At 56.5% G+C, this 461,373-nt stretch carries 366 protein-coding genes and 5 tRNA genes (2 of these 371 cut by a window edge); 192 read left to right on the top strand and 179 right to left on the bottom strand.

The window, feature by feature from the left end:
* The 9 genes from nusG to tig form a co-directional block, all read right to left on the bottom strand.
* On the bottom strand, positions 1-384 hold the 5' portion of the coding sequence (gene nusG, locus V3C19_RS01180) for a transcription termination/antitermination protein NusG (RefSeq protein WP_067570720.1). The gene continues 186 nt to the left of window position 1, outside the view; the window shows 384 of its 570 coding nt (coding positions 1-384); the start codon lies at positions 382-384; the stop codon falls past the left edge of the window.
* A gap of 28 nt (positions 385-412) precedes the next feature.
* Positions 413-640 carry a preprotein translocase subunit SecE gene (locus V3C19_RS01185; protein WP_067570718.1) on the bottom strand — a complete coding sequence of 76 codons (228 nt, stop codon included), beginning with the start codon at positions 638-640 and terminating at the stop codon, positions 413-415.
* 33 nt (positions 641-673) lie between these two features.
* Positions 674-749: transfer RNA gene (locus tag V3C19_RS01190), tRNA-Trp, on the bottom strand.
* Between the two features lie 98 nt (positions 750-847).
* Positions 848-2,032, bottom strand: coding sequence for an elongation factor Tu (tuf, locus tag V3C19_RS01195; RefSeq protein WP_067570716.1), 1,185 nt, complete (start codon positions 2,030-2,032; stop codon positions 848-850).
* A gap of 44 nt (positions 2,033-2,076) precedes the next feature.
* Positions 2,077-2,151, bottom strand: a tRNA-Thr gene (locus V3C19_RS01200).
* Positions 2,152-2,356: 205 nt separating this feature from the next.
* Complete coding sequence (gene tsaD / locus V3C19_RS01205; protein WP_130083670.1) at positions 2,357-3,439, bottom strand: tRNA (adenosine(37)-N6)-threonylcarbamoyltransferase complex transferase subunit TsaD; 1,083 nt, start codon at positions 3,437-3,439, stop codon at positions 2,357-2,359.
* Positions 3,440-3,461: 22 nt separating this feature from the next.
* On the bottom strand, positions 3,462-4,832 hold the full coding sequence (clpX, locus tag V3C19_RS01210) for an ATP-dependent Clp protease ATP-binding subunit ClpX (protein WP_130083669.1): 1,371 nt from the start codon (positions 4,830-4,832) through the stop codon (positions 3,462-3,464).
* A gap of 38 nt (positions 4,833-4,870) precedes the next feature.
* On the bottom strand, positions 4,871-5,527 hold the full coding sequence (locus V3C19_RS01215; RefSeq protein WP_067570709.1) for an ATP-dependent Clp protease proteolytic subunit: 657 nt from the start codon (positions 5,525-5,527) through the stop codon (positions 4,871-4,873).
* A gap of 120 nt (positions 5,528-5,647) precedes the next feature.
* Positions 5,648-6,958 (bottom strand): trigger factor, encoded by a 1,311-nt coding sequence (gene tig / locus V3C19_RS01220; RefSeq protein WP_295875286.1) that lies wholly within the window; start codon positions 6,956-6,958, stop codon positions 5,648-5,650.
* Positions 6,959-7,217: 259 nt separating this feature from the next.
* Here tig and bamA point away from each other — a divergent pair, with 259 nt between their 5' ends.
* From bamA to V3C19_RS01245, 5 genes are all read left to right on the top strand, one after another.
* Complete coding sequence (gene bamA, locus V3C19_RS01225) at positions 7,218-9,641, top strand: outer membrane protein assembly factor BamA (RefSeq protein WP_161981421.1); 2,424 nt, start codon at positions 7,218-7,220, stop codon at positions 9,639-9,641.
* A 22-nt stretch (positions 9,642-9,663) separates the two neighbouring features.
* Positions 9,664-10,434 (top strand): hypothetical protein, encoded by a 771-nt coding sequence (locus V3C19_RS01230; protein ID WP_295875277.1) that lies wholly within the window; start codon positions 9,664-9,666, stop codon positions 10,432-10,434.
* A gap of 39 nt (positions 10,435-10,473) precedes the next feature.
* Positions 10,474-11,409 (top strand): methylenetetrahydrofolate reductase [NAD(P)H], encoded by a 936-nt coding sequence (metF, locus tag V3C19_RS01235; protein ID WP_130083665.1) that lies wholly within the window; start codon positions 10,474-10,476, stop codon positions 11,407-11,409.
* A 79-nt stretch (positions 11,410-11,488) separates the two neighbouring features.
* Positions 11,489-12,205, top strand: a complete 717-nt coding sequence (locus V3C19_RS01240) for a tetratricopeptide repeat protein (RefSeq protein WP_295933495.1) — start codon at positions 11,489-11,491, stop codon at positions 12,203-12,205.
* Positions 12,206-12,401: 196 nt separating this feature from the next.
* The gene (locus V3C19_RS01245) at positions 12,402-12,674 is read left to right on the top strand and encodes a hypothetical protein (protein ID WP_295933491.1); all 273 of its coding nucleotides are present in this window, start codon (positions 12,402-12,404) and stop codon (positions 12,672-12,674) included.
* A gap of 188 nt (positions 12,675-12,862) precedes the next feature.
* Here V3C19_RS01245 and V3C19_RS01250 read toward each other — a convergent pair whose 3' ends face one another.
* From V3C19_RS01250 to V3C19_RS01270, 5 genes are all read right to left on the bottom strand, one after another.
* Entirely contained in the window at positions 12,863-13,498 is a 636-nt protein-coding gene (locus V3C19_RS01250; RefSeq protein ID WP_130083662.1) for a TetR/AcrR family transcriptional regulator, read from the bottom strand.
* A 132-nt stretch (positions 13,499-13,630) separates the two neighbouring features.
* Positions 13,631-16,789 (bottom strand): efflux RND transporter permease subunit, encoded by a 3,159-nt coding sequence (locus V3C19_RS01255; RefSeq protein ID WP_295933489.1) that lies wholly within the window; start codon positions 16,787-16,789, stop codon positions 13,631-13,633.
* A 100-nt stretch (positions 16,790-16,889) separates the two neighbouring features.
* Positions 16,890-18,308, bottom strand: a complete 1,419-nt coding sequence (locus V3C19_RS01260) for a hypothetical protein (protein ID WP_130083660.1) — start codon at positions 18,306-18,308, stop codon at positions 16,890-16,892.
* A gap of 32 nt (positions 18,309-18,340) precedes the next feature.
* Positions 18,341-19,633 (bottom strand): TolC family protein, encoded by a 1,293-nt coding sequence (locus V3C19_RS01265; RefSeq protein ID WP_295933486.1) that lies wholly within the window; start codon positions 19,631-19,633, stop codon positions 18,341-18,343.
* A gap of 150 nt (positions 19,634-19,783) precedes the next feature.
* Positions 19,784-20,182, bottom strand: coding sequence for a hypothetical protein (locus tag V3C19_RS01270; protein ID WP_149874812.1), 399 nt, complete (start codon positions 20,180-20,182; stop codon positions 19,784-19,786).
* A gap of 467 nt (positions 20,183-20,649) precedes the next feature.
* Between V3C19_RS01270 and V3C19_RS01275 the strand changes: the two genes are divergently transcribed.
* The 3 genes from V3C19_RS01275 to V3C19_RS01285 all read left to right on the top strand — a co-directional run bounded on the left by V3C19_RS01275 (position 20,650) and on the right by V3C19_RS01285 (position 23,092).
* On the top strand, positions 20,650-21,186 hold the full coding sequence (locus V3C19_RS01275) for a hypothetical protein (RefSeq protein WP_149873346.1): 537 nt from the start codon (positions 20,650-20,652) through the stop codon (positions 21,184-21,186).
* Positions 21,187-21,217: 31 nt separating this feature from the next.
* Positions 21,218-21,835, top strand: a complete 618-nt coding sequence (locus V3C19_RS01280) for a hypothetical protein (protein WP_302388902.1) — start codon at positions 21,218-21,220, stop codon at positions 21,833-21,835.
* Between the two features lie 63 nt (positions 21,836-21,898).
* The gene (locus tag V3C19_RS01285; RefSeq protein WP_130083656.1) at positions 21,899-23,092 is read left to right on the top strand and encodes a hypothetical protein; all 1,194 of its coding nucleotides are present in this window, start codon (positions 21,899-21,901) and stop codon (positions 23,090-23,092) included.
* Between the two features lie 296 nt (positions 23,093-23,388).
* On the opposite strand, the gene V3C19_RS01290 is transcribed toward V3C19_RS01285, so the two are convergent.
* The 3 genes from V3C19_RS01290 to V3C19_RS01300 all read right to left on the bottom strand — a co-directional run bounded on the left by V3C19_RS01290 (position 23,389) and on the right by V3C19_RS01300 (position 26,685).
* Entirely contained in the window at positions 23,389-24,414 is a 1,026-nt protein-coding gene (locus V3C19_RS01290; RefSeq protein WP_130083655.1) for an ankyrin repeat domain-containing protein, read from the bottom strand.
* A gap of 12 nt (positions 24,415-24,426) precedes the next feature.
* Positions 24,427-25,908, bottom strand: coding sequence for an MFS transporter (locus V3C19_RS01295; RefSeq protein WP_130083654.1), 1,482 nt, complete (start codon positions 25,906-25,908; stop codon positions 24,427-24,429).
* Positions 25,909-26,040: 132 nt separating this feature from the next.
* Positions 26,041-26,685, bottom strand: a complete 645-nt coding sequence (locus tag V3C19_RS01300) for a hypothetical protein (protein WP_130083653.1) — start codon at positions 26,683-26,685, stop codon at positions 26,041-26,043.
* Positions 26,686-26,805: 120 nt separating this feature from the next.
* On the opposite strand from V3C19_RS01300, the gene V3C19_RS01305 reads away from it, so the two are divergent.
* Positions 26,806-27,438: a hypothetical protein gene (locus V3C19_RS01305; RefSeq protein ID WP_295933270.1), complete on the top strand. Its 633-nt coding sequence runs from the start codon at positions 26,806-26,808 to the stop codon at positions 27,436-27,438.
* Between the two features lie 30 nt (positions 27,439-27,468).
* Here V3C19_RS01305 and V3C19_RS01310 read toward each other — a convergent pair whose 3' ends face one another.
* The 3 genes from V3C19_RS01310 to V3C19_RS01320 form a co-directional block, all read right to left on the bottom strand.
* Positions 27,469-28,248, bottom strand: a complete 780-nt coding sequence (locus tag V3C19_RS01310) for a hypothetical protein (protein WP_295933274.1) — start codon at positions 28,246-28,248, stop codon at positions 27,469-27,471.
* 47 nt (positions 28,249-28,295) lie between these two features.
* Positions 28,296-29,126 (bottom strand): hypothetical protein, encoded by an 831-nt coding sequence (locus tag V3C19_RS01315; protein WP_295933276.1) that lies wholly within the window; start codon positions 29,124-29,126, stop codon positions 28,296-28,298.
* 65 nt (positions 29,127-29,191) lie between these two features.
* Entirely contained in the window at positions 29,192-30,109 is a 918-nt protein-coding gene (locus V3C19_RS01320) for a metalloregulator ArsR/SmtB family transcription factor (RefSeq protein WP_130083649.1), read from the bottom strand.
* Positions 30,110-30,146: 37 nt separating this feature from the next.
* Here V3C19_RS01320 and metK point away from each other — a divergent pair, with 37 nt between their 5' ends.
* Entirely contained in the window at positions 30,147-31,331 is a 1,185-nt protein-coding gene (metK, locus tag V3C19_RS01325; protein ID WP_130083648.1) for a methionine adenosyltransferase, read from the top strand.
* A gap of 20 nt (positions 31,332-31,351) precedes the next feature.
* Entirely contained in the window at positions 31,352-32,767 is a 1,416-nt protein-coding gene (gene ahcY / locus V3C19_RS01330; RefSeq protein WP_295933277.1) for an adenosylhomocysteinase, read from the top strand.
* Between the two features lie 253 nt (positions 32,768-33,020).
* Here the strand turns inward: ahcY and V3C19_RS01335 are convergent, their stop codons facing one another.
* Positions 33,021-36,215, bottom strand: a complete 3,195-nt coding sequence (locus tag V3C19_RS01335; protein WP_295933280.1) for a hypothetical protein — start codon at positions 36,213-36,215, stop codon at positions 33,021-33,023.
* Between the two features lie 112 nt (positions 36,216-36,327).
* A complete protein-coding gene (locus tag V3C19_RS01340) occupies positions 36,328-37,989 on the bottom strand; it encodes a sulfatase (protein WP_295933283.1) in 1,662 nt (553 codons plus the stop codon).
* A gap of 87 nt (positions 37,990-38,076) precedes the next feature.
* Between V3C19_RS01340 and V3C19_RS01345 the strand changes: the two genes are divergently transcribed.
* A complete protein-coding gene (locus V3C19_RS01345; RefSeq protein ID WP_295933285.1) occupies positions 38,077-39,975 on the top strand; it encodes a RecQ family ATP-dependent DNA helicase in 1,899 nt (632 codons plus the stop codon).
* 3 nt (positions 39,976-39,978) lie between these two features.
* Here V3C19_RS01345 and V3C19_RS01350 read toward each other — a convergent pair whose 3' ends face one another.
* The 4 genes from V3C19_RS01350 to nadB are packed head-to-tail and all read right to left on the bottom strand — an operon-like array spanning position 39,979 to position 45,022.
* The gene (locus V3C19_RS01350) at positions 39,979-41,172 is read right to left on the bottom strand and encodes a glycosyltransferase (protein ID WP_295933287.1); all 1,194 of its coding nucleotides are present in this window, start codon (positions 41,170-41,172) and stop codon (positions 39,979-39,981) included.
* Entirely contained in the window at positions 41,169-42,377 is a 1,209-nt protein-coding gene (locus V3C19_RS01355) for a glycosyltransferase family 4 protein (protein WP_295933290.1), read from the bottom strand. The genes V3C19_RS01350 and V3C19_RS01355 overlap by 4 nt, the downstream gene beginning before the upstream one ends.
* An 18-nt stretch (positions 42,378-42,395) precedes the next feature.
* The gene (locus tag V3C19_RS01360) at positions 42,396-43,424 is read right to left on the bottom strand and encodes a hypothetical protein (RefSeq protein ID WP_295933293.1); all 1,029 of its coding nucleotides are present in this window, start codon (positions 43,422-43,424) and stop codon (positions 42,396-42,398) included.
* Positions 43,418-45,022 (bottom strand): L-aspartate oxidase, encoded by a 1,605-nt coding sequence (nadB, locus tag V3C19_RS01365; protein WP_295933295.1) that lies wholly within the window; start codon positions 45,020-45,022, stop codon positions 43,418-43,420. The genes V3C19_RS01360 and nadB overlap by 7 nt, the downstream gene beginning before the upstream one ends.
* Before the next feature lie 106 nt (positions 45,023-45,128).
* Between nadB and rlmB the strand changes: the two genes are divergently transcribed.
* The 3 genes from rlmB (at position 45,129) to V3C19_RS01380 (ending at position 47,397) form a co-directional block, all read left to right on the top strand.
* A complete protein-coding gene (gene rlmB, locus V3C19_RS01370; RefSeq protein ID WP_343203843.1) occupies positions 45,129-45,716 on the top strand; it encodes a 23S rRNA (guanosine(2251)-2'-O)-methyltransferase RlmB in 588 nt (195 codons plus the stop codon).
* Positions 45,717-45,743: 27 nt separating this feature from the next.
* Positions 45,744-46,565 carry a metallophosphoesterase gene (locus V3C19_RS01375; RefSeq protein ID WP_295933299.1) on the top strand — a complete coding sequence of 274 codons (822 nt, stop codon included), beginning with the start codon at positions 45,744-45,746 and terminating at the stop codon, positions 46,563-46,565.
* Positions 46,566-47,025: 460 nt separating this feature from the next.
* On the top strand, positions 47,026-47,397 hold the full coding sequence (locus V3C19_RS01380) for a metal-dependent transcriptional regulator (protein WP_330937126.1): 372 nt from the start codon (positions 47,026-47,028) through the stop codon (positions 47,395-47,397).
* A gap of 873 nt (positions 47,398-48,270) precedes the next feature.
* Here the strand turns inward: V3C19_RS01380 and V3C19_RS01385 are convergent.
* Positions 48,271-48,516, bottom strand: a complete 246-nt coding sequence (locus tag V3C19_RS01385) for a hypothetical protein (protein ID WP_295875240.1) — start codon at positions 48,514-48,516, stop codon at positions 48,271-48,273.
* A gap of 379 nt (positions 48,517-48,895) precedes the next feature.
* Positions 48,896-49,621, bottom strand: coding sequence for a hypothetical protein (locus tag V3C19_RS01390; protein WP_295875236.1), 726 nt, complete (start codon positions 49,619-49,621; stop codon positions 48,896-48,898).
* A 952-nt stretch (positions 49,622-50,573) separates the two neighbouring features.
* On the opposite strand from V3C19_RS01390, the gene V3C19_RS01395 reads away from it, so the two are divergent.
* Complete coding sequence (locus V3C19_RS01395; protein ID WP_130083635.1) at positions 50,574-50,780, top strand: hypothetical protein; 207 nt, start codon at positions 50,574-50,576, stop codon at positions 50,778-50,780.
* A 42-nt stretch (positions 50,781-50,822) separates the two neighbouring features.
* Entirely contained in the window at positions 50,823-52,142 is a 1,320-nt protein-coding gene (locus V3C19_RS01400) for a carbohydrate porin (protein ID WP_130083634.1), read from the top strand.
* Between the two features lie 168 nt (positions 52,143-52,310).
* Here V3C19_RS01400 and V3C19_RS01405 read toward each other — a convergent pair whose 3' ends face one another.
* Positions 52,311-52,520 carry a hypothetical protein gene (locus V3C19_RS01405; RefSeq protein ID WP_149873744.1) on the bottom strand — a complete coding sequence of 70 codons (210 nt, stop codon included), beginning with the start codon at positions 52,518-52,520 and terminating at the stop codon, positions 52,311-52,313.
* Between the two features lie 231 nt (positions 52,521-52,751).
* On the opposite strand from V3C19_RS01405, the gene V3C19_RS01410 reads away from it, so the two are divergent.
* Positions 52,752-53,156, top strand: a complete 405-nt coding sequence (locus V3C19_RS01410) for a hypothetical protein (RefSeq protein WP_149873344.1) — start codon at positions 52,752-52,754, stop codon at positions 53,154-53,156.
* Between the two features lie 177 nt (positions 53,157-53,333).
* On the opposite strand, the gene V3C19_RS01415 is transcribed toward V3C19_RS01410, so the two are convergent.
* The 7 genes from V3C19_RS01415 to tadA form a co-directional block, all read right to left on the bottom strand.
* Positions 53,334-53,525: a FeoB-associated Cys-rich membrane protein gene (locus V3C19_RS01415; protein ID WP_130083632.1), complete on the bottom strand. Its 192-nt coding sequence runs from the start codon at positions 53,523-53,525 to the stop codon at positions 53,334-53,336.
* A gap of 12 nt (positions 53,526-53,537) precedes the next feature.
* The gene (locus tag V3C19_RS01420) at positions 53,538-56,633 is read right to left on the bottom strand and encodes a ferrous iron transporter B (RefSeq protein WP_295875234.1); all 3,096 of its coding nucleotides are present in this window, start codon (positions 56,631-56,633) and stop codon (positions 53,538-53,540) included.
* A gap of 79 nt (positions 56,634-56,712) precedes the next feature.
* Positions 56,713-56,943 carry a FeoA family protein gene (locus V3C19_RS01425; protein WP_130083631.1) on the bottom strand — a complete coding sequence of 77 codons (231 nt, stop codon included), beginning with the start codon at positions 56,941-56,943 and terminating at the stop codon, positions 56,713-56,715.
* Positions 56,944-56,971: 28 nt separating this feature from the next.
* Positions 56,972-57,184, bottom strand: a complete 213-nt coding sequence (locus V3C19_RS01430; protein WP_192907202.1) for a FeoA family protein — start codon at positions 57,182-57,184, stop codon at positions 56,972-56,974.
* Positions 57,185-57,475: 291 nt separating this feature from the next.
* Positions 57,476-58,855 (bottom strand): cytochrome c peroxidase, encoded by a 1,380-nt coding sequence (locus tag V3C19_RS01435; protein WP_130083630.1) that lies wholly within the window; start codon positions 58,853-58,855, stop codon positions 57,476-57,478.
* A gap of 64 nt (positions 58,856-58,919) precedes the next feature.
* Complete coding sequence (lipA, locus tag V3C19_RS01440; protein WP_238623804.1) at positions 58,920-59,858, bottom strand: lipoyl synthase; 939 nt, start codon at positions 59,856-59,858, stop codon at positions 58,920-58,922.
* Between the two features lie 50 nt (positions 59,859-59,908).
* The gene (gene tadA, locus V3C19_RS01445) at positions 59,909-60,466 is read right to left on the bottom strand and encodes a tRNA adenosine(34) deaminase TadA (RefSeq protein ID WP_130083629.1); all 558 of its coding nucleotides are present in this window, start codon (positions 60,464-60,466) and stop codon (positions 59,909-59,911) included.
* 144 nt (positions 60,467-60,610) lie between these two features.
* Between tadA and V3C19_RS01450 the strand changes: the two genes are divergently transcribed.
* Entirely contained in the window at positions 60,611-61,588 is a 978-nt protein-coding gene (locus V3C19_RS01450; RefSeq protein WP_130083628.1) for an ROK family protein, read from the top strand.
* A 79-nt stretch (positions 61,589-61,667) separates the two neighbouring features.
* Positions 61,668-63,602, top strand: coding sequence for a heavy metal translocating P-type ATPase (locus V3C19_RS01455; protein ID WP_295933312.1), 1,935 nt, complete (start codon positions 61,668-61,670; stop codon positions 63,600-63,602).
* A 239-nt stretch (positions 63,603-63,841) separates the two neighbouring features.
* On the opposite strand, the gene rho is transcribed toward V3C19_RS01455, so the two are convergent.
* The 7 genes from rho to V3C19_RS01490 form a co-directional block, all read right to left on the bottom strand.
* Positions 63,842-65,284, bottom strand: coding sequence for a transcription termination factor Rho (gene rho, locus V3C19_RS01460; RefSeq protein WP_295933314.1), 1,443 nt, complete (start codon positions 65,282-65,284; stop codon positions 63,842-63,844).
* The gene (coaE, locus tag V3C19_RS01465; RefSeq protein WP_295933317.1) at positions 65,277-65,882 is read right to left on the bottom strand and encodes a dephospho-CoA kinase; all 606 of its coding nucleotides are present in this window, start codon (positions 65,880-65,882) and stop codon (positions 65,277-65,279) included. The genes rho and coaE overlap by 8 nt, the downstream gene beginning before the upstream one ends.
* A 94-nt stretch (positions 65,883-65,976) precedes the next feature.
* Positions 65,977-68,706 carry an Amuc_1098 family type IV pilus outer membrane protein gene (locus V3C19_RS01470; RefSeq protein ID WP_302388904.1) on the bottom strand — a complete coding sequence of 910 codons (2,730 nt, stop codon included), beginning with the start codon at positions 68,704-68,706 and terminating at the stop codon, positions 65,977-65,979.
* 71 nt (positions 68,707-68,777) lie between these two features.
* Positions 68,778-69,791 (bottom strand): Amuc_1099 family pilus-like system protein, encoded by a 1,014-nt coding sequence (locus V3C19_RS01475; RefSeq protein ID WP_295933323.1) that lies wholly within the window; start codon positions 69,789-69,791, stop codon positions 68,778-68,780.
* A gap of 34 nt (positions 69,792-69,825) precedes the next feature.
* Positions 69,826-70,782: an Amuc_1100 family pilus-like protein gene (locus V3C19_RS01480; protein ID WP_130083622.1), complete on the bottom strand. Its 957-nt coding sequence runs from the start codon at positions 70,780-70,782 to the stop codon at positions 69,826-69,828.
* A gap of 30 nt (positions 70,783-70,812) precedes the next feature.
* Entirely contained in the window at positions 70,813-72,654 is a 1,842-nt protein-coding gene (locus V3C19_RS01485) for an Amuc_1101 family PilM-like pilus complex protein (RefSeq protein ID WP_295933326.1), read from the bottom strand.
* A 64-nt stretch (positions 72,655-72,718) separates the two neighbouring features.
* Positions 72,719-73,435 (bottom strand): Amuc_1102 family pilus-like protein, encoded by a 717-nt coding sequence (locus V3C19_RS01490; protein WP_295875213.1) that lies wholly within the window; start codon positions 73,433-73,435, stop codon positions 72,719-72,721.
* A gap of 193 nt (positions 73,436-73,628) precedes the next feature.
* Here V3C19_RS01490 and V3C19_RS01495 point away from each other — a divergent pair, with 193 nt between their 5' ends.
* Entirely contained in the window at positions 73,629-74,723 is a 1,095-nt protein-coding gene (locus tag V3C19_RS01495; protein WP_130083619.1) for a M42 family metallopeptidase, read from the top strand.
* A complete protein-coding gene (gene lgt, locus V3C19_RS01500; RefSeq protein WP_295933329.1) occupies positions 74,720-75,778 on the top strand; it encodes a prolipoprotein diacylglyceryl transferase in 1,059 nt (352 codons plus the stop codon). The genes V3C19_RS01495 and lgt overlap by 4 nt, the downstream gene beginning before the upstream one ends.
* Here the strand turns inward: lgt and V3C19_RS01505 are convergent.
* Entirely contained in the window at positions 75,775-76,509 is a 735-nt protein-coding gene (locus tag V3C19_RS01505; protein ID WP_130083617.1) for a hypothetical protein, read from the bottom strand. The genes lgt and V3C19_RS01505 overlap by 4 nt on opposite strands.
* 155 nt (positions 76,510-76,664) lie before the next feature.
* Between V3C19_RS01505 and V3C19_RS01510 the strand changes: the two genes are divergently transcribed.
* The 10 genes from V3C19_RS01510 (at position 76,665) to V3C19_RS01550 (ending at position 91,898) form a co-directional block, all read left to right on the top strand.
* Positions 76,665-77,948 carry an aminopeptidase P N-terminal domain-containing protein gene (locus V3C19_RS01510; protein ID WP_154301896.1) on the top strand — a complete coding sequence of 428 codons (1,284 nt, stop codon included), beginning with the start codon at positions 76,665-76,667 and terminating at the stop codon, positions 77,946-77,948.
* A gap of 65 nt (positions 77,949-78,013) precedes the next feature.
* Complete coding sequence (gene hisG, locus V3C19_RS01515; RefSeq protein WP_154301898.1) at positions 78,014-78,889, top strand: ATP phosphoribosyltransferase; 876 nt, start codon at positions 78,014-78,016, stop codon at positions 78,887-78,889.
* A gap of 40 nt (positions 78,890-78,929) precedes the next feature.
* The gene (locus V3C19_RS12810) at positions 78,930-79,034 is read left to right on the top strand and encodes a hypothetical protein (RefSeq protein WP_012420149.1); all 105 of its coding nucleotides are present in this window, start codon (positions 78,930-78,932) and stop codon (positions 79,032-79,034) included.
* A gap of 300 nt (positions 79,035-79,334) precedes the next feature.
* Positions 79,335-81,692 carry a two-component regulator propeller domain-containing protein gene (locus V3C19_RS01520; protein WP_302388905.1) on the top strand — a complete coding sequence of 786 codons (2,358 nt, stop codon included), beginning with the start codon at positions 79,335-79,337 and terminating at the stop codon, positions 81,690-81,692.
* Positions 81,674-83,143, top strand: a complete 1,470-nt coding sequence (locus V3C19_RS01525) for a hypothetical protein (RefSeq protein ID WP_330937127.1) — start codon at positions 81,674-81,676, stop codon at positions 83,141-83,143. The genes V3C19_RS01520 and V3C19_RS01525 overlap by 19 nt, the downstream gene beginning before the upstream one ends.
* Before the next feature lie 128 nt (positions 83,144-83,271).
* On the top strand, positions 83,272-84,561 hold the full coding sequence (locus V3C19_RS01530) for a hypothetical protein (protein WP_302388908.1): 1,290 nt from the start codon (positions 83,272-83,274) through the stop codon (positions 84,559-84,561).
* 213 nt (positions 84,562-84,774) lie between these two features.
* Positions 84,775-87,270: a two-component regulator propeller domain-containing protein gene (locus tag V3C19_RS01535; RefSeq protein ID WP_330937128.1), complete on the top strand. Its 2,496-nt coding sequence runs from the start codon at positions 84,775-84,777 to the stop codon at positions 87,268-87,270.
* Positions 87,257-88,678 (top strand): hypothetical protein, encoded by a 1,422-nt coding sequence (locus V3C19_RS01540; RefSeq protein ID WP_295934083.1) that lies wholly within the window; start codon positions 87,257-87,259, stop codon positions 88,676-88,678. Before V3C19_RS01535 ends, V3C19_RS01540 begins: the two co-directional genes overlap by 14 nt.
* A gap of 15 nt (positions 88,679-88,693) precedes the next feature.
* Positions 88,694-90,091, top strand: coding sequence for a hypothetical protein (locus tag V3C19_RS01545; RefSeq protein WP_295934085.1), 1,398 nt, complete (start codon positions 88,694-88,696; stop codon positions 90,089-90,091).
* A 265-nt stretch (positions 90,092-90,356) separates the two neighbouring features.
* A complete protein-coding gene (locus V3C19_RS01550) occupies positions 90,357-91,898 on the top strand; it encodes a hypothetical protein (RefSeq protein ID WP_295934088.1) in 1,542 nt (513 codons plus the stop codon).
* 349 nt (positions 91,899-92,247) lie between these two features.
* Here V3C19_RS01550 and V3C19_RS01555 read toward each other — a convergent pair whose 3' ends face one another.
* Together V3C19_RS01555 and V3C19_RS01560 are read right to left on the bottom strand one after the other, a co-directional pair.
* On the bottom strand, positions 92,248-93,495 hold the full coding sequence (locus V3C19_RS01555) for an ATP-binding protein (protein ID WP_295934089.1): 1,248 nt from the start codon (positions 93,493-93,495) through the stop codon (positions 92,248-92,250).
* Between the two features lie 12 nt (positions 93,496-93,507).
* Positions 93,508-94,212, bottom strand: coding sequence for a response regulator transcription factor (locus V3C19_RS01560; protein ID WP_295934092.1), 705 nt, complete (start codon positions 94,210-94,212; stop codon positions 93,508-93,510).
* A gap of 216 nt (positions 94,213-94,428) precedes the next feature.
* Here V3C19_RS01560 and ilvD point away from each other — a divergent pair, with 216 nt between their 5' ends.
* Positions 94,429-96,105, top strand: a complete 1,677-nt coding sequence (ilvD, locus tag V3C19_RS01565; protein ID WP_295934095.1) for a dihydroxy-acid dehydratase — start codon at positions 94,429-94,431, stop codon at positions 96,103-96,105.
* A gap of 160 nt (positions 96,106-96,265) precedes the next feature.
* Here ilvD and V3C19_RS01570 read toward each other — a convergent pair whose 3' ends face one another.
* Together V3C19_RS01570 and V3C19_RS01575 are read right to left on the bottom strand one after the other, a co-directional pair.
* Entirely contained in the window at positions 96,266-96,688 is a 423-nt protein-coding gene (locus V3C19_RS01570) for a hypothetical protein (protein ID WP_130083608.1), read from the bottom strand.
* Positions 96,689-96,763: 75 nt separating this feature from the next.
* Positions 96,764-100,843, bottom strand: coding sequence for an autotransporter outer membrane beta-barrel domain-containing protein (locus V3C19_RS01575; RefSeq protein ID WP_295934098.1), 4,080 nt, complete (start codon positions 100,841-100,843; stop codon positions 96,764-96,766).
* A 314-nt stretch (positions 100,844-101,157) separates the two neighbouring features.
* On the opposite strand from V3C19_RS01575, the gene V3C19_RS01580 reads away from it, so the two are divergent.
* Positions 101,158-102,219 carry a tyrosine-type recombinase/integrase gene (locus V3C19_RS01580; RefSeq protein WP_295875198.1) on the top strand — a complete coding sequence of 354 codons (1,062 nt, stop codon included), beginning with the start codon at positions 101,158-101,160 and terminating at the stop codon, positions 102,217-102,219.
* Between the two features lie 214 nt (positions 102,220-102,433).
* Here the strand turns inward: V3C19_RS01580 and V3C19_RS01585 are convergent, their stop codons facing one another.
* Positions 102,434-103,342 (bottom strand): uracil-DNA glycosylase, encoded by a 909-nt coding sequence (locus V3C19_RS01585; RefSeq protein WP_295934100.1) that lies wholly within the window; start codon positions 103,340-103,342, stop codon positions 102,434-102,436.
* A 209-nt stretch (positions 103,343-103,551) separates the two neighbouring features.
* On the opposite strand from V3C19_RS01585, the gene thiH reads away from it, so the two are divergent.
* Together thiH and V3C19_RS01595 are read left to right on the top strand one after the other, a co-directional pair.
* Positions 103,552-104,688, top strand: a complete 1,137-nt coding sequence (gene thiH / locus V3C19_RS01590) for a 2-iminoacetate synthase ThiH (RefSeq protein WP_130083604.1) — start codon at positions 103,552-103,554, stop codon at positions 104,686-104,688.
* 148 nt (positions 104,689-104,836) lie between these two features.
* Positions 104,837-106,723 (top strand): alkaline phosphatase family protein, encoded by a 1,887-nt coding sequence (locus V3C19_RS01595; protein ID WP_161981319.1) that lies wholly within the window; start codon positions 104,837-104,839, stop codon positions 106,721-106,723.
* Between the two features lie 221 nt (positions 106,724-106,944).
* Here the strand turns inward: V3C19_RS01595 and V3C19_RS01600 are convergent, their stop codons facing one another.
* The gene (locus tag V3C19_RS01600; RefSeq protein WP_130083602.1) at positions 106,945-108,102 is read right to left on the bottom strand and encodes a hypothetical protein; all 1,158 of its coding nucleotides are present in this window, start codon (positions 108,100-108,102) and stop codon (positions 106,945-106,947) included.
* A gap of 198 nt (positions 108,103-108,300) precedes the next feature.
* Between V3C19_RS01600 and V3C19_RS01605 the strand changes: the two genes are divergently transcribed.
* The gene (locus V3C19_RS01605; RefSeq protein ID WP_295934103.1) at positions 108,301-110,697 is read left to right on the top strand and encodes a glycoside hydrolase family 95 protein; all 2,397 of its coding nucleotides are present in this window, start codon (positions 108,301-108,303) and stop codon (positions 110,695-110,697) included.
* Positions 110,698-111,045: 348 nt separating this feature from the next.
* Here V3C19_RS01605 and V3C19_RS01610 read toward each other — a convergent pair whose 3' ends face one another.
* The 9 genes from V3C19_RS01610 to V3C19_RS01650 form a co-directional block, all read right to left on the bottom strand.
* The gene (locus tag V3C19_RS01610) at positions 111,046-111,777 is read right to left on the bottom strand and encodes an N-acetylmuramoyl-L-alanine amidase (protein WP_295875191.1); all 732 of its coding nucleotides are present in this window, start codon (positions 111,775-111,777) and stop codon (positions 111,046-111,048) included.
* Between the two features lie 146 nt (positions 111,778-111,923).
* Entirely contained in the window at positions 111,924-112,847 is a 924-nt protein-coding gene (locus tag V3C19_RS01615) for a type I phosphomannose isomerase catalytic subunit (RefSeq protein ID WP_130083599.1), read from the bottom strand.
* A 96-nt stretch (positions 112,848-112,943) separates the two neighbouring features.
* Positions 112,944-114,194, bottom strand: coding sequence for a hypothetical protein (locus tag V3C19_RS01620; protein ID WP_130083598.1), 1,251 nt, complete (start codon positions 114,192-114,194; stop codon positions 112,944-112,946).
* Between the two features lie 117 nt (positions 114,195-114,311).
* Entirely contained in the window at positions 114,312-115,655 is a 1,344-nt protein-coding gene (locus V3C19_RS01625; protein ID WP_130083597.1) for a Na+/H+ antiporter NhaC family protein, read from the bottom strand.
* Between the two features lie 25 nt (positions 115,656-115,680).
* On the bottom strand, positions 115,681-116,769 hold the full coding sequence (locus V3C19_RS01630) for a GDP-L-fucose synthase (protein WP_130083596.1): 1,089 nt from the start codon (positions 116,767-116,769) through the stop codon (positions 115,681-115,683).
* Positions 116,770-116,771: 2 nt separating this feature from the next.
* A complete protein-coding gene (gene gmd, locus V3C19_RS01635) occupies positions 116,772-117,839 on the bottom strand; it encodes a GDP-mannose 4,6-dehydratase (RefSeq protein ID WP_130083595.1) in 1,068 nt (355 codons plus the stop codon).
* A 162-nt stretch (positions 117,840-118,001) separates the two neighbouring features.
* On the bottom strand, positions 118,002-119,108 hold the full coding sequence (gene carA / locus V3C19_RS01640) for a glutamine-hydrolyzing carbamoyl-phosphate synthase small subunit (RefSeq protein ID WP_295875188.1): 1,107 nt from the start codon (positions 119,106-119,108) through the stop codon (positions 118,002-118,004).
* A gap of 27 nt (positions 119,109-119,135) precedes the next feature.
* Positions 119,136-122,339: a carbamoyl-phosphate synthase large subunit gene (carB, locus tag V3C19_RS01645; RefSeq protein ID WP_295934105.1), complete on the bottom strand. Its 3,204-nt coding sequence runs from the start codon at positions 122,337-122,339 to the stop codon at positions 119,136-119,138.
* Between the two features lie 255 nt (positions 122,340-122,594).
* Positions 122,595-124,730, bottom strand: coding sequence for a glutamine synthetase III (locus V3C19_RS01650; RefSeq protein ID WP_330937129.1), 2,136 nt, complete (start codon positions 124,728-124,730; stop codon positions 122,595-122,597).
* A gap of 396 nt (positions 124,731-125,126) precedes the next feature.
* On the opposite strand from V3C19_RS01650, the gene gltB reads away from it, so the two are divergent.
* The 3 genes from gltB to V3C19_RS01665 all read left to right on the top strand — a co-directional run bounded on the left by gltB (position 125,127) and on the right by V3C19_RS01665 (position 133,353).
* Entirely contained in the window at positions 125,127-129,566 is a 4,440-nt protein-coding gene (gene gltB / locus V3C19_RS01655) for a glutamate synthase large subunit (protein ID WP_130083592.1), read from the top strand.
* Between the two features lie 752 nt (positions 129,567-130,318).
* The gene (locus V3C19_RS01660; protein ID WP_302388910.1) at positions 130,319-132,829 is read left to right on the top strand and encodes a two-component regulator propeller domain-containing protein; all 2,511 of its coding nucleotides are present in this window, start codon (positions 130,319-130,321) and stop codon (positions 132,827-132,829) included.
* Between the two features lie 20 nt (positions 132,830-132,849).
* The gene (locus V3C19_RS01665) at positions 132,850-133,353 is read left to right on the top strand and encodes a hypothetical protein (protein WP_130083584.1); all 504 of its coding nucleotides are present in this window, start codon (positions 132,850-132,852) and stop codon (positions 133,351-133,353) included.
* 210 nt (positions 133,354-133,563) lie between these two features.
* Here V3C19_RS01665 and V3C19_RS01670 read toward each other — a convergent pair whose 3' ends face one another.
* The gene (locus tag V3C19_RS01670; protein ID WP_295875179.1) at positions 133,564-136,047 is read right to left on the bottom strand and encodes a PEP-CTERM sorting domain-containing protein; all 2,484 of its coding nucleotides are present in this window, start codon (positions 136,045-136,047) and stop codon (positions 133,564-133,566) included.
* Between the two features lie 595 nt (positions 136,048-136,642).
* Between V3C19_RS01670 and V3C19_RS01675 the strand changes: the two genes are divergently transcribed.
* A complete protein-coding gene (locus V3C19_RS01675) occupies positions 136,643-137,344 on the top strand; it encodes a methyltransferase domain-containing protein (protein WP_295875178.1) in 702 nt (233 codons plus the stop codon).
* Between the two features lie 81 nt (positions 137,345-137,425).
* Here the strand turns inward: V3C19_RS01675 and V3C19_RS01680 are convergent, their stop codons facing one another.
* The gene (locus tag V3C19_RS01680) at positions 137,426-139,423 is read right to left on the bottom strand and encodes a beta-N-acetylhexosaminidase (RefSeq protein WP_330937130.1); all 1,998 of its coding nucleotides are present in this window, start codon (positions 139,421-139,423) and stop codon (positions 137,426-137,428) included.
* Between the two features lie 239 nt (positions 139,424-139,662).
* Here V3C19_RS01680 and V3C19_RS01685 point away from each other — a divergent pair, with 239 nt between their 5' ends.
* Complete coding sequence (locus tag V3C19_RS01685; RefSeq protein WP_130083581.1) at positions 139,663-140,448, top strand: hypothetical protein; 786 nt, start codon at positions 139,663-139,665, stop codon at positions 140,446-140,448.
* A 31-nt stretch (positions 140,449-140,479) separates the two neighbouring features.
* Here the strand turns inward: V3C19_RS01685 and V3C19_RS01690 are convergent, their stop codons facing one another.
* Entirely contained in the window at positions 140,480-141,076 is a 597-nt protein-coding gene (locus V3C19_RS01690; protein ID WP_130083580.1) for a hypothetical protein, read from the bottom strand.
* 227 nt (positions 141,077-141,303) lie between these two features.
* Here V3C19_RS01690 and V3C19_RS01695 point away from each other — a divergent pair, with 227 nt between their 5' ends.
* From V3C19_RS01695 to V3C19_RS01705, 3 genes are all read left to right on the top strand, one after another.
* Positions 141,304-143,094: a chloride channel protein gene (locus tag V3C19_RS01695; RefSeq protein WP_130083579.1), complete on the top strand. Its 1,791-nt coding sequence runs from the start codon at positions 141,304-141,306 to the stop codon at positions 143,092-143,094.
* A 205-nt stretch (positions 143,095-143,299) separates the two neighbouring features.
* Positions 143,300-144,817, top strand: a complete 1,518-nt coding sequence (locus V3C19_RS01700; RefSeq protein WP_238623802.1) for a sigma 54-interacting transcriptional regulator — start codon at positions 143,300-143,302, stop codon at positions 144,815-144,817.
* Positions 144,814-145,707 carry a squalene/phytoene synthase family protein gene (locus V3C19_RS01705; RefSeq protein WP_295933119.1) on the top strand — a complete coding sequence of 298 codons (894 nt, stop codon included), beginning with the start codon at positions 144,814-144,816 and terminating at the stop codon, positions 145,705-145,707. The genes V3C19_RS01700 and V3C19_RS01705 overlap by 4 nt, the downstream gene beginning before the upstream one ends.
* Before the next feature lie 17 nt (positions 145,708-145,724).
* Here V3C19_RS01705 and V3C19_RS01710 read toward each other — a convergent pair whose 3' ends face one another.
* The 5 genes from V3C19_RS01710 to V3C19_RS01730 all read right to left on the bottom strand — a co-directional run bounded on the left by V3C19_RS01710 (position 145,725) and on the right by V3C19_RS01730 (position 153,528).
* Positions 145,725-147,296: a glycoside hydrolase family 75 protein gene (locus tag V3C19_RS01710; protein WP_295933116.1), complete on the bottom strand. Its 1,572-nt coding sequence runs from the start codon at positions 147,294-147,296 to the stop codon at positions 145,725-145,727.
* Positions 147,293-148,138: an SDR family oxidoreductase gene (locus V3C19_RS01715; RefSeq protein ID WP_295933112.1), complete on the bottom strand. Its 846-nt coding sequence runs from the start codon at positions 148,136-148,138 to the stop codon at positions 147,293-147,295. The genes V3C19_RS01710 and V3C19_RS01715 overlap by 4 nt, the downstream gene beginning before the upstream one ends.
* Before the next feature lie 394 nt (positions 148,139-148,532).
* On the bottom strand, positions 148,533-149,300 hold the full coding sequence (locus V3C19_RS01720; protein WP_130083576.1) for a PEP-CTERM sorting domain-containing protein: 768 nt from the start codon (positions 149,298-149,300) through the stop codon (positions 148,533-148,535).
* Between the two features lie 534 nt (positions 149,301-149,834).
* The gene (locus V3C19_RS01725; RefSeq protein ID WP_161981321.1) at positions 149,835-151,682 is read right to left on the bottom strand and encodes a GreA/GreB family elongation factor; all 1,848 of its coding nucleotides are present in this window, start codon (positions 151,680-151,682) and stop codon (positions 149,835-149,837) included.
* 103 nt (positions 151,683-151,785) lie between these two features.
* Entirely contained in the window at positions 151,786-153,528 is a 1,743-nt protein-coding gene (locus V3C19_RS01730) for a hypothetical protein (protein WP_295933105.1), read from the bottom strand.
* 370 nt (positions 153,529-153,898) lie between these two features.
* Between V3C19_RS01730 and purC the strand changes: the two genes are divergently transcribed.
* The 6 genes from purC (at position 153,899) to V3C19_RS01760 (ending at position 160,362) form a co-directional block, all read left to right on the top strand.
* On the top strand, positions 153,899-154,609 hold the full coding sequence (gene purC / locus V3C19_RS01735; RefSeq protein ID WP_295875163.1) for a phosphoribosylaminoimidazolesuccinocarboxamide synthase: 711 nt from the start codon (positions 153,899-153,901) through the stop codon (positions 154,607-154,609).
* 75 nt (positions 154,610-154,684) lie between these two features.
* Entirely contained in the window at positions 154,685-155,131 is a 447-nt protein-coding gene (locus V3C19_RS01740) for a hypothetical protein (RefSeq protein WP_130083571.1), read from the top strand.
* 34 nt (positions 155,132-155,165) lie between these two features.
* Positions 155,166-157,568 (top strand): phosphoribosylformylglycinamidine synthase subunit PurL, encoded by a 2,403-nt coding sequence (gene purL / locus V3C19_RS01745; protein ID WP_295933102.1) that lies wholly within the window; start codon positions 155,166-155,168, stop codon positions 157,566-157,568.
* 47 nt (positions 157,569-157,615) lie between these two features.
* The gene (locus V3C19_RS01750; protein WP_130083569.1) at positions 157,616-158,323 is read left to right on the top strand and encodes a phosphoribosylformylglycinamidine synthase subunit PurQ; all 708 of its coding nucleotides are present in this window, start codon (positions 157,616-157,618) and stop codon (positions 158,321-158,323) included.
* A 42-nt stretch (positions 158,324-158,365) separates the two neighbouring features.
* The gene (locus V3C19_RS01755; protein ID WP_295933099.1) at positions 158,366-159,145 is read left to right on the top strand and encodes a hypothetical protein; all 780 of its coding nucleotides are present in this window, start codon (positions 158,366-158,368) and stop codon (positions 159,143-159,145) included.
* 137 nt (positions 159,146-159,282) lie between these two features.
* Positions 159,283-160,362, top strand: coding sequence for a M42 family metallopeptidase (locus tag V3C19_RS01760; protein ID WP_215434082.1), 1,080 nt, complete (start codon positions 159,283-159,285; stop codon positions 160,360-160,362).
* A 235-nt stretch (positions 160,363-160,597) separates the two neighbouring features.
* Here V3C19_RS01760 and tkt read toward each other — a convergent pair whose 3' ends face one another.
* Positions 160,598-162,601 carry a transketolase gene (tkt, locus tag V3C19_RS01765; RefSeq protein ID WP_295933089.1) on the bottom strand — a complete coding sequence of 668 codons (2,004 nt, stop codon included), beginning with the start codon at positions 162,599-162,601 and terminating at the stop codon, positions 160,598-160,600.
* Positions 162,602-162,794: 193 nt separating this feature from the next.
* Here tkt and V3C19_RS01770 point away from each other — a divergent pair, with 193 nt between their 5' ends.
* The gene (locus tag V3C19_RS01770) at positions 162,795-164,243 is read left to right on the top strand and encodes a catalase (protein ID WP_295933087.1); all 1,449 of its coding nucleotides are present in this window, start codon (positions 162,795-162,797) and stop codon (positions 164,241-164,243) included.
* On the opposite strand, the gene V3C19_RS01775 is transcribed toward V3C19_RS01770, so the two are convergent.
* Positions 164,233-164,637, bottom strand: a complete 405-nt coding sequence (locus tag V3C19_RS01775) for a hypothetical protein (protein WP_295933084.1) — start codon at positions 164,635-164,637, stop codon at positions 164,233-164,235. The genes V3C19_RS01770 and V3C19_RS01775 overlap by 11 nt on opposite strands.
* 557 nt (positions 164,638-165,194) lie before the next feature.
* Here V3C19_RS01775 and proB point away from each other — a divergent pair.
* Both proB and V3C19_RS01785 read left to right on the top strand, forming a co-directional pair.
* Positions 165,195-165,959: a glutamate 5-kinase gene (gene proB, locus V3C19_RS01780; protein WP_130083563.1), complete on the top strand. Its 765-nt coding sequence runs from the start codon at positions 165,195-165,197 to the stop codon at positions 165,957-165,959.
* A gap of 10 nt (positions 165,960-165,969) precedes the next feature.
* Complete coding sequence (locus V3C19_RS01785; protein ID WP_295933079.1) at positions 165,970-167,271, top strand: glutamate-5-semialdehyde dehydrogenase; 1,302 nt, start codon at positions 165,970-165,972, stop codon at positions 167,269-167,271.
* 68 nt (positions 167,272-167,339) lie between these two features.
* On the opposite strand, the gene V3C19_RS01790 is transcribed toward V3C19_RS01785, so the two are convergent.
* The 9 genes from V3C19_RS01790 to V3C19_RS01830 all read right to left on the bottom strand — a co-directional run bounded on the left by V3C19_RS01790 (position 167,340) and on the right by V3C19_RS01830 (position 180,324).
* Complete coding sequence (locus tag V3C19_RS01790; RefSeq protein WP_295933076.1) at positions 167,340-173,156, bottom strand: autotransporter domain-containing protein; 5,817 nt, start codon at positions 173,154-173,156, stop codon at positions 167,340-167,342.
* A 207-nt stretch (positions 173,157-173,363) separates the two neighbouring features.
* Positions 173,364-174,191, bottom strand: a complete 828-nt coding sequence (gene cysE / locus V3C19_RS01795; RefSeq protein ID WP_130083560.1) for a serine O-acetyltransferase — start codon at positions 174,189-174,191, stop codon at positions 173,364-173,366.
* A 133-nt stretch (positions 174,192-174,324) separates the two neighbouring features.
* Positions 174,325-174,789: a DoxX family protein gene (locus tag V3C19_RS01800; RefSeq protein ID WP_130083559.1), complete on the bottom strand. Its 465-nt coding sequence runs from the start codon at positions 174,787-174,789 to the stop codon at positions 174,325-174,327.
* 115 nt (positions 174,790-174,904) lie between these two features.
* Positions 174,905-176,083 (bottom strand): prenyltransferase/squalene oxidase repeat-containing protein, encoded by a 1,179-nt coding sequence (locus tag V3C19_RS01805; RefSeq protein WP_130083558.1) that lies wholly within the window; start codon positions 176,081-176,083, stop codon positions 174,905-174,907.
* A gap of 5 nt (positions 176,084-176,088) precedes the next feature.
* Positions 176,089-176,874, bottom strand: a complete 786-nt coding sequence (locus V3C19_RS01810; protein WP_130083557.1) for a YdjY domain-containing protein — start codon at positions 176,872-176,874, stop codon at positions 176,089-176,091.
* Positions 176,875-176,989: 115 nt separating this feature from the next.
* A complete protein-coding gene (locus V3C19_RS01815; RefSeq protein ID WP_295875138.1) occupies positions 176,990-177,961 on the bottom strand; it encodes a KpsF/GutQ family sugar-phosphate isomerase in 972 nt (323 codons plus the stop codon).
* A gap of 44 nt (positions 177,962-178,005) precedes the next feature.
* Positions 178,006-178,776, bottom strand: coding sequence for a HesA/MoeB/ThiF family protein (locus V3C19_RS01820; protein WP_295933068.1), 771 nt, complete (start codon positions 178,774-178,776; stop codon positions 178,006-178,008).
* Positions 178,777-178,782: 6 nt separating this feature from the next.
* On the bottom strand, positions 178,783-179,343 hold the full coding sequence (locus V3C19_RS01825) for a DUF308 domain-containing protein (protein WP_082770231.1): 561 nt from the start codon (positions 179,341-179,343) through the stop codon (positions 178,783-178,785).
* A gap of 48 nt (positions 179,344-179,391) precedes the next feature.
* On the bottom strand, positions 179,392-180,324 hold the full coding sequence (locus V3C19_RS01830) for a hypothetical protein (protein ID WP_295933066.1): 933 nt from the start codon (positions 180,322-180,324) through the stop codon (positions 179,392-179,394).
* A gap of 65 nt (positions 180,325-180,389) precedes the next feature.
* Here V3C19_RS01830 and V3C19_RS01835 point away from each other — a divergent pair, with 65 nt between their 5' ends.
* Positions 180,390-181,265, top strand: coding sequence for an alpha/beta hydrolase (locus V3C19_RS01835; protein WP_295875131.1), 876 nt, complete (start codon positions 180,390-180,392; stop codon positions 181,263-181,265).
* Between the two features lie 41 nt (positions 181,266-181,306).
* Here the strand turns inward: V3C19_RS01835 and V3C19_RS01840 are convergent, their stop codons facing one another.
* The 3 genes from V3C19_RS01840 to V3C19_RS01850 are packed head-to-tail and all read right to left on the bottom strand — an operon-like array spanning position 181,307 to position 185,413.
* Complete coding sequence (locus V3C19_RS01840) at positions 181,307-182,233, bottom strand: hypothetical protein (protein ID WP_295933063.1); 927 nt, start codon at positions 182,231-182,233, stop codon at positions 181,307-181,309.
* A 41-nt stretch (positions 182,234-182,274) separates the two neighbouring features.
* A complete protein-coding gene (locus V3C19_RS01845) occupies positions 182,275-184,269 on the bottom strand; it encodes a Sip1-related alpha-galactosidase (RefSeq protein WP_330937131.1) in 1,995 nt (664 codons plus the stop codon).
* A gap of 46 nt (positions 184,270-184,315) precedes the next feature.
* Positions 184,316-185,413: a heparan-alpha-glucosaminide N-acetyltransferase domain-containing protein gene (locus tag V3C19_RS01850; RefSeq protein ID WP_295933056.1), complete on the bottom strand. Its 1,098-nt coding sequence runs from the start codon at positions 185,411-185,413 to the stop codon at positions 184,316-184,318.
* Positions 185,414-185,544: 131 nt separating this feature from the next.
* Between V3C19_RS01850 and V3C19_RS01855 the strand changes: the two genes are divergently transcribed.
* From V3C19_RS01855 to V3C19_RS01930, 16 genes are all read left to right on the top strand, one after another.
* Positions 185,545-186,174, top strand: a complete 630-nt coding sequence (locus V3C19_RS01855) for a L,D-transpeptidase (protein WP_130083549.1) — start codon at positions 185,545-185,547, stop codon at positions 186,172-186,174.
* Positions 186,175-186,239: 65 nt separating this feature from the next.
* A complete protein-coding gene (locus V3C19_RS01860; protein ID WP_303191991.1) occupies positions 186,240-188,699 on the top strand; it encodes a penicillin-binding transpeptidase domain-containing protein in 2,460 nt (819 codons plus the stop codon).
* Positions 188,700-188,972: 273 nt separating this feature from the next.
* Complete coding sequence (locus V3C19_RS01865) at positions 188,973-191,207, top strand: hypothetical protein (protein WP_295933049.1); 2,235 nt, start codon at positions 188,973-188,975, stop codon at positions 191,205-191,207.
* Between the two features lie 315 nt (positions 191,208-191,522).
* The gene (gene atpB / locus V3C19_RS01870) at positions 191,523-192,446 is read left to right on the top strand and encodes a F0F1 ATP synthase subunit A (protein WP_295875111.1); all 924 of its coding nucleotides are present in this window, start codon (positions 191,523-191,525) and stop codon (positions 192,444-192,446) included.
* Between the two features lie 83 nt (positions 192,447-192,529).
* Positions 192,530-192,748: an ATP synthase F0 subunit C gene (locus V3C19_RS01875; RefSeq protein WP_067572806.1), complete on the top strand. Its 219-nt coding sequence runs from the start codon at positions 192,530-192,532 to the stop codon at positions 192,746-192,748.
* 100 nt (positions 192,749-192,848) lie between these two features.
* Positions 192,849-193,376 carry an ATP synthase F0 subunit B gene (locus tag V3C19_RS01880; RefSeq protein WP_130083545.1) on the top strand — a complete coding sequence of 176 codons (528 nt, stop codon included), beginning with the start codon at positions 192,849-192,851 and terminating at the stop codon, positions 193,374-193,376.
* A gap of 8 nt (positions 193,377-193,384) precedes the next feature.
* The gene (locus V3C19_RS01885) at positions 193,385-193,792 is read left to right on the top strand and encodes a F0F1 ATP synthase subunit delta (protein ID WP_295875108.1); all 408 of its coding nucleotides are present in this window, start codon (positions 193,385-193,387) and stop codon (positions 193,790-193,792) included.
* A gap of 19 nt (positions 193,793-193,811) precedes the next feature.
* Positions 193,812-195,344, top strand: coding sequence for a F0F1 ATP synthase subunit alpha (atpA, locus tag V3C19_RS01890; RefSeq protein WP_130083543.1), 1,533 nt, complete (start codon positions 193,812-193,814; stop codon positions 195,342-195,344).
* 21 nt (positions 195,345-195,365) lie between these two features.
* Complete coding sequence (gene atpG, locus V3C19_RS01895; protein WP_295875104.1) at positions 195,366-196,238, top strand: ATP synthase F1 subunit gamma; 873 nt, start codon at positions 195,366-195,368, stop codon at positions 196,236-196,238.
* A gap of 75 nt (positions 196,239-196,313) precedes the next feature.
* Positions 196,314-197,732 (top strand): F0F1 ATP synthase subunit beta, encoded by a 1,419-nt coding sequence (atpD, locus tag V3C19_RS01900; protein ID WP_295933036.1) that lies wholly within the window; start codon positions 196,314-196,316, stop codon positions 197,730-197,732.
* 30 nt (positions 197,733-197,762) lie between these two features.
* Complete coding sequence (gene atpC / locus V3C19_RS01905; RefSeq protein WP_330937132.1) at positions 197,763-198,179, top strand: ATP synthase F1 subunit epsilon; 417 nt, start codon at positions 197,763-197,765, stop codon at positions 198,177-198,179.
* Positions 198,179-198,733 carry a DUF5069 domain-containing protein gene (locus tag V3C19_RS01910; RefSeq protein WP_295933127.1) on the top strand — a complete coding sequence of 185 codons (555 nt, stop codon included), beginning with the start codon at positions 198,179-198,181 and terminating at the stop codon, positions 198,731-198,733. The genes atpC and V3C19_RS01910 overlap by 1 nt, the downstream gene beginning before the upstream one ends.
* 515 nt (positions 198,734-199,248) lie before the next feature.
* Positions 199,249-200,070 (top strand): hypothetical protein, encoded by an 822-nt coding sequence (locus tag V3C19_RS01915; RefSeq protein ID WP_295933032.1) that lies wholly within the window; start codon positions 199,249-199,251, stop codon positions 200,068-200,070.
* A gap of 630 nt (positions 200,071-200,700) precedes the next feature.
* Positions 200,701-201,222 (top strand): hypothetical protein, encoded by a 522-nt coding sequence (locus V3C19_RS01920; RefSeq protein WP_295933029.1) that lies wholly within the window; start codon positions 200,701-200,703, stop codon positions 201,220-201,222.
* Between the two features lie 633 nt (positions 201,223-201,855).
* Positions 201,856-203,325, top strand: a complete 1,470-nt coding sequence (locus tag V3C19_RS01925) for a hypothetical protein (protein WP_330937133.1) — start codon at positions 201,856-201,858, stop codon at positions 203,323-203,325.
* Between the two features lie 46 nt (positions 203,326-203,371).
* Entirely contained in the window at positions 203,372-204,091 is a 720-nt protein-coding gene (locus tag V3C19_RS01930) for a hypothetical protein (RefSeq protein WP_330937134.1), read from the top strand.
* A gap of 82 nt (positions 204,092-204,173) precedes the next feature.
* Here V3C19_RS01930 and V3C19_RS01935 read toward each other — a convergent pair whose 3' ends face one another.
* The gene (locus tag V3C19_RS01935) at positions 204,174-204,689 is read right to left on the bottom strand and encodes a SprT-like domain-containing protein (RefSeq protein WP_295933021.1); all 516 of its coding nucleotides are present in this window, start codon (positions 204,687-204,689) and stop codon (positions 204,174-204,176) included.
* A 161-nt stretch (positions 204,690-204,850) separates the two neighbouring features.
* On the opposite strand from V3C19_RS01935, the gene V3C19_RS01940 reads away from it, so the two are divergent.
* The 7 genes from V3C19_RS01940 to V3C19_RS01970 all read left to right on the top strand — a co-directional run bounded on the left by V3C19_RS01940 (position 204,851) and on the right by V3C19_RS01970 (position 211,270).
* Positions 204,851-205,972, top strand: a complete 1,122-nt coding sequence (locus tag V3C19_RS01940; RefSeq protein ID WP_295933018.1) for a DUF5009 domain-containing protein — start codon at positions 204,851-204,853, stop codon at positions 205,970-205,972.
* A gap of 111 nt (positions 205,973-206,083) precedes the next feature.
* Positions 206,084-207,226, top strand: a complete 1,143-nt coding sequence (gene rffA / locus V3C19_RS01945; protein WP_295874442.1) for a dTDP-4-amino-4,6-dideoxygalactose transaminase — start codon at positions 206,084-206,086, stop codon at positions 207,224-207,226.
* On the top strand, positions 207,223-207,720 hold the full coding sequence (locus tag V3C19_RS01950; protein ID WP_130084012.1) for a GNAT family N-acetyltransferase: 498 nt from the start codon (positions 207,223-207,225) through the stop codon (positions 207,718-207,720). The genes rffA and V3C19_RS01950 overlap by 4 nt, the downstream gene beginning before the upstream one ends.
* On the top strand, positions 207,717-208,655 hold the full coding sequence (locus V3C19_RS01955) for a glycosyltransferase family 2 protein (RefSeq protein WP_130084011.1): 939 nt from the start codon (positions 207,717-207,719) through the stop codon (positions 208,653-208,655). The genes V3C19_RS01950 and V3C19_RS01955 overlap by 4 nt, the downstream gene beginning before the upstream one ends.
* A gap of 30 nt (positions 208,656-208,685) precedes the next feature.
* On the top strand, positions 208,686-209,024 hold the full coding sequence (locus V3C19_RS01960) for a hypothetical protein (protein WP_130084010.1): 339 nt from the start codon (positions 208,686-208,688) through the stop codon (positions 209,022-209,024).
* On the top strand, positions 209,021-209,365 hold the full coding sequence (locus tag V3C19_RS01965) for an EamA family transporter (RefSeq protein WP_130084009.1): 345 nt from the start codon (positions 209,021-209,023) through the stop codon (positions 209,363-209,365). The genes V3C19_RS01960 and V3C19_RS01965 overlap by 4 nt, the downstream gene beginning before the upstream one ends.
* 129 nt (positions 209,366-209,494) lie before the next feature.
* Positions 209,495-211,270, top strand: a complete 1,776-nt coding sequence (locus V3C19_RS01970; RefSeq protein WP_295933016.1) for a hypothetical protein — start codon at positions 209,495-209,497, stop codon at positions 211,268-211,270.
* 78 nt (positions 211,271-211,348) lie between these two features.
* Here V3C19_RS01970 and V3C19_RS01975 read toward each other — a convergent pair whose 3' ends face one another.
* The 12 genes from V3C19_RS01975 to rplU form a co-directional block, all read right to left on the bottom strand.
* On the bottom strand, positions 211,349-212,377 hold the full coding sequence (locus V3C19_RS01975; RefSeq protein WP_149874375.1) for a hypothetical protein: 1,029 nt from the start codon (positions 212,375-212,377) through the stop codon (positions 211,349-211,351).
* Positions 212,378-212,546: 169 nt separating this feature from the next.
* The gene (bioA, locus tag V3C19_RS01980; RefSeq protein WP_295933013.1) at positions 212,547-213,896 is read right to left on the bottom strand and encodes an adenosylmethionine--8-amino-7-oxononanoate transaminase; all 1,350 of its coding nucleotides are present in this window, start codon (positions 213,894-213,896) and stop codon (positions 212,547-212,549) included.
* Between the two features lie 35 nt (positions 213,897-213,931).
* Positions 213,932-214,897, bottom strand: a complete 966-nt coding sequence (gene bioB / locus V3C19_RS01985) for a biotin synthase BioB (protein ID WP_295933011.1) — start codon at positions 214,895-214,897, stop codon at positions 213,932-213,934.
* A gap of 85 nt (positions 214,898-214,982) precedes the next feature.
* Positions 214,983-215,186, bottom strand: a complete 204-nt coding sequence (locus V3C19_RS01990) for a hypothetical protein (RefSeq protein ID WP_295933008.1) — start codon at positions 215,184-215,186, stop codon at positions 214,983-214,985.
* A gap of 424 nt (positions 215,187-215,610) precedes the next feature.
* Complete coding sequence (locus V3C19_RS01995) at positions 215,611-215,925, bottom strand: hypothetical protein (RefSeq protein ID WP_330937135.1); 315 nt, start codon at positions 215,923-215,925, stop codon at positions 215,611-215,613.
* Between the two features lie 36 nt (positions 215,926-215,961).
* Positions 215,962-216,414: a sulfatase-like hydrolase/transferase gene (locus tag V3C19_RS02000; protein ID WP_330937136.1), complete on the bottom strand. Its 453-nt coding sequence runs from the start codon at positions 216,412-216,414 to the stop codon at positions 215,962-215,964.
* A 204-nt stretch (positions 216,415-216,618) separates the two neighbouring features.
* A complete protein-coding gene (locus V3C19_RS02005; protein ID WP_295933005.1) occupies positions 216,619-217,875 on the bottom strand; it encodes a SufD family Fe-S cluster assembly protein in 1,257 nt (418 codons plus the stop codon).
* An 8-nt stretch (positions 217,876-217,883) separates the two neighbouring features.
* Positions 217,884-219,320, bottom strand: coding sequence for a Fe-S cluster assembly protein SufB (gene sufB / locus V3C19_RS02010; RefSeq protein WP_130084002.1), 1,437 nt, complete (start codon positions 219,318-219,320; stop codon positions 217,884-217,886).
* Between the two features lie 21 nt (positions 219,321-219,341).
* Positions 219,342-220,100 carry a Fe-S cluster assembly ATPase SufC gene (gene sufC, locus V3C19_RS02015; RefSeq protein WP_130084001.1) on the bottom strand — a complete coding sequence of 253 codons (759 nt, stop codon included), beginning with the start codon at positions 220,098-220,100 and terminating at the stop codon, positions 219,342-219,344.
* A gap of 16 nt (positions 220,101-220,116) precedes the next feature.
* Complete coding sequence (locus V3C19_RS02020) at positions 220,117-220,569, bottom strand: transcriptional repressor (RefSeq protein WP_082770183.1); 453 nt, start codon at positions 220,567-220,569, stop codon at positions 220,117-220,119.
* A 140-nt stretch (positions 220,570-220,709) separates the two neighbouring features.
* Positions 220,710-220,970 (bottom strand): 50S ribosomal protein L27, encoded by a 261-nt coding sequence (rpmA, locus tag V3C19_RS02025; protein WP_067574044.1) that lies wholly within the window; start codon positions 220,968-220,970, stop codon positions 220,710-220,712.
* 28 nt (positions 220,971-220,998) lie between these two features.
* Positions 220,999-221,316 carry a 50S ribosomal protein L21 gene (rplU, locus tag V3C19_RS02030; RefSeq protein WP_130084000.1) on the bottom strand — a complete coding sequence of 106 codons (318 nt, stop codon included), beginning with the start codon at positions 221,314-221,316 and terminating at the stop codon, positions 220,999-221,001.
* A gap of 184 nt (positions 221,317-221,500) precedes the next feature.
* Between rplU and tsaE the strand changes: the two genes are divergently transcribed.
* Positions 221,501-221,854: a tRNA (adenosine(37)-N6)-threonylcarbamoyltransferase complex ATPase subunit type 1 TsaE gene (tsaE, locus tag V3C19_RS02035; RefSeq protein ID WP_330937137.1), complete on the top strand. Its 354-nt coding sequence runs from the start codon at positions 221,501-221,503 to the stop codon at positions 221,852-221,854.
* A gap of 6 nt (positions 221,855-221,860) precedes the next feature.
* On the opposite strand, the gene V3C19_RS02040 is transcribed toward tsaE, so the two are convergent.
* Entirely contained in the window at positions 221,861-222,670 is an 810-nt protein-coding gene (locus tag V3C19_RS02040) for an alpha/beta fold hydrolase (RefSeq protein WP_295933000.1), read from the bottom strand.
* 6 nt (positions 222,671-222,676) lie between these two features.
* On the bottom strand, positions 222,677-223,204 hold the full coding sequence (locus tag V3C19_RS02045) for a hypothetical protein (RefSeq protein ID WP_295932997.1): 528 nt from the start codon (positions 223,202-223,204) through the stop codon (positions 222,677-222,679).
* A 69-nt stretch (positions 223,205-223,273) separates the two neighbouring features.
* Here V3C19_RS02045 and V3C19_RS02050 point away from each other — a divergent pair, with 69 nt between their 5' ends.
* The 3 genes from V3C19_RS02050 to V3C19_RS02060 all read left to right on the top strand — a co-directional run bounded on the left by V3C19_RS02050 (position 223,274) and on the right by V3C19_RS02060 (position 228,220).
* Complete coding sequence (locus V3C19_RS02050; protein ID WP_295932993.1) at positions 223,274-225,568, top strand: NPCBM/NEW2 domain-containing protein; 2,295 nt, start codon at positions 223,274-223,276, stop codon at positions 225,566-225,568.
* Between the two features lie 249 nt (positions 225,569-225,817).
* Complete coding sequence (locus V3C19_RS02055) at positions 225,818-227,242, top strand: hypothetical protein (RefSeq protein ID WP_295932989.1); 1,425 nt, start codon at positions 225,818-225,820, stop codon at positions 227,240-227,242.
* Positions 227,243-227,296: 54 nt separating this feature from the next.
* Positions 227,297-228,220, top strand: a complete 924-nt coding sequence (locus tag V3C19_RS02060) for a polyphosphate kinase 2 family protein (protein ID WP_295932986.1) — start codon at positions 227,297-227,299, stop codon at positions 228,218-228,220.
* A 119-nt stretch (positions 228,221-228,339) separates the two neighbouring features.
* Here the strand turns inward: V3C19_RS02060 and V3C19_RS02065 are convergent, their stop codons facing one another.
* Positions 228,340-228,786, bottom strand: a complete 447-nt coding sequence (locus V3C19_RS02065; protein WP_295932983.1) for a hypothetical protein — start codon at positions 228,784-228,786, stop codon at positions 228,340-228,342.
* Positions 228,787-228,844: 58 nt separating this feature from the next.
* On the opposite strand from V3C19_RS02065, the gene V3C19_RS02070 reads away from it, so the two are divergent.
* Genes V3C19_RS02070 through V3C19_RS02080 form a run of 3 tightly spaced genes read left to right on the top strand, consistent with a single transcriptional unit; the run spans position 228,845 to position 231,519 of the window.
* A complete protein-coding gene (locus V3C19_RS02070; protein WP_330937138.1) occupies positions 228,845-229,621 on the top strand; it encodes a hypothetical protein in 777 nt (258 codons plus the stop codon).
* Between the two features lie 34 nt (positions 229,622-229,655).
* Positions 229,656-230,231 carry a 16S rRNA (guanine(966)-N(2))-methyltransferase RsmD gene (rsmD, locus tag V3C19_RS02075; RefSeq protein WP_295932981.1) on the top strand — a complete coding sequence of 192 codons (576 nt, stop codon included), beginning with the start codon at positions 229,656-229,658 and terminating at the stop codon, positions 230,229-230,231.
* Position 230,232: 1 nt separating this feature from the next.
* Complete coding sequence (locus V3C19_RS02080) at positions 230,233-231,519, top strand: glycosyltransferase N-terminal domain-containing protein (RefSeq protein ID WP_130083989.1); 1,287 nt, start codon at positions 230,233-230,235, stop codon at positions 231,517-231,519.
* Here V3C19_RS02080 and V3C19_RS02085 read toward each other — a convergent pair.
* The 3 genes from V3C19_RS02085 to V3C19_RS02095 form a co-directional block, all read right to left on the bottom strand.
* The gene (locus tag V3C19_RS02085; protein WP_161981314.1) at positions 231,503-232,435 is read right to left on the bottom strand and encodes a retropepsin-like aspartic protease; all 933 of its coding nucleotides are present in this window, start codon (positions 232,433-232,435) and stop codon (positions 231,503-231,505) included. The genes V3C19_RS02080 and V3C19_RS02085 overlap by 17 nt on opposite strands.
* A 97-nt stretch (positions 232,436-232,532) precedes the next feature.
* Complete coding sequence (gene rsgA / locus V3C19_RS02090) at positions 232,533-233,654, bottom strand: ribosome small subunit-dependent GTPase A (RefSeq protein WP_130083987.1); 1,122 nt, start codon at positions 233,652-233,654, stop codon at positions 232,533-232,535.
* A gap of 60 nt (positions 233,655-233,714) precedes the next feature.
* A complete protein-coding gene (locus V3C19_RS02095; protein WP_295932975.1) occupies positions 233,715-234,404 on the bottom strand; it encodes a phosphopantothenoylcysteine decarboxylase in 690 nt (229 codons plus the stop codon).
* Positions 234,405-234,474: 70 nt separating this feature from the next.
* On the opposite strand from V3C19_RS02095, the gene V3C19_RS02100 reads away from it, so the two are divergent.
* On the top strand, positions 234,475-235,659 hold the full coding sequence (locus V3C19_RS02100) for a cysteine desulfurase family protein (RefSeq protein WP_161981644.1): 1,185 nt from the start codon (positions 234,475-234,477) through the stop codon (positions 235,657-235,659).
* A 167-nt stretch (positions 235,660-235,826) separates the two neighbouring features.
* Positions 235,827-236,273, top strand: coding sequence for a GNAT family N-acetyltransferase (locus V3C19_RS02105; RefSeq protein ID WP_161981312.1), 447 nt, complete (start codon positions 235,827-235,829; stop codon positions 236,271-236,273).
* 62 nt (positions 236,274-236,335) lie between these two features.
* On the opposite strand, the gene V3C19_RS02110 is transcribed toward V3C19_RS02105, so the two are convergent.
* The 16 genes from V3C19_RS02110 to V3C19_RS02185 all read right to left on the bottom strand — a co-directional run bounded on the left by V3C19_RS02110 (position 236,336) and on the right by V3C19_RS02185 (position 253,245).
* Positions 236,336-237,085, bottom strand: coding sequence for a DeoR/GlpR family DNA-binding transcription regulator (locus V3C19_RS02110; protein WP_130083983.1), 750 nt, complete (start codon positions 237,083-237,085; stop codon positions 236,336-236,338).
* 216 nt (positions 237,086-237,301) lie between these two features.
* A complete protein-coding gene (locus tag V3C19_RS02115; RefSeq protein WP_161981311.1) occupies positions 237,302-238,645 on the bottom strand; it encodes a PPK2 family polyphosphate kinase in 1,344 nt (447 codons plus the stop codon).
* Positions 238,646-238,661: 16 nt separating this feature from the next.
* Positions 238,662-241,325, bottom strand: coding sequence for a tetratricopeptide repeat protein (locus tag V3C19_RS02120; protein WP_295932971.1), 2,664 nt, complete (start codon positions 241,323-241,325; stop codon positions 238,662-238,664).
* Between the two features lie 14 nt (positions 241,326-241,339).
* Entirely contained in the window at positions 241,340-242,383 is a 1,044-nt protein-coding gene (locus V3C19_RS02125) for a M23 family metallopeptidase (RefSeq protein WP_161981310.1), read from the bottom strand.
* A gap of 19 nt (positions 242,384-242,402) precedes the next feature.
* The gene (locus V3C19_RS02130) at positions 242,403-242,984 is read right to left on the bottom strand and encodes a hypothetical protein (RefSeq protein ID WP_067574012.1); all 582 of its coding nucleotides are present in this window, start codon (positions 242,982-242,984) and stop codon (positions 242,403-242,405) included.
* Between the two features lie 74 nt (positions 242,985-243,058).
* Positions 243,059-243,598, bottom strand: a complete 540-nt coding sequence (locus V3C19_RS02135) for a flavoprotein (RefSeq protein WP_130083979.1) — start codon at positions 243,596-243,598, stop codon at positions 243,059-243,061.
* Positions 243,599-243,610: 12 nt separating this feature from the next.
* The gene (locus V3C19_RS02140; RefSeq protein ID WP_130083978.1) at positions 243,611-243,979 is read right to left on the bottom strand and encodes a hypothetical protein; all 369 of its coding nucleotides are present in this window, start codon (positions 243,977-243,979) and stop codon (positions 243,611-243,613) included.
* A gap of 109 nt (positions 243,980-244,088) precedes the next feature.
* Positions 244,089-244,964 (bottom strand): PDZ domain-containing protein, encoded by an 876-nt coding sequence (locus tag V3C19_RS02145; protein WP_295932964.1) that lies wholly within the window; start codon positions 244,962-244,964, stop codon positions 244,089-244,091.
* 9 nt (positions 244,965-244,973) lie between these two features.
* The gene (locus V3C19_RS02150; RefSeq protein ID WP_295874394.1) at positions 244,974-245,477 is read right to left on the bottom strand and encodes a hypothetical protein; all 504 of its coding nucleotides are present in this window, start codon (positions 245,475-245,477) and stop codon (positions 244,974-244,976) included.
* A gap of 105 nt (positions 245,478-245,582) precedes the next feature.
* Positions 245,583-246,182 carry a sigma-70 family RNA polymerase sigma factor gene (locus V3C19_RS02155; RefSeq protein ID WP_067574002.1) on the bottom strand — a complete coding sequence of 200 codons (600 nt, stop codon included), beginning with the start codon at positions 246,180-246,182 and terminating at the stop codon, positions 245,583-245,585.
* 33 nt (positions 246,183-246,215) lie between these two features.
* A complete protein-coding gene (locus tag V3C19_RS02160) occupies positions 246,216-248,135 on the bottom strand; it encodes an amidophosphoribosyltransferase (RefSeq protein ID WP_130083975.1) in 1,920 nt (639 codons plus the stop codon).
* 63 nt (positions 248,136-248,198) lie between these two features.
* The gene (purM, locus tag V3C19_RS02165) at positions 248,199-249,200 is read right to left on the bottom strand and encodes a phosphoribosylformylglycinamidine cyclo-ligase (RefSeq protein ID WP_130083974.1); all 1,002 of its coding nucleotides are present in this window, start codon (positions 249,198-249,200) and stop codon (positions 248,199-248,201) included.
* Positions 249,201-249,313: 113 nt separating this feature from the next.
* Complete coding sequence (locus V3C19_RS02170) at positions 249,314-249,775, bottom strand: DoxX family protein (protein WP_130083973.1); 462 nt, start codon at positions 249,773-249,775, stop codon at positions 249,314-249,316.
* Between the two features lie 149 nt (positions 249,776-249,924).
* Positions 249,925-250,899, bottom strand: a complete 975-nt coding sequence (locus V3C19_RS02175; RefSeq protein ID WP_130083972.1) for a GDSL-type esterase/lipase family protein — start codon at positions 250,897-250,899, stop codon at positions 249,925-249,927.
* Between the two features lie 21 nt (positions 250,900-250,920).
* Complete coding sequence (locus V3C19_RS02180) at positions 250,921-252,459, bottom strand: sialate O-acetylesterase (RefSeq protein WP_295932962.1); 1,539 nt, start codon at positions 252,457-252,459, stop codon at positions 250,921-250,923.
* Between the two features lie 9 nt (positions 252,460-252,468).
* Positions 252,469-253,245 (bottom strand): VC0807 family protein, encoded by a 777-nt coding sequence (locus V3C19_RS02185; protein WP_130083970.1) that lies wholly within the window; start codon positions 253,243-253,245, stop codon positions 252,469-252,471.
* 221 nt (positions 253,246-253,466) lie between these two features.
* On the opposite strand from V3C19_RS02185, the gene V3C19_RS02190 reads away from it, so the two are divergent.
* Complete coding sequence (locus tag V3C19_RS02190) at positions 253,467-255,281, top strand: DEAD/DEAH box helicase (RefSeq protein WP_161981308.1); 1,815 nt, start codon at positions 253,467-253,469, stop codon at positions 255,279-255,281.
* Between the two features lie 239 nt (positions 255,282-255,520).
* Here V3C19_RS02190 and V3C19_RS02195 read toward each other — a convergent pair whose 3' ends face one another.
* Together V3C19_RS02195 and V3C19_RS02200 are read right to left on the bottom strand one after the other, a co-directional pair.
* Positions 255,521-258,526 (bottom strand): GDSL-type esterase/lipase family protein, encoded by a 3,006-nt coding sequence (locus tag V3C19_RS02195; RefSeq protein WP_295932959.1) that lies wholly within the window; start codon positions 258,524-258,526, stop codon positions 255,521-255,523.
* Between the two features lie 103 nt (positions 258,527-258,629).
* Positions 258,630-259,433 carry a PEP-CTERM sorting domain-containing protein gene (locus tag V3C19_RS02200; RefSeq protein WP_295932955.1) on the bottom strand — a complete coding sequence of 268 codons (804 nt, stop codon included), beginning with the start codon at positions 259,431-259,433 and terminating at the stop codon, positions 258,630-258,632.
* Between the two features lie 831 nt (positions 259,434-260,264).
* Here V3C19_RS02200 and V3C19_RS02205 point away from each other — a divergent pair.
* On the top strand, positions 260,265-262,418 hold the full coding sequence (locus V3C19_RS02205; protein WP_295932953.1) for a sulfatase-like hydrolase/transferase: 2,154 nt from the start codon (positions 260,265-260,267) through the stop codon (positions 262,416-262,418).
* Between the two features lie 9 nt (positions 262,419-262,427).
* A complete protein-coding gene (locus V3C19_RS02210; RefSeq protein ID WP_295932951.1) occupies positions 262,428-263,066 on the top strand; it encodes a DUF805 domain-containing protein in 639 nt (212 codons plus the stop codon).
* Between the two features lie 241 nt (positions 263,067-263,307).
* Here the strand turns inward: V3C19_RS02210 and V3C19_RS02215 are convergent, their stop codons facing one another.
* The 8 genes from V3C19_RS02215 to V3C19_RS02250 all read right to left on the bottom strand — a co-directional run bounded on the left by V3C19_RS02215 (position 263,308) and on the right by V3C19_RS02250 (position 275,938).
* Complete coding sequence (locus V3C19_RS02215; RefSeq protein WP_295932950.1) at positions 263,308-264,888, bottom strand: hypothetical protein; 1,581 nt, start codon at positions 264,886-264,888, stop codon at positions 263,308-263,310.
* Between the two features lie 26 nt (positions 264,889-264,914).
* Positions 264,915-267,797: a sulfatase-like hydrolase/transferase gene (locus tag V3C19_RS02220; RefSeq protein WP_295932948.1), complete on the bottom strand. Its 2,883-nt coding sequence runs from the start codon at positions 267,795-267,797 to the stop codon at positions 264,915-264,917.
* Between the two features lie 155 nt (positions 267,798-267,952).
* Complete coding sequence (locus V3C19_RS02225; RefSeq protein WP_130083962.1) at positions 267,953-268,735, bottom strand: PEP-CTERM sorting domain-containing protein; 783 nt, start codon at positions 268,733-268,735, stop codon at positions 267,953-267,955.
* Between the two features lie 549 nt (positions 268,736-269,284).
* Complete coding sequence (gene gcvP, locus V3C19_RS02230) at positions 269,285-272,131, bottom strand: aminomethyl-transferring glycine dehydrogenase (RefSeq protein ID WP_295932945.1); 2,847 nt, start codon at positions 272,129-272,131, stop codon at positions 269,285-269,287.
* A gap of 94 nt (positions 272,132-272,225) precedes the next feature.
* A complete protein-coding gene (gene gcvH / locus V3C19_RS02235) occupies positions 272,226-272,606 on the bottom strand; it encodes a glycine cleavage system protein GcvH (RefSeq protein WP_067573971.1) in 381 nt (126 codons plus the stop codon).
* Positions 272,607-272,676: 70 nt separating this feature from the next.
* Positions 272,677-273,762: a glycine cleavage system aminomethyltransferase GcvT gene (gcvT, locus tag V3C19_RS02240; RefSeq protein ID WP_295932943.1), complete on the bottom strand. Its 1,086-nt coding sequence runs from the start codon at positions 273,760-273,762 to the stop codon at positions 272,677-272,679.
* Between the two features lie 73 nt (positions 273,763-273,835).
* A complete protein-coding gene (gene ychF, locus V3C19_RS02245; RefSeq protein WP_295932941.1) occupies positions 273,836-274,957 on the bottom strand; it encodes a redox-regulated ATPase YchF in 1,122 nt (373 codons plus the stop codon).
* A 57-nt stretch (positions 274,958-275,014) separates the two neighbouring features.
* Positions 275,015-275,938, bottom strand: a complete 924-nt coding sequence (locus V3C19_RS02250; RefSeq protein WP_295932939.1) for a D-alanyl-D-alanine carboxypeptidase family protein — start codon at positions 275,936-275,938, stop codon at positions 275,015-275,017.
* A 557-nt stretch (positions 275,939-276,495) separates the two neighbouring features.
* Between V3C19_RS02250 and V3C19_RS02255 the strand changes: the two genes are divergently transcribed.
* Positions 276,496-277,107 (top strand): hypothetical protein, encoded by a 612-nt coding sequence (locus tag V3C19_RS02255; RefSeq protein WP_149874172.1) that lies wholly within the window; start codon positions 276,496-276,498, stop codon positions 277,105-277,107.
* A 94-nt stretch (positions 277,108-277,201) separates the two neighbouring features.
* On the opposite strand, the gene dprA is transcribed toward V3C19_RS02255, so the two are convergent.
* Genes dprA through V3C19_RS02270 form a run of 3 tightly spaced genes read right to left on the bottom strand, consistent with a single transcriptional unit; the run spans position 277,202 to position 280,346 of the window.
* Complete coding sequence (gene dprA, locus V3C19_RS02260) at positions 277,202-278,317, bottom strand: DNA-processing protein DprA (protein WP_130083956.1); 1,116 nt, start codon at positions 278,315-278,317, stop codon at positions 277,202-277,204.
* Positions 278,314-279,426, bottom strand: a complete 1,113-nt coding sequence (locus V3C19_RS02265; protein WP_130083955.1) for a glycosyltransferase — start codon at positions 279,424-279,426, stop codon at positions 278,314-278,316. Before V3C19_RS02265 ends, dprA begins: the two co-directional genes overlap by 4 nt.
* On the bottom strand, positions 279,423-280,346 hold the full coding sequence (locus tag V3C19_RS02270; RefSeq protein WP_130083954.1) for an ELM1/GtrOC1 family putative glycosyltransferase: 924 nt from the start codon (positions 280,344-280,346) through the stop codon (positions 279,423-279,425). The genes V3C19_RS02265 and V3C19_RS02270 overlap by 4 nt, the downstream gene beginning before the upstream one ends.
* 11 nt (positions 280,347-280,357) lie before the next feature.
* Between V3C19_RS02270 and queG the strand changes: the two genes are divergently transcribed.
* The 7 genes from queG to V3C19_RS02305 all read left to right on the top strand — a co-directional run bounded on the left by queG (position 280,358) and on the right by V3C19_RS02305 (position 286,175).
* Entirely contained in the window at positions 280,358-281,515 is a 1,158-nt protein-coding gene (gene queG / locus V3C19_RS02275) for a tRNA epoxyqueuosine(34) reductase QueG (protein ID WP_130083953.1), read from the top strand.
* Between the two features lie 112 nt (positions 281,516-281,627).
* A complete protein-coding gene (gene rpsM, locus V3C19_RS02280) occupies positions 281,628-282,005 on the top strand; it encodes a 30S ribosomal protein S13 (protein ID WP_022396508.1) in 378 nt (125 codons plus the stop codon).
* Between the two features lie 33 nt (positions 282,006-282,038).
* Positions 282,039-282,596 (top strand): 30S ribosomal protein S11, encoded by a 558-nt coding sequence (rpsK, locus tag V3C19_RS02285; RefSeq protein ID WP_082770175.1) that lies wholly within the window; start codon positions 282,039-282,041, stop codon positions 282,594-282,596.
* A gap of 32 nt (positions 282,597-282,628) precedes the next feature.
* Entirely contained in the window at positions 282,629-283,240 is a 612-nt protein-coding gene (gene rpsD, locus V3C19_RS02290; RefSeq protein WP_130083952.1) for a 30S ribosomal protein S4, read from the top strand.
* A gap of 178 nt (positions 283,241-283,418) precedes the next feature.
* The gene (locus tag V3C19_RS02295) at positions 283,419-284,171 is read left to right on the top strand and encodes an HAD family hydrolase (protein WP_130083951.1); all 753 of its coding nucleotides are present in this window, start codon (positions 283,419-283,421) and stop codon (positions 284,169-284,171) included.
* Positions 284,172-284,310: 139 nt separating this feature from the next.
* Entirely contained in the window at positions 284,311-285,234 is a 924-nt protein-coding gene (locus V3C19_RS02300; RefSeq protein WP_130083950.1) for a hypothetical protein, read from the top strand.
* A gap of 119 nt (positions 285,235-285,353) precedes the next feature.
* Positions 285,354-286,175, top strand: coding sequence for a hypothetical protein (locus V3C19_RS02305; RefSeq protein ID WP_130083949.1), 822 nt, complete (start codon positions 285,354-285,356; stop codon positions 286,173-286,175).
* Here V3C19_RS02305 and V3C19_RS02310 read toward each other — a convergent pair.
* Together V3C19_RS02310 and pyk are read right to left on the bottom strand one after the other, a co-directional pair.
* Complete coding sequence (locus V3C19_RS02310; RefSeq protein WP_295931916.1) at positions 286,163-286,660, bottom strand: GNAT family N-acetyltransferase; 498 nt, start codon at positions 286,658-286,660, stop codon at positions 286,163-286,165. The genes V3C19_RS02305 and V3C19_RS02310 overlap by 13 nt on opposite strands.
* Entirely contained in the window at positions 286,657-288,078 is a 1,422-nt protein-coding gene (gene pyk / locus V3C19_RS02315) for a pyruvate kinase (RefSeq protein ID WP_130083947.1), read from the bottom strand. Before pyk ends, V3C19_RS02310 begins: the two co-directional genes overlap by 4 nt.
* Positions 288,079-288,191: 113 nt before the next feature.
* On the opposite strand from pyk, the gene V3C19_RS02320 reads away from it, so the two are divergent.
* Positions 288,192-289,436, top strand: a complete 1,245-nt coding sequence (locus V3C19_RS02320; protein ID WP_295931910.1) for a competence/damage-inducible protein A — start codon at positions 288,192-288,194, stop codon at positions 289,434-289,436.
* Here the strand turns inward: V3C19_RS02320 and V3C19_RS02325 are convergent.
* The 8 genes from V3C19_RS02325 to V3C19_RS02360 form a co-directional block, all read right to left on the bottom strand.
* On the bottom strand, positions 289,426-289,791 hold the full coding sequence (locus V3C19_RS02325; RefSeq protein WP_130083945.1) for a hypothetical protein: 366 nt from the start codon (positions 289,789-289,791) through the stop codon (positions 289,426-289,428). The genes V3C19_RS02320 and V3C19_RS02325 overlap by 11 nt on opposite strands.
* Before the next feature lie 486 nt (positions 289,792-290,277).
* Positions 290,278-291,732, bottom strand: a complete 1,455-nt coding sequence (dnaB, locus tag V3C19_RS02330; protein WP_295931904.1) for a replicative DNA helicase — start codon at positions 291,730-291,732, stop codon at positions 290,278-290,280.
* A gap of 110 nt (positions 291,733-291,842) precedes the next feature.
* The gene (rlmN, locus tag V3C19_RS02335) at positions 291,843-292,922 is read right to left on the bottom strand and encodes a 23S rRNA (adenine(2503)-C(2))-methyltransferase RlmN (RefSeq protein WP_295931901.1); all 1,080 of its coding nucleotides are present in this window, start codon (positions 292,920-292,922) and stop codon (positions 291,843-291,845) included.
* A 16-nt stretch (positions 292,923-292,938) separates the two neighbouring features.
* Complete coding sequence (gene ftsY, locus V3C19_RS02340; RefSeq protein ID WP_130083942.1) at positions 292,939-293,787, bottom strand: signal recognition particle-docking protein FtsY; 849 nt, start codon at positions 293,785-293,787, stop codon at positions 292,939-292,941.
* A gap of 20 nt (positions 293,788-293,807) precedes the next feature.
* Complete coding sequence (nusB, locus tag V3C19_RS02345) at positions 293,808-294,701, bottom strand: transcription antitermination factor NusB (protein WP_161981304.1); 894 nt, start codon at positions 294,699-294,701, stop codon at positions 293,808-293,810.
* 34 nt (positions 294,702-294,735) lie between these two features.
* Complete coding sequence (gene ribH, locus V3C19_RS02350; RefSeq protein ID WP_130083940.1) at positions 294,736-295,224, bottom strand: 6,7-dimethyl-8-ribityllumazine synthase; 489 nt, start codon at positions 295,222-295,224, stop codon at positions 294,736-294,738.
* Positions 295,225-295,242: 18 nt separating this feature from the next.
* Entirely contained in the window at positions 295,243-296,445 is a 1,203-nt protein-coding gene (locus tag V3C19_RS02355) for a bifunctional 3,4-dihydroxy-2-butanone-4-phosphate synthase/GTP cyclohydrolase II (RefSeq protein WP_295931896.1), read from the bottom strand.
* Between the two features lie 26 nt (positions 296,446-296,471).
* A complete protein-coding gene (locus V3C19_RS02360; RefSeq protein WP_295931893.1) occupies positions 296,472-298,151 on the bottom strand; it encodes a glutamine--tRNA ligase/YqeY domain fusion protein in 1,680 nt (559 codons plus the stop codon).
* Positions 298,152-298,655: 504 nt separating this feature from the next.
* Here V3C19_RS02360 and V3C19_RS02365 point away from each other — a divergent pair.
* The 3 genes from V3C19_RS02365 to V3C19_RS02375 all read left to right on the top strand — a co-directional run bounded on the left by V3C19_RS02365 (position 298,656) and on the right by V3C19_RS02375 (position 302,654).
* On the top strand, positions 298,656-300,179 hold the full coding sequence (locus V3C19_RS02365) for a HEAT repeat domain-containing protein (protein ID WP_295931891.1): 1,524 nt from the start codon (positions 298,656-298,658) through the stop codon (positions 300,177-300,179).
* A gap of 187 nt (positions 300,180-300,366) precedes the next feature.
* Positions 300,367-302,328 (top strand): MFS transporter, encoded by a 1,962-nt coding sequence (locus V3C19_RS02370; protein ID WP_295874319.1) that lies wholly within the window; start codon positions 300,367-300,369, stop codon positions 302,326-302,328.
* Between the two features lie 86 nt (positions 302,329-302,414).
* Positions 302,415-302,654: a hypothetical protein gene (locus tag V3C19_RS02375; RefSeq protein WP_330937140.1), complete on the top strand. Its 240-nt coding sequence runs from the start codon at positions 302,415-302,417 to the stop codon at positions 302,652-302,654.
* Between the two features lie 113 nt (positions 302,655-302,767).
* Here V3C19_RS02375 and V3C19_RS02380 read toward each other — a convergent pair whose 3' ends face one another.
* From V3C19_RS02380 to rpsU, 3 genes are all read right to left on the bottom strand, one after another.
* Complete coding sequence (locus V3C19_RS02380) at positions 302,768-303,820, bottom strand: ankyrin repeat domain-containing protein (protein WP_302387795.1); 1,053 nt, start codon at positions 303,818-303,820, stop codon at positions 302,768-302,770.
* A gap of 111 nt (positions 303,821-303,931) precedes the next feature.
* Entirely contained in the window at positions 303,932-305,212 is a 1,281-nt protein-coding gene (hemL, locus tag V3C19_RS02385; protein WP_295931885.1) for a glutamate-1-semialdehyde 2,1-aminomutase, read from the bottom strand.
* An 83-nt stretch (positions 305,213-305,295) separates the two neighbouring features.
* A complete protein-coding gene (gene rpsU / locus V3C19_RS02390) occupies positions 305,296-305,550 on the bottom strand; it encodes a 30S ribosomal protein S21 (protein WP_130083934.1) in 255 nt (84 codons plus the stop codon).
* Between the two features lie 210 nt (positions 305,551-305,760).
* Here rpsU and V3C19_RS02395 point away from each other — a divergent pair, with 210 nt between their 5' ends.
* The 4 genes from V3C19_RS02395 (at position 305,761) to V3C19_RS02410 (ending at position 308,785) form a co-directional block, all read left to right on the top strand.
* Positions 305,761-307,272, top strand: coding sequence for a bifunctional heptose 7-phosphate kinase/heptose 1-phosphate adenyltransferase (locus V3C19_RS02395; protein ID WP_238623817.1), 1,512 nt, complete (start codon positions 305,761-305,763; stop codon positions 307,270-307,272).
* Positions 307,269-307,838, top strand: a complete 570-nt coding sequence (gene gmhA, locus V3C19_RS02400; protein WP_295931882.1) for a D-sedoheptulose 7-phosphate isomerase — start codon at positions 307,269-307,271, stop codon at positions 307,836-307,838. Before V3C19_RS02395 ends, gmhA begins: the two co-directional genes overlap by 4 nt.
* A complete protein-coding gene (locus V3C19_RS02405; RefSeq protein ID WP_295931879.1) occupies positions 307,828-308,334 on the top strand; it encodes an HAD family hydrolase in 507 nt (168 codons plus the stop codon). Before gmhA ends, V3C19_RS02405 begins: the two co-directional genes overlap by 11 nt.
* 160 nt (positions 308,335-308,494) lie before the next feature.
* Positions 308,495-308,785, top strand: coding sequence for a hypothetical protein (locus V3C19_RS02410; protein ID WP_295931877.1), 291 nt, complete (start codon positions 308,495-308,497; stop codon positions 308,783-308,785).
* A 657-nt stretch (positions 308,786-309,442) separates the two neighbouring features.
* Here V3C19_RS02410 and V3C19_RS02415 read toward each other — a convergent pair.
* Together V3C19_RS02415 and V3C19_RS02420 are read right to left on the bottom strand one after the other, a co-directional pair.
* Positions 309,443-310,981: an oligosaccharide flippase family protein gene (locus V3C19_RS02415; RefSeq protein WP_295931873.1), complete on the bottom strand. Its 1,539-nt coding sequence runs from the start codon at positions 310,979-310,981 to the stop codon at positions 309,443-309,445.
* A gap of 7 nt (positions 310,982-310,988) precedes the next feature.
* On the bottom strand, positions 310,989-312,119 hold the full coding sequence (locus V3C19_RS02420) for a polysaccharide pyruvyl transferase family protein (protein WP_330937141.1): 1,131 nt from the start codon (positions 312,117-312,119) through the stop codon (positions 310,989-310,991).
* Between the two features lie 738 nt (positions 312,120-312,857).
* Between V3C19_RS02420 and V3C19_RS02425 the strand changes: the two genes are divergently transcribed.
* The gene (locus V3C19_RS02425) at positions 312,858-313,139 is read left to right on the top strand and encodes a hypothetical protein (RefSeq protein ID WP_295931870.1); all 282 of its coding nucleotides are present in this window, start codon (positions 312,858-312,860) and stop codon (positions 313,137-313,139) included.
* Positions 313,140-313,608: 469 nt separating this feature from the next.
* On the top strand, positions 313,609-316,602 hold the full coding sequence (locus V3C19_RS02430; RefSeq protein WP_330937142.1) for a beta-N-acetylglucosaminidase domain-containing protein: 2,994 nt from the start codon (positions 313,609-313,611) through the stop codon (positions 316,600-316,602).
* Between the two features lie 178 nt (positions 316,603-316,780).
* Here V3C19_RS02430 and V3C19_RS02435 read toward each other — a convergent pair whose 3' ends face one another.
* Positions 316,781-317,425 (bottom strand): hypothetical protein, encoded by a 645-nt coding sequence (locus V3C19_RS02435; RefSeq protein ID WP_295931864.1) that lies wholly within the window; start codon positions 317,423-317,425, stop codon positions 316,781-316,783.
* 230 nt (positions 317,426-317,655) lie between these two features.
* Here V3C19_RS02435 and V3C19_RS02440 point away from each other — a divergent pair, with 230 nt between their 5' ends.
* From V3C19_RS02440 to V3C19_RS02450, 3 genes are read left to right on the top strand one after another with little or no spacing between them, the layout of a single operon-like run.
* Entirely contained in the window at positions 317,656-318,702 is a 1,047-nt protein-coding gene (locus V3C19_RS02440; protein WP_130083927.1) for an ABC transporter substrate-binding protein, read from the top strand.
* Positions 318,699-319,487 carry an ABC transporter ATP-binding protein gene (locus V3C19_RS02445; RefSeq protein ID WP_130083926.1) on the top strand — a complete coding sequence of 263 codons (789 nt, stop codon included), beginning with the start codon at positions 318,699-318,701 and terminating at the stop codon, positions 319,485-319,487. The genes V3C19_RS02440 and V3C19_RS02445 overlap by 4 nt, the downstream gene beginning before the upstream one ends.
* Entirely contained in the window at positions 319,484-320,275 is a 792-nt protein-coding gene (locus V3C19_RS02450; protein ID WP_130083925.1) for an ABC transporter permease, read from the top strand. Before V3C19_RS02445 ends, V3C19_RS02450 begins: the two co-directional genes overlap by 4 nt.
* A gap of 58 nt (positions 320,276-320,333) precedes the next feature.
* Here V3C19_RS02450 and lpxD read toward each other — a convergent pair whose 3' ends face one another.
* Both lpxD and V3C19_RS02460 read right to left on the bottom strand, forming a co-directional pair.
* Entirely contained in the window at positions 320,334-321,371 is a 1,038-nt protein-coding gene (lpxD, locus tag V3C19_RS02455) for a UDP-3-O-(3-hydroxymyristoyl)glucosamine N-acyltransferase (protein WP_295931856.1), read from the bottom strand.
* Positions 321,372-321,410: 39 nt separating this feature from the next.
* Positions 321,411-322,007: an OmpH family outer membrane protein gene (locus V3C19_RS02460; RefSeq protein ID WP_161981301.1), complete on the bottom strand. Its 597-nt coding sequence runs from the start codon at positions 322,005-322,007 to the stop codon at positions 321,411-321,413.
* A gap of 149 nt (positions 322,008-322,156) precedes the next feature.
* On the opposite strand from V3C19_RS02460, the gene panC reads away from it, so the two are divergent.
* Positions 322,157-323,002 carry a pantoate--beta-alanine ligase gene (panC, locus tag V3C19_RS02465; RefSeq protein WP_295931854.1) on the top strand — a complete coding sequence of 282 codons (846 nt, stop codon included), beginning with the start codon at positions 322,157-322,159 and terminating at the stop codon, positions 323,000-323,002.
* 30 nt (positions 323,003-323,032) lie between these two features.
* Positions 323,033-323,686 (top strand): ABC transporter ATP-binding protein, encoded by a 654-nt coding sequence (locus V3C19_RS02470; RefSeq protein ID WP_130083921.1) that lies wholly within the window; start codon positions 323,033-323,035, stop codon positions 323,684-323,686.
* A 23-nt stretch (positions 323,687-323,709) separates the two neighbouring features.
* On the opposite strand, the gene V3C19_RS02475 is transcribed toward V3C19_RS02470, so the two are convergent.
* Positions 323,710-324,696, bottom strand: coding sequence for a M28 family peptidase (locus V3C19_RS02475; protein ID WP_295931851.1), 987 nt, complete (start codon positions 324,694-324,696; stop codon positions 323,710-323,712).
* A gap of 91 nt (positions 324,697-324,787) precedes the next feature.
* Here V3C19_RS02475 and cdaA point away from each other — a divergent pair, with 91 nt between their 5' ends.
* The 4 genes from cdaA (at position 324,788) to V3C19_RS02495 (ending at position 328,709) form a co-directional block, all read left to right on the top strand.
* Positions 324,788-325,579: a diadenylate cyclase CdaA gene (gene cdaA, locus V3C19_RS02480; protein ID WP_067573885.1), complete on the top strand. Its 792-nt coding sequence runs from the start codon at positions 324,788-324,790 to the stop codon at positions 325,577-325,579.
* Positions 325,557-325,709, top strand: coding sequence for a hypothetical protein (locus tag V3C19_RS02485; protein WP_153812535.1), 153 nt, complete (start codon positions 325,557-325,559; stop codon positions 325,707-325,709). Before cdaA ends, V3C19_RS02485 begins: the two co-directional genes overlap by 23 nt.
* 11 nt (positions 325,710-325,720) lie before the next feature.
* Complete coding sequence (gene bioD / locus V3C19_RS02490; RefSeq protein WP_130083919.1) at positions 325,721-326,362, top strand: dethiobiotin synthase; 642 nt, start codon at positions 325,721-325,723, stop codon at positions 326,360-326,362.
* 178 nt (positions 326,363-326,540) lie between these two features.
* Positions 326,541-328,709, top strand: coding sequence for a family 20 glycosylhydrolase (locus tag V3C19_RS02495; RefSeq protein ID WP_295931849.1), 2,169 nt, complete (start codon positions 326,541-326,543; stop codon positions 328,707-328,709).
* Positions 328,710-328,726: 17 nt separating this feature from the next.
* On the opposite strand, the gene V3C19_RS02500 is transcribed toward V3C19_RS02495, so the two are convergent.
* Positions 328,727-330,106: a nucleotide pyrophosphatase/phosphodiesterase family protein gene (locus tag V3C19_RS02500; RefSeq protein ID WP_295931847.1), complete on the bottom strand. Its 1,380-nt coding sequence runs from the start codon at positions 330,104-330,106 to the stop codon at positions 328,727-328,729.
* An 80-nt stretch (positions 330,107-330,186) separates the two neighbouring features.
* Between V3C19_RS02500 and rph the strand changes: the two genes are divergently transcribed.
* Both rph and V3C19_RS02510 read left to right on the top strand, forming a co-directional pair.
* A complete protein-coding gene (gene rph, locus V3C19_RS02505; protein WP_067574093.1) occupies positions 330,187-330,972 on the top strand; it encodes a ribonuclease PH in 786 nt (261 codons plus the stop codon).
* A 189-nt stretch (positions 330,973-331,161) separates the two neighbouring features.
* Positions 331,162-331,920, top strand: a complete 759-nt coding sequence (locus V3C19_RS02510) for a type II secretion system protein (protein ID WP_130083915.1) — start codon at positions 331,162-331,164, stop codon at positions 331,918-331,920.
* A 556-nt stretch (positions 331,921-332,476) separates the two neighbouring features.
* Here the strand turns inward: V3C19_RS02510 and V3C19_RS02515 are convergent.
* Positions 332,477-334,555, bottom strand: coding sequence for an alpha-L-fucosidase (locus V3C19_RS02515; protein ID WP_330937143.1), 2,079 nt, complete (start codon positions 334,553-334,555; stop codon positions 332,477-332,479).
* A gap of 193 nt (positions 334,556-334,748) precedes the next feature.
* Between V3C19_RS02515 and V3C19_RS02520 the strand changes: the two genes are divergently transcribed.
* Positions 334,749-335,426, top strand: a complete 678-nt coding sequence (locus V3C19_RS02520) for a M23 family metallopeptidase (protein ID WP_302389398.1) — start codon at positions 334,749-334,751, stop codon at positions 335,424-335,426.
* Positions 335,427-335,454: 28 nt separating this feature from the next.
* The gene (gene nadD, locus V3C19_RS02525) at positions 335,455-336,042 is read left to right on the top strand and encodes a nicotinate (nicotinamide) nucleotide adenylyltransferase (protein WP_295931836.1); all 588 of its coding nucleotides are present in this window, start codon (positions 335,455-335,457) and stop codon (positions 336,040-336,042) included.
* Between the two features lie 17 nt (positions 336,043-336,059).
* On the opposite strand, the gene truA is transcribed toward nadD, so the two are convergent.
* Positions 336,060-336,854, bottom strand: a complete 795-nt coding sequence (gene truA / locus V3C19_RS02530) for a tRNA pseudouridine(38-40) synthase TruA (protein ID WP_295931833.1) — start codon at positions 336,852-336,854, stop codon at positions 336,060-336,062.
* A gap of 117 nt (positions 336,855-336,971) precedes the next feature.
* On the opposite strand from truA, the gene V3C19_RS02535 reads away from it, so the two are divergent.
* The 12 genes from V3C19_RS02535 to V3C19_RS02590 all read left to right on the top strand — a co-directional run bounded on the left by V3C19_RS02535 (position 336,972) and on the right by V3C19_RS02590 (position 354,327).
* On the top strand, positions 336,972-338,273 hold the full coding sequence (locus V3C19_RS02535; RefSeq protein WP_295931829.1) for a hypothetical protein: 1,302 nt from the start codon (positions 336,972-336,974) through the stop codon (positions 338,271-338,273).
* Between the two features lies 1 nt (position 338,274).
* Positions 338,275-343,428 carry a hypothetical protein gene (locus V3C19_RS02540; RefSeq protein ID WP_295931826.1) on the top strand — a complete coding sequence of 1,718 codons (5,154 nt, stop codon included), beginning with the start codon at positions 338,275-338,277 and terminating at the stop codon, positions 343,426-343,428.
* On the top strand, positions 343,415-345,046 hold the full coding sequence (locus V3C19_RS02545) for a hypothetical protein (protein ID WP_295931823.1): 1,632 nt from the start codon (positions 343,415-343,417) through the stop codon (positions 345,044-345,046). The genes V3C19_RS02540 and V3C19_RS02545 overlap by 14 nt, the downstream gene beginning before the upstream one ends.
* A gap of 107 nt (positions 345,047-345,153) precedes the next feature.
* A complete protein-coding gene (locus V3C19_RS02550; protein ID WP_295874280.1) occupies positions 345,154-346,053 on the top strand; it encodes a L,D-transpeptidase family protein in 900 nt (299 codons plus the stop codon).
* Positions 346,031-346,663 carry a sugar O-acetyltransferase gene (locus tag V3C19_RS02555; protein ID WP_202975660.1) on the top strand — a complete coding sequence of 211 codons (633 nt, stop codon included), beginning with the start codon at positions 346,031-346,033 and terminating at the stop codon, positions 346,661-346,663. The genes V3C19_RS02550 and V3C19_RS02555 overlap by 23 nt, the downstream gene beginning before the upstream one ends.
* Positions 346,664-346,761: 98 nt before the next feature.
* Positions 346,762-347,016 (top strand): 30S ribosomal protein S15, encoded by a 255-nt coding sequence (rpsO, locus tag V3C19_RS02560; protein ID WP_067573867.1) that lies wholly within the window; start codon positions 346,762-346,764, stop codon positions 347,014-347,016.
* Between the two features lie 148 nt (positions 347,017-347,164).
* Positions 347,165-347,782 (top strand): TetR/AcrR family transcriptional regulator, encoded by a 618-nt coding sequence (locus V3C19_RS02565; protein WP_295931821.1) that lies wholly within the window; start codon positions 347,165-347,167, stop codon positions 347,780-347,782.
* Entirely contained in the window at positions 347,779-348,789 is a 1,011-nt protein-coding gene (locus tag V3C19_RS02570) for an HlyD family secretion protein (protein ID WP_295931818.1), read from the top strand. Before V3C19_RS02565 ends, V3C19_RS02570 begins: the two co-directional genes overlap by 4 nt.
* A gap of 11 nt (positions 348,790-348,800) precedes the next feature.
* Positions 348,801-350,360, top strand: a complete 1,560-nt coding sequence (locus V3C19_RS02575; protein ID WP_295874276.1) for an MFS transporter — start codon at positions 348,801-348,803, stop codon at positions 350,358-350,360.
* Positions 350,357-351,289 (top strand): TolC family protein, encoded by a 933-nt coding sequence (locus tag V3C19_RS02580; RefSeq protein ID WP_295931815.1) that lies wholly within the window; start codon positions 350,357-350,359, stop codon positions 351,287-351,289. Before V3C19_RS02575 ends, V3C19_RS02580 begins: the two co-directional genes overlap by 4 nt.
* Positions 351,261-351,833, top strand: coding sequence for a TolC family protein (locus V3C19_RS02585; RefSeq protein WP_295931812.1), 573 nt, complete (start codon positions 351,261-351,263; stop codon positions 351,831-351,833). Before V3C19_RS02580 ends, V3C19_RS02585 begins: the two co-directional genes overlap by 29 nt.
* Positions 351,834-352,185: 352 nt before the next feature.
* Positions 352,186-354,327, top strand: coding sequence for a polyribonucleotide nucleotidyltransferase (locus tag V3C19_RS02590; protein ID WP_067573851.1), 2,142 nt, complete (start codon positions 352,186-352,188; stop codon positions 354,325-354,327).
* A gap of 121 nt (positions 354,328-354,448) precedes the next feature.
* Here V3C19_RS02590 and V3C19_RS02595 read toward each other — a convergent pair whose 3' ends face one another.
* Positions 354,449-355,396, bottom strand: a complete 948-nt coding sequence (locus V3C19_RS02595) for an AraC family transcriptional regulator (RefSeq protein ID WP_295874271.1) — start codon at positions 355,394-355,396, stop codon at positions 354,449-354,451.
* A gap of 369 nt (positions 355,397-355,765) precedes the next feature.
* Here V3C19_RS02595 and V3C19_RS02600 point away from each other — a divergent pair, with 369 nt between their 5' ends.
* From V3C19_RS02600 to V3C19_RS02650, 11 genes are all read left to right on the top strand, one after another.
* Positions 355,766-356,761 (top strand): alpha/beta hydrolase, encoded by a 996-nt coding sequence (locus V3C19_RS02600; protein WP_343203835.1) that lies wholly within the window; start codon positions 355,766-355,768, stop codon positions 356,759-356,761.
* Positions 356,762-356,912: 151 nt separating this feature from the next.
* Positions 356,913-357,869 carry an EamA family transporter gene (locus V3C19_RS02605; RefSeq protein ID WP_295931806.1) on the top strand — a complete coding sequence of 319 codons (957 nt, stop codon included), beginning with the start codon at positions 356,913-356,915 and terminating at the stop codon, positions 357,867-357,869.
* 285 nt (positions 357,870-358,154) lie between these two features.
* Complete coding sequence (locus V3C19_RS02610; RefSeq protein WP_295931803.1) at positions 358,155-359,033, top strand: DUF3737 family protein; 879 nt, start codon at positions 358,155-358,157, stop codon at positions 359,031-359,033.
* An 83-nt stretch (positions 359,034-359,116) separates the two neighbouring features.
* Positions 359,117-360,349, top strand: coding sequence for an MFS transporter (locus V3C19_RS02615; protein WP_295931801.1), 1,233 nt, complete (start codon positions 359,117-359,119; stop codon positions 360,347-360,349).
* Complete coding sequence (locus V3C19_RS02620; protein ID WP_295931798.1) at positions 360,321-361,553, top strand: DUF418 domain-containing protein; 1,233 nt, start codon at positions 360,321-360,323, stop codon at positions 361,551-361,553. The genes V3C19_RS02615 and V3C19_RS02620 overlap by 29 nt, the downstream gene beginning before the upstream one ends.
* Positions 361,554-361,739: 186 nt before the next feature.
* Positions 361,740-362,099, top strand: coding sequence for a cyclophilin-like fold protein (locus tag V3C19_RS02625; RefSeq protein ID WP_202975656.1), 360 nt, complete (start codon positions 361,740-361,742; stop codon positions 362,097-362,099).
* A 189-nt stretch (positions 362,100-362,288) separates the two neighbouring features.
* Positions 362,289-363,626 (top strand): hemolysin family protein, encoded by a 1,338-nt coding sequence (locus tag V3C19_RS02630; RefSeq protein WP_130083898.1) that lies wholly within the window; start codon positions 362,289-362,291, stop codon positions 363,624-363,626.
* A complete protein-coding gene (locus tag V3C19_RS02635) occupies positions 363,623-364,948 on the top strand; it encodes a hemolysin family protein (protein WP_295931794.1) in 1,326 nt (441 codons plus the stop codon). Before V3C19_RS02630 ends, V3C19_RS02635 begins: the two co-directional genes overlap by 4 nt.
* Positions 364,949-365,039: 91 nt before the next feature.
* A complete protein-coding gene (locus V3C19_RS02640; RefSeq protein WP_295931791.1) occupies positions 365,040-367,319 on the top strand; it encodes a tetratricopeptide repeat protein in 2,280 nt (759 codons plus the stop codon).
* Positions 367,320-367,338: 19 nt separating this feature from the next.
* Complete coding sequence (locus tag V3C19_RS02645) at positions 367,339-368,079, top strand: thioredoxin-like domain-containing protein (RefSeq protein ID WP_295931788.1); 741 nt, start codon at positions 367,339-367,341, stop codon at positions 368,077-368,079.
* 30 nt (positions 368,080-368,109) lie between these two features.
* Positions 368,110-368,781, top strand: coding sequence for a TetR/AcrR family transcriptional regulator (locus tag V3C19_RS02650; protein ID WP_130083894.1), 672 nt, complete (start codon positions 368,110-368,112; stop codon positions 368,779-368,781).
* An 8-nt stretch (positions 368,782-368,789) separates the two neighbouring features.
* On the opposite strand, the gene thiE is transcribed toward V3C19_RS02650, so the two are convergent.
* Positions 368,790-369,434 carry a thiamine phosphate synthase gene (gene thiE / locus V3C19_RS02655; protein ID WP_238623813.1) on the bottom strand — a complete coding sequence of 215 codons (645 nt, stop codon included), beginning with the start codon at positions 369,432-369,434 and terminating at the stop codon, positions 368,790-368,792.
* An 88-nt stretch (positions 369,435-369,522) separates the two neighbouring features.
* Here thiE and V3C19_RS02660 point away from each other — a divergent pair, with 88 nt between their 5' ends.
* From V3C19_RS02660 to V3C19_RS02670, 3 genes are all read left to right on the top strand, one after another.
* Positions 369,523-370,569, top strand: a complete 1,047-nt coding sequence (locus tag V3C19_RS02660; RefSeq protein WP_130083893.1) for a quinone-dependent dihydroorotate dehydrogenase — start codon at positions 369,523-369,525, stop codon at positions 370,567-370,569.
* A gap of 29 nt (positions 370,570-370,598) precedes the next feature.
* Positions 370,599-374,123, top strand: coding sequence for a DNA polymerase III subunit alpha (gene dnaE, locus V3C19_RS02665; protein WP_130083892.1), 3,525 nt, complete (start codon positions 370,599-370,601; stop codon positions 374,121-374,123).
* Between the two features lie 99 nt (positions 374,124-374,222).
* The gene (locus tag V3C19_RS02670) at positions 374,223-374,687 is read left to right on the top strand and encodes a GNAT family N-acetyltransferase (RefSeq protein WP_330937144.1); all 465 of its coding nucleotides are present in this window, start codon (positions 374,223-374,225) and stop codon (positions 374,685-374,687) included.
* Between the two features lie 231 nt (positions 374,688-374,918).
* Here V3C19_RS02670 and V3C19_RS02675 read toward each other — a convergent pair whose 3' ends face one another.
* Together V3C19_RS02675 and V3C19_RS02680 are read right to left on the bottom strand one after the other, a co-directional pair.
* Positions 374,919-375,362, bottom strand: a complete 444-nt coding sequence (locus V3C19_RS02675) for a GNAT family N-acetyltransferase (RefSeq protein ID WP_343203834.1) — start codon at positions 375,360-375,362, stop codon at positions 374,919-374,921.
* A 296-nt stretch (positions 375,363-375,658) separates the two neighbouring features.
* A complete protein-coding gene (locus V3C19_RS02680; RefSeq protein WP_295931775.1) occupies positions 375,659-379,312 on the bottom strand; it encodes an autotransporter domain-containing protein in 3,654 nt (1,217 codons plus the stop codon).
* Between the two features lie 472 nt (positions 379,313-379,784).
* On the opposite strand from V3C19_RS02680, the gene V3C19_RS02685 reads away from it, so the two are divergent.
* Entirely contained in the window at positions 379,785-381,185 is a 1,401-nt protein-coding gene (locus tag V3C19_RS02685; RefSeq protein WP_130083889.1) for a glutamate decarboxylase, read from the top strand.
* A 293-nt stretch (positions 381,186-381,478) separates the two neighbouring features.
* Here V3C19_RS02685 and V3C19_RS02690 read toward each other — a convergent pair whose 3' ends face one another.
* From V3C19_RS02690 to V3C19_RS02725, 8 genes are all read right to left on the bottom strand, one after another.
* Positions 381,479-382,840 carry a DUF2851 family protein gene (locus V3C19_RS02690; protein WP_130083888.1) on the bottom strand — a complete coding sequence of 454 codons (1,362 nt, stop codon included), beginning with the start codon at positions 382,838-382,840 and terminating at the stop codon, positions 381,479-381,481.
* Positions 382,841-382,856: 16 nt separating this feature from the next.
* Entirely contained in the window at positions 382,857-383,384 is a 528-nt protein-coding gene (locus V3C19_RS02695; RefSeq protein WP_161981293.1) for an STAS domain-containing protein, read from the bottom strand.
* Positions 383,385-383,507: 123 nt separating this feature from the next.
* Positions 383,508-385,052: a prenyltransferase/squalene oxidase repeat-containing protein gene (locus V3C19_RS02700; protein WP_149874171.1), complete on the bottom strand. Its 1,545-nt coding sequence runs from the start codon at positions 385,050-385,052 to the stop codon at positions 383,508-383,510.
* Between the two features lie 229 nt (positions 385,053-385,281).
* Positions 385,282-386,784 (bottom strand): prenyltransferase/squalene oxidase repeat-containing protein, encoded by a 1,503-nt coding sequence (locus V3C19_RS02705; protein WP_149875030.1) that lies wholly within the window; start codon positions 386,782-386,784, stop codon positions 385,282-385,284.
* 147 nt (positions 386,785-386,931) lie between these two features.
* Entirely contained in the window at positions 386,932-388,455 is a 1,524-nt protein-coding gene (locus V3C19_RS02710) for a prenyltransferase/squalene oxidase repeat-containing protein (RefSeq protein WP_154301845.1), read from the bottom strand.
* Positions 388,456-388,722: 267 nt separating this feature from the next.
* A complete protein-coding gene (locus tag V3C19_RS02715) occupies positions 388,723-388,890 on the bottom strand; it encodes a hypothetical protein (protein ID WP_153812532.1) in 168 nt (55 codons plus the stop codon).
* A gap of 129 nt (positions 388,891-389,019) precedes the next feature.
* Positions 389,020-390,009 (bottom strand): UDP-glucose 4-epimerase GalE, encoded by a 990-nt coding sequence (gene galE / locus V3C19_RS02720; protein WP_130083128.1) that lies wholly within the window; start codon positions 390,007-390,009, stop codon positions 389,020-389,022.
* 16 nt (positions 390,010-390,025) lie between these two features.
* Positions 390,026-391,189 (bottom strand): UDP-galactopyranose mutase, encoded by a 1,164-nt coding sequence (locus V3C19_RS02725; RefSeq protein WP_330937145.1) that lies wholly within the window; start codon positions 391,187-391,189, stop codon positions 390,026-390,028.
* A 142-nt stretch (positions 391,190-391,331) separates the two neighbouring features.
* Between V3C19_RS02725 and rsmA the strand changes: the two genes are divergently transcribed.
* From rsmA to V3C19_RS02745, 4 genes are read left to right on the top strand one after another with little or no spacing between them, the layout of a single operon-like run.
* Positions 391,332-392,684, top strand: coding sequence for a 16S rRNA (adenine(1518)-N(6)/adenine(1519)-N(6))-dimethyltransferase RsmA (rsmA, locus tag V3C19_RS02730; protein WP_295931743.1), 1,353 nt, complete (start codon positions 391,332-391,334; stop codon positions 392,682-392,684).
* A 14-nt stretch (positions 392,685-392,698) separates the two neighbouring features.
* Positions 392,699-393,154, top strand: a complete 456-nt coding sequence (locus tag V3C19_RS02735) for a hypothetical protein (RefSeq protein WP_295931741.1) — start codon at positions 392,699-392,701, stop codon at positions 393,152-393,154.
* Positions 393,155-393,193: 39 nt separating this feature from the next.
* A complete protein-coding gene (locus V3C19_RS02740; protein WP_130083124.1) occupies positions 393,194-393,433 on the top strand; it encodes a hypothetical protein in 240 nt (79 codons plus the stop codon).
* 56 nt (positions 393,434-393,489) lie between these two features.
* Complete coding sequence (locus V3C19_RS02745) at positions 393,490-394,326, top strand: hypothetical protein (RefSeq protein WP_295931738.1); 837 nt, start codon at positions 393,490-393,492, stop codon at positions 394,324-394,326.
* Positions 394,327-395,331: 1,005 nt separating this feature from the next.
* On the opposite strand, the gene V3C19_RS02750 is transcribed toward V3C19_RS02745, so the two are convergent.
* Complete coding sequence (locus V3C19_RS02750; protein WP_295931735.1) at positions 395,332-396,669, bottom strand: MATE family efflux transporter; 1,338 nt, start codon at positions 396,667-396,669, stop codon at positions 395,332-395,334.
* A 140-nt stretch (positions 396,670-396,809) separates the two neighbouring features.
* Positions 396,810-398,609: a potassium transporter TrkG gene (locus V3C19_RS02755; RefSeq protein ID WP_295874205.1), complete on the bottom strand. Its 1,800-nt coding sequence runs from the start codon at positions 398,607-398,609 to the stop codon at positions 396,810-396,812.
* 202 nt (positions 398,610-398,811) lie between these two features.
* On the opposite strand from V3C19_RS02755, the gene V3C19_RS02760 reads away from it, so the two are divergent.
* From V3C19_RS02760 to V3C19_RS02785, 6 genes are all read left to right on the top strand, one after another.
* Positions 398,812-398,898: transfer RNA gene (locus V3C19_RS02760), tRNA-Leu, on the top strand.
* Between the two features lie 1,903 nt (positions 398,899-400,801).
* Entirely contained in the window at positions 400,802-401,377 is a 576-nt protein-coding gene (locus V3C19_RS02765) for a hypothetical protein (RefSeq protein WP_154301744.1), read from the top strand.
* A 50-nt stretch (positions 401,378-401,427) separates the two neighbouring features.
* Positions 401,428-401,715, top strand: a complete 288-nt coding sequence (locus V3C19_RS02770; protein ID WP_154301743.1) for a hypothetical protein — start codon at positions 401,428-401,430, stop codon at positions 401,713-401,715.
* A gap of 236 nt (positions 401,716-401,951) precedes the next feature.
* Entirely contained in the window at positions 401,952-402,980 is a 1,029-nt protein-coding gene (locus V3C19_RS02775; protein WP_295931729.1) for a hypothetical protein, read from the top strand.
* A 297-nt stretch (positions 402,981-403,277) separates the two neighbouring features.
* The gene (locus V3C19_RS02780) at positions 403,278-403,892 is read left to right on the top strand and encodes a hypothetical protein (RefSeq protein WP_295931726.1); all 615 of its coding nucleotides are present in this window, start codon (positions 403,278-403,280) and stop codon (positions 403,890-403,892) included.
* 303 nt (positions 403,893-404,195) lie between these two features.
* Positions 404,196-405,473, top strand: coding sequence for a hypothetical protein (locus V3C19_RS02785; RefSeq protein WP_330937146.1), 1,278 nt, complete (start codon positions 404,196-404,198; stop codon positions 405,471-405,473).
* Between the two features lie 18 nt (positions 405,474-405,491).
* Here V3C19_RS02785 and V3C19_RS02790 read toward each other — a convergent pair whose 3' ends face one another.
* The 8 genes from V3C19_RS02790 to V3C19_RS02825 form a co-directional block, all read right to left on the bottom strand.
* Positions 405,492-408,041: a VWA domain-containing protein gene (locus V3C19_RS02790; RefSeq protein WP_130083112.1), complete on the bottom strand. Its 2,550-nt coding sequence runs from the start codon at positions 408,039-408,041 to the stop codon at positions 405,492-405,494.
* Positions 408,038-409,768 (bottom strand): BatA domain-containing protein, encoded by a 1,731-nt coding sequence (locus V3C19_RS02795; protein ID WP_295931720.1) that lies wholly within the window; start codon positions 409,766-409,768, stop codon positions 408,038-408,040. The genes V3C19_RS02790 and V3C19_RS02795 overlap by 4 nt, the downstream gene beginning before the upstream one ends.
* Before the next feature lie 27 nt (positions 409,769-409,795).
* Entirely contained in the window at positions 409,796-410,668 is an 873-nt protein-coding gene (locus tag V3C19_RS02800) for a DUF58 domain-containing protein (RefSeq protein ID WP_295931717.1), read from the bottom strand.
* A gap of 50 nt (positions 410,669-410,718) precedes the next feature.
* Positions 410,719-412,206, bottom strand: coding sequence for a hypothetical protein (locus V3C19_RS02805; RefSeq protein WP_295874184.1), 1,488 nt, complete (start codon positions 412,204-412,206; stop codon positions 410,719-410,721).
* Positions 412,203-413,201 carry an ABC transporter ATP-binding protein gene (locus V3C19_RS02810; protein ID WP_130083108.1) on the bottom strand — a complete coding sequence of 333 codons (999 nt, stop codon included), beginning with the start codon at positions 413,199-413,201 and terminating at the stop codon, positions 412,203-412,205. The genes V3C19_RS02805 and V3C19_RS02810 overlap by 4 nt, the downstream gene beginning before the upstream one ends.
* Positions 413,198-414,838, bottom strand: a complete 1,641-nt coding sequence (locus tag V3C19_RS02815; protein ID WP_153812531.1) for a hypothetical protein — start codon at positions 414,836-414,838, stop codon at positions 413,198-413,200. The genes V3C19_RS02810 and V3C19_RS02815 overlap by 4 nt, the downstream gene beginning before the upstream one ends.
* A 19-nt stretch (positions 414,839-414,857) precedes the next feature.
* Complete coding sequence (locus V3C19_RS02820) at positions 414,858-415,883, bottom strand: AAA family ATPase (RefSeq protein ID WP_130083107.1); 1,026 nt, start codon at positions 415,881-415,883, stop codon at positions 414,858-414,860.
* Between the two features lie 820 nt (positions 415,884-416,703).
* Complete coding sequence (locus V3C19_RS02825; RefSeq protein ID WP_130083106.1) at positions 416,704-417,198, bottom strand: YbhB/YbcL family Raf kinase inhibitor-like protein; 495 nt, start codon at positions 417,196-417,198, stop codon at positions 416,704-416,706.
* A gap of 1,089 nt (positions 417,199-418,287) precedes the next feature.
* On the opposite strand from V3C19_RS02825, the gene V3C19_RS02830 reads away from it, so the two are divergent.
* From V3C19_RS02830 to V3C19_RS02885, 12 genes are all read left to right on the top strand, one after another.
* A complete protein-coding gene (locus tag V3C19_RS02830) occupies positions 418,288-419,268 on the top strand; it encodes a hypothetical protein (protein ID WP_130083105.1) in 981 nt (326 codons plus the stop codon).
* 77 nt (positions 419,269-419,345) lie between these two features.
* A complete protein-coding gene (locus V3C19_RS02835) occupies positions 419,346-420,023 on the top strand; it encodes a hypothetical protein (protein WP_130083104.1) in 678 nt (225 codons plus the stop codon).
* Positions 420,024-420,230: 207 nt separating this feature from the next.
* A complete protein-coding gene (locus V3C19_RS02840) occupies positions 420,231-420,527 on the top strand; it encodes a DUF1330 domain-containing protein (protein ID WP_130083103.1) in 297 nt (98 codons plus the stop codon).
* A gap of 863 nt (positions 420,528-421,390) precedes the next feature.
* Entirely contained in the window at positions 421,391-422,257 is an 867-nt protein-coding gene (locus tag V3C19_RS02845) for a TIGR01777 family oxidoreductase (protein ID WP_295874171.1), read from the top strand.
* A complete protein-coding gene (locus V3C19_RS02850) occupies positions 422,254-422,781 on the top strand; it encodes a lipocalin family protein (RefSeq protein WP_295931709.1) in 528 nt (175 codons plus the stop codon). The genes V3C19_RS02845 and V3C19_RS02850 overlap by 4 nt, the downstream gene beginning before the upstream one ends.
* A gap of 583 nt (positions 422,782-423,364) precedes the next feature.
* On the top strand, positions 423,365-424,345 hold the full coding sequence (gene ilvC / locus V3C19_RS02855; protein WP_130083100.1) for a ketol-acid reductoisomerase: 981 nt from the start codon (positions 423,365-423,367) through the stop codon (positions 424,343-424,345).
* A gap of 99 nt (positions 424,346-424,444) precedes the next feature.
* Positions 424,445-425,242 (top strand): ATP-binding cassette domain-containing protein, encoded by a 798-nt coding sequence (locus V3C19_RS02860; protein WP_130083099.1) that lies wholly within the window; start codon positions 424,445-424,447, stop codon positions 425,240-425,242.
* A 7-nt stretch (positions 425,243-425,249) separates the two neighbouring features.
* Positions 425,250-425,945, top strand: a complete 696-nt coding sequence (locus V3C19_RS02865) for a FadR/GntR family transcriptional regulator (protein WP_130083098.1) — start codon at positions 425,250-425,252, stop codon at positions 425,943-425,945.
* A gap of 18 nt (positions 425,946-425,963) precedes the next feature.
* Entirely contained in the window at positions 425,964-426,656 is a 693-nt protein-coding gene (locus V3C19_RS02870; protein WP_130083097.1) for a hypothetical protein, read from the top strand.
* A gap of 157 nt (positions 426,657-426,813) precedes the next feature.
* A complete protein-coding gene (locus V3C19_RS02875) occupies positions 426,814-427,476 on the top strand; it encodes a hypothetical protein (RefSeq protein WP_130083096.1) in 663 nt (220 codons plus the stop codon).
* A gap of 56 nt (positions 427,477-427,532) precedes the next feature.
* The gene (locus V3C19_RS02880; protein WP_130083095.1) at positions 427,533-428,207 is read left to right on the top strand and encodes a hypothetical protein; all 675 of its coding nucleotides are present in this window, start codon (positions 427,533-427,535) and stop codon (positions 428,205-428,207) included.
* 45 nt (positions 428,208-428,252) lie between these two features.
* The gene (locus V3C19_RS02885; protein WP_161981207.1) at positions 428,253-429,656 is read left to right on the top strand and encodes a sulfatase-like hydrolase/transferase; all 1,404 of its coding nucleotides are present in this window, start codon (positions 428,253-428,255) and stop codon (positions 429,654-429,656) included.
* A gap of 917 nt (positions 429,657-430,573) precedes the next feature.
* On the opposite strand, the gene V3C19_RS02890 is transcribed toward V3C19_RS02885, so the two are convergent.
* The gene (locus V3C19_RS02890; RefSeq protein WP_295931702.1) at positions 430,574-430,882 is read right to left on the bottom strand and encodes a hypothetical protein; all 309 of its coding nucleotides are present in this window, start codon (positions 430,880-430,882) and stop codon (positions 430,574-430,576) included.
* Positions 430,883-430,926: 44 nt separating this feature from the next.
* On the opposite strand from V3C19_RS02890, the gene V3C19_RS02895 reads away from it, so the two are divergent.
* Both V3C19_RS02895 and V3C19_RS02900 read left to right on the top strand, forming a co-directional pair.
* Positions 430,927-431,253, top strand: a complete 327-nt coding sequence (locus V3C19_RS02895) for a hypothetical protein (RefSeq protein WP_149874287.1) — start codon at positions 430,927-430,929, stop codon at positions 431,251-431,253.
* Between the two features lie 762 nt (positions 431,254-432,015).
* A complete protein-coding gene (locus tag V3C19_RS02900; RefSeq protein ID WP_149874169.1) occupies positions 432,016-432,378 on the top strand; it encodes a hypothetical protein in 363 nt (120 codons plus the stop codon).
* A 245-nt stretch (positions 432,379-432,623) separates the two neighbouring features.
* Here the strand turns inward: V3C19_RS02900 and aspS are convergent, their stop codons facing one another.
* Entirely contained in the window at positions 432,624-434,417 is a 1,794-nt protein-coding gene (gene aspS, locus V3C19_RS02905) for an aspartate--tRNA ligase (RefSeq protein ID WP_130083090.1), read from the bottom strand.
* A gap of 34 nt (positions 434,418-434,451) precedes the next feature.
* Positions 434,452-435,726, bottom strand: a complete 1,275-nt coding sequence (gene hisS / locus V3C19_RS02910) for a histidine--tRNA ligase (RefSeq protein WP_130083089.1) — start codon at positions 435,724-435,726, stop codon at positions 434,452-434,454.
* Between the two features lie 15 nt (positions 435,727-435,741).
* On the opposite strand from hisS, the gene V3C19_RS02915 reads away from it, so the two are divergent.
* The 6 genes from V3C19_RS02915 to hypE all read left to right on the top strand — a co-directional run bounded on the left by V3C19_RS02915 (position 435,742) and on the right by hypE (position 442,384).
* Positions 435,742-436,821 (top strand): hypothetical protein, encoded by a 1,080-nt coding sequence (locus V3C19_RS02915; protein WP_295874152.1) that lies wholly within the window; start codon positions 435,742-435,744, stop codon positions 436,819-436,821.
* Positions 436,822-436,931: 110 nt separating this feature from the next.
* Positions 436,932-437,672, top strand: coding sequence for a hydrogenase nickel incorporation protein HypB (gene hypB, locus V3C19_RS02920; protein WP_130083087.1), 741 nt, complete (start codon positions 436,932-436,934; stop codon positions 437,670-437,672).
* Positions 437,653-439,980 (top strand): carbamoyltransferase HypF, encoded by a 2,328-nt coding sequence (gene hypF / locus V3C19_RS02925; protein ID WP_295874149.1) that lies wholly within the window; start codon positions 437,653-437,655, stop codon positions 439,978-439,980. Before hypB ends, hypF begins: the two co-directional genes overlap by 20 nt.
* 3 nt (positions 439,981-439,983) lie before the next feature.
* Complete coding sequence (locus V3C19_RS02930) at positions 439,984-440,226, top strand: HypC/HybG/HupF family hydrogenase formation chaperone (protein WP_067571190.1); 243 nt, start codon at positions 439,984-439,986, stop codon at positions 440,224-440,226.
* Between the two features lie 44 nt (positions 440,227-440,270).
* Positions 440,271-441,338, top strand: a complete 1,068-nt coding sequence (hypD, locus tag V3C19_RS02935) for a hydrogenase formation protein HypD (protein WP_330937147.1) — start codon at positions 440,271-440,273, stop codon at positions 441,336-441,338.
* Positions 441,339-441,349: 11 nt separating this feature from the next.
* A complete protein-coding gene (gene hypE / locus V3C19_RS02940; RefSeq protein ID WP_295931692.1) occupies positions 441,350-442,384 on the top strand; it encodes a hydrogenase expression/formation protein HypE in 1,035 nt (344 codons plus the stop codon).
* A gap of 181 nt (positions 442,385-442,565) precedes the next feature.
* Here the strand turns inward: hypE and V3C19_RS02945 are convergent, their stop codons facing one another.
* On the bottom strand, positions 442,566-443,687 hold the full coding sequence (locus V3C19_RS02945; RefSeq protein WP_295874140.1) for a tetratricopeptide repeat protein: 1,122 nt from the start codon (positions 443,685-443,687) through the stop codon (positions 442,566-442,568).
* An 845-nt stretch (positions 443,688-444,532) separates the two neighbouring features.
* On the opposite strand from V3C19_RS02945, the gene V3C19_RS02950 reads away from it, so the two are divergent.
* The 4 genes from V3C19_RS02950 (at position 444,533) to groL (ending at position 450,783) form a co-directional block, all read left to right on the top strand.
* Positions 444,533-446,518 carry a glycosyltransferase gene (locus tag V3C19_RS02950; RefSeq protein WP_295931689.1) on the top strand — a complete coding sequence of 662 codons (1,986 nt, stop codon included), beginning with the start codon at positions 444,533-444,535 and terminating at the stop codon, positions 446,516-446,518.
* Between the two features lie 257 nt (positions 446,519-446,775).
* The gene (gene dnaK / locus V3C19_RS02955) at positions 446,776-448,704 is read left to right on the top strand and encodes a molecular chaperone DnaK (protein ID WP_130083082.1); all 1,929 of its coding nucleotides are present in this window, start codon (positions 446,776-446,778) and stop codon (positions 448,702-448,704) included.
* 92 nt (positions 448,705-448,796) lie between these two features.
* Positions 448,797-449,087, top strand: coding sequence for a co-chaperone GroES (gene groES, locus V3C19_RS02960; RefSeq protein ID WP_012420445.1), 291 nt, complete (start codon positions 448,797-448,799; stop codon positions 449,085-449,087).
* Between the two features lie 40 nt (positions 449,088-449,127).
* On the top strand, positions 449,128-450,783 hold the full coding sequence (gene groL / locus V3C19_RS02965; RefSeq protein WP_130083081.1) for a chaperonin GroEL: 1,656 nt from the start codon (positions 449,128-449,130) through the stop codon (positions 450,781-450,783).
* Positions 450,784-450,967: 184 nt separating this feature from the next.
* On the opposite strand, the gene V3C19_RS02970 is transcribed toward groL, so the two are convergent.
* On the bottom strand, positions 450,968-451,204 hold the full coding sequence (locus V3C19_RS02970) for a hypothetical protein (RefSeq protein WP_130083080.1): 237 nt from the start codon (positions 451,202-451,204) through the stop codon (positions 450,968-450,970).
* A 107-nt stretch (positions 451,205-451,311) separates the two neighbouring features.
* Between V3C19_RS02970 and V3C19_RS02975 the strand changes: the two genes are divergently transcribed.
* A complete protein-coding gene (locus V3C19_RS02975) occupies positions 451,312-453,543 on the top strand; it encodes an inorganic phosphate transporter (RefSeq protein WP_130083079.1) in 2,232 nt (743 codons plus the stop codon).
* A gap of 155 nt (positions 453,544-453,698) precedes the next feature.
* On the opposite strand, the gene V3C19_RS02980 is transcribed toward V3C19_RS02975, so the two are convergent.
* Positions 453,699-453,772 (bottom strand) — tRNA-Gly (locus V3C19_RS02980).
* A gap of 144 nt (positions 453,773-453,916) precedes the next feature.
* On the opposite strand from V3C19_RS02980, the gene V3C19_RS02985 reads away from it, so the two are divergent.
* From V3C19_RS02985 to V3C19_RS03025, 9 genes are all read left to right on the top strand, one after another.
* Positions 453,917-453,990, top strand: a tRNA-Gly gene (locus V3C19_RS02985).
* A gap of 296 nt (positions 453,991-454,286) precedes the next feature.
* Entirely contained in the window at positions 454,287-454,697 is a 411-nt protein-coding gene (locus V3C19_RS02990; protein WP_130083078.1) for a hypothetical protein, read from the top strand.
* Positions 454,698-454,731: 34 nt separating this feature from the next.
* On the top strand, positions 454,732-455,943 hold the full coding sequence (locus V3C19_RS02995; RefSeq protein ID WP_130083077.1) for an outer membrane beta-barrel protein: 1,212 nt from the start codon (positions 454,732-454,734) through the stop codon (positions 455,941-455,943).
* A gap of 91 nt (positions 455,944-456,034) precedes the next feature.
* Positions 456,035-458,242: a polysaccharide biosynthesis tyrosine autokinase gene (locus tag V3C19_RS03000; RefSeq protein ID WP_295931683.1), complete on the top strand. Its 2,208-nt coding sequence runs from the start codon at positions 456,035-456,037 to the stop codon at positions 458,240-458,242.
* A gap of 11 nt (positions 458,243-458,253) precedes the next feature.
* Positions 458,254-458,646, top strand: coding sequence for a hypothetical protein (locus V3C19_RS03005; protein ID WP_330937148.1), 393 nt, complete (start codon positions 458,254-458,256; stop codon positions 458,644-458,646).
* Between the two features lie 8 nt (positions 458,647-458,654).
* Entirely contained in the window at positions 458,655-459,008 is a 354-nt protein-coding gene (locus V3C19_RS03010) for a hypothetical protein (RefSeq protein ID WP_330937149.1), read from the top strand.
* Positions 459,009-459,074: 66 nt separating this feature from the next.
* On the top strand, positions 459,075-459,668 hold the full coding sequence (gene ruvA, locus V3C19_RS03015; RefSeq protein WP_130083073.1) for a Holliday junction branch migration protein RuvA: 594 nt from the start codon (positions 459,075-459,077) through the stop codon (positions 459,666-459,668).
* A gap of 223 nt (positions 459,669-459,891) precedes the next feature.
* On the top strand, positions 459,892-460,920 hold the full coding sequence (gene gap, locus V3C19_RS03020; protein ID WP_067571221.1) for a type I glyceraldehyde-3-phosphate dehydrogenase: 1,029 nt from the start codon (positions 459,892-459,894) through the stop codon (positions 460,918-460,920).
* A gap of 170 nt (positions 460,921-461,090) precedes the next feature.
* Positions 461,091-461,373 carry the 5' end (the start) of a phosphoglycerate kinase gene (locus tag V3C19_RS03025; protein ID WP_130083072.1) on the top strand. It continues 932 nt past the right edge of the window, so the window shows 283 of its 1,215 coding nt (coding positions 1-283); its start codon is at positions 461,091-461,093; the stop codon falls past the right edge of the window.

The following is a 461,373-nucleotide window of genomic DNA, read 5'->3' on the forward strand; positions in this document are numbered from 1 at the left end:
GACGGCTTCTGCGTCCAGCAGGGGTAGCAGGTCCTCCACTTCGCGCTTGCGCATGGGGAGGGGGGCGTTGCGGGAACCGGCAATGCTGATGACGCCGTCAATCTGCTGGATGAAGTACCAGAGGTCCTTGTTCAGGGAGCCGTCGGCTTCCAGCAGATACATGTTGGCGTAAACGTACCCGGGGAACAGCTTGCTGTGGCGTTCCGTCTTTTTGCCGTTGCGGACTTCGGAGATAAGTTCGGTGGGGACTTCCACCCGGTAGATGAAGTCGGAAAGTTCGGCGTCCTTGGCCTTGCGGATGATGCGGTCACGAACGCTGTTTTCCTGTCCGGAGAGGACATGAAGCACGTACCATTGTTCGTGAGGCTCTGGGGTACTGGGCATGATCGGAAAAAGAAAGTGGGGGATAAAACTAGACTGCCAACTTGATGAGGTAGTTGACCACGCTGTGGAGGAAGATGTCGAACGATGCGACAAACGCGCCAAGGAAGACCATGGCAATCAGAACGACAAGAGTGGAACCCCAGAGTTCGCGGAATTTTTTGAACCCTTTCACCTTGGGATCGCTTTCCCAGGGCCAGGTGGTCTTCTTAAGCTCGCCCTTAACTTCGGCGATGAATTGAGAAATCTTGCGAAACATGCTTCAAGGTGGGGTGATGTATTTGGAAAGAAGTGGCAGGTCAGGAGGGACTCGAACCCCCAACTTTCGGTTTTGGAGACCGACGCTCTACCGATTGAACTACTGACCTGTTGGTTTTCTTCTTTCGTGGGAGAATGAGGGGACCCCGCGGGGAGGCCCCCTCATTCAAACCGGATGTGTAGATTCCTCTACTAGTCCAGAAGGGACTTAGTCAAGGATTTCGCTGATACGACCGGCACCTACGGTGCGGCCGCCTTCGCGGATAGCGAAGCGCATGGCTTTTTCCATGGCGATCGGGGTGATGAGCTGAACTTCCAGGTTGACGTTGTCACCAGGCATCACCATTTCCACGCCTTCGGGAAGGGTGCAGCAACCGGTCACGTCCGTCGTGCGGAAGTAGAACTGCGGGCGATAGTTGTTGAAGAACGGAGTGTGACGGCCGCCTTCTTCCTTGGTCAGGACGTAAACTTCAGCCTTGAAGTTCTTGTGGGGCTTCACGGTGCCGGGCTTGATGATCACCTGGCCGCGTTCGATGTCTTCCTTCTTCACGCCGCGGAGCAGCAGACCCACGTTGTCGCCGGCCTGGCCTTCGTCAAGCAGCTTGCGGAACATTTCGATGTCCGTAACGGAGGTTTTCTGGGTATCGCGGATGCCGATGATTTCCACTTCTTCCATCTTCTTCACGATGCCGCGTTCGATACGGCCAGTGGCTACGGTACCGCGGCCGGAGATGGAGAACACGTCTTCCACGGGCATCAGGAAGGGCTGGTCAACGGGGCGTTCCGGCTGGGGAATGTAAGCGTCAACGGCTTCCATGAGGTCCATGATGGACTGTTCGGCAGCGGCGTCGCCTTCCAGAGCCTTAACGGCGGAACCCTTGATGATGGGGGTGTCGTCGCCCGGGAATTCGTATTCGTTCAGAAGTTCGCGGACTTCCATTTCCACGAGTTCGATCAGTTCGGGATCGTCCACCAGGTCGCACTTGTTCATGTAAACGACGATGGCGGGAACGCCTACCTGACGGGCAAGAAGGATGTGTTCACGGGTCTGCGGCATCGGGCCGTCGGAAGCGGCAACCACGAGGATGGCACCGTCCATCTGGGCAGCGCCGGTGATCATGTTCTTCACATAGTCGGCGTGTCCGGGGCAGTCAACGTGAGCGTAGTGACGCTTGTCCGTTTCGTATTCAACGTGTGCCGTGGAGATGGTGATGCCGCGTTCGCGTTCTTCGGGAGCGGCGTCGATCTGGTCATAGCCGCGTGCTTCGGCGAAACCCTTCTTAGCGAGCACTGAAGTAATGGCGGCGGTAAGGGAGGTTTTGCCGTGGTCAACGTGACCGATGGTGCCCACGTTCACGTGGGGCTTGTTGCGCTGGAATTGCTCTTTAGCCATAATGATATGTTTAGGTTTGGGCTGCTATGGGTCTAGCTTGAAGATGGAGCTTCTGGCGGGAATTGAACCCGCGACCTCATCCTTACCAAGGATGCGCTCTACCCCTGAGCTACAGAAGCATAGACTTCTTCCGCCTTTCGTCGCTCTAAGAGAGTTGTAACTCCGCCCAAACCTGCGGTTCTAGCGGATAGATAGCATCCTCCCGTGTTGCCTGACGAAAAGCGGACGCTAGATTACGCTTTTAAATGCCTGATGTCAATGAAAACGTGAACATTTTTTCGCCTGCATGCCGCAATAATGTGGCATGAGTTTCCAATCTGCTCATCAGGAGTGCGTTGAATGCTTGGACCTGTTCAGGTCTTCCGTCAGTTTCAGGTTGGGGTCAACATCTTCCTCCAGAGAATGGAAAAGCCCCCGGCGCGCCTTGAGGCAGGCTACGTAGGCAATCATGGCTGCATTGTCCGTCGTCAGATCAAAATCTGGCAGAATAAGTTCCACTCCTTCGCGTGCGCAGGTTTCCTGCAGGCGCGTGCGCAACTCCCTGTTGCAGGAAACGCCTCCGGAAACGGAAAGGGTGTGGTGGTCCGAAAGGCGCAGGGCATGCAGGGCCTTGCGGATCAGCACGTCCGTAACGGCTCGCTGGAAGGATGCGCAGAGGTCGCAGAGGGTTTGTTCCGCCAGGTTGTGGGGATTGCCACTCTCCGTCAGCTTGGGCAGGGTATAGAGAACGGCCGTTTTCAGGCCGGAAAAGGAAACATTGGCCGAGGCCCCCTTCATCAGGGCGCGCGGGAAGGAAAATGCCTCCGGATTACCCCGGGCGGCCATGCGGTCTATTTCCGGGCCGCCGGGGTAGGGCAGTCCGAGCATTTTGCCTACCTTGTCGAACGCTTCTCCGGCGGCATCGTCCAGGGAACGGCCCAGCAGGCGGTAGTCCCCCACGCCCCGGACGTCCACAAAAAGGGTGTGGCCGCCGGAAACGACCATGCCCAGATGCGGTACGGGGCCTTCCGGACGCTTGACAAAGGGGGAGAGAAGATGTCCTTCCAAATGATTGACGGAGACGAAAGGCTTGCCTGTTGCCAGGGCCAGGGCCTTGGCCGTACTGTTGCCTACCAGAAGGGCGGCAACCAGGCCGGGGCCTGCCGTGGCTCCGAACACATCAATGTCTGCCGGAGTGACGCCGGCTTTCCGGCACGCAGAGCGGATGACGCCGGGAAGGTCCGTGGAATGGTTGCGGGAGGCCAGTTCCGGAACCACTCCGCCATGCTGGCGGTGAATAGCGATCTGGGAGGAAATGACGGATGAGAGTATCTCCGGGGCTTCTTTCTCCCCGGAGGAGCGCAGTACGGCAACCGCCGTTTCATCACAGGAGGATTCTATTCCCAGGACGGTGAAAGTATCCGGCATGGCTGGGTGTGGGAAGCGGGGTTCAGGACGCCTGCCGGATCTGAGCCGGTTCCTTGTCGGTGACTGTTTTCCTGGTAATGGTTACGGAATCCGTGTTTTTCATGCTGGGCACCTTGTACATGATGTCCAGCATAAGGTTCTCGAAAATGGCGCGCAGGGCTCGTGCTCCGGTGCCGCGCTCCATCGCCTCAGCAGCCATGGCTTTCAAGGCGTCCGGGTGCACGTCCAGTTTAGCCCCGTACATGGCGAGCAGCTTGGAATACTGCTTGACCAAGGCATTTTTCGGTTCCGTCAGCAGGCGGACAAGCTGGGCTTCGTCCAGCTTGGAAAGCGGGCAGAAGATGGGGAGACGGCCTACCAGTTCCGGAATCATGCCGAAGGAAAAAAGGTCTTCCGGCATGGCCTGGGCAAGAATCTCCTCTTCCGAGTATTCCTTGCTGCCGCGCTGTTCTGTAATGGCCCCGAATCCCATCTGGCTGGCGCCAAGACGTTTGCGGATGATATCCTCCAGACCGACGAAGGCTCCCCCCACGATGAAGAGGATTTTTTCCGTATTGACGCGGATATACTCCTGCTGGGGGTGCTTGCGTCCTCCGGTGGGGGGCACGTTGCAAATGGTGCCTTCAATGATTTTCAACAGGGCTTGCTGTACGCCTTCCCCGGAAACGTCCCGCGTGACGGAAACGTTCTGGGTCTTGCGGCCGATCTTGTCGATTTCGTCCACGTAAATGATGCCTTGTTCCGCCCTGGCTACGTCAAAATTGGCTGCCTGGAGCAGGCGCAGGATGATATTTTCCACATCTTCGCCCACATAGCCGGCTTCCGTCAGCGTGGTGGCGTCGACAATGCAGAAAGGAACGTTCAGCATCTTCGCCAGAGTCTTTGCCAGCAGAGTCTTGCCTGAACCGGTGGGTCCGGCGAGCAGGATGTTGGACTTCTCGATTTCCACGTCGTCCAGGGACTTGTCCTCCAGCGTTATGGAATTCTGGCGCAGGCGCATGTAATGGTTGTACACGGCTACGGAAAGCACCTTCTTGGCATGATCCTGGCCGATGACATACTGGTTGAGTGTGGCGCACATTTCTTCCGGAGTGGGAAGGGGGCCTTCATAGGAGGTCGCCGGGGCTCCTGCCTCCCGCAGCATTTCCGTTGCTGCGGCTTTCCGGGCCTCCGCCTGGCACATGGCATAGGCGGAAGGCTCCATGTTCAGGATGCCGCGGATGAAGCGGGTGGCGAGCGGAAGGCCGTTGTCCTTCACAATCATGTTGACGCAAATTTCAACGCAATTGTTGCAGATGTAAAAATCTTCCGCGATTTGAATGAGCTTGTCCACCTTGTTCCCCGGCTTGCCGCAGCAGGAACAGGCTGGAATGTTAGGGTTGGAACCGGACATAATCTGATATTGAGAGAGTAAGGGGCGGCCGGCAGGATTCAGGCCTTGCCCTTCTTCTTGTTTTCCTGTCCGTCCTCGTGATGAGTCAGCACCTTGTCCACCAGTCCGTAGGCGGCGGCTTCTTCCGCGGTCATGTAATTGTCGCGGTCGGCATCTTTTTCAATCTGTTTTTCCGTCTTGCCGGTGTGCTTGGCCAAGATGCCGTTGAGGCGTTTTTTCAGGTTGAACATGAATCCGATGGTGCGTTCCACGTCGGAGGCGGTGCCCTGGGCGCCGCCGGAAACCTGGTGGATCATCACATGGGAATTCGGCAGGCAGAACCGCTTGCCGGGCGTGCCCGCGGCCAGCAGGACGGAGCCCATGGAGGCGGCGATGCCCAGGCAGTACGTGTTCACGTCGCAGGAAACGAACTGCATCGTATCGTAAATGGCCAGGCCCGCGGTGACGGAACCGCCCGGAGAGTTGATATATACGTGGATGTCCTTCTTGGGATCGGCCATCTGAAGGAAGAGAAGCTGGGCTATTACGGAATTTGCCACGTCGTCGTCGATGGCGGAGCCGATGAAAATGACACGGTCCTTGAGAAGGCGGGAATAAATGTCAAAGGCGCGTTCTCCGCGGCCGTCCTGTTCCACCACCATGGGAACGTAATAGGACTTCACGGTTTCCGGATTGGAAGAGTGGGGTTGAAACATATGATTATTACAGATTCGATGTTTTATATTCGATGTAGTTCCCCTTCTGGCGGATACAAAACGGGGGAGTCGGGCATTCGCGCCAACTCCCCCTGGTAAAGTTTCTTGTGCAGAGGAGGGTTATTGCTCGTCTACGCTTACTTTGGCTTCTTTCGTCAGGAAGTCCAGAACCTTGGCTGTCAGCAGGCTCATTCTAATGCCGTGTACGCGGCCTTCACGCTGGATTTCCCGGATGTAAGCCTTGAGTGCCTTTTTCTGCTGGCGGGCCTGACGTGCCACTTCGTTGTAGAGTTCCATTTCCGTGACGGAGATCTTTTCCACCTGTGCCACTTCCTGGAGCATGAAGAAGACCTTCAGGTTGCGCCGGGCTTCGTTTCTGGCTTCCTCACGGGCGTCTTCCACGAACTTGTCCATATCGGCCGGGGGATTTCCGCTGTACATGGCCTGCTGGAGCTTCTGCTGGAGGATGCCGTACACTTCCCGTTCCACGACGGCTTCCGGCAGGTTGAAATCAAGCATGTCGGCCAGCTTTTCCGTGATCTGGTCGGCCTTGGCTTCGTCGATCTGAAGAGTCTTGCGCTGGGCGATGTTTTCCTTCACGGCGGCCTTGAGTTCCTCCAGAGTCTTGCCGGGCAGCACCTTGGCGGCGAATTCGTCGTCAATGGCCGGGAGCTCCTTCTCGCGCACTTCCTTCACGGTGGTGTGGAAAACAAGATCCTTGCCGCGCAATTCCGCGATCGGGAAAGTATCCGGAATGGTTACGGTAATATCCTTGCTGTCACCGGCCTTCAATCCTTCCAGGGCGGAGGCGAAGCCGGGCAGGAACTGGTCGTCTTCCACCTTCATCCACTGGTTTTCGCGGCCCTCCAGAAAGCCCACCGGCTTGCCGACGGCTTCCGCTACGGGCTTGCCTTCCAGCGTTGTTTTGAAATCAATGATCGCTACATCATCCTTCTTCGCGGCACGGTCCACGGGAGCAAATTCCGCAATCTGTTCGGCCAGGGAATTGAGGGATTCCTCTATGTCCGCTTCCGTCACTTCAGAGGAGGGAACCTTTACTTCGATCCCCTTGTACTCCGGCAGTTCAAATTCGGGAACCACAGTCATCGTGCTGGTGGCAGTATAATTGCCCTGTTCGTCGATGGACTGTTCCGGCTTGCCGAAATTGAGAACTTTCAGCTTGGGATTCTGTTCCAGAGCCGTGGAGCAGGCAGTTTCAAAGAGGGTATCCAGCAACTCTTCCTCAATCTCCTTCTTGAAGCGCTTTTCAATAATGGACTTGGGAGTCTTGCCTGGGCGGAAGCCGGGCAGCTTGGCCTTGCCGGCGTAGGAGTCCACAATGGAGGCGCGGCGCGCGGCCGTGGTTTCTGCGGGAATGGAAGCTTTCAGCGTGGCTGTGCAGTCCGGTTGAATATCAACGTTGATTTCCATAAATAATACGGTCAGTGTTAGAATGAAAGTGGTTTATCCCGGCTTCCGGCATAAGGGCGGCGTCAGGACACGGGCGGCGGTAAATGTAATGAGAGGCTATCTTAAGTGCAAGCTATTGCACAGGAATGACACAATTGCCATTCCGAGGCATGCGCGCGCAACAAGTAAAAATGGGCGGCAACTGCGTTCTACGCGGAATGTCGTCTTGACTATGTACGGGGAAAAGTCCTTTATATCCCAAGTATTAAGTTCCGCTCTCATGATTCGCCCCGTTTTCCTGATTGTTTCTCCTCTTCTTCTGGCGTGTTCGTCCGCCTTGTCCCAGGACAAAACCACTCTCAACAGGGGCGGTTACGGGTCCGTGATGACCCCGGAGCAGGTAGCTCGCGAACTGGGGCCGGAAACAGGTATTCTTCCCGGCGACCAGGCGTATGAAGGCAAGCCCGTCAAAAGTGTTTCCGTGCGTTACAGAAGCAGCGGGAAAACCGTCTCGGAAGATCGCCTGAAAAACCTGCTGGCTACGCAGCCGGGCACCAAATATTCCCCGGACGTGGTGAACAAGGACCTGGAACGCCTGTTGGAAAGCGGTCTGGTCGGGGGCAATACGACGGTTGCCGTAGAACCCTCCGGCGAGGGCGTCAGCGTGGTATTTGAAATGGCAGCCCAGAATCTGCTGGGCGGCGTCGGCTTTCAGGGCAATACCGCCTTCGACAGCCAGGATCTTTCTGAAGAATGCGGATTAAAGGGCGGGGAAGCTCTCAGCGACAAGGCGCTTAGCAGCGCCATCACCAAACTGCGCACCTATTATCAGGAATCCCGGTATCCGGACGTGCAGGTCTCCTATTTTTACCAGAAGACGGAACGCCCCGGCTTTGTGGATGTGGTCTTCAACATCAATGAAGGCAAAAAGGCCAACATTATCAACATTGATTTCGTGGGCAACGATCATGTCAGCTCCAAGGACCTGCGTCAGGTGATGAAGACCAAGGAAAAGGGCTGGCTGACCTGGATCACCAAATCCGGCCGCATTGACCGCGAACAGCTGGAGGACGACCGGGCGGAATTGGTGACTTATTACCGCAACAAGGGCTATCTGCGCGTCAAGCTGGACAAGGTGGAATACTTTGATTCCGGCAAGGGCAACGAGCAGAAGCTCACCATGAAGATCACGATCTCCGAAGGCCGCCGCTACAAGGTCAATCAGGTAGCGTTCGGACCCACCAAAGTATTCACTTCTCAGGAACTCGTGCCTGGCCTGAGCATGTACAACGGAGACACCTATTCCGCCCAGAAAGTGGCCGACGACGTGACGATGATCCGCCGCTATTACGGTTCCCGCGGTTATGCGGATGCCACGGTTCGTCCGGACATTCAGGAAGTGGGCATTGATCCCAAGACCGGCTACGGGCAGATCAACATCGTTTACCATGTGTCGGAAGGCAACCCTTACCGCGTGGGCAACATCCGTGTCGTCGGCAACAACCGTACGAAGGACTACGTCATCCGCCAGGAACTCCCCCTCCAATCCAATGACCCGATGAACTCCGTGGACCTGGATACCGCTCAGAAACGCCTCCAGAACTTGAACTACTTTGATCTGGTGGACGTAGCACAGGTAGGTTCCACCCGCCCCGGCTACCGTGACGTCAATATTGAAGTGGCGGAAAAACGCACTGGTTCCCTGAACATCGGCGTGGCGTTCTCCTCCATTGAAAGCGTGTACCTGTTTGCGGGGATTACGCAGTCCAACTTCGACATGTACGACTGGTCCTCCTTCGTGGGCGGCGGCCAGCGCTTCGCTATCAACACGCGCATCGGTTTTGAGACGCAGGATGCCAGCATTTCCTGGGTGGACCCCTGGTTCCTGCACCGCAAGCTCGCCTTCGGCACGGAAATCTTCTACAGCAACTCCTCCTACTATTCCGACTACTACGACCAGCAAAACTACGGCTTCGCCGTTTCCCTGCGTAAGCCGATCGGAGAACTGGACTACGTGAAGCTGGAATACCGCCTGGAACAGTACCGGATTGATGCCAAGGGGAACGCCCCCATCTTCTTCTGGCTTCAAGACGGGGATTATCTGCGCAGCCATGTGGAACTCTCCTACACCATTGACACCCGCGACGCCCAGATATTCCCGCGCAAGGGGGGCAAATTTGAGGTGCTGGCCGGTTATTCCGGTCTGGGCGGCGATGTACATACCTACAACTTCGGCATCAATGGCGCTTATTACTGGAACCTGCGGGGAGACACCATTTTCAGCATCAATGCCGGAGTTGCCACCGTGGACTCCTATAGCGGCCATGACGTACCCATTTTTGAACGCCTCTACCTGGGTGGTCCGTACAACATGCGCGGCTTCCGCTTCCGCGATGTGGCTCCTTACAATCCTGCCTTCAGCGGTGACGAAACCATGGGCGGCCGTTCCTCCTTCTTCTGCCAGTTTGAATACTCCATTCCGGTCATTGAAGAAGTCCGTGTCGCCGTCTTCTACGACATCGGCTTTGTAAATGGGGACGCCTTTGACTTCGGCACGTCCAAGATCGTTTCCGACTATGGCATCGGTCTTCGCCTGAACCTGCCCATCGGTCCGCTGGCCGTGGACTATGCAATTCCGGTCCAGAAAAACAATGCTATTGACCGCGGCGGCCAATTCCAGTTCTATCTTAACTATTCCTATTAATTTAATTCCTGCCTCCTGACCTATGAGCAATTTCCGTATCGTTATTCTGGTGCTTCTGGTAGTGGCCCTGGCTGTCCTGGGACTGATATACGTGAATCTTTCCGGAAGAATGGATGTCCTCCAGCAACAGCAGCAGCTTGCAGTCTCTTCTGCGGCTCCTGCTGTGAATGCTCCGTCTCCTTATCTGCCCATGCCCACGCAGGCCGCCCCGGCGTCAGTGCAGCCGGCAGTGGTGGCGGACCCCGTGATGGTTGAGGAACTGGCCCATAAGACGGCGGAATTGGAACGGGCGAAGAAGGAAAATGAAGAACTGCGCCGCCGCCAGGCCGTAGCGGAAGAAGAACGTGCCCTTCTGGTACGGCAGAATTTGGAAAAGGGGGATCCCCAGCTTCAATGGCTCAACGACATCAGTGAAGCGGAGCAGGTGGGCCGGGTGACGGAATACATCCGTGAAGCCAACCTCGTTTTGTTCCAGGCGATCGGCAAGCCGGAATTGACGGTCGGCCAGGAACTGGGCATCCGCCGCCGCGGAGGCATCTTCGCCGCGCTGATTGTGGACGGCGTTGATCCGGACGGCAAGACGTACCAGTCCTATGTAAAACGCAACAAACTTTTTGACAGCAACGACAAGGAACCTCTCAAGCCCGGGGATGAAGTAATTATTCCCCCTGCAAGCTGGCATGCCTCCCTGCCTGAACTGGACGAAAACAACGCGACCCCCGCCGGCAGCGCTCCCGTTGCCGCGCCTGCCTCTTCGGCTCCCGAGCCTTTTGTTGTTCCCATGGAACCCTGATCCGGCCTGCCGGATGCATCCAAGCAAAAAAGAAAAGACGTGCACTTGAAAGAAAGACTGCAGTCGGGCGCCGGTCCCACCCTGTCCTTTGAATTCTTTCCGCCCAAAAACGAACAGGCGGCAGCCGCCTTGTACCAGACCATTCGTGAACTAGAACCCTACCGGCCCAGCTTTGTCAGCGTGACATATGGCGCGGGCGGCTCCACCAGGGAACTAACGCGTGAAGTCGTCTTGCGCATCCAGAATGAATCCCGGATTCCTACGGTACCCCACCTCACCTGCGTAGGGCACAGCCGGGAGGAAATATGGAACATTCTGGATCGGTATGCCCAGGCGGGAGTGCGCGCGGTACTGGCCCTTCGCGGTGATCCTCCCCGCGGCGTGGGGCATTACGACCGTTCGGCGGATGCCTTCAAGTATGCGGCGGATCTGGTGACATTCATCCGTGAATACAATGAATCCGGTCACCATCCGGACCCGGGCGGTTTTGCCATTGGCGTGGCGGGTTTTCCTGAAGGCCATCCCTCCACTCCCAACCGTCTGCGGGAAATGGACTTTCTTAAAGCCAAGGTGGATGCCGGAGCGGACTATATCTGTACCCAGCTGTTTTTTGACAACCACTGTTTCCTGGATTACCGGGAACGCTGCCTGCTGGCGGGAATCAAGGTACCTGTTCTGGCAGGCATCATGCCCGTCACCAGCCTGTCCGGCATGAACCGCATGGCGGAATTATCTGGTGGCACCTGCTTCCCCGCCCGACTGCTCAAGGCCCTGAAACGCACCGGGGGCAATCCGGATGCCATTCAGGAAGTGGGAATCCAGTTCGCTTCCAGCCAATGTGCGGAACTGCTGGACGCCGGAGTGGACGGCATCCACTTTTACACGCTCAACCAGAGCCGCGCAACCCGCCAGATTTACCGGAATTTGGGACTGAGGGACTCCCTCCAGCTTCTGGAACATGGCGAAGATAAGTAAAAAGCTGATTGATTTGGACGGCACAACACTGTAGAACCCTCTTCAACGTACTATGGATATCAAGGATATTAAGCGGGCCATGGACAATATGCCCATGGGGGATGGAAGCGCTTTTGCGGAAATTTCCGTCGGACCGGCCAAACATGAGCAATTTCTGGATGAGCATTACGGCAAGGTTGCCTTGATCGTGTTGCTGTGCATTCTTGGCGCTGCCGGCTGGATCATTTACAGCGGCATGCAGGAATCCATGGAGAAAAAAGCCGGAGCCGCTCTGGTGGCCTCCATGCCTGAATCTCCGGCCACCGGAGAGATTTCCCTGAATGAACAGGGCCTTCAGCAGGTCATGTCTGACTTTGATGACTCGCGTGCCGCCGTCACGGCTTCCTATCTCCAGGCCGTAGCCCTGTGGAATGCCGGGAAGGAAGAGGAAGGCATCTCCAAAATGAAGGCGTTTATTGATTCTGCTCCCACGGAAGAATGGAAGGCCCAGGCATCCGTTACGCTTGCCTGTCGCCTGATGAACGGCGGCAAGGCGGACCAGGCGGCAAGCCTGTTCCGTTCCGTGGTTGATTCCGGTGATCCCACGTTTTCCGCTTTTGCCACCATGTGCCTGGGAGATATCGCCAGGGCCGGAAAGGACAGTGCTGCGACTGGAACCTTCTATCGTGAACTGGCGGAAAAATTCCCTTCCAGCGCGTTTGTTCTTGATTTGCAGCGGAATGGCTATATACGCCGCAAGGCTCTCTTTGATATCCAGAGTCCCGTAAGGATTGAGCCCGTTGAGGATAAAAAATAACCCCTCTCTTTTAAGAATACAGTTTTATGACCGCATGCCGCAGTAATGCAGGGCATGCGGTTTTTTGTGTCCGGATGCATGGCTGACGGCCCATTGCTGACAGGTGCGTGACATATTTAGACAAAAAGGGAACTTTGTTCGCGCTTTACGGATGTGGACCTGATGGTCCATGATCCATCAAACCATTTTCCGAACCATGAACAAGTACATGAAATCTTTCTGGCTTCTCCCGCTGTCTGGACTGTCCCTTTCCCTGCTGCCGTCATGCACGACGGACAGCTATGGAAACACGGCAGTGACGCCCGGGGGCGCTGCCGCCATTGGCGTGGGCGCTCTGGCTGCCGGAGCTGCCATTGGGGCGGTCGTCCAGCATGACCGTGATAAGGACAGGCACCGTAATGACTGGAACCATCATAACCCGCCGCCCCCTCCTCCTCGTCCCTACCACCGACCTCACCGGCCGAGGTAACTCTCTTTTTTGCGGAATGATTGAAAGCAGCCCGTAAACGGACTTGTTTACGGGCTGCATTATTTTTGAGGGGAATTGAAAAAATGAAAACCGGAAAGCAGAACATCCCATCATTGCGGAATTCCGGGAGGCGGCCTTCCCTTTGATGCCGCCTTATGGGTGTAAAGGAACGGTCTTGACGCGGATGCTCAAGTGCATTCTCCCTGGCGGATGCCGTTCAAAGCCCAGTGCATGCGTTGCTTGGCGCTGGCCGGGTCACTGAGAATGGACCCCAGTAACTCCAGAACGGGACGTGCCGCCTGGGGATCGTGTACCTGGAGCTGGCCGGAAAGAATAAAAGGAGCGCCGCCGCAGCAAACCAGATAAATAAGAATGTTCATGGGATTCCCGCTCACGATGGAGCCTTCCTCCTGGGCCGCCTGAATGGTCTCCAGCAGCACGAAAGGATGCCGTGTATGCAGCCCGGAAATAAAGCGGATCGCCTCCTTTTCCCCTGCCAGGGCATCCAGCACCAGCTGGGCGATAAACTCTCCGTGAAGGAGGAGGAAATCCATAATGTCCTCCAGAATAATCTCCAGCTTCTTTAAAGAGGGCAAATGAATATTGGCATGCGTCCTGACGCCGGTAAACAGGGGTTCGTACCAGCGTTCCAGCAATTCATTCAAAAAGGCGTCGCGGTTTCCAAAGTGATAGACGAAACTCCCCGGATTGGTTCCTGCGCGCAGGGACAGGCCGCGTACGGTAAGACCGCGGAGTCCGGATTCGCTGGCGATCATGGCTCCCGTATTGAGCAAATGCTCTCTGGTGGATCTCCGTTTGGTCATATGGAGGGAATGATAAAACCATGTGTGCCCCTTATGATTTGGAAAGGCAAGGACTTGTTACGTCTGTTATTGTAAAAGGCGGAACCGGGGCCTCGTCTATTCCCCGGTTCCGCCGGCTAGAATCCCGTCTGGTCAGGACTTGGATTCCAGCTCTTTCCTTCGGGCCGAAATCCAGCGGGAGAACAATTTGGCCGTAGCCGGAATAATGAGCAGGTTCAGGATCGTTGCTGAAACCAGTCCGCCGAACTGAACGATGGCCAGGGGGCCAAGCAGTTCGCCGCCGGGCTTGTCAATGGCCCAGATCAGCGGCAGCAGTCCCAGAACCGTGGTCAGGGACGTCATGATAATGGGAACCACGCGCTCACGTGAACCTTCCCGGATAGCTTCCACAGGGGTCATTCCCCTGTGTTCCAGGGCCCGGTACCTGTTGAGCAGGATCAGGCCGCTACGGATGGCAAAGCCGATGACGGTTACAAACCCGACGATGGAAGCTACGGAGAGAATAGGCGGAATGTACGTGGCGCCGAACAGGGAGGACAGGGTGCCCGGAGACGCCAGGAAAACGGCCACAATGCCGCCCACCAGGCACAGCGGAATATTCACCAGCGTCAGCATGGCGCGGCGCACGCTTCCCAGGGCGGAGGACAGGAGCAGCACGATCAACACCATCACGATGGCTCCCAGCACGTAAAGCCGTTCGGAGGCTGACTCTCTCGCCTTGATGGTGCCGTCATAATCAACAGTACAGCCCATGGCATTCATGACGGGGTCCAGCTTCTCCCGGCAGGCCTTCGCCAGGTCCCCCAGGTTGGAATTGGGGGAGGGATTGCAGGAAATCATGGCTTTCCGCATGGTATTGTCTCTCAGGATCAGGTTGGAAACCTCCTCACGGTACACCTGGGCCACGTCGTCCAGGCGCACGGTCTTCCTGTCCGGGGAAATAAGCTCCAGACTCTTGACGTCTTCAATGGACGTCTTCAGCTTGGGGTCGATGCGGAGCACGATATTCCAGTGGTCCTGGTTCTTGATCACCTCTCCCAGCTTCTGGCCGTTCATGGCCGTGGAAACCTGTTCAGCGGCATTGGCCATGGTCAGGCCGTAGGAGGCCAGGGCCTCCTGGTTGTACTGTACGCGAATGGTATCCACCATAATCTCCCGGTTGGCGCGTGCGTCGGCCACTTCCGGCAGGGAGGCCAGAATCTCCTTGGCCTTCTGTGCTGCCAGCCGGAGCTGGGGCAGCTCTGTTCCGTAAATGTTAATCGCAATTTCCGAATTGGAACCGGACAAGGCGGAACTGATGCGGTGGGCCAGCGGGTAGCCGATCATGGAACTGGTGCCGGGAATGTCGTCGATGCACTCCTTGATGGCGGCGCGCAGTTCCTTCTGGTCCTTGTTCAGGTCTACCCGGACGAGCAATTCGGAAGCGCTGACGGGCTCCGCGTGCTCGTCGTTCTCCGCCCGCCCCGTGCGCTGGGTAACGCTGAGCACGCCGGGGATGTGCTCTATATCTTTCATCACCTTGCGGGAAATGCGCTCCGTTTCGTCCAGGGACGTTCCCGGTACCGTGCTGACGAACACCGTGTAGCAATCTTCATTGAACGGAGGCAGGAAGCTGGTGCCGAAAGTGGAGCCCAGCCACAGGGCCAGCAGGGTGACAGCTGCCATGATGGCGCAGACCGTCTTGGAAAAACGCAGGCAGAATTCCAGTACGGGCGCGTAAATGCGCTTGATGAGGCGGGAGCTGAAGGAATCCCCGCTCTCCAGCGTGGCGGCGTTCTTGCTCTTCTTGAACCACATATAGCACAGCACCGGCGTGATGGTAACGGCTACGATAAGGGAGGAGAGCAATGCCAGCATGTAGGAAATACCCAGCGGACGGAAAAACTGGCCTTCCAGCCCGGACAGGAAAAGAACAGGGGTAAACACCAGCAGGATGATTACGGAGGAGAAGGAAATGGACCCTACGATCTCTCCCTTGGCCTCCATCAGCACTTCATACTTGCTCTTTCGCTGCTCTTCCGGCAGGGCGGCATTCCGGTTTAAATGCCGCCAAGCTATCTCCACGAAAATGATGGCGTTGTCCACCACATCCCCCACGGCCACGGCCAGGCCGCCCAGCGTCATGATATTGATCGCCAGGCCGAAAACCGGAAACATCATCATCCCGAACAGGACGGACAGGGGCATGGAAATCAGCGTAATAATAGCTGTCCGCAGGTTCAGCAGGGTAAGGAAAATCACGATCATGACCACCGCTCCCGCAATCAGCAGGGTCTCCGTGCCATTCTTCAGGGACATCTCAATGAAATCCGCCTGGCGGTACGCGCTGGTGTGCAGCTTCATTCCCTTAGGAAGCTGGCTCTGGCTGAACTCCTTCATGGCCGCATCCAGGGCTTGCGTCAGCGCCAGTGTATTGGCTCCGGGAACCTTCTGTACGGAAAGCACAACGGCGTCCTCTCCCATGAATCCGGCGTCGCCGCGTCGCGGAGCTCCGTCGATCTTGACCTCTGCCACGTCCTGAAGTCGCAGAATGCCGGAAGGATGCCCAGGAACCAGGGCGCGGTTAAGCTGTTCGATATTGGCTGTGCGGGTATCCTGCTGAATGGGAAGCTCCTGCCCGGCCACGTCTTCCAGATACCCGGCGGGCACGGAAGACTGGGACTCTTCAATGGCCGTTTTCAGGCTGGAAAGATCAACCCCGGCCAGCTTCAGCCTGTTGGGGTCGTAAACCACCTGGTATTCCGGCAGGCGGCCGCCCAGCACCGTCACCTGGCCCACACCGGGAATGGCCAGCAGGCGCGTGCGCAACTTGTATTCCGCAAGCTGCCGCATATCCAGCGTGGAAGTATCCTTGTCCCCCGTCAAGGCAATCAGCATAATCTCCCCCGTCACGGAAACGATGGGGGCCAGTTCCGGGGATGTATTCTCCGGCAGGGTATCCCGGACGGCAGCCAGACGTTCCGCCACGATCTGGCGCGCCTGGTAAATATCCTTGTCCCAGTCGAAATCCACCCACACGAAGGAAAGGCCGCTGCCGGATGAAGAGCGCACCCCCTTCACCCCGGCCGTGCCGTTCATGGCAGACTCAATGGGAATGGTGATGTACTGCTCCACTTCCTCCGCCGTCAGGCCGGGGGCTTCCGTCTGGATGGTGACGCGCGGCACCTTCAACTCCGGGAACACGTCCACCGGAATATTCTTCACCACGAAAATGCTGATCACCGCCAGGGCGAGCGTCAGCAGAATCACGGTGATTCTGTTATTCAGGCAGAATGAAATGAGAAAATTCATAAACTTTTAGTTATTGAATGCTGATAATTAAAGATCGGTGGGAATATTTCAGAAACCGTGCACTGATTCATTCTCTTCTTAATCTTTTGGTCATTGCGGATTAGTGCTCTCCTTCGTGGAACTGTCCGTCCGCATGGAAATGCCCGGCTGCTTTCTTGCTGCCTGAACCTTCTGCGGGCAGGATATACTTTAGCTCATATCCTCCCTTCGTAACGATGGTCTGGCCGGGAATCAGGCCCTTCACGGGCGTCTTTCCCTGGCGTGCGGGCAGCGTCTGCACCTTTTTCATGACAAACGCGTCCTCTCCCGTCTTGATAAACACCACGTCATTCACGCCCACTTTCACTACGGCACTGTTAGGTACGGGAATGAAGCCATCCGTAGCGGAATCGCGGGAATACAGGTCCAGCCGTGCAAGTTGTCCGGCATGCGTGCCTTCCGGCAGGCGGTCCGGCGTAAAATACAGGGCGCGTGACTGTGTAGCTGGGTCCACCTGGTCCGCCACTCTCAGAGAGCCGTCCAGCAGCTCCGTATTCTTGCCCCGGGTCAGCGCAAGCTGGGCCTTGGCGTAATGGACGGGGTCCGTCCCGTAAATGGTGGTGGCAAATTCCAGATCCCCCTTGTTGGTCATCACGAGCGCGGGTGCGCCCTGTTCCCCCCAGGCCCCCTGGGTCATATCCACGGACTGCACGGAGCCGTCCGCGGCGGCGTACACGTAAAGCAGGTTGTCTTTCAGCTCTCCGGAGGCGGTTGCCAGTTTCAATTTATTTTCACTGGCGTTCAGGGCGGCTTTCAGGCTCTCTTCCTCCGTCTCCTTGAACCGAATGGTGGTATTCAGCTCGCTGTTCTTGGTTCCTATCTTTTCCAGCGTCTGCCGCCGTTCCTTGAGGGCGGCTAGGTCTGCGATGCAGCGGTTCAGTTCCGCTTTGGCCTGGGCGGCTGCTCCCTCCATCTCCACAATGTCCGGAGAGGCCAGCGTGTACAGGAGCTGGCCTTTGCGCACCTGCTGGGCGGATTTTACATGGAATGTGACCCGGCCCGCTGCGGGAAGAGCATACGTATTCACGGCGTGCGGGGGAATGACCATCTGGCCGTGCAGGGTCCTTTCCGCCCCGTGGGGCACGGCGGTCACCTTCTCGAAGCGCATGTCCAGAGAATGGCGGGCTTTTTCATCCACGTGCAGGGGAATCATGTCCTCCAGGGCGCCGGCCCCTCCTGCTGAGGGCTTGTCGTGGTCATGGTCGTCCGTGCAGGCCTTCCCTTCCGCATGCTGGTGGCCTTCATGGTCGTGGTCGCCGGTGCAGACCGTGCCGTCCGGATGAGTATGCTCCTTGTGGTCGTGCCCTTCCGTGCAGGTTTCCCCCTCCTTGTGCTGGTGTTCGTCATGGCCGTGGTCTGCCGTGCAGGGAGTGCCGTCGGCGTGGTTGTGTTCCGCGGAAGTCTCCTGGGCGCCGAGAACGGGGCTGAGTCCGAAGACGGGGGCAATTCCCAGAATGATGGAAAAATAGAGACGTTTCATATTTGTGAAAATGGTTGATGGAAGTGAATGAATTATTTTGATTGGAGATTGGCGTGGGTGAGGTAGCGCAGCTGTGCCTGAATGCCCAGCAGCTTGTCCAGATTATCCAGAAATGCCAGGCGGCTTTCGTACAGCTGGTGGCGGTTTTCCGCCAGTTCCAGCAGGGAGGCTTCACCGATGTCGTGCAATTTCTCCATGGTCTGAACGGAGGAGGAAAAGGACTCCATGCGCTGAAGCTCCGTCCGGCAGTGGCGGATCATCATCTGCTGGGAAGCCTCAAGCTGGCGGGCATTAAACAACTCCGTCTTCCAAAGCTGGACGGTTTCCATCCGGGCCGTATTCCGTGCGCCGTGCGCCTCCGCAATGGCCTTGCGGTTGCGGTTCCACAGAGGAATGTTGAACCCTATTTCCCCCCCTACTTCCTTCTCCCCGTCGTCGCGAGTGAAGGAGGGCCCCAGTTCCAGTTCCGGATACTGCCTGCGGATTTCCGTCTTGAGCAGGGTTTCCGTGGTGGCATAAGTAGCCATTTGAGCTTTTATCTTGGGGGACTCCATCAGCGCGGCGGGAGACGGCGCGGTTACGGCGGCGGGGAGGCTGAACCCTTGTCCGGTGAGGAAACGGAGCCTTGGAACGCTGGAAGGGTGCATGCCCATCAATTTGACCAGCTCCATCTGCTGCTCCAGTTCCGTCTCCGTGACATTCTGGAATTCCCGGATGGCGTCGTTCATGCGCTGGGAGGCCACCTGGCGTGAAGAAAACTCAACTTCTCCCGCCCCAATCAGCTTTTCGATCATGCCGTTCTCCTTTTTCAGCACGGCCAGGCGGTCCTGAATCACGGACTTGCGGCGTTGCGTAACAGCCAGCCTGTTCCATGCCTGGTCCAGGGAACTGAGGAAATCCAGTTCCGCCTGGCGCAGCAGCCAGAAATCCGCTTCCTTGTACTGTTCCGCCACCTTCTTCTCCAGGGCGGGAAGGCCGGTGACCGGAATCGTGAAACCCAGACTGCCTGACATGTTGAGCGTATTCTCCTGCAGGACTTGTTCAATGTCCCAGGAAAAGGATGGATCATTCCACCAGCCCGATTGCCTGGCTGCTTCCTTGCTGGAAGCAAGCTTCAGGCGGGCCTTGTTCAGGTCCGGATTCAGGACCAGGCCTATCTGGCGCGCCTGGATCTGGGTGACGGCAGTATTGCGGTCAATGGCCCCGGACTCCTGCCTCCACGCGGCTTCCTCCGCGTTCAGGTCAATGGGGGCGTTCTTATAGACGCTGCATGAGGCCAGGAGAGCCAGCAGGCCCAGCCCGGAATAAAATGGTATGGATTTCATGTTGTGAAAGAGATGGGTAAACAAGGGAGTCCAATTTGAGTTGGACAATGCGGGAGACGATTCCGCGGAAAAAAGGGAACGTCCGGATTCAAAAAACAGACGCAAAACGGAAACACCGTCAAAAAAAGGTGTTCCTGGAAAAAATCCTCTCTAAATCAGAAGGGGGCGTTGAAAACCCGCATGTCCCATACCGTCGTCCGCCAGCGGGTCGGGAGGGACTGGCGCAGGGGGCTTTGCCGTCTGACTTGTCAAAAGAAGAACGTGGGCCAGCTGATGGAAATCCGGCAATACTTGCCAGACGATGCAGGGAAGGGAAACCGGGGAAGAAACGGCCGGAACGACTGGATCGTCAATCTCCAGTTGACCGTGTTCGCACCGATGGTCTGCCGCGGGAATGGAATCCGTGGAGCTGGAATCATGGCGGCCACAGCCGCAATCAACTGCCTTTTCATGGCAGGAACAGGAGAACAGGAAAATCTCCGCATGGCACGAGCACACGGAAACGATGCCCGCTCCGCCGATAATAACCAGCAGAAGGGAAATCAGCATGATGCCGTTGCGCAATGCTCTAACCATTGTACGTGGCGAATCGTAGAAAGGTGCCGTGGAAGCGTCAAGAGCAAAGTGACGGATGGCGGAATCACGGGCGGCAAGAGATAGCAGTGATTCTGTAGAAAAAGAGCAATCGTTCTCTGATTGAACTTGTAATGAAAAATTATACATTGTATTAAAATAACAGTAAAAAGGAATGTTGATTTTCTGTATGGAGAGGCCACAAAGGCCAAGTATCCGTTATCCTTGGCCGGATTCTCTTCTATGGAATAATCTGAATTCCTTTCTGAATTGATTTTGCTCATATAAATATATTGATGATCAAACATCTGTGCATTTAATACATTTGAAAATGGTAAGAGTGCAATCAATAAGGAATTGTCTGAGACCGTAAAAAAGAAAAAGCGGGAACAGGAAAAGTATATGAAAATTCAGAAAGTTTACCAATTAAGAAAATAAATGATATGAAAACAAAAGTAATCATCATCAGCCTGTGTTCTCTTCTGGCATGGAGCATTTGCGCGGCGGAGGATGTAAAAGATATAAGTAAACAGCCTGAAAGAAGGAGCATGCAGGAAGGACCTGTTAAAAAGGCTGTAAAAGTAAGGAATGAGGTTTCGCAACTGCAGCAGGAGCTCAAAAGATTCGTTTCCGCTTACGAAGAAAAGAAAATATCGTTGGAGCAGCTCAGGAATTTCTATGAAAAACGGGTGAAGAGTTTCTGTCTTTATTACCATAAGTTATCCAGGGAGGAACTGGCCGTTCTTCTCGATATACCTTCTAGATTTTCTATGAATACAGGTTTCTTATGGGATATGAGAGTCGGGTTGAATGATTTGACACAAATATTCATAGATGAAGACCAGGGCGACGGATATGTTTGGGGCAATAAATCCTACACGGGGCCGAAAGAGGTGGTGGCGTTAAAAGTGTTTTCCGACGGGATGGATAATTTCCTGGAATGGATGGAAATATTCAAAGACAGCATGGATGGCGCATAATTGGGACAGTTCCACTTACCTCTTGGATTAAATGAAAGTTGCAAGATCTTCGGATTTATGGATAAGGTCTTCGGGCTTGGGCCTGCCTCTTGAGAAAATAAACGGTATGAAAACAAAAGTAATCATCATCAGCCTGTGTCCTTTGCTGGCATGGAGCATTTGCGCAGCGGCTGAGGTAGAAGATATGGGAAAACAGCCTGAAATAAGGAGCATGCAGGAAGGACCTGTTAAAAAGGCTGTAAGATTAAGGAGTGAGGTTTCGCAACTTCAGCAGGAGCTCAAAAGATTCGTTTCCGCTTACGAAGAAAAGAAAATATCGTTGGAGCAGCTCAGGAATTTCTATGAAAAACGGGTGAAGAGTTTCTGTCTTTATTACCACAAATTGTCTCGAGAGGAGCTATCCGTTATTTTTGATATAAATCTTATATTTTTTAAAAAGGTAGGTTTTTGTGCGGATATGAGAATCAGGTTGAATGATCTGACAGAAATATTTCTCAGTGAAGACCAGGGAGATTCCATTCCGTTTACAGGACGCAATAATTCATATACGGGACCAAAGGAAGTGGTGGCGCTGAAGGTGCTTTCGGATGGGATGGATGATTTTCTGGAATGGATAAAAAATTTAACTGATTATGAAGAAATGCAATGAATAAACGGGAGAGACTCCGTTGCTTAATGAAATATTCCTCAGCTATTTTAATGCAGATCATTTATGATTAAAAAAGTGGTTCGTACAGCCATTATTTATATCGTGTCTTTAGCTGTGTTTGCCTGTGCGTTTGGGCAAGCCAACACCCTTTTGGAAAACTGGAGAGCGGTTCTGTTTTTTCAGCTTCTTGTATTTTTCATTATTAATGAAGTTTGGTATTGGCTGTGCACGTGGCCGGGCATCTTTCTGTCCCTTTTTCAGCAGATAAAAAATAAAAGGGTTCCGGAGCAAAACCGGGAAAAATATGTGAGAGGGTTGAACAGGCTCGTCAGAATGACAAGCATCATTATTCTCTTGGTGCCGCATGTTATTTATGGCACGTTGTGGCTGGTCAATCTCCTGTCGCAGCATGCCTTGCAACGATGGGGAGGGGTGAACCTGGATGCGTCTCTTTTCCTTCCGTCCTACCTCTCATGCATTGTCTTTTTCATTCTGGTTTTTATCTTTCCCATTCAGCCGTATTCCATCAGCCATTTCATGATGGAATGGTTTGAACCGAATCTGGGTAAGGAGAAAGTGGCTGAGGAAAAGGATGATTCAAGAACTTCTTCGTACACTGTGCCGCTGAATGTACGGGCTGAAGAACACGGAGGTCGTTCCATCCTCTTTGACGTCCATTACGGAAAGATAATGAAGGAGATGGAGGCCGGTGAGGAACTTCTGGCCATGGCCGCACCTGTTCCCTACGCTTTTAACAGGCAGACCCGTATGGAATTCATAATAGGCGTGCCGTTTATTTTTGCATCTGCATGGGTGGCATCCATGCTTTTCAAGGTCGTTTCCCAGTCTGGTGTCTCGCTCATTTTCTGGGCGCTCTTCGTGATGCTTCTTGTCTTTTTCTCGGTAGGGTGTTTGTTGGTCTTTTCTCCGGCCCGGTGGAAAAAGAGGCTTTCCCGGACTGATTATTTTATCACTTCCAGACGTGTTTTTCTGGCGGAGGGAAATGATTTACGCCAGTTTTTCTGGAAAGATGAACCGTATGTTTCCTTGCAGATGCACCATGAATTGCTGGGAAGCGTCTATATTTCACGCAGAACCCGTATTAATGCCTGTCTGGATAAATTGTTTGGCAAAGGAAAGGTCAATGCCTATGAGACGGATGAAACGGGGAAAATGAACGGATTGCTAAACATTCCGCAGGCAGAAAAAGTATATGCGATGATTGAATCCCTCATGGAGCATTCAAAAGAGCCATGAATATCTGTTTTAAGAAGGGGCTATCATTTGGCCGGAATTCTCAGCAGTGATCTTTTTATTTTTCCCCGTCCTGTTGATCGTAGTTATGCCATCTTTTTAGGGGGGAGCAGGAAGTGAGTTTTGTCATTAAAACAAGCTCTGGGAACAGTTTTCTTTCCCAATCCGCCCCATTTTCACACATCCTGTCCAGTCCTGGATTTATTGCCTGAGCCTGAAATGGCGTAGAAACCGTACAGTCGGGAAGGCATGGCTGCCGCCGGCCGGGTGTGCGGGTAGGAAATTCCTTTCTACACTGGTTATTTCACCGCCGCCTTGCGGAGCAGGTCCACGGTGCGCTCAAAAGCCATGCCGCGGACGTCGATGATCTGAGAATGCTTCGCTACGGCTCCCATGATTTCTTCCTTGAACTTTCCGGCGCTCTTCTCCGTGAGCAATTCTTTGGAAATCAGGTTGCGCGTAATGACTTGGAGGACATAGTCTGTTTCCACAAAAGCCTGACGGCCGACTGCGGTTTTCATGGCCTCCATGAATTCGGAAGCGTGTTCGGGGGAGGTGGTGGAGACCACCTTTTCATAGGCTTCCGTAAAAGTATCAAGTGGAGCTTTGGAAACTTTCGTTTTGGTCAGTTTAAAGCTGCCCTGGTAGGCTGCTGCCCCTTCTTCTGCAAGTTGAAGAGCGGTTTTTCCGAATTTGTTGACGGCGTTCATGTCCGCTCCTTTTTCCAGCAGAAGGGCCGCTACCTGGATATTGCCCCGCATGGCCGCCAGCATCAGGGGCGTGAAGCCGTTGTCCTCCTTGTTGTTGATGTCCGCCTTTTTCTCAATCAGCATTTCGGACAGTCGGTCCAGCCCGCTCCAGGAGGCCCAGTGCAGTGCGGTCCATCCATCCTTGTCCTTCTGGTCGATCTTCAGGCGGGGATCCTGCAAAAGCCTTCCCAGATAAGGGGCCCGCTTGGCTTCCAGCTTGAGCGTTGTTTCAATATTATTGTAATTGGCGTAGCACACCCACATGACGGGTGTTCTGCCATGCGGGTCCGTCATGTTGACAAAGGCTTTCCCCTGTTTTTCAGCCAGCTTTTCCCCTTTTTCCAGATTCTGTTCAAATTCCTGCATGCCCTTTTCCCGGGCTTCCCGCTCCTCCTTTTCCGTGGAGGCATTCACTTCCTTGGCCTCTGCCTTTTTCATGACGGTGATGAGGTCCAGGGCCGGATTGTCTTCCCCCGAAAAGGATTTGGAAATCAGCAGGCTGAGGCCGCCGAGGACGGAACTGAAGGCCACCAGGACGAGGGTGTCCAAAATGATGTTGCGCGTGTGTTGGGTCATCGTCTCGTTCTGTCAGGAGTTGGCTTCCGTAAGTTCTTCCGCTGTCACGGCCGGGTCCGTTTCTGCCGTAATGGCTTCAATGGGTGGAGAGTCCGCGTCTTCTTCCGGGTGGTCGGAAGTGATGGTCTTGCGGGTCATAATGATGGCAATGGGACTAATGACGGCCAGGGCGAGGTAAATGGTCCACATGAATTCGGGGGAGGACCAGAAGCCGATGTGCCCGGTGTCCATCTTGGCGCAGATGCCGTCATAGCAGAGGTAGGCTACGAGCAGGCCGCCGATGATCCCGTTGATGGGCTTGGCGATGAACATGGGCAGGGCGGCCAGGGACATATAGGAGGCTACCTTGTCCTTGGGAGCTACGCGTGCCACATATTCGGAAAAACGGGGGGAGAACAGCAATTCGCCGAATGCAAAGACCAGGATCTGGGCCACGATGGCCACCAGATACGCCTGGGAGCGTGTTTCAATTCCGGGAACCACATAGTACCATTCAATGGGAATAGCCATGAAAACAAGGGAAAACGCGGAGATGGACATGCCCACGATCATCAGGCTGACGGTGGAGAAGCGTCCCAGCAGGGGAATGAGAAGAATGAGGCCTGAAACGATGATGGCCGGGTTGATGGCATTGATGGTGCCGATGGCGAAATCATCGTAAAGCGTGCGCACATAATACTTGGGCATGACCAGGAATTGCAGCGTGAAGACGATGCGCACGCCCATGGTGAGGACGAGGAACAGGATCAGCTTGCGGAAGGCGGATTCCTTCCAGACCTCCCTGAAAAGCTGAAGGGGGCGGCGCTGCGGGGCGTTGAGGTTTGCCTCCTTTTCGCTTGGCTCCGCGAAATTGTTTTCATCAATGAAACGGGTGGTGATGCAGCCCAGCAGCACCATCAGCGTGCCGAAGTTAATGATCCAGAAGCCGCTGTCCACGGCCCCGAAGTGTTTCCGGAAAAATTCGATCAGGAAGACATTCGCGACGACGGCGGAAATGTTCATCAGCAGATAATAGATATTGAACCCCGTGGAACGCGCATTCAGCGGGGAAAAGCGCCGGATGGAAGTCTGAATGACGGGAGACATGAACGCCGTGCCGAACGACATGATCAGGATGCCCGTCATGACGGCCAGGCGTCCGCTCTCCACCGTGGGGCAGATATCCGGGCCCAGCCCCATGATGAGGCGTCCGGTGATGAGGATGATGAAGCCGATCAGGTAGGCGCGCCGGATGCCGATGATGTCACAGATGGAACCCACTGCAAACACGAATGCGGAAATGAACAGGGTGTACAGTCCCACCCACAGGGCCGCGTCCGCATCGTTGAAGCTGCAATAATCCGTCAAGTAAAGGACGAACACCGTGATCATGGAGAAATAGGCCATGCCGTCAAAAAACTGGACGACGTTCGTGAGCCAGAAATCTTTGGAAACGGTTTTTAGTATCTTGAACTCGGAAAAATATTTAACGATGGGGTTGGCGGATTCATTCATGCGGAAATAGGGAGGAAAAGTGAAATTTAACGACGGTGAAAGAGTGGGTTACACGCCCTGCCGATTCAAGATTTTTTTCTCCCAAAAGCCGGATTATCCGGTAAAATGCAGAATAACGCCGCCCCCTGCCGCCTACCTGGGCAGGATGCGCCGGAACCCGGCCACATGGCACCAGGTGAGTGCCTTCAGGCACTGTTCAATGGCCATGGCGTCCGAAGGGAGCTGGGGCCAGAGTCCGGCTTCCTTGAGCCCGGATTTGGCTATTTCCGCAGCTTTCCATTCACGGAACTGGGTGGGAATGGCGGAAAAGGTGAAGAAAGCCCAGCACGCCAGGCCTATGGCCAGGGCAATCTGGAATTTCAGCAGGCCTGCCGCTATCATGCCCAGCAGGACCAGGCCGGTGAAAAAGGGAATCATCGTGGCGCGTGCGATTGCCGTTTTGCGGGCTTTTGCCGCTTCCGCGTTTTCCTTGACCAGGCGGCTTAGAGCCCAGGTGTGGGCTACACAGGCCATCCGGCCCGCGGTCACCTTGCCCTCCCAGGCGGGGGGCAGGCTGATCAGACCGTTTTCATCCACGCCGGGTGTGCGGGCTTCCGCCAGTTTCCTCCGGCGTTTTTCGGCGCCGTCCAAACGGCGGATCAGTCCCGCGGGACCGGGAAATCCCGGCAGTTCTCGGGATTCATAGGTACGCAGCGGAATGACGCCCTTGGTGAAGCGCAGCGCTGCAATGACGCCAAGCACCACCAGGGAAAGGAAAATCACTACTGCGAAAAGCATAGGGTGATCTTTCTCATATCCCGCTTTTCCCGTCAATCTCCGCTCACGGCATCGGTCATGCCCGGTACAGGCTGGATTTGGATTGCTTTTGCGGAACTTTTCGTGTAATTGCTGACCGCAATGGCATACCTCCGGGAATGTATGGGGAAATGGCTGCCCTTCGTTGTGATGGCGGCGGCGCTGGAGGTGTGCCCGGCCCAGGATGTGGCCAGTCCGGATGCCGCGGAACTGGACCTGGATCTGGTCAAATTGAAAAAGGGGCCCAAGGGCAGGCAGAGGGAAGCCATCCGGAAGGTTCTTTTGCTCGTGTACCTGAAGCAGAAGGAAGCATGGCTGGCGGAATCCGCGGAAGATCCCTCCGCCCACCTGGCCGCGGAAATAGCCTTCCGGCGTTATCTTTCCTCCGTGGATGTAGCTGCGTGCCCGGAGGAATTCCAGCGCGCTTTCCGCCGTTATGCAGGTCTTCTGAACTCCTTTGAGGAAAAGAGCCTGAAGAGTGTCAAGGACTTTCCGGCCGTTACCGTGCAGGAGGCCGGCAGAGAACTGTTCCGCGTATTGCTCAACTACCGTCTGGAACCGAACCTCCTTCTGGAGGAAATGAAAGCCCTGGTAGATGAGGAAATTGAAGGGAAGGAAGACCTGTCCGTGGAGCGGATGACGGCCATCGTTCAGGAATTGAGGGAATCCCTGCAGGCCGGAAAGCGCCCGTTTCCGGAAGAACGCTCCGCCGATGAGCTGGTGCCGGAGAATTAAGTGTCTCCGGTTCAGTCAGCCTTCTAGGCTTCAGAAAACATCTTTGCAAGCATTGTCAAACGCCTCTTCATTAATATTTTTCAAGGTTGATTTTACTTTTTCATTGGCGCCCATGGATTTCAGAAGAAACTTGAGAACAAATTCATATTCAAATGAATCCAGCTCATGAATGTTTGTAAGAGAGGGCAGCGGCGTCTCATGGCTGCCGAGCGCCGTCCGGTAGCGTCGGTAAAAGTCAGTTTTCTTTTCTGCTTCTGTTAAAGGAAAGATATTCAACCGGTCCAGAGCGTAGAGGAGATAAAGGGCATCGGAATTATTGGCATCCGCCGCCTGCCGGAAGAGGGCGAGGGCTCTTTGCTCGTCTGGTACAATGTTGTAATTGTTGAATGATGAATAAATGCAGCCCAATTCCCAAAGAGCGGGTCCGTAAGACTGCCCGGCGGCTTTAGTCAAATAGCTGAAAAGCTCCTCCTCCGAAAGATCAACATTATAATACACGTCCATTTGAACTGCCGGGTTCCCTCCCGTGTCGGCCGCTTTTTTCAGCCAGAACTCATAATCTTCAGAGAGGAGGCTCTCTTTGTCCATGAAGATATCCTTCGCCATCTGGACCATGGCCGGCACATGCCCTCCCTGCGCCGCTTTCTGCAGAAGATTCTCTCTCTGACCAAACCGCAGGGATGGAGATAACTCCATGTATTGCCGGTACAGTTCCTCAGGGGAGGGTTCCCTCGGGGAGGCTATCCAGTAAACACCCAGCGAGGCTGCGAGAACACAGCCGGAAATGATTAGCGCGGATTTGACTTTCATGGTTGATGAGCGTTTATCCTCCGGGATTTTGTCTTCAGTCAGACGAATCAGCTGTTATTTTCTCCAAATGGGTCCTCCTCAGGCAGCAGGAAATCCGGTTCCGGGAGAGCTTTGACTTTTTCGTTAGCCGGGAGGTAGGTCCTTAGGAGATCATACGCCTGAGAGCTTTCTGTCACGTCTTCCGGATAGTCAAGCGATGGGGAAATTTGATGCTCCGCCTGTTTTACGTCTTTCTGATAGCGTTGGGTTATTTGAGCAATTTCCGCTTCCGGAAGAATCTGGAGCCGGGCCAGGAGATACATCAGGCAACGGGCATCCGGTTCTTTGGCTTCGGCGGCGCGCCGATAACATTCGATCGCTTTTCTCTCATTTCTGGCAATATAATGTCTTGGACTTCCCTCGGCGTAGAGGAGACCGAGGGCCAGGAGAGCCGGGCCATGATTTTGTTCAGCTGCCCTGGACAGGTAGGCAAGGCCTTCTAAGTCGCTCATGTCGCATTCGCGGAAGGCTTCATATTGCGCTTCCGGGTCTCCCATGTTCGCTGCCTTCCTTATCCAGAAATCATATTCATTTCCTATCGTGCCTTTGGGAGTTCCTCCTTCACGCGCTTCTGCGGCCATTTGGCGAACTGCGGGAAGATAGCCTCCGTGGGCTGCCTTGGCCAGTAGCGTTTGCCGCTTTCCGGTTCTTTCCGCAGGGGAGAGCTCCATGTATTGGGCATACAGTTCTTCAGTGGAATGCTCTACAGGCTGCTTGTCCGCTTTATCACGGGAGAAACTGCACGACGGATGAATAAAGCAAAAGACGGCAACAGCTGCAAGAATGAAGGAAAGAATAAATGCGGCAGTGAAGGCACAAACGTATTTAATAAAGCTCATGAGGATGAAGTTGGATGTCTCTATATGTTAGAGATTAACTAAAAATAATGGAAGGTCAATTTATTTTATCGTTTCCAGGCAGCGGCCATCAGGGTCTGGAAATGGGGCGGTTCCGGCTCCCTGTCCACGATGTCCGTGTGGATGTTCCCGAATCCCGCTTCCTTCAGCATGCTCTCCAGGGCGGCGGGGGTGAAGCCCAGCCAGCGGTCCGCATACAGTTCCCGTGCCTCCTCCTGGCCGTGCTGGAGCAGGTCAAGAACGACCAGGCACCCGCCCGGTTTCAGGATGTTCCAGGCGGCTTCCAGCGCTTTGGCGGGTTTTTGCGCATGGTGCAGGGCTTGGCTGAGCAGGGCCAGATCCACCGTTCCGGGTTCAATGGGGGGAGATTCAATGTCTCCCAGGCGGTATTCCAGATTGTCCAGGCCGTGCTTGCGGGCCAGTTCCTGCCCCAGTTCCACCATGCTCGGGGAATTGTCCACCGCAATGACCCTTTTGGCGCTGGGGGAAATGAGCTGGGAGACGAAGCCTTCTCCAGCCCCCAGATCGGCTACTACGTCGTAATTCAGGATGCGGAGCAGCGCTCCGGCCAGCGCCTTCCATGAACGGCCTGGGGCGTAATTCTTTCCCAGGCGGCACACCACTTCGTCAAAATAGGCCTGCGTACGGTTTCTGCGCTTGTCCAGAATAACCTGGAGAGCCTTTTTGTCCGCCTCCGCCTCCGGCAGTTCCTCACAGGCCTTCATCGCTACGTTGTGCAGGTCGTCGGCCAGGGAGAGCGTGTAAAAAACGTTCTTGCCGGAGCGCGTGTCTTCCACCAGCTCTTCCTGCCGCAACTGGGCGAGCTGGGTGGAAATGCGGCTCTGCCCCATGCCGAGAATTTCCTGAAGTTCCGCAACGCTCAGGGATTCTTCATCCAGAACGTTGATGATGCGCAGGCGGGTGGGGTCCGTCAGGAGTTTTAGCGTTTTTAGGATTGACTTCATGGCAGAATAATATATCAACGCATCACGATTTATCGATATGAGTAAAAACAACCCTCACATCTTCACCTCGGAATCCGTAGGAGAAGGCCACCCGGACAAAGTGGCCGACTACATTTCCGACTCTATTTTAGACGCCTGCCTGGCTCAAGACAAAACTAGCCGCGTTGCGTGCGAAACCTTGGTGAAAAGCAACATGGTCATCATTGCCGGGGAACTGACGACCAAGGCGGTCATCAATCCGGAAAAAATCGCCCGCCAGGCCATCCGGGAGATCGGCTACTGCAACGGGCAGGATGACGACGTGTTCCATGCGGACACCGTCTTTTTCACGAACCTTCTTACGGAACAGTCCCCGGACATTGCACAGGGCGTGGACGCCCGCGAGGCGGAGGGCAAGGGCCATGCGGAACAGGGCGCGGGGGACCAGGGCATCATGTTTGGCTTCGCCACGAACGAAACTCCGGAACTTCTTCCGGCCCCGATCGTGTTCGCCCACAGAATTCTTATTGAACTGGCCAAACGCCGCAAGCGGGGCCATGTGGACTGGCTGCGTCCGGACTGCAAGTCCCAGGTGGCCGTGGCCTACGGCGAGGACGGGCGCCCGGCCCATATTGAAAACGTGGTCATTTCCACCCAGCATACGGAGGACGTAAGCCATGAAACGATCTCCGACTACTGCAAAAAGCTGGTCAAAAGCGTCCTGCCTGAAGAACTGCTGGATGAAAAGACGGAATACTTCATCAACCCCACCGGCAAATTCGTGGTAGGCGGCCCCCATGGGGATTCCGGCCTGACAGGGCGCAAGATCATTGTGGACACGTACGGGGGAATGGGGCGTCACGGCGGCGGCGCCTTCTCCGGCAAGGACCCGTCCAAGGTGGACCGCTCCGCCGCGTACATGTGCCGCTGGGTGGCCAAGCACATCGTGGCCGCCGGACTGGCGGACAAATGCGAGCTTCAGGTGGCCTACGCCATCGGCTACCCCACACCGGTATCCATCCGCGTGGACACCTTCGGCACCGGAAAAGTGGAGGAAAACGTTATTGAAGACGCGCTGGAAGGCATCTTCTCCTTCAAACCCGCGGACATGGTCACCCAGCTGGACCTGCTGCGGCCCATCTACCGCCAGACGACCCATTACGGGCACTTCACCAAGCCGGACCTCCCCTGGGAGACGCTGGACGAAGCGCGTCTTGCGTCCCTGAAAAACCTCCTCCATTAAACCATCACCACACTGACCACATGTTTTCAGAAACGGAACACTACAAGGTGCGCGACATCAGCCTTGCCGACTTCGGACGCAAGGAACTGGACATTGCCGAACATGAAATGCCCGGCCTGATGGCCGTGCGTGAAAAATACGCCGCTTCCCGGCCTCTGGACGGAGTGCGCATCATGGGCTCCCTGCACATGACCGTGCAGACCGCCGTACTCATTGAAACGCTGACGGCCCTGGGCGCTTCCGTCCGGTGGGCAAGCTGCAACATCTTCTCCACCCAGGACCATGCCGCCGCCGCCATCGCCGAATCCGGCACGCCCGTTTTTGCCTGGAAAGGGGAGACCCTCAAGGAATACTGGGACTGTACCTGGAAGGCCATGAACTTCCCCGGCGACCTGGGACCGCAGTTGATTGTGGACGACGGTGGGGACGCCACGCTGCTCATTCACCGCGGTTATGAAATGGAAAACGGCAGTGACTGGGTGAACACCCCGTCCGAATCCGAGGAAGAACAGGTCATCAAGGACCTGCTGAAAAAAATCTCCGCAGAAACGCCGGGCATCTTCCACCGCTGGCTGCCGGAACTCAAGGGCGTTTCCGAGGAAACGACCACAGGCGTGCACCGCCTGTACCAGATGCAGGCTGCCGGCAGGCTTCTGATTCCCGCCATCAACGTGAACGACTCCGTCACCAAATCCAAATTCGACAACCTGTACGGCTGCCGCGAATCCCTGGTGGACGGTATCAAGCGCGCCACGGACGTAATGATTGCGGGCAAGGTGGCCGTGGTCTGCGGCTACGGAGACGTGGGGAAGGGCTGCGCGCAATCCCTGCGCGGCATGGGCGCCCAGGTGGTAGTGACGGAAGTCGATCCCATCTGCGCCCTTCAGGCCGCCATGGAGGGCTACCGCGTGCTGACGGTGGAGGACACGCTGGGCTGGGCGGACATTTACGTGACCACCACGGGCAACTGCAACATCATCCGCATTGAACACATGGAAAAAATGAAGGACCAGGCCATTGTGTGCAACATAGGCCACTTCGACAATGAAATCCAGGTGCACAAGCTCCAGACCTACCCCGGCATCAGGCACCTCAACATCAAGCCGCAGGTGGACCGTTACACGTTCCCGTCCGGCAACAGCCTGTACCTGCTGGCGGAAGGGCGCCTGGTCAACCTGGGCTGCGCTACGGGCCATCCCAGCTTCGTGATGTCCAACAGCTTCGCCAACCAGGTGCTGGCCCAGCTTGAACTGTGGAACACCCGTGAAAATCGTTCGGTGGGCGTCGAAGTGCTGCCCAAGGTACTGGACGAGGAAGTCGCCCGCCTGCACCTGGGCAAGATCGGTTGCAAGCTCACCGTCCTTAGTCCGGAACAGGCGGACTACATCGGCGTTCCGGTGGAAGGCCCCTACAAGCCGGACTTCTACCGATATTAGAACAGGACGGGGAAAACGGCCGTCCGTATTTCTCCTTTCATGGCCGCAGCCCCTTGTTGGCGGCTGCGGCAGTTTTATTTTCAGTAATGCCGCAAGAGGGGAATCCTTTTCCGCCACTGCTTTTGCCTTCCCGTGTGGTGGGGGATAAAAAATCTCCCGCCGCGTCTCCATATCCCGGGTATTATGGGAAGGGGTGCACCGTTTTCGGCATGATTCTGATAAAATTTGTTACCGTAACAATGATGCGCCTCATTTAGTGCCTGTCCAGACGGACCTTGATGGAAGCCTGTCCGGTTTTCAAGTCCTGCGTGCGTGCCCATGCACAAATGCGCCAGGCATTTGAATGAGGATCGAAGTTGATGGGAACCCGTACTGTTCCCTTCTCATCCGTATAAAGTGTGCTGCACCATTTGACACACCCGGGAGACCGGAGCGTGCCGTGGAACGGCAGCCCGGTTTGAAGAAAAGCTTTGTTGGAAACGGCATGCCGCCATGCCTCGGAGATTTTTGAAAACGATGCCGCATATGCGTCAAACTGCTCCAGGTTATGGGCTGAGCCCCATGAATGCTCGAAGTAGGGACCGGGGATGGCGGGCGTATCCGGAGTGAGAAAATGATATTCGTGTTTGATCAGGTAAGGATGTTGATCCGGATCTGACAGGCTGTGGTCAACATGTTTATGGTCGTTCATGGATGGCAGTAAAAAATCATTGCTGCATGCTTTCAGAATGGTATTCGGTTTTCGCCAGATGAACTGTGTGAACATGGAATTGTGAAGAGGGGAATGGAGATGCAGGGAATTGTCATAGGCACTCAGGGTCACCCGGCTGTTTTTGACGGGATTTCCGCATTTGTCGCGTACGGTCACAAGGGCTGCAGCGTTTCGGCTGTTTGCCTTGTCTGGGAACTCCATGGAAAGTGCCACATTCAATTCTTTTCCGGTGTGGGGCACCGATAGCTCAACCGCGTGTTCGGCGGAAAATTTCCCTTCCAGAGTGAAAGCCTGAATTCCCAGATTGGGCATGTCCCCCGTTGTGACGGGGACCTTGACGACTTTTTGCTGTCCTTTCACATGCAATATCTCATAGCTTTCTGTTTCCCATCCACCTCTCAGTACAAGGCACACCCGGGTATCCGGTTTCCGTGTTGTAATCAGCAGGCGCGCCGTGTCTCCCGGACGGTAGAATGCCTTGTCGGGAATCAGCCTGATGTCTTCATAATCCAAAAGCTCATGTTTTCCAGGCCCGGAGCATGACAAATAAGTATTTTTCTCCACTGTGCGCCCCTCTTTGTCTTTCAGTACGGCCTGCAGGATATACTGGCCCGGGCTGGGCGGAATGAACGAAAAAACCGCCTGTCCCCGTTCATCCGTCGCAACGGGAAAATCCTCAATGGTTTTCTTTGCTGTGGGAACAGGGCGGTTCTCCTTCATGCCCATCTGCTGATGAATGATTTTCAAATGCCCCTGCGCTCCGGGTACTCTGTTTCCGTAAGCATCGGCAGCAACGACGGTTCCTTTGAAAACACGCCCGGATTCGGCAAACAGCCGTTCTCCCGTGAAGAAAATGCGGAAAGGCCGGGAGGACTTGACAATGAATTTGGTTGTAGAAGACGGGAGGGCGTTTCCCTCCGTTTCCATGGATGCGGTTATTTGATAGCAAAGATCTCCGTCCGGCCTTCCCTCTGCATCCGGGTTCGGATGGAAAGTGAACTCCGCACGTCCCTCTGCATCCGGTAGCAGCGTATCCTGAAAGACAGGATCATTGTTCAATGGAGCTGGGACGTATTCATAAGGGTTGCTGAACAGATTTTCCAAAGCGGCGGGAAGCGGTTTCCACTCCCGTTCCCTGGGGATGGTGAACTCCCGGACGGCGACTTTTATCCGGGAATTCGAGGAAGGAACGTTCACCTGAACATGAATGGGAGACATCATTTCTGCCGGGTCCGCCTGCACAGTCACCATGGGTGGCGGTACAGACTCCGGTTCCACTATCTGAAATTCCGCGGCGGTTTCCCATGAAAACCTGTCGTCCTCATTCTCAAACCATTCCGGGGGAGTTTTTCTGGGAGGGGGCTCCAGGGAGACCAGGATATGGCAGGCTCCGGCCGGAACAGTGAGAGGGAGGCGAAAGTCCAGATCGAACTCGCCGGCTTCATCCGTTGTGACGTTTTTTTCCAGAAGAGTATGTTGTTCCTGTGTGCCGGTTGCAATGCGGACGCGCAGGGAAAGGCCGGCTGTCGTGGATGCGCTGGATTCGTGATTGCCGGCTCTCCAATGGATTCCTTTGACATGTACAGTCTGTTCAGGGAAATAGGCCGGCTGGCTGGTGATGCAAAATGTTTTTGCCCCATGGTTTTTGGGAAGCGTTTCTTCGGGAGGAGTCTCTTCGGAGAGGAAATGGAACGGATCGTTGTCGGAGCTGGGAGACTGCGTATGAAATGGAAGAATCGGGAATGTCCCTTCCCGATTAGTGTCAACCCATCCCATGATCATGCATGTATCGGGCAGAAGGGGCTGCTGGAAGCAATAGCCTTTTGCATTGGTTGTCTCTGTCAGGAGAAGAGGGGAAGCTCCCTGTTTGCAAATGGCCAGATGGATGTTGGCTGAGGGAATGGGATTACCTGTCCGGCTGTCGGAAATATACCACAGGATTCCTGTTTTCAGGGTAATGCTTTGAATGCGTATGCGGTTGAGATGGATCAGAAGGCGGGATTCGCTGGAAGGATGGACGGAAGCCCTGAGGATGTAGGAACCTGGCTGGGCTACAGGTATGAAAAGTGTGGTGGCAAGGTCGCTGTGATCCTCTGGTTTATTGAGTTTCCGCATCAACGGCTCTCCCTGGGTTTCCAAAAAGGGCAGAAAGGAAATGGCTGGCTGTCTGTTTTCCGCAAGGGAGGGACGAAGGCCGATGGCGCGCAAAAATTTTTCCGAGTTATCGAATACGTCAAAAAATGCCTGAAGTTCCTCCTGTGTGGGAGGCGTTTCCTTCCATTCCTGTATTTTTTGACGGATAGCCTGAACCAAATTCAACTGTTCCAGCCGCAGAGTTGCCTGGTCGGCATTCCGGGAAAAAAACGGGAATTCGACGCCTTCTGAAACGGGCGTATAAAGAAAGGAATATAAAAATCCTCCTCTGGGCTGACTGATAGAATCCAGCAGGTTTTGCAAATGACCCAGTAATTGAGCTCCTTCCTCCTCTTTCCTGATGTCAGGAGGAAGCTCTTCCATGTTTTGACGTAACTGCTTTACGGCTTGATCCAGGTTCTTTTGGCGAATGCATTGGAGCACCATGTTGGACATTTGGCTGGCAGTGTGCCGGCAGATTTCCGGAGAGGAAGGGGAGAGATTTTCCCCTGGCATGGCGGAAAGAGCGGCATTCCCCACGGCGGAAAAAAGCAGAAGGAACAGGCAGGACCGTAAAACCGGATTCAGGAGAGTGAATGGCATTCTTCCATGTTAGGAAAAATGCCGATAATGAATCAAGAATATAACGTATTTGAAATAAAAAAGCGCCGGAATTTTCCGGCGCTTGGAAAGAGAGGATTGACAGACCGCCCTGTTACCAGGTGGCGTCAAATTTGGGAATGGGCGTACCCTTTCCTCCGGGACAGTTTTCCGGGACTTTGTAGGTCTTCCGGAGTTCCTGGTAGCGCTTCTTGAGCTGTTCCGCCGTGGTTTTGTAGGCCGGATCGTTAATGACGTTCTTCATCTGCATGGGGTCCTTCTGCATGTCGAAAAGCATCCATTCGTCGCTTGTCCAGATGTAGGAAAGTGTATAGCGGTCCGTCCGGATGCCGTCGTGGCGCGGAGCGTTGTGTTCGCCGGGATTCTCGTAGAAGCAGTAGTAGATGGCATCCCTCCATTGGTCCGGCTTCTTGTTGGTGAAAGCCGTCGGGAGCAGGGAGACGCCCTGGAACGTGTTCATGTTTTCCAGCGTGTCGGCCCCGGCCGCGGAGACGATGGTGGGGGCATAGTCGATGTTCTGCACCATCGTGTTGTTGCGCGTGCCTGCGGGAATCTTTCCGGGCCATTTCATGATGAGCGGCATGCGGAGTGATTCTTCAAAAATCCAGCGCTTGTCGTACATGCCGTGTTCACCCATGTAAAAGCCCTGGTCCCCGCAATAGATGACCAGCGTGTCTTTGGAAATGCCTTCCTTGTCCAGATATTTCATGAGGCGCCCGATGCTGTCGTCCACGGAGAGCAGGCAGCCCAGGTAGTCTTCCATATACGCGTGCCATTTCCATTCCGCAAAGGCTTTCGGATCTTTCAGCTTTCCGGATTTCATGCCGTCCACCAGGGATTTGGTACGCTTGGCGTAATAATCCGTCCAGGTTTTCTTTTCTTCCGGAGTCATGCGGTTCAGTTCCCCCAGATCCCAGCCGTAGCCCGGGGAGACGATGCTCTTGCGCATCTCTTCCGGTACCTGGTCCTTGAGAACCTTGAGGTCGGAATAGATCGCCATGTGTCTGGCGACGGTCTGCTGGTTTTTCTTCAGGAACTCCGGACGGTTGGCGTAATCGTCGTGGAAGTTGGCGGGCGGCGACAGCCTGGAGGTATTCACCTTGCCCAGGTGGCGCAGGGCGGGACACCAGGCGCGGTGGGGTGCCTTGTGGCCCACCACGAGCAGGAAGGGCTTGTCCTTGTCCCGGTTTTCCAGCCACTGGATGGATTTGTCCGTGACCACGTCCGTGGCATAGCCGGGGAAGCGCTTCGTCTGGCGTCCCTTGCCGTTCGGCTTGGGGATGATGAAGTCCGGATTGTAATAACTGCCCTGGCCGGGGAAAATTTCCCAGGTATCAAATCCGGTGGGGTTGGATTCCAAATGCCATTTCCCGAATAGAGCCGTCTGGTAGCCGGCTTTTTGCAGCATCTTCGGGTAGGTGGGCTGGGAGCCGTCAAGCGGCCTTTGGCCGTTAAAGACGAAGCCGTTCATATGGGAATGCCGCCCGGTCAGGATGCAGGCGCGTGACGGGCCGCACAGGGAATTGGCGCAATAGCTGCGGTCAAAGACCATGCCCTGTTTGGCCAGCTTGTTGAAATTGGGCAGGGCAACGGGAGAATCATGCTTGCTGGTGCCCAGCGTCTGGTAGGCATGGTCATCCGTAATGATGAACAGGATGTTCGGTTTTTTATCCTTTCCGGACGCAGTCTGCGCCATCAGGGGAGAAGCCGCCAGCAGCGCCAGTGTTCCGGCGAGGATGGTTTTTAGAGAGCTCATAGTGGTGAAGAATATAGAACGCACACACCATGTCAATGTCATAGGATTCCTTTTGCCGTAATTTTGCGTTATGGTACAGTAACTCTCATGTATTCCTCCTCTCTGGAAGATGCGTTGCACCAGTTCGGCAAACGGGAATTCCGCCCCATGCAGCGGGAACTGATGGAATGCTCCCTGCGCGGCCTTTCCTGCATTGGCATTCTCCCGACGGGGGCCGGCAAAAGCCTTTGCTACCAGATTCCTGCAGTTCTGATGGACGGAGTGACTGTAGTGGTTTCTCCTCTCATTGCGCTGATGCGTGACCAGGTGGCCGGACTGGAAAAACTGGGCGTGGCTGCGGCCAGGTATGATTCTTCCCTGAGTGATGAAGAAAAGGAGGCCTTGATGGGCTCCCTGAAATCCGGCGTTGTCCGTCTGTTGTTCGCTGCTCCGGAATCCCTGGAATCCCCATGGATGCAGCAGGCCATGGAGTTCGTTTCCCCAGGTCTGTTTGTGGTGGATGAGGCTCATTGCCTCTCGGAATGGGGGCATAGCTTCCGACCCGATTATCTGGGATTGCCGGATTTTTTCAGAAAATACGGCTTCCGGAGCGTCATGGCTCTTACGGCTACGGCTACGGAACGGGTCTGTCGCGACCTGGCCTCCCTTTTCAGCGTGAAGGAGGAGTGCATTTTCCGCACCCCGCCGTACCGCGCGAATATCGTCCGCCAGGTGGAAACGCTGAAGGAGGAGGATAAAACCGCTCGGCTGGTTGAGTTTTTGAAGGAGGACGGCCACCGTCCCGCCGTGGTGTACGCGCGCACCCGGAAGGATGCGGAAAGCCTGTCCTATGAGCTGGGCCGTGCCGGGTTTGCCGCCAAATCCTACCATGCGGGCATGCCTCCGGAAACGCGCGCCGGGGTTCAGGACGATTTTTTGAAGGGGACGGCGGACGTACTGGTGGCGACGATTGCCTTCGGCATGGGAATAGACAAGCCGGACGTGCGCTCCGTGGTGCATTACCACCCGCCTTCCAGTCTGGAGGCCTATGTTCAGGAGTCCGGCCGTGCCGGGCGGGACGGACTTTCTTCCGCCAGCCTGGTGATATTGTCGCCGCAGGATGATACGGCGGTGGTCAACCGCCTGCATGCAGGCGTTCCGGACCCTCATGGCCTGAAAGGGCTGCTTTCAGTCCTGGCCCGGCGCGGGGAACATATCCTTTCCCTGTATGAAGCTTCCACCCTTTACGATTTGCCGGATGTGGCCGTGGACCGGATATTGTTTGATTTGAAAAACCGTGGAAAACTTTCCGAACAGGGCATGGGGTACAAGTATTACAAGGTGTGCCCCCTGTTCCAGATGGAGGAAATCTTGTGCGGCAGGGACGGGGAAGAGGCCGGACGCCTTCAATGGATGGATGCCAGGAGGGAGGGGGAAGTCCGGGATCTGGCCTCGGAATGGGGCATTTCATGGGAAGATGCCGCCGCCTGGCTTGACGAACTGGCCCTTTCCGGGGAATGGAAGGTGGAGCTGCGCCAGATAGCCCTTCATTTGCATTCCCAAGGGTTTGATGCGGAAGATGCCGCCGGGGAATTTAACCGGTATTTTTCACGCGCGCGGCAGAATGGCCTGGAACGGTGGGAGATGTGTGTTTCCGTCCTGACGGCGGCTTCCTGCCTCAACAAGGGAGTGGACGCTTACTTTGGATTTGGGGATTCCTCCACGCCGTGCGGTCATTGCCCGGCGTGTTGCGGATTGGTCCCGGAAAAGCCGGAGGTGCGGGAAAGTGCTCCCTTGACCGGGGAATTGCGCGCTGCCATCATGGAACTGGTGGGGCAGAGGAAACCCGCGCTGGCCCGCCTTTCTCAGTTGACGCGCTTTTTGCTGGGGCTGGCCTCCCCGGCCGCTATGCGGGCCAGGTTGTGGAACCACCCTCTTTATGGAGCATTGGCGGACAGGAAGTGGGAAGACGTATGGATTGAGGCGCGTGTACTGTTGGGGAAGTAAACGTCAGTCCCGGTGCTTGGATTTTTCGTAAAAATCCAGGATGCGTTTGCAGGAATTGACAGCGAGCAGCTGGTCTTTCCAGTATCTGGAAATTTCCCGGGGGTCACGTTTTCCGGTTTCCCAGAGGTGAACTTCCTCCATCAGGGCTGCCACCATGCCTTCCGGCGTGTTCCGGGGGCTCAGCGTGCCGGAATCATGGGAAATGTACCATTCCGCGCAGGAAAGCATGGGAATAAGTTCGGGCGCGACGATGGAAGCTCCGGCGCACAAAGCTTCCGCGGAGACGATATGCGAGCTTTCATAACGCGAGGTACAGAGGCATATCTTTGCTTCTGCATAGCTTTTCTGCAATTCTTCATTGGGGACCACGCCCTCCAGGCGTATTCTTGTCTGTTGCCCGGAGGGAAGGGCATCATGCCATACCCTCATGAAGGAGGGTACGGTTCCGTAGATATCAATATCCCAGTCGTCATTCCCGTTCAAGAACTTTTCCAGGGTCTCCATGAGGAGTTCCGGATTTTTTTGAAAGCGGTCATCCCAGCGTCCCACAGCAACGACCAGGTTCCGTTTTTGAAAGAGGCTCCCCCTGGATTCATGCGAAGCAATGGGGGTGGGTATCAGGGCAACGCGGCTGCCGAGACGTGTTCCGTAAAGCCGTCTGTTTCCCCGGATGGAGTCAAGGGCAAGCGGGATGGGAAATGTGATGAGATCAGCCATTTCCAGATGCTTCCTGACGCCCGTGTTCAGGGCTCCGATAGTGTGGGCCCTGAGAAAGCGCAGGCAGAAATAAGCGGTCCCTTTCCATTTCCCTTTCCGGACTCTTTCCATATTCCAGAGATGACGCGTAAGCACGCTCCAGTAACGCCAGGGATAAAACAGCCCGGAAGTGTCCATATATACCACCAGGTAAATGCCTGCCTCATGCACAGCGCGGGCTACGGGAGTGTACTTTCCCATTCCCCAAGCATACAGAACCAGTCCGTCAATACCCAGGGATTTCCACCAGCCGGAATCTTCCAGGTTGGAGTATTCCGTGCGGATGAGGTCGGGGTCGTCCCCTTCCTGGATGGGCGTGGGCATGATAGCCCTGCTTTCCACGCCGATTCGCTGGAAGGCCTTGCAGAAAGCGCCGGAATCACGGCAGAAGAAGGTGTGATCTCCTTTAAAGGGAACGGGCGTGCAGGTGTACCATTTCATGATGCCGAGGTGGTTGAGGATTGACGTAAGATGCGGAGTTCTTCAAGAAGGCAGCCCATGGCCTGGAGCCATGCGGCGGGGGAGTGCGTGGAGGACAGAAGCTCTTGCCCGTGTGCGCCCATTGATGGCCAACGTTCTTCTTCCTTCAGGGCAGTGTGCAGCATTTCCGCCAGCGCGTCCGCGGAGGGTTCCCGGGCAATCCAGCCGTTCCGGTCGTGGGTGATGAGTTCCGGCAGGCCGCCGCACGGCGTGACGATGACAGGCGTGCCGTGCAGCCATGATTCCAGAACGACCATGCCGAAGGTTTCCTCCCAGAGGGAGGGTGCGACGGCTATGCCGCAGGAGGCGCGTACGGTTCCCTGTTCCTCATGGGGAATGAATCCCGTCAGGCGGATGGATTCAAGGCGGCGGGAAGACACGTAGTGCTCCAGTTCCCCGCGCAGGGGGCCGTCTCCCATCAGGTAAAGAGTGCGTCCGGGCGGGGAAAGAAGCTCCCATGCACGGATAAGCTGGAAGACGCCCTTTTCCGGGGCGAGGCGTCCGGCGTACAGAACGTCCCGGCGCGGGGCGTCCGGTATGGGGACGGGTTTTTGCCGGATGAAATGGGGAATAACCCTGATTTTTTCTTCAGGTATTCCGGACTGGATGAGAAGTTCCCTCTGGCGGCGGCTGACGGCGATGTAGGAGGAAAGGCGGGTCCAGGCGCCCATGCGGCGTGTTTTAGAGAGCACGGCCGCCGCCAGGGCGGAATAGGCCGCGTTGCCGCGCCAGCAGGCGTGCATGACGCCGGGAAGGTAATTGCCGTTTTTACAGGAGAAGCAGGGCGCGCCGTCCCGGTAGAATACGCCATTGAGGCAGCCGGAGCGGTAGTTGTGCACATAGTGGATGACCGGAACGGATTGTTGCAGGGCCAGCTCATAGACGCAGGGAGACATGGCCGGAAACGTGTTGTGGATGATCCACGCGTCATAGCGGCCGCGGCGCAGGCATTCGCGCAGCTTTTCCTCCACGTCTCTATTGTGGAGCATGTAGCGCATTTTCGTCAGCGCGCCGTGGGAGCTTTGGAACAGTTCCGCGGTGGAATAGACAAAGGGGGTAACGTCTGCCACGGCGCCCAGCGCTTCCGTAATGGCGTGGAAGCAGACTTCTTCTCCCCCCACCCCGCCGTAGCGGCTAAAAATGTGTAGAATGCGTGGATGTTGCATGACCGCGGCGGAATGGGGTTATCCCTGAAGTTCCCTCCTGAGTTTCTGTGGATCCTTCAACAGTTCCCGCTGAATGGCTTCCTGCTGCTGGCGCAGGCGGTCTTCCCGGGTCTGGAGTGCTCTCTTGCCTGGCCCCAGACTGGGATTGACAAAGGGGTTGTTGTCTCCCCACTTGGACCAGGGGCCGCGGGGAATGCGGTAGAATTCCACAAAGCGCCAGTGGACGATGGCCGTTCCACCGGGAATGCCCAGATAATCGCGAACGGCAGGGGAAATGTCGATGCCGGCCCCCTTGTTGTGGGTGTTGACGGGGGGCTTGTCGCCAAAAACATAGGGCCAGTCCTCCGTGGTGAACGGGCCGCAGTCCTCCCATTGGGCAAAGCAGCTCCGCTTGTTGTAAATGATTTGCACCCACCTTCCCTTGCAAACGGATTGTCCTTTTCCGGAGAATTCCCGGTGGAACCAGGGAATGACGCGGGAGGCTTCCGGCTTGTGTTCCCCCTTGCAGACGTCGTTGTAGGGAAGAGCCACATAAAAGGGATTCTGCCTGGGAATAAAAGTCTTGGGTCGGAAATCCATCGTGCGGTGCAAGGGGTCCGGATTATCGAATCCGCCGAAGCTTTCCTTCCACGCGGAATCCCAGGAACTTTTGTGGTTGGCTACCGGATTGCGCTCCGTGGCGTCTTCTCCCACCCAGAACACGGTGGCGGTGATGTTGAGCCGCCACGGATAGGTTCCGGGGCTTTGCGGAGCCGTCCGGGGGAGAATGCGCGGCTGGGGCGCCGGGCGCTTGCCCGCTCCGGACGCCGTAGGAGATTTGACGACGACGCCGGGCAGCGGGTCCCGGCGCGTTGGGGTGATGACGACGGGGCCTTTGGGCCGTTCCGTGCTGGACAGGGCGCGGGCGGCAGTCCGTCCGGACTGGATGTCGGCACGGGCATTCCCCGCCAGTACGGCGACGAGCAGCGGCAGCAGGCATGCGGCAAGAGAGGGGTTCCAGCAGGAACCCTTCCATGATGCCTGTTGACGCTGCCTGTGATTTACCATCGGTGCAGTTGAGTGACGAAACGGTGATCCAGCTTGCCGGGATAATCCGTATTGAAATTCAGGCCGCGGCTTTCGTTGCGGCGCATGGCGCAATCCACGATCAGGGAGGCCACGGCTACCAGGTTGCGCAGTTCCAGAATATCCGGCGTAATGCGGTACCCCCAGTAGAAATCCTTCACCTCCCGGTGCAGCATGCGCAGGCGCGTTGCGGCGCGGTCCAGCCTCTTGTTGGTCCGTACGATGGAGACATAATCCCACATCAGGCGGCGGATTTCATCCCAATTGTGGTAAATGACGGAAAGTTCATCCGGCAGGGCCGTATCTCCGTGGTGCCACGCGGGAATGCTGTAGTCGGTGGGGGCGTCTTTCCGCAGGGGCTGCTGGGCCAGCATGGCGTTCAGGGCGCGCTTGGCCACCACCACGCATTCCAGCAGGGAATTGGAGGCCAGCCTGTTGGCTCCGTGCAGCCCGGTGCATCCGGTTTCCCCAGCGGCGTAAAGGCCGTCCAGCGTGGTTTGGCCGTTGACGTCCGTCAGCACTCCGCCGCATTGGAAATGGGCGGCGGGAACCACCGGAATGGGTTCTTTGGCGGGGTTGATTCCGTAACGGTTGCAGGTTTCGTAAATCAGGGGGAAGCGTTCCTGGACAAAACCGTCCGGCTTGTGGGAAATGTCCAGGTAAACGCACATGCTGCCCGTCCTTTTCATCTCGGAGTCCACGGCCCGGGCGGTGATGTCCCGCGGGGCCAGGGATTTACGGGGATCATACTTGTGCATGAATTCCCTGCCGTCCGCACCGGTCAGTACGCCGCCTTCGCCGCGGACAGCCTCGGAAATGAGGAAGGACCGGGCTTCCGCGCCTTCCGCCCGCGTGTTGAAAAAGCAGGTGGGATGGAACTGGACGAACTCCATGTTGGCAATCGTGGCCCCCGCGCGCCACGCCATGGCTACGCCGTCGCCCGTGGCGGAATCGTTGTTGGTGGTGTACAGGTACACGCGGCCGCAGCCGCCCGTGGCCAGCAGAACGCGATCCGAACGGAAAATCTCCACTTCCCCGGAATTGCGGTCCAGCACATAGGCGCCCAGGACCCTGTCTTCCGTGACCAGTCCCAGCTTGGTCGTCGTGATCAGGTCGATGGCGAACCGGTCTTCCATCAGTTCGATATTGGGATGCAGCTTGGCCGCTTCCAGCAGCTTGGAGGTTATTTCCAGGCCGGTGGCGTCCTTGGCATGCAGGATGCGCCGTTTCGTGTGGCCTCCCTCGCGGGCCAGCTCGTAATCCTTCCCCTGCGTCGCCTGGTCGAAGTTGACTCCCCATTCCAGCAGTTCCCGGATGGCTCCGGGGCCTTCCTCCACGATCGTGCGGACGACTTGTTCATTGCACAGTCCGGCTCCGGCGTCCAGCGTGTCCGCGACATGGTCCTCGAAAGAGTCGTCATGGTCCCACACGGCGGCTATCCCGCCCTGCGCCTTCGCGGAACTGCAATCCAGAAATTTTCCCTTGGTTATGACCGCAACCCTGCCGTGTTCCGCAGCTCTCAAGGCGAAACTTAATCCGGCAACACCTGCCCCAATGACTAAAAAGTCGCTCGTCTTCATTTTGAATGGTACGGAACTGTAACATACGGGGGGGCGGCAAGTCACGCCCAATGATGGGGGCAGGGGGCATATTTGTCTGGAAAAAAGGCAGGAAACACGCTAATTCATGCGCATGAGACCCCAAGGGAATGAACAGGAAGCGCGCCGGAACAAGCATGTCCGCAGCGCTCCGGCAAAAATCGCCGTCAGGGCGCTGGGCGAGGATGCATTGGATGAAATCCTTGACGGCGCGTCCACCCCCCTTCTGCTGATCCTTGACTGCGTGCAGGACCCGCACAACCTGGGCGCCATCCTGAGAACGGCCGACGGAGCGGGAGTGGACGCGGTGATTGCCCCCAGGGACAAGTCCGTGGGCATCACGGAAACCGTTCTGCGCATCTCCGTGGGGGCGGCGGAAAAGGTCCCCTTCATCCAGGTCACCAACCTGGCGCGGACCATGAAGCAGCTCCAGAGCCGCGGCATCTGGATATTCGGCACGTCGGACAAGGGAGACCGGGATTTGTACGGAACGGATTTCACCGGCCCCGCCGCCCTGGTGATGGGCGCGGAAGGGGAAGGCATGAGACGGCTGACGGAAGAGAATTGCGACTTTCTCCTGCGGATTCCCATGAAAGGTTCCGTGCCCTGCCTGAACGTATCCGTGGCTACGGGCGTGTGCCTGTATGAAATCCTGCGCCAGCGGTTCCTTTCCTGATTCGTCTTATTTCTCCATTTTAAGCTCATGATCAAGGAACTTTCCCTTTCTCCGGGAGAACGCGTACGGTTTGTTTCCGACATTCACTTCGGCCATGCCAAGGCCCTGGTCAGGGAACCTGAAGAATTGAAATTCCTGCTGGAAGGGTGTACCCATCTGGTCGTATGCGGGGACTTGAGCGAAACACGCGAGAGCCCCTATCAGGCGGAAGGACTGGAAAAACGCGCCCGTTTTCTGTGCATGTGCACCCAAGCCGGAGTGCAGCCCATCCTGCTGGCGGGCAATCATGACCCAGATGAGGAATTCAGCCTGCTGAAATTGCAGGGCGGCCGTTTTTATGCACTCCACGGCCATGCCCTGTTCAAGGAAGTGGCGCCATGGGGGTGGGAATACCTGAAAAACAAGCATATTTCCCGCGAGTTGATTGCCGCTTTTCCGGACGCGGATGCGGATCTGTGCCGCCGTCTGGAGCTGGCCCGCGCCATGAGCGTTCTGGTTCCGCCCATTTACACGCGTTCCCGGGTTTACAGGAACAGGCTGGTGCGCTTTCTGGCACATTCTGCATGGCCGCCGGAGCGCCCTGTGCAGATTCTTCTGGCATGGTTGACGATGATGCCCCGCATGCGTCGGTTTGCGGATCGTTTCTTCCCTGAGGCGGAGACAGTCTTCTTTGGCCATTTGCACCGCCGCCTGGTGAGCGGCGGACGGGGAGGGCGCCGGTATGTCAACCTGGGGGCCTGTTTCCATCACGCCGCGTGCTACGCGGCTGATCTGACAGCGGAAGGAGCGGTGACTGTCCGCAGCTATACGCCTGCGGGGTATGAAGGCCCGGCAAGGGCTGTCCGCTGAGAATTTGCTTCTTGTGGAAGGGAAAAAGGGGGCGGGGAACGCGTCCGGGTTTGGCGATAATGTGTTAGAGCACCGGATGACTAGTCCATACAGTTTTTGGACGCGTTCCCCAAAGGAGCTGGCCGTTCCCATGTTTCCTTCCGGGACGTGCAGGCCTTTCCGCTGCACTTCAACGTGCATTCCCGGCAGCAGCGGGGGTGGGAAGAGGAAAAAAGCCGGGAGAAGAAACCGCCGGTCCTGTTGAAAAATCCGTCGGAATCTTTCCGCCTCTGGTTCTTTTCCGGAATTGGGCTGACCATGGACAAAAGTTAGTTCAAGCTAACAACGCTCGCAAGAAAAAAGTTTGCCATTACTAATATTTATTCAGGAAGTAATTGACTTCATTGACACTTAATATATTGTTGTGTTAGTTGAATCTAATAGTTCTGTGATGATGAATAAAAAAAATGGATTTCCCGAATTGAGCAACAGCTTGGAAGACTATATTGAAGCCGTGCGCAACATTGAACTGGAAAAAGGATGCGCCACCGTTGGGGAGATTGCGGAGGCCCTGAACGTGAAAAAGCCGTCCGTCTCTCTGGCCATGAAGCAGTTGAAGGAACGTGGACTGGTGGAATATACACAGTATTCTCCCATTGTTTTGACCAAATCCGGCCGCCATGAAGCCGACCGCGTGATCTCCTGCCATACCATAATCAAGGAATTTCTGATGACGGTGTTGCATATGGAAGAACCGCGTGCGGATGAAGTGGCCTGCGGCATTGAACACATCATGTCTCTGGAGGAAATTTCCAGATTCCAGTTGCTCACGGACCATGTCCGGAAGTACTGAGAGGAGTGTTTATCCAAATAGGAACTATTTACGTTGGTCTTCTCTCACCCTATCTGCCTTTCCTGCGGATTGATGACTGAATTTCAATATTCAGCAATCATGCAGTATTCCCACAAGATTATTCTGCATAATTCCGTTTATATTTTCATCTCATTATTATTTCAATATGAAATCAAATTCTTCTTTTTTCTATTTTCTTCAATATATTTATTATTCTAAAACACTCAACGGCTATAATAAGATAAGCAAAAATCAATGCTATATATGATATTAAAAGTCCATTCGAAAAATTTTTCCATAATATATTTATGCCATGATAAATTGTTGATAAAACTCCAATTATTCCTGAGATCAGAAATAAATAAATTGTAATTTTGATAATTGGAAAAAGGAATTTATTAAATGAAAAATTAAGAGTATTTTTTTTGATCCAAACAAGGATTCTTAAGAATAAGATTACGAAAATACATCCACACCATGATTCGAGATATTCATATACAGTTAAAGGAGATTCGGGATAATTCATAATACAGATGATTAATTTCTAAAAATACAAGAAAATATTATTAATTAATTCCGGAACTATATAGAATAGTCTGGTTATGTCAATGATCCTTCATCAGATGATGAGATTGGAATGTGAAACGCTTATAATGCTCCCTTATTCAATGACCAGATGAAGACAAATCAAACAACTGAAGCGGGACAAGATTAAAGTAGATAATTTCGATTAATTTTAATATTGAATTCATTATTTGGAGCATAATTTTATATTTTAATTTAAAAATTTGTTAGTAATTTCTTCAGTTTGATCTATAACAAACGGAATTTTCAAAGTAGCTATAATCTTAACATAACCGTATGCATCTAAAGTTAAAGAATTGGTTCTGCATTCAAAGTTAACTTTGAACTTTTCTTAAGATCAATAGAATAAGATGATTTTATATAAGATGATAATGTAATGCCAGCATCAATTCTATGAGACAACCCTAAAAATTCTTCCCGATAGAATGGTGAAGTATTGCCATTACAATTGTCGATTTTAAGTGTTTTTTCACTACTTAATCCGGCAACCATAGCTCGTAAAAAATATTCAATGTCAGGCAGACAGGCAGCCATTTTTGTTTAATTTTAAATCCCGCACCTGCACCTGTATCAACATCCGTTCGGAATTTTGCTTCAATGCACACAATTTTTCTATTAATATACTTCCCTCAATAATAATAAGAATGGACATGAAACCTGCAGGGATAGTCATTGCTTAGCCAAATTCGTTAGTTTCTTTTCCTAGATAACCAATATATAATACCATTCCATTATTGACGGCCCCATAAAGATTCCATCCCCCCCTTCTTCAGCGATGGATCTCTATTGATCCACCTGCCGTCTGCGGGATTGTAATAGCGATAGTTATAATAGCCAGCTCCAACTCCTTATCGTTCATCTCACTGCTCCACTGCACCGGCTGGAGGAGGTTGCCTGTGCTGTCAACTATCCCCTAGGGAGAGTCGTCGTAAGCTGCCACGACCGTTCCCTGCGCGTTGAACACCTCCGTCACGTTCTTGTTAAAGTCCGTTCCATAGCAGTAGAGGGCATTATTCTGCACCAGGGCCAACGGGCGGGTGGCCACCGGTTCCAGGGGATCCCACAGCAACGTGCGAATCACGTTCCGGCTGTCCAGCATGTCCAGAGCCGCTAGTTGCAGGTAGCCGCGGTACAGGTAGCGTTCATGGCTGGCGACCGTTCCGTTGACGGTTACTTTCTTCATGTAGAGGCGTCCCTGATCGTCGTAGCCGCATTCCACCACCGTGCCGCTTTTCACACCCGCCGCCGCAGAGCCCGAGCGGGCCAGCGACGGGGAAGGCGGCGTTCCACCGCTGTTATCACACGTGTCTCCTTCACAGGAACACGGTTCGGGCTCTTTCTTGCCTCCCGGCTCCGTCGGAACCACGTCGATGCTGTAGTTGCAGATGGAGACATTGGCGCTTGAGGGCTTGTAGTCGATGTTAGTCTGGTTGACTTCCCTGCTGCAGGAGCCGGAGGGCAGCTGCGCCCCGCCGGTACCCGTGTGGTATTTATGGCCGCCCTGGTCTCCCGCTTCCTGCGAGTTTTCCTTCAAGTCCACCTGCGCCACCACCTTGCCGCCGGAGTCCTTCACCTCCAGGCTTCCCCAGTCGTCCACCCCCAGGAAGAGCGAGCAGGTGCCGTAGAGCCAAAGTACCATCTGCGGTAAACAGGAACGAAAGAAGACTTGCTGCCAGGAGTAGCAGCTGGAGTGTTCATAAGGTATTAAGGTGTTGGAATTGATGATGAAATGAGAGGAGGGCTGTCCTCCATGATCATTTCCCCGGTAGTATTATTCAGATCCAGTGTCAATAAAGTTTATTTGAAATTTTTTGTTTGCTTATAAAATCATGGTGAATTTTTCATATAAAAAGAAGTATATAGTTTTTATGATCAAGATATTTCTCCTCTGGACAAAACTATGAGCTATTTGTTAGAAAAGATTTCTGATAGAAGGTCATTTTTTCCTGCCTCCTGTCATATTCCCGGAAAAGTTTATGCCATGGAGAAAGAATAGTTGCTGACTCAGGAGTTTGTCTTCACCGGATTTACAAAAACAATTAAAACATGGTAAGTCATTCAAGACATAAAATTCTATTCTGTCGGGGTTCTCTGTATCGTTAAGCCGTTGTGTGAACTGAAAGATTGACGATATGGTTTTTTGCTCTGTAGTGGTCCATATGCAAAAAATTTGCTTTGCATGTGACGTTCATCTTTCCTCCGGTCGACAAACGTCTTGCCTGGCAGAGAGGCAGCTTCCGTGCTATACATATCGATGTGCACTCCAAGGGGGAATAGGGCGGAACTTGCCAGTAAAGAACCAGTTTTTTTGCTGATAGCATTGTCCATCATGATTTGCAATTGATGCTATTTGATTGCCGGAGAGGGAGAGGAAGCGGGAATTCCGCCGTATAAGCTTGCCGTGAATTCAATTTTATTAGTTGAGGCTAATTTTTTTGAAGAAGAGAAATTTCCCTCCAGGAAATCTTCAATCAATTTATAGTTAACATATTTTGTAGTTACTTGCGCAGAATTTTATCCGTTCCGGGAAAGAGTATTTTGAGAAAAAGAGTTGACTTAAAAGTTAGATCAAACTAACTTCCGTCCGTTGCATGAACTTGACCCATACAGGATATCACCGTTTCTTTCACCGGGCCTGCCGGTACTGGAAGCTTGCCGGCCTTCTGGTCCGGCGTCCCAGGTACCGCCTGCTCTGCGGGGATTGTGTATCCTGCATGGGCGCATGCGGCAAAGTCGTGGAAACACAGTCCTCCGCAGGCCGGGAACAGGAAGGTTCATCCGGTTCCGCGCAGGGTTGAACATCCGCCAATGACGAGGAAGACTCAAAATACAGCATTACTATGAAGAAAAGCTACATGATACCCGCCCTGTTTGCCTGCTCCGGCTTGTGCATGGCCGGTACGGCATCCGTAGCCACTCCCGCCGCTGCTCCGGCTGTGGAGGAGGCTGAAGGCAAAGGGGCCATTCTGGACGACATCGATCTGTTCGGGGATGAGTACGGCGACGAAAGCACGCCCATTCCGAACGATGCGCTTACCCGCGCCCTCACGGATCTGCACAAGGGAGCTTATGAGAAAGCCAGGTTCCAGTTTCTGCTGGAACAGGCGTTTCTGTATACCAGAGGCCATCACGCCGCGCCGAATGACGAGACTTCCGGTTCCAGCCAGAGCTGGTACAAGCTGCACGCCCAGGCCGGGCTGCAATTGTTCAAGTCCGGCCGCCACCAGGGCACCTGGATCAAGAGCGAGCTTTCCGGTTCCGTGGCTCTCAACAGGCATACCCACCGCACCACCCTGGACGATTCCTGGGGAGCGAGCGGCCCCGCCAATTGCGACGTTTTTGAAGACGGGTATTTCTATCTTCCGGAATTGCTCATTTCCCAGGGTTTTCTGGACGGCCAGCTCGTCATCATGGGCGGCATGATCAACCAGACCAACTACTTTGACGCCAATACATATGCCAATACCACGTTTGGCCAGTTCGGCGGGGCTCCCTTCGTCAACAACCAGGTGCTTCCGCTGGGCGACTCCAACTTCGGTTTTGTGGGCCAGTACCAGTTCAATGACAACTGGTTTGTCCAGATAGGCGGCAACATGATGGACAATGAGCCGCGGCGTAACCCCTTCCACAACACGACGGGGAAATCCTTCAACCTGCTTGGTGAAATCGGCTGGACGCATGAAAAGGCCTTCGGCATCGGCACCGGCACTTATCGTTTGCAGCCCTTCATGTTCCACGCGAATGGCAAGAATCACGGTGGCGTGGCGTTCAACCTGGAACAGGACCTGGGCAGCAGCCCGTTCGCCCTGTTTGCCCGAGCCGGGTGGAGCAGTGCGGAATCAGGCAACATCTGCGGGGCGGAAGCCCAGGCTTCCGCCGGGGTAGTGTTCAAGAAGCCTCTTGAAGTCATGACCGGCATGAAAGAGGCGGACGGCAACTTCTTCGGAATCGGTTTTTCCGTAAGCAAGCCGGATTCCGATACGCTTGCGGAAACGCGTCCAGGGCACGACCGGGAAATGATTCTGGAATGCACTTACAGCTTTTCCATCACACCGTACTGCCTGATCCAGCCCTCCTACCAGTACGTGAAGAATCCCTCCGGGCGGGATGACGTCAATTCCGCCAATATATTTTCCGTTCAGTGTGTAATTACCTTCTAGGCTGCCATGTCCGCACGCCTGTGAAACCACGATAACGTTTCCATCTTCCTTGCCGTCCTGCATGTGGAATGCGGATTCCTGCATGCATCGGCACTGAAGAGGTCTGCATGACCTGGCAACGTCGCATTCTCGATCAGGTAGGGGGTGCGGCGTTGCTTATTTGTCATATTATCTCAAAGGAAGCGAAAGACGCTTGAAACGTCTGTGCTCCTGAATCTTCTTGCCCTGCTGGTCGGCCGGGGCAGCGGAGGGCCTGGCTTGTGCGGAGGCTGTGGCCGATATGCTCCGTACGGGTTCCGTACGGACGGCAGCAGCCTGGCAGGCGGCTGCCAGCAGGCAGCCGGCTCCCGTTATGATTAATGTGTACTTGTTCATCATCGTATTATTCGCGGCTGGTTATGACCGCTGATGGTTAGATTAGCACCAGAACAGGGATGTTGAAAGTTCTTTGACTTGACTAACAACAAGTTAGATGAATTAAACACGAGGAAGAACATTCTGATCAGCACGTTGCGTAAGACCGGATTTATGACAATTAATGACGTTTCCGGCATCCCGGTCCGTTCAAAACCATGTTGACTTGCACGGAAAGCGTTCTAAACTGACAGAATGAGTAAGGTGCAATGGGAAATTTCAAATAACGAAGTGACCGACCGTGATACCGCTCTGCGCCGCCTTCAGGAAGGGACGACAGGCCATGTGGTGTGCGCCCGTGATGGAGCCTGCCTCCAGTCTTACAAGGAAATGGAAGGTATTTACCACTGTGAAATCGTGTTCAAGACGGACAGCTGCTGTCCGCCCGTATTCGCCGCTCCGGAGGGGGTTACGGGAAAAGAGCTGGAAGCGCTGTACGACCGTTTCGCGAACGGGGACGATTTCTCCTTTGTGGAAAAGGAATGGGAACCCTTGGTTGCAGTGGAATACCGTCATCGCCACAATATCATGTGGTTCGTGTTTCTGTTCATTGCGATGGTGGTTGTGGCTGTGATGGCCTACGAGCACGGCTGGATGTGAGAGTGCCGGAAACGGGCTGAGGCGCTTGTCTGCGGATTGTTCCGCAGTGGAATGTTGTTCATCCTTCCGGGAGAATTGGCACCGGGGGCCTGCCTTGAATCCAAAAGCCCCCGGAAGGTATTCCGGAGGCTTTCGGGAGAAGCACATCCCTATGGATGCGCCTGATTTCATAGACTGTTAATGGTGGTTGTGATGACCGCCGCAATGGCAGGAATGCTTGTTGCCGGTTTCCCCTTCAGAGGAGGGGGGGCCTGGCTGGCAACAGCCGGAGCAGTTGCCGCAACAGGATTTCCCCTTGGAGAAAAAAGTGCGGTAAATGGCGTAGCAGAATGCCAGGAAAATCAGGGTTCCAATGATATATGTAGCCATGATGAATAGGAATTAATGGGTTGATTTCTTGGGAGCGGCCTTGCGGAAGATCAGGTAGATGCCTCCCGCCAGGCCGATCAGCGCGACGACCTGTCCCGCGCCGAACGTGCCGTCCCGGACAAGGATGCCCAGCTGGTACACCAGGAAGGCCACGTAATAGGCCCAGCCGCAGAGCCAGAGAATGGCGAACCATGTCCATTTGGCGCTGTTCATTTCCCGGCGCATGGCGCCCATGGCCGCAAAGCATGGGGCGCACAGCAGATTGAAGAGCAGGAAAGAGAATGCCACGACGGAGTCGCCGCCCAGTGCATTGGCGGCACGGAGCACGCCGGCGGTGGCTTTTTCTTCCTGTGCTTCTTCGTCAAGCGCTTCTTCTTCAGCAGCAGCGGAAATTTGTTCGCTGCCGGACGGTTCATCGGCGGCAGATGCCGGAGCTTCCTCCCGGGGACGGTGGGAGTTCCATGCGTCCAGGGCGGTTATTGTCAGGGCGCTAAGGGCATTGCCCTGTGTAAAGAGGCTGAATTCCGGCTCTGCGGGGGCTTCCTCCTCCTCTTCTTCAGAGCCCGTGCTGTAAAGCATGCTCATGGTGGCTACCACGTTTTCCTTGGCGATCAGCCCCGTAATCGTGGCTACCGTGGGCTTCCAGTCGCGCGCCTCATTTCCCACTTGCGCCCACCCGAGGGGGGCAAACACGGGGGAGACCGCACTGCCGATGTCCGCCAGCATGCTCTTTTCAATGGGTAGGGAGGCAGAGTCTTCCTCCGTGGGGGCAACGGCTTCGGCATGGTTTTCATCCAGATAGTTCATGCTCCAGTCATGGCTCTGAAGGAACCAGATGAGGGCGCAGGCAAAAAAGATGACCGTACCGGCCTTTTGAACGAACGCCTTGCATCGTTCGATCGCCCGGAGGCTGACATTGGAAACCGTCGGCGTGTGATAGGCGGGGAGTTCCATCACGAAGGGAGCGGGATCTCCGGCAAAGAGGGAACTCTTTTTCAGGATAATGCCGGAGACGATGATGGAAGCCAGGCCGATGAAGTAAGCGCTGGTAGTGACAAGGCCCGTGTCTTCCGGGAAGAAGGCGAAGGCCAGAACGGCAATGATCGGGATTTTGGCTCCGCAGGGCATGTTGGTTGTCAGGATGATCGTCATGCGGCGGTCCTTCTCGTTTTCAATCGTGCGGGTTGCCATGATGCCGGGCACGCCGCAGCCCATGGAAACGAGCATGGGGATAAATGACTTCCCGGAAAGGCCGAATTTGCGGAAAATCCGGTCCATGACGAACGCCACGCGCGCCATGTACCCGCAGTCTTCAAGAATGGCCATGCAGAGGAAAAGCACCGCCATTTGAGGCAGGAAGCCAAGCACGGCGCCCACGCCGTTGACAATGGCGTTCTGGACGAAGTCCACCAGCTTGTGGTCGCAGTTCAGCGCGAGCGTTCCGAGCATCGCTATGCCGAAGCAGACTAGGGAAAGGACGATGTACTGCACCCAGAAGGTTGCAACGCCCGTGCGCCCTTTGAGAGAGAAAATATGGGTCAGATTTTTGCGGGAGAAGGGGGATTTGTCCGGAACGGGGCCGAATTCATTTTTGTTCCTGGTGCCGGGCTTGAACAGGCAGAGAGCCAGGAGGGCGGCATTGGCCGACGCCAGCACCCACATCAGGGGCTTGTAGAGGAACAGGAGAACGCCGCCCAAAGCGGAGGTCAGGCCTTCCACGCAGGAGTCGTAAAATTCCATGACGGATGAAAGAGTTCCGATGACGGCTCCTTCATCACTTTTTTCTTCTGCTTCCTCCGGTTCCGCCGCTTCTCCGGCGGGAGTGCCGGCTGCGGCAACGACAGTGGCAGCGCTGGCGGCTTTCCCTTCTTCCGCCGTCGTGCCCTGGACATTGGCGGAAATGGCAGCCGGAGCCTCCATGGGTACGGTGTTTCCTTCGGAAGCCTCTTCCTCCTCAAAGTTGGGCATGACGATGAACGCCAGAATGAAGGGAACGATGGTCAGATACATCCATGCCCCCTTGAGATTCAGGTCGTGCAGGCGGCGCAGGAGAAGCGGGAACAGCACGATCATGGAGAGAATGACGGCGATGAAGGCCACCAGGCCAATTCCCGCCGGAGCTGTACCGATGAAGCCGTCCATCCAGGGACCGACGATTTCCCCGAAGAAAGTGTCGTTGGCCCAGCCCGTGCCCCAGTCGCCCACCGTGTTGATGGAAAGGTAATACACGGCCCACATAACCAGGAAGAAAATGGGAAGGGCCAGAATGCGGTGGGTGACGATTCTGTCTATCTTGTCGCTGATGGAAAGCCCCATGTGCTTCTTGGTCTGGCTTTCCTTGACAATGCCGGCGATGGCGGCATACCGCTCACTGGTGATGATGCTTTCGCTGTCGTCATCCATTTCTTCTTCCACGGAAAGGATGATTTGTTCAATGGCCTGGGAAGTCTGCCCGTCCAGATGGAGATGTTCCACGACCTTCGGGTCCCGCTCAAAAAGCTTGATGGCGTACCAGCGTTTCAAGTCCGGATCGCAGGAAAGGTACTCCGCAATCCGGGAAAGGGCTTTTTCCACAGTATCGTCAAAATGAACGCGGGACGCTGGTTTTGCCTCCGGATTCCCGGCTGTTTTGACGGCCAGCTCCACCAGTTCCTTAAGTCCGGTCCCTTTGAGGGCGCTGATCTCCACCACTGGGCAGTGAAGCGCTTTGGCCAGCTTGGTTTTGTCAATGGTGATGCCCCGCCTGGCCATCAGATCCGCCATGTTGAGGGCGACGATGATGGGGCGTCCCAGTTCCTGTAGCTGGGTAGTCAGGTAAAGGTTGCGTTCCAGGTTTGTTGCGTCCACCAGGTCGATGATGACGGACGGTCCGTCCTGAACCAGGTAGTCGCGGCTGATGACTTCTTCCAGAGTGTATGGGGAAAGGGAATAAATGCCTGGAAGGTCCTGAACTTCAATTTCCGGGTATTCATTGAGTTTTCCGGCTTTGCGTTCGACCGTCACCCCGGGCCAATTGCCCACGTATTGGCTTGCGCCTGTCAGCGCGTTGAAAAGCGTGGTTTTGCCGCAATTGGGGTTGCCGGCAAGAGCGATAGTTATGTTGGTCATGGATGTTTCCTTGTATCTTGAGATGGGAATATCCGACGTCTTGCTGTCAGGTCAGGAAACGTGCGGCGGAAGAAGGGTATTAGCTGATGTGGATGTTTTCGGCTTCCGATTTGCGGATGGAAAGTTCGTAGCCTCGGACGGTGACTTCAATGGGGTCTCCCAGAGGCGCCACTTTGCGGATAAAGAGTTGCGTGCCTTTGGTTACTCCCATATCCATGATGCGTCTTTTGATGGGGCCTGCCCCTGACAGCTTGCTGACGGTGACCGTATCCCCGATGGCTGCATCCCGTAATGTACGTTGCGTTGTCATAGATGATGTGTGGTGAATGAATGTGAATTCAGGAGACGAAAATCTTGCTGGCAAGCAACTTGCTGAGCGCTATCCTGGATTCCTTGATGTTGACGATCAGGTTCCCGTCGCATTCGGAGACGACGGAGACCGTAGTACCGGCTACGAACCCCAGGCTTTCCAGAAAGTGCCTGGTGTCGTCCTTGCCGTGAATCTTGTTGACGTGGCGAATATCGCCGATATTGAGCATGGAGAGTGGCATGATATGGTATTGAATCAAATCCGAAGAGAAAGTTAGTCTTATCAAACAATAAGTCAATAATATTATGCGCCTGTTTTACTGTAGATTTTTTTATTGGTTCATTATTAGAATTTTATGGATTAGCTTCTTCTAAGTTTGACGACATCTGATTAAAGGGAGAATTAAGAACCTTTCCCTTTTTGGATGGGAAACCCCGGCGGCCGACTCTCGTGTCTCTTTTCCGCGGAGCGGGAAAACAAAAAAGCCGCGCCATGAATGTTCATGGCGCGGCTGAAAAGGAGAAAGGGAGCCTTATGGAGCAGGACAGACCTCACCCTGTACGGGCTTGCCCTGGTATTCGCCCGTCAGGGTTTTCAGAAAGGCTACCAGTAGCCGCACTTCGTTTTTGTCCAGTTTGTCGTAGCCAAGCTGGTAGTGGTACATTTTGGTGATGGCTTCTTCCAGCGTCTGCGCGGAAGCATCGTGCATGTAGGGCCAGGTGAGCTCCACGTTGCGGAGGGTGGGAACGCGGAATCTGTGCTTATCCGTTTCCTTCTTGGTAAAGTTCATCAGGCCGTTGTCGTCGTTGGTCTTGGCGCGTCCGCTGAAGAAGTCACCCTTGAGATCGGCGTATTCAAAGGACTGGCCGCCCATGGCGGGGCCGGTATGACACGTCTGGCAGCCGAGCTTGAGGAACAGGCGGTAGCCCTTCTTGGCGTTCTCGCTGATAGCGTTTTCATCACCCTTCAAATAACGGTCGAACGGGCTGTTCGGCGTAATGAGAGTTTTTTCATACTCTGCAATGGCGTTGGTGATGGTTTCCCCAGTGAAGCCCTGGGGGTAAACCTTCTTGAACTCCGCAGCAAAGGCGGTGTCCGCATTTAGCTTGGCGGCGATCTTGTTCCAGTCGTCCGGATGTTCGTATCCCATTTCCACGGGATTCAGGGGAGGGCCGCCTGCCTGTTCCTGGAGGTTGGCGGCGCGGCCGTCCCAGAACTGCTTGGTGTGGAAGGCGGCGTTAAAGACTGTGGGAGCGTTGATGCCGCCCTTCTGGCCGCGTACGCCTGTGGAAGTGGCCAGGTTATCCGTGCCGCCCTTTTCCAGGGAATGGCAGGTCGCGCAGGAAACGGTGTTGTCCGTGGAGAGCCGCACGTCATGAAACAGCTTGTAGCCCAGTTCCACCTTGGCCGGGTCCGCGGGCAACTTGTCCGGAATGGGCGCGATGGGGGAAATGGCGTATTCCGCGCCCACCATGTCGCCGAAGATCTTCAGGCGCTCGTCCCTGATCCATTTCTGCATGGCCGCTTTTTCCAGGGGGGTGAGCGTGCTGCCCCAGTGAACCATGGTGTAGGAGGTGGGGGGCATGGAGCCGGTCTGGAGCACATGCTCCAGTTTGGAGAGGGTGACGGCGGAGGGCGGTTCCTCCATGTTGTAGCTGCGTTGGCCGTCCCTCATGTGGCGGGCGAGAAGGCCGCCGGAAAGGGTATTCACCAGTCCAGGAACCTCGGTCCCGGGCTTGTGACAGTCCGCACACTTGGTATCCATGGTATGTGCGGTAATTTCCGCCGCCTCGGCGGACGTCAAATCTTTCGTGTTCTGATTGGGCAGGAACAGCGGTGCGACGGCGGCCGTCACGATGACGGTGCCGCCCAGAATGGCTCCGGCCTGGAGGAAGGAACGTGTTTTGCTCATAAGATTCGCGGTTGCAGGAATTGGTTGTATGGTAAAGGGTGGATGAGGGAAATCAAGATTTATTCTAAAGTTCTCCCGCCTTTCTCAAATCTTCGTTGATGGCTTCCAGGACGTCCGCCTCCGGCTTGAAATTGGCGGCGTGGTAGGAACTGCGGACAAGCGGACCGGACGCCACATGCCTGAATCCTTTGGCACGGGCTATTTCTTCATACCGTGCGAAGTCGTCCGGATGGATGTACCTGACCACCGGCAGGTGATTGCGTGTGGGCCGCAGGTACTGGCCCAGGGTCAGTACCGTAACGCCGTGCTCCAGCAGATCATCCATGGACTGGAACACTTCGTCCTCCGTTTCTCCCAGACCCAGCATGATGCCGCTCTTGGTCGCTACTTTTCCGTTTACACAGTCCAGGGCCATCTTCAGTACGCGCAGGGAGCGGCGGTACTGGGCGCGGAAACGCACAATGGGGGTGAGGCGTTCCACCGTTTCCAGATTGTGGCCGAAGATATGCGGACGCGCAGCCATCAGTGTCTGGATGGAGGATGTCTTTTCATTCAGGTCTGACGCCAGAACTTCAATGATGGTGGACGGGCTGGCCTTTCTGACAGCGCGGATGACCTGGGCGAAATGGGCGGCCGCACCGTCCGGCAGGTCGTCCCGGGTCACCATGGTGATGACGGCGTGGCGCAGCTTCATATGCACGACGGCGTCCGCCACGTGGCGGGGTTCTTCCGGATCAAGGGGGAAAGGTTTGGCCGTCTTGACGGCGCAGTAGGCGCAGGCGCGCGTGCAGCGCTCCCCGGCGATCATGAACGTGGCCGTGCCCTGGTTCCAGCATTCGTAACGGTTGGGGCAATGGGCTTCCTCGCAGACGGTAAACAGGTTTTTGCCTTCCACGAGCTGCTTGACGTCCCAGAATTCCCTGCCGTTGGGAAGGCGTACCTTGATCCAGGAGGGCTTGCGTTCCGTGTCGCCCGTAGTTTCGTTGTCGTACCGGGGTTCCATAGAGCCGTTAGCTTGCCGTGAGTCGGCCTTTTTGGCAAATGCAAAGTGGTTTATTCGGGGGCTTTCCCGCCATCCTCCTGCGGGGAGGGGGGAAGTTCTCCGGCCTGTTTCCTTTTCTCCCTGGCCAGCAGGCGGGCCTCCCGGAAAAATTGCTGCAGATGGTACAGGCATTCCTCCCCCAGCACTCCGGACTGCACCTCGCACCTGTGGTTGAGGGGGGGATTGGAGTCCAGGAGGTTGATCCACCCTCCGGCGGCTCCCGTCTTGGCGTCCGGACAGCCGAATACCACGCGGTCCGGGCGGCAGTGCACGATGGCTCCCGCGCACATGGGGCACGGCTCCTTCGTGACGTACAGGGTGCAGCCTTCCAGCCGCCAGTCCCCAAGGGCTTCCTGGGCGGCCGTCAGGGCGATCATTTCCGCATGCGCCGTGGCGTCCTTCAGCGTTTCCACCTGGTTCCAGCCGCGGGCGATCACATGGCCGTCCCTGACCACGACGGCCCCGATGGGCACTTCCCCCCTGGCCAGGGCTTTTCTGGCTTCCTTCATCGCTTGGCGCATGAACCACTCGTCCGAACCGGGCATTTCCATCATTGCGGCCTTTATCATGGCCTGTGCGAAGGCCGTTTGGCAAGTCCTTTTTAAGGGATATTTATTGTACTATATACAAGAAGTGGTCCATAGGACGGAATAGGATGGCTGCGAATGCGTTTTTGCGTTGATTCCCGAAGGTTGCTGACATAAGTATGAACCATGAGCTTTTCAGAACCCTGCGCACTGGCCGTGGACTTCGGCGGCACCAGCATCAAGATGGGCGTTACGGCGGGCGACCGCATTCTGGCAACTGCCGACCGCATTCCGACAACCATGTTTGAAAGTCCCCAGGCAATCATTGACGCCATGGTAGCGACGGCACTGGTCCTGCGCGAGCAATTCCCAACCGCCTGCGTGATGGGGATGGGCATGCCGGGATGGTGCGATTATTACAAGGGGGTGCTCTACCAGCTTACCAATGTGAAGGTGTGGGACCATGAGATCCCTGTCAAGGAAATGATGGAACGCGCGGTGGGGCTTCCCGTCGTGCTGGACAACGACGCCAACTGCATGGCCTATGCGGAATGGAAGCTGGGGGCCGGCCGCGGCATGTCCAGCCTGGTGTGCCTCACCATGGGAACGGGCATAGGAGGGGGGATCGTGTTGCAGGACCGCATTCTGCGGGGCAGGCGGTTTTCCGCGGCGGAGGTCGGGCAGACGAGCATCCATTACCAGGGGAAGACGGGTCCCTTCGGCAACCGCGGCGCCATTGAGGAATACATCGGCAACAATGAACTGGCGGCGGAGGCCGTCCGACGGTACACGGGGGCGGGCATTGACAAAACAGTGGACGAGTGCACCCCGCGGGACCTCGACGTCGCCGCCCGCGCCGGGTGTCCCGTGGCCCTGCAATTGTGGGAGGATACCGCGGAAATACTGGCCTGCCTGATCATGAACCTGATGTACACGCTGGTGCCGGACGCCTTCATCATTGGCGGTGGCGTGGCCAAGGCCGGGGACTTGCTGATGAAGCCTCTGATGGCCAAGCTCAGGGCGCAGATGTTTCCGCTATTGATGGAGGACCTGGTGATCCTGCCTGCACGGTTTGGCTCGGAAGCCGGGTTGCTGGGAGCCGGAGCCATGGCCATGGATGAATTCATGGGGCATGGCGTTCTGGAAAGGTTTAAGCGGAAATAAGACTGCCAAGCCTTGTGTTAGATATAACTAACATGAGGCTTGCCATAGTGGCGGAGCAGGCGTACAAGCGGAACAGATCATGAGCAAGGAACATTCCCACGAACACGCTTTTGAAGAAATGTCCTGCGGGACCGGGTGTTGCTGCTCCGGAGGTTCCTGCGGAACGGAAGGGGCAATTAGGCCCGTACCCGCCGTCCTGGGGATAGCCCTGTTTGCCGCGGCTCTGGTGGCGGGGGGCGATACCTGGTTCGGTTTGGCGGCTTATGCGGGGGCCTATCTGCTGATCGGGTGGGATGTCTTGAAAACGGCTTTTATCGGACTGAGGCACGGGCGCGCCATGGATGAAAACTTCCTGATGAGCATCGCTTCCCTGGGAGCCATGTTCCTGGGGGATTATTCCGAGGCGGTGGGGGTAATGCTTTTTTACCGGGTGGGGGAATACCTCCAGGAACGCGCCGTAGGGAGTTCCCGCCGTTCCGTAAGGGAACTGATGAAATTGAGGCCGGATGCGGTACATGTAAGGGAGGACGGCGCCGTCCGGGACGTTCCTCCGTCTGACGTGAAGCCGGGCACCCTGATTGAAGTGAGGGCCGGGGAGCGCATCCCTCTGGACGGAGTGATCGTGGGCGGCCGTTCCGTGCTGGACACTTCCGCCATGACCGGGGAATCCCTGCCGGTGGAGGCGGGGGAGGGAACCGCCGTCATGGCCGGATACATCAACGGCCAGGGCGTACTGTATGTGCGCACGGACCGTGACTGGAAACACTCCGCCCTGGCGCGGGTGCAGGAACTGGTGGAAGCCGCTTCCGGCAATAAATCCCGCATGGAGGGAAGGCTGAGCAGGTTCTCCCGCATTTATACGCCGCTGGTTATCGCCATTGCCGTCCTGGTGTTTCTGTGTTACCCCTTTGTAACTGGCGGAAGCTGGGGAGACGGCCTTTTCCGCGCCCTGGTGCTGCTGGTGATTTCCTGCCCGTGCGCCCTGGTGCTGTCCGTCCCCCTGGGTTTCTTTGCCGGGATAGGCCGGGCGGCGCGCAACGGAATCCTGGTGAAGGGCAGCAGCTATCTGGATGCGCTGCGCAAGGTGAAGACCGTGGTGTTTGACAAAACGGGGACGCTGACGGAAGGCGCGTTTGCCGTGGATGAAGTTCTGCCGTGCGCCGGGGTATCCCCGGAAAGCCTGCTGTACTGGGCGGCCCACGCGGAAAGCGCCGCTTCCCATCCCTTGGGCCGTTCCATTGTGAAAGCGTATGGAGGCGCCCTGTTTCCGGAGCGTGTGGCGGATATGGTGGAAGTGATGGGCGGAGGCGTTTCCGCCCGGGTGGAGGGCAGGTCCGTTCTGGCGGGCAAGAAGGCATTTTTAAAGGATGCCGGTGTGGCGGTCGATGACCTGGAGGAACGCGGTGCAACGATTTACGTGGCCATGGACGGAGTGCTGCTGGGGCGTCTGCGCATGTCCGACCAGGTGAAGCCCGGAGCGGCCCTGGCCGTCAGGGAATTGAGGGATTTGGGCGTAAACAGGCTGGTCATGCTGACGGGGGATTCTTCCTCCGCCGGCAGGGAAGTGGGGGACAGGCTGGGACTGGATGAAGTATTCAGCGGCCTGATGCCGGCGGAGAAACTGGAACATATCCAGGAATTGAAAGGCGTAAACGGACTGGTAGCCTTTGTGGGGGACGGCATGAATGACGCGCCGTCCCTGGCCGGGGCGGACATAGGCATTGCCATGGGTGGCGTGGGATCGGATGCCGCTCTTCAGGCGGCGGACGTGGTGCTGATGAAAGGTGATCCCGCGGCCGTCCCGGAAGCCATCCGCCTTTCCATGGCAACAGAGCGCATCATTGTCCAGAACATCGTCATGATTCTGGGAATCAAGGTATTGGTCATGGTTCTCGGCATTTTGGGGCTGGCCGGCATGTGGGCTGCCGTGATGGCGGACGTGGGCGTTTGCCTGCTTGCCGTCGGCAACTCCATGCGCATTTTCCGCGTAAAAACCCGGCAGGGGAAGAAATAAAGGCGGTTTCCCTGTCCCTTCCGGCACTTTGGCAGACATGGCAACTTGCGGGCCGTGTGACGGGAATTCATGCCTTTTCCTGCCCTCCCGCTATTCATGCGCAGCAAGCGGTAGCATGGAATCCGGGCAGGAAGGGATGAAGGTTTTTTCTTCATTTTTGCCCTTGATTCATCAAAAAGCCTCCGTGCCGGGATGCGGCACGGAGGCTGGAGGAATGAAAAGCCCGTGAATGCTGGGTTTTAACGCAGGCCGGTCAGAAGCAGCTCCGCGTTGTTCTGGGTTTTGGAAATATTTTGCAGCAGGGCCTGAAGGCCTTCCCAGCCGGGCTTCATGGCAAGCTGGCGACGGAGCTGCATGATTTTGACGAACTCCTGTTCGTTATACAGCCTGTCGTCATTGCGGGTGCCGCTTTGGGAAAGGGAAATGGCCGGATAAATGCGCCGTTCGGAAAGTTCCCTGTCCAGGCGGATTTCCAGATTGCCCGTACCCTTGAATTCCTCGAAGATCACTTCATCCATCCGGGATTCCGTGTCCACCAGGCAGGTGGCGATGATGGTCAGGCTGCCGCCTTCCTCCACATTGCGCGCGGCGGAAAAAAACTTGCGGGGCTTTTCCAGGGCATTGGAGCCGAGGCCGCCGGACATGATGCGGCCGCCCGTCTGATTGGCATTGTAGCCGCGTGCCAGGCGGGTCAGGGAGTCCAGCAGGATGACGACGTCCCGGCCCATTTCCACCAGACGCTTGGCGCGTTCAATGACGAGGTCGGAGACCTGGGCATGGCGGCGGGAAGGTTCGTCAAAGGTGGAGGCATAGACCGGGGCGTCCACGGTCTCTTCAAAATCGGTCACTTCCTCCGGGCGTTCGTCCAGAAGAAGAACGATCAGTTCCACCTGGGGATAGTTGGCCCTGATGGAGCGCGCGATCGTTTTCAGGAGAACGGTCTTGCCGCCGCGGGGAGGCGCCACGATGAGTCCGCGCTGCCCCTTGCCGAAGGGTGTCATCAGGTCCAGCACGCGCATGGCCGCGGAATTGACCTCCTTGTTTTCCAGCAGCAGGCGCTCCTTGGGGAAGAGGGGGGTGAGTCGTTCAAAATCCTGGGCCGCCCTGTATTCTTCCGCGGGAATGCCTTCCACGCTGATGACGGCGGAGGCGGAGAGGTATTTGTCATGGGGCCTCAGCTTGCGCAGCCTGACCTTGATCAACTGGCCCACGCGCAGATGCAGGGGCTTGATCAGGTTGCCGCCCAGGTAAATGTCGTCCGGGGAGGTGCGGAAACTTTTGACCGGGTCCCTCAACATCGCGTAATTGTCCTTGGCCTGTTCCATGACGCCGGAGACGACTACTTCATGGCCCTTGGCGAGAAGCTGCTTGCCAAGTTCAAAAACAAGCTGTGACTTGGTGAGGGAGGAGGCGTTCCTTATGGGAAGGGCTTCCGCCATTTCCTGGAGGTCGTTCAGGGGGCGGCGGCGCAGCTCGTTGATGTCGATCTGTTCCAGAACGGGCCGGGATTCCGGTTCCTCCTGCGGAGATTCCGGGAGGAAAGGCGAATCCGGGGTGCTCTCTTCCGCCGGGGCAGGGAGCAGGACCGGAAGAGCCTGTTCCGGAGAGGAGGCATTCTGTGCGGAGTCGGCCTGGGGAGTGTCTTTGTCAGGGGGCGGCTGGTTTTCGCGTTCTTCAGTCATGGAAAAAGTGTTGATAAAATCTTTGGGTTTGCTGGCGGAGCAGGGATGGAGGGCCTTCGTTCCAGATCACGAAATCGGCTTTGGCCACCTTTTCCATGATAGGATGCTGTGCGGCCAGGATAGCCTCAATCATATCCTCGCGGAATCCGTTCCTGAGGGCCAGGCGGCCCTTTTGCGTTTCCCGGGAAACAGCTACTACGCATACGGCATCCTGATGGTAGCGCGCCGATGTTTCAAAAAACAGCGGCACGTCGATGACAAGCCCGCTTACCGCCGCATTCTGCCGCGCCGCCTGCATTTGCGCAAGACATTCTTGGTGCAGCAGGGGATGAATAAGCCCTTCCAGAATCTTTCTGCTTTCCGGATTGCGGAAGACCAGCTCCCTCAGGAAATGTCTGTCCGCCCGTCCCGCGCCGTCCACGCTGCCGGGGCCGAATGCCCGGATAAGGGCGTCTTTCAGAAGACCGCTGTCCAGCAGCCTGCCTGTTTCCGCATCACAGTCAAACAGGCGCAGATGCGGACCGCCCATTTCCATGAGCAGGCGGATGGCTGTGGATTTGCCTGCGGCGATTCCGCCTGTAACGACGAGTGTTTTCATGGCGGGCAAGGAGGAAAGACGTTGGGTTGGGATGCAAAGAGCGGGTGAAAGGTCACCCTTTCACCCGCTCCGGTATGGACTTTACGCACACTGACTACATAGGAGGCAGCAGGGCTGCATCAGCGGACGGCAATGCGGTTTCCACTCCGGCGGCCGTCGTCGGGAGGGAATTCCCGCGGACAGGCTGTCCGGTGGCATCAATAATCTGACCGGTCACGAAGATCATCAGATTCTTCTTGATGTGGTTGTCGGAATTGCTGCGGAAGAAGCGGCCAACGAGGGGCAGGTCACCGAAGATCGGCACCTTGTCTTCCACCGTCTGGACGTTTTCCGTGATCAAACCACCGATTGCCACGGTATGGCCGTCGTAGATGAACAGGGACGTTTCAACGGAGCGCTTGGAGAAGATAGGCTGCTCAATGCGGTTTTCCGTCAGGGTCAGGGACATCGGCTTGCCGTCGGAACCCACGCCGGTGGATTGAATCGGGCTGCCGTAGTTCACGAAGCCTTCAAACTCCACGATGCTGGGCTTGAAGCTCAAATCAATGATGTATTTGTTCTCCGCGATAGTGGGCACCACTTCCAGGGTAACGCCAACGGGCTTCATTTCAAACACGCCGGGAGTGGCGGGAGTGACGGGGAAGCTGGTTACCTGGGCCGGATTGTTGTTGAGAACATCATCCAGAATATTATTCCGGTTGTTGTTGTTGCCCCAGCTGCTGACGTTGTTGGGAAGTTCCGGGGGTTCGTATTCGGTGGGATACCAGAATTCGCGGATGATTTCAATTTTGGCTGTTTCTCCGGACTTGGCGGTAACGCTCGGAGCGGTGAGAACGTCGGAACCCTTCTTCTGGGACAGGCCGCGCATCAGCATCTGGAAGGAGCCTTCATCATAAATGCCCGTGAGGGACATGATGCCGGGAGCCGGGCTCTTTTGCGTCGCTTCGGAACGGTTGGTGCTGGTAAGCAGGTTGTCCACGGAGTTCTTGGAGATGGCGAAGTCGCCCGTGCGGTTGCCGCCCACCAGGCCGTTCACCAGGCCGTTGCCGTGTGAATCCGTGCTGCTGCTGTTCACGGGCCAGCCGCTGACGCCGCCGGGAGACTGGGTGAAGTCGCTGGAATTGAGTCCGGAACCTTCGCTGGTGCCGCCGCCCAGGAAGGTGCTGCGGTCATTGCTGACGGAGAACGGAGTGACAATCCAGTCAAAGCCGAGTTCTTCCGTGTTCTCCTGGGTCACTTCCACGAACTTGGTCATGATGCGCACCTGCTGGGATTCACCGCGGGTTTGTTCAATAAGCTGTTCAATGAGGTCCAGGTTGCCCTGTGTGTTGCGGACAATGAGGGTGCCGTTGCTGGCGCTGAAGATGGCGGACGCCCCGTCCGGGAACTGCACGCCGGCCTTCTTGAGCAGGTTGTAGGCGGAAGGCAGGGGCCTGATGCCGGAGGAGGAGCTGTCGCTGCTTCCGAAGGGATCGGTGTCGCTAACGTCGTCGCTGCCGCCCAGGGAACTGGACAGGGAGCGAAGGAAGCCGGGAGGTACGGGGAACGTACGCTGGTACAGGTCCACATCATTGCCCCCGGCGGGAAGAATGGTGACGGCATAGTCTTCCACCTTCTGGCGCAGGCCGGCATTGCGGCAGATGAAATTGAGCACTTCCAGCATCGGAACGTTGGTGAGCTTCAACTGGCCGATCTTGCGGGTGCGGATGCTTTCCTGGGGAGCCGCCGCTACCGGAGCGGGTTCCGTGGATTCCATGCTGTCTTCACCAAAGCCGGGGTCATCCGCCGGAACGGTAGCCACGGGAGTGGTGCCCACGGGCTGGGCGTCATTGATGACAAAGTTGATGCCGCGTTCTCCATTCGGGCCTACGGTGCGGTCCAGTTCCACGGACTTCCTGCGAAGGTAGTCGATGGCATCTTCCACCGTGGTGTCTTCAAAGGAAACGGAGGGAATGATGATGCTCTTGAGCTTCATCAGGTTGGCGGTAGCGCCGCTGACTCCGGGGTCAGGAGCGGTGCCGATAGTATCCGCATCGCCCGGAATTTCAACCGGAATGGGGCGTTCCCAGATCTGGTCCACTTCCGCCAGCATGGTGCTGCGGGTTTCGTCATACGCAGCACGGTAGTAGGCGGACCTGCGGCGGTTTACCGTTTCCATGCCGCGGCGCGCTGCCACGTTGTAGCGGTCAATCGTGAGAACCTTGTTGAATTCGGCGATGGCTTTATCATATTCGCCGAGGTCATAGTAACCATAGGCCATGTGAAGGAGGGTGTTCACCTTTTCCACGTTCTTGACGTGTTCGGGAGTGAGCGCCGGATTCGTGCGAATCGGGTCCTTCATGTATTCGAGCGTCTGTTTGGCAAGCGCAGCTTTCTTGGGATTAAGCCGGATGGCGTCCTGCAGGAGCTTGTCGGCTTCATCATAGCGGCCTACCTTGATGTATTCCTGCGCAACGGCAATGCTGGCGTCGCCAATATTGTTGGCGATGGCCTGCCTGCGCTGGTCATTGATCGGTGCGGCGGGCAGCGTGCTGTAGGCGGCATTGAATTTATCCAGGGCTTCCTTGTACTTGCCTTCGCGGTACAGCTCACGGCCTTCGGAAAGGAGCTGCATCGCTTCCTGGGTTTGAGCCTCGCGGCGCGCCATGGCGCGGTGTGCCGCGTCTGACTGGCCCGCAGAATAGTATCCAGCATAGGAGGTACCCAAGGCGCTGGAGGCTCCGACGCTGCCGTAATCACCGGCCTGCGCAAAAGGGCAGGACGCGGCAATAGCCATCAGCGCGATCAGAGAACGCTTCGATTGATAAAGTGGTGCGTGGTCCATAGTTAGGTTCTTCTTTTTACATGTTTTTCGGATTTGTGAAGCTTTTTTTTTAGAAAAGTGAAAATCCGGGTCTATTTTTTCTTGTTCAGTGTTGTTTGTTCTCCTGTTGTTTTGTTGGCAATGGTTACGGTTTGTGTTGCATTATCAACGGTTTTCAACGTGTAAGTCTGCTTGGTGTCACCTGGTATCTGGAAGTCGGCACCTTCCTCTACTTCAAAGCTGGTATCCCGTTTGGGACCGGCGGCAATAGTAAGGTTTACTTTCTTATCAATGATGGGTATGAAATACTTGGCTCCCCTTCTGATCGTGTAGGTCTGTCCATTCTTGGTCGGTTTCAGATCCTTGACGGTCGCTTCGGGGTCCGTTTCCACCATGTTGAGGCTTTCATTCTTGAATTCCTTGTTGGCCACGCTGACAAGCTCGAATCTTGGCTTCTCATTCGTGTTTTTCCTGGCTCCGAACTGGCCGTTGAGCTGGACAGTGCTTCTCCACAGGTCCTGCCGGGCGCGATTCTGTCCCTTGAAGGTGAAGTCGTTGCCGTCCGCCTGAGAGAAGACCAGGTAAAAGCCGAATTGCTTGATCTCGTCCACATACAGCTTGTTAATGAGGGACGGGTGGCTGTTCGGATTGTTGGGATGCGTTTTGGCTTCGTATTCCTCCTGGACGGTAAAGCCGTCATTGTCCGGGTCCCGTGTCAGGACGTCCGAATAAATGAAAATATCTTCCAGCCCGTTGTCCAGGAACCATTTATTGGGGATGTTTCCATGAATGGGCGGTCCGGACACGATGTCGAAGGGTTCCGTCCCTCCTGTCTTGATCCAGAGGTTGGGGGCGACGAACCCCACATATTCCTGAGTTTCCTGGATGATGGGTTTCAGTTCATGGGAAGCGGAAATTTCCTGGTTGACGGTTTCCGCCTTCTTGATGCCAGAGGGCGGTTCCACGGGCTTTTCCGAAACACGGGTGGTAAATTTATACTGGTCATCCAGCTTCAGGAAAGTCCAGGCGCCGTAGGCGGCTACCCCCAGACCCAGAACGATGCCGGAGACCATCAGGATCTTGTCGTAGTTTTGTTTTTCAGACATGGTGAAATTGTTTTCTGCGAATTGATTGCCGTAATTAGTCTTCAGACGGTTCCTGCACCTTGGGCTGTGCGAAGTGAACCAGGTTCAGGGAGACCTGGACCATGACCTGTTCCTTGCCCATGTAGGGCTTGATTATTTGCTGGATGGGCGGTTCCGCCGGAGCAGCCGTTTCCCCTGCCGGCGTCAGGCTCGCCACTCCCGTCTGGGGCTGTGCGGCGGCAGGCTGTGCGGCTGCCGGATTGGTGATGGGCGGCGGCATCATCCGTTCGTTGCGGATTCTGATAGAATTGACCGTGAACAGGTATTCCTGGGAATCCGTAATGGCGTTCATGGCTTTCAGGACGCTTCCCCGATCTCCCTGGAAGGCGATTTCCAGCGGCATGCCCGTCCAGGGAGCCTTCAGATCTGAATCTTCCTCCTCTTCCAAGTTACGCGCCGGGTTTTCAATGGGAAGCTGGGAACGGTAAACCTTGATGAATTTGGTCAGTCCGCAATCCGTGAGCTTGTTGACCAGGCTGTTGATGGCCTTCATTTCAAAGGTCAGCGTGGGCGTAGCCTGCACGGAGGGAGCCTGGGTGCTGTAAAGCTGGAAGCCAAGCCAGGAAGAAGTATCCGTAATCTGGATGTTTTTCTTCTTGCAGGAGGCTATCAGGGATTCCCGGAAGGCCTTCAGTTCATTCTGGAACGCCGTGGGGGTGGTGGGCGTCAGCACGGAGGAAGCCATGAAGGGTTTGTAGGCCGTTTCCAGATTGCCGATGGCCTTGGCATAGCGGTTCAATTCCTTTTCCAGTTCCTTGTTGGACGTGCGGCTCGGTGTAATTGGCGCGGCGTTGGCCGACTTGATTTCCTGAGAAGCGGTTTTGATCTTCTTGTCCAGGTCGCTGCGTTCGGAATTAGCCATGTACCCAGCCACGGACAGCCCAAGGAATAAGAGAAGCCCCACACCCGCTACCGTAGCGGCAGGCTTGTTGTCTGTAATCCAGTTGCTCATAAAATGTATCTTGTTGGTGTTGGGTAGGTATTACTTGTTAAAATGTACGGGAATGGGGGTTTTCAGCGGAAGCACCAGCTTGAAGGGAATGAAAGCCCCGGCCGCAGCGTCTACCTTGGCATCCTTGGCGCCCAGTTCCATGATCTGGCGGACTTCCAGCTTTCTGTCTCCGTCCTTGAATGTGAACAGGGAATCCTTGTTCGCATCCATTTTGGCCTGAAGATCCTGAATAAGCTTCTGGCCGCCGTCAGAGCGTTTGGCGAGGCCGGTCAGACGGATGGCATTGACACTGTAAACGGCATTTTCCTCTCCGTCATTGGCAGAGTTTGCTGCCGTCTCCGTCCTGATGTTCTCCACTAGGGAGGTGTTTTTGTCGGAAAGGAAGGAATCCTTGATGACGGAGTAGCCAGTGATCTGGGTGGCGTCCTCCGGGTTGAAATGCGCCACAGGTTCAAAATCCGTGAACCAGTAGGGGTAATTCTTGTGTTCCGATTGTTCCAGAAGATGTTTGATAATGTCCGCATAACCGTACCGCTGGAGGGTCAGCTGCTGGTAGGAGGCGAGGGTGGCGTCCATCTTCTTCAATTCTTGTTCCTTGAGGCGCAGGGCGGATTGTTCGGACTTGATGGCGCTGACGGTGGGCGATACGCCGGAAAGGGTCTGCTTGGCCTTTTCCACGCCCATGTAACCCGTGACCGCATAGGCGGCCGCGCCGAGCATGGCGATGACGGCTCCGGTGATGATGGCGGGCATCTTCTTCTGGTTGGCCCGTTTTTTAGCCACTGCAGTGGGCTCCAGGTCAATGTTGAGGGAAGCGCGGTCTACAGCGTTGATGGCCGTTCCGATCATGCCGCCCAAGGTGAAGGCTTCACGTGAAATGGTGTTCACGTCCACACCGGAACCTACGCCCACGTTGTGCATGGGGTTGAAGAAGAAAATTGGTATGCCCAGCTTGTCTTCCAGGAATTCCTTGGTGTACGGAAGGGAGGAACCCCCGCCGCACAAATAGGCCTTCACTGGCGCACTCCCTTTCATCTGGGCGCGGTAGTGGTTGGTCGTGCGCTGGATTTCGGAAGCCAGCCTGGTCATGGCCGTGCGGATGATGGTGGCCAGATTGGCGGTGGCCGGGTCCAGCCCTTCCGTCTGTCCGTTGCTCATGGAAACGAGTCCGCTGGTGATCTTCAGACGTTCGGCTTCCACGAAGGGAAGATTGAATTCACGGGCGATGGCGGAAGTGACGAAAATGCCCCCTGCGGAAATACTGCGGGTGAAGAAACGTCCCTGTTCGCTGTAAATCAGGTCAGTGGACTTGGCGCCGATGTCAATAAGCATGACGGGCTCCTTTTCTTCCGGATAGCTGTCTACGTATGCGTTGTACAGAGAAGTCTGCGTGCAGTCCACTTTGCCGGTGGAAAGCCCGTGGGAGGTGATTTCATCATTCAGGGAATCCAGGTCTTCCGCCTTGATGGCGACCAGGACGGCCTCGCGTTCCAGCCCGTTGGCCGGCAGAAGGTGGTAGTCCCAGACGACTTCGTCCAGAGGGAAGGGAACATGCTGCTGGGCTTCAAACCTGATGAGCTGTTCAACGTCCGTGTCGTCCAGGGCGGGAAGTTTGACAAAGCGGATGAAGACGGACTGTCCGGATACGGAATAATTGGCAACGCCGCCTTTGACGCGGAGCTCCTGAACGAGGTCGGCGACGGCCTCCCCCACCTTTGTCAGGCGCATGCCTTCTGCGGACGGATCCAGTACGATGAGGCGCGTAGCGTAGCGGTCCAGGATGAGAGCGTTCTTATTCGTCTTGGAAAAGACGCCCATCGATACTCGCTGGGAACCTACGTTTAATGCGACGATTTGTCGTGAATTAGCCATGGGTGATTTCTGTTAAATAAAAAAGTGAAATGTGTACAGTCTTGGAGGAATCGGAGCGGAACGATTAAAGATCGTCGGTTTCCGGAGGCGTCGGTGTTCCGAAGCCGGAAGGTTCCGGAGCAGAGCCTCCCTGGTGAAGATTGGGCTTCATGATTTCCGGATAACGGTCATACCAGTACACGGAGAAGGGTGTTTCATCCTTGTTCAGCAGGGGATAATAAGTGGTTTCCACAATGCTGGGAGACTGGATGGTCCACCACTTTTCCATCTTGCCGCGTTCGGAGGAATAGGTGGCCACTACCTTGCCGTTGTATTCCACGACAACGCCTTCATACTTGACCCACTTGCCGCGGCCGCCTTCCGAGCCGGTGATGCGCTTGACGGAGGAGGGGGAAAGGTAGACGGAGGCGTAAGTGGATTCACCGACCGGAACGTTGACGTATTTGATTTCCTTGTACAGTTTCAGGTACTGGCGCGCGCGGTCCGGATTGACCACGGCAATATAGAATTTGAAAGTCAGGGAATCAATGTAGCCGGATTTGGGCATCGGAGAAGCTTCCACCTTGAAGGGCACTTCAAAATCCGCCCATCTTTTCGGCTTGGGCAGGGGCCGCGGATCGTCCTGCGTGGTCACGTTGGGGGACTGGCGCATGTACAGGGACAACTTGTCCAGCGTAACGCGCACCTGCGTTTTTGGATTGCTCGTGCTTTGTGCGGATGACGCAGGAACAAGAAGCACGGCAGCCAGCATAGCCGTGATGAAAGTAAGGATGGATTTCATAGCACAATTCGATTCCCTGATTAGTTACACCAAAAACCGGGTTGTGGCTAGCAAAAATCTCTTGTTTCTTTCATGAAAATGGCAGGAAAAATTTGCTTGCAGTATTTGGGGGCTGCAAGCATCCGGTCAAGAAAAAATCATGAGGCACGGCTGCGGGCTTGACCTGGGGAGGGCGTTTTCACATGCTCGGCCCATGGCGATTGATTCGGATCTGCTGAAAAAATTTTCGGAAGCCCACGGTATCTCAGGGCATGAGGATGAAGTGAGGGCGCTTGTGGCGCAGGAACTTTCCGGATATGGGAAATTTTCCGCAGACGGCTCCGGCTGCCTGTTCTGCACCAGCGGGGATTCCGGCCCCCGAGTCATGCTGGCGGCCCATATGGATGAAATAGGCTTTCTCGTCCAGAACATTACGGCTAGCGGTTTTTTGCAGTTGGTGGGCATCGGCGGCTGGTGGCCGCATACCCTGCTGAGCCAGCGCGTTCTGGTGAGAACCCGCTCCGGACGCAGCGTTCAGGGAGTGATCGGCTCCCGGCCTCCCCATTTTTTGCCGGAAGGCCAGCGCAACAGCGTCATGGCCATGGATGCCCTGTTTGTAGATGTGGGTGCTGAAAGCGCGGAGCAGGTGAGGAACGAATTCGGCATCCGCCTGGGAGATCCCGTGGTGCCGGACACAGCCTTTTCCCGCTTGGAAAATCAGTTCCGCGTCATGGGCAAGGCATTTGACAACCGTGCAGGTTTAGCCGTCATGGTGGAAGCTTTCAAGGCACTGTGCCGGAAAGGGCACCCCAATACGCTCATCGCCGCCGCGACGGTGCAGGAGGAAGTGGGAACCCGTGGCGCCAAAACGGCGGGCGCCGCCATGAAGCCGGATTGCGTGATTGTGCTGGAGGCTCCCCCCGCGGATGATACCCCGGGATTTGCTCCCGGCGACTCCCAGGGGGCTCTGGGCGATGGCGTGCAGATTAGGTTGTTTGACCCTACGGCGATCACCAATCCCCGGCTGGCCGCGCTGGCGGAGGAAGTGGCCGTAAAGGCATCCATTCCCTTCCAGCTCACCGTGCGCCGTTCCGGCGGTACGGATGCCGGAGCGCTTCATCTCTCCGGAAAGGGAGTGCCCTGCATCGTGCTTGGAATCCCCACCCGGTACATTCATTCCCATAACGGGGTGCTTGACCTGCGTGATTACTGCGCTGCGGCGGAGCTGGCGGTGGCCCTGGTGCGCGCCCTGGACCATGAAGCTGTGGAAAGCCTTACCCAATACCTGCCCGGAAAGGAACATTCATGAGTGCGTCTCCCTATATACACGATCTGAACCCCGTCATTTGGCAGATTACGGACTCCATCGCCCTGCGCTGGTATGGCGTTGCCTACCTGCTGGGATTTATTGCCGGGTACTTCCTGCTTTCCTGGCTCTCCCGCAGGAAGCTGTATCCTGTTCCTCAGGACAGGCTGGCCGATTTCGTGACTTATGTGGCGATCTTCGGCGTGCTCCTTGGAGGCCGGCTGGGTTATGTGCTTTTTTACCATCTACCCAATCACGGGTGGGCCCATTTACTGGAGGATCCCTTCATGGCCCTGCGCGTGTGGGAGGGCGGCATGGCCAGCCATGGCGGCATGATCGGTGTGGGGCTTTACACATTCTATTATGCCTGGAAGCATCGCGTCAAATGGGTGGCGCTTCTGGACGGCCTGGCGATTGTCGCCCCTGTCGGCCTGTTCTTCGGACGCATGGCCAACTTCATTAACGGGGAACTATACGGGCGCATTGTCCCTCCCGGCTCCTCCCACGGCATGATCTTTCCGGCGGAACTCGCACAGGACCCGGACTTGTTCGTGCGGGTGGCCTCCCGCATTTATGAGGAGCCCGGATTGCTGGACAAGATGCACCTTTCCGGCATCTCCGTGCCGGAGCAAATGAATGCCGCCTGGGTGGCGGACAGGGTCAGGGATACCCCTGCCGTCAAGGAAATCGTGGCCCAGGTGATGGAGGACCATGCGCGCTACCCTTCCCAGTTATATGAGGCCTTTGCGGAAGGCGTGGTACTCTTTGCCATCCTGTGGTTCATCCGGGTGAAATTCCCGCGTGCCTGGAACGGCGTGTTTTGCGGCGTATTCGCCATTGTCTATGCCATCGGCAGAATCGTCTGCGAGGAATTCCGGGAACCTGACTCCCCGTTCTCCATGGGAATGACGCGCGGCCAGTTCCTTTCCGTATTCCTTATTTTCGTGGGCCTTGCCTTTCTGGTGTATGCTTTCAAAACCCGGAAGACGGTGCAGGACTGCGTTTTCTATGATCCCGCGGAAAAATCTGCCGCGGACGAGGAGAAGAAATCCGCTTAAAATGGGTTCAGATCAATCTGGCCCGTCTTGGGAATGTAGCTTGAAGGGCCATCCTTGAAAATAGAGGAAACTCCGCTGGCGAAAAGCCGGAGGTTCCGCTTGTCAAAGGCAAAACGTTCAAATTCCTTGACGGAAAACAGGGTGATGGGGTCCGTATTATAGGCTTTGAACTCCATGATGCCGGCATCCGTGCGCGTGTCCACAAGACGCCCTTCAATACCCACGTCTCCGCTCATGCAGCTGCCCAGCAGCAGGGATGTTCCCGGCAGGGGGGAAACCAGGGAAACCAGGTCCGACATGATGTTGCCGCCCACGTCCGTAGCTTTCAGCTTCACCATGGCCACGTCCAGAATGATGCAGCCTTCCGTGGGGCGGGAAACCAGTTTCCAGTTGATTTTGCCGCCGGTCTGTCTGTTCTTTTCTTCCAGGACTTTGGCGATGTCCTTCTGGAGTTCCGTTCTGAACTGTTCCGCCAGCGCCGGGGCTTCCTTCGGGAACTGTGTCTTGATGTAATTGATATTGACGGGCGCTACATACACGTTCAATTTTGGGGTGCTCCAAATGGCCTGTTCCGTGGGATTGTACCATACCCCTTCAAAGCAGCTTTGCCTGGAATCCGGGTGCAGGGGATGGGTGATCAGGGGTGAGGAAGGCAGCTTCTGGGAATTGGAGCAGGAAAGCGCCAGTCCGGCGCCCAGCAGCAGAAAAAATCGTGAAACCGTTCCGGACATGCAGGGTGTGACGGAATTCGAAAGACTCCTGTTAGGGGGTATGACCCGATTCCTTCCGAACGCTCTTCTTTTCTTGCGGAAGGCCGCTGAATCCATGCAATGCGCCTGTCCCGATGCATGATTGACAAGCCGGAAAAGCGGAGCATGCTGTCGGTATGAGATACGAGCCGCTTCCCTCCTCCTTCTATTCCGGCAACCGTAAGGAACTGGCCTCCCGGCTGCCTGCCGGCAGCATGCTGATCCTGCACGCCAACGACGTATTCCCTACCAATGCCGACGGCACCTTCGCCCTGCATCAGAATGCCAACCTTTTTTATCTCACCGGCATCGACCAGGAGGAATCCGTTCTGATCATGACCATCCGGGAAGACGGGTGGGATGAAATCCTGCTGTTGAGGGAGACGAACGAACAAATCGCCATCTGGGAAGGCGCGCGGCTCTCCCAGCAACAGGCCCGTGAGCTGAGCGGCATTCAGGATGTGCGCTGGACGAAGGAATACGACTCCCTGCTGGACCGCCTGGTACCGTCCGCCACGATGGTCTTTGTGGAGGCCAACCAGCATCCCCGCTGCACCTGCCCGGTGGAAACGCGCAATGCCCGCATGACCAAGGAGCTGAAGGAAAAATTCCCGGACGTGGTTTTGAAAAATGTCTATGAAATCCTTTCCCTGATGCGCCAGATCAAAAAGCCGGAGGAAATTGAAGCGCTCAAAAAAGCCTGTGAAATCACCAATGAAGGGTTCCGTGCGCTGCTCGGCTTCATCAGGCCGGGGTTGGGGGAATGGCAGATAGAAGGCTTTCTCTCCAACGAATTCATCGGCAGGGGCGCCCGCAAATTCTCCTTTCTGCCCATCATCGCCTCCGGAAAAGATACCTGCGTGCTGCATTACATTCAGAACAGCAAGCGGTGCGAAGACGGCGCCCTGGTGCTCATGGACATAGGCACGGAATACGGCAACTACAACTCCGACATGACCCGTACCGTTCCCGTGAACGGGAAGTTCACGTCCCGCCAGCGCGCCGTGTATGAAAGCGTGCTGAACATGATGACCTACGCCAAAAGCATCCTGAGGCCCGGAATCCTCAAATCCGAATACGAACGCCTGGTGCGCGTCTTCGCCGCGGGGGAACTCGTCAAGCTCGGCCTCATTACTCCGGCCCAGGTGGCGGAAAACCCGGCTGATCCCCCCATCGTCCGCAAATATTACATGCACGGATGTTCCCACTTCCTGGGACTGGACGTGCACGACGTCGGCGAAAGCAACCCCGTTGTGCTGCCGGGCATGGTCTTCACCGTGGAGCCGGGCATCTACATCGCGGAGGAATCCATCGGCATCCGCCTGGAAAACGACATCCTGATCGGCGAGACGGAAAACACGGACCTGCTGGGGGACGTGCCTCTGCTGCCGGATGACATAGAACGGCTCATGGCCCGTTAAATTAACCGGGATGAGGTTCTGAACTTGACAATGAGGGCCGCGTGGGTTTTCATTTTCGTCCCATCATGTCGAAGAAACTCAAAATAGCACTTCCCAAAGGCAGTTTGCAGGACTCCACCGTGGAATTGTTCCGCAAGGCCGGCTACAACATCTATGTATCCAGCCGCGGCTACCGCCCGACTTCCGATGACGACGATCTGGAGCTCTTCCTGATCCGCGCCCAGGAAATCGGCCGCTACGTCAACGACGGTTTCATCGACTGCGGCATCACCGGACGCGACTGGATTTATGAAAACCGCGCGGACGTGGAAGTGCTGACGGACCTTCCCTATTCCAAGGCCACCTCCAGGCCCACCCGCTGGGTGCTCGTGGTCCCGGAGGATTCCCCCATCACCTGTGCGGAAGACTTGCAAGGCAAGCGCATCGCCACGGAAGGCGTGGGCATTACGGAACGCTGGCTTCAGGAAAAAGGCATCAAGGCCCATGTGGAATTCTCCTGGGGCGCCACGGAAGTGAAGGTGCCGGAACTCGTGGACGCCATCGTGGACATCACGGAAACGGGCAGCTCCATCAAAGCCAACAAGCTCCGCATCGTGGACACCCTGATGACCTCCTATCCCCAGTTCATCGCCAACAAGGAAACGATGGAGGACGAATGGAAGAGGCAGAAGCTGGAAGCCATGGTGCTCATGCTCAAGGGGGCTCTGGAAGCGCGCCGGAAGGTGGGCTTGAAAATGAACCTTCCCGCCGCCGCCCTGGACGGCTTGGTGGAGGCCCTGCCGTCCCTGAGGCGCCCCACCATCTCCCATCTGGCGGAAGAAGGATGGCTGGCCGTGGAAACGGTCATTGACGAATCCGCCGTACGGGATATCATTCCCCGGCTCAAGGCCCTGGGCGCGGAAGGCATCATTGAATACCCGCTCAACAAACTGGTTTATTAACCTTTTCTCACCACAGTAAAACAACAAACGAACCACAATCATGGGATCGCTCAAAAAACGCCGTAAAGCAAAAATCAACAAGCATAAGCGCAGCAAGCGCATGCGTCAGAACCGTCACAAGAAGCGTTTGCGTTACAAGTCCTAAGGTTTGTGCGCTTCGCTGCTCAAACTGGCAGTCAATCCGATTTCCGGAAAATCCCGGCGTCCTCCGTACCACGGAAGGACGCCGTTTTTCTTTTGGACGGCTTCATGGGAACAATTTGATTTTATTTTGCTAATTTAAGGCATATGTGTTGACATTTAGGATTTATTTGCACATAAATAGAATGTGTATCTAATAAGTAAAAAAATAACAACATCTGTCTTTGCCGGAGCCTTGTGTTTTTGTTGCTTGCTAGCGGTTGCTTTGGGGAGGGATATTCCGCCGTGTCCCCATGCTTTTGTTGTGGCCGCGCTGTACAGCAGATCAGGAGATCTGTGGGTGGCGACGGAGGGAGAGGGACTGTTGAAACTTTCTCATGATTCGGATCATTGGGAAAAACAAAAGGGAAAAGGTCTGCCGGGAACGGTCAATTTTCTTTCTTTGGTGGAAGACAGGCAGGGGCGTATTTGGGCCGGTACGGATAATCAAGGCGTGGCCGTTTGGAATGGAGAAAGCTGGATGCAGTATAACCAGGAGAATGCCCTGTTGGGTGAGCGTGTTCCGGCTTTGGCGGTGTCTCCCTTGAATGGTGATGTAGCCATAGCTACGTCCGGAGGATTGACCATTTATTCCGCTGAAACGGAAGAATGGAAGGACTTCACACGTGCCAACGGCTTGCCGGAGGATCAGATCGTATCATTGTCCTTCAATGAGCAGGGCGGGCTGTGGGCTGCTTTTTTGACAAACGGCATAGGGTATGCATCCCCTGCTTCCCGATATTCGGATTGGAAAATGGTACAGACAAAGTTTTATTGGGATAAGGAGCAGCGTCTTCGCCAACCTGTGGAAGCGCGTGGAAAAGGACTGCCTTCCAACTTTAGTAATGCCGTTTGCGCAGCAGGTGGATCTGTCTGGGTGGGAACGATTGCCGGCCTGGGCTATGGAAAGAGCCTGCATGACTGGAATTTTTTAAGAGGCCGTGACTATGAAAGAAAAAATGCTGGCCTCTGGCTGGACACAGGGGACAAGCGCAAAAACAGGAGAGCGGGTTCATTATCTGATTCCTCGTTGCTGTCGGAAGACTACGTTACTTGTTTCTATCCGGTTCCCGGAGGAATGTGGGTTGGATTCCGTGAATCGGGAGCCTGTTTTGTCCGGACACCGTCCCTGACGATTCGTGAAGTGGATTTAAAGAAAGAAGTAGAGGAAAAGGCCCCTGTTTATACAACCTGCTTCGTAGTGCTGCCGGGTGGAGAATTGTATGCGGGAACATACGGACATGGTTTGGTGAAGGCAGGGAAAACGGCCGTGAGACCTTCACCGGCATCTGGGCGGACAACCTCCGCGAATCATCCGCGTCCACCGCTTCTCCCGGCAATGCGGCAGATGGCAAGTCTGTCTGCCGGTCGCACGACTCTGTCTCCAGAAGAAAAATTCGATACCTGCTACTGGTATGAGGATTGGGCCACGCAGGGAGATTGGTGCGGGCGTTACGGACAGGGGTACGCCATGTTGTGTGCGGCTAATTCTCCTATAGGTGATATAGAGTATTCTTTTGATCCATCCTATGGATGCTTGCCAGTCCGGGGGCCGCATGCAAACGCAACATGGTTGAAAGGTGCTGTTACTTATATAAATGAACCAGGAATGCGTAGCATCCTGTATTGTCCGGAGAGTACTACAAGAACGCTGGCTTCATGGGGAGATGGTGGGGAAGATTATCCTTCCACTTTTGATGGTCCCGATTTGGGCGCTATTGTTACTGTTCCCGAAGGGAGACACCTTTTATCTCTTTATTTTTATGATCCAACTCCGCTTGCGGAGTACGATCTCCGCAATGGGATGCGGGATTATCTCATTGAAGTACGCAAAATGACTTCGGATTTCAACCTGGATATGGCTACAGGGAATGCGAAGTTGGAGAAAGGCCGGAAGCCTCTTCAGTATTTGATGGAGGCTTTGACTACAACCAGCAGTATGCCCGTCCAGGCCAGGGGCCGTGTTAAGTCCTTTTCAGGAGGTGGAGTTTACAAGAATTTTATTCTGGATGGAAAAGGATGTTATTACATCCGACTGGTTAGGAATTATTCCGTCAATACAACTATCAACGGTATTTTTCTTTCTTCTCTGGATGAAACAAAAAAAGCTTGGATACGTTATAATAGCGTTGGGAAAATGTCTATCCCATATGGTTTAAAGGCTCCTTGTCCTCCTTCTTTGAAAGAACAAGATTTGCAAAAGTTGCCTGAAACTCTATTAGCAAGCTGGGCGGCAAGCCAGGATGTGGCCAGGAAAAACCTTCTTGAAATTTGGGAGAGCCGGAGGCAAGGAATTTATATTTATCGCAATTTGTTGATTTCGGATGGTTTGGATCATGTTAAAAGGAACTGGCGCTGGCATTTGAAGATATGGAATGACAGGGATAAAAATTATTTTAAAAGGCAGATGGAGAACGCGTGGGAGAGTCTTCAGGATTGTTTCGTCTTCTATCGTTCAAATGAATGGTCCCATTACGCACCTGAGACTACTATCCCTTTTTCCATTGAAGAAGTGGAAAAAATGCAAAGAAATAACATTGATTGGAAGCAGTACCGTGCCGATTCTGCAGTTAAGCCGGAAGTGAGCGTTGAAGAAATGAAAAAATGGTTAAAAGAACATTAAAAATGACTTTGAGACAATTATTGTCGCTGATATGCTGTTTATTTTCTGCACAAGTTTTTGGTGCAGATGGAATATATGAATTTAAGGTAAAGATAGTTCCTGAAGAACTTGGTGAGTCTCAAATGACGCCGGATGGGGAAACCTTAATTGTGGGACGATGTGAAAATGATTCATCAACAGAAAATTTTTCATTGAAGGCGATAACACAATTCAAACCCAACAATTCCGGATATGAAGAAATGATCAGGCCTCCACAGAGAACGTATGAATGGAAATCTGGAGGAGATGTTGATATTCGGGATGAAAATAAGAAGATTGCAAAATTTGAGACAACTGAGAAAACATGGGGAAATGAATTTGAAGTTGAGGTTAAAGTTCAAACAATTATTGTGGGGGGGAAGAAAATACGTATTCCTGGGCAAGCCAAACAGAAAGCCATTGCTCCCAAGATAACATTGAAATCAGCCGTATTTAGTGAAACGGGAGGGGGAAGCGGCTTCAAAATATTGGATACATTCCGAGGGAAGCCAGTATCAACCCCTGAATTTATTAAAGATGATGAAAATGAGGAAAAAGAACAACCTCCAATAGGTTTTTATGCAGGTAGAAAAATCTCTTACATTCCTGAATTTGAAGTTTTGCCGCAAACCATAGAAACCTTGGTGGCGTGGTGTGAAGGGAACATATTGGAAACAGAAAAAAAAGAATTTTCCGTCAAAGGGGGGAAGGCTAGAGATACGGTAGAAGGGAAAAAAGTTCCTCCACAAAAATGCCACCATGGGCCTGAAGACCCATTTGACCGGAATATATGGAAATTTAAAATATATGATGTGGAATTATCACTGGAAGAAAAAATGGATATTTCCTATTATGTATTATTAAATGAAGGAAATAGTCAGGACAAACCGTGGAAAAATTTACTGAAAGCGGCATTTGACAAATGGGAAATTGGCGGCGCTGAAAACAATAACGAATTGATGGATAAATTGAGTGGGGGAATCTCTAAGAGTTCAACATATTATGATGGCTGGAATCCCAAGGAAAATAAACGGACTTCTCTTTATATAGATCAGCAGCAATCTCCCATGCCGTTGTCCATAAGCAAGATGGTGGATGCTTTTTGCAATAATAATGCAGAGATCATTTGTATAGAGGCCGCTGGATTGATGGAATATGCAGCCGGGGTATTGGGAAACGGAGGTGTTATCAGCAAAGGTGTAAATTGGAAGGAGACAGGCCAGGTTCGTAACCCTGTAACGGGTCAATTGGAAGACAAAACTTGGTGGGATGGACACGCTTATTGTATTTTTGAAAGTCATGTTCATGATCCTGTTCCGAGGGGAGGCGGTCCAACAAATATGAATGAAAATAACTATATTGATCAAAAACTAAAGGATGGAAAACGAAGTGATTTCACTGATCCAGATCTCCGAAGCTTTGAATTTAAATAGATGTAATAATAATGATGAATTCCATGTGTCCAGCTAGTCGTTTCGGCCTATGTGTGATAGCATTTCTATGTATATTCTGTCAGGGTGTATATGGGCAATCAACGTTAAAGCCAGAGCCTCCTTTTGCCTTGAAGGATTACTATCTGAACAAGATAGCCTGGAGAATTGAACCTGGCATGGAATGGAAGAAGGTTTCTCTGGATATTTCCCCTGAAGAAAGAAAAATCAGCCTTGGGAATTTATATGAGGAGATTGATATAGATGAAAAAAAATCTGTAGAAAAACCGCCGCATACGGGGAATATTTTCGGATTACGCTCCTCTCTTAACTATTATATCGTGGGGAACAAAGGAGATAAAATGTGGAGCGTCGTAGATTCATTCGGTGAAGTATATATGAAATTCACTATTTTTTATTCTCCTGACAGAATATACAGCCGACAGGTAACGATGGAGAATTTCATGGAAATGGCGAGTCGTATGCCGCATGTACACCATGGGCTGTTCATCTATCAGATACATGAAAACGGCTCAACGATGCTTGTCAGGAAGGATATGGTTCCCAGAAGTCTTTATTCTGTGGAGAGAGAGGGCTACTCGTTATGGATAGATCCTTTTTCCTCTCTAAAATTGACGAATGAGGAAGCTATTCAGTTGACAGGAGAAATATTGGATGCTCTGGCTGGAAAGAGGAAATTTGGATTTTTCCCGACTCGAGCGCGTCACCTTGAAGCGATAAGCAAACTCGGTCCCCGGAAAAGGTCCATCCGGATGAGTCTTTTGAAAAGAGAAGCCAAATCGAAAATGGCTCCCGGGATTTGTGATGGCATAAACGGGAGAGGTTCAAAATTGATCAGAAAATTAAATACGATGGAAATCATCCGTCAAGCCGGTGCAAAGGAAAAAAGAGAGATCTTCCCAAACATCAACAACGGCATAGGAACACTGGGCTGGATTCGGAAAAATATGGATGTTTCTTTTGAACCAAATGCCCGGAACGATGAGACGCATACTAACGGAATCAGTGGAAAGTTTACGATAAAACAGGAAGATCAGGAATGCATTGTACATTACATGATAGCCCATTTGGGATCTCGAGCAGAAGCTTTGTGCTCCCTTTTTGCGATGCAGTGTAATCAATACGGGCAGCGCGTTGATGTGGACCGGATCGCCGGCATGACCCGCGTGCATCCGGGACGGGTGGGGGATTATGATCTTTGTGTGAAGCCGATTTTGAATGAATTGGGAATGCCGGTAACCGATTCGGAGAATGCGTGGATTTGTTTTGTGCGTGGCAATACAGCAGTGATGTTGAAGAGTGAGAACATGAAAATATCCGTGTTGCCTTTGGCTGAAATCATCGATAAAGCGTTGAAAAAAAATATTGAATCATACGAAACACCGGAAGTAGTTCGGTAATATTTTTGTAAAGATTACTTATTCACCTAAAGGTTGTGCGCTTCGCTGCTCAAACTGGCAGTCAATCCGATTTCCGGAAAATCCCGGCGTCCTCCGTACCACGGAAGGACGCCGTTTTTCTTTTGGACGGCTTCATGGGAACAATTTGATTTTATTTTGCTAATTTAAGGCATATGTGTTGACATTTAGGATTTATTTGCACATAAATAGAATGTGTATCTAATAAGTAAAAAAATAACAACATCTGTCTTTGCCGGAGCCTTGTGTTTTTGTTGCTTGCTAGCGGTTGCTTTGGGGAGGGATATTCCGCCGTGTCCCCATGCTTTTGTTGTGGCCGCGCTGTACAGCAGATCAGGAGATCTGTGGGTGGCGACGGAGGGAGAGGGACTGTTGAAACTTTCTCATGATTCGGATCATTGGGAAAAACAAAAGGGAAAAGGTCTGCCGGGAACGGTCAATTTTCTTTCTTTGGTGGAAGACAGGCAGGGGCGTATTTGGGCCGGTACGGATAATCAAGGCGTGGCCGTTTGGAATGGAGAAAGCTGGATGCAGTATAACCAGGAGAATGCCCTGTTGGGTGAGCGTGTTCCGGCTTTGGCGGTGTCTCCCTTGAATGGTGATGTAGCCATAGCTACGTCCGGAGGATTGACCATTTATTCCGCTGAAACGGAAGAATGGAAGGACTTCACACGTGCCAACGGCTTGCCGGAGGATCAGATCGTATCATTGTCCTTCAATGAGCAGGGCGGGCTGTGGGCTGCTTTTTTGACAAACGGCATAGGGTATGCATCCCCTGCTTCCCGATATTCGGATTGGAAAATGGTACAGACAAAGTTTTATTGGGATAAGGAGCAGCGTCTTCGCCAACCTGTGGAAGCGCGTGGAAAAGGACTGCCTTCCAACTTTAGTAATGCCGTTTGCTCATCGGGTGGATCTGTCTGGGTTGGAACAATGTCGGGGCTGGGTTACGGACGGAGTTTGTCCGACTGGAAATTTTTGAGGGGCATGGATTATGAAAAGAAAAACGAAGGGCTGTGGTTGGATAAGGGTGCTCATTCCAAAAATCGGAAAGCGAATTCGTTGTCACATTCCCTGTTGCTGCCGGAGGATTATATCACTTGTTTTTATCCGGTTCCCGGTGGGATGTGGGCAGGTTTCCGGGAATCGGGAGTCTGTTTTATCCAGGAGCCGTCCCTGATGGTTCGTGAAGTGGACTTGAGAGAAAAAGTAGAGGGGGAAGGATTCATGTATGTTACATGCTTTGTAGGATTGCCGGAGGGCGATTTGTATGCGGGAACATACGGACATGGCCTGGTCAAGGTCGCGAAAGTGGCATTACGGCCATCATCCAGTCTGGCGGGAGAAATTTCCGCAGTCCATCCCCGACCGCCCGTTCTTCCTGTGATACAGCAGATAAAGGAATCGGGAAACAAGGCAGGGATATTGTCCGGAAAAGAAAAATTTGAAGCTTGCTACTGGTATGAAGATTGGGCGACCCAAGGGGACTGGTGCGAACGTTACGGCCGCAGTTACGCCATGTTATGTGCTATGAACAGTGCGATGGGCGATGTGGAGAATGACTTTGAGCAGGGATATGTCTGCATTCCTTGGAAAGGGCCGCATGTAAAACCTGGAGATACCCGGATGAAATATTCTGTTATCTGGTCGAATGAACCGAAAATGCGCAATATTCTCTATTGTCCGGAAAGTACTACCCGGACTCTGGCCCAATGGGATGATGACGGAGAGAATTATCCTCGTTATTTTGACGGGCCGGATTTGGGTGCATTTGTTGAAGTGCCTGAAGGCAGGCACCAGCTGTCACTCTATTTCCATGATCCAAGACCTATGGTTGAACGGGCCTATCGCGACAGCCTGAGGGATTACATCATTGAGATACGCAAATTCCCTGCGGATTTTCATGGAAATGCCGCCATGGGAAAATTGTCTCTGGAAGAAGCCCGTTTGCCGAAAGACTATCTGATGGAGGAGGTGAGAAAAATAACCGGATTCCCTGCTTTGGCACGGAGCCGGGTAAAATCCTTTGCGGGTGGAGGCGTTTACAAGAACTTTATTCTGAATGGGAAAGGATATTATTACATTAGAATTGTCAGAAATTATTCAACGTCGGTTACCTTGAATGGAATTTTTCTGTCTTCATTGGATGAAACGAAGGCGGCGTTGGAATGCCATCGCAATACAAGAAGCACATCTTTCTGGTATGGGAGTAAAACACCCGCTCCGCCTGCGTGGGATAGGAAGGAATTAAAAAGTCTTCCCCGGGATGTGCTGGCAAGTTGGGGAGACAGCCAGAATATGGAGGAGCAGGAGGAACCGGATATCTTCAGTAGCCGGCGCCGGGGAATTTATGCGTACCGTCATTTATTGTCATTGCCCGGACTGGAAAATCTCAAATCCAATTGGCGATGGAGATTGAAAATATGGAATTCCGGGGATAAAAACCTATTCCTTAAACAGATGGATGATGCCTGGAAAAGCCTGCAGGATATGTATCCCATCTATCGTTCGGGGGAATGGGCGCAATATGCCCCTGAAAAAACAATTCCTTTTTCCGTGGCGGAAGTGAAAAAGATGCACGCGAAGAAAATTGACTGGAAACAATATCTTCCGGATTCCCCTGTTAAACCGGAACGAACCGTGGAAGAAATGAAGAAGTGGTTGAAGGAAAATGGAGATGAACGTAATTAAATTATTATTTTCAGGTTGTTGCTTTCTGTTGCCATGTGCCTGGGGGCAGGGAATCAGGCCTTGGTCCTATTCGGTTGAAATCGTTGCAAAAGAAGGAACCAAGTTGGGGGGAGACAGTGGCGAAATCATTATTTTTGACCGGTCATCAGATAAGGCTCAGGCACAGGTAACTGTCACGGCAAAGCCCAAATTCCAGGCTGATCCGAAAGGAGAGTATGTTGAATGTACGGCAGAGCGGAAATATTTATGGGAATCCGGAGGAGGAATCAGCATCAAGGATAAACATGCGCAGGAAACCGTATGTACGACGACAGAAGAATCTTGGGGGAAAGAGTTTGAAATCAACGTGAAGGTCCGATCCGACATTATTAATGAGAAGACTGAAAGAGCGAATGCTCAAGCAGCCAAAAAGGCTGTTGCACCCCTTATTAAAATAAAATCCGCTACCTTCAGTGAATCGGGTGGAGGAAACGGTTTTATCATTGTAGACAAATTTCAGGGCAATCCCGTCCCGACTCCGGAATTTGTCAGAGACGGCGAAAAAACGGGTGATGGCAAGTCCCCCATTGGCTTCTATGCAGGTCAGAAACCTGTTTATAAGGTAGAATTTGAAGTAAAGCCTACCTCCCTGGAGAATATTACCGCCAAATGTGAGGGAGGAATTTTTTCAACGAATGAAGAACTATTTGAAGTGGATGAGGAAGGAAAAGCGAAAGGAAAAATAGAGGGAACTCAGATTATCGAAAAAAAATGTCAGAGCGGCCCCAAAGATAAAGAAGAGGTGAAATGGTCTTTTTCCATTTACGGGATTCCTCTGGCATGTAAGAATGAAATGAAAGTGGATAAGTACTATGTCCTTCTGGACAAGGGCAATGGGGATAGGCCATGGAAAAATTTATTAAGTGTAGCTTTTGACAAATGGGGAATAGATGGTGCTGAAAACAGCGATGAGTTCATCAATAAACTTAGTTGGGGCATTTCTCATGGAGAAAAATATTATGAGAATATCAATCCGCAGGAGGGGAAGACGGATTCCTTGTACATCAAGGGGAAAAAACGTCCTTTAGTAATATCTATTGAGGCGATGGTTGACGCGTGCAAGACAGGAAAAGCCCAGATTATTTGTACGGAAGCAGCAGCGTTGTTGCAATATACCGCCACAGTGCTTGGACAGGGAAAAGTGAGCAGCAGAGAAGTATTTTGGAAAGAACAGGACCCCAAGACGAAGGAAGAATGGTCAGACGGCCATGCTTATTGCCTTTATAAAGGAATGGTTCATAATCCAGTTCCTTATGATTCCGGTCCAAGGAACAAGGGGGAGAAAGATTTTATTGATCAGGAAATTAAAAATACGAATCGGAGTGAATTCACTATTCCCCGTGACTTATTATTTAATTTTCAGAAATAATAGAAAGACAAAGAAATGAACTGGAAATTTAAATTTATTCTAAGTACTTCTTTTTTAATGGTTCTTGCGCTGGGGTACCCTTGCTTTGGAGAGGAAGCAATGCACGGAGCGCCTTGTCCTTCCGGGATAGAAGATTTTTATTCCCGGATCATTGCATGGGAAATCAAACCGGGAATGGTGTGGGAAAAGGTAAAATTAAATACTGGAGCAACAGGGAGGGAGAATACATTAGGTGATTTATATGAAGAGATAAAATTGGATGGGAAAGCTCCTTTGGAAAAAGCTCCTTTGGTGAATAATATTTTTGGGCTGCGTGTTTTAAAATATTATGTTATTGGAGAAAAAGGAGATAAAAGGTGGAGTGTTGTAGATTCTTTTGGGAAAAAATGTTTTGAATTTGAGATTTATTATTCTTCGAATCGAACTTACAGCCGGCAGATGGCTATGGAAAAGTTTATGGAGGAAATTAGGCGCATGCCACATGAGCATGGTGGAAAATTTATGTATCAAGCAGACAAAAACGGTACTAAAATGCTGATTAGGAAGGAAAAGCGTCTGATTCGCCCATATATGGTTGAGAAAAAAGGTTTTTCACTCAGGCTATCACTTTGGTATGATATGAAAGATGCGGAAGTTTTACCTGTTTCCAAAATAATTCTTGATGCACTAGCAGGAGGCAGAAAATTAGGGTATTTCCCTGAGAGGGCTAAACGCTTTGAAAAATGGAGTAAGCTATCCCTTCCGGAAAGGGAGCAACTTATGCATCAGTTGGAAAATACCAGAGGAAGCATGTCGGCAACTGCTCGCGATGGCCTTTATGAGTATGGTGAAAAGATGATTAAAGCTTTGAATATGGAGGCTGTGTTTGACAAGGCTGATCGTTTGGGTGAAAAAATCGTTCCCAATATCAATAGGGGAGTAGGTACTGTTAAGTGGATTAAGAAGCATATGGATATTCCTTTTACCCCGGAACAGGGAAATGATGAGAAACATGTAGATGGGATAACGGGAACTTTTTTTGTCAAGAAAGAGGAAAGAGAATATCCTGTGGAATACATGATTGCCCATTTGCCTTCCCGGGAGCTTGCGATGAGCGCTCTTTTTTCGATGCAGGCCCGGAAAGAGGTGGACGCGCAAACGAAGGAGGAAGATATCAAAAGAGTGGCGGAAATGACCCACCTTCACCCGGGCCTGGTTGGAGATTATGACTTGTGTCTGAAGCCTGTGCTGAATGGGCTGGGAGTCCCGATTCCCAATTCGGAACAGGCCTGGATTTGTTTCGTGCGGGGCAATACGGCCGTAATGCTGAAAAGCCTGGATATGAAGGTATCTGTGCTGTCTTTGGCCAGAGCCATTGATGAAGCGCTGAAAAACGCCATCAAATTATATGAGACGCCGGAAGAGATCAGGTGAAGCAGTTTGATATGATGCCTCAACAACAGTCATAGAGAGGATGAAATAGAAGATGCTCCGGTCGGTATTATTATTTCTGATTTTTTCATGTGGAATGGAGGCTGGAGATCTGCCTCAGCAACGTCTGGCATGGCAGATGGAGGGAGGGGATGTGCGGAATATTGCCGGGCTGTGCCGGCAATATGTTCAAAAGAAATTGGAGACGAATAAACCGTTTTCCGTGGGATCCGTGTTGGAGGGCAAAGAGATTGTCCAGGCTTGCTACATGGCCCATTTCTTTGGCTTGGTGGGGAAGGATAGAACCTATATTCTTCATGAACTAAAAGACAAGGAATTCGTTCAATGGCTGCTGGCCCATTCGGAAGTGTTTGAAAAACTCGTTTTTGCCCACGCTTCCGGCAAGGATACCTTAGCCGTTTTACGCGATATTTGGATAAAGGAAGGGAAGGAGCTTTCCGGAGTGGGGCTTCACATGGCGCTGGGAGCGGCGCTGGTTTCTGCATTCCGGGATCAGGATGCCTGTCTAGCCAGGTATGATTTCTACAAAAAGTCTTTTGCCGAAAAAAAATTGTTTCCTCAATTCATCACGCTGGAACCTTGGGAATTCGCCATTTTGTTTCGAGGGAGCGAGCAGCTGGATGATCTGGCCTGGGCGCAGGATTATTCATTCCGGAAGAAAGCGTTCAAAGCCCAAAATGCCGGATTTGTGGGATGTTCCTTTATTCCCTACCGGATGAAGAACAAGCAGGGAGTCAGCGTCCATGCCGGCGGGGCATTTTACGACAACAAACCTGTTTCCCTGCAAATTTACGTGGAGTACGGCGGCGTTTGCGGCGCCGTTTCCAAGGGGGCGGCCGGTTTTGTGAGAGCCAAAGGCATTCCTTCCTATACGATTGGCCAGCCGGGACATTGTGCTTTCGTCTGGAAAGGGACGGACGGGGAATGGAAAATTGGGAACAATATTTATGGATGGGTCTGGTCGGAGGGCGGTTCCGGCGTTCCCTGGAAAGGGTCCCCTTCCGTTGTTACGGCGTTGACCCGTTTTTGGAAAGGGGAGGGTGCTTCCGAGTCCAATTTGTGCTATTATTTGTCCCTGCTGGCTTCCGATCCCGTGAAGGTGGATGCCCTGCTAAAGGAGGCATTGAAGAGAAACTCCGCCAATTATCCTGCCTGGCAAGTGCTGGTGAAAAGGAATACCCGGAAGATGGGAGAGAAAGACAAGCTGGCGCTGATGCAGCAGTTCAAGGAGGCTTTTCCTGGAAATCCCGGCCTGTGGGAGCATTTCATGAAGCGGGAGCTGGGGCTGGACTGGAAAAAGGCGGACGGGTATTCCATCTATCCTCTTCTGCTGGATAAGAAGGAATCCGGAGCTTCCGCGGACGTGTACATGCGCAATTTTTGCACGCTGGCCCGGCGGGATATTCCGGATATGGCCGGAAAGCTGCCGTATGAGGTAAAAACAAAAAATGCCTTTTTCAAGAATTGGCTGAAGTATTATCAACAGGACAAGGCGGCCCGGAAAGTGCGGGTGCAGACTTGCACCGTGCTGGAGAGGGCTATTTCTGCGTTGCTGAGCCATGAAAAGACTGCGGCGAAGTTTCTGGGTTTCTACAGCCAGGTTCTTGACTTGTGGAATGACCGGCAATTATCGGCTCGTGCGGATGGCTGCCTGAGTGCATGGCTGAACCAGACGGATAATCCGATCCTCCGGGCAAAGATGGCGGAGGTGGGGCTGAAAATTGCCGCCCAGCTTCAGGATAAGAAAATTCTAATGCGTTATGCAGAAGCGCATGCAGGGAATCACTAGCAACCAGGTACCGGCGACTGGATAGGGATTGAAATCCCTTCCGGTGCAAGAGGGAAAAGAGTTCCCAGGTTCGGAAACAGAGGATTTCTGCTCAGAAGCGCAGTTGCAAAGGGAGTAATCAAATTCTCCTCTCGTGCTTTTTCATGGCTTCTCTTTACTGGGAATGTGAGTTTGATTGTTTCCTCTCTCCTGGAAGAATCGGGCTTTGCTTTCTTTCCATCAGTTTTCCCGGTTTTCTGCTTCTTTCGTGGCTGATTCGTTTCTGGAGCATGGGAGGGAGGGCTCTGTTTCCCATCCGCAATTTATTCATGAATGGTGGATTCCTCCGCGGAAGCGGAACAAGATATGCTTAATGCCGGCCGTCGCGTTGCGCTTCTTCTCCTTCCCGGAACCGTTTCAGAGGAATGGTGATGGTGAAGGCGGTTTCCCGATGGGGGACGCTGGTGACGGTGATGGTGCCGTCATGGGCTTCCACGGCCCGTTTGACGATGGAGAGGCCCAGTCCCGTTCCCTTGATTTCCGAGGAATGGTGGGTTTCCACCCGGTAGAATCTGTTGAAGAGGAAGGGAAGGCTTTCCGCGGGAATGCCCACGCCCGTGTCCGTCACGGTGATCACGCAGGCTTCCGGCGTTTTGGCGGCTGCCACAGTGACGGAAAGGCCCGGCTTCGTGTTCTGCTTGAGGGCGTTTTCCACCAGGTTGAACAGGACTTGCGTCCAGTAGAAGGGGTCCCCGTAGAGTTCCCAGTCCGGCGGAATGTCCATGTGCAGGGCGGCCTGCTTTTTCTCCCGGATGGAGTCCAGGCGGGAGAAGACGTCGTCCACGCAGGAGGTGATATGGAACCACTGCTCTTTCAGGATGGCCTTGTGGCCTGATTCCAGCTTGGAGATCATGAGCATGTCTTCAATGATGTTCATGAGCCGCTGGCTGTTCTGGTGCATGATGCCGATGAATTTGCGGGCCAGGGCCGGGCTTTCCTCCACCAAGTCGTCCTCCATCAGATTTTCCAGGTATCCCACGATGATGGTGAGCGGCGTGCGCAGTTCGTGGGAGGCGTTGGCCACGAAGTCCCGGCGCATCTGGTTGGTGAGGTAGTTCTGCGTGACGTTGCGCAGCAGGATGCGCTTTTCCCTGATGGGGGAGTCCGTGACGGCGCTGTCCAGATGCCAGGCGGTGATGCCGTTCTGCACTCCGCCTGGGGAGTTGACGGCGCTGAGGGTGAATTCCTTGGCGACGGGGCCGTCCGTGTCAAAGGCTTCCTGCACGTGGCCCAGAAGTTCCTGGTTGCACACCAGGGAGCCGACTTTGCGGCCTTCCAGGCGTTCTTCCTGGAAAAGTTCGCGCGCCAGCGTATTGGCCAGCACGATGTGTCCGGAAGGGCCGATGAGCAGGAAGGCCTCCCCCAGCGCTTCCAGAAAGCGCCGTTTGTCCGCAATGGCCTGTTCCTGGGCCTCCTCCCCGCGCTTCAGCAGGCGCTGGGCGTCCCTCAGGGCTTTTTTCCTGGCTTTCATGGCTGACCGGCATGTTTGCGCCAAGTGCCAGTTCAGGTACAGGGAGGCCAGCAGCAGGAGGATGAGGATGTAGTCAACGGCCGACATGGCGTGAAGACGTTAGGCAGGCTCCTGCGGAGGGCGGCGTCCGGGCAGGAGGAAGCGGTAGCCGATGCTGCGGACGGTTTCAATGCAGTCCGCATAGGGGGCCAGCTTCTGGCGCAACCGCTTCATGTGCGTGTCCAGCGTGCGGCTCTGGGCCTGGTGGCTGTACCCCCACACGCAGCTGAGCAGATCATTGCGGTTCAGGATCTGCCCCTCGCGCTCAATCATGTAGATCATGAGCTTGAATTCCGTGGCCGTCAGGTCCACTTCTTCCTTGTCGATGTAGAATTTCAGGGCGTTTTTGTCAAAAGTGAAGGGGCCGTATTCCGCGATGACGCTGCCCGGCGTGTGTTCGCACCGCTTCAGCACGCTGGCCACGCGCAGCACGAGTTCCTTGGGGCTGAACGGTTTGGTTACATAGTCGTCCGCGCCCAGTTCCAGCCCCTGAATGCGGTCTTCCGCCTGTGCCTTGGCAGTCAGGAAGATGACGGGAATGCCCTGGGTGCGGCTGTCGCGGCGCAGTTCCCGGAGCACGCCGTGCCCGTCCATGCCCGGCATCATCTGGTCCAGCAGGATGAGGTCCGGCTTGTCCCTGCGGGCCACTTCCAGAGCGGTCAGGCCGTCGTAGGCCGCCACCGGGGCATGTCCGGCACGTTCCAAGTTGTAGGCGACGAGGTCCGAAATGGCGTGATCGTCTTCAGCGATAAGGATGGTTGCCATGGCTGTTTTTTTAGGATGAAGGCGCTGCCGTGTCTTGAGAATAGGTGTGACGATTTGTTCACATTTCCCTGCCGCGGACGGGAATCGGAGCGGGGCGCCCGCTCCTTCCGTGAACGGATTGTAACGGAAGCGCTTCCGTTTTGCAAGACTGGCCTAGATTCAACTTCTCTTCCCGCCGTCATGTGGTACACTTGCCCCGCACCACAGTATATTGCCATGCGAAGCGATAAAGTTAAAGCAGGTTTCGAGCGTGCGCCGCACCGCAGTCTGATGCGCGCCACGGGGATGACGGATGAGGATTTGAGCCGCCCGTTCATCGCCATTTGCAATTCCTTCAATGAAGTGATTCCCGGCCATGTTCACCTGAATAAGGTAGCCGCGCTGATCAAGGAAGAAGTGCGCAAGGCGGGGGGCACCCCCGTGGAATTCAATCTGCCCGGCGTCTGTGACGGTATTGCCATGGGGCACGGCGGCATGAAGTTTTCCCTGGCCAGCCGCGAATTGATTGCGGACAGCGTGGAGACGATGCTCAGCGCTCATGCGTTTGACGCCATGATCTGCATTCCGAATTGTGACAAAATCGTTCCCGGCATGATCATGGGCGCCCTGCGCTGCAATATCCCCACCATTTTCTGCAGCGGCGGCCCGATGGCCGCAGGCATGGCGGAAGACGGCACCGTGCTGGACCTGAACAGCGTATTCGAAGCCGTGGCCCGCTTCAAGGCAGGCAAGATCAATGAGGCGGAACTCCATTCCCTGGAATGCCGCGCATGTCCGGGCGCAGGTTCCTGTTCCGGCATGTTCACGGCCAATTCCATGAATTGCCTGAGCGAAGTGATCGGGCTGGCTCTCCCCGGCAACGGCTCCCTGCTGGCGACGTCCGAGGAGCGCAAGGAGTTCTGGAAGCAGACCGCGCGCCGCGCCGTGGAAATGGCGAAGGCGGACGGCCCCCTGCCGAGGGACATCGTGACCCGTGACGCCATTGACAACGCCTTTGCGATCGACATGGCCATGGGCGGCAGTTCCAACACCGTGCTTCACACGCTGGCCATCGCCCGGGAAGCGGGCGTGGAGTATGACCTCCAGCGCATCAACGACATTTCCCGCCGCACCCCGAACATCTGCAAGGTGGCGCCTTCCTCCCGCTTCCATATGCAGGACGTGCTGCGCGCCGGCGGCGTGAGCGCCATCATCCATGAGATCGCCAGGATTCCCGGCTCCCTCCATCTGGATGCCATGACTGTCAGCGGCAAGACGCTGGGAGAAACCGTGGAAGGATGCGGAATCACGGATGAAACCGTGATTCATCCGCTGGAAAACGCCTATTCCAAAGACGGCGGCCTGGCCATTCTGTTCGGCAATCTGGCGGAGGAAGGCGCGGTTGTGAAGAAAGCCGGGGTGCACCCGGACATGATGAGTTTCCGCGGACCTGCCGTGATTTTCGAGTCCCAGGAAGATGCCTGTGAAGGCATCCTTGCCGGGAAGGTGAAGTCCGGCGACGTGGTCGTCATCCGCAATGAAGGCCCCAAGGGCGGTCCCGGCATGCAGGAAATGCTGGCGCCCACCTCCTACATCATGGGACAGGGCCTGGGCGCGGAAGTGGCGCTCATCACGGACGGCCGTTTTTCCGGAGCCACGCACGGCGCCTGCATCGGCCATATTTCCCCGGAAGCTGCGGAAGGAGGCCTTATCGGCCTGTTGAAGGATGGGGATATCATTGAGTATTCCATTTCGGACCGTATGCTGAATGCCTGTCTGGCGGAAGATGAGATTGCACGCCGCCGTGCGGAGTGGAAGCCTACGTACAACAAGGTTTCCTCCTCCTGGCTCAGCCGTTACCGCAAGCTGGCCACCAATGCCAGCCGCGGCGCCGTTCTCCAGAGCGGTGAATAAATGCCATCCGTTTTATTTCCGGCCGCTTTCCTCGTCGGGGGGAAAGCGGTTTTTTATTTCCGCCCGGCTTTGTATTTGCACGGAATTCTCCTCACAAAGAGAGCCGCTCCCTTTCGGGGGGAGCGGCTCCGCTATCAACATAATACCGAAAAAGCATGCATTACCTGGTGATCCTGAAGGGGCCGCCCAGGCCTACCGGAGACATGGCGGAGGAATCATAGTCTGTTACCTTGTAAGTTCCTTCCGTGGCGGAGGTAAAGGTCATTTCTCCGGAACTTTTAACGGTCCGGGGATGTTCGCGGTCTTTCTCGGTCAGTGTCATGGAAAACCGGGCGGAAGCGGCGCCGGGCGCATACGTGTATGTTCCGGAAAAGATGCCGTCACCCGTTTCCAGGGTGCTGGACGAGGTGATTTTGTAGGATACGCCGTGGCCGTCCGTCATCACGATGGTGCTGTCTGTTTCCAGCGTCTGCGGAGGGGCCACGGCGGATGAGTCCGATTTGCCGGCACCGCCGCCGCAGGAAGCCAGCAGACATGCGCAGCCCAGAAGAATGGCGGGGCGGATTGAGGTTGATGAGTTCATGGAAAAGAATATGTCCAAGTAAAAAATTGCCTTCCCGGCCGGGTAGCAGACCGGGAAGGCGGGAACGGCTTTCCGTTAGAACGAGTAGCTGACGGAGCCGTTGATGCCTTGGGCTGTCAGGCCGGCTCGGCTTTCCAGGGAGTACCCGATGCGGGCGCTCCAGCGGCTGCCGAAGGTGGCGCTGACTCCGGCGTTGACGCGCAGGGCCGTGCGCCCCTTATTGATGCCGCGTGCCGTCCAGGATCCCAGATCGCTGCCGACCGTGCCCTTGGGATTGATGCGGCTGAGGTCCTGTGCCACAGCCACTGTGATTCCGGGTGTCAGGGTGGTCTTGGTACCTACCGCAAAGGTACGGGACACGGTAATGCCTACGGGCAGAGTCCAGTTCTGGGCGCGGGCTCCGCTGAAGGTGCGTGCCAGGTCACCGCTTTCAGTGAAGCTGTCCGTCTTCCCGGTCATGAATTCCAGCCCGGCAAAGGGTGCGATAACCAGCTTGTTCTCCAGCTCTTCCGTCCAGGTGGCGTAAACGGCCGCTCCGAAAGAGTCCGCGTCAAACTCCCCATGGGCGGAGGTATCTGCTACGCGGGCGTTTCCGTCAAAGGAGGTGGTGCCGAAGGCGGCGTATCCGTCCAGGGTCAGTTTCTTGTTGCGGGAGGGAGTATAGCGGCCGTAGGCCATGGCCATGAAGGAATCCGCATCATAGCTGGAGAAGCCTCCCTTGTCCTGGAAAGTGCCGAAAGACTGGCCGACGGCCACCCCCGCCAGGGCGGAAGAGGAGAGCTTGAAGTCCGCGCCGACGGCATAGCCGCCCGCATCGTACTTGTACCCGTCAATGCCGTGGCGGGCGTTCTGGTCCGTCCAGGAGCCCAGTCCGCCAACCCATACGGAGCCGCGGCCGGAGGCTACGGGAGCCATGGCGATGGGGGAACCCTTGGCATCCACGGCCTGCATGGGCCTGGCAGCCGGGCTGTTCAGACCCTGGGCTGCGGAAAGTGCCCCCTGCGTCCGGACGAGGGACGCAAAGCCCTTGAGGGCGTCATTGGAGGCCCAGGCCGCATTGACTACGGTTTCTCCGCTGACGGACTGGATCATGGCTGCCGCGGCATCCGCGCTGGAGGTTCCCAGCAGGTTTTCAAAGAACCTGTGGGCGGCGGAGCCGTCCCGCACGTTCATCCGGACCTGCTCCATGCCTGCCGCCACTCCGGAAACGTTGCCGGAATATCCCTGCATGGGAGAAGCCACGCCTTTCATGTTCTGGGACAGCCGGATGGTGCCGTCCTCATTGGCGGCGGCCGTTGTGGAAACGAAGGCGGAGTTGAACAGGGGCAGCCCGGCCGCATCCGCCCCGGTAATGGTAACGTTGTCCACGGATGAGATGCCGGAGGCCGTGTGGGTAAGATCCCGTCCATTGCCCGCTTCGTCAGTGTGCCAGAGCTTGACGGAGGAATTGCCGTTGAACGTGATGTCGTTGAGCAGCAGGGAGGAGCCTTCCCCCACTTCCACCACGGCATTCCCGTTGAGTTCCAGCGTATCGCCGGCCAGGGTGGAATTGTCCGTCAGGATGATGCCCTTGCCGTTGATTTCATAGTCCGTCAGGTCTTCAACGCCCAGTTGGGCGCCTTCCACGACAAGTTCGTTGTCAATTTCGGCCACATGGCCCACGATCAGGGAACCGGCTCCGGAATACTGGAGGAAGTCGCCGCCGAATCCGTTGTCTTCCTGGTCTCTGCCGCCATAGAGCAGGTTGCCGCCTCCCAGCTGGACCAGGCTGGCGGATCCGCGGACCCATTCCGGATCGTCATCCAGGGTGAAATAGTCGGCGTCGGAAATGCCGCTGTTGATGACGGTGGTTGCGTCCGCGTCGGTATTGACTACGATGGCAGCTCCATCTTCGGCAAAAATGTCATTGGCTTCACCTCCCGCCATGTTGCCGTCGAAGAAGGAACCGGAGTCGATGACCAGAAGGCGGTCTTCCATCAGGTGAATGGCGCCGCCAAGGCTGCCCGCGGTATTATCCGTGAAAACCGTGTTTTTACCGAGCCAGATATTGGCTCCTTCGTTTTCGAAAAGGTCGTCCACATTGTCGCCTTCCTGCCAGGCTAGGTTGGCCGTCAGTTCGGAGGCGATGGCGCCTCCGTTGACTCCGGCCCGGTTGCCGGAGAAGACGGAACCGTTGCCTACGACGATGTCCAGAACTTCCGTGGTCAGTTTGGAGGTCCGTTCCCCGTCAACGTAGGTCATTGTCTCGGCAATGTTGTTCTGGGCAAAAACGGCGCCCCCGGACCCGGAGGCCGAGTTGTCAATGAAACGGTTGTTTTCTCCGATCACGATGTCTCCATGCGCATACAGGGCTCCCCCTCTGGAAATATCCATGGCGGCGGACCTGCCCGGAGCCGTGCTGTTCATGAACGTATTGTTGCGGCCCGTGGTGATTTTGTTCTCACGCTCCGTAATGGTGACGGTCCCGTTGAGGATGTTTCCGTTTTCATCCGTGTCCCTGATGCTGGCCTGGATGAGGCTGTTGTCCGAGTCGCTGAAGGCGCTCATGTGGTAAACGGAGGCATCTTCCGTTCCCTGGTAGGTGACGTTGTCACCCAGCGTGATGGTATTTTCCGCCGCGACGGTGGTCATGGTCAGGGTGACGTTGTTGCCGATGACGATGCTGCCCCCGTAGGTGCCTTCGCTGTATTCTCCGGAGGCCAGAACGTAGTCGCCCTCCGCATCCTGCTTGAGCGTTCCTTCAAAGGAAATGGTCCCGCGGGTGGAAACGCCTTCATCGTCGATATCTCCCACCGTATCCGCCGCCCAGATGTCGGCCATCTGGCTGCCGGAAAGGTCGTTGTCCCCGGTGATGGTGGTGTTGCTGCCAATGTAGATGTCTCCGCCCTCTGCGTAAATGTCCACGTCATTCAGCGTGGAATGGTCGCCGATGGAAACAGTGGCCTGGTCGCCCACGGCAGTGGTCATGTGTACGGTCCGGGAGCCGTCTTCCTTTTCAAAGATGGAGACGGAATCCAGTTCCACGGAAATGGCGTCCAGCGTGACAGAGGTCAGTTCCGCGCCATTTCCTATGAAGATGGAGCCTTCGGCATCCAGATCATAATTTTCGATGGAGCTGTTGCTGCCGATGAATATGTCGCCGGACAGCCCCATGGATTCCTGAATGCTGGTTCCGGGCTGGTAGCGGCCCTGGTTGTCCTGGATGGAAATGCCGGACGCGAGCACCAGGGCTCCCGTGGTGATTTCCGCCCGGTCCGTGGCGGAAATGTCGCTGCCGTCTCCCAGGAGAATGTCGCCGCCGGTATAGAGGTCGCCGTCTCCTGCCGTACTCAGATCGGTATCAGTCATCGTAACGGCGCCGGCACTGAAATCGATGCCCCCCGTGGCTCCCACGGATTCCGACTTGCCGATCAGGATCTTGGAATCTTCGTCTTCATAAACGGATGTCGTGTTGACGGCCCCAGTGGAGATGAGAGTGGAATCGGACAGGGAAATATCTCCATGGGAGACAATTTTACCGCGGACGCCGTCGTCCATGGACAAGTCCATTTCATCAATCCAGACATCCTTTCCCAGTTCCATGGCAATTTCTCCCGGAGTATTGGTGACAACCGTGGAGATGAAGGCTCCCGTTTCGGGGTCGATTCTTGTCTCTATGGAGGTGGAATGTCCGGTGGTGACATTGTTGCCGTCAAGAAAGACGCCGTCACCCGCTACCAGCTTGTTGTTTTCCAGTAACAACCATGTGCCGTCCAGGGTGGAGCCGCTTTCTATGGAAAGGATGATTCCACTTTCATCCGTTCCGCTGAGCATGCCGTCCGTCATGTTGCCGACCCGGACGGTTCCCGTCCCTGCTACATTCACATTCTGCATGGAGACTGAGGACATGTCCCCGTAGTTGAAATTGGAGACGGTGCCATGGCCGTCCGAGGCAAGGGTGATGCGGGCGTCTGCGGGCAATGCCGTCAGGTCCGTTCCCTGGAAGTCAATGGTTCCGGTGATCTTGAGCGTATCTCCATCAGCAAGCTGGTTCCAGGCTTCCTTGAATTCTTCCAGATTGGAAGCGGTGTATTCGGCTGCGAAAGCCTGGCAGCCAAGGGCGCACATGGCTGTCAGTAAAGCCCGGCGCAGAGGTAGTGGTAAACGAGGATTCATGATTTGGTATGTTTGTGTTCATCGGGAAGAAAAAGGATAGAAATGCCTTTTTCTTCCCAACACCTACATACAGGATTGCCAATCCTGTGTTCGTGAATGCATTTGTCTCGTTTACATATTGTTAGAAAGTCCTCTTTCCTTTTTCCCGGACGGGAGCGTCGATGTTTTTAATCTAACAAATAGATTGAAATTTGTACATGATGAATTAATTCTAAAACCGCCATAAAATATGAAATATTGTAGTTTTTTTACTTGCTATCAGGATTGGCAATCCTGTGAGGCATAAAACATTATTTTACAATTACATTACTCGAATGAGGGAACATATCGAAAATCGCGCCGAATATTTGGCGGCGGAAATGTTGTTGAAAGGGAGCGGGCTGAATATAGTGGAGGCGGCTACCCTGGCTCTGGAGCTGGTGCAGCTCTGCGGCGGTTCCCGATGCAGCATGCGCCGTGCCAGAAAGGCCATTGAGCTGGGAGCGGAGGAACTGAAAAACGGAGAACAGACGGTATCCTTTGCGGCCGCCGTGGATGAAACGCTGAAAGTGAAGTGCGGGCGGCGCCCCGCCACCCTGCGGGATATCAGGTACTTTACCGGCGCGCTGATGCGCAGATGCCCGGAATTAAAGAACTTCCCGGTCAGGAAACTGACTCCGGAGCATTGTTCGCGTTTTCTGGAATCCGCCTTTTCTTCAGGGAGGCAGCGTTACAAGGCGAGGGCTGTAATGAGCGGGGTTTTGAGTCTTTCACTGCGGCGCGGGTGGTGCGGAGAAAATCCTCTGGCCCGGGTGGATGTTCCTTCCTTCCGTGAGCAGGTCATTGCCGTACTGAATCCTGAGGAGATAAAATGCCTGAGGAACGCAGCGGAATCTCCCGAATTCCGTGATTGCGCTCCTGCTGTCTGGATCATGATGTATGCCGGAATCCGTCCGGGAGAGGTGGCGCGCCTCCGGTGGCGGGATGTGGATTTGGAAGAAAGGGTGATTTCCGTAAGACCGTTGGCAAGCAAGACGGGCGGCGCGCGCCATGTTACCGTTCAGCCCGTGCTGGAACGGCTTTTGACGGGGTATGGCATTCCGGAAGGGAACAGGATTTTATGTCCATCGAACTGGCTTCTGCGCTGGAGGCAGCTCAGGAAAAAAGCAGGGTGGGGAAGCGGCGGCAGGTTCGGGGCATGGAGGCCGGATGTCCTGAGGCATACCTACGCTTCCTTCCATGCCAAATGGTTCAGGGATTTCCCCCTGCTTCAGATGGAAATGGGGCACCGTTCCTCCGCCCTGCTGCGCGCACGGTACTTGAATATGGAGGGAGTAAGCCGTGAGAGGGCGGCTCTGTTCTGGGAAGTGCCGGAAAAGGAGGAACTCCATGGATAGGGAAGCCTGACTGTTCCGGACGCTTTTGCCGTTTCTTCATGGTACCCGGCTCGGACACGGCGCGGGAGGGAATATGAAAGCCGGGGCGCATGGCGTCTTGCGGTGGAATTCCCACGGTTTCTGCAAATGGCGCTCGGCACGCTGACGCGCATCAGGGGCAGGCCGCCGGGTTCTTCCGGTTTGGCTGCGGCATGTGTAAAAGGGAGCAGGGAGTTTATTCCCTGGGCAGGAAATAGCCGCGCTGCTTTTCGGAGACTGGCATGCCCATCCGTTCCATCACGGCCAGCATGTCTTCCCATACCTTGCGCTTTTCCCGCGGATTGTCCGACCTCAGCAGGTAGCTTGGGTGGTAGGTGACGCGCACGGGAATGCCGTTGAGATCGTGGAACCTGCCGCGCATGGAACTGACGGAACCCTGTTCCCCCAGCAGGCCGACTGCGGCAGTGCCTCCCAGGGCAATGATCATCTTCGGCTGGATGACCTGGATTTCATGCATGATGATGGGAAGGCAGGCTTCTATTTCCTCCGGCGTGGGGGCGCGGTTGTTGGTTCTCTGGTTCGGCAGGGAAGGCCGGAATTTGACGATGTTGGAAATATAAACCATGTCCCTGGAAAGCCCCATGGCTTTCAGAATCTGGTTGAGTTTTTCCCCGGCCCGTCCCACGAAAGGTTCCCGCTGCACTTCTTCATAGTACCCCGGAGCTTCGCCGATCAGCATGAGCTGCGTATGGGGATTGCCCGTGGCAAAGACCATGGTATCCCGCAGGGAGTTGAGGTCCCGTGCAGGCTTCCAGTTTTGGGCCAGGTCCCTGAGGTATTGCAGCTTGTCTTCCATTGTTCCCTCCGGCAGCGTGATGGAGGAAGACGGTTTCCGCTCTTCCGGGAAAAGCTCCGGATTTGTACTTGGGGGCGGTGTTTTTGTGGGTTGCGGTTCTGGTCGCGGAGACGGGGAAGACGGGGAAGACGGGGAAGACGGGGAATGTGCGCGGCTTCCCTTTTTGGCGGTTACATACCATGTTCTCAGGACGTCCCGGGCCTCCTCCGTCAGGCTGGCGCGTGTGGTTCCCCTTTGGATCAGGGAATTAAGGTAATGGCGGAAAAGGCTGTTCGGCGTGGAGGTCATGGGAGGATAAGGCCAGATTAGTCCACGGAAGGCCGTCTGTCACGACGATTTGCAGCTTCCCTTTTTCTCCCGGAATCCCGCCGTACCGGGAAATGACACGGTAAAGGATGGAATCCCCGGTGCAGAAAGGAGCAAATTGGCTCTCCCGGCGACGGTGCGGAGATTCCGCACAGGGATCGGTCCTCTCTCATTCCTGATTAGTTATCCTTATGCCCTTCTCTGAAGAATTAAGCACACTGACGGCCCATCCCTCTCCCCTCGTGCGCCGTTTCATGTCCCTGCTGGAACCTGTGGACGACGCCCGGCTGGAGGCGATGGCGCAGGAGAGCCGGCGGCTGACCCGGTTGCATTTCGGCAGGACGATCCGGCTGTTCGCCCCCATCTACTTGTCCAACGAGTGCATCAATAATTGCAAGTATTGCGGCTTTTCCCGGGACAATCCCATCATCCGCACCACCCTGACGGTGGATGAAGTGGTGCAGGAGGCCCGCTACCTGTACGGGCTGGGCCTGCGCAGCATCCTGCTGGTGGCTGGGGAGCATCCCAAGTTCGTTTCAGACGGGTACATGCAGGAATGCCTGGACGCGCTGCATTCCTTTATCCCCTCGCTGGGGCTGGAAATAGGACCGCTTCCGGACGACCGCTATGCGGAAATCGTCCACCATGGGGCGGAACAACTGGCCGTGTACCAGGAGACCTACAACCGGGAGGTGTATGAAACCCTGCATACGGCGGGCATGAAGAAGAATTTCAACTGGCGGCTGGATTGCCCGGAACGCGCCTACCAGGGCGGCTTCCGCCGCATTCAGATAGGTGCCCTGTTCGGCCTGTCCCCCTGGCGGCGGGAGGCCATGGCGCTCGCCGCCCATCTGGACTATTTGCAGAAGCATTGCTGGAAGTCCGCGCTTTCCGTGGCGTTCCCGCGCATGCGTCCCTACGCCGGGAATTACGAGTATGAACCCGATCCGGAATTGATGCTGGACGACCGCCATTTTGTCCAGCTTATGGCCGCCCTGCGCATCTGCTTCCCCAGGATAGGCATGTCCGTCAGCACCCGTGAGCCGGAGCCCATGAGAAACGCGCTGATGCATCTGGGCATGACCCACATGTCCGCCATTGCCCGGACGGAGCCGGGCGGCTACACGGGGGTGGGAACGGCCACGGCCCACCTGACGGTGCGGGGGAACAGGGTGGATTTGCCCGAAGAAAAGAAGGGCCGCTGCAAGGCGACGGAACAGTTTGAAATTTCAGACCAGCGTTCTCCGGAACAGGTGGTCTGCGCCATCCGGGGCGCCGGGCTGGAACCCGTCTGGAAGGATTGGGATTCAGGGCTGGACGTGGTTTGATCCCGGAATTTTCTAGACGCCTGCCGGACGTTCCTCCCTGCCGGGAGGGGAGACGCGTTCCGCTCAAAAACCGGATGACAGCCTTGTTGTCCTGATGCTGTAATGTGACATTGACGACTTGTTTCCTCCACTATATTTCATGGAGGCCATGATTCGTTATTATTGGGGCAGGTTTTGGCCGTTTCTCCTGTTTGCGTTCGGGATTGAAGTGGTGGAAAACCTGTTTACGGTGTTTTTTGAATACCGCAACATGGATTTCGGTTTTCTGCCTTTGCTGAAAACGGGGTATATTTTCATAACGGAGTTCCTGATCACGATGTGCTACTGGCTTCTGCCCTATGCCATTTACCTGTGGCTTCTGCCCCGCAGCAAGGCCGGAGGCAGGGCGGACCGCTGGATTACCCTGGCGTGGTTTTTCCTGTTTGCGCTGGCCAACCTGTTTGAAGATGTGGCGGAAGCCTTTTTCTGGAACGAGTTCGAGGCCAGTTTCAATTTCATTGCGGTCGACTACCTTATTTACACCAAGGAGGTGATCGGGAACATTTACGAATCCTACCCCATTGTTCCTATTCTGCTGGGCATTCTGGCCGTCTCCGTGCTCGCGGCCTGGACCATGCGCCGCTTCCTGGTTCCCGGGAATGCGGAGGCCCCCCGCGGATGGAAGCGAGGCTGCGTGGTGGCCGCTTTGCTGGCTTGCGTCACAGGCGGTTATTGGCTGGTGGACATTAAGGACGCGGATTCCGTAGGCAACCGCTATAATTCGGAAATGGCCAAGGACGGCCTTTACAGCCTTTTCAGTGCCTTTATCAAGAATGAACTGGATTACCGGACCTATTACAAGACCCTGCCGGACCAGGACGCCGCGGAATTTCTGGCCGCGGAATTCACGGCAGACGATACTTCCGTGCCGGATGCCGCCGCCGGAAGCGTGAAGAGGCTGGTACGCCCCGCCGGGGAGGCCATCCGCCCCAATGTGGTGGTGGTCATTATGGAGAGCATGGGCGCGGAATTCCTGAATGAATGCCGGAAGGACGGGGAGGACATCACCCCATGCCTGAGCCGTCTGGGCCGGGAGGGAATCTTTTTCCCGAACACGTATGCTACGGGCACCCGCTCCGTGCGGGGGCTGGAGGCGGTGAGCACCTCCATTCCGCCGCTGCCAGGCATGTCCATCGTGCGGCGGGAGGGCAATGAAAACCTCCGGACAATCGGTTCCATTTTCAAGGAAAAGGGATATGACCTCAAATGGATTTACGGGGGGTACGGCTATTTTGACAACATGAATTATTTCTTCGGGAACAACGGGTTCCAGGTAATGGACCGCAACTCCATGGATGATTCCGAGGTGACCCATTCCACCATCTGGGGTGTCTGTGATGAAGACCTGTTCCGCCGCGCCATCCGTGAGGCGGATGAGTCCTGCGGACGCGGAGTGCCGTTCCTGCAGGTGGTGTTCACGACATCCAACCACCGGCCTTATACGTATCCGGAGGGCCGCATTGACATTCCCTCCCACACCGGACGCCTGGGAGCCGTGAAATACGCGGATTATTCCGTGGGGGCCTTTGTGGAGGAAGCCAGGAGCAAGCCCTGGTTTGACAACACGCTGTTCGTTTTTGTGGCCGACCACGGCGCCGGGAGCGCCGGGAAAAAATCGCTCAATCCGGAAACGCACCGCATCTTTTCCATTTTTTACGCTCCGGCCCTGCTGAAGCCGGAACGGCGGGAGACGGCGATCAGCCAGATAGACGTGCTTCCCACGCTTCTGGGCCTGTTGAAATGGCCTTATGACGCCTCCTTCTACGGCAAGGATGCCTTGAAACCCTCGTACCGTTCCCGTTACTTCGTGAGCAATTACCAGTACATCGGCTACCTGCGGGGGGACGACATGGTGGTGCTCAAGCCCCAGCGCGGCGCGGAATTCTACCGGGACGGGAATGAAGTGGCCCCGGACGACCGCATGAAGGAGCTTGAAAAGGAAGCGATTTATTACTATCAGAACGCTTCCGACTGGCGGAAGCACCTGAAGGAATAATTATTGATTCCCCTGATGTGTGCCGGGATGACCGCTTGGCTTTCCGGAGATGGATGGTTTCTGATAACGTTCCTCCCCGCCGGGTGCATATGCCTGTCTGGTGAAAGGATGAGACGGGTATCCGGAGTCCGCCGGGGAGAATGAGTGCCCGGAGAAGGAATCTTTTTCTTTGATTCAGCTTGCCGTCCGCCCATACGGAGGGCGCAGGAACCAGGATTTAATCAGGATTTGTCCGTGTCCTTGTAGTCCTGGAGGGCGTCCCGCAGGAACTTGAAGTGCTTCTGTATTTGCTGGCCGTTGGCAAGCACGAACATGAGGGAAATGCGGAATTCGTTGTCTTTCAGCCCATCCAGTTCCTTTCTGTCGATCTTCATGGAGAACTTTCCGCTCTTTTTCCCGAGGCGTTCGGAGAAGGAGACAGCATCGTAATCCTGGTTGACGGCGTAGGGAGGGTCCTGTACGTAAACGTTCAGGGCCTTGACGGTCTGCGGGCTCTTGTAGTTTCCGGAAATCAGGATCTGGTCCCCCTTGAAGGAGATGGAAATGCCCTTGGCTTCCACTTCCGGTTTGCCCTGGTAGTATTGCTGGCCGGGCGTGACGGAAAACACCTCGCAGGCGTCCAGCAGGGCGCAGCTGGCGGGGGTCAGGAACGTGGGGCTGGTGCCGAACGTGTAGTTGCCCGCTCCCATCAGGGCGGTGCCGTACTTCTTGCCGTCGGACGTGGTCTGGTGGTTGTGGGGCAGGTTGAGACCGTGGCCCAGTTCATGAGCCAGGCCGCCATACCATTTGGTCAGCAGCCTCCCTTCCTTGGTCGGCTGTCCCAGGTGCTTGATGTCGAAGGCGGGGTAGTCCAGGGCGAAGCAATAGCGGCCCATGCCGTAAAAGGGAACGCCTCCGGGATTGTCCGGGCCGTTCTTGTCGTCGTTCCATGTGGGCATGATGATCAGGGTGTGCTGGCTTTTCTTTTTGTCCGGATTGGCCTTGAAAAACTTTTCAATTTCCTGGGCCGCCTTCCATCCGCCGCCGTTTTCGTAGGGGTAATGGCTGGCCGGATTCTCGGCCTTGTATTCAATGATGTTGACGCGGCCGGGCGACTTGATGTCCATCCCGAAGGCCCTGGCTCCGTAGCCGTGCCTCTGCATCTCCTTTCCGTAAAACTGCTGGAGGTAAAGCATCAGTTCGCTGATGCGGCGTTCGTAGTCCGGCACGGGGTCCGTATCGCTGCCCAGGAAATAAACGATGTTGAGTTGATGCTCCGTTTTTTTCAACGGAATGCGGTTTTTCAAAATATCCGGGACTGTGACCTTGCTATCGGCCAGTCCGGCGGAAGCTCCGAGAAAGAGAAGGGAGAGAAGAATGGAAGCAAACCGTTTCAACATGATGAAAACGGTATGAAGCCTCCGGGGAAAGGCAAGGAAATTTATTGTCCTCCTTTTTGAAGGGCATGCGCGTTTGAAGATGCCGGAGACTGGATATTGCTTCCCGCTGCGGTCCTGGCCTTTTTTGGATGGATAATAAAGAAGACTGAAAGATAGAGATTGCAGGAAGGGTATTTTTATGAGAGTCTTATTAAAGCAATGCATCTTCAATCCCTTCTTTTCTCCGCTTTATCCGTAAGTGCGGTATCGCTTGGCTGGAGCGCTCTGGACAAGCCTTCCGCCTCCAACCTGATCTGGGACGACAAGCCTGCCGTGGTCGTCTATCCACAGGCGGACAAAAACCCTGACGGCAGCTTGGGCAAATACAAGAAGCCCTCCGCCGTATGGGAAGCGGAAGGCTATCCCATCGGCAACGGCCGCGTGGGCGCGATGATTTTCAGCGCCCCCAACCGTGAACGTTTTGCCCTGAACGAGATCAGCCTCTGGTCCGGCGGTCCCAATCCGGGGGGCGGCTACGGCTACGGTCCGAATGCGGGGACCAACCAGTTCGGCAACTACATGCCTTTCGGCGACCTGTTCGTGGACTTCAAGAAAGGGGACCAGCCCGCCTCCGTGTCCGTGGAGGACTTCACCCGCGCCCTGGACCTGCGCGACGGCATTTACAAGGTGAATTACAAATCCGACGGCGTGACCTACGACCGTGAAGCTTTTGCCAGTACCCCCGCCAATGTCCTGGTGATCAACTACCGCGCCAGCAAGCCCGGAAGTTTCAACGCGGACTTTTCCGTGAATTGCCAGGTGGATGCGGACATCTCCGCCAAAGGCCCCGTACTTACGTGGAAAGGTACCCTGAAGAACGGCATGAATTTTGAAGGCCGCGTCCTGGTACGCGCGAAGGGGGGCACCGTTTCCGCCTCCGGGGACAGGATTTCCGTGAAAGACGCAGATTCCTGCACGGTTGTCGTCGCCATGGAGACGGACTACCTGATGGACTACAAGAAAGACTGGAAGGGGGAGGCCCCTTCCAAGAAGCTGGACCGTTATGCGGCCAAATCCTCCTCTACGGATTATGCCGCGCTGAAACAGGCGCACATCGCCCAGTACAAGTCCATGTTTGACCGCGTGAAAGTGGACTTCGGCAAGACTGAGCCGGAAGTGGCCAAACTTCCCATTCCGGAACGCCTGAAATCCTACAAAAATAAGCCGTCCGATCCCGACCTGGAGGAGACCATGTTCCAGTTCGGCCGCTATCTGCTGCTTTCCAGCTCCCGGCCCGGAACCCTTCCCGCAAACCTCCAGGGCCTTTGGAACGAATACGTGAGTCCGCCGTGGGCCTGCGACTATCACAACAACATCAATGTCCAGATGGCCTACTGGGGCGCGGAACCCGCCAATCTTTCCGAATGCCACCAGGCGCTGATTGATTACGTGGAAGCCATGGCTCCCGGCTGCCGGGACGCCTCCCAGGCCAATAAAAAATTCAATACCAAGGACGGCAAGCCGGTGCGCGGCTGGACGGTGCGCACTTCCCAGAACATCTTCGGCGGCAACGGGTGGGCCTGGAACATTCCGGGCAATGCCTGGTATGCCCTGCACATATGGGAGCATTATGCCTTCACCGGAGACAGGAAGTATCTGGAAAAACAGGCTTATCCCCTGATGAAGGAGATCTGCCATTTCTGGGAAGACCATTTAAAGGAACTGGGCGCGAAAGGCGAAGGCTTCCTGTCCGGCGGCAAGCCCCTGAAGGAAGAGCAGCAGAAGGAACTGGCCGACATCAAGGCCGGCACTCTGGTGGCTCCGGACGGATGGTCCCCGGAACACGGCCCCCGTGAAGACGGCGTGATGCATGACCAGCAGCTGATTGCGGAACTTTTCACCAACACGATCAAGGCCGCCCGCATTCTGGGCAAGGATGCCGCCTGGGCCAAGAGCCTGGAGGGCAAGCTGAAGAGGCTGGCCGGCAACAAGATCGGCAAGGAGGGCAACCTCCAGGAGTGGATGATCGACCGCATTCCCAAGACGGACCACCGCCATACGTCCCACCTCTTTGCCGTTTTTCCCGGCAACCAGATCACCAAGCTCAAGACGCCCAAGCTGGCGGAGGCCGCCCGCCTGTCCCTGGAATGGCGCGGCACGACCGGCGACAGCCGCCGTTCCTGGACGTGGCCCTGGCGCACGGCCCTCTGGGCGCGCTTCGGGGACGGAAACAAGGCTCATGAAATGTTTGAGGGCCTGCTCAAGTACAATACTCTTCCGAACATGCTGACGACGCACCCACCCATGCAGATGGACGGCAACTTCGGCATCGTGGGTGGCGTGTGTGAAATCCTGCTGCAATCCCACGCAGGCGGCATTGAAATCATGCCTTCCCCCGTGGATGCGTGGCCGTCCGGTTCTGTGAAGGGGTTGAAGGCCCGCGGCAACATTACCGTGGATTTCTCCTGGAAAAACGGCAAGGTGGGCAACGTGAAGCTTTATTCCGAGCAGCCCAGGGTGGTGCCCGTGCGCGTCAACGGAAGCGTGACCCGCATGAAAACCCTGCCGCTGCAACCCAAGGCGGCGGCAGCGCCCGCCGCAGACAGGAAGGGCTAAAATCTGGGATTTCAGCAAAGGCCGAAGCGGCGCGTGGAGAATTGACGGCGCGGTGCGCCGGGGATTTCCCTGTCCGGTTTCCGGTTCTCATCATTACCCTGCGGGTTGGCCCGCAGGGTATTTCTTTCCGGGTCATTCAATTAAGGGCATCAAGAAGACGCGGCCTCAAACCGGGATGATGGGAAGCGCTCCATCCAGAAGCAGGAGGATGGATTCTGCGGTGCGGCCGGATCAGGGACGGGTCAATTTTCCGTACCTGCGGATAGGGGCAATGGGCGCGCCTTCAGGATTTTTTCCCCGGGATTCGCTGGGGACTCATCCTGCCGGTTTGCGGCAGAGCACGGGAACTCAACTGATGCAGCGGTTATAGTAGTCCACGCGGGAGATGAACCAGGACCATTTGAAGCCGGGTTTGCCGTTGTCCAGCAGCAGATGGGGGCAGCGCTTGCCCGTCCAGTAGTAGTGCGGCACCACGTTGCGCAGCGGGATGTTCTGGGAGTACATCGTGTAGGCGGCCAGCTTGGCGGCGCGGTCGAAGGTTTTGACGATGCTTTGTCCGCGCTTTTCGCACATTTCAATGCCGATGGAGTACATGTCTCCGGGGCCGCCGCGGTCCGCATGGCGGCCGGTTTCGTTCAAAGGGAGGTGCTGCATGGCCACGTACGGGTCCACCGTGTAGTGCCAGTTGCACCGCAGGGCTCCGTTGTTCAGGGCGCGGGCGTGCTGCATGGCGTCTGCGGACGGGTTTTCCGTGTTGTGCATGGTGATGAAGCGGGGCTTCATGCGGGAGGAACGCCGGCGCAGGGGGGAGGTTTTGGGCATGAACAACGGCTGCACGTTGCATTCCGCGAGGAGCTGGCGCGGGGAACGCTTCACCAGTGGAACGCTGGAGGGTGTGAAGGAGATCATGGGCGCCGGGCCGGCCTTGCCGGAGGTTTCAGCGCAGCTTGTCAGGGCGAGCAGGGCGGCGGCTTCCAGCAGGAATGTCCTGCGGTCCATGCCCTGGACTTTTTCCAGCATGGGCTGGAGCTGGCCGGAAACACGGGAAAGATACGTGGCGATGGTGGAAAGGTTGTTCATACGACAGTCGAAGGGCAAGGAATGGGAGACTGGTACAGGAAAAAGTTTAGTCCAAACTAAGAGCCGCCCTGTTTCTTTGCAACGAAAAAGTGTGAAAGCCCCGGCTTTGTGCGGAATTCTTTACCCTTTTTGTCATATTGACCTGTTCAAACCGTTGTTGAGAGGAGAACCGTGTCCGGTTCGGTGGCTGTTACGGCCGCCGACCGGACGGGAGAAAGAATGAATTCCCCCTGCGTGGCTTTCCTCCCGTCCCAGCCCACGCCACCCTGGAGCACCGTCAGGACGGCAAAGCGGGAAGCATCCTGCGGGATGAACCGTTCCCCTCTGTCCAGGCGGTATTCCCGGGAGGTGAAGTGGGGCGTGTCTGACAGATAGCGTGGATCGCGGCTGAGTTCCCTGAATTCACGGATGGAGTCCAGGGCCTGTTTCAGATGCAGTTCTCTTCCCCGTCCGGAGTCGTCCGTCCGGTTCCAGTCGTAGAGGCGGTAGGTGGTATCGCTGTTTTGCTGGATTTCCGCGATGAGATGGCCCGCGCCGATGGCGTGAACCAGCCCGGCGGGAATGTACAGGTGTTCCCCGGCGTTCAGATGGGCGGAGCGGATAAGCTGTTCCATCCGGCCCGCGTCCGCCGCACGGTATATGTCCTGCTCCGTGGCGGATTCCTCCATGCCTCCGTAGATTAGAGCGTCCGGTTCCGCGTGGAGGACGTACCAGACTTCATTTTTCACTTCTCCTCCCCATGCCTGCGCCGTACGTTCCGGAGGATGCACCTGGACGGAAAGGTTTTCGCGCGCGTCCAGTATCTTGCACAACAGGGGGAAACGCGGGAAGTGTTCATAACCGGGGCCAAAGATTTCCTCCCGGTGTTCCTCCCACAGCCGGTGCAAGGGCATGCCTTCCCATTCGCCTTCCTTCACGATGCTCATGGCTTCCGGCCTGTCGCTGATTTCCCAGGCTTCCCCGTAGGCCGTTTCCCGGTCGGGAAGTTCCCGTCCCAAGAGGGTTCTCATGTGCTGTCCGCCCCAGATGCGGGGCTGGTAGATCGGATGGAAGCGGAAAGGCTGCATCATGTCCGGAGGCTAGGATATCTTTGTTTCCCAGGCAAGCAAAATGCCCGCAGGAGGCCTGCGGGCATGAATGTGGGGGAAAGAAAGGTTTTCCGTGCGTTATTTCACGGATTCCCAGACGATGCCGATTTCGTCGAAAGGTACGTGTTCCTTGTTTTTGTCCGGCTTGGGCACGCCGTAATTGGTTCGGAACAGCGGCAGGATGGGGGCGCCCGTCTTGGGATCCTTGCTCATGGGTTCCATGCCTACTTCTTCCAGCAGCAGGGTCATGCCGAATTCCCCGCCGGGGATTTCACTGATCAGGATTTCAATGGGATAGACATCCCCCTGCTTGACTGTGAACGTTTTCCCGGCGACCACACCGCCCATGGTGTCATTCCAGTGCTTGGTGGTGGAGTATTTGTAGAAGGTGGAGGGCGGCACGTTGATTCCGGCGTCCCGGAGTTCCTTTTTCAGGGCGTCGTTGCCGGGCTTGTTCTGCATGGCATTGATCCATTTCATGTCCTGCGCCGCCGTCATCTTGCCCAGGGAGGCCTGGAACCAGCCGTAGTCGAATACGTTCTGGTTGTTGAAGCGGACGGCGATCACGTCGTCCCCGGCACCCACAAAGCGGAACGTTCCGGATTTGGGTGCGCGCACCTTCCCCCGGTAGATGGCGATCCACCGGCTGGGCTTCACCTTGTCCGCGCAGCCGTAGGCTTTGGGCGCCTCACTGGCGGAGGTTCTGGGAACGTAGAACTGCGCCGCGTAAAGCTGCTGCGGGGATTTGTAAAACCGGTTCAGGTCGGCTTCATTCCAGCCCCGGTTCACGAAGCGGGAAAGAATGGAGCAGAATTGTTCCTGTGACAGGTCGGTGGGACGGCCGCCCTGCGTCTGCTTGGTATCGTAAAAGGTGCCTACCAGCGTGCTGCCGGCGGGTTCCTTGGAGCCGAAGGCGGATGTGGAGTCTCCCAGGTCCGGTCCGAATCCGTTCCCCATGCCGAGCATGTTCCCTTCTTCCAGCATGACGGGTTCGTCGGGAGGGTCAATGTCGATCTTGGGCAGGTTCACCGGGGCTGCCGCAGCGGCCACCACTACCTTGACGGGAGTTTCCGCATGGGAGGGGGAGGAGGTTTCCCTCTGCACTTCCGGCGGGGGCGGCGTATCTGACGGCGGCGCGTCGTCAGGCGTGATGTAGCCTACGACCTTGGGTTCTTCTGGCGCGGCGATGATGATGGTCAGGGAGTAGAGGATGGCCCCGGCAAGGACTACGGAGAGAATGGATGTTGCCAGTGCGGCAATGTAATTTTTTCGCCTTTCCTTGCGCAGGGTTTCTACTGCTTCTTCTGTGGGTTCTATATGAAGGCTCATGCATGTATGATAACATGTTTGCCCCATATGTTGAGTAACATGCGGATAACAAGAGTAACATGTCGGTAACAAAGACCCTATTCCCTCTCGTTTCAAGAAGGAAGGCCCTCCGAATGCCTAGGCCGGATTTTCCGGACCGGAGGCATGTTTCCGGTTTGCCCTTCCGCCGAGGACAATGGCCGCCGCGGAGCACACTCCCAGAATCAGGGGGTAATACAAGTATTTCATGATCTGCAGGGGGGAGATCTGGGCGATTCCCGCGGCCATCAGCATCTGGGCACCGTAGGGAATGACTCCCTGTACCAGGCAGGAGAAGGTGTCCAGGATGCTGGCGCTGCGCCTGGGCGGAATGTTGAAGCGGTCGCTGATGTCCTTGGCAATAGGACCCGCCGTGATAATGGCGATGGTGTTGTTCGCCGTGCATAGGTTGGCGAGGGAGACCAGTGCGGCAATGCTGAATTCCGCTCCGCGCCTTCCCCGGATATGGCACGTGATTTTTTCAATAATATAGGCGATGCCGCCGTTGAAGCGGATCATGGCAAGCACGCCGCCCGCCAATAGCGTGACGATGATAAGTTCCCCCATCCCGGTCATGCCGTCGCCCATGGAACGGAACCAGTCCATGCAGGAGAAGTAGCCCATGCCCATGCCCACCATTCCCGCGGCCAGCAGACCCAGAGTCAGCACGGCCATCACGTGGATGCCCGCCAGGGCTGCGGCCAGCACCAGCAGGTAAGGAAGCACCTTGAGCCATTCTATCTGCACGTCCGCGCCTGCCGCCGGCGCCTGGACGCTCCACCCCGCTGCCATGTAGCAGGCCAGGGCGAGCAGGGCGGCGGGCAGGACCACCTTGACGTTGGCCCGGAATTTATCCCGCATGGCGCAGCCCTGCGTGCGGGTGGCGGCAATGGTGGTGTCTGAAATGAAGGAGAGGTTGTCGCCGAAGAAGGCGCCTCCCACCACAATGGCCGTCATCATGCCCGTGTTGACGTTTGTGGCTTCCGCCAGTCCCACGGCTACCGGGGCCAGGGCCACGATGGTTCCCACGGACGTTCCGACGGAGAGCGAGATGAAGCAGGAAGCGATGAAAACGCTGGCCAGAAGAAGGTTGTCCGGCAGGAGGTGCAGCGTGAGCCGGACTGTGGCGTCTATGGCCCCCATGTCCCGCGCGGACTGGGCGAAGGCCCCCGCGAGCACGAAGATCCAGACCATCATCAGGATGTTCCGGTTGGCCACTCCGGCGGAGAACAGGTCCACGCGTTCCGTGATGCTTTTCCCTTTCGTGATGGCTACGGACCAGATGGCCGCCGCCGTAAACGCCACGGTGACCGGCACGGCGTAAAAGTCCTGCACCGCCACGGAAATAACCAGGTAGAGCAGGAAGAACACCAGCAGAGGGCTCAGCGCCCACAGGCTGGGTTTGGCGGGGGGCGTATCCTGGCTGTTCGGAAGGCGGGTCATGGGCTGCGCGGAGCTGGCGGAAGGGTCAGTTGCCGGCTTCTGCCGTCCGGCCCAGATACCACCTGTAAATGCGTTCCACGCCCTCTTCCAGTTCCACGCGGTGTTGCCAGCCCAGGGAGTGCAGCTTGGAGACGTCCGTCAGCTTGCGCATGGTGCCGTCCGGCTTGTCCGCGTTGAACACCAGTTTTCCTCGGTAGTCTTCCGTAGCGGCAATGAGCCGCGCCAGATCGCCTATGGAGATTTCCTTCCCGGTGCCGATGTTGATATGGCAGTTCCGCACGTTCCTATCCTCTCCCTTCAACTGGCTGAAATCTACCTGTTCCATCACATGGACGCAGGCGTCCGCCATATCCTCGCTCCACAGGAATTCGCGCAGGGGAGTTCCCGTTCCCCACAGTTCCACGGAACCGGGGGAGATGCCGTATTTGCCCAGCACGGCCAGAATGGCCTCTTCCGCCGCCGTTCCGTCCACCTGTTCCACAGGGCGGGCGTCCAGGTCTCTCCGGACAGCGGCCCAGTTCCCTTCCATCAGGCACTTGGCCAGATGAATCTTGCGCACCATGGCGGGTAGCACATGGCTGTTTTCCAGGTGGAAGTTGTCGTTGGGGCCGTACAGGTTCGTGGGCATGACGGCGATGTAGTTGGTGCCGTATTGAAGGTTGAAGCTTTCGCACATTTTCAGCCCAGCTATTTTGGCGATGGCGTAGGGTTCGTTGGTGTATTCCAGCGGGGAGGTAAGCAGGGCGTCCTCCTTCATGGGCTGGGGCGCCTCCCGCGGATAAATGCAGGTGCTTCCCAGGAAAAGAAGCTTGGATACGCCGTGCCGGAAACTTTCCCCGATGACGTTCTGCTGGATCTGGAGGTTGCGGAAGATGAAGTCCGCCCGGTAGAGGGAGTTGGCGATGATGCCGCCCACGAACGCCGCCGCCAGAAAGACGTATTCCGGCTTTTCCCGGTCAAAGAATTCCCGGACGGCTGCGGGGTCCTCCAGGTCCAGTTCCCGGTGCGTCCGGCCGATCAGGTTGGAATAGCCCTTATTTTCCAGCGCTTTCCAGATAGCGGACCCCACCAGCCCGCGGTGCCCGGCCACAAATATCCTGCTGTCGTTGTCCATGGTCAGCGGATATCAACGTGTTTGACGTATTCCATATCATGGCGGACCATGATGCGCACCAGTTCTTCAAACGGCGTGGAGGTGGGATTCCAGCCGAGCAGGGTTCTGGCCTTGGTGGGATCGCCCAGGAGCTGTTCCACTTCCGCAGGACGGAAATACTTGGGGTCCACTTCCACCAGGATTTTGCCCGTTTTTGTGTCCCGGCCTCGTTCTTCCGCGCCTTCCCCTTCCCATTCCAGCTCGATTCCCGCTTCCCGGAAGGCCAGCGTGCAGAATTCGCGGACGGTGTGCATTTCCCCCGTGGCGATGACGAAGTCTTCCGGAACGTCGTGCTGGAGAATCAGCCACATGCATTCCACATAGTCTTTGGCGTAGCCCCAGTCGCGCAGGGCGTTCAGGTTGCCCAGGTAGAGCTTGTCCTGCATCCCCTGGGCGATGCGGGCTGCCGCCAGCGTAATCTTGCGGGTGACGAAGTTTTCCCCGCGGCGTTCGCTTTCATGGTTGAACAGGATGCCGTTGACGGCGAACATGCCGTAGGATTCCCGGTAATTTTTCGTGATCCAGAATCCGTACTGCTTGGCTACGCCGTAGGGGGAGCGCGGATAGAAGGGGGTGGTTTCCTTCTGGGGGACTTCCTGCACCAGGCCGAAGAGTTCCGACGTGGAGGCCTGGTAAATGCGGCATTTTTTCTCCATGCCCAGGATGCGGACGGCTTCCAGCATGCGGAGGGTACCCACGGCATCCGTTTCCGCCGTGTATTCCGGCACGTCAAAGCTGACCTTCACGTGGCTTTGAGCAGCCAGGTTGTAGATTTCATCCGGTTGGACAGTCTGGATGATGCGGATCAGGGAGCTTGAGTCTGTCATGTCTCCGTAATGCAGGTTGACCAGACGGCTTTTTTTCATGTCCCTCACCCATTCGTCCAGGTACAGGTGTTCGATGCGGCCCGTATTGAAGGAAGAGGAGCGACGCAGGATGCCGTGCACCTCATAGCCCTTGTCAATCAGGAATTCAGCCAGAAAGGAGCCGTCCTGCCCCGTGATGCCGGAGATCAATGCAATTTTACTCATGAATGGAAGTAAGTGTATGTTCAGGGTACGTTCGCCGGAACGTTTATGAACCGGAAAACCGGCTCCGTTCATTCAGAGCCGCAGGAAGAAATAGCGCATTTTTCCAGAAGTGACGAGGAAAAATGCGGCGGCATGAAAGGCGTTCGTTTTTTTGTGCTCCGCCTACAGCCCGCGTGAGGCAATCATCTGCTTGAAGTCCCGGAACAGGTACTGGGGATCCCTGGGGCCGGGCGCGGCTTCCGGGTGGTACTGCACGCTGAAAATGGGGAGCGTTTTGTGAGCGATGCCCTCCACGGTATTGTCATTCAGATTCATCAGCGTGATTTCCACGTCGTCCGGCACGGTGTCCGGATCCACGGCAAAACCGTGGTTCTGGGACGTGATGCTGATTTTACCCGTGCGGAGGTCCTTCACCGGATGGTTGGCGCCGCGGTGGCCGAACTTCAGCTTGAAGGTCTTCGCCCCCAGCGCGTGGGAAATGATCTGGTGCCCCAGGCAGATGCCGAACATGGGAACCTTCCCGATCAGGGCGGCTACTTCACGGTGGATGTCCGTCAGCGTGGCGGGGTCCCCCGGACCGTTGGAGAGAAAGACGCCGTCCGGTTTCATGGCCAGCACTTCCTCCGCCGTCGTGTGGGCGGGAACCACGGTCACACGGAAGCCGTTTTCCCTCAGTTGGCGCAGGATGTTGTACTTGATGCCGAAGTCGAAGGCTACGATGTCGTACTCCGTGGGGGGCAGTTCCCCTTCCGTCACCAGCGCGTCCACTTCCTCCGGCGTCATGGGGTGGGAGCCGATCTTGTCCACGATGTTGCAGCCTTCCATGAAGGGGGCATTTCTGGCGGCTTCCACGGCTTCCTCCGGCGTCAGCTCCGTGGTGAGGCAGGCGCGCATGGCGCCCGCGGAGCGCAGGTGCTTGGCGATCTTGCGGGTGTCCACCCCTTCAATGCCGATGACGCCCTGCTTTTCCAGCCACGGGCCCAGGGCTTCCGTGGCGCGCCAGTTGGAAGGAACCTTCGCCAGCTCCGCCACCACGAAGCCGCTGACCTGCGCCTTGCCGGACTCGTAATCTTCCGGGTTGACGCCGTAATTGCCGATCAGGGGGTAGGTCATCGTGACAATCTGGCCGCTGTAGGACGGGTCCGTCAGGACTTCCTGGTAGCCGGTCATGGACGTGTTGAAGCAGGCTTCCCCCACTTCCGTGCCCGTGGCTCCGAAGTGTGAACCGATGAAGACGCTGCCGTCTTCCAGTGCGAGAATGGCTCTCATGATATGGGTATTCTGTATGGTGCGGGGTTAAAGGGTTTCAGCGTGGTATTCCTGAATGATCCGGACCTGGAGGGTCCTGTTTTTCAGCGCCTCGATGGCGTTTACGCAGGCCTGGGCGGAGGCCAGGTTCGTGCAGTAGGACGTCTTGGTGGCGATGGCGGAGGAGCGGATGATGATGTCGTCCGCACGGGCGTCATGGGAGCCGGGGGTGTTGATGATGAAATTGATCTCCCCGTTCTTGATGTGGTCCACGATGTTGGGGCGGCGCTCCTCGTTCACCTTGTAGGCGCGTTCGCACTCAATGTCGTGCTGGAGCAGGTGGATCATCGTGCCGCGCGTGGCGCACAGGATGAAGCCCATGTCCGCCAGCTGGCGGGCCATGTGGAGCACCCGTTCCTTGTCCCGGTCATTCACGGAGATGAATACCTTGCCCTCCGTGGGCAGCGGGTTGAAGGCGCTGACCTGTGACTTGGCAAAGGCGATGTCCGGGTCCGGGTCAATCCCCATGACTTCCCCGGTGGACTTCATTTCCGGTCCCAGCACCACGTCGATGCCCGGGAAGCGGCCCCATGGGAAGACGGCCTCCTTCACGCAGTGGTATTCCGGCGTGATTTCCCGGGTGAAGCCCAGTTCCGCCAGCGTCTTTCCGGCCATAATCTGGGCGGCCAGCTTGGCGAGCGGCTTGCCGATGGCCTTGGAGACAAAGGGCACCGTGCGGGAAGCGCGCGGATTGACCTCAATCACGTAAAGCTGTTCGTCCTTCACGGCAAACTGGATGTTCATCAGGCCGCAGACGTTCAGGCGGCGCGCCAGCTCCTTGGAGGCGCGCGTGATTTCCTTGTGCATTTTCATGGAGATGCCCATGGCCGGGATCATGCTGGCGGAGTCTCCGGAGTGGATACCCGCGGGTTCCACGTGCTGCATGATGGCGCCGATGACGGCGCGCTCCCGGTCCGCGATGACGTCCACGTCAATCTCCACGGCATTTTCCAGAAAGCGGTCGATCAGCACGGGGCGTTCCTCGGAGGCCTCCACGGCTTCGTTCATGTACCGGCGCAGCTCCTGCTCCTCATACACGATGATCATGCCGCGTCCGCCCAGCACGAAGGACGGGCGCAGCAGCACCGGATAGCCGATGCGGGCGGCAATGGCGGCGGCGTCCTCCACGTTGGTGGCCGTCCCCGCGTCCGCCTGCTTCAGCCCCAGCTCCTTCAGCAGGGCGGAGAAATGTTCGCGGTCCTCCGCCAGGTCAATGGCCTTCGGGCTGGTGCCGATGACGGGCACGCCGTGGGCTTCCAGGGCGTTGGCCAGGTTCAGCGGCGTCTGGCCGCCGAACTGGACGATGACGCCGTCCGGCTTCTCCTGCTCGCAGATGTGGAGCACGTCTTCCAGCGTCAGGGGTTCAAAGAAAAGCTTGTCTGAGGAATCGTAGTCCGTGGAGACGGTCTCAGGGTTGGAATTGACGATGATGGTTTCATACCCCATTTCCCGCAGGGCCATGGAGGCGTGCACGCAACAGTAGTCGAACTCGATGCCCTGGCCGATGCGGTTCGGGCCGCCTCCCAGGATGAGGATCTTCTTCCGGCCCGTGTCGCGCGCCTCGTTTTCGTCCCCGTAAGTGGAATAGAAATAAGGCGTGTACGCTTCAAACTCCGCCGCGCAGGTGTCCACCAGGCGGTAGCCGGGAATGATGCCCTGTTCCACGCGTTCCTTCCGGATATGTTCTTCCGTGGTTCCGCGGGCCAGCGCGATCTGCCTGTCTGAAAAGCCCAGTTTCTTGGCTTCCCGCAGGTCCAGCGTATCCAGGCGGTCGCCCGCCTTCGCCAGGTCCTGCATCTGGGCCAGGAACCAGGGGTCAATCTGGGTGAGCTGGTGCACCTCGTCCAGGGAGAAGCCGCTGCTGAACGCCGTCTGAATCCAGAAAATGCGTTCCGCCGTGGGGACGGCAAGCTTCCGCGTGATTTCCTCCGCGGTGGGCTTCTGCGGCGCCTTCGCGTCGAATCCCCAGCCCCAGCGGCCCGTTTCCAGGGAGCGCAGGGCCTTTTGCAGGGATTCCTTGAACGTGCGGCCTATGGCCATGGCTTCCCCCACGGATTTCATGGAGGTGGTCAGGTGCTCGTCCGCCTGCTTGAACTTTTCAAACGTGAAGCGGGGGACCTTGGTCACCACGTAGTCAATGGTGGGCTCAAAGCAGGCGGGCGTTTCCCTCGTGATGTCGTTGCGCAGTTCGTCCAGCGTGTAGCCCACGGCCAGCTTGGCGGCCAGCTTGGCGATGGGGAACCCCGTGGCCTTGGAGGCCAGAGCGGAGGAACGTGAAACGCGGGGGTTCATCTCAATGACGATCATGCGGCCGTTGGCCGGGTTGATGGCGAACTGGATGTTGGAACCGCCCGTTTCCACGCCGATTTCCCGGATGACGGCGAAAGAGGCGTCCCTCATGACCTGGTATTCCCTGTCCGTCAGGGTCTGGATGGGAGCCACGGTGATGGAATCCCCGGTATGCACGCCCATCGCGTCAATATTCTCAATGGAGCAGATCACCACGCAATTGTCCGCGCGGTCCCGCATGACTTCCATTTCAAACTCCTTCCAGCCGATGAGGGATTCTTCAATCAGGATTTCCGAGACGGGGGAGAGGTCCAGCCCGCGGGCGCAGATTTCCTCAAACTCCGTCTTGTTGTACGCCACGCCGCCGCCCATGCCGCCCAGCGTGAAGGCGGGGCGGATAATCAGGGGAAAGGTGCCTATGTCCCCGGCTACCCGGCGCGCCTCCTCCATCGTGTGGGCGATGCCGGAGCGCGGCACGTCCAGGCCGATGCGGATCATGGCCTCCTTGAACAGGTTGCGGTCCTCCCCGCGGTCAATGGCGTCCGCGTTGGCGCCGATCATGCGCACGTTCTCCCTCTCCAGCACGCCGCTGCGGTGGAGTTCCATGGCGCAGTTCAGGGCCGTCTGGCCGCCCAGGGTGGGGAGCAGAGCGTCCGGCTTCTCCCGGATGATGATCTTCTCCACAAACTCCGGAGTGATCGGTTCAATGTAGGTGCGCGGGGCGGTCTCCGGGTCCGTCATAATGGTGGCGGGATTGGAGTTTACCAGCACTACTTCATAACCTTCTTCCCGGAGGGCCTTGCAGGCCTGGGTGCCGGAGTAGTCGAATTCGCAGCCCTGGCCGATGACGATCGGGCCGGAGCCGATCACGAGAATCTTTTTGATAGAGGTATCTTTAGGCATAATGGCGATGGAAGAATCCTGTGGTTCTGGACCGTGGATTTCCGCCGGGGGAATTAAGTGCCCGCAGGGCTCCGGAGGAAAGTTTTTTTACAGCCAATGACGCGGATTTTTCAGGGGGTGGTGGTCGGTGGAAAACAGTGGGAAAAGGGCGGCCGGGACAGGGGCGCCAAGGCCCCGGAGCCGTGCCTTTTTCCTCTGCGGGCAGAGGCTTGCCCCGCAAGGGGCCGGCAAAGCTCCGGAGCTCGTCGGTGCACCCTAATAGATGAACAGCATTTCCCGGTACTTGGGGAGAGGCCAGGACCGGTCGTTCACCAGGGTTTCTGCGGCATCGACGCTGGTTCTCAATCGGGACATCGCGGCAAGGATGTCTTCATGGCAGCTCGTGAGCGCGGTTTCCAGAGTATCCAGGTCGGACACGACGGAATCCAGGGCGTCGCCCAGCTTGTCCGCCAGCTTTTGCAGGGCGGCGGTCCCGTTGGTCCGCTTGGCGTCCAGCGCCCTGGAGAGCGCGGAAACGGTTTGCTTGTATTCGTTGCGCAGGGCAGGGAGGATGATGGTGGCCGCCATTTCCCAGGACAGGCGCCCTTCAATGCGGATGCGCCTGTGGTATTCCTCCAGGAAAATCTCAAACCGGGATTCCAGTTCCCTGCGGGAGAACACCCCGTACTTCTCGAACAGGGCCACATTCTTCTCATTCACCAGGCTGTGGAGGGCGGTCATCGTGTTTTTCAGGTTGGGAAGGCCGCGGCGTTCCGCTTCCTTCACCCATTCCTCCGAATAATTGTCTCCGTTGAAGATGATTCTCTTGTGTTCGGAAATCCTGCGCTTGAGCGTCTCCTGGAGCTGGGACAGGAAGGTTTCCGGCGCGAAGGAGGAGAGTTCCTCCGCCAGGGAGTCGAAGGCTTCCGCCACGATGGTGTTCAGCGTCATCATCGGTCCGGCGCAGGACTGGGCCGAGCCGGGGGCGCGGAACTCGAATTTGTTGCCGGTGAAGGCGAACGGGCTGGTGCGGTTGCGGTCCGTGGCGTCCCTGGGCAGGACGGGCAGCGTATCCACGCCGATCTTGAGCGTGTCGTTCCGTCTGCCGCATCCGGCCTCCCCATTGATGATATTCTCAATCACCTCATTAAGCTGGTCGCCCAGGAAAATGGAGATAATGGCGGGAGGCGCCTCGTTCGCGCCCAGGCGGTGGTCGTTGCCCGCGCTGGCTACGGAGTTGCGGAGCAGGTCGCTGTGCTTGTCCACAGCCTCGATGATGGCTGTCAGCACGGTCAGGAAAATGGCGTTCTGCTGCGGGTCCGTGCCGGGATCCAGCAGGTTCTTTTCCCCGTAGGAAATGGACCAGTTGTTGTGCTTGCCGGAGCCGTTAACGCCCACGAAGGGCTTCTCGTGGAGCAGGCATACCAGCCCGTGCCTGCTGGCCTGCTGGCGCAGGATTTCCATCACCAGCATATTGTGGTCGATCGCCAGGTTCACGTCCTCAAACAGGGGGGCCAGTTCAAACTGGGCCGGGGCCACTTCATTGTGGCGCGTCTTGGCCGGAATGCCCAGCCGCCAGAGTTCCTTTTCCACATCATTCATGAAATTGAGGATGCGCGGCTTGATGGAGCCGAAATAATGGTCTTCCAGCTGCTGGTGCTTGGCGGGCGGCGAGCCGAAAAGGGTGCGGCCCGTCTGGACCAGGTCCGGGCGGTTCAGATAGAAATTCTTGTCAATCAGGAAATACTCCTGTTCCGGTCCCAGCGTGATGGTCACGCGTTCGTCCGGCAGCCCGAAGCACTTCATCAGCCTCTTGACGGCGTTGCCCAATGCCTGCCGGGAGCGGAGCAGAGGGGTTTTCTTGTCCAGAGCGTCTCCCGTATAGGAACAATAGGCGGTGGGAATGCAGAGGGTGGCTCCGTTCCCGTGCCTCTTGATGAAGGCGGGGCTGGTGGGGTCCCACGCGGTGTAGCCGCGGGCCTCAAACGTGCAGCGCAGGCCGCCGGAGGGGAAGCTGGAAGCGTCCGGCTCGCTCACGATCAGGTTCTTGCCGGAAAAGCTCATGATCGGCTCCATGTCCTTGGGGTCCAGGAAAGAATCATGCTTCTCCGCCGTGGAACCCGTCATGGGCTGGAACCAGTGCGTGTAGTGAGTGGCTCCCCGTTCCAGCGCCCACTGCTTCATGGCGTGGGCTACATCCGCGGCAATGTCCGCGTTCAGCGGCAGGCCGTCCTGGATGGTGGACAGGAGAGTTTTTGCCGTGTCCCTGGGCAGGTACTTCTTCATCACCTCCGTACTGAAAACGTCGGCGCCGTAATAATCAATGCGGACAGGAGCGCTCTCGCTCACCCCGCTCACGGGAAGGGAGGCGATGGCGCTGATGGCTTGTGTTCTTGTCGAGTCACTCATCATGGTTAACTGTTGTATCTTTTTCCTAGCAAGAACCGTGCCAGCTTTTTGAATCAACTTGTGCCAGAGTGGTGTGGTGTTTTAAAAATTTGACTATAAATATATTATATAAATTGTGAAAGGAAGCCGTGGAAAGAAGAGGGATGAAAAAGGTGAAAGCATTGATTACAAAAATGTAAAATCACGGTAAAGGGGTAATTACGAAAATGTAAAAATATCTGCTTGGGAGAGGGAAGTCCCTTTGCCGCCATGGGGCCTCTGCCGTGCCGGAAGGCCTGTCAAATCATATAAAACCGGGGCGGCGGCGTTCGAAAAACAGGGAGGGTGGAAGGAGTGCATAATGTTGGCACGGTTTTTGCTATAAGGAAATCAGCTTAACTCAAATAAAACAGCAAACTGATGAATAGTGATCAATTCGAGACAGGCATTCCTGCGCCGCAGGGATTGTATGACTTTGAACAGGAGAGGGACGCCTGCGGCGTGGGGCTGGTGGCGGACCTGAAGAATGAACCGAGCCACAAAATCATTGAAATGGGTGTCACCGTTCTCAAGAGGCTGATGCACCGTGGTGCCGTGGGAAGCGATCCCGATACCGGGGACGGAGCGGGCATTCTGCTGGCCCTGCCGGATGAATTCTTCCGCCTGCTCCTTCCCAACAAACTCCCCGCCAGAGGAAAATACGGAGTCGCCATGATGTTCGGCGGCTGCGGCCATGAAGAGGAACTGGAGGCCGCCGTCACGGAAAACGGCGGCAGGGTGATTGCCTGGAGAGAGGTTCCCGTGGACCGGAACAGCATCGGCGAGAACGCCCGGCGCACCTGCCCCCTGATTCGCCAGCTCTTCATCGACGGCAGCGGCTTTGCGGACCAGGCGGCACTGGAACGCAAGCTCTTCGTGATGCGCCGGGAAATGGAGCGGCGCGTGGAAGGATGCTACGTGTGCAGTTGTTCCAGCCGCAGCATCGTGTACAAGGGATTGTTCCTCGGCACGCAAATTGACGGATTTTACGAAGACCTGCGCCATGAGCGTTTCAAATCTCCGCTGGCCCTCGTCCACCAGCGCTACAGCACGAACACCTTCCCCACGTGGAGCCTGGCCCATCCCTTCCGGTACCTGGCCCACAACGGGGAAATCAACACCCTGCGCGGAAACCTGAACCACCTGAGCGTGCGGGAACCGCACCTGTCCTCCGCCCTGCTGGGGGATGACTTGCAGAAGCTCCTGCCCCTCATTCCTCCCGGACAGAGCGATTCCGCCTGCCTGGACAACATGGTGGAACTGCTCGCCGCCGCCGGGCGCGACCTGCGCCACGCCATGCTCATGCTCATGCCGCAGGCCTGGGGCGTCAACTACCATCTGGGACCGGACGTGCGCGGCTTCTTTGAATACCATTCCGCCCTGATGGAGCCGTGGGACGGCCCGACCGCCGTCGTCTTCTCCGACGGCGTCAACGCGGGCGCCATGCTGGACCGCAACGGCCTGCGCCCCGCCCGCTACACGCTGACCACGGACGATATTTTCATCCTGGCCTCGGAAACGGGCGTAGCGGACATTCCCGCGGAAAAAGTGGCCCGCAAGGGCCGCCTGCGCCCCGGAGAGATGATCTACTGCGACCTGGTGAATCACCGTCTGGTGTCCGATGCGGAAACCAAGAATGAAATGGCCCGGCGCATGCCCTACCGCCGCTGGGTGGAACAAAACAAGATTTCCGTCCGCTCCCTGTTCGACTCTGTTTCCGCCTCCGCGGAAATGCCGGACCTGGCGGTTCATCAGCGCCAGTTTGGCTTCACGCAGGAGGATGTAGAACTCATCCTCCGCCCGATGATGATGAAGGGCACGGAACCCCTCGGCTCCATGGGGAACGACGCGCCGCTGGCCGTCCTCTCCGGAAAGGCGCCGCTCCTGTTCAACTACTTCAAGCAATTGTTCGCGCAGGTGACCAACCCGCCCATCGACCCCATCCGGGAGGAACTCGTCATGAGTCTGACCACGTACATCGGCAACCATCCCAACATTCTGGAGGAAACGCCGGAGCACGCCCGGCTCATCAAGATGGCGCGCCCCGTCATTACGGACGAGGAGCTCAACCGCCTCTGCAACATCCGGGAAGCCGGCTTCCCCTCCGCCAGGCTCCCCCTCCAGTTCCCGGAAGGCGGGGACGGAAAGGCTCTGCGGGAGACGCTGGACAGCCTGGCGGAATCCGCCGTGGGGCTGGTCAGGTCTGGCGTGCGCATCCTGGTGCTGACGGACCGCAACATAGGCCGCGGCTACCTTCCCGTTCCCAGCCTGCTGGCCTGCTCCGTGGTGCACCGCGCCCTGGCGGCCGCCGGACTGCGTTCCGACGTGGGCCTGATCCTGGAAACGGGGGAGGCGCGGGAAACGATGCACTTCGCCCTGTTGCTGGGTTTCGGGGCCACGGCGGTCAATCCGTACCTGGCTCTGGCGACGGTCACCTCCCTGGCCGCGCCTCAGGACTGCCCGCTGGACGTGGTGAAGGCCTCCGGCAACTACATCAACGCCATTGACAAGGGGCTGCTTAAAATCATGTCCAAGATGGGCATTTCCACCTTGCGCAGCTACCGCTCCTCCCAATTGTTCGAGGCTGTGGGGCTGAACCGGGAACTGATTGACGAATTCTTCCCCGGCACCGTCAGCCGCGTGGGCGGCATCGGGCTGGAGGAAATAGCTGCGGAATGCAACCAGCGCGCCGCGCAAAACGCCGGGAAGGAAGGCTGCCTGGATGCGGGCGGCCAGTACAAGTACAGGAAGGGCGGAGAAAACCACCTCTGGAACCCGCAGACGCTCCAGGCCTTCCGCGCCGCCGTTCGCGACAATGACGAACGGAAATACCGGGAATTTGCGGACTACAGCAACCACCAGGCGCAGCACCTCTGCACCCTGCGCGGCCTGTTTGAATTCGCTCCCGCGGACGCCGTCCCGCTGGAGGAAGTGGAAAGCGCGGATTCCATCCTGCGCCGCTTCGTCTCCGGGGCCATGTCCCTGGGTTCCCTCAGTCCGGAGGCCCATGAAACCATCGCCATTGCGATGAATAAAATCGGAGCCAAAAGCAACTCCGGGGAAGGGGGCGAGGATGAAGCCCGCTACAAACCCAACGCCAGGGGCGAGGTGCGCTACAGCGCGATCAAGCAGGTGGCGAGCGGACGCTTCGGCGTGACCATCAACTATCTGCGCCACGCCTCCGAGCTCCAGATCAAGATGGCCCAGGGCGCCAAGCCCGGAGAGGGCGGCCAGCTCCCGGCGCACAAGGTGGACCCGTACATCGCCCGGCTGCGCCATTCCATGCCGAATGTCAGCCTCATCTCTCCCCCGCCGCACCATGACATTTACTCCATTGAAGACCTGGCCCAATTGATCTACGACCTGCGGAACTCCAACCCAGACGCCCGCGTCTCTGTCAAGCTCGTCTCCGAGGTAGGCATCGGCGCCGTGGCCGCCGGAGTGGTGAAGGCCCACGCGGACGTGGTTGTGGTCAGCGGCCACGACGGCGGTACGGGCGCTTCCCCGCTCACCAGCGTCAAGCACGCCGGACTGCCGTGGGAACTGGGACTGGCGGAAACACAGCAGACGCTTGTACTCAACAAGCTCCGCTCCCGCGTGCGGCTCCAGGTGGACGGCCAGCTGCGCACCGGGAGGGACGTCGTCATGGCGGCCCTGCTGGGAGCGGAGGAGTTCGGCTTCGGCACTGCCGTTCTGGTCGCCATCGGCTGCGCCATGCTCCGCAGGTGCCATGAAAACACGTGCCCGGTGGGCGTCGCCACGCAGGACCCGGCCCTGAGAGCCAAGTTCAGCGGCAAGCCGGAATACGTCATCAACTACCTTCGCTTCGTGGCGCAGGAAACGCGGGAAATCCTGGCTTCCCTGGGCCTCCGCTCCCTGGACGAAGCCGTCGGCAGGGCGGACCTGCTCTCCGTGAACCGCGCCATTGACTTCTACAAGGCTCAGCATCTGGACTTCTCCTCCATTCTGCATGCGGCGGAGGGGGACGGACGCAGGTTTGACCCCTCCTTTGAAAAGGAACCTCTGGACAACTACGACCGGAACCGCCTGCTCCCGGACTTGAAGGGCCTGCTGGAAAAAGGTGAAAAGACAGAACTCTTCCGCGACGTCCGCAATGTGGACCGGACGGTGGGCACGGAGCTATCCGGAGAGCTGGTGATGAAATTCGGCCCGCGCGGCCTGGCGGAGGATACGCTCACGGTGCACTTCACCGGATGCGCGGGGCAGAGTTTCGGGGCCTTTCTTGCGCCGGGCATTACCTTTGAACTCGCCGGGGAGGCGAACGACTTCGTAGGGAAGGGGCTTTCCGGGGGCAAAATCATCGTGAGGCCTCCGGAAAACATCTCCTACGCTCCGTCGGACAACGTCATTGCCGGCAACGTCATCGGCTATGGGGCCACGTCCGGCAGCATCTTCCTGCACGGGCAGGCCGGGGAGCGTTTCGCCATCCGCAACAGCGGAGCCAAGATGGTGGTGGAAGGCATCGGCGACCACGGCTGCGAATACATGACCGGAGGCCGTGTGGCGGTGCTCGGCAAGGTGGGCGTCAACTTCGCCGCGGGAATGACCGGTGGCCTGGCCTACGTGTATGATGCGGACAACGACTTCGATCAGAAATGCAACCTGGGCAGCGTGGACCTGGAAACGGTCCTGCCGCACTCCGCCGACGAGGCGGAACTGCTCCAGCTCATTTACGAGCACTACATGGCTACGAAAAGCCGCCGGGCCTGCGACCTGTTAAACAACTGGCCGGAGGAACGCGGCAAATTCATCAAGGTCTTCCCGGTGGAATACCGGCATGCTCTGGCCATGCATTCCTGAAAGAATGCATGCAGCAATTTTCTGTTGTTTGGGTAAGCTGGGGCCTCCGCGGGTGCGGAGGCCCCTAAATTATATTGATCCCCCTTCCCGAAATTGTTGCGGCGGCTGGCCGCCATCCTTCGAAAGGGAAGAATTCACGGCGGGGCGAATGGGGAAGGGAGCGCGGTTCCGGCTGCTTGGGAAAAGTGAAGAAAACGTGAGGTTTAGCATGGAATCGGTACGTGGAAGGTGTTGGAGGAATTTATTTCATCTCAGAAATAGGTAGATTTTTCTTGGAAATATCAGTTTTTGAGTAGGCGGAAAGGTGGGGAATGATTATTTGATGAGTTTTATAATTTGTTGATTATTAGTATTATATAATATATATAAAGCTATTCTTTCGAGATGTGGAATTAATAATGAAAAATAATGATTTATATATTTTTTATAAAATAATGAGAATAAGTAAAGAAATGATGGGGAAATGGAAGAGGCAATTCTGATGCCGTTCACGGTATTGATGGGGTTCGTGCACTTCGATCTGGACATGAAGGATTTTTCGTATAGCTTATCGGAACTGACAGACAGTAAATTTATTATATTTTTAGATAGGGATAAATTGCTGTATTTGTTTGGAAATAAGTTGAATATTATTCGTCTTAATGAAAAATACCTTATATCATTAGAAATCATAATAAACTTAATGTATGTTATTGAGCATTATTCGTTTTATCGGAATGGCGGCAGTTGTTTTTTCTTTTTTTGGAATGCATGTGCAGGCCGCCTCTGTCAATGTACCGGAAAAATTACCCGAATGTCCGGTCAAGTTCATCCGGGGAATATTGGCGGACAGCCAAGGAGCCATTTGGGCGGTGGGGGAGCGCGAAAGCATCTACCGCCTGGATGTCAAGAACGGGGCCTATGAAAAGTCATGGGTGAATGTGAATTATTCTTCCAGCTTTCCGCAGAAGGCCAATTTTACCTGCATTGCGGAAGACCGGCAGGGCCGGATCTGGGTGGGGACGGACGATTGCGGCGTGGCCGTTTTCAACGGGCAGGGATGGAAAATGTATGACCGCAGCAACGCCCTGAATGGGGAACATGTGTATGACATTGCCGTATCCCCGATTTCCGGAGAAGTGGCTGTGGCCACTTCCGGAGGCGTGGCCTTATACAATCCTGCGGGCGATTCGTGGCAAATGCTGGACCGCTCCACCGGAATGACGGAAGACCAGGCGGCTTCCGCCCGTTTTGACTCCAGGGGGAATTTGTGGCTGGCGTACGGTTTTGGGGGTGTAGCCTGTGCTTCCCGCAAATCCGGATATTCCCAGTGGAAGACGGTGCAGGCTCCATGGTTCTGGGACAAGAACCAGTTTGTCCGCCAGCCGTATCAGCCGCTTGGTGAAGGGCTGCCTTCCAATGCCTGCAATGTTCTGGAATGCATGGATAAGGACCGGATACTAGCGGGAACCTGCGCCGGGCTGGCATTCAGCAACGGCATCAGTTCCTGGAATTTTGTGCGCGGCAGGGATTATGCCCGCAAGAACAACAGCCTGTATGGAGCCGCTGCAAGAAAGACCGCCATTCCTCCCCAGGGAGATACGCGCCTGTTGTCGGAGGACTTTGTGTCGGCCCTTGCCGGAAACGGAAAGGAAATCTTCGTCGGTTTCCGGACACAGGGGGTGGATGTGCTGGATGCCGATACGATGAAGGTTAGAAAGAGACTGCGGAAAGGACTGGAAGGGACCCATATTTCCGATTTGCTGGTCCTGGGGGACGGCAGCGTGCTGGCGGGGACCTATGGGGGCGGTCTGGTTATGGTGCAGGCGGGCGCCTCATCCTACAACCTGGATGCGCCGGAGCGGGAAAAGGAGCCCGGCTTTCCCGCGGAGGCGCGGATGGAAGAGTCCGCAAAAGTGTTGAAAAGCCTGGAGGATCTGGGACGCCGCGGCGACAAGGGGAAAAGTATTGTTTTCAAGGGAGAGGACTGGTCCACCAAGGGTGACTGGGGCGGCAAGTATGGAATGACGCGCGCCACGCTGTGCGCCACGAATGCCCCCATGAGCAATTCCGAGTTCATGGCCAAGACGGTTCCCTTCCGCACGCTGACGTCGGTTCCGGGATTTCCAGGCGTTACCGGAGCGGTGTCTACCTATTGGATTCAGGGAATCATGGGCCTGAACCGCAACAAGAACGATGCGCTGCGGTGGTGGGTGGAGAAGGTGAAGGACGACGGGAACCGGAATGTTCTTTTTGATCCGACCGATTCCGTCCGGACTGAAGCGGAATGGGACGACCACGGAGAAGTGTATCCGCATTATGTAGACGGGCCGGATATCTGGGTGGCTGTGGAAGTGCCGGAAGGGGTTCATGAAATAGCCCTGTATTTTTATAATCCCAACGGCTACCTTCGGAACGAGTCCAGGCGGGATTACCTGATTGAAGCCAGGCGGCACCCAACCACCTCCTTCATCCAGTTTCAGTTCAACAATATAGGAGATATTGAAATAGGGAGGAAGAGCAAAAATGGGCTGGCGCTTGCCAAGTCCATGGAGCAGTGGCAGTCCTTTCCTGTGGAGGCGCGCGCGCGCGTTTCACGCTTTGCCGGGTCCGGCGTTTACGAGCGGTTCATGTGCAGGCGGGGTGGCCTGTATCTGTTCCATGTCCGCAGGAACGGATCGTTCAATACTATCTTGAACGGAGTGTTTGTGAGTGAAAAAATTCCGTGGGAAACGCGGCAACCGGAAGAACTGCCCTATTATGTGCCCGGAGAATTTGCCGGCATCATTCCTACTCCGGGGAAAGTCAACTCATCCATTCCGGGGGAAAAGCACAAGGCCCTGTTCAAGCCGCTGTATGAGTTGCAGTATGATCGCAAGTACCTGACTCCGGAAGGGTGCAGTCTGCAGAACAGGTATCTTCTTGCCCTGTGGCGGGAGGCTTCCCGGCAGGAGGAACAGGATAAATACACGGTGGACGGCCTGCAGTGGGAGGCCAGGATCAGCGACGAACAGGTGCGGAAGTCATTTGACGAGACGATGAAGCGCTCATGGCACCAGAGCCAGATTTACTATCCGTGCAACCGGTCCAGGGAATTTATGCCGAATGCACCGGGAACCATTCCCTTCTCGCTCCAGGAGGTCATGCTCATGGCGAGACTGCGCATCGACTGGAGGCAATACCGGGACGATGCCAAAACCCTTCCTGAAAAATCCGTCCAAGAGATGAAGGAATACCTGAAACAGGAATTGTTGAAACAACAAAAATCAAGAAGAGAACGATGAATAAAATTGCATGTATACTAATGCTGATCTTGTCGGGGACATGCCTGCTGAACGCGGAGCTGGCTCCGCCAAAAACTTCGTGGTATGGCAAATACCTTGATTACACGGGCGTTTCCATCGTGAATAAAGTCCCTCTTCCGCAAGCGGGTATCAGGCGCCATGACGTGGATAGTACGGCATACGACATCACCCCCGTGAAGTTCAAGATGAGCACCACCCTTTCCAAGAAGCCCAAGACGAAGGAGGAGTGGTATTACAAGGGTATCTATTACATCATCGTCAAGTATTGCGGTCCGATTTCCGATCCCGATGACGGAGGAACCATCTATTTTGAGCAGAATTACGAGCACCGTGTCGTATTCGATCCCAAACATTACGGAGAATGGGGCATCATTTATACCTGGGTACACGTGATAGCGCGCTTTACCAATACGGACATTGATGCGGAAGGGGACCGCGGCATCAGCGGAGAGGATGGAAGCATCTTCTTCCAGTATCTTGAAAAATTGCTGGTGGAATTTTAACTTTCCGCCTTCTTTCCGTCCGGCTGCGGGGCATGGCATGTTCATGCTCCCTGCCGGACGCGTTTATTTCTTGGGTGCATGGCGTGGGTCCGCGGAGGGGGCGGGAGGATAGGGAAGATAGGGAATGCGTTTTTTGATGCGGGAAAGACCTGCAAAAAGAGGCATTCCCCGGCGTGCGGGGAATGCCTCTTGAATAGAACAAGGTAAAGGTCAGGCGCGGCGTTTGCGGCGCATCAGCAAGGATGCCAGCCCCAGAAGGCCCAGCGTGGCTGTGCCGGGTTCCGGCACGGCAAGACCGGTGAAAGTCAGGCTGCCGTCGTTAAAGGTGACATTGTCCCAGACAAGCTGCTGCCCGTTTTGGGTAAGGGTCAGCAGGGAATCCCAGTCTCCAGGGTCCGTGAAGGACGTTCCCGCGCCCATGGTGATGAGGTCAATGGTCTGGGAGATGGAGTCAAAGACCAGGTCGCTGCCCAGATTGAGGGTCAGTCCTCCGGTCACGCTCAGGGTGGACGTGCCCTGGAGATCTACCAGAGCCGTATTGAAGCTGGTGATGTCCAGAGTGGCGTTGTTCAGCGTGGCCGTCGTGGCTCCCGTCATCGTCAGGACCTGCCCGGTGGTGATCATGGGAGCATTGCCCGCGTTGTTCAGGACAACCGTGGAGTTGTTGATGGTTGCGTTCCCCGTCAGGCTGACGGAGATGTCCTTCGGAGCGGATGCATTGCCGAAGTTCTGCACGGCGCCCTGCTGAAGGGTGATGGCGTTTGCCAGAGACTGGCTGTTGGCGTTCAGCGTGCCGCCATTGATGATGACGGAGCCCTGGCCCAGCGCCGTGGCGGAGTTGGTCTGGACCGTGCCGCCTGTGATGGTGGTGCCGCCGCTGTATGTATTGTTGCCGGACAGGGTGACAGACCCCGTCTTGTTGACTCTTACGCTCAGTTTGTGGTCGGCGTCCTTGTCGGAGATGACGGAAGAGACCGTGTAGCCGTTGGTGCCTGACGAACTGTGAGTGAACAGGATTTCTCCTTCTCCCGTGATGGTGCCTCCCAGCTCGGTGCCATCCCCGTACAGAGAGCCTGCGACCGTGATGCCTGAGTCTGCGGCGTCAACGGTGATGTTGGCGTTGACCAGGGTGTTGTTCCAGCTTTTGCTGTTAAGCATTTCAAACATGGAACCGCTTTTCATCAGGATGGAGGGGGTATTCTCGAATACAGTTCCATAAGCCGCCAAGCTCAACTTTGCATTTTGGCCGATAGTGATGGTCTGGAATGTATAGCTCGTGTTTTCCTCCGTCAGGTTGACCGTGCCGGCATCAATCATCAGGTGGGCGATGTCAGAGACGTGGTTGGCACCAATGGAGCCTGTACTGTCCGTGGTCTTGCGGACCGTCAGTGTGCTGTCCGCATGCGTGATGGGGATGAGCGTGCCGCCTTCAAACGTGTATTCCACGTCCCCGGCGCCGGTAAGGGTAAGGGAGGAGGCGTTGTGGGCCCAGGAGTCATTGGCATTGTAGTTGGCGGCGGCCATGGTCAGGGCGCCTCCGAAGGTCCAGTTGGGGTTGGATGCCGTGATCGTAGCGTTTTCTCCCAGAGTCAGGGACCCCGTATAGCGGGAGACCGCATCTCCCGTGATGGAAAGGGAGGCATTGTCGCCCAGCATCAGGTTGCCGCCTCCCGACAGGCTTGTCAGGGAATTGGTCCCGTTCATGATGACGGTGCCTGCTCCGTCCAGGGCGGCGTTCCCCGTCAGGCTAGTGGACAGGGTGAGCGTTGTTCCCTCCGCCACGCGGAGAATGCCCGGGCCGGTCAAATTCAGGCTGCCGCCGGAGATGGTCAAATTGCCGCCGGAAACGACAAGGGCGTCCGTGCTGCGGGTTTCCCCGCCGGCAATGGTGAGCGTGGATGGGCCGTTGGTGACGTCTATGGAGGCATAAGTGCCGTCAGAGGCCGTGGAGTCCGTCCAGGCGGCCGTTCCGAGCAGGGAATCCGTCCAGGCGGAAGTTCCTCCGTCAAGCGTGGCGGCAATTTTGGCGCCGTCATAGGTATTGACGATTTGGATGCCGGAAATGCATCCGCGCGTTCCGGTGCCGGAACTGTTGCCCGTGCTGCCGATCGTGAGACTGGATGCAGTTTGTCCATCAACGTAGAGGACGTTTGTCCCTTCGATCAGCTGGTCCGTGGTGCCGGTGGCGCCCCAGCCCGAGGAGCCGGTTACTGTGGAAGAGCCGTTCCATGTGTAGGAGATGCCGTTGACGGTTTTGGCGGAAAAGTCAGTGCCGTTGTCGGTGTTGCAGTAAATGTAGACACCGTAGGTAAGAAAATCGAGGCCGCTGACCGTGATATTGATGCCGTTGCCGTCGTCCAGATAGCCTTTAAGCAACTGGCCGTCCCCGGTAGTGGGGGCGGCGTTGGTCTGCCAGATGTTTTTGCTGGACCAGGTGACGTCGGCTCCCGTGGCGGCTCCGTTGTTGTCTTTCAGGGCCTGTCTGGTTGACTGGGAAGCGTCGCTGAACTGATTCCAGTTGGAACCCGTAACGGAGGAAAGTCCGGCGGTTGAAGAATCCGGGATGGTTCCTTCATTGGAGCCGAAGTTGATGCTGATGCTTTCTCCGGCGGCCTGAGACTGGGAGGCCATGGCCCCGAAGACGGAGGCTGCAAGAACCCATGCGGCGAGTTTATGCGGTAAATGAGGTTGCATAAATTGTTTTGTTAATTTGGATGGATGAAATTGAACCGGCTCCAGAATACGGAATGAATCGTTCGTAGCGGATTATGAATTCGGATTATATGGAAAAATGGAGAATACTAAGAAAATGAATTGATTATAGTTATCATCACTTTCGCTTTTATTTTTTATTTATTAAATTTCATTTAATTAAAGTTCTCTTAACCTGTTTTTATTTAGACTTTCGGATTGACTCCGAATTCATAATCCGCTAAATTTTGCCTTTTCAGTCGGGCTTTCCGGAGTGACAGAGGAAGGGTGGAAGACAACGCCATGACGGCGGACGTTGTTGACAGGGGAAGGATAATTCCGATAGATACCGCCGAAGGTATGAAGATTGTTGTTTGCTGAATGCGGTATTTTTCAGGGAAAGGCCCCCTGAAGATACCCGTGCCTTGATTTTCCGGCGTTTCCTGTTCTCTTCAGGAACGTTCCAGGTACGACTTGCTCCATTTGCTCAAGCCGGATTTTCCCTGCCGCCCCGTCCGGGCAACATTTGATTGAATGAAAAGGGCCTTTTGCGCCCTCTAATATAAATGCATTACATACCTTGAAAGGAAATAAGACATTGAAAACATACCTTGAACAGCAATATTTGAAGGAGAACATGATGGGGCCCAACGCCATCACTCTTCTCAGGGAGTTGAGCTGCCAGATCCCCCTTGAGCCTTCCATGCGCGTGCTTGACCTGGGATGCGGCCGCGGGCTGACGTCCGCGTATCTGGCAGATACGTTCGGAGTCCAGGTTTTTGCCCTGGATTTGTGGATTCCGGCCACGGAGAATTATCTCCGTTTCCGGGAGCTTGGACTGGATTCCCGCATCATTCCTCTGCATGGGGATGCCTGGAACATGCCTTTTGCGGAAGAGTATTTTGACGCCGTGGTGAGCATCGATTCCTACCACTACTTCGGACGCGACGAGAAGTATATGGATTCCCGCCTGGCTCCGCTGGTGAAGCGCGGCGGCCTGATTGCCCTGGCTTTGCCCGGATTGAAGAAGGAACTGACGGGCGGGCTTCCTCCGGAAATGGCCCTTTCCTGGACGGAAGAGGACATGGAAACCATCCGCAGCGCCGGCTGGTGGGCGGAGCTCCTTTCCAAATCCCGTGAGGTGGAACTCCTGTCCGTGCGGGAAATGGACTCTTTTGACGAGTGCTGGGCGGACTGGCTTGCCTGTGATAATTCCTATGCCGTCGGCGACCGCCGGGCCATGGAGGCCGGGGCAGGGAAGTACATGAACTTCATCTCCGTCGTCTGCCGCCGCAAGTAAGGAGCAGGGTTCATTCTGAAATAGGGAGGCCGGCGGAACGTCAGGTTCCGTCGGCTTTTGTTCCGGAAGGATAACGGGATTTTAGGGAGCCTCAAGGTAAACTGTGCCGTGTGAGTCATTGCCTCCAGTGCCCTTGAATCTGGCTTTGACCGTGTAGGAAGCCCCCTGCCTGGCTTCCGGAACGTTCAGGATGTACTGGATGTTTTCCTGCTTGGAGCCGCTCCTGCCCACATGAGCGTCCCGGGCAATTTCCTTCTCGCCTTCATACAGGGCCACGGATTTGATTTCAATGGCGTGGGCGCCCTTGTCATACAGCAGGGTGACGGTGTATTTTCCGGGAGTCTTGACCAGTTTGGTGACGTCGAATGAGTGTTCCTGCCCATGCAGGGTGTCAGGCGTCCATGTGCCGATGTGCGGCGTATTGAAAAAGTCGGACTTGTCTATTCGGCTGATGGCATCTCCAGCGTACTTGACGCCCATCAGGTCCATGCGCCTGCTATATTCCTTCAAGCGTTTTTTAAAGTCCCGGAAGTCTTTCTTACCGGAAGGTGTCCAGCCTACCTCCGCGAAGGCGCAGGTCCGGGGGAATGCCTGGTAGTGCAGGCGCTCGGGATTGGCAATCCATTCCGTCCATACCTGTGTCCCCAGTCCCTTGACCCTGGAATGGTATTCTTCCTCCAGGCCGGGGAAAATGGGCTCGAAGCCGTATGCCTTTTGCAGGGAAATTCTGCCGTAGCTGTAATCAAGGTAAGTGGAGCTGTGGAGGGAATTGACGATTTCATGCCCGTCTTTGATGGCGTTTTTAGCCAGGTCTGTATTGCCTTTCCAGAAGTGGATGACGGCGTTCGTGTTCAGCTTGGAGCTGGCTTTGCCTCCGCCGTCCCCGTTGACGTCATGGCCGTAGATTTCATTCCAGCCCATCATGCGGCGTCCTTTGCTGGCAATGATGCCGGACATGCGATTGGTGAAGTGCATCTGGACGTCGGAAAGGCTTTTCAACTTGTTTTTCTTCATGAACGCCTCAATTTCCGGCACTCCTTTCCACTGCTTGTCGTAGCGCACTTCATCCCCGCCGATGTGGATGATTTTACCGGGAAACATGGAGACGACTTCGTCCAGTACGTCGGACAGGAAGGCATAGGTTTTTTCCGAGGTTGGGTCAAAAGCCGTGTTGACGATGAAGGTGGTGGGCACTTCCGCGGGAGTTTTCAGGCTCAGGAAGGGATAGGCGACGGCAGCCGCGCTGGCATGCCCCGGCATTTCGATTTCCGGAACGATGGTGATGTTGCGCCGGGCCGCATACTGCACGATGTCCCTGATTTGCTTCTGGGTGTAAAATCCTTCATGCGGCGTACCGTCCGATTTGCCGCTGTTCCACGTTCCTGTTTCCGTTTCCCTGCGTTTGGAACCGACGGAGGTAAGGCGCGGGTATTTTTTGATTTCAATGCGCCATCCAGCATCGTCTGTCAGGTGCCAGTGCAGAATGTTCATTTTCAGCAGGGCCATCTGGTCAATGATTTGCTTGATGGCTTTTTCACCGAAGAAATGGCGGGCCTCGTCGATCATCAGCGCACGCCAGGAGAAGCGGGGATAGTCCACGATTCCGAACGGCGTCCGGGAAATGTTCCATTGCACGGAGGATTTGTCCGCATTCCGGTCGTGGAAAATGACGGGCATCATCTGGACCAGGCTTTGGGTGGCGTAGAAAATGCCTTTCGGATCTGCCGCAGAAAGAATGATTCCACGGGGGGAGGATTGGATGGAATAGGCTTCCTCTCCTTTCGATGCCAGGGAGGAGTCTTTTTTAATGATGATATTGGCGGCGTTTTTTGGCGCGTCCTGCGGCGTTTTCAGAGGAAGGGGAAGTTCTGTTCCTTCGCTCAATATTTGTTGCAGCTGCATGGCCCTGTTCAGGAACGCCTTGTCCCGGACGTCGGGTACGATTGCGGAATTCCGGGTCAGCATGGCCGAGGAACCCTTTTGAAGCGTGATTTCCGCCGGTTTCGGGATGATCTGCTCCTGCGCAAAGACGGAGGGAAGACAGAAGAGCAGAATGCAGGCCGGCAGGGTTAATTTCATTTGTTTTTGCATGAAAATCTACAGGTACATACCGGAATGAGGTCCGCAATCTTTCACGGCTTCCCTTTTTGGCATTTCTCCGCATGGATGACTCTTTTTTCCTCCGGTGCCCGTCTTTTCGGGAGGGGCTCCCTGATTATTGACTTGCAGGGGAAAAGAAGATGGACGTATAACTTGAAGGAGTGCGGTTCCCGTCCGGGCCTGCCGCCCTGGAAACGCTTTTTCAATACCGGAATGATATGAAGACGAGAACTGGAACAGGAGTGTTGCTGGCAGCCTGCGCCGTTTTTTCATGGAGCGGCGCCCTGGCGTCCACGACGAATTGCCTGAATCCGGCGCATTACTTGAAGACTGGATGTTCTCATCCCCTGTCCCTGGCGGAACCTGCGGAAGACAGGGTATACCTGCGCTTCCAGACAGGATGGGCCAGCAAGTACGAGTGCGAGGGCCTGGACCTCTGGGACGGCAGCCTGTGCACGTTCGTGCCGGAAATTCAGTACAGGGAGTGGGTAGGGAAGATATGGTACGGAGTTTCCACGGACCACCAGAACCATGCGGAACTGAAGTACCGGCTGGATTACGTGAAGGAACTGGGGAATTGGACGGTCATGCCGTGGTATGAGCACAGCTTCGTTTTTCCCGGAGACAAGGGGATTCCGCGTCCGGGACTGAAAACGACGTATCGTTTTTCCGACCGCTGGTTTGCTGGAACGGATCTGTACTGGCAGTACAACAATCATACGTTCCGCGGCTATTATGCGGCGTTTGCCGGACTGCATGAAGAGATAGCGGACTGCGTCCGTGTGGACGCCACAATCCGCTACGGCTATAACGGCGGGTATGTGGGACCGGTGGTTCATCACGGTTCCAATGCGCTGGATTACAATTTGAGTTTTACGTTCCGGGCCACTTCCCGGCTGACGGTGGAGCTGTTTACCAATTTCAGCCAGGCGCTGACTGTCATCAGCCAGAAAGGCCTGGGGAACGATTTTTATTACGGCATCAACCTGAAGTATACATTCTGACGCCTTTTACGGGTTTTCAACCCAGAGCGCCTTACGGGCGGACGAACTGGATGTGCATCCAGTCATATCCCAGTTCCCGACCCAGGGAGAATGCTCCCTCCCCTTCCACAATGGACCAGAACTCATCGTATTCCGGACCGGAGAATGCAGCCTCCGGAGCGCGCATGTGCATGGCGTTGCGCAAAGGGTCCAGATCCACGGCAATTCCCCAGGCGTGCAGGGAAGGCCTGCTGCCTCCCCTGACGGGCCGGTTGTTGAAGCAGCCGCCGTAAACGTCCAGGTGCAGTTCCCTGATGCGTTCCAGACCGTAGTGATCCAGCGTTTTCTGAAAGATATTGATGAGGGCGCCGGCAACCAGCCTGTGGCAGGTAATGGAGAAGATTTCCGTATCGGGAGCCCAGGAGGGCCTCAAGGGGTAGGGAAGGCTGACCGTGACCAGAGAACCCGCGTCTCCCGGTTTTCCGAAGATGGATCTGCCGGAGAGTACTTCCCGTTCCGAGGGCCATGCCGAAGCGGGATGTTTCACATCATGCGCCAGTACGGCGAATACTGTGCAGGCAATCAGCAGGAATGCCAGCCTCCGGAGGCGGGTGGAGACTTGTTTTTGCGGCTGGGGGGAAGAAGGCATGTCCGTTTTCGTATAGAGGGTGACAATACCGGTGTATCAGGTTTCCCTTCCGGTGCAAGGTATTTGACGGGGAGGTCTTTTCAAGTCGTTCTTTTCCGGGCTTCTTTTGTCCGCAGAGTACGGAATGCGGCGGACGGGGAAACATAAGGCCGCGGAGGTATCTGCGCCTGCTTCGAACGTCCGGGCGGAATTTCATGTCTTAACGGGACAGTCTTGTTTTCCTGCCCATGAAACCGTCTTCCTCCGATCCTCAGGCTCCTCCCGGTACAGTCTGGTATGGATGGATTTTAAACTTGTTCCATCACTTGAAGGTGGGGGAGAGCCAGGTGACTTTCATGTGGGCGGTGCTGGTAGGGATCGTCGGCGCCAGCATGTCCATGTGCTTTGAATGGCTGGTGGAGTTTATTCAATGGCTTCTCACGGGCATTTGGTCGGATTCCAGGGTGGGCGTTTTTTCCCTTCTGGAACCGGAATGGAGGATTGCCGTTCCGGCCATCGGTGGTCTGGTAGCCGGGTTCATTCTTTTGTTCGTAAAGAGAAGAATGCCGGGACAGGCCATGGAATACATGGAGGCCCTGGCCATAGGAAACGGGCTGATCAAGGTCAGGGCTTCTTCCCTGAAAGTTCTGTCCGCCGCATGGAGCATTGCTTCCGGAGCGGCTATCGGCAAGGAAGGTCCCATTATCCAGTCTTCCGCCCTGATCGCCTCCGCTGTGGGACAGAAGCTCCATGTTTCCATTCCCCGTCTGCGCCTGTTGGTGGGGTGCGGCGCGGCGGCTGGTTTCACCACGGCGTTCCACGCTCCTTTTTCCGGCTGCCTCTTCGTGAGCGAGATCATCATTGGAACGGTGAGCATGGATATTCTGGCCCCTCTTCTGATTGCCTCCTGCACCGGTTTCCTGATGCTGCACCTGCTGGGAGATCCCTCGCCCCTTTACAGTTCTCCGTTTGAGAGCTTCACGATGTTTTCCCAGTCCCTGTGGTGCGTGGCGCTGGGAGTGCTGGCCGCCGTGGCGGCCAAGGGCTGGGTGGCCCTGCTGGATGTGTCCAACAAGTATTTGAACGGACGCCAGTCCCTGCTGCCCGTGCGTCTGCTGGCCGCCGGGCTGCTGGTGGGCGTTCTGGCCTGCTTTTACCCGGAAGTGGTGGGCAACGGGCAGGCTCTGATTACGGGACTGGTGCATGAGGATTACGGGACGCAGGAGGCGCTGATTCTGCTGGCGGTGAAGGTGAGCGCCGTGGCGGTGGTGTTTGGCTGCGGTACCGTGGGCGGGGCGATGACGCCCACCCTGTTTGTCGGGAGCATGGTAGGGTTTATTTTCAGCACCCTGATGAATCTCATGGGCATGGAGGGCAATCACGCTGTGGCGTATGCCATGGTGGGCATGGCTGCCTTTTTTGCCACGGCGGCCCAGGCCCCGCTGACGGCGCTGGTAATGGTGGTGGAGTTTTCCATGAGCGGTCAGATGATTTACCCGCTGCTGATTGGCGTGGTGAGCGCCTACGGAACCAGCAAACTGATCCGGGCGCGTTCCATGTACGCCGCCAGCCTGTCCGGAAGCACCGCCTCCGTGGTGAACCTGCCCATGGCGCAGGTTCATGTGCATGATCTGGCGCGGCATGTGGTGCCGCAGGTGCTTCCGGAAGCTTCTCTGGAAGAAGTTTCCTCCCTGATGCTGAAGAATCCGGGGGATTTGATTTTCGTGGTGAAGCAGGACGGTACCTACCTGGGGACCATTTATCCGGGCGATGTGCCGGGTATCCGGAAGAAGTGGAACCCCGGTCCTGGCGGGAATCTTCCGTCCGCGGGGAACCTGATCCGTCCGGGCGCTCCCGTGCTGGACGGGAATACACACCTGACGGATGCCCTCAAGCTGTTTGAGCAGGACCATCTGTCCGCTGCCGCCGTCGTGTGCCAGGCGGACGGCCATCTGGATGGCGTGCTGTACCGTACGGCCCTGTTCCAGGTGATTACGGAAATGATGAAACGGGAGTCTTCCGGGGCGGAACCTATTTGACACGGGGTGGTGCCGGAGCGCAATATTACAATTTTGTAATTATGTTGTCATGCTTGTGACGGTATTATTCCATGTTGATGTTCAATAATGAATGTGATAATTGATTTTATTTTTCCCTTTCACGGGAAACCCGTTGCACGAAAAAAGGTTGGTTGAACGCATGCGCCCGGTTAATATCCGGACAGCTACGGGCTGCATGAATGGCATGAACAAGTCTCCCGATTTGGAAATGATCGTGTTGCAGGAGATCAGTTCTGCAATCGTCAACGAGCGCAACGGAACGGTTCTGTTGCAGCATATCCTTGATATTCTTTACCGCCGCATGAAGATGCTGCGCGGCACCTTCACCATCCGCCACGGGAACAACCTGATGATCGAAGCTTCCCACGGGCTGGACGAACAGGAAATGAAGCGTGGCCACTACCACGTGGGCGAAGGCATTACGGGCCATGTAGCGGAAACGGGCCGCCCCCACGTGATCGAGGATATTTCCCGGGACCGCAGGTTCCTGAACCGCACACGCACCCGCAAAAGCGGGGAAAAGGTGGCGTTCATCTGCGTGCCCATTATTCATTTGCAGCAGGTGATCGGTACCTTGAGCATTGACCGTTCCGTGGATGCGGAGACGGATCTGGAGCGGGACTTGAAGCTGATGCAGATTGTGGGGAACATTGTAGGGGATGCCCTGGCGGCATGCCTCCAGGCCCACGAGGAAAGGGAGGCCCTGATGGCGGAAAACGAAAAGCTGCGCGAATTGCTGACGAGCAATCCCGGCGAGCTGATAGGGAATTGCCGCCCCATGCTCCAGGTGTATGAGCAGATACGGCAGGTGGCCCCCAGCGACGCCACGGTATTGATCCGCGGCAGTTCCGGAACGGGGAAGGAACTGGTGGCGCGCGCCGTGGTGAATCTGAGCGCCAGGAAGGACAAGCCGCTGATTACGATGAATTGCGCCGCCATGCCGGAGAATCTGCTGGAAAGCGAATTGTTCGGGCATGAAAAAGGGTCTTTCACAGGAGCCACCAGCCGCCGCATTGGCCGCGCGGAGGCCGCGGATGGAGGAACCCTCTTCCTGGATGAAATCGGGGATTTGAGCCTGCAAATGCAGGTGAAGCTACTGCGCTTTTTGCAGGAGAAGACTTTTTCCCGCGTGGGCAGCAACCGGGAACTGCATTCCGACGTGCGCTTCATTGCCGCAACCAGCCGGAATTTGGAAGAGCTGATGACGGAAAACAAATTCCGTGAAGACTTGTATTACCGCCTGAATATTTTCCCCATCGTGATGCCGGACCTGGTCCAGCGCAAGGGGGACATCATGCTGCTTGCGGAGCATTTCCTTTCCAAGTTCAACCTCAAGTACGGCAAGCATATCACGCGCCTTTCCACCCCGGCAATCAACATGCTCATGGCCTACCACTGGCCGGGCAACGTCCGGGAGCTGGAGAATTGCGTGGAGCGCGCCGTCATCACGGCGCAGGACGACTGCATTTACGGCTACAATCTGCCCGCCTCCCTCCAGATGCCCAGCAGCGACGCTCCGAATTCCCGCGGAGGGGAGGAACAGGCGGATTTGCCTACGATGGTAGATTCCTTTGAACGGGAATTGATTGTGGCCGCGCTGAAGCGCTCCCCGGGCAACATGTCCGCGGCGGCCCGGGAACTGGGCATTTCTCCGCGGGTGCTCCATTACAAGATGCACAGGCTGGGCCTGCAAAAGTTATGAAGGGCCTCCATCAGCTTTTATCCGCCGTTTCCCGGTCCTTTTACCTGAGCATGCGCTTTCTGCCCTGCGAAATGCGGCCCGGCGTGGCCGTGGGCTATTTGCTGGCGCGCGCCACGGATACGGTGGCGGACACGGTGGATATGGATTTGAAGGAGAGGCTGGCCCTGCTGAAGATGATGGGCGCGGCTGTGGCAGGGGATGCCTCCCACGAGGCGGCCGCAACCTGCTTCGGCCGGCTGGGCGTGCTGTCTTCCGTGCAGAAGCACCGGGGGGAGGGGGAACTTCTGGCGCGCTTTCCCGAATGTCTGGTCCTGCTGGAAGCCCTGCCGCCGCGGGAGCAGATGCTGGTGCGGAACGTTCTGTCTACGATTGTGGAGGGACAGGCGTGGGACCTGGAATATTTTGTGGAGCATTCCTCCGTCATTTGTCCGGAACAATTGGAACATTACGCCTACATGGTGGCCGGATGCGTGGGCGAGTTCTGGACCAGGCTGGGCCTCCTTGTCCTTGGCGATGCGTTCAGCACCCAGCCGGAAGAGGTGCTTTTGCGGTGGGGAGTCCATTACGGAATGGGGCTGCAGCTGGTGAATATTCTCCGCGACCGGGAGGAGGATTTCTCCCGCGGGAGAAGCTATCTGCCCGGAGACGATGCGGAAACGTGGCTGGAAAAGGCGGAGCTGTGGCTGAAGGAAGGCGTGTTTTATGCGGAGTCCCTGCATAACGGACGATTGCGTTTTTCCACGGTGCTTCCGGCGTGGCTGGGGCTGGATACGCTGGATTTGTTGAAACACCGGGAAATTCCCTCTTCCGGAAAGGTGAAGATTACGCGCGGCAGGGTGTATTCCCGGATGTGGAAGGCGTTTCTGTTTTCCTGGAAGGAAGCCTTGTAGTCCGGGCGGCCTGCACGTCAGGGGGCCGCAGGTGCGGATGTGGAGGAAGGCGTGGGGGAAGATGTGGAAGAAGGAGTTTCCGACGGTTTGTCCGCAGCCGTTTTTCCGTCTTTTGCCGTGGTTTCCGGTTCCTTGTCGGAAGCGGAGGGAGAGGGAGAAGAGGGAGGCGGCTTGGGAGCAAGCAGGTCTTCCCACTGGTGGAGTTTGAAGGCGTCTCCCATGCCGCCTATGTCGTTGAGCAGTTCCCGGCATTTCGCCGTGAGTTTTTCATAGTCGGGCGGCCCGGCTTCCGGCTCCGCGGTGCCGGGGAAGATCAGGTAGCTCACCACCAGATCGGAGACGGGGCGGCTGTAAGGTCCGGATTTGGGGTTGATTTCCCGGCTCAGGCGCAGGGAGCCTTCCCCCGTCTTGTACCGGGGGCCGGCGTCCCCCACCAGGGCCGGGTATAATTTGCCGTCCACAATGACGACGGCGTAATCGCCGAATTGCGGGGAGAACGGGGAAGACTGGTTGACGACGCCCAGAGGGACTACGATGAAGGGATCGTATTCCGAGATCAGGAAGCTGTACCTTTTCAGTTCCGCAATGACCCGTTCCGCATGGTCTATTTTGCTGCGCAGGGCGGCTTTTTCCGCGGCGGGGGCCTTGGCCAGGCTTGCCTTGTAGGCAGCCAGCCTCTGCTGCCAGGGCTTGAGCAGGGGATTGGGCTTGTCCGTGCGCTTTTTCCAGCGGTAGGAGGTGCTGGGCTGGTAGAAGGAACTTTTCAGGATTTTGTCCGGCATGGTGGACAGCCGGTCACCGTCCGACCCGTCGGAAACGACGTCCATTTCACTTTGAAGCCACAGCAGTTTTCTACGGGTTTCCGGGTGGGTTATTTCCAGGATGGTTTCCGTATCATAGAAGTTGTGGCGGTCAAGCAGCTTGGTCAGGGAGGCCAGGTTTTTGCGGATTTCCGTTTGTTTGCGGGCGTAGATCTGCCCGTAGTAGGGAGAGATGCGAGCGTGACTGAACAGGGTGGACAGATCCGGGAGGATGGCCTCCAGTTTGGGGTTGAGCTTCAGGATATCTTCCTTTTTCGTCAGGGCTTGGGGCTGTTTGACGTTCAGGGTGAGCGTCATCTGGTAATTGCTTTTGATTTCCTTGTCGCTGGAAGCCAGCGTGCCGGGCAGGAAGTTGGCCTGGGTTTTCAAGTTCAGGCCACGGGCCAGCTCGTAAATGTTCGTGAGCGCTCCTGTGGACGGCCTGGTGGGCAGAACTGGTGGAAACGGCGGATACTGCACGGGGGGCAGGGCGATGGTGCGCTCCGGCGTCCAGGGAGACAGCAGGCGCGCATCTTCCGTGGCCGTGCCGGGGCGTCCGGCAGTATCCGGGGCGGCCGTTTGCGTCTGGTCCGGCTGTTCCGGGGGCAGGGAAGTGTGGGGCGGGTAGGCGTCCGGGGCATCCGTCGCCGGTTCCGGCTCTCCTTTCAGGGCGCGGATAATCTGGGCCGGATACGGCGTGAAGAGGGAAGCCGCCATGGCGGCCAGGCAGGCGCAGACCGTAAGCTTGAACCAGGTGATGCGGGTGATTCCGCGGCGGTGGGGTTTCATGGCGCGGGAGGGAGGGTTTCGGTTGGAGACGGCTGGACTTTCCGGGGGCGTTTGCCCATGAAGAAGCGGATCAGCCCCAGGGGAGCCGCATTCAGCAGCAGGGCCGCCAAACGTATTTTCACGCCGGGGAAGACTCTGGCGCGTCCGCGGGACAGGGCGTGCAGGCTGTCTTTCACGACGGTTTCCGTGGGGGTGTCAAAGGCGTTTCTGCCCGGCATCATGTTGCCGGTGAAGCCGGGGCGGCGCGCCGCTTTCCCGAATCCCGTGGAGACGGGGCCGGGACAAACGGCCAGGACTCGTATGCCGTGTTCCTTCAGTTCCAACCGCAGGGCTTCCGACAGGCTGGAAACGTATGCCTTGGTGGCCGCATAAACGGCAAAGTCCGGGATGGGGAGCAGAGCCGCCAGGGAGCTGATGTTGATGATGTCCCCGCCGTTTTTTTTCAATCCCGGTATCATGGCGTGGCACAGGCGCGTGAGGCTTTCCACGTTCAGGCGCAGCAGGGTGCGAATTCTGTCCCAGGAGCCTTCCGAGAATTCTCCGTAGTCTCCTGCTCCGGCGTTGTTGATCAGAAGGGTTTTTGCCGCAGGCAGTTCCAGAAGGCGGCCAGCCAGGTCGCCCAAGGCGGATTCGTCCGCCAGGTCGCAGGGAAGGGCGGCGGCGTTCAGTCCGGGATGTTTTTCTTCCAGCCCGGCGGCAAGTTGTTGAAGCGCCTCTTCATTCCGGGCGATGAGAATCAGTTCACCGGTGCAGGAGGCCAGCATCTGGGCAAAAGCCTTCCCGAATCCGGACGATGCGCCCGTGATGATAATTCTTTCGTACTGGAAGCGTTGGTTCTGCATGAGGGAGCCGGGTAGCCCGTATCATGGTCAATACGCAGCAGGACCGCAATGAAAAAGGGGGCCGCGGGACGCAAAAAATTGAGGGAATTGTTTTTCCGCCTTTCCGTGAAGGCGGCAGGGTATCGTGAGTTTCCGGTTTTGTTTTATCGTTCTGTACCGTTGCTGGAATTGGGGCGCCTTTTCCTGCATGCAGAGGGCTGTGGGGGATAATATTAAAGCAGAGAGGCAGGGTACCATTCCCGGTACACGGTGTCTCCGGCAGGCTATGCCGATTTTTTCTGTGGGGATTTTCCGGAAAAATCGCCGTATCATTCTCTGTCCCGAACGGAAAACTCCGTACCTCGTATAAGGAGATACGGAGTTTTTGTTTCTCGGAAAATGGGATGAACCAGAGTCAGTTTCTGCGGCGGCGCAGAAGCAGGGCGGAAAGCCCCAGAAGGCTCAGGGATGCCGTAGCCGGTTCCGGAACGGAGGTTAGCGCCAGAGTGTTGATGCTGCCGCTACCGCCCTCGGAGAGGATGTCAAGCCGGGTATTGTCGGCCGTCACGTCAAACGTGTAAGTCATCAGCACCCAGTCTCCGGTATGTGTATTGGCTGTGACGGTGGAGCCGTTCAGCGTGGCGCCGGAACCAGTGGAATAATCGTCAAGAATGGCCGAAATGTTGGCTATGCCATCGCCGCTGAGGCTGAAGGAAGAAGTATTGCCTGCCCCGTAATCGTTTCCGCGGCCTACCAGCATTGTCAGCGTGTAGGTACCTGCGGACAGATTGTTCAGGGACATGGTGAAGTTGCCATTGGCAGAACCGGCAGTGTTGACAACGCCCCCCATGGGATTGCCTATGGACATGTCCTGGCCAAAGACATCATAGAACTTGTTGTCATGGCCCGCCAGGGCGGATTCTTTTGCGGTAACGTCCGTCAGCACGCCACCTGATCCACAGCAAACACCGCCGGTCGTGACGGTGATGGCGGTAGTTTCCCCTCCGGTGGTTGACAATGCTCCGGAAGTGTAGGAATTTGAGCTTCCTGTTGAAATTTTATTTACTTTTTGCCCGGTTTCTCCGCGGTAGGTTCCGTTCACAACGGAGGTGTCATTGCCTGAATTGATGCCGAACGATATCAGGACTGTAGATGCTTCCGCAACGGCAGTTGCCGCAGCCATGGCAGTCAAAATAAATAATGTCTTCTTCACAGTATGCAGGGGATAATCAATGAAAAACAACAAATAAGCTACTTGCTGTACATCCCTATAACGAATTTGGAATCCGGCAGGTTTTCTTTGGAGAGGCAATCCAGTTTCTCCCGGCTGATCCAGTATTCCATATCCTGGTGAAGCAACGAAATCATTTTCTTCTGCCGATAAGCACAATCTTCTGGAAATAGGTCATTAGCATCACTTGTGAAAACCGCGGTGATAAAAAAAGGAAGAGGGATTTCCCTTCTCCATGCTTCAGGAATAACTCTATTTGTGGAAGCCGGGAAACATGCACTCCCCCGCCTGCGAGGCTCGCAGAAGCGGCAGAAATCTATTCAATAGCCTTCCCCTTAAAATTGTAGATTGACTTCGGATTCCAAATTCGCGCCAACTTTTTTCTTCAGCCCAACTTTTTTATTTTCAATATATAATTCAAAATATCACAAAAAATCCTCCATGAAACATGGAGGATTGAAGGAGAAAATTGGCGAATGACCGTTCTTAAAAGGCGGCTTCAATGGCGGTGATCGTGAACACCTTCTTTTTGTCGCCGTCCATGGGAACGATTTTAACCTGATCGCCCACTTTCTTGCCGGTCAGTTCCTTGCCAACCTGGGAAAGGTAGGAGACGATGTGTTTTTCCGGGTTTGTGTCCCACGCTCCCAGAATGGTGTATATCACGAGGTCTCCGCCGCCGAGTGGCTGGAGCGTCACTTTTGTTCCCATGGCCGCCCTGGAGGTGTCCGTTACGGTAAAGTCCGTGCCGCGGGCCAGGGACAGCGCATGTTCCAGCTCCGCGCGGCGGCGGTTGAGGACTTTTTCCACTTCCTTGGCGTCCTGGTAGCCGCCGTTTTCACGAAGGTCGCCTTCCGCACGGGAAATTTTCTTGTTGTGCAGGTTTTCCGGAATTTTCACATTCACCAGTTCTTCCAGTTCCTTCTTGCGCGCTTCCAGGCTTTCCCAGGAGACGAAGATCGGTTCCGGTTTGTCGGAGGTGTCCACCATTGCATCCAGTACGATGGAGTGAAGGTCCGGGAACACGCTGATCACACGGGCCATCAGTGCGCCGCGGTCCTGTTCGGAGAAGGCAGATGTGTTGTACAGCATTTTGGCGAACTGGCGCACTTCCGCCACGTCCTGCTTCCTGATCATTTCCTGAATCATGTTTTTGTCTTCCATGAACAGGTTTTTCAGACGCAACATGCGGTTGGGGCCGCCATCCATGTGGTCCTGCTCAATCAGGGAGAGCATGGCAATGCCTACCGGAAGGCCGAAGAGGGGTTTGGAGGCATCATTGCGCTGGCGGCAAATCCAGATGAGGGATTCCGCGGGAAGGGTCTGCCGCAGCAGGGAATGCTTCAAGTGCTTGATGAAAGTTTTTTCCTGTCCCTGTTCAATGAGGAATTTGGCGATTTCCCCCACGGCGCGGGCTCCGCTGGCGTCAAATAGTTCCAAGGCCTTTTCCGTCCATGAGTCGCCAAAGATTTCCGGAAGCACGGCATACACGCGCTTTTGGCGCACCGCGGGCATGGAATTGAGCACTTCCGCGAAGCGCTCCACGTCTTCAATGCCGGTTTCCACAAGGGAGCGAAGGGAGCAGGCAGTTTCCGCCGCTTCCGCGTTCTTGACGGCGGCGATCAGGTCGTCCCGCAGAATGGCCAGTTCCAGCACCTGCTGGAGGGCCAGGCTGCCGCCGTTGCATACGTCGGCGTTTACGGCCTGGATCAGGGTATTCACCGCATCCGGTTCGGAGACCACGTTTTCCATTTTGACGCTATCCAGCACGCGCACTTTCGCTTTCAGGTCGGCGGCCTTGCCGTAATCTTCCAGGGCGGCTTGGGCGCGGGAAAGCGTGTTGGTGCGCAGGGTGATGCGTTCCCCCTTGCGGGTCGGCATCATGAACTGCACGTTGGTGCGCAGCATGGCGCGCACCTTGTCCCACCAGTTTTTCCATTTGTCTTCCGCAATAACGGTGCCTTTCAGGGCGGCTTCCAGCTTTTCCGGGGTGAGGGAATTGCCGTAGCCCTTCAGCGTCAGGCGCACCAGTTCCACGGGATCGTCTGCTGCCAGGGAGATCAGGAATTCCGGGTCTTCATAGCGCTTGGCCAGGAAGTGGTCGTCACCGATGAATTCCAGAATGCGGGGAGCAAACTCCAGCGCGATTTCATGTTCCGGATTTTCTTCAAAATCAATGACCAGCTTTTTGGCCGGCAGGTTCCAGGAAATGACTTTTCCGGCTCCCCAGGTAGAGTGGAAGCAGTAATGGCCAGGTGAGATACAATCAAGTTTTTCAGCGAGAGCAGGGGTAATTCTCCCCAGAGACAACAATTTCTCCAAGTCGGCGTGCATACTGAAGCACATGATACGCCAGCCCCTACGGGTATCAAGACTAATATTCCCGGTGTATGCACAGAAGAGAGTGAACCGGCTGAATACGCGCGCCAGTGCGGAATCAATTCCACAGAAAACGGTTATTCCAACTGTTCCAGATGCCGCTTGCCCTGGGACATTCAGCCGCTCTGTCCCGGGCTGTTTTTCCCTGCAGGACGGCGCGCGTCTCAAAAATCCCCTGCAGATAGTCTTCGTCGATGAACAGGAGATCCGCCGTGTACCACAGTTCCATCAATTCGACTACAGTTTTCAAGTCCGCATCGGCAGAAGACATGATTCTTTCCGTTCCGTCAGCCCCGCGCACGATGCAGAAGGGAGCGAAGTACATCCCGTTCGTTTCCTCCACCTCGTTGTTGTTTCCTTTTCCGCCGGCCATTTTCCCTTTGGCAATGTCCGTAAGCGTTTCTTCCAGCAAACGGCTCAAGTCCCTTCCCAGGGAGATCCATTCCCGCCTTACTCTGGGTTCGCCATATCCTGCAGGCTCCCGAATGCCGTCGTAGGGGAACAATGCCCTTTCCGGGACTTGATTGTAAAACCACTCGTCATAAATGTCCAGGGGGGTATTGATCAGGGTTTCCGCACGTCCCATGAGTGTTCCGTCCAGGTAAAGACCGCTGATTCCCCTGCTTCCCACCCAGCATGCTCCCGGTTTTCCCTGAGTTCCGTTCGGGAATAAATCCCTCCAAAGCGGATTCCGGTCCAGAGGCTTCAAAAAACGCTCCCGGAATCCCCGTACATATTCTTCTTTCGTACGATGGGCAGGAGAATCGGCCTCCGGTTCTTTTTCCTTTTCCTCTTTCGCCTGCTCTTTCAAAGAGGCCTCTTTCTCCTTCCGTATTTTTTCTTCTGCACGTTCCTTTTCCATTTGATCATCAAGCCGTCGATAGAAGTCTTTCACCCAGGATTCGGAAACCATGGGGGGCGGGGCTTCTCCCAAATCCGAGGCATGGCACCGGATTTTGGCGCATTGATTCATAAGCCATTGCTCCGTTTCCGCATTCCAATCCTCCATCATGGCCATGTCCACGATTCCAAAAGCCAGCTCCCTCATCGCGGGCCTCAGCATTCCTTCTCCTTCACACAGGTCTTCCCCTACCGGACCGGAAGCTCCGCGGAAATAGAAATAATCCCCGTCAAGCCTGGTTAAAAGCTGCCTGTACATGTCCATGGCGAAAGTTTTCCGTTCAACCGCCTCATCCCAGGTTTTCCGCAAAGCATCTGCCAAGGCCGGATTCAAGGTTATTTTCCCTCTTTTGACGTACAGATGCCGGTAGAGAAACGGGTTGATCATGGATTCCATCCATCGGGCCGCGAACATGCGCCATTCCCCGTATTGGGGCAATTTGGAAAGCAAGCCCTTCCTTTCGGAAGAGGTGCTGAATATATCTTCCTCCCTTCCGCCTGTCATGCCGTCCCACCCTTCCAGCATGTTCCCCAGAATTGGAAATTGCAGGCACATCAGCAGAACGGCGCAGCGGTCCGCTCCCTGGCTTTGCAAGTCCACAATGGGCGTTTGGGAGAGCATTTGCACACTGGAGGGCCCGACTGCCCTGGCCCAGATCAAATCGTTTCCCTCCAGATAAAAACCAAATTCGCGATTAAACGAGGGAAGATAGATACACGCATAGGAAAATGAAGGATTGTCCGGAAACAGGACTGTCCAATAGTAGGAATCATGAGATTCCGCTGCAAAATACTGGGCGGGACTCCGCAGGACGACATAGGTTTCATCTTCGGGTTCCTCCCCCAGTCCGAAAAATGGAATCGCCAATACCAGCCAGGCGCATGCAAATATCCTGAACATCAATAGGCTTCCTAACAAGAAGAAAAGAGCGCGTCAAGATGATTAAGAATAGTCAAGCCATGTTGCGGCGCCCCGGTGATTCATAGGTTCATGAGCTGTTTTCAAACCTTATTGGGAAAGGTTCCGCGTCTGTACCTGTCGTTCATTCCCGGGAGTTCCGTGTTTTCCGGTTTTCCACCCTGCAGTTGTCTTGCGGCAGGCTGTTTTCAAATGACTTTCTTCAAATGACTTCCCGCTGCGCCCGTCCGCATTTTTGCGCGGCCTTTTCCCGGCCGGGCCGGAGGGGTGTTCTTCAGCCAGTTGCGGCTTGACCCTGCGTACCGTCTGGCGTAACATCCCCGCACGCATTCAACCCCGCGTAAAACGTATCATGGAACCTATCTACGAAGGCAAGGCCAAAAGACTTTATATGACCGATACTCCCAATGTCCTCCGCATGGAGTACAAGGATGACGCCACTGCCGGAAACGGCGCCAAGAAAGCCCAGTTCGAGAACAAGGGCAAGCTGAACAAGGCCATCACCCTGCTCATTTACAGAATGCTTGAGGAAAAGGGTGTGAAGACTCATCTGGTCGCTGACGTGGACGACATCAACATCGACGTCAAGAAGGTTTCCATTCTTCCGCTGGAAGTGATCGTGCGCAACATTGCCGCCGGTTCCTTCAGCCGCCGCATGGGTGTCAAGGAAGGCACCCCCTTCAAGAAGCCCATCGTGGAGTTTTCCTACAAGGACGACGATCTGGGAGACCCCTTCATCAATGACGATTATGCCCGGGAACTGGGCGCCGCCACGGAAGAGGAGTGCGCCTTCCTCAAGAAGCAGGCGCTGATCGTGAACGACGTGCTGATCGACTTTTTCAAGCAGGTAGGCCTGACGCTGGTGGATTACAAGATTGAGTTCGGCCGCCTGGCGGAAGATCCCTCCCAGATCGTGCTGGCGGACGAGATTTCCCCGGACACCTGCCGCCTGTGGGACATCAAGACCGGCGAGAAGATGGACAAGGACCGCTTCCGCCAGGACCTGGGCAATGTGATGGAAGCGTATGAGGAAGTCCTTTCCCGCCTCCAGCACAAGGCCTGATCCGCAAGCCTTTCCCCATGGGAGCCGGCCGGCCAGCCGGCCCCCATTTTTCATTTTACCACATTTCTGAGCCATATGACCCTCCATTTTGAAGTTATCAGCCGATTCCAGGCCGCAGCCAATGCAGACGCCCTGCTTTACACCCCTCTGAATGCCGGCCTCACCTTCCGCCGCAGCCGCGTGTACACGGTGGAAATCACCGGAGACGAGCAGAAAGCCCGCGACTACCTCCTGAGCGTGCTGGTTGACCCTATTGCCCAGGAATGCAGCGAGCAGGACGCCCCCATTCTGACGGGAGCCCTTTTCACCATCGACTACGGCATGAAGGCCGGGGCCCTGGATCTGGAGAAGGAGGCCATCCTGCAGAATTACCGTGGCCGCAAGAATATGGGCTTTACCCTGGACGGGCTGAAGATCACGCAGCGCGTGTACGTTTTCGGCCAGGGGGACCGGGAGAGCCTTTCCAAACGCTTCGCCAAGGACGTTTGCAATCCCGCCATCCACAACTGGACCATCGCCTGATTTTTCTCCCTCACGCCTACTTTTTCCCAGCAATATGTCCGCCAAAACCTACCGCACCGTTCCCGTGAGAGACCTGAGCAGCGACGAGCTGCTCGAGCTCAGCAAGCAGCAGAAGCTTTCCCTGTCCCGCGAGGACATGGAAGTCGTCCAGCAGATTTTCCGCGAAGTGGACCGCGACCCCACCGACGTGGAACTGGAAGTGATTGCCCAGACCTGGTCGGAACACTGCAAGCACCGCATTTTCTCCGCCTCCATCAGCCACAGCGTAAACGGAGGCGCGCCGGAAACCGTGGACAGCCTGTTCAAGACTTACATCAAGAAGCCTTCCGAGAAGATCATGGAACGCAAGCCGGGCTTCGTGCTCAGCGCGTTTGATGACAACGCCGGCTTCATCGCCCTGGATGACAAGCTGGCCGTCTGCCTGAAGGCGGAGACGCACAACCACCCCTCCGCCATTGAACCCTATGCAGGGGCCAATACCGGCCTGGGCGGCGTCATCCGCGACATTCTGGGCGCAGGGAAGGGGGCCAAGCCCATTGCCTCCCTGGATGTGTTCTGCTTCGGCGCTCCGGACACGGACCCCGCCTCCATCACCGCCCCGGACGTCATTCATCCGCTGGGCATCATGCGCGGCGTGGTGCGCGGCGTGCGCGATTACGGCAACCGCATGGGCATTCCGACGGTGAACGGGGCTATCCAGTTCGACCCCACTTACATTTACAATCCGCTCGTGTTCTGCGGAACCGCCGGCGTCATTCCCCGCGGGGACATCCTCAAGGAAATGCGCCCCGGCCTGAAGGTGATCGTCATCGGCGGCCGGACTGGGCGCGACGGCCTGAAGGGTGCCACCTTTTCTTCCGCCGCGCTGGATGAGGCCTCCCATGAGGAGGATTTCACCGCCGTGCAGATCGGCAACCCGATTGAAGAGAAGAAGACGCTGGATTTCATTCTGGAAGCGCGCGAACGCGGCCTGATCGTGTTCATCACGGACTGCGGCGCGGGCGGTTTTTCCTCCGCCGCCGGGGAAATGCTTTCCGTCACGGGCGGAGAGATTTTCCTGGACAACGCCCCCCTGAAGGAGCCGGGCCTGATTTCCTGGGAGATTTTCCTTTCCGAGTCCCAGGAACGCATGGTGATGGCCGTGGAGGAAAAAGACCTGCCGGAACTCCAGAAGCTGGCGGATACTTTCCAGACGGAGCTGACCGTCCTGGGCCATTCGGACAATACGGGCATCCTCAAGGTCTGGCACAAGGGGGAACTGGTGTGCTGCCTGGACAATTCCAAGCTGCATGAAGCCCCAGTCAAGAAGCTTTCTTCCGTGTTCACCAGCGGGCAGGGACTCACCGGGCAGCCGATGCCGGACGAGGACCTCGGCAAGTCCCTGGAAACCGTCATGAGCGATTTCGCCATCGTTTCCCGCGAACCCATCATCCGGGAATACGACCATGAAGTGCAGGGCAACACGATTCTGAAGCCCCTCGCGGGCGCCACGGCGGACGCACCGCAGGACGGTTCCGTGGTGGACATCGACGGCTCGGACAAGTGCATGGCCATGGCCTGCGCCATTCTTCCGGAATGGGGCAAGACGGATCCTTACGCCATGGGTACCGGCACCGTGGACGAGTGTGTGCGCCAGCTTATCCTGGTAGGCTCCAACCCGGACAAGATCGGCCTGCTGGACAATTTCTGCATGGGCAATCCGGAAGATCCGGAGGAGCTCGGCCGCCTGGTGGAGTGCGTAAAAGCCATCGCCAGGGCCGCGGACGCCTACAACGCCCCGTTCATTTCCGGCAAGGATTCCTTCTACAATTATTTTGAGACGGAAGACGGCCCCATCAACGTGCCCGTCACGTTCCTCTGTTCCGGTTTCGGCGTGGTGGAAAGCCCGGACCACGCCATCGGCTCCTCCATGCGCCGGGACGACAGCCTGCTGTACCTCATCGGCAATACGGAAGATGAAATGGGCGGCTCCGTCTTTGCACGCACGCACGGCGTGAACGACTGCAAGGTGCCGCAGACGGACTGCGCGAAGAATATGGAGCTGTACAAGGCGTACTACAATGCCCTGACTTCCGGCCTGGTTCTTTCCGCCCACGACGTTTCCGAAGGCGGCCTGGCTGTCACGGCGGCTGAAATGGCCTTTTCCGGCAAGGGCGGCGTCCAGCTTGACCTGACGAAGGTTCCTACCGTGAACGGCTGGAAGTCCCCGGCCATTCCCCTGTTCAGTGAAAGCACGGGCCGCATCCTGGTGGAGGTGGACCCCGAGTTCGCCGCGGATTTTGAGGCGGTCATGGAGGGCTTCCCCTGTGCCTGCATCGGGCGCGCAACTCCGGAAAAACGCCTTGCAGTCACCTGTTGCGGCGGGGAAAAGGTTCTGGACTGCGAACTTGCCAGACTCAAGAAACTCTGGAAGGACGGACTCACCCCCTACTATTGATTTCAACAGTCCCGCATTCAACCTACAACGATTTGACACTTACTCACATGCCTCACGCACTTTTACTCAAATACCCCGGCACCAACTGCGATGTGGAAACGGAACGCGCCCTGCGCACGGTCGGCTTTTCCACCCAGGTCCAGCCCATCGCCACCGCCGCGCCGGAACACGTGGCCAAGTCCCAGCTTGTCGTCATCAGCGGCGGTTTCAGCTACGGGGATTACGTTACCAGCGGACGCCTGGCGCAGCTGGAAACGGAACGTTTCCTGGGAGACGCCCTGCACAGGCACCACGCCGGCGGGGGCCTTATCCTGGGCATCTGCAACGGGTTCCAGATTCTGACCAAGCTCGGCATCCTTCCTTCCTCCAGCCTGATTGACAACAAGAGCGAACGCTTTGAATGCCTGTGGGCCAAGCTGGTGAAGGTGGCAAAGGATTCCCCGTTCCTGCAGGGGCTTCCGGACGAGTTTGAATTGCCCTCCGCCCACGCGGAAGGCCGCCTGGTCACCAGGCCCGGAGATGCGGAAAAGTATCTGGCCGCCGGGTATGTGGCCCTGCAGTATGCGGACAACCGCGACGGCTGCGCCTGCAGCATTGCCGGTCTCCAGGACGCCACCGGCCGCGCCATGGGCCTGATGCCCCACCCGGAACGCTTCCTGCTTCCCCGCCACCATTACGACAAGGACTGGGCGGCCCATGAAGACTGGGGCTGGGGTTATTTCCTTTTCAAATCCGCCTTTGACGCCCTGAAATAAGTTCCGGGAGTCTGCAACAACCTAGCACCCTTCCTCCTCAACATGACAGATACGGTATTCATCAGCTCCTCGAACGCCCTAGGTTCTTTCTGGACCTCAAAACGGTATTTCGACTACCTGATTGACGAAACGAATCTGCCGCTCCTGCGCGGCCGGGAATTCGGCCAGGCTGTTCTCATTTGTCCGTCCCTGTGGGAAGGCCGCCGTGCCATCCGAAGGAATGAGGAGGCATTCATTTCCCATGTCCGGCAGTTGATAGACATTCTGCACGAGGTGAAAATCGAACGCCTGACTTACGTCACCAGCATCGATACTCAGCCGGAGACGGGGAATGAAGATTCCCCGCTGGTTCATGAGTTTGAAGATGCCTTCCTCTCAGCCCTGGCGGAATTGAGGGATTACGTCAACCTCAAATTCGGCCGCGTGCTCAACGTGTACCTGCCGGAAGTCACCGGAACGGGTGCGGATATGAGCGTGGCGGATCTGCTGGCAAATGCGCCGGAAGGAAAGGACGAACTGGACGTGGCCCTGCTGGAACGCCACCAGCTCTACCCCATGCGCCGCATCGTAAATGATGTGGAAAAAGCATGGGAATGCGGCCTTTTTGCCGTCAATCTGGTTCCGGAACCCGTCACTGCCTTTGAACTGGCGGAAGCATGCTTTCCTTCCCTCGTGGGGCGCCTTCCGATAGCGAAGGAGGCGGATCCTTACGGAAGCGGCAGAATTTCCGTGCATTCCACGCAGTACCATGATCCGGACACCGGATACATCATGGGGAAGGCTGACGTTCTGGAGGGTATTTCCCGGGGGCTTCAGGCCTGATTTTTGCCCATTTATGAGAGCCCGCGTGCCCTGCCCGGCATGCGGGCTTTTCTGTGTGTACATTCCCCTGCTGAAGATGCAGCATCCATCCTTCTTTCCGGTTGAGCGGCATCCGGAACGGTGCTATAAACGGGGATATGAAGATCAGCGACGACAGCCTTGAGTTTTTAACGGAACTTCTGGAGACTCCCAGTCCTTCCGGTTTTGAGATAGACGCCCAGCGCATTTGGGCGGATGAGATGCGGAAGTACACGGAGGATGTCCAGTGCGACACTTACGGGAATACGTGGGCCACCTTCCATGCGGACAAGGAGAACGCTCCCACCCTGATGATTGAGGCCCATGCCGATGAGATCGGCTTCATGATCCGCCACATTACGCCGGAGGGCTTCCTGTACGTGGAACGCGTGGGCGGAACGGATACGGCCATCGCGCGCGGGCGCCGCGTGCGCTTCCTGGGCAGCCAGGGGGAAGTGATGGGCATTACGGGGAATACGGCCATCCACCTGCGCGAAGGTGGGGAGAAGGAGCCCAAGATCTGGGAAATTTACATTGACGTGGGCGCTTCCTCCGACAAGGAGGTGGCCGACCTGGGGCTGCGCGTGGGGCACGTGGGCGTTTATTGCGACGGCCCCATGCTGATGAATGAGAACAAGCTGGTTTGCCGCGCGCTGGACAACCGCCTCAGCGGCTTCGTTCTTTCGGAGATAGCCAAACGCCTGTGCAAGCAGAAGAAGCCCCTGGCCTGGAACGTGGCGCTGGTCAATGCCGTCCAGGAGGAAGTGGGCTGCATCGGCGCCGGGATGATCACTTACCGCATTCAGCCGGATGCCGCCATCTGCATAGACGTGACGCACGCTACGGATTCTCCCGGCCTGGACAAGGGGAAGTTTGGGGATATCAAGCTGGGGAAGGGCCCCGCCGTCATTCACGGAACCGCCAACCATCCCAACCTGGTGGCCCGCCTGGAAATTGTGGCGGACAAGAACAAGATCAATCTCCAGCATGAAGCCGCGGGCCGCCGCACCGGCACGGATACGGACAGCATTTACGTTTCCCGCAACGGGGTGGCGTCCGCGCTGGTTTCCCTGCCGCTGCGCTACATGCATTCCCCGGTGGAAACCGCCGCCCTCAGCGATGTGGAAGATACCATCAAGCTGCTGGTGGAGCTGATCAAGTCCCTGAAGCCCGGCGATTCCTTCGGGCACAAGCTGTAAGCGGCACAAGGCTTTTCATGCGGCGCATTTCCGCCTTCCGTGAAAGTGTTTCTCCGTTGCGGTTCCGGCCACGGAAGGCTGGAGCTTTTCAAAGCGGGGCGGCGAGACGGAACCGTTGCGAATGGCGCGGGAGGCTGCCTTGTTTGCTCGCATGGGCCGGATGGATGAAGAGAAGGCTGCCCTGCATCGGCAGGACAGCCTTTGACAATTGCATTCGGAAGCAATTCCGTCCGTCTTATCTGGCAAGCACGTTTTGAATGGCGTTGACGACGTTGTCCACGTTCATGCCGAGTTCGTCCAGGACCTGATTGCCCGGGGCGGAGAAGCCGAAGCGGTTGATGCCCACGGCTTCACCCTGGCAGCCCAGGTATTTCCACCACAGTCCCGTTACGCCGGCTTCCACGGAGACCCTCTTCATGCAGGAGGGGGGCAACACGCTTTCCCGGTATTCGGCAGGCTGGGCATCAAAGCGGAAGAAGCTGGGCATGGAGACCACGCGGATTCCGCTGCCGAGGCGTTCCGCGGCCTTCAGGGCCAGTTCCAGTTCGGAACCGGACGCAAGGATGACGGCTTCCAGCTTGTCCTGTTCCCGGCGGGCTACGTAGCCGCCTTTCAGCACGCCCTGGCGGCGCGTTTCCACGGGGATGTCGTTTAACGTGGCCACTTTCTGGCGGGTAAGGATCAGGGCGGTGGGGCCGTCGGCCCTTTGCAGGGCGGCCATCCAGGCTCCGGCCGTTTCTTCCGGATCCGCCGGGCGAATGACGTCCAGATTGGGGATCACGCGCAGGCCGGAGACGGTTTCCACCGGCTGGTGGGTGGGGCCGTCTTCACCCACGGCCACGGAGTCGTGCGTCAGGATGTAGGTGACGGGCAGTCCGCTCAGGGCGGCCACGCGGATAGCGGCGCGCATGTAGTCCACGAATACGCAGAAGGTGGCGGCGCTCACGCGGAACAGGCCGTCGTACGCGATGCCGTTGCAGATGGAGGCCATGGCGTGTTCCCGGATGCCGAACCAGAAGTTGCGGCCTTCCGGATTTTCCGCGGAGAAGTCTCCGCCGCCGTTGAGGTAGTTTTTATTGGAGCTGTACAGGTCCGCGCTGGTAGTCAGGAACCAGGGGTCGGCCTTCGCGATGGCGTTGATGGCCACGGAGCCGGAGGAACGGGTGGCGTCGCTGTAGTCCGGGGAGAAGGCGGGGATGTCCTTGTCGGAAACGGAGGGGTCCACGCCCCTGGCGCAGGCGTCCATTCCGGCGTCCAGTTCCGCGGCAAGTTCCGGGAAGGATTGGCGCCATTCCCGGTACATGGCGTTCCAGGCGGAGAAGGCGGCTTCCCGCCGGGCCTTGAGGTCGTTGAAGTAGGCGCGGACGTCTTCGGAAACATAGTAGCGTTCCCCGGCGGGGATGCCCCAGTTGGCATGCGCTTCTTCCAGAAGCCTGGCCCCGCCTTCGCCGTGGCCCTTGGTGGTGCCTTCAATGCCGGGGATGCCCTTGCCGATGACGGTTTTGGCGACGATGAGCTGGGGTTTGCCATTTTTGGCCGCTTTGGCGGCTTCCACCGCTTCCGCAACGGCTTTCAAGTCGTGCCCGTCAATTTGGCGCACCTCCCAGCCCAGGGCTTCATACACCGCGCGCGGGTCGGCAAGCTGGGTGCGTTCCGCGGGGGCATCCAGCGTGATGTCGTTGGAGTCATAGATGAGGATGAGGTTGTCCAGCTTCAGCACGGCGGCCAGGGCGAGCGCTTCGCGGGCCACCCCTTCCTGCAGGCAGCCGTCTCCCGCCAGGCAGAAGATGTTCTGGGTGAAGATGTCCATGCCGGGCTTGTTGAACCGCGCGGCGGCGCGCCTGGCGGAGAGGGCGAATCCGACGGCGTTCGCAATACCCTGGCCGAGCGGTCCCGTGGTGCATTCCACGCCTTCGGTATCCCGAAATTCCGGGTGGCCGGGCGTAATGGAGCCCTTGTGACGGAAGTTTTTGAGGTCCTCAACGCCGACGTTGAATCCTGACAGGTGCAGCCAGCCGTAAAGGAACATGGAGCCGTGGCCCGCGGAGAGAATGAACCGGTCGCGGTTGAGCCAGCGGGGCTGGGACGGGCAGACGTTGAGCAGATCACCGAACAGGACGGCCCCGATTTCGGCGCACCCCAGGGGAAGGCCCAGGTGGCCGGATGCGCAGTCGTGAACGGCATCCATGGCAAGGCCCCGCGCCTGGTTGGCGGCTTTTTGGAGAAGGTCAAGATTCATGCCAGGGCAATATGACGAGAACCGCCCTGCATGGAAAGTCTAAAATGCGTCTCCGGCAAGGGTTTCCGGATGATCCGGCAGCCCGGAAAAAGGGAAATTGGGGACTGTGGTTTTTTCTTTCCAGTTTCCCGGGGATTCGGTCATTGACATGGTTTGGAAATTTGTTTTAATTATTCTAAATAAAAAATATTGCATGAGTGATTCGAAAAATTTAACTACCGAAGCCGGAGCTCCTGTTCCGGACAACCAGAACGTTTTAACGGCCGGTCCGCGCGGCCCCATGCTGCTGCAGGACGTCTGGTTTCTGGAGAAGCTGGCCCATTTCGACCGCGAGGTGATTCCGGAGAGGCGCATGCACGCCAAAGGTTCCGGAGCTTTCGGCACCTTTACCGTGACGCATGATATCACCCGGTACACGAAGGCGGCCCTGTTTTCAGAGGTGGACAAGAAGACCGATCTCCTGGTCCGCTTTTCCACGGTAGCGGGGGAACGGGGCGCGGCGGATGCGGAACGAGATATCCGCGGTTTTGCCATCAAGTTTTATACGGAGGAGGGCAACTGGGACCTGGTAGGAAACAATACGCCCGTGTTTTTCCTGAGGGACCCGCTCAAGTTTCCGGACTTGAACCACGCCATCAAGCGCGATCCGCGCACCAATTTGCGGAGCGCCCGGAACAACTGGGATTTCTGGTCCTCCCTTCCGGAGGCTTTCCACCAGGTGACCGTGGTTATGAGCGACCGCGGCATTCCAGCTTCCTACCGGCACATGCACGGTTTCGGCAGCCATGCGTTCAGCATGTTGAACGCGGATAACGAGAGATTCTGGGTGAAGTTCCACCTGAAGACCCAGCAGGGCATCAGGAACCTCACGGATGAAGAGGCGGAGGCTATTGTCGCGAAGGATCGTGAAAGCCACCAGCGCGATTTGTATGAAAGCATTGAAAAGGGGGATTTCCCGCGTTGGACGATGTACATTCAGGTCATGACCCAGGAGCAGGCAAAGGCGTGTTCCTTCAATCCGTTTGACCTGACCAAGGTATGGCCGCATGGAGATTATCCGCTCATGGAAGTGGGCGTGCTGGAGCTCAACAGGAATCCGGACAATTATTTCGCCCAGATCGAACAGGCGGCGTTCAATCCGGCCAATATTGTGCCCGGCATCGGCTTTTCTCCGGACAAAATGCTTCAGGGTCGTCTGTTTTCTTATGGTGATGCGCAGCGTTACAGGCTGGGCGTGAATCATAACCAGATTCCCGTGAACGCACCCCGGTGCCCATTCCATAGCTACCACCGTGACGGCATGATGCGTGTGGACGACAACGCAGGCGGTACGCTGGGTTATGAACCGAACAGCTACGGAGAGTGGAAGCAGCAACCGGAGTTCCGGGAGCCGCCGCTTGAGTTGGACGGAGCGGCCTGGCACTGGGATTTCCATGAAGACGACCACGATTATTATTCCCAGCCGCGCGCCCTGTTCCGCCTGATGACGCCGGAACAGAGGGAAGCTTTGTACGGCAATACCGCGCGGGCCATGGGTGATGCGCCGGATTTCATCAAGCAGCGCCATATTGACCACTGCATGGAGTGCGATCCCGAGTACGGGGAGGGCGTCGCCAGGGCCCTGGGCATGTTCAAGGGGTAGTCGGTTGGCCTTTTCCGGGCGGAAGTTCCTCAGATGCGGAGCTTCCGCCCGGTTTTTGGTATTGGGGCGCCGGATCCGGCAATGCCGGGAGGATGTTGACGGGGTGTTCCGGACGCTGGATGTGCATTTCCTTCCGCGGTTCCGGTTGATAGGGGACCAGCGTGATTCTGCTCTGCGTAAGCCCCGCCAGATGGCTGAACCTGTCCCGGACAAAGCTCATGAAGGCTTGTGGAGGAATGCAGATGTTCACGCATTTTTTCTTTTTCCCTTCTTCAGGCTTCAGGACATCGTACATTTCCTGTTCCGTGCCCTTTGGATAAAAACGGCCGGCCTTCCACGTTCCACTGAGGAACGAAATGACCGGAAAGAGGGTGTACCCGGTATTTTCCTGCATTCCGCAGGGACCGTCCTGATCCTGCCACGGAGCAGGAAAAACCGGGCTGGCAGGTAATTCCAATAAAAGCTTTCTTCCTGGAATTGGGGCCGCATCCGGAAGGCGGGGGCATCGCGATGCCGGCCCATGAATAGTGTAATGCCGTTATCCAACTGGCTGTACATGCCGTTCCAGACAACGGTCAGGGAGTCAACTCTTTCCTGTTTGCCGTGGCCTGACGGGGCGGTGCCCTCCTCCGCGAAGACGGGGGAGAGTCCGGCTATGCCCAGGCACAGGAGAAGAAGGACGAATCTGATCATATGGTCACTATGGAGCGGCATGTGTCACGGGTCAATGAAAGTCCGTTTTCAAAAGGCGTTGTTACTTAAAAGTTATTTTAAATTGTCCTGCGTGTTCTGGTGAAAGGATGCTGCCGCTTCCCTGGAGTCCGGATGCGGAGAAGGGGCGCGGTTTTCCTCTTTTGCCGCAGCGTATCATTTGGAGGGAGAGACGATCCGGGGGGAGTTTTTTTCTTCTTTTCTCGGGAAGACCGTCTGGTGTACAGTGGCGGCAGACGCATGAAGATCGTAGTGAAGGTAGGAACGGGCGTGCTGACCCGTGAGAACGGAACGCTGGACGGCTCTTCCATCGTGCATTTGGTGAGCGCCCTGGCGGATTTGATGCAGCAGGGCCACCAGGTGGTGCTGGTGAGTTCCGGCGCGGTCGGGGCGGGGGTTTCCGTACTGGGGCTTCCGTCCTATCCGCAGGAGCTGTCCCTCAAGCAGGCCTGCGCCGCGGTGGGGCAGACGCGGCTGATGCAGACGTATGAGAATCTTTTCAACCATTTTGACGTGGATGTTGCCCAGCTTTTGCTGACGGCGGACGATTTAAAGAGCCGCCGCCACCATGTTCAGGCCACGGTGATGCGCCTGTTTGAGCACGGAGGGATTATTCCCATCGTGAACGAGAATGACACCGTGTCTGTGGAGGAATTGAAGTTCGGGGACAACGATATTCTTTCCGTACACATTGTCCGCATGCTGGAAGCGGACGCCCTGTTCATCCTGACGAGCGTGGACGGCCTGTATCCGCCGGGGGAAAGCCGGGAGGCCATCATCCACAGGGTGGAGGATGTGGATGCCGTTCTGGCGTTTGCGGAGGAGGACCGGGGCCGTTTTTCCATGGGCGGCATGAGCGCCAAGCTCCAGGCCATTCGGGAAGCTGTGAATGCCGGGGTAGGCACCTACATGATGAATGGCCGTCATCCGGAACGCATCGGGTTGCTGTTGGAAGGCGGCAGGGAGGGCGCAGGAACGTTTTTTGCACCTGCCAGGAAGGGATGAAGTGATGAATATGGAGAATCCTCTTGAAGCCTTGGGACGCGCGGCAGTGGCCGCTTCCCGTGAAATGGCAGCCCTGAGTCCGCAGGAGAAGACGGCTGCCCTGCTCCTGATGGCCGCAGGCGTCCGGGGAGCCGCGGAGAGAATTATCCGGGAGAATTCCCTGGATATGGAAGAGGCGGGAAAGAACGGGCGGAATGCCGCGTTTCTGGACAGGCTGCTGCTGACTCCGGAGCGCGTGGAACATATGGCGCGCGGCATGGAGCAGGTAGCGGCCCTTCCCGATCCGGTGGGCGAGTGCATCCGGGAATGGACGCGCCCCAATGGACTGCATATTCGCCAGGTGCGCGTTCCTCTGGGGGCCATCGGGTTTATTTACGAGAGCAGGGGCTCCGTCACCTGTGATGCCGCCTCCCTGTGCCTGAAATCCGGGAATGCCGTTATTCTGCGCGGCGGCAGCGAGTCTCTGCGGACCAACAGGGTTCTTGTGGCAGTGCTGCGGAAAGCCCTTGCGGAGTCTGCCGTTCCGGCGGACGCCCTCCAACTTCTTGATTCGGGTAGCCGGGAGGAGGTGAAGCAGTTGTGCGAGCTGGATTCCTGCCTGAACGTGATTATTCCCAGGGGAGGGAAGGGGCTGATACGCACCGTAATGGAGTATGCCAGGGTTCCGGTGCTGAAGCATCTGGACGGCATTTGCCATGTGTATGTGGACGCCGCCGCGGATTTGAAGATGGCCCTCAATATTTTGGACGATGCCAAGACCCAGCGGCCGGGAGTCTGCAACGCGGCAGAAACCCTGCTGGTGGACGCTGCCGTGGCGGAACGGTTCCTCCCGATGGTGGCGGAGCGCATGCGCCAGCGTGGTGTGGAGTGCCGCGTGTGTGGGCGGAGCATGCCGTTTTTCGGGCCGGAAGCCGTTCCCGCGTCAGAGGAGGACTGGTCCACGGAGTATGAAGACCTCATCCTGTCCGTGAAGGTGGCAGACGGCGTCCGGGAGGCCGTGGAGCATATCAATCGCTACGGTTCCCACCACAGCGATTCCATTGTGACGGAGGACGGGAAGGCCCGCGATTATTTCATGAGCCGCGTGGACAGCGCGTGCGTGTACCACAATTGTTCCACGAGGTTCAGCGACGGGGAAGAGTTTGGATTCGGCGCGGAAATAGGCATCGGCACGGACAAGTTTCATGCCCGGGGGCCGATGGCCCTGCGGGAGCTGACCTCCTACAAATACGTGATTGAAGGCACCGGGCAGGTGAAGGACCCTTCCCGGATGCCGGATGAAGTCCGCTCCGGCCCGGAGAAGATTTCCTGATGCAGAGGGGGGCACCGCAGCAAGACTGCGATGCCCCCGGTTGCAATTACACCCCGAAGATTTTTAAATTAGAAGGTCAGTCTGTAACCGATGCTTCCGTTGAGGCTGTTGGCACGGCTGCGCAAGTCGGCGTTGACATCCGCAAAGAGCGAGCCGGTGTAACCCACCGGAATGGTGAGGCCGGCTCCTATCTGCACGCCGGTGGAGCCTTCCCTGGCCCCGTTCACACGGAAGCCGGCTCCCGGCGCGCCGACGGGCGCCAGCGCGGCGGTGGTTTTCCGGTCGCCCAGGTTCTGGACAACCTGCACCCGCAGTTCGCCCATAGAGGCTCTTCCCATCAGACTTTCCGAGAGTTCCCCGCGGAGCCTGGCGCCCAGCCCCACCGTGCCGTAGGTGGAGTCCATGTCCTCCACGCTCATGCCCAGGCCTCCGGTTTCCGTAAAGCCGTCCATCCGGCTCTTGTAGATGGAGCCATTCACCAGGGGCTGGAAGACGGAAGTCCTGTTTTCGTTCAGGTACAGGTCATACGTGCCTTCATAGAACGCGCCCCAGCTGCTGCCGCTGGTACTGCCGTGCATGGAGTACATGTCGGTTCCCGCCACGCCCGCCGTGCGGTTGAGGGTGGCGTCATTCCATCCGTAGGTGAGAATGAGGTTGTGGGCCCAGCGGCCGGATTGGAGGCGCAAGAACAGGTTGCCGTAGTAGGAGTCCAGGTTTCCGTTGGCCCTGTAGGCGTCCAGATCCCCGTAGCTGGCGGAGAAGGCCGCGCCCCACACGAAGCTGTCGCTGCACGTGACGTCAAAGCCGAAGGTGCCCCCCCAGGTGTTGAGCTTGTAGCCTGATTCGTCCATTCGGTCATCCAGCTTGCGGTAGCCGCCCTCCCCTTCAATCCAGGTGTTGAAGCGGGGAAGGTCGTCGTTGACGTATTGCAGGGAGGCTCCCATGTGCGTGATTCTGTTTCTCAGGTGCAGCACCTGGTCCTTCAGGGCTCCCTTCTGGGCGGAGTGCAGAGCGGTAATCCCGCTGCCCGCATAGGAGGAGAGGGCGGACTGGATGGTTCCCGTGTCACCGGCGGCCTGGGCGTTTCCCACGGCATTGAGGAATTCCATCATGGCGGGGCTGATGTCCTGCGGGGCGGAGGTGACGGCCCACAGGCTGTCCACGGCGGTTTTCTGGTTGTCCGTGGAGGCGTAGCCCTTCAGCGGGCTGTCCCCCAGTTTGGTGAATTGGACCTGGAAGAGCTTGCCGTCGCCGGAGAGCACTTTGCCGATGTCATAGACGAGGTTGGCAAAGCCGGCATAGGTCAGGTTCACCATGTCCGCCGTCCAGCTGGCCCCGTCCGCCGTGACCAGGCCGTTTTCCGCATAGAGGGCGTTGATGGTGAATTGAGGCAGGATAGCCCAGTCCCCCGCGGAGCCGAGGCCGTAAATGTTGACGTTGATGGACGGGGAGGTTCCGTTGATGCGGATGGAGCCGTTTTCCGCCTGGATGGCCGCCCAGCGGGCATCGGCGCTGTGCGAGACGGTTTCCGTGTTGACGGTGAGGTCCAGCGATGCGCCGGAGGCCAGGTCCGCCGCCACGCCGCCGTTGCTGCCGGTCAGCACGAGCCGGACCGCCCTCTGGCTGGGGTTGCCGCCCAGGTAGAGTTTGCCGTTGGAGGCCATGGAGAGCGTGTTGGCCGTGGTGTTGTTCATCAGGGAGAGGTCCGCCGTGGCGTCCAGTCCGGAGGCGTCCCGGGTGTTGCTGCCTATGGAGATGTCCCTGTAGGCGATGGCGCCCTCCGACGCCAGATCCTTGTCTCCCAGTACGAGGTGGCCGCCCACTTGGGTATGGCTGACGTCCACATTGCCGTTCCCGGAGGAGAGGATGATCTGCGTGCCTTCCCCACGGTGGGCGATGGCGCCCGTACCGGTGATGTTTCCCTTGAAGGAGTAGGTTTTCCCGTCGTTGGAGGCCAGTTCCAGACGTCCGTTTGCCCCCAGGTGGAGCGTGCCGTTTTCCTGCTCCTGGTGCAGGCCTTCCAGGGCGATCGTGGAGCCGTCCTGCAGGCGCAGGCCGCCGCCGCCCAGATGGAGCAGCACGTTTTCTCCCAGATTGCTGCCCGTGCCTAGAACCAGATTGCAGTTGTCCAGCTTCAGGGTGCCTGTCCCGGAGATGGCCGCGTTGAGCGTCAGGTCCGAAAGCGTGTCCCTGGCGATGGTGAGCAGGGCCCCCCCGGCCAGGGTGATGGAGCCCGAGCCCGTCAGGTCCGCGGCGGCCAGGGAGGCTGAGTTGAGCGTCAGAGCGGCATCCTGCTCCACGTTCAGGGCGCCGGAGATGATGGAGCTTTCCTTTGTGTTCTGGAGCACGAGTTCCCCCTGCTGCACGTTCAGAGCGGAGGCGGTGATTCTGCCGTCAATGGTCAGCCTCCGTTCTCCGTCCTTGACCAGTTGGGCGCTTCCCAGAATGGAGCCTGCGTAAGCGGTGTTGCCGGGTTTGTCCGGGTCTGCGGAGGTTTCATTGAGCAGCGTGATGATTACATCATGGTCCGTGCCCGTGTTGAGAAGGGCAGCGGCTTCCGTGCCGGCCAGGTAGCGGATGGTGGTTGCCTTGTCCTGGGGAGCAGTCCCCTGGGACAAGTCAATGTTGAGCGTTCCGTTGTTGGTGACGCTGGGCGTTGCTCCCAGGGTGGCGGCGGAGGTGACGTTTTTGACGGTGTTGCTGTCAATGACCATGGCGTCCAGCTGACCAAAGGAGATGATCACCCGGCCGCCTTCCGTCCGGGTAATGTCCCAGGCCATGCCGTTGTATTCGCTCAGCGTGATGTTGTTGGGGTCTGCATGAAGAGCGGCGTTGGTGATGTGGAAGGCATAGTCTCCGGGAGCGGTGAGCCGGGCCACGGCATCCGCCGTCAGCGTCAGGGTGAGTTCTCCCAGCGTGAGGCTGGAACCGTCCGCGTTATTGAATTGGATGATTCCCGTGCCCTCCGCGCCCATGTTGGCGGCGGAAAGCCTCAATTGGGTGTCCGAGCCGGAGAGGTCCGCATGGCCCGTCAGGCCGGAGATGGTGCCGGTGCCGCTGCCCATGTTGATGGAGCCCAGCTTGCCGCCCTCCAGCCCGCCCAGGCTGATGTTTCCGGTGATGCCGGAGACGGAGACGCTGCCGGCTCCCAGACCTGCCGTGTTGGCCAGAGCGCCCTCGCAGATGGATATGTTTCCGGAGACGGCCTGTCCGGCCAGGTCCAGCGTGCCTCCTTCCACCCGGTAGGTGCCGGCCCCGGTGTCTGCGGATTTGAGGGTCAGGTTGTGCGAGGTGCGAATCGTGCCGTTGTTGGTAATCTCCAGCGTAGCCCCCTGGTCCTGGTTGAACCGGAGGGTGGAGCCTGCATCCACCGTCAGGGAGGCGACCGTATCGCCCAGCGCCTTGTCCAGAGCGAGATCCGAGTTGCCGGTGACCTGCACCTTGTCAAAGTTCTGGAGCGTTCCCAGGAAGCCGGCGGTGTAGTGGTCAAAGACGAGCTTCTTTTCCCCGTTCACCGTCCCGCCACCCTTGCCGTCAATCGTGCCGGCGTATTTGTCAAATTTGTGTTCGGATCCGTCTCCGGCAGTGGCGGCAATGTCCTTCAGGGTGATGGTGGTGCCTCCGTTGATGGTGCCGCTGGTTTTGTTGCCGCCGCACAGGAGCGTCCACGCCCAGTTGTCTCCGTCAGCCTTGCCCAGAATGGCGTTCGTGCCCGTGATGGTCAGGCTGGTTCCCTGGGCAATCGTTCCCTGCGTCTTGTTCCCGGCATAAATTTCATTCATGAACGTGCCGCCGTTGATGTAAAGGGAGGTGGAGCCGGAGATGGTTTTGCTCCCCGTGTAAACCCCGCCGAAGATGCGGTGGGAGAAAATGCCGTCATTGAACACCATGGTAATGTCTCCGTTCACGGCGGTGGCATAGGCTCCCGCTACGGAGGTGCGGTCCGCCTCCCCGGCAGTGAAGGAGGTATCAAAGTTTCCGGTGGAAGAGGAGAATTCCAGGTAAATGTCCCCGTGGACGGTTCCGGCGTTAACCGTGCCGAAGACGGTCGATTTGCCGATGGAACCTTCCGCAAAGCGCAAGTTGATGTCCCCGTACAGGTCGTCTGACGTGTGGCCGCCTATCCAGCCGTTATCGCTTATGACGCCTTCCCCCAGCGTTACCCACAGGTCCTGGCGGTTTTCCGCAGTACCGTACGCGCCGCTGTTGGCATGAATGAGTCTGGTACTTCCCGTTCCCGTAATGACGGCAATGTTGGAGTTGGCGCTGTTGCGGACATTGTACGTGTTGTCGGCTCCCGCCGGCGCTACGGCTGTGGCGCCGGTGTCCGTGGTCCATTCAATCATGCCCGGTTTCAGGGCGGAGGCTCCCCCATGAGCCAGGTAAATGGCTTCCGGCCCGGTAATGCCGCTGGAGGAGGGAGCGTAGGAGAGAGAGCCGTCCAATGCCAGATTGGACAGGATGGCATCCAGCGTGCCGGAATAGCTGAAGGTGAGGCCGGAGGAGCTGCCCCCTGCCGCCGTCTGCGCTTCCCCGATCAGGACGTCTCCCAGCCAGACGTAGTAGCCCGCGCTGAGTCCGTGAGCGTTGTCCCCCGCTACGTAGGCTACGCGGATGGAGTCCGCGTTGGCGGACATGTCCTTGGAGTACAGGATGGTGCTGCCCCACTGGATGTACGCTTCATTGACGTTCAGCGTTCCGTTGCCCAGATTCAGGGAAAAGTTGTTTGTGGTGTCCCAGCCGCCTGTGGCACCGTTGCCCAGGCGCAGGGTGAAATCCACCGTGTAGCCTTTGTCCTGCCCCTGGGAGGCACCCCAGTTGTAGGTCAGGGTGCTGCTGCCGGACTTGTTGAAGTTGATCGTGTTATTAGAGATGGTGACGTTATTGGCAGTAAAGCCCTTGGCCGTCAGCTCCTGCTGGGTGATAGCCGGCGTCTGGCCAAAGTTGACGCCCAGCTCGTGGGCGGCTTTCCTTTCCTGTCCGGCTGACCGTCCCGCGTAGCCCATGCCTTTGGCCAGGTTTCCCGCCATCAGCAAATCGCCCTGGGCGTTTGGATGCAGGCCGTCCCCCGCGGGATTGTTGAACATGGACCTGACTCCGTAGAAGGGGGTGGATGAGGCCACGTCAATGATGCCCTGGTTGGCGTCAATGACCGTAACGCCGTCCTTGTCCCGGCCCCAGTTTTTAAGGGATTCATTGTAGTCGGCCACGGCCTGGTGGGTCGCATTGGAATTGCCATTGGAGTGCTGGGTCCAGCACGGGATGGAAAGGACGATGATTTCCGCGTTGCTATTGGCGGTTTTCATGGCTCCCACTATGGAATCCATGTCTCCAAGCAGGTTTTGTGTGACGGTGGAGAGGCGGTCGTTGAGCGTGCCGTTGTTGCCGTCGGAAAGAAGATCGTTGGTGCCGGCCAGGATGAAGAAGGTGCCTGGGGCGGCGGTGCCGGTGAACGTTTGTCCGGTGTAAGTACCTCCTTTTGTTTTTTCCGTGCTAAGGCCCAGCCAGTTGTTAATGTTGGAACCGTTGAAGCGTCCGTAATTGGCACCATCTGCGCGTCCTGCGATTTCATAGGCGCGGGCGCTTGCCTGGGAGGAATGGGCGTTGTTGAATACGCGGCCGCCGTAGGAGATACCCGCCGCCACGCCGCCGGAGTAGTTGCCGGTGTTGATGCCCGCCGCACTGTAGGAAATGCCGTTGTCCGCGAAGATTTTGTGCAGAGCCCAGCGGTAGGAGCCGCTGTTGATGCCGTGTGTGATGGAGTCCCCCACATACATGACGTTGCCGAGGCTGCCGTCAGATACGGAAGCAGAGGTGATGAAGGGGCAGAAAATGCAGGAAGCCAGAAGCGCGGCTTTCAGGGAAAGGGGTAATCTTGGATGCATATTTTATGAATATGCGAATTACGAATTCGCAGCATCTCTCCGAACCAACGCGAAAGTGCCCCTGTTCCTTGATAATGGAGGAGAGAGATATATGACTCAAAAAAAGACCAGCCGTAACGCAACATCCTTCATTTCAATATATTAAAATTTGTAATACTTTGAACGTAAGAATTTTGGATTGAGGCCGGATTCGTAATCCGTTAGCCGTCAGTCGCAAAGACACTGGTTCATTTCCAGCGCGGGATTATCCGGAACGGAGTCATTGACAATGACGGCCGGAACGCCTGCCACGGTGGTGTGCGGCGGGACATCTTCCAGCACGACGGAGCAGGCCGCGATTTTTGCGCATTGGCCGATGGTGACACGGCCCAGAATTTTTGCTCCGGCGCCGATCAAAACGCCGGATTCCACGATGGGGTGGCGGTCCCCTTCCTCTTTCCCGGTGCCTCCCAGCGTGACTTCATGCAGGATGGAGACGTTGTCGCGGATGATGGCGGTTTCCCCCACCACGAAGCTGGTGGCGTGGTCCAGCAGGATGCCGCACCCGATGGAGGCGGCGGGGTGGATGTCCACGGCAAATACTTCGCTGGCAAGGCTTTGGAATTGCAGGGCCATGATCGTGCGGCCGTGTTTCCACAGCCAGTGGGAAATGCGGTAGGTGGTGATGGCGTGGAACCCCTTGTAGAACAGCAGGGGTTCCAGCGGGGTGCGGCAGGCCGGATCACGGTCCACGATGGCGATCAGATCGTGGGCGATCTGGCTCAGAATGCTTTCTTCATCCGCCAGGGCTTCCCTGATGAGGGGCTCGATCAGTTCCCGCGGCATGTCCCGGCGGGAGAGCTTGCGGGCCAGCCGTGCGGAGATGGAGGTGGCCAGGGAGTTGCGGGAGAGGCAGACGTCGTCCAGAATGCCGCGCATGGCGGGTTCCTCGTCCGCCGCTTCCCGGGCGCATTCCTCCACCCATTCCCAGACGCCGTTGATAACGCATAGGCAGTTGGTGCATTGCCGGAGTTTGGTTCTTTTCAGGCTGGTCATGAGCGGGCGGGGATGGAAGGCAAAAAAGGAAGGGCCTCCCGCAAATGGGCGGCCTCTCCCTTATGAGTACCAGAGTGCGGCGGCGTTGAGAACAGGAAAGTATGTCCTATGCTTCCCGGAGGGGACATGCCCGTCAGCCGAAGATGGCGTGCACGATGTTCATGAACCACGCGTCTATGGACCAGGGTCCGGGTCCGGTCAGCAGAAGAGCCAGTGCCGCTCCGGCGTAAAGAACATGGAATTCAATTCCTTCCCCAGCCTTTTTGCCGGACCAGTTGGCAAAGTAGCCGTTTTTGAGGTGCTTGGTCATGGCAACGATCATCATGATCATGACTCCCAGCGCCGCTACCCGTGTGAACAGCCCCAGGACCAGGCAGATGGGGGCGCAGAATTCCGTGAGCATGGCCACCTTGGTGAGGAACGGCGGAATGCCCATTTTTTCCGTAAATGTCCGGTAGGTTCCGTCCCATCCCGCGCCGCCGAACCAGCCCAGCACTTTCTGGGCGCCGTGGGGCCACAGGATCAGGGCCAGGGTGAGGCGGAGGACCAGCAGGCCCCAGCCTGCCGCGGCGATGGTGATGGAATCAATGCTGTTCATGAAAGGGGAATGATTCAGTAAAGACCCTTTTGTTGTTTTAGGCGTTCATTTCCAGAAATGAAAAAGGCCGGAAGGAATGGAATTCCTCCCGGCTCTTGAAACCGTCAAGGGACGTCTATTTGGGGATGGAGTGGTACAATTGCTCCAGGGAAAGGACGCAGTATGCCGTGACCAGGACGGGGTCCGCCTCCCACCAGCGGTTGTTGGTGTTCACCCAGGAGCCGTCGCTTTTCTGGATGGAGATGAGCTTGTTGGCCAGTTCGTCGCGCCAGTCCACCTTGCGGCCGTCTTCCAGGGTCAGGTAGTCGATGCCCAGGGCGCTGAGGGCCTTGGACATGGCCTGGTAGTAGTAGTAAAGGCCCTGGACGCCCATGCCGGGGTTTTCATCCAGGTTGTAGCTGTTTTCCAGCCATTTGAGGGCCAGCTTGACACGGGGATCGTTTTTGTCCACGTTGGCGTAGATAAGGGACTGCATGCCCGCATAGGTCATGCTGCCGTAGGCCTTGGGCGGTTCCGCCTTGTCAAAGGCGGCGCTTTTCGCATCCTTGGCGCTTGCTACGCCGGGGCGGTACACGAAGCCGCCGAGCTGGGATTTGTCATCCGATACCCAGGGTTCCTTGTTGACGGCGGGGTTTTGCTGGCAGCGGTTGATGAATTCCGTGGCCGCGTTCCAGTCCAGGTCGGGCTGTTCGCCGTATTTGCCGTCCTTGGCGAGTTTCTGGGAGTAGTAGATGGCTTCCAGGGCCAGGGAGGTGTTGGAGAGGTCCGCAATGGGGGGAGCCTTTTTGTCCCCGTAGCCGATGCCGCCGTTGTAGGGGTTGTCCGGAGCGAAGTGGTTCTGCTGCTTGATGAGGTAGGCGCGCGCCTTGAGGATGGCGGGGGCGTATTCCTCCTTGTTGGCGGCCAGCAGGGCCATCATGCACACGGCCGTGTTGTAGGAGGACATGCCGCGGTTGAAGATGGAGCCGTCCTCTTTCTGGGATTTCAGGATGAAGTCGTATCCCTTCCGGATGTATTCTGGGAGGGGCTTGCCCTGGTTTTCCGGATCGCGCATATAGGCGGTGACCGCCAGGGCCGTCAGGGCCGGGTAGGAGGGCTGGGCCCAGTAGCCTTCCGGATTCTGTTTGTTTTTCAGGTATTCATTCCCTTTTTCAATGGCGCGCAGGATTTCCTGCTTGATGGAGGCGTATTTGGCGGAGGCCGCTTCTCCCGGAACTGCCGTGAGAGTGGTTTGCCCCAATGCCGCCGTGCCCAGCGCGGCGGCCAGAGTTAATGAAAGTACGGATTTAAACATGATGGTTATTGTTTGGGTTGGACCGTTTTTTGAGAGATGGTGACGGTGACGTTGGTGCCGACGGGCAGGTTTTTCCGGGGATTGACGATCCAGCCCGTGTCATTGACGCCGTCGTGGAAGTCTCCGATGTAGTTGATGGGGGAGGTGCGGCTGGCAAAGATGGAGATGATTTCCCCGCTCAGGCTGGCCTGGTAGGCCCCTTCGTAGAAGAAGGAGTTGGTGTAGAGCCAGTCCTTGGGATCAATCCCCTTGCGGGTTTGGGAGTTGACGACGAAGTCGGAAAAGTCGCTTTTCTGTTCCTTGCCGTCCTGCGTGTAGGTCATGACAATCTGGACATAGGCGTCCGCATAGTCCGCCGGTTTGGGCTCCGTGAAAGGAAGCCATTCAAAGTTTTCATCCCGGACCGGGAAGAATTTTTCAAAACGGTGAAATTTGAGAAGGGTCATGCCCAGACTGATGTGCAGGGGGTCCGCCTCGGACACCAGCAGCGATTCATGAAGCTTGCCGTTGGGCATGCAGCAGACGTATTCCAGAATGCCCTCTTTCATGTTGACCTGGGCATTGAAGCTGACGGTGCGCTCCTTGTGGTTGACGATGACGTTACCTATCTTGATGCGGTGGTCGTCCAGCGGTTCGAATTTGGGTACCGTCTTGCCGTCCGGCAGGGGGACTTCCGGGGAGGTTTCCTCCTGTTTCTGCTGTGCCGGGGTTTCCTGGGCAACGGAGATGTCCTGGGCATGGGAGAAGCCCCAGGCGCAGGTGATGAGGGGTATAAGGAATTTGAGAGACATGCCGATTTTTTTTAGATTGGAGAAGGAACGGGTTCCGTTCAATGAAAAAGGCATCCGTGATGGATTTGTTACTTTTCTACCACGGATGCCGGAGAGTGTCGGACGGATGCGGAGGTTAGACCAGCTTCATCCGTGCCAGGTCCTGGAGGTCGATGATGCCGACGGGCGCCATGTCCTTGTTGAGTACCACCAGGTCGTCAATGTGGCGGTTGCTGACGGCTTTCACGGCTTCCGCCGCCAGGTCGTCTTCCATCACGTAGATGGGGTTGCGGGTCATGAGGCCGCCGACGGGCTGCTGGCCGATGAGAGGGTTGGCGCCGTAGGCCCTGACGAAGTCGCCGTGGGTGAAGATGCCGGCCAGTTTGCCGTCCGCCGTGAGCAGGATGCAGGCTCCCGTGTGGGCGGTGGTCATTGCTTTCAGGCAGTCGTTGACGGTGGCCGTTTCCGGAAGAATGGCCATTTCATCCCCCTGGCGCATGATGTCGCTCACCCTGGTAAGGAGGGCGCGGCCCAGGGAGCCGCCCGGGTGGCGTTTGGCAAAGTCTCTTGCGGTGAAGTGGCGCGCTTCCACCAGGGCCATGGCGAGGGCGTCCCCCATGACGAGCATGGCCGTGGTGCTGGACGTGGGGGCCAGGTTCAGCGGGCAGGCCTCGCGGGAAACTCCCGTGTCCAGGACGACGTCCGAGTATTTGGCCAGAGAAGAATGGATGTTCCCCGTCATGGAGATGACGGGAAGTTCAAAGCGCTTGATGAAGGGAAGGAGGGTCAGGAGTTCCGTGGTTTCCCCGGAGAAGGACATGGCGATGCAGACGTCTCCGTCCTGGACGATGCCCAGGTCCCCGTGCAGGGCGTTCAGGGAGTCCAGCATGACGGTGGGCGTGCCCGTGGAGTTCAGGGTGGCTACGATTTTGGCCCCGACGTTGCCGGATTTTCCGACGCCGGCGATGACGATCTTGTTGCCGCGGTCCAGGGCCAGGGACATGAGGTCCACGGCCTTGTTGAAGTTTTCATCCAGCCGGGACAGGACGCCACGCAGTTCTTCAATCTCCATTTCAAAAACGGATCTGGCGCGTGTTAAATGGTTCATATCTGGCGGGAATGATGCCAGAGGCCCCTTCTTCCGTCAATTTTTCATTGCGGCTCCTCCTCCCCTCCGTTCCTGCATTTGCAGGTGGGGCTGGGATGCAGGGGAATGACCGTGAATCGCATGCGCAGGGTGTCCGCGGAGAGCAGCCCTCCCCTGAGCGGAGAGGGGATGCCGGCAAGGGCTTTCAGGGCTTCCAGCGCCTGGATGCACCCGATGATTCCCGCATGCGCGCCCAGGATGCCCGCCGCGGAGGCGGTGTCTTCCTCCTGCATGGGCGTTTCCTCCGGAAAGAGGCAGCGGTAGCAGGCCGTGCCTTCGTGGGGGGCGAACACGGTCGCCTGGCCGATGAAGCCTTTCACGGCGCCGTGCACCAGCGGGATGCGGAGGGCGGCGCAGGCATCCGCCAGGGCAAAGCGTGCCGCGTAGTTGTCTGAAGCGTCCACGGCCAAGTCGCATTTTTCCAGCAGGGCCAGGGCATTGTCCGGCGTGAGGCGTTCCGTGGCCGTGGTGATTTCCACGGCGGGGTTCAGGGCTTTCAGGCGGCAGGACGCGCTGTCCGTCTTGGCGGTTCCGGCGGAGTCCGTGGCGTGCAGGATCTGGCGCTGGAGATTGGAGAGGGTGACCTCGTCCGGATCAATGAGGGTGAGCCTGCCCACTCCGGCGGCGGCAAGGTAAAGGGCCGCGGGGGAACCAAGCCCCCCGAGGCCCACCAGGGCGATGTGCGCCCGTTTGAGTTTTTGCTGCCCTTCCTCGCCCAGTTCCGGCAGGGAAAGATGCCTTGCGTAGCGTTCCGTTTCTTCCTGGGTGAGGGGCATGAATGATTAAAGTGATTCGCGGAGACGGCCGGAGCGGCCGCTGAAGGCGTACAGGAGCAGCGTCCATCCGGAGAAGATGAGTTCCACTGCAACCAGCGTGCCGATGAACCAGGCGGAGGATTCCGGCCAGCCGAAGATGACCATGAGACCAAGAATCAGCGTAATGATTACATTGAACAGGCGCCATCCGCTGGCAGGAAGGGAGCGGGTCTGGAGCCATAAGGCGCCCTGGAAGACGGCTGCGATGACCAGGCCCCATCCGATGATGAGCGTGGTGATGGCCAGGGAGATGTTCGGGTCACGGAACAGGAACCAGCCGACGATGGCGTACAGGATGGCCATTACCAGGTTCCACCCTCTGGAGGCCGGAACGGTAAATACCTGCACCAGCCGGATGACGGCCAGTACCATCAGCATGATGCCGATGACCCAGATGAAGCTGGCTCCTACGAGCCAAGGGGACGCCAGAGCAATAAATCCAAGAAATAGCTCAATGACGCCAAGGATGCCCATCCACCATGAACCGCCGGACACCGAGGTGCTGTTGACTTGAGGTTGAGTTGTCATATGGCGGTATGACCGGACCCGCGCAGGAAACGTTGAAGAATGACGATTTTATTTAGCGGCGCCCGGTACGGCGGGTGCGCTTTTAGGGACCATGGTCTTTAATAATTCCGGGGTGACGTTGATCAGCGAAGGCCCGTTTCTTGGGAGTTCCTTGGGCGGAACGAAGTAGGAGAAGGCGCGTGCGGGGAGGTGGCCTGGAATTTCCGGCATGATGTACACTTCCACCAGCACGGCTCCTTTTTCGCCGCTGGGGCTGTCTGCAAAGTTCAGCGTGATGGAGTTGCCCCCGTCTCTGAGGCCTCCGGAGATGACTTCCGCCTGCCTGGTGTTGTCAAATTCATGCTGGGAGATGTTGTTGATATTGGCCTTTACGGTGCGGCCGGGGCAGTCCACCAGGATTTTGGCGATGTATTTGGCCGGAGGGCAGAGAGGAGGCACGGGCGGGATTTTTCCAAGAGGCTGGAATCCGTCCTGCTCCATGAGCACGGTGGCGTCTCCGCGCTTCAGGCGGTCCCTGACGGCGGGGAGGCGGGAGAGGTTGAAGAAGCGGGCCTGGTCGTATTTCCATTTGCCGCGTTCATTGGTGAACAGCAGGACCAGAGCATTGGCGTCTGTGGGCTCCTCGCCCAGTCCCAGGTCCACTTTTCCGTAATAGGTGGCCGCCGCCGTAGGGCCGTCCACCACGGAACCCACGTACATGAGCGGAGACAGGGCCGGAGGCGCCATAGGCTGCCTGAACAGGGAGGCGGGGAAAGGGCGCTTTTCGGAAACGGCCAGATTGCGGACTTTTACCTGGCGGTAGGCGGAGGTAGTGGCCCTCCATCCGTCATAGTTGCCGCGGAGCATGTGCAGGCGCCAGGTGTTGTAGGCCACGTCCAGATCGTCCCTCAATTGGGAGTCTCCAGGGCGCGGTGCCGCGGGAGCGGAATTCACGAGGGCTGCGGTGCAGCAGGCAAGGGCAAGGAAGGAGCGGAAGGTCATTACACGATTATTTAGACATCAAACTTGCGCGGAGTGCAACACAATTGCATCATGAAGCCGTTCTCATGGAATTGTTCACGGAAGCCGATCATCTGGCGGAAGCCCGCTACAGGAAACTGTTGCGGGAACAGCCCGGCTTTGCATGGAGGCGCTTTTCCGACGGAGAGGAACTGATGGCCTACGCGTTTTTTCCTCCGGGCCATGAGGCGTCCGCTTCCATCCCCTCCGTCCTGTTTTTTCATGGCGGCATGTGGGTGGGCAAGAGCCTGGGGGATTTTGTGCCGTGGGCCCTTCATCTGGCCCAGCAGGGCATTGCGGGCATTATTCCAATGTTCCGCACGCGCGGCGCGTATGAAGTGGAGCCGCTGGATATTCTGGAAGAAGCGCGCGAGGCCTGGGCCTGGGTGTATGAGAATGCCTCCCTGCTGGGGCTGGACCCGGCCCGCATTACCGTAGCGGGCAGCGACGCCGGTGGGCTGATGGCCCTGCATGCGGCGCTGCCGGACCAGCCCGCCCGCTGGTCCCTTTTCCGTAAAAAAGCTCCTTTGCCGCCCGGACCTGCGGCGGTGGCCCTGTTCCGCGGCGTATGCGACCTTTCTGCGGATTCCGTGTTCAAGCTGACGGACACGATGACTCCGGAACAGAGGGATTCCCTGAATCCGCTGAAGCGTTTGCAAAAGGGGCTTCCCCCCTTGTTCGCCAGTCATGGGGGACGGGACAGGTTGCTGCCGTGGCGGACCAGCGAACGCCTGGCGGAATTGTGGATGAAGAAGAGGAATAAGGCCAGGTTCGAGCTTCTGGACGTGGCCGATCACACGTTTTACCATTTTAATGTGAATGCCGCCTATTTTGAGCAGCTTCTCAACAGTTGGAGCTCTTTCATGGTGGAGCAGGGCCTGTGGGAGTATAACGAGGGGATGGATGCGGGCCTGCTGGGCTGAGCCCGGCGCGTGGAAGGACCGTTTTGCGGGTACGGAGGGCGTTATTTCCTGCCGCCCAGCATGTTTTCCCTGATTTCCTGCATGTCGCGGCGGAATTCGGCCTGCGTCCGGGGCGTGGGAGGCTTGACATCCCATTCCGCCAGTTTTTTACGCACGCGGAGGAGCAGTTCCTGTTCGTCCACGCCGTATTTTTTACACAGGGGGGACAGGGCCAGTTCGGTACCCGTGAAGCGGCCTTTCAGAAAGAACGGCAGGTCATGCCGCCATGCGCGGCGGAAGTCTTCCGGGCATTGTTCCGTATTGATGGGGGAAAAGAGCTCCCGGACCTGGCTTTCTCTGATGCCTCCGGCGTTCATGCAGATGGAGGTTTCCACGTAGGCGAGCGTGAATTCCAGCATGACCCGTTCAATGGATCGGGCGGCTTTTTCCAACTGGGCTGGCGTGAGGCCCATGACCTGGGCCCGCAGAGCCGCCAGCGCCTTCAGGATGTCTTTGGGATTTCCGCAGGTGCGGGGGTCCATGCGGGGGATTTTTTCCTCTTCGTCGTAAAGCGGGATGGGGGGACGGACGCCGGGATCTATTTTGAACAGGCTTCCCTGGAGCCGTTCCCGCAGATCTTTCAGGCTGATGCCGTATTTGCGCAGCACCGGGGCGGCGTAGTTGCGGCCCGGTTTGGCCGCCTGCTTGAGCCAAGCCTCCTGGAAGTCCGCAGGGCAGTCTTGCAAGCCCGCGGCCAGCATGGCCTTACGGAAGTCTTCCGCCTTGGGCGTCTTGTTGACATAGGCGTGAGTCCATTCCAGTTCCAGCATCCAGATGGCGGTCAGGCTCAGGAATTGTTCAATGGCTTTTTTCGGTTCCTGGGCATTTGGCGTCGCCACGGGCTGCGCCGCCGTGTTTCCGGATGCCGCAGGGGGCAGCGAGCACGTCAGCAGGACCACGGAAACCAGCGTGATACGGAGAATGCACATGGGTTTATCATGACAGGCCCGTTTTCCGGTGGCGAGCAAATTCATTCCGCCGTTACCGTGACGTCCAAGGGCCGGGAGGAGACGGGGAATTGAAGTTCATAGAACCCGTTTCCCAGGTTTTTGACGGGCGTGCCGCCTGCCTTGACCGGGCCTTTTCCATGCCAGATGACGACCGGTCCCGATTCCCTGATGCGGAAGCGAAGAGAGGTTTCCGCATATTCCGGGCTGCCTTCGACGGCACAGGGGGAGAGGAATTTGTCCCCTCTGCCAATGACGGCCCAGCCGCCGACAATCGGAGCCAGGATGAACAGGCGGTCCTGGAAGCCCGTGATCTCCACGTCCAGCTCCGGACGGGATGCCGTGAGGGCGCGTCCCCCTTCCGCCGAATAGGCGGCGATGCCTTGCATGGGTGTCCCGTAGTAGTTTAGCGCCTGCTTTCCTTTCAGCAGGGCGGCGGCGTAACGGTAGTCGTTCAGGGAGATTTTTCCGCGGACGGCCGTTTCCGGAGAGGGGTGTTTCAGATTGTACAGGACTACGGCGGCGCTTTGGCCGGGCAGCGGGGCGATAACCCGGTAAAGGCGGTTTTCATTCAGGGCATCCAGAAAGACGGAGTCCGGCAGGGGGACGGCGGGGGCCAGGGGCCGAAGCAGCAGTCCGTCCGACCAGACGAGGGGCATGATGTGTTCCGGGTTGAGCTTGTCCGCCGGGTCCGAGAGATAGACGGGACCGCCGGATACGGCCTTGGAGACGGCCATCAGGCGGGCGCTGGCGGGGTCCGTGGAATGGAACATGTCGTGGTCCGGCCATGCAGTCTGCCCCAGCCATAGCGTGTTGGCGTAGGACTGGAGTAGGTGGGATTTGCCCATGGCCTCGTCTCCCATCTTGTAGTCGATGCTGCACCGGGTGACGGCGCTGTGCCGCGTGTTCTGGATGTTGACGGTTCCCTGGGCCATGCAGTTGATCAGTTCCAGGCCCGTCTGGCGGCATGCCTTTTCCAGCGCCTCGGAGCATTTGGTGTTGTGGTGGACCGGATTGTCCAGGCCGTCCGCCTGTTTCAGGTATTCCGCCTGGACGTCGATCTTCACGAAATCGAATCCGGCATACCTGACTGACTGGAGAAAGGGCTTGTAGAATGCTCCGGCTCCGCCAGGACCGTCGCCGGGCAGGATGCAGCCCTTGGGGGTGGAGACCAGTCCGCGCGCGGCCTGAGGGCCGAGCCGGTGTTCGGGGTGGATGCCCTTCCAAAGGCCATAATAGCAGTGCCACAGGCCCATCCATTTCAGCTTGGCGCTTTTGTGCTTCATGAGGGGTTTCCAGCCCTCCGGGAATTTATCCTGCCGGGGCTGGAAGCTGATCAGCTTGAGCCCTTCCTGGACCTGGAAGCCGTCGTCCACCAGCAGCCACCGGACGGGTACGGGGGATTCCTCCAGATGGCGCGCCGTTTTTTCAAGAAGGGCGGAAGTGATGTTTTTCTTGTATTGTTCCCAACTGCACCAGCCGAGATATTTGAAGGGTTCCGGGTAGGCCTTTTTTTCACGGGGAAGGGTTCTGCCTTTCAAAAAGGGGAGGGACAGGGCTTTTTCCCATACGGCGGAGCAGGTGTTGTAAATATTGCCGTCCACGGCCATGACGGCGAGGACGGACTGGGGTTTGGCGAGGTTTTTCCCCAAGGTGCCGTATTCCACCATGAAGTTTCCCTTTCCGTCAATGTTCAGCCAGGCCAGGGAATCCGGTTCGGCAACGGGCAGTACGGCCATGTACCGGCCGTCCTTGAGATGGAACAGGGCAAACATGGCGTGCACGCCCGGCTTCGCGACGGTGGGGTTCGGCTTGTCGTCCATCAGCTTGCCGGGGTCCGTTTTGCCAAACCAGGGCAGCACGCGGTTGCCGTCGCCGGGCCATCGGCCCCGGTCCGCCGCAAACCAGCAGAAGGATTGGTAGGGCGGTACGGGAAGGGGGAGTGCGGTTTTTCCCGGTACGGGACGCAGCAGGGAGGTTTGCGGCTGGGCAACGGCCGTCCAGGCAGTGAGTGCCATTAGCAATGGCATGATCAGGCGTGCGGATGTCATCATGTTCAGTAGGCTACAGTTTGATAAAAATGCTGCGTTTGTAGAAGAAAAAAAGAATCAGCCATTGCAGCAGGAGCAGGGTGACGGCCAGAAAAACGGGCTGGAAGGGCGGGAACAGGTCTGCCGCCCCGCTGAAGATGCGCTGGTTGAGGGAGTGGATGTTGAGAAGCTGGTAAATCAGGTAGGCCGCCAGCGCGTTCAGGCCGATAATACGCAGGGGGAACGACCATATCCGGAATTTCCAGACGTCTATGACCAGATGGAAAAAAGCCAGCAGTATCAGGGAGACGCCTGCCGCGGCCAGCACGAATGTACCGGTCCACATTTTCTTGATGATGGGGTAGATGCCGTCCAGCCCCCACGCCATTCCGAACAGGCATGTTCCCGCGGCCAGCATCAGCAGGATGCGGCGGATTGGCGGCACGCGCCCGTCCTGCAGGAAGCTTCCGGCCAGCCAGCCTCCCAGGCACAGGGCGGCTGCGGAAATGATGCAGAGGGGGCCTTCCGGATCAAATGTCCCGCCGTGCAGGCTCCCCGGGAGCATGTGCGCGTCCAGCCATGAATTGACGGAGCCGGAAGGAGTGAAGTCCCCTCCGAAGAATTGGAGCAGGGCGACCAGGGCCAGAATGCCGCCTGTCGCGGCGGCTATGGCTTTCCGGCGCCTGAGCAGGAGCACGCAGGTGCCCCCCATGGCGCAGGAAAGGCCGATGAGCCCCAGCACGGACGCATACCTCATGTCTTCCGTCCAGGTAAGGGGGCCGTTGACGAGCATTCCCAGGAGGACCAGGAGAGAGGCCCTCTTCCAGATTTTGAGCAGGCCCGGCCCCGGTCCGGTTTTTTCATCCGCATGCCGTGACAGTGAGAAAGACATGGAAACGCCCGCAATGAAGACGAAGACGGGGAAGACGAGGTCATACAGACGCAGTCCCTGCCAGCCGGCATGAGTCATCTGGATGGCGGCGGTGTTGAGCGGTCCGTTTCCCGGCGCCCTGGAAGCCAGCAGCAGGATAAGCGCGTCCAGTCCCAGGATGACGAGCATGTCCAATCCCCGCAGGGCATCCAGGGATGCCAGTCTTGGGGGGCGTTCGGAGGTGGGAGAGAGATGATTCACGGCAGGCCGGGAGAGAGGTGGAACAGGGATATATACGCGAGAAAGGGCTTTTCTTTATCATTCCGTGAAAACATGCCGGCCGGAAGGGAATCGTGCTTGATTTCCGCAGTTGGAGAGGGTAAGCAAGCCGCATGCCGCGCGCGCCCATTACCCTCCTCCTTTTCCTGTGTGTGTCCGTGCTGCTGGCGGGGTGCTCCTCCTCCACGAAGGCTCCCAACGGCAGGCCGCTGATGAAGGACGGCAGGTATGCCTCTTCCTACAATGCCTTTGTGGCGGACCCGAATTACCGCCATACGCGGGACGTCTGGTATCACGACGCCCGCATCAGCCGGGCCGGGACGAAGAACAGCAAAATTGTCATTCATCTGAAGAACCAGCGCGGCGTGCTGTGGGTCGACGACCAGGTGGCCATGGATTTCCCCGTCTGCACCGGAAGGTCCACCCATGAAACGCCGCGGGGCAGGTTCACCATCATCCAGAAGGATGAGGATTACCGTTCCCGGTCCTACGGCAGTGTGTTTGACGTGAGCGGCAAGTGCGTGAATTCGGACGCGACTTCCTCCTCTCCCGTTCCGCGCGGCGGCAAGTTCATCGGAGCCAAAATGCCGCTGTGGATGCGCATTCACGGAGGAATCGGCCTGCATGTGGGGACCGTGTACCGGGATGCCAATTCCCACGGGTGCATCCGGGTGCCTGTGGAGGCATGCCGCATTTTGTTTGACAAATGCGGCCTGGGAACGGCCGTAGTAGTTCAGGAGTAAGTGCAAGCGCGAATAATCGTTGATTCCTGCCCGTACATTTGGCACACTTCCGCAAGTTCATGAAAATGATGGCTTTGATACGTTCCCTGGTGTTGCTGGCAAGTTTGGGCGCCTTTGCTGCGGACACGGCCTGCGGCCAGGCCGCCCGCAGGGGAAGTTCTTCACGCCGGGCTGCACCCGCGGCAACTCCTGCTCAGGCGCCGGCAGAGGATGACGCCGTAAAAACCGTTGACCTGGGCGACAGGAAAACGTCTGACGGCACCGCTTCCGGAGAGAGGGAGGGGCTGGGCGATGTTCCGGAAATGCCCAGGGAAACGGACAAGGAGCAGAGCGGGCTGGATTCCCTTTCCCTGATTCCTTCCTTGAGCGGAGGCCGCCTGGATGCCGCGCGCGAGGCCCACACCAGCACGCGACCTTCCGCCAGGACGATGGCCCTCCTGATTCCCGCCCCCCGCGGCCCCATTCTGGACCGCCACGGGGAGCCGCTGGCCGTAACGCAGGTGGCCTACCAGCTGGCCTTGAGGTTTGAGATTTTTGAGAATCCGGACAGGTCCCGCGTGGTGGAGTTTGCCCGCAACTGCCTGGAGCAGGCGGAGAAAATAGCCGGAAAGGCATGGACTTTTTCCGATGACCAGTTCTGGAAGCATTATGAACACCGCCGCTGGCTGCCCCTGCCGTTGACCAATGTCATCCGCGCGGAAGATGCGGAGAAGCTGAAGGACAAGGTGAAGAATGTCCGCGGCCTTCAGCTGATGCCCATTTACATCCGGTATTATCCGGAGAAGTCCGTTGCAGGCCATATTGGCGGTTATGTGGGCTCCCGCGGCAAGCTGCCTACGGGGCCTATCAACCACATGGACCCCCTGTTTGAGCAGGTGGAGGGGCGTGCCGGGCTGGAGAAGGAATTCAACAAGGCCCTGACCGGAACGCCGGGCGTATGGCGCCTGATGTTTGACGAGGACGGCAACAAGATTCTGGACGAACTGCAGATACGCCCCAAACCGGGCGGCGCCGTGGTGACCACCCTGAACCTGAAATGGCAGCGGGATGCGGAACGCATTCTTTCCCGTGGCAAGAGACGCGGCGCCATGGTGGTGCTGGACTGCGTGACGGGGGAAATACTGGTGATGGCCTCCACGCCTTCCTATGACCCGAACCTGTTTATCCCGAACATTTCCCAAAAGGATTACGATGCCCTGCGCAATGACCCCGCCGGTCCGCTGGGCGCCCGTGCGTTCCAGGGGCGCTATCCCCCCGCTTCCACGTTCAAGGTGATGACCGTTGCCAGCGCGCTCAAAAACAGGAAAATTACGGAGGATTCCGTGATTGACTGCCCCGCTTCCATCCCGATCGGCAACCACGTGTTCAAGAACTGGAGCAAGGTGCCTCTGGGTCCCGCCAATTGTGTCCGCGCCCTGGCGATGTCCAACAATCCGTTCATGTACCAGATGGGACTGAGGCTGGGAGCGGAAGCGCTGATGGATACTGCACGGGCTTTCGGCCTGGGTGAGCGCACGGGGCTTCCTCTTCCGGATGATCCCGGCCTTGTTCCTACCAGCGAGTACATGATCCGCAATTACAAGCGCGATTTCATGCCGGGAGATGCCGCCAACCTGTCCATAGGCCAGGGTCCCCTGCTGGCGACGCCTCTCCAGGTGGCCCACATGATGGCGGGCGTGGCCAACGGCTATCTCCCCAGGCTTCAATTGATCAAGCAGATCCAGGACGGCAATTCCAATGTGGTTTACGCCCCCAGGCCCCAGGAGGTGCAGCGACCGCTGCCCGACTATGAAAAAGCCCTGGCCAGCGTGCGCAAGGGGATGAAGGCCGTCATTGAAGGCGGTACGGGCGGTCGCGCCCGCCTCTCCTATTCCAGCATTGCGGGCAAGTCCGGAACGGCCCAGTGGGGGCCGGAGCGGGAAGACAAGCGCCTGGCCTGGTTTGCCGGGTTCATGCCCTATGAAAATCCCCGTTTTGCGTATGTGGTGCTGCACGAAGGGCGGCCGCATGAAACCCTGGGCGGGGGCGCTGTTGCCGCGCCCATCGTGAAAGAGTTTTTTGAACTGGAGAAGAAGGATATCAAGGCCATCATCGACCCGCCCAAGGATGACATTCCCGTAGCGGAACCGGTGGAGGAAACTTCCGCTACGGAAGCGGCCGCCATCCGTGAGCAGGGCCGCGTTCCCGCCGTAGTCCCGGACAACCTGCCTCCCGGCCTGTATGATCCGGAAGGAATGGAGCCTATCAAGGTTCATGAAATTCCCGCTGATCTGGACGATTCTTCCGATGCCGAAATCAAGGCGACTCCCGTGGGCGGCGTTCAGCGGAGTGCCCGGCGGACGGCTCCTCCGCTTTCGGAGGACCCTTCTGCGGCTCCGCTGGCTCCGCAGCGCGGGGATTCCGACTACATACCGGGTTTGCCCCGCCAGATTCCGCGTCATCTCAATCATACCGTTCCCGTGACGTCTCCCGCTCCGCGAGCGCCTATGCCGGCGGATGATATACCGATGGCGGAACCTCTTTAGGAATAACTGGCTGTGGCTGGAGTGCATCGTGATTTCCCTGTCCGGAAGGGAAGAATATGCCGTTTGCTGCGGCTGTGGATGGGAGGAAGGGGAGAGGCTTATCCCGTGGCGGCAGGGGTGACGCGGCCGGTTGATGCCGCTGCTATTCCTCATTATGCTTGCGTCACACGGCGGGAATGCCTATATACTGTCAGTGTTGCATGTCGATAAGGCTGTTGTGTCCGGATCTCCGGACGCCCTGAGAGGTGCATTAAGACCCCATGTTTCAAGACAATGAAAACCCATTATCTTTACTCCATACCCTGTGTGGCGCTGACTTGCGCCCTTGCCGGATGTTCCGACGACAATAAGAATTCTTCCGGCAAGCCGGACCAGGATGCCGCGGCGTCCACTCCGGCCGCCGCGATTGACCTGAGCAAGCCGGTCACTGCCGATCTGGTGGCGAAACGCGCCGAACGCCTGGGCATAGCCGCCCTGTTCCCCAGGGAAATGAGCATGGTAGGGGGCATCTATGACATTCCCGGCATGATCAAGGGCTTCCAGGGCCTGAATATGTTCAAGACATGGGGAGCGTGCGAAGTGGATGTGGAAGAGGAGGATGAAAGTATCGCTATTTCTGGAGAGGACGGGGACGAGGTTGTCGTGAAGGAAGATCTTTCCGAAATTACCGTCAAAAAGGTGGACAGTCCGGTTATTGACGCCATGGTCGGCTTCGGACCCGGATGGGCGGCCTGGCTGGACAGCGCCCAGGGGGCCTTTGGCAGTATGGGGCAGAACCAGATGGAGTCGATGCTGGACATGTACACCCTCTTTTCCTCCGTCAGTTCCGGAGTGCAAGGAACTCCTGAGGCTCTGTCCGCCAGAACTTCGGTAATGATGAACAGGACTTTCAAAACGCTCGCTCAATGGGCTGCTCTGGTCGATCTGCGGCCTTCACAGGACAAGACGGCTCCGGTGATGGTCGCCGCCAAGCTGACTCCCGATGCCCTGGCCCAGGTCCAGTCTGCCCTGAAGGATGCCAATCTGCCGGAAGACATGGAGCTGCACGGCATTGTGTCTCTGTATGACAAGACATACAACGGCCTTGCGTGCAAGGTGGCGGAAGTGGACTGCAAGAAATTGCGCGCCAAGATAGAAGAACACCTGAAGGATGTTTACTCAGAGAATTCCATTACTCCCGAAACCAGGGAGCAGATCAACGAGGCATTGAAGCGCCTTGATGATTCCAAGCTGTATGCGGTCGTCGGTTTCGTCAATGACACGCTTGTAGGCTTTGTGACCGCGAATCCCGAATTGCAGGTGCATGTGGCCGCTTCTCCGCAAGATTCCGTCGTTGCCCGTCCGGATTTCAACATGGCGGACGGCCAGCTTCAGTATCCCGCCTACGGATTGTGCTTTGTGGACAAGGCTTTGGTGCAGGCCACGCTGAAGTCCGATATAGCCATGTACAAGGGCTATCTGACCGGCTTGAAGCAGGTGATGGAATTCCTCGGCAAGGAATGGAAGGTTGCGGATATGGCTCCGGCCCTGTCCTCTCTGGATTCCATTCAGGGAAATATTCTCGGCTTCTATGATAAGATAGCGCGCAACGCCACGCCCGTTTCCTGGTATTCCTGGCAGAACCAGGGGGTTCATCTGGAAATAGCCATGTACCCGATGGACTGCTACAAGCTGGATGCCCCCACGGCCATGAATTCCGTGCGTCCGGGGGCGGATACCGTTCTTTACTGGTCCGGCGCCGTCAACCGTGAGACCGTGGATATGTATCATTCTTTGGTCGGGGATGTTTCCCAGATCGTGTGGGACTACGCCAACGCCTACATTGCCGATCCCAAGAATAAGGTGAGCGACCAGGTGCGCATGGCTGCTCCCATGATCCAGATGGCCCGTCCCACTATTGAAGAACTCTGGAAGGCCCAGAAACTGGCCTGGAACGGGATGACCGGCGCAGGGGCTTATGTGGTGGACATGAAGGGAGCTCCCAATCCCATGCTTCAGAATGTTCCGTCCCCGCGCTTCTCCCTGGTGTATGAGATCAAGGACCGCGCCGCTCTGGCGCAGGCCTGGCAAAAGGTGATCGATGCTTCCAAGACGATTGTTCCGCTGGTCAGCCAGGGCAAGATGACGGAACTGCCCGCTCCCAAAGCCACTACGGAGGGAGATGTTACGACGTACGATTATCAATGCCCGATGGGTCCTGATCTGAATCCGGTGGTGAGCGTGTCCGATAGCCGCTGGGCTCTCAGCATGCCCAAGGCGTTCGGTGACGAAGTCCTCAAGGAGTCCATGAAGGCTCCCGGTCAGGTGGCTCCGATGGAGTTCCAGTTGAACCTGGTTCCGGTCCGGGATGCCTTGAAGAGCGCCGCTGACGGAAACAAGGACATCCAGAAAGCCACCAAGGCCCTGGACGTGATCACCTCCGACATTACGGGCATTCATGCTACGGGCTACAAGGCTGGAGACGGCAGGGACGTGTACCACATTCATATTCTTTCCGCCGGCAAGTAAATCTGCCATGACGTTTTGCGGGGGCCGCTTCACCATACGTGGAGCGGCCCTCTTTTTTATGCGGTGCGGAAGAAAGCTCCGCCTTTTCGGAAAGTTCATGGGTGTTCCCAACCCCTTCTTTCATGGCGGAGAGGGTGCAGGAACAGGACAATTCTCCTGGGGAGTATAAAATTATGAACAAATGTATACATTTTATTCACGTGGCAAGTTTTGGACTTGCCAAGGGTAGGGCGAAAGTCCACAATCATCACTGTCAAATAAAGGAGATACCTTTTATTTGACGGAATGGACACAAGCAATGGCTAGAGAGAAACAATGAGCAGATTTTTCCAGTTCCTGTGGTTGGCGGCGGCAATGGTGTCCGGCATGCTGGGCGGCACTGCCCAGGCAGCGGAGGAAAGCGGAGGCCATGGGCTGGACCAGGCGGCCCCCCACCTGTTTTCCCTGCCTCTTCCTGGAGGAATCGAACTGCCGGTTTCCAATTCCATGCTGATGCTTTTCCTGGCCGTTCTCCTCATCAGCCTGGTGGTATGGCTGGCTACGCGCGCCATGAAGATTCTTCCCTCCAGGTTCCAGAACATGGTGGAGTATTTTTTTGAGACCCTGTACAATTTTGTGGAGTCCCTTCTGGGGCCGCGGCTCACCCGCAAGTATTTCTGGTACTTCGGCACCATTTTCACCATTATCCTGGTCAGTAATTACATGGGGCTTTTGCCCGGCGTCGGCACCATTACCTATCATGGGGTCCCCCTTTTCCGCGGGGCGAACGCCGACCTGAACGTGACCATGTTCCTGGGACTGTTTTATGCCGTGATGTGGCTGTACTGGAGCATTCGGGAGCAGGGGCTGAAGCATTTCTTCCTCCATCTGTTTGGTCCCAAGGGGGGGATGAAGGGGTTCATGGGGGCGGTGCTGGTGCCCATTTTCATTTTCGTGGGGATTGTGGAGTGCCTCAGCATTGCCATCCGGCCCATTGCGCTGGCCGCCCGTTTGTTCGGAAACATTTACGCTGGTGAGACGATCATTGAAACGATGTCCCACATGTTCGGCCCCCTGGGAAGCGCCTTGTGCGTACTTCCATTCCTGGCCATTGAACTGCTGGTCGGCTTCATCCAGGCACTCGTATTCCTTCTCCTTACCGCCATTTTCCTGAAGCTCCAGATAGGCGATGAAGATTCCCAGAGGCACGACACTCCTCCGGAATCCCTGCCGGAACCCGGAGCCGGGAACAAGCCCTGAACCGGGTGCAGAATTTCCGTTTCCGACCATGGGCAAACCGTGGGGGAACGTTCCAACAACAAAAAACATAACCAACAGACAATATGATTGATCCTACCGCAATGGCTTCCCTTGCCGAACTGTCCGGCAATGTGGGGTTCGGCCTCGTTACCATCGGCGCCGGCCTGGGCATTGGCATGATTGGCGCGAAGGCCGCTGAATCCACCGGGCGCAATCCCGGCGCTTCCTCCTCCATCATGGTGATTGCCATCACGCTGGCGGCCCTGATTGAAGGGGTGGCCCTGATTTCCATTTTCATGTAGTCATGAATTTGCTCCGTTCCCGGGCGGCGTGGCCCGGCCGGGAACGGCCTTCCCCTTTTCCGGAGTATTTTCTCCGGCATGTTCCAACCAATTCATTTTTATGCTGCAAATCATAGCCGACCAGTCCTGGAACCCTTTCGCGCCCTTTGGCGTGACAAGCTGGGAGCCGTTTCTAGCCAACCTGATCGCCTTCATCCTGATGGTGGTGATTCTGCGTTACGTGGCATTCAAGCCCATCCAGAATATTCTGGAAAAAAGGCGCCAGCGCATTGAGGAAGGCGAGGAAATGCGGGAGGAAAGCGAACGCCAGCTGGCGACCGTGAAGGAACAGACGCGGGAAATGCTGGTGGAAGCTGGTGAAAAGGGGCAGGAGAAGATAGACGCCGCCAAGGCCGCGGCCGCCCGTTTGCTGGAAGAGCAGGAAGCCGCCGCTTCCGAAAAGGCGGCGGAAATCATCAAGAAGGCGCATGAGCTTTCCGCTCTGGAACAGCAGAAGGAGCGCGACGCCCTCAAGGAGCAGTTTGGCCAGCTGGTGGCGCTTGCCACGGCCCGGGTTACCGGAAAGGTGTTGACGGAGGAAGACCAGCGGCGCATCAACCGGGAGGCCATTGACAGCCTGGATTCCTGAATGTTTTTATGAAGATCGGCAAGGACACGCAAAACGCCGCGCGCAGGCTTTTCCGGCTCTGCATGGACGGCAATTCCGTGGTGGAGGACCGGGTTCGCCTGGTCGCCCGGAAAATCGTGGAACGCAAGCCCCGCAATTATGAGGCCCTGCTGACCGCTTTTTCCCGCATGGTGGAATACGCCGTGAAAAGCCGGACCGCCACCATCCGGAGCGCCGTGCCCCTGACGGACGAGGAACGCTCCCAGATCCAGCAGAAGCTGGCCGCGAAATACGGCGAGGGCCTTTATTACCATTGGGAGGTTGCCCCGGAACTGCTGGGCGGCATCCGCATCCAGGTAGGCGACGATGTGCGCGACGGTTCCGTACGCTCCAAAATAGACCGGCTGGCCGATCTGGCCCGCTCCCTTTCCAATTAACCAATGAACCATTTTTCCCATGAGCAACATACTTCAAGAACTCGAAGCAGAAATTAAGAAAGCCACGGCTGCCGTCAGCCAGGAAAACGTGGGCGTCATTCGTTCCGTGGGGGACGGCGTCGCCAAAATCGAAGGGCTGAGCGGCGTGATGCTCAATGAAATGCTTGAATTCCCCGGCGGCGTAATGGGCCTGGCGATGAACCTGGAAGAGCACGAAGTGGGCGCCGTCATCCTGGGTGACGATTCCGATCTGAAGGAAGGGGACATCGTCAAATGCACGGGCCGTCTTCTTTCCGTTCCCGTGGGCCGCTCCCTGCTTGGCCGCGTGGTGAATACGCTGGGCGAACCGATTGACGGCAAGGGGCCGATTGAGGCGGAAGCCTATTATCCCGTGGAGAAGATCGCCTCCGGCATTATTTCCCGCCAGTCCGTTTCCGTTCCGGTGCAGACGGGCATTCTCCCCATTGACGCGATGATTCCCATTGGCCGCGGCCAGCGCGAGCTGATCATCGGCGACCGCGCCACGGGCAAGACCGCCATTGCGGTGGACACGATGATCGCCCAGGCGGAACAGAACCGCCTGGCGGAGGAAGGCAAGCTGCCCGATCACCAGCCCCTGTACAATATTTATGTGGCCATCGGCCAGAAGCGTTCCAACATCAGCCGCCTGGTGGCCAAGCTGGAGGAAACCGGGACCATGAAATATTCCATTGTGGTGGCCGCTTCCGCCTCCGATCCCGCCGCCATGCTGTATCTGGCGCCGTACGCCGGGTGCGCGATGGGTGAATATTTCATGGACAAGGGGGAAGACGCTTTGATCGTGTACGACGACCTTTCCAAGCACGCCGTGGCCTACCGCCAGATTTCCCTGATTCTGCGCCGTCCGTCCGGGCGGGAAGCGTATCCCGGCGACGTGTTTTACCTGCACAGCCGCCTTCTGGAGCGCGCCGCCCGCATCAACAAGGAGCACGGCGGCGGTTCCCTGACGGCTCTCCCCATCATCGAGACGCAGGCGGGCGACGTTTCCGCGTATATTCCCACGAACGTCATTTCCATCACGGACGGCCAGATATTCCTGGAGACGGATTTGTTCTACCAGGGGGTGCGGCCTGCCATCAACGTGGGTATTTCCGTATCCCGCGTGGGTTCCTCCGCCCAGACGAAGATCATCAAGAAGCTGGCCGGCTCCGTGAAGCTGGACCTGGCCCAGTTTACGGAATTGCAGGCCTTCGCCCAGTTCGGTTCCGATCTGGACGCGAACACCAAGGCCAAGCTGGCGCGCGGCCAGCGCATCGTGGAGTTGTTCAAGCAGAACCAGTACGAACCCAAGTCCCTGGGGCTGGAGGCCGCCGACCTGTACGCGATGCAGAAGGGATATTTTGACGACGTGCCGGTGGACCGCATCAAGCAGTGCCAGAACGCCTGGGAGGCCTACCTGCAGGACCAGCATCCGGATCTGCTGGAAAGCATCCTGCAAGTGAAGGACCTGACCCCTGAGATAGACGCCGGGCTCAAGGCCGCCATCGAATCCTTCAAGCTCAGCTGGAACTAACGATTACCGGAGCACTGAACCATGGGCAACCTGAGAGACATCAGACGCCGGATCAAGTCCGTCAAAAACACGTCCCAGATCACCAGGGCGATGCAGATGGTGGCTTCCGCCAAGATGCGCCGCGCCCAGGAGCAGGCCGTGAAGGGCCGTGCCTACATCCGCGCCCTGGCGGAAGTGCTCTACCATCTCCAGGATGAAATAGATACCAATTCCAGCCCCCTGATGCAGAGCCACGGCGGCGTGGACCTGGTGCTTCTGGTGAACACGGACCGCGGCTTGTGCGGCGGCCTGAACGCCAACCTCATCAAGGTGACGCGGGAGGCCGCGCCGGAAGGCGCCCATTATGTCACCATCGGCCGCAAGCTGAATGCCACGCTGGCCAGGCTGGGGGATCAATTGGATGCCACCTGGAGCTTGACGGACCCTCTTTCCCTGTTGGAACTGAAGCCCATCTTTGACTTCCTGCTGAAAAAATTCAAGGAGGGGGAATACAGCCGCGTATTTGTGGCCTTCTCCGGCTTTGTGAACACAATGGTGCAGAAGCCCCTTTTCCGCCAGTTGCTGCCTATTGAGCAGGACCCCCTGATGAAGATGGCCAAGGCCGGGGGCGCCTCCCTGGACGGGGCGGAGGCCCACAAGCAGTTCCTGCTGGAACCGAGCCCCACGGACTTGCTGAATACGATTCTGCCGCTGTACGTCTTCCACGGGCTGGTGCAGATCGTGCTGGAGGCCCGCGCTTCCGAGCATTCCGCCCGCATGGTCGCCATGAAGGGCGCCACGGAAAACGCCAAAAACATCATTAACGGACTTACGCTGGATTACAACAAGGCGCGTCAGACGCAGATTACCAACGAATTGCTGGAAATCACCACCGCCATGCGCGCCATGGAATAAGGATACCGCCAGCTTTCACCCATCCCCCAAGCAACTTTTCCCTTCATCATATTTCAATATTAACATTTTCTCATTATGAATAACACAGGCACTCTCGTTCAAATCATCGGCGCCGTGGTCGATGCCGATTTTTCCCGGTCCGAAACGCTTCCCGCCCTGCTCAATGCCCTGGAAGTGGATTATGAGATCAACGGGCAGCGCAAGACCCTGGTGCTGGAAGTCCAGCAGCACATCGGAGACGGCTGGGTGCGCGCCGTGGCCATGAGTTCCACGGACGGCCTGCGCCGCGGCATGCCCGTGCGCGATCTGGGCCACCCCATTGAAGTGCCGGTGGGACCGTGCGTTCTGGGCCGCATTTTCAATGTTCTGGGTGAAGCCGTGGACGAGCGGGGCAAGCCTGACTGCGCCGGGGTGAGAAGCATCCACCGCAGCGCTCCCCCCCTGGACGAACAGTCCACCAGTACGGAGGTACTGGAAACGGGCATCAAGGTGATCGACCTGATCTGCCCCTTCCTGAAAGGCGGCAAGGTCGGCGCGTTCGGCGGTGCCGGCGTGGGCAAGACCGTGCTCATCATGGAGCTGATCAACAACATCGCCAAGGCGCGTAGCGGCCTTTCCGTTTTTGCCGGGGTGGGGGAACGTACCCGCGAAGGGAACGACCTGTACAATGAAATGATTGAATCCGGCGTGATCAATCTGGAAAAGCCGGAGGAGTCCAAGGTGGCCCTGGTGTACGGCCAGATGAACGAGCCGCCGGGGGCGCGCCTGCGCGTGGCCCTTTCCGCCCTGACCATGGCGGAATATTTCCGCGATGAAGAGCACAAGGACGTGCTCCTGTTCATCGACAACATTTTCCGTTTCTCCCAGGCGGGGTCGGAAGTGTCCGCCCTGCTGGGCCGCACCCCGTCGGCCGTGGGCTACCAGCCGAATCTGGCGGAGGAAATGGCGGACCTTCAGGAACGCATCACATCCACCCGGAACGGCTCCATCACATCCATGCAGGCTGTTTATGTCCCTGCGGACGACCTGACGGACCCCGCTCCCGCCACCACCTTCGCCCACCTGGATTCCACGGTGGTGCTGGAACGTGCGCTGGCCGCCCAGGGCCTGTTCCCCGCGGTGGATCCGCTGTCCTCCACCTCCAAGGCGCTGGCCCCGGAAACCGTGGGCGAGGAGCACTACCAGGTGGCGCGCGGCGTGCAGATGGTCCTGCAGCGCTACAAGGACCTTCAGGACATGATTGCCATTCTGGGCATGGACGAGCTTTCCGAAGAAGACAAGCTCATCGTCAGCCGGGCCCGCAAGATCCAGCGCTTCCTGACCCAGCCCTTCCATGTGGCGGAAGTCTTCTCCAGCATTCCCGGCGCCTATGTGCCCGTGTCCGAAACGGTCCGCGGGTTCAAGGAGATTCTGGAAGGCAAGCTGGACATGGTCTCGGAAGACGCCTTCTTCATGCGCGGCAGCATAGAAGACGTTCTCAAGGAGGCCAAATAACCCTTTTCCCGATCGTTCCGTACCATGAGCATGGAGTTCAAAGTCATTACCCCGGATGAAGTGGTGGTCTCCGCCAATGTGGAGTATGTGTACCTGCCCGGCAGCCTTGGTGAAATGGGGGTGCTGGACCACCACACGGCCATGATCACTTCCCTGGAACCGGGGGAACTCCGCTACAAGCCTGTGGACGGACCGGAGGAAAGCATGGTGGTGGGAACCGGATTTGTGCAGATCAACGACGACCATGTACTCATGGTGACGGATTTGGCGCTGGACTCCTCCCAGATTGATGAAAGCAGCGTGGAGCACGCCATTGAGGAAGCGCAGGAAGTGCTGAAGGCCCGTTCTGAAATGTCCCGCGAGGAACAGGCGCGGTTTGAGGCCAGCCTGACCAAGCAGATCATGATGCTGAATTTCAAACGCAAGCACAGAACCCCCGGACGGTGATGGAGGAAGATTGGAACGATACGTTTTACGACCTTTTCCGCGAAGCGGTGGGGCGCTACCATGAAGGCCACCGGAATGTGGACGGCTTCTTCACGGACCAGGAAATCATGTTTCTGTCTTCCATCGGCTGCCGCACGAGGGAATTGTTTGACTTTGTGGAATCCTATGCCCGCACGGGAGCTCCGTCTCCTACGACGGTACTGCTGATAGCCGCGGCGCGCCGGGATTTTTTCCTGATTATCCAGCATGGCCAGTTTTACCAGGGAAAACCCGTGATCGGGTATGATTTGCCCGGATTCGGAGATGAGCTCAGCGGCCTTCCCTACCTGCCGCGCCTGATTGCCAAGGCGAGAGCCAAGCTGGCCGGGTCCATGGGAGACGATATCATTTACTGCTGTGAAAACGACCGCCGTTTTTTCCGGGACCACGGCCACATTCATCCTGCCGATTTTCTGCGCGTAGTCTGGGCCGCCGGGGACAGCGATCCGAAGATTTACGATTATGTCCGCCAGTGCTCCCTGAGTTCTGCGGCAAAGCATGTAGAGGAAGAGTAGCGGGGCAGGTATTCCCTGATTTCTCTTTTTCAGGGATTGGTTTTATAGGCCGGGGAAGTAGTTGGAGGATGGAGGCATTTTTGCAGCCATGCCTGGCAGACAAATGGGCCTGGTGCGTTTGGTACTGCTTAGGGATTCCAGGAATACATCCGCCGGAATAACTAGGCTGATTTTATCGGCAGCATCTCCCATGAGATGATAGAAGATCAAATCCGGCAGGAAGGGAGTTTTATCTGCCGGGACGGCAACGGCGGCAACCGGAAGAGCGCATGGAAGGTGGAAAAAACATCCGGTGCAGCCTGCCGGATGAATCCGTGCTGGTGTGGAGTTAAGGTGGACACTTTCTGTAAAGCCATCTATGATACAGGCGGTAGGCAGGCCATTGCCCTAAAGTTTTTAAATGGTACCTGATATCCGTAACCCCGCAGGATTCCTTCTAAAAGGTTGTTGAGCCGGTTCAGAGAAATAATAACAGGGAAGCATCCGGAATATTAAATCGAGAGTACGTGAGGGAAATGGAAAAAGTAAATAAAGGTATTGTGTTTTTGATTTGTATCCCGAATTTGTTGATGGGATTCGTGTTTTCCGGTGATTCTGAAAAAATCGGATGTTTTGATAATGATTCTTTTCAAGAAGATAATTCCCTAAGCAAGATACAGGCTATACGGTTTTATGAAAATACGGCCGGGCAATATGTGGATACCATGTTTATATATTCCCTTTCCGACATATATTCTCTTCCCTTGTCGCCTGATGTTTTATTTCGATATAGTGCCGGTTATTCCAGGCAGCAGTTGCTGCGGAAAATGGAAGATAATTTATTGCGGATGACATCCATTTATCTGGATAGAATTCAGCATCATGAAATGCCGAGAGCGCTCGAAGTTGAAACTATTCTTGTTGATCGCATCCTTCGGTTGGAAGATCAATTTGATCAGAAAATACTTGAAAAGGTAAACAATTATCTTTCCAAGGAGTTTAATGTAAAAATAAAATATTATTCGGATGAAGAGCAGGCTTGGTTGATAGATTCTGAATTTGATACGCTCATTTTTCCATCAGGACACATGGAAGGCTTGTCTGCTTATCCCATATCTCCGGTTCAATCCTATTCGGATGATCAAATAAATTTTTTATATGAACAGGGATTGTTTTATTCCAGTGAATATATGGTGTTCCTCCAGCGTATGAAAAGATCGGATGTGTTTTTCAACGTATGTGAATATTATACAAAGAAATTAAATATGGTTCTTTTTAAAGAATGGTTTTCTGAAAATTTTTCAAGCGGAAGCTTTACTTCCGTCCATTGGAGGTTCTTTTATAGATTATTTCATTGATGAAATGATTTCAATAAGGCTTTTTATAAGTCTATGAAAATCAGTATTCGGTGAAAGATGGTGCTTGCGGACATTCCTAAGGATGCCGTCTTCTGCCTGCCGCATCGTGCAGAGCTCTCATCGTGACGGGAATCAAAGAGGTGCCATGGCCGGCATGAATCTATAAGGCCGGATATTTCTTTTACAAGGAAACAGGGAAGGCCCGCGGCTTTCTCGCCCAATTGCTCTATTCCAATGGAATGGTCTGTAAAAACACCTGCCCTCTTACGTCCGGCTTCCGTAGTCCCATGAGCTTTGAAAATTCCTGGAACAGAGGCATGGTTGAGAGACGGGTCTATCCTCATGACTGGCTGGTGCACAAAATAGAATATAGGTATTTTTGGGGCGGGGAGATACCTGTGATAGTGAGAAATAAATTGGATTAATAATAACAATGTATATGATTTGTTCAGCAAACCGGCAAGAGAAGCAGCCCCTGTTTTTCTCCAACCATCCTGTTTATGACCCGCCATTTTTGATCCGTGCGCTTCCCTTGCAAAACCTGTAGAATTATAGAAAATATCCCTTTTTATTAAGTTGCCGATAGTGCTGTTGATTAAATTCAGCCTCGTTTCCTGCCAGACGGCACAGATGGATACTTACTCAAAGTTAGGAAAAAGAGAGACGAATTCCTGTTTTGTGTTTCCGTATGGAGAAGGAGAACTTAAGTTGCCGAACCAGCTGGCCTTGTATCTGGAACATGTTATCGAATCTCAAAAGGAGATGAAAAACACATGGTCCTCTCATCAGGTAGTTATTTTGCCGGGAAGGCCTGTTTTGGGATATTTCAAGATTCATGATCGCTTGTACGCATGGGAAGGTTCGAATGTTCTTTACGATACCCTCGTTGACGGTAAAAGGTGCCAAGGAGCTTACAATCTTCATTCCGAATGGTATGAGTATAAAAGTAAGGTGGCGCTCCAAATTGACCGGGACAGGCTGCTTCTAATTCATGGAATAGGCGAGCCTGTGGATGTTAAACGTTATCACGAGTATAAGGATGAAAGAAGAAAACAGTATGATTCTTATTTCCATGCGTTATCAACTATATTGATGTCCAGGAGTGATAAGGATCTTCCTCCCATACCAGCAAAGTATCAATTTCAACGCTGAAAAAGAAACATATATTGTCATGGGAATTATGGCCGCGTGCGCCATTGCCGCGGTAAGTCTCTTGATGAGTTTTATCTGTGAACCTGCAAGCATTGCACTAAATGTTTTTATCAATTTGTGAGGGGAAATAAGCTTGTGATTTTTTGACGGAAATGTGCATTGGCTTTGTTGTTTCCCTCTGGTTTCCCTTTCGGTCAGACGGTTGTTTTTGAAGAGGCCTTTCAAAATGGATCGGGTGCAATGAGTAGAGTTTGCAGTTTGGGAAGGTGATGTCTTCAAACCTTTTTCATCAGAAGGGGCATGATTTTTTAAAGGCAATAGTTCTTGACCCAAGTTTATAATTGTCTTACTAAAAGATAGTTGTTTTTGTTTTCTAACTGGTTGTTTCTCTTTTTATAATTTTTCCCTGCAATCTTCAACTCCCCTCTATTCAACTTGAATCCCACTTGTTCCGCTACTGCGCCCTTTAAACCTGGCAATCCCGCATGCTTAGGAAGAAACCGGCGCGACGTTGTTGTGTACCAAGCGAAATTTCCGGGAGGGTAAAAATAGTCAACCCTTTGCCGAACGATGAAAAGAAATTGTAAATTTGTCTTTTTTGCCTCTGTATCAGTCGTGTTTTTTACAGGAGCAATGGCTTCTCCCGTACAGGAGAAGGCGGTTTTCCCATCGGAAAAGAATAGTAAAGTTGATGAGGATTGGTGGGAACTTCTGAAAGCTCCCTCGGTTCTCAGGCCTGCCGGGCGGGAAGCGCAACGAATGACGGAAATGTTATCCGAAATTACCCGGCTGGAAGAAGATGACCTGATTTGGCTGCAGGTGCCTGAGGATGTCTGCGACGGAGGAATAAGGATGTGGGCGATCAGCAGGGGGAATGTCTTGAAGGTGTCCCAGTCTGTTTACTTTCCTGAAGTTTACAGGTTTTTTACTGGATATGGGGAGAGTCCGCCTTTCAAGAATCTTGATTCCAGGATGTTGAATTTGTGGAGGGGGATGGAATTCCGCCAGGTTCCTTTGGAAAGAGAGCTGAGTGCGGCTGTTGAGTTGTTGTACAAGGCACTCGGCCGGTATTATGGCCAACCCGGTTTTGACGCTTCATGGAGCATATGCGCCGCGTGCAATCCGCAATATGACAATGATATGACGGGACAGGATGTGCTTGTGGCGGCCGGCAGGCTTGGAGGGGAATTCCACGGCTTCAGTACCGGCATGTGCAGTATGACCGTTGTCCAGGCGTGGGAGTATTTATGCCTGCTGCTACATGATTCAGCTCTTTTTGGAGTGCTTGGCCAGGATGAACAATTATGGCTGGCGATGCAGGGGGAAAGGCTTCTGGATCTGATTGAGCGGATTGAGAAGGGCCCGAAGCCGGAAAAATGGAAGGGTGTTGTGGAGAAGGAGTCTTTCAGAATGGAATGTCTGACATTGCCGGGGACTTTGAAGAATGAAGATATCTGGTCCTTGCTGTTTCCAGAAGGCAGAAGCGGTCTGAGCAGGATGTGGGTGGAGGAGAGAAAGCCGGCGCAAGGAGGGAATGGCCGGATGACGGTGGATGCCCAGAGTATCAACATGACGGAGTCCGGAGTCGATTTTGCTTCTGTAAATTGGAAGGTATCCGGAGGAGAGGAGAGTACGAGTGCACCGCATTTTGCCTACGTTTGTTTGCATAATATGTTGCCGGAAAAAAACTGGGAAGAGTCTGTGGCGGATTATAACAGGATGAGGAGAAAGAAGGGATGGAAAGAGATGGACGCAGAGGCTGTAGCCGTCATGGTATTCCGTCTGGGGTATATCAGCCGGGCCCGGGTCAAGTTATCTGAAGAGGAATGGAAGAGCCTGGCAACGAAGAAGGATGTCTGGGCATTGCGCTGGCATGGGCCGCGTAAGGGAAGGGAAGCCGAAGCTTTTGCGGAGCAGTGGAAGAACGGGTGCGGGGATTTCATTCGTCTTTCTGCATCTTCTTCCTGGCAAAATGCGAACCGAGTGGATTCCGATTTGGAAGAGGTCCTGTATTATTTTATGAAGCTGGGTAAAAACCGGGGGATGGAGAGCAGAGTAGGAAAGGATAAGAAGAAAAGGGTTATGGAGATTTTGAAAAAATGAAGTTAAGAGATAGTTGGATAAATATCGGAAATGGTCATGTGAATGAATGCCGCATCTGAAGGGCATGCAGCTTTTTAAAATCAGGATGATTCTGCCGTATATACCTCCTGTTTTATGCGCCGTTGTGGCATGTCACGGAGAAGCTGTGCCCCGTGATCAAGAGGATGTGACAAGGAACGGTATTCTTGTATTGCAGGCATGCATGGATGAGAAGACTACGGCGGAGCATTCCAGGGAAATTTTCCTGATGTTCAAAGGCGTTCTGTTTAATAAAACGATTCAGGCCTTGTTCAAGGCCGACAGGAATCATTTATACCATGCGGTTCTCTTGGCTGAAGTGGAAAGAATGAATCATCATGAATGGTTCGGTCTTCCTTCCATGCAGGATTATTCTAAAAAGATATGGAATGATCGTTTTTCTCTGACGGCAGCCACGGATCCTAATACCGTCCTTTTTATCAGGGAGGTAATTATTAAAGAAGTGGGGAAACTGCAAGGCCGGAACCCCCAGGCGAATATACCCGGCTTGATTTCAGATCTGGTTGAGTTTTATAAGGTTTTTGATCCGGAACTGTATGTGAAGGTGATGGAGTTTGAGGATAAGAGTCTGATCTGCACTCTTCATACTCTTAAGAATATTGATTTTCAAGCTCTTGGCGCCGATCCTCTTGCCGTGACAACCATTCGGCATTTGGTGGATGAAGTTTTCTGGAAGTATTCCCTGTGGCGGGAGGGAATACGGCAGTTTCAACGTGAAAAGAAATAAACCGGTTGTCCTGTCCCCGATACAGCCGTGCATGTGATGAATTTACAGGAGGGAAATGGCCTTTTATCCCCCCTGGCCGAGTTTACTCGTTTTCATAAGGTTCCAAAGACAGTTGGCCCAGCGTTTCCGGGCGGTTTTTCAGCGCCAGGCGCTTGAGGTGTTTGGCGAAGGTGGGGCGGCGATGGTATTTGGCTACGATTTCCCCCGTTGTTTTCAGACGAAGAATGTATTTGTACGTGGTGACGCGGATGGCGTCCTGTCTGGCCGCGGCACGCGGAACAGCTCCTATTTCCCGGCAGATGCGTTTCCACAATGGGCCATGGGTACGTTCTCCATGGCGGACCCACGCAAGGGCATGAGCTATTTCATGCAGGATAGTATCCCGGATTTCATGAGGCGCCTCCAGGTTGGCACGGACGAAATGGATGGAAAGAGTAATGCTTTTTTCCTGAAGGCGGCATACGCCCAGCCTCCTCCGTGCCCGGTCCCACCCGAATTGCCAGTCATGCAGCCCGTATTCATCCAGTTTCAAACGGGCATAGGCTTCTATCTCCCGGAAGCAGGATGGTCCGCCGGCTTGTTCATTCCCCGTGGTCATGTGAAGTCTATTGTACCACGTTTGTTTCCGGAAAGGATACGCACAAGGAGATCATGACGGAGTTGCTTGTCTTCCGGGGAAAACTGAAAAAGAGAAAGCCGTTTTTTCTTTCCGGAAGAGGGAAAGATTGGACGCCCGATTTCCGTATTGGGAATATTGCCATGGATTCAGCATCTGATACCCGGCCGCGGAGGATCGCCGCCATTGATGCCCTGCGGGGGTTCGACATGTTTTTTTTGACCGGGGGACTGGCTCTTGTCGTTGCCGGCATCAACCTGTTTTATGAGAAGAGTCCCGCGTGGCTGCTGAAACATGCCGCGCACGTCCAGTGGGAAGGTTTTGCGGCCTGGGACCTGGTGATGCCGCTTTTCTTGTTCATTGTGGGTACGGCCATGCCGTTTTCCTTTGGCCGGCGCGTTGGTTCGGAACCCGTGTGGAAGATTTATTTCAAGGTGGTCAAGCGGGTGATGGTGCTGTTTTTGCTGGGAATGGTGGTGCAGGGCAACCTCCTGAGTTTTGAGCCGGACAAAATGTCCCTGTACTGCAATACTCTTCAGGCCATTGCTTCCGGCTATCTGATCGCGGCCATCTGCCTGCTGAATTTGTCCATACGCTGGCAGGTGGCGGCCACGGCCATTCTGCTTGCCGCCTACTGGCTGGTGATGAAGTTTGTTCCTTTCTCCGATCCTGCCGTTGGGTCGTGCGCGGCGGGAGTTCTAGAACCCGACAGGAATGTAGCCCTGCTTGTGGACAAGTACCTGATGGGGCCCTGGCAGGACGGCACGAATTACGCGTGGATTCTGGGACAGTTCGGTTTTGGGGCCATGACCATGCTTGGATTGCTGGGCGGCCAGATGTTAAAGCAGATCCAGGGGCACGGGAAGAAGCTGCTGTGGTTGTCTGCCGCCGGGCTCGGCTGTTTGGCGCTGGGGTATTTCTGGAGCCTTGATTTCCCCATGATCAAGAAGTTGTTCACCAGTTCCATGGTCCTGTGGGCCGCCGGCTGGTGCTATCTGCTTCTGGCCCTGTTTTACGTGCTGACGGATGTTCTGAGGCTTACCTGGCTGACGTTCTTTTTCTCTGTTATAGGGAGCAATGCCATTTTCGTGTATATGTGGACGCAAGTGTGCCCGCCCACACGCAATTTTTCGCGCGTGCTTTTTACCGGGTTCAGCGAGTGTTTCGGGGACGGGCGGCAGTTCGTTTTTTATTTGTGCAATTACGCCCTGATCTGGGGCGTCCTGTATTATCTGTATAAAAACAGGACGTTCATCAAGGTATAGGCTTGTTTTCGGCCCTTCATCCATAGTAGGGTCTGTTCCATGCGGGCGGAGTTGTCCGCCCGGGTTGACATGCCCGCATGGGCGGCCTGCCTGCAGGTTTCTTTTGGAGCCATGAATATTCCTTTCAACCAACCTCATGAGCATGGTCCCGAGCTGGATTATATCCGGGATGCCATTCATTGCGCCCATTTGTCCGGAGACGGCAAATACACCCGGAAGTGTCATGAATTACTCGTAGAGCGCACAGGCGCCAAAAAAGCGCTTCTTGTCCATTCCGGAACCGCGGCTCTGGAAATGGCCGCACTGCTGATTGACTGTCGGCCCGGTGACGAGATTATCATGCCTTCCTATACGTTTGTGTCCACTGCAAACGCCTTCGTCCTGCGCGGGGCTGTGCCGGTGTTTGTGGATATCCGGCCCGATACCCAGAATATTGACGAGACGCTGATTGAAGCGGCCATTACGGAGCGGACACGGGCCATTTGCGTGGTTCACTACGCGGGCGTGGCGTGCGAGATGGATACCATCATGGATATCGCCCATAGGCATCATCTGTATGTGATTGAAGATGCGGCCCAGGGCGTGGGCTCCTCCTACAAGGGGCGCAAGCTGGGGTCTATTGGACATTTGGGGTGTTATAGCTTCCACGAGACCAAAAACGTCATTTGCGGCGAGGGTGGAGCCCTGCTGGTGAATGATTCCGCATTCATGGAACGGGCGGAGATTATCCGGGAGAAAGGAACGAACCGTTCCAAGTTTTTCCGGGGACAGGTGGACAAGTACACCTGGGTGGACGTAGGGTCCTCCTATCTTCCCGGAGAGATGACGGCCGCCTATCTGTATGCCCAGCTGGAACATGGACGGGAGATCAACGGTGAGCGGCTGAAATGGTGGAACATGTACCATCAGGCCCTGGAGCCGCTGGAAAAGGCGGGTATGCTGAAACGCCCCCGCATTCCGGAGGATTGCGTGCATAACGCTCATATGTATTACGTTCTCCTCAATTCCCTGGAGGAGCGCACCAGCCTGATCGCCAAACTGGCGGAGGGGGGCATCAAGGCCGTGTTCCATTATATTCCGCTTCATTCCGCTCCGGCAGGCGTTAAATTCGGGCGTACCTCTGGCAGCATGGAGTGCACGGACCGTACCAGTGATACCCTGCTCAGGCTGCCCTTGTATTATGACTTGGGCGCGGAGGGCTGCCGCCGCGTGTTGAAAGCCGGTTTCGGCATGGAAGGAGCGCCGGAGTCATGAAGCTGCGCCTGGTCAATGTGTCCGACGTGGACGAAGCCATGCACGCACAACTCCGTGCATGGCGCAATTCCGATGTGGTCAGCCCTTTTTTTCTGCTGGACCAGGTAACAGAAGAACAGCACCATGCATGGCTGAAGAAAAACATCCGCGGGGAGAATGCCTGCGCCTGCGTGATTTATGCGGACCAGGTCCCGCTCGGGTTGGTGTATTTGCCGTGGTTTGACCGGGATTCCCGTCAGGGCGAAATCGGTATTTATATTTATAACCGGGATTTTCAGGAATTGCGGCCTGCTTCCTTTGCCTATGAAGGGATGATTGGGTTTGCCGCAAAAGAACTCGGTTTGAAACGCCTGTGTGCCCGGATTCTGGAGAATAACGCCAAGTCCATTCATTTTCATGAGCGCATGGGTTTTGAGTTTTCCCCGGAAGATACGGGTGAATGCGTCAAGAACGGGGAGAGGAAACATGTTCTGATGTATGTGAAAGATTTATGACTGATCCGCAGATTCAATTGTCCATGGCGGCCACCGTGTACTGCACGGGGGAGTATTTGGCGGAGTTCTGTTCCCGCTGTTTTTCTGCCGCCCGTGCGGCTGGTTACGATCCGGACCGGACGGAAGTGGTGCTGGTGAATGATGGCTGCCCCAGGGACGGGCTGGAACGGGCTCTGGCGGAGCGCGAGAAGGACCGGAGGGTGCGGGTGGTGGATTTGTCCCGCAATTTTGGGCATCATCTGGCCATGTATGTGGCTTGCGAGGAAGCCCGTGGGGAGAGGATATTCCTGATTGACAGCGATCTGGAGGAATCGCCCGAATGGCTGGCGGATTTTTCCAGGGAAATGGACGACACGGGGGCGGATGTAGTGTATGGCGTGCAGGAGAGAAGGAAGGGAGGCTTTTTTGAGGCCGTGTCCGGTGAATTGTTTTATACCTTGTTCAATCTGCTTTCCGACCAGCAGATCACGAAGAATATGGTTACAGCGCGTCTGATGAGTGCCCAGTTCGTGCGTGAGATGTTGAAGTTTCAGGACAGGGAACCTTTCTTTTTCGGTCTGTGCGTTGCCACCGGATTCCGGCAGGTGCCGTGCACGGTGAAGAAGGCTTCCTCCTCCCCTACGACTTATACGTTCCGCAAGAAGATGGCGCTGGCGATCAATTCCGTGGTTTCCTACAGTGCCAAGCCTCTGGTGTATATTTCCTATTTCGGGCTGGCGGTGACTTTAGTAGCCATGCTGTATGTTGCATGGATTCTGGGGCGGCAGTTGCTGTATAATGTGGCGCCAACGGGCTGGGCATCCTCCGTGGCTTCCGTCTGGCTGGTTGGCGGCTTTATTCTGATGAGTCTGGGCGTCATTGGCATCTACATTTCCAAAATTTACACGGAAACCAAGCACAGGCCTTCCGTGATTGTGGCCCGGCGTTATGAATGATCTCCCGTCCATTGTCTTTTTCTCTCTTTCATGATCAATTATCTGGTTTTACATTTTCTTTTCATTGTCTATGCCTTCAATACGATGATGGGGCGCATGGCCGCCCCCTATGGCTGGCTGGATTGGCACAGATATGTCCTGCTGTGCGGCGTGCTGTTTCTGTTGGGCATTTACGCCATAGGATGGCAAGTCATGCTGAAGAGGTTTAATCTGGGCGTGGCGTACGCCAACCGCTCCTCAGTCGTGATATGGGGGATTTTGCTGGCATGGCTGTGCCTGGGGGAACCTCTTTCCTGGACACTGGCTCTGGGCGCGGCCATGATCATCGGTGGAATTATTCTGGTATCCATGGAGGAGGATGCTTCATGAATGAGGGGGGTTATATCGGCCTGACCTTGTTTTCCGTCTTTATGGCGTCCTGTTCCCAGGTGATTTTGAAAAAGTCCGCCATGAATGAGCGGCTGTCCGGTTTTTCCTATTTCGTGAACCGGGCTACTGTGTCTGCGTATGCCATTTTCTTGGCGTGCAGCCTGCTGACATTTTACTGCCTTTCCCATCTGCCGATGGTTACGGTCAATGTGTTGGAATGCTCCGCTTACGTGTATATCCTTTTTTTTGACCGCATTTTTTTCGGAAAGTCGGTGACGCTGCGCAAGGTGGTAGGAAACCTGCTGATCATTACCGGCATTATTGTCTGCCTGAACCGTTGAGGCGCGAGGGCGGTTGATGGACGAAAGGCCAAAGGATGGAACGGATACGGCTCTTGACTTTCGTTTTTCCCGTTTCTAGTATGCGTGCCCCGGCCAGCATCCATGATCGGGCAGTCAGGGAATTTGCTTATGATGAAACAGGTTTGGAGATGGATATCGTTTTTGCCCCTGCTTCATCCGGTATGGTTTAATATCATTCTGCTGGTTCTTGCCTGGAGTATTGCCGGGGTTGCTTATCAGTCCAATGACGATTTGGTGATCGCTTCCGTGCTGGACGGGTGGGGCGATCCTTCCTATGCCGATGCGCACGTCATTTTTGTCAATCCCCTTCTGACGAGGTCCCTTCTGGTGGCCGCCCCCGTTCTGGGTGGATTGTCCGTCTGGCCGGTGTTTTTGGCTGTTGCCACGTTGTCCAGCGGAGCCGCCATTTTCACGATGCTTACGGCGCATGCCCGCAAGGCGCGCAGCTATGATTTCACGACGCTTGTGCTGTTGCTGGTATGGTTGCTGATCATGCCCGGTTTTTATGCCGCCCTGCAGTTCAGCCATGCCGCATTTCTTGTGGGGTTCACCGGTGTGCTTATCTGCCTGAAGCATGGTTCCTCATCCTGGTGGAAGCTGGCTGCAGGTGTCTTTTTGTGTGTCTTGGGGAGCATGATCAGGCTGGATGCTGCTCTGGTGTGTGATGCTTTTTTCGGGGCGGTGCTGGTGGCGGGGAGTATGGACGGGTTCCGTCCCTCCTGGGAAAAGCTGCGTTCCCGGGGACGCCTGTGGGGAGCCCTGGCATGCGTGTTTGCTTTTTCCTACGGGTTGAACGGATACAACAGGCATGCCCACCGCAGCGTGTTTGAGGGATGTGACGTGGCTGCTTGGAATGAGGCCCGCGCCCTGTTGTCCGACACGTCTCCCATCCGTTCCGAGAACGAGTACGAATGCGCTTCCTACGGGGTGTTTGCCAACGATATCAAAATGGTGCAAATGTTCACGAATTGCGACATGGAAGTGTTCAACACCGATTATCTGAGAAGACTCAGGCTGGCGCGGGACGGGAATGATTTCTGGCCCAGGATGTGGATTCGCGGAAAAAAGGCCCTGCATTTGTTTTCCTGGGATTCCATTGTGGATCTCCTGCCTTGCTGGATTCTGTTTGGACTGGCCTGCCGCGCATCTTTCCGCCGTGGGGATTCTCCGGCGCTCCTGTGGTGCGTAGGCGGCCTTTTGGTGCTTGTTTTATTGTACATGGCCAGCATAGACCGCCTGTATTTCCGGGTGGTGTATCCCACATTCCTGATTGCCGGGTTATGCCTGCTCAGACCGGAGCATTTCCAGTCCGTCCGCGTCAAGTGGACGGGGAAGGGGGCTTTGACGGGCGGCTTGCCCATATTCTGCGCGTTTGCCGTCTCCCTCTCTCAGGCGTGCGCCGCCGTTTGGGAGGCCAATATGGAGTCGTTTTCGCCGGAGGCCGGACGGTTGCTTTGCGAACGGGTGGACCGGGAGCCGGATTCCCTGTTTTGTGTCCAGATGTCTGGCGGAACTATTGATGACCTGGCTCCCGGGCAATCCGTTTTCCGCAAGGCGTGGAGCTGTTCCCGGAAGAATGTGGTGACGCTGGGCGGATGGAATTTCCCGCTGAAGCCCGTGCAGAAAAAGTTGCAGGAAATGGGCTGGGACGGACAGACTGCCCTGAATCTTTGCCGGGATAACGTCTATATCGTCTGTCTGACGCCCCAGGGAGATCTTTCCGATATGGACAGGAAATTTTTTACGATGCTTTGCCGCCACATATGGGAACACCACGGTATCCGCACGGCGTGGCACCTGGATGAGAATATTGAGGGGGTGCGCATTTACCGCCTTCGGAAGACCTGGTTCCAGCCCGGCAGGGAACGTTCTCCGGTTTTATAAATGGAGTCCGGTCCGGATAATAAAAATCCCCCGGTTGACGGACCGGGGGATGAAAAAAGGAGCAGTCTGTTGGCCCCTTTAGAAGCGCGGACCTCCCGGCGGCATGCGGCGGTTGGTACGGTCTTCACGGAGTTTTTCCTTTTCCGCCGGGCTTAGAAGCAGGTATTCCAGATCCCGGATGGCCCGCTGCTTGTCGTTGGGGTCCTTGATGCCGGGAAGCAGGCTCTTCATCTTGTCCAGAGAAGCAACCTGGTCGCCGAGTTCAAAACAGGCTTTTTCCCGTTCCCACTGCCTTTTAAGGAGGAAGTTGGCCTTTTCCACTTCAGCCGTCTTCTTGTCGCTGGCGGTGTTGTTCATCAGCAGAGCCAGTTCCAGGCTGATGCGTTTGTTCCAGAGCTTGCGGAAGTTTTCCACATCCTTGTTTTCCTTGTACGGGGCCAGAAGCACGCGCTCGAAGATGCCATTGAGGTCCATTAGGTTGTCCGGCAGGGTTTCCGAACGGTAATCACTGATGTTCAGATAAGTGCGGATGACGTCGCTGGCTCCGCCTACCATGGCTAGCTGTTCGCCCACGTCCTTGGCGTTGGCGGCCACTTCATCCAGCATGGACAGCACGTTGGCGGAAACGTTGATCTCGCGCTCATTTTTTTCCGCCTCCGCTTTTTTCAGGCAGAGCAGCATCCATTTGCACTGGAGCTGGAGGGCCTTTTTAAAGCCGGGAGCTACATTGTTGCCCGTGTTTTGCTTCCGCCAGTTGGAGAAGGCGGAGCTTGGGCTTTCATTCTGGCTGCCGTTGCGGCCATTGTTGCCGCCTCTGCCGCCGTTCATGGCGGGCATGCGCATCATCCGGTAACCGCCGCCGCCGCGGTTCAGCATGCGGGACATCATGCTGGTAGGATTCAGGAATCTGTCTTTCATGGCGTCCACGTAAAGTTTCATGGCGGCGTTTTCCGTGGCAATGGCGGTTGTCAGAGCGGCCATGGCTTTTTGAAGACGGGCCGAACTGGTGTTCAGATGCCCGGTTTTGACTTCCTTGAGCCATTCCGTCGCTTCTTTTCTGGCGGAATCGGAAAGCAGTTCCTGGGCCTGGCAAAAGCCGGAACCCATGACAAGGAGGATGAGCGCGGAAAGCGCCGGACGTTTATGCAGGGGATTGAAGTGTATCATAACGGTGCGGAGGGTTTACAGGGTATTTTAACAAACACCGCGTATGAAAAAAAGTTTCATCTTTCCTTCAAAAAAATTGCCGGACATATCGTTTTGCCGCGGAGAATGTTTATCCCAGTATTTTCCGGACGCAGCCGGCACAGATGGAAACAGCCTCCTGCATTTCTTCCGGGGAGATGACGAGAGGCGGATTGAAGTACAGCACGTCGCCCAGCGGACGGAGCAGCAGCCCCTGTTTAAGGGCTTCCTTGTAAATCTGGTAGCCCAGACGCCGTTCGGACGGGAAGCTTTTCCTGCTTTTCCGGTCTTCCACCAGTTCGATAGCGTTGACGAGCCCCAAGTAGCGGATTTCCCCCACATGGGGATGATCTCCCAGGGCATCCACGATCAATTGATGGAAGAAGGGGGCCTTTTCCTGTGCACGGGGAATAATTTGTTCTTCATCCAGCACCTTCAGAACGGCCAGCGCGGCGGAACAGCCCAACGGGTTGCCGGCATAGGTGTGGCTGTGCATGAAGGCTTTGCCCTCCCGATAGTCCGCATAAAAGGCATCGTAGATTTTTTGCGTGGTGATGGCAATGGACATGGGCATGTAACCGCCCGTCAGCCCCTTGGAGATGCACATGATGTCCGGGGTGATTCCCGCTTGGTCGCATGCGAACATGCTGCCTGTACGGCCAAATCCCGTGGCGATTTCATCCGCAATGAGATGGACGCCGTAGGAATCGCACAGGGTGCGGAGCTTGGCAAGATAGGAAGGGGGGTACATTCTCATGCCGGCCGATCCCTGGAGCAGGGGTTCCACCAGCAGGGCAGCGCATTCTTCACCGTGGCGCGCGAATACTTCCTGCGCCGCGTCAATGCATTCCGCCTGGCAGCATCCGCGTTTTTTTTCTTTGGGACAGCGGTAGCAGTCCGGAGCGGGAATGCGCACGATGTCGAGCAGAAGCGGCTTGTAGAGTTCAGAGTACAGATCCAGGCCGCCGACGGACAGGGCGCCCAGGGTTTCCCCGTGGTAGCCGTCGCTCAGGGACATGAAACGCACTTTCCGGCGGTTGCCTGTCTGGTAATGGTACTGGAAGCTCATCTTCATCGCCGATTCAATGGAAGCTGAGCCGTTGTCGGAAAAATTGAATTTGCAAAGTCCTGGCGGAATTTTTTTCATCAATTCCTCGCACAAGGTGATGGCGGGCTTGTGCGAGAAGTTGGCAAAGATGACGTGCTCCAGGGAATCAAGCTGGTTCTTGACGGCCTGGCTGATTTTGGGATGGCAATGGCCCAGCAGGTTGCACCACCAGGAACTGACGACGTCCATGTAGCGTTTGCCGTCTACGTCGTACAGGCTGATTCCCCGGCCGTGGTCGATGACGATGGGGGGCAGCGTTTCATAGTCCTTCATCTGGGAACAGGGGTGCCAGATGTATTCCAGATCTTTTTTTGACCAGTCAGCGTGATTCATGATGAAGGGGGGGAGGGGCAGTAAGCCGGGAAAGCTTATTTCATGCGGACTTCGTATCCCAGTTCCGCGAGCATGGCCAGATCCTCCCTGATCGTTACTCCGGAGGTGGTGAGCATGTCGCCGGAAATGGCGGCGTTGGCCCCGGACATGAAGATTTTCCGGCCATGGTCCTGCATGGTGTTCCGCCCCGCGGCAATGCGGACGAACCCGTCCGGCATGATGAAGCGCACAAGTGCCACGATGCGCAATTGTTCTTCTTCCCCCAGCGGAGTCATGTCCGCATAGGGGGTGCCGGGAATGGGGGTCAGGAAGTTGATGGGAGCGGATTTGATGCCCAGGGCGGCAATGTCCATGTACATGTCAATTCTGTCTTCCCATGTTTCTCCCAGCCCCATGATGCCGCCGCTGCATACTTCCAGACCGGCTTCCATGGCCCACTTGATCGTCTGTATCTTGTCGTCGTACGTGTGGGTGGTGCAGATGTTCGGGAAGTTGCGGCGGGAGGTTTCCAGATTGTTATGGTAACGGGTGACGCCCGCCGCTTTCAATTGCTCGCAGTGCTTTTTGGAGAGAAGACCGTGGGAGGCGCACAGGGAAATGCCGCATCGGGCGGCAATGTTTTTGTAGCTGGCGCAGAGCTGGGCCACGTCCGCATCCGTCAGCCTTTTTCCGGAGGTGACAATGGAGTAGCGGAGGATTCCCTTGTTTTCATTATATCTGGCCCCCGCCAGCAACGCTTCGTCGCTCAGCAGGGGGTATTCCTCCACAGCCGTGGAATAGTGCGCAGACTGGGCGCAGTACTTGCAGTTTTCCGAGCATCTGCCGCTGCGTCCGTTGATGATGGTGCAGAGGTCGAAGACGTTTCCGCAGAAATGTTTCCGGATGGTATTGGCTGACCGGCACAATTCTTCCAGCGGTTCCCGGTTCAGGGCTATCAGTTCTTCTCTGGTGCAGGACGCTCCATGGAGCACCCTGGAAAGAAGGGAAGAAATAAGATTCATGCGGGAAAGATTACCTCCGGCGCGTGTCACGTCAAGGGTAGAGTTGAAAGGGAAGGGAGATGGAAGCCCCTCATTTTCTCCGGCATCATTTGCCCGTTTGTTCCAGGGCTTTGTAGCGTAGATCCGGGAAGCCGGAAGAGGATTTGCTCTCCTTATCCAGAACGGAAACGGCCAACTCGATGAGGTCGCGGCGGCTGGAAGCGAGGTCATGTGTTTCCGAGGGACTGTGGAGATGTCGTATACTTCCCAGTTGGCCGGTTTTTTTGCCTGGAAAGAGGTTGCGGCGCATGACTTTCATTGTATCGAAGCGCACGGCTGCCTGGTCTCTGTAGCTCCCGCCGGCCCAGGCCAGGGGGCGTCGGTCTTTCAGAACCGCTTTTTTGCTGAGTAGGACGGGGAAAGGTCCGTGCCGAGCGGGGAACCTGCATCCTTCCCCGCGGGGCGCACAGCGTGGGCATCACATCGGCATGGAATGCCGGCTGGGTGATGGTTCTGCCGCGAGAGATTTTTCCGGGCCAGCGGATGATGCCGGGGACTCTGATTTCTCCTTCGTAAAGCTGGCCTTTCAGGCTTCCAACGGAGTTGAAGAATTCATGGTCCACGCGTCGTGTGTCGTGCGTTGTCGCTGGTAAAGATGACGATGGTGTTTTTCTCAAGACCGCATGTTTCCAGTGTTTGTAGCAGGCGGCCTACATTGTGGCCCATCTGGGAGATCATGCCGGCATAGGAGCCCTGGGGAGCGGATGGGGCAGATAGCCGTTTTCTCCCCGGTAGGGGCGCTTGTTCCAGTCGCGCGGGTAACGGTCAATCCATTCCTGCAGGGGCTGCATGGCCACGTGAGGTTCCTGCGGGGCGTAATACGGGAAAAAGGGCTTTTCCCCCTGCGCCTGCCTTTTGATGAATTCCAGCATTTTATCTGTAATCAGATCAGAACTGTGCTTTTCCGCGCGGTAGATGTCCACCAGTATTTCCTCCTGTGGCTGGGAACCGAGCCCGATGGTGGCAGGGGGCAGGGAGGTGTTGAGCATTTCCTTTTTCCCGTCGTTTCAGAGATAGGGAGGATATTAGGTGTGGCAGGCTTTCTGGTCCATATAACCGTAGAACCTGTCCACGCCATGCTTGTCCGGGGTGCCCGCGGCCCCGAAGTCGCCTATGCCCCATTTACCAAATACTGCAGCGGTGTAACTGGCTTTTTTCAGGGCTTCCGGGAGGGTATAGGTTTCTGTTCTGATGGGCCAGTCACCCTTGAGGTCCCGCCAGTTTTCACGGGCATCCACGCGTTTCAGGTCCTGAATGTCGTAGCTGCCCGTATGTTTGCCGGTCAGCAAGACGTTGCGGGACGGGGGAGCAGACCGAGCACCGGAATAGAAGTATACCCATCGCTGGCCTTCGGAAGCCAGTCTATTGAGATTCGATTTTTTGATTTTCTTCTGGCCGTGGCACCCTACTTCCATCCAGCCCAAATCGTCTGCGTTAATGAGCTCAATATTGGGGCATTCCGCCCCGGCTGCATGCATGAGGAGGAATATGAGCAGGTAACAGGAATGGGGAAAATGCATGCTGCAGGATATATAGTCCCGGGAAGCATGAAATTTCATGAAACAGGACCAATCAGGAAAGGATGCCGCGTTCTGGAATGAACGGTGAAGTCCTGCTCCTGCCGGCGGAAAAACGTTGGTTGTCTCCGGGGGGTGCTCGGGATGTATCCGGAAAGACGGGAATCAGGGCACGACAATGTTTTCCACCGCAGCGCGGATGGCTTCATCGCTGAACTGGTCCAGGGCATGCTTCAGGAATCCCTGGGCAATCATTCTGCGCGCCGTTTGTTCCGGAATGCCGCGTGAAAGAAGATAGAAGATTTCTTCCGGGGAGATGGATGAAGTGGCGGAACCGTGGGAGCATTGCACCCGGTCTGCAAGAATTTCCAGGCCGGGAATGGAGTTGGCTTCCGCCTGCGGACTGAGGATCAGGTTGCGGTTGCTCTGGTAGGCGCTGGTATCGTGCGCTCCCTCTTCCACCAGGATCATACCGCTGAAGATGCTGACGGAGTCGTCGTCCAGCACGTTGGCGTAAAACAGATTGCTGGAGGCTCCGCGGTAGCGGTGCTTTTGGTAGGTTCTTTGGTCCAGTTCCTTGCGTTCCTTCAGATGATTGGCGGAGAGCAGGCGCACGTTGGCTTCGTCTCCCGTAAGGATGCAGACCGTTTCCTGCCTGGCCCATGCCGCGCCGGGATGGCTGGTGAGGTGTTCCATTTCCGCGGAATCGTCTGCCGTGATGTGGCTGAGTTCCACAACCCGTGACCGGGCATTGAGTTCCTGAACCAGGGCGTATTTGACGGAGGAAACGGAAGAAAGATGGTGTTGTTGCAGGGCGCCGCAGAACTGCATGCCGTGATCCGCGCTGACATGGCGTTCCAGAATGCGGAGGCGGCCGCCGGTTCCCGTGATGACCAGTGTGTAGGGGAAGACGGCCACGTTGTCTCCGGAGATGAAGTGGAAGATTTCCAGAGGCCGGGGGATTTCCCGGTCCGCCATGATGACCAGTCCGTTGTGCTGGAGGGCCATGTTCATGGCCGCCAGGCGGTCGGAGCCGAGCAGTTCCGGCATGTTTTCCAAATGTTTCCGCGCCAGGTCCGGGTATTGGAGAACAAAGTCTTCCAGATCCATCACGGAAAGCCCTTCGGGGAGTTCCTCCGGCATGGAAACGGGCAGTCCGTTGGCATACACCACCCGGAGGGCGTCCGGCATGGAGGCATGGTCCCTGATGATGGCTGCCAGGGTTTCCGGGTCCAGGGGGGATGCCGCTTCAAATCCTTCCAGGGATTCGTTGGCAGGCGCCCCGAACCGCCATGATTCCACGCGGCGGGAAGGTTCGGGTAGCTGTGCGGCCCGTTCCTTCATCTGCCTGTGCCGCGCTTCAAACCATTCGGGGAGGAAGCCTGCCGGAAATTGTTCGTCGTTGAGCAATTGATTCATCATTTCCTCCTTTATCCGATGCTGTCTTCCATTTCCAAGTCAATGAGCCTGCGCAGTTCCACGGAATATTCCATCGGGAATTCCTGTACGAGATCGTTGATGAAGCCGTTGACCGCCAGGGACATGGCCGCCGCTTTCGGAATGCCGCGCTGCTGCATGTAAAAGAGCATTTCCTCCGAGACCTGAGAGACGGACGCTTCATGCTGTACCATGTTCCGGTCTCCCTTCACCGTGATGGCGGGATAGGTATCCGTGCGGCTGTTGGACGCCAGCAGCAGAGCGTCGCATTCCGTATTGTTCTTGCAGCCCTTGAGCCCCTTGCCCATGACGACCTGGCCGCGGTAGCTGGCGCGGCCTTCTCCGATGCTGATGGATTTGGAGACAATGTTGGACGTAGTGTCGTCCGCCGCGTGGATCATTTTGGCGCCGGTGTCCTGGTGCTGGCCCGTATTGGCCAGTGCGATGGAGATGACTTCCCCTCTGGCCCTTTTGCCCTTGAGGACCACGGCGGGGTATTTCATGGTGAGGCCGGAGCCGATGTTGCAGTCAATCCAGCGGATTTCCGCGTCCTCCATGGCAAGGCCGCGCTTGGTAACCATGTTGAATACGTTGGAGGACCAGTTCTGCACGGTGACGTACTGGATTTTCGCTCCTTTCAGGGCCACCAGCTCCACGACGGCGGAGTGGAGGGTTGACGTTTCAAACTGGGGCGCCGTGCAGCCTTCCATATACATGAGCTCCGCGTCTTCGTCCGCGATGATGAGGGTACGTTCGAACTGGCCGAAGTTTTCCGAGTTGATGCGAAAGTATGCCTGAAGAGGGTGCTTGAGTTTTACGCCCTTGGGCACGTAGATGAAGGAACCGCCAGAGAATACCGCGCTGTTCAGGGCAGAGAATTTGTTGTCTCCCGTAGGGATGACTTTTCCGAACCACTGGCGGAAGATTTCTTCATGGTTTTTGAGGCCTTCCGTCGAGTTGACGAAGATGACGCCCTGGCTACGCAATTCCTCCTTCATGTTGGAATAGGCGGATTCGGAGTCGTACTGGGCTTCCACGCCTGCCAGGAATTGCCGCTCCTGTTCCGGCACTCCCAGGCGCTCAAAGGTTCGCTTGACGTCTTCCGGAACGTCTTCCCAGCTTCTTTTGGGCCGCTCTCCGTCAGACAGGTAGTAGCGTATCTGGGAGAAGTCTATTTTTTCAATTTCCGGGGAGGCCCAATGTGTGGGCATGGGCTTGCTTTCAAAGACGGCCAGGGCGTTTTTGCGGAAATGGCGTATCCAGTCCGGCTCGTCCTTGACGTCGGAGATATAGTCAATGGTGGCTTCCGTAAGGCCGTAGCCTGCGTCAAATTTGTGGCGTTCCGGGAAGGAGAAGTTTCCCTTGCTCCTGTCGAAGTCAAACGGGTTTTGCGTGCTGTCGTTCGCAGGTGTGTCAGATGTTTCGCTCATGATGACTGCCGGATTGCCGGGTTATGCGTTGGCTACTCCTTCGGTCTCCTTCAGGAATTCATATCCTCTGCTTTCCAGTTCGTCCACCAGTTCTCCGCCCCCGGTGCGGACAATCCGTCCGCCGGCCAGCACGTGGACCACGTCCGGTTTGATGTAGTCCAGCAGGCGTTTGTAGTGGGTGATGACCAGGAAGCTGCGGAAAGGGGAACGCATGGAGTTGACCCCTTCGGAGACGATGCGGAGGGCGTCGATATCCAGGCCGGAGTCTGTTTCGTCCAGAATGGCGTAAAGGGGATCCAGCAGGAGCATTTGAAGGACTTCGTTGCGTTTTTTCTCCCCGCCGGAAAAGCCTTCATTCACGGCTCGTGAAGTGAATTGGCGGGACATGCCAAGCTGGTCCATCTTCGCGTACAGCGTCTTGTAGAATGTGACGGCGTCAAGTTCCTCTCCCTGAGGCATGCGCGCCTGCATGGCCGCGCGCAGGAAGTTGGCGTTGGACACGCCGGGAACTTCCATGGGGTATTGGAAGGCAAGAAAAAGACCGGCACGGCTGCGTTCGTCAATACTCATGTCCAGCAGGTTCTGTCCGTCCAGCCAGACTTCCCCGCTCGTTACCTCATAATCCGGGTGGCCGCAGAGAACTTTGGAAAGCGTGCTTTTTCCGGAGCCGTTCGGCCCCATGATGGCGTGTACTTCCCCCTTGGGGATTTCAAGATTGATGCCTTTAAGAATTTCCGTGCCTTGCACGCTGGCGTGCAAATTTTTAATGACCAAGCTCATGATGTAAAAGGAGGAATTAACCCTGCGGCGTGATGATGGAGCCCCTCAAGGTGATTTGGGCCTCTTCCACGCATACGTCGTCGGGCAGATTGATGAATTCCCTCAGGTCCACGCCTTCCTTGATGGTAATGTCGTAAATCCGGCCGGTCCGGGTATCCTGGAAGTGGCCGTGGTCGACGAGGTTGGGACAAAAGCGGGAGGAGCTGCGTTCAAAGTTGACCTGATTGACCAAGCCGTGGTTTACCAGGGCCTCCAGGCAGTTGTAGACCGTAGCCAGGGAGATGCTGGGGAGTTTTTTGCGGACCCGGTGATAGACTTCATTGGCCGTGGGGTGGTCGCGCTGTTCCAGAAGGACCTGGTATACTTCCTGCCGTTGCTTGGTGAGCCTCAAGCCGGAAATGACTGGAAGGGTAGAAGCCGTTTTTACGGCGTCCGAGGTATCTGTTTTGGAACTCGTTTTATATTTCATGCTCTGCGGGGAATAGTGGAGAAGGCACTATCATTTTGCAAGAACAATTCCTGTTCTTTGTTTTGAACGGCAGGGAAAAAGAAGGGCGGTCACCTTGTGGATGGCCGCCCTTGCAGGGAAATAGCTGTGAACCGCAACGATTAGTTGGCGGACTCGGTTTCCGGAGCTACATTGACACGGCGGCCTTCACGGTCGAAGAATACGCGGCCGTCCACCAGGGAGAAAATGGTGTAGTCACGGCCCATGCCCACGCCCTTGCCGGGGTGCCACTTGGTGCCGCGCTGGCGGATGATGATGTTGCCCGCGATTACTTCCTGGCCGCCGAATTTTTTCACGCCGAGGCGCTTGCTGCGGGAGTCGCGACCGTTCTTGACAGAACCCTGACCTTTCTTGTGAGCCATAAGATTAAGATGAAATTAGAGGTTGAAATTAGGCTTTAATGTCGGTGATTTCCAGCTTCGTCATGGCGCGGCGGGAACCTTTTTTCTTGTGGAAGCCCTTGCGGCGCTTGAATTTGAAGGCGATAATCTTCTTGTTGCGGAATTGGCTGACTACCTTGGCGGAGACGGTAGCGCCTTCCACCGTCGGGGAGCCGAGGGTCACGTTTCCGTCATTTTCCACCATAAGCACCTGATCGAAGCTTGCTTCGGCACCCTCTTCAAGAGTATTGATGCATTCAACGTCGATCACGTCGCCCTTCTGGACGCGGTACTGCTTGCCACCTGTTTTGAAAATTGCGTATGCCATTACTATCACTGTTAAGGTTCGCCCGCGGTTGCGGGAGCCGCACTAAACCATATCACTTTTCTTTAGACAAGCAAAATTTCATAAAAAAATGAGCGAGTGGCATAAAATTTTTAAAAATGGAGCTGTTTTAACGCATTCTCCGGAAGAAATGCAGGCTCTCGGACGGGAAATAGGTAAAATTTTAATGCCTGGCGAGGTTCTAGGAGTGGTAGGAGAGCTTGGAGCGGGAAAGACGCATCTGACTCAGGGGATTATGGAAGGACTGGGGAGCACGGATGCTGCCGCCAGTCCCACGTTTTCCCTGGTGCATGAGCACCGGGACGGACGGTTGAGGGCCTGCCACTTTGATTTCTACCGGCTGCGGGACGAGTCCGAGCTTTTCGGGATAGGCTGGGATGAGTATCTGGACGGAGACACCGTGCTGGTTGTGGAATGGGCCAACCTGTTTCCGGACGCATTGCCGGAGGACGCTTCCTGGCTGCTGCTGGAGCATGCGGGGGAATGTTTGCGCAGGGTTTCCCTGGCTCCCCGTTCATAAGCCGGTTCAGTAATCGATGCTTTTGGCGAACGCCTTGTCAAATCCGGGACTGTGCCAGATGGTGTTGTGCATGGCTCCGGGGAATTCCTGATAGTTGACGGGAGTGGAGAAGCAGTCGCGCAGCCGCTTGGCATGGGCCGGAGGAATGACTTCATCCGATCCCGCCGCCAGGATGCTGACGGGGCAGGAGACTTTGGGGGCCGCCAGGTCGGAACGGAAGTGGTCGGGCAGGATGTGCCTGACAGGCAGATAGGGGAAGAGGTCCCTGGCGGTGTCCAGCAGACTGTCAAATGGGACCAGCAGCACAAGTTTTTTCACGTTCCGGACGGAGGCTATCTGGGTGGCTACTCCGGAGCCGAGGCTCTGGCCTACCAGAATAACGTCGTCCGGGGTTCTTCCCGTTTCCTTCAGCACGTCGTCCAGGATGGCCAGGGAATCTCCCATGATGGCCTGTTCCGTGGGACTGCCGGTACTGAGGCCGTAGCCGCGATAGTTGACAAGAAGCTTGGCGTGGGGGAATTGATCCAGATAGGGCAGCATCATGGAGATGTCCATGGCGTTGCCACCGTAGTAAACAAGAAGGGGCTGTCCTTGTTTTTCAATGAGCCATCCGCTGAGGCTGGCTCCTTCCCGGTGGAAGGTGCGCCTGTGGGGTTCCCACTCGGCGCGTTTTTGCAGATAGGCGGTCTTGTCCTTGGGCTGGGGAGGCAGATAGACCAGGGAACGGACGGAACAATGGGGGCACGCCAGCACCATGCCAGCAGTCAGCAGAACCGTTGTCCAGATTTTCCATCCTTTCCGTCTCATCAGGGGCATGTCTGGCTACCGGGGTGAGTTGTCCGTGATGGCAAGGGAGCCAGCCGCTCCGGTGCGAGGTACCGCACCGGGCTGTTCCTGATAAGTCCAGCCGGACAGCCGTGCCGCGTTTCCATCCGCGGATGAGCGGCGGACTTCATGGAGGCTGATTTCCCGTGAGGGTGTTTTAAAATGAAAGGTGGCGCTGATGTTCGCCTCCTGACGGCGCACGGTGGCTGTTTCCGGTGAATTTCCGTTGACACTGAGCACCCCCTGACCGTCCCCGTGGGACGTATAAAGCAGAGTGAGTGCGGCGGGGGCGTTCCGGGCCGCTTTATCGGCGCCCGGTTCTGTTTCATTCTCCAGAATAATGGCTGTTCTGCTGCCTTTGGGGAACCATTCCGCCTGTACATTGTCCGTCTCCAGGGTAGCTCCCCCACGGCCGCAGGCTGAGAGAGTGAGAAGGACGCCCGGCAAGATGATGAATCCTAGTCTCATGAAGACAGTGTCCATCAATTCCGGCGGAAAGGCAATCTCCGTTTTCAGGAGGTTCATTCGTAGCGGATTCGTTTTCCAAAAAAATGTTTGATAGGACAGGGGTGATTCGGCAGTATGATAACCGTCATGTCTTACAGAATGTTCTCCTGGTGTTTTGCGGCGGCCTGCATGACCGGCATGTCTTTTGAGACGTGCCGGAGTGCTGAAGAAGTCCCCCCTCCTGCTCGGATGGCCGTGGAAGTGCCTGCCGCCAGCCTGCTGATGGCGCGGCAAGAGACTGGGCAGACCAGGCTGGACAGGTCTTTTAAAGATGCCGAACTGAGCATAGGCGGCAAGAAGTATGCAAGGGGCATTGGCACGCATGCCACTTCCATGATTCCCCTTCCGGTGCCGAGTATTCAGGGAGGAAGAGTGGTGAGTTTTGAAGGCGCGTGCGGCGTGGATGACGGTACTGACGGGGAGGGAAGCGTTGAGTTTCGTGTGATGAGCGGCTCAGAGGTACTGTGGAGTTCCGGAGTCATGAAACGAGGGATGCCTGCCAAGAAATTTTCAGTGAAGGTGGCGGCCAACGGCCTGAAGAACCTGTATTTGATGGCGGACAGGGTGGAGAACAATTCCTATGACCACGCGGATTGGGTGGATCTGGCCTGGAGAATCGGAAAGGAAGGAGGTACCATGCAGGCAGCCGTAGTGAACGCAGCCAAGTTCGGAATGATTTCCGGTGTCAGGAAGGACCAGGGACCGGCTTTGCGCGCCGCCATTTCCGCCCTGAGAAGAAGGGGCGGAGGCGTTTTGAGCATTCCCAGAGGGGTGTATCATTTTTATCCGGATGGAGCACTGGACATGAGTTTTTACATTTCCAATCACGACCAGCCCCTCGTTCATCCGGTGTGCGTGCCTTTGACGGACCTGAACGATGTCAGGGTTGAAGGGAATGGTTCCCTGTTCCTGTTTCACGGGAAGGTGATTCCGCTGCTGATCATGGATAGCGAGAACGTCACTGTGGAGCGCCTGGCGGTCGATTATGAACGCCCCTATTATTCCGAAGGGAGCGTGACCAGTGTGGATGACCAGTTCACGGAAGTGGAGATAGACAAGAAAACCTATCCGTACGAAATCAAGAACAACAAATTTGTCTTTATCGGGGAGGGCTGGCGGGAAGGTATGGCCAGCTGCATGGCTTTTGAGAAGGGAACGGGGCATATCATTGCCAATACGGCGGACATCGGATGGAATGGCCATGTGGAGCCCGTGGGAGGAAACCGCCTCAAGCTGAAATGGAACCTCAAGAAAAGAGGGATCAAGCCCGGCGATACGCTGGTATTCCGGAATTACAACCGCCCCCATCCGGGATGCGTGATTTACCGGGCGCGGAAGACGCATTTGAATGACGTGGCCCTGCATCAAAGCACCGGCATGGCGCTGCTGGCGCAGCGATCGGAGGATATCAGCATCAAGGGAGGGGGAGTTTTCATCAGAAAGGGGACGAAGCGGGTACACACGTCCGGAGCGGACGCTACGCATTTTTCCAATACCCGTGGTGAAATCATTGTGGAAAAAGCTTTGTTTGAAGGAATGATGGATGACGCCATCAATGTCCATTCCACCTGCCTGGGAATTCAAGAGGTGGTGGACAGCCACACTCTGAGATGCAGGTATATGCACCGCCAGGCCGTAGGCTTTGAAGTATTCCTTCCCGGTGAAAAAATCCGTTTTATCAACGGCCCCACCTTGGAACCGCGAGAAACGGGCACTGTAAAATCAGCCGTCAAAGCGAATGAAAAGGAATTGCTGATCACTCTGGAGGAACCTCTTCCCGGCGGGGTAAAGGCGGGTGATGCCGTTGAAAATGCTGATTTTTATCCGTCTGTCGTGTTCCGGAACAATATTGTCCGCAACAACCGGGCGCGAGGCACCCTGTTCACCACTCCTGAAAAGGTGCTGGTGGAAGGCAATCTGTTTGACCATTCCTCCGGAGCGGCCATTCTGCTGGCCGGAGATGCCCAGGGCTGGTACGAAAGCGGGGCCTGCCACGAGGTGGTGATCCGCAGGAATACGTTCATCAACAACCTGACCTCCCGCTATCAGTTCACCAACGCGATCATTTCCATTTATCCGGAGGTCAAGCAGCTGAACAATCAGAAGGACTATTACCACCGCAACATTCTTATTGAGGACAACGTGTTTAAAACCTTCGATGTTCCCTTGCTGTTTGCCATTTCCGCGGAAAATATCAAGTTCATCAACAACAGGATTATTTACAACAACGATTACAGGGGATGGGGACAGAAGCCCTTCCAGTTCAGAAGATGCGCCAATATTCTGATCAAGGGCAACCGTGTGGAACCGCTGCGCACGTGGACCATAGCCGACTGCAAACTGGAGAATACGCCGGCAATCCAGGTGCACATGGATGAGTAATATTCTCCTGCCTGTCTTTACAATACCTACCGGTCTTTTACGGATGGCCGATTCCGGATGTCATGCGTGCGGGGGCCTGTCATGGAGAGGTACCGCAAATGGACGCAAGCAGGGAAGGATTGCGGAGCTGGTCGGAAATGGACTGAAAAGATTTTCATTACTGTTGCCATTCTGGTTGTTGTTGGTTCTCTCTAAATTATTTTGTTTAGTTTGACACCAATTTGGCAATCTACTATGTTGCCTTGTGCAATGCAGAAGGAACATAGTAGCGGCTGGTGGGCAAAGTACAATTGGCTGGTTTTGTCTTTCCTGTCGTGCTGTTTTTCATTTCATAACCAGAGTTTTTGGATTGATGAATGCTGTACAGCATTGTGTGCTGTACAGCCGAGCCTGGAAGAATGCTGGCGGCAAATTTGCCGAATTGGGGGAAGTGATGCCCAGATTGCTTTTTATTACTATCTTTTGTTTTTGTGGCATCAGGTGACGGGAGCCGAATCCGAGCTGGCTCTTCGCCTGTTCAATGGGGTCTGGGTTTTTCTGGCAGCTTGGTTCTTCAGAAAGGAGCCGAAAGTCCTGGTCATTCTGCTGCTTTCCCCGTTTTTTATTTATTATACTGAAGAACTGCGCCCTTATATTTTACAAATTGCGGCTTCCTGCGGTGTAACCATGCTGCTTTATCAAGCTAGCAGAGGGCATCCGCCAAGGTTCCATGCCATTTTTGGGTCCTTGTTTTTTCTGTGCCTGACAAGCCTGACGGGGGTTGTATGGGGTTTCGGCTTTATGGCTGCATTTTTCATCTTGTCATTCCGGCAGTTCAAAGGACGGAGTTTTTGGAAGGCCGTATTTTGCTGGATTTTTCCGTTTGCAGGGCTGGCCGCGTATTATGTCTATACCCTTTCCCTCGGGGCCCGTTCCGTTGTGATATCTTCCAGCTGGGTTGTTAATGTGGCCGCATCCTTGTATGAACTCATGGGACTGGCAGGGCTGGGGCCTCCGCGCGCCGAGTTAAGACTGTGTACGACCCTGGATTCCTTATGGAAGATGGAAGGATTGTTTTTTGGAGGTATTGTCGCTCTAGTCATGATTGGCACCCTGATTTATGGAGTTGTATTGTGGAGCAGGCAATCCTCCAGATCATTGCCATGGGCGCTCTTTGCTCTTGTGCTGGTTCCCGGAATTGTGTTTCTTTATGGAACGGAAGCCATGGATTTCCGGTTTTCCGGCAGGCATTGCGCTCCTCTGCTGCCTGTATTGTGCCTGATTTGGTCCAAGGTATGGCCCCAGAACTGGAAGTTTTCCGACCGGTGCCGGGTTGTTCTGTTTATCCTGATGATGATTGTCTGGCTGGCAAGCGATTTCCGTATTCGTTTTTGCGGTATTTATAGCCGGGAAAATTACCGGGAGGCTGTTTCCTATTGCAAATCATTGCAGGAGAAAGGAATGAAGGTTCTTCTCCTTTGCAATAAGTTTGGAGGGGAATTTTATGGATGGCATTTTCAGCCTCCGGCGAATTATTGGTCAGATTATGATGCCATTGTCGTTTCCCGCCCGGGCCGGTATGCTCTCGTATTAAAAGCGATGGAGGATTCGGGCTTGTATCAACGCTCCGCCCTGTGCCAGGGATTTACCGTTTATTTCAATGGAAAGGTTTTGCCGCCGGCAAGGAAGGATTGACGCTTTCCCCGATTGTTTCAACGTCTTGCGTCAGAGAGATGTCTTACAAGGATTATGGAAATTCCTTCCCATTTGATCAAACGCTGCAAGAAGTTCATTGAGCCTTACCGTGTGACGGACGACAAGGGATTTAAATTGTCCCGTCATGATCCGGGGGATTTGGGCAAGCTGGACAAGGACAGCAAGAAGGAAGCCGTTGAGAAGCTTGAAAAAGGCATCGAATTGCTGGGACAGTTGCAGGAGGTCCTTTACGCCAGCGAGTCCTATGCCCTGCTGGTGATTTTGCAGGCGATGGACAGTGCCGGCAAGGACGGGATTGTCAAGCATGTGATGGGAGGCATCAATCCCCAGGGATGTGTGGTGAGCAGTTTCAAGTATCCTTCCACTGTGGAACGGAGCCACGATTTTTTATGGAGGTGTGTGATGCGCCTGCCGCAGAGAGGCATGATCGGCATTTTCAACCGTTCCTATTACGAGGAGGTGCTGAGCGTGCGCGTGCATCCGGAATACCTTGCGGGGGAAGGGTTTGATCCGGGCCAGGCAGGCAAGGCTTTCTGGAAGGAGAGATACAGGTCCATCAATAACCTGGAACGCCATTTGCATGCCAATAAAACGCGTTTTGTCAAAATCTTTCTCCATCTTTCCTATGAGGAGCAGAGGAAGCGCCTTCTGGCGCGCCTGGATACTCCCGACAAGAATTGGAAGTTTTCAGAAGGAGATATCCATGAGCGCGAATACTGGGACGGTTATCAGAAGGCTTTTGAAGAGATGATCCGGAATACGGCCACTCCGGATGCTCCCTGGTATGTGGTTCCGGCGGATAACAAGTGGTATTCCCGGCTGGTCTGCCTGTGTGCGATTGCTGGCGCCTTGACGGATATGAAGCTGAAATATCCGCAAGTGTCCGGGGAGTTGAAGTCTTTCTTCCCCAGATTCCGGGAGGAACTGGAATATCCGCCGGACAGGGATAAGAAGTGAATGGCGCGTGCCAGGTCCTGTTCCGGAATAACCACCGTGCCCGGAGAGGGGATAACGGAGATGCGCCCGGAATGGGGGCATGTAAGCTCAGCTTCTGCGGAAGGGGGAACGCCTTATAATCAGCGCTTGCGTTCCCAGGATTTCACCTTGTCATTGATGAATAGAACGTATCCCGTATTTACCGGAACGTAGGTGACGTCGTTGTAATAGGGATAATACGGGCTATAGAAGCCCGGTCCCCCCCAATAAGGGCCGCCCCAGTACGGACCGTACCAGAAGGAGGGCGGCGGCGTGTAAACGGGCTGCAGGGAAGAGTAGATCCAGCGGGTGGCCGGCTTGCCGTTGAGGTTGCCTTCCGCCACGGCGGAGGGGTCTCCCCATGCCAGGAATACGGCGGGCGGCGACATGCCTTCCGCAATTTGGCCGGTTTCCACCAGCGCCTTTTGAGCAGGCGGAAGCGAATTGAATAAAACGGGATTTTTCTGAATACGGGAGGCGGGGGTGGACACGCAGGAAGCAAGGCTCAAAGCAGCGGCCAGGGTGGTGAAAAGTAACTTCCAGTTCATGATATGCATACGGATAACACTCACTTTGACTCTTGCCAAGGGGCTTTTGTTGAGTAAAATGAACCGACAAGTTATGAAAGCGTTCCGCAATCTGGCCTTATTACTGATGGTCCCGGGTCTGGTTTCCTCCCTGTCTGCAGCAGGAAAACCGGAAATTATCAATGAGTATCTTCCGGTCGGGAAGATGGTGGAAGGCTCTGCCGTGAGCGTTTTGCTTGACGAAGGCCTTCAGCCATTCATGGAAAAGATTGACAGCGTTTTCGGCAGCCTGCCTGAAAAAGACAAGAAGGAACTGGTGTCTCAGATTGTCCCCGGACAGCCTGTTCCGTATGACGAACGCCTGGGCTGGACCAAGGAAGATTATGCCAAATATCTGGAGTGCTGGAAAAAGAAGCAGATTCAGGAAGTGGCTCCCGTGGCGATGGGGATTTTCCCGGATGGGGATCAGGGCATCTGGAATCTGGCAACGGTGGTTCAGCAGGGTCCCCTGCCGATGAGCACGCTCAAGTATGATTCCAATACCAAGTCATGGATTTCCCCCAACGGTGCCCTGGCCCTGAAAGGTGACGTATCCTATGACGATATGAACGTGTACGGGGCGTGGAGCGGCAAGGAATGGACGCTGGAAAAGAAGACCATTCTCTCCACACTGACGGAAACCGTCATCCTCGGCAAGACGAAGGATGGAAAGTATGCCTACTTTGTGTACAACATGTCCGAGAAGAATCCGGACAATTTTGTTATTGCCAATCAGTCCATCGTGCTGCGCGTTCCCATGACCAGCATCGTGGGAGATCCCCTTCTGGAGAAGGCCAAGGCCCGCGCCCGTCAGTAATGGCTGATGTTTTTTCTTACTTCCGGTTATAAAGATGCGTATTATCAGTGGATTAGCCGGTGGAATATCCTTGTCCGTTCCCAAGGGGGAGGTTCGGCCCACTACGGACCGGGTGAGGGAAGCCCTTTTTTCCATTCTGCATCCTCTGATCAAGCATGCTGACGTACTGGACCTGTTCACCGGCTCGGGGGCGTTCGGGCTGGAAGCCCTGAGCCGGGGTGCAAGGACCGCGCGCATGGTAGACGCTTCCAGGTCTTCCTGCATCACCGTCAAGGCTAATTTGTCCAAGACCGGGCTTGAGGGCGGCACGGTAATCCAGGGGGATGCCGTCCAGTTTGTGAAGAGGGAATTGACGGCCGGCAGAAAGTACGATGTGGTGTTCGCGGATCCTCCCTATTGCAAGGGGCCCTTGGACCGGGATTTTGTCGTGGAATTGGTGGAAGCCGGGGCGGCCGGTCTGCTGAAGGATGAAGGCGTGTTCATTGCGGAGGTCCGGGAAGGATGGGGAACCGGAAGCGAAGGTTCCGCCGATTTTGACGGACTGCGCCTGGTGGATACCCGCAGATACGGGAAAAATATGCTGCTGTTCTATCGATTGCCGGAGAAGTAAGATGAAAGCCCTTTTATTGTCCTGTTGTTATAATATCCTGTACACCGTCGGCTGGCTGGTGACGCTGCCCTCCTATCTGCTCAAGCAGAAACGTCGGGGGGGATTCGGGACGGGATTGATGGAACGTTTTGGCCTGTACCGCGTCTCCTACAACAGGGAGCCGAAAGGCGTGCTGTATGTGCATGCCGTGAGCGTGGGGGAAGTAGTGATAGCCCTCAAATTCCTGCGTGCATGGCTCCGGGAGCGCGGAGGTTCCGCCGTGCTGGCCACCAGTACAGCTACGGGGCATGCCACGGCCATGAATGCCCAGATGCCCGGAGTACGTGTGATTTACGCCCCCTTTGACTTGCTGGGGCTGCCTGGCAGGTGCTTTGACCGCTTTGAACCGGAAGCCATTGTGCTGGTGGAAGCGGAGCTGTGGCCCAATTTTGCGCGCGCGGCCAAGGTGCGCGGTATTCCCATGGCGATGATTAATGCCCGCATGTCTGCCAGGTCGGAGAGCCGGTACCGCGCGTTCAAGTGGCTTTCCAAGTATTATTTTTCCTTTCTGGATGCCATGGGCGTCCAAGATAAGGGGGATGTGCAGCGGTTTGAGTCCGTGGGGGTCCCCCCCTCTGTCATCCATGTGACCGGAAGCATCAAGTTTGACCAGCAGACAGCGGACCGCCGTGATGCAAATCCCGAGTTTTCCGCCATTCTGGAGAAGTTGAAGCGCGGCAAGCCCGTGGTGCTGGCCGCCAGCACTCATGACGGGGAGGAAGTCCTGATTGCGGAGGCTGCCAGGAAAGCTGGAGGTTTTCCCCTGATCGTTCCCCGCCATGCGGAACGCCGCCATGCCGTGGTGAAGGATTTGTCCGCTCGCAGCTGGCAGTGCATTTTGCGGACGGAAGGGGAAATTCCTGAAACCCTCAAGGAGAACGTCTGCTATGTCGTGGATACGACCGGGGAGTTGAGGGACTGGACGGCCCTGGCCGACGTGGCCGTGATCGGCAAGAGTTTTCTGGCGGACGGCGGACAGAATCCGGCAGAAGCCGTTGCCTGCGGCGTGCCCGTGCTGACGGGACCGCACATGGAAAATTTTGATGCTCTTGTCCAGCTTCTGGAAGGGGTGGATGGCATCACCAGATGCGGAGAAGAACAGTTGCCGGACGTCCTCAAGGAAATGCTGGACAACCCCTTGCTGGCGCATGCGCAGGCTTCGCGCGCCCAGGTGGCGTTGAAAGCCCATTATGGCGCTACGGCTCGCACCATCCGCATGATTTGCATCATGCTCAAGATTCCCGTTTGACCGGAGGGGCGTCCGTCGTTTTTTTGTTCTCCTCCGGTATTGAATGGAGAGGCAGGGCATAGACTTCCCCCTGGGGTGCATCAACGATGATGTCGAAGTGCCGGAGGGTGTCCACGCCGATCTGGCATCTGCCGCCGGTTCCCGTCACGACAAATGAAAGGCCCTCCATTTGGAAGTCCGGTCCCATGTGGAGCGTGGACGGAACGCCCAGCTTCATGACGGAATGGCTGCCGCTGCTTCCGTTGATGTCTGATGTCATGGCTTTGACATGACTGCCGTCCGGGGCCGCCGGCCATTGCTCCACAGGGGCCAGAGAGAGCGTGGAGCCGGAGTCGAGCGCCAGGAGAAAGGGCGCACCGTCCCGGGTGCACCGGATATAGAGGATGCCAGAGGCATGGCGTTCGACGTCCAGCGGTTTCATGTCTTTAAGGGGGAAGCTGGAACGTTCGAGAAATTGCAGGGTGGCGTTGCTGACGGAGAGCAGGAAGGGGCAGAAGCCCAGATAATTGATGCCCAGGATGCCGTCCACGCGGATGTGGGTGCTTTTTTGAAGAGAGTCCAGGTCCATGGTGCATCCATAAAAGTTTTTGATCAGAAGGCCGCCGATGGAAAAGGATTCCATGGGAAATACCCGGGGCGCGGTATGGACATTGGAACCGGGGGCAATTTGCACTTCCTGCAGGGTCAGGTTTGGAAAGTGCTTCTGGATGAATTTGACGTCGAACGTAGTATGGGAGGCGGCCGTATCCACGATGAGATTGCACGGGATGCCGTTGATGCGGCATTCCGCAATAAGCAGTTTGCTGTTGGGGTCCCTTGCCAGTTTGATCGGCTCCATGCCGGTCAGGAATGCGGTGGCCCTGTCCGGAAGGGAAGCCTCTTCTTCCGCGAAGGAGAGCGGAAGCAAGGACAGCATCAGAAGGCCTGCAGCGGCAAGTGGCAAGCTGTGTACGGAAAGCATCCCTTACAGGTAAGCGAGCATCCGTGGCCTGGCAAGTCAATTTGACGGTGAGTTAGTCATGAGCCCGGTGGTTGGGCCTGTGACGGCGTTCCAGCTCCACGCGGTCTTCGTAATTACGGGCCTGGACTTTTCTATCCCTTTTCCCGGCCCTTTCCACGTTCATCTGCCGTTTTTTCTGGCGCTTGGCAAGCTGGGAAATTTCGTTTTCCAGATTCAGGAAGTTCAGGTAGCGTTCCTTGTCCAGACGTCCCTCTTCCACGGCTTTTCTGATGGCGCACCCGGCGTCCTTGCCGTGGCTGCAGTCCGCAAACCTGCATTCATGCGCCAGTTCCGTGAGGTCCGCAAAACTTTCCCGGAGCGTGTGCTCGTCCGTCCACATCTGGATTTCCCGGATGCCCGGATTGTCGATCAGAAGGCCGCCATGCTTGAGAAGCACCAGTTCTCGCGCCACCGTGGTATGCCTCCCTTTGCCGGTGACCTCGTTTACTTCCCCCGTCCAGAGCCATTCATCCCCCAGCAGGGTGTTGACCAGCGTGGATTTCCCCACTCCCGATGAACCTACAATGGAGATGGTTTTTCCCCGTTCCAGACATTTGCGGAATTCCTTGATGCCCTTGTTGCGGAGGGCGCTGATGCAGATAATGCCGCATTCCGGGCAGAGTTCCCGGAGGATGTGCGTGGCTTCCTCCACTTCTTTCCTGGAGAAGAGGTCCACCTTGTTGAGCAGGATGAGGGGCATGGCCCCGCTACGGCGGATGAGCGTGAAGTAGCGTTCCATGCGCCTGGGGTTGAAGTCGGTTCCCGGTTCCGTGACGACGGCCACGATGTCCACATTGGCGCCCAGCACCTGTTCCGCGCTGCTTTTTCCCGGCGCCTTGCGGGAAAAACAGGTCTGGCGGGGAAGAATGGCGCGTATCACGGCTTCATCCTCCGCTTCTCCGGGAGCGATCGCCACCCAGTCTCCGACGGCGGGCAGTTCCGCGTCTGTAGCGGCGTCATGCCAGAGTTTGCCGCTCACGACCACGTCTATATCCTCCCCTCCGTCCAGCAGGGCTGTGAAGTTGATCTTCGTTTCCCGGATCAGGCGCCCAGGAATCCAGCCGGATTTGGCAATGGCGTCAAAGGCGTTTTGAAAGTGGTCGTTCCAGCCTAGGTCCTGAAGGGTAACGGGCATGAAGGAGGAGAGGTATTGTTTGAGAGAAGCGGTATGCTGCGGCTAATATTTTATGATGGCTCAATTCCAGCTGGGTTCAAGCCCGGAAAAGGTATGCTGGCCGGGATGGCAGGTCTTTCCGGCGTACAAGCGGCACGCGCGTTCTACTATCTGGTGGGCGATGTGGGTTTTGGCGGCTTTTTCCAGCAGGTCCGTCCGATCTGGATAGATGAGTAGCACTTCGTTTTCCGATGCGTCGAAACCGATGTCCCGGCGGGAAACATCATTGGCTACGATCATGTCGCATTGCTTGCGCTCCAGCTTGCCGCGCGCATAGGATTCCACATCGTGGGTTTCCGCCGCAAAGCCGACCAGAATGCCGCGGAAGCCGAATTCCGAGCGCATGGAACCTAGAATGTCTTTCGTGCGCTCCAGTTCCAGAACCATGCGTTCCCCTGTTTTTTTGATCTTGCGGTCCGGTACGGAAACCGGCCTGTAGTCTGCGACGGCGGCACTGAGAATGGCTATGTCCGTATAGGACGCCTGGTTCTGCACGGCGTCATACATTTCCTGCGCGGTCTCCACGGGGAGGAAGTCAACGCCGTGCGGAATCTCGAGGGAAGTGGGGCCGGAGACGAGCAGGACGCGGTGGCCGTCGTGGGCCGCCGCCTCCGCCAGGCAGTATCCCATTTTGCCAGAAGAACGGTTGGTGATGTATCTTACGGGGTCAATGGCTTCTCTGGTGGGACCGGCCGTGATGAGGAAACGCATGGGCAGCATTATGCGGAATCGTGGGGAAAAGTGAAGAGTGATCTTGTTCAGCGGGGTATTATGTTCCGGCTTGACTCCTGTCCGTGATTGGGCGAGTTATGAAGGCGTGATTTATTGGGACAATAACGCCACCACTCCCCTTCTTCCGGAAGTTTACGCCGCCATGGAGCCGTTCCTGAAAGAACGGTTTTTCAATCCTTCCGCCGGGTATGGGGAAGCCCGGCGCGTGCGGGAGGCCGTGGAGGAAGCCCGTGCCGGAGTGGCGGCCCTGCTGGACGTGTCTCCGGCGGAAATTGTGTTTACTTCCGGAGGAACGGAGGCCACCAATGCGGCCTTTCGCCAGATGGCCCGTAAAGGAAAGGGCGTGGCCGTCCTGTCCACGGATCATGATGCTTCCCTGAAAACATCCATTACCCTGGGGAATGGACGCATTTGTTCCGTGGACCGGGAAGGAAGGGCCTTACCGGAAGAATGGGAAGCCCTGTGCGCCGGGGAGGTGAGCGGCGTTTCCTTTGCCTGGGCCAATAATGAGACGGGCGTGCTTCAGGATGCTGCGGCTTTGTGCGCCGCCGCCCGGCGGCATGGGCTGCCCGTGCATCTGGATGCGGTGCAGTGTGCCGGAAAGATTCCCGTATCTCTGCATGGGATGGATGTGGATTATGCATCCGTTTCCGCCCATAAATTGCATGGTCCGAAGGGCATAGGATGCCTGTACAGGCGCTCCGGCGCTCCCCTGGAGCCTGTCCTGTTTGGAGGCGGCCAGGAGTGCGGGCTGAGGTCCGGTACGGAGAATGTGCCGGGAATCATCGGTTTTGGAGCCGCGGCCCGTGTAGCTCTCCGGCATCTGGAGGAAGCAGGGCGCGTGAGACGCCTGCGGGATAGTTTTGAGTCTTCCCTGGCGCAGGCCATAGACGGAGTGACGGTGCATTCCGGCGCTGCGGAGAGGATTCCGAATACGTCCAATCTGGCTTTTTCCGGGTGCACGGCCGAAGCCCTGATGCTTTTGCTGGAACCCGCCGGATTGCTGTGTTCCGCCGGGTCCGCCTGCCATACCGTGCAGCCCATGCCGTCCCACGTGCTGACGGCTATGGGGCTGTCCGACGGGGAGGTGCGTTCCTCCCTGCGTTTTTCCCTGTCTTTCACCACAACAGAGGATGAGGTGCGGGAGGCCGTGCAGCTGGTGGCGGAGGCTGTCGGGAAAGTGCGCTGCGTCCAGTCTTCCCGTACCGGTCCCGTGTTTGTTTACAGGCCGTGAGCGGGAGACCGCCTGATAAGCACTTTATGGCGGTGGATCGTCCGTCAAGACGCCAAGGGCTGGTGCTTTGGGCAAATTGCCCTCTTCTCTTTCATTCTTGCCGCCGTGCATGGTTCATGCTACGGTTTATAGATTGTGGAAAACAGCGGTTTTTCCAGTAGATGCTTATGAATATAGAACATTATCAAAGCAAGGATGAGGCGGCGGTCCTGGATATTTGGCTAAAGGCGTCCGAACAGGCCCACGCGTTTGCCGGGGTTGGTTTCTGGTGCGGCCTGGTGGAGGATATGAGGCAGGTGTATTTGCCTAAGGCGCGGACCTGGATATGCCGTGACGGTGACCGCGTGGTAGGGTTTGCCTGCCTGGTGGGGGAAGGAGAATTAGCCGCCTTGTTCGTGGACCCGGAACGCCAGTGCGAGGGAATAGGGACGGAGTTGCTGAATTGGGCCAAGGATCACAGCAAGGGACTGCTGACCGTAGGAGTTTATGAGGAGAATCCGCGTGCATTGCAGTTTTACAAGCGCAGCGGGTTTGAAGAGATCGGCTCCCTTGAGGATGAACTTACCGGCAGCCGGGAATACCGTCTGGAGTGGAAAAGGCCGCGTCCGTCATAAGAAAGGGCGGAGGCTCCTGAAGAACCTCCGCCCGAGTTGATTTTTAGGATGCCGGCAGACGTTTAGGCGATTTCCACCTTGACGCCGCTCTTTTCGATCTGCTCCACCATTTCCGGAGCAATGGAGTCGTCCGTGATGAGCATGTTCACCAAGTTGGGCGCGACCGTATAGAATGCGGGGCTGTTTGCGATGCTTGTAGAAGGCATGGCGATGATTACCTTGGCATCCTGGGGGATGACGCTTCTGATGAATTCAGATTGAAGCATGTTTTTGTATCCGGCGCCATGTTTGGGGGAGTAGCAGTCCGGGGTGAGTACTACCAGTTCAATGTTCAGGGAACCGGCCGCGTGTGCCGCATCCTGGCCCACGTACACTTGGGCTTCACGGTCGAAACGGCCGCCCGTGCAGTAGAAACTGAGGCTCGGGATGCCTTCCAGCCGGGTCAGAAGGGTGGGGTTGTTGGAGACGATATGCGTATCCCTGGAGTTGACATGGTTGCAGATCTGGTAACCCATGGTGCTGCTGTCAATGAACATGACGACAGAGGTCGGGATGTTCTGAACGGTTTTTTTGGCAATCTGGATGGAGACATGGTCCTGAGTGACAATGTCTTCATGAAGAGATTTGTGAGTGAGCGCCAGTGCGCCGCCGTGAACACGCTTGAGGAATCCCCTTTTTTCAAGATTAATTAAATCGTTGCGGACAGTCTCATCTGTGACCTTCATCTGCTTGGCCAGAGCGATTGTCCTTGCGGCTCCATGTTCGGCCAGGGTTTTCAGAATGAACTCTTTACGTTGGGATGCTAAGTACATTGGGTTCTGTTTTTCTATATAGAATGTTTACACGTTCTACGTGTTAAGTTGTTTTCTAACAGTTTTTCACGGTGTCAGTCAAGCGTTAGAAATATTAACTTTTGACTGTTATTGTGAATAATGCCGATTTTGTAATACTAAGACAGCGTGATAACGATAAATGTACAAAAATATTTACTCAATGCACAAATTAGTTATTATTATGACAGAGATTTGTCAATCGGGTATGGATATGGTGGCCGGATCAAAGTTAGGGGTGGGAAAGGCAAGCTGGAGATGCCGGAGCTTTTCCACGATCAGGCGTGCAATGACAAGGTTTCTGTACCATTTCCGGTCTCCGGGGATAATATACCAGGGGGCTTCCGGAGTGGATGTTTTTTCAATGAGGTCCTGGTAGGCAGCTTGGAATTCATCCCAGCGATTGCGGTCGTCAAGGTCATCCATGCAGAATTTCCAGAGCTTGTCCGGATCCTGAAGCCGTGATTCCAGGCGCTTTTTCTGTTCCGCCTTGGAGATATTCAGGAAGAGCTTGATGATGGTGGTGCCTTCCTCCGCAAGCATGGATTCAAAATCCAGCACGTGTTTATAGCGGCGCTTCCAGACGGGGTCCGGGAAGATTTTCTTTACACGTACGGCGATGATGTCTTCATAATGGGAACGGTTGAAGATGGCAATCTGGCCCTTGGTGGGCACTTCCTTGTGCACGCGCCAGAGGAAGTCATGGTCCAGTTCCTCCGGGGTAGGTTTTTTGAAGGGCACCACATGCAGCCCCTGCGGGTCCACGCGAGAGAAGACGTGCTTGACGCAGCCATCCTTGCCGCCGGCATCCATCGCTTGGAGGATGACAAGTATTTTGTGCTTGTGCTGGGCAAAGAGTTTTTTCTGCAGTTCCTGCAGTTCCTCCCTCAGCTTGTCAAATTCGACCAGTGATTCTTCCTTGGTTCCAGAGAAGAGAGATCTGTCATCCGTGGGGTAGTCCTTTAAACGCAGTTTTTTGCCCGGAGGCACCAGGTAACGGTTCATAGTATGAGAAGTTAGTGTTGAAGAGGAAGCGAGCCGGTCGACTCGCTTTTCCGCAGAGGAGCGGTTGGCGGCAGGGGGGGGGCCGAAAAATTGAGTGAGGGCGTCCTTAATGACTTTTCTTTTGAATTTGGGGAACATTTCCAGCTTGATGTCCTGGAGAAGCACCCATTTTATTTTTGCAAATTCCGGGCTGCGGTGCAGGTCTGTCTTTGGGCGGCTCGTTTTACAGCGCACCAGAAAGTAGGTTTGTTCCTGGCCCACCCAGCGGGTGATTTTACGGTGGTTGGCAGGATATTTGTACCGCAGTCCGGGCAGGCGCGCCACAATGGTGTAGTCCGAGGGGCGCAGTCCCACTTCCTCCCAGACTTCCCGTGCCAGGGCGCGTTCAATGCTTTCATTCTTGATGACGCCTCCCTGGGGGAAATGCCAGTAGGGATTGCGGCCGTGGTCCTTGCCCAGCAGGATGTAGCCGTCGGCATCCATGATGATGGCAGCCGCGTTGATTCTCCATGTTCTGGCTGGTGAAGGAGTGTCCATAACGGGGCAAATCTGCTTACTGGGGGGCCTGTTTTGGTACAGGCTGCATTTCCGGCGGCTGTTCCGTTTCAACCGGGTCTTCCTGCCAGATGAAGTGCTCCAGTTGGATGCGGCGTGCATAGGCCGCCGCTTCTCTGGCCCTGGGGCCGGACGTTTGCGCCAGCTTTCTGGCCAGGGCCAGGGAGCCGTCCCAGTTCTGTGCCTGCCCCATGAGGCGTATGGACGCAAATCCTGCATTATAGAACCAGTGCCAGTCCCGGCGCTTGTTGGCGGAACTGCCGCTGGGCGTATGGACCAGGATGGAGGCATAGTCATCCAGGGCTTTTTCCTGGTCGTTCAGCCGTTCGTAAAATTGGGCCCGCTGGGTAAGGGTTTTGAATTTCCATGCCAGTCCCAGATTGGGAGTATTCAGGATTTCCGTGCACAGGTTGATGGCCTTGCGGAGGGTGTCTGAGTGGGTGTCTTCCTTGGTTACCCACGCATCCGCCTGGATGGAGAGGGCCAGCAGCCGCATGTAGCGCGGTAGCGGCTTGGAAAGCAGTTCGTCAAGCACGGCGATGCACTGGTCCGCTTTTCCCATGCGCAGCAGGACGGAGGCTTCTTCTATTTTGGCGGCCTGGGCAAATTGCGTTGTTCCCGCCCCCAGAGTCTGGAAGATGTTAAGGGCCGCTTCCAGCGTGTTGACAGTGTTGCTTTGCTGCGCCGCCTTTCCTGCCAGGAAGAGAGCCGCCGCTTTCAGGGGGCTGTCCGGATATTTGGAGGGGAAGGGCTGGAGTACGAGCTGGGCTTCGTGGAAGTCGCCGTTTTTGTACAAGAGTTCCCCAAGTTTGAGGTACAGGGCGTCGGCCTGCTTCCCGTCCTTGTTCAGGGCGATGGTTTGCCGGCATGCCTGGATGGCCTCCGTCCATTCCTGGAGGTTTTCCGCCAGCAGGATTTTCAAGCGGCCGAGCTGCATGGACTGGTCCGGGGTGAGCTGTTCCTTTTCCAGCAGAGGGAGGATGGATTGCACGGTCTGGATGTCCGGCGGATTGAGGTTCAGAGCCACTTCCGCCTGGTCCAGCCGCGCCTGGGTTTTCAGAGCCGGGTCTTCCGCCAGGGCTACGAAGGCAGCCAGGAGTTCCGTGGCCTCCGGGTTCATCCTTTTAGCCGCATAATGGGCCTGTTCAAAGAGGATATGTTCCCGCAGCCTTGCAGAGCCTGCGGCTTCCCGGACCAGCGCGGCCGCGCCTTTCGCATCGTTGGCATGCAGGGCGGAGAGGTTTTCATTGAAGAGCGCGGCTTCCGCCGTTTTTTCCGTACCGCGCCGGGAGGCTTCACGGAAGAGTTTTTGAGCCAGGGAGTAATCCCCTTTCTGGAAGGCCAGGGCGCCTTGCTGGAAGACGATGCCGGCAGATGTGCCCGGATATTTGGAGATGAGACGTTCCGCATCTTCCGTGCGTCCTTTGTCAAGGAGGGCCGTGATGACGTTCAGACAGAGAGTCTGGACAGGAACGTTCTGCGGATATTTGGCAAGGCTGTCTCCGGCAAGCTTGATGGCTCCCGCCAGGTCTCCCTTTTCCAGAAGAAGGCTGCCCATGGCGTACATGGCCGCAGGCTGCCGTGTGGCGTCTTTGGAGTTCACCCAGCCTGTGAGTTTTTCCAGTGCCTGAGGGTCGGTACGGAAGGTGTTTTCTCTCAGAAGGATGTTGAAGGCGTCCATCAGCAGGGGGGAGTCCGCCTTTCCGCCGATGAAGGTGATGAGCCGGTCTTCTCCCGTTCCGGCGGTGTGGATGTTTTCCTCTTCCGGCTGCTGCGCGCGCGCTTCTTCCTCCGCCTGCCCCGGATTGCGTTTTTCCCGGAGAATTTCCCCTTCCGCCAGTGCCACCCGTGCCAGATCACGGATTTTTGCAGGGTAGGAGGTGTTGTCCGCAATGGAAGCAAATGTTTTAATGGCCTGATCTACATTGCCCTGGATGACCGATATTTTTCCGTCCACCAGTTCTGCATAGGGAAGCAGGATGGGCGGCTTTTCCGTGCCGGACAGACTGTTTTTTACCTGTTCGAGGATGGATTGCGCCTCCGTATAGTTCTGCATGCCGGCTAGGGTGTCCGCCAGCAGGATGTTGGCGGTGTGTGAAACGGAGGGAGAGTCCGAGCGGCCCAGCCTGGTCAAGGATTCCACGAGAAGCTGCTGGTCTCCGAGCTGCCGGGCCAGCTGGGCTTTCAACTGGAAGGCGTAAACGGAGAGGGGATCGGAGTCCGGGATGGAGGAGAGTTTTTCCAGAGCCCTGGTGAAGTATCCCTTGTTGAACAGGCCCATGGCCGTCCAATAGGATTTCAGAACGGAGTCCGGCAGTTGTTCCCACAGGGCGAGGCCTTCATCCGTCTTGTGGGCGCGGATCAGGGCTTCCGCAAGGAACGGCCTGATGATGGCCTTTTGAGATTCCGGGAGGTTTTTCGTTTTCAGGCTTTCCTGAAAGTTTTTGCTGGCTTCCAGCGGGAGGTGTGCAGCCAGGTCCTTCAGGCCCTGCTGGTATTTTTTGTTTTTCAATAGCGCCTGTTCGTCCTGCGACAGGGCGGAAGCGGGGGGAGGAGTGTTGCCTGACGCCGCAGAGGAGAGGCCCCCCAGGGACAGCAGGAACGCGGCGCATGCCGCCATGGCGGCGGGGATGGTGTGGTGCCTGGTGGAGGGTATTTGCATGATCAATAAGGGGCTTATGGTTCCGTTCCCATGAAAATGAGCCGGATGTAGCGTTTTCCGGAAGCCGTCAGCCTGGGTTCCTTGCTGGAACCGGAAACGCGGTTGCAGGTTCTGTACAGTTGGGAGAAGGGATGGGGAACAGCCCGGATGACGGCAGGTTCACTGCAGGGTTCCGCAGAAGGAGTGACGGAGGTGGGAACTCCGGGTCCGGTGAAACTGATTTCCCAGGATTTGGGCTGTGACGGACCCGGTTTCAGCAGGAAGGGATAGTTTTTGACCAGGCTGGGTATTTTTCCGGTGGAGGGAACGCGCACTACGTATTGCACCGGGAGGGAAGAGATATGGCGGGACAGGGAGAATTCCTCCCCGTCCTTGCAGTGGATGAGGACAGGCGCCGCATCAAAGCCCGCCAGGTTCAGGCCGTTGTAATTGCCGTGGCGGTTGGGCGTGCCCATTTTCAGGCTGTCATACCAGGGTTGAAAGTTGTCCTGGAGCTTGAGACAGAGCTCCAGATGCAGGTGGGCCCGTGTTTTATTCAGCCCTGCGCCGGAATAACCCAGGCGTCCGATGACGTTTCCGGTGCCTACCTGGTCCCCCTCCCGGCAGTTGACGGAGGCGAGGTGGGCGTAAAGGCTATAGAGCGGTCCGTCTTTCAGCCGGTGTTCAATGACGACGTAGCGGCCGTAGTTGCTGTGCGCAGGGTTTGCGGAAGCATGGACCACGATGCCGCCAGCCACCGGGTGGACATCGTCCAGAGGGACGCCTGCGGCATCCCTTTTGAGGGGCTTGATGTCAATGCCTTCATGAAATTTGGTGGCTACCGGGCCTGCCTGGGTTCTGACTAGGGTGCGGGTAAAGCCGTAGGCACCGGCCTGCCAGGGCTGGGATTTCTGCCCCTCGAAGTTCCGGTCCACGTACATGTAAAAGTCCTGCGGACGGTCGTTCAGAAGGGCCGTGTTTGAGGTGGGGAAGCGCACGGCAATGTCCGCCGCCAGATAAGAGGCGCTCCACAGGAACAGGAAGCATCCGGACAGGAACAGGAGGAACTTGCTGTGCATGTTCATAAAACGTGCGGGATCAGAGCCGTCCGCGGCGGGTGCTGATCACGGTGCGGTCTTTGTGGTCTTCAGGGTCCTTGGCTTCTTTCTTTTCCTTGGTGGGGTCTATTGCAGGAAGCAGAGGCTTGGTGACGGGAGCGAGCTTGTTGATGGCTTCTTCCCTTTTAGGGTCCGCCGGAGGGATGAATTCCGCCATGGCGGCAAGGTCCGCTGGGGAGAAGCCCCCCAGAACGGCCAGTTTGCCTCCCTTGATGGGGTTGTTGTAGAGACGCATGGGCTGCATGCGGTGGCCGTTGACGATGGGCAGTATCTGTTTGCCGAGATTTAATGCGGTTACCCCTTCCACCCTGCTGTGCAGGCCTTTTTTAATGTTGAATACGGCTCCGTAAGTATTGTCCGCCGCCCGGAAGGAGTAGTAGGAGTCAATGTCATTCTGGGAGATGAAGGGTACTTTGGAGTAGTAGTAACCGTCATCTTCATTCCGGAAGGAGAATTTCTGACTGTCGGAGGCGCCTGTCTGCATATGGAAGCTGACGGGATATTTGTCAGACCCGCAGGAACAAAGCAACAGGGTTCCAAGGAAAAGAGTGAGCAGCTTCATGCCCGGAATGATAAAAGATTTATCCCTCCGGGGGCAAACCAATAAAAAGGCATGAGGCGATTTTTCCACAGCCTTTATGGCAGCAGGGAAAGAGTTTTTTTCACAATCAATTCCACGGGCATCAGCTTGCCCGTCCCGGCCGCTCCGCACGCAAGGATGCCGGCCTCGGCAGGGCCGAAGATGTGGTGACGTTCCCGCTGTTTCAGGATTTCCGCGTTTTTCCGGGTGGCGGGATGCTCCCACATGTGGACGTTCATGGCGGGGCAAATTAACACGGGGGCCTTGCAGGCCAGGTAGAGGGAGCTGAGCATGTCCGGCGCCATGCCGTGGGCAAAGTTTGCCATGGTGTTTGCCGTGGCGGGCGCCACAACCAGGAGGTCGGCGTTTTGAGCCAGCTGGATATGGGGGGGAATCCATTCCCCTTTTTCATCGTCAAAGGAGGAGAAAACGGGGTTGCGGGAGATGGTGTGGAGAGTGAGGGGCGTGACGAATTCCAAGGCCTTGGCCGTGCAGACGCAATGCACGTCATGTCCGTGCTTGACGAGGGCGGAAGCGATGTCCGCCGCCTTGTACGCGGCAATGGAGCCGGTGACGCCTAGGATGATGCAGGCCATGGAAAGGGGAGTTCAGGCTTTGGAGGAGTTTTTGCCTTCGTCGATCAGCTTCCAGAAATGCTTGGACTGGCTGAGGATTTCATCTTCTCCCGCCGTAGGAGAGATGTTCGTGCGGAATAAAAAGTCGTTCAGGCTGTTGGCATGCAGTACGCGGTGAACGACCACTTTTCCGTCAATGACTTCAAAATAGATTCGGTAGTCCTTGGCCACGTAACGGTAAAGCGTTTTGCCGTCTTTTTCCATTTTGCCGAAACGGGTGTCATCCAGCGTTTGAAGCATGGATTCGGAAACCTGGAATTCTCCCAGCAGGTCCAGTTGTTCCAGCGTGGGAATACGGGATATTTCCGCGGCACTGATTTTATTGAAGACGATTTGAAGCACGCCCCTTTTTAAGTGGGACGGCAGTCAAGTTCAAGCCTGAAACAAGGCAAGAACCCGATTTTGGGAGGGAAAGGCGCTCCTTTCATTCCTCCGGGATGCCGGGTCCGTATCAGCGGGGATCCTGCGTGGGGATGATGCCTTTGCTTTCCACAATCTGGGTTCCGCGGATGACCTGGATGGTCAGGGGTTTTTCCCCTGTCAGGTAGTAGGTGGCGTCCAGCATGTCTCCATAGTTGCGGATGGGAACGTTGTTGATGCTCATGAGAATGTCTCCGGTCTGGATGCCGCCGCGTGCCAGTGGGCCACCATTGATAATTCCTTCAATGACGGGGGTGGATGAGTTGATGTCCAGCAGGCAGCCCAGCCGCACCCGTTTGGCTTTGGGATTTTCTGCCAGGAAAGAGATGGCCTGGGCCGGCAGAAGATGGCAGGTGCCTTTGCGGGAGACGCCCAGGACGATGCCGACAAGACGGTTGTCTGCATCATAGCACGGCTGGCCGATCGGCGGTGCTGCCAGTTTGGGGAATTGAGCGCGGATAAGGCGCAAGGGAAAGCTGATGTCCCCTATGGAGTGCTCCATGCCCACATAAATACCTAGCGTGGGTTCATTCTCGCTGTTGGTGAAGGCAAGCCTGGCTCCCCGTCTGAGGGTGGCGTTTGCGGCGATGGAAGGGGATGTGCCGGAGAGAAGGGAGGGATTTACCTTGAACAGCGTCAATCCCGTAAGCTTTTCCTGCGCCCATACTTGGAGGGGCGGTGTCTCCTTGCCGTCCAGGTGATAGGTTACAGCTCCGTTTTTAAAAACCCTGTAAGGGATCAGGGCGGCAATAAAGCCGTTGCTTGTCTGTGCGGCCAGGGTCGTGTATGATTCCCCGTTTGCCTGCTGCGGAACAGCCGTTACTTTAAAAGGAGCAGGCACGGCCGCCGCTTGCTGAATAATGCCTGCGACGGCTATGCCTGCTAATATGGGAACCACCAAGTTCATAATGAGCATTTACATCTCAATGAGAACTCGGGATACCGGTTTGTCATCGGTATTGGAATCAGTCTGTAGCTGATTTTCTTTGATCGATGTTTCGTTAGACGGGGCCTCCGTGGTGAGCGTCGTTGTCGCTCCGGCCGCTCCGTCAGTTGAGGTTGTTTCTACTTCTTCCTCGCTAACGGGTTGAAGTTTCCCGTCGGGGATACGGGGGGCAGATACGTAAGCGTCCGCCGGTTCCATGTCCCCAGACGCTATGATAACGCCTACGGCCGCCAATGTCACGATGGACATGGACGCGTATATCCACTGCCAACCTCTAAAGTTTTGCAGATAGTTGTCCAGGCGTTCGAGCAACAATTTCCAAGTAGATTGAGTAGCCTGATCGGTTTCCTTTCTCAGATGAAAATTGCGGAGGAAATCTTCTTCAAAATTGTCATGATAACAAGCTTCCTTACGGAAGGACGCCAGCATGGCAACCAGAGTTTCCTCTTTTTGTTCTGTGGATTGTTTATCCATCGTCGTTGATTTTGTGTATGATATGGGTTAGGGTGTTTGGTCCTGATTCTAGGACTAAGCGTTTGACAGGCCAGCAGGATGCAGTGTTCAATATTTTTTAACGCATTAGCTCAGATATTCCGCCAGCAATCCCTGGAGTTCCTTGTGGGCGTAATGCAATCGGGATCTGAGTGTTCCTTCCGAGATGCCGAGAAGGGCGGAAATCTCCGTATGATTAAGGCCTTTGACATCGTGCAGAACCACAACTTCACGGTGTTTCGTGGAGAGCTTTTTGAGTGCTTCATTGATCTTGAGCTGAAGTTCGTTTAAATGAGTGCGGCGTTCGGGGTCCGCCCCGTCCGTTTCATCCGCCATGTTCATATCCTTTTCCGTATGGTCGCCGTATTCGTCGTCGTCCAGACTGTAGGTCATTCTGCGGTTGCGCTTTTTCAGGAAGTTCCTGGCGTGGTTGACGGCAATGGAATGAAGCCATGTGTAAAACGCGCTTTGACCGTTGAAGTAGCGCAAGGCCCTGTAGGCTTTGGAAAACGCTTCTTGCGCGATGTCATAGGCATCGTCGTAGTTATCCGTCATTTGGTACAGCGTGGCATGAAGCTTACGGCTGTGGCGGATCACAAGCTCGTCAAAAGCACGAGAATCTCCTTCCCGAGCTCTGGCGACCAGTTCAGTGTCTTCCAGGGTCGTATAATCAATGGGGCCCGACATATTAGGCGTAGATTACCTAAAAATCGGGGGGGCCTACAAGGGCAAATCGTATGCACGGCCCCCTTTACCCTCAAACCAGCGCATGTATGCCACATTAACTGTGGTGTAGCCGCCCGGCGTGGGATAGTCGCCCGTGAAATACCAGTCTCCGCAAGGGCCTTCAATGGAGGCATGGAGGTTTTCGATGGTCTGGAAGATGACTTCCACCGGGCACGGTGCGTCGTGCGGCGTAACCAGGCGGGTGATTTCCCGTGAGATTTCCGCATCCGTCAGGCCGTCGTAAATGGCTTTGACGCAGTTGCGGCGTTCTTCCCTGGGTTTGGCCAGTTCCGCCTTGCATGCCTGGAACACTTCTTCCAGCAGGCGGGCTTTTCCGTGCTGCTTGATCAGGGAGACTGCGGCCTGGAAGGCGATGAAGTTGCCCAGTTCAGACATGTCGATTCCATAGCAGTCCGGATACCGGATTTGCGGAGCAGTGGAAGCGACGACGATTTTCCGGGGATTGGTGCGTCCCAGGATGCGCAGGATGGACCTTTTCAGCGTGGTACCGCGGACGATGGAGTCGTCAATGGCGACGAGGACGTCTTCCGGCCCTACGGCTCCGTACGTAAGGTCGTATACGTGGGAGACGAGCTGGGCGCGGCTTTTTTCCTGCGTGATAAAGGTACGCATCTTGATGTCCTTGTGCGCGATTTTTTCACCGCGCGGCCAGCGTTTCAGGATGGCGCTGTCCAGCATTTTTTCATCCAGCGTCCCGTTCCGGAGGGCTTCCAGTAGCTGGGCGTGAACGCGCTTGCGGCGGTACACCCGCAATCCTTCCAGCAGTCCGTAGTAGGCGGTTTCCGCCGTGTTGGGGATGTAGGTGATGGCGGATTTGTCAAAACGGTCTTCCAGGGAGTCCACAATTTGCGGTGTCAGGGCTGCGCCAAGAGCCTTGCGTTCCCGGTAAACGATGGGGTCGTTGCCGCGGGAGAAGTAGATTTTTTCAAAGGAGCAGGGAGTGGGGGCCAGCGGCGTGGTGAATTCCGTGATGGCGTGCGTGCCGTCCGCCTTGATGGAAAGCATGTTGGCGGGAGGAAGCTCATGCACTTGTTCGCTTTCCACTTCAAATACGGTCATCAGGGGGACGCGTTCGGAGGCCACGGCGATGAATTCGTCCGTAATCAGGTAGTGGCAGGGACGGATACCGTGGGGGTCGCGCAGGCAGAAGTAGTCTCCGTTGCCAATGGCTCCCATGATGGCATAGCCGCCGTCCCAGCGCTGGGCGGAGTTATGGATGATTTCCTGAATGTTGAGACGGGAGGAGATGGCGTGGGGAATTTCCGGGCCAGGCATGCCGCTGTCACGCAAAGCGCGGTAAAGGTCCGTGTGGGCTTCATCCAGATGGTAGCCGATTTCTTCCAGAACGGTTTGCGTGTCCGTGCCGAAGACGGGATGCTGGCCGCGTTCAATCATGCGCTGGTTGAGTTCCGGCGTATTGGTCATGTTGAAGTTGCCCAGCACCATCAGCGTGCGCGTGGGCCAGTTGGTGCGGCGCAGGTAGGGATGGCAGGAGCCTTCGTCAAAGAGGCCGGAGGTGCCGTAGCGCAGATGCCCCATCAGGATTTCTCCGCCGTAGTCAAAGTTGTTTTTGATGTCTTCCGCATCTTTCAGGTTGACCTGGCCGCGGCGGATTTTCTTGTTGAGCTTCTTGATCTGGCCGTTGAAGATGGTAGTAAGGGCGTCCTTGCTGGCGTCCCGGGTACGGAACAGGTAGGGCTGGCCCAGGGGCATGTTGAGCTTTACGCAGCCGATGCCCGCGCCGTCCTGGCCGCGGTTGTGCTGCTTTTCCATCAGGATGAGCAGTTTGTTGAACGCCCAGAGGGTGCTGCCGTATTTGTCCTGAAAATAAGAGAGAGGCTTAAGCAGGCGAATGGCGGCTACGCCGCACTCGTGTTTAAGAAAATCGCTCATGGGATTGATATGAAAGGATTGTCCTGCAAGTGTGGCGTAACCGACGCGGAAAAATGATGTTCTCTATTCGCCCTCTACTTTTACATGGATCCCGCGGCCTTCTCTCAATGTGCCGATCACTACGCCGCCCGGGCCTGCCTTGAGTGCGGCCTCCACGTCTTCCGGTTTTACGATAGCTACCCAGCCGATGCCCATGTTGAACGTGTTGAAGCGGTCTGCTGCGTCCACGTGCTTCAGTATTTTCTGGGCCGCCTCATTGTCCCAGTACGGAATGGACAGGTCCGCGCCATAGTCTCCCAGGAAGCGTTCCAGGTTTTCCGGAAGGCCGCCTCCGGTGATGTGGGCGTATGCCTTGGGTATGACGTTGGAACGCCGCATGTCTTCCACCACGTCGTGGTACAGGCGGGTGGGTAGCAGCAGGGAGCGGAGTTCCTCTTCGTTGACGACATCCGGGTTTTCTTCCAGAACGCGGCGGATGAGGCTCCAGCCGTTGGCGTGGAAACTGTCGGATTTGTAGCCGATGAAGATATCTCCGGAGCACACGGTCGTGGGATCGATCATCTTGCTTTTTTCACAACACCCGATGCAGAAGCCGGAAAGCTCCACGATGGATTCCGGAACGACTCCGGGCATTTCAGCCGTTTCTCCGCCGGCCAGGATGCAGTTGCAGGATTCCAGATAGTCGCACATGCCGGCGACCAGGCGCGTGATGCGCGTGCGTTCCGCTTCCAGATTGGAGATGCCCAGATAGTCCAGGAAGAGAAGGGGATCGCCTCCGGTAGTAAGGATGTCGTTGACGTTCATGGCCACGAGGTCCTTGCCGGCGGTTTCCACCATGTCCAGTTCAAAAAGGATTTCCGTCTTGGTGCCAACGCCGTCGCATCCGGTGACGATGACGGGTTCTTGATAGGAACTCAGGTCATAAGCGGCGGCAAAGAGACCGAAAGCTTGATGCAGAGAGCGTTTTTTCTGTGTTCTTTTAACGTGAGAACTAATGTCGGATACAAAAGCTGCCGCTTCCTTGGTATCGACCCCCGATTGCTTATAGGTTAATTTGCCGGACATGAACGGATGGACTGGGTGTGGCCACATCCTAAAGGAAGGCTCCTGCCGCGGCGAGTGAAAAAAGAAGTATTTTTGCCATGAGGCCGCGCGGGCCGGAGGCTTTTAAGGGGCGTTTATTCCACCTCTATTTTGCAGTCCTTCCGGAGCCACCATGCATCCAAGGAGAATTTGCCGGGTCCCGTATAAAAGAGGGTCAGGTAAATCAGGAGGTAGATGGCCGCCAGTTCCTGGGCGCCCCATCCGGACAGGCCAAGGTAAAGGAATAGCGCCACGCACATGTTGATGATGAGGATGAGGGAAGACAGGCGCGTCAGGAAGCCGAAGAACAGGAGGACGGAGCACCCTACTTCCGCGCTTACGCAGAGCAGCAGAGAAAGAAAGGAGCCGATGCCCAGCGGATCTTCAAACATGGCCCAGTTTCCGCTGAGGAGCATGTTCAGCTTCGGGATGCCGTGCACCAGCATCATCGCGCCCACGCCCAGACGCAACAGCAGAATGCCGAAGTCCATGCTGGTGTTTGTGGCAAGAGATCCCAGCAGGCAGCATGCGGAAGATTTGCATTGATTCTGTTCCATGCACTATATGACCTTGCCGGAAGCAAAAATGCTCAAATAAAACGCAATATAATTTCCACTCCTCCATTTCCTTTGACGGCCAGTGCCGTCTGGCAAAGAAAAAGACCGTTCCCCTTGGGAATGGCCTTGGAAAAAGAGGATGAAAGACGTTATTTTTTTGGCGGCAGCAATCTAAATACGGAAGGGGATTTGGAGGATTTGATTGTCAGGGGCTTGGTCGGGTCCGTCTGCGTTTCCGTTCCAATGCTGATGATGATCCTGTCTCCGGGATGAACGACCGTGGCGTTTTCAAAGACAAGCGTGCCGGCTCCATCCGTGAGCCTCCATCCGTCCAGCAGGATGCCGGAGTCTCCCTTGTTGTTGATGATGAGACTGTCCGCACCTTCTTCCAACTGGGGAACCGGCTGTTTGATTTTCATGCTTTTCATTAGCTTGGCGAAGGTGATTTCCGCAATGCGCCTGGCGCCTTCCGCCGTGGGGTGCAGACCGTCCACATACCATTCCGGATGGCCGGAAAGGGGAGTGAGGGCATCAAAGAGGGCGATTTTGTGTTTGCGTGCCACGGAGGCGATCAGTTTTTCCGCTTCCGGCCGGTTGGCGGCGGAACCGTTGTCCGATAATGCGTATTTGCGTACGTCCGGATAGCAGTTGCCGGGAAAGGCTTTTTTGCCGAGAGGTCCGCGGTAGTCAGGTCCCAGCATGCCCCAGGCAAAGAATTTAGCTTTCGGGCTGGCGGATTTCCAAGCTTTGAACAGGTCCTCATAGCCCTTGACGAACAGGCCGGAGTTCCACCAGCGGCCCGTATCGTTGATGCCCAGGTTGCTGATATAAATGTCAGCCTTGAAGTCCAGGGCCTGCTTGTGCTGGGGGGTGCTTCCGAACCAGCGGCCTGCCTGCCCCGGGTAGTCTCCCGCCGTTTTTCCCGGATTGCCGAATCCTTTGACGTCATAGCCCGGCCCCATCAGGGTGGCGAGCACCTCGGGATAGCGGGCATCTCCCGGCTTGAGGCCGGAACCGAAGGTGATGCTGTCCCCTACACAGGCTATTTTGGTGGGGGCGGCCTGCACCGCGAATCCCAGGGAAAGGGTTGCTGCGAGGGAGGCGAAGAGAAGATGAAGGTTCATGGTGTGAAGGAGTAAGGCGGGTTATTTTTTAGAGGAAGGTGTATCCGTCCGGAAAGGGCGGGCGGGGAGCTGGTCGCCGTTGACCAGGTTGGGCGTTACAAAACGATTCCAGCAGTACCGGGCATGCTTTGGGGATTTGACTTCCGGGGAGGTGAGGCGGATGACGGCGGTATGGCCTTTCCTGTTCGTGATTTCCGCCGAGGCGGGATGGTAGACGCCGTCCGCTCCGGCAATTTCAAACTGGGCCGGTTCCCTGCCGTCCGTCGTGGTCAGTCCGGCGGCATGTTCCATTTGGATCAGGATGCTGGAGCCAGAGGGCTTGAAGGTCCTGAGGGCGGGGCCTTCACAGGGAACCTTTTTGCCGTAGATCTTGTTCAGAGCCGTGTTGCCCGCGCGTTCCCCTACGGGACGCTTGAACGGGGGATGCACGTCTGCGTTGGTGGATCCCAGGTCAATGGTATTGACGCTATAGACGTGCGGGACGGTTTTGGCTACCGCATCCTGCATTTCACGGAATTCGGGCCATCCGGCCCGGGTTTTTGACGGATCGTTGATGCGGGGGAGCTGAATCATCACAAACGGCATGTCCGGATTCCGGAAGGCCTTTCTCCAGGAAGAGATCATGGTTTTCAGCAGCTTGCCGTTTTGTTCGTTGTCAATGATCTCCGCATCGGATTCCCCCTGATACCAGAGGACGCCGGTGATGGGGAGGGCCGTTGTCCACGCGATGCCGGATTCATACAGGAACGCTGGCTTGTAGGGGTGGTTCGGGGAACCCTGGTTGAGCCGCGGGGAGATGTTCTTTCTGGCGCGTCCCTTCACCCAGCCGGAGATGAGAGGGGAATCCAGCCAGTTGTTGCCGCGCAGGGTGCGGAAGCTGCTGTTGGTGTTGATAACCTGCTGGGGAATCCACGCCGCTATTTCCGAGCCGCCCAGGGATGAGTGGATGATGCCTACCGGGATGCTCAGGCCCTCGCGGAGTTTTTTGCCGAAGTAGTAGCCGACGGCCGCCATCGGACCGGAGGTGGAGGGCGAGCTGACGACCCATTTTCCTTGGTAGAACTTGTCCGTGGTGACGGCATTAAAGTCTTTGTCGGAATAGGGGGCGTTATTCGTATGGGCCTGGGGAACGTTGTTGAGCAGCCGGAGCTGTTCGTCGCCGGAGGCGGCTATGTCTTCTTTGGCCGTGGAGGTCTGGTTCAGGCGAAACAGCATGTTGGATTGCCCGGAAGCCAGCCACACTTCGCCCACTAGCAGGTCGTCCAGTTGAGAGGAGTCTCCGTTTTGGGAGGCTGTCAGGGGCCGGCCCGTGGCATTAGGCTGCATGGGAGGCAGTGTGACGCTCCATTTTCCCTGGGGATCAGCTTTTGTTTTCAGGGTGACGCTGCCGAAGGTGACGGTTACTTCCTTGTTGGGATCAGCCGTGCCGGAGACGGGCACGTTTTTTCCATGGGGAATAACCATGTGGGAACCGTAGATGCGGTCGAATTGCGGAGCGGCTGCCCACGCCGCATTCAGAGCAATGACGGCAGCCAGGATGCATGGAGTATGGATGTGCATGGTTTGGAGCTATTTAAGAAGAAGTTCGTCCCGTGTGAGACCGGTCAACTGTCCGAGCCGTTTGATGAGGCGTATCATGATCAAGACGAGGGCGACCAGGATGGGCACCCCGATGATCAGGAAACCCCACCAGGTAATGCTGCCGATGGCTACGTTGTAGGCCACCTGCTGTTCTTCTGCGGGCAGGCGCATGACGGAGGACATGAAGGAGAGACTCAGGAAGAAATTGCCTATGGAGGACGCCACGAGCGTTCCCGCCAGAATCCAGGAGGAGCCGGCCAGCAGGCGCTGATAGTCCCGTTCCCTGCCGCTGGACGCCACTGCCTGTTCTATTCTGGGGACGTCGAACAGCTCCGGTGTGTAAATGAACATGTTGAGCAGGGGGACGCTTGTGGAGCGGGAGACGATGACGGCCGCCGCCAAAATGAGGGGGATCAGCGCTTCCTTGCCGGCAAAGAGCCAGGGAGTGGCGCCGTGGATGCGGCCTCCCGGCCCGATGACGAAGATGCTGATGATGCCGGTGAGAAGCACGCCGGCCATGCCCACGCCGGACATGAGGTCGAATTTTTTGGTGACGACCAGGGAACGGATTCCGTACACTAACGGAAGAGACAGAGCAATTACGAGAGCCCAGACCGGGCCGATATGCCAGAAGCTTTCTCCGGCGGCCCGTTCGAGGGGGTTGGCGGGGCCTGCGCTGCAGTAGTCCAGGATCAACACCGGAAGAAGGATATTGATGAAGATGCCGAGAAGGGAGGAACGGGAGCCGGATTGCGTTTTATCCATGAATTGAGCGATATAAGTTCGTAACATACGTACAGGTTTCCCCGCAAGTTGCAAGCCCGTGTGCGAACGTAAAGACCAGAAGAGGCAGAAGCGGCCTTTTTCCGGGAGAATGGCGCTCTGCGGAAATCGTGGCATGTGGCTGTATGTTTCGTTCTTTTGTCTGGACACGGCGGGTAATAACGTTCAGCTTCTCCCGTGGCCCTGAAAGAGCCTTTTTCCCCATGACTCAGACATCTTCATTTTCGACGCTTGGTATTTCACCGGAAGTTCTGGAGGCCATCGAGGTTCTCGGCTTCGACACGCCGTCCGCCATTCAGGAGCAAGCCATTCCCGCAGCCATAGGAGGGTCTGATATCGTGGGACTTTCCCATACGGGTTCCGGCAAGACGCTTGCGTTTGCCATTCCGGCGTTGGAATGCATTGATCCGGATGAACGCGCCGTCCAGGTGCTGGCCCTGTGCCCCACGCGGGAACTGGCCGTGCAGATTTGCCGGGAGGTGGACAAGCTGGCCCTGTTCATGGACGGCGTTTCCGCGGTACCCATTTACGGCGGCTCTTCCTTCCGCCCCCAGTTGGACGCCCTGCGCCGCGGCGTGCAGTTCGTGGTAGGCACCCCGGGCCGCGTGATGGACCTGATGGAGTCCGGCGCCCTGCGTCTGGACCATCTCCGCATGCTGATCCTGGATGAAGCGGACGAGATGCTGGACATGGGATTCCTGGAGGATATTGAGCGCATTGCGGAGGCCATGCCGGAAACGAAGCAGACCCTGTTTTTCTCCGCCACCATGTCTCCGGAGATCAACCGGCTGGTGAGCCGTTTTATGAAGGATCCCGTTCAGATTACGATTGAACGGCCTACGCTGACGGTACCCACGATCGAGCAGCTTTATTACGAGGTGGTGTTTTCTTCCAGGATTGAGGTGCTCAGCCGCCTGCTGGATACGGGAAAGATCAAGATGGGGCTGGTGTTCGCCAATACCAAGAAAGTGGTGGATGACATCGTGGACGGCCTGACGGCCCGGGGGTATGCCGTTGACCGTCTTCACGGTGACATGCCCCAGATCATGCGGGAGCGTGTGATGGACTCTTTCCGCAAGGGGAGCCTCCGCCTGCTGGTGGCTACGGATATTGCCGCCCGGGGCCTGGACGTGGACGATGTGGATGCCGTGGTGAATTTTGAATTGCCGCGCGATCCTGAGGATTACGTGCACCGCATCGGCCGCACTGCGCGCGCCGGGCGCAAGGGAAAAGCCATTACGTTTGTAGGGCGCCGCGATTTTTCGCTGATGAGCCGGATTGAACGGTTCATAGGCGTCAAGCTGACTCCAGAACCGGTGATGACCGCCGTCCAGGTGGACCAGCTGCGGACGGAATCCCTGGTGGATGATATTCTGGAACGCCTGAAACCGGATGCTATTCTCCCGGAAGAATTGAAGGATGTGGAAGCGGCCCCGGAATCCCTGGCGGCGGCCTTGTTTGATTTGCTCAGGGAGCGTACCCACCGGGAAGTGCAGCCTATTCCGGAAGATAAGCCCGCTCGCCGGCCGCGCCATACGCAGCAGTCCGGAGAGGATGGGGAAAGCCCACAGAAAGGGGATTCCTGGATGAACAAGGATGATACGGTTACGCTGTTCATGAATGGCGGCCGTATGATTGGCCTGCGGCCCAAGGATATTGCCGGGCTGTTTTACAATACGGTGGAGATGGAGAAAGGCGCCGTGGGCGATATACGAATTTTTGCCAAGCATTCCCTGATTGAAGTGGACGCCTCCGTGGCTCCCCAGCTTCTGAACGCTCTGGCGAACGCTACGATTTGCGGCTATGAGGTCAATGTTCGCGAGGACAAGGGCACGCCGGAATATTCCGATGGTCCGCGTCCCCCGCGCAGAAACGGCGGGTTCCGCGGTGGCTACCGTGGTGACCGGGACCGCAATGACCGCGGGGGCTTCAGAGGACCCCGCGGCGGGTTCCGCAGTGACCGGGGAGAGCGCTGGGGCGACCGGCCCCGCAGGGATGACAGGAAGAAGAGGTTCTGACGCCTGTTCCCTTTCTGCAAGGAAGAGTGTTTCCCCCCCTTCACGATCGCCATGGGCCGCCTTCGTGGCGGTTAAATCATCCGTTTTTCCGGCACGGAATGCTGCCGTTTGAATCGCATGGTCATGAAGCCCGGCTGTCTTGTTGCCTGACGCCGTATCTGAAAAAAATCGGGGCTGTTCCGCGTCTGGCGGGACAGCCCCTTCAGTTCCCATTGAAGCCTGAAGAAAACAAAGGGCCGTCAATGGGGAATTGTTCTGCTCCTTCTCCACAGCAGGGCAGCCAGTCCCAGCAGGCTGAGGGTTGCGGTTCCCGGTTCCGGAACCTGGGCGAAGATCATGGCGGTGTTGGCCTGGGGGTCCGTCGTCATCTGCGCGTCATAGAGGACGCCGTTGCTCAGGAATTTGATATTGGCCAGGTTGGCGGGAATTTCCGTCAGGGAAAGCGTGTAGCTGCTTGTTCCGGTGATGTCCACGATGACGGAGCCCGCAGTAAGCGCCTGAAGCGTCAAGGCCGCGTTTTCCCCCAGCACCAGGGATGTCAGGTCCGAAGCTCCGGCCAGCGTCAGGGCGCTTCCGGATTCAATGGTCAGGGTGAGGGCACCGCCCAGGGAATCCAGCGCGGTATTGGTGCGGTTGACCACGGAGACGTGGGTAAAATCACTCAGGGAGGCCTGGAAGCTGTTCACGGTTACGTGGTCCAGAACCAGGGTCCGGTTGCCGCTGACGTTCGTGCCGCCGCTGATGGCTCCCGCGTATTTGTCAAAGCCGTAGGCCGCCGTGCCGGAAGCGAGGTCTTTGATGCGGACCTCGGAATTCCCGCCGACGGTGCCTCCGGAGCCTCCCCCGGAGATGGAGCCCCAGGAAGAACCGTTGTGAAGCACGGCGGAGTTGCCCGTCACGGTGACGGACGTATTGCCCCGTACGGCGCCGCTGCTCCCTCCCGCGTAAACGTTCCCCCTGATGAGGCCGCCCGTCACGTTCACGGAACTTCCCTGCATGATGCTGCCCCCTTTACCCGCCCCGTACACGGAGCCGGAGATGTCGCCGCCCGTAACCGTGGCGTTCGTGCCGCCGTCAATGGTTCCGGTCAGGCCGCCGCCCATTACGTCCCCGTTCACGCTGCCGCCGTTGACGTAGACGTGCGCGCCCCCGCCGATGGTTTTATCGTTTCCGGAGAAAATGCCGCCCATGACCTGGCTGGAAAACGTGCCTGAATTGATCACGATGTCCACATTTCCCCCAATGTCGGAGCCGTAGGAACCTGCCACGGAAGAAGCGTTGGTGGTTGTGAAGGTGCCGAAGAATGCCTTTTCCGCGGAGAATTCCAGATAAACGTTTCCGGTCACCCGGGTGGAATTCACGGCGCCGAAGACGGTGCTTCCTCCCTTGGCTGAACCCGTGAAGCGCAGATAGGCGCTGCCGTCGAGCGTGCCTCCGTTCTGACCGTATTCGGCGCCGTGGGCTCCGTACCAGGATGAGGCCTCCCCTTCTCCGGAGATGGTTAGCCAGACGTCGCCCGTGTAATTGCCTTTATTCGCGAAAATATAGGAGGCGCTGCCGGAAGTGATGGTTGCGGAGACGGAGTTTCCCGCCTTCCCGGTGGAAGAATCCGCCATGGAGCGCGCGTTGAAGCCCCCGGAGCAGACTAGGCCGTCTTTGACGTGGGTGAAGCCTTTTTCCGGCCAGACGATGTTTCCTTGAGGCGGGCTGGCCGCGTTGCCGGAACCGGAGGAGATGAACGCGTTGTCCTTGTTGACCAGACCGGAGGTGGTGGGGGCGTAGGAGCCGGTCCCGTCCAGGGCCATATCTTTCAGAATGGCGTTTCCGCTGCCGTCATACTGAATGATGACGCCGTTGAGGCCGGAACCGGAGGTGACGGAAAGGGCCTCCCCGATCAGCATGTCCCCAAGCCAGATGTAATAGCCTCCCTTCAGGCCTTCCTGTTCATTGCCGTTCACATAGGCCATGCGCAGGCTGTCCGTGTTGGCGGACATGTCCATGGAATACAGGATGGTGTCCCCCCATTTGATGTAGGCCTCGCAAATATTGAGCGTTCCGTAAAAGGAGCCGTTGCCCAGGCTGACGCTGAACTGGTCGGAGACGTTCCAGCCGCTGGCCGCTCCGTCTCCCAGGCTCAGCGTGAAGTCAAAGGTGAATCCGCCGGACAGGTCGGTCCCTTCCGTCCATGTATGGCTGATCATGCTGCTACCGGGCTGTCCCAGGCTGATGCCGGCGGAAGACACCGTGACGTTGGACACGGCAAAGCCGACATCCGTCAGATCCTGCACCCCGGTCCATGCGGGGGCCTGGCCTCCCTGGTGGAAATTGACGGCCAGATCGGAGACGGCTTTTCTCTGTTGTCCCGCGGAACGCCCTGCGTAGCCCATGGCCTTGGCGATGTTGCCCGCCATGATGAGGTCTCCCTGCGCGTTGGGGTGCAGGCCGTCTTTTCCGGGGGCGTTGAACATGGAGCCGACGCCGTAGAACGGGGTTTTGGAAGCCACGTCGATCATCCCCTTGTTGACGTCGATGACGGAGACTCCCTGCTTGTTCTGTCCCCAGGATTTCAGGGAATCATTATAGGTGTTCACGGCCGCGTGGGTGGCGTCGGAGTTGGCATTGCCGTGTGTCGTCCAGCAGGGAAGAGTCATCACGATGACGTTCGCACTGCTGTTGGCAGTGAGCATGCTGTTCACGATGGAATCCATGTTGCCCAGCAATGCGTTCGTGGCGTTCTCGATGCGGTCGCCCAGGGTTGCGTTGTTCCCGTCGGACAAAAGGTCATTGGTGCCGATCATCAGGAAAAAAGTATCCGGCGTGTCGGCTCCGGTAAAAGTCGGCCCCGTATAGGCGGCTCCGTTTGTCTTGGTGCCGGAATGGCCCAGCCAGTTGTCGATGTTGGAGCCGTTAAAGCGGCCTCCGTATCTTTGTCCTGAAATTTCCCATGCCCTGGCGCTGGACTGGGAGGAGTGCTTGTTGTTGAAAACCTGACCCCCATAGGAAGTTCCAGCCGTGACGCCGCCGGAGTTGTTGCCGGTGTTCACGCCTTCCGCGTTGCAGGAAATGCCATTGTCCGCAAAGATCTTGTGCAAGGCCCAGCGGTAGGACCCGCTATTGACGCCGTGGGTGATGGAATCCCCCACGAACATGACATTGCCCAAATCCGTTCCCGAGGCGATGGTGGTTGAGGGGGCGGCGACCGCCAGCAGCGCGGCGAGCAGGGAAAGGGGAAGCCTGGTTTTCATGGAAATGGAGAAGAGAATGAAACGGGTATTTGAATTTCAGGTAAAGAACGGCCATCCGGGTCGGGCCGGATGGCCGTGAAAGGTTGTCAGGGATGAATTCCGGTCAGGATCTGCGGCGGCGCAGCATCAGCACGCTCAAGCCCAGCAGGCTAAGGGATGCCGTGGCCGGTTCAGGGACCAGCTGGTTATAGTAATTCTTGAAGGCTTCTTCATCCATGACTCCGCCCGTCACGATTTGCATGCCTTCGAGGGTCAGGTTGCTGGAGGGAGTGAAGCTGTTGGTGATGCTTGTGCTGTTGGTTGTTCCTTTGCCTCCTACGAAAAGATGTTCCAATTGTTTGCTGAAGTTGATTCCTCCGCCATTGGATGTGATGCTTCCAATTTTACCACTGTCCAGGTAGACATCCAGATTGACATTGTTATCAGAGGTTTTTGTCCATACAACAGACAGATTGCCCGTATTTCCCGTTACGGAGATGGTGGGATCTGTTGTCCCGTATTTCCCTTCGGTTTGGGTGGTACCCCAGTAGCCGAAATGAACTCCCCCGTCCTTGTACTGGGCTCCGAAAAGGCCGGCGTAGGCGCCAGTTCCAAATTGAGCGGAAAACAGCGTGGAGCCTGTTCCAGAATCAAGAGTGGAGAGATCGAAGGTCAGGGCTACGCTGAAAGACTGGCCTGCATTAACATTCGGGCGATTCGTTGCTCCGGTCATGGTAAAGTCCAGGGAACCGTTGTTCAGGGAAAGGCCTCCGGTACCTGTTGCAGTGGCATTTGTTCCGCTCAGGGAAATGCCGTCCTGGCTGGTTCCGCCGAGAAGGCTGGAGAAATCCGTAATGGTGGTGGTTGCCCCCAGGGAGACGGAACATCCCAGGACGGCAAGCAGGGCGGATATAGATTTAATCTTCATGCAGTATAATATGTGAGGGTTGGAAAGGCTGTACGGACAGCGATATGGGTTCTTTACCGGATTGCAAATCCGCAAACAATGCCGAATATTGGAGAGCAAATCCTTAATTGACCTCAAGTTATTCTTTTTTAGAAAACTACGGTTGCTCTGGTCTTTCGCTGGAATGTGTTTCCTGCTGACTATGAGTCAGTTATCCGGTCATATAAAAAAGAGGAGAGTAAGCGCGGATTTGCAACCCGCCGCTGGGCCGTGCACAAACATGATTTTTTCTTCTTTTTTTTCTACGCAATGTTCTCCAAATGAAGAAAATATCCATTTATTCCTTCTGCCCGCCAATTTCTTTCCGATGGACCGGAAGAGAAGCCCTGACGGGGCGGAGGGTGGGCTGCGGCGCACCGGAACGATCGGTACGGGGTGATCTTTTGCGGTACCGCAGCCGGTACTGGTCTTTCCGTCCGCCGGTTCTCCTCTTCCTCAAGGGGGTGAAAGAAAACAATTGTTTTTCCGAATATATCGGGGGCTGTCCTGAATCAGCAGGATAAAATGGTTCTTCAAGTATTCTTTGACGCTTTCACATGCAAACATGCTTTCGGAGTACCGTATTGTCCAGGATTTCAGGGATTCCTCTTGTATGTGATAAAGAAGGGCTGAACGGAGGAGGAGAATGCCAATGAGAACAGGGAGGAGGTTTCATGACACTCTCCACAATAATTCGTGTGGCTCCATGGTCAATTCGGCGGCGCTGTTTAATTTGCTTGAGGGGAGTCAGGTTTTCTGTAAGATTGATCATCCCTGCAACGTTTACATGTTAATCACATTTCCATTTTCAAGATGAAATTGCTGCCTTTCCTGACCGTTTTGCTAACTGCCGCCATTCCCTGCATGGCCGTTCCTGGAAACGCCGTGAACCCTTCCGCCAAACCGGGAAAAACTGAGCGGCCCAATATCATTTTCATTCTGGTGGATGACATGGGGTGGGGCGATCTGGATTCCAACTGGAGCCAGGAGAATTTGAATGGACGCACGGTGGGCAGGAAGAACGAGTTTAAAACTCCGGCCTTGTCAGCCATGGCCCGTGAAGGGATTCAGCTGCGCCGCCATTATTCCGCCGCGCCCGTATGTGCTCCGGCACGCGCCTCCCTGCTGCTGGGCGTGCACCAGGGAACTTCCCGTGTGGTGAGGAACAACCGGTTTGACCATCCCATTGAAGATTCCCATACGCTGGGTTCCGTCTTGAAGGAAGCCGGATATGATACCGCTGCCATCGGCAAATGGGGTGTGGGCGGCGGCGGGCAGAGCCATGGCCCGGTGACGGGCGGCCCCCACCAGCGCGGATTCAATTATTTTTATGGCATTCTGGACCATTTGGCCGGACATTTCCACTATCCTTCCGAATCCCGCGATCTTTTTGAATACAACGGTTACGCCCCGAATCCGGAGTGGAAGAATATCAAGGAGCAGGTTCCCCTGACCGCCTATTCCACGGATTTGTTTGGCGCCCGCGCCAAGCAGTGGATCATGGACCAGCGCAAGTCCGCCCGCAAGACCGGCAAGCCGTTTTTCCTGTATCTGGCTTTTCCGGCTCCCCACGGGAGCCTGACGGTTCCCGGTACGCCCTATCCTTCCGGCGGCGGTGTGAAAGGCGGCCTGCAATGGGTAAAGAAGAACGGCACGGAATCCGCCAATACGGCTTTTGGCCCCAAGGCGGAGAAGGACAAGGATACTTATATTTATCCGGACAATTCCCGTTTTCCGAATGAGGTGGCCAAGCGTCATTCCACCATGATCCGCCGAGTGGATGATGTAGTGGCGGATTTGATTCATTTGCTGAAGGATTTGAAGATAGACAACAATACGATGATTGTTTTCACGTCCGACAATGGCCCCCACAATGAAGGCGGCGCCGATATGAAGCATCAGCACGGAGCGCAGAATCCGCAGTTTTTCAAGAGTTACGGGATGATGGACGGCATCAAGCGGGATTGCTGGGAAGGCGGCATGCGTGTTCCCACGCTGGTACGCTGGCCTGCCCGCATTCCCAAGGGTCAGGTCAGTCTTCAGCCCGGTCAATTCCATGACTGGCTGGCTACCCTGGCGGATGCCGCCGGCGTGCCTGTTCCGGCCCGCAGCGACGGTGTTTCCCTGATGCCGACGCTGACAGGGCACGCGGACAAGCAGAAGCCGGGCATTGTTTACACCGAGTACAACCACGGAAGCAAAACCCCCGGTTACAAGGATTTCCTGGGTGAGCACAAGGGTGCCCAGCGCGGCCAGCAGCAGATCGTCTTTGTGGACGGTTTGAAGGGGCTGCGCATGGGGGTGAAGGATGCGGACAAGGATTTCATGATTTTCGATACCTTGAAGGACCCGCAGGAAAGCAAGGATCTGGCCGCGTCCAAACCGGAACTGCAGGCTCGCATGAAGGCTGCCGCATTGTCCAATCGCCGGGCATCCCATCCTTCCAAGACGGTGTTTGATACGGCTCTGGTGCCTGCCGTGGAAGCCAAGGGAGTTCCCGGCCTGAAGTGGTCCCTGTATGAAGGGGAATTCCCCTGGGTGCCCGATTTCCGCCAGATGAAGGCTCCGGCTGTCTCCCACGGCGTGACGCAAGCCCCGTCCGTCAAGATGAACGGTCCCAGGAAGCGGGGCGTGGAACTGACGGGTTACGTGAATGTTCCCGCAGACGGCGCCTATACCTTTTATCTGACTACGGACGCCAACAAGGGGAGCAAGGCTTTTGTGCGCCTGCACGGGATGGAGCTGATTGATGCGGACAAGGTGTATCATCCCGGAACGGAAGTATCCTCCGACCTGGGGGAAGAAAACAATCCCGTGTATTTGAAGGCGGGCCAGCATCCCATCCGCATCGGCTATGTGGGGACGGCCGGTTCCGGTTCCGCAGTGACTCTGAAGTGGAAAGGGCCCAATCTGCCCAAGCAGGAGATTCCCGTTTCCGCATTCAGCCATTCCCCGGATGGCAAGTAAAGCCAATCCATGAGCGATCTTTACGAGTACCAGGCAATTGACGGTTCTTCCAAAGGACCAGTTGCCCTGGTGCTTCTGTTGCAGGCCAGGAACCAGGGGCGGTTGTCCAACCAGGCTCTGGTGAGAAAGTTGCCCGACGGGGCTTGGAGGCCTTTGTCTTCCTATATTCCGCCCATGACTGTCTTGGACGAGGATGGGGACATGGAGGTGGCGGAAGGAGAGGCAGATACCTGCGAAAGGTCTCTTGCTCCCGACTGGTCACGGCAGAAGTATTGGCGCAGGGTGGCCAGGGAATGGTGCAGTTTCCGGGGGCGTGCAGGCAAGGGTGAGATGCGGGAGGTATATGCCACTCTGGGGTCGGTGTGGCTGGCTGTGGCCTGTCTTCCGGCCCTGGAAAAGTACGGTTTTTTCTCCTATCCGGCACCGTGGATGGAAAGCGTCTTTTTGGGGCTGTTTTATCTGGTTTTGTCCCTCCTGGCCATTCCTCTGGCGGCTACCATGGTACGCCGTCTGCATGATGTGGGGAGAAGCGGTATTTGGCTGGTGTGCCTGGGGCTGCCCGCGCTGGGATGGCTGCTGCTGTGGTATTTGTCCTACGGGGAGAGCCAGCTGGGTGAGAATAAGTACGGAGATCCTCCGTGGAATTGATGTGTTCCCATGTTTAAGACGTCTATTCATGGGGAGAGGCGTCTTAGGGTCAGGAAAGGGTTTCTCCGGAGAGGAAGATATAAGGTGCAGGCGGGAATGTTTTCGATTTGTTCCAGATAAGGTTTATCCATGAAAAGCCGGAATATGGAGAGCTACTTCCTTTCGGGGTCGGCTTGCTTTCACAAAACGCAGAGAAGAGGATTTTTAAGACCGGGGAGAGAGTTTTTCCTGCCTTTTCCTTTTATTCCCGCGTCACTTTCAGACGCAGAAAGCGGCGTTCCGGCGCATTGCTGTCAATCGCCGCCGGGTCTTGATACTCTCCCCGTGAACCCGTCGGAGTTACCACGCCTTCATCATTCCATTTTTTCAGGTCTGTTGAGCTTTCCACATTGAAGACGACGTCTGTGGCATCCGGATTCACCGGCCATTCCAGCACCAGGTGCGGCATGCCATCCACATTCCTGACCGTTAGCGTAGTGACGGTGCCGCAGGGTTGAAGGGGCGGCAGCCCCGTGGCGTATTTCATCAGGTTGGTGATGCCGTCCCCGGCGGGGGCGGCTTCCGGAGCGGTTTGGTCTTCCGGAGTGTCGTCTGTAAAATGGTCATTCTTCCATTTTTCATAGGGAGAAGGAGTGGGAGTCCAGCTTAAGACCAGCGCGCTTTTTCCTATTGTTTCCTCCCGGTGCAGGGAGAAGCTGCCCGCCTGCTGCCACGGAGCGGCTGTTGCCGGGTCATAGGAGACGGAGGGCTGGCCCGTCATGGACAGGGCACTGCCTTCCACGAGTTTCCATGTTTTGCCTTGTTTTGTGTCCGTTATTTCCGGCAGGGTCACGTGGAGTTCCGAAGCGCCATTCAGGTTAACCGGCCCTTGAGCGCTCCATTTGGCATTTGCCGACGGTTCTGCGGGCAGCGTGAAGCCCAGACGGGTTCCTCCGGCTATGTCCAGTTCCGTCATCCCTTGCAGGGAAGCTGTCGCACCCAGATTTACCGTGCCGGCTTCCACGCTTACCGGAAAATGGCACCGGGAAATGCCTCCACCGAATCCGAGGGTACCGGGCCCCGTTTTCCGCAGGCTTGAGGTGGCGGAGTATCCTGCAAAGGAGTAGATGGGGTCCTCCATGCTGATCAGACAGTTTTGTTCCGCCTGCATGACCATGCTGACGTTGCCCATGACCGTGATGGAGTTGGCGCTTCCGCCCGCAGAGGTTCCGACGGCCCTTCCACGGTAGTTGCCGCTGAAGGAGATGGGGCGGGAGGAGTCTGCGGAGTGAAGCGTCAGTTCCGTTTGGCAGGCGGCGCCTTTGCCGGCTGCGTAGATGGCTCCCCCCAGCTTGCCCGCGCTGTTGTTCGCGAAGGTACTGCCGCTTTCAATGTTTGCGGTGCGGAGAACTTCTCCGTCATTGGCATCCAGGCACAGGGCTCCTCCGTTGTTGGAGGCCGTATTGCCGGAAAAAGAGGAGCCAGCCGCAATTTTTACGTTTCCGCGGCAGTAGAGCGCGCCGCCGCTGCCGGATTCCGCCCGGTTGCCGGAGAAGGAGACGGCCTCATTCTGGATGACGGAGCCGGCGTAAACCGCTCCGCCCTGGGAAAATCCGCTGACTGTGTTGTTTTCATAGACGGCCGTTCCGGAAATGGTGACTTGGCCGTAGTCCAGCGTGCCTCCTCCATTGCCCGTTTTTTTTACATTACTGACGCCTCCTCCGGCATTGATGACGGTGTCGCCCATGAGGAGAGCCCCTGAAAGGAACATTCCAGTGCAGATGACCAGCCTGCCAAGCCGCATGCGGGCAGGAACGGCGGAATAATGGCGTGGTTGCTTCATGATTCTTGTCCTGTTGGTCGGAGTGTTTATTCCTGAATGGGCACGACGGACGAAGGATCGTCCGGGTCCGTTTCCCCGGGGTCGATGAGCCCGTTTCCATTGGCGTCTTCAATTAGATCCGGTACGCCGTCCCCGTCAGAATCCACATCCGGGAGGTCCGGCATGCGGATATAGGCCGTACCGATGATTTTTCCGTTTCTTTTAAGGAGGGGATATTGGGCGTCGGCTCCGTGGAGTTCCCTCATCAGGGCGCGCGCCATGCGCATCAGGCGTTCTTGCTGCGCCGGATCCCGGGCCTGGTCCTTGCTTTCGCTGATATCGTCCTTTAAATTGAAAAGTTTCCACGGAAGGCGGCCCGCCGTTTTATACCCTTCGTTATAGGTGGTCCAGAGATCTGTATTAGAGTATTGGTCCAGATAGTCGTAAATGACTTTCCAGTCTCCCTCCCGGTAGGTGGAATAGAAGTGGCCGTAGCCATGGTAGTGGGGGTAATGGTGGTAGATCTTCTGAGTGCGGTGGAAGGAAGCTTCCCCCTTGAAGTAGGGACTGATGTCCTCCCCGTCCACCTGCTGGTCCACCGGAACCTGAAGCTTCAGCATGCTCAAAAGGGTGGGATAGATGTCCCAGATGGCTACGATGTCATGATTGGCGACATTTTGCGGAATGGGGTATTCCTGTTGGATGGGGGCGGAGGCGTTCACCTTCGCCCAGCCCACGATCATCGGTATCCGGGTGCCCCCTTCATAGCGGTTGCCTTTGCGGCCCCTGAGCGGCGCGATAGCGCTGACCTTCTCCACCATGGGCATATTGCGGCTGGATCCTTGCTGGATGGGAGAGTCCCCGCCGTTGTCGGACATAAAGATGACCAGCGTTTTGTCAGCAACGCCCAGTTCCTGGAGATAATCCATAAGATCGCCCAGGGATTTGTCCATGCCTTGGATCAAGGTGGCGAAGTTGCCTATGTTCTGATTGATGTTTACATTGCCTTCAAAATCGGTACGCCCGGGCTGGAGGGCCTGGTAGTATTCTGTGTCCCCATTGGGGTCCGGCTGGTCGTGCCGCTGGTGAACGGCATAATGGGCCATGTACGCAAAGAAGGGCTTCTGTTCATCCACGGCCGCCTTGATCTGTTTCTTCATTTCCTGAGTCAGGGCATTGGTCAGGAAGTTCCTCTTCCTCTCTTCCGTCGTGGTATATTTGTAATATTCCTCCAGACCGGCAACGTGGTAGACGCCGGACCCGAACTGGGGAGTGTAAGAACCGGGCTGTCCGGCGGAGCTCCCGCCGATATTGACGTCAAACCCGAGGTTGATGGGGTTGGCATAACGCTCTGTGGCCGGGGCGAAGTGGGCTTTCCCTACCATGATAGTCCGGTAGCCGGCTTCCTGTAGCACGCGTGGCAGCGGAATTTCCTGCTGGCTCATCCCGCCCATGTTCCATTGCGGAGCCTGCATGAGCACATGCGGGTTGGAATCATTGAGCACAGGGCTGTTCGGAGATGTCCAGTTGGTAACCCGGTGACGGGCGGCATTTTTTCCCGTCATCAGGGACGTACGGCCCGGGGAACATACGGGGCATGAATAGGCGTTCGTGAATTTCAGGCCCTGTGCCGCCAGCCTTTCCATAGATGGGGTTTTGTAGAAGTTGTTCAGGGCCGTTTTAACGGGCTGGCCGTTTTGATAATAGAAAGGAACGGAGGTATCCTGCCAGCCCATGTCGTCTACCAGAAATAGAAGGACATTGGGCGTATTTTCCGACAGAACGGAGATGATGAGTGATTTGCTTTTCTGTGTTCCATCGGCAGCGGTCAACGTCAATGTGTAGAGAGTCGTCTCCGTCGGTTTGACCCGGAGAGTGCCGGCTCCGTTTTCACTGGTGATGGCGATGTTTTTTCCGTTGGCCGTCAGTTCCAGATTTTGTGCCTTGACGGTGCTCCAGGTCAAGGTGGCTTCTTCATCCGCTCCGGGGACAATCCTCTTTTTATCCGATTCAAATATAAGGATTTCCGGTTCTTGCTTCTTGATGGTTACCATTACTTCCGCCGCAGATTCCGTTCCGTCCTCTCCCCGAGCGTTCAGTACATAGGTAGTTGTTTGTTCAGGATTGACCGTAATCGCTCCCGTGCCGTTTTCCGTGGTGACGGGAATGTTTTCACCGTCTTTTGTGCTTAAGGTGACTTCTCCGCATTTCCAGGTTTTCCAGCTTAGTTCCGCGCCCGCGGCGCTTCCTTCCATGATTTCAGGCGGTGTAGCGGTGAAGGAGATGATGCCGGGAGCAGGGGAGATCAGGCGCACGGCGTTGATGGCGGAGCGGGTGGAGTCCGCTCCGTTGCCCGTGATGGTGATGACGCCGTTCACGACCGGGACATACCGCAGGGTGACCTTGTTGGCTCCTTCGTTAAATGTGCCGGAGAAGTTTTCCCTGTCCTGGATGGTTTTCACCATGCCGTTGACCGTATAGAGCATGTCGCGGTCTGTGGTGTTGCAATCCCCGTAGATTTCCACATGGCAGTATTCCGCCATGGAGTCGGGGAGCTGGGAGATGACTACATTTTCCATGCCCCGGATTCCGGCCCAGGAGTCCATGAGCAGGTAGTCACGGTTTTTGTCGGCGGCAAACGTGCCGTTGCTGAAGCAGTAGCCGGGATTGTTGAAGGATATGGAGGCCTGTGTGGCTGTTCCACGAACAGTTTTCAGGCCTGTTGCCGAGGTTTTGGCCGCCGTCGTCGGAGTGATGAAGTTCCATGTTTCCCCTTCCTGCGCCAGTGTTCCGGGCTGGGCATTCAGAAACGCCGCTTCCGTAGCCACGGTTCCGTTCAGGACGCCGATACCTATTTCTTCCGCATTCAGGGAGCCCGTACCGGCCAGGAATAGAAGGAGAGTTGCCGATATGCCGCGGAGGAATTTCATGAGATTCAAGGAGCGCCTGCGTTCCATATTCCTTATTCTAACAAAAAAATGTATATTCTCAATGGGGAATCCCTCCGACCGGATGATTCCGTAAAAAGAAATCAATGGAGACCGTCATTGTTGCGGCCTCCATTGATGAGAGAGCTTGAGTCGCATTAAGCCCGGCGGCGGCGCATCGCCAGGACTGCGAGACCCAGCAAGCCGAGAGAGGCCGTGGCGGGTTCCGGGATGCTGGATAATGCAAGAGCGTTGATGTTGCCGGTACCGTTTGAGGTCAGACTCAGCGTGGTGTTGTCCTCCGTGACCGTAAAGGTGTATTCCACCAGAGCCCATTCTCCTGCTCCAGATTCCGAGAATAACGTCGTGCTGGAAAGTGAGGCATTGGAACCGGCCGAGTAGTCAAGCAGGGTGGCGGAGAGACCTTCTATATTCCCGGTCAAATCATAGGTTGAAGAGGCGGTTCCAAAAGAGTTGCCGCGCCCTACAAGCATGGTCAGCGTATAGCTTCCGGCGGAGAGCCCCCGCATTTGCATGGTGTACGGGCCGGGATTTTTATTGATGCATCCTCCTCCATTGTTGCCCGTTGTGATGTCGGAACCGAATACGTCAAAAAATTTGTTGGAGTTGTCGGGATTGTAGGAATTTTGGATGTTGTCCGCTGTCAGGACGCCTTGGGCACCGCAGGCCCCTGCTCCTGTTACCAGAGTGATACCCGTAGATGAACCATCGAAGTTTTTGAGGGCGCCGCTTGTATAATTGCCCCCTGAACTTCCGGTTTTGATCAGATTTACTTTGCCCTGTTCCCCAAGATAGGTGCCATCCATGGAGGATGTACCTTGAGCCAGGGAATTTACGCCGAATGTTATCACCACCGTGGCCGCTTGAACCGCGATGGAGGAGAGTGTGATGAGGGCCGCCAGGAATAAGGTTTTCTTCATAGACAGACTAAAATATGGGGTTAATGGTGGCGCGAGTTAGCCGCCACTCCATTTGCCAATAGCGGATTATAAATTCGCTGAAAATTCGATAAATCCATTTTAATGTAAAAAAATCATATATCTTTTATAATCAATCATTTCATTTTTTATATAACATCTGCAGCAACTTGAGAAGCAGCAGTAATAGACTGGTCCTCCTTTCTAGGCAGGCTATAAATAATGCCTTGGAAATGAACATGAGAAAAAGAAAATTCTGGCTTTTTATATTGACTTCGAATTTATAATCCGATTCACAGGGAAGAAGTAATATATTCATTAGATTAATCGTTTTTTGTAGAAAGCAGGTTTCATGCGATCAATAACAGCATGAGTTGGAAAAAGTGATTATTCCTGCCGTGGGAGCAATTTGAAGGAACCCCGGATGGTTCCTTTGTGGGCTGATATCCCATGAAGGGAGATGCAGCCTGATCGAATTCATTCTGCCGGAGAAGAATAAAAAAGCCGTCCCGGATCAGGGGACGGCTTTTCGCGGTTAAGGGTGTATTTACTTTATGCTTCCACAGCCTTGGAGAATTCCTCCACCGTGTCACAGGTGCAGATCAGGTTGCGGTCTCCATACACGTTGTCCACGCGGCCAATGTACGGCCAGAATTTGTGGACGCGCAGTCCGGATACCGGATAGGCCGCCTGGCTGCGGGAATAGGGATGCTTCCATTCGTCGGCAGAGACCATTTCCGCCGTGTGCGGGGCATTTTTAAGGATGTTGTCTTCCTTGTCCGCTGTTCCGTTGATAATGGCCGTGATTTCCGCATGAATGTGTTCCATGGCTTCAATGAAACGGTCCAGTTCCTCCTTGGGTTCCGATTCGGTGGGCTCCACCATCAGGGTGCCGGGTACGGGGAAGGACATGGTGGGGCCGTGGAATCCGTAGTCCATGAGCCGCTTGGCGATATCGTCCACGGTGAGGCCGGCGTCATGGGTGAGCTGGCGCGGGTCCAGGATGCATTCATGGGCCACCAGACCCTTGTTGCCGGAGTAGAGAACCGGGAAGAGGCCGTCAAGTTTTTTGGCAATGTAGTTGGCGCTCAGGATGGCTACTTCCGTTGCTTCCTTGAGGCCGTCCGGCCCCATCATGGAGAGGTACATCCAGCAGATGGCGGCGATGGAGGCGCTTCCCCATGCTGCGGAGGCTACGGCTCCTTCTTCACTGTCCAGGCTGAGATGGCCGGGCAGGAAGGGCACGAGATGTTCCGCCACGCCAATGGGGCCGATGCCGGGTCCGCCTCCGCCATGGGGCATGGCAAAGGTTTTATGAAGGTTCAGGTGGCAGACGTCCGCGCCGATGCAGCCGGGGCAGGTGAGGCCCACCTGGGCATTCATGTTGGCGCCGTCCATGTACACCTGGCCGCCGTTGGCGTGCACGATGTCGCAGAGTTCCTTGATGGTTTGCTCATAGACGCCGTGTGTGGAGGGGTAGGTGACCATGATGCAGGAGAGGTTGTCCCGGTGGGCTTCTGCCTGGGTTTTCAGGTCGTCCATGTCGATGTTGCCCGCTTCGTCACATTTGACGGGGACTACCTTGAGACCGGCCATTGCGGAGGAGGCGGGGTTCGTGCCGTGGGCGGAGGTGGGGATGAGACAGACGTTCCGGTGGCCTTCTCCCGCATGCTGCTGGTAGCGGCGGATGGCCAGAAGCCCTGCGTATTCTCCTGCCGCGCCCGCGTTGGGCTGGAGGGAGACGGCGGCAAAACCCGTGATTTTAGCCAGACGGTTCGCCAGAATGGAGAGCATTTCCCGGATGCCTTCAGACTGCTCTGCAGGGACGAAGGGATGCAGGGAGCAGGTTTCCGGCCAGGTGATGGGGATCATTTCGGAGGCGGCATTGAGCTTCATCGTGCAGGAACCCAGCGGGATCATGGCTTCGTTGAGAGCCAGGTCGCGGGATTCCAGGCGGCGGATGTAGCGCATCATTTCCGTTTCCGAGTGGTAGGAGTTGAAGGCCGTTTCCGTGCAGAAAGGGGTCCTGCGCGTATGGATGGGCGTCCATGCCGGAGATTCACAGTAGCACGGGGCGGAAGTCTCCGTACCTGTGAGGGCGGAGGCCACGGAGGCCACGTCCGTGCAGGAAGCCGTTTCATCCAGTGAGATGGCGACATGGTCGGCATCCACCTTGCGGATGTTGTATCCCGCATCCAAAGCCTGTTTGACGAGTGCGTCCGCCCGGCCCGGCACCGTCAGGAGCAGGGTGTCGAAGAAGTTTTTGTTTTCTATGGAGATGCCGGCTTCCGTGAGAGCTTTGTACAGGCTTTTCGTTTTCCGGTGGATTTCCGTGCCGATGCACTTGAGGCCTTCCTGTCCGTGGTACACGGCGTAGAAGGCGGCCATGACGGCCAGAAGGACCTGGGCGGTGCAGATGTTGGAAGTGGCCTTGTCCCGGCGAATGTGCTGTTCCCGCGTCTGGAGTGCCAGGCGGTAGGCCGGCCGTCCCTGGGAGTCTATGGACATGCCGATGAGACGGCCGGGCATGCGGCGCTTCAGGGTGTCCGTGCAGGACATGTAGGCTGCGTGCGGCCCCCCGAAGCCCATCGGGACGCCGAAGCGCTGCGTGTTGCCCACGCAGATGTCCGCTCCGAAGGAGCCGGGTTCCCTGATGACAGTGAGCGCCATCAGGTCGGCAGCCACGACGCAGAGGGCTCCGGCAGCATGTACGCGGGAGAAGAAGTCCGTGTAGTCATTGATGCGGCCCAGGGTGTCCGGATACTGGACCAGGACGCCGGCAAGGTCTGCTCCGACGGAAGCAGGATCAAAAGAGGTCCAGTCCCCTACTACGATGTTGACGCCCTGCCATGCGGCACGGGTACGGATGACACTGATGGTTTGGGGATGGCAGGTGTCCGCCACAAAGAAGGTGTTGGCCTTGGGGCGGGTGTTCCGGCACATGGAGACGGCTTCTGCCGCAGCCGTTCCTTCATCCAGCAGGGAGGCATTGGCGACCGGCAACCCCGTCAGGGAGGCTACCATAGTCTGGAAGTTCATAAGCATTTCCAGCCGTCCCTGGGCGATTTCCGGCTGATAGGGCGTATAGGCCGTGTACCAGCCTGGGTTTTCCAGAACGTTGCGCAGGATGACGGACGGAGTAATGGTGCCGTAATATCCCTGGCCAATGAAGGATTTTAGGATCTTGTTTTTTCCAAGGATGGAACGGAGTTCCTCCAATGCTTCCGTTTCCGATTTGGCGGCAGGAAGGTCCAGAGGGGCTTTCATGCGGATGTCTGCAGGGACGATGTCCGCAATGAGTTCTTCAAGCGTTTCATAGCCGAGGCTTCCAAGCATTTCCCGGCGTTTTTCCCCCTGGGGGCCAATGTGCCGGCTGGCAAAGTCTGTGTGGGTGTTCATGTGGTGTTTGGCAGTGTGGCGTCCGGTCCGAAGGGGCCGGGCTAAAGCAAAAAGCCCCGGGACGGAATCACCGGGGCGGAAGAGGAGGAACTGTTCAGGAGCAGTATTCCTCGTAGTCGGTTGCGTTCATCATGTCTTCCGTTTCCGTAGGAACGTCCAGGCGGATCTTGTAGAGCCAGCCCGCGCCGTAGGGATCGGAGTTGATGAGGGAGGGATCATTGGAAAGTTCCTCATTGATTTCCAGGATTTCACCGGAGACGGGAGTGTACACGTCGCTGGCGGCCTTGACGGATTCAACGACGGCCACGGGGTCCCCGGCGGCGACCGTGGCTCCTACTTCGGGGAGGTCTACAAAGACTACATCGGAGAGCTCCGCCTGGGCATGGTCGGAAATACCGATGGTGCCGATGTCTCCGTCAATTTCGATCCATTCATGATCTTTGGAATACAGCAGGTTTTCTGGTACGTCGTGCATAAGATTTGGTTGTATGAGGTAAGAGTGTAGTAATTTACAGGATTTGTCAGTTTATTTTTGCGTTGTAGTGTCAGCCTTTTTTATAAAAGGGTTTTTTGACCACAAGGGCGGGGAATTTTTTCCCCCTGACATCTATTTCCAGCTCTGTGCCGACCTTGGCATGGGCGGCAGGAAGGTACGCCAGAGCGATGCCTGTCATCAGGGAGGGCGAGAGTACGCCGCTGGTGAGTTCTCCAATGGCTTCGCCGCCGGGGAGATGAACTTTGTAATGGGCGCGGGGCGGCGCTCCCTTGCCCGTGTATTCAATGGCCGCCAGACGTCGGGTGAGGCCATTGGCCTTTTGTTCGCGGAGAATGCCGGAACCGATGAATTCCGTGTCCAGCGCGCAGAAGAAGCCCAGTCCGGCTTCCAGCGGAGTTTTGTCCGGCGCCAGGTCGGAGCCGTTCAGCGGATAACACATTTCCAGGCGCAGGCTGTCGCGGGCGCCGAGTCCGCAGGGTTTGGCTCCGGCGGACAGAAAGGCTTCAAACCATTTGACGCCTTCCGTAGCAGGGCAGAAGAATTCGAAGCCGTCTTCCCCGGTGTAGCCGGTACGGCAGATGATGAGGTCCGTGGCGTCCATTGTGATGCGGGCGATGCCGTTGCGGGGCGGGAGTTCCACTCCGGGAATGACTTTGGCGAAGATTGCCCCGCAAAGAGGTCCCTGAACGGCCAGGCCCACGTATTCGTCGGAATGGTTTTCCAGCGTCACGTCCGCAGGCTTGTGCGCGGAGAGCCAGGCGAAGTCTTCACCAATCTTGGAGGCGTTCACCACCACGAAGAAGGTTTCCGGTTCCATGCGGTACAGGATCAGATCGTCGATGACTCCAGCCTGTTCGTTAAGCATGATGGAATATTGGCCCTGGCCGATGTCCAGCTTGTTGATATCGTTGGTGAGCATGGAGTTCAGCCATGCCGCCGCGTTCGGGCCGGATACCGTGAACTGGCCCATATGGGAGATGTCAAAGATGCCGCAGGTCTCGCGCACCGCTTTGTGTTCGTCCAGAATGCCGGTATACTGCACGGGCATGTTCCAGCCGGCGAAGGGAACCATTTTGGCTCCAAGTTCAATGTGTTTGGCTGCCAGGGGTGTGGATTTGACGTCGGAATCAGGCATAAGGTGATGTGAAGTTATGAGCAATCTGCTCTTTGCGTTCTGAAAAGTCAATGGAATTCCGGGGACTTCAGGGCTAGACATTAAAGCGGAATTCGATGACGTCCCCATCCTTCACGATGTATTCCTTGCCTTCAATGCGCAGCTTTCCATGTTCGCGCGCTCCGGCCTTGCTGCCGCACGTAACGAGATCGTCATAATGGACGACTTCCGCGGCAATGAATCCGCGCTCAAAGTCCGTATGGATGACGCCCGCTGCCTGGGGGGCCTTGGCTCCGTCCGGGATGGTCCAGGCACGCGTTTCCTTGACGCCTGTAGTCAGGTAGGTACGCAAGCCCAGCAGATGGTACACGGCGCGGATGAGGTCGGAGACGCCGGAGTCCTGCACGCCGAGAGATTCCAGGAATTCGGCGGCTTCCTCTTCCGATACGTCGATGAGTTCCTCCTCAATTCTGGCGGAGATGACGATGGCTTCCGCATTGTGGTGTTCCGCCACGTATTTTCTTACCTGGGAGACGTAAGGATGGGAATCCGGGTCATTGATGGCGGCCGCCAGCTCGTCTTCATTGACGTTGCAGGCGAAGATGCTCTTTTTGTCTGAAAGGAGCTGGAAGGAGCGGAGCAGCTTGCGTTCGTCGTCATCCAGCTTTTCTTCAAAGGTGATGGAGGGGAGTCCCTCGTTCAGATGGGGGAGGAGCTTGGTGATGAGGGCCACTTCCGCCTTGGCTTCCTTGTCGCCGCTGCGGGCCTTGCGCTCCCGGGAGGCAAGCCGCTTGTCCATGGTGGCTATGTCCGCCAGGATAAGTTCCGAGTTGATGATTTCAATGTCGCGCAGGGGATCCACGGAACCCAGTTCATGGATGATGTCGTCATTGTCAAAGCAGCGCACCACCTGGACGATGGCATCCACTTCACGGATGTTCGCCAGGAATTGGTTGCCTAGTCCGGCTCCTTCCGAGGCTCCCTTGACCAGTCCGGCGATGTCCACGAATTCAATGAGCGTAGGGATGATTTTTTCAGAGCCGGAGATGTTGGAGAGCACTTGCAGGCGCGGGTCCGGCACGGTGACCATACCCACGTTGGGGTCAATGGTGCAGAAGGGGTAGTTGGCCGCCTGGGCCTTGCGGGTTCTGGTAACCGCGTTGAAGAGGGTGGATTTGCCCACGTTGGGGAGACCTACAATACCTGCCTGTAACATAGGCAGGACTGATAGCGGGTCAGGCCGTGAAAGTCAAACCCCAATTCCGGGGAAGCTTCAGGCCGCACCGCTCAGGGCCCATTTGAGCAGATTTTCCGATTCTGTCCAGATGCGGGATGGATGGCAACCGAGCACGACCACGATGACGTGGCGTCCATTAAATCCGGCGGAAGAGACTAGGCAGCGCCCGGCGGCATTCGTATAGCCGGTTTTCATGCCGGTGACCCAGGAGTGCTGTTCCAGCAGTTTGTTCGTGTTCCGCAGGAGAAGCGTCTTGCCGTTGGCGCGGGTGAAGGCGTATTGGCGTTTGCAGATAATGTTGCGCAGTTCCGGGTTCCGGTAAACGTAATAGGCGCAGCGCGCCATGTCAATGGCCGTGGAGTACTGGTCCGCAGGCAGTCCGTTGGGATTGACGAAACGGGAGTTGTACATGCCCATTTGGCGGGCCTTGGCATTCATCATCTGGGCGAATCTGGGCACGGACCCCGCCGTGTCCCGTGCCAGGGCGAGGGCCACGTCATTGAAACTGCGTATCATCAGGGCATTCAGCAGTTCACGGCGGGAGTAGACTTCCCCGGAACGGAAGCCCAGCTTGGTGGGATCCGCCTTGGTATCGGACGGCTGGATGATTACCTTCCTGTCCAGGTTGCCGTGGTCAAGCACGACCATGGCCGTGACAAGTTTCTGGGTGCTGGCCACCTGGCGGCGCTGCATGCCGTTGTGCGAGAAGAGAACTTTTCCCGTAAGAGCGTCCATGACGCAGGCACTCGCGCAGCGCGGGGTACGCGGAGCACTGGGCGGGATGGCAAGGGGGCGGGTGGGAAAGTTGGCCGGGCGCGGGAGGGCGTTGGATACGGACTGGGAGAGCTGGGGGGGGACAGGCGTCGCCAGGGGGATGTAATCGTTCGAGTCTCCGTATGACTGGCAGCTCGTGGAGCTCAGGCAAAGGGCAATTCCTGCGAGAATGGCGAACAAACGCATGTCTTTTGCTACAGTAAGTTGTTTATTTCATCAAGCCCAAACTCAGTATTGGGCAGGGAGTTGGATAAAAAAAAGGCCGCGGGATGGCTGTCCGCGGCCTTTTTTCTCTATTAACTACCTATGGAACCAGAACCACCCTTGACGGTATTGAAGGTATTTTCTTCATGCGCCGGATAGATCTCGTGCAGGTGTGACTTTGACCCGGAAAAAATCGTTCAAAGTATGTCCAAGAATAAACTTTTTTTAATGATTTTTTAAATGGTTTCATTTATTTTAACTGATTAGGAAAGAATGTATTTTCCTTCACGCTTCTTATTCCGACAGGTCCGGAAAATGCTGCCATGAGGGTGGAATGAACGTATTCCGGTTTACTGGCTCGGGCATCCTGATATGCGGAAATTTGTTAGATGGGCTCTTTGGAGTGTTTGAAGTGGTTGATAGTGTTTCTTTTGCGTCGTGGATAAAGGGTTTTCAAGGGGAAGAGAAGATGAAAGGGAAGAAAATAGTCATTGCAGTGGATAGGTTATTGTGATTTTTTATTATAAATTTTACACATCATGAAGGTACCTGTTTTATTTCTGTCTCTCGCGGCTGCCTGCATGGCGTGTGCCGAAGTTCTTCCGCTCAAAACACCGTGTTTCGATACCAAGAGATGTACGGACAAGGCGAAGTCTTCCCTTTCCATGGAGCAGAAGGAGGCGAGCGTGGATGTGACGCTGGAGGACGGCGAGGAAAAGATGGAGATAAGTATTCCTTTCCGCGACAAGAACCATTACAGCAATCTTGCCGTTTTTGAAAAGGCGTTTGCCAGAGATAATATTTCCAAGAAAATGGAGGTTCTGAAAAAAGTGGAACCCAGGCTTGTGAAGAGCATCATCCGCGGTAAGGAAGCGGTTTGTCCAGTAGTACCGCTTGGTGTGCTGAAGGGGGAAGACGGGATGGTTCTTAATTTGTGTCTGGGGTCTTATGAGAAAATTGATTTCAAGGCACAAGAGGAAGGCCGCTTTCAAAAAAAGAGGAATCCGGGCGACATCAAGTTTGTGTATGGAGTGATTTTCGAGATTTCCGATCCTGTGTCCAAGAAAAAACTTGCTTCTCCAGTCAAGTGGGAGCAGGCGGAAACCATCTCCGCCTGGATTGATTCCTTGCGGAAGGAAGTTAAGCAATAGGTCCGCACCATTGGTTTTTCGGGCGGCCGGGAAATGTGTGCTGCTGGGGGGAGACTGCGGCCGGTTCCCATTATCGGGGGCGGTTTTTCATGGTTCAGCTGATGGAGAAATAGCCTCCGGAGTCCGGGGTTACCCTGCCGGCGATTTGGAGCCTGGCCAGGTGGACCGTAACGGCGTGGGCCGGCAGCCCGAGAGAGGAACATAGGGAGTCAATGGTGTTGAATCCCTGCCTGATGGCGTACAGGACGTCTTCTTCTTCCCGGGTGATGGGGAAGGTGTCCGCAGGAACGGGGCTGGGGGACGGCGAGAAGAGGGGAAGACCCGCTTCCGGCGCTTGCCATTTCATGTCCTGCAGGATGTCTGCGGCACTGGTGGCAAGTATGGCTCCGTCCCGGATGAGGGCATGGCAGCCGTCGGAAGAATGCCTGTTGACCGGTCCCGGCACGCAAAAAACGTCCCGTCCCTGTTCTCCCGCCATGCGGGCCGTGATGAGGGCGCCGCTATGCGCGGGGGCTTCCACGACGAGCGTGGCGCGGCTCCAGCCGCTGACAATGCGGTTGCGCATGGGAAAGGTGGTGCGGGACGGGGGCATATCCATCGGAAGTTCTGAAACCACGGCGCCGTGTCCGTCTGCAATGCGGCGGGCAAGTCCGCTGTTTTCCCGGGGGTAGAGTTTGTTGAGGCCGGCTCCGATGACCGCAATGGTGCGCCCGCCCGCATCCAGCGCGCCTGCATGGGCTTCCGTGTCCACGCCGCGCGCCAGGCCGGAGATGACGGTGACGCCCGCTTCCGCCAGGTCATGGGATATGGTTTTTGCGCAGAGCCTGCCGTAATGGGTGGCCATGCGCGAACCCACCACGGCGATGGAACGTTCCGAGTCCGCTGGGGTCCAGCTTCCCCGGGAATAAAGAACCACCGGCGCGTCCGGCAGTTCCCGCAGGGATTCCGGGTAATTCCCGTCAAACAGAGTGGTTACGGAAACGCCCGCCCTGGCCGCCAGTTCCAGTTCCCGGTGCGGGTTGACGATGCTTTTCCATGAGGAGATGCACCGGGCCAGTTCCGGCCCGATGCCCGGCACGGCCGCCAGCATGGCGGCGGGGGCTTCCAGAACAAGTTCCGGAGAGGCGAAGGTGCGCATCAGGCGCATGATCCTGACAGGGCCAAGTCCCGGTATCAGGTTCAGGGTGACGGCGGTTTCCTGCGGTGTCATGGCGAAGGACTGATTTCCCGGTATACGTCCAGGTGGGCCTGGATCATGTCGCTCATTTTATAAGGGGAGGGGATTTGCCGGGGAATGGGGGGAGGCTGGGCATGCCAGCGGGCGAGCAGGGCGGTCATGGCGGCGGTGTCTCCAACGGGGATGTTTCCCTCCGGCAGGAAGATGTCCAGCTGTTCCTTGACCCCGCCATGGGCGTATCCGGCTACGGGTTTTCCCAGGGCCAGGGCTTCCAGCGTGGATTTTCCGAAGGCTTCCGGGCTTTGAGTCAGGGAGAGCGTGACGGAACAGGCGGAGAGGATTTCCCGGAGGTCCTTGCGGTGGCCAGTCCACGTGAAGGCATGGGCAAGGCCGGCCTGTTCAATTTCTTGGAGAATTTCATTTTTATATTCGTCCTTGCCCTTTTTTACTTCTCCTACAATGACGGCGTGGGCCGGGATTCCCTGGGCCAGAAGGTCACGGATAATAGGTATCATGTCCAGCTGGCCTTTCAGGCGCGTGATGCGGCCCGGCAGGCAGAGGGTGAATTTGTTTCTGAGTTCCGGATAGGCCATGTACCAGCCCGTGAGCCATTCGCGGGCCGGGGAGTATCCGGAATGGTGCAGTTCCGGGGAAATGGCGTTGGGGATGATCCTGATATGTTCCTCCGGCGTGGAGGGATAATGCCTGAGGATGTAGTCCCGGATGCAGTTGGAGACGGCGATGATCCGCTCACCCCTGCACATGATGGCGGAGTACCAGTTGACGGAGTAAAAGCCGTGCACGCTGGTGACCAGGCCGGGCCTGTCTTCCGGCGGCAGTTTTTTCCAGGCCAGGTAGCCGGCCCACGCGGGCACGCGGGAATGGAGGTGGAGGATGTCCGGCCTGATGGCTTGCAGAAGAGCGCGGAGCGCCCCTATGCGGAAGAAGGTGGAGAGGCTTTTTTTGCCGATTGGCATCAGGATATGGCGGGAACCTTCCTTTTCCAGCTGTTCTACCATGCGTCCTCCGCCGGAAATGACAATGTTTTCCACACCCTGGGCGGAGAATCCCCTGCCGAGCTCCAGAACGACTTGTTCCACGCCTCCGGATTCCATGGAGGGGACGAGATGCACTACTTTCATAAGGTTGTGAGCTGGGGGAAGAGTCTTGAAAGGATGTGGTCCGCGGCGCGGTCCGCCTCAAGGAGAGGAGTACCGGGGGCGGTGAGGCGGAAGCCCTGTTTTTTCCATTCCCGGTAGCTGGTGACGAGTCCGTCCCGTTCCAGCATTTCCAGGCCGGCCAGGATGCGGGATTTCCCGCCGTTGCGGCGGCGGGGGACGGTGATGATGCCTACGGGAGCGCCTGAGCCCAGCGCTTCATATACCATGGAGACGCTGTCCTGGCTCACCCATGCGCCGGAGGCGTGCGCCAGATGTCTGGCTACCCAGCCGGGGCCCGTTTCCTCCACGGGAACGACGATGATTTCCGGCACGGCTTTTCTGATTTTTTCCGCAAAGCCCTGCGGCGTACGGCGCGACGTGGTCAGGACGACGTCGCCGGGCGTATGGATGCTGATGTCCGAGAGCTGGTTGAGCAGGGATTCGTCATCCCAGTCAAAGTCCTTGCTGGGGCCGCCGAGGAGGATGAGGGTGATGTTCTTGGGTATGGAGAAGTCCGGCCTCATGGGATGAAGAGCCCCCCAGGTCGGGAAGATGTTGGTGTCCGCATAGTCGCGGTCCGCGCGGAGATCGTGGCGCGGAATGAGGCAGAGGTCGAAGAAGGAGCAGGGGAGGGTGGGTTTCATGCACAGCACGGTTTTTGTTTTGAAGTGCTGGCGTGCGCAGATGAGCGGAAGATGCGTGGCGTGCCCGGCGGCAATGAACAGATCGGGCCGCGGCTTGTCGTTCCCGGAGACGACCTTGCGGATTTTGCCGAGGGTGGAGAGCCCCTGCAGCTCCACAATTTCCACAGCGCCTCCCGCTTTGGCGACAAGGGCCTGAGCCAGCCCCAAAGACTGGTTGAGGTGGCCCTGTTTGCCGTCGCTCAGAATCCGGATGTTCATATGTGTCTATTATGGGACGGCAAGGATGTTCAGGCAATCCAATTTCCGCGGGAGCGAAGAAAATTCTTGGTGCCAGGAGCGCTCTTCGCCATGATGGCGGCGTGCCGAATCCGGATTCCTCACTTATTAAAGATTCTCTGTCCTCCGTTTCACGGAGTTTGGGCTTTTCCGACTGCAGGGTGGCCCGTGCCGGGAGGGCCCTTTATGCGGAGGAGTTGTTTCTTTGGCTGGAGAGAGGCTGGCATGCAGGCATGGAATGGATGGCCCGTTCTCCGGAACGCCGGGTGAATCCGGTCGAGGTACTCCCCGGATGCCGTTCCGTGATCTGCCTGTCCTATGATTATGACAGTTCCGTGAGCCGTCCTTCCGGGAGCGGTTCCATCTGCCTGTACGCCCACGGCAGGGATTATCACGGCATTTTGGAAGAGAAGCTGGCCGATCTTTCAGAATTGCTTTCCATCTACGGAGGGGAGCAGAAGGGGTATGTAGACGCCGGTCCGGTCATGGAGAGGGATCACGCGGAGGCGTGCGGCCTGGGATGGCGCGGCCGCAGCGGCCTGATCGTACGCCGCAGGGGAGGTTCCCGTTTTTTTATTGCCACGCTGCTGACGACGCTGGAGCTGGAACCGGACGCCCCGGCTTCCGGTACGTGCGGAAGCTGCCGCCGCTGCGTGGAGGCATGCCCGGCAGGGGCCATTATGGAGAATGGCCTGGTGGATGCCAACCGGTGCCTTTCCTATTGGACGATTGAACACCGGGGCGCCATTCCGGAGGATATCCGCCCCCTGATCGGCACGCGCCTGTACGGGTGCGACACCTGCGTGACCGCATGCCCCTGGAATAAAAAGCCTCTGCCGGACGCGGACGAACGCTTCCGCATGCCTCTCCGGCTTGCCTCTATTTCCTTGCGGGACCTTCTTTCCCTGGATGATGCCGGTTTTACCGCCATGTTCCGGAATTCCCCGTTGAAAAGAATCAGGAGGGAGGGCCTTTTACGCAACGGATGCATTGTGCTGGGGAATGCCGGAACACCGGATGATTTTGGTTTGCTGAAGAGACTTTGCAGGGAGTCCTCGCTGGTAGCGGAGCATGCGGAATGGGCCATGGAGCGCATTCTGCACAGGCACGCGGCAGGGGGATGCCCCGACGGCGCGGAAGATGAAAAATAGAAAAAATGAAGTTTTGGTCTTGTCAAAACCTCAATTTATGGTATCCATCTTGCCCCAAGCAATAGCTCTGCGCGAGGCAGAGAAAAATAACAGCTAGCAAATCCAATCCATTATGGCACGCCTTTTCGGTACAGAAATACCCAACGAGAAGCGCATCGAGGCTTCCCTTCCGTATATTTACGGAATCGGCCACTCGACTTCTAAGAGAATCCTGGAACAAGCAGGCATCAATCCCGACATCCGTACGGGACAGCTTACCGACGAACAACTGACGAAGATTGTTCAAGTAATCACCACCGACGGCATTTTGATTGAAGGTGACCTTCGTCGTGAAAAGCAATCCATTCTCAAGCGTCTGACCTCCATCAACTGCTATCGTGGTCAGCGCCACCGCCGCGGCCTTCCCGTTCGCGGTCAGCGTACCCGCACGAATGCCCGCACCCGTAAAGGCAAGAAGAAGACTGTTGGCGCACAGGCCAAGAAGAAGTAATCCGCCAACCTGAACTTATTATATAGCTTTATTATGGCTAGCGAAGAAATTACCAACGAAACCGCTGAACAGCCCGTGGAAGCCGTCGCTCCTGCTCCCGCTCCCGCCGCTGAAGCTCCGGTCGCCGCTGCACCTGCTCCTGAAGAAACCAAGAAGCACGAACCCCGCAAGGATATCTTCGCGGAACTCGGCTTGGGCGGTGATGACGACAAGCCCAAAATCCTGAAGGCCAAGGGCAGCAAGAACGTTTCCTCTGGCGTGGTTCATGTTTCCTCCACGTTCAACAACACCGTTGTGACTGTGACGGATCAGCGCGGCAACGTGATCGGCTGGTCTTCCGCCGGCAAGATGGGCTTCAAGGGGTCCCGCAAGAGCACTGCATACGCCGGCCAGGTGGTATGCCAGGACGCCTGCCGCCAGGCCATGGGCCACGGTCTGCGTGAAGTGGAAGTGCGCGTGAAAGGTCCGGGTTCCGGTCGTGAATCCGCGGTACGTGCCGTGCAGTCGATCGGTATTGAAATCACCTCCATCAAGGATGTGACCCCCATCCCCCACAACGGTTGCCGTCCTCCGAAGGCCCGCCGCGTCTAATTGAACTTTTTTACCTATAGATCTAATATATCATGGCTCGTTATACCGGTCCCCGCGATAAAGTGTCCCGCCGTTTCGGCGTTGCCCTTTTCGGTTCCACCAAGGCTCTTGAAAAGCGCCCCTTCCCTCCCGGCCAGCACGGGATGCGTGCAGGCCGCAAAAAGAAGTCCGACTATGGCGTGATGCTTGCTGAAAAGCAGAAGCTGCGCTTCCAGTACGGCGTGCTTGAAGGCCAGTTCCGCAAGTATTATGCAGAAGCCGCCCGCCGCCGCGGCATTACCGGCGACATCCTGCTTCAGCTCCTTGAACTCCGTTTGGATAACGTCGTGTACCGTCTCGGGTTCAGCAATACCCGCGCCGGCGCCCGCCAGCTCGTTTCCCACGGTCATATTACCGTGAACGGCAAGAAAACTAACGTTGCTTCCTTCTCCTGCCGCCCCGGAGACGTGGTTGCTGTAGGAGGCAAGCCCTCCTCCCAGCAGCTTGTTACCCGCTCCCTTGACCTGACCCAGGCCACGGTGGTGCCGGACTGGCTCGAATGCGACCGCGACAAGCTCACGGGCAAAATTGCCCGCGTGCCTTCCAAGGAAGAGATCGCTCCCATCGTCAACGAGCAGCTTATCGTGGAATTCTATTCTCGTTAATCCCGTCTCTTCTGGATTTGCTTTAAAACCCCGGGTGCCGAAAGGCGGCCGGGGTTTTAGGCGTTCAGGGGAGTTGAGAGTTGAGAGTTGAGAGTTGAGAGTTGAGAGTTGAGAGTTGAGAGTTGAGAGTTGAGAGTTGAGAGTTGAGAGTTGAGAGTTGAGAGTATAGGATGGTGGCATGACGGATGGAAGGAAGAAAGGAGGGCTTGCCCTGTTTGACATGGACGGCACACTCCTGCCGTGGGATACGCAGTATGTGTTTTCCTGCTTTGTGGTTCAGCGGCATCCCTGGAGGCGGCTTCTGCTGCTGTTTTATCTGGCCTGTCTTCCGCTGTTTTTTCTGGGGATATGGGATGAAACCCGGATGAAGAGGGCCTTCCTTTGTTATTTGTGGAGGCTGCCCCCGGAAACGGTTCTCCAATACGGACGGGAATTCGCGGAGCTGGCGGATGCATGGGTTTATCCCGAATTGCGTGAACGGCTCCAGAGGCACCGGGACAGGGGAGATGCATGCATTATGGTATCCGCGTCTCCATCCTTTTATGCGGAGCCCCTGGGGAGGTTTCTGGGTTTTGATGCCGTTCTGGGAACGGACGTGGTGCTCGATGACCGCATGCCCTTGATGCCAGAACTTCCATTGGGAAACAACAAGGGGAAGGTCAAGGTGGAGCGTTTGCGGAACATGGGCATTCTGCCGGAGAATGGCATCCCGGAAGATTCCATCGCCTACAGCGACAGCACCGCGGATATTCCCATGCTGCTTGCCTGCCGACGCCAGGTATTGGTAAATCCATCCCGGAAATTGAAGACGAATCCCAGATTGGACGGAGCTGAATGCCTGTATCCCTCCACGCCCTGGAGAAACTCGCTGGAGAAAAAATGGGAAATTGCTTTATTTGTCATGGGGATGATTAGGTTAAGTGATGAATAATCAGCATGTAATGGTGATTTTAGGAGAAAAGTCTTTACTTTTGTGACGAAAATGTTTCACTAAACCTAACAAGGGGGAAAAGAATACTTTAAACCTTTGTTAGCAAATCAACAATTAATACCCTAACCAAATAATAGTCATGCAAACCAAGAACATCATCAGTGTTGCGGCGGTTGTGGCATCCTTTGCCGGCGCCGCTTTTGCGGGAACTCCCGTCAAGGTTGTTGCTCCGACACCGGTACCGCCCGTGCCGACTGTCAGCCCATGGTCCGGCGATCTTTATGCCGGCTACGCCTCCAATTACACCAGCCGCGGCATCGTGGCATCCCACGCCTTGGTGGGAGGGGATAGCGTTATCCCTGCCGGTGTTAATTTGAATTACAAGCTGAACGACGCCAATTCCATCGTCGGAGCCGCTTCCTACACCTCCCTGACTTCCGGCCATGAATTGCTTGGTGAAAAGGATATCGCATTCCATAATGAAACCAATTTCAACCTCGGCTGGAAAAACCAGGACGGCCTTCTGAAGAATCTGTCCACCACCGTCGGTTGGAATCTGATTCACGGCGGCCTGCTCGGCAACTTTGCCAAGTATGATTACAGCGGTGTTTTCACCAATGATTTCGTCGGGAAGCGTCATGCTCATTCCGTAGCCCAGGAATTCTATGTGAACCTGAACTACGACGTGTGCAAGAATTGGTTCGCAGGCGTTACCACGAGCTACGGCTTTCAGGGAATGACCGGATGGTGGTTCCAGCCGTATGTCGGCTACAAGGCCACCATCTGCCCCGCTACGGACATTGTGCTTACTGCCGGGATGTCCGCCACTGCAGGGTACTTTGACAGCAAGTCCGCTTTCATGGCCAACGGCTCCCAAGCCTGGTGGGTGAAGGCCGAATTGCCGATCAAGGTGGGCGTGGAAAACCTCACCGTGGTGCCTTTTGTCAGCTTCAACTGGGCTGGCAATGGCGCTCTGAAGGCCAACAAGCAGTTCGTGGAAGGCTGGAAGCCCTACAAGAACTTCGGCGTGGTAGCCGGGGCCAACCTTGTTTATTCCTTCTAAGCTGACGGCTTGAGATTGAATCATGTTTTCAGTGCGGCGGAGGAATCCGCCGCACTTTTTTGTTTGTTGCCAGTGTGGATGTTTTGATTCAGAATGAACCGCACAGAAATTCCCTGTCCATGAATTATTCCTTTCTTTTTGCCCCCGTGGCGGCTCTGGCTGTTTCCTTTTCCGTTTCACTGGCTGAGTCCCGCATTCCGAACCATCCTTCCGATACTTCCCTCAGGCCGGCAAGCGGCAGACTGAAAGCGGGGTATTCCACCAATTATGAGTTCCGCGGCCTGATTCCCGCCGGCTGCAACCAGACGGCTCCTCTTCGTCTGGATTGGCGAAGTGATGTGAATGAGCATTATTCCTTCATTCTTGCATTGAAGGAGGAGTTGTTTCTGGGGAGGCCGGCCATTGATTTTGATGATGAAACGGTGGTGGATATGGGCTTTCAGCGCAAGCTGGGGAAGGCTGCGTACGCTGCGTTTTCCCTACGGGCCAATGACGGAGGCCTTGCCGGCTTTGCTGCGGAACGCCTCTTTGGCAACAGCGGCACGACTTACGAGGCCGCGCTTGTTCTGCGCCGGGATCTGGACATCCTTCCCGGCTTTTATGTGCAGGGCAGCTCCGCCTATTCCTTTTACGGCATTACCGGATGGTGGTTTGACATGTGCACGGGCTCCGATTCCCGGCTGACGGAGAATTTGTACATGGGGTTCAAGTTCGGAGCCGTGCTGAGTTCCTCCTACTGGCCGTCCGGCAGCAATGGCTGGCAGTCTCTATATTTCAGGGTAACGGCCAGTTACCGCCTTTTCGGGGACGTGTTTGTGGAGCCCTTTGTGGGATTGCACTGGCTGGGGAGAGGGGCGCATGGAGTGAACCGTGCGTATGGAAAAATTTTGGTGAAAGGCAACCGCTGGGTGACCGGAGTCAGCCTGGTTTATTCTTTCTGATCCCTATGGGGAGTATCCGCCCGCATGCGGATCATGTCAATGCACTGGACTCCGTTATCCCAAACCGGTTCCGGATAGTTGTCCGTGAAGTGGTTTTTAATGGTGCCCGTAACGTAAAACCCGCAGCTGCGGTACAATGCCATCGGGCCGGGAGAAGTATCCGACGTTCCCAGTTCCGCATACCGCGCCCCCTTGCTGCCGATCACGTCCAGAGCGTGGCGGACCAGGGCCATTCCATATCCCTGGCGCCTGCAGTCCGGAGAGACGGAGCAGTTCATGATTTCCCAGGTGTCCGCCGCCGTCTGGCAGATGACGGCAACCCCTACGGGGATTCCATTTTTGCGGGCTACATGGAGTTCTCCATGCGCCAGGTGGGCGGCCACCTGGCGTTCGTCCGGGTCAGCGTCCAGCAGCAGGGCGAGAATGGATGGGGACGGAGGATAGTCCCCCGCCTCTCGTGATATCTGAATCTGCTCGGGGCTCATTCGGTACGCATGAAGATGATGGAGTCCGCCAGGAGTTCTCCCTGAAGGCTGTCCCCCTGGATGACGACAGGCTGCCCGGAAGCGACCAGCCCCTTTTCCTTCAACAGATCCAGAGCCGTGGATATCATGCGTGACGGGTCCTTGAGGAAGGGGGATTCAAAGGCGGTGACATCGCGGGCCAGGGCCAATTGGCGGACGACGACGGGATCATTGCTGAAAGCGTAGATGGGGGCCCGCTCCGGACGGAGCACGGCCGCCTGTGTGGCCGCCAGCCCGCGGCGGGTGAAGACGATGAGGCAGGCGTTTTCCACGGAGTCCGCCAGGGAGATGGCCGCTTTCGTGGCTTTTTGCCGGTCACCGTTCAGGATAGCCGCCGCCGCAAAGTTGAGGTTTCCGGAGCGTTCCATGCGCTGGGCGATGGAGTCTAGGACTTCCACGCAGCGTACGGGGTAGTGGCCTACGGAGGTTTCTCCGGAGAGCATGACGGCGTCCGCCTGTTCAAAGATGGCGTTGGATACATCCGTTACTTCCGCACGGGTGGGGGTAGGTTGGGTGATCATGGATTCCAGCATGTGCGTGGCGACGATGCAGCGGCGGCCCAGCCTGTGGCAGTGACGGATGATGCGGCGCTGGATGATGGGCAGTTCCTCAATGCTGACTTCAATGCCCAGGTCGCCGCGGGCCACCATAATGACGTCCGCCGCCAGAATGATATCATCGATATGGCGGATGGCCTGCTGGTCTTCAATTTTAGCGATGATCTGGGCGCGCCCTCCCAGGTTGTCTATATGTTCCCGGAGTTCCGCGATATGGGCGGCGTCACGAACGAAGGACATGGCGACGTAGTCCGTTTCACATTCCACGGCTACTTTCAGGTCCTTCAGGTCTTTTTCCGTCAGGGCCGGGAGCCGCAGGGCCACGCCCGGCAGGTTGATGTGGCGGCGGGAGCCGAATACGCCTTCCGTAAGCACCTTGCAGATGAGCCGGTCCGGGCGTACTTCTTCAATGCGCATCAGAATGCCGCCATTGTCCACGACCATGGTATGGCCTGCCTGGACGTCCTGAAGAAGGCCGTCATAGTTGACCGTGGTGGAGAAGGGCAGTTCCGGTTCCGCTGTGCTGAGGCGGATTTCCATGATGTCTCCGGCTTTCAGGTTATAGGGCTCAGAAAGATCACCAGTGCGGATGGACGGTCCCTGGAGGTCGAAGAGAATGGCTACGTTTGCCTGGAGTTCCGCGGCCTTCCGGCGGATGCGGAAGACGACTTCCCGGACCCAGTCGTGCTTGGAATGGCTCATGTTGAGCCGGAAGACGTTGGCTCCGGCCTGGATAAGGCTGCCCAGCATGTCGGAGGTATCCGTTGCCGGTCCAATGGTGCAGATGATTTTTGTGGCGCGAAGCCTGGGAGGCGTACTCATGGTCTATGTCAGTGCCCCTACTTTATCCTACGGAGCGTTCAAATGAAGTTTTTTGTAGTACATGGCAGGATTGTTGCATGCCAGAGTGGGGGGGACGGGCGCATAATGGAGACATGAAGAGTGTGAGGGTTGAGCTGATTAATACCGGTACGGAAATTTTGCTGGGAAGCATTGTGAATACCAATGCGGCATGGCTGGGGAACAGGCTGTTTGAAGCGGGCTTCCGCGTGGAGAGGGAGACTGTGGTTCCCGACGGCTATGCCATTAGCGAGGCGATGAGGGAGAGTGCCCGCAGGGCGGATATCGTGATTGTGAGCGGGGGCTTGGGACCGACGAGCGACGATGTGACCAGGGAGGCCCTATGCGATGTCTGCGGCGTGGACATGCACCGTGACGAGCATGTAGCGGAGGGATTGAGGGATTATTTCAAGCGGAGGGGCATTTCCATTGCGGAGTGCAATTTCAGACAGGCCATGGTGCCTGACGGCGCCGCCGTGCTGGAGAATCCCAACGGCACGGCTCCGGGGCTGGTGATGCCCGCTACCGACCGCCTGCCCATGTTTATTTTGCTGCCCGGACCGCCCCCGGAGCTAAAGCCGATGGTGGAGAGGTCCGTAATGCCCTTGCTGGAGTCCATGGTGGACTGCGATATTCCCCGTTTGCGCGTGTTCCGCCTGGTGGGGATTGGAGAGAGCGATCTTCAGGATCTGGTGGACGATTCCCTGCACCAGGTGCAGGGATTGGAAGTGGCTTATTGCGCCCGCATCGGAGAGGTGGATGTAAGGCTGGTTGGCAATGAAGTGGCGCTGAAGCAGGGAGAGGCGCGTCTGCTGACCCTGGCCGGAGCGTATGTGCTGAGGCCCCTGGGAGCTACTCTGGAGCAGGCCGTAGTGCTTCATCTGGCAGGGCTCGGATTGAAAGCGGCTACGGCGGAGAGCTGCACGGGTGGCCTGATTGCCAAGAGGATTACGGATGTTCCCGGTGCTTCAGGAGTGTTTGAGTTTGGCTGGGTGACTTATGCGGACCGGGCGAAGACGGAGATGCTGGGCGTTCCGGCAGAGGTGCTGGAAGAGCACGGAGCGGTGAGCGAACCCGTGGTGAAGGCCATGGCGGAAGGTGCGTTGGAACGTTCCGGCGCGGATGTCGCTGTCGCCGTCAGCGGATTTGCCGGACCGGACGGCGGTACGCCGGAGAAGCCCGTGGGCACCGTGTGGTTTGCCTGGGCGTTCAGGAACGGAGGAACGGTTACGGAGATGATGTTTTATCCCAGGGACCGGGAGTCTTTCCGGCAGATGGTTTCCCAGAAAGCCCTGATCGGGATGCTGGCTGCCAGGAAGCCGCAGGCGGTCACGGAATGAAGAACCATACGGGGAGGATTCCCGCATCATGCAGCCCGCTGATGAATTCAAAGATACCGATGAACCACAGGGCATCAAAGATGTTGTGCGTGAATGTGGCCGGATTGACTGAGTAGGTGGCGGGCGCCGGTTTCAGCAGGGAAAGGGAGGGGATGAAGGAAGGTCCCGTCCGGCAGTAGTCTCGGTAGGCGTTTCCGAATAGGGAGATGAGACGTTCCTGCTCCCTTCTGATGATGGCAGGATAGTAAAATACCGAATGCCAGTGCCGTAAGGAGGGGGATAGGGAAGGTTTCCGTAGCGCACGCCACCCCATGCCCCCGATGAAGCTGAAGAAGTAAAGCGGGTTGCGGAACATGGAGTACGCCCTTCTATCACCAGGGCATTGTTTTTATAGCCTGCGATGTAGAGGGAACACCAGATGCGTCCGAAGGCGCCGATGCCGGCCATGAAGCAGGCAATAAGCATGAGGCTTTCCTCAACGACGGGGTATGTTCCCAGCGCGTTTCCCCGAAGAGTAGGGCACAACCGATAACCAGTCCAAAGATAAGGGAGATGAGCGTGCGCAGACGTTCATTGAGTGATTTGGCATGGGGATTCATAAGCTGGATGAATGGAGATAGGGAAGATGCTATATTTGCATGGAAATGTGGAAAAGCCTTTTCTGTAACGTTTTCGTCACAAAGAAATATCGCGGATATTGAAAAGGGCTGCACGCATGTGCGCGCAGCCCGTGAGATTTGCTGTTTTTCTTTGATTTCACGTACACCGCCAGAGGTGGAGAGGCGCAGGCTGGCAATTCCGGCCTGTGGCATGGTCCGGGGAGAGGGCGGCGGCAGGGCCTCTATTCGTTTTCCTGGTCGTGTTCGTCGGCTTCCCGCGTGGAGAAGCGCATGAGCTCCGCTTCAAAGTGGAGCGGGACGTCGCCTGTGGGGCCGTTGCGGTTTTTTGCCAGATGGAGGTTGGCCCTGCCGGCCATCTGTTGCCGTTTTTCCTCGTCTTCCGCATAGTAGGCAGAGCGGTAGAGCAGGCCGATCATGTCCGCATCCTGTTCAATGGAACCGGATTCGCGCAAATCGGAGATGCGGGGAACGCCCAGGCTGGCCCCCGTGCGGCTTTCCGGGCCGCGGTTGAGCTGGGCGAGAACGATGACGGGCACCTTGAGTTCCTTGGCAAGCGCTTTGAGGCCGGCGGAGATTTCCGCTACTTCTCGTTCGCGGCTGTTGGCCGCCTGCTTGGAGTGGGAGCGCATCAGCTGGAGGTAGTCCACGCCGATGGCGGCCAGGGCGCCCAGGTCCCGCATGACGCGGCGAGCCTTGGCCCGGAGCTCGTTGATGGAGATGGCCGCCGTGTCATCAATGACGAGCTGGGATTCCCCCACTTCTTTTACGGCCTGTTTGAAGTGCTTCATTTCCAATTGGGTGAGATTGCCGCGCTTGATGATTTCCGCACGGCGCACGCCGGAACGGGCAAAGAGGAGGCGTTCCGCGATCTGGACGGCAGGCATTTCACAGGAGAAGAGCAGGGTGGGCTTTTTTTCGTTGAGGGAGATGTGTTCGATGATGTTGAGCAGGAAGGAGGTTTTCCCCATGGAGGGACGCGCCGCAATGATGAACATGTCCCCGGGCTTGAGGCCGTTGCTTTTTTTGTCCAGCTCCTCGAATCCGGTGGTCAAGCCCTGGATTTGACCCTTGCTGGCGATGAATTTTTCAAAGTTGGTGACGGCCTGCTTGAGGATGCTTGCCAGGCTTTGTTCGTCCTTGGCGCTGTTGTAGCGTTCCCGTATCTGGAAGATGTGTGTTTCCACGGAGTCCAGAAGCTCCGCGACATCGTCGGGATTGTCGAAGGCCTGCGTGGTGGATTGGTTGGCAATGTCAATGATGGAGCGCAGGATGAATTTGTCCTTCAGGATGTTGAGGTAGTGCTCAAAGTAGGCTCCCGTGGTGGTGAAGGTGTAGATTTCCGCCAGCCCGGCGCTCCCGCCTACCGCTTCCAGCTGGTGCATGTCTTCCAGCGCCTGGGTGATGGAGACGATGTCGATGGGTTCGTTTTTGTTGTAGCGGGTCTGGAAGAGGCGCCAGAGCAGCTTGTGGGCCGGAAGATAGAAGTAGTCTTCCGTCATGCCCAGAGTAACGCATTGGCCCACATAGGTGGCGGGGTCCATGGCCATGAGGGCCAGTACTCCTTTTTCCGGACCCGGTGCCTGGGGAATGTCCCGGACGTCCAGAACCGGAGCTTTCCGGGGAGCCTTGGTAAGTTCCAGAGTGGCAGAGGCGTTATTGGTATCCGTAGTGTCCATGATGATACTGGCGGATGGCGTCATCCGGCTGGAAAGGAATAGCACAACGAGGGCTTCCGGGCAAAATAATTACTGCAATTTTGCAGTAATTTTAGTAACGATTCAGTTCGTCAGAGGGAGGTTCCGCCGTTGTCTTCCCGTTCCTTCCTGAGCCTCAACTGGCCGCAGGCGGCATTGATGTCATGGCCCTTTTCATACCGCATGGTGACGGGGATGCGGGCCTTGCGGACGGCGTCGCGGAAGGTGCAGCAGCGTTCTTCCGAGGGGCGTTCCCAGGGAAGCCCTTCCACGGTGTTGTACGGGATGAGGTTGACCTTGGCGTGCAGGCGCTTGGCGATTTGCATGAGATGGGACGCGTCTTTCAAGGAGTCGTTCACGTCCCGGATGAGGATGTATTCCAGCGTGGGCATCTGGTTCCGGTCCCTTCCCCATTCCTCCAGAGCGGGGATGAGCTGGGAAAGAGGCCATTTTTTGTTGACCGGCATGATTTGGCTGCGTACCTCGTCCGTGGCTCCGTGCAGGGAGACGGCCAACCGTATCTGCCTGGGGTAGGCGGCCAGTTTTTTCAGACCCGGCACGAATCCGGAGGTGGAGATGGTGATATGGCGCGCGCCTATTTCCAGCCCGCGGTGGGAGGTGATGATTTCCAGAGCGTCCCGCAGGTTGTCAAAGTTAGCGAGGGGTTCTCCCATTCCCATGAAGACGAGGTTGTTGACTCGTTTTCCCGCAATGGATTCCGCGGAGAGTATCTGTCCGGTGATTTCTCCCGCGGAGAGGTTGCGCCTGAGCCCCAGCAGGCCGGAAGCGCAGAATTTGCAGCCGAAGGCGCAGCCCACCTGGGAGGAGACGCAGAGGGTGGTCCGGTCCGCCTTTTCTCCGTCCTCCGCAACGGCGGCGGGGATGATGACGGATTCCACCAAACTGCCGTCTTCCATCCGGGTAAGGAATTTGCGCGTGGAACCCGGGGTTCCACTGATTTCCACAATTTCCGGCGTGTGGAAGCGGAAGTTTTCCGCCAGCAGGCTTCTGAGCGCCGGGGAGAGGTTGGTCATGGCGTCAAAGGAGACGACGCGCTTGCGCCAGACCCAGTCCATGATTTGCTGGACGCGGAATTTGGTGTGGCCGCGCTCCGTGAGGAAGGCCAGCAGCTTTTCCTCCGTTTGCGCGGTGATCAGGGGGGGCGGGTTCATGGCAGGGGAGTTCCCGTTAGAGAAGGGAGTCCACGTAGCGGTCCCGGTTGAAGGTTTCAAAGTCGTCCGCCTGTTCCCCTGTTCCCAGGAAGGCGGGGGAGATTTGCATTTCATCCATGATGGCTACGGCTACGCCGCCTTTGCCGGAGCCGTCCATTTTAGTGATGATGACGGCGTCCAGAGGGGTGGCCTTGTGGAATTCCCTGGCCTGTGCCAAGGCGTTCGCTCCGGTGGTGGCGTCCACCACCAGCATGGTGTAATGGGGGGCGGAGGCGTCCTGCTTGGAGAGGGTCCGGCGGATTTTGGAGAGTTCCTCCATAAGGTTGTGGCGGGTATGGAGCCGTCCGGCGGTGTCGCAGATGAGGTATTGGCAGCCTTCCCGGATGGCCTGGGCATGGGCTTCATAGCAAACGGAGGCGGGGTCCTGGCCGGGCGCTCCCTTGTAAAGGGGCAGGTTCAGCTTTTCCGCCCAGCTTTGGAGCTGTTCCACGGCGGCGGCCCGGAAGGTGTCCGCGGCAGCCAGAAGCACCTTGCCGCCCTGTTTTTGCAGCAGATGGCCCAGTTTGGCGGCGGAGGTGGTTTTTCCTGTGCCGTTGACGCCAACCACGAGGATGACGAGAGGATAACCCTCCGGAGGAGCCGGCAGGGTGGGCGGAGTGGCCGGGAAGGCCTGGCGGATGACTTCACGGGTGGATTCCACCAGGTTTTCCGCATCCAGCCCCCTGCTTTCCCGGAGCTGGTCAACAATGTTCATGGCGCGCCTGATGCCAATGTCCGCGGTCACTAGGTCCGCTTCCAGTTCATCCCAGTCTATCCGGGTGCCGCGGGAGAATTTGGTTAGGAGCTTTTTGAAGAATCCGGCCATGAGTCTGGAGGGAATATGGGTTAGGAGGGGCGCGCCGTTTTGGCAATGCCGGCAAGCACGCCGTTGACAAACCGGGGGGAGTCCGCGGAGGAGAAGCGTTCCGCCAGCCGGATGGCTTCCGAAATGACGACGGGAGCGGGAAGGTTTTTCCGATGGAGCAGTTCGCAGGCACCCAGGCGCAGGATGGCGCGATCCATGGCGCTGACGCGTTCCGGGGAGTAGTTTTCCAGGATGCCGTTGATGACGGAGTCCAGTTCTTCCCGGCGGCGCAGCGTTTCTTCTCCCAGTGTTTTCGCTTCCCGGTAGAGTTCTTCCGCATCCTGGCCCGCTTCCACCACTTTTTTTACTTCCGCCAGGGAGGGGCGGCCGTCCTGATGGATGATGCAGTTGATACGGTCGTTGATTTCCTGAAGTTTGCCGCAGGAGGATATGAGGGGAGACCAGATGCTGTTGTAGGCCGGGAAGTCTCTGAGCGAGTCCAGAAGGCGGCCGCGCATTTGCATGAGGGCCGTGTTGAGTTCCTGCACGGTGTCACATGCGGCGGAGAGGGTTTTCCTGTCGTTGGCGGGGTCGTCATGCAGGGCTTTTTTCAGTTGAAGCAGGGCGGCGTTGAATTCCCCTTCCTTGTTCAGCAGGTCGTGGAGCTGGTCGCGGACGGGCAGCGTGAGGGGGTCATGCTGCAGTTTTTCCGCCGTTTCCCTGGCGCGGGTGACGAAGAGGCGCAGCTTGTCCGGGTAGTCACGCGTAAGGTGGCCGGAAACGGCTTTCGCCCGGAGCTTGCAGTAGTCCGCCCGGAAGGGTTCCATCAGGATGTCCCAGATGCCTTCTTCCTGTTCTTCGGTGATTTCCGGGGATTGGGAGGCGCCGTAAAGGTATTGAAGGGCTGTTTGTCTGATTTGGTTGCGTGAGAGCATGACGGTGGGAGGAAGATAGGTCGGGAGGTGTGGCTTATTGCCGGGAGAGGGAGTTGATGAAGAGTTCCGCCATGCGTGCGGCGGTGCGCGCCGCTTCTCGGCCGCGGTTGAGCTGGGAGGCGATGCAGCGGGCGAATGCCTGTTTTTCATCATTCAGAAGCAGTACTTCATGGATGACGGGAGTGGTGAATTCCAGCGCCAATTGCATCAGGGCCTGCGTGATGGTGGAGCCGATGAGGTCCGCGTGGTCCGTGCTGCCGCGCAGGATGACGCCCAGCGCCACGACGGCGTCCGGCCGTTTTTCCGGGGAGCGGGACAGGATGGATTTGATGGTGACCGGGATTTCAAAGGCGCCCGGAACGCGAATTACTTCCAGCCGGACGGACGGGAGCACGGCGGCCAGTTCTTCCGAGCAGTTGTCCACCAGGGCCTGGGTGTATTGCTCATTGTATTCCGAAGCGACGATGCAAATTTTGGCGCGCGTTCCCGTAGGGCGCTGGCGGCGGGGGAGTTCCGTGGACATGGATGATGGAGGGACGGGTTACAGGGTGTGGCCCAGCTTGCATTTTTTGGTAGCCAGGTATTTGCTGTTTTGTTCGTTGGGTGGGATGACGATGGGTACCTGCTCCGTGATTTTAAGGCCGAAGCCTTCCAGCCCCACGATTTTGCGCGGGTTGTTGGTGAGCAGGCGGAGCTGGTCCGCCCCCAGGTCATGCAGGATTTGGGCGCCGATGCCGTAGTCCCGCAAGTCGTCCGGGTAGCCCAGCTTGAGGTTGGCTTCCACGGTGTCCAGCCCCTGTTCCTGGAGCTTGTAGGCCTGGAGCTTTGCCGCAAGGCCGATGCCGCGGCCTTCCTGTCGCAGATAGAGGAGCACGCCGCCTTCCTGCGCGATGCGGCGCATGGCAGTGTGGAGCTGGCTGCCGCAGTCGCAGCGGCGGGAGCCGAAGACGTCTCCCGTAAGGCATTCACTGTGTACGCGGACCAGAGTGGGCTTGTCCGCGGAGATTTCTCCGTGGACGAGCGCCAGATGCAGGGCTCCGTCCAGATGGGATTCGTAAAGGTGGCAGGTGAAGTCTCCATAGTCGGTCGGCATCTTGACGGTTTCCACCAGGCGGATTTGTTTTTCCTGGGCGCGGCGGTGTTCAATGAGCTGGGCCACCGTGCAGGCTTTCAGACCGTATTTTTTCTGAAAGGGCCCCAGATCGCCAATACGGGCCATGGTGCCGTCGTCCTTCATGATTTCACAGCAGACTCCGGCGGGCTGGAGCCCCGCCATGCGCACGAGGTCGATGGTGGCTTCCGTATGGCCGGCGCGGCGGAGCACCCCGCCGGGAACGGCGCGGAGCGGGAAGACGTGGCCGGGCTGCACGAAGTCGTTGACGGTGGCCTTCGGGTCCGCCAGGGTGCGTATGGTCAGGGAGCGTTCCCCGGCGCTGATGCCGGTGGTGATGTCATGGGCTGCATCCACGGAGACGGTGAAGGCGGTGGACATGTTTTCCCGGTTGACGGAGGTCATGAGCGGGAGCTGGAGAGTGTCCGCCCGTTCCGGAGAAAGGGGGGCGCAGATGAGGCCCCTGGCGTGGGTGGCCATGAAGTTGATGGCTTCCGGCGCGGCGAATTCGGCGGCGATGATGAGGTCCGCTTCATTTTCACGGCCGGGGTCGTCCGTAACGATGATCATCCGTCCCTGCCGTATTTCTTCCACGGCTTCCTCGACGGAGCAGAATTGGAGTTGATCGTCCATAAGTATGGGGTTGATGAAAGAGGAATTTATTTTTGCTTTTTGGCCCAGGAGTCCTTGAGGGCTACCGTGCGGTTGAAGACAGGGCGCTGTCCGGGCACATGGTCCCTGCGGTCCGCCACAAAGTAGCCCAGGCGCTCAAACTGGCAGTTGAATTCGGGTTCCACCCCGGCCAGGGCGGGTTCCAGCTTGGCTCCGGTGATGACGGTCAGGGAGCCGGGATTCATGACGGAGAGGAATCCGTTTTCCGCCGCGTCCGGGTTTTCCTCCGTGAACAGGCGGTCGTAGATGCGGATTTCCCCGTCCACGGCGTGGCGGATGCTGACCCAGTGGATGGCGGCGCGGCACTGGATGCCTTCCGGAGGGTTGGAGCCGATAGTGCCCGGAATGTGCTCGCAGAAGATTTCCGTGATGTTGCCGTCTGCGTCCTGCCTGTAGTCGGTGCAGGTGACGCAGTAGCCGCCGCGCAGGCGCACCGTGCGGCCGGGGGCCAGGCGGAAGTATTTTTTGGGAGGGTCCAGCATGAAGTCGTCCCGTTCAATCCAGATTTCCCTGGTAAGCGGCACCTGGCGGAAGCCTTCCTCCGGTTTTTCCGGGTTGTTTTGTACTTCCACCATTTCTTCCGCGTCTTCCGGAAGGGTAGTGATGGTGAGCTTGAGGGGATTGAGGACGGCCATGCGGCGCGGGGCGTTGGCGTTGAGGTCTTCCCTGACGCTGTATTCCAGCAGGGCCACGTCCGTGAATCCGTTGAATTTGGTAATGCCGATGGTCTGGCAGAAGTTGCGGATGGCCGCCGGCGTGTAGCCGCGGCGGCGCATGCCGGAGACCGTGGGCATGCGGGGGTCGTCCCAGCCGGTGACGTGCCCTTCCTGGACAAGCTGGAGCAGCTTGCGCTTGCTCATGACGGTGTACGTCAGGTTGAGCCGGGCGAATTCCGTCTGCCGCGGACGGGACGGGACGGGGCAGTGTTCAATGACCCAGTCGTACAGGGGGCGGTGGTTTTCAAATTCCAGCGTGCAGAGGGAGTGCGTGATGTGTTCGTAGGCGTCTTCCAGGGGATGGGCGAAGTCGTACATGGGGTAGATGCACCATTTGTTGCCCGTGTTGTGGTGTTCCGCGAACATGATGCGGTACAGCACCGGGTCACGCATGTTCATGTTGCTGGAGGCCATGTCTATTTTGGCGCGCAGAATGGCCTTTCCTTCCGGGATTTCCCCGTTTTTCATGGCCTGGAAGCGCTTCAGGTTTTCTTCCGCGGAGCGGTTGCGGTAGGGGGATTCCTGGCCGGGCACGTTTACGTTGCCGCGCTGGGCGCGTATTTCCTCCACGGTTTGTTCGTCCACGTAGGCCAGCCCCTGGTTGATGAGGGAGACGGCACATTCGTAGAAGAAGTCGAACATGTCGCTGGCGAAGAAGAGGTTGTCCCCCCAGCCGAATCCCAGCCAGTGGATATCCTCCTGGATGCTGTCCACGTATTCCTGGTCTTCCTTGCTGGGGTTGGTGTCATCAAAGCGCAGGTGGCAGCGCGCGCCGGGGAATTCCTGGGCTATACCGAAGTTGAGGCAAATGGATTTGGCGTGTCCGATATGGAGATAACCGTTGGGTTCCGGGGGGAAGCGGGTTACCGGAGCCTGATGCTTGCCGGAGGCAAGGTCATCAGAAATCATATCGCGGATGAAATCTCGGCGTTCGGCAGACTGCAATGACATGGCGAAAATTCTACTACCAAACCTTCCGTTCTGCAAGCGTGTTCACTCGGAATGACGTGGGGTGAGGCATTTGCGGGGTACGGCGTTTTTTATCTTTTGTTTATGTTGCAGATATGAATATTTGAATAGTTATTATACAGGATTCTTTGGGAATGCGTATTTTCATGTTTTAAAACCGGAAACACAGCAGATCTTCCCCTCCGGGGGAGGGGTTTATCCGTGCCTGTAACGTCTTTCTGATTTTTTAATAATATGTTGGAAATCAATACATTATTTATGTTTTCCTGAGAAGGAGATGCAATGTTTTTGTCCGGAAGCAAGGTTTTCCCGGCGGATGGTATTAACAAGGAACTTTTTTCATATTCATGCACGGAAAACCATGAAGAAAAGATTGCGACACGGGTATTGCAAAAGAATCAAAAATATCATATTGAAAGGGGAGTGAATCTGAACTGTCCCAATTGCAAACAGCATATCAATGTCCCATCTTCCGAGGAGGGGGCCATGGTGAGTTGCAGCAAGTGCGGGCATGAGTTTCTTTGCGACAGGGAAAAGCTGATGTCCAAAAAGCCTTTTGCCAAGGCGAAGGGGATCACCGATGATCATTTCGGGAAGAACCGCGGGGCTGTTTTTCAGAGCGCTGTGATGGAAACGGGGCTGATTCAACTGGTGTGCCTTGGCGTTTCCTTGCTTATAGGAGCCGGTTGCGTATGGATTTTTTACAATGCTTCTACGGAGATGGACGGAACGTCCTTCCTTTCCCTGCTGCTTCAGCCGCAGCAGAAGGCTTTCGCTTTGTTTTTCGCCTGTCTGGCCGGAACGCTGATGGCTTTTTCAGGCCGTCGGCACAAAGCGGTGTTCATTGTACTGGGGCTTTTACTTGCCGGCGGCATCGCCTCGCTGCCTTATGTTTATCCTGTCAAGGTGCATCCTTCCCTGCTTGGCGGGAGCGGTTCCGGACAAGTCCAGAAGGGTGAAGTTTCTCAAGACCATGCCGACAGCATGGCCCTGCCTTCCGATGCCATACAGAAAGCCTCCGTTCAGAATTACGGGGAAGGGGACCTGAGGCCCCTGTTTGCCGCCATTGCCCGCAAACAGGACCAGGGTGTCCTGGGTCTGTGGGTAGTGGGTGTTAATGCGGCCAACCGGGACATGGTGAAAAGTTATCTGAAACGGATGACGCAGTCCGGAGACGAGCCGATGTTTTACGACCGGAAGGGTACGGGAGGCGGTCTGTTTGTCATTACGCCCACGCCGATTACGTTCAAGGAGTTTGTAGATGTCGTCTCCAGGCTGGGAAAGGTGACGCTGGAGGACAAGGAACGTTCTTTTGTGGAAGTGATCCTGAACCGGGACAAGTTTGAGGCTCGTCCGGCTTCCGCCGCCCTTCAGGATGAACGTCACCAGTATTTCGTGCTGGCGAATTTGAAGGAGCTGTCCTCTCTGGATATCCGACGCATTATTGCGGCGGCAAAGCGGCTTGCCGCCGTGAAGCCCGACAAGCTGCGCCATGAAGTTTCCTCCAGGCTGGTGGAATTGCTCAAGGAACCTTGGGGGCGCGATGCCGAGTATGTGACTGCCCTGGCTTCCGCCCTGGTCGTATGGGCGGAGGAACAGGATGCGGAAGCCCAGCGCGTGGTGTATTATGTTACGGAAGAGTTGAAGAAGGCTGATTGCGAGGTTCCTTCCTCCCTGTTGAGATTTTTGCTGCGCGGTCCGGAAAAGGAGAGCGCATTCGGGATGCTTTTGAGTGAGTGGAAGAAAGACCCCCAGAGGTGGGAGGATGAATGCAAGTCCATCGGCCCCACAGGGGAAACCGCTGTCATCCAGGTACTGAATGAGGCGGACGATTTCGTGCTGAAACGTTCCGCCGCGCGCATTCTTGGGGAAATTGGGACGGAACCGTCTCTCGCCGCGCTCAAGGAGCTCATTCATGATGCCGACAATGAATTGCGGCTGTGCGCGGAACTGTCCGTGAGCCTGATTGAAAAACGGCTGGGGAAGGGAGCTTCTCCCGCCATACAGTAATCATGCGACCGTGGATCATCCGGGAGGGGCACTCCTTAGAAAACGTGTTTTTCCGTAACCATGGCCCTGTGGCAGGGGGGGAGAAAGCGGGCTGTCCATTACACGGAGAGTGCCGGGAGCCAGTTTTTTGTGGAAATGGCCTCTTTTTGGTTGCGGAGCAAAGTCATTTTACTAGAATGCAACGACCATGACAGACCAAGAAAACATGAAGGCCGCCGTCCCGGATGCGGCCAAGCGGTACATGCGCTACCTCCTCATCATGGCCGGTTTGGGCGGCCTTCTCTACGGTGTGGACGTCGGCGTCATTGCTGCTGCGCTCCCTTACATTGAGCAGACGGCCGGGTTTAATCCCTCCCAGCTTTCCCAGGTGGTGGCCGCCGTGCTTTTCGGCAGCGTGCTTTCCTCCCTGTTTGCGGGTTATCTGGCCGACAAGATGGGACGCAAAGCTTTGATTACGATCGCTGCCGCCCTGTTTACGCTGAGTATTCCCGTGATCTGCCTGTCTCAGGAAGTGTTCGGCATCATGCTGCTGGGCCGCATTTTGCAGGGCGCCAGCGCCGGTATCGTCGGCGTGGTGGTTCCGCTGTATCTGGCGGAATGTCTGAGTGCGGAGTCCCGGGGCAAGGGCACGGGGATGTTCCAGTTCCTGCTGACGGTTGGCCTGGTGTTTGCCGCTGTGATAGGTCTGTTTGCCGCCAAATACGTGGGTGGCGTGGAGGATTCCGGCGTGAGCGAAGAAGAACTGGCTTCCGCAAAGGTGTTTGCCTGGCAGGCCATTTTCTGGGTGTGCGCCATTCCCGGCCTGTTCCTGTTTTTCGGCTCCTTCCGTTTGAGCGAATCCCCCCGTTATTTGTTCCGACGTGGCCGCAAGGATAAGGCCATGGCCGTGCTCGTCCGCAGTTATGGGGAAGTGCGCGCCCAGGAGGTGTTTGATGAAATGGTTCATATTGAAGAGGAAGAGAAGCTGAAGGCGGAAGAGCTGAAGAAGCAGAGTTCCTCCGGCGAGTCCCTTCTTCAGCGCAAGTATGTATATCCCTTTATTCTGGCGGTTCTTGTTCTGGCATTCACGCAGGCTACGGGTATCAACTCCGTGCTGAACTATTCCGTGAAGGTATTCCAGCAGGCCGGCCTGGAAGGCACGACCGCCAACTGGGCGGATTTCACCATCAAGGTGGTGAACTGCCTGATGACCATCGTCGCCATGATGCTGGTGGACCGCAAGGGCCGCAAGTTCCTGCTCAAGATCGGCACGGCCGGTATTGTGGTGGGCCTGCTTGGCACCGGTTTCCTGTTCAATAATGTGGAAGAGGCCCGCAAGGACGTGACTTCCGACGTGGCTGCCCTGCTGGCGCAGCAGAGCCCCTCCGTCCAGAAGCAGTTTGAAGAAGGCAAGGAAGTGGACAGCATCCGTACGCTGCAGCTGGAACGTACGCCCGATTCCACATTCGTCAAGGATCTGCTTTCCAAGAATGGCATGGCGGACAAGGATATCAACAGGATGCAGCTGATCATCACTTACGACCAGCCGGAAGCCAATCCCGCATGGTATCAGTTCCTGATGGGTTCTTCCACGCAGCTTTCCGTCGTGGAGTTTTCCGAATTGACGAAGGATCCCAAGGATATCAAGAAGGAAGAGGACAAAGCCTCCCTGGCCGTCATCAAGGCGGTGCCGGATTCCACCAACAAGATGGTCGTAGCCGGCAAGGACGGCTATGCCATGAAGCCCGTTTCCATCCTGAAGGCGGAGTTGGGTGAAAAGCCGGATTCCTCGGTGGGCTGGGGCGTCACTGCCTTCTTCATCATCTTCATCGCCTTTTATGCGACGGGTCCGGGCGTTTGTGTCTGGCTGGCCTTGTCCGAGCTGATGCCTGCCCGCATCCGTTCCAACGGCATGGCGATTGCTCTGCTGATCAACCAGCTTGTGTCCACGGTGATTGCCGGTTCCTTCCTCCCGTGGGTGGGAAGCTGCGGCTATTCCGGCGTGTTCTTTACGCTGGGCGGCATTACGGTGCTGTACTTCATCACGGTGGCTTTCTTCCTGCCTGAAACCAAGGGCCGTTCTCTTGAAGAAATTGAAGGTTATTTTGCTACAGGCAAGATGCCGGAAGATCTCAAGATGATCGGTGAAGGGATTGAAGCGGAAGAATAAAGAACCGCTTTTCCTTTTCAAAGTCGTCTCCCGTCCGGGGAGGCGGCTTTTTTTGGGCCGTTCAAGCAGCCGTCCGCCGGGGCATCATGGACATTGTGGACATTGTGGACATTGTGGACATTGTGGACATTGTGGACATTGTGGACATTGTGGACATTGTGGACATTGTGGACATTGTGGACATTGTGGATGGGGCCGTTATATGTTTTCTTAAATTTTTCTGGAAATATTTGAATTTTCCGGAAAGTTGCTTCAAGGATTGCCTGTTTACAGCCAGGTCCGCATGGGGATGGGTATTTGTCCTGTTTTTGGATGTTTCCCTGTAAACGGGAGGGAAGAAGGACAGGCGGTTTGAATGTTGTCCGCGGGAGCTTTTCCGTTTGGGAGATTACGGCTTCATTTTCTGCGGTATGAGCGAATGAGCGCGAAATGCCGTGTTTTACTGGTCCTGTGCAGTTTTTTTCTGTGCCGACTGCCATTTCTTGATGGCTTCCGCAATTTCCCGATACCCGTTTTTCATGTGGAAGTCATAGGCCGTCTGGCCATCTTCGTTGCGGAGAGAGGGATTGGCGCCGTTGTTCATGAGGCGGACGGCTATTTCCGGGGAATTGCATGCCATCAGCGGCGTCAGACCGTCCACATCCAGTTGGTTGGGGTCCGCACCCGCCTTGATGAGGAGTTCAATGAGAGGAATCAGTCGTTCCGGAGGTTCTTCCCTGGCGCAGACCAAGTGGAGTGGAGATTGCTTGCTGGCAAAGAAACGTTCGTTCACATCGCAGCCTGCCTGGATCAGCCGTTTGAAAATGGCGGTGGAAAGGCTGGAGAACCCTACTCCGCGCGTATGGGCGTTTAGCCTGCGCTTGAGGTCTGGGCTGCCGGCATCCAGCAGGGCCAAGGCGATTTTTTCCTGTTCAGGGTCGGAGTTGGTCAGGGCGGCGGCCCACATGAAGGGGGTAGTGCCTCCCGGTCCCGGGAGATCGGGGTCTGCCCCGTGATTGAGGAGGGCACGGACTACGGGAAGCCTGTCCACGGCTGATGAGTCCTGGTAAATGCCCGCCGAACATGCCCAGATGAGGGGCGTATCCCCGGGTTCCTTCGTGCCGTTATGCGGAAAAACGGTCTGGGCATTGACTGGGGCTCCCGCTTCTATCATCCGGACGGCCAGCTTGTTCAGGCCCATGGCGATGCAGAGATGCAAGGGCGTGTTGCGGTCGGGAGCCTGAAGAAGGAGCCTGCCTGTTTCCCGGAATTGCTCCATCATTTGGTAGCATTGCAGGATGGAGTTGAATTCCTCCTGCATTTTTCCGGGAGACATGATGTCCAGAGGCCAGGAGTCATACAGGAAGCGGAAAGTGAGGGAAAGCAAGCGTCCGTTCGCTTCCCTCAGTTCCTGTTTTTCTTCTTCTGTAAGTCGCATCGTTCTCTCCTCCGCGTTTGCCAGCGGAACCGCCATGAGGGCCGTCACGGACGCGAGCAGAACAGAACCTGCCATCTGTCTCATGCCATTCTTATAAGGGAAGGGACGACATCTGTCACTCCAAATCATGGACTGCGGCCGTCGGGCGACGGCGCATTCCGCGGAGAATGAGGCAGTTGTGGCCCGCTAGACGAGCCTGGAGAGGCTGGCATGCACGGCTTCCACCGTGCGGTCAATGTCTTCTTCCGTATGGGCCAGGGAGATGAATCCCGTTTCATAGGGAGAAGGGGCAAAGTAGACGCCCTGTTCCAGCATGTTCCAGAAGAAGGGCTTGAAGAGAGCCTTGGAGGCTTTCTGGGCGGTGTCCAGGTCATAGACTTTCTCTTCCGTGAAGAAGAGGCAGAACATGGAGCCTGCGCGGTGGAAGGTGTAGTTCCTGCCGTGTTTCCGGATGGCTTCCCGGATACCTGCCTCCAGCCGTGCCCCCAGCTGCTCCAGGCGGTCATAGGCATTTCCTTCCAGAAGCTCCCGGAGCTGCGCCAGCCCTGCCGCCATGGCCACGGGGTTTCCGGAGAGTGTACCGGCCTGGTACACAGGCCCCAGTGGGGAAAGGCAGTCCATGATTTCAGCCCGGCCTCCGAATGCGCCTACGGGAAGTCCGCCGCCGATGACTTTCCCCATACAGGTAAGGTCCGGCATGATTCCATGAAGCTGCTGGACGCCGCCGGGGGCAACGCGGAACCCTGTCATGACTTCGTCGAAGATGAGCAGGGAGTCATACTGGCGGGTGATTTTCCTCAGGAAGTGGAGAAAACCATTTTGAGGGAAGTAGAGGCCGGCGTTGGCGGGGAAGGGTTCCATGATGACGGCGGCAATGTCCCGGCCATGCAATTCAAAGGCTTTTTTGACGGCTTCCCGGTCATTGTACGGCAGGGTGATGGTGAGCTGCGTCATTTCCCGGGGAACGCCCGCACTGTCCGGTTCCCCGAAGGTAAGTGCGCCGGAACCCGCCGCGACGAGCAGGGAGTCCACATGCCCGTGGTAGCAGCCGATGAATTTGATGATTTTACGGCGTCCGGTATAGCCGCGGGCCAGCCTGATGGCAGACATGGTGGCTTCCGTACCGGAGTTGACCATGCGCACTTTTTCCACGGAGGGCACCATGCGGACAATCATTTCCGCCATGTCCACCTCCGACGGCGCAGGGATGCCATAGCCCAGCCCCCGGTTCACGGCGGCATGTACGGCGTTCAGGACGGATTCCGGGGCGTGTCCCAGAATGGCGGGGCCCCATGTGCCGATGTAGTCGATGAGCTGGCGACCGTCCGCGTCCGTGATGTAGGCGCCTTTGGCGGATTGGACGAAGAAGGGATCGCCGTCCACATTGCGGAAGGCCCTGACGGGGGAGTTGACGCCGCCCGGTATGACGGCGCGTGCACGTGAGAAGAGCTGGGCGGATTGATTCATGTTGCTGAGGTAAGCAAAAAGGGCAAACCTTGGAGAAGGGTTGCCCTTATGGAAAGAGGTTCTATTCCCGAACCAATGGAGATTTAAGCTTCAGGAGCGGAAACGGGAGCTGCTTCGGCGGTTTCGGCGGCGGCTTCTTCGCTCTTGTTGTTGAAGCGCCATTTCACCTTGTTGCGCTTGCTGGCGGAACGGGCCTTGCGGCGGCGTTCGTCCATTGGGGTTTCAAAGGCACGGCGGCGGCGCATTTCGTCCAGAATGCCTTCGACGTCCAGCTTGGTTTTGAGGCGCTTGAGAGCGCGGTCGATAGGTTCTCCTTTTCTTACGGTAACTTCACGCATGATTTATTTTCCTTTTTCTATTCGTCCGGGAACGGGAGACAATAGGTAGTGCTTTCCCGCCTGGAGGTCAAGATTTTTATCGTGACTGACCCATTTTTTGCGGTCCGGAGGGGGCAGGGAGATGCCGCAGGAAGCCCGGGGAGACGGGGATTTTGCCTTTTTCCCGTATTCCCGGCGGTTTTCAACTGTCCTTGCCTTATCAGGCGGGGCATGGTAGAAAGAAACGTCTCCATGAACCGGCTGCATACATTGATTGATGGATTTCCCCAGGTGAGCATTCTCTGCATCGGGGACGTGATGCTGGACAAGTTTCTGTACGGCAGCGTCACCCGGATTTCTCCGGAGGCACCCGTTCCAATCATGAGGATGGACAGGGAAACGCGCATGCTGGGCGGCGCGGGGAACGTGGTGTCCAATTTGTGCGCTCTGGGGTGCCGGACCACTTTTGTCAGCGTGGTGGGAGACGATGCGAACGGACGGCAGGTGAAGGCTTTTCTGGAAGATACGTGCTGCACCCCTGAGTTGGTGGAGTGCCGGGATTACGAGACGACGGTGAAGATCCGTTTTGTGGCGGGAAAACATCATTTGCTGAGGGCGGACCAGGAGCAGGAGTTGAATATGGCGCCGGAATTGGCCGCGAGGTTTCTGGAACGGGTGGACGCCTGCCTGCCGGACGCCGATCTTGTCCTTTTGTCTGATTATGGCAAGGGCCTGTTTGACGGGGAAACCGCTCCCGCCGTGATTGCCCGGTGCCGTGCGGCCGGAAAGCCCGTCATTGTGGACCCCAAGGGAGCCGATTATTCCCGTTACGGCGGGGCTACTTTGGTGAAGCCGAATATGAAGGAGTTTCAGGAGGCCACGGGGGTCCGTTTGAATCCCTCCGCTCCGGGGTGGGAGAAGGCGGCTCTGGAAGGCGCCGCGAAGCTGTTTGACGAGTTTGGCATTGAGAATTTGCTCGTGACTTTGAGCGAGCACGGGATGATTTTCATTCCTTCTTCCAATCCCGCCGATTTTGTATGCATTCCCACGGAGGCGCGCGAGGTGTTTGACGTATCCGGCGCCGGGGACACGTCCCTGGCCAGCCTGGGAGCGGCCCTGGCGGCGGGCGCCACGGTGCCGGAGGCGCTGGTCGTGTCCAACGTGGCCGCCGGAATCGTGGTGGGCAAGTTCGGCACGGCGAGCGTGACCGGAGGGGAGTTGAAAGAAGCGCTGGAGGAGAAAGCCCGCAAGGTTTCCTCCTGGCATCACCGGAACAATATCCTGACGGCGGAAGCCGCTGCGGAATTGGCGGAACGCTTCCGGAAGGAAAAGAAGGTGGTGGGGTTTACGAATGGCTGTTTCGATCTTCTGCATCTGGGCCACCTGCATTCGTTCATGAAGGCTCGCGAGGCCTGCGACGTGCTTTTTGTGGGGCTGAATACGGATGCGTCCATCAAGCGGCTGAAGGGGGAGGACAGGCCCGTCAATAACGAGGAACTCCGTTCCCTGCTGCTGGCATCTTTGGATTTCATTGATTACGTGGTTCTTTTCGACGAGGATACCGCGCTTCCGCTGATCGAGAAGCTGCGCCCGGACGTGATCGCCAAGGAGGGGTATCCTCTGGAACGCTGGCCGGAAGGGCAGTATGTGGTGTCCTATGGGGGCAGGGCCGTTGAGTTGCCCCGGCTGGAGGGCTTTTCCTCCACCGATATTATCAACCGAATGAAGAAGAGACCGGAATGAGCGATTACATCAAGGAACAGATTTTAGGGATAGCGGACAATTTCAGGGCGCTGGCCGTTTTGTCCGGGGATATTGAAACGGTGGCGCGCGTCTGTACGGACACCCTCCGAGCCGGGAACAAGATCATGTTCTGCGGCAATGGCGGGTCTGCCGCGGATTCCCAGCACCTGGCCGCGGAGCTGGTGGGACGCTACAAGTTGAACCGTCCGGCCATGAACGCCCTGGCCCTGACGGTGGATACGTCCATTCTGACCGCCGTCGGGAATGATTACGGGTATGATACCGTGTTTGCCCGGCAACTCGAAGGCGTGGGACGTGCGGGAGATCTGCTGGTGGGGCTTTCTACCAGCGGCAACAGCCGGAATATCGTGCTGGCGATGGAATTGGCGCGGAGCATGGGTATTCGGACCGTAGCCCTTACGGGGCGGGGCGGAGGCGCCATGAAGGAGCAGGCGGATTTCTGCATTGCCGTTCCTTCCGATGCCACGAATAATATTCAGGAGATGCACATTGCCGTGGGGCATCTGGTCTGTGAGCTAATCGAACAAGAGATGTATGGCCGCTAAAGCGCTGTTTCTGGACCGGGACGGTGTGGTGAACGTGGACGGGGGGTATGTGCACCGCATTGAGGATTTCCAGCTGATGCCGGGAATTCTGGACCTTTGCCGCCGGGCAAAGGAGAAGGGGTATCTGGTAATCGTGGCGACCAACCAGTCCGGCATAGGCCGCGGCATGTTTACGGAGGAAGATTTTTTACGGCTGACGGATTATATGAAGAATGTATTTCACGACGCTGGAGCGGAGATTGCGGACGTGTTCTACTGCCCCAGCGTGGATGATGCTCATCCCGACCGGAAGCCGAATCCCGGCCTTTTTTTGAAGGCCCGCGCCGCGTATGGGCTGGATATGGCATCCTGCGTGTCCGTCGGTGACCGGGAGAGGGATATTCGGGCAGCCCTTTCCGCCGGCGTGGGACGGAATTTTCTGTTTTCCTCCGGGAATGGCCCGACTTGCGCCACGGTCCGTGTCGGGGCCTTGAACGAGGTGGAAGCCTGGTTGTAGGCCGGGAATGGTTCCGCAGGTGAAAGGCCGAGCCGGAAGAAGCCGGCAGGGGCTTGTGGATATGTTTTCCCGTATCTCTTTTCCCGATGTGGCCATGCGGATGTTTTTATTTAAAAAGGCTTTACATGGGAATGAGTACTTCTTCTTTTCTATATAGAATATGAAAACCTTACTATCCGTTTTATTTCTTGCACTGGTTCCCGGCCTGCGTACCGTTGCCGAAACCGCAGATCCGGCCATGTCCGCGAAAGTCGGGAAGAAAGAGGCAGCTTCCGGCATCACCTATCAGGGCGGAGACGGCTCCAGCTTTGAAAAGGCCGTCGGATCATCGGCGCAAAGAATTCGATGGAGAGTGTTTCTGCGGAAGGGAAATGGCTTAAGAAAAAATATGGGAATTATGAAGAGTTCTCGCAGGGCCTCATCCAACATGAGGAAAAGTTCTATGATATGATTACGATCAGGACGAAAAAAGGCAAGGAAGTGATCGTTTATTTCGATATTTCAGGATTTTTCCCCGCCAGGAGCTAGGGAAGAAAATTTTTTGAGTCTATTTTTCAGCATTCTTTTTCGGGGTAGCTGCCTGTCCGGTTTCCTCCCCTTCCGTATTTTCTTTTTTTCGCTTCGAGAATTAATTCTTCCTGCGGCATGGATCGTGGTATGGCCTCGAGTACGCATGGAGGGAAGGCGGGAATGAGAAGGTAGCGGCCTTGTTTGCAAGAAAGAGCGTCCGTCGTCATGGCACATTTGTCATGATGAGTAGCTTTTCGCACCGGGGTGTTCGCTTGCGTGAATCGTTTTTATAACGATGGCCAAAAGATTATCACGTCTTTAAATAGACAAATAAAGAAGTTGAAATTCCTGATAGTGAACATCATTAGTTAAAGATGATGAATTGAGGGGAATTATCATTTGCTTCTGTCAATAAAAGGTACAAGTTTTCCTATAGGGATGGCCTTGATAGTTGAATTCCAGGAAATAGAAACATTAGGGTAAAAAGAAGTGACTATCCTAGTCAGGTTGGCTCCCAAAGAATGGGAAAGAGGAAGCATGAAAGGAAAATGTATCCTATAACGTGCTTGTGCAGTAGACTTGCCAGAGCCGTCCCGAATTATGAAAGGCGTGTAAAGACTGAAGTGAGTTTGGATAGGGGAGCTAAAGCAAGTTGTTTTTCCTCCTTTTTCAAATAGAGGAACCATAGGGCAATGAGGCATATACTTCCCAAGATGCCTGCCAGTATAAAAAAACTAGGCCAGTTTTTGGCATTGCAATATATTCTTGTAACTAGACAACATGGAAGAAGAATCAGGATGGGTATGAACAAAGGATAATAGGTTTGTCTAAAATATTCGTGGATTAACAAGCCGGCTTTTTTTGCATAATAGAAATTAATCATAATGACTTGTCCTACGACCAAAGCAATGGAAGTTCCGATGAACATCCCAATGGCTCCATAGTGTAATGATAAGCCATATCCAATGATGATGCACATAAGAGAAGAATAAAAAAGAATAATGGCTCGCCCCCGATGAATGTTGAGAGCTTGTAAGATGGCAAGGCCGGTATTCTGAGTTAAGGGAACCAGGAGGGGAATTAGAATAATAATGGCACCCAGCCAAACAACCCGGACATTATCACCAATTGATTTTCCAACCCATAAAGAAAGAAAGTTTTCTCCTAGCCCGATAAATGAAATTAGGATAAAACTTAGTAAGAAAAGCTGGATTCGCCCGACGCGAATCATGATGTGAGTCAAATCTTTTTTACTCGCATCCAAAGCTACCATGTGCATGAGTTTGGGGGAAAAAACACTGGAGAGAGCTGTCGCTGCCGTCATGAAGTATTGGGAAAAGCAAATACCTAGAGTGAATATCGTGACGGCCAGTGTCCCTGAAGTGTTGGCAAGAATGGGAGTACCCGCTTTCCAATAGAACAGGTCCATGAGCTGGTTGAGGAGAATCCAGATGGAAAAGGCAAACATTTCCTTGAATAAGCGGATGTCCGGTTTGCCAAAACGGATTTTTGCCTTAAGATAATGGAAGACATAGAAATTTGCAATTAATAGACCGATGATGCTCAGAATGACGCTTAAGACGGTTAGCCCAATGGCTTTATATCCCATCAAAAGCAGGAGAACGGTGAGACCTGCATTTAAGATTGAAGTGGATAGATTCAAAATGCCGGGAACAATGAATTTTTGATAGGCCCCCGGGACACACCCGAGCGGACGCAATGGAAAGGACAAGACAAAGTTACTTAAGGTAAGCAGATACATGACTTCTAATGTACCCAGCTGATTTGCGTTGAGTTTAGGGAATATGTCTGCCAAGAAAAAATAACAAACGCCGCCACAACAGAGGGAGATGATCCCCAAGACAGAGAAAAGCATGGTACTTTGTCCTAAAAAGTGCGCTTCTTGCTGTGCTTGTTGTTTGGCACGATAGGTGGTAACATATTTGTTCACGGTCCCCCCCAGGCCAAAATCAGTGAGAGAAAGCCACGCAATGACAGAATTACTCAGCATGAATAGCCCATATTCTTCTACTCCGAGTTTATTGATGATGAATGGAGTAAGTAAGAACGAGGTGGAGAGTCGGATGATGATGGAGATGTAATTGATGCATATTCCGACTTTTAATTCACTAGCCATGATGTCGTTATTTCAGATTATCCCGTAAGAATTGAATTCCTCTCGCACGTTCGGACTCATGAATGGAGGTGACGCGTGCCCAGTCAATGGGAGTATGGATTAAATTAGTGATCGCAGAATCTTCCGTTTGAGACAGAAGACGATCTCGAAGTTCAAAAGTTTCTAAGAGTGAGACGAAACGGGCCAAGCCACGTGCTTGGTTTTCCAAACAAATGAAGGGCTTATTGAAAATAATGGAAAAGACGCAACCGTGGAAAGAATCTGTGACGATAAACTCAGCGTCGCGAAAATAGCGTAACCATTGTGCCACACTGTTAGTGAAACGATCTCGACGATTTCGGGAGGTGGAGTGCGGCATGAGATGCTGATAGGGCATATTTAATTCGCCGGCGATGTGTTGCAGGGAGTTGTATTTCTCCTTATCCTCATCCAAGAGGTAAGAGGCGATGAAAGCTTGTTTCAATCCTTTGGTTTTCTCTTTGCGAATGATTTGTTCATAGTCCGCAGCGTGCAGTAGAAGAGTTGGGTCTGGCATTTGCACGGATGGAGTGTCAAAGATGTCTTTGCACAGGGAGATACCGGAGTGTTCCCTGACAGAAACGGCTTTGAATTGTTGGATGAGTTCTTTACAAATAGCCGTTTCTTCAAGGGTTCCTTCCCATTGGTCGGAGCCAAAGGAGGCGGCATAAGAAATGCTCTTGCGGCGAAGGCTTTCAGGAGCAAAGTCGAGAAAGAAGAAGGGTACAGTGCTTAGATGCCGGACATATTCACATCTCCACACCTGATCGCTTCCAACGATAAATAGATCAATATCTTGAATTTTTGTATTTTCGGTATGGCGGGGGATATATTCAAAGGATTCAATGTGTGTGGCAGCAAAGTTTGTGGCCATGAAGTGGATTTGCTTCCAAGAGGGATTGAGAGAAGATGAGAGAATATTACAACAGCGGCATAGCTTAACAAGTGAACGGCTTAAAGTAGTGCGAATGTGTGTGATGATACTTTGGTGATAATCGTTCAGATATTGGATGAGTGTTGGCTCATGGTGTAATTGTCGGATGACTTTGTGGAGAGCGAATGCTTGGAGCATTCCACCGTAATTGCCTTTAAAGGGGTGGGTCAGGATGCCTATTCTCATCGTCAATGTCGGGGTAAAGGGGGGCTGCGTCCATTTACTGGTAAAAAAAGCTGTGCTAAACGCTCCTCAACAACTTCTTGGGGTAGCCCAACCTTGCATCAGGCTGCAACACCTGCTACAAACAGGTTTGATATTTAATTTTTTTTAAAATTATATAGAATAACCTTGTGGCATTATTTTTCTTTATTATCAACTGTATTTAGCAGGATAATTAGAGAAGATTGATTATGTTTGTCAATGATTTGAAGGAAGGAACTAGATCCATTGCCTAATGGCAGTGGAAAAAGTAGATGATTCCGAAAATTTATTCAAGTCCAAAGATTGGAGTGTTAAAGGCGTTAATAAGGGCACTTCTTCCAATTATATCGAGTGGACAATTGATCGAAGATGGAATTTTTTTGCTTTATTTGTTTTGAATGTTTATAAATGATTAACATCAAGTAAATTATATCAAATATCTAGCTATTTGTCTTTTCCTGTTTTTTTCTCCTTGGAAATGTTGTAAATTATTGATTCAAGTATAAATTTTTAGGAACTATTTACTTTAGTCCTATATCAGTCGTCCTCGCTGCCTTTCCTACCTAATATCAACGCTAGCAAGAATGCAACATTCCAACAAGATTATTCTACATAATTCCGATTTTTTTATACTCTTCGTTCAAAAGAAGTTCATCCTGCTGTGGGTTTTAGCTGGAGATTCATGAAATAAATCAGTGACTTATTGCACTCTGTTTCAGCATGGAAACTTGCTTAGTTTTTAGTTATCTCTTCGCTGTCAGACGCGTTGATCGCGAAGTTTTCACCTCGACTTTTTCTTCAGTTAAATTTAATGGTGTCAAAGCTATGGTGATTGATGATAAGTTTGGAAAATTTTGCAACTTTATTTTTCTTGTGTTTAATGCTCATAACAGAGCACCTTTGTGCATGGCTGAGGTAAAATCGGCTGAAAGTCTTGATAGCTTTTTCCATGTTTTCCCAAAACAGCTCAAAGGACATGAACATCTTATAGATTCACGTTAGCACCGCCATGACTTCTTCCTGGGGGCCAATAGGAAGATTGGGATGCGTGTTCTTCAAGAGCAATTATACGAGCTTTAACAGGCAGCAAGTCTTTCTGACGCAACATTGCATTTGATTTAGTTGATCCGAATGGCAAGGAGAATTGGAATTAATTCCTTTGAAAACACTTTGGAAAGAATATTTTCAGAAATTTCAATGAAGTAATGAATTTCTTCAAATACAGAATTATCAGCAGCATAATTTAATCCATGAATTATTATATTTCAAAGATATATAAAAATTGGAAGATTATTTGATATCCGCTATTTATTTCTCAAGCTTCGTAAGTCTTTTTCTGCAAATCTGATGCAGAGCCAACTTTCTAGCCCGGGATGAAGTAATTTGACATACGAGGGGCATCCTGCTAGAAGTGAGGTGATTGGTCCGTATTTACGTGAACTTGTCCCGTACAGACTTTTTATTTGCACTTATGAACTTGATTCCCTTCCGATCCATGATGGCAGTTACGGCGCTCGGGGCCGGGCTTGCCCTGCCTCTGTTCGCCCAGTCTTCCGCCCCCTCCACTTCATCCGCGGCCACATCCGGTCACGCGAAAAAAGCGGCCAGGATGCCGGTGTATCCCATTCCCCAGAAAATGACCAGGAGCGGCGGTTCCGTAACGGTTCCCGCGCTGAAGCTGATCGGCGTCAAGGATGCCCCCACCATGAACGCGTTGAAGAGCATGTTCGCGCTGTCTCCGAACGGGTTGCCTGTTCAGATGTCCATCATCAAGGGGAGCAAGAAACCTGCCGGGAATATTCCGCAGAAGGCGGGCGCCTATTCCCTGAGCGTGACGCCGCAGGGAATCCGGATGACGGGGTATGATGACGAGGGCCTGTTTTATGCGGCCCAGACCCTGCTTCAGCTCGCGGAGAAGACGCCTTCCGGCGTGACGGTTCCGCAGGTGGAGGTGCTGGACTGGCCGGATGTTCCGTTCCGCGGCACCATTGAAGGCTTTTACGGGCTGCCGTGGGGGCAGGAAGGCCGCATCAGCCAGTTCAAGTTTTACGGGAAGTACAAGATGAATACCTACATCTACGGCCCGAAGGACGACGTGTTCCACGGTTTTTCCAAGAGATGGCGGGAGCCTTATCCGGCGGACATGGCCAAGGATTTGAAAGAGCTGGTGAAGATCGCGAAGGAAAACAAGGTGAATTTCGTCTGGGCCGTGCACCCCGGTGCGGATATCCATTGGGGAGAGGCGGACCGGAAGGCGGCAGTGAAGAAGTTTGAGATGATGTATGATTTGGGGTTTCGCTCCTTTGCCGTGTTTTTTGACGACATCGGCGGAGAGGGGGCCAAGCCTGAAGGTCAGGTGGAGTTCCTGAATTATTTGAACAAGGAGTTTATCCACAAGAAGCCGGACGTAACCCCGCTCATCGTGTGTCCCACGGCGTATGCCGGCAACGGCGGTCGTTATCACGAGGTGATGGGGGAACATTTGGATAAGGACATCGGCATTATGTGGACGGGGTCCGGCATCGTGAGCGATATCCGCACCCCAGCCCTGAAGGGCATCAACAAGTTTTTGCAGAGGCCCGCTTTCATCTGGTGGAATTTCCCGGTGACGGATTACGTCCGCCACGCGCTGTTCCTGGGGCGCACCTACGGTGTGGATGCGGACGCGATGCCGTACATGCAGGGGTTCGCCTCCAATCCGATGGACAAGCCGGAGGCCTCCAAGATTTCCCTGTTCAGCGTGGCGAACATGACCTGGAACGCCAAGGCGTATGATTCCGACAAGACGTGGAAGGACAGTATCCGCATTTTGTTCCCCGGCTGCGCCTCCGCCATGCAGACGTTTGCCAACCACAATAGCGACGGCGGTCCGAGCGGGCACAATTACCGCAAGGAGGAGTCCGTGGAGATCGCTCCCGTGGTGGAACAGGTTCTGGACCTGTGCCGCCGCGGCGCGAAGGTGGCGGACAACAAGGCATTTGAACGCCTGAAAGCCGAGTTTGCGAAGATGGCCCAGGCTCCGGACATCATCCGGGCCAAGGCGAACAATCCCGCTTTTGTCGCGGAAGTGGAGCCCTGGCTGATCCAGTTTGAATCGCTCGGCAAGGCGGGGATGAACAGCATGCAGATGCTGGAGGCCACGGAGGCGGGGAATTCCTCCGCGGCATTGAATTACGCCATGGAGGCCGCCTGCCTGCTGGCGGAGATGCAGCGCTACAGCAAGGAGATCAGCAAGGCCATCAATAAACACGTGACGGAGGTGACCAAGAAGAATTCCCCGTGGCAGACGGCTGTCAAGCCGTCCGAACTGGTAATGGCTCCCGCCGTCCGCGAGTTGCTGGACCTGGGGTCCACTCCGGTGCTTTCCCGCGTGAGCGGGCGGGCCGTGGGGCGGGTGAAGCCGTATGTTTCCACCAAGCTAAAGAACGGTATTGAAAAGATGCTGGATGACGATCCCGAGTCCTATTTTTACTGCAAGGAAGTTCAGAAGAAGGGCGACTTTTTCGGCGTGGACCTGGGTGTCCCCCGCGAGATACGCACCGTTTCCATCGTGATGGGCCGGAATGATTCAGACAAGGATGCCGTGAACAAGGGGCAGCTGGAAGTGTCCATGGACGGACAGTCATGGTCGCCTCTGATGCCGGAAACGAGCGGCGTGCGCGTGGAGTACCAGGGCAGCGGGAAAAAAGGCCGCTTTGTGCGCTACCGCGCCACGGTGCAGGGCGTTCCCGGCGGCAAGCCCGACGTGTGGACGGCTATTCGTGATTTCAAGGTGAATGCCCCCGCCGCTCCTTCCGTTCTGACGGACGCTCCTGCTTTCAAGGGAGCCGTGGCCGAGACAGGCGACACGGATATTTCCCTGAAGCGCATCATGGAGGTGCATCCGTTGCCCCCCAGGAAGTCTCTGGGGCTTCAAATTCCTGCCGGCGCGGCTGTGGAGTCCGCGTCCATCAATTTGAAGACGCCGGACATGAAGTGGGCTAAATTGTTTATTTCCATGGACGGGAAGGGCTGGACGGAAGTGCCGCTGAAAGCAGACGGCTCCGCAGAGATCGGCGGTGTGGTGAAAGGTGTGAAACTGGTGAATGCCGGATCATCCCCGCAGGAGGTAACGCTGGAAGAGTTCAAGCTCAACCTTGCCAACAAGGGCAAGAAAGACGGCAACAGCGGTGCGGCCGGCGATTTCAACCTGGCTACGTTTTTGTCTGTGGATTTGTCCCCGGAACGGGTGGAGATTCCCTGTACTTCTCCCCGCGCTAATTCAGCCATTGTTCTGTCGGACGGCAGGGAAGCAACCGTCCAGGCCTGCGGAGCGGACGGCCGCTGGGTTCCCGTTGGCAGCCTGGGCAAGGGCAAGAAAGTGACCACCTTGAATTTGAAGTCCGTCAGGAAGCCGGTCAAGGCTATCGGCCTTACCGGCAAGAAGGATACTTCCGTGAACATTTTTGAGGTGATCTGGAAGTAGTTCAGACTTGGAATGAATTTGGAAAAGAGCTGTTTCACCGGGTGTGAAACAGCTCTTTGACGTTGAGCCGTCCGTGCCATGGCCGCTCCCGTCTTCTCGGCATGGAAGTGACGATGAGGGCAGTGTTCCCCTTTGCCGGGCTGCGGAAGAGTTTTTCCATCGGAAACGGCAAGCATTGTCAGGAGCCGTTTTTGTTTGCCAGGTGCATGCAGGCCAGGATGGCGGCGATGATGGCCATGGGGCCCAGAAGGTCCGCGTATCCAATTATTCCGGTGTTGATGGGGGCCAAGCAGAGCAGGAACCACCAGGCGAGTGCCAGCAGACGCAGGATGGGTGAAATTCCGGCGCTGGAAAGGGATACATAGATGAGCAGGCTCCAGAAGGTGGAGAAGCGGGGCAGCGTAATGAGCCATTCGCAGTGGCCGTCTGCGGGCCATGCAAGCGTGCCATAGTGCCCTGTCAGGGGAAGGTCTCCCCATGAACCGTCCGCAGGAAGCGACAGGTCCAGCAGCAGGCACAGCGCCAGTCCCGCATACGCGGCAATCATCAGAGCCCTCCATTGGGACCCCGTACGAGGGACGAGGCACAGGAATGCCGGAACAAGGATGAAGGGGGTAAGCTCCAGAGCCGCTATCCAGGGGGAGAAGGAGGGGCCGACTTCCACCACATTGTTTCCTGCCTGCGGCACAGCAGACAGAATACCCCAGTAAAGGAGCAGCAGAAGGGTGCATCTGTATTTGACGGCGGGGCGCACCCGTCCGTCCCCGGGCGGAGGCAGGTTGAGCCATGCTCCGAAATGCGGCTGGTGCGTTTTGTTCGGCATAGAGGGGCAAATAGCGCTTTTTTGTAGCGGGAACGCACGTCCTTGTCAATAGACCGGATTTTGCGGGTTGCAGAATGGGGGAGTTTTTCAACAGAATCGGCAATCCGGCTGTCCATTGTGAAAAAGTCGTCACATGCGGAAACTTGCCGCAGATGTCTTTTTCTGCTAGTCGGAGCCTGAAAGGGTGCGGCCAAGATGCCGTGAGCCTGCAACCATTTTTTTGATATCCCATGTTTTTTTCAAGATTTCCTTTGTTGTTTCTGGCCGCCTCCCTCTGCCTGCCTCTCGTTTCCTGCCGGGACGGGAAGGAGGAGGATGCGAATGTGATTGAATTGAATTTCGGTCATTTCCCGAATGTGACCCACGTGCAGGGTCTGGTGGCCCATCATTTTTCCCGACAGGGGAACGGGTGGTTTGAAGAGCGCGTGAAGAAGGCTACCGGGAAAGATGTCAGGATCAACTGGTATGTGTACAACGCAGGACCCAGTGCCATGGAGGCGGTATTTGCCCGGTCCATTGAGCTGACGTATGTGGGACCCAGTCCAGCCATCAACGCGTTTGTCCGCTCCCGCGGCCAGGATATCAGGATGATCGCCGGAGCTGTAGAAGGAGGAGCCTCCCTGGTGGTGCCGGAGGATTCCTCCCTGAAGGAACCGCAGGATTTCCGCGGCAAGGTGATAGCCACGCCCCAGCTTGGCAATACGCAGGATGTTTCCGCCCGCGCCTGGTTTTCCCGAGGCGGCCTGCACGTGACGCAGCGCGGTGGAGACGTGAAGATTCTTCCTACGCCTAATCCGGAACAGTTGAGCCTGTTCCGCCAGGGGAAGCTGGACGGTGTCTGGACGGTGGAGCCCTGGGTGAGCCGCCTGGTGATGATGGCCAAAGGAAGGGTGCTGGTGAACGAGGAGGATTCCATAGCAACGGTATTGGTGTGCGGGGCTGATTTTTTGAAGGAGAAGCCCGAAGTAGCGCAGGCCGTCGTGAAGGCGCATGAAGAGCTGAACCAGTGGATACGGGAGAATCCGGAGGAGGCCCAGGCCATTGTGGTGAAGGAATTGGAGGAGCTTACCCATTCCAAGGTTGAACCGGAATTGATTGCCCGGGCATGGAAGAGCATTCATATGAAGGACAAGATTTTCATCCCCAAGTTGCAGCAGTTTGTTCAGGACGCCTATCATGCCGGATTCATGAAGGAGGTTCCCGACGTTTCCGGCCTGGTGACACCGGAGGCGGTAGAGGAGAAACAGTTGGCCATGAAGGAGGAAACGCAGGGATGATTATGGGAGAAGAGCATTGCGGGCCGGGCGGATGCAAGCTGCGCATCGCCGGAGTGTCCAAGGTGTTTGAAGGACGGCGGGGGAAGGTGGAGGCCCTGGAGGGCATCAACCTGAATATCAAGGCCGGGGAGTTCGTTTGCCTGGTAGGCCCCAGCGGCTGCGGAAAGACTACTTTGCTGAATATTATCGCCGGGCTTGAGTTCCCCTCTTCCGGCACGGTGGAACTGGACGGTGTTCCCGTGAGCGGGCCGGGCCGGGACCGTACTGTGATGTTTCAGGAGTCCGCCCTGTTTCCGTGGCTGGACGTGCTGGGGAATGTGATGTTCGGCCTGAAGCTGGTGCCCGGTTTGACGCGCGGCGCGCGCATGGCCATTGCAGAGAAGAATCTGGAGCTGGTGGGGCTCCAGGATTGCATGCACGCCCACATTCACGAGCTTTCCGGGGGAATGAAGCAGCGCGTGGCCCTGGCCCGTGCTCTGGCGACGAATCCACGCATTTTGCTGATGGACGAACCGTTCGGCGCGTTGGACGCCATGACCCGGGAACAGCTTTATCAGGATATTCAGGATATTCACCTCAGGTGGGGCATGACGATCATTTTTGTTACCCACAATATGCGGGAAGCCGTGTGCCTGGGAGACCGCGTGATTTTGTTCACTCCGCATCCGGGACGAATCTGCGAGGAGTATTCCGTGGATCTGCCTCATCCCAGGGATATCAACAGCCAGGATCTGGCCTTGCTGTCGTCCCGCATCACCCGTGATTTGAAAGGAGCTGCGAAATGAACAGGAACAGATGGTCAAAATGGGGAGCCCACGCATGTTCTCTCGTGTTTTTCATTGTCGTCATCTGGGTATGGCAGTATTTGAGTGACGAGCAGGTTTGGAAACCTTATTTGTTTCCCTCTCCGCTGGAGGTGTGGGAATATCTGCGCTCGTCCTTTGCGGACGGAGCTCTGGAAGAAGCTTCCTGGATTACGGTGAAGCGGCTGGGACTGGGGTACGGCATTGGCCTGGTGATGGGGATTCCCCTCGGCATGCTGTGTTCCCGATTCCAGTTGATGCAGAATACGCTGGGTCTGGTTTCCCTGGGGTTTCAGGCTCTGCCCAGCGTATGCTGGGTTCCTCTGGCTACCCTGTGGTTCGGGCAGACGGAGTCCGCCATGCTGTTTGTGGTGATTATGGGAACCCTGTGGTCCGTCATCCTGGCTACGGCCAACGGCATGCGGAACGTGCCGCCCATTTATGCCAGGGCCGCCCGCACGATGGGCGCCGGGCCCATTTACTGCCTGATCCACGTCACCTTGCCCGCTTCCGCCCCGTTTGTGGTGAGCGGCATGAAGCAGGGCTGGGCCTTTGCGTGGCGTTCCCTGATGGCTGCGGAAATTTTCGTGCCCATTCTGACCGGATTCGGCCTGGGTCAGCTTCTGCATTATGGGCGTGAGCTGAACGCGATGGATCAGGTAGTGGGCATTATGTTCGTGATTGTGGTGATAGGACTCCTGTCGGACAAGATTCTGTTTTCTCCCTTGGAACGGTTTCTTCACCGCCGCTGGGGAACGGGCCAGGCCTGAAGTGTTGTTTTCAGAGACGTTTTTCTGAGGCTCCGTCCCCGGGCTGTCCTGTTCCCTGCTAGTTTCCGGATGAGTCCAGTTTCCTTTTGAGGGAATGGACTTCCTTGACGAGGGCCGGGAGCTTCCTGAGGGCCGCAAATTGGCGGCAAGCGTCCTTGAAGGGGGAGGCGGGAGTACCCCAGTAGGCAGCGTTTTCCGGAATGTTCGCCGTAACACCCGTTTGTGCCGCCAGCGTGGATCTGGAACCAACCTTGAGATGGCCGGCAATGCCTACCTGGGCTGCGATGGTGACGTAGTCCCCCACATGCGTGCTGCCGGCAATTCCGGACAGTGCGACAATGATGCAATGCTTGCCCACCACGACGTTGTGTCCGATCTGGACGAGATTGTCTATTTTAGTCCCTTCCCCGATGATGGTGCGGCCGAACCGGGCGCGGTCAATCGTTGTGTTGGCTCCTATGTCCACATCGTCCTCCAGTTCCACAATGCCTACCTGGTCGATGCCCACATAGCGGCCATTATCTCCCATCAGGAAGCCGAAGCCGTCGGAACCGATGACGGCGCCAGGCTGGATGGTGACGCGACTGCCGAGCTTGCAGCGTTCGCGGATGGTGACATTGGCGTGCAAGCGGCAGTTTTCCCCCATCGTGACACCGTCACCGATCTGACATCCGTTGCCTATGTCCGTGCCGTCGCCGATTTCGCAGTGTGCGCCGATGCAGGTGTAAGCCCCCACGCGGACCTTGTCCGGATTGATTTTCGCTGAAGGGTCGATGACGGCCGAGGGATGGATGCCGGGCACGAATTTATAGGATGAAGCCTTGAAGTATTTGACCAGGGCGTTGAAGGCCATGGAAGGATTGGCTACTTCCACAAATGCGACGTTTTCAGGATATTTGGGCAGTCCCGGAGGCACCAGGACAATTCCCGCGGAAGTATGCAGAAAGTCTTCAAAGTATTTCTCGTTGCCCAGGAAGGAGGCTTCCTCCGGGGTGGCGTCGAGAAGAGAAGCGACCCCGAACACATTCAGTTCGGGATCGCCGGAGAGGATTGTTCCCCCGGTGAGGGCGGCCACGGCTTCAAGTGAAAGCTTCATGCGGATATGATTCCGCCTTCCCGGGGGCAATGTCAAGGGTTACTTGGCCGGAGCCGCAGGCGCGGCGGGAACGGCCGGTGTCTTTTTCTTGGTAGGATCAAAGCCCGCGGGCGCATCCTTGTTGAGTTCCTTCATCACGGTGGGGGTGATGTCCATGCTGGGCTTGGTGTAAACGAAGACGTTGTTGGAACGGAGAGCCTGGGCGCTCTTGTCCAGAACAAGGTCATAGTTGCTCTTGGTGGCGATGCCTTCCGCAACCTTGGTGATTTCACCCATGATGTTGGTGGAACGCAGTTTCATTTGTTCCTGAAGGGATTTGAGCTGGCGCTCCACAAAAGTGCGGCGTTCCTGTTCCAGGGCAATCGCCTGCTGGCGCGTGATCTGGGCTTTCTGTTCCAGGTCTTTTTTGTCCTTTTCATTCAGGGAAGGGTCCTGGAGCTTTTTGACCATTTCGGTGAAATCGGCTTCCATCTTCTTGATGCTTTCCGCACGGGTGTTGTTATCCTGCTGGACCGCCTGCGCCGCCTTGTCCACTTCCGCCTGGGCTTCATGCGTTTTGTAGTAGTCGGCAAAGAGTTTCTGCACGTCCACTGTAGCTACTTTCAGTTCGGCGTTGGCAGTGGCGCTGAATGCCATTGCAGCGGATACACATAATGCTGTTTTGAAGAATCTCATAATTTTTAGCGTCTTCTGACTTTGCCAGTTTACATGTGGAATGGCATGCGTCAATCTTCTAGCCATATTTCAGGATTGAACTTTTGTCATCATGAGGCCACTTTATGCGCATGCAAACTTTTTCGACCAAGGCTCAGTTGAAGGGAGCCCTGTCCAAACACCGCCGGCAGAATGATCCCGTTGTTCTCGTTCCCACGATGGGGGCTCTCCACAGCGGCCACCGTTCCCTGCTGGAGCAGGCCAGGAAGCTGGCCGGGGAGGACGGCGTGGTGGTAGCCAGCATTTTCGTCAACCCCATCCAGTTCAATAACACTTCCGACTTGCTGACCTACCCCCGCACTCCGGAGAAGGACCTGGAGTTGTGCGAAGCCGCCGGAGTGGATTACGTGTTTTCCCCGGCTCCGGAAGAGATGTATGCTGGAGAACGCAGCATCAGCGTGGAGGAAGGTTTTTTGTCCACTACGCTGTGCGGGGCATCACGGCCGGGACATTTTTCCGGAGTTTGCACGGTTTTGGCCAAACTTTTCAACCTGGTGCAGCCTACGGATGCCATTTTCGGGAAGAAGGATTACCAGCAGCTGGCAATTATCCGCCGCATGGTGCGCGACCTGGATATTCCGGTGCGCATCCACGGCGCGGAGATCGTACGTCATGAGAACGGCCTTGCCTATTCTTCCCGGAACGCCCGGCTGTCTCCGGAGCAGAAGGAACAGGCCGTCGTGATACGGAAGGCCATGCTTCAGGCCAGGGACGAGTTCAGGGACGGGACGGGAGTCCGGGAAGTGAAGGATCATGCCGCCGCGGTGATTGAAGCCGTTCCCGGCACGCGGATCGACTACCTGGAGATTGTGGACGCGGAGACCATGCAGCCCCTGGAGGAAAACCGGGAGCCGGCCCTGATGGCTGCCGCTGTCTATTTTGGCGACGTGCGTCTTATCGACAATATAGAACTTTAATCCGGCCGCCATTTCGTTATACTGAATTCCGTGATTACCGCCGCCAACCTCCACCGCAGCTATTCCATCGGCAAGAAGTCCATTGAGATTCTGCACGGGGTGAACCTGCACATTGCCGCCGGGGAAAAGGTGTTCCTGTGCGGTCCCAGCGGCGCCGGGAAGACGACGCTGATGTATACACTCGCCGGTCTGGAAACACCCCAGGAGGGCAAAGTGACGATCAACGGCACGGATATTTACTCCCTGTCTGCCACGGGGCGCTCCATTTTCCGCAACAGGAACATGGGGTTCATTTTCCAGAACTATTTGCTCATGCCGGAATTGACGGCCCTGGAAAACGCCTGCCTGGCTTCCTCCATCGGTAAAAGGCCGCGCATGGAGTATGTCACGGAACTGATGGACCGTGTGGGCCTGTCCCACCGCCTGAACCATCTGCCGGGCGAATTGAGCGGCGGAGAACAACAGCGTGTAGCCATTGCACGTGCGCTCGCGAATGACGCCCCCATCATTTTTGCGGATGAACCTACCGGGAATCTGGACAGGAAGAATGGCGCGGAAGTTCTTGATCTTTTGTTCGGTCTGGCGGACGAGTCCCGCAAGACACTGGTGATCGTGACTCATGACGAACACCTGGCCCGGCGGGGCGACCGCATCATCACGATTATGGACGGCCAGGCCGTTTGACGCCGAGCACGGCGCGGGGGACTTTATTTTTCTTCCGCCGCCAGATGCAGAACGGCCTGGTGGACGCCGCAGACCACTTGGGCCATGCGGCGGTAGTCCAGCGTTTCCGGAAGGTCTCCGGGCTGGTGGTAGTTCGGGTTGCGGAAGAAGGACGTGTCCGTGATCATCACGGCAGGCATGTCTTTAGCCCAGAAGTTGCGGTGGTCGGAAAAGTCCATGCACATGCCCTTGATCTGCGGCAGGTTGAGTCGGACGGTGGGAAGGAAGGGACGCATGCTTTTCTGGATGTCGCGGCCCAGCCTGACGCTGTTCCAGTTGCCTACGATGGCGATGAAGTTTCCCTTGTCCGGATACAGCGTCCCCATGCCGGGCCCCGGATAGGTCTGGCTGTTTTCCTTGTCGGAGAAGTAGCCGATCATTTCCAGGCAGATCATGGCTTTGACGCCTATTTGTTCCGTGTAAAGCTTCCGGGCGTGCTGCGCGCTTCCCATGTGTTCCGTGGCAAAGTACGGGGGTTCCTCGTTGGCGTAGGCGATGAGCTCAATGGTGTATTGGGGGGATATGCCTTTAAGCATGCGCCCCAGGGCCAGCAGCCCGGCCACGCCGCTGGCATTGTCGTCCGCCCCGGGCGTGTCCCCGCAGGTATCATAGTGTGCTCCTACGATGACTCTTTTGGCTGATTTTCCGGGGAAGACGGCACTGACGTTGACGAAGGTACGCTTGTCCGCGGAGAAAGGCTGATAGGTGACTTTGGCTCCGGAGTCCGCCAGGGAACGGGCAATGTATTCTACGGCTTTGGCCTGGTTTTTTTCATAGCCGGCCGGACGGGGATGGCAGGTTTTCGCCAGGGAACGGACGTCTTTTTTCAGTTCTCTTTCCAGTCCGGGCCGCACGGTGGAGGCTGGTGCCGTTTCGTCCCCGGGCGTGGTGCAGTGGGAGATGATGCAACCCGTGGAGATGGAGAGGATGAGCGCAGCGGATAGCAGAGAGGGAAATATCCGGAATTTCATGGTGCGCTTATAGCAGTTTTCATTTTGCGTAGCAACAGGGAAGGAAAGGATCGGTGTTGCAATCATCTGGGTTGTTGTGTAGCTTGTGCCCATGTGGGACTGGATTGTGATCAAGGATGCGCTCAGGGCGATCGTTGAAATTTTCATCCTGTGGGTGTTCCTGTATCAGATTTACCGTGCCTTCCATGCGACGCGCGGCGCCCGCATTATGGTAGGGCTGTTCGCCTGTTTCCTGGCCCTGGTGGTACTGGCCTTTTTCTTCCAGTTGAACGTCATTTCATGGATCCTGACGCGCATTTTCGCTCCGGGCCTGGCGCTGGCGCTGGTGGTGATTTTCCAGCCGGAATTGCGCGTAGGGCTGGCGAAGCTGGGTAGCCATCCGTTTTTCTCCTCCTTCGCCAAGCTTCAGAGGGTGGACTTCCTGGACAATTTCTGCAAGGCAGTGAGCAAGCTTTCCAATCAGCGGTTCGGCGCCCTGTTCGCCTTTGAGCGGAGTATCAGCATGAAGCCCATTGAAGATTCCGGCGTGAAGCTGGACGCCATTTTTTCCCCGGAACTGGCCCTGACTATTTTTCATACGAAAACCGCTCTTCACGATGGAGGAGTGGTTATTTCCGGCGACCGGATTTCTGCTGCCGCCTGCGTGTTCCCTGTTTCCCAGAAGGAGATGAGCGACCGTACCCTGGGGCTGCGGCACCGTGCCGGCGTAGGCATGTCTGAGGAAAGCGATTGTGTGGTGGTGGTGGTTTCCGAAGAAACGGGAGCCATTGCCCTGGCCGTGGGCGGCAAGCTGGAGCGCAACCTGACTCCGGAACAGTTGAAGGCCCGTCTTGAAGAGCTTCTGAATATTTCTCCTTCCAATGAAAAAACTGCTATTGCTTAACTGGCCTGCCAAGTTGTTCTGCCTGGTGTTGGCCGTCATCATCTGGTCTTTCATCAACCATTGGGTGACTACTAATGATGCCGCACCGTCCCGCGCGCAACTGGAGGAGATCAGAAGATCCCATCCCTGAAGCTTACCGTCATGAGGAATTTTATCGTTACCGGAACTGATACGGAGATAGGCAAAACTTATGTAAGCTGCCTGATTGTGAAGGCCCTGAGAGAACGGGGCGTGAACGCCGCAGGATTCAAGCCCGTGGCCTGCGGAGACAGGCAGGATGCCCGGCTTCTGCGGGAGGCAGGGCCGGAAGGCCTGACGCTGGATGAGTTGAATCCCGTGTTTTTGAAGAATGCCACCTGCCCCTATGTGGCTGCCAAGCTGGAGAATACACAGGTGGATGAAGACGCTATCCGCCGCGCTTATGAGGCTTTGGCCGCCGCGCATGAGTGTGTGCTGGTGGAAGGCGTGGGCGGCTGGGAGGTGCCGATCGCGGCAGGCCGGAATTTCAGCGACATGGCTGCGGATTTCCATCTTCCCATTCTTCTGGTGATCGGCAACAAGCTGGGAGCCATCAATCATGCTCTGCTGACGCTGAATGCGATCAAGGCGCGCGGTCTGGAATGCCTGGGTATTGTGTTTAATAACGTGAAGGATGAGTGGGATACCGCTTGCGTTACGAACAGGAGCATGGTGGAGGAGTTTTCCGACGCGCCCATTCTCGGGGAACTGATCCACGGGCAGGATTTCATGGATATTGACGCCCTTCTGGAACGTTTGCGCTAGGCATGGCTGCGGTTTTACGGGATGGAGGGAATGCTCTTTCCTTTCCGTCCGTTTCAAGCGTTGAAATGCAGCGTGGAGTATCCGGCATGCAGTGTTAAAAGACCAGAAGAAAGGGGTATTTTTTACTCCACAAGGCCTGTTTTGACAAGAGTTGAGACAGGATGCCGTATATAAGGAGATGTTTTTGTTCAGAGTTTTCAGCATTCCTGTACGGTTTTTTGCCGCCCTGCTGGTTTGTTCCCCGTGGGGGTTGATGGGCGGGGAGGTCGTGACCGCGCCTGTGCCGGAGTTTTCCTCCCCTGCGTTGATTCCTTATCCTTCCAAAGTCGTCAGGGGTAAGGGCGGGGTGCGTTTTAAAAGCGTTCATGTGCATTTAGACCGGGATGTTCCCCGCAGGGATGACCTGGTGAGGGAAATGAAGGATGTATTCGGGATGTTCGGCATTCCGGCTTCCGTGAGCAAGGATGTTTTTGAGGAAGGTTCCCTGACATGGGAGTTGAGCCTGGACGCCGGAATTGAGGGGGAAGCATATATCCTGTCCGTCGCACCGGAAAAGGCAACTGTCAGAGCAGGGAGCTTTGGCGGTTTTTTTAATGCCCTGCAAACGCTGAGGCAGCTGGTTTCCAAAGGAAAGGGAGGTTTTTTCATGCCCTCCGTGCAGATCAGCGACGAACCCGCCTTCGCCCTGCGGGGCATGATGCTGGACGTGGGGCGTTATTATATGTCTCCCGCGTTTATCAAGGAGCTGATGCGCCGGGTTTCCCGCTACAAGATTAATACGCTCCATCTGCATTTGACGGATGATCCCGCGTGGAGGCTGGAAGTGAAGAAGTTTCCGGCTTTGACGGACCGCGCCTTTCACTGGAAGTCACGGCTGCCGGGCAAGTTTTATACGCAGGAGCAGTTGAAGGAGCTGGTGGATTATTGCGCCGGGCTGAATATCCAGGTGATTCCGGAGATCGACATGCCGGGGCACAGCCAGCCGTTCGCCAAGGCCATGAAGACCGGCATGCAGACGGAGAAAGGCGTTTCCATATTGAAGGAGGTGCTGGACGAGGTTGTTCCCCTTTTTCCCGGGAGGTATTTCCATATGGGGTCCGACGAGGTGCATATTACCATGAAGGATTTTATTCCGCGCATGGCAGAGTATCTCCGAGGGAAGGGGAAGGAGGTGGTTGTATGGTCGCCGGGCGGTCCTCACGACAAGGATTCCGTGCTGATGTGCTGGGGAGAGAGCGAGGCTGGAGCCCGAATGGACAAAGGAATGAAGCGAATTGACAGCAATGGCTTTTACATTGACTGGGCGGATTCCCAGTCCGGCGTATACCAGGTGTTTTTCCAGCAGCCGTGCGAAGTTCCCCGAGGGGATGAAAAGGCGTTGGGCGCTATCCTGCCTGTGTGGTGTGACGGGAATCTGAGCAGTGAGAAGAGGGTGCTGGAACAGTATCCTCTTTACCCCTGCGTGTTGACGTTTGCGGAACGCGTCTGGCGCGGAGGCGCCACCAAGAGGAAGGATTACATGGCTCAGCTTCCCCCCAAAGGAACGGCCGGATGGGCGGAGTTCCGGGAGTTTGAACGTCGTCTTGTCTCCCACCGTGACAGGTTTTTCCGGGGCGTTCCCTTTGCGTACGTAAAACAGGCGGATATGGCCTGGAGCCTGGTAGGCCCGTTTGACCACCGGGGGAAGAATGATACGTCCTTTGAGCCGGAACGGAAGATTGCCCCCTCCTACCGGGACGGGGACAGCACGCTGGAATGGAAGAGCACGCCCGTTTACGGCGGGGCCGTGCATATCAGGCACCTTTTTGCGATGTTCAATATGCACCGGAACCAGTACCGGCTGGCCCACTGGCCCACGCTGATGTCAGAGGATGTGGGGAAGGGAGGCGGGACTTGTTACGCGCTGACTTCCATCCGTAGCCCGAAGGATCAGGAAGTGTGGCTGATGGTTGGCCTGAATGGCATGTGGGGGCATTCAGGAGGGTACCGCAGCGCGCGCGCTCCGGAGCAGGGGAGCTGGGATTTTTCCGGCGGGGACGTGTGGCTGAACGGAAAGCGCGTGAATCCGCCCAAGTGGCCGTTCAAGAGCCTGCCCTGGACGGATTGGGGCAAGGGGCGCATTGAGGAGGCTCCCCTGACCTGGGAAGGATATTTTTTCCGCCCTCCCGTGAAAGTAAAGCTCCGCAAGGGGTTGAACCGTGTGCTGGTACGCAGCGTGTTCGGCCACTGGAAGGGGGACAACGGGCAGAGAAGCTGGTTTTTCTGCTGCATTCCCGTCCTGTGGGACGGCACCCATTACCGGGAGGTTCCTGGTCTGGAGTACGATCCCAGGCCGGACGCCCGCTGACGGGGCCGCTCGCGGATTCAGCTTTCCGCAAAGACGGAGAGGATGGCCTCATGCACATCCTGCGCGGAACGGATTTCCGGCAGGGATGCAGGGCCGATGAATACGGGCTGCTGGTTTGCGGGCACCCGGTCCCTGCCGTGGGAGCCTTTCACCTGGTCTCCGTTGAGGGGGATGACTTTCATCAGGGCGCGGAAGCCCAGCTTTTTTTTCAGCAGAAAGGAGGCGGCATGCAGCATGGGGAAGGCAAGGGCCGGGTCAAAGAACATTTCCGCAGGGTCATAGCCGGGCTTGCGGTGGATGTCTACGCAGCGGGCGAAGTCCGGGGCCTTGGCGTCGTCCGTCCAGTAGTAGTAGGTAAACCATGTGTCCGGGGCCGCCACGGCGGTGAAGTCCGGCAGACGCTCGCAGGCGGCAGGGTTCAGACCGGAAAAGTCCGTCTCCCGGATTTCCTCCACGCCGGGGGTAGCGGAGAGCAGGGCTTTTACTTCTTCCCGGACGGAGGGATCGTTGACGTAAATCTGGGCCACTTGGTGGTCGGCTACGGCAAAGGCTCTGGAGGCTCCCCCGTCCAGCATTTCCGTTCCCAGTTCCGGTTTGACAGTGATCCAGCCGCGTTTCCGGAAGAGGCGGTTCAGGGCTACCGTGCGCGAGACGTCGGAAATGCCGTATTCGCTCACGACAATCGGCGTGACTCCCTCCCGTTCCAGGAAGTCGATCAGATCGCAGAGAAGATTGTCCATGGCCCGGGCCGCCTTGGCCGCCTCCCCGGAGGAGGGACCAAATTTCTGGAGGTCGTAGTCCAGGTAGGGCAGATAGACCAGGTTGAGATTGGGGCGGTATTTTTGCTCAATCCACCGGACGGAGTCCGCAATCCATTGCGTGGCGCCGATGCCGGCCATGGGGCCCCAGAACGTGGGGAAGGGGAATTCACCCAGGTCCCGCTTGATGATTTCCCGCAGGTCCATGGGCTGTGTATAGATGTCAAAGATTTTGCGGCCGTCCGCCGGGTACATGGGGCGCGGCGTGATGCTCCAGTCCGCGGTGGAGTACATGTTGTACCACCAGAAGAGCTTGGCGCAGGTGAAGGAGGGACCGTACAGGTTTTTCAGCTTCTCCCAGACGCGCGGCCCCTGTACCAGTTTGTTGGATTGCTTCCAGAACTGAACCTCGCTCATGTTCCTGTTGTACCAGCCGTTGCCGGGAATGGCGTGCTCCTCCGGGGAGAGCCCGGTGATGTAGGAGCTCTGCACCGTGCAGGTGACCGCCGGAAAGGCCGGAGGGAAGGAGGAAACGCGCTGGCGCTCCGCCCAGGAGGAAAGCCTGGGCATATGTTCCATCATCTGGCGAGAAAGGGCTACTGCATCAAGGACGGCTACGCGGGTGGCGGGAAGTTTCATGGGAGAAATATTACCGGTTCGGCGGAGGAAATCCATCTTTCCATTTGAAAAAAAGCTCCGCATCCGTCATGATTCCCCGCATGGAACGTCAGGATAAACGACTTGTGGACCAGTTGCGCCCGATCAGCTTTGAAACGGGCATTGCTCCGAACGCCACGGCCTCCGTGCTGGTGACTTTCGGACGGACGAAGGTGATTTGCGCCGTCACGATTGAAGAGGATGTGCCGCGCTGGATGAAGGTGCAGCGCGTGGAGGGCGGCTGGCTGACGGCGGAGTATTCCATGCTCCCTTATTCCACACTGGACCGCAAGCGCCGCGACATCACGGCGGGCAAGCTGGACGGACGTTCCAGCGAGATTCAGCGTCTGATTGGCCGTTCCCTCCGGGCCGCCGTGGACCTGGGCAAGATCGGCGCGCGCACCATCTGGGTGGACTGCGATGTTCTCCAGGCTGACGGCGGAACGCGGACCGCTTCCATCACCGGGGCTTCCGTGGCTTTGGCGATTGCCGTGAACAAGCTGGTGGCTGCAGGCAAGCTGGCGGAATCCCCCCTCAAGAGGCTCGTTTCCGCCGTGTCCGTAGGCATGCTGGAAGGGGAAGCCCTGCTGGACCTTTGCTACGTGGAAGACAAGGACGCGGAAGTGGACATGAACCTGGTGATGACCGACCGGGGCGAGTTTGTGGAAGTGCAGGGTTCCGGAGAAGAAGCCGTCTTCACTGCGGACCAGATGAACAGGATGCTGGAGCTGGGGCGCAAGGGTCTGGATGAGATCGCGGAACTCCAGCGCCGCGTCATTGCGGAGGCGGACAAACCGGACGCCGGAGCGCTGGAAGATTTGAGCGCCTTTTTCGGCCGGGGCAAGTAAAGACGTTTTCCATATTTCTCCAGGCAGGGAAACGTCCTGCATTTCCGGGAATGCGGAACCGCCTTTCCAGACCCGAGAATTTTGTGAGAATATGCTTGTCCTGACTAGGAAATGACGTTAATAGTAGAAACGAACATAGATAACCACATGCGGTTTTCTTAAACTGTAAACATTCCATTAGATTCAACAATGAAAGTATCTTTTGCAACACGCCAGTTACGCCGGGGTTTCACCCTGATCGAACTTTTGGTCGTTATCGCCATTATCGCGCTGCTCGCGTCCGTGGCGTATGGTCCCATCATCAACCAGATCAACAAGGGAGACCAGATGCAGGCCCTGACCAACATGAAGAACGTGGGCGTGGCGATGAACGAATTCAAGTCCAACAGCAAGCTGGGCAATTTCCCGGACGACATCACCGCTGACCGCGTGGTGGCCCAGCACAGCTACATGGCTGGCCTGGGACCGTTGCAGGGCGACACCTCCAATGACTATTTCCGCCAGCTTCTGGCCAATGAGTCCGTGTCTGAAAGCAACTTCTACGCCAAGGTCCAGACTGCTTCCGGCGGTTCCACCGTCACTCCCGACGGTGAAATCTATGACGGCAAGGCCCTGACTCCCGGTGAAGTGGGCATTTCCTACGTGATGCGCAAGGGTGAGAACAACAAGAAGGTGGGTATCGGCAGCTCCGTTGGCGAATATCCTCTGATGGTTACCTCCGTGCTTCCCGGCGATGGCGGCTCCACAGTGGTTGCCGGCAATGCTGTCCGCTTTGACCCGGAAAGTTTCCGCGGCAAAGTACTGATCTTCACGACCGCCCAGAGTGCCAAAACTCTGGAACTGAACGACAACGACGACCTTCAGGATACTTTCATTCCCAAGAGAAGGGGCAAGGATATCAGTGACCAGTTCCTGATTCTCACTCCTGATTTCAGCGGCCAGGAATAAGTCTTTTCCCAAGTTGGCATGATTTTGTGTGGCGCGTCCTTCGGGACGCGCCTTTTTTGTATGCGCGTATTGCGGGAGAAAGGCCCCTACTCAGACGGGTAAAAAGCGAGCGGGAGACTGGAAAACAGCTTCGGAATGGCAGAATGGGAAAGATGATAACGCCAGGTAATTTCATCTAGAAAAGGTTTCTTTGGCGTTCCTTCCTTTCCGGCAGAACTTGGCGGGATTCTTCCATCTGCCCCGCTGAGAGAGGCCTTGGAGAATGCGAAGGATTCAATGCGGTGGTTTCGGAACGTGCCTGTTCTCTGGTGGACTCTTCCGGTTTGGGCTCCCTCCTGATGCGCCTCAGAAGAAGGATGAAGAACGCATTAAGGTGATAGAATCAGGGTGGGAGCCTCCATTATCCGGAACTTTTTTCAAGGAGCCATGGCCTTGCCTGGAAGTCTTGAAACGGAGATATTCTTGGCGGCAGATAAATGAGCCTGTTTTTTGTAACCATGAAAAAACGTCCCGGTCCTTTCGGGCCGGGACGTTCAAACAAGCGGCGCTGTATTCGCTAGCCCTGGGCGGGAGTGCCGAAGACATTGATTTCCGCGGCGGAAGCTCCGCCGCCGTCCAGCGCATTTGTTCCGGTAAAGCGGAAGTAACGCACGGGCTCGTCAACATTCTTGAGGTTGACGTTTTGCTCGATAGGATTGGCGCGGAGATTGGAGAATTCCCCCTCTGCCGCCTTTTTCCAGGTTTTGCCGTCCGCGCTTACTTCAAACTGGTACTTGTCCGTCATGCCTTCCGTTTTTCCATCCTGACGAGGCAGGTAGGAGAAGCTGGTGACTTGGTAGGGCTTGCCCATGTCCACCACTAAGGATTGGGGAACGCCGGCATTGGCGGTCCAGGAGATTTCCGGGTTGTCGTCAATGGCGGCGGCCGCATTGCCGGAGGTGGCGCTTTTCACTTTCCATCCGGTTTTGCTGATGCCGAATTTTGCCTGGCTGACGGGGCCGAGCTTGCCGTTGGCAAACTGGCAGCGTGCCTTGACAACTCCGCTTTCGCTGAATTTGGCTCCCTGCGAATAGACGGAGGACCCGGCCTTGGGTTCGCTTCCGTCCGTCGTGTAGAGGATTTTGTTCTTGCCGTCCGCCAGGATGACCAGGTTGTCGCCGCGGCGGAAGATGGACGGGCGTACGGCTCCCGCAGGCTGGCGGAACAGGGCGAATTCAGAGATGCAGGGCGTGGCCTGACTGCCCGTGATGCGCAGGCGCAGCTTCTGGGCGGTGATGGGACGGTCAAGCCGGCGCATGACCTGGTTGCCAATGGTTTTCCCTCCATTATCAATGCAGACCCATTTGCCTTTGATGAAAGCGTCGATGTTGAAGGAGTCCACGCGCTGGCCCAGGCGGATTTGTTCGCGCAGACGGATGACGTCAAAGGTGGCGGGCTTGGGCAGCGTGATGACGGCGGAGGGTGTCAGGTTGTCGTCCTCCACGGCCCAGTACGTGTCCAGGTTGCCGTCAGTCATGTTGGAAGGGGAGAATTTCTTGTCATTGCCGCGGGTTTGGCTGGCCGTGGCCGTGGCTCCCAGAGCGAAATTCTTGGCATACAGCTTGTCGCGCAATTCCTTGAATTCCATCAGAGACTTGACATCGGCGGGGTCCAGTTTTCCGGTTTTGTCTGCGGCTACGTTCAGGATGAGGTTGGCCCCGCGGCCTACGGAGTCAAACCAGACCTGCATGAGTTCTTCCGGGGATTTGACGCGGGAAGACTGTCCCTGGTGCCAGAACCAGCCGGAATGGTTGATGGTAGTGTCTCCTTCCGCGGGCACCCAGCGTTCGCCGCCGCGCTTGCCGGTTCCGCCACCGCCGCCATTCAGTCCCACGGTGCTCCAGTGGGGATAATTGACATGTCCCTTTTCAGAGCCGCCCCAGCGGGCATCTCCATAATGGCCGGCGCCCCAAATGATACAGTTGGGCTGGATGGAGCGGATTATTTCCACAATCTTTTCAAAGTCGTAGTACTTCTCCGCATCGCCGATGTTGCGTTTTTCACGGGCTCCGCCGTAGTAGCCGTCGCCGCCGTTGGCCCCGTCAAACCAGATTTCAAATACGGGACCGTAGTTGGTCAGCAGTTCCCGAATTTGCTGGTAGTAGGCTTTCAGGTAGCCTTCCTTGCCGTATTCGGCGTGGTTGCGGTCCCACGGACTGAGGTAGGTGCCGAATTTGATGCCGTGTTTTTTGCAGGCCAGGGCGAATTCCTTGACTACATCCCCCTTGCCGTTTTTCCACGGGGTTTTCGTGATATTGTGCTCCGTGGACTTGGTGGGCCACGCGCAGAAGCCGTCGTGGTGCTTGGCCGTATAGATCATGCCCTTCATGCCGCCTTTCTTGAAGGTTTCCACGATCTCGGAGGCATTGAAGTCCGTGGGGTTGAAAATTTGCGGGTTTTCGTCTCCGTATCCCCATTCCCTGCCGGTAAAGGTGTTCAGGCCGAAGTGGATGAAACCGTAGAATTCCATGCGCTGCCAGTTCACCTGCTGGGGCGTAGGCACGGCGCCGAAAGGTTTGGGCGGGTCTGCGGCCTGTCCGGGCAGCATCAGGGAGGAAAGAGCGGTTCCAACAAAGAGGGGCGCAAGCTTGTTCATGAAGAATATATGTGTTACAGAAATATGCAGAATGCTCCCTCCTTCTTTCATAGAGGGACTTTGCTGTCAAGTTGAAAGGGAAACGTGCTCTTCCGGGCAGGGGAAAGGTCCGGAACCTTCTAACTGGGACATACAGAGAATTCCGCTTGATACGGACATGCGCGCTGTCTAGCATATGGAAACTTTTCCCCCTATGTTCTACTTCCGTTTTTTATTGCTGGCCCTGTTCTTTCTGACCGGGACGGCCTTCATCAGCGAGAGCGCGCCCGTTTACATGGCCAAGCGGGACAGTAAGTTTGCGCTCGTCCCCCTGTGCGACGGCTTTGATTTTCCGGTGGGCAAGCCGGACGGCAAGGGCTATTACCGTTCCCGCGGCCTGCGCCTGAAAAGCCCCCGTCACATGGGCGAGGACTGGAACGGCAACGGCGGAGGCAATACCGACTTGGGAGACCCCGTTTATTCCGTGGGCCACGGTGTGGTCACGTATGCGGCAGACGCACGGGGCGCCTGGGGAAAGGTGGTAATTGTCCGCCATGCCTTCCGGGAGCCCAAGTCCGGCAAGGTCCTCTGCTGTCAGACGCTTTATTCCCATTTGAATGACATCAACGTAGTGCTGGGCCAACTGGTGCTGCGCGGCACCCAGGTGGGCACCATCGGCACGAACTGCGGCATGTACCCTGCCCATCTTCATGTGGAGCTGCATTACAATCCGGACGTAAACTGCGGTCATCAGGGGATTCCCAAGACGGAACGCAATTACGGGCGCCTGACGGATTTTATCAACCGGTTCCGGCGCCTGCCTTTGGAAAAGAGGATGGTGCGCGTTCCCATCGGGGGGTTCCTCCCCTATAAAGGTACGGAGGGGCTCTGATTTCCTGGCCTCATGGAGGTGACGGACAGTGAAGTTGTGCATTTTCGGCGGTTCGTTTGATCCCGTGCACGAAGGCCATGTGCGCGTGGCTTCGCGTGCCAGGGAGTGCTGTGGCCTGGATCGCGTACTGTTCATGCCCTGTTCCCTTTCCCCGCTGAAGGAACAGGCCCCTTCCGTTTCGGATGCTCGGCGCTGCCGGATGATTGAACTGGCCCTGAAAGGGCTGGACTGGGCCGTATTGGACCGTACGGACTTGAATTTGCCCCCGCCTTCCTGGTCATGGCGGGTGGCGGAAAGCGTGGCTGCCTGCCATCCGGGAGCGGAATTGTTCTGGCTGATGGGCAAGGACCAGTGGGATTCCCTGGAGAAATGGGGCCGCTGGAGGCATCTGGCTGACATGGCGACGTTCATCGTGTACCACCGGGGCGGCGCTCCGGATCCCAGGGAGGGAGTTCGGGCCCTTTTTATTGAAGGGGATGAACCAGCATCTTCCACCGGCATCCGGGAAGCCCTGCGCGCGGGCGTATGCCCCGTGCCTCATTTGAATCCGGAAGTGGAAAGCTTCATCAGAAGGGAAGGGCTGTACGGCGTTTCGCGGGGAATGGCGGAAAAGTAACCCCCGGAGGCCGTTTTTTATTGCTCCGGCCTGTTTTCCGGGACGGAATCCGGGTAATGCACCTGCATCAGGGTAAGGCCGTCCGGCGGCGCGCAGAACGGGCTTTTGTCATCCGGGCGCGGGGAACGGATGAGGCGGTTTAATTCCTCCAGTGTGATTTTCCCCCGTGCCGCCTCATGGGCCGCGCCCGCCATGAGGCGCACCATTTTATAAAGGAAGCCCGTACCCGTGAATGTGATGAAGGTGTGGTTCCCTTCCCGCCTCACGTCCGCACGGGTAATGGTGCGCCGGAAGTAGTCTTCCGGGATGGGGCGGGGCTCGTTGCCCCTCAGGGCGGCAAAGGCCGTAAAGTCGTGTTCCCCCAGAAAGAGCCCGGCGGCTTCCGTCAGGGCGTCCAGGCTCCAGGCCAGCGGACGGTGCCAGGCCAGGCCCGCGTCAAACGGGTTCAGGATGGGTTCGCTGGAAATGCAGTAGCGGTACGTTTTCCCCGTGGCGCTGAAGCGGGCGTGAAAGCCGGGGCCCGTGTACTCCGCATGGATGACCCGGATGGTGCGGGGCAGGCGGGTATTGATGGCCGCAGGCCATTTGTCTGCGGGAATGCGGTGGGTGTCCGGCGCATCCACGTGGAAGACCTGTCCCAGGGCGTGCACTCCGGCGTCCGTCCTGCCGGACCCGTGGATGCGGACGGCTTCACCGAAAAGGGTTGAAAAGGCACGTTCCAGCTTGTCCTGCACGGTGCGGCCTCCCGGCTGGCTTTGCCAGCCCAGGTAGGGGCGGCCGTCGTAGGCGGTGATGAAACGGATGCGGGGCATGCAGGGGATTGTGTTGGAATGCCTCCGTTTTGGCAAGAGGCAAGTAAGGGAGACAGTGACGATTTGGAATGGATGACCGGTGTTCCGTCCGCTCCCTAGCTTGAAAGCCATTAGAACATGGCTATACGAATACAGGATTTTGGAATGTCGCGCATGGGGCCGGATCTGTCCGGAATGATCCCGCTGGATGCGCTGGAAGCCCAGGCCGCAGGCGTTCGCCGCCTGTCCGCCGGGGTGGCGGATTTAGCGGGAACGGCAGGGAACATGCTGGCCGGGATGCAGGAGGTGAGGGACGCCGGACAATGGGCCGAGGCCCGGGACGGCCTCTACCGCTTTGAACAGGATGTGATGCGGGAGCTGGATTCCGCTGGCGCCGCGGACGATTTGCAAGCCAGGTGGAAGAAGGCTCTGGCGGACAGGTTGCCTTCCTACCTGCCGGAAAAAATGTCCGGCCGGGTGAAGGGGCGTGTGGAGGCGGCGCGGGAAAATCTGGCCGCCGCCGGAAGCATTTACCTGGAAAAGATGTCCCGTCTTGGCCAGGTGGAGCAGGCGCGCCGTTCTTGGACCGGAAGCGTGGAGTCCGCTGTGGAGCAGGGGGATGCCGGACTGGCGGAACGCAGGATTGAAGAGGGGACGGGCGTGTTTGTGACCAGTGAGGAAGCCGGGCGCATGGCGGAGGACGCGCGCGACCGGGTTGCTCTGAACCGGGCCGTGGAAGAGGTACGCCGGGACCCGGCTGCCGCTCTGCCCGTCGTCCGGGCGGAACAGGAGGGAGCCTCCCTGAATGAAATGGAAAGGAAGGTGGCCCGGGAAGCTGAAGCGGCCTACGGGGAATTGAAGCGGCGGTATGCGGATTCCATTTTCCGTACCGTGGCCGGCGGCGGCATGCTGCGCGACGAAGGGCTGGCGAATGCGGAGAAATACGGCCTGGTCAGTTCCGGCCAGTTGAGGCGTTATGCGGATGCCCGCGACCGCATGCGGGAGGCGGAGCTTTCCGGCATCAGCTTCCCGGCGGACGAGGGGCTGCTGTGCCGGATGACCCGCCTGATTGACGAGGACTGCGGCGGTGAAGGGGATACGGACGCCGTGATTGAGGTGGCCACTTCCGGACTTCCCTCCGGACAGGTGAAGATGCTGGCCGAGAGGCGGGAGGCGATGAAGCTGGTGCCGCAGGAGGTGCGCCGGGCGGCTTCCCGCCGCTTGTCCTCCATGTTCCGGAACGGGGCCTGGGGACCGGTGACGGATGCGCGGGCCGTGGAGGAATGGAAGCGGGTGCAGTGGGCCCTGCTGGATGCCGTGAAGAAGAATCCGGCGAATGCCGCCGCGGAAATGGAGCGGGTTTTTGAAGAGGAAAACCGGATGCAGGATGCCGGATGGGTCGGCTTCCGGGACATGAAAAACAGGAAGGAGAAACAGTAATATGAAGGCGGAATGGGAAGAAGGGCAGGGCAGCTCGCTCCTGCAGGAAGAGGCTCTGGCGGAGGAAACCATGAAGACGGAGGCGGTTCCGGCACAGGCCGCGCCTGCCTCAATTGTGGAGGATGCGGGACGCGAGGCGGCGGAGCGGGAAGAGTACTGGAACAGTGTGCTGACGGGGGATGTGGCAACCATCCCTCGGGAGGTGCGGCGTGAGGCGGAGGCCATGTACGCCCCCGGCATGGCGGATGGCGAGCGGGTGGCCGCCTGCGTGATGCAGTCCTGGGTGGCGGACACCGGAGGGATTCCGCGCGAACGCATCCGGAAGGAGTGGGGGCGGATACGGGAACAGGTGGCGCGCCAGTACGGGGCTTCCGGAAAGTCTGACAACGAGTTGTTCGTGGCGGTCTCCCAGCACAACCAGGTGCGCCTTTCCCAGCGGGAAACGCTGTTTGAACTGTACCAGGAGGCTTATGACCGGGTCCTGGCGGGGACTTCGGAAGAGCCGGACGAACGGCGACTGGAGGCCGTTTCCCGCTGGCCGGAGGATTTGCGGTCCGTGGCGGAGAAGATGAGGAGCAGGGCCGTCTCCGACGCGCTGGATGACCGGAACCGCCTGTCGGAAGCCGCAGACATGATACGGAAGGGGCTGGAAGGCCTGGTGGCCAATGAAGCGCCGCCGGAAGGCGGTTTCCCTGCCGTGCAGGTGAATTGGAATCCGGTGAAAGGCATTCCGGACGTCGTGCGTGCCGTGGATTGTCTGGCGGGGCTGGGCGGCGACGATCGGCAGAAGGTGTTTCGCATGATGGCTCCGTACATGCGTTCCCGGCCCGGTTTCAGGACGGCCCTGGAGTCCGCGCTGAAACGCGGGACTGCGGAGACGGCGGAAAATGTTGGCCAGTTTGCCGTTAACGGTGCGGCCGGGGTCATGCCGGACGGAAAAACGAAGGAGGCCCTGGACCGGTATTCCCGGAGTTTTGAGGAGCTGAGGAATTTTGCGCGGTTGGAATTCGCCCCTCTGCGCGGGGGCAAGGATGCGCCATGGTTCCGTGAAATGATGGTGGACATGGCCCAGCAGGGCGCATCCACGGCGCTGGCGTTTGCCGGACCCGCGGGGTTTGGCGTGCTGATGGCCGGGGAAACGGGGCGGCATATGGCGGATGCGCGGCGCATGAATCCGGACGGCGACTTTGACGCCCAGATGGAAGGGGCCGTTCTGTCCGGTGGAGCAAACACCCTCCTTTCCTTCGGAATGACGAAGCTGGGCCAGAAAATGCTGGGGCAGGGCATGCGCTCCTTCCAGTCCATGCGTGCCGCGGGAGGTGCCGGGGCCGCCGCCGGAGCGGTTCTTTCCGGAACGGGCGCCCTTGCCGCGGATGCCATGAAGATGGCCGCGGAGAACAAGCTGATGGAACTGACCCCCATGCTGGCTCAGGAAGGGGTCGGCCTGGCCACCGGAAAGGAATCCGGCGTGGACTGGGAAGGGTGGAAGCAGAGGCAGCTTTCCCCGGAAGACCAGTTGAGGGAGGCCGGCATGATGATGCCTTTCCTGCTGATTGGGGCGGGAAAGGCGGCCCTGCATCACTTCCGCCATCCGTCCTCCCTTCTGGGGGATGGGACTCCTCTCAAGGTGTTCGGCATTCCGGACGATGAAGCGGCCCGCATTCTGCGGGAAAAGGACGTGTACCGGGCCGGGGATCTCTTGCAGGAATCCCTGCGCAATTCCCCGCTATGGGGCTCCCTGTATATTTCCGGGAAGGCGTTGGAATGGTCCCGCGCCCTCGGCGAGGGCGGAGAACCGTTTTTAAGGACGGAACGGGAGGTGCGGGATTTTCTGGAGCTGCCTTCCCCCGTGCGTTCCAAACCGTGGAGCATGGCTGACTTTCCGGAATCCGCGGAAGCGTTGAGGAAGCTTTCCCTGCATCCGGACCATGCGGAAGTGCGTTCCCGGTGGCTGCTCCGCGCCGGGCTGCCTCGCGTGGGAGAATCGCTGGACGCGGAGGGAAGGACGGCGTACGGCATGGACCCCGCCCCGGGCTCTCCGCTCAAGCGCGTTTCCGGAAAGTCTTCCGCGGAGGAGGCCCTTTCCTCCTGGTATGAATTCCTGTGCCGAAAGGAGGCGGAGGACCTGGGCCTGATCCGCAACAGGAACGGCCTGGAAATTCCGTGGCGTCTGCGCAATGAGACGGATTACGACATGCGGGCGGAAGACGTGCGCCGCTCCTTTGTGGCGGAAAGGCTGAAACAGGGCGCCGCCCGTCCTTACAAAATGCTTCTGCTGGCTTATCCGGAGGAAGCGGGCGCCGCGGTGAAGTTTTCCCGGCAGGACTGGGACGCCGTGACGCGGGAAATGGACGGAAGAGCCCGTGCGAATGTATATGAGGGCGTCATGGAGCGCGTGCACGGCGCTTCCCAGGAGGAAGTAGCCGGCCACGTGGCCGGAAGGCTGTGGCAGTCCTTTTGCCGGGATGAATACAGTTCTGGCAGGGCGCGCCTCTGGCTGGAGGAGGGGAGCTCCCTGCTGAACGCTCCGGAGCTGCTGGAGAATTCCTCCACTCCGGAGGGGCTCGTCTCCTCCCTGTCCCGGATGAGTGCGATGATGTCCCGGCTGGGAGACAGGGAGCGCCAGTCCGTCAGCCCCGAATTGCAGGAGATGAACCGCTGCGTATGGGGAGCCCAGGCGGACGTGAACAGTCTGTTCCACGTGCTGCCGAACATGGCGGACTTTGATGTCTGCGTGGGGCGCGGCTATACGCCGGTGGAAAGTTACTCCCGCCTGCTGTCCCGCTATCTGGAAACTTCTCCCGGACGGACGGCGGAATTTGCCTCCGTGCTGGATGCGGACCGGCTGTCCGCCGGGCCGGAAGAGCCTGCCCCCCGTATCTATCCCGGTACGGACAAGGCCGTGGAAAACCTGTCCTGCCTGACGCCCAGCCTGTTCCAGTCCTCGGGCGTCCGCGGGAACGGATTGTGGAGAGTTCGCTATCCCTCGGGAACATGGTCGGCGTGGCATTCCTCGCGGGAGGGAGCCGCAGCGGACCTGATGGCGAATGTCTCCATGATGTTTTCCCCGGCCTGCGTTGCCAAGAAGGATTTGATCCGCGGGTGGCGGTGGCATGCCGTCAACGGACATCCGGAATGGGACCCCACGCATTTGAGGCTGTCCGGCGGTCTGGAAAATGCGCGCGGCGAGCGTCTCCCCTGCCTGTATGACGGTCTGACGGCCCTGGCTGTCTCCGACATGCTGAGGGCGGGCTACGGCTTCCGCGGAGCCTCCGGGTCCGGAGACCTGCTGGAAGTGACGGGCGCAGGCCGAGTGGCCGCGGAAAAGTTGATGAGCCCTGACGCCCTGCGGGAGCGCATGGACATCCACGGCAAATACGTGGGCGGCGTGCAAAGGCTGGGCGTGGATGCGGACAACCAGCCCGTGCCCACTGCCAAGGGTTTGGTCATGCACCGCCTGCGCTTGCATAACACGGCCAATCCCCTGGCCCTGATTGAGGATAAGGCGGAAGTCGTCTGGGACCGTCTGATGCGTACGGAACAGCTTTCCCCGGAAGCGGCCTGGGAAATGCTCAAGCGCATGGGCCGTGTCCCGCGCCGCAAGGCGTTCCCCGGAGAAACGGAGCTGATCGAGGAGCTGTCCCAGCTTTCCAAGGAATATTTCTTTGCCAGTCTGGACCATGAAGCCGTGCCGGAAACGGTGGCCGCATGGGCGCGTTACGGCGCGGCCAGTCCGGAAAGGGCCCCGCAGCCCCTCGCGGAACTGAGCCGCCGCGCGGCTGCATTGAACAGGATGCTGAAAGATGGAAAGGGTGCGGATACCGGATTTTTGGATATGCTGCGGGAAACCGTGGGAATGAACGGGCGGATACGGGCGGAACGTGCCTGGAGCGGGAACGGGGGTGAGGAAGTCCGCCTTCCGATGATGGAGCGGTACGCTCACAGTTTGATGGCGGGACATGTTCTGTCCTCCGTACCCGTCCATGTGCGGACGGACCTGGAAAGGGCTCTGGCTTCCCTGGACGGTTATGAAGGCGGTTCCCTCCGCCGGGCGGAGCGTCTGGCGGCGGCGCGCATGGCGGAACTGGCCGGCGTCTTGCGGGAATTCCCGGATTTGAACTCATGGCGTCCGGACCCGGACCGTCCCGGCCTGTACCTGCATTTGGTGCGCAAACCGTTCAGAGGCGCGAAAAACGCCTTTCCGCGGACGGTGAACGATTCTCTGCCCACTCCGGTTCTGGAGGCTCCCTCCTACGTGGAGGATGACTTTTCCGTACGGCGCGGCGTTTCCGCCCCCGCCGCCTGGCGCGGTCGTCCGGATGTGGCCAGGGCGGTAGAGACGCTGGAGACAGTGAGGCGTGACTTTGCCGGCCGTCCGGAAGCGGCGGAATCCGGCATCGTCTGGCAGGGAAGGAAATACCGCGTGGATTCGGAAGCGGCTCCGGAGGGAGTGACGTCCGCATGGACGCGGGAGGTGCCGCTGGATGAAGCGGCGGTGCTGATTGACATGCTGGACCGGAGGCAGCAGGAAGTACGTGGAGGCATGCTCCCCTTCCTGCCTGACCCGGAAGAGGCGCATGCGATGTACGCCACCTGTGTTCTTTACCGTGATCCGGATGATCCGGGGCATACCGTCCGCCTGATGCCGGGCGTTCCGGAAAGCCCCATGAAGGAGGCGCGTGCGCCGTACGTGGTGCATGCCTGGAACGGAGTCTATCTAGACGGGAACGGCCGCCCCGCCGTCTCTGAACGGGAATCCTACATTCCTCTGGAATGCTTTACGGGGGCGGGTGAAGAACCTTCCGCCGCCGTGGCGCGGGAAAGCCGCGGCCGTTTCCTGGGCAGGATTCTGGAGACCTTCGGTGATGCCGCCGCACAGGAACGGTACTGGTGGAATGCGGACCAGGCCGTGGGATGCTTCATGGAAGACGTAATCAGGCTGTATGAGGAACAGGGCGTGAGGGAAGACTATCTGCGCGGCAGGCTGGACCTGTTCCATCCCGTGATGGTGCAGGGGCTGCGCTTCGTTTCCCATGTGCTGAATGATCCCCTGGCATTCCGGCTGCCGCTGGACAGGGGAACGGATGCCCTGAGGGCGATGACGCGAGAGGGCGTATTATTGAAGGAATTGATGCAGGAATATGAAAAACCATGAACATTTGACGGAATCGTGGAGTCTGCCGTGGCAGTCTGTTCTGTCCAGCCAGCTCTGGCGGCTGGAACACCTGTACTGGATAGAAAACAAGGCGGGCCAGCTCCAGCGCTTCTCCATGAACAAGGCCCAGAGGCGGTTGCATGAAGGGCTGTGGTATCGGAACGACATTCTGAAGGCGCGCCAGCTCGGCATCTCCACGTATGTGGCCCTCCTGATGCTGGACATGAGCCTGTTCCGTTCCAACTTCCACTGCGGCATTATTGATAAAAGCCTGCCTGACGCCCAGGCAAAGCTGGCCAAGCTCCACTTCGCGTGGGACCACTTGGACTACCTGCCGCCGGAACCCTCCGCCATGGATGTAGCGCTGGCGCGCCTGGGGGAAAGAATCAAGCGCATGTCCGGCGTGGAAAAAAAGGGGGAATGGCGTCCCTGTACGGCGGCTCTTACCCGGCTGGCTTTCTCCAACGGCAGCGATGTCCGGGTGGGCACCAACCTGCGCGGCGGCACGATGCAGTTCCTGCATGTTTCCGAGCTGGCGCATGTCTCCGTGCATGCCCCGTGGCGGGCGCGGGAAATCCGTTCCGGAGCCATCAATACCGTGCCGCCCGGCGGTTTTATCCTGAAGGAAAGCACCCATGAAGGCGGCCGCTATGGCGTGAACTACGAATTGACGCGGCAGGCCATGGAAAACATGGGCAAGAGCGAGCTGTCCCCGCTGGACTTCCGGTTCTTCTTCTTCAGCTGGTTTGACCAGGAAGAATACTCCCTGCCGGGGCGCGGCAGGTGGAGCAGGGAACTGGATGCCTACTTCCTCTCCCTGGAGCGGGAAACGGGCGTGAAGCTGGACGCGGGGCAGAAGCGGTGGTATGCCCGCATGGCGCGCGTGATGGGCGCGGCCATGAAGCAGGAATATCCGGGAACTCCCCAGGAGGCATTCTCCACCGGCGAGGAGGGAAGCATTTACGGCAGCCGCATCATGGCCCTGCGGGAGCGGGGACGCGTGGGGATGGAATTCCCGGCGGATCCGGAGGCTCCCACATTCACGGCGTGGGACTTGGGCCTGAGCGACCATACGGCTATCTGGCTGGTCCAGGTCATGGGGGACAGCATCCACTGGCTGGACCATTACGCCGCCAACCAGCAGCCCCTGGCCCACTATGCGGAAAAAATAAAGGAATGGGAAAAGGAATACGGCCTGACGGCAACAGCCCACCTGCTGCCCCATGACGCCGCACGCCGGGACGCCCACGGTGTTTCCTACGTGGAAAACATGGCGAGGCTGGGGCTGGCCAACGTGCGCGTGGTGCCCCGGACAACGGATGTATGGCGCGGCATCAACACGTTTCGGGAACTGCTGGAGCGCAGTTTCTTCCATGCCCGCACCCAGGAGCGGGCGCGCAATCTGCGCGGGGAGGAGGAGCCGGGAGGTGTGGAGCATCTGGAATTGTACCGGTCCAGACTGCCCGGAACGGGCGGCTCCCTGGCGGAAAGTCCCGTGCATGACGCCCATTCCCACACGGCGGACGCCGCCCGCACCTTTGCGGAAGCCTGGTCCCATGGACTGCTTCACGGACCCGGAGACGTCCGGCCGCGCCACAGGAGGGCCAAAATGTGGTGAAGGGAAGGAAAAGAACCGTTTTTTTGATTGATGGTTGACAGTTTCGTCAAAAAACGGTTCTTTTTTCCGGCGTTCCGTTGTCTAACGGAGTGATGCTGCCGCACGAGATGATGAAATTGCCCCGTTTTTCCCTGTCTGCCCTGTTGTTCTGTATCCCGGTTCTGGTAACCTCCTGCGGTACTGGCGGGCGGAATGCCCCTCTTCCTCCGGCTTCCTCCACACCTGTGGAGGAACTGACCGGGTATTTTGAGGGGAAGGGAACCATCCCCGGCCATCTGCTCAAGTGGGAGGATGATCCTTCCCTGCCCGGAAAGCTTCTGATCGTGGTGGACAAGAAAAAGCAGATGATGTACGTTTACCGCGGCACGCACCGCATAGCCTATGCTCCCATCAGCTCCGGAAAAAGCCACGGCATGACGCCGGACGGCTATTTCCGCATCTCCTCCAAGGACAGGGACCATCATTCCTATTACGGGACCTTTGTCGCAAGTGACGGAAGCCAGCGGGACGGCGACATCAGAAAGGAATCCCCGAGGGCGGGCGAAAGGTTTGAGCCGGCCAAAATGCCCTACTTCATGAGGGTGAACGGGGCGGTAGGCATTCATGAAGGGTATCTGCCCGGCCATCCTTCCTCGCACGGGTGCATACGCATTCCCCATCTGATTGCCGCAAATCTCTTTGAGGTCGCCCCGGTGGGGACGCGCGTCATTGTCAAATACGGCAGCTGGAACGTTCATGACCTGCAGAAGAAACCGGACTCCCATTTCAAAACGGTGCACAGGCCCTCTCCGGGCAAGTCGGGAGGAACCGCGGTGGCCGGGACTGGCGGGAATTCTTCTTCCCCCGGACTGGAAGTTCCTTTAAAATCGGGACAATCCGCGGGAAAAAATGAAGAGACTTCCGCGTCTTCGGGCGCTTCGTCCGTGGCGGAAGCCGCTCTCCCTTCCTTTTCTCCGGCGGAGGCGGCATCCCCCTCTTCCGGCCATGGACTCAAACCAGTTGAATAATATGCTCTCCGGGCGTCTGTACGACGCCCGCGATCCGGAACTGGCCGCGCGGCGCCTCAGGGCCCGCAGGCTGACGGCCCGTTATAACGGTGCGGACCCGGAGGATGATGAATTGCGCCGGGAAACGGCCCGCGAACTCCTGGGAAGCGTTGGGGAGGGGTGCTATCTGGAGCCCCCGTTCAGGTGCGACTACGGTTCCAACATCAGCCTGGGGGACCGCGTTTACGCCAATTTCAATCTGGTCATTCTGGATTGCGCCCGGGTGGAAATTGGAAACGACGTGCTGATAGGCCCGAATGTAGGCATTTATACTGCGGGCCATCCCGTGGACCCCGGCCTCAGGCAGGAATGCCTGGAATTCGCACTGCCGATCGCCATTGAAGACGGCGTCTGGATAGGCGGCCACGTGGCGGTGGCTCCCGGCGTGCGCATCGGCAGGAACTCCGTGATAGGAGCCGGAAGCGTGGTGACCCGGGATATTCCCCCCGGCGTGGTGGCCGCGGGCAATCCCTGCCGCGTTCTGCGGCCCATTGCGGAAAGAGACCGCGAATTTTATGCCGGAAACAGGCGCGTGGACGGCCGGGCGGAGACAAATTCCCGGATGCCGTGAAATTTGAATTGCCTTTAAAGGGCGATCGTGCATAGTTAACGCCCTCACAGTGTCGATTAGCCGCTGCCACGAGCTAAACACATTCAAGAAAAACACTCATGAGTAACGAAATCAATCTGCAGGAATTCAAGATGCACGAAAAGGACTCCGGTAGCTCCAGCTTCCAGATCGCCCTTCTGACCAAGCGCATCGCCCACCTGACCGCCCACCTGGGAGAAAACAAGCACGACGTTTCCTCCCGCCGCGGGCTGCTGAAAATGGTGGCTCTGCGCCGCAAGCTTCTTGACTACGTCAAGCGTGAAGATCTGGCCCAATACCAGAGCCTGATTCAGCGTCTTGGACTGCGCCGCTAAGCGGAGGAGCATATTCCCGTTTGATACGGCCGTTGCGTTTTTCGCGGCGGCCGTTTTTTGTGGCCTGGTGTACGGGTTTTCCTGCCTCCGCCCGGAGGGAAAGGAAGGCTTGACTGGCTGAAAATGTCTGTTAGCCTGACAGACATCTATGGAACAGATGACAAGAATCCAGCAAAATACGCTGCGGAGGATTGTGGAGGCGGCCATTGAATTGATGAGCGAGCGGGGATTCCACCGGGTCAGTGTGCAGGAGGTCGGTAAAAAGGCAGGCATTTGTGAAAAAACCGTATTTCGCTACTTTGCGACGAAAAAATCCCTGCTGGATGAAATCATCCGGTACAGGGCATACGCCAGCGAACTGAAAAGGGAATTTGAAAACGGCAGGACCTGGAATCTGGAGCATGACCTGAAACTGGCGGCGCGGCTCTACTTTCAGGAAACGAAGGCCAAGAGGAACGCGTTCCGGGCCTATCTGAGCGCCCTGGATTCCGTGGACACGAACGGAGAGGATTTTCTGCGCGATCCGCGGGAGCTTCACGCCTTCCTGTGCGACTACATGACCGCCATGCAGGAAAAGGGAAAGGTCAGGGCGGGGGATGTGCGCCTCATGGTGCGCGCCTTCGTCAACACGCTGCACGGGTACATGCTCATGTACTGCCTGAATGACGACAGCAAATCATGGGGGGACAAGGTGGCTTCCATGAAGCTGACCATAGACCTGTTCATCCAGGGATTCTCTCAAACCGGCAATTCCGTCACTGCATGAGCAAGCATCTGAAGGCCGTTTCCCTGGGAAGCATGGCTCTGGCGGCTGCGGGCGGCATCATCTGGGGAGTCTGGCATATCCGGGAAAGCCGTTCCATGAGTACGGACGACTGCCGCGTGGAGGCGAGCATCGTGTCCGTGGGCACCAAGCTGGCGGAACGGGTGGTTGCTGTGGAGGTGGAGGAAGGAGACATGGTGAAGAAGGGCCAGACGCTCGCCCATCTGGACGGCCGGGCCGTCCAGGCGCGCCTGCTGGCCGCGCGTTCCAGGGTCAAGCTCATGCAGGCCAGGTATGATGAGATGCTGGCGGGATTCCGCCCTCAGGAAATCGAATCCCAGCGGGCAAAAACCGCCCAGGCGGCCGCCAATCTGGAACACGCGCGGCGTGATTACGAGCGCATTGAAAAACTGGTGCGTGACCAGGCGGGTATCAGCTCCGCAGACCGCGATGCCGTCCGGGCCTCCTATTTGGCGGCTCAGGCCGTGGAAAAGGCGGAGCGGGAAAATCTGGCCCTTCGCCTGGAAGGCTACCGCGAAGAGGAAAAAAGGTCGGCCCAGGCCCAGTTGGAGGCGGCCAGGGCGGAACAGGATGAACTGGAAGTGCTGTGCGAGGAATGCGTGATCAAGTCCCCCGTGGACGGAATCATTGCCCGCAAGCTGGTGAATGGCGGGGAAATGGTCAGCGCCGGTCAGAAACTCTTTTCCATCGTGGACAGCCATGACATCTGGCTCAATGTCCGGGTGGAGGAAACGAAAATAGGCCGCATCAGAACGGGGCAGGAAGTGCGGTTCACGCTGGACGGCTATGACGGCCGGGTGTTTTACGGAAAGGTGTATGAAATAGGCGCCGCCTCCTGTGCCATGTTCTCCCTCATTTCCACGGAAAACGTCAGCGGCTACTTCACCAAGGTCATGCAGCGCTTCCCCATCAAGGTAAGCCTGCCGGAAAGCGGGGACGGCGTGGTGTTTAGGCCCGGCATGCAGGGCACGGTTTCCATCGGTTTCTGATCAGGGACGTTATGGGTGGAAATGCGGATGAAAAGGAAATGACCGGAGGGCGGCGGTGGCTGCTGCTGGGAATGGCCTGCGTCTGCACCATGCTCACGTTCCTGAACATGGGGTGCATCACGGCCGCCACGCCCGATCTCTCCGGCACCTTTGTCGTGGGTACCCTGGACGTTTCCTGGTCCGGAGCGGCGTGTCCGCTGGGAACGGCCCTGTCCTTCACCGTGGCGGCGTACCTGTGGGCGCGCCTTGGATTGAGAAGATCGCTGCGGACGGCACTGCTCCTGATGCTGGCCGGGACGCTGGCGGGACTGGCGGCGGACCATTTCTTCATCATGGTTCTGGCCCGTTTCCTTCAGGGGACGGGAGGCGGCCTGGCCCTGGTTTACGGCACGGGCCTGGTCAATGCCGCGCTGCCGCCGGAGCGCCGCAGCCCGGCGATGGGAGTGAAGCTGTGTTCCATCGGGCTGGCTTCCTGTGCAAGCCCGGTGGCTGGATGCCTGCTGGTCCAGTATTGGCACTGGAAGGGGCTGTTTGTGATCGTGGGCGCGGCGGCCGCCCTGCTGGCGGTTTTGACGACCTTGTACGTCCCCAACACGAAGATTCCCAAAAACGGGAAATTTGACTGGTTCTCCTTCCTGGCGCTGGCGGCGGGGTGCGTGTGCATCCTGATGGTACTCATTTACGGGGAAACGGACGGCTGGACGGCTCCCGGAGTCCTGTGCTGGATGTATGGCGGATTCTGTTCCTTGGTGCTGGCCGCCATCTCCTGCATGACCCACCGGACGCCTCTGCTGGACGTCCGTGTGCTGGGAAACTGGCGGTTTCTGTTCGGGCTGCTGGCCTCCCTGTGCAACATCTTCTGTATTTGCTGGGTGCGCGTGGGAACGGTGCAATTCATGCGCAACGTCATGAACTACGAGCCCGCGGGAATTGCATGGGTATTCCTGGTGCTGGTGGCGGGGTTCTGCGCCGGTGCGGCCATCGTCCTGCCGCTGATGCAGAAAGGCAGGCTGGCCCTGCGGGTGGGCATGATGGCGGGACTGCTGGGGCTGGGTTCCTCCGCCTTCTTTCTGTCCCGGCTGGACGCCGGCTGCTCCTGGCTGGACGTGGCGTGGCCCCTGGGCCTTTTCGGTGTCGGGTACGCCTTCTGCCTGAATGTAGCCACGCCGCTCGCGCTGCGGGGGGTGGAGGCTAAATCCGCCGCGGCCTCCTCCCGGACGCTGAACACGGTGCGCTACGTCTTCATTTCCATGTATGTCGGCAGCGTGAGCACCGTGCTGGCCCACATGAAGACGGGATACCGTTTCGACATGGCGGAACAGGTCCGGGACGACTCTCCCGGTACGGTGCAGACGCTCGACATGTGGCAGCGGCATTTTTCGGAAACGGGAGGGACGGCGGCGGACATCCATGCCTCCGTGAACGCCATGCTGAACCATGCCGTAGCCTTGCAGAGCCAGGTATTTTCCGTGGATGCCTTTTACCTTTGCACCGTGATCGTGGGGGGCGCCGGAGTCCTCTTTGCGCTGTTTTGCCTGAAATCCGGAAAGGAACGAAACACAGCTTCATGAATACTCTGATCTCCCTTGCTTCCGTATCGGCGGCCGCAGCCCTTCTGCTGGCGGCATGCGGCGGCCCGGCTGCATTTGAAAGGCCCGCGATGGACATTCCGGACGGAACGGCCCGGTCTTCCCCCGTGGGAAAAAACTGGTGGTTCGTCTTCCACGACGGAGCCCTGAACCGACTGGAGGAAAAAGCCGTGGAACACAACCGCGATCTTGTCCGCGCTTCCGCGCTCGTGGACCGTGCCGCGGCCATGGCGGCGGAGACGGGTGCCTCCCTGATGCCGCAGGCCGGATTTCAGGCGGAGGGGAAAAGGCAGGAACTGTCCGAGGGTGAGCGCTACATGAACAATTTGCCGGACCGCGCCAGGGATCTGTGGGGCATGTCCGGGGTGCTCTCCTACGAAGTTGACCTGTGGGGAAGGCTGAGAGCCCTCACGGAAGAGGCCCGTGCGGACCTGCTGGCCTCCGCCGCGGCGCGGGATGCCGTTTATCTGAGACTCACCGCGGAAGTGGCTTCCGCCTACATCAATGTTCGGACGTGGGAGGAAAAATGCCTCATCATCCGGCATGTCCACGCCTCTTACGAACAGACGTGCTCCATGTATGAAAAGCGGTTTGTTCAGGGACAGTATCCGGAACTTGCCTTGCGGCGCGTTCAGGCGGAGCGGGCCAAAACCCTGGCCCAGCTGAAGCTGGCGGAAAACGAGCTGTCCCGCGCGGAAAGCGCTCTGGCCGTGCTGGTGGGGGACAGCCCCCGGCAGATCATGGCGGGAAGACGCCTTTCCGGGGGCCGGGAGGAGCTGCTGGCGTCCCCTCCTTCCATTCCGGCAGGAATACCGCCTTTCCGGGGGCCGGGAGGAGCTGCTGGCGTCCCCTCCTTCCATTCCGGCAGGAATACCGGGGGATATGATCGAACGGCGTCCGGACATCTGTGAACTGGAAGCCCGGTTGAAGGCGGCCTTTTACGGAAAGGAGGCGGCGCGTGCGGACAGGCTCCCTTCCCTGGTGCTGACGGGCAGGCTGGGGCAGGTCAGCACCCGGCTGGAAGATCTGCTGTCGCGCCCGTCCAGGAACTACGATATGAGCGCGGGCATCCTGCAAACCTTGTTTGATGGAGGCAGAAAGCGCGCCGCGGTGCGGGCCGCCTCCGCCGAATGCACGGCTGCGCAGGCTGCCTATGAACAGGCCGTGCTGAACGCCTTCCGGGAAATACGGGATGCCCTGGTGGAGCGCCGGAAAAGTGCGGAAGCCTATGAGGCTTCCCGGGACGAGGTAACCTGCCTGCGCCGGAGCTGGGACATTGCCTCCAAGCAATATGAAGCCGGGTACCTGGGGCTGATGGACGCCCTGGACACGCACCGGAACCTGCTGAGCGGGGAGCTGGACATGGCGGACGCGGCGCAGATGCGTTTAAATGCCATTGTCAAATTCTGCAAGGCTCTGGGCGGCGGGTGGCAAAGGGGGCCGGATTCCGCATGAGGGAAAACTGCGGAAAGGCGCGTTATCGAACTATTTGCTTGCATTATCCTTGACAGGGACTATGCTGGCATCCGACGTTCGGGGACTACGTTCCCGCTCGTTTTTCATCGGGCATGCCTTGAGAAATTTTCGGATTTTCACGGGCTGTCAGGCCGGTAAGACTGGCATGGAACGCTTGATCCGCATGGGATGTGCGTCCTGCCGCGCGAGTCCTTTTTCCATTCCGGGAAGCGAGGGCCGCGAATAAGTTCTTCCTGAGGCACTGCCCGTACCTAACGTCATTCAGGTTTTCCGCCCGGAGCCGGCCTGGATGAGCAGATGAGGCTGCGGGTGATTGAAAGACAATAATATAATGAGCATACATTCAGTTGAATGCAACGTTGGTACAAATCCCGTTACGATTGAAACCGGTAAAATGGCACGTCTTGCGGACGGCGCCGTGACAGTGCGTTGCGGAGACACCGTGGTTCTGGTCACGGCTGTCAGCGCCACCAAGGTGAAGGAAGGCCAGACCTTCTTCCCCCTGTCCGTGGAATACAAGGAAAAAGCCGCTGCGGCGGGCATGTTCCCCGGCGGCTACTTCAAGCGCGAAGGCCGTCCCACGGAAAAGGAAATCCTGACCTGCCGCATGACGGACCGTCCGCTGCGCCCCCTTTTCCCCAAAGGCTATCTTTACGATACCCAGGTGATCGCCATCCTGCTCTCCGCAGACGGTGAAAACGATTCCGACATTCTCAGCATCAACGGCGCTTCCGCCGCCCTCTGCGTGTCCGACATTCCTTTCCAGGGCCCCGTGGGCGCCGTGCGCGTCGGTAAAATCGATGGCCAGTTCGTCATCAACCCCACCAATACCCAGCGCAAGGAAAGCACCTTGGACTTGGTGTACGTGGGCAACAAGAAAGACGTGATCATGATTGAAGGCTCCGCGAATGAGCTGCCGGAAGAAGAATTCGTGCAGGCTCTCCGCTTTGCCCAGGAAAACGTTACCAAGCTTTGCGAAGCGCAGGAAGAACTGGCCCGCGTGGCCGGCAAACCCAAGCGCTCCTATGAACTGATTGTCGCCAAGCCGGAACTGCTGGAAATCGGCTATGAAATCGCCGGAGACCGCATTGAAGACGCCATTTACGCCGACAGCAAGGTTGAACGCCAGAAAAAGGTGGGCGCCCTGCGCGACGAAGTGGAAGCCGCCATCAAGGAACGCCATCCGGAAGCCACGGACTTTGACGTGGAGCAGGTATTTGAATACATCCAGAAAAAGGCCTTCCGCATTTCCATCATGGAAAAGAACAAGCGTGCCGACGGCCGCGAACTCAAGCAGCTCCGTCCCCTGACGGCGGAAATCAACTGCCTGCCTTCCGTCGTTCACGGTTCCGCCCTCTTCGCCCGCGGCGAAACCATGGCCATGGCCCTTGCCACGCTGGCTCCGCTGGAAGAAAGACAGTACTTTGACTCCTACACCGGCGGTGAAGACACCAAGCGCTTCATTCTGCACTACAACTTCCCGCCCTTCTCCGTGGGCGATACGGGCCGTTTCGGCGGCCAGAACCGCCGTGAAATTGGCCATGGCGCCCTTGCGGAACGTTCCATCGCTCCCGTCATTCCGGCGGATGCGGACTTCCCCTATGCCATCCGCGTTTCCTCGGAAGTCATGGAATCCAACGGCTCCACCTCCATGGCCACCGTCTGCGCGGGCACCATGTCCCTGCTGGCCGCCGGGGTTCCGCTGATCCGTCCGGTAGCCGGCATCTCCGTAGGCCTGGTGACCGAATTCAACGGCGACCAGATGGAACGCTACGTGACCCTTCTGGATATCATCGGTTCCGAAGACTTCTACGGCGACATGGACTTCAAGCTTTGCGGCACGGATGCGGGCGTCACCGGCTACCAGCTGGACCTCAAGCTCCCCGGCATCCCGCTGGACATTTTGGAAGAAGCCATCTATGTGGCCAAGAAGGGCCGTTCCGACGTACTGAACGTGATGCATGAAGCCATTGCCGCCCCGGCGGAAATGAGCCCGAACGCTCCCCGCATTGAATCCACCAAGATTCCCGCCGACCGCATTGGCGAACTGATTGGCCCCGGCGGCAAGAACATCAAGGCCATCCAGGCGGAATCCGGCGCTGACATCAACATTGAGGAAGACGGCACCGTGCACATCTACGCCTCCAAGCAGGAAGGCCTGGACCGCGCCATGGAACTGGTCACCCGCATGTTCAAGACCATTGAAATCGGTGAGCTGTACACCGGCAAGATCGTTTCCACGACCACCTTCGGGGCGTTCATGGAAGTGCTGCCCGGCAAGGACGGCCTCATTCACATCTCCGAACTGGCCGAAGGCCGCACGGTGAAGACGGAAGACGTCGTCAGCGTGGGGGACGTGGTGACCGCCAAATGCATCGGCATCGACGACAAGGGCCGCGTGAAAATGTCCATCCGTGCCGCTCTGCGCGACGCCAAGGCTGCCGAAGCCGAAGCCGCTGGCATCACGGAATAACGGTTCTCCATTGGGCCTGTAATCATAGGGGCCGCCTCTTCCGGGGTACTTCAACCGGGGAAGGCGGCCTCTTTTTTGTCTGGGGGTTGCCGTTGTGGAAGCTGGTTCCCTTTGATTCCCGTTAGACTGGCGCGGATTGCAGCATTTTAATATCCGTGCGGGGCGGATTTCCGAACATGCGCTTGTATTCCCGGTTGAATTGGGTAGGGCTTTCATAGCCCACGCGGAAGGCGGCATTCCCCGCATCCATGTTTTCCAGAAGCATGAGGCGTCTGGCCTCATTCAGGCGGATTCTCTTTTGAAATTGTAACGGGCTGATGGCCGTCAGGGCGCGGAAATGCTGGTGGAAGCCGGAAGGGCTCATTCCTGCGTGTTTCGCCAGTTCGCTGATATGCAGGGGCTGGTCGAAATGCCGTTTCATCCAGTCAATGGCACGCGCGATCTGGTTGCTGCGGCTCTCCGCCATGATGATCTGCCTCAACCGGGTGCCCTGGTCTTTGTCCATCAGGAGGCGGTAGTAAATTTCCTGTTCCACCAGGCGCTGGAAAACGGGAATCTCCTGTGGAGTGTCCAGCAATGCCAGCAGGCGCTCCACAGCGTTGAGCAGGGGAGGAGTCAGTTTGCTGACGCCTATTCCCCTTCCCGTGGGGCTGGAACTGGCCGGGGGCAGGCTATCGTGGAGCATGAGCCGGGATATCTCCTTCAAATCGAGTTCCAGCGTCAACCCCAGGTAGGGCTTTTCCGGAGTGGCTTCCAGGATGTGGGAAACGATCGGGAGCTCCACGGAAGAAACCACGAACGTCTGCGCGTCATAGACATAGGCCTCATCCCCCAGCAGGATGCGCTTGATCCCTTGTGCAATCAGGCAAAGATGGGGAGCGAACATGTAGCTGCTCGGCTCCGTAGGGGACGACCAGCGGTGAAGCACCAGTCCGGGAATAGCCGTCTCTGTCCGGTGCTTCCCTTCCGTCCATTTGGCGATCATGCCGGCAAGTCGTAACGGTTCATGTACGGCGGAGAAGGAAGGAGCTGCGGAACCTCTCTTCTTCATTTCATTCGTCAATTTCATGATGTCCTCATTGTATTCAAGGAATGGCCGGGAGCAATCCCATTCATCTCCATTTTGCAGGATTGGGCAATAATGCAAAAGTATCGGGCTAACTGATTTCCGGATCTTCTGTTATATTGCCATTATCCGGTTGAAAGACCGGACAGGACCGTAAAGAGAAAAGGAGGAAGAGGCGAGGCACAGCCCGTCTCCCGCCATCCCCCGGCGGCCTGGGGCAAGGAAGCTGCGCTGAAACATGCCGGAAACCCTTCATGCGGCCCATGAAAAAACCTCAATCAAGCAAACAGAAAGAAACAGGCAATGAACTCGAAATCCATCATCAACCGCAAGGTAAAAAACCTCACGGCAACGGCCTTGGGCGCGCTCGTCATGTCCGGCGGCATTGCCTGCGCGGCGGACAAGCCCGCGGACGCGGACAACTTCTACAAGAGCGGCAAGGTCGCCTCTCAGAAAGTTGAATTCAACAACCAGTATAAAATGAAGATGGCGGGAAACCTGTTCCTGCCCGGAGATATGGACAAGGGTGCGAAATACCCAGCCATCGTCGTGGGGCATCCCATGGGCGCCGTCAAGGAACAGAGTGCGAACCTGTACGCCGCGAAAATGGCTGAACGGGGATTCGTGACACTGGCCATTGATCTCCCCTTCTGGGGTGAAAGTGCGGGAGAACCCCGCAACGCCGTATCTCCGGACATGTATGCCGAAGCTTTCAGCGCGGCCGTGGACTTTCTGGGCACGCGCCCGTTTGTTGACCGCGGCTGCATCGGGGCCATCGGGATTTGCGGCAGCGGAAGCTTTGCCGTTAGCGCCGCCAAAATCGACCCGCGGCTGAAAGCCGTCGCCACCGTCAGCATGTATGACATGGGTGCGGCCAGCCGCAACGGACTCCGGAAATCGCAAACTCTTGAACAGAGGAAGAAGATTCTCGCGGAAGCGGCGGAACAGCGTTATGTGGAATTCACCGGCGGGGCAGCCAAATACACCAGCGGAACAGTGCATGAACTCAACGAAAATTCCCACCCCATTGAAAGGGAATTCTATGAATTCTACCGCACTCCGAGAGGCGAATTCACCCCCAGAGGCCAGTCGCCGGAACTGACCACGCATCCCACACTGACCAGCAACGTAAAATTCATGAACTTCCATCCCTTTGCGGACATTGAAACCATCTCCCCCCGCGCCCTGCTGTTCATCGCGGGCGAGGAGGCCCATTCACGGGAATTCAGCGAAGACGCCTACCGGAGGGCGGCCGAACCCAAGGAACTGTACTGGGTGCCCAAGGCTGGACATGTGGACCTCTATGACCGGATGAACCTGATTCCGTTCGACAAACTGACGGACTTCTTCACTAAAAACCTGAAATAATCCTCCCGCGTTAAAAGGACGGTCCGTGAGCATTGGTCACGGACCTTCCCGCGGCGAATGCTCCCGGCGGTTCACGAACAAAACAGGGACAAACAGGAAAACCTGCATGGCTTTCTCCTGATAAGTCCTCCGCAGAAATCGACACTGGAACATGACGACAATGACGGAAAGCACGACAAAAAAAGAACCGGGACACCTGGCCGTTATCCTTGCGTATTTTCTGATCTACGTCGTTTGGGGGTCCACTTACTATTTCATTGGCGTGGCCCTCAGGGGATTTCCACCCTTCCTGCTGGGAGGCCTGCGTTTCAGTGCGGCGGGAATACTGCTGCTGACCTTTAGCCGCATCCGGGGGGAGGGCATCTTCCGGGGCAGCCTGATCCGGAAATCCGCCGTCAGTGGAATTATCCTGCTTTTCATTGACATGGCGGTCATCATGCTCGCCCAGCAATACTTGAGCAGCAGCCTGGTGGCCATCCTTGCATCGTCAACCGTCATCTGGATCATGGCTCTGGACATCCCCATGTGGAAAACAAATTTCAAGCTTCCTGCCGTTTCCATAGGCATTGTCACGGGATTCCTGGGGGTGGGGCTTCTGTTCCTGGAACAGCTCTTCCACGGCGGGAAAAACGTCCATCACGAATATGGCGTGGTTCTCCTGGTCGTAGGCTGCATCTCCTGGGCTCTCGGAACACTGTATGCAAAATACAAATCGTCTTCCGAAGAGGAAGTGAACGATTTTGCCGGTGCGGCGTGGCAAATGCTTTTTGCCGGCGGCATGTTCTGGGTCTGTTCGTTCCTGGGCCGTGAAACGGATGCCGTCAGTTGGGAAGCGATTCCGTCCGCCGCATGGCTTTCCCTGGTCTATTTGATCCTGTTCGGTTCCATCCTTGCTTATACCAGCTACATCTGGCTCCTCAAGGTGCGCCCGGCAACGGAAGTAGGCACCCATGCCTACGCAAACCCGCTTGTGGCGGTGGTTCTGGGTACGATGCTAGGCGGGGAGGAGATAAGCTGGATTCAAATAATGGGTCTCTGCATCATCCTTTTCAGCATCTCCCTGATCAGAAAACCTTCCGGCAGCCACATCCGGAAAGGAATTCCATGACTACCCTTTCTCCTAATCTTTTCCTGCCTTATTGTACTAACAACGTTTAATAAATGTTTTCTGTCGGAGCTTCCTTGAGCCAACACCAATCAGCCTGCCGCCGGAAACAATCCTTCATACCGCTGCGGAAAAACGATCCGTTCTTATTACAGTTATTCTAACTTTAATCCTGAATACAAACAGCAAAAATTACAAACCCTGAAGAACAGGCGCATCACAAGCGTCCTTTCAAAAAATCTCCTGCCCCGGCAGACATTAACGATACTTTCAACAACACACATCATCATGAAAAAAGAATACATCAGCAACGCATCGTACGGAGGCGAACGCCCCCTCTTTGCCACCCGCAACCTGAGACTCCGCAATGTGACGATCCTCCCCGGAGAATCGGCCTTGAAGGAATGCTTCGGAATTGAAGCCGTTCAATGTGAATTCACGGGGAAATACCCCTTCTGGCACAATGAAGACCTTCTCGTCAGGAACTGCATCTTCCGGGAAGGGGCCCGGGCCGCCATCTGGTATTGCAGGAATTTGCACATGGTGGACACCCTTGTTGAAGCCCCGAAAATGTTCCGCGACATGGACGGGCTGAAGCTGGAGCGCGTCCGGCTGCCCAATGCCCAGGAAACCCTCTGGCATTGCCGCCATGTGGAACTGGACCAAGTGGCGGCGGGCAAGGGCGACTACATATTCATGCACGGTTCCGATATACGGATCAATCAATTCCGGCTTCAGGGGAACTATTCCTTCCAGTACTGTAAAAACGTGGAAATACGGAATGCGGAAATCCATTCCAAGGATGCCTTCTGGAACACGGAAAACGTAACGGTATATGATTCCGTGCTGGACGGCGAATATCTGGGCTGGCACTCGAAGAACCTGCGCCTGGTCAATTGCCGGATTTCAGGGACCCAGCCCTTGTGCTACGCCACGGATCTGGTCATGGAAAACTGTTCCATGACGGAGGATGCCGATCTGGCCTTTGAGTACGCCAGCGTGCAGGCGGAAATCAGCGGAACGGTCCGTAGCGTCAAAAATCCGCGCAGCGGCCGCATTGTGGCGGACGGGTACGGGGAAATCATTCTGGACAGCCACTGCAAGGCGCCGGGCTGCTGTTCCGTGGAAACCCGTGGAGCGTGGAGCGGTCCCGGGCAGGTTGCGTGACGCCCGGCTTCCTCCGGCAAGATAACCTCTGAAATGGAGTACACGGAATGAACAGGGAAAAAGGGACCGGACACGATTAAACGATGAAACGGGAAAATAACCAGCATGCGGGGAATGCAGGAGGTCTGCTTGTCTTTATTCTCACCGCAGGCGTATTCGGCATCATCAATACGGAAATGGGAGTCGTAGGGATTCTTCCCCAGATAGCGCAGAGGTTTCAGATAAGCGTGCCGGATGCCGGCTGGACGGTCGGCCTGTTTGCGCTGATTGTGGCTTTGTCCGCTCCCGTCATGCCGGTGCTGTTTTCCAGGGTCAACCGCAGGACAGTCATGCTGCTGGCCCTGGGAACCTTTACGCTGAGCAATCTCGTTTCAGCATTTACCGACAGATTTACAGTCATGTTGATAGTCCGGGCCATTCCCGCCTTTCTTCACCCGGTTTACATTTCCATGGCCTTCACGGTGGCTGCGGCGTCGGCAGGAAAGGCGAAGGCTCCGAAGGCGGTTGCCAGAGTGTTCATCGGTGTATCGGCTGGAATGGTTCTGGGCGTTCCGGTCACCAGCTTCATTGCAAGTATGGCATCATTCTCCATGGCCATGCTGTTCTTTGCCGCCGTGAATGCCCTGGTGCTTGTGGCTACGCTACTCTTTGTTCCCTCTCTGCCCGTCCGGAAGCGGCTTTCCTATGGAGCGCAGCTCGGCGTACTGAAAAAGGCAGTCACCTGGCAGGCCATTCTGGCCGTTACAATGATCAACGCGGCCATGTTCGGCTTTTTCAGCTACCTGTCGGACTATCTGAAAACGGTAACGGAAATATCCTACACGCTCATTGGCACGGTATTGCTGGTGTACGGACTGGCCAATATCGTCGGCAACGTCCTGGCGGGTCGGCTGCTTTCCATGAATGCCGCGCGGTGTGTAACCCTTATCCCGTTTGTCCTCGTTGCGGTTTACGCGTCCTTGTTCCTGCTGGGGGGCTGGCTTATCCCGGTAGTAGCCATCATCTTTGTTCTGGGAATTCTGGCGGGCATTGCCAGCAACAACATGCAATACATCATCACGGATGCCGCGCCGGAAGCTCCCGACTTTGCCAATGGCCTGTTTCTGGCGTCCGCCAACCTTGGAACGACGGTGGGGACGGCCGTTTGCGGATTGTTCATCACCTTCTTGAACACGCGCTATTCCGTATTGGGGGCGCTGTTGTTTCTCATGGCGGGCATCGTCTTCATCTTCCTCAGGAACCGTTCCTCAAATCCTCTCACATCTTCTCAAATCTTGAAAAACAACCATGAACAACCATCCTTCAGAACACATTGACCCGGTCCGTTCGAAAGAACGCCATATCATCCTTGATGCTTTAAGGGGACTGGCGCTCTTCGGGATATGCCTGGCCAACTTCCCGGAATTCTCCCTCTATACCTTTCTGAAAAGCGACGCCGTGTCGGCAATGCCCACAGCTGGAATCGACAGGATCATCAAATACATCCAGTACATCCTGATAGACGGAAAATTCTACACCATGTTTTCACTCCTCTTCGGGATAGGATTTTCAATCATCATCTCCAACGCCATGCGGAGGCATGCGGACGGGCTCCGCATCTTCTATCGGAGGATGGGAATCCTGCTGGTCATCGGCTTCCTGCACCTGATGTTCCTTTGGAGCGGTGACATCCTGATGCTTTATGCCCTGCTGGGCCTGCTTCTGCCTCTCTTCCGGAATGTCTCCAACAAGGGGCTGCTCCTTGCTTCCGCGTTCCTGCTGCTGGTCCCCATAGCGGCGGATGCCGCGAGAGCCGTCTTCGGCATGGACCCATCCGCCCCGGCCGTCCGCATGCAGCAGTATTTCTGTGCAAAATATGGCATTACGGAAGACAACTTCGCCTTCTGGCTGAGGGATGCCGCAAGCTACACGGACGTTTTCAAATTCCTGGTGCAGGGGGCCTTCGTCAGAATGCAGGAATTCATTGACGGCAACCGTTTCTTTAAGGTGATGGGATTGTTCCTGCTGGGATTCTACGTTGGCAGAAACCGCCTGTATGCCAAGCTGGAAGGCAACAAAAAGCTCTTGAAAAAAGTATCCATGTACGGCTTTGCGATCGGACTTCCCGTCTCTGTATTCTATGCGTGGAGCTCTTTGAACGGCCACCCGTGGGGCATGACGGCCCATTCGGCCTTGTACACGTTTGGGGTTTTCCCTGTGGGGCTGGCATATATGGCGTCCGTCAGCCTGTGGTACCTCCATCACAGGGAATGCCGGATATTCAAAATGCTGGCGGCTCCGGGGCAAATGGCTCTGACCAATTACATCGGACAGTCCGTGCTGGGGATGATTATTTTTTATGGCATCGGCTTTGGCTTTGGTGCGGATACCGGGCTTTCTGCCGTCATGCTGGTGGCGGCCGGCGTCTATCTCTGTGAGACGGTATTCAGCCGCATCTGGCTGCATTATTGTCTGTTCGGTCCTCTGGAATGGATATGGCGGATGCTGACTTACGGAAAATGGCTCCCGCTCCTTAAATAAACCATGACGAATATGAAAAAAATACACTTCTCCCGGAGAATGGCGGGAATAAGAAACTCTTTTTCCGTTTTGGCGCTTCTGTTCTGCATGGCATCCTGTGATGTGGAAGGAACCGCCGGACATTCCGGGGCCGATGCTCCCCACAGTGATATGGCTGCCGGCCCTCACCCGCAAAACAACAAACCCATGAACAACGTGATCAAAATAACCGTTGGCTCCTCAACATTTACGGCCACCCTTTCAGATAACGCTGCCGCTGCCGCATTCCAGGCGCTGCTGCCTTTGACGCTCAAGATGGAGGACGTCAACGGAAACGAAAAATTTTACCGCCTGTCACGGCCCCTGCCCGTTGCCGCGGCCAATCCGGGAATCGTGCATGAGGGGGATTTGATGTTGTGGGGCGCCGGTGGACTGGTTCTCTTCTACAAGACTTTTTCCACATCCTACAACTATACGCGGCTGGGACGCATCGATAATGCCGCCGGGCTTGCCGGGGCTCTTGGTTCCGGGGACGTGGAAGTCACTTTTGAACTGAAACAGAATTAACGGAATACCGCGGAAAACGGGAAGCATTGCAGTGGGGATGGGCCATCCGTGGCAGATGGAAGAACCTTGAATGGGCACGGCGGAAAAGGCTTTTTCATGGCGTAAATTTATGCAGGGAAATCTTGACAGGCCTTTTGCGGTTTCTATGATGCGGATGCCCGTTGCGTTTTACGGACACCCCAGGAATTCATGATTCTTTTCATCATTTTTGTTATTCTCCTTTTGATTCTGGTCAACGCCTTTTACGTTGCCGCAGAGTTCGCCGCCGTGAGCGTGCGCCGCAACATGATCCGGGAAATGGCGGAGGGCGGCAGCAAGGTGGCCGCGCATTTGCTGAAAATCCTGGAGAATACCCGCGAGCTTGACCGCTACATTGCGGCCTGCCAGTTCGGCATTACCATTTCCAGTCTGATTCTTGGTGCGTACGGGCAGGTACAATTGTCTTCCTACCTGCTTCCGCTGTTTGAACGGTTCGGCGGAATGGACTCCGTGATGGCCGCCTCCGTTTCCGCCCTGGTTGTTCTGGTGGGATTGACGGTGTTCCAGGTAATTCTGGGAGAATTGATGCCCAAGTCGCTGGCTCTCCAGTTTCCGCGGCAGGCGGCCCTGTACACGTATTACCCCATGCGCTGGACGCTCACTTTCTGCGCGTGGTTCATTGATTTTCTGAACGGGAGCGGCCTGCTGCTGCTCAAGCTTTTCAAATTGCCGCCGGGCGGGCACCAGCACGTCCACTCCCAGCAGGAGATCAACATGCTGCTGGATGAAAGCCATGAGGGAGGCATGCTGGAGGAGGACGAGCACGAACGGCTGCACAGTGCGCTCTCCCTGGCGGAACGCACCGTGGAACAGATCATGATTCCACGTTTCCAGTTGGTCTGCCTGGATGTAGACGCTACGCAGGAGGATATCCTGGACATGATTTCCGGCAGGCCCCACACCCATATCCCCGTGTATGAGGGTAACCGCGAATCCGTGATCGGCATGCTGCACATCAAGGACATGGTGGCCGCTTACACGGAAAAAGGCGTTCTTCCCCCCTTGCGCTCCATGCTGCGCCAGGTTCCGTGCGTGATGGAAATGCAGACAGTGGAAATGCTTATGTCTCAGTTGCGCGAGGAAAAGGCCAAGGAAGCCTTCGTACTGAATGAATACGGAAAATTCGTAGGACTGGTGACTCTGGAGCGCCTGCTGGGTGAAATGGTGGGCGACATCGACGATGAATTCATCCGCTCCGGTGAAAAAGTGGAATACCTGCCTGACGGCTCCGTCAGAATTCCCGGCATGATGCGCGCCCACAAGGCGGAATGCCTGGTTCCCTTCCTGATGAACGGTGCCACGACGGTGGGCGGCTGTGTGATCAAGCACATGTCCTGCATCCCTAAGGAAGGAGACCGCCTGATTATTGCCGGACGCGTGCTGGTGGTGGAGAAAATGGACCACAACCGCGTATCTTCCGTCCTGTTGCTTCCTCCTGAAAAAAAGGAGGATGATAAACCTGCCATGGAAAGTGGGGTGAGCATATGATGACGATTCTCATCATTTTGCTGCTGATTATCCTTAACGGCCTGTTCGTGGCCGCGGAATTCGCCCTGCTCGGCGCGCCCCGTGCGTCCCTGGAGCAGATGGCGGCCTCCGGCAACATGGTGGCGCGCCACATCACCCAGGTGCTGAAAACACCCAGGCTCCAGGACCGTTACATTGCCACGGCCCAGCTCGGCATTACGTTCGCCAGCCTGGGGCTGGGCATGTACGGGGAGCACACCATGGCCGTATGGATTCAGGAATGGCTGGCCCAGTACGGTTGGGCCTCCTGGCTGGTGGCGCACGGCGCGGCCAGTGTCCTGTCCGTGGGAATGCTGACGTATCTGCACATTGTTCTGGGGGAAATGGTGCCCAAGGCCCTGGCTCTTCAATACGCCACGAAGCTTTGCCTCATCATCACCATGCCCATGTATGTCATTCAGCTCTGCCTGTATCCCCTTGTGGTGGGCATGAACATGCTGGGCAATTTCTTCCTGGGTCTTCTGGGAGTGGACAGGAATGAATCCAAATCACACTACCATTCCGCGGAGGAACTCCAGTACATCATTGAGGAAAGCCATGAAAACGGCGCCCTGCCGGAAGAATCCGGACGTATCATGGACTGCCTGTTTGACCTGGATGATTTATACGTGCACCAGGTGATGACGCCGCGCGTCCGGATTGACGCCATTCCGGAAGGAGCGGACCATGAGCAGATCCGGGAAATCGTGCGCCGCACGCGCCGCACGCGCTACCCCGTTTACCGCGGAGACCTGGACCATGTGGTCGGGATGGTTCATGCCCGCGACCTGTTCCGGATCATGCTCCGTGGAGAATCTTTGGGTGCCGCATACATTCATTCCATTCCGAAGGTTCCCAAGACCGTCAAATTTGACAATGTAGTGGAAATCATGCGGAGGGACAACGTGCGGCTGGCCATTATTCTGGACGAGCACGGCGGCACCTCTGGCCTGCTCACCATGACGGATGTATTTTCCGAGGTAATGGGCTGGGACCGCGGCCGCATTCGCGTGTTGACGGATCTGCCGCCGGATGCCGTGGGATTTTCCTGCGACGTGTCCGGGCTGGCCCGCATCGGCGAACTGGGCGAGGCCCTGGACATGGACTTGCAGAATGAGGAAATAGACACCGTGGGCGGTCTGGTCCTCAACCTGCTCCAGGCTCCGGCGCGGGAAGGCGATATTGTCGGTTACCTCGGTTTGGAATTCAAGGTGACCCGGACGGACAACGGTGGGGTGGAGAGGTGCATCGTCACCCGGATTACCCCGTTGATGCGTGAAGAGGCGCTGGAAGACGAGGAATAGCCGTTCTCCGTCACTTTCTCAGGGTTTCCGGGGGACTTTGCGTAAAAGTTCCTTGGAGGGGCCCCTATAATGTGGCAAGATATTCCCCGCCATGTCCGAACCTGAACCTTCCCGTGTTTCCAGCAGAAAACCGTCCGTGAAAAAATGGGTGGTTCTTATTGTCGTGTTGGGAGCGCTCGTGGGGCTGGGGACCATGATGAAGGCATGGATGGAAAGGCGGGCGGCTGCCGACGCCCAGCCGGCCGTATTTGCGGGCGGCAGCGAGCACTGGGACCAGAATGAAGTTCCCGTTTCCATGCAGTGCGGCGCTTGCCATGAAAAGGAATTCAGGCAGTGGGCCGGTTCCGACCATGCCTGGGCGTTCCGCAAGCTGGGTGACCAGTGGGAATCCGAGGCTTTCCACAACATGAAGCTGAGCGCCCATGGCAGCGTTCTCCAATTTTCCACGGACGGGCAGGGACGTACGGTTCACGACGAGCAGGCCAACACCTCCTGGCGGGCGGAATGGGCCACGGGCCGCATCCCGCTGGTGCAGTACTTGGTCCCCGCCAAGGACGGCGGCTACCATACCCTCAGTGCTGCATGGGACGTGAACCGCAAGGAATGGTTCGATATTTTCGGCAAGGAAGTCCGCCAGCCTGGCGACTGGGGCCACTGGACGGGCCGTGGCATGAACTGGAACACCCAGTGCGCCTGGTGCCACATGTCCCTGTTTCATAAAAATTATGATCCCGTCAAGGACCGCTACGCCTCCACTTGGAAGGAACCCGGGGTTACCTGCATCCAGTGCCACGGCCCCCTGCTGGACAAGCCGGAGGCGGGAACGGGCTGCATGATCTCCACGAAGAACAAGCTGACTCCTCAGCAGATTCACGACAACTGCGCTTCCTGCCATGCCCGGCGTGACGAATTCGATCATGATTTTGCCGTGGGCGACCGTTTTGACGACCACTTTCAACTGGTGCTCCCCGTCCAGCCCGGCGTGTTCTGGCCCAACGGCATGCAGAGGGACGAGGACTATTGTGAAACGGGGCTGCGCCTGAGCCGCATGGGCAAGGCGGGCGTCACCTGTCTGGACTGCCATGACCCGCATACCGGTACGCTCAAGCTTCCCCAGGAGGACAATACGCTCTGCATGAGGTGCCACGGTACGGGAGAGGCTGTTAACGGAGTAAAGGCCCCCATCATTGATATCTCCAAACATACCCCCTGCCCGCAGTCCAGCATGGGCGCGCGGTGCGTGGAATGCCACATGCCGGAAAGCCTGTACATGGCGCGCGACCCGCGCCGCGACCATTCGTTCAATTCTCCGGACCCGCTGCTGAGTGTAGAACTGGGCATCCCGAATGCCTGTACCATGTGCCACCGGGACAAGAGCAATGAATGGGCTGCTGAAGCAGTGAAAAAATATTACGGGCCAGACCCCAAAATGGGAAAATACAGGGACCGCACCAGGGCCGTGCAGCATGCCTATGAAGGCAAAGAGGATGTTCTTCCCCTGTTGATGGAATGTTTCAGGAAGGAGGAAGTGGGGGCATGGCGCGCCACGCTGCTGGACCTGATGGACTCCTGGGCTCATGAACCCGCCGTGCAGGAACTGGCTGCCGGAGCGGTGAACGATCCGGATGCCCTGACCCGTGCCGCCGCCGCCAAGGTAATGGGCCGCGCCAACAACCCCTCTGCCGGAAAACTTCTCAATGACCCGCTCAAAGTTGTGCGCCTGCAGGCAGAATGGGCCCTCCGGGATTCCCTGCCGTCAGGCAGCCCCGGTATGAAGGAACTGACGGCCGCCGCACTGCACCAGGCGGACCAGCCCTCCGGGGCCATGAAGCTGGCGCAGATCGCCATCAGCCGGAAAGACTCCAAGGCGGCGGAGCAGTGGTTTGCCAAGGCGTTGAAATGGGATGCCACCTCCTCCGTCGTGCACCGGGACTACGCCGTATTCCTGGCATCCCAGGGCCGCAGCCGGGAAGCCGAGGAACAGATGAGGGAGGCAGTGCGGCTGGCCCCCCGGGACGCCAACCTGTGGTACCTGCTGGGCCTGGGCCAGATTGAGAACAATGATGAGCCGGGAGCTCTCCAATCCTTTGACGAGGCGCTGAAAATAGAGCCTGCCTTCATCCGCGCCCTGTTCAACCGGGCTCTGCTTAATGAAAAGGTAGGGCATTTGGAACAGGCGATTCAGGATCTGGAAAACTGTTCGTCTCTGGACAAGGAAAATCCGGATATTCCTTTCACCCTGGCGGTCATGCTGTACCGCAACGGCCGTTACCGGGATGCCGCCGCCGCCGCCGCAGAAACCCTGCGCCGCGAGCCGAGGCACGCCCAGGCCAGGCAAATTCTGGAATCAGCTTCTCGACACGGAAAATAAGATGTAGTATATCAATGTCATGTGTTTAAATTCCCCTTCTATTCGGACTCTATTAGCGGGAGCGTTCCTATTGGGCGCTTCCGTCGGTTTTGCGGAATCCCAGGACTCCGCGGCGGATCCCTCCCTACGTACCTGGACGAACAAGGCTACAGGCACCACGGTGGAAGCGCGCCCCATAGCCCTGAACATGAAAACCGTCAAGCTGGTAACCACGACCAAAAAGCCCATCACCATGCCGCTGGAAAAACTTTCGGATGAAGACCGCACATGGCTGGAGGAACACAAGGACGTTATAGGCAAACCACTTTCCGAATGGTCTTCCACGCCATCCGGCCCGCTGGCTAAGGAAATGAAGGGGCAGACCTACATGCTGGAGGACGGCAAGCTCAAGAAGAAGGACGGCAAGCTGAACGCCAAATACTTCATCCTGTATTTCAGCGCGAGCTGGTGCGGTCCGTGCTGCCGGAACGCTCCACACAGCGTGGAATCCTACAACAAGGTGGTGAAGGAAAACCCGGATGTGGAAGTCATCATGTGCAATCTGGATCAGAACCTGGAAGCTGCCCAGAAATGGGCTGCGGCCAACAATATGCCGTGGCCCGTCCTGCTACGGAAGGATTTGACGGAAATGGCCAAAAAGGTATCTCCGCGCGGCATTCCCACGATGATTTTGATGGACAAGGATGGGAAAGTGATTCAGTCCTCCCAGAACATGGAGCAGCTGGTGAAGGCTGCCGGCTCCTCACGCCCCTCACGCTAGGCGTAAAAGCTTTCCCGTGTTTTTGAAACGATGCCCGCAGTCCGTAAATCCCAGGCCGACCGTTCCGCGGAAACCAGCGGCAAAATTCTTCGCGCCGCACAAAAGCTCTTTGCTCATAGTGGCTTTGACGGCGTGACCATGCGTGCCATAGCGTCGGAGGCCGGGGTAAACCTGGCTTCCATCGTCTATTACTTTGAAAACAAGGAAGGGCTTTATCTCTCCGTCTTCCGCCATTATGCGGAACCTTTGATGGAAGAGCGCATGAAGTTGCTGAAGGAGGCGGACAGGGAACCGTCCCTCAGGGCATATGCCCGTGCATTCATTGAGCCTGCCTTCCGCATGCTTCTGGACGAAAGTCTGGGCGGCCCCGACCATATGCGTCTGCTGTGGCGTCTGCCGCAGGAACCGGAATGCCTCGTTCAGAAAATCTATGGTGAATTCTACGCTCCGGTCATCCGGGAAATGACGGAGAGGGTTCGTCAGATTTGTCCTTGGGGAGATGAACTCTCTCTTTCCTGGCATGTTCATATCATGAGCTCCATTTTTCATGCCACACTGGGGAAATACGCCACGCGCCCCGATCTTCACGACAAGGAACCCTGGATGAAAGACCAAGACCGTATCCTGAAAATGATCGTGGATACGGCCGTGCTGCTCATTTCCCGTCCGGCTCTTTCTCCGGATGGCGAGGGGAACGCATAAAAACTTTTTTAGATCTCTCCAAGCCGTTTCCTCACCGCCTCAACAGTTCCCGTAATGTCGGGATGCGTAAGCAGCCAGGAAACGATCACGGCCCTTCTCGCCCCGGCATCCAGAACGGCAGGAAGAGTTGCCTGATTGATGCCGCCGATGCAGAAGACGGGAAAATCCTCCGGAAGCTGCGCCTGCATGCCGGCAATGTGCTCCAGGCCGATCGCCTGCCTCCCCGGCTTGGTGTCCGTAGGAAACAGGGGGCCGAATCCTATGTAGTCCGCCCCCTCCCGGAAGCCGCCCAGCGCCTGTTCCGGGCTGTGGGTGGAGCGGCCTATGAGGGCGTCCGGCCCCAGCAGGCTCCGCGCGGCCTCCAGCTTCCCGTCTTCCTGCCCCAGATGCACCCCGTCCGCGCCGATGCTCCGGGCAACTTCCGGATAGTCGTTGATGATGAAAAGACAGCCGTATTCCCGGCACAGAGGGGCAAGTTGGCGGCCCATGCGCTCTATGTGCTCCGGGGCGTGGTTCTTCGCCCTGAGCTGAAGAATGCCCAGTCCTCCCTCCAGCAGTTTTTTTGTGACATGTATCAGTTGATATTCAGGCGTGTATCCCAAATCCACAATGCCGTACAGGCGGCAGGCGGTGAGGCGTTCCATCCGGTTCATGCACGGGAATTGTACCGGATAAAATCATCCGGGCAAGACGCTTCCCAATCTTGACCGTAAAGGGCTGTGTGGTACACTCCCCCCCATCGTGTCCCCCGCATTATATTCTGCTGCCAAAAGTTTGTTGTTCCAGTTGAATCCGGAAACTGCCCACAATTTGACTCTGTTCGGGTTGCGTATGGCTGAAAGGATGCGCGTTCTCCCGCTGATGATGGGTGACGTGCCTTCTGATCCGGTGGAAATCCTGGGCATGAAATTTCCCAACAGGGTAGGCCTTGCCGCCGGGATGGACAAGGAGGCGGATACGGTCAACGCCTTCGGCCAGGTGGGATTCGGCTTTGTGGAGGTGGGAACACTGACGCCGCGCCCCCAGCCCGGCAATGACAAGCCGCGCCTGTTCCGTCTCATTCCCCAGCGTGCCATCATCAACAGAATGGGCTTCAACAACCATGGCATTGCTGCCGGCGTGGAAAACATCCAGGAGGCCACCCGCTTCGGCGGAGTGCTCGGCGTCAACATTGGCAAAAACAAACTGACGCCGAACGAGGATGCCGCCCAGGACTACCTGGCCTGCCTGAGAGCGGCGTGGCCCGTGGCGGATTATATTGCCATCAACTTCTCCTCCCCCAATACGCCAGGCCTGCGCGATCTCCAGGCGGCTGAACCCGCCGCACGCCTGCTGGCTTCCCTGAAATCGGAACAGGCGAACATGGCGGCGGAAACCGGACGGCAGGTTCCCATCTTCATGAAGGTGGCCCCGGATGTTACGGACGAACAAATCACGGAACTTAGCCGGGTTTTTCTGGATGAAGGGCTGGATGGCCTGATTGCCACGAACACTACACTTTCCCGTACCGGTGCGGAAAACAGCCCGCGCAGGGAGGAAGCGGGCGGCCTTTCCGGCGCACCCCTCACGGCACGCTCCACGGAAGTGATCGGGGCTTTTGCCGCGGAACTGAAAGGCCGTATTCCGATCATCGGCGTGGGCGGCATCATGAGCGGAGCGGATGCCGTGGCCAAAATCAAGGCGGGCGCGAGTCTGGTCCAACTGTACACGGGCTTCATCTACCGGGGGCCCAACCTGATCCGTGAATGTGTGGAAGCCATGAAGGCGGAATGCCCCGTAAACTCCTGAACCCCTCACCCCTGCGCAGACCCTGATTCATGGCTGACACCTTCGTACACCTTCACAACCACACGGAATATTCTCTTCTGGACGGCGCCGTCCACATCAAGGATCTCATTGCTGAATGTTCCCGGATGGGAATGCCCGCTGTCGCCGTCACGGATCACGGCAACCTTTTCGGAGCTATTGAACTGGTCATGGAGGCCAACAGTCTCAATAAATCCGTGGAGGCCTGGAACAAGGAACACCCGGAAGGACCGCGGAAGCAGACCGTCAAGCCTATCTTCGGCTGTGAGGTGTATCTCTCCCCCACGCCCATTAGCGTGAAAAAGCAGCTTCCCGGGCGCCGCAAATACACGCACCTTCTTCTTCTGGCGGAAAATGAAACGGGCTGGAGGAACCTGGTCAAGATGGTGTCCCGTTCCCATCTTGAAGGCTTTTACTACAAGCCGCGTGTGGACATGGAAACCCTTCGGGAATTCCATGAGGGCCTCATCTGCTGCACGGCGTGCCTTGCCGGTCCCCTTAATGAATGGCTGCTCAACGATCAGCCGGAAAAGGCGGAGGAAGCCCTGATGGCCCTGAAAGACGTCTTCGGGGAGAACAACATCTTTGTGGAATTGCAGGACCACGGCATGGAAGAGCAGAAAAAGTGTCTTCCGGAGCTGGTGCGCATCGCCCGCAAAACCGGAACGCCCATCGTGGCCACCAATGACGTGCACTTCCTGAAAAGGGAGGACCATGACATGCATGATGCGCTCATCTGCATCGGCACCAACGAAAAACTGGCCTCCCCCAAGCGCATGCGCTACTCCACGGAAGTTTACCTCAAATCCCCGGAGGAAATGAGGAAGGTGTTCAAGGACTATCCGGATGCTCTGGAAAACACGCTGAAAATCGCAGAGCGCTGCAATGTCACGATCAAGCTGGACTCCACCAGCACGGAAAAATACCCGGAATTCGGCACGCCGGACGGTTCTACGCGTGAGGAATACCTGCGCAAGGTGTGCTACAAGGGTCTGGAAGAACGGTACGGCAAAGAGCGCGTAGCCGCGGACAAGGAACTGTGCGCCCGCCTGGATTATGAACTGGGCATCATCAACCAGTTGAAATTCGCTTCCTACTTCCTGATTACGGCAGACTTCATCAATTGGGCGAAGGATCACGACATTCCCGTAGGCCCCGGCCGAGGTTCCGCCGCCGGCTCCCTGGTGGCATATGCCATGAAGATCACGAACATTGACCCGTTGCGCTTCGGCCTGATCTTTGAACGCTTCCTGAATCCGGAACGCGTGAGTCCGCCGGATATTGACATCGACTTCTGCCAGACGCGCCGCCCGGAGGTGATTGACTACGTACGGCAGAAATACGGGGAACGCGCCGTGTCCCATATCATCACGTACGGCACTATGGGCGCCAAATCCGTTCTCAGGGACGTGGCGCGCGTGATGGACATGTCCTATGCCGACGGCGACCGCATTTCCAAGCTGATTGAAACGGGACCCAAGGTAACCCTGCAATCCAGCTATAAAAGCAATGAGGAACTGCGGGATCTCATCGCATCCGATGAAGCATACACGGAACTCTGGGGATACGCGACCCGCCTGGAAGGCCTGATACGCAACGTGGGCGTGCACGCGGCGGGTGTCGTCATCGGCGACCGTCCCCTGGACGAACACGTGGCGCTGACCCGTGATGATCTTTCCGACCCCCACGCCGCCGTTGTCGCCCAGTGCGACATGAGCGCCATTTATGAAGTGGGGCTGTTGAAAATGGATTTTCTGGGACTGAAAACCCTCACCGTCATGCACGATGCGGAGGAATACGCCCGCTGGCGCGTTCCGGAATTCAGGCTGGACGACGTGCCCCTGGACGACCGTGAAACGCTGGACCTGCTCAACCGGGGAGACACGATGGGCGTGTTCCAGCTGGAATCCGGCGGCATGGTGGATACCTGCCGGAGATACGGCATCCAGAAAATTGAAGACATCATTGACTTGTTGGCCTTGTACCGTCCGGGAGCCATGCAGTTCATGGATGAAATGATCGAGGTCAAGAAGGGCATCCGGAAGGTGGAATATGAACACCCTCTGCTGGAACAGGTCAGTGGAGAGACTTACGGCGTGATGATCTACCAGGAACAAGTGCAGGCCGCTGCCAAGCTGCTGGCGGGCTACACGCTCGGCGGCGCCGACCTTCTGCGGCGCGCCATGGGTAAGAAAGACCCGGCGAAGATGGCCAAGGAAAAGGCGCACTTTGTGGAAGGTTGCTGGAAAACCAACCAGATTGATGAAAAGACGGCTACGGCCATCTTTGACAAGATTGAAAAATTCGCCGGGTACGGATTCAACAAATCCCACTCCGCCTGCTACGGTCACATTTCCTATTGGACTGCCTATCTCAAAGCCCACTTCCCGGTGGAATTTCTCTGCGGCCTGATGTCCAATGAAGTGAATAACGACAAAATTGGCGTGTTCATCCAGGAGGCCAACCGCATGGGCATTGAAATACTGCCTCCCAATGTGAACAAATCCATGCTTAAATTTACTCCGGAAGAAACGCCTTCCGGCAAGCTGGCCGTGCGCTACGGCCTGGCCGCCATCAAGAACGTGGGTGAAGGTGCCATGCAGATTCTTCTGGAAGAGCGGGACAGGAACGGGGTATTCACCAGCATGGAAGATATTTGCAACAGGCTGGACTCCAAATCCGTCAACAAGAAAATTCTGGAATCCCTGATTCGCGCGGGTGCGCTGGACTGGACGCTCGAACCGCGTTCCGCCATGTTCGAGCGCGTGGACCTGGCCCTCAGCGGCGCTTCCCAGGTGCACAAGGACAAGGCGCTGGGGCAGGGTTCCCTGTTTGACATGACTTTTGAAGCTCCCAGAGTGAAGGATGAGCCTCCCGTTCCGGAATGGCCCAAGGAACAGCGTATGACTGATGAAAAGGACTTGCTGGGCGCATACTTCTGTGGGCATCCCCTGGACTCCATGCGCGGCGTCATTGATGCGGAAAAATACACGCGCATCGGCCTTATAGACTCCCTGGAATCCCATGAACTCAAGCAGAAGCATCAGATTGCCGGCATGGTGCGTTCAGTCATTCCCAAAATCAGCAAGGCGGGAAGGAAATTCGCCATCCTGACCCTGGAAGACTTTACCGGAAGCGTGGAAGTGCTTCTGTGGTCGGACGTTTATGAAAAAGCCCTGGAAATGGAAGGCGGTCTGGAACCCGGCGTTTTCGTGGCTGTGCGCGCCAACATCCGGGAGGATGACCGCACTTCCTCCAAGAGCGTGGCCGCCCAGGGCATTGACCCTCTGGGCGGGAAAAGGCGCAGGGCCAAATCCGGGGACCAGGGGCCGCTGAACATCATTGTCAGCCCCCTGCGGCACACCAGGGAAAATCTGGAGCATATCCGGAACATCCTGAAAAAATATCCCGGCCGCAGCAAGGTCAACCTCACCATCAAGGACAGCCTGGGGCACAGCCGGATTCTGGAGCTGGACGAGCAATTCCGCGTCAACCGCTGTGCCGCGTTGGAAACGGAACTCTCCATGTACAACTAAAAATCTGGATGCGTGAAAAAGGAACCGCAGGTATTTCCGGAATCGTCCCGTTTGAGATTCCGGGAGTGGAAGCAAGCGGATTGGCCTTTTTTTGCGGCAATGAACGCCAACCCCCTGGTGATGCGCTTCTTCCCTTCCGTGTTGACGGAGGAGGAATCCCGCTCCATGTGGGACCGCATGCGGACGGAGCTGGATGAAAAGGGCTACGGCCTGTATGCCGTGGAACTTAAATCCTCCGGTACCCTCATCGGTCTTCTGGGTTTCCACTGGGCGGACTTTAAGGCGGAATTCACCCCCTGCGTGGAAATAGGCTGGCGTCTGGTGCCGGAAGCCTGGGGATATGGTTATGCCGTGGAAGGTGCGAAGGCATGCCTGGAACATGGATTTTCCCGGCTGGGCTTTGACCGGGTGTACTCCTTCACCGCCTGCGTGAACCATCCTTCGCAAGCCGTGATGCAGCGTGCCGGAATGAAAAAAACGGCGGAATTCAACCATCCGGAAGTGTCTGCGGACTCCCCCCTCCATCCGCACGTTTTATACGTGTTGGAGGCTCCATGCAAATAATGGGGAAAGACGGTTTATTCCCGGGGAAGACCCTCCGGAAATAAAAAAGGCAGCCGTGGGGGCATGGCGGCCATCCGAGTGCAAGAGGACCTCCGGTGGCTTTGACTTCCCAGTCTGCCGGGCGTGAACGGGGCATTCCTCCATGTGAAAAAGACGGATTCCCTTTTCGCGTTTCTTCCGGCCATTCCCTCCGGAGGAATGAAAACTCCACCGTTTTTCAGAGCAAACCTGTTAAACCAGTCTCATGTATAAAACAGGGTACGGATTACCTTGTTCGTCGTGATCCGTTCTTTTGTAAACCTGGAATCCCATGCGTTCGTAAAATTCCTTGGCCTGCGGATTCTGTTCGTTGACTCCCAGTGTATTGATAGAGAAATTCTGCATACCGTACTGAAGCAGCTTCCTTCCCAATCCCCGCCCCGTTTCTTCAGGAGAAATAAACAGCATTTCCAGATTTTGCCCCTCTATTCCCATGAATGCTGCGGGAACGCCCTGGCCATTCTCTGCGACAATCAAATGAGAAATATCTCTCAATGCTTGAGGAACATATTTTTTGATATCTTCCATATCCGCCTCTGCCAGAAACAAATGCGTTGCCCTGACCGAGTTTTCCCAGACGTTCAGGAGCTGTTCCAGCAACAGGGAATCCCTGTCTTCCATGTCGGCTATCCTTATGTTCATACCGCGTCCAGTTTTGATTAATTAAGTACCCTCATTTGCCAAAGGCGCAACTGCTGAATTTTCCCCCATTCTAATTTCCGCATATAACCATGTTAAACGGACTCTGCCGCGCCATGGTTTCATGCTGCTATTCATAAACGTTCTGACAGTATTTGTGGAACTGGCGGTTTTGCTTGCGGGGCGCATGGAAAATCAAACGGGATGCAGTTCCGCAGGAGCTGCATCCCGGTGATTCGGGTTGGGGCTGTGGGCTTGGGAGAAAGCATTCTCCCAGCCCCGTTGTTTGCGACTTAGAAGGCGTAGCTTACCCCGGCGTTGACCCGGTGGTAGGTTGACTTGCTTCTGCCTTCAAATTCATAACCGCCGTAGGCCGTCCACCGCGGATTGATGACCACGGTGCTGTTGTAATTGACACGCACGGCGTTGCGGTCCGGCCGGGACCCCCTGGCAGTCCAGGAAAAGTCGTTCATCAGGCGTCTGGCGCGGGTTTCCGGGTTGTCGCGGACCACGTCGGGAACGTAGCTCACGGCCAGGCTGTTCACCCACAGGACTCCATTGCTGAATTGCACGGATTTGCTGATTCCCACGCCCACGGGGAGGCTCAGGTTCTTCAGATCTCCCCTGTCGAAATGGCGGGGATCATATCCCGTTTCCGTGAAGGAATTCTGGTTCACCTGGGTGTACTCGATTCCCAGGAACGGGGACAGCGTCCATCCCTTGTTCAGGTTGTGGTCCCAGGTAGCCTGCAGAGTGGCGAAGCCCATCCTGTTTTCCCACTTGCCGTTGGACGAGCCGCCGGAATAATAGGAATCCAGCTTGTTGCGTGTCCAGCCATAGCCCAGGGTTCCCTGGATGTTCAGCATGTTGCCGGGAGACATCTGCCTCCTCCATGCTCCGTAGAGCAGGGCCACGTAGGACGTCTGGTCCACCTCGCTGATCCACGTGCGGCTTTTGTTCTTGCCGTACAGGTTGCCGAAGGCGGCGCCCAGGATAGTGTTCGGCGTGAACCTGCGGTCGGCGCCCACGGCGTAGCCGCCGCCGTTGTAATCGTAGCCGTCAATGCCGTTTCTGGTGGCGTGGTAGGTGAAATCACCCAGTCCGTTGACCCAGAAGTTATTCTTGGGTCCCAGCAGGAAGCGGGTGATGCCCACTTTGCCCAGGGCCGCGTTGGAGACGGACTTCATGTTGGAAGCGGAGCTCCACATGGAGTTGCCTATATCCGCGCCGGCCAGTTCCGGAAGAATATCTTCAATGCCGCTGGTGGGGTTCCAGACTGCGTACAGTTGGTCGTCAATGCCGTCGCCGTCCGTGTCTTCCCATTCCTTGGTCCAGTAGCCTTCATACGTGTAGGGGGAGTCGACTACGTTCGTTCCAGTAGCAGTGGAATAAATGTTGTCGAAATCGCCCGTTCTGTTGCCTTCGGTGCCATCGGTGTAGGAAAGCGCCAGGAATCTCTGCTTGGTGGCCCAGCGTTCGTGGGCGTAGTCGTCCAGAGTGTCCGCCACGCCCATCAGGCCGCCGAGCGTGTGGGAATTGGCCTGTTCAATGCTCAGTCCGGAACTGTAATCGTCCATGAAGGGGCGCAGGTCGAAGATGACGCCTTTGCTGAAGTCGATCGTGTCTCCGCGGAAAGTCGCGCCGCGGCCGGCCCTCAGGGTTACTCCCTCGTTGAAGACGATGGCCTTGCTGTTCACGGAACTGTTGCCCGTAATTTCCAAAACGCCTTTGTCGATGGTGAAGGAGGAATCCTTGGTCAGATCGCTGCTGCCGTACGTGACGCCGTCTTCCAGAATCAGGGTGCCGTCATACAGCGTGGTTTTTCCGGAGACATTAAAGTACTTGGATTCCGCCAGGCGGTTCTGCCAGTCCTGCTCCGATTCTCCCGCGGCCTGGGTGATCAGCCTGTCCGCCTCCGCTCCGGAAAAGCGGATGGTTCCGGTGAATTCTGGAGCCGTTCCTCCATAAGGAGTGGTGTCCACGCCTTCGGATTTATTGAAGTCATAGACGATGTTGTCGTACTCCGCTCCGTCCTCTTCATTGCGGAAGGGGTCATAAAAAGTTACTGTTCTTCCTTCCTGGGCGCGGAGTACCACGCTGTCCATGGAAGAGGTTCCGTTGGTTGCGAATACAAGGGAGTTCAGGATGGGGTTGTTCCCTCCGCGTTTTTCCGTGTTTCCTTTTACGATGATGTCTCCCTGGTCTGCGGAGAAGACGGCATCCTTGTAATAAAGAAGCATGGCCCCTGCGGTACCGTCAACGGCGTTGTTCTCAATGAGCACGCCGCCGCGGTTGTTGATGAATTCCAGCCCGTTGGCTGCCTGAAGCGCACCCACGTCCCACTTGGCCGAGTTTCCGGAGATGGTGACCTTTCCTGTATTGACGAAGGATGTCCGTCCGTCCACTAGCAGGGCTCCGTAGCCGTAATCCGTGGATTTGTTTCCGGAAATGGAAACGTCTCCCGTGTTGGAAAAGGCGAGGTTTCCGTGGAACTGTCCCACGCCGTAATGATAGCCCGCCGTATTATTGTCCAGATTGATGTTTCCGGTACGGGTGAAGGACGCATCGCCGTCCACCTCTATGGCTCCATTGTAGTTGCCCGCGCTGTTCCCGGAAATGGAAATGTTCCCTGCATCCGTGACGCTGAACGTTCCGTAAAGGCGGAGCGCTCCGTTGGAGCCGGCTGTGGAGTTGCCTTCCACGGTGATGTTGCCGTTGTTGGAAAATGTGGTGTTGCCGAAGACGGCCACGCCGCCCATCTGTACATCTGAACTGTTGCCGGAAATGGTGATGTCTCCCGTACGGGTGACGTTCCAATCCTCGGAAATCCAGCCCACGGCATAGGTGCTGTCCGCGTGGTTGTCGATGAAGGTGATGGAGCCGATATTGTCGAGGTTGAGGCTTCCGCTGACGCCGAACGCTCCGGCGCTGTTGCTGGCGTGATTGCCTTCAAAGCGCAGGTCTCCTTGCACATTGAAGATGTCCATGTCCTGACCGCTGTAAACGGCCCCGAAGTTGCCGTTCCACTCGGAAGCCTTGTCTCCGGCGTCCGCCCGGTTGTTTCTGAAAATAACGTCTCCTGTGACGCCGTTGATCATCATGCCGCCTCCGGTGCCTTCCTTTCCGTCCACGGTGCCTGCATAGGCATAAATGGCTCCGGCCAGCCACGCGGAATTGTCTTCAAAGATAATGTTTCCATCAATACCCCGGAAGGTAATGGCATCTTCACCTTCGGGAATATAATTCTTAGTATTCGGGGAGGAGGAATCACTGGCCCCGGCATAGATGGCTCCCCCGATGTTGGCGTGGGCGCTTGTCGGAGAATGCCCGGTCGTATTCCCGCTGAACAGAATGGACTTGGTATTCTCAAAGGTGATTGTTCCCCTCGCAAACAGGGCGCCGCCCAGGGCCTGCCCTTGTGCGTCGCTGTCTCCCAGCTCGTTGTTGGTGAAGGAGATGTTGCCCATGCTGGAAAAGGTGGCATCTCCGCGCACATTCACGGCTCCCCCGGCATTGGTATCGGCATTGACGATGGACTTGCTCCCGTTGAAGGAAAGATCTCCCATGTCCGTGAAGACGAGCATTTCCGCGCGGATGGCGCCTCCGCCTTCATTGTCGTTGGTCCAGCGGTTGCTGTGGATGGAGGAACAATTTTCAAAACTCATGGACAATCCCGTGCCGGTAAACGTCATGACAGACGTATTGGGCGCCGTACCAGAGTCTGTGGTCTGGTTGAAGAAAACGCTGCCTGCGTAAACGCCGTCGTTTGTCTGGAAGTTTTCAAAAGACAGGTTTTCCTTCAGGTTGTAGGTAATATTTCCGTTTGTTTCCTGCCGGGCAGTGACGGTGCCTTGGTAAAGATCTTCGCTCTGCTGGGCTGCCCCCGTTTGCACCAGGGAAGAAGCCATGAGGAACAACATGGCGGATACTGCTAATTTTGGTTTCATTAATATGCGGTATAAGGTTCTTTGTTTGATGTCCAGATTGGTCCGGCTCACGAGCGCCCGGGTGGGTGGGCTTTTGTGCGTGGTACATCCGGCGTCTGGAATTGTAAGAGTCTTTAAAACGTGAATTTTCTCACGCAATGACGCGTGTTTCTGGAGAGAAAGTTGCCATTCATTTCCAGTTGGCCGTTGAAAGTGAAAACATCGCGGTATATTTTTTGTTAGATGAAAGTTTGTGTCATACATAGAGTGTGATCAGAATTTATATAAGAAATAATAACAAAATTTGTAATTATATGAAATTTAGTAAGAAATGATAAATAAATAAATCATTGTTACTGTATTTTAATTAAAAAGTTATGACAAAGGGAATGACATTGGAAATATGAACGCTTCCCGGCTTGCGGGCTTCTATCCATGTATGCGGGAAGCCTGACCGGGCTTTCCGGTAACGATGAAATAAATACATACCGTCATGTTTGCTCCAAATCAGAAACCCGATACCGCTCGTGCCGAGAACTCCATTTTCGGTTCTCCGGAGGCGGACAATATTTTGCCCAAGACTCAATTTCCCGACTATGCGATGCGTCCCGAAGACGCCTACCAGCTTGTGTCCGATGAATTGATGCTGGACGGCAATGCCCGCCAGAACCTGGCAACCTTCTGCCAGACCTGGGATGAAAAGCAGGTGAGGATGCTGATGAACATCAGCATCAACAAAAACATGATTGACAAGGATGAATATCCGCAGACGGCGGCCATTGAAATGCGCTGTGCCGCCATTCTTGCCAATCTGTGGAATGTAAACCAGGATGAAAAGCCCATCGGTTGCTCCACCATCGGTTCCAGTGAAGCGTGCATGCTTGGCGGCATGGCTGCCCTCTGGAGATGGCGCGCCCGCCGCAAGGCTGCCGGCAAGCCGATTGACAAGCCCAACCTCGTATGCGGTCCCGTGCAGATCTGCTGGCACAAATTCTGCCGTTACTGGGACATTGAAATGCGTGAAATCCCCATGGCTCCCGGAAAATGGAAAATGGATGTTGAACGCATGCTGGAACAGGTGGATGAAAACACCATCGTGGTGGTGCCCACCTTTGGCGTGACCTACACGGGCGCTTATGAATTCCCGGCGGACATTGCCAAGGCCCTGGATGACTATGAAGCCAAGACCGGCATTAACATTGACATCCATGTGGACGGCGCCAGCGGTGCGTTCCTGGCTCCCTTCTGCGCTCCGGACATTGCCTTTGACTTCCGCGTCCCCCGCGTGAAATCCATCAGCACGTCCGGACACAAGTACGGCCTGGCCCCCCTCGGCTGCGGCTGGGTAGTGTGGAGAGATACTTCCGAACTGCCGGAAGGCCTGATCTTCAACGTGAACTATCTGGGCGGGGAAATCCCCAACTTTGCCATCAACTTCTCCCGCCCTGCCGGCCAGATCATCTGTCAATATTACGACTTCATTCGCCTGGGCAAGGAAGGATACACCAATATCCATACCCAGGCATATGACGTGGCGCAGTACATTTCATCGGAAATAGCCAAGCTGGGACCGTACGAATTCATTTGTACGGGCGATCCCAAGGAAGGCATCCCCGCCGCCTGTTTCTTCATCAAGGACGGGCAAAAGACGAATTACACCCTCTTCGACCTTTCCGACAAGCTCAGGACGCGTGGCTGGCAGGTGCCTGCCTTCACGCTGCCCGCGGATTGCCAGGATACGGTCGTGATGCGCGTGATGGTTCGCCAGGGCTTCTCCAAGGACTTGGCGGACCTCTTCCTGGAAGACTACAAGCGCATGATCGATTTCTTCGAGAAACACCCGGTCACCTCGCCGATGACCGCGGAAGAAGGCACCTCCTTCCACCATTCCTGATGGAAGAGGCCTCATAAGGCTTTTGTTGGATGAATAAGTGTGTGTAAGCACGGCTCCGCAGTTGTCAAGGTTTGTGCGTGGACCTGGCGGCTGCGGGGCCTTTTTATATCCGGATGGCGCGAATGTTCTTTGCAGAAAGGTTTTCCTTTTTTCTTCACATGCCGTTCCGTTTATGGGCCGCACTTGAATCTTCGGAATCCGGCCTGTTCCGCACTGGCTGGCCGCTCCGTTTTTCCCTGTGCCGGATTTTACGGAAACCGGGCACAGGGCAGAAGGAAACGGACGCGGGCCGTTCAGGCATTCTTCATATGCTCCAGCAGGGAGCATATGCAGCAGGAATGCCGGAAACACAGGTCTTCATGAATCTGGAGAAGAGCCTGGTGGTGCCATGCCCTCTTGAGGAAGGCGGCCGCATCTTTTCTCTTTCCCAGAAGGCGCTGGTGGATGGAAAGGACTCTGGCGCCCGCATGAACTCCCTGGCGCGTCAGATACAGTTTCCACGCCTTCTCGGAGCCTTCCCCCGGCAGAATGTGGTTGATGATGAATTCCTGAATGCGGTCGTGGCCCATCAGGGCCATGGGGTTTTTGGAAGGAGCGGAAGGCAGCGTGACATGGTTGCTCCAGTATGGATGTTTCAGGGAGGAAAGATAACCCGCCAGATCATCCAGATGGTCGAGGGTGCAAAGCCGCTGGAAGGTGGAAAAATCAGCGGCAATAGTTGCCAGAGCGCCGACGCGCCGCTGGGGATGATTGGCTGGCCTGCTGCCCGACAGTGTCCAGGGAAACAGGCGTTCCGGCGCCAGTTCAAAATGCTCGCGCAGGGGCCACCATTGCGCCCACAGCCTTTTATGGTGGGTTACGGCTTCCGGCGTGCAGGAATCGGAAAGCACGGGAACCAGAAAGCCTGCGGCACCGAAGAGCAGGGCTTCGGGGCAATCCCGGAGCATACGCAGGGGAACCCGCTGTGCCAGATGGCGCATGGCGTTTTTATTGGCGTGGTAACCCAGCGTTTCCGCCAGGTTTTCGTATAAAAGCTGCGAGGGATCCGCCAGTTTGGCTCGTTGCGCGTGCCGGCGGTGCTTGAGTTGGAAGCGGTGAGCGGCCGCGGATTGCAACAGAGTTTCCACCTGTTCGGCAGGCATCGTTTCCAGAATCTCCGCATGGAGGCAGGAGCGTTCCGGTGCAGCGGCCGGTACGGCTCCCGCACCATTCAGCATGGATGCCGGAATGACGGCCAGAGGGATGCGTTCATGCCGGGAATTGCGGGTGAACCATTCCCTGCGGCTCGGGGTGCAGACAAGATGCAGAATGACACCGTCAAATGCGGGATTGGAGCCGTGATTGTGGCGTTCCCAGTCTTCCGGAGCGGAATCCAGTTCCATGTCTCCCGTGTGTGTAACGTCGTCCAGTTGAATGCGGGCATTCAGAAAATCCGGCCCGGCGGACTTGTTCCAGTCTCCGCAGTCCACAATACGGACGGATCTTCCCAGGTCGTCCGTGAAGGAAAAGCCGAACCTGCCTTCCAGCAACAGAAGCTGAAGCGTGCGTTCATCCGGCAATGTGGAATGCCGGGAACCGGCCCGTTCCCTGACGGAATCCGCTTCATTGGAGGAAAGGGCGCTCCTGTACAGGGAGGCCAGGGAACTCATGTCCATATCCGGAGGGGAGGATTTACTGGTCCTTCTGCCTCTTCAGCTCGTCTTTGAGGCAGTCGGTAACATTGCGGAACTTTTCTTCGTTCTCTTCGCTCAGCTCGCTCAGAGTCAGATGGGAGTCGAGAACATGGAGGGTTTGGTCCCTGGCGTCCAGGTGAACGGTGGGGGCGGTTTCCGTACCGAGGTTGGCGCGTATTTGCTCCACCTTGCCCCGCCAGGGAGCGGTGGGCGGTTCAATACTCAGCAGGGCGTCCAGTCCCAGGCTTTCCAGGGCGCAAAGGCAACGTTCGCTTGGGGAAGCTATCTGCACGGCTCCGTCAATGGGCATCAGCCTGCGGGCCAGCCCCGCGAGGGTTCCCATGAAAGTGGAATCAATGCCGGAGCATGTTTCCAGATCAATCACGATCAGGCGCCCTCCGGAGGCGATGTATTCGTCCCCCAGGGACTTCACCGTGGGACTGTTGGAAAAACTGCCGCGGCCGGAGCACCGAATCCAGAGGAATTCGTCAAAACGACCGAAAAGGATGGAAGAATTGTTATTCACGTTATTGGATAATGGAAACCGTATGAATAACAAGAGAAACAGTTCCGGTCAAGTCAGGATTTAAGATGCATGGAGGGATGCAGGAGAGGCTGCCCGCAGGAAGGAGCAGCAGTTGACGGACCGTCACAAAACCGGACGATTGAAGGCCATTCTGGTTCCTTCTCCCGTGCCCGGCAGGAACCTGTAATAAACCTCCAGCATCAGCGTGGCCAGGCACTGGCGGTAAATCTTGTCGTTGATGGTGCCTCCGTTGCTGTTCACCAGGCCGCCGGGGCCGGGGAATCCGTTGGGGGCAAAACTGCCGTCGGAAGCCTGTGCTCCCAGGGTGGCGTCGCGGAACGCCCTGTTGTAAGCCGTCCACACGTCCCCGCCGCGGTTCATGGCCGCCTGCACGCCGTAGTAATGCTGGTAGAGGTTGGAAGAGGTGTTGTTAGCCTTCCAGTTGAAAGGCTTGTTGGTATTCTTGAGCATCCAGTCCAGGCCCTTGCGCGCGGCGCTGTCGGAGCCGCTGCCGCACATCTGCAGGGACAGCACGCCCACGCCAACCAGGGACGGGCGGGCGGTAGCGTCCTCCCTTCCTTCCTGCATGTAGGTAAACAGACCATCCGGTTTGCTGCACTTGCGGCAGTACATGGCGGCCTTGCGCAGGGCGGTGCGGATGTCTCCCTTGGTGGGTTTGATGCCGCCGTGTTCCGCGGCCTTCAGGGCCTGCACGTTCCATCCGGTGACGGAAAGGTCCGTGTGGGCGCCGGCCCTGGTGTTGTAATTGTAGGCCCAGCCGCCGTCAGTGTTCTGGTTGTCCAGAATTTTATCCACGGCCTTCACGACGACCCGTTCCAGATTGGAGATGGAGGGAATGTCCATCTGCTTGCAGAACGTGTACGCTTCGCAGAGGGCGTAGGTGGCTACGGCGTGGTCGTAGCTGACCTCGTTTCTTTGCGGAACGAGGGAAAGAACGGGAGCCTTCATGCCCTGGTCAACGAGGAAGGAGATTCCCTTGAGCACATTCTCTCCGAACTCTTCGGAAAGCGGGGTTTCACAGTGGGCCAGGTAGGCCAGCAGGGCGAGCCCCGTCATGGAACATTTGTAATTATGGGGAGTGCCGCCCCAGGAGCCGTCCTTGTTTTGCTGCTTTTTGAGCCAGCGGAGGGACTTGACGACGGCCTCCTCGCACTGCGGGGTGCCCCCGTTCTCCGTGATGCGCTTCATGCGGTCATTCAGGTCGCACCGCTTGGAAAGAGTAATGTTGTCCGGAGTGTATCCGCCTGGTCCCTTTCCGTTGTCAAAGCCGATGTTGTTTCCGAATTCCAGGCCGTCGGAAAAGGAATCGGAGGGAATTTCCACGTCAATTTCCGGATTGTTTATCGGGACGTCCGTGGCGGCGGTGGAGACAACGATTTTTACTTCCGAGTTTCGCTGAGAACTGCTGGGACGTTGTGGCCGGGTTATTTCCGGTTTGATGGGGTCCTCGCCTTTTCTTTCGTCCGTCGGGTACACGGTGACGGCAGGATCTTCCGGAATGGCGGTGATGATATTCACCAGATAGAGCAGGAGTCCCATCAGGGCAACGCCGAGAAAGGAGACGGTAACGGCGGCAGCCAGGGATTTGGCGCGTTGCCTTTTTAATTCCGCCAGGACTTCTTCTGTACTTTCAATATGCAGGCTCATGAATAGATGGGTTGGTTATTGATTTCACCATCTCTCCAAAATATCTCATGAGCAAGATTAAAATTTATAATTAGCTTGTAATGAGTGTGTTGTTACCAAATTGTTACTTATGCGGAGAATATGTTCTGCGCCTGCATGGCTTCAGGGACTGCTTCCGGAAGAGGTCGGCCGCAAAGAAAAAGCCGCCTTTCCCGGAGGAAGGGCGGCTGTGGAAAACTGATGAATCCCGTCAGGAATTCTTGGTTCCTTCACCGGTGCCGGGAAGGAAGCGGTAGTAGGTTTCCAGCATCAATGTGGCCAGGCACTGGCGGTAAATATTCTTGGACTTTCCGCTCAGGCATTCGGCATAGCCCGTATCGTTGTTGCTGAAGCTGCCGTCCGGCTTCTGGCCGCCGAGAACGGCATCGCGGAAAGCCCTGTTGTAGGAGGTCCATACATCCCCGCCGCGGTTCATGGCCGCCTGCACGCAGTAATAGTGCATGTAAAGGTTGCTCTTGACGTTCTCCGTGCCGGAACCCTTGCCCCATTCCAGTGTCTTGACGTTGTTCTTGATCCAGTCCAGCCCTTTGCGCGCGGCGCTGTCGGAACCGTTGCCGGTCATTTGCAGGGAGAGCACGCCCACGCCCACCAGGGAGGAACGGGGACTTTCCCCGTTTTCCTTATAGGAGAATTTCCCGTCGGGCATGACGTTCTTGCGGCAGTACATGGCGGCCTTGCGCAAGGCGGTGCGGATCTCGCCCTTGGTGGGCTTGACGCCGCCGTGTTCCGCGGCCTTCAGGGCCTGCACGTTCCATCCGGTAACGGAAAGGTCGATGTTCGGATTGATCCTGTTATTGTAGCTGTAAGCCCATCCTCCGTTGGGGCACTGGGCATCCAGAATCCTGTCCACAGCCTTCACGACGACCCGTTCCAGATTGGAGATGGAGGGAATGTCCATCTGCTTGCAGAACGTGTACGCCTCGCAGAGGGCGTAAGTCGCTACGGCGTGGTCATAGCAGATTTCCTTCAGGCCGGGTTGTTCGGAAATAACCGGGTTTTTCATGCCCAGGTCTACGAGGAAGGAAATGCCCTTGAGCACGTTCTCTCCGAACTCTTCGGAAAGCGGGGTTTCGCAGTGGGCCAGATAGGCCAGCAGGGTAATGCCGGTCATGGATGCCTTGAACTGTCCGTCGCCCCAGGAACCGTTGCCGTTCTGCTGCTTTTTGAGCCAGCGGAGTGACTTGACGACAGCCTCCTCGCACTGCGGGGTGCCCCCGTTCTCCGTGATGCGCTTCATGCGGTCATTCAGGTCGCACCGCTTGGATATGATGCCGGGAATGCCTCCGCCGTCCCCGTTTCCGGTTCCGATGCCGAAGCCGTCGCCGATGTCGATGCCCGTGGAAAGTTCCTCGGTGGGGATTTCCACGTCAATATCCGGATTGACCACGGCCACGTCCGCGGAAGCTACGGCGGCAATGACCTTCACCTGGGCTGCGGCGGAGGAACTGCTGGGCCGCTGGGTGGTCTGGGTGACCTCCGGAGTGTCGATGTCCGGGTTGTCGCCTTCCTGGGTGGCGTAGGCCACCATGGGAGGATCTTCCGGAATGGCGGCGATGATGTGCACCAGATAGAGCAAAAGGCCCATCAGGGCGACGCCGAGGACGGAAACGGAAATGGCGGCGGCCAGGGTCTTGGTGCGCTGCTTTTTCAGTTCTTCAAGGGCTTCGTCGGTACTTTCAATATGAAGGCTCATGGAGAGACGTGTCTGGTTGATGCCACGGCAATTCTCTTTTTATCCTTGAAAAACGGAGAGTTGCCGACAGGCAAAGTGTGCTGCAAGCCCTGCTGTTCACAAGGCTGGCAGCATACTAAAACCAGACACGGCGGTCTGTCAATCAGATTAGGAATTTCTGGTTCCTTCTCCCGTGCCCGGCAGGAACCTGTAATAAACCTCCAGCATCAGCGTGGCCAGGCACTGGCGGTAAATCTTGTCGTTGATGGTGCCTCCGTTGCTGTTCACCAGGCCGCCGGGGCCGGGGAATCCGTTGGGGGCAAAACTGCCGTCGGAAGCCTGTGCTCCCAGGGTGGCGTCGCGGAACGCCCTGTTGTAAGCCGTCCACACGTCCCCGCCGCGGTTCATGGCCGCCTGCACGCCGTAGTAATGCTGGTAGAGGTTGGAAGAGGTGTTGTTAGCCTTCCAGTTGAAAGGCTTGTTGGTATTCTTGAGCATCCAGTCCAGGCCCTTGCGCGCGGCGCTGTCGGAGCCGCTGCCGCACATCTGCAGGGACAGCACGCCCACGCCAACCAGGGACGGGCGGGCGGTAGCGTCCTCCCTTCCTTCCTGCATGTAGGTAAACAGACCATCCGGTTTGCTGCACTTGCGGCAGTACATGGCGGCCTTGCGCAGGGCGGTGCGGATGTCTCCCTTGGTGGGTTTGATGCCGCCGTGTTCCGCGGCCTTCAGGGCCTGCACGTTCCATCCGGTGACGGAAAGGTCCGTGTGGGCGCCGGCCCTGGTGTTGTAATTGTAGGCCCAGCCGCCGTCAGTGTTCTGGTTGTCCAGAATTTTATCCACGGCCTTCACGACGACCCGTTCCAGATTGGAGATGGAGGGAATGTCCATCTGCTTGCAGAACGTGTACGCTTCGCAGAGGGCGTAGGTGGCTACGGCGTGGTCGTAGCTGACCTCGTTTCTTTGCGGAACGAGGGAAAGAACGGGAGCCTTCATGCCCTGGTCAACGAGGAAGGAGATTCCCTTGAGCACATTCTCTCCGAACTCTTCGGAAAGCGGGGTTTCACAGTGGGCCAGGTAGGCCAGCAGGGCGAGCCCCGTCATGGAACATTTGTAATTATGGGGAGTGCCGCCCCAGGAGCCGTCCTTGTTTTGCTGCTTTTTGAGCCAGCGGAGGGACTTGACGACGGCCTCCTCGCACTGCGGGGTGCCCCCGTTCTCCGTGATGCGCTTCATGCGGTCGTTCAGGTCGCACCGCTTGGACACGATGCCGGGAATGCCTCCGCCGTCCCCGTCTCCGGTTCCGATGCCGAAGCCGTCGCCGATGTCGATGCCCGTGGAAAGTTCCTCGGTGGGGATTTCCACGTCAATATCCGGATTGACCACGGCCACGTCCGCGGAAGCTACGGCGGCAATGACCTTCACCTGGGCTGCGGCGGAGGAACTGCTGGGCCGCTGGGTGGTCTGGGTGACCTCCGGAGTGTCGATGTCCGGGTTGTCGCCTTCCTGGGTGGCGTAGGCCACCATGGGAGGATCTTCCGGAATGGCGGCGATGATGTGCACCAGATAGAGCAAAAGGCCCATCAGGGCGACGCCGAGGACGGAAACGGAAATGGCGGCGGCCAGGGTCTTGGTGCGCTGCTTTTTCAGTTCTTCAAGGGCTTCGTCAGTACTTTCAATGTGAAGACTCATTCAGTGGAAAACTATTCGCCCGAAGTATAGCGGATCTCCCCCGTCGGGGCCGAGCTTAAAAAGCCTGGCTTTGTCATGATTCGCATGATGACCAGATGTGCATGAAAAGCTTCCTTGTAGTAAATGCGTTGCTTTTTCCGGTTTCTTTCCGGAGAAAGCTTTTCCCTTTTCCGGTGCTGCGGTTGTTCCGAATGGCAGCATTTCGTTAAGCGGTCTGCGTATGGATCACCGGGCGTTTTCGTTCGGAATATCCGCAGGAACCGTTATTCATGGGGTTTTAGGGTCGCCGAAATAAATGATGAGTATCACGGGAATGACGACATAGAAGAACGCCATGATGAGGAAAGTGCCAAGCGCTGCCTTCCACGTCTCCTTGCTGCGCTGCTTTTTCTGCTCCTTTAGCGCGTTTTCAGTACTTCCCATGTGCAGGCTCATATGAAGTCTCTCCTTCGGCCATTTTTCGTAAGGATAATGGCTTTCCCCCGGTGGTGGCAAATAAAAAAATCCCCGACATGAAGTACATGGCGGGGGATAGAAAAGAGGAATGTTTGCGGAGCATTTAAATCAATAATGGCCGCCGCGCGGACCGGTCATCCACTTCCAGGCGGTTTCCACGATTTTGTTAGCATCCTTGCACTGGGCTTCCCAACCGAGGATTTCCTTGGCTTTTGCTGGATTGGCGATTAGGCGGGGCGGGTCTCCTTCCCGCCGGGGGCCGTAGCGAACAGGTATCTTTTTACCGGTGACTTTTTCAGCGGTTTCCAGGATTTCCCGGACGGAAAGCCCCAGGCCGGTACCCAGGTTGAAGCACTCCGTGGAGCCTCCCTTCATCAGGTAGTCCACGGCTTTCAGGTGGGCGTCCGCCAGATCGTCCACGTGGATGTAGTCCCGGATGCAGGTGCCATCCGGAGTATCGTAATCCGTTCCGAAAACTTCAATGTATTCCTTTTCCCCTGTCAGCGTAAGCAGGATGTTGGGAATGAGGTGGGTTTCCGGTTCATGGTCTTCCCCGATGAGACCGTCCACACTGCATCCGGAGGCGTTGAAATAGCGCAGGAAAACGCTCTTGAGGCCCCAGGCGCGGTCGCAGTCCTTGCATACCTTTTCCAGCATGTACTTGGAGCTGCCGTAGGGATTGATGGGATCCTGCTTTTCCGTTTCCGGAATCGGAATCTGGGTGGGAACCCCGTATGTGGCGCAAGTGGAGGAAAAGACGAAGCGCTTGACGCCGGCCGCCTGCATGGCGCCCAGAAGAACGAGCGGTCGCGCGATATTATTCATATAGTACTTGAGCGGATTCTGGACGGACTCTCCCACGTTGATGTAGGCGGCGAAGTGGATCACGGCGTCAAAATTGCCTGTCATCAGGAGCGGATACACCACGGAAGCATCGCCCAGGTCCCCTTTGACCAGCTTCACTTCCGGATCCACGATGGCTCCGATATGTCCATATACCATGTTGTCCAGGACGGTTACGTCAGCGCCCGTCTTCACGAGCTGGCGTACCGTGTGGGAGCCAATATATCCGGCGCCGCCGGTTACAAGTACTTTCATGATCTTATCAATGCTGTTAAGCCGGGTTGTCCCTGCCTCCGGCCAGGGCGTCCGCACATTCCAGGGCCTGAAGAACCACCTGGTCCATATTCAGGTAACGGTATTGTGCCAGACGCCCGATAAAAGTGACATGTTTCTCCCGTTTTGTCAATTTGCGATATGCCTCCGCTAATTGGTCGGAAGCCCCGGAAGGGATCGGATAATAGGGTTCTTTTTCAGGGGTCCAGGCATCCGGATATTCCCGGATGACGGTGCTCCCCGCCACCTGCTGCCTCGTGGCGTGCTTGAGTTCCACGATTCTGGTCCACGGAACGGCCGTATCCGGGTAATTCACCTGCATTTCCGGCTGCCAGAATCCTTCCTTGCCGGAGACGGGAAAACGTTCCTTCAGTTGGTCCGCAGAGAAATGCTCCCTCTCGAACCGGAGGCTGCGGTAGGGCAGGCGTCCCAGGGAATAATTGAAATAGGCGTCCAGCGGTCCGGTATAGATAAGATGGTCCCAGGTGACGCGCTCCTTCACCTCTTCAAAGGAAGTGGAAGTGAGAATCCTGATCAGGGGGGAGGAGGACATACGCCGGAACATGGCCGCATACCCGTCCCGGGGCAGGGCCTGGAAAGACTCTTTCAGGTAGGAATCATCCCTGTTGGTGCGGATTGGAATGCGTCCGCAGACAGAAGGGGCCAGCTCCGTGGCGGGAACGCCCCACTGCTTGAGCGTGTAGGGAGCAAAAAACAGGCGGTACAGGGTCTTTCCCGCGGTACGGAGCATGAGTTCCTCCGAATTGGCGGGCGGCCCGTCTTCCGGAGTCCGCTCCCGGTCCAGCCATGCGCGGAACTCCTCCTCCGTGCATTCGCGGCCCATCAGTTGTTCAAAAGTGCGCAAATTGACGGGGAAGGACCAGTAACGGCCCTTCGTGCAGCTTTGCACTCTGTAGCGGACGGGATGCCAGTCCGTGAAACGGCTCAGGTAGTTGACGACGCGTTTGCTGTCCGTCCTGAAATAATGGGGACTGTAGGGATGGACCAGCACTCCGTGTTCGTCCTGCATGTCGTGGCAATTGCCGCCGATGTGGTCCCGGCGGTCGATGACCAGGCAGTCCTTCCCCAGCCGGGCGGCGATCTGCTCTGCGGCGGTCAATCCGGCCAGCCCGGCTCCCACGACTAGAAAGGATGCGTGCATGGAGGCAGTATAACCTATATGCCAAAATGCGGACCAGTCTTTTTCCCTGATATTCCGCTGTTTTCCGGAAGGCTCCTCTTCATGCCGGAAACTGCCCCGCTTTTTACTGGTCCCGGATGTATGTTTTTGAGAACATTGCCGCATGAAGCCGGTTGAGATCAGGAATGTTCTGGAAGAACACGACGTGCGCCCCAGCAAATCGCTCGGGCAGAACTTCCTGACGGACGAAAACGTGGCCCGCTGGATTGTGGACCAGCTGGAAATCCAGCCGGAGGACTGCGTGGTGGAAGTGGGACCGGGGACCGGAGCCCTGACTGAACACGCCGCACCGCTCTGCCGCAGAATGATCCTGGTGGAATTTGACGCCCGCCTGGCGGAATACCAGAAAAACCGCTGGGCCGGAGATCCCCATGTGGAGGTGCACCACGCGGACGGCGCTTCCTGGGACCCCCGCGGACTCTTTGCGGAAGCTCCTGTCAAATTCCTGGGCAACCTGCCGTATTCCGCCGGAGGGGCCATTCTGCAAAACTTTCTCTCCCGGCCCAGTCCTGTGGAACGGGCCGTCGTGATGCTCCAGAAGGAATTCATTGACCGCATTCTGGCAACTCCGGAGGACGATGCCTTCGGCCTGCTTTCCCTGCGTATCCAGAAAAACTGGATTCCCCGCGCTCTCAAGACCATTCCTCCGGAAGCGTTCCATCCCCGTCCCCGGATTGACTCCACCGTCATGCTCCTGACGCCCCGGCCGGCGCGCGAACTGCCGCCATATGACGACCGCCTGATGGACGAATTGATGAGAAAGGCCTTTTCCCAAAGGCGCAAGCAATTGAAAAAACAGCTCCCGTCCACTCCTCCGTGGGACGAAGTCGCCGCCTCCCTGGGAATATCCCTGTCCGCCAGACCGGAGGAACTGAATCTGGCGCAATGGGTGGATCTGGCGCGGGCTTATGACTCCAACCCTCTCAAGGACGTAGCCCAGAGCGGAGACGAGCTGTTCGACGTAGTGGATGAACTCAACCAGATGACTGGAACGGGAACGCGCCGGGAAATTCATGAAATGGACCTGCGCCACCGTGCAGTGCACATGTTTCTGGTGAACAAGCATGGAGCCGTGCTGCTCCAGAAAAGGTCCATGTGGAAGGACAGGCAGCCGGGCAGGTGGGACTCTTCCGCCGCCGGGCATCTGGATGCCGGGGAAGATTATGATCAAGCGGCCGTCCGGGAGCTGGAAGAGGAACTGGGCGTAACCGGCTGTGAACTGCGGCGCATTGCGGACTTTGACGCCGGAGAAAACAACGGCTGGGAATTCGTCGCACTCTATGAAGGCCGCTATACGGGCAGGGTACGTTTCCCCGCTGCGGAAGTGGACAGCGTGCAATGGTTCACCCCGGAACAAATCCAGGCATGGGTGGAACGCCGCCCGCAGGACTTTTCACCCGCATTCATTCCATGCTGGAATGCATGGCTGGCCGCGAACAAAAAAGCATTATCCTGACTCAAACACATATCATGATTAACCCTGATCAATTATCTCCGGAACAGGTCCAGTCCATCAGGGACTGGGCGGAAGAAGGCTTTGACCTGAACGCTATTCAGAAAAATCTGCATGAAAAACTGGGTCTGAAGCTTACATTCATGGATACCCGTTTCCTTTTGCAGGATCTGGACATTCACCTCAGGCAGCCGGAAGCTGCCCCCCAGCCGGAACAGTCTGAAATGGAAGCCGCCCCGGCTCCCTCCCCGCTGCTGGGCAAAACTCAGGTGAGCGTGGATGAGGTGACGCCGCCCCATGCCCTGATGGCGGGCAAGGTTCTGTTTAAAAGCGGGGCCCAGGGCGTGTGGGACATTGACCGGACGGGCCGCATCAACTGGGACGCCACACGTGGGGAACCCACGGCAGATGATCTGCGCGAATTTGAAACGGAGCTCCAGTCCGTCATCCGCAGCCGCATGGGTGCCATATAACCCTTGCCGGGAATGGAAACGATGGAAATACCGGATGAAATGATTCAAGACCTGCTGCCCGCCGTACGGGAGCAGGTTTCCGCTCCGGAAACGGCCTATGTAAAAGCCTGCCTGGAACGGCTTACGGAAAAGCTGGAAGAGCAGGAAGCCCTGGAGCTGATTGCTCAGGCACTGGCTGTCGTCGTCAATGAAATGGTGGTAGGCGGCCGTCCATTTAACCCGGAGAAATACAGGACCCTTCTGAAGGATTTGCCGCTCCTTCCGGACGAGTCTCCGTGATAAATCTCGACAATCTCCGGGATTAATTCATAATCCGTCCTTTCACTTGAAATTTTATGGCTAAAAAACCATCAGAAACAAGTGCTCCGGAAGCGTCCGCCGCCCAAAAGCCGGCTACCCGGAAAACCGCTGCCAGAAAGGCGGCGGCTCCGGCTAAAAAGACTGCCGCCAAGGCTGAAGAAAAGCCAGCTGACGCCGCTTCCGTAGAAGCACCCAAAACCAAAATCAAAACGGTTAAATCCGCCGCGAAAACTGCAGCCAGGACGAAAACCGTGAGAGCCGCCAAAAAGACGGCTGCCAAGGAGTCCCCGGCTGCTGAAGAAGCCCCCGCTCCCGCCAAAACCCAGGAATCCGCAGCCCCCTCTTCTCCCCAGGTTGAGAAAAATGCGGTTTCCGAACCGGTAAAACAGCCCGAATCCGGTTCTCCGGTCAAGGTCAAGCGTGAATCCTACCACCCGAACCGCAATCAAGACCAGCAGGAACGCCATGAACAGCACGGAAACGAACCTTTCGCCCAGCCGGAAACCGTGGGAGGAGGTTCCGACACTCCTTTCAACAAGCGCAAGCGCCGCCGCCGCAACAAAAAAGGTAATGGCGGTTCCGACGACCGCCAGCCCGCCATGCAGGATACGGCGTCCCTGAAAAATCTGGACGGCAAGAAAGTCGCCGCCCGTGCATGGAAAATGTTTCTGGCTGAAGTCTCCGAAGAGGGCCTTGCCCTGATGGACGACCAGACTGCCCGCGAAGCCGCACGCCGCGCCTTCCGTTGTGCTGAATTCTTCATGATGGAGGAATCCCGCCGCAAGCAGAGCCAGAAAGCTGTCTCCCAGCAGGGAAGGAACGCTTCTCAGGAAGAAGACCGGGATGCCGAAGAGGCAGTCGGCGAGGAATAAAAATTTCCTGCTCATGTTTTCGCCCTGCGGCCGCGGTCGCAGGGCTTTTTTATGGGGAAAGCCGCAGTAAGCCGGGATTTTGCGACGGCAGGATATGGCTTTCTCGGCTGCATCTTTTCTGGAAAGTCCTGCCGGAAGGACTCTGCCTCCCGCATAAGGGGGAAAGCCATTGAGGGATTCACGAAGATCCGGGCGGAAAAAGTTGCGGAAAAACCTGACAGGATCTCCAGAGCGCGGTAAGGATAAAGCCGGAATCATTCCCCGTGTCGCTGATCATGAAAACGCATTTTGAGCAGAAACAAATGTTTCTCTCCCTCCCCATTGACGGAGGCCACAATACTTCTTGTTCCGAGCACATATCCGCGCAAACACACTTGTTCATGCCGGACTTAACAACGGGTTCCCTCACACGAACCTTTATAGGTGAATCCGTAAATCCGCAGCGCTTCCTTTGCCGGAAAGATGTCTTCTCCCGAAAACGGCGGCTTTCAGGAATGTCCATAATGCTCCCGGACAGGATTGCCGGCAGCATACATTGTCACCCAGATGACGAAAGGAATATACATCAGATAAAACAAAATTTGGAAAAACACACCCTTCCAGATTGATTTCCTGCCAGGCCTGTGTATGTAAGTCTGACAAGAAGAACTCCCGTACATGCCAGCAACACTTATAGTACAATTTCCCGGAACGTGTAAACATTCATGGAGTTGCTTCCTTGCTCACGAAGGCGGACAACCATCATAAGCAACGGGATTGCCGCCTCCGTCGTCAAAATCCCATTCCTTGTGTTCATTTGCCCAATCATCGGTGAACACATGGATGCACAGAAAATAGGGAGGATTGTCTGTCGCCCGGAATGCATACGTCACCTGATTTCCGGCGTGCAGGGCAACCCGGAAGTACAAGGAATGCAAACAGGAGCTTAATATCTTGTTATACCCGTTTGAACAGGGCACATCCGTCTTCTATCATTTTCCGGGAATCGAGGAAGCCAGGTTGCCATCAAACCTTTTTGCCGCGCCATCTGCCGCTCTTGAGGTACCACCATGTCAGGGAAATAAGGACGATCCCGTAAATATGTTCGGAAAACCAGCACAGAGCTACATCCGGCTTAAGCACGATAACGCCGTAATAAACGGCAGCCGTATAAACGGCAAGCGTGATCATTTCCATCACGAATCCCGCCCTGGTGTTTCCCGTGCCGGAAACTGCATTGAACAAAATGAAGGCGGGTGCCGAAATCAAGGTGGAAGTAGCCATGATGTACACGGAAGGAATACTTGCTGTGATGAGGGAGGGATTGTCCGTGAAAATCCTGAGGATGGGTTCCGGGAACAGGCACAGGACAATCAGGAGGGGAATCAGCAGGGCATAGGCAAGGTTCAGCGTCATCCTGCAGGTCTTGAACAGAAAGCGCTGTTCCCCGGCCCCGATCTGATTGCTGATCAAAGCCCCCGCTGTAGTGGCGAATGCACTGATAATCATGATGAGCATGGCCGCTATGTTGCGCACGATATTGGTGACGGCCAGGGGCCGTTCCCCCAGGTGCTCAATCGCCAGGAAGAAAATGAACCAGACGGAAACGGAAAGGAAGGACTGCACCATCGTCCAGCCGGAGATGGACAGCATGCCCTTTAGCAACTGGGGACGGAACGTGAACGCCCTGCGGAAACCATACTTCCTCTTGTCCGCCGTGATGCCGGTGTAAATGATAAAAAAGACCAGGGAAACGGCTTCTGCCACGCTGGAGGCGATTGCCGCCCCCGCCACGCCCATCGCCGGAAAACCGCCCTTGCCGAAGATGAGGCAGTAATTCAGGACGACGTTGCTCAACAGCATCACAATGGAATTGACCGTCAGGATCTTCGTCTGGGTGATCCCCACGTAGTAGGAGCGGAACATCACGCACAGGAAGGAGAAGAAAACGCCGTAAGTACGCCAGTGCAGATACTCCATGGTGGCTCCGAACACCTGCGGAGATTCGATGGCATGGCGCAGGATGGATGGGGAAAGATACCGGGAGGCGAAGAAAAGCAGAAGCGCGAGGGCAAGCATGAAATAGCAGCCCTGGATCATCGTGGGCGCGATGCGGTTGTACCTGCGTTCCCCGTTGCGGCGCGCGATGATGATTTGAGCCCCGAATCCAAATCCGAACGCCAGCATGAACATGGCCATGTAATATACGCCGCCGAGGGCGCAGGCTCCCAGGGCCACGTCTCCCACGCGTCCCAGGAAGATGGCGTCCGTCAGCCCGATCATGTGTTCAATGATCAGGCTGATCATGAGTGGATAGGACATGAGCCAGATTTTGCGGTAGGAAACGGTGGAAGGATTATTCATGACAAGAAGGCCTGCCGTTATTGCTGTTTGCCGGGCCAGGCGCGGAGAGTCCGGCATTGTTGATGCAAACCGGGTATTTTCAAGAGGGAACTGCGTTTGTCATCCGTGTATGACGCGGTAAACGGATGTTTGACGGCACGTCAGCTCAGGGGAAGCCTAGTCTCCGGATAACGGATGGGCGACTTGGAGGGTTGCTTCATGAAAGCCAGCACAAAGGCGACCATACCCACGCGCCCCACGATCATGTTGAACACGATGATCCACTTGCCCACATCGCTGAGTTCCGGAGTGACGTTCCAGGAAAAGCCGACAGTGGCGAAGGAGCTGACCACCTCGAAAAACAGGCGTTCCAGGGAAAGGCCCGGCTCCGCGAAACACATGACCATCGTCATCATGCCCACCCATGCCCCGGCCAGAATGACGGTGATGACGGAGCGTTCCACCACGCTGCGGGCAATGCGGCGCCTGTGCATCACGACGTCCTGCTTCCCTTGCAGGATGCGCGCCACCTCTCCGCAGGAAACGGCAAAGGCGGTGGTATGCACGCCCCCAGTCGTGGAACCGGGATTTCCGCCGATGAACATGAGTGCGGAAAGGAACAGGGCATAGGGCACGCTATTGAGCGCCATATCGGAAATATTGAATCCGGCGGTGCGCGCCGTGGCGTTGAACAGGCTCTCCCACAGAATCCAGTACCAGGGGTCGGAAGAATTGAACACGCTTCCGTCGATCATCTTGATCAGAAACAGGACGAGGCCGCCGCCCAGCACCAGCGCCGCCGTCATGCGCACCACCAGCCAGCTGTACGTGGACCAGTGGCGGCTGACCGTATCCCGGCGGTCCCAACCCAGGGCTACCCTGGCCCTGCGGACAATTTCCAGATACATGGCAAAGCCCAGGCTCCCGCACAACACCATCACCATGATAGTGATCTGCCCTCCCATGTTGTAAGCCACGTCCGGCGTAGCCAGATTGTCGGCAAACAGGCTGAAACCCGCATTACAGAAGCCGGAAACGGAATGGAACACGGCGTACCACCACAGCGTATCCCCTTCCAGTCCGGGAATGCCGCGCCAGGAAAAATAAAGAGCGACGGCTCCCAGGGCTTCCACGCCGAACGTGACGGCAATGATATTCTTGATGAACCGGTCCACCTGGGTGATGCCCTCCTCGTCCAGAAGATTGCTGATGGTTACCTTGGAGCGCAGGGTCAGCCCCTGGCCCACCATCAGGGAGACGAAATAGGTGAATGTCATAATCCCGAACGCGCCGATCTGGAACAGGGCCAGAAGAATGGTCTGGCCGTAATTGGTGAAATGCTCGTGAACGTTCAGGGGAACCAGGCCGGTCACACACACGGCGCTGGTGCTGATGAAATAGGCGTCCGTGGGGGACAGGGAAATGCCTTCCTTCGTGGCGCCCGGAGACATCAGCAGGGTTCCCCCCAGCGCAATGAAAGCAATCAGGGTAATCAGGAAAAGCAGGGCAGGGCGGATGCGCGGCATGCGGAATCCCCTCTTTCTGCGGGCAATGCGGAAAAAATACTCCTTCAGGTTCAGCAGCGGAGCCGCTCCATAGCAGAGGCACAGCGCACGGAAAATATTCTGAAGCTCTATCCTGGAAAAGAAGGCGGAATTCGAATAATTCCCGATCAGCATGACGAGAATGAGAAGCCCCATGCCAAGCTCCACCCAGCGCGGATTCCGAATGGTCTTGGAGAGCCATTTTTCACGGAGAATTCCGATCACTCCCGCCAGCTGCCCGAGGACCAGCAGAGAAAGAATCTCCCGGAAATAGCGCAGGGAAACCTGGTCTTCGTGAATCGCGTCAAACCCGTTCAGCCACAGAAGCCACATCAAGGCGCCCAGCGTGCACATGCCGAACGCCAGTTCCATGATCTCGAAACGGTTTAAAACCGGTTTTTCCCTGTTCTCATTCACAAATCTGAAAATGGTGCCCTCTGAATGCCGTCGGAAGCCTACTGCATACGGAAGGATTTGAGAAGTCCTTATATCGTTTTCCGGGCGCCATGGAAGGGAACGGAAAAAGCCGGCCGTAAAAATATTTTTCCGAATACACGGGAAAATGGTTGCAAAGAAGGCCTTCCTGTGCATAATAACTCCCGTTCTTACCAAACCATGTGCGCTCGTGGCGGAATTGGTAGACGCGCTAGATTCAGGTTCTAGTGGGGGCAACCCCGTGAAGGTTCGAGTCCTTTCGGGCGCACCATATAACCCCTTTTAAGTTAACAGCTTGGAAGGGGTTACTTGTTTCAGGGGGAGTTCGTGCAAATTTCATGAAACGGCCCCAATCTGTGTACAAAGTGTGTACACTTTCGGGCTGTTTTTACCCTTATTCCACAAGGAGTTTTTGTCATAAAGATCGCACAATGAACGGCCCGTATGGCCGTTTTGTAAAACGGAAATCTGGCGAATTATATATAATTGATACAATATCAATATATTGCGTTGTTTTGTATCTATCTGCATTTTTTCCTATCAGATGAGGTGGCTGGATGAAACACTCTACGGCCATGGAAGGAAGTACTCAACCGGGGATGTCTATACTCAGGTTGAGGAAAACGAATTGTTCTGCGAAAATCTATTGCAGAAGGCAGTGAAGGTTCCGTCTTTGCGGTTCATTCAGCATCAGAAATGATGTTCGTAGCGAAGTTCTACCATCCAACGCAACGGATGCGTTGGCGCGAGCAGAAGTTTCAGCTGATGTGTTCCCGCCCCATTCGTTCCCCGTGCGTGGCGTGGCCGCACGAAATCCTGTACGATGAACTGCGGTGTTTTATCGGTGTGCTAAAGCCTTGGGTGGACGGTGTTCCGCTCGGGGCTTTAGCGTTTCATGCTGGGTTGATGCCGACAGTTTCCAGGTCGAGGACTATCCCTGTTCGGTCGGCACGGAACGGTTCCGGGCTCCGGAGCTTCACGGCAACTTCGGAGGCTTCCTCCGCACTCGCAGTCACGATGCCTACGCCCTGTCCGTCCTGCTCTTCATGACGCTAACGCTCGGTTTGTCTCCCTTTGCCCGGCAGGGCCATGGAGAAGACATGCAGGAAGCCGTTAGAAAAGGAATACTGCCGTACCCGTTTGCCTCGTACAAACCACCTGCGGGATTCTACCCACCCGATACCCCCGGACGCTATGTCTGGTCGTATCTCCCCCGCAAGCTTCGCGATGTTCTCGGTCACAACCTCACTTGTGTTCAGCGTCGCGATTTGCGTTCCCGCGCCATGCCGGGGTATCTGGCGCGTTGTTTGCAGCAATACCTCAGGGATATGGAACCGGGAGGAAGAAGGGATCAACCCATGTACCGGGATCTTCTATACGACCGGCCCTGTCCGCCCCGAAGTCTACTGGCGCAGATGACACCCAATGTCTGTACGGACTGCGGGATTCTCTTCCGGGAGGCTCCTGACGATGTCGCACGGCGTTTACGGCAATCTCATACCCGTCCCCTGTGCAGGCTCTGCATTAGGCGTCGCCGTGCGTTGAATCAGGCATTCCTTAATCCAACCACCAACCATTAACTTGAATAAACTATGTCTATATCATCATCAACACACCCAACCAAACAGGAACAGCTCGCCTCCATGCGCGAGTTCAGCAATAACACCAACGCCCGGCTTACCTTGCTCGACCAGGCAGCACACAGGAAGGACCTTTTTCCGAAGACGAGCTAAAAGGGTTCTATCATCAGCGGACTCTTCCTCCCGGGTCTTATGTCTGGACAGAAGGATGGGATTAATGGCGTCCCTGTGAAGACGCTTTTGAATGGTTTATTTCCAGTGCCAAGCTACTGCCTCTTCCTCCACAGTCCGATTCAGGAGAAGAATTGAAGAAACTATATCAGGATAGGAAGCTTCCGCCGGATTCTCTAGTATGGACTACGGCCTACAGCGAAGACGGACTAACGACCACTGTCACGACACCCGCCGGGGCTACTCTCGTCACCGAACTCACGCCGACGGCAGCATCATGCACGAGTACGGCACGGACAGCGCGAAATCCACCACTCCTACGATCTCGACGGCAATTGCCTGAGGGAAACCGTCTATCTGGCTGACCGCTCGACGATTCTCTCCCAGACCCTGACCAACGGTTTCGGGCAAATCGTTGCCCAGGTGACTCCCTCCACTTCCGGCTTTATCTATGACCGCAGTGAATACAACGCGGAAGGTCAGATCGTGCGCACCGGGCGCGACACGGGTTCCGGCGCCGACGCCGTTTCCATGGCTCCTACGCTCTATGAATACGACGCTTTCGGCAACCTTGTGAAGCAAACCCTGGCCTGCGATGACGAGCCTTCCGTCTTGAATTCGCCTGTTCAGGAATACGCCTATGGTGTTGAAAATACCGAAGACGGTGTCTACAACAGCCGCAGTGAACTGATTGGCGACCAGCTTCGTCCCGGTGGCCGATTCGGCTATCAATACGACAACATTGGGAACCGCAAGACCTCCTTCGAATTCGGCGATACTACGGATTATACGACCAATGATCTCAACCAATACGCTGGTATCGTTAAGAATGGCGACGAATCCTTCATCCCTTTCTACGACGAGGACGGCAACCAGACGAAGGTGAAAACCTCCACCGGCATCTGGAACGTCTCCTACAACGCCGAAAACAGGCCTGTGAAGTTCGAAAATGGAGAAGGTACTACTATGTACCTAAATTTAGTAAAAGTGCCCCGCTAGGTCCTATGGGAGATGGCCGATTTTCTTTTGGAGGAAGAGTGAATTTTAGCATGAATCTCATTTTCGCACCTAATACGTCAAAGTTTAATGTTGATGTAAATGGCGAATATGATATAGGGATTAGTGTTTCCAGTATAGATAAACAAATTAATATCAGAGGTATGGAAGCTAGGTTGAGAGCAGGTGCTACTGTAGGAGATACTGCTAAAATCGGTATTGATGGATCTGTTGATATAGCTAAATGCCCTAAACGTTCTATTACGGGACGAGTGTACATTACAGGAAGTGTGGAATCTTATATTATTTTAGGGGCCAAAGCTTCCCTAAAAGATAGTTGATTTGACATTTCTGTTGGTGCCGAAGTTAAGGGATCCATTAAATTATCGTATAAGCAATGTCGGATTTTTCAAGGAGGAAAATCTAGATCCTAGACAGCAGAAATAACTTTATCGGCAAGCGCTACTGTTTATATATATTTTTTTCTCTAATTCTTTAAGTGTTAATTTAGGGGGAAATTCTTCTAAATTTCCTAATTTCTGGGCACCTCAAATTTTATAAAATTGTTATTAAAGGTATGAGTATTTTCAGCTGCGTATTTCAAGATCAAAAAAATGAATTTGTACTTGGTAAAAGAACGCTCAATGGATCATTATTGAAAATGGACGGGTCTGTTTGTGGTCATTATTCCGTAGAAGCATTTCCTCAGAGATGCCGTGTGCATATATCTATAGAATCTTCGGAGCTTCAAGTTGATATACGGAAATCAATGAGTGATTCCATCCAATGGGTAAATAAGCTCTTTATGCCATGGGGCAAAGGGAATATTATTCTCAACGGGAAAAATATTGCACAATATATTTCTTATGGGGAAATTAAATTTGAAGATCCCAAATTGGGGTTTTTAAAGATCATACAGGATGATAGTGCTCGTAGATTTTTGTGGGCTAGAGCTCAAGGATGTTCTTATGATGATGCAAATAAATTTAGGAATTACCGGGAAACATTACTTGTAAGCAATGACGCTGTGTTTGCCTCCTTTTGCGGGTATTACAGACGTTCTCGTCTTTTAAATGAAAATGATGAAAATATAATTGTTAACATGCCTTTAGAAAAACAATGGTGTATTTTTACTTTATGTCTGATATGGAATGCAATGAGACCAATTGAAGGTTTTTTGCAAAATGAAATGACTCCTTCTCATAATTGCATTGGGGATCCTATTCCGGACATTCCTTCGTTTGTATTATTAGAGAAAGACGGAGAAACAATACTTTCCACTGATCCTGAAGATGTTAACGGGAGAATACTGAAACGTGACCAATTTTTTCAATTTATTGCTCGTAATTGCCAATGGTATCTTGGTATTCCTCTTATTCTATTGCTGTATGCCTTCTTAAAAGATTGTTATGGTTTTTTCCTTTTGAAAATGAATGATATTCCTGTCGGAAGGCTTTGGATAACAGGTTTGTTGTGTCTTTCAGTTGCTATTCTGTATTGGAAAGTTGCTTTCAGGCATGGCGTTGCGAAATATTATCGGTTTCCTTTAAAAAACGGGGCCTGTACAATGGAGCAAATACCGCAGGACGATAGTTTCTCATCTTAATGAAAATCGTAATAAGTTTTATCATGGTATTTTTTCTAAATCTTTCCTTGTGAAACTCGATTCTGTGATGAAGGTTCAACGGCAGGAGTTTAAGAACAGGCAATAGGGAGGCGGCCAAGATTTCGTTACAGGAAAGTGTTGCATGAGGTGCCTGTGTCATGTAGGACTCCTATATCACAGATTTATGTAAAAAGGTGGAAACTGTAATTGCCCAGGAAAAAATCTGGGGACATTATTCTATCCCGTCCTACTAAAAATACCGTAAATCACCGTATTCTTTATTAATATGAAATTGGCATGACACGGAGACTTGGTTTGGATAAATGTCTTTCCACTCGTGGAAGCTACTCGCTTTCCTTTTCGTTGGATGGTGGAATTCTAACGGTTGAGAGGTTGTCATATGAACCTTGGTGGAGGAAAATCCTTCTAACAGGATTGTTTTTCATTCCTTTTCTCGGTTTTTTATTGTCAACATTATACTGTATTTACGCAATTTTTGCAGGTTTGGAGTATGCTGCCAATTGTCTGGAGGTTCTTCCTTTGATGATTTTTATAAGTGCTGTTTGTTTTACAGGGATTCCTTCTATAAATAACTTGTATTCAAGCAAAGTCATTTTTGGAAGCGGTCAATTTTCATTTATTGGTGCCTTTATCTCCAGGAAAAGTCGGTTGGCAAATAAAAAAGTAGGACTTGTCTTGGAAATATATGATTCACCCAGAGGAAGTTTTCTGAAAGGTGAAATCATCATACACCGGAAAGGAAAATTCCCTCCTTGGAATATTCATGTCCCGTTGTTCCAGACGATTACATATCCCTCAAAAGAAATCGCTAATAAGAATGCTTGTATGATAAAAGAATTTATTTCTGAAAACGCTCATTTACTTTTTTCAGAAATAATAATAGAACAATAGAGAGGGTTAAATTTTCTTTTCCTGGAAATTTTAAAAGCCGTACTAATGATAACGACTTTCATGATGACCATTTGATCCCGAATATTTCTGGGCTGGAATCCTCTTCGTTAATAGGGAACCGTCCCATGCGGACATGAATCCCGGCAATATTTTTATCCGTCTGTAAAACATGGTTCGTATTCAGCGGTTACACGGTTGTTTCCCGTATTTTTTAAGTGGGAGGAGATTTGTACTTTTCTCTTTCCGGGAAGTTGATTTTTGAGTACATGTGTGACTATGCATTCGGCAAAGGGACAGAATGGGATGGTGCGCGCTCTGCGGCTGCGGCGTCTGGTGAATGCCGTGATGGTGGCGGAAGCCTTGTGCATTCCCTGTTTTGTGGCCGGAGTGGTGCTGGGGCTTGTCTGGTATGGAGGGCGCCGGATGGGGATGGAGCTGCCGTGGCTGTTTGAGGCGTCCGTTTTAGCGGCTTTGATGTTTCTGGTGTTTTGGGGCTGGCGGGTTCTCCGGGGCCGCATGTTCAGCCTGCGGGATGCGGCTGCGTTGATGGATGAACAGCTTGAACTGAATGCGGCGTTGAGTGCCGGAGTGCAATGGGGGGATGAGGGAATGCCTGCCTGTACGGTGCGGCAGGGCGGTTCCGTGGTGCGGGTGCGTTCCTGGAGTCCGCTGGCGTGGATGGCCGCAGGGCTGGCCCTGGCCTGGTGCGGGGCGCTTCTTCCCTTGCCGCAGATGGAGATCAGGCCGACCCTTCCCGATGTTCCGCCAGCTCTTGTTCAGGCGGAGACCGCGTTGGATGAAATAGAGAAGATGGAGGAAGTGGAAAAAACGTCCGTGGAGCCGTTCCGTGAGCAGTTGGAGGCTTTGAAGCAGATGTCCCGGGAAGAGATGTATTCCCACGCAGGGCTTGAGGCATTGGATGCCTTGAGGAACAAGATCGGAACGGCCATGCAGGAATTGGGCGGCCGTTTGCAGCAGACGAATGAGGCGCTGGCGATGTCCGGCGCCCCCAACGCGCAGAACCGGGAGGGGATGCAGGAGGCTGTACAGGCGTTGCGTGCCGCCATGGAAGGCCTGGATCATTCTGGCTTGCGGATGGATAGTACGATGGAATCCCGGTTGAATGAGCTGGCTTCCGCTTCTTCCCGCCGGATTGATCCGGAAACTCTTCGCCGACTGCAGGAAAGATTGAAGCATGCTTCCTCCCGGTTGAAGGAGATGTGCGAGGAGTGCCGCGTGGCGTCTCCGGATGATGATCCGGTCTGTCGGAACGCGGGAGAAGGGGTATTGCCCGGGCAGATGGGGATTTCCCGCGGCCGTGGAGACGCTCCGCTGGCTTTTCGGACGGAAGAGCGGGAGAAGCTGGGAACCCGGAGACACCGGGTGAATAACGAAGACCTGGAGCATGCCGCCCTGGGCTCTGTGGCGGGAGTAGAGGTTTCTTCCCCTTCTCCGGAAGAGGGCAGCAGCGGCATGGAGAGCGGCGGCCGTGCCGCGCAGCCCGCCCGCGGCGGGGATGCGGTCTGGTCGGAGAACCTGACGCCCCGGGAACAGTCCGCGTTGAAAGGAATTTTCAAGTGACGGGCTTGCCGCCTGGTGTTATTCCGCGGATTCCCGCCCGGCGCGTTTTGTACCCGGTAAAAGCCCCGTCCGCGTGAGCAGGGCGTCCGTGACAAGCAGGACCAGGAGCCCCCACAGCAGGAAGGGCTGAAGGTCAAGGCGGGAGGTGGGCCGCGGTTCGTTCAGGATGGAGGGCAGGTCCAGCCTTTCCCGGCCGCCTGACCTTTGCACCATGTCCAGAAAGGCCTGCCGGGCCGGGCGCGACATGGCCCATTCCGGGTCCAGATTCTGGTTGACGGGGCCGAAAGGCATTGCCTTCCCTCCTATGCGGACGGCTCCGCGCGCCGTAGTTCCGGGAGGCAGGGGGAAGCTGCACCGGAAGGCTCCCGGCTGAAGATGCTCCCAGATGCCCTGAATGGTGCGGGAGCCTTCGCGGCCTGCCAGTTCCAGGGAGATTTCAGGCATTTGGCGCGCTATTTGCGGGATGTTTTCTTCGCAGTAATAGAGGTGGACGAACAGGCGGTCTCCGACGGTTTCCGTACGCACGGAATAGCCCGGCGGCGCGTCCTGTCTGTTGAGCCAGCGGGAGAGGGTCTGGACCAGGTCTCCGTATCCCTCCCAGTTCTGCACGGACTGCCCGAAAGGGCCGCCCAGCGCAAAGGCGACGGCGGCTACGCGTCCCGCCCCCCGGTTCCAGAAGGAGATCAGGGGAGCCTGGTAGCTGTCGGCGGAGATGCAGGCGGCAGTGGCTTCATCCCTCAGGTAGCAGAGGTTGTATCCGTCTATCGTCCGGGGCCAGTCCGGCTGTGCCGCGGCAATCTGGTTCCATCCGGCCGTGCCGTGCAGGGGCGTCTGTTCCTCCAGAAAGGCGGCCCGGGCCACGGAGATGGTTTCCTGCGTGAAGATGTCGGGAATGTCTCCCGGGCGGTCGCAGAAGAAGATGCGGCCTTGTCCCAATTCGGCTATTTCCTTGAGCAGTTCGGCGTCTTGGCTTTTTTCCGTTCCCAGGGCAATGACGCTGACAGTGGCGCCTGCCCGGGTCATTTCGCTCAGCGTGGTTTTATAGTCGTCCGGTTCTTCGGAGTCGCCGGCGTCGGAAAAGAGGATCAGGTGCCTGGTTCCCGCCTGTGTTTTTTGCAGTTCCGCCCATCCGGCCCTGAGCCCTTCCCCCACGAAGATGCCGCCGCCCATGGACTGGATGCGGGAGACGCTGCGGAGCATTTGGTCCCGGTTGGGGCCTATCCGGCTCATATCCACAATGGCGTGCGGAGAGCTGTCGACGGCGTGGACGGAGATGAAGTCTTCATCCGCGAGGTTCAGAATGGTCTGGCAGGCGCCGGCATTCGCCAGGTCCATCTTGGTTTTGCCTCCGGAAGCTGACATGGACATGGACCCCGAACGGTCCAGGACGATGCTCATGGAAGTGAGGAGGCCGGCCCGGTCCTTTTTCAGTTCCATGGAGACGGGGAGCAGTTCGTCCACGGGGGAGGAGAAGTAGCCGCCGGAACCGAAGCTTTGCCTGCCTCCGGCCATGAGCAGGCCGCCGCCCTGTTCCCGCACATAGTAGTTCAGGGCATGGAGGAATTTCCGGGAGACGGCGGAGGCCCTGAGGTTGTTGATGATTACCAGGCCGGCTCCCGACAGGTGGCCGGAGTCCAGCTGCAGGGGATCCGCCGGGCGCTGAACGTCGAATCCCTGTGCGGCAAGGAAGGGGACAAGCGGGTCCCGGTCATAGCCGGAAAGGAGCAGTACCTTGCTGCCTCCCGTTACTTCCACAAGCTGTTCCGCCCGGTTGTTGCCCGTCACGGGATCGCCGGGAGGGGAGATGAATGCTTCATAAGCTGCGCATCCGGGAGTGGAAAGGCGGTCTGTCAGCCGTACGACGGCTTTTCCGTCAACCAGAACCGCCTGTCCCGTCAGGGGTGTTCCGCCGTTTCTGCTTATCCTCCAGGGGACCACGGCCCCGGAACCGGGCGGCCCGGCGATGGCGACCTCCAGCAAAAAGGCTTCCCCCGGACGGATGCGCGCGGGGGCCTTGATATGATCGATGCGGATGTCCGCCTCCCGGTTGACGGAGATCATGCGGTAGTCCACGGGAACCCTGGCGCGGAGGAGCTGTTCCGGCGTGGTGTCCAGAGGACTGGTGGGCCAGCCGTCCGTGACCATCAGGATGCGGTTGACGCGGTCCGGCTCCATTTGTGCCAGGGTATAGGCCAGGGCTTCCGCCATGCATGTATTGGAGGGGCCCCCATTGAAAACAGGGTCCCCCTGTCCCCGGAGTACGGCTTCACGGGCGAAGTCCACCAGCCGGATGCGGTCGCCCGGCCGCTTGCTGCGTTCTAGAATGGACTGGATTTCCGGAGCGTCCGCGGCAGCGGCCCCGTCCGTGGAGCCGGACTGGTCGATCAGCACCCAAAGGTCCATGTCGCTTCCGCCCCTGGTTATCACGGGCTGGGCCAGCGCCAGAACCAGCACGGCCTGGATCAGCAGGCGCACCGGGGAAGCCAGGCGCAGCCGCTTGTATTTCCAGCCTGCCAGAACCAGCAGGGGAACCAGGAAGAACCATTCCGGAGAGAGAAATTGAATCATGGGCGCCGGAGGGTGTTGGGGGTTGACGGTATCCAGGAGGCCATCAGGGCCAGTCCGGCCAGGGTCAGCCACAGGGGGGCAAGAGGGTCGGGCGCGAGATGCCGCCGCGTTTCCTGTTTCAGGTCCTGTAGTCCGCTGTCAAAAGTGGAGCAGTGGGAGAAGTCGCCCATGCGGGCGTCGGAGAACCAGACGGCCCCGTGGAAGTGAGGAGCCGTTTCCGCAGGCGTCCCGGTAATGTCGATGAAGCCGGGTTCTTCCGGCAGGCGCCCGGAGAAGGGCTCTTCTTTCCGCTCCCCGTCCGGCGCCGTGTGGATGATCCGGGAGCCTCCGGGGAGACGGAGGCGCGTTCCTCCGGGAAGGTTGCCCGTGGTGACGCCGGGTGCGCGGGCCTGAACGGCTTCCATGAAACGGCGCACCATCAGCACGGTGGCCGGCAGACGGTCCGCGTTGGAGTCTTCCCATGACCAGTTGAGGAAGAGAGCGCCTTCTTCCAGCCACGCCAGGGGGGTGTTTTCCCGCCAGAGCAGCATCGTAGCGTTTTCCCCCGGAGCCATGCTTCCGGTGCCGGGCACAAGCAGCCCGCTCCAGTTCAGGCCGTCCGTCAGGGGATGCCGTTCCGCCGTCACGGTACGTATTCCTGAGGATTTTTCCGCCGGGCGCCCCAGAATGATGGCCGCGCCGTGAGGCCGGTGGGCGTCTGCCTTGTCTTCAACAAAGATGCGGAGCGTAGCCGTGGAATCCGTGGAAGAGCCGGAGGAGAAGCCGGGCAGGCCGGAATAGATTTTCCGGAAAACATCGGCCGTTTTTTCCGGAACCTGCATTTCCACGGCGACCGGTTTGGGGGCGGGGCGTACCAGCGGCAGAACGTTGTCCAGCGGGAAGGCATCGGGCGCAAGACGGAGCACGGCCGTGCCGCAGCCGGGCGGCAGAGTATATTCAAATTCCGCGACGGCGCCGGGATGGAGCGTCAGTGACTGTTCCTGAGCCACATCTCCCGCGCGGACGGAGACGGTTTTCTGGACAGGGGCGGCAGAGTTGTTTTTTACGGCGATTCTCCAACGCGGCTCTCCCGGCCCTTCCATGTGCGTGATGCCCGCAAATCCGGCGTTGTCAAGCGGCCTGCCCACGCCGCGGGCCGGCTGGCCGGCAGGAACCCGTTCCGGGGTACAGGTAACCAGGCGTGTGAGGCCGCCGGCTCCGGCCATGAAGGCTGCCGTACGCAGGGATTCGGAGAGGTCGTGGGTGGCGGCGTCCGGCATCCACCGGGAAAGGGCCTGGAGGGCGGCGTTCCTGTTGTTCCCGCGGTAGAAGGGCAGGCGCGCCGGGCGGCTTCCCATCAGAACCCAGGTGGTGGGGATGCCCTGTTTTCCGATGTTTTCCATGTCTTCGGCCACGGCCTGAACGGCTTCTTCACGGAAAGGGTACATGTTTGCGGAGTCATCCATGATGAAGACGACCGTCTGCTCCGCATCCTGCCGGACCCAGCACGGCGCGGCAAGCACCCATGCCAGCAACAGGACCGCGAGCAATTGGAGCCACAGGGCGCGGGAGGAGCGCAGCCTGTCCCAGTTCTTTCCCGTGGCTACCTCCGGGGCCAGGGATTCCAGCAGAAACATGGTGGCCGTAAGGCGTACCCGCGTTCTGTGCTGAAGAAAGTGGATGGCAAGGATGAGGGGTATTCCCAGGAGCGCCCACAGGCCGGCCGTGTTGGTGAGATGAGGGAGCATGGGGAGAAAGAAGGCGGACGTTGGGAATCAGGCGAGCTCCACGGCCCCGCCGCTGAAGGCTTCCGCCGCCAGGGCTTTCGTCAGAGGCAGGTTGCAGGGAATGCGGGAGAAGAGGACTTGGTGCCGCCGGCAGGCCGCGGCCCATAGTTCAAAGTGGACGGCATAGGCACGGGTATAACGCCTGGACAGGCCGGAGGATATGTACTGGTTGCGGATGGCGCCGGATTCACAATTCTTCAGGTGGACATTGCCGGTTTCAGGGAGTACGGCTTCTTCCGGCAGAGTGGGGGCCAGGATCAGGGACAGGCCGCCCCGGGAGGTCATCGGAGCCAGCAGGGCGGAGGGTTCCCCCGGATAGAGAAGGTCGGAGATGAATATTTTCAGGCCGTTGGCGCGCCAGAAGGCAGGGACGGGCATGGTTTCATCCGCGGGCAGCTCCGGCAGTCCGGCGCGCCAGCGGCCCGAGTGGACGTCTTCCATTTCCAGCGGAATGCCGTGCCGCCCCTTGACGGCGTGCATCCGCACCTGCGCGGCCGCCTGCAGGGAGGAAAGCATGCAGAATTGCAGCAGGGCCTCCGTTGCCGCGGCCCGTTCTTCGCAAAGAAACATGGATTCGGAAACATCCACGGCAATGTCCACCAGGGGCGACAATTCCGCCTGATAAACCTTCATGGTGAGCTGGCCGGTCCGGGCGTAGGCCGCCCAGTGGATGCCGCGCGGATCGTCCCCCCACTGGTAGGCGCGGTGGTCCTGAAAGTCTATGGAGTTGCCGGTTTCCCGTCCCGCCCAGCCGCCCTGCACCCCTTTCCACGCCTGGCGGGAAAAAGGCAGGCGGAAGCGCCGGGCCGCCTGCTCGGCTTCCTGCCGGATGCCTGTGGAGGAAGGGGATGCGTTTTCCATGAACATGGCGGGGAAAAATTTCGTCGTGGTCGCGGCTCAGGCGGCTTTTGTCAGGGCTGTTCCGCTCCGTCTTCCTGTTTTTCTCCACCCTGGCGGGAATTCAAGGATTTTTTCAGGGTGGCAAACCATTCTCCGTTGCTCAGTCCCATCATCAGGAAAGCCGCCATCAGTTCCAGCAGGGCAAAGAAGATGAAGAAGCCGGACGTGTCGAATGTAGCTATTTCCTGTTTGCTGAGGAGGGCAAAGAAGGTGCTGCCGGGCAGGAGGGGCAGATAACCTTCCATGGATATCAGAAGAACCAGGAAGAAGGAGGAAATGCTCCAGAAAAGGATATAGACGAGCAGCGTATTGTTTTTCAGCCTTTTCCAGGCCGGTTTCAGCACAAGGGCCGGCATGACGACGGCATACCACCCGAAGATGGTCAGGCAGATCATGAACAGAATCGACTGGATTCCGTTTCCAGAGCTTGTGGGATGTTCCATGAGATGGAAGAGATAGCCGGAAATGCCAATGAGAAAGGCTGTCAGGATGGAGAAGAAGAAGACTCCGGGCATCCCCGGCAGGAAGAACAGGCGCTGGAACCATCTCGCCGGCTTTTCATCCATCTGCTGCACATGAATGGGGAGCAGGGAGGAGGGAGTCGTCAGTTCGATGACGATCAGGAAGATGCTGTAGAGCCACAGGAAAATGAGGTGGACGGTGGCGATGGATTTCACCAGGGAAGGAGAGTCCAGAATCAAGAGCATGAATACGATGGTGGAGGCATAGACAGGCAGGAGCGTCTTGCGCAGGGGGGCGAAGGTGTTTTCCGCAATGGGAGCGAACCAGCGCTGGGCCAGGATGAGCAGGGTGCGGATGACCAGGAATATGTCCGTCAGAATGACGGCTGTCCGCAGCAGTCCCATCCCGAATCCGTCCTTGAACAGATTGATTTCCAGACCGGAGCTGAACAGGGAGAGGCCCGTGCTGCAAATGAGGAAGAGGAGGCCCATGGTAGCTAGGCGCAGGAGCAGCGGCAGTGCGGACGCCCACAGGCAGAATGCCGTCAGAATGCCGCAGGCCAGATAGATGAAGGAGATGGCCGTCAGGTCCTGCACCAGGTTGATTTGTCCGTAATAGTACCTGATGAAGGCGAAGGGCAGGCAGATGAAAATGATGAGCAGGGCCTGCGCCATGAAGGAAGCCCACTTGCCCATGATGATGCGTCCCGAGGTCTGCCTAGTAAGGAGCAGGAGTTCGCTGTTGCGGGATTCCAGCTCCTCCCTGATGGAGAAGAGTGCCCGGAAGGGAATGGCTCCCGCTACGACGAATATCAGGAAGGTCCAGAAAATGCTGTTGCAGACGCCCGAACTGATAAGAGTTCCGTCGCCGGTGGGGTCCGGAATGAAGCTGAACAGGAAGAACAGGGCCAGCGCCGCCGGGAACAGGCTGAGGAGCAGAATGAAGGAAAGCGTGCGCAGTCCTTGCCGCAACTCCTTGACCAGGGCGGAGGGAAACCATGACGGAAAGTCCGGGGAGGGGGTAGTGGGCGTGCTCATGAGGCGGATGAGGAGGGAGAGACGGTTTGTCCGGACGCGGAGTCCGGTTTTTTATTCTTGTTAAGCAGGATATCGACGAAGGCTTCTTCCAGCCGGCGTTCGCTGCGGTGGAACTCGATGACGGGCAGGTCTGCGCAGAGCTGCCTGAGTTCCCTGGCGACCAGCTCCGGCTCACAGGAGGAGAAAGTGGCCGTAACGCCGTTTTCCTGCACGGAACGCACTTTCCAGCCGGGATGAATGGCCATCCATTCTTCCAGAGGAGCGGTGTTTTCTCCGGCGATTTTCACTTCAAAGGGCCAGCCGGTTTCCTCCTGATGGTGCAACAGGGAGCTTTTGTCGCCGTCATGGACGATGGAACCTCCATCCATGAAAATCAGGGAGTCGCACATTTCCCCCAGTTCGGAGAGGATGTGGGAGCTGATGAGCAGGGTTTTTCCCCTGGCCTTGAGCAGATGCACCAGGTTTTTGAATTCCATGCGCGCCTTTGGGTCCAGCCCGGCGGCGGGTTCGTCCAGAATGAGGAGTTCGGGATCGCTGACCAGGGTGCGCGCCAGGCACAGGCGCTGGGTCTGCCCCTTGGAGAGCTTGTTGATGAGCCGCGTTTGCAGTTCTCCCAGTTCCGTAAAGTCCAGCACTTCATCCACGGCGAAAAGCAGGCGGCTGCCCGGAATGTCGTATGCCCTGGCGAAGAAGTCCAGGTATTCCCGGACGCTGGTGTTTTTGTAGGGATGGAAGTAGTCCGGCATCCAGCCGATCAGAGGACGCACCTCGTTGGGATGGTCCACGGCGTTAATGCCGTTGATCAGGATGCTTCCGGAGTCGGCGAGTTCCAGAGTGGCGAGCATGCGCATGGTGGTCGTCTTTCCGGCACCGTTGGCGCCGATCAGGCCTACGACCTGCCCCTTCCTGATTTGGAAGGAGACGCCGCTGACGGCTTTAACCTGGTCAAAGGATTTGGACAGTCCGGAAACTTCAAGCAAAATGGGCTCTGTCATGGCTGTTGGGGGAGGGGCTGGTTTCCGGCGGCGGGGCCGGAGACGGTGATGCGGGTGTTTTCCCACTTGATGGAGTCCAGGGTGGGAATGGGGCCCAATTCTCCTTCCGTGGATATCATTTCCGCGTGGAAATGGCCCGGAGGCGGTGTTTCAGAAGGTATTTTTTCACTCCGGACGGCTGTCTTCCTTTCTCCTGGCGGCAGGTTTGGAATGCGCCAGTACGTTCCGGAGGCGTCGCGGTAAATGAGGTTGGACAGGGCGCCCGGGAAGGTGCTCTGCAAGACCGGCGCTCCGTCCGGCTGCGGCATGGGAATAACGGTAACGGCCGCCCTGGTGGTGATGGGACGCGTCAGCCTGTGCTCAAGGGTGGATCGGCTGGTGAACCAGCCGCCGCTGCACAAATTCCCCTCCCGCAAGTAGTTTTCCAGTTTTTCCCGGGCATATCCGTTTGCATGGAAGGTTTGGAATTTTTCCTTCTCCAGACGGCAGCCCTGGAGGTGGACGTCTTCCGGGAGCGTGAATTCATTATTCGTCAGAATAAGAGTTTGGCAGACCTGGCTCTGGGTGATCAGTCCCGTATGGTCCTGCGGGTTGACCAGGATGTGCACGGCACGGCTCCCGCGTCCTCCCGTTCCGTCCCCGATCAGGATGACGGCCGCCAAAAGAATGGAAATACCCAGGGAAATAGAGGGAATCAGGATGAACAGGCGCTGCCGTTTGCCGACGGGAGCCCACCGCAGCAGGCAGACCGGTCCCACCAGTACGGCAAAGGCCGCCAGAATAAGGCCGAGCAGGAAAGACGGGGTGGTGAAAAAGTAGGGAAAGGCATCCGGCGTCTTCGGATGAAAAGGCGTGTCGTAATATCCGTCAACCTTTACGGGAAAAATATCCTTGGTTTCAGTTTTCAGCTTGAGGAGTGCCGCTTCCTTTTCCTTGTCCGTCATTCCTTCCAGGGAAGGTACGTGAAGAATAAGACCGCGGCCCAGAGGGGCGGCGGTGATTTTCCTCCCCCGGTCCCCAATGAGCCAGAGGCTCCCTCCCCCCAGCACCCACTGGCGGAGAGCTTTCCTGTGGGGCTCGTCCAGATAAGACGCATATAGCTTTTCAGGAATGATGATGCAGTTCTGGGCTGCATACATGCGGTAGTCCGCCGGCCAGTCCATCAGGTCAAAGGTATTCACCTGCGCGTTGAAGGGACTGTGGGACAACATATTCCATTCGGACGGCGTTTTTTCCTGAAGAACGGCGAAGAAGGGCGCGTCTTCACTGACGGCGAACAGGCTGATGGATTCATCCACGGAATTCCGGTATCGGTATAAGAGCTGGATGTCCGTCATGGACGGATAGATGACGGCCTGCCGCGTTTGTCCCGGAGGAACGGAGAAGGAATACCTCTGCCTGCTGTTGTCGTTCCACAAAGTCTGGAATTCAAAGGTATGGGTGTCTTTCCCGTTCGGGACGTTTTCTATCAGGACACGGGCTGGGGAGATGGAATTGCGCGGGAATTTGTCGCAGGGGGAGCTTACTTCAATTCGAGGGGATTTTTCCGCGCTTCCCGCAGGGGCCGCAAGGGCGGACGGCGGAAGCAGAAGAAAGGCGAAGAGCAGTCCACGGCGTTTCAGCAACTGGCGGAACATGGTTGAACAGGGGGTGGGATTAATGGATTTTAGCTGCGGCGAGAGAATGTGGCAGGGGCTTGTCCTGGGCCGGAATTTCTTTCAGGAGCCGTTCCACGACGTCTCCGGGAGTCGCTCCTTCCAGCTTCGCCATGTGGTCCAGCAGGATGCGGTGTTCCAGCACGGGACGGATGACGGCCTGCACGTCTTCAAAGGAGCAGAAGGGGCGTCCCTGGCGCAGGGCGCGTGCCTTGGCGGCGGCGGCCAGGCCCAGGGCGGCGCGGGGGCTGGCCCCGTATTTGACACCGCGGGCCGCTTCCGATTCGCCGGGATGGGTGGCGTTGACGAGCCTCCCGATGTATCCGGCCACGGCATCCGGGATGGCGATCCGCCGGGCAAGTTCCATCAGGCGGAGAAGTTCCTCCGCGTCCAGCACGCGGGGAACGGCTGGTTCCATGCCCATTTCACGGTTGAGGACGATGCGGGTCAGCACCTCCGCGGGATTTCTGCCTACGTTGATCTTGAACAGGAAGCGGTCAAGCTGGGCTTCCGGCAGCGGGTAGGTGCCTTCCAGTTCAATGGGGTTCTGGGTAGCCAGCACGAAGAAAGGCTCCGGAAGAGAATGGGACTGGCCCATGACGGTGACCTTCCTTTCCTGCATGGCTTCCAGCAGGGCGGACTGGGTTTTGGGGGAGGCCCGGTTGATTTCGTCCGCCAGCATGATGTTGGCGAATACGGGGCCTTCCTGGAAGACGAAGGATTTTCTCCCGTCCGCCTCCTGCAGGACGGGGGTGCCCGTGATGTCTCCGGGCAGCAGGTCCGGGGTGAACTGCACACGCCTTGCCGTGATGTCCAGCGCCTTGGAAAGCCCCTTGACCAGTTCCGTTTTGCCCAGTCCGGGCAAGCCCTCCAGCAGGATGTGGCCGCGGGCCAGAACGCCGGTGAGGATGAGTTCAATGAGATTTTCCTTGCCGAACAGAACCTGGTTCATGGCGGAGGCCAGGGCGTCAAGCTTTTGCACGGCAGTGCCGAGTTCTTCCTGAGAGAGAGAGGGAGGAGCGTTCATAGGGGTCAACCCGGCGGCCGTGGAACCTTGGGCGACAGCACCGGGGGTGGTTGGATTCTGATTCGGTTTTATGACATAGATTCCTGTAGTCCGCAAGCAGAAAGGGAAATCCTTGTGCAGCCTCTTCTTTTTCCGCATTGCCGCAAGAGAGAGCTGACCGAGGAAGCGCTCTGTTGTGAGAGTAAGTTGATGGTACGCGGGTTTTTCCAGAGAGGCTTGGGGCGGATTGTCCGGTGGTTCCGGGCCCTGCCGGATGGGAAATACCCGGGATTGCTGCATGACCGGGAAATTCTGCCAGTCCGCTCGCCGTGGACTTGGGATTCAGTGCGGCTCCCTGGGAGCCCTTGATTTCAACCGTGAGGCCGAGCCACTCTGACAGGGCGTTTTTATGGTATCCTCCATTGTTGGGTCAGTTGTCCACGGAGGACTGGAAAATGTCTGAATGGCTGTATCTGTGGGAGTTTTCGGCGGGATGCCGGGGAGGATGCCATGACCAGGCATGGGAGCTCCGCCGGTACTTGATGACGTTGGAAGCCGCCGCGGCCCGGCACAGCAGGTTACCCCGGTCATTGAACCCGTTGTTGACGCCATATCTCGTATCGCCGGTACAGGTGCATTTCAGCAGGAAGAAGACGGCGAAGGACAGGAGGTATGAAAAGGCTGCGACGAGAAGGAATAGCGTTTTTTCATGCTGGATATGGATTTTCCTCAGGAGTGTGCAGGGGGCTTCATACGCACGGGAGGAAGAAAACGGCAGAAGCGGTCCGGAAGAAAATGATGACGCTATCCTGCAAGACGGGAGGAAGGAAGAATATGGAGCTCATTTCGTCTCCACCCGGTCGTAAAAGACGATGGAGGCTTTTTGCAGCGTGTGCTGCCAGAGCTGGAACCCCACCTGGGCGGCCGGGGTATCTTCCGCCACGGGCAGGGAATCCGTGTCCAGCGCGTACACAGTAACCAGGTACAGGTGCCATCCGTGGCCTGCGGGCGGGAAGCTGCCGCTGTATCCTGCAAAACCGGCGTCGTTGCGTATCTGGACAGTCTGTTCCGGCATCAGGCCCAGGGCAGGGTCTCCCGCGCCGGAGGGCAATTCCCGGACGGAGGAAGGCAGATTGACGGCCAGCCAGTGCCAGAAGCCGCTGCCCGTGGGCGCGTCCGGATCATGGATGGTAATGGCAAAGCTTTTTGTCCCTTCCGGAGGATTGATCCAGGAAAGCTGGGGGGAACGGTTTCCGCCGCCCACACTGAAGTGCCGCTGGGGCTGCTGGACTACTCCGCCGAGGTCGTTGCTGTGAAGAGTGAATGTTGATGGCATGGGGGTGATGATTTTGTCTGTGGATGATTCGTTCAAAATGCGGAGGCCGTCTCAGGGGCACCTTTTCCGGGGAACTGCTCCCGCAGCGTGGATTCGGTCCTGTCGCGCATGGACTGTATTCACTCCTTCTTGATCCTGCCTTCCCAGTCATGTTCGGTCAAGCCGGGAATCCAGGAAATGTCCCTCTCCTTTTCGAAATCCGCCAGCAGGGTCAGAATGTTTTTCCGAGAATGCTTAATTTATTTTCTGTTGTTAACGAATAATTTACGTGATTTATGGCGTTTCGAGTACACAAGAACATTGTTCCCTGTCTTCCAGATCGACTTCATCCAGGCACACCGAAATTGTCGCATGATATTCCTGGCCGGGGACAAGTTCCCGATAGTTCAAGGGCCGCTGGAAGGTCATTTTACCAATTTCCTCATTCAGAATACGGATATCTCCACGTTCCGTTCTCAACTCCGTAGTAAAGAAGAAATCCGCCGTCTTGTCGTTGATTTCATCCGGAATCCGGACAGGTTGCTTCCTTCGCAACGGCCATGCTACGGGTTTCCCCTTCGCTGACAGGAGGCAGGAAGCAAGGCGGCTCCATCGTACCGGGTTCCGTGACTTGATCGGTCTTTGCTCCATCCATTGGCCTTCGCCAGGGCGATAATCTGGCGGGTCACCTCATTTAGGACTTTCTGTCCGGCGCAGTAGGGACGGTCGTTTTCCTTATCCGGTAGCTGTTTAGTATATTCCATATACTTTAGTCCAAAGAGATATTGCCGAAGCAAGAGAAAATTTCTCCATGTATTGAATTGCTTCATCAATCTCGAATCCAACACAAGAAATAGATCTCTGCTCCAATTCTTCCTGTATTTTCAATTCTTTCCAGTAGATATGTTATAATAGTAGCTTGGACATTTGAAAAATGGTGCTACGGCCAGCAAGGCAGCGCCCCATGAAGAGCCGAATCTCTTGGAAGCCTTGCAGAAGCTGAAACGGCAGAAAATTGAATGAGGTCCGGCCTTCGTGGTTCATCGGCCGGCGATCCCTGAAACTGTGGCGCTTCCTTTTTGGGATCAAATGCGGTATTGTTCGGTGTGCATGGAAAAGAGCATGGACATAGGCGGGTTTTTCGGGCTGGAATTGCCGGAGTACGGCAATTTCCCGCAATGGCATGCGGGGCGGAGCGTGGCCGTGAATTCCGGGAGGCGGGCTCTGGAATACATTCTGCGCTGTCTGGGCGACGTGCGCCGCATTTATGTCCCCTGGTACACATGCGCCACGATTCTGGAACCAATGGAGCTGCTCCGTATCCCGTATTCCTTTTACCGCATTAACGAAGGGCTGGAACCGGAAAGCCTGCCTGTTCTGGAGGAAGGAGAGTATTTCCTGTACGCCAATTACTTCGGCATTAAGGAGGCATGCGTGAATATGCTGGCGGCCCGGTACGGGGAAAGGCTGATTGTGGACAATGCGCTGGCATTGTATTCTTCGCCGCGCCCCCGAACAGCGGCCCTGTACAGCCCGCGCAAATTTTCCGGCCTGCCGGACGGCGGCGTGGTCGTGATGGACCGTCCGTGCCTGGAACTGGAAGAGCAGGACGAGTCCCTTCCTCATGCCGCTTTTTTGCTGGAATGCGCGGCCTGCGGACCGGAGGCGGCCTCTTGCGCATGTGAACGGAGCGAACGGCGCCTGAAGTCGGCCCCCCTGCGCCGCATGTCCCGTTTGACGGAATGCCTGATCAACGGCATTGATTATGAAAGCGCACGGCGCCGGAGGTTGGAAAATTTCTTGTTCCTGCATGAACGTCTGGGACATTTGAACAGGCTGTCTCCGGATGTAGGCACCATGTCTGCTCCATATTGCTATCCGTTCCGGACGGGATTGCCGGAATTGCGGGATGCGCTGATAGACGCGCATATTCTGATTCCCCTGTTGTGGCCGGAAGTTCTGGAATGGGCTCCGTTTGACGGAGCGGAACGGAAGCTGGCGTTGAACCTGCTGCCCCTGCCTGTAGACCAGCGTTGCGGCAGGGAGGAGATGGAAAGAATTGCCTGTGCGGTGGAGAATTTTTATTCCTGACAGAGTATTGTAAATTTGTTGGAAAATGGATAATAATGCATTGACGATGTAAAGAGAATGTCCTAAGATATTTGTATATGTCCAACTACCTTTCCTCTCTGGGTTATCCTTTCCGGGAACGTCCCATGGTTTTTGTTTTCAGTGTACTGATCGTCTGGGCGATGTACCTGGCCTTGTGGGCTCCCGTGCTCGGCTGGATTGCCAATTTCTGCTTCCTCGGCCCCTTTATGTGCGCCTTCTGTATGAAAATGGTGAGGCAGTCCGCTATGGGCGATGAGGGAATCTGCCATTTCCCCGAGTTGGAGGGCTGGTTTGAGTCTCTTTTTCTGCCTTATGTGAGGACTCTTGTGTGCGCCGTCATTTCCTTTCTCCCCTTTTCCATTTACCTGAATATGGTTGACTGGGAGCCGGACGCTCTTCCGGCATGGTTTTTCATGATAGTGGGGGTTATCTATTTCCCCGGGATATTTATGAGAACGGCTCTCCTGGACAGTTTTGACGGCCTTTCCCCCTCCGGCTGGTGGGATCTCGTCAAGAAGGCGCCCATGACTTATCTGGGACTGGTTTTCAGTGTTTTGGCGGGGGTGGTGATTGTGCTGTACCTTCCTTCCGGAGTATGGATGACTTTCCTTACGCTGTCCGTGATCCTTTACATGATCTGCGTGCTGATGAACGTCTTCGGCCTGTTTCTGCTGAAGCATGAATTTGCTGAGGATGAAGATGATGACGGCTTTTCCGTTTCCAGTGCGGATTGATGCCGGGGCTCCGGACGGTAGAGAAATTCTGGAATGGATGGGAGCGTAAGAGCTTTTCTTTTTTGTTTTTCCGTTTCTGGGAGGAAATTCCGCATGAGTCCTTTCGGGCTGGGTTGCCGGACATGCAGGCTGGGAAAGGGGGCGTGGCGGCACAGCCCCCTTTTAACATGGATTTAGGGTTAAAACGGAGTACAATGTGCAACATTCATGAGTGCTTATTTTATAGTCATGGTTTCCATGGACGAAACTGTGGACCGTGCGCCGTACGATTCTTACATCGACCGGGTGAAGCCGATTGTGGAAAGCTTCGGCGGGGAATATCTCGTACGCACGGAAGTGATTGACTCGCCTTTTCCCGGAGATAGGCCAGACAGGATGATTATCATCCGTTTTCCCAACCGGGAAAAACTGGATGAATGCTTTGCCAGTGAGGAGTATCGCCGGATCATGGCGCTGCGCACGGAAACGGTAAGGGCAAAGGCGTTTATTGCCGAAGGCTTGTGAAAGGCTTCCCTCAGGTTCGCTGCTTGAGGCGCGGTTGCCGGGTGACGGGGAAAATCTGCGGATTCATACATGTTTCCCTGATCCGGGAGAGGAGAAGATATCCGGTGGAATGCCCGTTCAACAGGACCGGGAAAGAAGGTATCCGGCTGTCTTTCTTTCTGCGGGGCAGTCGGGAATGTGGCGGGGATGCGTGAATTTTTTAGTGTGCTATAGGGGAATTCCGTGTTTTTTACTTTTCCGGCGGTTCTCTGGAGCAGGACGGGAATTTCTTTTCGGAATTATGCGGAATAATCTTGTTGGGATACTACATGGTTGCTGATGCTGAAATTCAGTCATCAATCCGCAGAAGAAACAGGCAGGCTGAGGCAAGACCTGCATAAATAGTTCCGTTTCTTTTTCTTCGTATCCTGTCTTCCGTATGTATCGCTCCACCGTGGCAGGCTGTCCCGGGTAGCATTGAAACAGAAGGGGCTGCCATGTTTGTTCCAGTGAATTTTTGAAGAGTCCGGCTCTCATGTTTGTTGTATCTGCGTTGGAGAAAAATATTTTTATGATTTTCCGTGCATTTTGCCGCCTTTCCAGGCGGCAGAAGAGCGAATGATGGCATTCCGTTTAATGAATGGGATAGGTCCGGCCCCACACGGGGCACGATATTCAATATCCCGGGCCGCATGAGGTTTTTGTTAAAGAAAATGCGGGCATTCGCCCTGCGGCAGCGTCATTAGTTGCGTTCTCTGCTGAACGGTGAACGGGAAGGGATATGTCTCATCAGCCAGCGGACGTTCGTTTCCGGCAGCGTTTCCTCCGGCAGAGTTGCCGGAGGGGAAATATGCCGGCGTGGCGTCTTTTTCCGGTAAAAGGTCATGAAAGTAGCCATCACGGGGTCCAGCGGATTCATAGGCAGCCATTTGTCCAAGCGCCTGGCGGTGCTGGGACATGAGGCGGTGCCCTTGTGGCGCTATTTGTTCACACAGGACAGCCTGGATTGTCTGGTGCAGTCGCTGGCGGGATGCGCCGCCGTGGTCAATCTGGCGGGGGCCCCTCTTGACCGCCGCTGGACGGATGCCTACAAGCTGGAATTGATGGACAGCCGGATCATGACCACGCGCAAGCTGGTGGAGGCGGTCAATCTTCTGCACGAACCTCCGGGAGTGATGATTTCCACGTCCGCCGTGGGATATTACAGTCCGGAAGGCTGCCATGGCGAGCACGACGATCCGGCGGAGGGTTCTTTTCTGGCTGAATTGTGCGAGGCCTGGGAAGCGGAGGCGGAACGCGTGAACGATCACGTCCGCCTGGTCCGTGTTCGGTTTGGCGTGGTGCTTTCCCCGGATGGCGGCGCGCTTCCCAAAATGATCATGCCGACCCGCTTCGGGGTGACGGTTTCCATAGGAAAGCCGGATCATGCCTTTTCCTGGGTGGCCCTGGACGATCTGGTGAATGCGCTGGCGTTTATCCTGGAGCACGGAGATGTTTCCGGACCGGTCAATGTGACGGCCCCCGAACGCACCACCAATGAGGAGTTTTATAAAGCCGTGGCGGAACATTTCCATACCAGGGTATCCGTCCGTGTTCCCGATGCCGCCGTACGGCTGGTGATGGGTGAGGCCTCCCAGGTGGTTACCAGCGGCCAGTGCGCCGAGCCGGAGACTCTCCTGCGCGAAGGCTTTGAATTCCAGTATCCCGGTATCAGTACGTTTTTCAATAAAGCATTTCCCGTCAAGTCATGAGTATGTTGCAAACCATCGTTACGTCCCTGTTTCACGGGCATTCCGTGAAAACCCCTGCCATGCCGGATTTCAATCTGGAACGTTATTTGGGAGAATGGCATGAGATCGCCCGCCTGGAGAATTGGTTTGAGCGCGGCTTGCGCAAGGTGTACGCCCGTTATGACCGTAGAGAAGACGGTACCGTTTCCGTGACTAACGGCGGTTATGACGCCCGTACCGGAGAGCGGCGCGAGGTGCATGCCCGCGCCAGGGTGGCAGATGCCCCGAACCATTTGAAAGTGTACTTCGTGCCAGTTCTGTACGGACGGTATGAGGTGGCTTTTGTGGATGAGTATTACACCCGTGCTGTGGTATCCGGCGGTTCCCTGAATTATTTGTGGCTGCTGTCCCGGAATCCCGACGTGGAAGAAGATCATTTGGAACAGATGCTGCGCTGTGCGCGGGATCTGGGGTATGATACGTCCCGGTTGATTTATTCCCATTCCTTTTGTCCGGCGGAGGCTGGAGTGGGGCAGTGCCGTTAACGGGCTTTCCGGGGCCGGGGCGTTTTTCCTTGGCAGACTTTTTCCTGTTTTCCCATCTTTCCGGGGTGCCCGGGAGCTGTGGAATTTTCCCTTTGCCCCCATTGGCCGATGGTCCTGGGGTATGAAGGTCCGGAATTTTAATTGCCGGAAAACGGCCCCGTTAATTTACGGCAAGGCGGTATTTCAGCCGTATTCCCTCATCACCGTAATACGACTGGGCGCTGGAAATTTTGGTCCCTGAAAGCTGTGTTTTCGGAATAGAAATGCTTTATTTGACGGTAGGGAAAAGAGTTTCTTTCTTCGTCTTTCGAGAGGGTTTTCCAGACGGGGGACGCCAGCCGCACAGGTTGAACGTGGCCGTGAGAGAAGCGGTTTTCAGGTTTACGAGCTTTTCTTTATGTAATTTATTGTTCGTAACGGCAGGGGCCGGAGTTGCAGGCGGACAGCGCCTTGAAGGGAAAGAGCCTGTAAAATAAAAACGGAGGAATGAATCGAATGCGCTTGCAATCGGGGCGGAGAAGTTTATGTTGTCATTCATCCAAACATTGGATGTTTGGATGAATGACCTAAAGAAGGAGTAACAATGGATATTATTCATGACAACGCCGCTGATCTCAGCGCATTGAACGGCAAGACCGTTGCCGTTATCGGATATGGCGCGCAGGGCCGCGCCCAGGCACTTTGCATGCGTGACTCCGGTGTGAACGTGATTATCGGCGTTCGCCCCGGCAAGTCTTTTGACGCCGCCACCCAGGAAGGTTTCCAGGTGATGAGCGTGGCTGAAGCCGCAGAAAAGGCGGACATCATCCACATTCTTCTTCCGGATGAAAGCCACGGTTCCGTGTACGAAGCTGAAATCAAGCCCCACCTGAAAGCCGGCAAGACGCTTTGCTGCTCCCACGGCTTCGCCTATGTGTTCAACACCATCGTTCCCCCCGCGGACGTGGACGTAATCATGGTGGCCCCCAAGGGACCGGGCACGGAAGTGCGCCGCGTGTTTGAAGAAGGCTTCGGCTGCCCCGGCCTCATTGCCGTGCACCAGAATCCCTCCGGCAAGGCCCGCGACGTGGCCCTTGCGATGGCGAAGGCAGAAGGCCTGACCCGCGGCGGCGTGCTGGAATGCACGATGGCCCAGGAAACTTATGAAGACCTGTTCGGCGAACAAAACGTGCTTTGCGGCGGTCTGGTGGACCTGATGAAGTACGGCTTTGAAACGTTGACGGAAGCCGGTTATCCCCCGGAAATGGCCTATTTTGAATGCGTGCATGAAGCCAAGCTGATCGTGGATCTGATCTACAACGGCGGCATCCAGAAGATGAATTCCGTGATTTCCAACACCGCCGAGTTCGGCGAGTACTACAACGGCCCGCAGATTCTGCCCGCCGACGTGAAGGAACGCATGAAGGAATCCCTGAAGCGCATCGAATCCGGCAAGTTCGCCAAGGACTGGCTGGAAGAAGCTGCGAAGGGCGCTCCCAACCTCAAGGCGAAGCGCGAAGCCCTGGGCCAGCACCCGGTGGAAATCGTGGGCGCCAAGATCCGCAGCCTGTTTGAAAGGAACTGACGTTTCTTTTGATTTTTTTCACGGGCCGCTCCTCCGGACGAGACGGAGCGGCCCGGACAATCATCGGGCTTCCCCGCGGAAGCCCTTCTTTTTCTGGATATGGACAATTTTCTGCCGGCCGTCAATGTGGAGAACGCCAGGGTGTACCTGGGCGGCCAGGAAATCCTGCACAATATTTCCTGGCAGGTGCGGCGCGGAGAGCGCTGTTTTATTCTGGGTGCGAACGGGGCCGGAAAGACCACCCTGGTCAAACTGCTGATGGGTTTTGCGTGGCCCCTGTTCGGCGCCAGAGTGCAGGTGTTGGGCAAAACGTTCGGGCACGTGAACCTGCTGGAGTTGCGCAAATCCATTGCGTGGGTGAGCCCGTTCATGCACAAGTGGCTGGAGGACGGGGCCTGGAACGGGCGCGACATGGTGCTTTCCGGGCCGGACGGAACGATCGGCCTTCTGCGCGAGCCGACCTTGGAAGAGGAGGAGAAGGCGGCCGGGATCATGAAGTCTCTGAAGGCGGAGCATTTGATGGACAGGCCCGTGGTGGCCATGTCTTCCGGAGAACAGGTGAAGGTGCTCATTGCCCGTGCGCTGATGACGAATCCGGAGTTGATGATTCTGGACGAGCCGAGCGTTTACCTGGACCTGGCTGGCCGCGAGTTTTTATTGAAGACCATTGAAGAGCTGGCGGCCACTCGGCCGGACCTGACCATGATTTTTATCACCCAGCGCATTGAGGACATTTTGCCGGTATTTGATTGCGGGATGATTCTGAAGTCCGGCGAGATCGTGGCGCGGGGCACCCGGGACGAGGTGCTGACGGAGGAGAATTTGAAGAACGCCTTTGATCTGGACATTCAGTTGATCAGGACGGACAAGGGGCGTCTCTGGACGGTGATTCGCTGAGATTTCCATGAAAAAAGGAAAACAGATGGATTTGAAGAAGCCCGTAAGGCTGTCTCTTTCCCGCCAGGTGCTCAATGCCATGGAGGCCATGATACGGTCCGGCCAATGGCAGGTGGGCGACCGCATTCCGGCGGAACCGGAGCTGGCCCGCGCCTTTTCCGTGAGCCACAATACCATCCGGGAAGCCCTTCAATCCCTGATCCACATGGGAATGCTGGAAGCCCGGCCCGGGGACGGCACATACGTGATGGCCTCCGACCGTTTTGCCGTGGCGGTCAGCAACCGGCTCCGGGAGTCGGAGCTGCCCCAGATTCTGGAAGCGCGTCTGGCGCTGGAAAAGGAAATTGCGCGCCTGGCCGCCGTGAAGAGGACGGAAGAGGATCTGGAGATTTTGGAGGCCGCATTGAAGGACTGCCATGCCAGGGTCAGACCGGGCATTGAAGACGACATGCTGTTCCATGCAGCCGTGGCCCGGGCCACGCACAACCCGGTGCTTGCGGAGCTGTACAATGTGATCATCCGCAACGTGCAGGAGAATCTGGAAAGCCTGCTTGAAGAGAAGCAGTACGATCCCGGAGCGATGAAGCTCCATGACGACCTTCTGGACGCCATCCGCGGCCGGAAAGCGGACGCCGCGGAGAACATTATTGTGAAAATCGTGGAGTTTGATACGGTCAGCATCAGCGGAGAGCCGCCGGAATAGGCCGTTCCGTTTCAGACCGTGTTTTCGATCAAGTGTGCCGCGTTCCTGCCGATGAATGGTTCCATCAATGAATATTATTGTCCCTGGTGCGGTTCCGTGCTGCCGGGGGAGGACGTCAATTTGCGAACCGGGCTTGCCCTGTGCCGTTCCTGCGGTTATACGGGAAAGGCGGATGATGTGAAGAGGGCCGGTTTCCGCGTGGAAAAGCCGTCGTGCATCACGCTGGACAAGTGCAGCATGAACGGGAGAAGGCTGGTTTACCGCCGCTTCGGCTGGGAGGGGCTTGCCCTGATGGTCTTTGCCGCCGTATGGGATTCGGCACTGGTCTCTTTCCTGTCCAATATTTTTTCTTCCTCCATCAGCAATATGCATGCAGCGGTTCTGCTGTTGTTTCTGCTTCCGTTCGTGCTGGCCGGCATAGTTGTTCCCGTCATGGGGCTCCTGCTGTTGTTCGGCAGGATGGTGGTGGAGGTGGGCCGTGGACAAGGTACCGTATTCCGGGGGATAGGACCGGTGGGGTGGAGCTGGCGGTTTTCCTTTTCCGGGAAGGAGACGGCGCGGGTTGTGGAAGTGAAATCACCCAAGGGGGCCGTTCTCCAGCTTGTTGCCGTTCCTCAGCCGGGCGGGAAGGATTTCCGTTTCGGCTGGGGGAACCAGGATGTTCAAGTGGCCGAATACATTTGTGCGTGGCTGAACCGGAAATCCGTTTAGGAATGCCGTCATGGCGGGCGGGCAGTTCCGGTTGTTTCCGGTCGCGCACTGTTGATGTGAAGCGGAGAGGTTGTGCGGGATATGGAAATCGGATTGTTTGAGGGTTAAGGCGTATTTGTACTTTCCAGAACCGGGGAATATGTTAGATTAACCGTCAATGACTGCCCCGGTTGAATTGAGATGCCCGCAGTGCGGCGCTCCGTTGGCGATGGAAGATGTGAATGTGGCTGCGGATGTCATCCTGTGCCGCTCCTGCAATTGCACAGGCAAATTTTCCGATCTGGTTCAGGAGAAGAATGATGAGGAAATTCTGGAGACTCTTCCATGCCGCATGAAGGTGATGAAAACGCCGCGCGGCCTGGAAGTGACGTACAGGAAATCAAAGGCCATCGGATTTTTCTTTTTGTTTTTTGCCCTGTTCTGGAACGGCTTTTTGTGTGTTTTCCTGTTCAGTTCTTCCGGAAAGGAAAGAACCGGAAGTTTGATTGAACAGTTGTTTTTCATTCCTTTTATCCTGGTGGGGATTGGGGTACTGGCCGGCGCCGTTTATGCGTTGTTCGGCCGCATGACGCTGACGTTGAATCCCGGCCGGGGCGAACTGTTCCGCGGGGTGGGGGATATGGGCCGCCGCCAGAAGTTTCTTCTGGCCAAGGATGCCCGCATTACCATTGAAGACAGCAGCATGCGGCAGAATGACAGGGTGCTGCACAAGATCGTGGTGGAGCAGCCGGGCGGCAAGCCGTTCCAGTTTGGCACGGGAATTGCGGAAGAGGAGGCGCAGCAGTATGTAGCGGCCCTGTTGCGGCAGATGAGGGACTAGCTCACGGCATTTCCGGTGCAGTGCCTGATTATCCGGAATATCATGAAACGACTTTCATGGCTGCTTTTTTTCAAGTGAACTGTCCGAAGTGCGGAGCACCTCTGCTGCCGGAGAATGTGAATGTAGCCAGGAACGTGTTCCTGTGCCGCGCCTGTTCCCGCATGGGAAAATTTTCGGAACTGATGCAGACGGAGGAAGAAAAGGGGATTCCGGAAGTCATGCCGCACGGAGTTTCGGTTGCCAAGGACATGCACGGCATCGTACTGCACTTCGGGAAGATGAAGAAGGAGGGCTTTTTCCTGCTGCTGTTTTCCCTGGTCTGGAATGCGATGATCTCCTTTTTCCTGTACGTCATGGCTTCCGGAAAGCCTTATACCTTGAACGGCGTCAAGAAGACCGGCATGGACGAAACTGCGCTGCTGTTCATCATTCCATTTGTGCTGATAGGCGCTGCTACCTTGTTTGGGGCCATGTTCCTTCTGTTCGGTGCCGCAAAACTGGCATTGAGGCCGGGCCGGGGGGAATTGTTCCGGGGATTGTGGGGCGTGGGCAGGAGGCAGCGGTTCCTTTTGGCGAAGGGCGCCCGGATTGCCTTGGAGGATGAGGGCGGTGGAAGGGTGCTTGTTTCTGTGGAACAGCCGTCCGGCAGACCGTTCCTATTCGCTATGACGGCCATGGATACGGAAATGGGGAAGTACCTTGCGGCGGTGCTCAGACAGTGGAGGGAATAGGCTTTTTTGATAGATCCATTCATGGAGATACGTAGATTTAGCCAAATGATCAGGAAATTATACACGGTACTGGCCTTTGCGGGACTTTTTTGTTCCGTGGCTGTAGCGGAAACTCACACGGCCGCCCGGCCGAATATGATTGTCATTCTGGCGGATGATTTGGGATACGGGGATTTGGGATGCACGGGCTCCAAGCAGATTCCGACTCCTTCCATAGACAGGCTGGCAAAAGAGGGCGTGTTCTGTTCCCGCGCGTATGTGACGGCTCCCATGTGCGCCCCCTCCCGCATGGGACTGTTGACCGGACGGTTCCCGAAGCGCTACGGCATCACCACCAACCCCAATTCCAAAGTAGACTATTTGCTGGAATCCCATTACGGGCTGCCCCTGACGGAAAAGCTGATTCCCGAATATTTGAAGCCTTTCGGCTACCGGAGCGCCGTATTCGGCAAATGGCATCTGGGCCATACGAAGGGGTTTACCCCTCCGGAACGGGGATTTACCCATTGGTGGGGATTCCTGGGCGGCTCCCGCGATTATTTCCCCCGGAAAAAGGAGATAGAGGGCTTGAATCCGTCCGCCATTGAGTCTAACTTCACGGACAAGACGGGCATTACCTACCTGACGGACGACATTACGGGCAGGGCCGTGGAGTTTCTGAATGAAGCGAAGCAGGACAAGAAGCCGTTTTTCATGTTCGTCTCCTACAATGCGCCGCACTGGCCCATGCAGGCCAAGCCGGAAGACATAGCCCTGTTCAAGAATATCCAGAACCGGGAGCGCAGATTGTATTGCGCCATGGTGTACGCCATGGACAAGGGCATAGGGCGCATTCTGGACACCCTGAAAAAAGACGGCCTGGACGGAAACACCATGGTGGTTTTCCTTTCCGACAACGGCGGAGCGCCGGAGGCCCCGTCCTGCAACGCTCCGTTCCGTGGTCACAAGAGGCTGCATTTTGAGGGCGGCGTGCGTGTGCCGTTCATCATCAAATACCCGGCGGACAAGAGGCTTGTGCCCGGAAGCGTGTGCAAGCAGCCTGTGTCCACGGTGGACCTGCTTCCGGCCCTGCTGAAAGCTAATGGAGCAGAGATCCCCAAAAATCTGGACGGGATGGATATCCTGTCCCTGGTGGGGAACCGAACGGGCGAGGTGCCGCGAACGATGTTCTGGTGCACGGATTACACTTCCGCCGTGATGGATGGAGACCTGAAGTACCTGCTGGTGCCGGACCGTGCCCCGCAGTGCTACCGCGTCAGCAACGACTATCAGGAACAGAAGGATCTTTATTTCCAGAATCCCGCGCTTGCCGTACCTCTGGCACAGAAGCTGGGTTCCTATCTGACGGAGACTCCAGCCTGCCGTTATCCCGACAGCATTCAGTGGTCCTCCAAGCTGTTGAAGGAATATTCCAGGGCGGCCAGGCCGGAAGTGCAGCCGGGCAAGTAAGCCGGACTGTACCAGGTACGCAAGTTTTTTTCGTCCATGCCTTCCGGGACCAGGGTTACGGAAGGCATGGGGACTTCCCCTCAAAAGATTGCGGGGAAATATGAAATGAGAGGGATTCTGCAGTGTTCAAAATGATATTCATGGAAATGATGCTGTTGATTTATTGAAACCCGGATTTCAGGTTACTAACAATTATGGATAAAAATACTCGATCCCATCAATATTTCGCGAACCTCATGGAGGGAATATATCCTGCATCGCCCCTGCCGAGTGATGAACAATTTAAAATATGTATCAATTTCCTGGATGGTGAATCTTTTGCGCTCCCTGTAATTGAATTTTGCCATTATGCGCATGCCAGAAAAATAAACTGGATTGCATGTTCATGGAAACGGGATCTGCTTCCTCTTAAGTATGATACGACAATTTTACCGTCTTATATTTTTTCAACAACGTTTCTTAGATATTATTTCCCGTCATGCTTAAAATTGACTGTCGAATATTTTTTGGGTGATTATCATGAAGACGACATCGGGAATATCGACTCTTTTGTACAACATTCCATTGACAGTATCATTAATAATTACGATGCATTGAATGCAAGTGAGAAGAAGTTGATATCGGAAATATCAGAGCTGATAGAGAATAACTCATTTTACGATTATAAAAGCGAGTGCATGGAACTGAAAAGAATAATGATGTGCTGAGGATGCGGCGAAGAAAGAACATACGAGATTATGAACGGTTTCTCAGCAGGCAATGAAATGATATAATAAAAATACTGAAACAGACCATTATGAAGGAATGTAGTCTTTTTCGCAAGTCTCTGATTATAATATTTCGATGATTTTCAAAGGTAAATAAATTGCGGTGAAAATATTTTCACCTTTCGAAGGCAAAAATTATCCTGATAGTTATCAATAAATAATAAGTAAAGATTGTTGCTGTCGGCCGCCTTTCCATGTTGCGGTACCCATGATGAGGCTGCTCCTGGTTGTAGTGTTTGAGTCATTCGTTAAAAATCTTCTGGAGTTTTCCCGCGCTGGTATAAAATTTCTGTCCAGGGCTATGTCAAAAAACTCTTCCTCGGACGCCCTGTTGAAATGTCCCGTAAAGCCGTTTGTTTTAGGCGTTGCGGTACATGCTTTACGACGTTCAATACCGTTTAGCTCCGGGTAGATTTCATCATGGTGAGGGGTAAAGCTTGCCGCAGTATTTTCTCCCATGAACCGTCAGGATGGTTTCTATGTTCAAGCCGTGCTTCTCATGGATGGTAACGCGTCGTTATGCAGATGAGAGCTGCATGGTCGGGAAATTTGCCCATGTACAGGCAGACTCTTCTAACTTCCTTGAGTTTTCCCGCATAGAGGATGTCCTGACAGAGCTGGTACTTGGGAGGTTTGCTTTCCACATACCGTTCCTTGGAGTAGGGGATGGCTTTTCCGATGAATTTAATCTGCTCTGCGCTGAGCTGTTTGCCCTGGATAAGGTGCTCTTCTTCCAGCTTCAAGAGCTGTTTTATATGGCTGCCTTCCTTTTGCGGATTTTGATCGACCAGTTCCAGGATGCGTTTTCAACTTCGTCTGATGTGGTTTGAGGGTGCGTCTTATGGATTGGAGGCAGATCTAGTAAATCTTCAAAGCCTTGTTCCTTGAAAACGTTTGCGGTATTCGTAGAATTGGGCAGGTGAGATGTCTCTTTCCCGACATACCCGGCTGGCATTGTCGAGTTCTTCGGCGAGTTTGGGGTCTCAAGGCGCTGGGGCTTGATTGGGTTTCGGCTTTTGTTTCCTTTTTGGTACTGGAGTTGAATCTAGTTGGTAAGATGCCCGACTATGAATTTACAGGACTTGTGTGTAATATATTTGTTCTTTCCAAGACAGGAATTTCAATAATGCAGGGCTCCTGCGGGCAAAGATTCTTCCGGACGGATGAAAGGAACGGTTTTACCTGCCGGAAATGTTGAGTTTGAAACGTGATTTTTTTGCAGTGAAGCATAGTTTCGCTTGATTGGTAACAAGGGCTGCATATTTTTTTTCGCTCATATTTTTTTTGATTTTTTTTGATGAGTGTAATTTTTAATATATGTTCGTTTTATTTGTGTTGTGATTATTTTCTAACATTTTTTGCTAGGCCCAGTTGATTTTATATATATAGTTTTTGGATATTGTATGAATATTTACATGTCCCTCTCTAGATCAATAGAATTAAGGAAGAATACATCAGGAAGTTACAAGGTCAGATTGACCATTGACCGTGGAAACAAATATTGCGGAGCCAGAAAGTCTCTCGGACTGGGTACTCACCAGGAAGAGTGTGCGTTAAGGCGCGCTTATCTGATACGGTGTTTGCTGTTTCATATGGGGTGGTTTCCCGGAGGAAAGATTGCCGTAAAGAGACAGCCGGGAAAGGATGGCAAGAGGATTTTCTGGTCGGGTGTAGAGCATTCCCAATATGATGAGATTCTAAAGATAGGGAGAAGAGGAGGACACCTGAAGGAGGGCGGGACCATGATGATTTGGTATCAGGTTAACGGCGATGAGGTTGTCCGATGTCATCGGCTGCGCATTTCCGGCTGGAAGACGAACGACCGGGAAGGCGATTTGAAGGTGCTGACGCATGGATTGCAGCATTGTGCGACGGAACAGCGTCAGAATCCCTGCCGGATTTTGAGTATTCAGATTGCTCCGGATCCAGATGCAGCAGGGCAGGAGGAGCATTGACCGGTTTACTGAGGAATAAGGGATGTAGAACAAAGTAGTATTTGGGAAGGGGATTTTGTCCCAAGACCCGGATATGAGTTCAGCTATAACGGAAATGGCAGTGAATTTTAAAGGGAGATAGGGGAGATAGGGGAGATAGGGGATGGATGGCGGGTCTGACCGTTTTCTCTTTTGTTTTATGCGTGTAAAAAAGGCCCCGGAGGAAAAAATCCGTCCGGGGCCTGAAAAGGGAAGAATAAAGTATGTTATTTTTTAGCGGGCAGTTTCACCTGGATGTGAATGTCACGCAGCTGGCGTTCTTCCGCCGGGGCCGGAGAGTCGCTCATGAGGTCCACGCCGCGGTTGTTTTTCGGGAAAGCAATGACTTCGCGAATGGATTCCGCATCACAGATCATCATGACCAGGCGGTCCAGGCCCAGCGCCAGACCGCCGTGGGGAGGAGCCCCGAAGCTGAAAGCGTCCAGGATATGCCCGAATTGTTCGCGGGCCTGTTCTTCCGTGATGCCGAGCGCCTTGAACATGGCGGATTGCAGGTCGCGTTCGTGAATTCGGATGGAACCGCCACCGAGTTCCGTACCGTTGAGCACCACATCGTAAGCCTGGGCGCGGAGGTCGGCAGAGAGTTCTCCCTTGAGCAGTTTTTCCTCGTCTTCCTTGACGGGACGGGTGAACGGATGGTGGATGGCCGCCCAGCGCTGTTCTTCCTCATCCCAGCCGAGCAGGGGGAATTCGATGACCCACAGGAAGTCGCGCTCCTTGTTGTCCTTGAGAAGTTCCATGAATTCGGCGCATTGCAGGCGCACGCGGCCCAGGATGTCGCAGGAGGGTTCCCACGGACCGGCGGCAAAGAGAATGAGGTCTCCGGTTTCAATGTCCAGGGCTTCCGTGAGTTTCTGCTTTTCTTCTTCAGAAAGGAATTTGGAGATGGGGCTTCTCCAGTCGTCTTCACGCACTTTGATGTAGGCCAGCCCCTTGGCTCCGGCTTCCACGGCGGTTTTCGTGAGGGTGTCTATCTGACCGACGGAGGCGGTTCCGAAGCCCTTGGCGTTGATGGCCTTGACCACGCCGCCATTTTGCACGGCGGAGGCGAATACCTTGAAGCCGCTGTTTTCAAAGATGGAGGAGACGTCCGTGAGTTTCATGCTGAAGCGGCGTTCCGGCTTGTCGGAGCCGTATTGGTCCATGGCTTCCTTCCAGGTCATGCGCGGGAAGGGAGTGGGAATGTCCACGTCCAGGGCTTCCTTGTACACGCGCTTGAGTAGTCCTTCCACCAGGTTGTAGATGTCTTCCGGCGTGATGAAGGAGGCTTCAATGTCCACCTGCGTGAATTCCGGCTGCCGGTCCGCGCGCAGGTCTTCGTCGCGGAAGCAGCGGGCAATCTGAAAGTAGCGTTCCATGCCCGCTACCATGAGAAGCTGTTTGTACTGCTGGGGCGCCTGGGGCAGGGCATAGAATTTGCCGGGGGCCAAACGGGAGGGGACCAGGAAGTCGCGCGCGCCTTCCGGCGTGGATTTGGAGAGGATGGGGGTTTCAATTTCCAGGAAGCCGTGTTCATCCAGATAGTCCCGCGTGGTTTTGGTGACGCGGTGGCGGATCTGCATGTTGCGGGCCATGGAGGGACGGCGCAGGTCCAGAAAGCGGTATTTGAGGCGCAAGTCTTCGTTGGAGAGGGCCCGGTCCAGCTGGAAGGGGAGCACATCCGCCTTGTTGATGACGTTGAGGGCATTGGCGGAGACTTCGATTTCCCCGGTGGGAAGGTCTGCATTGGTGGTGTCCACTGTGTCCGTTTTCAAGCGGGCTTCCACCGTGCCGGAGATTTGGATCATGTCCTCGGAGCGGAGCTGCTGGGATGCCCTGGCCACGTCCTGGCTGACTTCCGGATGGAAGACTGCCTGGGTGATGCCGGTGCGGTCGCGCAAGTCGATAAATATGACGCCGCCGTGGTCGCGGACGGAGTCTACCCAGCCGATGAGGGTGGTCGGCTTGCCAATGTCCGCAGCGCGCAATTCGCTGCAGGTATGAGTGCGGTATGAGTTCATCTTTGTTTGAAATGGATGGTGGTGAAATGCTGGATCAGGCACGGTTCGCGACGGTTGCAATGGAGTCGAACAGGTCTTCCATGGCTATTTGGGCGGAGGTGCGTGCCGTCAGGTCGCGCAGTTCCAGGGTGGGGAATTCATCGCCGACCACCAGGGCAAGACGTGCCCCGGATTTGACGGCTTTCTGCATCTGTCCGTTGAATTTGGTGAAGGTCAGGGGGATGTCCACGCTGTAGCCCTGGTCACGGAGGGCCGAGGCGATGGAGAGTACTTCCGCACGGCGGTTTTCGGACGCTTGTATGATGAAGACGTCACATCCCGCGGCCGCCAGCGCCGCTTCTTTCAATGCCCTGGCACGAGGCGTCTGGTCGATGAGATGGCCGATGACGGCGTCTCCCATGGCGAAGCCTGTTGCGGGCATGTCCACCGCATTGCCGGAGAGGGCGGCCACGAGGGTGTCGTACCGACCTCCGCCGGCTACGGCGCGCAGGCTTCTTTGCGTGTCAAAGATTTCAAAGACCAGGCCGGTGTAGTACGCCAGGCCGCGGACTACGGAGAGGTCCAGCTTGACATAGGTTTCCAGGCCGCGAGCCGTCAGGTCCTTCAGCAGGGTTTCGTAGCGTTCGGAAGCTCCGGCAGGCGGGTTTTCAATGAAGTCCACGAGGTTGTTGCGGCTGATGCCGAAGGCATCCAGCTTGCGCTGGCATTCTTCCGGACGGTCGCGTTCGAATTTGTCCACGATACCAAGGAAAAGGGGGATGTCCTGTTCCTGTACACCGTGTTCCGCAGCGAACCTGATCCAAGCTTCACGGTCGGAGACGCGGACGATGAAGTCATTCTGCGTGAAGCCCAGTTCCCTCATGCAGTCGATAGCCAGGGCAATGAGTTCAGAGTCCGCCCAGGCGGAGCTTTCCCCCAGAATGTCCGCGTTGAACTGGTAGAATTCGCGCAGGCGTCCTTTTTGCGGTTTTTCGTAACGGAAGCAGGAGCCAATTTCAAACCACTTGAGCGGCTTGGTGTATTCCCGCTGGTACGCGGCGGCGATGCGTCCCAGGGAAGCCGTCAGTTCCGGGCGGATGGTGATGTCCCGTTCCCCCTGGTCCATGAAGCGGAAGAGCTGGGTGGGCAGTTCGCCTCCGCTTTTTTTCAGGTACAGTTCCGTGGCTTCCACCGTGGGGCCTTCCCATTCCAGGAATCCGTAGCGGTGCGCCACTCTTTTCCACACGTCAAAGAGGTAGTTGCGCACGGCGCAGTCCGCCGGGGAGAAGTCGCGGAATCCGGGAAGTGGTTGAAAGCGAGCGTCTGGCATAACCTGAGTAAAGGAATGTTAACTGAGGACGAAACAGTTTACAGGATTTTAATGCCTTGGCAAGCCCACATACTTACGATGAAGGAATTTCAAAGGAAAAGACATGAGCGGCCATGGCCGGAGCGGGTGATGAAGAAAGATGCTGATGCAGAAGGGGAACAGCGAGAATTTGAATTGTGTTTTAAGGCAATAAGATTATTCTTTGGAAATAATTGCCTTATTCCAATGATGGTGCGTGTTTTTCCCATTGCCTGTATTCTGGTTGCCGCCTGCATGCCTGAGACTGCTTTGGGCAGGGAGATGGGGCCCGATCCTTTGAAGGATTTACAGTATGATTTGAAGGAGGGCAACAAGATTGCCGAGAAGATAATTCGTTTATTGAAAAGTGTGAGAGAAAGGCAGCGTCTGGGTCCCGATGTACAGAAGAAGTCTGACGAAGATACTGTAAGAGCCCTTACAGTGGATGCCTGGAATGTCATGATCATTACAGGCAGGACGAGTTATTCTCCCGAATTATTGCGTTCCCGGGAAGCGTTGGAAGCAAAGGAGCTTGCATGTGTCCAGAGAGGAATTCTGGATGAAGCTGTGGACAGCTTTTTCCGCGACGGATTGATGGATGATGTGATTTGCAACGGAATCATGGATATATATCAGGCCATGGAAAGATGTTTTTGGGGAAAGACCGTTTTTCATGAGAATGGCCGGAAGGGTGCCTTTTCCCTCCTGCCCCCCTGCCTGTATGAGTATTTGGCCGTGAGCGTTTCCAGGCATGTGGAGGAGGTTAGGTCTATTCTAAAGAAGGCCGGGGCAGGGGAAGGAGACCAGGAGGCTGTGAAAGAATTGTGGAAAAAGGATTTTTCCTTATGGGATATTCAGAATTTGGCTGTATTGGCAAAAGATATGGTTATGCAGGAAGATATAGGGATACCGTGGGCACATGAGATAAGAATGGCGGCCGGAAGGCTTGACGCCGCCGTGAAGGAGCTGGAGGAAGGCGGGTATATGACGGAGCGCCTTGCCCAGGCCGTCGATCTGGTGTACATGCGGCTGGCCCTTCCCCGGCAGAGATATTCCGGAGCGGGAAATTCCCAATAAGGCCCTTTTGTTTATTGGAAAACGCGGCGTTTTTATTTGACCGGGAGACGGTATGACATAGGATAAGTGAGAAAGATTCACTTTTTCTGAATCAAATATCAGTATTGATTATGTGTAAAGATTGCGGATGCGGAGGTGAACACACCCATGAAGGACACGCCCACGGCATGGACGTCCATGTTCCCGTGCTGGATGCCAATGACCGTTTGGCGGAACGCAACAGAGGTTTTTTTGAAGCAAAGAAGCTGCTGGTCATCAATGTATTTTCCTCTCCCGGCTCCGGCAAGACATCCTTGCTGCAAAAGACGGCGGAGATGTTGAGGAACCGTGTCAGAATGGGGGTGATTGTTGGAGACCTGGCTACGGATCATGACGCCGAACGCCTGAGCCGTGCGGATATTCCCGTAGTGCAGATTACCACCGGCACGATGTGCCATTTGGATGCCCGCATGATTGCGGAGGCGATGAAGCGGATGCCGCTGGATGACCTGGATGTGCTGGTGATTGAGAATGTGGGGAACCTGGTGTGTCCCGCTTCCTATGATTTGGGGGAAGGAATGCGCGTGGTCCTGCTTTCCGTCACGGAAGGGGAAGACAAGCCTTTGAAGTATCCCCCCATGTTCCATTCCGCAGACGTGGCCCTGGTGACCAAGTCGGATCTGGCGGATGCCGTAGATTTTGACCGGGATGCCGCGCTGGCGGCTCTGAACAAGGTGGCTCATCACGCGCGCGTGGTTGAGTTGTCTTCCAAGACAGGGGAAGGAATGGATATTTGGTGCGGGGAGATTGAGGAACGGGTGCGCCGCATTCGTTCAGGAAGAGTTCAGGAGCATGTCCACCATCACCATTGAACAGGCTGTTTCAGCCTTGAAGATCGACATTACCGGCATGGTTCAGGGGGTCGGCTTCCGGCCCCACGTGTATCGGCTGGCCTCGCGTTTCGGCCTGAAAGGCTTCGTGCGCAATACGGAGTCCGGCGTGGAGATCCGCGTGGAGGGAGATGCGGGGGATGCCGAACGTTTTTTTGCGGAATTGATGGAAAGCCTGCCGGAACATGCCCGCGTTTACGGAACGGAACAGACCGTTTGCGAGCCTGCCGGGTATGAAGAGTTCCTGATTTTGGAGAGCGATCCCGCTTCCGGCGGCGTGCCGATCATGCTGCCGGACCTGGCTCCGTGCCCGGAGTGCCTCCGGGAGATGCGCGATCCGTCTTCCCGGCGCTATCATTATCCTTTTACCAACTGTACCCATTGCGGTCCCCGTTATTCCATTATCGAGTCCATGCCGTACGACCGCTCCGGAACCAGCATGAAGGGGTTCCGGATGTGTCCGGAATGCATGAAGGAGTACCAGGACGTGGGGGATCGGCGTTTCCATGCCCAGCCCATCGCCTGCCCGGAATGCGGGCCTTCCATGAAGGTGTTGTTTTCAGATGGTTCCGAGCTGGGCTTCGGCCACGGTTTTGATACCCCTGCGGCTCAGGTGGCATGGGTGCTGGCGGACGGCCTGATTGTGGCCCTCATGGGGGTGGGCGGTTTCCAGTTGCTGGCAGATGCCGCGTCCGAAGGAGCCGTCAGACGGCTGAGGAAGCTGAAGGGGAGGGATGCCAAGCCGTTTGCCGTGATGGTGCCGGATATGGCTGCGGCAGAGGCTCTGTGCCATTTGACGGAGGAGGAGAAGCGGCTGCTGGCGTCTCCCGAGGCTCCCATCGTACTGGCGGTCAAGAGGAAGAATGTGGATTTGGCGCCTTCCGTATGCATGTTCAGCCGTTTTGCCGGGATTATGCTGCCGTCTTCCCCGGTGCATGCGCTGCTGATGGATATGTGGAGAAAGCCTCTCGTGGTGACCAGCGGCAATTTGAGCGGGGAGCCTTTGTGCATTTCCGTGGAAGAGGCGTTGCAGAAGCTGGAGAATGCGGCGGACGTGTTTTTCGTGCACGACCGGCCGATCGTGCGTCCGGTGGATGATTCCGTGGTGCGCGTGGCGGGCGGCAGAACCATGATGGTGCGCCGGGCCCGCGGTTATGCGCCCCGGCCTGTATGGCGCACCGCGCCGGAGGCGCCTAAGGTGCTGGCTCTCGGCTCCGGGTTGAAGAATACCGTTTGCTGGCTGAAGGATGGCGTGGCCGTGATGAGCCAGCATCTGGGGGATTTGGACAGCGCCGCCGCCCTGCGCGCTTTTGAGCGGACGGTGGAAGTTCTGGGGAGTACCTTGAAGGCCGTGCCGGATGTGATTGCCGTGGACGCCCATCCGGACAATCCGACGGCAGCGCTCGCCCGGCGTTTGGCCAGGGAATGGGGCGTTTCCGTTTTTCCCGTACAGCATCATCAGGCGCATGTGCTTGCCTGCGCCGCAGAGAATGGAACTCCTTTCCCCGCCCTGGGCGTAGCCTGGGACGGAACGGGGTTCGGCACGGATGGAACGGTGTGGGGTGGTGAGTTTTTTATCATGGAGGAGCAGGGTGCTCCCAAACGGGTGGCGCGGATCAGGCCGTTCCTGCTGCCCGGCGGGGATGAAGCGGTGAAGGAGCCGGCCCGCTGCGCCTGCGCCCTGGCCCGGCAAATGGCTGAGTGGGGGACGGATGGACTGTTCCGGCGCCTGGAGCACGGAATTCCTCCCCGGAAGCGGCAGGCTCTGGAAACGATGATGGAGCGGCATGTTCATTGCCCGGCAACGTCTTCCATGGGGAGGCTGTTTGATGCGGTGGCGTTCTGGTGCGGTTTTGACGGTGCGGCGGGGTGCGAAGGCCATGCCGCCATGGTGCTGGAGTCTTGGGCAGCCTCCCTTCCCGAAGACGGCCCGGAGGGCGATTCGTACGAATGGGTGATGCATGAAGAAGGCAGCCTGCTGGAGCTGGACTGGAGACCCGTTCTGAAAGCGTTGAATGATGATTTGCTGGCCGGTGTTTCCCGTTGCCGGATGGCCCGGAAGTTTCATGAAAGCCTCGTGAACCTGGTGTTTGATGTGGCGGAGCGTTTTTCCCAGGACAGGCTGGTGCTGGGAGGCGGCTGCTTTCAAAATGCGTTTTTGCTTGAAGGCCTGATGGGCATGGCGCAGTCTAGGGCGTGCGTTTTGTCGCTGCCGCAGCGCGTCCCCTGCAATGACGGAGGGATTTCCCTGGGGCAGGCGGCCGCCGCCGTGCGTCAATGGAAAGGATAAAGTATGTGTTTGGCCGTTCCCGGAAAAATCGTAAGCGTTCATGAAAAAGATCCTCTGTTCCGCCTGGGCGTGGTGGATTTCGGCGGAGTGACGCGGGAAGTGAATCTGGCCTGCGTGCCGGAAGCGGAGGTGGGGAGTTACGTTATTGTGCATGTGGGAATGGCCCTGAGCGTGCTGGATGAGGAAACCGCCCTTGAGACAAGGAGGGAGATGCGCGAGATCGTGGAGAATTCCGAACCCGTGTGAGGGCCGTTTCATCCGGATAACAGGAAGATTTGCTCGTCGAATTTATGCAGGAGGAAGTTTATCAACTGCTTGATGACCTGAATCATGCCGTTACGCGCCCGTGGGCGGTGATGGAAGTGTGCGGCGGCCAGACGCATGCGATCGCTTCCCTGGGACTGGAAGAATTGCTTCCGCCGGAGCTGCGCCTGATTCACGGCCCCGGCTGCCCGGTCTGCGTCACCTCCGTGGATTTGATTGACCGGGCCGTGGAGCTGAGTCTCAAGCCTGGTGTGGCTGTGTGCAGTTACGGCGATATGATGAGGGTTCCTGGTTCCCACGGGGATTTGCTGTCCGCCAAGGCGTGCGGCGGGGATGTCCGGCTGATGTATTCTCCGCTGGAGGCTGTTGCGCTGGCGGGGGCCAATCCCGGTCTGGACGTGGTGTTTTTTGCCGTGGGTTTTGAGACTACCGCTCCGGCTACGGCGCTGGCCATGCAGCAGGCGCGTGCCCTGGGGTATGCCAATTTTTCCGTGCTTTGCGCCCATGTTCTGGTGCCTCCCGCCCTGGAATGGCTGATGGACCAGCAGGAAGGAAGGCCGGATGGCTTCCTGGCTCCTGGACATGTTTGCGCCGTGACGGGGGAGAAGGATTACGGGCGTCTTGCCGAGCGCTACCGGGTGCCGATGACGGTTACCGGGTTTGAAGGAACGGACCTGCTCCACGGCATTCTAATGTGCGTCCGTCAGCTTGAGGCCGGGGAGCATGGAGTCCGGAATGCCTACCGGCGTTACGCAAGGCCGGTAGGGAATCCAGCCGCCAAAAGGCGGATGGAAGATGTTTTTGAAACGGAGGATCGTCATTGGCGCGGGCTGGGGCTGATACCGGACGGCGGCATGAAGGTGCGATCGGAATGGCGGCATATGGATGCTTCCGTCCGTTTTGACTGCCGCGCCTGTGACGGCACGGCGGATGAGGCTTCCGGCTGCATGGCCGGGCAGGTGCTGCGCGGTTTGCTGAAGCCGGTGGAATGCCCCCATTTCGCTTCTTCCTGTACGCCGCTGAATCCGCTGGGGGCTCCCATGGTGTCCGGGGAAGGGGCCTGTGCGGCCTATTACCGCTATAAAAGGAGCTGATTTTATTTCTTATGTTTGAGTGTCCTGTTCCAGAATCCGTTTCCGACCGCATCCAGATGGCTCACGGCGGCGGTGGCCGCCTGATGAATGACCTGATCCGCTCCGTGTTTCTGGAGGCTTTCGGTTCTCCGTCCGGCAGCGTGCAGAATGATTCCTCCGTGTTGCCTTTTCCTGCAGGGCGTCTGGCGGTGACAACGGATAGCTTCGTGGTGCAGCCCCTGGAGTTTCCCGGCGGCAATATCGGCTCCCTGGCCGTTCACGGGACGGTGAATGATTTGGCCATGAGCGGCGCGGAACCGCTGTACCTGACGGCGGGGTTCATTCTGGAGGAGGGGCTTTCCCTGAATGTCCTGAACAGAGTGGTACGCTCCATGGCTGAGGCTGCCCGTCTGGCGGGCGTTCGTATCGTCACAGGGGATACGAAGGTGGTGGAACGGGGAAAGGGCGATGGTATTTATATCAATACCGCCGGGGTGGGAGCGGTGCCGCATGATTTGGAGATCAGCCCTGCCTCCGTGCGTCCGGGGGATGTCGTTCTGCTGAGCGGGGATTTGGGCAGGCACGGCATGACGATCATGGGCCTGCGGTCGGGGTTGTCCTTTGGCGAAGATTTGTGCAGTGATTCGGCGCCTCTTCATGAGTCCGTAGCCGCGCTGATCCGTGCCGGGATTCCCGTGCATTGCCTGAGGGACGTGACCCGCGGCGGTTTGACGGCCACTCTTTCAGAGATTGCAGAGGCTTCCGGGCTCACAGTGAAGCTGGATGAAATGTCCATTCCGGTCCGGGATGACGTGAGGGCTGCGTGCGGCCTGCTGGGATTGGACCCGCTGCAAGTGGCGTGCGAAGGGCGTTATCTCGCGATTTTGCCCGGAGAATATGAAGATGAGGCGTTGCGCCTGATGCGCAGTTGCAGCGTTTCCTCCGGGGCCTGTCTGGTTGGCCGGGCGGAGGAGTTCGGGGCGGCTCCCCTGCTGATGAAGGGCAGACTGGGCGTGGAGCGGGTACTTGGCATGCCGTCCGGCATGCAGCTTCCGAGGATTTGCTGAGGACGGGACGGTTGAAAGCGCCATTCCTGGCGGCAATTTTCCGTTCCGGATTTCAGCAGGGAAGCGGATGACCCGCTTCCCTGCCGGTTCCATGGTTTTCATAGGGAATTGCCGGAGCGGCTGCGTGAGCCGTCAATGATGCGGCAGCCGGCTTTTTATGGGTGTGTTTGTTGGGAAATGATTAGATTAACAATGGTTCTCCTGCCGGAGCTTCCGGAAGTTTTTTCAATGCCGCCTGTGCCTGAACATGACCCTGGTCCGCCGCTTTCTGCAGCCATTCCCTTGCCGTGTCCAGGTTGCGTTCCACGCCAAATCCATGCTGGTACATGATTCCCACGTTGTACTGTTCGGATGCATAGCCGGCTCTGGCGGCGCGCTTGTTCCGGTTGATCCATTCCGTGGCTTCCGCTTTATTGAAGTCGAGGGCCTTGCAGGCTTTTTCCCATGTGTCTCCATATTTCATGGCTGCACGGGCAAACCCTGCCAGGGCGGCTTTTCTCGTGTATTCCTCGGCAAGTTGCATATTTTTTTCCACTCCGTCCGTTCCTACTCGGTAAAGATGGGCCAGTCCCCAGTAACCGTTGGGGCTGCCGAGGTCGGCGGCTTTCTGGAAATGCTGGAGGGCTTCCGGATGCTTTTTGTGGGACATGGCGAATACGGCATTGGAGAGGAATCTCTCGGCTTTCGCGAATTCGTAGAATTCCGGAATGGCTGCCCATTCGGATTTCAGCTTGTCCCGGTCCTTTTTGGATTTGGGCGGCATGCCGGAGGGCGGGGAAAAGCGGAAGATGGGCATGTAGCCGGAGGCTCCCGCGTTTGCCAGGCCGGACATCAGAAAACAGCCCGGCTGGATGCGCCACATGTGCATGTACATGACCCGCTCAGCCGGGAGGGAATCCTTTTCAATCCAGTCCGGCATGTTCATGGGCGGTCCGTAAAGCCCCGTCAGTCCGTTCAGCATGCGCTTATACAGGGATTTTAGGCGCGTATCGTATTCATCCTTGCTCACTTTTGAGTTGGAATAGAAGGAAACGGATCTCAGCGCCCCCTCTTTGTCGTAGTCAAAGTGAAGGGAAAAGTAGAGTCCGCCGATGGGCTTTTTCGTTTTGAAGGCCCCGTTGAGTCCGGTCCGGCTCAAGTAGGCGTCCGTACCGGGGCCTTCAAGGGATTTGCAGGATTTCAGGGAACTCAGCAATTGGGATTCCTGCATTCCTGCTTCCAAAGGGCCGTAAAGCGGCGAGGCATGGCAGCAGAAGGGTGTGCACAATGCAGCTGCATAGCTGTAATAGGCTATAGGTTTCATTGGGGTGTGATGGGATTGGGATTGTTGTTCATTTCAATAGCGAATTAGTAATCCGGCTGAAATGCACAACAGAAGTAAAATAAGACGGACTATGATTATTTTCAAGAAATTATGTTATCATCTAACAGATATGTTCCATTTGGTCTTCATTCGGGATAATAATGGATTGAATTGGAGAAATATACTTGATATGAAAAACTAATATTGACGCCGGATTACTAATCCGGAGTCTGTGGAATGTTTTTGTTATGTGTGATTGGAATGTTATTGTATACAGTCAGTTATTTATTTTGTTAGAAAATCTGTCAGGTCTTTTCCAGAGAATGGAAGTTTTGCATCCTTGTATGAAAACGCTCTAGCCTGCGATTAACGGTGATTGTTTTTTTTCAGAAAAATATTGCCCATTATTCATATATTCGGTTTTTAACGGGTTGGCATGTAGCGGAAGCTTGGCGGATTATAAATCCGCCGCCCGTTCGCAATGGTGGAATGGTTGTCCCATACGACATACTGTCAACGGATAATAGTTGAATCGCCTGTGAGGACGCTGGCCGTTATTTATGAAGATTCGTGTTCTTTTTTGCGCAGGAAATCGTTTTTTCTTAAAATTTTTGATTGACTGCGGATTTATAATGCGCGTTTTCGTCAGACAATCGTTTATGTGGTTTGTTGTCAGATATCAACACGGTTTAAGGCAACTGAATGTTGTGGGAAACGGGAAAAAAGGCGGTCGCCATCAAGTCGTTTTTCAGTTCGGTGTACAGGCCGGACAACGATGGCTGGTGACGATTTTGTTTCGCTGTCCGGCTTGTTTGACCAGGTGCTCCGGTTCATGGTACCGGGGCATGAGAATTGATTTGGTGACGGATACCTATGAGCCGGACGTAAATGGCGTGGCCATGACTCTCGGGCGCCTGGTGAAGGATCTGAAGGCCCGGGGCCATCTGGTGCATGTTCTGAGGGCATCCGAACGAGGGAGCGCATCCATGATGGGCGAGACGGCCATGCCGTCCCTGTCCCTTCCCATTTACCATGAAGTGAAGATAGGGCTGCCTTCCGTCGACAGGTTTCGTTCCCGGTGGTTGAGGAAGAGACCGGATGTGGTGTATGTTGCCACGGAAAGCCCCATGGGCGCGTCTGCGTCCAAGGCGGCGAGGGCGCTGGAAATTCCCGTGGTGATGGGGTTCCACACCAATTTTCACCAGTACATGAAGAATTACAATTTTTCAGGGTTGGAAAATGCCGCTCTGAATTACCTGCGCAAATTGCATAATCGGGCCAGATTGACCGTGGTACCGACGGAAGAAATGCTCATTTCCCTGAGCGGACTTGGTTTTGAACGTCTGGCCGTCATGGGACGCGGTGTAGATACGGTTCTGTTTGACCCCGAAAAGAGGGATATTTCCCTGCGCCAGTCCTGGGGCGTCTGGCGGGATGAAATTGTGTTCGGAGTGGTGGGGCGCCTGGCCCGGGAAAAGAACCTGGTTACGGTTTTGAGCCTTTATACCCGCCTTCAGCGGGAGTTCCCGGACCGCGGAATGAAAATGGTTGTGGTGGGGGACGGCCCCATGATGAACGGCTTGCGTAGCGAATTTCCGGACGCCGTGTTTTGTGGCGTCCGCAGCGGGGAGGACCTGGCACGGCATTACGCGGCAATGGACGTGCTTCTGTTTGCCAGTGAGACGGAAACATTCGGCAACGTGTTGCTGGAAGGAATGGCCAGCGGGCTGGCAACAGTGAGCTACCGTTATGCCGCGTCCGCAGATGTAGTACTCAACGGTGTGAACGGCCTGCAGGCGGAGAAGGGGGATGTGGAGGGCTTTTATGCGGCCATGCGCCGCCTGCTTCAGGAGGCGGAGCTGGTCCGCAGGCTGGGAGAACAGGGGCGGCAGGCCGTCCGTTTCAGAACCTGGGACGCCGTCTGCGACCGGTTTGAGGAAATTCTTGCTTCCGTAGCCTGTGAAGAGAACGGCGCGGGATGCGCGCGTCCCCCATGCGGTGCGGTGCTGGAGTGCCGTACGGTGTTTCTTTCCGATATTCACTTGGGGACCAAGGATTCCAGGGCGGACGAATGCCGCAGGTTCCTGAAGCATATCCGGGCGGAAAAGATCGTGCTGGTGGGGGACATTGTGGATGCCTGGGCTCTTTCCCGCGGCAGCCGCTGGCGCAGGCGGCATACGCGTTTTATCCGCACTCTGTTGAAGAAGATGGAACAGGAGGACGTGGAAGTACTGTACCTGCGCGGGAATCACGATGACGTTCTGGAGCGGTTTCTTCCCTTCGCCCTGGGGCGGCTGCACATCGCCAAGGAATATGTTCACGGGGCGGCGGACGGCCGCCGTTACCTGTGCGTGCACGGCGACGGGTTTGACGCCATTTCCACCAATCACCGGTGGCTGGCGGTGCTCGGCTCTCTGGGCTATGACGTGCTGCTGATGGTCAACCGTCTGTACAACAGGTACCGTGCCTGGCGCGGCAAGGAGTATTATTCCGTTTCCCGCGCCATCAAGGGAAAGGTGAAATCCGCCGTCAATTTCATCGGCAAGTATGAGGAACAGCTTCAGAATCTGGCGGTCAAAAGACAGTGCGAAGGGATCATCGCCGGGCATGTGCACCATCCGGCGGACGCCATGGTGGGGGATATACGCTATCTGAATTGCGGAGACTGGGTGGAAACCATGAGTGCGGTGGTGGAATATACCGACGGCCGGATGGAAACGCTGCTTTACAAGGATTTCATGAAGCGCCTGGCGTATGGGGAATGCTGTGGTTCCGTCAATTCCGCCGGAGGAAATGCGGAGTGGGCATCCGCCACACATGGGACAAAGTGACCGGGTGGGACATTTTGTCACTGTTTTGATGTGACAAAATGTCGCTTTTGGGCATGCCAGCGGAATGTATGAAGAAGTTGTAAAATATATACATATTTGATTTACAGTAGATTATTTTATTTTCTTTCCATTTGGACGGGGCTGGCATGGCATTTGCATCAAGGAAGACAAGAACATGAGTTTACCTGTATGACACTTCAGGTCATAGGGAGATCAAATCTCAACGGAATCCATTTAAAACAATCTAACATAACGATATGGCTAAAATATTAGGAATTGACTTGGGCACGACCAACTCGTGCATGGCTGTGATGGAAGGCGGTCAGGCGACCGTTCTTGAAAACAGCGAAGGTGCGCGCACCACTCCCTCCATTGTGGCCTTCACCAAAAGCGGTGAACGTCTCGTGGGGCAGGCCGCCAAACGCCAGGCGGTAACCAATCCGAAGAACACCGTGTTTTCCTCCAAGCGTCTGATCGGCCGCAAGTACAGCGAGCTGACGGACGAGGATAAAAAGGTTCCTTATGAAATTGTGGAAGCTCCCAACGGGGATGCTTACATCCGCGTGGAAGTGGGCGGTGAAAAGAAAACTTTCTCACCCCAGGAAATCGCTTCCATGGTGCTGGCCAAGCTGAAGGCCGATGCGGAATCCAAACTGGGCGAAACTATCACGGAAGCCGTGATCACCGTCCCCGCCTATTTCAACGACGCCCAGCGCAACGCGACCAAGGCCGCCGGTGAAATCGCCGGGCTGAAGGTGCGCCGCATCATTAACGAACCGACCGCTGCGGCCCTGGCCTACGGCCTGGACAAGAAGTCCAATGAAAACATCGCCGTTTATGACCTTGGCGGCGGCACTTTCGATATTTCCGTGCTGGAAATCGGCGACGGCGTCTTCGAAGTAAAAGCTTCCGACGGCGATACCCACCTGGGCGGCGACGACTGGGACAACGCGATCATTTCCTGGATCATGGATGAGTTCAAGAAGGATTCCGGCATGGATCTTTCCAATCAGCCGGACGCCATCCAGCGTATCAAGGAAGAGGCTGAAAAGGCCAAGATTGCCCTTTCCTCCACCCAGAGCTACGATATCAGCCTGCCGTTCATCACGGCGGACGCTTCCGGCCCCAAGCATATTCAGCTGACGCTGAGCCGTCCCAAACTGGAACAGCTTACGGAAGACCTGCTGGACCGCACCCGCAAGCCCGTGCTGGACTGCATTTCCGCCTCCGGACTGAAGACCGGCGACATTGATGAACTGGTGCTGGTGGGCGGCATGACCCGCATGCCCGCCGTTCAGGAAATGGCCCACACGCTGGCCGGCAAGGAACCCCACAAGGGCGTGAACCCGGACGAAGTGGTGGCTGTAGGCGCCGCTATTCAGGGTGGCGTCCTCCAGGGCGACGTGAATGACGTTCTGCTGCTGGACGTGACTCCCCTGACGCTGTCCATTGAAACGATGGGCGGCATCGCCACTCCGATGATCGACCGCAACACGACCATCCCCGTGCGCAAGAGCCAGGTATTCTCCACCGCTGCGGACAACCAGCCCGCCGTGGATATCCGCGTGTGCCAGGGCGAACGCAAAATGTTTGAGGACAACAAGCTTCTCGGCAACTTCAAACTGGACGGCATTTCTCCGGCTCCCCGCGGCGTGCCTCAGATTGAAGTTACCTTCGACATTGACGCCAACGGCATTCTGCACGTTTCCGCCAAGGACAAGGGGACCGGCAAGGAACAGAAGATTTCCATTCAAGGTTCCAGCGGCCTTTCCAAGGATGAAATCGAGCGCGCCAAGCGCGATGCGGAAGCCCATGCGGAAGAAGACAAGAGGCGCGCCGAAGAAATTGACACCGTCAACCAGGCCGACTCCCTTTGCTTCTCCGTGGAACGCCAGCTTAAAGACATGGGCGACAAGCTGCCCGCGGATCTCAAGAGCGACATTGAAGGCAAGGTGACCAAGTTGAAGGAAGCCATTTCCAGGAAGGACTATGAGGCTATCAAGTCCGGCAAGAGCGACCTGGAAGCCAAACTGGAAGCCCTTTACAAGGCAGCGGAAGCCGCCCAGCAGTCCGCCGGTGCGTCCGGCCCCATGCCGGGAGCCGCTCCTGAGGAAGAAGCTTCCGACGGCCCCCGCAAGGCTAAAGGCCGCGTGGTGGACGCCGAAATCGTCGACGACGACAAATAAACCTTTTCCGGAGGGTGGGGAAAATCCTCCTCCCCCTCCTCTGGAACATTACATCCATATATTCATCTACAATAAAACAAACACAACATACTATGGCTAACATCAAACCCCTCGGACAACGTGTGCTGGTCAAGCGCATTGAAGCTGAAACCAAAACCGCCGGCGGCCTGTTCCTGCCGGACACCGCCAAGGAAAAACCGCAGGAAGCTGAAGTGATCTCCGTAGGTACCGGAGGCCGCGACGAGAAAGGCGCCCTGATCGAATTCACCGTCAAGCCCGGCGACCGGGTTCTCATTTCCAAGTACGGCGGTACGGAAATCAAGCTGGACGGAGAAGATTATCTGATTCTGTCTGAAAACGACATTCTGGCCATCATCGGCTAAACCAACCTTATTTATTCACACACATCTTTAAAAACCTGATATTATGGCTAAACAAATCCAATTTGATGAAACCGCTCGCCAGGCGCTGCTCCGCGGCGTGGAACAGATCGCCAAGGCTGTCAAGAGCACGCTGGGCCCTGCCGGTCGCAACGTGGTGATCGACAAGAAATTCGGCTCTCCCCTCATCACCAAGGACGGTGTGACAGTGGCCAAGGAAATCGAACTGGAAGACCCGTTTGAAAACATGGGCGCCCAGCTTGTCCGCGAAGTCTCTTCCAAGACCAACGACGTGGCCGGTGACGGCACCACCACCGCCACCGTACTGGCTGAAAGCATTTACCGCGAAGGCCTGCGCAACGTCACCGCCGGCGCCAACCCGATTTCCCTTCAGAGGGGTATCATGAAGGCCTCCGACGCCGTGGTGGAAGAACTCAAGAAAATCAGCAAGCCCGTTGACTCCAGCAAGGAGGTGGCCCAGGTCGCTACCGTTTCCGCCAACTGGGACGATGAAATCGGCAATATCATTGCCGAAGCCATGGACAAGGTGGGCAAGGACGGCACCATCACTGTGGAAGAAGCCAAGGGCATTGAAACCACGCTGGACGTGGTGGAAGGCATGCAGTTTGACAAGGGCTACCTGTCTCCCTACTTCGTGACCAACGCGGAAACGATGGAAGCGGTTCTGGAAAACCCCTACATCCTGATTCACGAGAAGAAGATCAACAACTTGAAGGATTTCCTTCCGTTGCTTGAAAAAGTGGCCAAGAGCGGCCGTCCCTTCCTGGTCATTGCCGAAGACATCGAAGGCGAAGCCCTCGCCACCCTCGTGGTCAACCGTCTGCGCGGTGTGCTGAACATCTGTGCCGTGAAGGCCCCCGGCTTCGGCGACCGCCGCAAGGCCATGATGGAAGACATCGCCATCCTGACGGGCGGCAAATGCATCACGGAAGACCTCGGCATCAAGCTGGAAAACGTGGGTATTGAAGACCTCGGTCAGGCCAAGCGCGTCACCGTCTCCAAGGATGAAACCGTCATCGTGGAAGGCGCAGGAAAGTCCGCGGACATTGAAGCCCGCATTTCCCAGATCCGCCATCAGATCAAGGACACCACGTCCGACTACGACCGTGAAAAACTCCAGGAACGCCTGGCCAAGCTGGCCGGCGGCGTGGCCGTCATCCATGTGGGTGCCGCTACGGAGACGGAAATGAAGGAAAAGAAGGCCCGTGTGGACGACGCCCTGCATGCGACCCGTGCGGCCGTGGAAGAAGGCATCGTGCCCGGCGGCGGCGTAGCCCTGATCCGTGCCCAGAAGGCCATTGACGGCCTGAAGCTGGAAGGGGACGAACACACCGGCGCGGAAATCGTGTACCGTGCGGTGGAGGCTCCCCTCCGCCAGCTTGCCTGCAATGCCGGCCGCGAAGGCGCCCTCATCGTCGCCAAGGTGAAAGGCATGAAGAAGGCTGCCGAAGGCTACAACGTGGCCACGGACAAGTACGAAGACCTGCTTTCCGCCGGTGTGGTGGACCCGACGAAGGTGACCCGTTCCGCTCTGCAGAACGCGGCTTCCATCGCCGGCCTCCTGCTTACCACGGAATGCGTCATTGCCGACAAGCCCGAGAAGAAGGGCTGCGGATGCGGCAGCGGCGCTCCCGACATGGGCGGCATGGGAGGAATGGGCGGCATGGGCATGATGTAAGCCCTCCCCGTTTCTTCGGGACAATGCGACGAATCATTCAGGCTCTCCGGTTTTCCGGAGAGCCTTTTTGTATGGAAAAGAAATGGTCTTCCGGATTTGAACGGCATCAGCCTCTTTCCATTTGACCGGAGGAAACCGTGGTTTTCCGGATCTTCCACATGTGCCGTCTCATGCCGGATGAAGATCAGGAGGATAGGCTTTCTATGGAAAATATCTCCATGACGCCCCACAGCAGGCTGACGATGTTCAGGATGAAACTGCCGATGAACGTCAGGTCCAACAGGATCCGTGCGGGAGGCGGTGCCTTTGTGGGGACAAGTTCCCGCATGTCGGCATCTTTTCCCCGGCAGAAGGGGGAAGCCCCCAGGACAGCATCGGGGGATGGTAAGATTTCATCACGGAAGGGAACGAACCTGTTCACGATGCCCGATCATGAAGCGGATATACTGCAAATGTGACGAATTGTTCACGCTTTAAAACGGGAGTGCCGGAAAGGGTTCAGGTAATAGAAGGCCGTTTATTACACATATGGACCCTATCTATTACTTCATCATAGGCTTGCTGCTGGTACTCTCCTGCTTTGACCTCGTGGTTGGCGTCTCGAATGACGCCGCCAACTTCCTGAACTCCGCTGTCGGTTCCAAGGCCGCCCCTCGCCGGACTATTATCCTGGTGGCCGCTCTGGGGATTATCATTGGCTCCCTGTTTTCCAGCGGCATGATGGAAATTGCCAGGAGCGGGGTATTTATGCCGGCCCAATTCACCTTCCATGACATCATGCTGATCTTTTTGGCGGTGATGCTGACGGACGTGATCCTTTTGGATGTGTTCAACACCTTCGGCCTTCCTACATCCACGACGGTTTCCATCGTGTTTGAATTGCTTGGGGGTGCGGTGGCTGTGGCGCTGTTCAAAATATGGTCCGGAGAACCTGGAATGGCCAGCGATCTGGCCAGCTATATCAACTCCTCCAAGGCTCTGGCCATCATTTCCGGCATTTTCTCCTCCGTCTTTGTGGCGTTCATCTGCGGTATATCGGTCATGTGGATTTCCCGCCTCATCTTCTCCTTTAATTACAGGAAATCCTTCAAATACCTGGGTGCCGTCTGGTGCGGTGTGGCCCTGACGGCCATCACCTATTTTGCCGTATTCAAGGGGCTGAAAGGCAGCACGCTGGTCACGAAGGACATGATCCGCCACCTGGACGCACACATCTGGCTGTACGTATGCTACAGCTTTGTTTTCTGGACCGTTCTGATGGCCGTGCTCCAGAACCTCTGCAAAGTCAATATCCTGAAAATAGCGGTGCTTGCCGGTACGATGGCCCTGGCTCTCTCCTTTGCCGGGAATGACCTGGTCAACTTCATCGGCGTTTTTATGGCGGGGCAGTCCTCCATGGAAATCGCTTCCGCCGCCGTTGCACAAGGCATGGACCTTTCCACCCTGACCATGGGCGGCCTGATGGCTCCCGTGACGGCGGACTGGCGTTATTTGCTGGGTGCGGGATTCATCATGGTGCTGGCCCTGATGTTTTCCAAAAAAGCGCAGACCGTGACGGATACGGAAGTCAATCTGGCCCGGCAGGGCGGGGGAGTGGAAAGATTCGGTTCCGTTCCCCCGGCGCGGATGATGGTACGCTATGCGTTGAACGCTTCCCGCGTGGTGGAAAAAATCATGCCCGCAAGCGTAGGAAAATTCATTGAAAAGCGGTTTCAGCCCGTTCCGGAAGGGCCGGACAACGGAGCCTCCTTTGACCTGATCCGTGCGTCCGTAAACCTGACCGTGGCCGCCCTTCTGATTTCCCTGGCCACCTCGCTCAAGCTACCTCTCTCCACCACGTATGTCACGTTCATGGTGGCCATGGGTTCCTCTCTGGCGGACAAGGCCTGGGGGCGGGACAGCGCCGTGTACCGCATCACCGGGGTGATCACGGTCATTTCCGGTTGGTTCTTTACGGCGTTTGCCGCATTTGCCATGTGTTGCATGGTAGCGGCGTGCATTGTGTATGGCGGCGTCTTCGGAATCATCGCCATGTGCGCTCTGGCGGCATACCTGCTGCTGAAAAGCGCCCGCCTGCACAGAAAGCGCACGCAGGCCGCAGAATTGGTGAAAGGCAGGAATTATGCAGATGCTTCCTCCCTGAGCCGTTATAACGAGGAAATCATTGAGTTGATGAAGCGCATGGCGGAAATCTATGAGATGAATCTGGAAGCCCTGAACGTGGAAGACCGGAAACGGTTGAAAAAACTCCGCAAGGAATCTCGCGGGATCCGCCGTTCCCTGGGCGACAAGATGGCGATGGAAGTCATGCCCGTGGTCCGGGAATTGCGGGACGGGGAGGCGGACCGCGGCAAGCGCCATGTGCAGATGGTGGAATACGCCACCTCCGTCTTTGAATCCCTCTCCAACATCACTACGGCCAGCCATGCCTACATTGACAATAACCATGAGGGGCTGGACATGGAATACATAGAAGACTTGCGGAAAATGAACAACCGGGTTTCCTCCCTGTATCCCCGCTTCCGGGACATGATGGAGACCAATGATTACAGCGGTTTGGACGAATGCCTGGACGGCATTGATGCCCTGGACGAAGAATTCGCGGAAGCGGTCAAACGGCAGATCATACTGCGTACGGAGAATGTTTCCGACATGAGAAGAACCCTGCTGTATCTCAACCTTCTTAATGAAACCCGCACGATGATCCGCAAGGTACTCCTTCTGGCGAAGATTCAGAAGAAGTTTGTACTGGGCTGCTGACAGCCTCTCCGCCTGCTATTCCGGCGGTGGTTTTCCATCCTGGAATAGCAGGCAGATTTTTCTGCCATTCCGCTTGTAAATTTCCCCTCTCTTGCACTTTCAAGAAATCAAAAACCGCAAGCACTGATGAACAGTAACTTGCGGCATGAAAAGGCTGGTACGGGCGATGGGAATCGAACCCACGTCTCAAGCTTGGGAAGCTCGCGTCCTACCATTGAACGACGCCCGCACAATATGTGCGGCATCTATTTACCGGGAGGAGCGGGCAATGTCAAGGCAACAGAATAAACTGCGTCTTATTTTTTTAAATTTGGTTCCATAATGAAAAAAAACTTGTCTTATCTCCGGCTCCTGAACATAATGCGGGCGTTGTGCGGGTATAGCTTAATGGTAAAGCTCCAGCCTTCCAAGCTGATCATACGGGTTCGATTCCCGTTACCCGCTCCATTTTTTTAATCACCTGCTACAATATTCTTCCAATGAAGGCCAGGTCCATTACGAAGACGGCACTTTCTGTGCTGGTATTTGCGTTTGCGGGCACACTCTCCGGTGTGGCTCAGCAAGTCGCTTCTCCGTCAGCCGCTCCGGCTGTTGATCACGTTAAGGCCTCTGCGGCTGAAAAGGTTTTTATCCAGAGGATGGCTGCTGCCGTTGAAGCGGGTCGCAAGTCCGGAGCCTTGGATATGAAGGCTGTATCCGCCATATTAGGCAGCGCAGTCAAGGCAGGTGTGTCTGATGCTGTCATGGCACAGATGGTTTCCATGGCTGCCGAAGCTTTCCCGGTCAATGCTCCCCAAGTGGCTTCCGCTGCCGTCAAGAGCTACGGCTCCAGGGTTACGGAAGCCCAGGTGCGCAATATCGTATCTGCCGCCGTTTCCGTTCAGCCCAAGCCTTACGCTTCTGTTTCTCCGATTTGCGCAGCGGTGACCAAGGCTCTGGGTCATTCCCCCGTGGCGATGACAATGCCTTCCATAGCTGTAGAAGTGGCCGCCGGGACTCCCGACAATCCCTTGCAGGGTGTCACTACGCAGACGCGTGGAATTGTACAGCCTGGTGAAGACGCCGCAGGCGGCGCCCTCGTCATGCCCGGCGGTGTTCCTGTGGGGGGCACGCCTACAAGTCCTGCTCCTGTCTCCAATCCTTCCGGCAACTAAAGCTAACTCCTATACCTAAAACGGATTAAAATTTATGAAGAGTCTTTTTTATCTCTCTTTGCTCGCTTCCGGCCTGGTTGGAGCTCACGCTTACGGGCAGTCCCTGTACACGCTTGCCGGACCTGTGGGTCTGGAAGAATCCCTCCCCCTGAAATGGACGTTCAACGTAGCTGGCGGTTATGATGACAACGTAAATGCAAGCAACTTCAATCAGCAGGAAAGTGCGTTTATCAGTACGGACATTGGCGCTTCTCTTGCCAATTACGATGCTGTTACCCAGTATGCCTTTTCTGCGAAACTGGGTGGTATTTTTTACCTGAAAGACCTGGAAGGCGATACGAATGAATCTCTTTCCAATTCCACGCTGACGGCCAGTCTTTCTCATAGTTTTGACCAGACTTTGCGCTACAACGGCAATTTTTCCTTTGCCTGGCAGCCGGAACCCAACTACTCAAACGGCATTGCCAACTCCCGCCGTGATGGCGACTACATTTATGTATACGTTTCCAGTTCCTTGAGCAAGGCATGGACTACCCGTTGGTCCACGACGGTGGGCGCCAGCTACTCCATGATCGACTATCAGGAAGATTCTGCCAAGACTGATAACCGTCAATACGTCAACCTGAATTTCAACAATCGTTACAAGTGGACGGAACGCTTGGCTTTGTCCATTAACTGGAACGGTTCCTACTGCGACCGCGAATATGGCAATGATGAATTCTCCAACTTCGTCCTGGCCGGCGCCGAATACGCCGTGGCCCAGAACACTTCTGCCACGTTGCGTGTCGGTCCCCAGTTTAAGCATGTGGACAATTACGGCACCAAAACCTACCCGTCGGCGGAATTTGGTCTTAACCACCGCATGAGCGACCGTTTTTCCTTGGGTATGTTTGTCCGCTACTCTAACGAAGCAACAAATACATACATTCCCCAAACGGGCGCCAGCTACTACTCTAATGAGACGTGGCGCGTCGGTCTGAACAGCACGATGAAGGTGACGCACCGGGTCAGCCTGAATGCCGGCGTGAACCTGATTTCCAGCGATTATTCCCGCGCGAGTTCTTCCAGTACTGATACGAACACGCTGACTTTCAACGCGACGGCCGGTGTCAAGATGATGCTGACCAACGCGCTGGCTCTTACGGCCCAGTATTCCTACACCAATGGTTCCTACAGCGGATATAACTTCCCCATGCCGAGCTATAACCGGAATGTATTCTCCTTCGGAATAAATTATATCTTCTAAGCTTGATTGACAATTAATGTTTCTACTCCTCTAATTGCGAATGTTCATTCACAATTAGAGGAGTTTTATCTTACTACCGCACCGTCTCTTCATGAATGCCCCAGATCAGCAGAATGGCGATCCTATCGTACGCAATATTGATTATATACAAGTTCTGAAAAACCGCTGGAAAGAAGTCTTTCTTGTTTTCATGCTGGTTCTGGTTATTTCCCTGGTGGTGACGCTTCTGATGCCTCCTTCGTTCCGTGCGACGAGTAAGTTTCAGATCAAGCGTCCCAGGCCGGTGATGGGGATCGGTACGGGGGAGGATGTCGTGGCATCGTCCAATATGACGGACAACTACATCCCCATGCAGTATTCGGTTCTGACTTCGTCCGAAGTGCTGAAAGTGGTATCCAAAAAACTGAATCTGGCTGCGGAATGGGGCATGACGGATGAGTTGGCTGCTACCAACCTGGCTGGAATGATCAAGGTATCCCCCCTCCGTGCAACGGACTTGGTGGATGTCATTGTCTCCGGGCCTGACCCCAAACTGGTTCAGAACATTGCCAAGGCAGTCCCGGAAGCTTACAAGCAGGACCGTGAAATGCGTGAAAACCGGTTGGTGGAAACGGCTATCAGGAGCCTTCAAGACGTTCTCCGGGAACAGGAGGACATTGTCAATGACAAGATGATGGCTCTCAAGAAGTTGATTGCGGAAAACGACTATTTGCCCTCCACCATGTACAGGAGCGGGGACAATCGTGTGATGACCGGCGCCATGGAAGACGAGGATTTCCGGAATTCCAAGGCACAACTCATGAAATTTGAGAAGGATGAGCAGGAATTGGCTGCGTATGTTGCAGAAATTCAGCGTCTTCCGGATGACAAGCTGATGGATTATGTAACCAATTCCGATCTTTTGAATGCGGAAATTCTGGCGGCGGACTCTTTGCGCAAAACCTATCAGGAATATATGGAGAAGGATAAGGAGAGGGAAACTCTCAAATCCCAGAACCTGGGGCCCAAGCATCCCAAGATGGTGGCTCTCCAGGAAACGGCGAACATCTTGAAGGAAAAGCTGAACAAGGAACTTGTGGGACTCCGCTCATCCTTGAAAAGCAAGCTGGAAATGGTTGCTGCAAGCCGTATGAAGTGGGAGAAGATTGTAGCTCAAAAGGAAGAGGATCTCCGGCACCATGTGATGAAGATGCCTGTTTATGAACAGACCAGCCGCGAGTATGATACGGCCCTGGATCAGCTCAAAACGCTGGATGCCCGCTACAAGGATGAAATCGCGCGCTTGCGCGTTCCCCGTGAATCGATTGAAATGTATGATAATCCTCTGTTGCCCTCAGCTCCATACAAGCCGGATGTAACGTTGAATCTGGCGGTGGGCGCCGTTGCTGGTTTGCTGTTGGGTATGGGCCTGGCCCTTCTGCTGGAATTCATGGATACTTCCGTCAAGACCATGGAGGATGTGGAACGGGCTCTACAAGTGCCTGTTCTAGGGATCATTCCCAAAAACGTCCCCATTCTGCATTCCGCCGGTTCTCTGGGGCCGGATGCTGAGGCTTACCGCATTTTGAGGACGAACATAGAATTCAACAAGAAGGGGCTTGAGGAAATATCCCTGACCTTTGTTTCCGGCAGTGCCGGGGAAGGCAAAACCACGACGTTGTGTAACTTGGCCTATATCTGCGCCCAGGGGGGCTATGCCACCTTGATGATTGATGGGGACCTTCGCCGTTCCAAGTTGCACAGATACTATGAGCTGGACAATGAAGTGGGGCTTACGTCCTACCTGCTGGAAGACTATCCTTTGGAGGACGTGATCTTTCAGACGCCTGTGGAAAACCTGTACGTCATGCCTGCGGGGCCGATTCCCTTTGACCCGTCGGGAGCCTTGAACTCACGCAAGTTCAGCGAACTGCTCCAGGAGGTGAAGCAGCGTTTCGATATTGTGCTGGTGGATTCTCCGCCCATCCTCGGCGTCAGTGATTCAGCCGTGATTGTGAGCGAGGTGGATATGACCCTGATGGTTGTCCAGCCGCGCAAGCTTCCGTTGAAAGCCTTGCTGAGGCAGAAACAGGTCATTGAATCCGTCGGCGGCAATCTGGCGGGCGTGGTGATGAATAATGTGGACATTACTTCCGATCACCAGTATCAATATTACACAACCTACTACTCCTATTATTCTGCGGAAAGCGGCGCTTCCGACGGCAATGCTGACGCTTCTTCCCTGAAGAAGGCCGAGCGTTCCGGCAAAGCCAAGGAACTGGCGGCTACGCAGTCCAGTGATAATGAGGATCTGTATTAAGTGATAGTGCCATGAAAAAGTATCTGTATTCCATTGTGTGTTTCATCCTGGCTGCAGGAGGATTTGCGTTCTCGCAGTCCCCGGATGCCGTGCCCGCGCATGGAACCATTGAAATTCAGGTGCGCGGCATCCCTGCCGACGACGCTGCCGCCATTTCCGGTCAATATCTGCTGGATGGCAATGGAACCATCCGCATGCCCCAGCTTCCCCCCGGGCAGGATGTGTTGCGGGTAGTGGGCCGGACGGCGCGGCAGATTGAGGACATGCTTGCCGCTGCCTACAAGAAGGCGGAACTGTACACTTCTCCCACCTTTTTGGTGAAAGTGCAGAGTTCCGACGTGCAGCTGACCCAGCATATCGTTTTGGTGAGCGGAAACGTAGCCATGAAAAAGAATGTTCCATAGCGGCGCGGTTGCGCTGCAGTCCTTCCGCCGCCCGGCAATATCTGCACCGTCATGGAGTACGTTTCCGCGTAGTCCGCAAGAGTACTGGCTCTCTCACGCTCTGCTGGCGCCGTCTGGACGTGGAGCGTCTCCTGGCGGCGCGGGAACCGGTCTGCCGCCGCGCCCCATTGTGCTACGTGAATATGGAAGAGGCCGTCCGCTACTTGGGCGTGGTCAGAAGCTACGTTTACAGGCTGGTCAAAAAAGGCCTGCTGCGCGAATACAGGTGTCGCATCAAGACGGTCCGCGGATTCCGCGTACGGTGTTTTTATCACCGGGAAGACCTGGAGCATATCAAGCTGCACGTTCTCCACAAGAGATAGCGGACCGCCCCCCGGGAGGATGCGTTTTAGACTTGTCCGCCGCCGGGATTGTGTCACGTTATGGACATGATAGCTTTTTTGCGCGGTACGGTAGCGGAGTCATACCCCCAGCGGCTGATTCTGGATGTTCACGGCGTGGGGTACGAGGTGATCGTGCCCCTGTCCACATTTGACAGGCTGAATCCTCTGCCGGGCAGGGAGCTGACACTGAAAACCTATCTGCATGTGCGGGAAAACATGCAGGTGTTGTACGGATTTGCGACTGATGCGGAGCGGGACATCTTTCTGCTGCTGATTGACCGGGTTTCTGGAATCGGCCCCGCTACGGCCATCGCCATTCTGGGGTCCTTGTCCGTGGAGCAGTTTAAGCAGGCAGTGGTGAGCGGAGACGTATCCGGCATCGCCAGGGCCAAGGGAGTGGGCAAAAAAACGGCGGAACGCATTGTGCTTGAACTGAAGGACAAAGTAGGTCTGGCCGCCACCTGGGAGGCCCAGGCCCAGGGCTCCACCTCCCAGGCGGCGGGGGATGCGGAACTGGCGCTGATTGCTTTGGGCTTCAAGCAAGTGGAATCCCGCAAGGCCATTGCCGCCCACTTGAAAGAGAACCCGAACGCGGACGCGGACGAGCTGATCCGCGCCGCCCTGCGTTCCATGAACTGACCGTTCCGCGGTGAACCGGAAGACCGTGCAAGTTTTTGACATCCATGCAGGAGCACGGCTGTCGCCTTTGCGCCTTTCTGGGGACGGGAGGGCCGGCACATACTGCCATGATGGGGGAACAATAGTGTTGACGCCCGGCGGAATCGTTTCTAAACTTGCCCCGTCCATGGTACTTGAATAGGTCCGGGACTTGTAATTAATCAAATCTGAAGCCCTCAATCTTATGGCCAAATATGCTATTAACGGTTTTGGACGTATTGGTCGCAACGTGTTGCGCGCCATGTCCAAGGAAGAACGCAACAAGGTTGTTGCCATCAACGACCTGACCCCCATCGAAATGATCGCCCACCTGCTCAAGTATGACTCCACGCAGGGCAAGTTTGACGGCGAAGTTTCCATCGACGGCGAGTATCTGGTCATCGACGGTCACAAGATCCTCATCACGGTGGAACGCGACCCCGCCAATCTTCCCTGGAAGGACCTGGGCGTGGACGTCGTTCTGGAATCTACCGGCCTGTTTACCAAGCGTGACGCCGCCCAGAAGCACATTGACGCTGGCGCCAAGAAGGTGCTCATTTCCGCTCCCGCCACGGATCCGGACCTGACTTTCTGCCTGGGCATCAACGACAGCGAATACGATCCCGCCAAGCACAACATCGTTTCCAACGCTTCCTGCACCACCAACTGCCTTTCCCCGATGGTGAAGGTGCTGAACGACAAGTTCGGCATTGAAAAGGGCATGATGAGCACCATTCATTCCTACACGAATGACCAGCGCATTCTGGACCTGCCGCACAAGGATCCCCGCCGTGCCCGCGCCGCCGCGATCAACATCATCCCGACGACCACCGGCGCTGCCAAGGCCATCGGAGAAGTGATTCCCGAACTCAAGGGAGCCCTGAACGGCGCTTCCTTCCGCGTTCCCACCCCGACCGGTTCCCTGACCGACTTCGTGGCCATCCTCAAGAAGAATGTGACCGTGGAAGAAGTGAACGCCGCCATGAAGGAAGCCGCTGAAGGTCCTCTGAAGGGCATTCTGGCCTACTCCGAAGAAGACCTGGTGCTTCAGGACATCGTTTCCGACCCCCACTCCTGCATCTTTGACTCCGGCTTCACCTACGTGGTCGGCGGCAACCTGGTGAAGGTCTGCGGCTGGTACGACAACGAATGGGGCTACTCCAACCGCGCCGCCGAAGCCATGAAGAAGCTGGGCGACAGCGTGAGCTCCTGCGGCTGCAGCTGCGGCAAGTAAGTTCATTCCTGAACAACGCTTGCTCTTCAGTAGTCACAAGACATTCTTTCCAGCCGCCTGAAACAGATTTCCGGTTCATGAACCGGGTTGGTGCGGGCGGCCGGGATTTTCCGGGAGGGCAGAAATGCCCTCCCTTTTTCATTCCATTGAACCAAACAACATAAACTGATATGGCTAAACTCACTGTTCGTGATCTTGACGTCAAGGGCAAGGAAGTCCTGATGCGCGTTGACTTCAACGTACCCCTCAAGGATGGGGAAATTACCAATGACGCCCGCATTGTGGCCGCCCTTCCCACCATCAAGTTCCTGCTTGACGGCGGCGCCCGTCTCGTCCTCTGTTCCCACCTGGGCCGTCCCAAGAATGAACCCGATCCCGCTTTTTCCCTGAAGCCCGTGGCTGGCCGCCTTTCCGAACTGCTCGGCAAGGAAGTGAAATTCGTTCCCTCCGCCA

Origin of the sequence: Akkermansia sp. AE01SA01, assembly GCF_036417395.1 — a bacterium.
Lineage (GTDB): Bacteria > Verrucomicrobiota > Verrucomicrobiia > Verrucomicrobiales > Akkermansiaceae > Akkermansia.

Coding starts and splice junctions, on each gene's coding strand:
- rlmB (WP_343203843.1), top strand. CDS start 45,129: ATGCGCATGAGACCCCAAGGGAATGAACAGGAAGCGCGCCGGAACAAG.
- gcvT (WP_295932943.1), bottom strand. CDS start 273,762: ATGCCTGATTCCGACGTCAAATCCACACCCCTGGCAGCCAAACACATT.
- V3C19_RS02430 (WP_330937142.1), top strand. CDS start 313,609: ATGAACTTGATTCCCTTCCGATCCATGATGGCAGTTACGGCGCTCGGG.
- V3C19_RS01560 (WP_295934092.1), bottom strand. CDS start 94,212: ATGGCAACCATCCTTATCGCTGAAGACGATCACGCCATTTCGGACCTC.
- V3C19_RS01285 (WP_130083656.1), top strand. CDS start 21,899: ATGATTAAAAAAGTGGTTCGTACAGCCATTATTTATATCGTGTCTTTA.
- purL (WP_295933102.1), top strand. CDS start 155,166: ATGTCCGCCAAAACCTACCGCACCGTTCCCGTGAGAGACCTGAGCAGC.
- sufB (WP_130084002.1), bottom strand. CDS start 219,320: ATGAGCGAAACATCTGACACACCTGCGAACGACAGCACGCAAAACCCG.
- V3C19_RS01925 (WP_330937133.1), top strand. CDS start 201,856: ATGGCTTCTCCCGTACAGGAGAAGGCGGTTTTCCCATCGGAAAAGAAT.
- V3C19_RS01550 (WP_295934088.1), top strand. CDS start 90,357: ATGGCCCATTTCTTTGGCTTGGTGGGGAAGGATAGAACCTATATTCTT.
- ahcY (WP_295933277.1), top strand. CDS start 31,352: ATGTTTTCAGAAACGGAACACTACAAGGTGCGCGACATCAGCCTTGCC.
- carA (WP_295875188.1), bottom strand. CDS start 119,108: ATGAGAGCCATTCTCGCACTGGAAGACGGCAGCGTCTTCATCGGTTCA.
- lgt (WP_295933329.1), top strand. CDS start 74,720: ATGAGTGCGTCTCCCTATATACACGATCTGAACCCCGTCATTTGGCAG.
- V3C19_RS02375 (WP_330937140.1), top strand. CDS start 302,415: ATGGACATTGTGGACATTGTGGACATTGTGGACATTGTGGACATTGTG.
- V3C19_RS01215 (WP_067570709.1), bottom strand. CDS start 5,527: ATGTTTCAACCCCACTCTTCCAATCCGGAAACCGTGAAGTCCTATTAC.
- V3C19_RS01410 (WP_149873344.1), top strand. CDS start 52,752: ATGAGTAAGGTGCAATGGGAAATTTCAAATAACGAAGTGACCGACCGT.
- V3C19_RS01845 (WP_330937131.1), bottom strand. CDS start 184,269: ATGGCACTCACTGCCTGGACGGCCGTTGCCCAGCCGCAAACCTCCCTG.
- V3C19_RS01700 (WP_238623802.1), top strand. CDS start 143,300: ATGAACAAGTCTCCCGATTTGGAAATGATCGTGTTGCAGGAGATCAGT.
- V3C19_RS02775 (WP_295931729.1), top strand. CDS start 401,952: ATGAGTATTTTCAGCTGCGTATTTCAAGATCAAAAAAATGAATTTGTA.
- V3C19_RS02850 (WP_295931709.1), top strand. CDS start 422,254: ATGAGTATGTTGCAAACCATCGTTACGTCCCTGTTTCACGGGCATTCC.
- V3C19_RS03005 (WP_330937148.1), top strand. CDS start 458,254: ATGAAAAAGTATCTGTATTCCATTGTGTGTTTCATCCTGGCTGCAGGA.
- tuf (WP_067570716.1), bottom strand. CDS start 2,032: ATGGCTAAAGAGCAATTCCAGCGCAACAAGCCCCACGTGAACGTGGGC.
- V3C19_RS01315 (WP_295933276.1), bottom strand. CDS start 29,126: ATGAGCTTTATTAAATACGTTTGTGCCTTCACTGCCGCATTTATTCTT.
- V3C19_RS02055 (WP_295932989.1), top strand. CDS start 225,818: ATGCAGAAGGAACATAGTAGCGGCTGGTGGGCAAAGTACAATTGGCTG.
- V3C19_RS02185 (WP_130083970.1), bottom strand. CDS start 253,245: ATGGATAAAACGCAATCCGGCTCCCGTTCCTCCCTTCTCGGCATCTTC.
- V3C19_RS02325 (WP_130083945.1), bottom strand. CDS start 289,791: ATGTTCCGCAACCCGCTTTACTTCTTCAGCTTCATCGGGGGCATGGGG.
- cysE (WP_130083560.1), bottom strand. CDS start 174,191: ATGACCAGCCTGAAAAGAACCAAACTCCGGCAATGCACCAACTGCCTA.
- V3C19_RS02990 (WP_130083078.1), top strand. CDS start 454,287: ATGGCACAGATGGTTTCCATGGCTGCCGAAGCTTTCCCGGTCAATGCT.
- V3C19_RS02685 (WP_130083889.1), top strand. CDS start 379,785: ATGTTTGCTCCAAATCAGAAACCCGATACCGCTCGTGCCGAGAACTCC.
- V3C19_RS02895 (WP_149874287.1), top strand. CDS start 430,927: ATGGTAACGCGTCGTTATGCAGATGAGAGCTGCATGGTCGGGAAATTT.
- V3C19_RS02440 (WP_130083927.1), top strand. CDS start 317,656: ATGTTTTTTTCAAGATTTCCTTTGTTGTTTCTGGCCGCCTCCCTCTGC.
- dnaB (WP_295931904.1), bottom strand. CDS start 291,732: ATGGACACTACGGATACCAATAACGCCTCTGCCACTCTGGAACTTACC.
- V3C19_RS01755 (WP_295933099.1), top strand. CDS start 158,366: ATGACAGATACGGTATTCATCAGCTCCTCGAACGCCCTAGGTTCTTTC.
- V3C19_RS01695 (WP_130083579.1), top strand. CDS start 141,304: ATGAAACCGTCTTCCTCCGATCCTCAGGCTCCTCCCGGTACAGTCTGG.
- V3C19_RS02220 (WP_295932948.1), bottom strand. CDS start 267,797: ATGAAATTCCTCCGCGGCATATCGGCAACTCTCCTTCTATTCCTGGCC.
- rffA (WP_295874442.1), top strand. CDS start 206,084: ATGAATATTCCTTTCAACCAACCTCATGAGCATGGTCCCGAGCTGGAT.
- V3C19_RS01545 (WP_295934085.1), top strand. CDS start 88,694: ATGAACTGGAAATTTAAATTTATTCTAAGTACTTCTTTTTTAATGGTT.
- metK (WP_130083648.1), top strand. CDS start 30,147: ATGAGTAAAAACAACCCTCACATCTTCACCTCGGAATCCGTAGGAGAA.
- V3C19_RS01280 (WP_302388902.1), top strand. CDS start 21,218: ATGAAAGTTGCAAGATCTTCGGATTTATGGATAAGGTCTTCGGGCTTG.
- V3C19_RS01805 (WP_130083558.1), bottom strand. CDS start 176,083: ATGTTTAAATCCGTACTTTCATTAACTCTGGCCGCCGCGCTGGGCACG.
- V3C19_RS01880 (WP_130083545.1), top strand. CDS start 192,849: ATGCTGCAAATCATAGCCGACCAGTCCTGGAACCCTTTCGCGCCCTTT.
- tsaD (WP_130083670.1), bottom strand. CDS start 3,439: ATGCCGGATACTTTCACCGTCCTGGGAATAGAATCCTCCTGTGATGAA.
- V3C19_RS02510 (WP_130083915.1), top strand. CDS start 331,162: ATGAAAGTATCTTTTGCAACACGCCAGTTACGCCGGGGTTTCACCCTG.
- V3C19_RS01930 (WP_330937134.1), top strand. CDS start 203,372: ATGCCGCATCTGAAGGGCATGCAGCTTTTTAAAATCAGGATGATTCTG.
- V3C19_RS01300 (WP_130083653.1), bottom strand. CDS start 26,685: ATGCTTTTCGCAGTAGTGATTTTCCTTTCCCTGGTGGTGCTTGGCGTC.
- V3C19_RS01525 (WP_330937127.1), top strand. CDS start 81,674: ATGGTTAAAAGAACATTAAAAATGACTTTGAGACAATTATTGTCGCTG.
- V3C19_RS02005 (WP_295933005.1), bottom strand. CDS start 217,875: ATGATGAATCAATTGCTCAACGACGAACAATTTCCGGCAGGCTTCCTC.
- V3C19_RS02485 (WP_153812535.1), top strand. CDS start 325,557: ATGAAAAAACTGCTATTGCTTAACTGGCCTGCCAAGTTGTTCTGCCTG.
- V3C19_RS02610 (WP_295931803.1), top strand. CDS start 358,155: ATGAAAAAAGAATACATCAGCAACGCATCGTACGGAGGCGAACGCCCC.
- rsgA (WP_130083987.1), bottom strand. CDS start 233,654: ATGCCCGTTACCCTTCAGGACCTAGGCTGGAACGACCACTTTCAAAAC.
- V3C19_RS02205 (WP_295932953.1), top strand. CDS start 260,265: ATGAAATTGCTGCCTTTCCTGACCGTTTTGCTAACTGCCGCCATTCCC.
- V3C19_RS01680 (WP_330937130.1), bottom strand. CDS start 139,423: ATGAAATTAACCCTGCCGGCCTGCATTCTGCTCTTCTGTCTTCCCTCC.
- V3C19_RS02620 (WP_295931798.1), top strand. CDS start 360,321: ATGAACAACCATCCTTCAGAACACATTGACCCGGTCCGTTCGAAAGAA.
- V3C19_RS02800 (WP_295931717.1), bottom strand. CDS start 410,668: ATGGAAAACGCATCCCCTTCCTCCACAGGCATCCGGCAGGAAGCCGAG.
- V3C19_RS01620 (WP_130083598.1), bottom strand. CDS start 114,194: ATGAGCCTTCATATAGAACCCACAGAAGAAGCAGTAGAAACCCTGCGC.
- atpA (WP_130083543.1), top strand. CDS start 193,812: ATGAGCAACATACTTCAAGAACTCGAAGCAGAAATTAAGAAAGCCACG.
- bamA (WP_161981421.1), top strand. CDS start 7,218: ATGATTCGCCCCGTTTTCCTGATTGTTTCTCCTCTTCTTCTGGCGTGT.
- nadB (WP_295933295.1), bottom strand. CDS start 45,022: ATGAAGACGAGCGACTTTTTAGTCATTGGGGCAGGTGTTGCCGGATTA.
- V3C19_RS01400 (WP_130083634.1), top strand. CDS start 50,823: ATGAAGAAAAGCTACATGATACCCGCCCTGTTTGCCTGCTCCGGCTTG.
- V3C19_RS02975 (WP_130083079.1), top strand. CDS start 451,312: ATGGACCCTATCTATTACTTCATCATAGGCTTGCTGCTGGTACTCTCC.
- V3C19_RS02415 (WP_295931873.1), bottom strand. CDS start 310,981: ATGGCTAGTGAATTAAAAGTCGGAATATGCATCAATTACATCTCCATC.
- V3C19_RS02635 (WP_295931794.1), top strand. CDS start 363,623: ATGATGACGATTCTCATCATTTTGCTGCTGATTATCCTTAACGGCCTG.
- V3C19_RS02160 (WP_130083975.1), bottom strand. CDS start 248,135: ATGAGCGATTTTCTTAAACACGAGTGCGGCGTAGCCGCCATTCGCCTG.
- galE (WP_130083128.1), bottom strand. CDS start 390,009: ATGAAAGTACTTGTAACCGGCGGCGCCGGATATATTGGCTCCCACACG.
- dnaK (WP_130083082.1), top strand. CDS start 446,776: ATGGCTAAAATATTAGGAATTGACTTGGGCACGACCAACTCGTGCATG.
- V3C19_RS01950 (WP_130084012.1), top strand. CDS start 207,223: ATGAAGCTGCGCCTGGTCAATGTGTCCGACGTGGACGAAGCCATGCAC.
- V3C19_RS02625 (WP_202975656.1), top strand. CDS start 361,740: ATGAACAACGTGATCAAAATAACCGTTGGCTCCTCAACATTTACGGCC.
- V3C19_RS01800 (WP_130083559.1), bottom strand. CDS start 174,789: ATGAACAGCATTGATTCCATCACCATCGCCGCGGCAGGCTGGGGCCTG.
- queG (WP_130083953.1), top strand. CDS start 280,358: ATGGGACGGCAAGGATGTTCAGGCAATCCAATTTCCGCGGGAGCGAAG.
- V3C19_RS02875 (WP_130083096.1), top strand. CDS start 426,814: ATGACTGCCCCGGTTGAATTGAGATGCCCGCAGTGCGGCGCTCCGTTG.
- V3C19_RS02865 (WP_130083098.1), top strand. CDS start 425,250: ATGAAAAAAGGAAAACAGATGGATTTGAAGAAGCCCGTAAGGCTGTCT.
- V3C19_RS02645 (WP_295931788.1), top strand. CDS start 367,339: ATGTGTTTAAATTCCCCTTCTATTCGGACTCTATTAGCGGGAGCGTTC.
- V3C19_RS01270 (WP_149874812.1), bottom strand. CDS start 20,182: ATGCTGATTTCCCTTCTGCTGGTTATTATCGGCGGAGCGGGCATCGTT.
- V3C19_RS01275 (WP_149873346.1), top strand. CDS start 20,650: ATGAAAACAAAAGTAATCATCATCAGCCTGTGTTCTCTTCTGGCATGG.
- V3C19_RS01840 (WP_295933063.1), bottom strand. CDS start 182,233: ATGTGCATTCTCCGTATCACGCTGGTTTCCGTGGTCCTGCTGACGTGC.
- V3C19_RS01830 (WP_295933066.1), bottom strand. CDS start 180,324: ATGACCTTCCGCTCCTTCCTTGCCCTTGCCTGCTGCACCGCAGCCCTC.
- proB (WP_130083563.1), top strand. CDS start 165,195: ATGAAGATCGTAGTGAAGGTAGGAACGGGCGTGCTGACCCGTGAGAAC.
- V3C19_RS01940 (WP_295933018.1), top strand. CDS start 204,851: ATGGATTCAGCATCTGATACCCGGCCGCGGAGGATCGCCGCCATTGAT.
- cdaA (WP_067573885.1), top strand. CDS start 324,788: ATGTGGGACTGGATTGTGATCAAGGATGCGCTCAGGGCGATCGTTGAA.
- gcvP (WP_295932945.1), bottom strand. CDS start 272,131: ATGAACACCCACACAGACTTTGCCAGCCGGCACATTGGCCCCCAGGGG.
- sufC (WP_130084001.1), bottom strand. CDS start 220,100: ATGAGCTTGGTCATTAAAAATTTGCACGCCAGCGTGCAAGGCACGGAA.
- V3C19_RS02170 (WP_130083973.1), bottom strand. CDS start 249,775: ATGGAACAGAATCAATGCAAATCTTCCGCATGCTGCCTGCTGGGATCT.
- V3C19_RS01715 (WP_295933112.1), bottom strand. CDS start 148,138: ATGCAGAACCAACGCTTCCAGTACGAAAGAATTATCATCACGGGCGCA.
- V3C19_RS01630 (WP_130083596.1), bottom strand. CDS start 116,769: ATGGACAACGACAGCAGGATATTTGTGGCCGGGCACCGCGGGCTGGTG.
- tsaE (WP_330937137.1), top strand. CDS start 221,501: ATGCCTGGCGAGGTTCTAGGAGTGGTAGGAGAGCTTGGAGCGGGAAAG.
- panC (WP_295931854.1), top strand. CDS start 322,157: ATGCAAACTTTTTCGACCAAGGCTCAGTTGAAGGGAGCCCTGTCCAAA.
- V3C19_RS01360 (WP_295933293.1), bottom strand. CDS start 43,424: ATGGTAAATCACAGGCAGCGTCAACAGGCATCATGGAAGGGTTCCTGC.
- V3C19_RS02890 (WP_295931702.1), bottom strand. CDS start 430,882: ATGGGAGAAAATACTGCGGCAAGCTTTACCCCTCACCATGATGAAATC.
- V3C19_RS02250 (WP_295932939.1), bottom strand. CDS start 275,938: ATGCGTTTGTTCGCCATTCTCGCAGGAATTGCCCTTTGCCTGAGCTCC.
- V3C19_RS01395 (WP_130083635.1), top strand. CDS start 50,574: ATGAACTTGACCCATACAGGATATCACCGTTTCTTTCACCGGGCCTGC.
- V3C19_RS01990 (WP_295933008.1), bottom strand. CDS start 215,186: ATGCGCCGCAACCTCTTTCCAGGCAAAAAAACCGGCCAACTGGGAAGT.
- V3C19_RS02435 (WP_295931864.1), bottom strand. CDS start 317,425: ATGCCGAACAAAACGCACCAGCCGCATTTCGGAGCATGGCTCAACCTG.
- V3C19_RS02395 (WP_238623817.1), top strand. CDS start 305,761: ATGGTAGAAAGAAACGTCTCCATGAACCGGCTGCATACATTGATTGAT.
- V3C19_RS02120 (WP_295932971.1), bottom strand. CDS start 241,325: ATGCAAATACCCTCCACCAGGCACCACACCATCCCCGCCGCCATGGCG.
- V3C19_RS02795 (WP_295931720.1), bottom strand. CDS start 409,768: ATGCTCCCTCATCTCACCAACACGGCCGGCCTGTGGGCGCTCCTGGGA.
- hemL (WP_295931885.1), bottom strand. CDS start 305,212: ATGAATCAATCCGCCCAGCTCTTCTCACGTGCACGCGCCGTCATACCG.
- gltB (WP_130083592.1), top strand. CDS start 125,127: ATGAATAGTGATCAATTCGAGACAGGCATTCCTGCGCCGCAGGGATTG.
- gcvH (WP_067573971.1), bottom strand. CDS start 272,606: ATGCACGACGTACCAGAAAACCTGCTGTATTCCAAAGATCATGAATGG.
- V3C19_RS01345 (WP_295933285.1), top strand. CDS start 38,077: ATGTATTCCTCCTCTCTGGAAGATGCGTTGCACCAGTTCGGCAAACGG.
- V3C19_RS02255 (WP_149874172.1), top strand. CDS start 276,496: ATGAAGGTACCTGTTTTATTTCTGTCTCTCGCGGCTGCCTGCATGGCG.
- V3C19_RS02535 (WP_295931829.1), top strand. CDS start 336,972: ATGGCTATACGAATACAGGATTTTGGAATGTCGCGCATGGGGCCGGAT.
- purC (WP_295875163.1), top strand. CDS start 153,899: ATGGAACCTATCTACGAAGGCAAGGCCAAAAGACTTTATATGACCGAT.
- V3C19_RS02050 (WP_295932993.1), top strand. CDS start 223,274: ATGTCTTACAGAATGTTCTCCTGGTGTTTTGCGGCGGCCTGCATGACC.
- V3C19_RS02710 (WP_154301845.1), bottom strand. CDS start 388,455: ATGAGTCTTCACATTGAAAGTACTGACGAAGCCCTTGAAGAACTGAAA.
- V3C19_RS01585 (WP_295934100.1), bottom strand. CDS start 103,342: ATGACCTCCACGCCGAACAGCCTTTTCCGCCATTACCTTAATTCCCTG.
- V3C19_RS02810 (WP_130083108.1), bottom strand. CDS start 413,201: ATGACAGAGCCCATTTTGCTTGAAGTTTCCGGACTGTCCAAATCCTTT.
- V3C19_RS02085 (WP_161981314.1), bottom strand. CDS start 232,435: ATGCTGTCCTTGCTTCCGCTCTCCTTCGCGGAAGAAGAGGCTTCCCTT.
- V3C19_RS01580 (WP_295875198.1), top strand. CDS start 101,158: ATGAGGGAACATATCGAAAATCGCGCCGAATATTTGGCGGCGGAAATG.
- hisS (WP_130083089.1), bottom strand. CDS start 435,726: ATGCCAGACGCTCGCTTTCAACCACTTCCCGGATTCCGCGACTTCTCC.
- V3C19_RS01430 (WP_192907202.1), bottom strand. CDS start 57,184: ATGCCACTCTCCATGCTCAATATCGGCGATATTCGCCACGTCAACAAG.
- V3C19_RS01610 (WP_295875191.1), bottom strand. CDS start 111,777: ATGAACAACCTTTCCACCATCGCCACGTATCTTTCCCGTGTTTCCGGC.
- ribH (WP_130083940.1), bottom strand. CDS start 295,224: ATGTCCACGGAACTCCCCCGCCGCCAGCGCCCTACGGGAACGCGCGCC.
- V3C19_RS01720 (WP_130083576.1), bottom strand. CDS start 149,300: ATGGCTGCGGCAACTGCCGTTGCGGAAGCATCTACAGTCCTGATATCG.
- V3C19_RS02135 (WP_130083979.1), bottom strand. CDS start 243,598: ATGGCCTGCATCATCCTAGGCGTCACCGGCTCCATTGCCGCGTACAAG.
- gmd (WP_130083595.1), bottom strand. CDS start 117,839: ATGAGTAAAATTGCATTGATCTCCGGCATCACGGGGCAGGACGGCTCC.
- V3C19_RS01975 (WP_149874375.1), bottom strand. CDS start 212,377: ATGGGTTCCGGCTTTTGCCAGGCCCAGGAACTGCTTTCCGATTCCGCC.
- rpsO (WP_067573867.1), top strand. CDS start 346,762: ATGAGTAACGAAATCAATCTGCAGGAATTCAAGATGCACGAAAAGGAC.
- V3C19_RS01490 (WP_295875213.1), bottom strand. CDS start 73,435: ATGAAATCCATCCTTACTTTCATCACGGCTATGCTGGCTGCCGTGCTT.
- V3C19_RS02770 (WP_154301743.1), top strand. CDS start 401,428: ATGAATCTCATTTTCGCACCTAATACGTCAAAGTTTAATGTTGATGTA.
- V3C19_RS01600 (WP_130083602.1), bottom strand. CDS start 108,102: ATGTTGAAACGGTTTGCTTCCATTCTTCTCTCCCTTCTCTTTCTCGGA.
- V3C19_RS02095 (WP_295932975.1), bottom strand. CDS start 234,404: ATGCGTTTCCTCATCACGGCCGGTCCCACCAGAGAAGCCATTGACCCC.
- V3C19_RS02550 (WP_295874280.1), top strand. CDS start 345,154: ATGATGAAATTGCCCCGTTTTTCCCTGTCTGCCCTGTTGTTCTGTATC.
- V3C19_RS02725 (WP_330937145.1), bottom strand. CDS start 391,189: ATGCACGCATCCTTTCTAGTCGTGGGAGCCGGGCTGGCCGGATTGACC.
- hypD (WP_330937147.1), top strand. CDS start 440,271: ATGCAGGAGGAAGTTTATCAACTGCTTGATGACCTGAATCATGCCGTT.
- V3C19_RS01790 (WP_295933076.1), bottom strand. CDS start 173,156: ATGCATCCAAGATTACCCCTTTCCCTGAAAGCCGCGCTTCTGGCTTCC.
- V3C19_RS02650 (WP_130083894.1), top strand. CDS start 368,110: ATGCCCGCAGTCCGTAAATCCCAGGCCGACCGTTCCGCGGAAACCAGC.
- V3C19_RS01250 (WP_130083662.1), bottom strand. CDS start 13,498: ATGACCAAACGGAGATCCACCAGAGAGCATTTGCTCAATACGGGAGCC.
- V3C19_RS01185 (WP_067570718.1), bottom strand. CDS start 640: ATGTTTCGCAAGATTTCTCAATTCATCGCCGAAGTTAAGGGCGAGCTT.
- V3C19_RS02680 (WP_295931775.1), bottom strand. CDS start 379,312: ATGAAACCAAAATTAGCAGTATCCGCCATGTTGTTCCTCATGGCTTCT.
- V3C19_RS02410 (WP_295931877.1), top strand. CDS start 308,495: ATGAAAACCTTACTATCCGTTTTATTTCTTGCACTGGTTCCCGGCCTG.
- V3C19_RS01710 (WP_295933116.1), bottom strand. CDS start 147,296: ATGAAACCCCACCGCCGCGGAATCACCCGCATCACCTGGTTCAAGCTT.
- V3C19_RS01245 (WP_295933491.1), top strand. CDS start 12,402: ATGAACAAGTACATGAAATCTTTCTGGCTTCTCCCGCTGTCTGGACTG.
- V3C19_RS02295 (WP_130083951.1), top strand. CDS start 283,419: ATGACGGATGGAAGGAAGAAAGGAGGGCTTGCCCTGTTTGACATGGAC.
- V3C19_RS01255 (WP_295933489.1), bottom strand. CDS start 16,789: ATGAATTTTCTCATTTCATTCTGCCTGAATAACAGAATCACCGTGATT.
- V3C19_RS02700 (WP_149874171.1), bottom strand. CDS start 385,052: ATGAGCCTGCATATTGAAAGTACAGAAGAAGTCCTGGCGGAATTAAAA.
- hisG (WP_154301898.1), top strand. CDS start 78,014: ATGTCGAAGAAACTCAAAATAGCACTTCCCAAAGGCAGTTTGCAGGAC.
- V3C19_RS02195 (WP_295932959.1), bottom strand. CDS start 258,526: ATGAAAACCAGGCTTCCCCTTTCCCTGCTCGCCGCGCTGCTGGCGGTC.
- V3C19_RS01570 (WP_130083608.1), bottom strand. CDS start 96,688: ATGAACTCATCAACCTCAATCCGCCCCGCCATTCTTCTGGGCTGCGCA.
- V3C19_RS01505 (WP_130083617.1), bottom strand. CDS start 76,509: ATGTCCGGAACGGTTTCACGATTTTTTCTGCTGCTGGGCGCCGGACTG.
- V3C19_RS02640 (WP_295931791.1), top strand. CDS start 365,040: ATGTCCGAACCTGAACCTTCCCGTGTTTCCAGCAGAAAACCGTCCGTG.
- V3C19_RS02155 (WP_067574002.1), bottom strand. CDS start 246,182: ATGTCGGGCCCCATTGATTATACGACCCTGGAAGACACTGAACTGGTC.
- V3C19_RS02105 (WP_161981312.1), top strand. CDS start 235,827: ATGAATATAGAACATTATCAAAGCAAGGATGAGGCGGCGGTCCTGGAT.
- gap (WP_067571221.1), top strand. CDS start 459,892: ATGGCCAAATATGCTATTAACGGTTTTGGACGTATTGGTCGCAACGTG.
- gmhA (WP_295931882.1), top strand. CDS start 307,269: ATGAGCGATTACATCAAGGAACAGATTTTAGGGATAGCGGACAATTTC.
- V3C19_RS01385 (WP_295875240.1), bottom strand. CDS start 48,516: ATGGCTGCCTGTCTGCCTGACATTGAATATTTTTTACGAGCTATGGTT.
- V3C19_RS02735 (WP_295931741.1), top strand. CDS start 392,699: ATGATTAACCCTGATCAATTATCTCCGGAACAGGTCCAGTCCATCAGG.
- V3C19_RS02575 (WP_295874276.1), top strand. CDS start 348,801: ATGGGTGGAAATGCGGATGAAAAGGAAATGACCGGAGGGCGGCGGTGG.
- V3C19_RS01230 (WP_295875277.1), top strand. CDS start 9,664: ATGAGCAATTTCCGTATCGTTATTCTGGTGCTTCTGGTAGTGGCCCTG.
- V3C19_RS02310 (WP_295931916.1), bottom strand. CDS start 286,660: ATGAGCCCCGAGCAGATTCAGATATCACGAGAGGCGGGGGACTATCCT.
- V3C19_RS02150 (WP_295874394.1), bottom strand. CDS start 245,477: ATGGATAAACAATCCACAGAACAAAAAGAGGAAACTCTGGTTGCCATG.
- V3C19_RS02495 (WP_295931849.1), top strand. CDS start 326,541: ATGTTTTTGTTCAGAGTTTTCAGCATTCCTGTACGGTTTTTTGCCGCC.
- rpsU (WP_130083934.1), bottom strand. CDS start 305,550: ATGCGTGAAGTTACCGTAAGAAAAGGAGAACCTATCGACCGCGCTCTC.
- rplU (WP_130084000.1), bottom strand. CDS start 221,316: ATGGCATACGCAATTTTCAAAACAGGTGGCAAGCAGTACCGCGTCCAG.
- bioD (WP_130083919.1), top strand. CDS start 325,721: ATGAGGAATTTTATCGTTACCGGAACTGATACGGAGATAGGCAAAACT.
- rlmN (WP_295931901.1), bottom strand. CDS start 292,922: ATGAACCCGCCCCCCCTGATCACCGCGCAAACGGAGGAAAAGCTGCTG.
- V3C19_RS01355 (WP_295933290.1), bottom strand. CDS start 42,377: ATGCAACATCCACGCATTCTACACATTTTTAGCCGCTACGGCGGGGTG.
- V3C19_RS02595 (WP_295874271.1), bottom strand. CDS start 355,396: ATGAAATTGACGAATGAAATGAAGAAGAGAGGTTCCGCAGCTCCTTCC.
- V3C19_RS02820 (WP_130083107.1), bottom strand. CDS start 415,883: ATGAACGCTCCTCCCTCTCTCTCTCAGGAAGAACTCGGCACTGCCGTG.
- V3C19_RS02915 (WP_295874152.1), top strand. CDS start 435,742: ATGTTAACTGAGGACGAAACAGTTTACAGGATTTTAATGCCTTGGCAA.
- bioB (WP_295933011.1), bottom strand. CDS start 214,897: ATGAATCTTATTTCTTCCCTTCTTTCCAGGGTGCTCCATGGAGCGTCC.
- V3C19_RS02420 (WP_330937141.1), bottom strand. CDS start 312,119: ATGAGAATAGGCATCCTGACCCACCCCTTTAAAGGCAATTACGGTGGA.
- V3C19_RS01390 (WP_295875236.1), bottom strand. CDS start 49,621: ATGGTACTTTGGCTCTACGGCACCTGCTCGCTCTTCCTGGGGGTGGAC.
- V3C19_RS01690 (WP_130083580.1), bottom strand. CDS start 141,076: ATGCCTTCTTCCCCCCAGCCGCAAAAACAAGTCTCCACCCGCCTCCGG.
- V3C19_RS01820 (WP_295933068.1), bottom strand. CDS start 178,776: ATGCCCCTCACCCAGGAAGAAACGGAACGCTACGCAAGGCATCTTTCC.
- hypF (WP_295874149.1), top strand. CDS start 437,653: ATGTCCACCATCACCATTGAACAGGCTGTTTCAGCCTTGAAGATCGAC.
- ruvA (WP_130083073.1), top strand. CDS start 459,075: ATGATAGCTTTTTTGCGCGGTACGGTAGCGGAGTCATACCCCCAGCGG.
- V3C19_RS02365 (WP_295931891.1), top strand. CDS start 298,656: ATGGTGAGTTGCAGCAAGTGCGGGCATGAGTTTCTTTGCGACAGGGAA.
- groES (WP_012420445.1), top strand. CDS start 448,797: ATGGCTAACATCAAACCCCTCGGACAACGTGTGCTGGTCAAGCGCATT.
- V3C19_RS01825 (WP_082770231.1), bottom strand. CDS start 179,343: ATGACAACTCAACCTCAAGTCAACAGCACCTCGGTGTCCGGCGGTTCA.
- V3C19_RS01290 (WP_130083655.1), bottom strand. CDS start 24,414: ATGACCCAACACACGCGCAACATCATTTTGGACACCCTCGTCCTGGTG.
- V3C19_RS02690 (WP_130083888.1), bottom strand. CDS start 382,840: ATGGACATGAGTTCCCTGGCCTCCCTGTACAGGAGCGCCCTTTCCTCC.
- V3C19_RS02930 (WP_067571190.1), top strand. CDS start 439,984: ATGTGTTTGGCCGTTCCCGGAAAAATCGTAAGCGTTCATGAAAAAGAT.
- hypB (WP_130083087.1), top strand. CDS start 436,932: ATGTGTAAAGATTGCGGATGCGGAGGTGAACACACCCATGAAGGACAC.
- V3C19_RS02565 (WP_295931821.1), top strand. CDS start 347,165: ATGGAACAGATGACAAGAATCCAGCAAAATACGCTGCGGAGGATTGTG.
- V3C19_RS01435 (WP_130083630.1), bottom strand. CDS start 58,855: ATGAGCAAAACACGTTCCTTCCTCCAGGCCGGAGCCATTCTGGGCGGC.
- V3C19_RS01750 (WP_130083569.1), top strand. CDS start 157,616: ATGCCTCACGCACTTTTACTCAAATACCCCGGCACCAACTGCGATGTG.
- tig (WP_295875286.1), bottom strand. CDS start 6,958: ATGGAAATCAACGTTGATATTCAACCGGACTGCACAGCCACGCTGAAA.
- V3C19_RS02060 (WP_295932986.1), top strand. CDS start 227,297: ATGGAAATTCCTTCCCATTTGATCAAACGCTGCAAGAAGTTCATTGAG.
- V3C19_RS02020 (WP_082770183.1), bottom strand. CDS start 220,569: ATGAAATATAAAACGAGTTCCAAAACAGATACCTCGGACGCCGTAAAA.
- thiE (WP_238623813.1), bottom strand. CDS start 369,434: ATGAACCGGATGGAACGCCTCACCGCCTGCCGCCTGTACGGCATTGTG.
- dprA (WP_130083956.1), bottom strand. CDS start 278,317: ATGACACCGCAGGAAACCGCCGTCACCCTGAACCTGATACCGGGACTT.
- V3C19_RS02840 (WP_130083103.1), top strand. CDS start 420,231: ATGAGTGCTTATTTTATAGTCATGGTTTCCATGGACGAAACTGTGGAC.
- V3C19_RS02880 (WP_130083095.1), top strand. CDS start 427,533: ATGGCTGCTTTTTTTCAAGTGAACTGTCCGAAGTGCGGAGCACCTCTG.
- V3C19_RS02460 (WP_161981301.1), bottom strand. CDS start 322,007: ATGGCATTCAGCGCCACTGCCAACGCCGAACTGAAAGTAGCTACAGTG.
- V3C19_RS02750 (WP_295931735.1), bottom strand. CDS start 396,669: ATGAATAATCCTTCCACCGTTTCCTACCGCAAAATCTGGCTCATGTCC.
- V3C19_RS02065 (WP_295932983.1), bottom strand. CDS start 228,786: ATGAACTGGAAGTTACTTTTCACCACCCTGGCCGCTGCTTTGAGCCTT.
- V3C19_RS02370 (WP_295874319.1), top strand. CDS start 300,367: ATGACAGACCAAGAAAACATGAAGGCCGCCGTCCCGGATGCGGCCAAG.
- V3C19_RS02555 (WP_202975660.1), top strand. CDS start 346,031: ATGGACTCAAACCAGTTGAATAATATGCTCTCCGGGCGTCTGTACGAC.
- rsmD (WP_295932981.1), top strand. CDS start 229,656: ATGCGTATTATCAGTGGATTAGCCGGTGGAATATCCTTGTCCGTTCCC.
- V3C19_RS01705 (WP_295933119.1), top strand. CDS start 144,814: ATGAAGGGCCTCCATCAGCTTTTATCCGCCGTTTCCCGGTCCTTTTAC.
- V3C19_RS02130 (WP_067574012.1), bottom strand. CDS start 242,984: ATGAAGCTGCTCACTCTTTTCCTTGGAACCCTGTTGCTTTGTTCCTGC.
- truA (WP_295931833.1), bottom strand. CDS start 336,854: ATGCCCCGCATCCGTTTCATCACCGCCTACGACGGCCGCCCCTACCTG.
- V3C19_RS01965 (WP_130084009.1), top strand. CDS start 209,021: ATGAATGAGGGGGGTTATATCGGCCTGACCTTGTTTTCCGTCTTTATG.
- V3C19_RS02815 (WP_153812531.1), bottom strand. CDS start 414,838: ATGTTCCGCCAGTTGCTGAAACGCCGTGGACTGCTCTTCGCCTTTCTT.
- V3C19_RS01540 (WP_295934083.1), top strand. CDS start 87,257: ATGAACGTAATTAAATTATTATTTTCAGGTTGTTGCTTTCTGTTGCCA.
- ftsY (WP_130083942.1), bottom strand. CDS start 293,787: ATGGCCGGATTCTTCAAAAAGCTCCTAACCAAATTCTCCCGCGGCACC.
- V3C19_RS01885 (WP_295875108.1), top strand. CDS start 193,385: ATGAAGATCGGCAAGGACACGCAAAACGCCGCGCGCAGGCTTTTCCGG.
- V3C19_RS02670 (WP_330937144.1), top strand. CDS start 374,223: ATGAACGCCAACCCCCTGGTGATGCGCTTCTTCCCTTCCGTGTTGACG.
- V3C19_RS01995 (WP_330937135.1), bottom strand. CDS start 215,925: ATGCTCAACACCTCCCTGCCCCCTGCCACCATCGGGCTCGGTTCCCAG.
- V3C19_RS02190 (WP_161981308.1), top strand. CDS start 253,467: ATGACTCAGACATCTTCATTTTCGACGCTTGGTATTTCACCGGAAGTT.
- V3C19_RS02885 (WP_161981207.1), top strand. CDS start 428,253: ATGATCAGGAAATTATACACGGTACTGGCCTTTGCGGGACTTTTTTGT.
- V3C19_RS02305 (WP_130083949.1), top strand. CDS start 285,354: ATGAATTATTCCTTTCTTTTTGCCCCCGTGGCGGCTCTGGCTGTTTCC.
- V3C19_RS02175 (WP_130083972.1), bottom strand. CDS start 250,899: ATGAACCTTCATCTTCTCTTCGCCTCCCTCGCAGCAACCCTTTCCCTG.
- V3C19_RS02845 (WP_295874171.1), top strand. CDS start 421,391: ATGAAAGTAGCCATCACGGGGTCCAGCGGATTCATAGGCAGCCATTTG.
- V3C19_RS02830 (WP_130083105.1), top strand. CDS start 418,288: ATGGAAAAGAGCATGGACATAGGCGGGTTTTTCGGGCTGGAATTGCCG.
- lipA (WP_238623804.1), bottom strand. CDS start 59,858: ATGGAACCCCGGTACGACAACGAAACTACGGGCGACACGGAACGCAAG.
- V3C19_RS01510 (WP_154301896.1), top strand. CDS start 76,665: ATGAGATACGAGCCGCTTCCCTCCTCCTTCTATTCCGGCAACCGTAAG.
- V3C19_RS01480 (WP_130083622.1), bottom strand. CDS start 70,782: ATGAGCAACTGGATTACAGACAACAAGCCTGCCGCTACGGTAGCGGGT.
- V3C19_RS02475 (WP_295931851.1), bottom strand. CDS start 324,696: ATGAAATTCCGGATATTTCCCTCTCTGCTATCCGCTGCGCTCATCCTC.
- V3C19_RS01260 (WP_130083660.1), bottom strand. CDS start 18,308: ATGAAACGTCTCTATTTTTCCATCATTCTGGGAATTGCCCCCGTCTTC.
- V3C19_RS02045 (WP_295932997.1), bottom strand. CDS start 223,204: ATGAACCTCCTGAAAACGGAGATTGCCTTTCCGCCGGAATTGATGGAC.
- V3C19_RS02000 (WP_330937136.1), bottom strand. CDS start 216,414: ATGCATGCAGCCGGGGCGGAATGCCCCAATATTGAGCTCATTAACGCA.
- V3C19_RS01910 (WP_295933127.1), top strand. CDS start 198,179: ATGGAGGAAGATTGGAACGATACGTTTTACGACCTTTTCCGCGAAGCG.
- V3C19_RS02145 (WP_295932964.1), bottom strand. CDS start 244,964: ATGAACTTGGTGGTTCCCATATTAGCAGGCATAGCCGTCGCAGGCATT.
- V3C19_RS01835 (WP_295875131.1), top strand. CDS start 180,390: ATGGAATTGTTCACGGAAGCCGATCATCTGGCGGAAGCCCGCTACAGG.
- V3C19_RS01595 (WP_161981319.1), top strand. CDS start 104,837: ATGATTCGTTATTATTGGGGCAGGTTTTGGCCGTTTCTCCTGTTTGCG.
- clpX (WP_130083669.1), bottom strand. CDS start 4,832: ATGTCCGGTTCCAACCCTAACATTCCAGCCTGTTCCTGCTGCGGCAAG.
- V3C19_RS02615 (WP_295931801.1), top strand. CDS start 359,117: ATGAAACGGGAAAATAACCAGCATGCGGGGAATGCAGGAGGTCTGCTT.
- V3C19_RS01340 (WP_295933283.1), bottom strand. CDS start 37,989: ATGAGCTCTCTAAAAACCATCCTCGCCGGAACACTGGCGCTGCTGGCG.
- V3C19_RS01960 (WP_130084010.1), top strand. CDS start 208,686: ATGATCAATTATCTGGTTTTACATTTTCTTTTCATTGTCTATGCCTTC.
- V3C19_RS01575 (WP_295934098.1), bottom strand. CDS start 100,843: ATGAATCCTCGTTTACCACTACCTCTGCGCCGGGCTTTACTGACAGCC.
- hypE (WP_295931692.1), top strand. CDS start 441,350: ATGTTTGAGTGTCCTGTTCCAGAATCCGTTTCCGACCGCATCCAGATG.
- V3C19_RS01455 (WP_295933312.1), top strand. CDS start 61,668: ATGAGCAAGGAACATTCCCACGAACACGCTTTTGAAGAAATGTCCTGC.
- V3C19_RS01865 (WP_295933049.1), top strand. CDS start 188,973: ATGAAAACCCATTATCTTTACTCCATACCCTGTGTGGCGCTGACTTGC.
- V3C19_RS02860 (WP_130083099.1), top strand. CDS start 424,445: ATGGACAATTTTCTGCCGGCCGTCAATGTGGAGAACGCCAGGGTGTAC.
- V3C19_RS01240 (WP_295933495.1), top strand. CDS start 11,489: ATGGACAATATGCCCATGGGGGATGGAAGCGCTTTTGCGGAAATTTCC.
- V3C19_RS02515 (WP_330937143.1), bottom strand. CDS start 334,555: ATGAACAAGCTTGCGCCCCTCTTTGTTGGAACCGCTCTTTCCTCCCTG.
- V3C19_RS02520 (WP_302389398.1), top strand. CDS start 334,749: ATGTTCTACTTCCGTTTTTTATTGCTGGCCCTGTTCTTTCTGACCGGG.
- V3C19_RS02425 (WP_295931870.1), top strand. CDS start 312,858: ATGGAAACTTGCTTAGTTTTTAGTTATCTCTTCGCTGTCAGACGCGTT.
- V3C19_RS01670 (WP_295875179.1), bottom strand. CDS start 136,047: ATGCAACCTCATTTACCGCATAAACTCGCCGCATGGGTTCTTGCAGCC.
- V3C19_RS02740 (WP_130083124.1), top strand. CDS start 393,194: ATGATTCAAGACCTGCTGCCCGCCGTACGGGAGCAGGTTTCCGCTCCG.
- V3C19_RS01955 (WP_130084011.1), top strand. CDS start 207,717: ATGACTGATCCGCAGATTCAATTGTCCATGGCGGCCACCGTGTACTGC.
- nusB (WP_161981304.1), bottom strand. CDS start 294,701: ATGCTCTCACGCAACCAAATCAGACAAACAGCCCTTCAATACCTTTAC.
- V3C19_RS01485 (WP_295933326.1), bottom strand. CDS start 72,654: ATGGCTAATTCACGACAAATCGTCGCATTAAACGTAGGTTCCCAGCGA.
- V3C19_RS01860 (WP_303191991.1), top strand. CDS start 186,240: ATGATGGCTTTGATACGTTCCCTGGTGTTGCTGGCAAGTTTGGGCGCC.
- V3C19_RS01650 (WP_330937129.1), bottom strand. CDS start 124,730: ATGATGAGTGACTCGACAAGAACACAAGCCATCAGCGCCATCGCCTCC.
- V3C19_RS02215 (WP_295932950.1), bottom strand. CDS start 264,888: ATGAAGCAACCACGCCATTATTCCGCCGTTCCTGCCCGCATGCGGCTT.
- V3C19_RS01405 (WP_149873744.1), bottom strand. CDS start 52,520: ATGATGAACAAGTACACATTAATCATAACGGGAGCCGGCTGCCTGCTG.
- V3C19_RS02705 (WP_149875030.1), bottom strand. CDS start 386,784: ATGAGCCTTCATATTGAAAGTACCGACGAAGCCCTTGAAGAACTGAAA.
- V3C19_RS02630 (WP_130083898.1), top strand. CDS start 362,289: ATGATTCTTTTCATCATTTTTGTTATTCTCCTTTTGATTCTGGTCAAC.
- rpmA (WP_067574044.1), bottom strand. CDS start 220,970: ATGGCTCACAAGAAAGGTCAGGGTTCTGTCAAGAACGGTCGCGACTCC.
- V3C19_RS02715 (WP_153812532.1), bottom strand. CDS start 388,890: ATGAGCCTGCACATGGGAAGTACTGAAAACGCGCTAAAGGAGCAGAAA.
- V3C19_RS01855 (WP_130083549.1), top strand. CDS start 185,545: ATGCCGCGCGCGCCCATTACCCTCCTCCTTTTCCTGTGTGTGTCCGTG.
- V3C19_RS01295 (WP_130083654.1), bottom strand. CDS start 25,908: ATGAATGAATCCGCCAACCCCATCGTTAAATATTTTTCCGAGTTCAAG.
- V3C19_RS02180 (WP_295932962.1), bottom strand. CDS start 252,459: ATGCACATCCATACTCCATGCATCCTGGCTGCCGTCATTGCTCTGAAT.
- V3C19_RS02225 (WP_130083962.1), bottom strand. CDS start 268,735: ATGAAGAAAACCTTATTCCTGGCGGCCCTCATCACACTCTCCTCCATC.
- V3C19_RS02545 (WP_295931823.1), top strand. CDS start 343,415: ATGAAAAACCATGAACATTTGACGGAATCGTGGAGTCTGCCGTGGCAG.
- V3C19_RS01265 (WP_295933486.1), bottom strand. CDS start 19,633: ATGAAATCCATACCATTTTATTCCGGGCTGGGCCTGCTGGCTCTCCTG.
- V3C19_RS02500 (WP_295931847.1), bottom strand. CDS start 330,106: ATGAAACTTCCCGCCACCCGCGTAGCCGTCCTTGATGCAGTAGCCCTT.
- V3C19_RS01350 (WP_295933287.1), bottom strand. CDS start 41,172: ATGAAATGGTACACCTGCACGCCCGTTCCCTTTAAAGGAGATCACACC.
- V3C19_RS01495 (WP_130083619.1), top strand. CDS start 73,629: ATGGCGATTGATTCGGATCTGCTGAAAAAATTTTCGGAAGCCCACGGT.
- atpC (WP_330937132.1), top strand. CDS start 197,763: ATGGAGTTCAAAGTCATTACCCCGGATGAAGTGGTGGTCTCCGCCAAT.
- V3C19_RS02605 (WP_295931806.1), top strand. CDS start 356,913: ATGACGACAATGACGGAAAGCACGACAAAAAAAGAACCGGGACACCTG.
- V3C19_RS02835 (WP_130083104.1), top strand. CDS start 419,346: ATGTCCAACTACCTTTCCTCTCTGGGTTATCCTTTCCGGGAACGTCCC.
- V3C19_RS01425 (WP_130083631.1), bottom strand. CDS start 56,943: ATGACAACGCAACGTACATTACGGGATGCAGCCATCGGGGATACGGTC.
- V3C19_RS02355 (WP_295931896.1), bottom strand. CDS start 296,445: ATGGACGATCAACTCCAATTCTGCTCCGTCGAGGAAGCCGTGGAAGAA.
- V3C19_RS02590 (WP_067573851.1), top strand. CDS start 352,186: ATGAGCATACATTCAGTTGAATGCAACGTTGGTACAAATCCCGTTACG.
- carB (WP_295934105.1), bottom strand. CDS start 122,339: ATGCCTAAAGATACCTCTATCAAAAAGATTCTCGTGATCGGCTCCGGC.
- V3C19_RS02070 (WP_330937138.1), top strand. CDS start 228,845: ATGAACCGACAAGTTATGAAAGCGTTCCGCAATCTGGCCTTATTACTG.
- V3C19_RS02825 (WP_130083106.1), bottom strand. CDS start 417,198: ATGCCATCAACATTCACTCTTCACAGCAACGACCTCGGCGGAGTAGTC.
- V3C19_RS01770 (WP_295933087.1), top strand. CDS start 162,795: ATGAGTGATTCGAAAAATTTAACTACCGAAGCCGGAGCTCCTGTTCCG.
- V3C19_RS01970 (WP_295933016.1), top strand. CDS start 209,495: ATGATGAAACAGGTTTGGAGATGGATATCGTTTTTGCCCCTGCTTCAT.
- V3C19_RS01420 (WP_295875234.1), bottom strand. CDS start 56,633: ATGACCAACATAACTATCGCTCTTGCCGGCAACCCCAATTGCGGCAAA.
- V3C19_RS02570 (WP_295931818.1), top strand. CDS start 347,779: ATGAGCAAGCATCTGAAGGCCGTTTCCCTGGGAAGCATGGCTCTGGCG.
- V3C19_RS01875 (WP_067572806.1), top strand. CDS start 192,530: ATGATTGATCCTACCGCAATGGCTTCCCTTGCCGAACTGTCCGGCAAT.
- V3C19_RS02320 (WP_295931910.1), top strand. CDS start 288,192: ATGAAGAGTGTGAGGGTTGAGCTGATTAATACCGGTACGGAAATTTTG.
- rpsM (WP_022396508.1), top strand. CDS start 281,628: ATGGCACGCCTTTTCGGTACAGAAATACCCAACGAGAAGCGCATCGAG.
- V3C19_RS02300 (WP_130083950.1), top strand. CDS start 284,311: ATGCAAACCAAGAACATCATCAGTGTTGCGGCGGTTGTGGCATCCTTT.
- V3C19_RS02790 (WP_130083112.1), bottom strand. CDS start 408,041: ATGATTCAATTTCTCTCTCCGGAATGGTTCTTCCTGGTTCCCCTGCTG.
- V3C19_RS02745 (WP_295931738.1), top strand. CDS start 393,490: ATGGCTAAAAAACCATCAGAAACAAGTGCTCCGGAAGCGTCCGCCGCC.
- V3C19_RS02125 (WP_161981310.1), bottom strand. CDS start 242,383: ATGCACAGCAAGTTCCTCCTGTTCCTGTCCGGATGCTTCCTGTTCCTG.
- aspS (WP_130083090.1), bottom strand. CDS start 434,417: ATGAACTCATACCGCACTCATACCTGCAGCGAATTGCGCGCTGCGGAC.
- V3C19_RS02265 (WP_130083955.1), bottom strand. CDS start 279,426: ATGAAAGTAGTGCATCTCGTCCCCTCCATGGAATCCGGAGGCGTGGAA.
- V3C19_RS02405 (WP_295931879.1), top strand. CDS start 307,828: ATGGCCGCTAAAGCGCTGTTTCTGGACCGGGACGGTGTGGTGAACGTG.
- rsmA (WP_295931743.1), top strand. CDS start 391,332: ATGAAGCCGGTTGAGATCAGGAATGTTCTGGAAGAACACGACGTGCGC.
- ilvD (WP_295934095.1), top strand. CDS start 94,429: ATGCGAAGCGATAAAGTTAAAGCAGGTTTCGAGCGTGCGCCGCACCGC.
- V3C19_RS02945 (WP_295874140.1), bottom strand. CDS start 443,687: ATGAAACCTATAGCCTATTACAGCTATGCAGCTGCATTGTGCACACCC.
- V3C19_RS02040 (WP_295933000.1), bottom strand. CDS start 222,670: ATGCCCCTGATGAGACGGAAAGGATGGAAAATCTGGACAACGGTTCTG.
- bioA (WP_295933013.1), bottom strand. CDS start 213,896: ATGAATCACGCTGACTGGTCAAAAAAAGATCTGGAATACATCTGGCAC.
- V3C19_RS01615 (WP_130083599.1), bottom strand. CDS start 112,847: ATGATGCAGCCTTTCCGCTTCCATCCGATCTACCAGCCCCGCATCTGG.
- V3C19_RS02200 (WP_295932955.1), bottom strand. CDS start 259,433: ATGAAGATTAAATCTATATCCGCCCTGCTTGCCGTCCTGGGATGTTCC.
- V3C19_RS01665 (WP_130083584.1), top strand. CDS start 132,850: ATGCTGATCTTGTCGGGGACATGCCTGCTGAACGCGGAGCTGGCTCCG.
- V3C19_RS01920 (WP_295933029.1), top strand. CDS start 200,701: ATGGATACTTACTCAAAGTTAGGAAAAAGAGAGACGAATTCCTGTTTT.
- V3C19_RS02780 (WP_295931726.1), top strand. CDS start 403,278: ATGACACGGAGACTTGGTTTGGATAAATGTCTTTCCACTCGTGGAAGC.
- V3C19_RS02115 (WP_161981311.1), bottom strand. CDS start 238,645: ATGGACACTCCTTCACCAGCCAGAACATGGAGAATCAACGCGGCTGCC.
- V3C19_RS02450 (WP_130083925.1), top strand. CDS start 319,484: ATGAACAGGAACAGATGGTCAAAATGGGGAGCCCACGCATGTTCTCTC.
- rpsD (WP_130083952.1), top strand. CDS start 282,629: ATGGCTCGTTATACCGGTCCCCGCGATAAAGTGTCCCGCCGTTTCGGC.
- tkt (WP_295933089.1), bottom strand. CDS start 162,601: ATGAATCTTGACCTTCTCCAAAAAGCCGCCAACCAGGCGCGGGGCCTT.
- V3C19_RS02270 (WP_130083954.1), bottom strand. CDS start 280,346: ATGAACATCCGGATTCTGAGCGACGGCAAACAGGGCCACCTCAACCAG.
- coaE (WP_295933317.1), bottom strand. CDS start 65,882: ATGAAAACACTCGTCGTTACAGGCGGAATCGCCGCAGGCAAATCCACA.
- V3C19_RS01815 (WP_295875138.1), bottom strand. CDS start 177,961: ATGAACCATTTAACACGCGCCAGATCCGTTTTTGAAATGGAGATTGAA.
- V3C19_RS01785 (WP_295933079.1), top strand. CDS start 165,970: ATGGAGAATCCTCTTGAAGCCTTGGGACGCGCGGCAGTGGCCGCTTCC.
- V3C19_RS02805 (WP_295874184.1), bottom strand. CDS start 412,206: ATGAGCACGCCCACTACCCCCTCCCCGGACTTTCCGTCATGGTTTCCC.
- dnaE (WP_130083892.1), top strand. CDS start 370,599: ATGGCTGACACCTTCGTACACCTTCACAACCACACGGAATATTCTCTT.
- V3C19_RS01685 (WP_130083581.1), top strand. CDS start 139,663: ATGAAGACGAGAACTGGAACAGGAGTGTTGCTGGCAGCCTGCGCCGTT.
- atpD (WP_295933036.1), top strand. CDS start 196,314: ATGAATAACACAGGCACTCTCGTTCAAATCATCGGCGCCGTGGTCGAT.
- atpG (WP_295875104.1), top strand. CDS start 195,366: ATGGGCAACCTGAGAGACATCAGACGCCGGATCAAGTCCGTCAAAAAC.
- V3C19_RS02995 (WP_130083077.1), top strand. CDS start 454,732: ATGAAGAGTCTTTTTTATCTCTCTTTGCTCGCTTCCGGCCTGGTTGGA.
- V3C19_RS01335 (WP_295933280.1), bottom strand. CDS start 36,215: ATGCCATTCACTCTCCTGAATCCGGTTTTACGGTCCTGCCTGTTCCTT.
- rho (WP_295933314.1), bottom strand. CDS start 65,284: ATGACTGAAGAACGCGAAAACCAGCCGCCCCCTGACAAAGACACTCCC.
- V3C19_RS01935 (WP_295933021.1), bottom strand. CDS start 204,689: ATGACCACGGGGAATGAACAAGCCGGCGGACCATCCTGCTTCCGGGAG.
- tadA (WP_130083629.1), bottom strand. CDS start 60,466: ATGATAAAGGCCGCAATGATGGAAATGCCCGGTTCGGACGAGTGGTTC.
- V3C19_RS01915 (WP_295933032.1), top strand. CDS start 199,249: ATGGAAAAAGTAAATAAAGGTATTGTGTTTTTGATTTGTATCCCGAAT.
- ilvC (WP_130083100.1), top strand. CDS start 423,365: ATGGATATTATTCATGACAACGCCGCTGATCTCAGCGCATTGAACGGC.
- V3C19_RS01415 (WP_130083632.1), bottom strand. CDS start 53,525: ATGGCTACATATATCATTGGAACCCTGATTTTCCTGGCATTCTGCTAC.
- V3C19_RS01730 (WP_295933105.1), bottom strand. CDS start 153,528: ATGTTCAGGATATTTGCATGCGCCTGGCTGGTATTGGCGATTCCATTT.
- V3C19_RS12810 (WP_012420149.1), top strand. CDS start 78,930: ATGGGATCGCTCAAAAAACGCCGTAAAGCAAAAATCAACAAGCATAAG.
- V3C19_RS01605 (WP_295934103.1), top strand. CDS start 108,301: ATGCATCTTCAATCCCTTCTTTTCTCCGCTTTATCCGTAAGTGCGGTA.
- V3C19_RS01625 (WP_130083597.1), bottom strand. CDS start 115,655: ATGACCCGCCTTCCGAACAGCCAGGATACGCCCCCCGCCAAACCCAGC.
- V3C19_RS01725 (WP_161981321.1), bottom strand. CDS start 151,682: ATGCACGCCGACTTGGAGAAATTGTTGTCTCTGGGGAGAATTACCCCT.
- atpB (WP_295875111.1), top strand. CDS start 191,523: ATGAGCAGATTTTTCCAGTTCCTGTGGTTGGCGGCGGCAATGGTGTCC.
- V3C19_RS01375 (WP_295933299.1), top strand. CDS start 45,744: ATGATCAAGGAACTTTCCCTTTCTCCGGGAGAACGCGTACGGTTTGTT.
- purM (WP_130083974.1), bottom strand. CDS start 249,200: ATGTCCGGCAAATTAACCTATAAGCAATCGGGGGTCGATACCAAGGAA.
- V3C19_RS02210 (WP_295932951.1), top strand. CDS start 262,428: ATGAGCGATCTTTACGAGTACCAGGCAATTGACGGTTCTTCCAAAGGA.
- V3C19_RS02110 (WP_130083983.1), bottom strand. CDS start 237,085: ATGTACTTAGCATCCCAACGTAAAGAGTTCATTCTGAAAACCCTGGCC.
- V3C19_RS01320 (WP_130083649.1), bottom strand. CDS start 30,109: ATGAAGTCAATCCTAAAAACGCTAAAACTCCTGACGGACCCCACCCGC.
- V3C19_RS01450 (WP_130083628.1), top strand. CDS start 60,611: ATGAGCTTTTCAGAACCCTGCGCACTGGCCGTGGACTTCGGCGGCACC.
- V3C19_RS02540 (WP_295931826.1), top strand. CDS start 338,275: ATGAAGGCGGAATGGGAAGAAGGGCAGGGCAGCTCGCTCCTGCAGGAA.
- V3C19_RS02785 (WP_330937146.1), top strand. CDS start 404,196: ATGGTGCGCGCTCTGCGGCTGCGGCGTCTGGTGAATGCCGTGATGGTG.
- rph (WP_067574093.1), top strand. CDS start 330,187: ATGGAACGTCAGGATAAACGACTTGTGGACCAGTTGCGCCCGATCAGC.
- V3C19_RS02080 (WP_130083989.1), top strand. CDS start 230,233: ATGAAAGCCCTTTTATTGTCCTGTTGTTATAATATCCTGTACACCGTC.
- V3C19_RS01310 (WP_295933274.1), bottom strand. CDS start 28,248: ATGAAAGTCAAATCCGCGCTAATCATTTCCGGCTGTGTTCTCGCAGCC.
- V3C19_RS01470 (WP_302388904.1), bottom strand. CDS start 68,706: ATGGACCACGCACCACTTTATCAATCGAAGCGTTCTCTGATCGCGCTG.
- V3C19_RS01555 (WP_295934089.1), bottom strand. CDS start 93,495: ATGTCGGCCGTTGACTACATCCTCATCCTCCTGCTGCTGGCCTCCCTG.
- V3C19_RS01760 (WP_215434082.1), top strand. CDS start 159,283: ATGAAGATCAGCGACGACAGCCTTGAGTTTTTAACGGAACTTCTGGAG.
- V3C19_RS01775 (WP_295933084.1), bottom strand. CDS start 164,637: ATGCAGGAAAATACCGGGTACACCCTCTTTCCGGTCATTTCGTTCCTC.
- V3C19_RS02445 (WP_130083926.1), top strand. CDS start 318,699: ATGATTATGGGAGAAGAGCATTGCGGGCCGGGCGGATGCAAGCTGCGC.
- rpsK (WP_082770175.1), top strand. CDS start 282,039: ATGGCTAGCGAAGAAATTACCAACGAAACCGCTGAACAGCCCGTGGAA.
- pyk (WP_130083947.1), bottom strand. CDS start 288,078: ATGAGTACGCCTCCCAGGCTTCGCGCCACAAAAATCATCTGCACCATT.
- V3C19_RS03000 (WP_295931683.1), top strand. CDS start 456,035: ATGAATGCCCCAGATCAGCAGAATGGCGATCCTATCGTACGCAATATT.
- V3C19_RS02360 (WP_295931893.1), bottom strand. CDS start 298,151: ATGTCATTGCAGTCTGCCGAACGCCGAGATTTCATCCGCGATATGATT.
- V3C19_RS02600 (WP_343203835.1), top strand. CDS start 355,766: ATGTCCGGCGGCATTGCCTGCGCGGCGGACAAGCCCGCGGACGCGGAC.
- V3C19_RS02580 (WP_295931815.1), top strand. CDS start 350,357: ATGAATACTCTGATCTCCCTTGCTTCCGTATCGGCGGCCGCAGCCCTT.
- thiH (WP_130083604.1), top strand. CDS start 103,552: ATGCCCTTCTCTGAAGAATTAAGCACACTGACGGCCCATCCCTCTCCC.
- V3C19_RS01740 (WP_130083571.1), top strand. CDS start 154,685: ATGACCCTCCATTTTGAAGTTATCAGCCGATTCCAGGCCGCAGCCAAT.
- V3C19_RS01810 (WP_130083557.1), bottom strand. CDS start 176,874: ATGTCTCTCAAATTCCTTATACCCCTCATCACCTGCGCCTGGGGCTTC.
- ychF (WP_295932941.1), bottom strand. CDS start 274,957: ATGTTACAGGCAGGTATTGTAGGTCTCCCCAACGTGGGCAAATCCACC.
- V3C19_RS02900 (WP_149874169.1), top strand. CDS start 432,016: ATGGGGTGGTTTCCCGGAGGAAAGATTGCCGTAAAGAGACAGCCGGGA.
- V3C19_RS01305 (WP_295933270.1), top strand. CDS start 26,806: ATGGCATACCTCCGGGAATGTATGGGGAAATGGCTGCCCTTCGTTGTG.
- V3C19_RS01475 (WP_295933323.1), bottom strand. CDS start 69,791: ATGTCTGAAAAACAAAACTACGACAAGATCCTGATGGTCTCCGGCATC.
- V3C19_RS02950 (WP_295931689.1), top strand. CDS start 444,533: ATGAGAATTGATTTGGTGACGGATACCTATGAGCCGGACGTAAATGGC.
- lpxD (WP_295931856.1), bottom strand. CDS start 321,371: ATGAAGCTTTCACTTGAAGCCGTGGCCGCCCTCACCGGGGGAACAATC.
- V3C19_RS02585 (WP_295931812.1), top strand. CDS start 351,261: ATGATCGAACGGCGTCCGGACATCTGTGAACTGGAAGCCCGGTTGAAG.
- V3C19_RS02380 (WP_302387795.1), bottom strand. CDS start 303,820: ATGGCAGGTTCTGTTCTGCTCGCGTCCGTGACGGCCCTCATGGCGGTT.